Below are 451,096 nucleotides of genomic sequence, written 5' to 3' on the forward strand. Positions count from 1 at the left end.
AGGAGCAGCGGTTCCGCGTACCGCGGATCCTGGACGAGGATGTGGCGTCATGAGCGAGCGGATCACCAGGCCCGGTGTGTCCGGCGCGCAGGACGCCGGTGAGCGAAGCGAGGCGGCGGCATGAGTGACCTGACCAGACTGACCGCGACGGAGATCGCGGGGATCGTCGCCGCCGGCGAGACCTCCGCCGTCGAGGTCACGCGGGCGCACCTGGACCGGATCGCCGCCGTGGACGACCGGGTGCACGCGTTCCTGCACGTCGACAGCGAGGGCGCGCTCGCCGCCGCCCGCGAGGTGGACGCCCGCCGTGCCGCCGGCGAGGAGCTGGGCCCGCTGGCCGGCGTGCCGGTCGCGGTGAAGGACGTGCTGACCACCAAGGGCGTGCCGACCACCGTCGGGTCGAAGATCCTGGAGGGCTGGCGCCCGCCGTACGACTCGACGATCGTGCAGCGGCTGCGCGCCGCCGGCACGGTGATGCTCGGCAAGACCAACATGGACGAGTTCGCCATGGGCTCCTCCACCGAGTACTCGGCGTACGGCCCGACGCACAACCCGTGGGACCTGAGCCGCATCCCGGGCGGCTCCGGCGGCGGCAGCGCCGCGGCCCTCGCGGCGTACGAGGCGCCGCTGGCGATCGGCTCCGACACCGGCGGCTCGATCCGCCAGCCCGGCGCGGTCACCGGCACCGTCGGCGCGAAGCCGACCTACGGCGGCACCTCCCGCTACGGCCTGGTGGCGTTCTCCTCCTCGCTGGACACCCCCGGCCCGTGTGCCCGTACGGTGCTGGACGCCGCGCTGCTGCACGAGGTGATCGGCGGGCACGACCCGCGCGACTCCACCTCGATCCCGCAGCCGGTGCCGGACGTGGTGGCCGCCGCGAGGCGGGGCGCGACCGGTGACCTGACCGGCGTGAAGCTCGGCATCGTCACCCAGTTCACCGGCGAGGGCGCCGAGCCCGGCGTGCTGGCCGCGTTCCGCGAGTCGGTCGACGCGCTGACCAAGCTGGGCGCCGAGATCGTCGAGGTGTCCTGCCCGAACTTCACGTACGCGCTGCCGGCGTACTACCTGATCGCCCCGAGCGAGTGCTCCTCCAACCTGGCCCGCTTCGACGGCGTCCGGTTCGGCCTGCGGGTCGGCGACGACGGCAACCGGTCGCTGGAGGAGGTCATGTCGCTGACCCGGGAGGCCGGCTTCGGCCCCGAGGTCAAGCGCCGCATCATGATCGGCACGTACGCGCTCTCGTCGGGCTACTACGACGCCTACTACGGGCAGGCGCAGAAGGTCCGGACCCTGATCACCCGGGACTTCACGGCCGCGTTCGAGAAGGTCGACGCGCTGATCTCGCCGACCACCCCGTTCGTGGCGTTCCCGATCGGGGCGCGCACCTCCGACCCGTACCAGATGTACCTGGCCGACCTGTTCACCATCCCGACCAACCTGTACGGCGGGCCGGGCATCTCGGTGCCGTGCGGGCTCTCCGACGGGCTGCCGGTCGGCTTCCAGATCATGGCCCCGACCATGGCCGACGACCGGATGTACCGGGTCGCCGCGGCGCTGGAGAGCGCGGTCGGCACGTTCACCCCACCGGCACTGTGAGGCAGGAGCTCAGATGACGACGACACTGCCCGCGTACGACGAGGTCGTCGCGCGCTACGAACCGGTGATCGGCCTGGAGACCCACGTCGAGCTGGGCACGAACACCAAGATGTTCTGCGGCTGCCCGACCGACTTCGGCGGCGCGCCGAACACCCGGGTCTGCCCGGTCTGCCTGGGTCTGCCCGGCTCGCTGCCGGTGGCCAACAGGGCCGCCATCGAGGCGACGATCCGGATCGGCCTGGCGCTGAACTGCTCGATCGCCGAGTGGTGCCGGTTCGCCCGGAAGAACTACTTCTACCCGGACATGCCGAAGGACTTCCAGATCAGCCAGTACGACGAGCCGCTGTGCTTCGAGGGCTACCTGGACGTCGAGGTGAACGGCGAGCTGGTGCGGATCGGCATCGAGCGGGTGCACCTGGAGGAGGACACCGGCAAGACGCTGCACGTCGGCGGCACCACCGGGCGCATCCACGGCGCCACCGAGTCGCTGGTCGACTACAACCGGGCCGGCATCCCGCTGGTGGAGATCGTCACCAAGCCGGTCCCCGGCACCGGCGCGTTGGCCCCCGAGGTGGCCCGCGCGTACGTCACCGAGCTGCGCGACGTGATCCGCTCGCTGGGCGTCTCCGACGTGCGGATGGAGGAGGGGTCGCTGCGCTGCGACGTCAACACCTCCCTCAACCTGCCCGGCGAGGAGTGGGGCACCCGGACGGAGACCAAGAACGTCAACTCGCTGCGGTCGGTCGAGCGGGCGGTCCGGTCGGAGATCATCCGGCAGGCGTCCGTGCTCGACGCGGGCGGCCGGATCACCCAGGAGACCCGGCACTTCCACGAGGACACCGGCGACACCACGCCGGGCCGGTCCAAGGAGACGGCGACCGACTACCGCTACTTCCCGGAGCCTGACCTGGTGCCGCTCGCGCCGGACACCGCCTGGGTCGCCGAGCTGAAGGCCGCCCTGCCCGAGCTGCCCCGGCTGCACCGCCGCCGGCTCCAGGAGCAGTGGGGCCTGTCGGACGCGGACATGCAGTCCGTGCTCAACGCTGGCGCGGTCGAGCTGATCGAGCAGACCGTCGCCGCCGGCGCGTCCCCGGCCGCGGCCCGCAAGTGGTGGCTGGGCGAGCTGTCCCGGCGGGCCAACGAGACCGGCGTGGAGCTGGCCGACGTCGGGGCCACCCCGGCGCAGGTCGCCGAGCTGCAGGGTCTGGTCGACGCCGGCAAGCTCAACGACAAGCTGGCCCGCAGCGTCCTGGAGGGCGTGGTGGCCGGCGAGGGCTCGCCGACCGAGATCATGACCAACCGGGGCCTGGAGGTCGTCTCCGACACCGGCGCGCTCACCGCCGCCGTGGACGAGGCGATCGCGGCCAACCCGGACATCGCCGAGAAGGTGCGCAGCGGCAAGGTCGCCGCGGCCGGCGCACTGGTCGGCGCGGTCATGAAGACCACCCGCGGCCAGGCCGACGCCAAGACCGTCCGCGAGCTGATCCTCTCCCGCCTCGGCGCCTGAGGTGTAAGGAAGGGCACCTTCCTAACGCATTTTGTATAGGAAGGGCCCCTTCCTTACACCCGAGCCGCCGCGTGCGTCCGTTGTGCGCGGCGGCTGCGTACCCGCGCAGTGCGGCTGAGTATCTGCGCAGTTCAGCTGCGTACCCGCGCAGTTCCCGCCCCCGACCGGCCGTCAACGGTGACGTGCCGGACCCCTGGAGCCGAACGTGAACCGAACCGACCTCGACCTCCTCGACGAGATCCAGCGGCGGGTGCTCTGGCTCGCCACCCGGATCGTCGACGCGGCCAACCACGACCGTGACACCGGCGACGGGGTGAAGGTGGGCGGGCACCAGGCGTCCAGCGCCTCGCTGGTCACCGCGATGACGGCGCTGTGGTTCGCGCACCTGGACGCCGAGGACCGGGTGGCGGTCAAGCCGCACGCCTCGCCGGTGTTCCACGCCATCCAGTACCTGCTGGGCAACCTCGACCGGTCGTACCTGACGACGCTGCGGGCCCGGGGCGGGCTCCAGTCGTACCCGTCGCGCACCAAGGACCCGGACGAGGTGGACTTCTCCACCGGCTCCGTCGGGCTCGGCGCGGCGGCGCCGCTCTTCGCCGCCGCGACGCGGCGCTACGTCGACGCGCACTTCGGCGCCCGCCCGCACTCCCGGTTCGTCGCGCTGATCGGCGACGCCGAGCTGGACGAGGGGAACATCTGGGAGGCGGTCGCTGACCCGGCCACCACCGGCCTGGGCAACGTGATGTGGCTGGTCGACTTCAACCGGCAGTCGCTCGACCGGGTGGTGCCCGGGGTGCGGATCAACCAGTGGCGGGGCCAGTTCGAGGCCGCCGGCTGGCACGTGGTGGAGGTCAAGTACGGCCGCCGGCTCGCCGGGGCGTACGCCCGGCCGGGCGGGGAGCGGCTGCGCGACTGGATCGACGCGATGCCGAACGAGCAGTACCAGTCGCTGTTCGGGCTCGCCGGGCCGGCGCTGCGCAAGCAGTTCCTCGACGGCGCGCCCGACGGGATCGAGGCGTTCATCGCCGACATCGGCGACGACGAGCTGGGGCCGCTGGTCACCGACCTGGGCGGGCACGACATGGCGGCGATGCTCGACGCGTACGCCCAGTGCGACGCCGTCACCGACCGGCCCAGCGTGGTGTTCGCGTACACCGTGAAGGGGTGGGGGCTGCCGATCGCCGGCAACCCGCGCAACCACTCGGCGCTGCTCACCACCGAGCAGGTCGACGCGCTGCGCGCCGCGCACGGCCTGACGCCGGGGACCGAGTGGGACCGCCTCGACCCGGCGTCCCCGGCCGGCATCCGGGCCGGCGAGCGCCGGGAGGCGCTGTCCCGCGCGCCCCGCGAGCGGGCGCTGGAGGTCACCGTCCCGGAGACCACGCGGGTACGCGCCAACAAGCCCATCTCGACGCAGGAGGTCTTCGGCCGGGTGCTGGTCGAGTTGGCCCGCAACCCCGAGGTCGGCCGCTACCTGGTCACCACCGCGCCGGACGTGGCCACCTCCACGAACCTCGCCGGGTTCATCAACAAGACCGGCGTCTTCGCGCCCACCGAGCAGCGTTCCTGGACCGAGGACCGGATGCTGCGCTGGACGGAGAGCCCCGCCGGCCAGCACATCGAGCTGGGCATCTCGGAGATGAACCTGTTCCTGCTGCTCGGCCAGCTCGGCCTGGCCTGGGACCTGTCGGCCCAGCCGCTGCTGCCGGTCGGCACGGTCTACGACCCGTTCGTGCTGCGCGGGCTCGACGCGTTCCTCTACGGCACCTACTCGGGCTCCCGGTTCGTGGTCGCCGGCACCCCGTCGGGCATCACCCTCGCCCCCGAGGGCGGGGCGCACCAGTCGACCATCACCGCCTCGGTCGGCCTGGAGCTGCCGGGGGTGACGTTCCTCGAACCCGCGTACGCGGCCACGCTGGACTGGCTGCTCTGCGACGCGCTGGGCCGGATCGCCGGCGGATCGGCCCCGTCGGCGACGGCCGCGCCGGCCGAGGACGGGGCGTACTACTTCCGGCTCAGCACCCGCCCGATCGACCAGGCGCCCTTCGAGGCGGCCCGGGCCCGGCTCGGCGACGCGGTGCTGCGCCGGCAGGCGGTCGCCGGGGCGTACCGGCTGGTGGACGCCCACCAGGCGTACCCGCACCTGGCCGACGCCCCGGTCGTGCAGCTCGCCGCCTCCGGCGCGGTGCTGCCGGAGGTGCTCGTCGCGGCGGCGGAGCTGGCCGAGGAGGGCATCGCCGCGCACGTCGTCGACGTCACCTCGCTGGACCGCCTCTACCGGGCCTGGCAGCGCACCCTGCGCCAGGGCGTCCGCACGGCGACCGTGCCGAGCGTGCCCGGCGCGCTGCGTTCGGCGTTCGCCGACCGGGTGCCGGTGGTGACCGTGCACGACGCCGCCTCGCACGCGATGGCGTGGCTCGGCTCGGCGGTCGGCGCCCCGGCGGTGCCGCTCGGGGTGGACGAGTTCGGCCAGTCCGGCAGCGTCCACGAGCTGTACGAGCTGCACGACCTGCTGCCCGGCAGCATCGTCAACGCAGCCCTCGCCGCCCTGTCCCTGCGCTGAGCCGCGCCGGGACCGTCGCGGGGCCGTTGCGGGCCGTCGCTGGGTCGTTGCGGGGCGGTCGCTAGGCCGTCGTGGGGCCGGGAGGCGGTCCGGAGCCCCTGCCGAGGTTGCCGAGAGTAATCAGCGTCCGAGGTGGCGGAGCGTAACCGTCAGTGCGGGGCGACATGGCAGGTGTGCGCGCCCTTTGCTCTGCAGCCATATACGCAACACGCCTCTGAGCAGCGACGACGTCCGGAGCTTCGCTTGGTGAGCGGCAGCGTTTGGCTACGCCTGGTTACTGGCGCTTCGGTGGGTGCAGAGCAAAGCGTCGGAGGGCGAGGTTGGCTGCGGCGCGGAGGTCGCTACTCTACGCAACGGACCTTGAGTGGGCTGCCACACGTCGGAGACCAGGGCAACCGAGCGGGGCCACCGACAGACGGCCGATCAGGGCGTCCGGGCAGGGCGGCACGGAAGCAGGGCGGCGCGGCCGAGGATCAGGGCGGTGTGGGTCAGCGGGTCGGGGTGGGGGTGACGGGGGCCGGGACGCCCACCTTCGGGTTCTCCACGATGTGCCGCTCCAGGTTCACCTGCGCCTGGCCGGTGCCGCCCACGGTGATGTCGTCGTACGCCTGGAGCAGCTTGTCCTTGTCGAAGTAGAGGACGCTCATCGACAACGGGGTGGGCTTCTCGCCCTCCAGACCACGCAGCCCGGCACCGCCCGTGGAGCCCTGCACCAGCAGCTGGGTCGGCATCTTCCCGGGCACCTCCGGCAGCTTCGACACCTGCCGACTGTGGGTGTGCCCGGCGAGCACCAGCGGGCAGGTGCCCGACAGCGGGCCGGCCGAGGCCGGGTCGTGCACCAGCGCGATGTTCACCGGCCGCGGCGAGCTGCGCACCGTGGCGGCGAGCTGGTCGCCGGCGCCGATCACCTGGTCGGCGACCTGCTTGGTGAGGCCGCTGCCCGCCGGCGAGGTGTTCTTGTCGGGCGTGAAGCGCGGGTCGCCGATGCCGGCGATGGTCAGCCCGGCGACCGTGGTGGTGGTGTTGTTGAGCACGATCGCGTTCGGCTGGCGGGCCACCGCCGCCGCCGTCCGGCCCGAGTCGTGGTTGCCGCGGATGTAGACGTACGGCTTCTTGAGCAGGCCGATCGAGCCGACGAACGAGGCCTCCGGCTCGCTGCCCCAGTCGGTGATGTCCCCGGTGTCGATCACCACGTCGATGCCGAACTGCTCCACGACGGTGCGGATGAGCTGCCAGCCGGTCGGGTTGAGGTGCATGTCGGAGACGTGCAGCACCCGGGTCGTGCCGGGGGCCGGCTCGTAGACCGGCAGCGACGACACAGTGGTGTAGAGCTGGCTGACGTTGCCGACGATGTGCTGGAGCTGCTCGGCGTAGCGGGTGTAGTCGTTGGCGATCCGGCGGGCGTCGCCGACGATCGCGGGGGCGTTGACCAGCAGTCCCTCGTAGCGTGGCTCCTCGATGGCCTGCGGCCGCAGGGTCGCCGCGGCGGCGCCGAGGCCGCCGGCGGTGATCACCAGCGCCAGCCCGCCGGCCCAGGCCGCCCGGCGGGCGTCGCGGAAGACCAGCAGGGCCAGCAGCAGGGTCACCAGCACGGCCGACGCGAGCGTACGCAGACCGAGCCGCATCACCCCCTCGCGGACGTCGTCGACGGCGGTCTGGCTCGCCCGGTTGATGCTGGCCGGGTCGTCGATCAGCGCCTGGACGCGGCTCTGGTCCAGCGCGCCCAGCTCGACCGTCAGGTGCGTCGGCCCGTCGTGGCTGTCGAGCAGCAACGCGCCCAGCGGCGGGATGTCGACGGTGGTGCTGCCGCTGACGGCCGGGGCCACCGTGAGGTCCGCCTGGAACGGGCCGATGTCGGTGCTCACCCGGCCGCCGGCGAGCACGCCGACGACCACCCCGACCAGGGCGACGACCAGGACCGCCAGCGTCACCCCGGCCGCACGGAGCGCGCGCCGGCCGGCCCGGTCGGGGCCGCCCCGGCGGGCACCACCGGTCACCGGGGCGTCCTCGTCCCGGTGCTCGTGCTGCTCGTTCTCCTGCCCGTCCATGTTGAGATTCTGACCTGCCCAGTGAGGGATCTTGGTAAACCCGGCGGAGCCGGTCGGGTCAGCTCCGGCCGGCTCCGCCGTCGGCGAAGACCAGTCGCAGCAGCCGGTCGTCCTCGGGCGCGGGGTCGCCCCGCCCGTCGTGGTTGGAGGTGCTCACCCAGATCGAGCCGTCGGGCGCGGCGGCCACGGCCCGCAGCCGCCCGAACCGCCCGGTCAGCAGCTCGCGCGGCTGGCCGAGCACCGTGCCGGTGTCGGTCAGCTCGACCAGCCACAGCCGCTCGCCGCGCAGGCACGCGGTGACCAGCAGCCGGTCCGCGGCGGTCAGCCCGGAGCAGGAGGCGTCCGACGTCGGCCACTGGGTGATCGGGTTGACGTAGCGCTTGTCGTCGTCGCGCCCCTCGACCTGCGGCCAGCCGTAGTTGCGCCCCTTGGTGACCTGGTTGATCTCGTCCCAGGTGTTCTGGCCGAATTCGACGGCGTACATCCGTTTGCCCGGGTCCCAGGCGAGCCCCTGGACGTTGCGGTGGCCGAGGGACCACACCGGGGAGTTCGGGAACGGGTTGCCGGGCGCGGGCTTGCCGTCCCTGGTGATCCGCAGGATCTTCCCGCCGAGGCGCTTGACGTCCTGCGCCTGCGGCCGGTCGCCGGCGTCGCCGGTGCTCGCGTAGAGCAGGCCGTCCGGGCCGAAGGCGAGGCCGCCACCGTTGTGGATGCCCGCCTTGGGGATGCCGGTGAGGATTGGGGTGGGCGTGCCGCCGAGCTCCAGCCGGGCGATCCGGTTGTCGCGCTGCGTGGTGTAGTAGACGAAGACCGACTTGTCGCGCTGGTAGTCGGGGGAGACGGCGATGCCCATCAGCCCGCCCTCGCCGGACGCGGCCACGTCGGGGACGGTCTGCACCGGGGTGACCTTCAGCCCGTCGGGCCCCGACTCGGGGCCGACCCGCAGGATCCGGCCGCTGTCTCGCTCCGTGACCAGCGCGGCGCCGTCGGGCAGGAAGGCGATGCCCCACGGCACCCGCAGGCCCTTGGCCAGCACGGTGGTGACCACCTCACTGCCGGCGCCGCCGGCGCTCGCCGTCGTCGAGGGGGTCGGGAAGGTCGGCGGCTCGCCGGCCGGGTCCGGCTCGGGCTCGCCGAAGCTGCAACCGGCGGTCGCGAGCAGCAGCGCCGCGCACGACGCCGCCAGGGCCGCCCGGAGGCGGCGGGTGCGAGGGTACGGGGGACGGGCGCTCACCCGGCCCAGGGTAGCCCGCCGGGGCGCCGTACCGGGGCCGACGGATCGGACCGGGTGCCGCGATCCGCCCCGCCCGGCCGGCGGCCCGGCCGGGGGCCTATCGTCGGCGGGCGTGAAGGTATGGATCCCGCACGAGTCCGGCCGCGCGCTCCTCGGGGAGCTGCCCCGGGACATCACCGTCGAGGTGGTCGAGGACCCCGCCCGGCTCCCCTCGGCGGCGGCCGGCGTCCGGTTCTGGGTGCCGCCGTTCCTGGCCGGCGGCGACGCCACCGCGCTGCTGGGCGAGCTGCCCGACCTGGCGGTGGTGCAGCTCCTCTCCGCCGGGGCGGACGCCTGGGCCGGCCGGATCCCGGAGGGGGTGACGCTCTGCGACGCCCGGGGCGTGCACGATCCGTCCACCGCCGAGTGGGTGGTCGCGGCGATCCTGTCCCAGCTGCGGGCCTTCCCGGCCCTGGCCCGGGCGCAGGCCCGGCGCGAGTGGGCGTACGCGGAGGTGGCCCCCACCGACGAGCTGGCCGGCAAGCGGGTGCTGATCGTCGGGGCGGGCTCGATCGGCGCGGCGGTGCGGGACCGGCTCGCGCCGTTCGAGGTGAGCTTCACCCTGGTGGCCCGGACCGCCCGCCCGGGGCAGGGGGTGCACGGCGTCGAGGAGCTGCCGGGCCTGCTGCCCGAGGCCGACGTGGTGGTGCTGCTGGTGCCGCTGACCGAGCAGACCCGGGGTCTGGTCGACGAGAAGTTTCTCGCGGCGATGCGGGACGGCGCGCTGCTGGTGAACGCCGCGCGCGGGCCGGTGGCCCGCACCGAGGCGCTCGTCGCCGAGCTGCGGACCGGCCGGATCTCGGCCGCGCTGGACGTCACCGACCCGGAGCCGCTGCCCGCCGACCACCCGCTGTGGGCGATGCCGAACGTGCTGCTCACCCCGCACGTGGCGGGCTCGGTGCGCGGCCTGCTGCCGCGCGCGTACCGGCTGGTCGGGGAGCAGGTCCGGCGGTTCGCGGCCGGCGAGCCGCTGGTGAACGCGGTCGTGGACGGCTACTGACCGGCGCCGGCGCCGGGGCGGCGGGTCAGCCGGCCGCGTCGGGCAGGGTCTGGCCGGTGGCCTCGACCAGCCGCGGCAGGTCGGCGCCGCGGACGGCCGGCAGCAGCACCGCCTGGCCGTCGTCGAGTCGGGCCACCGCCCGGCCCCGTGCGTCCGGGGCCAGCTCCACGACCCGGTCCCAGCTGATCCGGCGCTGCCCGACCAGCGCCCGCAGGCGCAGCTCGCGGGCGTCCACGTCGGTGCCGGCCCGCCACGCCCAGACCCCGACGGCGAGCGGGACGAGCAGCACCGGCAGCAGGTACCACCGGGCGCCGGCCAACGGCAGGGCGCCGATGAAGGCGATGATCGCGGCGGCCAGGATCGCCTGGTTGTGCCGGAAGCGGACGGTGCCGGAGCTGCTCACCCCCCGATGATCCCACCCCCGCCGCCCCCGGTACGCGCCGGGCGGCGCCGGGCTCCACCCGACGGCCGGCAGTGACGAGGACCACTGTCGCCTCGGCGTCACCGCGTGCCTGCGCGCTCGTTGGCGATAGATGGGCAGCGGACCCACCTCGTTCCGGCGCCCCGCACCGCCGCACCGCCCGTGCCCCCTCACGAAGGCGACCGCCGTGCCCCTCGCGTACCCGTCCCACGCCCGCGCCCGCCGTCCGGCCGTGCCGGAGACCCTCGTCCTCGCCGCCGTCGCGCTGCTCCTGCTCGCCGGCGCGACCGGCCGGATGCCGGCACCGGCCGTCGTGGCGCTGGCGGGCGCCGCCGGCTCCGCGCTGGCCGGCGCGCGGCTGTCCCGGCTGGCCGTCGGCCCGCCCACGTCGGCGCCCAGCCGTTCCCGGGCGGCCCGCTGCCGCACGGCGCTGCCCCGTCGCGTCGCCGTGCTGCTCGACGCCGCCGTGGTGACGGCGGGGCTGGCCGCCGCCGTCCTCCCGCTCGCCGACCCCCGCCACCGGCCCGCCGTCGCCGTGGCGGGGCTGGTCGTCGCCGCCCCGCTCTTCGCCGCCGGGCTGCCTTCGCGGGCGCGGACGCCGCACCCGGCCACCCGGGTCCGGCTGCGGCGGGCCCTCGACGCGACCGCCGCCGGCCTCGGGCTGGTCCTCGCCGGTTGGCTGCTGCTGCCCCGCGACCGCCTCGACCCGCCGGCCCGGCTCGCGGCGGCGGTGGCCCTCGGCGGGCTCGCGATCGCGGTGCTCACGGCGCTGACCGGGCCGCACCGGCGCTCCGGCGCCGCCCGGTGCCGGGGCGGCGCGGCGCTCACCCTGCTCGGGTTGGTGGCGCTGGCCGCGCTTCCGGTCGGGACGTCGCCGGTCTGGGCGGCGCTGTTGGCCGTACCCCCGCTGGTGGGCGGGGTGCTGCTGACCGCGGCGGGGGCGCGGTGGGCGGCCCGGCCGCAGCCCGACCCGTCGGCCCTGCCCACCCTCGTGTGGCCCCGGGCGGTGGTCCCGGCCGCCGCGGCCGTGGCGGCGACCGGCTGGGAGCTCCGCTCCGACGGGCCGCCGGACCTCACCGCCGTGCTGCTCGCGCTCGCGGTCGCGCCGCCGCTCGTGCTCCGCGACCTGCTCCGGGCGGGCGAACCGCTACCGCCGGCCCCCGCCGCCGCCCCGCCGGCGCGCGCGGAGGCGCCGGCGCGCGCGGACGCCGCGGCGACCTGCGCCGAGGCGGCGCCGGCCCGCGTCGACACCATGCCGACCTGCGCCGAGGCGGCACCGGCCCGGCACCGCTCGCCCGGAACCGGCCGATCCGGCGGGCCGGCGGGCCGCGCCGAGCTGCTGCGGGCCCTCGCCGCGCTGCGGGACGCACCGTCCCCCTGCGGCGCGCTGCTCGTCGTCGACCTGCACATCCCCGGCGCCACCGCCGAGGGGCCCGGCGACGCCGCCCGGGAGGCCGTGACGGCCGAGGTCGCCCGTCGCGTCCGCGCCGTCGTCGGCCCCGGGGACCTGCTCGCCGACCTCACCGCCGCCGGCTTCGCGGTGGTCACCGGGACCGGCCCCGTGCTGGCGTACGCGCTGGGCACCCGGCTGCTCGCCGCGCTCACCCAGCCCTACCAGGTGCCGGGCGGGGTGCTGCGGCTGCGGGCCAGCATCGGGCTGGCCGAGGTCGCCGGCACCGCCCCGGAGGACGTGCTGCGCCAGGCCGACCTGGCCCGGCGGCGGGCCGTGCAGCTCGGCCGGGACCGGGTCGAGTGGTACGACGCCTACCTGGAGGAGCAGCTCGTCCGCCGGCTGGACCTGGAGCGGGAGCTGCCCGGGGCGGTCGCGCGGGGCGAGCTGGACCTCGTCTACCAGCCGGTGCTCGACCTGGCCGACCGGCAGCCCGTCGGCACGGAGGCGCTGCTGCGCTGGCGCAGCCCGGTCCTCGGCACGGTGCTCCCGGCCGAGTTCCTGCCGGTGGCGGAGGACCTCGACATCGTGGGCGAGCTGGGCTGCTGGGTGCTGGACCGGGCCTGCCGGCAGCTCGCCGCCTGGTCGGCGGGGAGCCGGCGGCTCTGGATGGCGGTCAACGTGACCGTCCGGGAGCTGGCCGCGCCCGACTTCGTGCCCCGCACGGCGGCGGTGCTGGACGCGTACGGGGTGCCGCCCGACCGCCTGGTGGTCGAGGTGGCGGAGCCGAGGGTAGCCGGCGAGCTGCCGACCGTGGTGGCCCGGCTGGCCGGGCTCCGGTCACTGGGCATCCGCACCGCGCTGGACGACTTCCGGGCCGAGCACGCCTCGCTCGCCCAGCTCCGCCGGCTGCCGATCGACCTGCTCAAGGTCGGCCCGCAGCTGGTGGACCCGGCGGACCCGCAGCGCCCGCTGATCGACGTGGTGGTGGCCGTGGGGGACCGGTTGGGGTTGGACATCGTGGTGGAGGAGCTGGAGTCGCCGGGCCTGGTCGACGGCGCGCGCCGGGCCGGCTGCCGCTACGGGCAGGGCTTCGCGCTGGCCCGCCCGGCCACCGCGGAGCGGGTGGAGGCGTACTTCGAGGAGTTCCCGTCGGCGTCGCGCTAGATGTACTGCCTACGTCGTGTCGTCACACGACCTCAACCAAGGTCGCTGGGCAGTACAGCTAGACCTGGCGACCCGCGCCGGCCGCGTTCCCGCCGCGCGTCCTTCCGCACCTTCCGGCAGGGAGTTGAAGGATTTCGCAAGTGCTAAAGTCTTCATGTCTGGTTGCGGTTGAGAGGGAGGCTGGCATGTCGGTACCGCTCTATCAGGCGAAGGCGGAGCTGTTCCGCACCCTCGGCCACCCGGTGCGGATCCGGGTGCTGGAGCTGCTCCAGGACGGGCCGAAGCCCGTTCGCGACTTGCTGGCGGCGATCGACGTCGAGGCGTCGAACCTGTCCCAGCAACTCGCGGTGCTCCGCCGGACCGGCATGGTCACCTCCAGCCGCGACGGCGCCCTAGTCGTCTACGCGCTCAGCACCCCGGACGTGGTCGACCTGCTGGCCGCAGGCCGCCGCATCCTCGGCGCAGTCCTCACCGACCGCGACGCGCTGCTGAACGAGCTGCGGGCCGACGGGCGGGACCGGTGAGCCGGACACTGTCGTTGCGCGAGCGGTTTGTCGGGCTGTTGCCGCGGCGCGCCGACTGGCTGGCGGTGCGCCGCGCACCCCGGCGCGACCTGCTCGCCGGGCTGACCGTGGCGGTGGTGGCGCTGCCGCTGGCGCTGGCCTTCGGTGTCACCTCCGGGCTCGGGGCCCAGGCCGGCCTGGTGACGGCGGTGGTGGCCGGCGCGGTCGCGGCGGTCTTCGGCGGCTCCCACCTCCAGGTTTCCGGGCCGACCGGGGCGATGACCGTGGTGCTGGTGCCGGTGGTCCAGCAGTTCGGCGCCACCGGGGTGCTGATGGTCGGGGCGCTGGCCGGGCTGGTGCTGATCGCGCTGGCCCTCGCCCGCCTCGGCCGGTACGTGCACTACCTGCCCGTCCCCGTGATCGAGGGGTTCACCGCCGGAATCGCGGTGGTCATCGCCCTGCAACAGGTGCCGGCCGCGCTGGGGGTGGCCGACGCGCACGGTGACCGCGTCTGGGCCGTGGCCGCCGACGCGGTCACCCGGTTCGTCGCGGACCCACGGCCGGTCCCGGTCGCTGTGGCCCTCGGCGTCGCGGCGGTTATGCTGCTCGGCGCCCGGTGGCGTCCCGGCTGGCCGTTCTCCCTGCTCGGCGTGGCCGCCGCGACCGTCCTGGCCGAGACCACCCCGGTCGAGCTCGCCCGCATCGGCGCCCTGCCCGCCGGCCTGCCCGCGCCCTCGCTGGGCTTTCTCGACCTCGACGCCGTCGGGGTCCTGCTGCCCTCGGCCCTCGCGGTCGCGGCGCTGGCCGCCCTGGAGAGCCTGCTCTCCGCCACCGTGGCCGACGGGATGACCATCGGCCAGCGCCACGATCCCGATCGCGAGCTGTTCGGTCAGGGGCTGGCCAACCTCGCCGCCCCGGCGTTCGGCGGGATCCCGGCCACCGCCGCCATCGCCCGTACGGCGGTGAACGTGCGCGCCGGCGCGGGCTCGAAGCTGGCCGCGCTCACCCACGCCGTCGCCCTCGCCGGGATCGTGCTGGCCGCCGCGCCGCTGGTCGGCCGGATCCCGCTCGCCGCCCTGGCCGGCGTCCTGCTGGCCACCACCGTCCGGATGGTCGAGGCCGGGTCGCTCTGGGCGCTGGCCCGTGCCACCCGGGGCGACGCCCTCGTGCTGGTGCTCACCTTCGCGGTCACGGTGGCGCTGGACCTGGTCACCGCCGTGGCGGTCGGGGTGGGCGTGGCGATCGTGATCGCCCTGCGCGCGGTGGCCCGCACGGCGCGGGTGGAACGGGTTCCGCTCGACCCCGGCGAGCACAGCGCCGAGGAGCGGGCCCTGCTCGCCGACCACATCGTGGCCTACCGGCTGGACGGCCCGCTCTTCTTCGCCGCCGCGCACAGCTTCCTGCTCCAGCTCTCCGACGTCGCCGACGTGCGCGTGGTCATCCTGCGGATGTCCCGGGTGTCCGCCCTGGACGCCACCGGTGCGCAGGTGCTCGGCGACGCCATCCTCCGGCTCCAGGAGCGCGGCATCACCGTGCTGCTCTCCGGCATCGCCCCCGGCCACGACCAGATGCTCGCCACCCTCGGCGTCGCCGCGCGGTTGCGCCGCGACGGGCTGGTCTTCCCAGACACCCCGGCCGCCATCCGCCACGCCCGCGAGCTGGCTCTCGCCTCGGCCCACTGAGGCGGTCGGGACCACGGACGGGCGATGGCTGACCGTCCCCCGGAGCGACACGGTCTGCCGCCGACCCGGGGGATTCCTCCCTGTCCGCCGTCCCCGCTGCTGCGGCGGCCGTCGATGGCATCGTGGGGAAGGCTGAAGTGGATTGGGTTGCGGTGGGGCACCAGCTTGGCGTGCCATTCACAGCGGTACGCCGTGCCGTCCAGATGGACCGTTCGCTCACTCATCAGCTTCGCACTGCCGCGGCTGTTGGGCTCTCCGGAGAGAGACCGACCCCGAAATGGCCGAACTCCATCGCCACGCCCCACAGGTTGTGCGGCTCGGTCTCCTGGCTGGCGTCCTCGATCTCAGGGCCGATGGCCTCGCCCTCGAAGAGTTCCTCCGTCGCCGCGTCGGGCGTCTCGACTACCATCCGCGAGCCCTGCTCCTTCAGTCTGCGAGCCCTGCTCCTTCAGTCTGATTGACGGCGATGGTAACCGACGGAATGTGCCCTCTCACTCCGGGACGCGGCGGTAGGCGCCGTCGCTGGCCGAGGTCGCCATCGAGGCGTACGCGCGCAGCGCCGCGGACACCGGCCGCTGCCGGTCGACCGGGGTGTACGGCCGGTCGCGCTTCTCCTGGGCGACCCGGCGGGCCTGGAGCACGTCCTCCGGCACGTCCAGCTCGATCGAGCGGCCCGGGATGTCGATGACGATCTCGTCGCCGGGCTCGACGAGGGCGATCAGCCCGCCGGAGGCGGCCTCGGGGGAGACGTGCCCGATGGAGAGGCCGGAGGTGCCGCCGGAGAAGCGCCCGTCGGTGAGCAGCGCGCAGGCCCGGCCCAGCCCCCGGCCCTTCAGGAAGGAGGTGGGGTAGAGCATCTCCTGCATCCCGGGGCCGCCCTTCGGCCCCTCGTAGCGGATCACCACCACGTCGCCGGCGACGACCTCCTTGGCGAGGATCGCCGACACGGCGTCGTCCTGGGACTCGTAGACCTTGGCGGGGCCGCGGAAGGTCAGGCACTCCTCGGGCACCCCGGCGGTCTTCACCACGCAGCCGTCCGGGGCCAGGTTGCCGTGCAGGATGGCCAGCCCGCCGTCGGCGCTGTAGGCGTGGGCGAGGTCCCGGACGCAGCCGTCGGCCGCGTCGGTGTCCAGCGACGACCAGCGGTTGGTGGTGGAGAACGGCTCGGTGGTGCGCACCCCGCCGGGCGCGGCGTGGAACAGTTCGACCGCCTCCGGCGTCGGCGAGCCGCCCCGGACGTCCCAGTCCGCCAGCCAGCGCTCCAGGCTGGGGGAGTGCACCGCGTGCACGTCCCGGTGGAGCAGGCCGGCCCGGTCCAGCTCGCCGAGGATGGCCGGGATGCCGCCGGCCCGGTGCACGTCCTCCATGTGGTACTGCGGGGAGTTCGGCGCGACCTTGGCCAGGCAGGGCACCCGGCGGGAGATCGCGTCGATGTCGGCGACGTCGAAGTCCAGCTCGGCCTCGCGGGCGGCGGCGAGCAGGTGCAGGATCGTGTTGGTCGACCCGCCCATCGCCACGTCCAGGGCGACGGCGTTCTCGAACGCGGCCCGGTTGGCGATCGCGCGGGGCAGCACGGAGGCGTCGTCGCCGTCGTACCACCGCTTGGCGATCTCCACGGCGGTGCGGCCGGCCTCGACGAAGAGCGACCGGCGCGCGGCGTGGGTGGCCAGCGTCGAGCCGTTGCCCGGCAGGGCCAGCCCGATCGCCTCGGTGAGGCAGTTCATCGAGTTGGCGGTGAACATGCCGGAGCAGGAGCCGCAGGTCGGGCAGGCGGACCGCTCGATGGCGTCGAGCTGGTCCTCGGTCACGGCCTCGTTGGAGGCCGCGACCATCGCGTCGATCAGGTCGATCTTGGAGTGCACCACGCCCTCGATCGCCACCGTCTTGCCGGCCTCCATCGGCCCGCCGGAGACGAAGACGGTCGGGATGTTCAGCCGCAGCGCGGCCAGCAGCATGCCCGGGGTGATCTTGTCGCAGTTGGAGATGCAGACCAGGGCGTCGGCGCAGTGCGCGTTGACCATGTACTCGACGGCGTCGGCGATCAACTCCCGGCTGGGCAGGGAGTAGAGCATGCCGCCGTGGCCCATGGCGATGCCGTCGTCCACCGCGATGGTGTTGAACTCGCGGCCCACCCCGCCGGCCTCGGCCACCGCCTCGGCGACCAGGCCGCCGAGGTCCTTGAGGTGCACGTGACCGGGTACGAACTGGGTGAAGCTGTTGGCGATGGCGACGATCGGCTTGCCGAAGTCGTCGTCGGTCATCCCGGTGGCCCGCCACAGGGCCCGGGCGCCGGCCATCGTCCGACCGTGCGTGGAGGTCTTCGACCGCAGCTCAGGCATGCCTACCAGTGTTGCACCGCCGCCGGAGCACCCGCCGGGGGCGCGCGCCGTGTCCCAAAGGATGCACACCCGGGGCCCCGCGCGGGACCCTCATCCGGCACAGTTGGGGACGTGCATCTCCCCCCGGGCATGGTCGCGGCAGCGGTGCTGTGCGGGCTGGTCGCGGCGGCGGCCGGCGCGCTGTCGGCAGCCGACGCCCGGCGGCGGTCCGGGCCGCACCGGCAGGCGCACGCGCTGCTCGCCGCGGCGTCCGCGGTGGCGCTGGCCGGCCTGCTGGTCGGGATCGCCGTGACGTTCGCCGCCGCCGGGCACGGGGCGCACGGGCCGGACCGGCGTACGGGCTGGGCCACCGTCGTCGCGGTCGGCACGACGGTCAGCGGGCTGCTCTTCGCCGCGGGGCTGCTCCGGCTGCCCGGCGTGGCCGCGTCGGGGGCGGCCACGGTGCGGCTGGCGCTCGACGGCCTGGTGCTGGCGGCCGCGTTCTGGTTCGTCGGCTGGGTGCTGTTCTCCGAGCCCACCCGGCTGCTCGGCGACGCCACCCCGCTGGCCTGCCCGCCGATCCTGCTGGCCACGGTCAGCGCGGCCCTGACCGCCGGGACCGCCCTCGTCGTGGCGTTCCGCGCCCCGCCCCCGCGCCGGTTCCTCGCCGGTCTCGGCGCCGGGGCCACCATGGTGACCTGCGGCGGGCTCGGCGTCGCCACCGGCCTCTGCCAGGCCGGGCCGGAAGTGGCGCTGGCCGGGGCGGGAGCGCTCGCCGCCGGCCTGGGCGCCGCCGCGCTGGCCGCCCGGCGGGTGGACCCGGCCGGCCAGGCCGACCTCGACCTGATCCGCCGCGACGGCGACCACGCGTTCGTCCCGATGTTCGCGATGGCCGCCTCGGCGATGTACCACCTCCTCCAGGACGGCCGGTTCGACGCGCTCGGCATCGTCGCCGGCAGCGTCGAGGGCTTCGCCCTGGTGACCCGGCAGTACCTGACGCTGCACGACGTGCGCGGCTACGCCCGGCGGCTCGTGGAGCGCGAGGCGCACTTCCGTGAGTTGGCCCACACCGACCCGCTGACCGGCCTGGCCAACCGGCGGGGGCTGCTGCGGGCGCTGCACCGCTGCGCCGAGGCCGGCACGCCCTGCGTGCTGCTCGGCCTCGACCTCGACGGCTTCAAGAACGTCAACGACATGCGCGGCCACGACGTCGGCGACGCGGTGCTGGCCGAGGTGGGCCGGCGGCTGCGCGGCAACCTGCGCCCCGGCGACGTGGCGGCCCGGCTCGGCGGCGACGAGTTCGCGGTGCTGATGCACGGCTGCCCGGCCGACGCGGACCGGGTCGCCGAGCGCCTGCTCGGCGTGCTCGGCCGCGCCTACGACCAGCCCGAGGGGCCGGTCTTCCTCTCGGTGAGCATCGGGTTGGCGGGCTGGGCCGGGGAGCCCGACGTGGAGCTGCTGCAGCGCCACGCCGACCTGGCGCTGCGCTACGCCAAGCAGCGCGGCAAGAACCGGATCGAGCGCTACGACGCCGCGTACGACCAGTTGCTGCGCCGGCGCACCACGCTCGAACACGAGCTGCGCGGCGCGATCGAGCGCGACGAGCTGCGGCTGGTGTTCCAGCCGGTGGCCTCGCTGCCCTCGGTGCGCCCGGTCGGCGCGGAGGCGCTGCTGCGCTGGCACCACCCGGCGCTGGGCAACGTCCGCCCCGACGAGTTCATCCCGCTGGCCGAGGAGTGCGGGATGATCGCCAAGCTGGGCGCCTGGGTGCTGCACCAGGCCTGCTACCAGCTCTCCCGCTGGCTGGCCGACGGCCACGACGTCTGGGTCTCCGTCAACGTCTCGCCGCGCGAGCTGCACGCCCCGGAGTACGTGGTCCAGGTCGCCGAGGCGCTGCGCGTCCACCACGTGCCGCCGCAGCGGCTGGTGCTGGAGGTCACCGAGCACGCCGTCGCGACCGACCTGGACGAGCTGATCCGGCGGCTGACCGCGCTGCGGCTGACCGGCGTCCGGATCGCGCTGGACGACTTCGGCGCCGGCTACTCCTCGCTGGGGCAGCTGCGGCGCCTGCCGATCGACATCCTCAAGATCGACCACAGCCTGGTCGCCGAGCACGAGCCGGTGCGGCCGGTGGGCCGGGACGGCCCGGCCTTCGCGCCGATGGTCGACATCGTCATGCGGCTCGGTCACCAGCTCGGCCTGGAGGTCATCGCCGAGGGGGTGACCACGCGCACCGAGCTGGCCGCCGTGGTCGCCGCCGGCTGTCGCTTCGGCCAGGGCGCGTTGTCCGGCTGGGGCGTCCCGGCCGAGCACCTGGGGGCGATGCTGGAGGCGGCCACGTCCCCCGGCGCCCGGCCGGCCCCCGCCCCGGCCCCGCCCGTGTCGCCGCCCCGGCGGCTGCCGACGGCCCCCACCTCCGTCTCGCCGGCCCCGCCGTCCCGGCGGCTGCCGACGGTGCCCGCCCCGCGCCCGCCCGAGCCCGAGTCCGGGCAGGTGGAGCGGGGTGCGCAGGCCCCTCGGACGGGTGAATCTCCACACTCCGTTAACCAACATGTGGGATCAGTTGACTCATCGCGTGAGATGCGTCAGGCTTGACCGCATGTCGTCGTACCGGTCGCTGCGAGTACTTACCTGAGCGCACTCTCCCTGTCGAGAGTGCGCCGGCCCCGTGCAACCTGCACGAGGGCTTTTTTGTTGCCGTCGAACCCATCGACGGGGGCCCCGTGCCCCGCGTCACACCGCTCGAACAGCCGCACCCACTCCAGCCGAGGGGCTGAACCGCAATGACGAGACCCACGCCAGAGACACTCGCCCACTCCGCCCGGCGCGCCCGCCCGGCCGCCGAGCCCGCGACCGACGCCGACCACGCCGGCGCCACCCGCGCCGCGGCCACCTCGGCCGTCCCGGGGGTACGCACACCCGCCACGGCCCAGGTCTCCGGAGCCGGCTCGCTCGTGCGGTCCCTCGAGGCGCTCGGCGTCGACGTCGTCTTCGGCATCCCGGGCGGCGCGATCCTGCCGGCGTACGACCCGCTCTACGACTCCACGGTCCGGCACATCCTGGTCCGCCACGAGCAGGGCGCCGGGCACGCGGCGACCGGCTACGCCCAGGCGACCGGCCGGGTCGGCGTGTGCATGGCCACCTCCGGCCCCGGCGCGACGAACCTGGTCACCCCGATCGCCGACGCGTACATGGACTCGGTGCCGATGGTGGCGATCACCGGCCAGGTCGCGCGGCCGGCGATCGGCACGGACGCCTTCCAGGAGGCGGACATCCAGGGCATCACGCTGCCGATCACCAAGCACAACTTCCTCGTGCAGAACGCCGAGGAGATCCCGCGGGTGCTGGCCGAGGCGTTCCACCTGGCCGCCACCGGCCGGCCCGGGCCGGTCCTGGTCGACATCCCCAAGGACGTCCTCCAGGCGCCCACCACCTTCACCTGGCCGCCGACGCTGGACCTGCCGGGCTACCGGCCGACCCTGCACCCGCACGGCAAGCAGATCCGCGAGGCGGCCCGGCTGATGACCTCCGCCCGCCGTCCGGTGCTCTACGTCGGCGGCGGCGTGCTCAAGGCCGGCGCCACCGAGGGGCTGCGCCGGCTGGCCGAGCTGACCGGGATTCCGGTGGTCACCACGCTGATGGCGCTGGGCGCGTTCCCCGACTCGCACCCGCAGCACCTGGGCATGCCCGGCATGCACGGCACGGTCGCCGCCGTCTACGGATTGCAGAAGGCCGACCTGATCGTGGCCCTGGGCGCGCGCTTCGACGACCGGGTCACCGGCAAGCTGGACTCGTTCGCCCCGGACGCGACGGTGGTGCACGCCGACATCGACCCGGCCGAGATCGGGAAGAACCGGCACGCCGACGTCCCGATCGTCGGGGACGCCCGGCACGTCATCGACGAGCTGGTCGCGGCGGTGACCACCGAGCAGTCGGCCGGCCACCGCGCCGACACCGCCGACTGGTGGACCCAGCTCGACGACCTGCGCCGGCGCTACCCGCTGGGCTACGAGGAGCCGGCCGACGGCACCCTCTCCCCGCAGTACGTGATCAAGCGGCTCGGCGAGATCGCCGGCCCGGACGCGATCTACGTCGCCGGGGTCGGGCAGCACCAGATGTGGGCCTCCCAGTTCATCTCGTACGAGAAGCCGTACACCTGGCTGAACTCCGGCGGCCTCGGCACGATGGGCTACGCGGTGCCGGCGGCGATGGGTGCCAAGGTCGGCAAGCCGGACACGGTGGTCTGGGCGGTCGACGGCGACGGCTGCTTCCAGATGACCAACCAGGAGTTGGCCACCTGCGCGCTGGAGGGCATCCCGGTCAAGATCGCCCTGATCAACAACGGCAACCTCGGCATGGTGCGGCAGTGGCAGACCCTGTTCTACGGGGAGCGCTACTCCAACACCGATCTCGGCACCCACAAGCACCGGATCCCCGACTTCGTGAAGCTCGCCGAGGCGCTCGGCTGCGTCGGCCTGCGCTGCGAGAACGCGGAGGACGTCGACAGGACCATCGAGGCCGCGATGGCCATCAACGACGCCCCGGTGGTCATCGACTTCGTGGTCGGCAAGGACGCCATGGTGTGGCCGATGGTCGCCGCCGGCACCAGCAACGACGAGATCATGTTCGCCCGGGGCGTCCGCCCCGCCTTCGACGAGGACGAACTCTGACCATGAGCGAGCGAATCATCCGGTTCCGCCCCCACCCGCGTCAGGACGCGACCGTGCGCAGCGAGGTCGTGGCATGACGATGCACACCCTGTCCGTGCTGGTGGAGAACAAGCCGGGCGTCCTGGCCCGGGTCTCCGGCCTGTTCTCCCGGCGCGGCTTCAACATCGACAGCCTCGCCGTCGGCGAGACCGAGAACCCGGACGTCTCCCGGATCACCATCGTGGTCAACGCCGAGTCGTCCCCGCTGGAGCAGGTGACGAAGCAGCTCAACAAGCTGGTCAACGTGCTCAAGATCGTCGAGCTGGACCCGCAGGTCTCGGTCGCCCGGGAACTGCTCCTGGTCAAGGTGCGCGCCGACCGCGCGGCCCGGGCCCAGGTCCTGGAGACGGTCGGCCTGTTCCGGGCCCGGGTGGTCGACGTGGCACCGGACACGCTGACCATCGAGGCCACCGGCACGCCGGACAAGCTCGATGCGCTGCTGCGCGACCTCGAGCCCTTCGGCATCAAGGAGATGGTCCAGTCGGGGCTGGTGGCGATCGGGCGCGGCTCGCGTTCCATCACCGCCGGGCCCGCGCTCCGGGCCGCCTGACCCCGGCCGCCCACGCGGCGCGCCGCCTGACCCGCCCCACCTGGCCGGCGCGGCGCGCCGCCGGAACCGCCATTCGCACAGATCCACGACGGGCCGCCCGGGCCGCCGTACGAAAGGGAAAATCATGAGCGTTGAGGTGTACTACGACGACGACGCCGACCTGGGCCTGATCCAGGGCCGGAAGGTCGCCGTGATCGGCTACGGCAGCCAGGGCCACGCGCACGCGCTGTCGCTGCGCGACTCCGGCGTCGACGTGGTGATCGGTCTGCCGGAGGGCTCCAAGAGCCGGGCCAAGGCGGAGGAGCAGGGCCTGCGGGTGGTCACGCCCGCCGAGGCGGCGGCCGAGGCCGACGTCATCATGATCCTGGCGCCGGACACGGCCCAGCGCCGCCTCTACGCCGACTCGATCGCGCCGAACCTGAAGCCGGGCAAGGCCCTCTTCTTCGGCCACGGCTTCAACATCCGCTACGGCCTGATCAAGCCGCCGGCCGACGTCGACGTGGCGATGGTCGCCCCGAAGGGCCCCGGTCACCTCGTGCGCCGCCAGTACGCCGACGGCAAGGGCGTGCCCTGCCTGGTCGCCGTCGAGCAGGACGCCAGCGGCAACGCGCTCGCCCTGGCCCTGTCGTACGCCAAGGGCATCGGCGGCACCCGGGCCGGCGTGATCAAGACCACCTTCACCGAGGAGACCGAGACCGACCTCTTCGGCGAGCAGGCGGTGCTCTGCGGTGGTGCGGCGGCACTCGTGCAGACCGGCTTCGAGGTGCTCACCGAGGCGGGCTACGCCCCCGAGGTGGCGTACTTCGAGTGCCTGCACGAGCTGAAGCTCATCGTCGACCTCATGTACGAGGGCGGCATCGCCAAGATGCGCTACAGCATCTCGGACACGGCCGAGTACGGCGACCTCTCCCGCGGGCCGCGCGTCATCGACGCCCGGGTCAAGGAGGAGATGCGCAAGATCCTCAGCGAGGTCCAGTCCGGCGAGTTCGCCCGGGAGTGGGTCACCGAGGACGAGGCCGGCCGGCCGAACTTCAGCAAGTGGCAGGCCGAGGGCGCGGCGCACCCGATCGAGGAGACCGGTCGCAAGCTGCGCGGCATGATGAGCTGGGTCGACCGCCCGATCACCGAGACCGCCTGACGAACACCCCCGGCGGCCCGGCCCGGGCGCTCTCCCCGGCGCCCGGCCGGGCCGCCTCCTTTCCGCCACCCACCGACACCGCTCGCCGCGCCGACGCCATCCGGCCGATCCGAGCCGGAGCCACCCGCCCCGAACGGGACCTCGCCCGCCTCGCCGAGGCGGCGCGGGCGCCCCGTCGTGCGCCGTTCACCGGCAGGTCGTCGCCCGTTGTGAGGGCACTCACCCCACGGTCCGGGACATGCCGGCCGGCCGGCCCCCTACGATCGCGGGTAGGTGCGTAGCCGGCACCTGACGGCCATGGCACGGATCAGTGCAGGGCGCAGCGCGGCGTCCCGCAGCCCGGCCTACCGCTCTGACGACAACTACGAGGACCAATGACTCCTGTCGTACTGATCGCCGAAGAACTCGCTCCCGCCGCCATCGAGGTGCTCGCCCACGACTTCGACGTCCGCCACGTCGACGGCACCGACCGTCCGGCCCTGCTTTCGGCGCTCTCCGAGGCCGACGCCGTCATCGTGCGCAGCGCCACCCAGATCGACGCCGAGGCGATCGCCGCCGCGCCGCGGCTGAAGGTCGTCGCCCGGGCGGGCGTGGGCCTGGACAACGTCGAGGTGCCGGCCGCCACCGCGCGGGGCGTCATGGTCGTCAACGCCCCCACCTCCAACATCGTCTCCGCCGCCGAGCAGGCCGTCGCCCTCCTGCTGGCCGTGGCCCGCAACACCGCCAGCGCCAGCGCCGCGCTGAAGGCGGGGGAGTGGAAGCGGTCGAAGTACACCGGCGTGGAGATCCAGGGCAAGACCGTCGGCGTGGTCGGGCTCGGCCGCATCGGCGTGCTCTTCGCGCAGCGGATCGCCGCCTTCGGCACCCGGCTGATCGCGTACGACCCGTACATCCAGCCGGCCCGCGCCGCCCAGCTCGGCGTCCGCCTGGTGGGCCTGGAGGAGCTGCTGCGGGAGAGCGACTTCATCTCCATCCACCTGCCGAAGACCCCGGAGACCGTCGGCCTGATCGGTGAGAAGGAGCTGGCCGTCGTCAAGCCCGGCGTCCGGATCGTCAACGCCGCCCGCGGCGGGCTGGTCGACGAGCAGGCCCTGGCTGACGCCATCGCCGAGGGCCGGGTCGCCGGCGCGGGCGTGGACGTCTACGCCAAGGAGCCCTGCACCTCCTCGCCGCTGTTCGCCTTCGACAACGTGGTGGCCACCCCGCACCTGGGCGCCTCCACCGCCGAGGCGCAGGACAAGGCCGGTCTGGCCGTGGCCAAGAGCGTCAAGCTGGCGCTCCAGGGCGAGTTCGTGCCGGACGCGGTCAACGTGCAGGCCGGCGGCGTCGTCGCCGAGGACGTCCGGCCGCTGCTGCCGCTGGCCGAGAAGCTCGGCCGGGCCTTCACCGCCGTCGCGGGCGGGGTCGCCGCCAGCGTCACCGTCGAGGTGCGTGGCGAGATCGTCAACCACGACGTGTCGGTGCTCAAGCTCGCCGCCACCAAGGGGCTGTTCAGCTCGGTGGTCGAGGAGCAGGTGACCTACGTCAACGCCCCGCACCTGGCGGCCGAGCGCGGCGTCGAGGTCACCCTGGTCACCCAGGCCGAGACGGTCGACCACCCCAACCTGGTCACCGTCCGGGGCGCGCTGCCCGACGGGCGTACGGTCAGCGTCTCCGGCACGGTCACCCAGGCGGGCACGCGGGACGTCCTTAAGCTGACCGAGGTGGACGGCTTCGACGTGGAGATCGGCGCGGAGGGCATCCTCGTCTTCCTCCGCTACGTCGACCGGCCGGGCGTCGTGGGCACCGTCGGCACCCTGCTCGGCGAGGCCGGCATCAACATCGCGGCGATGCAGGTGGCCCGCCGGGAGGCCGGCGGCGAGACGCTGATGACCCTCACGGTGGACCAGGCGCTCGGCGCGGACCTGCTCACCTCCGCGGCGGACTCGATCGGGGCGGTCGCGGCCAGCGCCGCCGACCTGCGCGACGAGTGACCTGACGCACGACGACGGGGGCCCGGCGATTCCGCCGGGCCCTTCGTCGTCCGCCGGGCGGCGGGCCCGTCGTCGCGTGCGGACCGCTCCGGGCGGCGGCGGGCCCTTCGTCGTCCGTTCGACGGTCAGCCGGCGGCGGGGGGCGTCGTGATGCCGGGCGGTATCGCGGCGATGCAGGACGTGACCGACCCGGACCGCCAGTTCAGCCGGGTAGGCGCGCCGGCGGCGGGTAGACCGAGCCGTCCTGGGCGTCGAAGAGCATCAGGTCGTGCTCGCCGGCCAGCCGCTCGATGTCGAGCAGCACCTGGTCCGGGCAGGTCGGGTGCAGGTTCAGCTCGACGTGGTCGTTCGCCGCGTGCAGCGGCGCCACCGCCCACGGGGTGTCCCGCCCGGCGGGCCGGTCCGGATAGCTTCTGGTGATCGCCCGGTAGAACGCCACCACCCGCGGGTCCGGGTGGCGTTCGACGTGCTGCCCCTGCCGGCAGCGCCGCACCGCGGCCCGCACGTCCTCGGGTGTTGCCCCGTCCGCCAGGGCCCACACGCTCAGATCGAAACTCACGGCGGACAGCGTGCCATCCGCCGTTCAGCCTGTCGAAATCGCCCCGCCGATGGGCCTTTCCGTGCCGCGACGGTCCGGTGTGGAGACCCTTGCGTCGAGTTACGTCGATTCGCTAGCGTACCGGTGCGGTCACTGGCCGAGCTCGCGGCGTAGGCCCGTCTTCGGGTGGCGAGGTCGACGTCCGGCCGACCGGCCCGCACCCCTCGATTGCGCGAGCCACGCGCACTCGTCGCTGACCGGCCCTCACGGTCGTTGCCGAGACCGTGGGGGCCGATCGCGCATGCCGGGCCCCCGCATCGCCCGCCGCCGCGCGGCACCCGACCGCACGGCACCGGCCGGCGTCTCGGCGACGCTCCACACCGGTCGCCGGCTCGGCGCCCGCACCGTCCGGCGGCTCAGCGGCGGTGGGCGAAGAGCGCGCGGTAGTCCGACCCGTTGCGGAACCAGACGAGACCGGCCGGCCCGGCGGCGTAGAGCGCGGTGGCGTAGGCGTCGGCGACGGCGAGGTCGGGGCCGACCACCGTCGCGGCGACCAACTGCTCGGCCGGCTCGCCCGTGTGCGGGTCCACCACGTGTCCCTGCCGGCCGCTCACCCCGGACGTGCCGACCGCACCCGCCGTCATCTCCAGCACCAGCGGCGCGCGGTGCCGATCCGTCGGGTGGTGCACCGCCACCCGCCACGGGCCGCCGTGCGCCGCGTGCCCGCGTACGACCAGGTCGGCGCCGGTGAGCACGGCGTAGTCGTGGATGCCCGCGGCGCGCAGCCGGGCGGCGGCACGCTCGACCGCCCACCCGCCGAGCAGGCCGCCCGGGTCGAAGCCGCCGGGCACCGCCCAGGCGTCGAACCAGCCGTCGGTGGCCGCCCGCATCGCCGCGCAGCGGTCGACCAGGTCGGCCAGCGGCGGGTACGACTCGGGGCTGATCTCGCCGCGGCGCAGCCGGGAGACCAGGCTCTCGGGCCGGCTCGGGCCGTACGTGAGGTCGATGGCCCGCAGTTCCGCCACCGCGTCGCGCAGCGCGTCCCCGACGCCGCGGCGGCCCAGCCACTCGGGCGCGTTGAGCAGCAGCGAGTATTCCGCCGTCGAGGTCCGCACGGTGTGCTGGACGGCGATCCGGTCGCCGGTGGCCGCGCCGGGGCGGTCGACGCGGTGGCTGCGGGCGCCGAGGCGCAGGTCAGGCCGGCGGGGCTGGAAGGCCGGCTGGTCCACCCAGCGGGTCCGTGGCTGCTGGTCGATCCGCATGACAGTGCTCCCTCGCTGCCGGCGGGCCGCGTCGTCGCGGTGCCGTCGCGGGCCCCCGTGACCCGCTCGTCACCACGCTAGGCAGCGGAGATGACCCCACCATGAATGTCACCTGAGAGCATCCTGTGCATCTCGGTTTCCCGAATCGTGGAACCTTCGTACCGGGAGGCGGGACAGCGGCGTACGGTCAGACGTAACGGCGAGGCGAAGGAGCGCAGGACGTGGCACGGATCGCGGTGGTGGCCGGGGACGGGATCGGACCCGAGGTGGTCGCGCAGGCCCGCAAGGTCATCGACGCCGTGCTCCCGGGGGTGGAGGCTACCGAATACGACCTCGGCGCCGCCCGCTGGCACCGCACCGGCGAGGTGCTGCCCGACTCGGTGCTGGACGAGTTGGCCGGGCACGACGCCATCCTGCTCGGTGCGGTCGGCGACCCCACCGTGCCGCCGGGCGTGCTGGAGCGGGGCCTGCTGCTCAAGCTGCGGTTCGCCTTCGACCAGTACGTCAACCTGCGTCCGGCGCGGCTCTGGCCCGGCGTGGCCGGGCCACTGGCCAGCGTCAAGCCCGGCGAGGTCGACCTGGTGGTGGTGCGCGAGGGCACCGAGGGCCTGTACGCGGGCGCTGGTGGCGCGCTGCACCGCGGCACCCCCGCCGAGGTCGCCACCGAGGAGAGCCTGAACACGCGGCACGGGGTGGAGCGGGTGATCCGCGACGCCTTCGCCCGCGCCACGCGCCGCGAGCGGCGCAAGGTCACCCTGGTGCACAAGACCAACGTGCTCACCCACGCCGGCTCGCTGTGGGCGCGCGCGTTCGAGGCCGTCGCCGCCGAGCACCCCGACGTGACCACGGAATACCAGCACGTAGACGCCGCCGCGATGTTCCTGGTCACCCAGCCCCAGCGCTACGACGTGGTGGTCACCGACAACCTGTTCGGCGACATCCTCACCGACATCGCCGCGGCGGTCACCGGCGGGATCGGGCTGGCGGCCAGCGGCAGCATCAACCCCGAGGGGGCCTACCCCTCGATGTTCGAGCCGGTACACGGCTCCGCGCCGGACATCGCCGGGCGCGGCGTGGCCGACCCGGTCGCGGCCGTGCTCTCGGCCGCGTTGCTGCTCGACCAGCTCGGGCACGCCGACGCCGCGGCCCGCGTCACCGCCGCGGTCGGCACGGAGCTGGCCGGCCGGGCCCCGGGCGTACCGCTGCGCACCGAGGAGGTCGGCGACCGGCTGGCCGGGTACGCCGCCTCCTGAAGCCGGCGGGCCCGCCCCACCGGGGCGCCCCTTCCCGTCCGCCGCCCCTCCGCCGCCACGGGCGCCGCGGCGGGTCACCCGTCCGGCGCCGTCGATGCGCCGGGCGTAGCTACCCCCTGAACGACCGTTCGGGGTAAGTTTCTCGCACCATATTTTTCGGCATGCGGACCCGTGTGCCGTCCGTCCCCAGGGAGGTCAGCGCGATGAGCGGTGGTGACAAGCTCGACTTCGAGATCCGTCCGAATCCCGCGCCGGTATCCGTCGCCGACCGGGCCGCCCTGCTGGCCAACCCCGGGTTCGGCCGGGTCTTCACCGACCACATGGTCACCATCCGCTACGCCGACGGCAAGGGCTGGTACGACGCCCGGGTCGAGGCGCGCGCGCCGATCCCGATGGACCCGGCCGCCGCGGTCCTGCACTACGCGCAGGAGATCTTCGAGGGCCTGAAGGCGTACCGGACGCCCGACGGCGGGGTCACCATGTTCCGGCCGGAGGCCAACGGCGCCCGGTTCGCCGCCTCCGCCCGGCGGATGGCGATGCCGCCGCTGCCCGAGGAGGCGTTCGTCGACTCGCTGCGCCGGCTCGTCGAGATCGACCGGGACTGGATTCCCGAGGGCGAGGACGGCAGCCTCTACCTGCGTCCGTTCATGTTCGCCAGCGAGGTGTTCCTCGGCGTCCGCCCGGCCAACGAATACCTCTACGTGGTGATCGCCTCGCCGGTCGGCGCGTACTTCTCGGGTGGGGTCAAGCCGGTGACGGTCTGGGTCTCTCCGGACTACACCCGGGCCGCCCCCGGGGGCACCGGCGCGGCGAAGTGCGGCGGCAACTACGCCGCCTCGCTGGTGGCCCAGGCCGAGGCGATCGAGCACGGCTGCGACCAGGTGGTCTTCCTCGACGCGGTCGAGCGCCGCTACGTCGACGAGCTGGGCGGCATGAACGTGTTCTTCGTCTACGACGACGGCACCGTGGTCACCCCGCCGCTGACCGGCACGATCCTGCCCGGCATCACCCGGGAGTCGGTGCTCGAGCTGGCCGCCGGCGCGGGGCACCGGATCGAGGAGCGGCCGGTGAGCTTCGCCGACTGGCAGGCCGACGCGGCCAGCGGCCGGCTCCGCGAGGTGTTCGCCTGCGGCACCGCCGCCGTGATCACCCCGATCGGGCAGGTGCGCTTCCCCGACGGCGAGTTCCTGGTCGGCGACGGCGGGCCCGGCCGGGTCACCATGACCCTGCGCCAGCAGCTCGTCGACCTCCAGCGGGGCATGGCCGACGACCCGCACGGCTGGGTCCGGCGCATCCTCTGACCCGTACGCGCGACCGACGCCGCCCCCGCGCCGCCCTCGGCGCGGGGGCGGCGTCGTCCGTGCCCACCCCACCCCACCCCACCCGATCCCACCCCCGCCACCCCGCCCCCGCCACCCCGCCCCCGCCGCCCCGCCCTTGCCGCGTCGATCTTGCACTTTGTGCCCGGACAAATCAGGGCAGGTCGCGCATTCGGGGGGCACAAACTGCAAGATCGCGGGAGCGGGAGCGGGAGCGGGAGCGGGAGCGGGAGCGGGAGCGGGAGCGGGAGCGGGAGCGGGAGCGGGAGCGGGGGCGGGAGCGGGGCGGGGGCGGGTCAGGTCAGGAGGTGGGCGCGGAGGGCGGCGAGCTGGGCGTCGGTGACGCCGGCGTGGCGGAGGTAGCCCTCGACCGAGCCGTGGGCCGCCCGCAGCTCGGCGAGGAAGAGCGTCATGGCCTCGGCGGGGCAGGTCAGCACCGGCAGGGTGTGCCCCGCCTGCTGCCCGGTGGCCTCGAACCAGGCGCGGTACCGCTCGCCGGCCTCGGTGCTCAGCGCGTAGTCGGCGGCGATCTCGTCGTCGTCGACGCCGAGCACCGCGAGGGTGAGCCCACAGACGATGCCGGTGCGGTCCTTGCCGGCGACGCAGTGCACCACCACGGGGGCGTTGGCGCTGTCGGCGATCAGCCCGACGGCCTCGGCGAGCCCGGCCGTGCCGGTCTCCGCGAGGTCGGCGTACCGGTCGGCCAGGTAGCGGGCCAGGTCGGTGCCCGGCTGGTAGGGCCGCTCGCCCCACTCGGCGTGCTCGGGGTGGATGTTGCGCCAGGTCAGGCCGTCGAAGTGGGGGATCCGGCCGTCGCGTTCCACCTCGTAGGGGCGGCGCAGGTCGATGACCGTGCGCACACCGAGGGCGGCGAACGCCTCCCGGTCGGCGTCGTCGATGCGGTGCGGCGAGTCGGAGCGGTAGAGCCGGCCCCGGCGGACGGTGCGCCCGTCACGGCCGGAGTGGCCGCCGACGTCGCGGAAGTTGAACATCGTGGCGAACGGGATCCTGCGGTTGACCTCGGTGGCGTCCACGCTGACACGGTAACGGCCTCCCGCGGCTGGCGGGAGACCGTCGCGCGCCGGTGACTACGGCTAGCGGGCGGTGCCGGGCGGGATCGCCGAGTACGTCTCGCCGTAGTAGCCGCCGAGCCGGTCCCGGTAGGTGGGGTCGGTGTCGGCGGTCTCGTCGTACTCCGGGGCGGCCTTGATCTGGTCCTTGCTCCGGTCGACGTGGACCTTGCGCTCGTCGTGGTCGACGTGGTTGACGGTGCCGGCCGGGATCATGACCTTCCGGCCGAAGATCCACGGGCCGGTGTCCACCACCAGGTAGCTGTCGTTGACCTCGTGGCTGGCATTGTCGATCTTGCCGATGCCGCCGTCGGTGGCCTCGACCTTGTAGCCGACCAGGTCGGCGTCGGCCACCCGCGCCGTGTCCCGGTAGCGCCACGGGTCGAACGTGCCGGCGGGCGCGCCGCCGGCGAACTCGCCCTGGCCGCCGTGGCGCACGGGGTCCGGGCTGCCGTGTGTGCTGTGCGGGTCGAGCCTGTCCATGTGACAACTCCTGCCCCGACTGTCGTCAGTCGTCTCGCCGGATCGAGTCCTCGTCCTGGGAGGAGCTACCCGGGCGGTCGCCGCCGGAAACGGCGGTGGGCCGGTGCCGAGGACGACGGTGGGCCGGCGCTGGAGACGACGGTGGGCCGGCGCCGTCGTGCGGCGCCGGCCCACCGGGGCGTACGGGTCAGGCGAGCGCGGCCTGGGCGTCCAGGGTGACCGCGGCGGCGTGCACGACGGCGGCGATGCGCAGCCCCTCGTGCACCTGCTCGCGGCTGAAGCCCGCGCCGCGCAGGGTCTTCTCGTGCGACTCCAGGCACACTCCGCAGCCGGTGATGGCCGAGACGGCCAGGCACCAGAGCTCGAAGTCGGCCTTCTCCACGCCCGGCTTGGCGATGATCTGCATCCGCAGCCGCGCCGGAATCGACTGGTACTGCTCGTCGCCGATCAGGTGCTTGGCCCGGTAGTAGACGTTGTTCATCGCCATGATCGCGGCGGCGCCCTTGGCCGCCTCGATCGCCTCCGGCCCGAGGTGGGTGGCCGCCTCGTCGGCGATCTCCCGCAGCACCACCGGGTTGCGCGCGGCGACGGCGCAGGCCAGGGCGGTGCCCCACGCCTGCTCCGGCTTCAGCGTGCTGGTGCCGATGGTGGAGCCGAGGTTGAGCTTGATGTCCTTGGCGTACTCCGGCAGAGCCGCCTTGACCGCGTCCAGACCCACGGTCAGGCCCCGGCGCCGGCGAGCAGCTTGGTGGCGTCCAGGGTCTCGCCGCCCTTGTTCCAGTTGCACGGGCAGAGCTCGTCGGTCTGCAGGGCGTCGAGCACCCGCAGCACCTCGGAGACGTTCCGGCCGACCGAACCGGCGGTCACCATGACGAACTGGATCTCGTTGTTCGGGTCGACGATGAAGGTCGCCCGCTGGGCCACGCCGTCCTCGCCGAGCACGCCGCAGGCGGCGGTCAGCTCGCGCTTGATGTCGCTGAGCATCGGGAACGGCAGCTCGCGCAGGTCCGGGTGGTCCTTGCGCCACGCGTAGTGGACGAACTCGTTGTCGACCGACACGCCGAGGACCTGGGCGTCCCGGTCGGCGAACTCGTCGTTCAGCCGCCCGAACTCGGCGATCTCCGTCGGGCAGACGAAGGTGAAGTCCTTCGGCCAGAAGAAGACGACCCGCCACTTGCCCTCGTGGGACTTGTGGTTGATCGTCTCGAACGCCTTCTCGGCGTCCAGCGACACGCAGGCGGTGAGTTCGTACTCGGGGAAGCGGTCACCGACAGTGAGCACAGGTCCTCCTTGACAGTGGCACGAGGCCGGTAAAACTGGATCGGTTCCAGATTCTTCCTCAGCGCTGTTTCCGCCTGGCGGCGGCCGGGTTGCTTGTGAAGTGGATCACCAGCTTCCGGTTCCGCCCGCGTGCTTGCGCCGGCCGGGGTGTCGCGACCCTCCGTCACCGTCCCGTCATGTGGACTATGCCTCCCAAAACCAGTGCTCGAGTGGCAGAGTGGCGATCGTGACCAGCACCCACCTGATTATTCGCACCTAGCGCGCCGGCCTCCCCTCCGCCGAGCGCGCAGACCTCCCGCATCCGCGGGGGGTCTTTTTGTTGCTCTCGAAAGGATCCCTGATGACCTTCCAGGTGTACGACACGACGCTGCGCGACGGTGCCCAGCGCGAGGGGCTCAGCTATTCGGTGGTCGACAAGCTCGCGGTGGCCCGGCTGCTCGACGAGTTCGGGGTCGGCTTCATCGAGGGCGGCTGGCCGGGCGCGGTGCCGAAGGACACGGAGTTCTTCCGCCGGGCGCGCAGCGAGCTGGACCTGAGACACGCGCTGCTGGTGGCGTTCGGGGCCACCCGCCGGGCCGGCGTGCAGGTCGCCGACGACCCGCAGGTGCGGGGTCTGCTCGACGCGCAGACCCCGGCGGTCGCCCTGGTCGCCAAGGCCGACCTGCGGCACGTCGAGCGGGCGCTGCGCACCACCGCCGGGGAGAACCTGGCGATGGTCCACGACACCGTGGCGCACCTGGTGGCGGAGGGTCGCCGGGTCTTCGTCGACGGCGAGCACTTCTTCGACGGCTACCGGTCCGACCCGGCGTACACGGCCTCCGTGGTGGAGACCGCACTCGCCGCCGGCGCCGAGCGGTTCGTGCTCTGCGACACCAACGGCGGCATGCTGCCCTCCCAGGTGAGCGCCGCCATCGCCGACCTGACCGCCCGGCTGGGCGTGAGCCCGGAGCTGCTCGGCATCCACTGCCAGAACGACACGGCCTGCGCCGTGGCGAACACGATCGCCGCCGTCGAGGCGGGGGTGCGGCACTTCCAGGGCACCGCGAACGGCTACGGCGAACGCCCCGGCAACGCCGACATCTTCGCCGTGGTCGCCAACCTCCAGCTCAAGCTCGGGCTGCCCGTCCTACCGGACGGCTGCCTGGGGCAGATGGTGCGGGTCTCCCACGCCATCGCCGAGATCGCCAACATCGCCCCCGACACCCACCAGGCATACGTCGGGGCCGCGGCCTTCGCCCACAAGGCGGGGCTGCACGCGAGCGCGATCAAGGTGGATCCGCTGCTCTACAACCACGTGGACCCACAGGTGGTGGGCAACGACATGCGGATCCTCGTCACCGAGATGGCCGGCCGGGCCAGCGTCGAGCTCAAGAGCCGCGAGCTGGGCCTGGACCTGGCCGGCCATCCGGAGGCGCTGTCCCGGGTGACCGGGCGGGTCAAGGAGCTGGAGGCCGACGGCTGGTCGTTCGAGGCCGCCGACGCCTCGTTCGAGCTGCTGGTCCGCGCCGAGCTGGACACCGCGCCGCCGAGGCCGTTCACGCTGGAGTCGTACCGGGTGCTGGTCGAGCACCGGGAGGACGGCGCGGTGGTCTCCGAGGCGACCGTCAAGATCCGCGTACGCGGGGAGCGGGTGATCGCCACCGCGGAGGGGAACGGCCCGGTCAACGCCCTGGACGAGGCGCTGCGGGCCGGGTTGGCCCGGCACTACCCGCAGCTGCGCGACTTCGAGCTGGCCGACTTCAAGGTGCGGATCCTGGAGGGCAGCAGCGGCACCGGAGCGGTGACGCGGGTGCTGCTGGAGACCGCCGACCGCAACGGCCGCGACTGGACCACGGTCGGCGTGCACCCCAACGTCGTCGAGGCGAGCTGGCACGCCCTCGTCGACGCCCTCACCTACGGCCTCGACCGCGCCCGGGTCTGAGGCGGCCCAGCCACCGCGTGGGCGCCGGCCACCGCAGCCGGCCCGGCGGGTCAGCCGGCCGGCAGGCGCAACTCGGCCAGGACGGCGCGGTGGTCGCTGCCCGGCACCCGGTGCACGGCCACCGCCCGTACGGCTATCCGGCGGTCGACCAGCACGTGGTCGATGGTCACCGGTGGGATCGGGTCGCCGTCGTAGGGGCCCCAGGTGCCGGTGAGACCGGCGCCGACCTCGTCGGCGGCGTCGACGTAGCCGGTGGCCAGCAGGGCGCGCAGCGGGGCGTGGTCGAGGGTGGCGTTGAAGTCGCCGGCCAGGATCCGCAGCGGCCCGTCCGGCGTCGCGGGCGGCTGCGCGGCCAGGTCGGTGCGCCAGTGGCCGACCTGGTCCACCGCGTACGGCGCCGCCGGGTGCGCCGACTCGACCCGCACCGGCGGCGCCCCGGGCACCGTCACCGTGCCGTATGCCTGGTCGAAGCCCCAACCGCCGCGATTGCGTCGGACGCCGCCCTCGTCGACCGGGAACCGGGCGTAGAGCCCGGAGCCGACCGTGCCCGGCTGCGGGTCGAGGTGCCGGTGGGGGAGCAGCCGGTCCAGGCCGAGTCGGTCCAGCTCCGCTCCGGCCCCGGGGGTGAACTCCTGCACGGTGAGCACGTCGACGCGGTGCCGCTCGACCAGGTCGACCAGCGCCCGCGCGTCGGCGGCCCCGGCGAGCAGGTTGGCGGTCAGCACCCGCACCGTCGGCCCCGCGGCCGAGGGCTGCCCGGCGGGCAGGGCCCGGGGCGCGACCACGGCCACCAGCGCCGTCGTGACCACCGCCGCGACCACCGCGGGCCACCGGCACCGCAGGGCGAGCGCGAGCACCAGCGGCAGCAGGCTCCCGGCGGCCACGTACGGGGTGAAGGCCAGCAGTTGGACCAGCGGCCCGTGGTCGAGGCCGGCCAGCCGCAGGGCTGCCCAGGCGACCCCGGGCGCGACGGCCGCCCAGCAGAGCGCGGTGCCCGATCGTCCCGCCCGGCTGCCCGTCGTCCGTTCCGCCGCCCCGGTGGTCATGGCCGGGCCTTGGCGATCATGGGCGCGCCTGGCGTGATCATGGCTGGAGAGTAGCCCGGCCCCCCGCGCGCCGCGGCCCCGTCGCCTCCGCCGCGCGCATTCGTGAATGCCGTGGCATTCGCTTTTCACAAATTGTCGGCGACTGTCGACCGTTTTGATGAAGCGTGATCAACTATTGACGTCCGGCTTTTTGTGGTGCTACGTTCCAGTGGGTTGAGACGTCGAAACTCTGAGTAGTAATGCCTGCTCAGGGCCGGTGAAAATCGTTGAGGCGACAACATCTAGGGTGCGGCCTGAAGTGCGGGCTTCCGGCGGTTGTCGCTCATTTTCCCGGCCCAAGAATGGAAATCTGCCGTCCCGTGACAGCGCGGGAACGGTCGAATTCGCACGGTCAACAAAAGGGAGACCCTGTCATGACCACACTCTTCCGACGCAAGGCGGTGGCGGTGGCCTTCGCCGCCCTGGCGCTCACCCTGGCCGGGGGCGGCATCGCCGTCGCCCAGCCGGCGGCGAAGGCGCCCGCCGAGGTCGCCCAGCCGTCCCTCCGTCAGCCGGGCGACGGCAGCCAGCCGGCGGTCACCCCCGCCGAGGCCCGCAAGGCCAAGGCCGCGCTGGCGCAGGGGCCGTCCACGCAGGCGACCGCGCCGGGCACCATCTCCTTCGCCGTCGTCAGCAGCGGTGGCACGCTGCTCCGCGGCTCGCCCGAGGCGGTCTCCGCCACCAGGTACGGCCCCGGGCAGTACCAGGTCCTGTTCAACTACAACGTCACCCTGAAGGGCTTCCACGCCACCATCGGCACCACCGACCCGTACAACGTGCCGCCGGGCGGGGAGATCTCGGTGGCGCCGCGGCTCCAGACGCCGAACGCGGTCTTCGTCCAGACCCGCAACTCGTCCGGCAGCCCGTCCGACCGGCCCTTCCACCTGACCATCACCAACTGACGCACCCGCTGACCCGCCGGCCCCCACCGCCCGTGGGGGCCGGCGCCACGCGGTGGGCCACCGGCGGGCGAGTCGGGCACGCGGGCGCCCCCCCGCCGGTGTGTGGCCGGCCGCGTCGTCGCTGCCGGCCCGGGAGGCTCGTCCCGGTTCGGGCCGGTAAGGACTGCCCCGGCGCTGATAATCCGACGTTTGTCCGAGGGCCGCCACGGGAAGCAAGCACCGTGACGGACATCTCGGACACCCTGGCCAGCGTGCCCAGCCCGGCCGATCCCGACGCGAGTTCGGCCGAGCTGGAACAGACCCTCTTCGAGGTCAAACGCGTGATCGTCGGGCAGGATCGGCTCGTCGAGCGCCTGCTCACCGCCCTCGTCGCCGACGGGCACTGCCTCCTGGAGGGCGTGCCCGGGGTGGCCAAGACCCTCGCCGCGCAGACCCTCGCCACCGTGGTCGGCGGCACCTTCTCCCGGATCCAGTTCACCCCCGACCTCGTCCCGTCGGACATCGTCGGCACCCGGATCTACCGGGCGTCGAAGGAGACCTTCGACATCGAGCTGGGCCCCGTCATGGCCAACCTGGTGCTCGCCGACGAGATCAACCGTGCCCCCGCCAAGGTGCAGTCCGCGTTGCTGGAGGCGATGGCGGAGCGCCAGGTCTCCATCGGCGGGCGCAGCTACCCCGTGCCCGACCCGTTCCTGGTGCTGGCCACCCAGAACCCGATCGAGTCCGAGGGGGTCTACCAACTGCCGGAGGCGCAGCGCGACCGGTTCCTGATGAAGATCGTGGTCGACTACCCGAGCGACGCCGACGAGCTGGCCATCCTCTACCGGATGAGCGCCGACCGGCCCACCGCCCGGCGGGTGCTCGACCCGCAGCGGCTGCGCGACCTCCAGGCCCGCGCCACCCACGTCTTCGTGCACCACGCCCTCGCCGAGTACGTCGTCCGGCTCATCCTCGCCACCCGCGACCCCGGCCGGTTCGGCCTGCCGGAGATCGCCCCGCTGCTCGCGTACGGGGCGAGCCCGCGGGCCACGCTCGGGCTGGTCGCCGCCGCCCGGGCCCAGGCGCTGCTGCGCGGCCGGGAGTACGTGCTGCCCGAGGACATCCGCGAGCTGGCCGTCGACGTGCTGGCCCACCGGCTGGTGCTCTCCTTCGACGCGGTCGCCGACGGGGTGTCCGCCGAGTCGCTGGTGCGCCGGCTGGTCGAGGCGGTGCCGCCGCCCCGCGTCGCCACCGGCCACCCCGAGTTCGCGACCGACCTGGCGGCGGCATGAGGTGGCGCGGGGCCACCTCGCCGGCGCCCGTGCCGGCCGACCCGGGGCTGGCCGACCTCGCCCCGGACCGGCGGCTGCGCCGGCTGGAACTGACCGTCACCCGGCGGCTCGACGGCCTGCTGCACGGCCGGTACCGCGGCCTGCTCCCCGGGCCGGGCAGCGAGCCGGCAGGCAGCCGGGAGTACCGCCCCGGTGAGGACGAGGTGCGCCGGATGGACTGGGCGGTGACCGCCCGGACCACAGTCCCGCACGTCCGCGAGGTCGACGCCGACCGGGAGCTGACCACCTGGCTGCTGGTGGACGCGAGCCCCAGCATGGAGTACGGCACCGCCGAGCTGGACAAACGCGAACTGGCCGTGGCGGCCGTGGCGGCGGTCGGCTTTCTCACCGCCGGGGTCGGCAACCGGCTCGGCGCGCAGGTGCTCGGCCCGGCCGGGCTGCGTCGCTTCCCGCCCCGCAGCGGGCGTACCCACCTGCTCGGGCTGCTGCGGGCCCTGTTGACCGCGCCGCGCACCAGCGCGTACGACGAGCGCCGCCCGCCGCCCGGCGGCCCCGACCTGGCCGACGGGCTGGCCGCCGTGCACCGGGTGGCGCTGCGGCGCGGCCTCGTGGTGGTGGTCTCGGACTTCCTCGACGGCCTGCCCGACGACCCCCGGCACGCGCCGGCCTGGGAGGCACCCCTGCGCCGGCTCGCCGTGCGGCACCAGGTGCTCGCCGTGCAGGTCACCGACCCGCGCGAACTGGAACTGCCGGACGTCGGCCTGATCACCCTGGCCGACCCGGAGACCGGCCGGACGCGGGAGGTGTGGACCGGCGACCCCCGCCTGCGCGAGCGGTACGCGGTCGCCGCCGCCGCCCAGCGCGACCAGGTGGGCCAGGCGCTGCGCCGCAGCGGGGCGACCCACCTGCCGCTGCGCACCGACCGCGACTGGAGCGCGGACATCGTGCGCCACGTGCACGCCCAGCGGCGGCTCGCGGCGGCCCCGGCCGGCGCAGCCCGGGGAGGTGCGGCGTGATCTGGCAGTCGCCCGTCCGGCTCTGGCTGCTGCTCGGGGTGCTCGCCCTGGCCGTCGGCTACCTGCTGGCGCAGCGCCGGCGCAGCCGGTACGCCGTCCGCTTCACCAACCTGCGGCTGCTCGACCGGGTCGCGCCGCAGCGGCCGACCTGGCGGCGGCACCTGCCGGCCGGGCTCTTCCTCGCCATGCTGGCGCTGCTGGTGGTCGGCTTCGCCCGGCCGACGGCGGAGGTGCGGGTCCCCCGCGAGCGGGCGACGGTGATGGTGGCCGTGGACGTCTCGACCTCGATGCTCGCCGGCGACGTGGAACCCGACCGGCTCAGCGCCGCCAAGGAGTCCGCCCGGCGCTTCGTCGACAGCCTGCCCGACGAGTTCAACGTCGGGTTGGTCGCCTTCGCGGGCAGCGCGGCGGTGCTGGTGCCGCCGAGCACCGACCGGGAGGCGTTGCACGAGGGGGTCGAGCGGCTGGTCGAGGGGGCCACCGGGGTGCAGGGCACGGCCATCGGCGAGGCCATCAGCACCTCGCTCGGCGCGGTGAAGGGCTTCGACAGCCAGGCGGCCAAGGACCCACCGCCGGCCCGGATCATCCTGCTCTCCGACGGCGCGAACACCTCCGGCATGGACCCGATGGAGGCGGCGGCCGACGCGGTGACCATGAAGGTGCCGGTGCACACCATCTCGTTCGGCACCCCCGGCGGCACCGTGGACCGGGGCGGCCGGCCGATCCAGGTGCCGGTGGACGGGCAGACCCTGCGCGCGGTCGCCGAGGAGACCGGGGGCGGGTTCCACGAGGCCCACACCAGCGACGAACTGCGCGCCGTCTACGACGACATCGGCACCTCGGTGGGCTACCGCACCGAACGGCAGGACGTCTCGGCCCGCTTCATCGGCCTGGGACTGGTGTTCGCGATGGGCGCCGCAGCCGGCTCGATGCGCTGGTTCTCCCGGCTGCCCTGACCCCGTACGGCCATCGTCGAGAAGAACACGTGAGGAGCGTACGCATGGCAGTGCAGACCGGGTTGGGCGAGCCGCGCGGCCCCTGGTTCATCTCGCCGGAGCTGGACCCGGACGGGCGGTCCCGGTGGGACGGGCCCGGGTCGGACCGTGGCCCGGCCGGACGGCGCCGGCACGGGCGGCTGCTGGCCGGGCTGGCGGTGGTGGCCCTGTCCACCGCCTCCGGCGCGGTGGCCGGCGGCGTGGTGGCCAGCCGGGACGGCGCGCCCGGCCCGGCGGCGGCCACGGCGGCCGCGGTCCCGGCGGAGCTGGTGACCGCGGCCGAGAAGACCGTGCCGGGGGTCGTCTCGGTGCTCGTGGGGGGCGGCGGCGGGGCCTCGGCGACCGGCTCCGGCTTCGCCGTCGACGACCAGCAGCACATCATCACCAACGACCACATCCTGGCGAAGGGGGGTGGCGGCTCGGTGACGGTGGAGCTGCCGGACGGGCGGCGGTTCGCCGCCGAGGTGGTCGGCCGGGAGCCGCGCAGCGACCTGGCGGTGCTCCGGGTGCCCCCGTCGGCCGGCCTGGCGGCGCTGCCGCTGGCCAAGCCGGGGTCGACCCGGGTCGGCGAGCCGGTGCTGGCGGTCGGCTCGCCGCTGGGGCTCGCGGGCACCGTCACCGCCGGCATCGTGAGCGCCCTGGACCGGGAGGTGCGCCTCGGCGACAACCGGCACACCGCGGTGCAGACCGACGCCTCGATCAACCCGGGCAACTCGGGCGGCCCGCTGGTCAACGCGCGCGGCGAGGTGGTGGGGGTGAACACCGCGATCGCCACCATCGACGGCAACGGCTCCATCGGGATCGGCTTCGCCATCCCCATCGAACAGGTGCAGAAGACCGCCGACACGATCATCGGAAAGGGCGGCTGAGCTGCCCTCATGCCCGCCGGAGACGGCGTGGGAACGTGAGAACTGTCGGATACCCGGCGCGGAATGATCGGACAATGGAAATATTACGCTGAGTGTGGATACTGGCGTGGGTGGAGCGTCCTGTCATCGTGGCCCTCCTGCTGGTGGGCCTGATCATCGGAACCGGTGTCGGGTCGGCGTACGCCCGGGCGCGACGCGGGTGGGCCGACTACCAGACCGTCAAGAAGACCGTGCCCGGTGCCCGGCGCACCGCGTGGCTGCTGATCAAGGTGGTCACCACGAAGATCGGGGTGATCGCCCTGCTGCTCGTCGGGGCGGTCGCGTACGCCGCCGTCGACTCCGACGCCGAGCCCGCGCCACCCGGCCCGACCCCGAGCCCGTCCGCCACCCCGAGCATCCGGCCGGGGCGTTAGCCTCGGGGTGTGGACGACGGACTGCGGGTGACCGACCGGTGGGTCGTCCCCGCCGCTGAGCTGCGGGAACGCTTCTCCCGCTCGTCCGGCCCCGGCGGCCAGGGCGTCAACACCACCGACTCCCGGGTCGAGCTGAGCTACGACCTGGGCGCCTCGCCCGGGGTGCCCGAACCGCTGCGGGCGCGGGCGCTGGACCGGCTCGCCGGTCGGCTCGTCGACGGCGTGCTGACCGTCACCGCCAGTGAACACCGGGCGCAGTTGGCCAACCGGGAGGCGGCCCGGGAACGGCTGGCCGCGCTGCTGCGCGAGGCGGCGGCCCCGCCACCCCCGCCCCGGCGGCCGACCCGGCCCTCGCGCGGCGCCAAGGAGCGCCGGCTGGCCGAGAAGAAGCGCCAGTCGCAGCGCAAGCGCGACCGCCGCGTCGACGGCGACTGACGGGCGACTGCGGCGACCGACGGGCAGGGGCGGCCGACGGGCCGGCGGGCCGCTACCGGCGGATCTACGCCGGCAGGGCGTCGACCGGCGGATCTACGCCGGCAGGGCGTCGAGCAGTCGGGCTCGCAGCACGGCGGCCCGGTCGGCGAACCCCCGCTGCGCGGCGGCGTACTCGGCCCGCCCCTCCGGGGTCTCCACCCGCACCGGTGGGTAGCCCAGGTCGGACAGGTCGTACGGGGAAGCGCGCATGTCCAGGGTGCGGATCTCCCTGGCCAGCTCGAAGCAGTCCGCGACGAGTTCGGCGGGCACGAGTGGCGACAGCTTGTACGCCCACTTGTAGAGGTCGCTGGGGAGCCTGCGGTCACGGCTCGATGATCTGGCCACCGACTATGCCGCTGGGCTCGTTACTCGATCGCAGTTTCTGACTGCATCCCAGACCATGCGCAGCCGGGTGGATGAGTTGGAGGATCAGCTATCCCAGTTGGGGAGTGACAGCGCCGTCAAGGGCGTCGCCGGGATGACGGACGAGCAGGTACGCCGTCACTGGGATGGGTTGGATGTAGACCGCAGGCGGTCCCTGATCCTCGCGGTTGTCGTGAGCTGCCGTCTCCGCCAGAAGGGGCGTGGCGTCCGCCGCACCGATGAGCGGCATGTCGATGTGTTGTTCAGGGCGGGAGACCCCGCGAAGGTTGCGAGCATCTGACCCGGGGAAGGAACCGAACCGGGGAGAGGGCCCCGAAGGGGCCCATCTTCGGGCTCCTGATCTTCGGGTTCTCCGCCGACATGAACACCAGGGAGCGCAGCGATCCTGTGGCGCGGACGCTTGGGGGTCATGCCTCCACCCTTGCCGGTGACTCCGCTCCCTCAAGCAGCGCCGCACACACATCGATCAACCGGGCGCGTAGTCGGCCCGCGCGCTGCGAGAACTCGCGTTGACGAGCGACGTACTCGGCCTTGCCCTCGGGTGTCTCGATGGCCACCGCCGGTTCTCCGTAGGAGGAGAAGTCGTACGGGGACGCCTGGATGTCGAGCAGCCGGATGTCCCTCGCCAACTCGAAGCAGTCGAGCGCCAGATCCCCCGGAACCGCAGGGCCCAGCTTGGTTGCCCACTTGTGGCAGTCCATCGAGGCATGCAAGCAGCCCGGCTGGTCAAGCTCTACCTGGCTCTCCCTCGTTGGTTGGAGCCGGTTGAGGCTGACCGCGTCAGGGGTGAAGAACCGGAACGCATCGAAGTGCGTGCAGCGGATCTGGTGAGACTCGACTACCGCGTCAGTTCCCTCTTGCCCAAGTCGCAAGGGGAGCGGATGCCGATGCTCACGTTGGCGATACACCATCGCCCACTCATGCAGGCCGAAGCAGCCAGTGAAGGCTGGTCGTGACGAGATGGCGGACAACAGTCGATGAATGAAGCGCACCGACTCAGCCCGGTCGGCGAGGAACGCTGCGATGTCGAAGCTCACGATCCCGTCCGCGTCCGTGGCATACCAACGCCACTGCTGGTGTGGGGCAGAGCCGTGCGGTCCCGGTTCCAAGGAGATGCCCACGCCGGGGTGCCACCGTCGGAGAACGGAGGGCCGGGTGCCGTAGTAGTCGTACAAGAAGTCATCGATCGCGTGGCGTTCCCTCGTGGCCTTGCGGGCGCGGTGGCCTGCGGTAAGGGAGTCGGCGCGCTTCTCGTGAGCTTCCAAGAGGGGAAGCCAGCTTGCGGCGGGGATGCTGGTCAACTGTACGGACCCTTGTTGTCCGCTTCGTGCATGGCCCACTCGTGCATCCCGAAACAGCCGAGGTGCGCCGGCCGGCCGGCGGTCGCCACCAGTAGCGCCCGGATCCACTCGACCGACTCGGCGCGCCGCGCGCGTACCCCCTCGGTGTCGAGGGTGACCCCGGCGGCGGTGGCGCGGTAGTCCCGGCCGAACTCGGCCGGGTCCGCGTCCCGCAGCGCCACCCCGGCCCCCGGGTGCCACCGGCGCAACTGGGCCGGGCGGTGCGAGTAGTAGGTGAAGAGGAAGTCCTCCACCGGGTGCTTCCCGCCCCCGCGGCGGCGTGCCAGATGCGGGGCGAGCCAGGCGTCGACCCGCTCCTCGTGCGCCCGGCGCCGGGCCCGCCAGCGCGCCGCGTCGAGCACGGCGGTCGGGGCGAGGGCGGCGGTCACGGAGCCAAGGGTACGACCGCCGCCCCGCCGCCGGTCAGGGCACGTCCACCCGGACCCCGGCGGAGAACACCCCGCTGCGCAGCTCCAACTGCTGCGGCGGCGCCTGCCCGTCGACCGTGAAGACCAGCGGCAGCACCGTCCGGCTGCCGCCCGCCAGCGGCTGGGCGAAGACGTCCCGGCCCTGGTTGGCGGCCCGGGTGGCCTGCTCGTCGGTGCTGACGAAGTTGCCGTCCGGCAGGTACGCCCGTTGCAGGCGGCCGTGCCAGCTCTGCTTCTCCGGGGTGAGGTTGCGCACCCCGACCGTGGCCTGGCACTGCCGCGCGCCGCGGCCCGGCTCGCACGCGACCCGGAAGACGGTGAACTCGAACGCCGACTCGCGCAGCGGCTCGCCGATCGCGCCGTTGGTGCCCCGGCCGATCCACGCGCCGCTGGTCGGCTGGCTGTCGGTGTCGATGGCCGCGACCTCCCGGGTGGCCGTCCAGGCGGCGGTGCCCACCGTGCCGGCCAGCACCGCGGCGGCCACCGGCACGATCAGCCAGCCGGACGGCGTGCGGCGGGTCTGCGCCGGCCGGGGCGTGGCGGGCCGCGGGTAGACGGTCCCCCGCCCGCCGGCCGAGAGGGCCGCGGCGACGGGCCGGCGGCGCCGCCGCCACGTCCAGATCCCGCCGAGCGCGAGCACCGCCACCGTGGCCAGCCCGGCCAGCAGCACGGGCGTCCGACGCCACACCGGCGTCTCCCGGGTCTCCTTCGCCGCCGCCGGCGCGGCCGCGTTCCAGGTCGCCGTCGCGCAGTCGTACGGCCGGCTGCCGTCGCGGGCGAAGGCGCAGGCCGGCGCGGTCAGCGGCCGGTCCGGGGCGGCGGTGGTCAGCGTCGTGCCCAGGGTGGTGGTGCTCCGGGCCGGCAGCTTGAGCTGCCAGGTCACCGCGGTGGCCGACTGGCCGGCGGTGCGGGTGGCCCGGCCGCCGGTGGTGATGGCGGTCGCCGAGGCGCCGGGCGGCAGCTCCTGCCGCACGGTGGTGTCCAGCGGCGTGTTGCCGGCGTTGCGGACCTGGATCCGGTAGCGCGGCGCCGGCGTGCTCTCCGGCGCCACCGCCACCGTGACCGGCGGCTTCGGCAGCGGCGGGGCGGCCCGGGTCGGGGTGGGCACCGCCGGTGGCACCGACGGCATCGCCGGCGCCGGGGTCGGCGCGGCCGCCGCCGGTGGTGGCTGCGCGGCCGCCGCGGGTGGTGCCGCCGTGGGCAGTGCCGGCACGGCGGCGAGGATGCCGAGGCAGTGGACGAACACTGCGAGGGCCCTGTGGTGTCGTGTCGATGCAGGCATACGAACGAACCTCCGGAGCCGACGCTAGGGGCGGGGCGACGCCGGGCGGGTACGAAGTCGCGAAGTCCGCCCCGGGACGCGGGACGTGGCGTAGGGTGCGCGGCCGGGCGGCGCGCCCGGGGTTGCGCGGGCCGGGTCGGTGCCAGGGTGCGACTGCCGGACGGCGCGCCTACGGTGCCGCGGGCCGGGCGGGGCGACGCCGCGCTGCCGTCCGCCGGCCGGGATCCGCCTGGACGGGGCGTGGCCTGGGCCGGGGTGCGAGTCGTCCGGGACTAGATTGGCCTGGTGCGTATCGCTCGTTTTGCTCATGCCAAGGGAATGTCGTTCGGGGTCGTCGAGGGCGAGCCGGAGGCGGGCCCGCAGGGCCTGACCGTCGCCGAGATCGAGGGCCACCCGTTCGGCCAGATCCAGTTCTCCGGCGCCCGCTGGGCGCTCTCCGACGTCCGGCTGCTCTCGCCGATCCTGCCCAGCAAGGTCGTCTGCGTCGGGCGCAACTACGCCGAGCACGCCGCCGAACACGGCACCGAGGTGCCGAAGGAGCCGCTGCTGTTCCTCAAGCCGTCCACGTCGGTGATCGGGCCCCGCGACGCGATCCGGCTGCCGATCTTCTCCAAGCAGGTCGAGCACGAGGCGGAGTTGGCGGTGGTGATCGGCGCGCCGGGCGCCCGGCGCGCCGACCGGGCCGCCGCGGAGCGGGCCATCTTCGGCTACACCTGCGCCAACGACGTCACGGCCCGGGATCTCCAGCGCTCCGACGGCCAGTGGACCCGCGCCAAGGGCTTCGACTCGTTCTGCCCGATCGGGCCGTGGATCACGACCGGGCTCGACGTGCGGGACCTGGAGGTCCGGTGTGAGGTGGGTCGCAATCCCGAGGAGATGGAGGTCCGCCAGCTCGGCCGTACGCGGGACATGGTCTTCGACGTGCCGGCCCTGGTGTCGTACGTCTCGCACGTGATGACGCTGCTCCCCGGCGACGTGGTGCTCACGGGCACGCCGGCGGGGGTTAGCCCGCTCACGGACGGGGATACGGTCACCGTGCGGATCGAGGGGATCGGGGAGCTGACCAATCCGGTGGTGCCCGTCGCCTGATCCGGGTCGAGGCCCGGTTTTCGCAGCTCAGAGGCGGTTCCGGGGGCTCGATTTGGCCTGTCGGCACCGGGAGGGTAAAGTTTGTTCCCGGCGCCGCAAGGGGCCAATGGGGTATGGGGTAATTGGCAGCCCGACTGATTCTGGTTCAGTTAGTCTAGGTTCGAGTCCTGGTACCCCAGCGCAGCCGAGGTTCGAGAGAGCCTCGGGCGCTGGATCTCGGTGGAGAGCAGCTCCGGTTCCCGTCAGGGGGTCGGAGGTTCTCTCTGATAGAGTCCAACAGCGCCGCTCGGGAGAGCGGTGCGGCAAGGAAGTTCTGGCCCCGTCGTCTAGCGGCCCAGGACGCCGCCCTCTCAAGGCGGTAGCGCCGGTTCGAATCCGGTCGGGGCTACAGCATGATCGGCCCGTCTCGCTCTGGTGAGGCGGGCCGTTTCGCATTCCCAGCCCGGTCCGGTGCCACCCGCCCGGCCTCCTGTGGTGCCGGCTCCCTGCGGCGGTCGCGGGTGCCGGTTCCCTGCGGCGATCGCGTGCCGGCGCCTGGCGTCACGGAGGCCCGCGCGCCCGCCCGACCCGGTGCCGGCTCCCTCAGGGGACGCCGCTAGACTACAGCGGCACCGCTCGTGAGGGCGGTGGAAGCAGGGAAAGTCTTGGCCCCGTCGTCTAGCGGCCCAGGACGCCGCCCTCTCAAGGCGGTAGCGCCGGTTCGAATCCGGTCGGGGCTACAACACGAATGGTCCGCCTCGCTCCGGCGAGGCGGACCATTTCGCTGTTCCAGGCCCCCCACCCGCTCCCCAGCCGGTCCGGCTCCCGGCCCCGGCCTCCCGCCCCGGCCTCCGGCTCCCGCCCCCGGCCCCTGGCGGCCCGCTCGGGCTCTCGGCACCGCCCGGCTCCCGGCGGCCCGCCCGCCTTCCGGATCTGGCCCCGGAAGGCCGCCGGCGGGGTGGGTCAGAGGCCGGAGAGGCGTTGACCGGCCCGGACGACGGCCATGGCGTGGCGTTCGCCGGGGCGGCGGCCGAGGCGCTCGATCGGGCCGGAGACGCTGATCGCGGCGATGACCCGGCCGGTGCGGTCGCGGATCGGCGCTGAGATGCTCGCCACACCGGCCTCCCGCTCGGCGACGCTCTGCGCCCAGCCACGGCGGCGTACCTCGGCGAGGGTGCGGCCGGTGAACTTCGACCGGGGCAGCAGCGGCATCACCGCCTCCGGCGGCTCCCACGCGAGCAGGATCTGGGCCGCCGAGCCGGCCGTCATCGGCAGCACCGAGCCGACCGGCACGGTGTCCCGCAGGCCGCTGGCCCGCTCGGCGGCGGCCACGCAGATCCGCTCGTCGGCGCGGCGCAGGTAGAGCTGCGCGCTCTCGCCGGTGGCGTCGCGCAGGGCGGCCAGCAGCGGCTCCGCCGCCGTCAGGAGCACGTCCGGCGCGGCGTTGGCGAGCTCACCCAGGCGCGGGCCGGGGCGCCAGCGGCCCTGGGTGTCCCGGACGAGCATCCGGTGGATCTCCAGCGCCTGCGCCAGCCGGTGCGCGGTCGCCCGGGGCAGCTTGGTGCGTTCAACGAGTTCGGCCAGGCTGGCGCCGTCGACGCAGGCGGCCAGAATGACCACCGCCTTGTCGAGAACGCCGACACCGCTCATACTGTGTCCCACAAGCCGAAATTTACCTCCCAGAATTTAGGATGTCCAGATGGTGGGAGTCACTACTACCGAGCCGAGGACCCTGGCCGAGAAGGTCTGGGACGCGCACGTCGTACGGTCCGCCGAGGGCGAGCCCGACCTGCTCTTCATCGACCTGCACCTGCTGCACGAGGTGACCAGCCCGCAGGCCTTCGACGGGCTGCGCCTCGCCGGCCGCCGGGTGCGCCGCACCGACCTCACGCTCGCGACAGAGGACCACAACACCCCGACCGGGTACGCCGACCCGTCGTTCCGGGAACGGCGTGGCGACCTGCTCACCATCGCCGACCCCACCTCGCGTACGCAGATCGAGACGCTGCGCCGCAACTGCGCCGAGTTCGGCGTGCGGCTGCACCCGCTGGGCGACGCCAACCAGGGCATCGTGCACGTCATCGGCCCGCAGCTCGGCGTCACCCAGCCCGGCATGACCATCGTGTGTGGCGATTCGCACACCGCCACCCACGGCGCGTTCGGGGCACTCGCGTTCGGCATCGGCACGAGCGAGGTCGAGCACGTGCTGGCCACCCAGACGCTGCCGCAGAGCCGGCCGAAGACCATGGCGGTGAACGTCACGGGGCAGCTCGCCCCCGGGGTCACCGCCAAGGACCTGGTGCTCGCGCTGATCGCCCAGGTCGGCACCGGCGGCGGTCGCGGCCACATCGTCGAGTACCGCGGCGAGGCGATCCGGTCGCTGTCCATGGAGGGGCGGATGACCATCGCCAACATGTCGATCGAGTGGGGCGCCAAGGCCGGCATGATCGCGCCCGACGAGACCACGTTCGCGTACCTGAAGGGGCGGCCGAACGCCCCGCAGGGCGCCGACTGGGACGCGGCGGTCGCCTACTGGCGGAGCCTGCCCACCGACGAGGGCGCGACCTTCGACGCCGAGGTGACCCTCGACGCCGGCGCGGTCACCCCGTTCGTCACCTGGGGCACCAACCCGGGTCAGGGCGCGCCGCTGGGCGCGGCGGTGCCGGACCCGGAGGAGTTCGCCACCGACGCCGAGCGGACCGCCGCGCGCCGCGCCCTGGAGTACATGGACCTGCGCCCCGGAACCCCGCTGCGCGACCTCGCGGTCGACGTGGTCTTCGTCGGCTCCTGCACCAACGGCCGGCTGGAGGACCTCCGGGCCGCCGCCGACGTGCTGCGCGGGCACCGGGTCGCCGACGGGGTGCGGATGCTCGTCGTGCCCGGCTCCGCCGCCGTCCGCGAGGCGGCCGAGGCGGAGGGGCTGGACAAGGTCTTCACCGACGCCGGGGCCGAGTGGCGCTTCGCCGGCTGCTCGATGTGCCTGGGCATGAACCCGGACACGCTCTCCCCGGGCCAGCGCTCCGCGTCCACCTCCAACCGCAACTTCGAGGGCCGCCAGGGCCGGGGCGGACGCACCCACCTGGTCTCCCCGCCGGTCGCCGCCGCCACCGCCGTGGCGGGCCGGCTGGCCGCTCCCGCCGACCTGTAGAAGGGCACACCGCAGATGGAAAGGTTCACCACCCACACCGGCACGGCCGTGCCGCTGCGCCGTTCCAACGTGGACACCGACCAGATCATCCCCGCCGTGTACCTCAAGCGGGTGACCCGGACCGGTTTCGCGGACGGCTTGTTCAGCGCCTGGCGCGAGGACCCCGAATTCGTGCTCAACGATGCAGCGTATTCCGGTTCGTCGATTCTCGTGACCGGTCCGGAGTTCGGCACCGGCTCCTCCCGGGAGCACGCCGTCTGGGCCCTGCGCGACTGGGGCTTCCGTGCCGTGATCTCCCCCCGCTTCGGCGACATCTTCCGGGGCAACGCGCTCAAGGAGGGGTTGCTCCCGGTCGAGTTGGAATTGAAAGCGGTCGAAGAGATCTGGGATCTCGTCGAGGCCGACCCGACCACCCCGGTCACCGTCGACCTGACCGCCCGGCAGGTCCGGGTCGGTGAGGCCACCTGGTCGTTCCCGCTCGACGACTTCAGCCGCTGGCGGCTGCTGGAGGGCTTGGACGACATTGGACTCACCCTCCGGCACGAGGCCGAGATCAGTGCCTTCGAGGCCACCCGGCCGCCGTTCCTGCCCTCGGTCGCATAGCCGTACGCCCGATCCCGCAGCGGTTTCCGCCCCCGCCGGTCTGACCGGTGGGGGCGAATCCGTTACGACACAAGGGCTTTTTTCCACCGAATGTTTGTGTCCCGGCAGCACAGGGCATACCGTGCGCGCAGAATGGCTCGCGTCGAGTCAGTTGCACAATCGGGAGGAAGTCGTGAACAAGGCCGAGCTCATCGAGGCGCTCGCCGTTCGCCTGGGGGACCGGAAGACGGCGACGGCCGCGCTAGACGCGGTCCTCGCTGAGGTCCAGGCGGCGGTCACCAAGGGCGAGAAGGTGGCGATCACCGGATTCGGAGCGTTCGAAAAGCGCGTCCGGGGCGCCCGAACAGCGCGCAACCCGCGGACCGGCGAGGCGGTGAAGGTCAAGAAGACATCCGTCCCGACCTTCCGCCCGGGCGCCGGGTTCAAGGAGATGGTGGCCAGCGGCAAGGTGCCGAAGGCCACGGCGGCGGCGAAGAAGACCGCCACGGCCGCCGCCAAGACCACTGGCGCCAAGGCGACGGGTGCCAAGGCGGCGGGCGCCAAGGCGACCGGCGCCAAGGCCACCACGGCTGCGGCGAAGAAGACCACCGCGGCGAAGACCACCGCGGCGAAGAAGACGACCGCGGCCAAGAAGGCCCCGGCGGCGAAGGCGGCCAAGACGACCGCGGCGAAGAAGACCACGACCGCCAAGGCCGCCCCGGCGAAGAAGACCGCCGCGGCGAAGACGACCGCGGCGAAGACGACCGCGGCGAAGAAGACGACCGCAGCCAAGAAGACGACGGCGGCCAAGAAGGCCCCGGCGAAGAAGGCCCCGGCGAAGAAGGCCGCGGCCAAGCGCTGATGTCCAGCGGTACGAGGGCGTCCACCGGCACGGTGGGCGCCCTCGCCGCGTCCACGCTCCTGTCGACGGGGCGTTGACCGGGGCGGTGCGCCGCACGCAGAATCGCCGCACCCCTTCCGGTCGGCGAAAGGCAGCCCCGTGCGCTACCGCCACCGCACCACCCTCACCCTCGCCCTGGGCGTCGTGCTGCTGGTCGACGTGCTGCGTGTCTTCCTGCCGGCGGTCATCACCATCTTCGGGCAGGCCGCGTCGACCCCGGCCGAGCTGCTGGGAGCGTTCGCGCTCGGCTGGTTCGTGCTCGCACTGGCCGCGCCCGCGCTGGTCCGCAGGGTCGGCGCCCGCCCGGTCACGCTCGTCGCCGCCGTCCTGCTGGTCGCCGCCCGGCTCGCCGTCACCGGCCAACCGGGCGGGCGGCTCCAGCTCTGGCTCGCCGCGGCCGGGCTGCTCGCCGGGCTGGTCTGGCTCGCCGGTGTCGCCGCCGCCACCGACCGGCCGGTGCCCGGCCTGGCGCTCGGGCTGGCCCTCGGGGCGATCCTGCACACCGCGCTGGACACGTACCGCCTGGGCTTCCTCGGGAGCTGGCAGTCGTGGCTCGCCGCCGGCCTGGTCGGCGGACTCTTCCTGGCGGGGCAGGCGCGGCCCGCGCCGCCGGCCGGCCCGGGCGGCGTACGGAGCTGGCTGCTGGCCGGCCCGGCGCTGCTGCTCGCCGGTATGGTGGCGCTCTCCCCGGCGGTCGCCCGGACGGCGACGACGTACCAGTTCGGGCTGCTGCGGTCGCATCCCGGCGACGAGGTGGGGGTCGCCACCGTGCCGCTCCTCGGCCCCGCCCCGATCGCCGTGGCGGTCGGCGGATTCCTGCTCGCCGCGCTGGCGTCACCGCGCCAGGGGGCGTGGCGGTGGCTCGCCCCGGCGGCCCTGGTGGCCGGGGCCGTCCTCTTCGCCCTCGAGCGCGGGGAGCTGCTGCTGCCGGCCGTCCTGCTCGCCGCGGTGGGGCTCGGCGGCTGCCTGGCGTCCGCCGGCGCGGCCGAAGAACGGGACACCCCCGCCGCCGGCTCCACCGAGGAGACCGACGCCGCCGGGCTCGCCGTGGTCGACGGCGGCACCGCCGATCCGGGCCGGGCGGCGGGCCGGCGCGCGTACGCGGCGGTCGCCGGGATGCTGCTCTTCGCCGTCGTGGCGGTGCTCTACTACGCGGCGTACGACCTGGGCCACCCCAACGCCGGGGTGCCCGTGGCCGTGGCGGTGCTGGTCGCCGCGGTCGCCCTGGCCGCCCGGCCCGCGGTGGGGCCGGTGCCGTCGCCGCTGCCGCCGGTGCGGACCGCAGCCGCGGCCACCGCGCTGGCGCTGGTCGCCGCGATCGCCAGCGACGAGCTGCTCTCCGCGAGCAACCGAGACGGGCCGCCCGACACGGTGCGGGTGGCGGCGTACAACGTCCGGATGGGGTTCGGGGCGGACGGCCGCTTCGACCCGGACGCGTTGGCGCGGGCCGTCGCCGGGGCCGACGTCGTGGCGCTCAGCGAGGTGGACCGGGGCTGGCTGCTCAACGGCGGCCACGACACGCTCGACCTGCTGGCGGAGCGGCTGGACATGCCGTACGTCTTCGCGCCGGCCGCCGACCCGCTCTGGGGCGACGCCGTGCTGAGCCGCTGGCCCCTGGACGGAGCCCGGACCCGGCCGCTGCCGGCGGTCGGCGCGCCCACCGGCGCGCAGGCCCTCGGGGTCACGGTCGACCTCGGCGACGGCGTCCGCCTCGCGGTGGTCGCCACCCACCTGCAACCGCCGCCCGGCCAGGGCCCGGTGGTCCAGGCCCGCGCGGTCGCCGACTTCGCCCTCCGGTACGCGGCCGGCCGCCCGCTGGTGGTCGCCGGTGACCTGAACACCGAGCCGGGCGATCCGGCGTTCGCCGAGTTCACCCGGGCCGGGCTGGTCGACGCGCTGGCCGCGGCCCGCCCGCTGCCGACCAGCCCGGCGGACGACCCGCGCCAGCAGATCGACCACGTCTTCGTGACGCCCGACCTGGGGGCCGGCGATCCGGTGGCCCCGCCCGGCACGGCCAGCGACCACCTGCCGGTCGCCGTGACCCTGGCCCTGCCACCGGCCTGACCCGCCGCCGGGGCGCGTCGGCCGGGGCGCGGGCGCCCGCACCGCACCGGCTCGGCCGGCCGGTCAGAGGCGGCCGGATGGGGCGGCCGGTCAGAGGCGGTCGGATGGGGCGGCCGGTCAGAGGCGGTCGGTGGCGAGCAGGCGGTCCCCGGCGAAGGCGAGCAGCCAGCCGCCGCCCTTCGGCGTGGTGAAGTCGCCCGCCCGCCCGCTGAGCCGCTCCAGGGCGGCCGGAATCACCTTGCCCTGGCTGCACACCCCCGCCTGCTCGCCGGAGGCCGCCAGCTCGGCCAGGCGGGCGGCGACGGCCAGTGCGCACTCGTCGGGCTGCTGGCCCGGCCGCGGCTCGTCCAGGTCGCCGCTCACCTCGATCGGCAGGTCGAGCAGCGCCGCCGCCGGGTCGAGGGTCTGCACGCAGCGGCGGGCCGAGGCCGACAGCAGCCGCGCCGGGCGGACCAGCGCCACCAGCGGGGCCAGCGCCTGCGCCTGCGCCCAGCCCCGGGCGTCGAGCGGCCGGCCGCTGTCCGGGCCGGACCAGGTGCCCCGCTTGCCGGCGTGCCCGTGCCGGACGAGCGCGATCGTCCCGGTCACCGCCGGCAGGGCCGCGAACGCGGCCAGCACCTCCGCGTCGTGCGGGTAGCTGACCAGCCGCACGGCCGCGTCGACGTCGAGCCAGCGCACCTCGTCGACCTCCGTGCCCGGCTGGAAGCCGCCGTCGGCCACCGCCCGCATCGACCAGTAGTCGACCAGCTTCGGCCGGCCCTCGCTGCGGTAGCGCACGCTGGGCAGCCGCAGCTGCGGCACCGCCCGGACGTCGGCCTCCTCGGCCACCTCGCGTACGGCGGCGAGCAGGGGGTGCTCGTCCGGCTCCAACTTGCCCTTCGGCAGCGACCAGTCGCCGTAGCGGGGCCGGTGCACCAGGCACACCAGCACCCCGGCGCGCCGCGCGTCCGGGCCCATGACGGTGGGGCCGGCGTCGTCGGCGGGGCGCCACACGACGCCGCCGGCCGCCCGGATCGGCGTCGTCCCGTCGGGGACGTCGGCCGCCCAGCTCCGACCCGGGCCGGCCGCGTCCCGCTCATCCAACATCCGGTCAGCCTATGCGCGCGCCGGTCAGCCCGCCGTGCCACCGACGCGACGCAGCAGCAGTTCCTGCAGGTGCACCAGCGGCTCCTCGGCCGTGCCGGTACGCCGGCTCCAGGTGCCGTCCGCCGCCAGCTCGAACGCCTCCACGTCCGGGCTCATCGCGGCGGCCATGACGTGGTCCAGCTCGGCCCGGGCGACCGGGTCGCTGACCTGCACCAGCGCCTCGACGCGGCGGTCCAGGTTGCGGTGCATCAGGTCGGCCGAGCCCATCCAGAACTCGGCGTCGCCGTTGTTGCCGAACCGGAAGATCCGGGAGTGCTCCAGGAACCGGCCCAGGATGGAGCGGACCCGGATGTTCTCCGACAGGCCCGGCACCCCCGGCCGCAGCGTGCACATGCCCCGGATGACCAGGTCGACGTGCACGCCGGCCCGGGAGGCCCGGTAGAGGGCGTCGGTGATCTCCTCGTCGACCAGCGAGTTCACCTTGATCTGCACGAGCCCGGGCATGCCGAGCCGCACGTGCGAGATCTCCCGCTCGACGCGCTCGATCAGCCCGCTGCGGATGCCCTGCGGGGCGACCAGCAGCCGCCGGTACGCGGTCTGCCGGCTGTAGCCGGTGAGGACGTTGAACAGGTCGGTCAGGTCGGCGCCGATCTCCGGGTCGGCGGTGAGCATGCCGAAGTCCTCGTAGAGCCGGGCGGTCTTCGGGTGGTAGTTGCCGGTGCCGATGTGGCAGTAGCGGCGGATCTGGTTGCCCTCCTGGCGTACCACCAGGGCGGTCTTGCAGTGCGTCTTCAGGCCCACCAGGCCGTAGACGACGTGGCAGCCGGCCCGCTCCAGGGTGCGCGCCCAGCCGATGTTGGCCACCTCGTCGAAGCGCGCCTTCAGCTCGACCAGCACCACCACCTGCTTGCCGGCGGCCGCCGCGTCGACCAGCGCGTCGACGATCGGCGAGTCGCCGCTGGTGCGGTAGAGGGTCTGCTTGATGGCCAGCACGTCGGGGTCGGCAGCGGCCTGCTCGATGAAGCGCTGCACGCTGGTGGCGAACGAGTGGTACGGGTGGTGCACCAGGATGTCGCCGTCGCGCAGGGTGGCGAAGACGCTGCGCGGCACCTCGCCCTCGGTGAGCCGGGGATGGGTGGCCGGCACGAACGGGGGGTCCTTCAGGTCCGGCCGGTCGGCCTCGTTGTAGAGCTGCCACAGTGCGGAGAGGTCCAGCAGGCCGGGCACCCGCAGCACCTCCTGGTCGTGCATGTCCAGTTCGCGGACGAGCAGCTCCAGCATGTGGTCGGAGATCGAGGCGTCCACCTCCAGCCGGACGGGCGGGCCGAACCGGCGCCGGGCCAGCTCCCGTTCCAGGGCCTGGAGCAGGTCCTCGTCGCGGTCCTCGTCGACCTCCACCTCGGCGTTGCGGGTGACCCGGAACAGGTGGCACTCGACCACCTGCATGCCGGAGAAGAGCTGCCCCAGGTGCACCGAGATCAGGTCCTCCACCGGCAGCATCCGCACGCCCGGCAGGTCCCGGTGCACCCGGACGAAGCGGGGCACGTTGTTCGGCACCTTCACCCGGGCGAACAGCTCGGAGCCGCCGTCCGGGTCGCGCACCGTCACGGCCAGGTTGAGCGACCGCCCCGAGATGTACGGGAACGGGTGCGCCGGGTCGACCGCCAGCGGGGTCAGCACCGGGAAGATCTGCTCCCGGAAGTACGCGCGCAGCCGCTCCCGTTCGGGGTCGTCGAGGTCCGCCCAGCGCAGGATGCGGATGTCCTCGGCGGCCAGCTTCGGCAGGACGTCGTCGGTGAAGCAGGCCGAGTGCCGGGTGACCAGTGTGGCGGCCTTCTCGGCGACCAGCTCCAGCTGGGTGCGCAGCGGCATCCGGTCGCCGCCGCGCACGGGCAGGCCGGCCTGGAGCCGCCGCTTCAGTCCGGCCACCCGCACCATGTAGAACTCGTCCAGGTTGCTGGCGAAGATGGCCAGGAACTTGGCCCGCTCCAGCAGCGGCGTGCGCGGGTCCTCGGCGAGCGCCAGCACCCGGGCGTTGAAGTCGAGCCAGGAGAGCTCCCGGTTGAGGAAGCGGTCCTCGGGCAGCGGCGCCACGGCGGGCGGCTCGTCGTCGGCGCCGGGGGCCGCCGGGGCGGCGGGGGACGGCCCGGTGACCGGGTCCAGCACCTCCTCCAGGCCGGCGGAGGCGGTCGCCGCGTCCGGGCCGGCGTCGTCCGTCCGGGCGGTCTCGGCCGACCCGGTGGGGCGGAAGCGGCCGTCGGCGCCCCGGGAGCGGGTGCCGTTGCGGGCTGCGGCCGGCTCGGCGGCGGAGGGCGGTCGGTTGGCGGGCTCGCGAGGGGTGCTCACCCGCCCATAATCACCCGGTCCGGGTTAACGCAAAATGAACTTCGACCAGTCGCTCAGGCCATCGTCGGCAACGTCACCCGGACGACCTCGCCGGCGGCGTCGGTCTCGACGCGCAGCCGCTGGCCGAGGCGGAGCAGCCGCAGGCCGGAGGCGTCGAACGCCCGGGCCGGGAAGGCCAGCTCGGTGCCGTCGTCGAGGAGCAGCATCCCGCTGCGGGTCGCCGCGTCGTAGGTGGCCACCGTGCCCTGCATGTCCCGCACGCTACACCGCCCGCACCCCGCAGCCCCGCCCGCACACCGCCGTACCACGCGGCCGGCGCGGGTCGGCGGGGCAGCCGGCGGCGGCGAGCGCGGCGGTCTCCGGCCCCAGCCCGAGCCGGGCCGCCGCGGCCAGGTCGTCGGCGGTGTCCACGTCGCGGCGCAGGCTCGGCCAGTCCCCGGTCAGGGCCAGCGCCCCGCTCGCCGCGTGCGCGGCGGCCGAGCCGCCGCCGAACCGGGGATCCAGGGGCACGCCCGGCGGCGCGGCCAGCAGCACGGTGCCGTCGCCGGGGGCGTCGGGCACGTACCGGCGTACGCCCGCCGGGCCGGCCTGTGCCGCGTGCAACGCCGCCGCCAGCTCGGCCGGGCGCAGCGCGGGCAGGTCGGCGGTGAGCCCGGCCACCCAGCCTCCGCCGACGGCCGACGCGCCGTGCCGGAAGGCCGCGTTCAGGCCGGCGTCCGGGGCGTCCGGCAGCGGGCGGGCGCCCGCCCGGCGGGCCGCCGCGGCCACCCGGGCGTCGTCGGTGACCACCAGCACCCCGGCCACCGCGGGGCAGGCCCGCACCGCGGCGACCGTGTCGGCCGCCAGGGCCAGCGCCAGCGCCTCGTGCGGTACGGCCGGCAGCGCCCCCCGCAGCCGGCTCTTCGCGGCGGCGAGGCGCTTCACCGGCACCACGACAGTCCACCTCGGCTGACTCACACCCGCCATCCTGCCAGCCGGACGGCGGTACCCTCTCTGGCCGGACCCGGGGCGAGCAGGCATGATTTCCGCTGCGGGCGTCACCGGGTGCGGACCGGTGCGGGTCGGGGCGGCACGAGGAGGCGCGGTGACACGGCGGAGGCTGGGGTTCTGGCAATGGTTCGCCGTGGTGCTGGTCAAGCCGGTCATGACGGTCTGGACCCGGCGCACCTGGCGCGGCATGGAGCACCTCCGCGGCGACGGTGGCGTGATCATCGTGCCGAACCACATCTCGCACGCCGACCCCCTGGTCGCGGCGCACTTCGTCTACGACTCCGGCCGCTGGCCGCGCTTCCTCGGCAAGGCCAGCGTGTTCCGGGTCCCGGTGGTCGGCTGGATCCTGCACCGGTGCCGGCAGATCCCGGTCGAGCGGGGCACCGTGGACGCGGTGAAGTCGCTGGACGCCCTGGTCGCCGCGCTCGACGAGGGCGGCGCCGTGGTGATCTACCCGGAGGGCACCACCACCCGCGAGCCCGACCTGTGGCCGATGAAGGGCAAGACCGGCGCGGCCCGGCTCGCGCTCGCCACCGGCGCGCCGGTGATCCCGGTCGCCATGTGGGGCCCGGAGCGGATCTTCGACCCGCGCCGGGCCCGGCTCAACCCGCGGCCCCGGATCCCGGTGACCGTGGTCGCCGGCCCGCCCGTCGACCTGAGCCGGTGGACCGAAGCCACCCCGACGAAGGCCGTCCTCGAGGAGATGACCGACACCATCATGCTGCGGCTGCGTGACATGCTCGCGGAGGTTCGGGGCGGCACGCCGCCGCCCCTGTGGGAACGACCGGGCCGCCCCGGTGGCGAGCGCCGGCCGGGAGCGGCGGCATGAGCGAGCGGAGCGAGCGAACCATCAGGCACCGCAGCGTGGCGCCTCGCGCCGCCGCCGAGCGGAGCGAGGTGGCGGCGTGAGCGGGCACGTCGCGGTGCTGGGGGCCGGCTCGTGGGGGACGGCCTTCGCCAAGATCCTCGCCGACGCCGGCCGGGACGTCACCATCTGGGCGCGCCGCCGGCCGGTCGCCGACACGATCCGCGCCGAGCGGCGCAACCCGGAGTACCTGCCGGACGTGCTCCTGCCGTCCCGGGTCACGGCGACCGGGGACGCCGCCGAGGCGATCACCGGGGCCGAGCTGGTGGTGCTGGCCGTGCCGTCGCAGACGCTGCGCGGCAACCTCGCCGAGTGGAGCGGGTACCTGCACCCGGACGCCACCCTGGTCTCGCTGATGAAGGGCATCGAGCTCGGCACCACCAGGCGGATGAGCGAGGTGATCGTGGAGACCGCCGGGGTGGCGGCGGACCGCGTGGTGGTGGTCTCCGGGCCCAACCTGGCCCCCGAGATCGCCGCCGAGCAGCCGGCCGCCACCGTGGTCGCCTGCACCGACCCGGACCGGGCCACGCTGGTGCAGCGGTCGATCACCACGTCCTACTTCCGCCCCTACACCAACGACGACGTGATCGGCTGCGAGCTGGGCGGCGCGGTGAAGAACGTGATCGCGCTGGCGTACGGCATCGCCGTCGCGATGGGCTTCGGCGACAACACCCGGGCCATGCTGGTCACCCGGGGGCTGGCCGAGACCGCCCGGCTCGGGGTGGCCCTGGGTGCCGACCCGCTCACCTTCGCCGGCCTGGCCGGGATGGGGGACCTGGTCGCCTCCTGCTCCTCGCCGATGGCCCGCAACCGCACGTTCGGCGAGCACCTGGGCCGGGGCGCGACCCTGGAGGAGGCCCGCGTCGCCACCCGGCAGACCGCCGAGGGGGTCAAGAGCGCCCTCGCCATCCGCGACCTGGCCCGGGCGCACGCGGTGGAGATGCCGATCACCGAGCAGGTGGAGCTGGTCTGCCACGAGGGCGTCGACCCGCGCCTCGCCGTCGACGCCCTGATGAGCCGGACGACGAAACCGGAGTGAGCCCTTGACCGCACCGCACGACGGCACCCGATGCGTCCGCGCCGGCCTGCCCGAGCCGGCCCCCGGCCAGCCGTTCCTGCCGGGGCCGGTCCTCGCCGCGCCGTACCACCTCGACCCGTGGGCGGGGCCGGCGGCGGCACCGAACGGCTACGGCCGGCCGGACAACCCCACCCGGCGGCTGTTGGAGGCGGCCATCGGGGAGCTGGAGGGGGGCGACTGCCGGGTCTTCGCCAGCGGGCAGGCCGCGATCACCGGGCTGCTGCTGACGGTGCTGAAGCCGGGGGACACCGTGGTGCTCCCGTCGGACGGCTACTTCTCCGTCCGGGCCTTCGCCCGGGACACGCTGGAGGGGATCGGGGTGCGGGTGCTCCTCGCCCCGACCGCCGGCCCCCACCCGGACCTCGACGGCGTACGCCTGGTGCTGCTGGAGACCCCGGCCAACCCCGGCCTGGACGTCGCCGACGTCCCGGCGCTGGCCGCCCGCGCGCACGCCGCCGGCGCCCTGGTCGCGGTCGACAACACCACCGCCACGCCGCTCGGGCAGCGCCCGCTCGACCTCGGCGCCGACCTCGTGGTGGCCTCCGGCACCAAGGCGCTCACCGGGCACTCGGACCTGCTGCTCGGCTACGTCGCCACCCGCTCGGCCGAACTGTTGGACGCGGTGACCGCCTGGCGGAACGTCACCGGCGCGGTGCCCGGCGCGTTCGACGCCTGGCTCGCGCACCGGTCGCTGGCCACCCTCGACCTGCGGCTGGCCCGGCAGACGGCGAACGCCGAGGCGCTCGCCGGGCTGCTCGTCGGGCGGTCCGACGTGACCGGGCTGCGCTGGCCCGGGCTGCCCGGCGACCCGGCCCACCCGGTGGCGTCGGTCCAGATGCGACGGATCCCCGGCGTGCTCTCCTTCGACCTCGGCGACGCCGCGCGGGTGGCGCGGTTCCTCGACGCGGCCCGGCTGGTCGCCGCGGCCACCTCCTTCGGCGGCCTGCACACCACCGCCGACCGCCGGGCCCAGTGGGGCGACGACACCCCGCCCGGCTTCGTCCGGCTCTCCTGCGGCGTGGAGGACTCCGTCGACCTGGTCGCCGACGTGGCCGCCGCGCTCGATGCCAGCCGCTGAGCGCTCGGGGCACCGGCCGCTGAGCGCTCGGGCGCGGGCCGTTGCGCACCCGGTGTGTTGTGTGCCGGCCGTTGGGCTATCTTGACCGTGGCCCCGAGCGGGGCCGTCCGTGGCCCGCGCCGGGCCCGACCGGAGGAGGTGAGTCCGATCCACCCGACAGGCAGGACCGACGCTCCCCTCCGACGCCACGCCGGCTGACCCGGCGGCCGGGAGCGTCGACGAGCGCTCCCGGAGGTCCACCATGAACGTTTCTTTCCGCCCCGACCGACCCGCCCTCGTGCACCGGCTGCGCGCCGCCGGCTGCGTCTACGCCGAGGACGAGGCGGACCTGCTGATCGCCGCCGCCGACTCGCCGCAGGCGCTTTCCGACCTAGCCGACCGCCGGGTCGCGGGGCTCCCGCTGGAGCACCTGCTCGGCTGGGCCGAGTTCTGCGGCGAGCGGGTCGCCGTCGACCCCGGGGTGTTCGTGCCGCGCGCGCGTACCGCCCTGCTGGTCGACGCCGCCGTCGCGGTGACCGGCCCGGCGGCGGCCGTGGTGGACCTGTGCTGCGGCTCCGGCGCCGCCGCCGTCGCGCTGGCCCGCCGGCTCGCGCCGCGTTGGCTGGCCGCCGCCGACGTCGACCCCGCCGCCGTGGCCTGCGCCCGGCGCAACCTGGCGCCGCTGGGGGTGCCGGTCTTCCACGGCGACCTGTACGACGCGCTGCCGGTGCGCTGGCGGGGGAGCCTGGACCTGGTGGTGGCCAACGCCCCGTACGTGCCGACGGCGGCGGTGGCGCTGATGCCGCCGGAGGCCCGGCTGCACGAGGCGCAGGTGGCCCTGGACGGCGGGTCGGACGGGCTGGCGGTGCTGCGCCGGGTCGCCGCGGGCGCGGCGCGCTGGCTGGCCCCGGGCGGGCACCTGGTGGTGGAGACGAGCGAGGCGCAGGCGGACGCGCTCTGCGCGGCGCTGACCGCCGCCGGCCTGCACCCCACGGTGACCCGCGACGACGACCGGGACGCCACCGCCGTCACCGCCCGCCGTCCCGCCTGACCGGGCTCCGCGTCTCCGGCGGCCGGCCGGCCGGCGCTGCCCGCCGGCCGCCTGCGGGCCGCCCGCTCGCGGCGTGCGACAGGTGGCGGCGCGCGGCAGCTCCCGCCCTGACCCGCCCGTCGACGGCCCCACCGGCTCCCAACGGCGGGACCGTCGACGGCGCGGGGGCGCCGGCATCGCGTGCGGGCAAGCGGCGCCGGCGCCGAGGGTGGGGTCAGCGGCGGGGCGGCGCCCCGGCGAAGACGGCCCAGGCGGCGGGCGGGAAGAGCAGCGCCGGGCCGGACGGGTCCTTGGAGTCGCGGACGGCGACGGTTCCCGGAAGCATCGCCATCTCCACGCACGCCCCCTCGTCGCCGCTGTGGCTGCTCTTGTGCCACCGGGCCGCGGTGAGCGTCGCGCTGGTCGTCGGTGTCATCGTCCTACCGTCCCTTCAGGAGTTGGAGGAGCTGGTCTCGGCTGGCCGACGGGCTGAGCGCGACGGTCCGCAGGTGCTCCATGATCTTGGTGCAGGTACGCAGGTCGCCCGGCCGGTCCAGGACCATCTGCCCGGCCACGGTCTCCACCGAGGCGATGATCGGGTCCTCCGGGTCGGCGAACTCCAGGATGTGCAGCGAGCCCCGGGTGCCCCGGTGGTAGCCGGCGGCGAGGGGGATCACCTGCACCGTGATGTTGGGCAGTTCGCCCATCTTCAGCAGGTGGTGCAGCTGGCTCTCCATCACCGACCGGTCGCCGACCGGCCGCAGCAGCGCGCCCTCGTCGATGATGGCGTCCAGGATCGGCGGCTTGTCGCCGGTGAGCCGCTGCTGCCGGTCGAGCCGGACCTGGACCCGCTGCTCGACCTCGTCGTCGCCGAGGGTGTGCGGGCCGCCCCGCATGACGCCCCGGATGTAGTCGGCGGTCTGCAACAGCCCCGGCACCACGGACGGCTCGAAGTTGGCGATCCCGGTCGCCTCGGCCTCCAGCGCGATGAAGTCGATGGTGCGCCGGTCCAGCAGGTACGAGTACGACACCCACCAGCCGGGTTTGCGGGCGTCCTTGGCCAGCTGGACGGCCGCCGCCACCTCGTCCGCGCCGACCCCGTAGAGGGTGAGCAGGGCGCGCACGGTGGCCGGGCTGACCAGCGTCTGCGCGTTCTCGTAGCGGGACAGGGTGCTGCGGGTGCTGCTGATCTCGTCCGCCGCCGCCTCCAGCGTGAGGCCGGCGGCTTCCCGGTGGGTGCGCAGCGCGATGCCCAGGCGTCGGGCGCGGGCGGTCTTGGGAGCCATGCATCGATCGTCGCACATCTTGCCGGGAAGGTGTAGATGAGAGAACGTCGATGAGAGTTGCATTCACGGCTGTGCACATGTCAATCTGTCATCGCGTCCTCACCGCCGGTTGTCGTGGCGACGGTGGTGGTGAGTGACCGGAGGGGATGGGGCGCGCGGCGATCGGGTTTCTCCCCCGAGCCCGATCGCCGCGTGCCACGCCCCGTGGCCGCCAGCCGGAAGGGATTCGACGTGCGTACTGGTCAGCAGGCCCGCGCCGACCGCGCCGGCGGCCTCCGATGACCCGGTTCCTCGTGGTGCTCACCGACGTCCGGCCCGTCGACGGCGCCGGCCGCGACGAGCGGACCTGCCCCGAGCGGCGCCGCCAGGTGGTCGGCGCGACCAGCCGCGAGGCGGCCGACCGGATCGCCGGCGCGTTCATGGCGCTGGGCATGGTGCGGGCCGGCCGGCAGAGGGTCAAGGTGATCGCCATCGGCCGGCGGCACGCGCGCGGCTGACGCCGCCACGGGCGGCGCGGTCGGGAGACGGCCCCCCGGGCGGACGGCCCGCCCGGCCGGCGGCCCGGCCCGGCGGAGAGGCGCGGCCCGGCGCCCCGCCGGGCCGTCCGGCGTCACAGCATCCGGCGCCGCTTCAGGTACGCCACCAGGTCGTCGTAGACGCCCCCCTCGTTGGCGAACATCGCCACGTTGCGGGCGGTGGCCATCCACGGCTTCGTCGAGGGCCGGACCTCCTTCGCCGCCCGCTCCAGGTCCCGCTGCTCGATCATCCGCACCTCGCCGGTGCGTACGGAGTCGGCCATCGCGTACTCGGCGGCGGTCTCGCAGAGGTGGGCCAGGTCGGCGCCGGAGTAGTCCTCGGTGGCCGCCACGATCTTCCGCAGGTCGATCCCGGCGATCGGCCGCTCCCGCAGGTGGTACTCCAAAATGGACGCGCGCGCCTCCGCGTCCGGCGGCAGCACCAGCACCACCCGGTCGAGCCGGCCCGGGCGGCGCAGCGCCGGGTCGACGTCCCACGGGGTGTTGGTGGCGGCCAGCACGAAGACGCCCTCGTTGCTGCCCTCCATCCCGTCCAGCTCGGCCAGCAGTTGGTTGCCCAGCGTCCGCATCGAGCTGGAGCCGACCTGCGAGCGCTTGTGCCCGAGCGCGTCGACCTCGTCGAGGAAGAGCACGCACGGGGCGTTGCGGCGGGCCGCCTGGAACAGCTCGTGCAGGTTGCGCTCCGAGTTGCCCATCCACATGTCCAGCACGTCCACGATCGACAGCGAGATGAACTTGGCGCCCATCTCCCCGGCGACCGCGCGGGCCAGGAAGGTCTTGCCGCAGCCGGGCGGGCCGTAGAGCATCAGGCCGCCGCGCAGGCTCTTGCCGTACATCTTGCGCAGTTGCGGGTTGCGCAGCGGGCCGAGGAAGGCCAGCTCCAGCCGCTCCTTGACCGCCGCCATGCCGCCGACGTCGGCCAGCCGGATGCCGGAGGTCTCCACGTCGTACACCCGGTCGGAGTCGCCGGTCACCGGCTCCGGCTCGTCGCCGGCCCGGGCGAAGCGCGGCGGCACGACGTCGGCCAGCTCCTGCTCGTAGGCCGCCAGCGGGTCGTGGCCGGCGGTCGCGGCGGGGCCGCCGGGCCCGGCCGGCGCCGGGCGCTGCGCCGGCGGCTGCGGGGCCGGCGCCGACGGCGGGGGTACGGAGCCGCCCAGCGCCCGCTGCATCAGGGCCTGCGCCTGGTCGTTGCCCGGATCCCGGGCGAGCGCCTGACCCACCTGCGCGATCGCCTCCCCGGCCCGGCCGGCGTCCAGCAGCAGCGAGGCGAGGTGGAGTCGCAGCGGCAGGTCGTCGGGGCGGGCGTCCAGGGCCGCCGTCAGGGACTCGATGAGGGGATCAGCGCTCATAGGACGAGCAGCGTAGTGGGCCTCCGGTGCCGTCACCGCCCCGGATCTCCGCCCGAGCGATTACGCAACGTATATCCTTTGTTGACCGATTGCCGCGCACTGTCGCCTGTCCCCCGGGTATCGGCAGCCGAGGCCCGCCACGCACAGTAAGGTCAACCGGGTGAGCGCCACCACCGGCGCAGCAGTCGCGTACGAAGAGGTGACCGGAGTGACCACCCCAGGCAGGACCCGCGTGGCGATCGTCTTCGGCGGCCGCAGCCCGGAGCACGGCATCTCCTGCGTCAGCGCCGGCAGCGTGCTCGGCGCCCTCGACCCGGACGAGTTCGAGGTGGTGCCGGTGGGCATCACCCGGGCCGGGCAGTGGGTGCTGACCAGCGGCGACCCGGCCCAGTTGGCGATCAACGCGCGCCGGTTGCCGGAGATCACCGCCGAGTCCGGCGCCGACATCGTGCTGCGCGCCGACCCGACCGGCAACGGGCTGATGGTGCTCGACCCGACCGAGGGTCCCCGGGCGCTCGCCGACGTCGACGTGGTCTTCCCGGTGCTGCACGGCGCGTACGGGGAGGACGGCACCATCCAGGGCATGCTGGAGATGGCCGGCATCCCGTACGTCGGGGCGAACGTGTTCGCCTCCGCCGCCGCCATGGACAAGGAGTTCACCAAGAAGCTCTGCGCCGCCGAGGGCATCCCGGTGGGCCCGTACGCGGTGCTGCGCAACGGGATGACGCTGAGCGAGGCGGACAAGGAGCGGCTCGGCCTGCCCGTGTTCGTCAAGCCCTCCCGGGCCGGTTCGTCGTTCGGCATCACGAAGGTCACCGACTGGGCGGACCTGGACGCCGCCGTCGCCACCGCTCGCCAGATCGATCCGAAGGTGCTGGTCGAGGGGGCGGTCGTCGGCCGCGAGATCGAGTGCGGCGTGCTGGAGGGCGAGGCCGGCGGCGCGCCGGAGGCGTCGGTGCTCGCCGAGGTGCGGGTGGTCGGCGAGTACGACTTCTACGACTTCGAGGCGAAGTACATCGACTCCGAGGAGGCCTGCGAGTACGACATCCCCGCCGGCCTGCCCGAGCGGGTGACCCGGCAGGTCCAGGAGTACGCCGTCCGCGCCTTCACCGCGCTGGACTGCGCCGGCCTGGCCCGGGTCGACTTCTTCGTCACCCCGGAGCTGGACGTCTACCTCAACGAGATCAACACGATGCCGGGCTTCACCTCGACGTCGATGTTCCCCCGGATGTGGGCGGCGTCCGGGCTGGAGTACCCGAAGCTGGTCAACCGCCTCATCCGCACCGCCCTGCACCGCGGCGTCGGCCTGCACTGACCTGTAAGGAAGGGCACCTTCCTAACGCCTGATGCATAGGAAGGGTCCCTTCCTAACGACTGGCGTCGGGGAGGGACCCTTCCGGGTGGCTGGGCGTCAGCCCTGGCAGCCCCGCGGGGTGTCGCCGCCGGAGGGCACGGAGGCCACGATCGTCTCCGAGATGGGGGAGACCCACTGCAACGCCTGCCCGTACGACCGCGGCACGCGGACCGTCACGGCGGTCTCCCGGTCCAGCGTGGTGAGCACGGTGACGTCCGTCTCCTCCTGGGCGTACCAGCAGACCTTGTTGACCGTCCACACGTCGTCCGTCTCGCCGACGGTCGGCTCGGCGCCGCCGCAGGCCAGCGTGAGCGCCGGGTCGCCGTACGCGGCGTTCTGCTCCGGGCCGGCGGTGACCGGGCGCTGGGCGAGGTCGTTGACCGTCGGCGGCAACTGGGAGAGCAGCGCCCGGCAGACCGTGGCGGGCCGTTCGGCCAGCGCCGGGGCGGCCATCTCGACCGGGGCGGTGGACTGGACGCGGGGAGCACCTGCCGTCGGGCTCGGCGCGGCGGCCGGCTCGGCCGGCTCGTCCGGGGAAAGCTGGACGAAGGCGAGCACGCCGACCAGCGCGGTGATCGGCAGCGCGACCAGCGTGGCGATCAGCGCGGCGCTCCGGGTCGTCCGGTCCCGGGCCGGGCGGTCGGGGGCGGCCTCGTCCGCCTGGGCGGAACCGGTCGCGGGAGAGTCAGTGATCTTGTCCACTTACAGGCGCACCACCGAACACGTGAGGGTGCGGGTGATGCCGGGCACCATCTGCACCTTGCTGACGATGAGTTTGCCGAGCTCGTCGACGGTGTTCGCCTCGGTGAGCACGACCACGTCGTACGGCCCGGTGACGGCGTCGACCCGCACCACGCCGGCAAGGTCCGCGATGAGACCGGCCACGTCGCGCGCGCGACCGACCTCGGTCTGGATGAGGATGTACGCCTGTACCACGACTCGACCTCCGTCCGTCGCCGCCTGCGGGGCGGCCCGAAGGGAGAAAGTACCTTACGGACCAGGTCTGATCCCTATCGGTGGTCAAGGAGAAGCGGTGAGCGAGCACGGCGGAGGGCCGGCATGAGTGTCGCGGGGGTCGGCGAGTTCGGCCTGATCGACCGGGTGACCGCCCGGTTGTCGTACGGATCGACCGTTCTGCTCGGTCCCGGGGACGACGCGGCGGTGGTGGCCGCCCCGGACGCCCGGGTCGCGGCCTCGACGGACGTGTTGGTGGAGGGGCGGCACTTCCGGCGGGACTGGTCCGCCGCGCGTGACGTCGGCCACCGGGCGGCGGCGGCCAACCTGGCCGACATCGCCGCGATGGGGGCGGAGCCGACCGCGCTGCTGGTCGCGCTCTGCATGCCGCCCGAGTTGGAGACCGGGTGGGCCGAGGAACTCGCCGACGGGCTCGGCGCCGAGGCGGCGAAGGTCGGCGCGAGCGTGGTGGGCGGGGACATGTCCGCCAGCCCCACGCTGACGATCGCGGTCACCGCCCTCGGCGACCTCGGCGGCCGGCCGCCGGTGACGCGCTCCGGGGCGCGGCCCGGGGACGTGCTGGCCCTGGCCGGCCGGACCGGGTACGCGGCGGCCGGGCTGACGGTGCTCTCCCGGGGCTTCCGCACCCCGCGGCTGCTGGTGGAGGCGTACCGGCGGCCGGAGGTGCCGTACCGGGCCGGACCGCACGCGGCCCGGCTCGGCGCCACCTCGATGATCGACGTGTCGGACGGGCTGCTCGCCGACCTCGGGCACGTGGCCAAGGCCAGCGGCGTGGCCCTCGACGTGCGCCGGGACGCCTTCGAGGTGCCCCGGCAGATGCGCGACGCCGCCCAGGCCCTGGGCGTCGACCCGTACTCCTGGCTCCTCACCGGGGGCGACGACCACGCGCTGGCCGCGACCTTCCCGCCGGCGGTGGCGCTGCCGCCCGACTGGCGCCCGATCGGGCGGGTGACGGCGGGCTCCGGCGTCACGGTCGACGGCGCCCCGTACGACGGACCCGCCGGCTGGGACCACTTCCGGTAAGGGCCGGCGTTGGTCGTACCCTTTACGCCGTGAGTGAGATCGAGATCCGTGCCGAGCGCTTCGACTCGCCGGTCGCGCAGCGGCTGATCCGTGCCGCGCTGGCCGACCTCGGCGCCCGGTACGGCGGCAGCGGCGACGACACCCCGGTGGACCCGGGCGAGTTCGTGCCGCCGGCCGGCGCCTTCCTCGTCGCCCACCTCGGCGGCGAGCCGGTCGGCTGCGGCGGCTGGCGCAGCCACGGCGACGACGGCGACACGGCCGAGTTGAAGCGGATGTACACCGACCCGGCGGCCCGGGGCCGGGGTGTGGCCCGGGCGGTCCTGGCCGCCGTGGAGCGCTCGGCCCGCGAGCACGGGCGCAAGCGGATCGTCCTGGAGTGCGGCGACAAGCAGCCCGAGGCCATCGCCATGTACACCGCGGCCGGCTACGAGCGGATCCCGAACTTCGGCTTCTACAAGGACGCCCCGGGCTGCCTCTCGTTCGGCCGCACCCTCTGAGCCCTTTCCTTCGGTCGCACCCCCTGAACCGTCGCACCCCCTGAACCGTCGCACCCCCTGAACCGTCGCACCCCCTGAGCCGTCGGACCCGGCGGCGGCTCCCGGCCCGGCCGGGGAAGCCGCCGGGCCGGCTACGGCACGATCAGGCGGTGGTGAACAGGATCTGCTCGGCGGCCTTGCCAGCCGCGTCGGTCGCCTCGGCCGGGTCGGCGCCCCAGGCCAGCAGGTGACCGCTGCGCCGCAGCGAGGACGTCACCTCCGTCACGGTGTCGCCGACTGCCACGTCGAGCTGCACCTCCAGCACGCCGGGCACCCGGCGGGCCGCGCGCAGCCCGTCGACGGCGGTGACGGTGCCGGGCGCGGCCAGCAGGAACTCGACCGCCGCCGCGCCGGTCGGCCGCGCCGGCAGGGCCGGCCGCTCCCCGCACAGCGTCCGCAGGTACGCCTCGATGAACCCGCACTCGTACGCGATCGACACCAGCGCGGTGATCATGTCGCCGGGCAGCCGGGCGGCGCACTCGACCAGCGTCGGCACCCCGTCGGCGACGATCCACTCGCTGTGCAGGGTGCCGGTGCGGAAGCCGGCGGCGGCGGCCAGCCGGGTCGCCACCTCGACCAGTGCCCGGCGGGTGGGGTCGGGCAGCGCGGTCGGCACCGTGTGGCCGGTCTCCACCGGGGAGCGCCCCGGGAGCACCCGCTTGTCCGTGACGTTGGCGAAGATCACCTCGCCGTCGGCGACGAGCAGCTCGACGCTGTGCTCGCGCCCGTCGACGACCTGCTCGACGAGGACGCCCGTTGGCAGCCCCCGACCGGTCGCCTCCGGCGGGTCCTCGGGCGAGGCGGTGCCCGCCCACGCCCCGGCGACCTCCGCCGGGTCGGCGATGATCTGCACGCCCAGGCTGCCCGAGCGGCGGGTGGGCTTCAGCACGCACCGGCCGCCGTGCCGCCGGGCGAACTCGGTGGCCCCGGCGGCGGAGTCGACCAGCGCGAAGGCCGGGTTGGCCAGGCCGGCCTCGGCGGCGAGCAGCCGCATCCGGTGCTTGTCGGAGAAGACGTCGGCCGCCGCCGGACCGGCGCCGGGCAGGCCGAGCGCCTCGGCGAGCCGGGCGGTGGCCCCGACGGCGTACTCGAGGCCGGGCATGACCAGCCGGGCGGCGGCCAGCCCGGGTTCCCGGGTGACCAGCGCGGCGGCGTCGAAGCCGATCTGGTACTCGGCGGGCACCACGCGGGAGATGAAGGGCATCTCGCGGGCGAACCGCTCCAGCCCTCGGCGCTCGATGACGTCGGGTTCCTCGACGAGGACGACGCTGTCGGCGGGCAGTTCCTCGCTGAACCAGCGCAGCATCCCGAGGGAGGCACCGACGATGACCATCTCGTCCCGGCCTAGGTCAAGCTGCACCAGTCGTCCCTCCGTGCTCGGTCGCCCCCGCGCCGGTCCGACCCGGACTCGCGGCGCACGCAGACCCTAACCGGGCCCGCGCCGCGCGTCGAAGGGCGGTCGCGTACCCGTCAGCCGACCCGTCCGGACCCGACACGAACCGGCCCGGGGCCGCCGGGAACCGGCACGAGGCGGGCAACCCTGGACACGACAGAACCGGCGGGCCCTCGAGGGCCCGCCGGTAATGACGAGTGTGAAGCTGGGGCCTACCGCGTCAGGCGCGGGTGACCTTGCCGGCCTTGATGCACGAGGTGCAGACCTGCATCTTCTTGGTGTTCCCGCCACCGGCCGGGGTACGCACCGACTGGATGTTCGGGTTCCAGCGGCGGTTGGTCCGCCGGTGCGAGTGGGACACGTTGTGGCCGAAGCCCGGTCCCTTGCCACAGACGTCGCACACGCTAGCCACGGGATACTCCTGGGTTTGAAACGTTCATGAGGTCGCCGCCAGGCGCTGCCCGGGCAACCTGGCCAGGTTACCCGATGACCCGCGCACCCGACCAACCGGCCCCGGGCGGCGCCCGGGGCGGAGCTGGCACGGCGCGGCGGGGTCGCCCGGTCGGCGCCGTCCCTTCCGGCAGCACCGTACGAAGGGACGCGACCACGAGGGTAGTGCCGGCCGGGGCCACCGGAGCCGGCGGCCCCCGACCAGCGGGCCGGGTCGCGCCGGCTCGTCGGGGTGTCGACGTGACGGGCGGCCGGGGAGCGCCGGGCCGGACACGCCGCCGGACGGCCGGCGACCCCGGCGCGCGTCGGTGCCCGCCAGTAGGCTTCTCGCCGTGTTGGACACCCTCGACGCCGCCGCGGTCCGCCGCTGGTGCGCGGGCGGGCTGGCCGCGCTCAGGCGGCACCAGGGCGAGATCGACGACCTGAACGTCTACCCGGTGCCCGACGGCGACACCGGCACCAACCTGGTGCTCACCCTCACCTCCGCGCAGCAGGCGCTGGCGATGGACCTCGGCACCCTCCCGGAGGACGGGCCCACCCCGCACGGGCACGCGCTGCGGCTGATGGCCCGGGGCGCGCTGCTCGGCGCCCGGGGCAACTCCGGGGTGATCCTGTCGCAGATCCTGCGCGGCTTCGCCGACGCGGTCGCCGCCGTGCCCGCGGTGCGCGGGCGGGAGCTGGCCGCCGCGCTGCGCGACGCGACCACGGCCGCCTACGCCGCGGTCGCCCGCCCCGTCGAGGGCACGCTGCTCACCGTCGTCGCCGCCGCGGCCCGCGCCGCCGAGCGGGCGGACAGCGACGACCTGCGGGCGGTCGCCCGGGCGGCGGCGGGCGAGGCGGCGCGGGCGCTGGCGCGCACCCCGGAGCAGCTCCCCGCGCTGGCCCGGGCCGGCGTGGTCGACGCCGGCGGCCGGGGCCTCTGCCTGCTGCTCGACGCCCTGGTCGAGGTCGTCACGGGGGAGAGCCCGGAGCGTCCCGCGCCCGCGCCGCGTGCGGCCCGCCCGCCGGCCACCGCCGTCCGCGAGACCGGTTCCGAGGAGTACGCCTACGAGGTGCAGTTCCTGCTCGACGCCGCGCCCGAGGCGGTGGGCCGGTTGCGGGCCGAGCTGGCCGCCCTGGGCGACTCGCTCGTGGTCGTCGGCGACGGGAGCGCCGGTGCGGGCACCTGGAACGTGCACGTGCACGTCAACGACGTGGGCGCGGCGATCGAGGCGGGCGTGGTCGCCGGCCGGCCGCACCGCATCTCGGTGACCCGCTTCGCCGACCAGCCGGCCCTCGCCCCGCCGATGGCGCGCGACGGCCGCGCGGCGGTGGTGGTGGCCGCCGGCGCGGGCATCGCCGAACTCGTCGCCGGCGAGGGCGCCACGGTGGTGCCCGGCAACCCGTCCACGGGCGAGCTGCTGGACGCGATCCGCGCGACCGGCGCCGCCCGGGTGGTGGTGCTGCCCAACGACCCCAACACGCAGGCGGTGGCGAGCGCCGCCGCCGAGGAGGCGCACCGGCTGGGCATCAAGGTCAGCGTGGTGCCCACCCGGTCCCCGGTGCAGGCGCTGGCCGCCCTCGCGGTGCGCGACCCGGCCCGCCGCTTCTCCGACGACGTGATCGCGATGGCGGAGGCGGCCGGTGCCTGCCGCTACGCCGAGGTCTGCTACGCCAGCCGCGAGGCGCTGACCGTCGCCGGCCCCTGCCGCCCCGGTGACGTGCTGGCGCTGGTCGAGGGCGAGGTGCACCTGATCGGGTCGGACCTGGCCGACACCTGCGCCGCCGTGGTCGACCGGATGCTCGGCGGCGGCGGCGAGCTGGTCACCTTGCTCTCCGGGGCGGACGCCCCGGCCGGGCTGGCCGAGGCGGTCCGCGAGCACGTCGGCCGGCGCTGGCCGTTCGTCGAGGTGCAGGCGTACCCGGGCGGGCAGCCGTACTATCCGCTCCTGGTGGGGGTCGAATGACGTCCGAGCCGTGCACGGTGGACACGCCGCTGAAGAAGCTGGTCGGGGAGAAGACCGCGAAGGCCCTCGCGAGCCACCTCGACCTGCACACCGCGGGTGACCTGGTCTACCACTTCCCGCGCCGCTACGACGAGCGCGGCGAGCACACCGACATCCGCTCGCTCGACGTCGGCGAGCAGGTCACCGTGCTGGCCCAGGTGCAGCGCACCGCCGTACGCCCGATGCGCCAGCGCCGGGGCAACCTGCTGGAGGTGACGGTCGGCGACGGCTCGGGCGGCACCCTGACCCTCACCTTCTTCGGCAACCAGGCGTGGCGGGAGCGGGAGCTGCGCCCCGGCCGGTGGGGGCTGTTCGCCGGCAAGGTCACCGAGTTCCGGGGCAAGCGGCAGCTCAACGGCCCCGAGTACGTCCTGCTCGGCGAGGGCGGCGACGGCGAGGCGGCGGCCAGCGAGGAGATCGAGGAGTTCGCCGGGGCGCTGATCCCGGTCTACCCGGCCGCTGCGGCGGTGCCCACCTGGGTGATCGCGCGCTGCGTCCGGGTGGTGCTGGACACCTTCACCCCGCCGGAGGACCCGCTGCCCGCCACCCTGCGGGCGAGCCGCAAGTTGGCCGGCATCGACGTCGCGTTGCGTGAGATCCACCGGCCGTCCAGCAAGGAGGCGCTCTACCGGGCCCGCCGGCGGCTCAAGTGGGACGAGGCGTTCGCCGTGCAGCTCACCCTGGTGCAGCGCAAGCACCGGGCCGCCGCGTGGCCGGCCCGGCCCCGTCCGGCGAAGCCCGGCGGCCTGCTCGACGCGTTCGACGCCCGGCTGCCGTACGAGCTGACCCCCGGCCAGCGGGACGTGGGGGTGGAGATCGCGGCGGACCTGGCCACCGCCCACCCGATGCACCGGCTGCTCCAGGGCGAGGTCGGTTCCGGCAAGACGGTGGTCGCGTTGCGCGCGATGCTCCAGGTGGTCGACGCCGGCGGGCAGGCCGCGCTGCTGGCCCCGACCGAGGTGCTCGCGGCGCAGCACCACCGGGGCATCCTCGACCTGCTCGGGCCGCTCGGCCGGGCCGGCGAGCTGGGCGCGGCCGACGACGCCACCCGGGTCGAGCTGGTCACCGGCTCGTTGGGCGCGGCGGCCCGTCGGCGCGCCCTGGCCGAGGTGGCCAGCGGGGCGGCCGGCATCGTGCTCGGCACCCACGCCCTGCTCTACGAGGGCGTCGACTTCGCCGACCTGGGCCTGGTGGTGGTGGACGAGCAGCACCGGTTCGGCGTCGAGCAGCGCGACGCCCTGCGCGCCAAGGCCGACCAGCCGCCGCACGTGCTGGTGATGACGGCCACCCCGATCCCGCGCACGGTGGCGATGACGGTCTACGGCGACCTGGAGACCTCGACCCTCTCCCAGTTGCCGCAGGGCCGCTCGCCGATCGCCTCGCACGTGGTTCCGGCCGCCGAGAAGCCGGCGTTCCTGGACCGGGCCTGGCGGCGGCTGCGCGAGGAGGTGGCCGCCGGCCACCAGGCGTACGTGGTCTGCCCGCGCATCGGGGAGGGCCCGGCCAGTGAGGAGGAGCCGCCGCCGGTCGACGACAACGGGCGGCGGCCGCCGATGGCGGTCACCGAGGTGGCGCCGCTGCTCGCCGAGGGGCCGCTGCACGGCCTGCGGATCGGCGTGCTGCACGGCCGGCTGCCGGCCGACGAGAAGGACGCGGTCATGCGTTCCTTCGCCGCCGGCGACGTCGACGTGCTGGTCGCCACCACCGTGGTCGAGGTGGGCGTCAACGTGCCGAACGCCACCGTGATGATCGTGCTCGACGCCGACCGGTTCGGCGTGTCCCAGCTGCACCAGCTTCGCGGCCGGGTCGGCCGGGGCTCGGCGCCCGGGCTGTGCCTGCTGGTCACCGAGGCGCTGGAGGGCGCCTCCGCGCGGGAGCGGCTCGACGCGGTCGCCTCCACGACGGACGGGTTCAAGCTCGCCGAGCTGGATCTGGAGCAGCGGCGCGAGGGCGACGTGCTGGGGGCCACCCAGTCGGGGCGGCGGTCGCACCTGCGGCTGCTGTCGCTGCTGCGCGACGCCGACCTGATCCGGGACGCCCGGGCCGAGGCGATCGCCCTGGTCGAGGAGGATCCGGAGCTGGCGCGGCACCCGGCGCTGGCCGCGTCGGTGGCGGCGCTGGTCGACGAGGAACGCGCGGAATACCTGGAGAAGGGCTGACCCGGCGCCGGCGGGCGCAGGTCGCGGCCGTGGCGTGCACCGGGCGGGCGTTGGCCGCCGGCGCGTCGCGTAGCGTCGTGCGCATGAGCAGGAGGAGTCCGTGACCCGGATCGTGGCCGGGACGCTCGGCGGGCGCCGGATCGCCGCCCCGCCCGGGGCGGGCACCCGGCCCACCTCGGACCGGGTCCGCGAGGCGCTGTTCAGCGCCGTGCAGGCCGAGGTGGACCTGACGGGCGCCCGCTTCGCCGACCTCTACGCGGGGTCCGGCGCGGTCGGCCTGGAGGCACTTTCCCGGGGCGCCGCGCACGTGCTGCTGGTGGAGTCCGACCCGCGGGCGGCCCGGGTGATCCGGGAGAACGTCGCGGCGTTGCGCGCCGCCCCGGCCGCCCGGCTGGTCACCGGCAAGGTGGCCACGGTGCTGGCGGCCGGCCCGGACGGCGACCCGTACGACGTGGTCTTCGCCGACCCGCCCTACGCGGTGTCGGACGCGGAGGTCACCGCGATGCTCGCCGCGCTGGCCGACGGCGGCTGGCTGGCCCCCGACGCCCTGGTCGTGGTGGAGCGGTCCAGCCGCACCGGGCCGGTCGGGTGGGGGGACGGTGTCACCGGCGAGCGCAGCCGCCGGTACGGCGAGACCACCCTTTGGTACGGTCGCCGATCATGAGACGTGCGGTGTGTCCCGGCTCGTTCGATCCGGTCACCAACGGACACCTCGACATCATCGGCCGGGCGAGCCGCCTGTTCGACGAGGTGATCGTGGGCGTGCTGGTGAACCAGTCGAAGAGCGGCCTGTTCACCGTCGAGGAGCGCATCGACATGCTCCGCGAGGTGACCGCCTCCTACGACAACGTCCGGGTCGAGTCGTTCCGTGGCCTGCTGGTCGATTTCTGCCGGGCGCAGCAGGCGAGCGTGCTGATCAAGGGCCTGCGGGCGGTCAGCGACTTCGACTACGAGCTGCAGATGGCGCAGATGAACATCGGCCTGGCCGGCGTCGAGACCTTGTTCATGCCAACCAACCCGCTCTACTCGTTCCTCTCCTCCAGCCTGGTCAAGGACGTGGCGAAGTGGGGCGGCGACATCTCCGCCCACGTGCCCGACCGGGTTCGGGAGGAGTTGCGGGCCCGCCTCGCGCCGCCGGCCCGCGACTGACCTCCGCCGCGCCACCGGGCGGTCGGGCGCGCTGGCCCCGACCGTCCGCCGGCTCCTGCCCGCCGCCCGCCCCGCCGGGGTCGGCGGGGCGGACGGCGCGACGCGCCGGGCCGGGGTGAGAGGCGCGGTGTGGCCGGGGCGCGACATGATGTGTGGAGCGGGAACCCGGCCGTAGCCCGCATCATGTAGGTCGGCCCGACGAACGACAGGAGTGAGCTACCGGTGGACTCGCTCGATCGCATCGACGAACTGATCGCCATGGTGGAGCAGGCGCGTTCCGTCCCGATGTCACGCAACAACTGCATGGTCGACCGGGGCGAGTTCATCGCGGCCCTCGACGAGCTGCGCGCCGAACTCCCGGTGGAGGTGCGCAAGGCCGTCGCGCTGCTGGAGGAGCGGGACAAGATCATGGAGGCCGGCAAGCGGGAGGCCGACCGGATCATCAGCGAGGGTGAGGCGGAACACGCCCGCCTGGTCTCGGTGAACGAGATCACCGTCTCCGCCGAGCACGAGGGCGCCCGGATCATCGCCGAGGCCCGGGCCGAGGCACAGCGCCTGCGCGAGGAGGTCGACGACTACGTCGACACCGCGCTGGCCAACTTCGAGCAGTTCCTCACCCGGGCGTTGGCCTCGATAGAGCGCGGCCGGGACAAGATGCACGCGCTGCGGGAGATCGGCACCTTCGCTGGGGACGAGGCGGAACGCCCGCTACCCTTCTGAACGGCACCTCACCAGCCGACGGACGGGGCGGGCGTCGCCCCCGGTTCGACGGTCCGGCGGTCGCCCAGGTAACCTTTTTTGTCGGCCTCTCACCGGCCGGAGTCTGACTATGCCCAAACACACGCCTTCCACACTCAACCCCAGGTCGCCGCTGGTCCTCGACGCGAGGGAGCTGCCGCGCCGGCCTGGTGCGTTGCGTACGGTCAAGCGGGTGGCACCGGCACCGGCGGACCTCGGCGTGGAGTTGATCGGCGTGCCGGAGGGCGCGGACCTCGACCTCGACCTGAGGTTGGAGTCGGTGTCCGAGGGCGTGCTCGTCTCGGGGACCGTCACCGGTCCCGTGCGGGGCGAGTGCGGCCGGTGCCTGCGCGAGATCAACGACTCGGTGGCCGTGCGGATCCAGGAGCTGTACGCGTACGAGAACAGCACCACGGACTCCACGACCGACGAGGACGAGGTGGGCCGGATGCAGGGAGACCTGATCGACCTGGAGCCGGCGCTGCGGGACGCGGTGGTGCTCGCGCTGCCGACCAACCCGCTCTGCCGGGAGGACTGCCCAGGCTTGTGCCCCGACTGCGGGGTGCACTGGGATGATCTGCCGGCCGACCACAGTCACCAGCAGATCGACCCGCGATGGGCGGGCCTGTCGCAACTGACCCGTAAAGAGGAGTAGGAACCGTGGCCGTCCCCAAGCGCAAGATGTCGCGCAGCAACACCCGCGCCCGCCGGGCGAACTGGAAGGCTGCCGTGGTCGCGACCGTGGCCTGCCCGCAGTGCAAGTCCGCCAAGCTGCCGCACGCCGCCTGCTCCGTCTGCGGCACCTACAACGGCCGCCAGGTCCTCGAGGTCTGACCTGGACGCCGAGTGACGCCCCCGACCGCAGGTCGGGCGGCGCGCGCACCCTGGCGAACGCCCGGTGCCCCGGCTCCCACCGACGCCGGCCGGCCTGGTCCGGCCGGCGTCGCGGCGGAGCCGGGCACCGCGCGGATCGCCGTTGACCTCCTCGGCGGGGACGACGCTCCCGACGTCGTGGTTGACGGCGCTCTGCGGGCCGTGCGCGCCGATCCTGACCTGCACCTGCTGCTCGTCGGCCCGGCCGAGGTCGCCGGCGAGGTGGTCCACGCCCTCGACCCGGCGCAGCGCGCGCGGGTCGCCGTCCGGCCGGTCCGCACCGCCGTGAGCATGGCCGACCACCCCGTGGCCGCCCGCTCCGACAGCACCGTCCGCGCCGCCGTGCACGCCGTTCGCGACGGCGCCGCGGACGCCCTCGTCTCCGCCGGCTCGACCGGCGCCACCGTCACCGCGGTCGCCCTCGGCCTCGGCCGCTGGCCGGACGTACGCCGTCCCGCGCTGGTCGCCACCCTGCCGGCCGTCGCGGGCCCGGTGGTCCTGCTCGACGTCGGCGGCTCGCTCGAGCCGCGCCCGGCCACCCTCGCCCGGCACGCCGTCCTCGGCGCGGCCTACGCCGCGGTGGCGCACGCCGTCGGGACCCCGCGCGTCGGGCTGCTCTCGGTCGGCACGGAGGCCGGCAAGGGTGACCGTGCCCGCCGGCTCGCCGATCCCGTCCTCGCTGCCGCGTCGCTGCCCTGCGGTGGTCGCTACGTCGGCCTCGTCGAGGGGTACGACGTCTCCCTCGGCGCGCGCGCGGATGTGGTGGTGACCGACGGCTTCACCGGTAACGTGCTGCTCAAGGCGATCGAGGGCGCGTACGCGATGGCCGGCGGGCCCCCGCCCGGCGGTGGCGCCCCCCGGGCAGCCGCCCTGCTCGGGGTGGCCGGCACGGTGGTCGTCTGCCACGGCGCGGCCCGTCCCGAGGACGTCGCCTCCGGCATCGCCCTGGCCGCCCACCTCTGGCGGCGGCGCGCCGCCGACCAGGTCCGCGCGCTGCTCGACGGCACCGAGGCGGGCGACCGCGAGGAATGCACCGACCGCACCACCGACACCGAGGTACCCACATCATGAGCAACGACAAGCGGCGGCGGGCGTCCGTCGGTCACCTGGAAGCCGCGTTCGGCGTCAGCCTGGATCCGGAGCTGCTGGAGCGCGCGCTGACCCACCGCTCGTACGCGTACGAGAACGGCGGCCTGCCCACCAACGAGCGGCTGGAGTTCCTCGGCGACTCGGTGCTCGGCGTGGTGATCACCACCGCGCTGTTCCACAACCACCCCGACCTGCCCGAGGGGCAGCTGGCCAAACTGCGGGCCAGCGTGGTCAACATGCGCGCCCTCGCCGACGTGGCGCGCGGCCTGGGCCCGGACGGGCTCGGCGCCTACCTGCTGCTCGGAAAGGGGGAGGAGACCACCGGCGGCCGGGACAAGGCGAGCATCCTCGCCGACACCCTGGAGGCGCTGCTCGGCGCGATCTACCTCCAGTACGGTCTGGACACCGCGGCGATCGTCATCCACCGGCTGTTCGACCCGCTGATGGCCGAGTCGGCCGGGCGGGGCGCCGCCCTGGACTGGAAGACCAGCCTCCAGGAGTTGACCGCGGCGCTGGGGCTCGGTGTGCCCGAGTACCGCATCGAGGGCACCGGGCCGGACCACCTCAAGACCTTCACCGCCTGGGTGGTGGTTGCCGGCAACCGCTACGGCGGGGCCGACGGGCGGAGCAAGAAGGAGGCCGAGCAGCGGGCTGCCGAGGCAGCCTGGCGCACGCTCACCGAGCAGGCCGAGCAGGCCGAGCAGGCCGAGCAGGCCGAGCAGGCCGAGCGGGCCGAGCAGGAGCGGGCCGAGGCAGCCGCCGGGGCGGCGGGCGCCGAGGTCGAGGCGGGCCTGGGCCGTGCCTGAGCTGCCGGAGGTCGAGACGGTCCGGCAGGGGCTGGCCCGGTGGGTCACCGACCGGCGGATCGCCTCCGTCGAGGTGCACCACCCCCGCGCGGTGCGCCGGCACGCCCCCGGCGGCGGGCACTTCGCCGACGTGCTGGCCGGCCGGACGGTGCGCGACGTGCGCCGGCGGGGCAAGTACCTGTGGCTGCCGCTGGACAGCGGGGACGCCGTCGTCGGGCACCTGGGCATGTCGGGCCAGCTGCTGGTGCAGCCGGCCGACGCGCCCGACGAGACGCACCTGCGCGTCCGGTTCCGCTTCGCCGACGACGGGCCGGAGCTGCGCTTCGTCGACCAGCGCACGTTCGGCGGGCTGTCGGTCTCCGCGGGCGGCGCGGAGCTGCCGGCGGAGATCGCGCACATCGCCCGTGACCCGATGGACCCGGAGTTCTCCGACGCGTCGTTCGCCGCCGCGCTGCGCCGGCGGCGTACGGAGGTCAAGCGCGCCCTGCTGGACCAGACGCTGATCTCCGGGGTGGGCAACATCTACGCCGACGAGGCGCTGTGGCGGGCGAGGCTGCACGGCGCCCGCCCCACCGACGCGCTGACCGGCCCGGCCGCGCTGCGGCTGCTGGGCCACGTCCGGGACGTCCTCGCCGAGGCGATCAAGTCCGGCGGCACCAGCTTCGACGCCCTCTACGTCAACGTCAACGGGGAGAGCGGCTACTTCGACCGGTCGCTGAACGTCTACGGCCGGGAGGGCCTGCCGTGCCACCGCTGCGGCGCGCCCGTGCGTCGGGAGGCGTTCATGAACCGTTCGTCGTACAGTTGCCCGCGCTGTCAGCCCCGCCCCCGGGGGGCCCTTCGGGGATGACCCCGAGGCGTTTTCCGGGTCGCCGTCGGCGCGTCGGCCCCGGCCGGTCGGGGATCGCCCTCCCGACACGCCGGTTTCGGCCCGACTCGCCCGGCCGGACCGTCGTTCAGGCCGCGTACAGGTTCCGGGGAAGGGCCGGGGCCGTTCCCTGATGTCCCGGGCCCGTTCCGTCCATAGCGTCAACCCCGTTGACAGGGGGTTGACGTGACAGGGGGACCCGGAATGGGGGCAAGACCGGTGACGGTGCGGCTGGCGCGGTGGAGCGCGGAGCATCCGTGGCGGGCCATCGCGCTGTGGGTCGTGTTCGTGGCGGTGTGCTTCGTCGGCGGGAACGCCGCGGGACTCAAGGAGGCGACCGGCGCCGACCAGGCCGTCGGCGAGTCGGGCCGGGCGGGGCTGATCGTGGACGCCGGCGACTTCGCCGACCCGGCGGTGGAGAACGTCCTGATCACGGCGCGCGTCGGCACGCTGGACCCCGTCGCCGCGAAGGCCGCCGCCGCCGACGCGGCGACCGAACTGCGTTCGGTGACCGGAGTCGCCTCGGTGGGGGAGCCGGTGACGGCGCGGGACGGCTCCGCGCTGCTGGTGCCGATCACGATGTCGGGTGACGCGGAGACCGCGTCCGACCGGGTGCAGCCGCTGCGGGACGCCACCGCCCGGGTGCAGGAGGGGCACCCGCAGCTGCGCGTCGAGCAGGTCGGCGGCCCGTCGATCAGCAAGGCGCTGAACGACACGCTCGGCGAGGACTTCAAGCGGGCCGAACTGCTGAGCCTGCCGGTGACCCTGGCCATCCTGATCATCGCGTTCGGGGCGCTGATCGCCGCCGGCGTGCCGGTTCTGCTGGCGCTCTCCTCGGTCGCCGCGGCGATGGGGCTCTCCACCCTCGCCTCGCACCTGGTGCCGGCGACCGACACGACGGCCAGCGTCATCCTGCTGATCGGCATGGCGGTCGGGGTCGACTACTCGCTGTTCTACGTGCGGCGCGAGCGGGAGGAGCGGGCGAAGGGGCGCTCCGGCCTCGACGCGGTGGAGATCGCCGCGGAGACCTCCGGTCACGCCGTCGTGGTCTCCGGCTTCGCCGTGATGATCTCGATGGGCGGGCTGCTGCTCGCCAACGACGCCATCTTCTCCTCCCTCGCGGTGGGCTCGATGCTGGTGGTCGCGGTCGCGGTGATCGGCTCGCTGACCGTGCTGCCGGCGCTGCTGGCCAAGCTCGGCCGCTGGGTCGACCGGCCCCGGGTGCCGCTGCTGTGGCGGCTCACCGCCCCGCGTACCGGGCGGCACGGCGAGGCGAAGCCGAGGTTCTGGCCGGCCGTGCTGAAGCCCGCGCTGCGGGCGCCGGTGGCCACCCTGGTGATCTCGGTCGGGCTGCTGCTCGCCCTGGCCACGCCCGCGCTCGGCATGAAGATGAAGTTCCCCGGCATGGAGGACCTGCCGCGCAGCACGCCGGCCATGCAGGCGTACGACCGGCTCACCGCGGCGTTCCCGAGCAGCGGCACCAGCCACACGGTCGCGGTGCGGGCGCCGGCGGCCGAGGCGGACCGGGTCGCGGCGGCGCTGACCGCGCTGGCCGGCGCGGCGTCGGCCGACCCGCTCTTCGCGCCGACCGAGGCGGACGGCCCGAAGATCGAGGTGTCGGCGGACCGGCGGGTGTCGGTGCTGGAGGTCGCCACCCCGCACGCCAGCCGCACCGACGAGGCGGCCCGCTCCCTGGAGCGGCTGCGCGACGACCTCGTCCCGGCCGCGCTCGGCGCGGTGCCCGGCGTGGAGTACGCGGTCGGCGGGGACATCGCCGACAGCGAGGACTACTCGCAGCACATCCGCGACAAGCTGCCGGTCGTCATCGGCTTCGTGCTGGTGCTGACCTTCGTGGTGATGGTGCTGACGTTCCGCTCGGTGGTGATCGCGCTCAGCTCGATCCTGCTCAACCTGCTCTCCGCCGGTGCCGCGTACGGGCTGCTGGTGCTGGTCTTCCAGGGCGACTGGGCCGAGGGCCTGCTCGGCTTCACCTCGATGGGTGCGATCGTCACCTGGCTGCCGCTGTTCCTCTTCGTGGTGCTGTTCGGGCTCTCGATGGACTACCACGTCTTCGTGGTCAGCCGGATCCGCGAGGGCGTCCGGGCCGGCATGTCGAACCGGGACGCGGTGGCGTACGGCATCACCTCGTCGGCCGGCGTGGTGACCAGCGCGGCGATCGTGATGGTCGGGGTCTTCTCGATCTTCGCCACGCTGAGCACGATCGACATGAAGCAGCTCGGCATCGGCCTGGCGGCGGCGATCCTGCTGGACGCCACGATCATCCGCGCGGTGGTGCTGCCGGCGCTGATGACCATGCTCGGCGACGCGAACTGGTGGGCCCCGAAGTTCCTGCGGGGGCGCCCCGCGAAGGCCCCCACGGACCCGCCGGCTCCGACCCCGGAGCTGGTCGGCGCCCGCTGACCCACGCCACACCAGGGGCCGGACCGCACCCGCGGTCCGGCCCCTGCCGTCCGTCCGTCGGTACGCGCGGCGGGTCCTGCCGTCGGGCCGACCTCCGTGCGGGGCGACCGGCCGGGCACGTGGTGTGTGCGGGGCGGCCGGCATGGCCCGGGTGCGTGACGGTCGGCGTCAGAACACCGGGCAGGAGGCCCGCCAGGCGCCCAACTCCCGGTCCTTGCGGATCGAGGAGAAGCCGTAGCCCACCGTGGTGACGCAGAAGTCCGTGGTCGAGCCGGTGTACTCGGCGTGGAACACCGGCTTGCCCGCCTCGACGAACGGCAACAGCTTGGCGCACAGGCCCAGCCGCACGCATTCCTCGTTGACGGCGAAGTCGAAGTCCGGCGCCAGGGCGGCCACCTGGGGCACGTCGTTGACCAGGCCGGGGGAGAGGTCCAGGGACCGGGCCAACTCGGCGAGCCGGCGGTTGAACAGCAACTGGTCGTCGAAGCCGAGCGGGAAGCCGGCGCGGTGGGCGTACCCGTCGGCGTCGGCGAGCGCGACCGCGCCGAAGCCCTTGCCCCGGCACAGCCGGAGCCGGTCCGCCAGCACCGGCCGCAGCGCGTCCCACTGCCGTACGTCGAGCCAGCGGCTCTGCGGGCGACGGGCCGCGGCGCCCCACACGGCGGCCGGGAAGCGGCTCGCGTCCGGATCCGTGGGCAGGACCGAGCCGACGTGCACCTGGCAGACCAGCCGGCGGTCGCGGGACCGCAGCTCGGCGGTCTGCGCGGCGGTGGTGGCGACCGGGTCGAGCAGGAAGACGTCGGCGTCGACGGTCGGGTCGAGCACGCCGCTGAGCTGCCACTGCCACCGCCACCGGCCGGCCGACTCCGCCGGCCAGGTGGTCGGGGCGCCGGGCGGGGTGAGCGCGACCCGGCAACCGCCGACCGTGGCCAGCAGCGCGAGGACGACGCAGGCGGACAGGACGCGGCGCGGGCCCCGCCCGACGGCGCGCGTACGCGGCCGGATCCGCATCGGCAAGCTCCCGGGTGCCGGGGCGGCGGGAGTGCCGCCCGGAGCGGGTACGCCGGTCCGGCGTACCTCACCCGGTCAAACGAGCGCGGACCCGGCCACGACTCGCGTTCAGCGCGGCGCGGCGAGGACCTGCGTCCAGTACGGCCCGTTGCTGCTCGCCACGCCGACGCCGATCTCGGTCAAGGCGCAGTTCAGGATGTTGGCCCGGTGACCGGAGCTGTTCATCCAGGCGTCCATCACCGCGGCCGGCGTCTTCTGGTTCCAGGCGACGTTCTCGCCGTACGTGCGCCAGGCGTAGCCGACCCGGTCCAGCCGGTCTCCGGCGTCGCTGCCGTCGCTGCCGGTGTGCGACATGTTCCGGTGGTCCGCCTGGTCCTGGCTGTGCCGCTGGGCGGCGGTCATGAGCTTGTCGTCGATGCTCAGCGCCCCGCAGCCGGCCTTGGCGCGCTCGGCGTTCACCAGGTTCACCACCTCGCGGGCCTGGGCGCTGACCCCGCTGCTCACGGGGGCCTTCGTGCCGCCGCCGGACGGCGCGCTGCTCCGCTCGGTGCGCCGCGAGGGCGCGGTGGAGCGCGAGGGCACCGGCGTGGGCCTGGTGTCCTTCGTGGGCGACGGGGCGGGCCTGACGGTGGTCGGCGCGGTGCTCGGGGTGGGGGCGGCCAGCGCGTCGCCGGGCGTCCCCGGCAACGCCGGGGCGGCGGCGATCGTGTCGTCGACGGCGGTCGGGTCGGTCTCCGGGCCGTCGCCGCCCAGCGCGACCGCGCCGACGCCGAGGCTCACCACCAGCGTGGCGGCTGCGGCGGCGCCACCGATCAGCACGGGGCGGGGGAAGCGGCGGTGGCGGCGGTGCCGGCCCTCGGCGGGTGTCGTCCCGGCGTCGGTGTCCTGGTGCGTCCCGAGGTCGATCGGGGCGGTCGGGGCGTCGACCGGCCAGCCGCCGGCCGCCCGCTCGCCGGGCGGGGGCGCGTCCGTCCCGTACGGCCCGCCGTCCCGCAGGTCGGCGTCGGCGTGCCAGCGGACGCCCGGCTCGCCCTGCCAGGCGGCAACCGGCTCGCCCTGCCAGGCGGCGGCCGGCGCGGCCGGCCAGGTCCCGGTCGGCTCGTCCCGCCAGCGCTCGGTGGGCTCGTCCCGCCAGCGCCCGGTGGGCTCGGCGGCGTCGGCGGGTCCAGCCTGCCAGCGCGCGGCGGGCTCGGCCTGCCGGTGTGCGGCCGGTTCGGCGGGCTCGGCCTGCCAGCGGGCGGTCGGCTGGTCGCGGTGCCACTCGTCGGCGGGTCGGTCCGGGTCGTCCCCGAACAGGTAGGCCGACCTCGGCTCCGGACGGTCGGTCAGCCAGGCCGGCTCCTCGCTGCGCGGCTGCTCGGGGTGCCGGGCGGCGCCGTCCGGGTCGTTCGGGTCGGTCCAGCGGTACACGCCTCTGCCTCCAAGGGGATCGGGTGCGGGCGGAGTGACGCTACGTGGGGGGCCTGAGCAGCGGCAACGTGGCTAAGGAAGAGTTAAGGGGAAGTCGGACGGCCGGGTAGGGACTTCCCGGGATCCGGGGCGTAGAGTCAAGGTGTCCGGACAGAGAGTGTCCGCGCCTTGTGGCAGCCCCCCGGCAAGTGGACAGGTCGACGTGGAAATGATCTACGGCCTGCGGGAACTTGACGAAGGAGGGGGTATCGGCTCAATATATAGGTGTCGCCAGTCGCGCCCGGTCATGCCCAGAATCGCCTGGAATGACAGCCGCGTACACATTGGGCGCGCGTTGGCCGGCCTTTCCGGCAGCGCATATCAAGGAGTCATCATGGCCAAGGCCCTGTACGGCCACGTAGGTGCGGCGCCCGATCGGCGTCTGCTCGACGAGGTCACCCGACTGCGTGCCACGGTTCGGGCACTGGAGTTCGAGATCACGCGGTTGCGTGCCGAGAACGATCGGCTCGCGGCGGCTGCGGCGGAGGCGGACGATCTGCTCCGTCTGGCCGAGCCCGCGCTGACCTGAGCTCCGGGATCGAAAAACTGAATCGCACCACGCAAAAAAGCGCGCCGACACTTCTGTGCCGGCGCGCAGCTCTGTCCGCGCCCCTTTTCGCCGGCACCAATTCGCGATCTTGTGTGGATCTGTCGGGGGCCGGCGAAAATGGTCCTCCCGACGTCGCCCGGCGTACCCCGGCTGGCCCGCCCCACGGCGCGGCCGGGCGCCCGGCAGGCGGGTCGCGTGCCGGGCGGCCGTCGGTCCCGGGTTAGTCTGCGGGTTCACCCAGGTCCGCGCAGCCGGCGACGGTACGGCGGCCACCGGACGAGGATCGAGAAGGTGTATCTCAAGAGCCTGACGGTGAAGGGCTTCAAGTCCTTCGCCTCCGCGACGACGCTGAAGCTGGAGCCCGGGATCACCTGCGTGGTCGGCCCGAACGGCTCCGGCAAGTCCAACGTCGTCGACGCCATCGCCTGGGTGCTCGGCGAGCAGGGCGCCAAGGCGCTGCGCGGCGGCAAGATGGAGGACGTCATCTTCGCCGGCACCGCCGGCCGGGCCCCGCTGGGCCGGGCCGAGGTGACCCTGACGATCGACAACACCGACGGCGCGCTGCCGATCGAGTACACCGAGGTGTCGATCACCCGCCGGATGTTCCGCTCCGGCGAGAGCGAGTACGAGATCAACGGCGACTCCTGCCGGCTGCTCGACATCCAGGAGCTGCTGTCGGACTCCGGTATCGGCCGGGAGATGCACATCATCGTCGGGCAGGGCCGGCTCGACGGCATGCTGCACGCCAAGCCGGAGGACCGGCGGGCGTTCATCGAGGAGGCTGCCGGCGTCCTCAAGCACCGCAAGCGCAAGGAGAAGGCGCTGCGGAAGCTCGACGCGATGCAGACCAACCTCAACCGGCTCACCGACCTCACCGCCGAGCTGCGCCGCCAGCTCAAGCCGCTGGGCCGGCAGGCCGAGGTGGCCCGGCGCGCCGCCGCCATCCAGGCGAACCTGCGCGACGCCCGGCTGCGGCTGCTCGCCGACGACCTGGCCACCCTGCGCGCCACCCTGGACCGGGAGATCGCCGACGAGACCGCGGTGCGCGAGCGGCGGGAGCAGGTCGAGGCCGAGCACACCGAGGTGCAGTCCCGCCTCGCCGAGTTGGAGGCCGCCCTCGCCGAGGACGCGCCGCTGCTGGCCGCCGCGCAGGACACCTGGTACAAGCTCTCCGCCCTCTCCGAGCGGTTCCGCTCCATCGAGCAGCTCGCCCGGGAGCGGCTGCGGCACCTCAGCGCCACGCCGGACGACGAGCGCCCCGGCCGCGACCCGGACCAGTTGGAGGCCGAGGCCGAGCGGGTCCGCGAGCAGGAGGAGGAGCTGCGCGCCGCGCTCACCGACGACCAGATCCGGCTCGCCGAGGCGGTGGAGCACCGCCAGGAGCTGGAACGGCAGCTCGCCGCCGCCGAACGCGAGCTGGTCGCCGCCGCGAAGGCGATCGCCGACCGGCGGGAGGGGCTGGCCCGGCTGACCGGTCAGGTCAACTCCGCCCGGGCCCGGACCACCAGCGCGGGCGAGGAGATCGAACGGCTCGCCGCCGCGCACGCCGACGCGCTCGCCCGGGCCGAGCAGGCGCAGGCCGAGCTGGACGCGGTGGCCGAGCAGTCCACCGAGGCGGACCGGGACAACGCCGACCTCGACGCCCGGCACGCCGAGGCGGCCGCCGCCCTGGAGCGGGCGCAGGCCACCGTGCGGTCGCTGACCGACGCCGAGCGGTCGGCGGAGAAGGACGCCGCCACCTGGAAGGCCCGGGAGGAGGCGCTCGCCCTGGGCCTGCGCCGCAAGGACGGGGCGGGGGCGCTGCTGGCCCGCGCCGACGAGGTCCCGGGCCTGCTGGGCAGCCTGGCCGGGCTGCTCACCGTCGCCCCCGGGCAGGAGGCCGCGCTCGCCGCCGCGCTCGGCGGGCTCGCCGACGCGGTCGCGGTCAGCGGCGTCGACGAGGCCGTCGAGGCCATGCGGCTGCTGAAGATCTCCGACGCCGGCCGGGCCGGCCTGCTGGTCGGCAGCCCCGCCGGCCCCGGCATGGACGCCCACCCCGACGCGCTGCGGCCGAAGCTGCCCGACGGCGCCCGCTGGGCGCCCGACCTGGTGGAGTGCGCCCCGCAGCTTCGACCGGCGGTGCACCGGGCGCTGCGCGACGTGGTGCTGGTCGACGACCTCGCCGCCGCGGCCGAGGTGGTCGCCGGCAATCCCGAGTTGCGCGCGGTCACCCCGGACGGCGACGTGGTGGGCGCGTACGCGGCGGCCGGCGGGTCGGCCAAAGCGCCCAGCTTCATCGAGGTGCAGGCGGCGGTCGAGGAGGCCCGGTCGAACCGGCTCGCGGCCGAGCGGACCGGCGCGGAGCTGCGCGAACAGCTCGTCGACGCCCGCGCCGAGGTGGCCGCCGCGAAGGACACCGTGCAGCACGCCGCCGCCGCCAAGCGGGAGGCGGAGAGCCACCGCAACGCCGCCGCCCGGCGGCTGGCCGAGCTGGGCGCGGCCGCCCGCTCCGCGAAGGCCGAGACCGACCGGCTCGGCGAGTCCCGGGCCCGCGCCGAGGCGGCCCGGGAACGGGACCTGCTCACCCTGGCCGAGCTGGAGGAACGGCTGCGGCTGGCCGAGGAGACCCCGGTCGACGCGGAACCCTCCACCGAGGACCGCGACCAGCTCGCCGCGATGGTGCCGCAGGCGCGACAGAACGAGATGGAGGTCCGGCTGGCGGTGCGTACGGCCGAGGAGCGGGTCTCCTCGATCGCCGGTCGCGCCGACTCGCTGCGCCGGCAGGCCACCGCCGAGCGGGCCGCGCGGGAACGCGCGGCGGCGCGGCGGGCGGCGCGCACCCGTGGCGCGGGGATCGCCCGGGCCGTGGCGGGCGGCGCCCGCGAGGCCCTCACCCGGCTGGCCACCTCCATCGCCGCGGCGGAGGAGCACCGCGACGCCGTGGCGCGCGAGCGCGCCTCCCGCGAGGCCGAGCTGCAGGAGGTACGCGGCGCGGCCAAGCGGCTCGGCGCGGAGCTGGAGCGGCTGACCAGCCAGGTGCACCGGGACGAGGTGGCCCGCGCCGAGCAGCGGCTGCGCATCGAGCAGCTGGAGGCGAAGGCCGCGGAGGACTTCGGGCTGGACGTGGAGACCCTGGTCGCCGAGTACGGCCCGCACCAGCCCGTCCCGCCCACCCAGGCTGACGTGGCGGCGGCCGAGCGGGACGGCCTGCCGGTGCCCGAGCCGGCGCGCTACGAGCGTCCGGTGCAGGAGAAGCGGGCCGCCAAGGCGGAACGGGAACTGACCCTGCTCGGCAAGGTCAACCCGCTCGCGCTGGAGGAGTTCGCCGCGCTGGAGGAGCGCTACAAGTTCCTCTCGGAGCAACTGGAGGACCTCAAGGCCACCCGCCGCGACCTGCTCACCGTGGTCAAGGACGTCGACGACCGGATCCTGGAGGTCTTCGCCAGCGCGTTCGAGGACACGGCCCGGGAGTTCCAGCAGGTCTTCACCGTGCTCTTCCCCGGCGGCGAGGGCCGGCTCGTGCTCACCGACCCGGAGGACCTGCTCACCACCGGCGTCGAGGTGGAGGCCCGCCCGCCGGGTAAGAAGATCAAGCGGTTGTCGCTGCTCTCCGGCGGCGAGCGGTCGCTGACCGCGGTGGCGATGCTGGTGGCGATCTTCCGCGCCCGGCCCAGCCCGTTCTACATCATGGACGAGGTGGAGGCGGCGCTCGACGACGTCAACCTGGGCCGGCTGATCACGCTGCTGGCCCAGTTGCGGGAGAAGAGCCAGCTCATCGTCATCACGCACCAGAAGCGGACGATGGAGGTCGCCGACGCCCTGTACGGCGTGACCATGCGCAACGGGGTGACCCAGGTGATCAGCCAACGGCTCAACCGGGCCGACGGGGACGACGAGCGGCGCGGCCGCGGCGAGGAGAACGAGTAGTGGGTCGGGAACGCGCCACGGCGCTCCTGGTGGACTTCGACGGCGTCCTGCGACGCTGGGACCCGGCGGTGGCCGCCGGCGTGGAGCGGGAGTACGGCCTGTCCGAGGGCGTACTCACCGAGATCGCCATGCAGTGGGGGCGGCTCCAGCCGGTGCTGACCGGCCAGGTCAGCCACGCCGACTGGATGACCAGCGTCGCCGACGCGCTGGCCGGGCCGGCCGGCGGGCCGGAGCGCGCCCGGGCCGCGGTCGAGCAGTGGCAGCGCTACCGGGGCGAGGTGGACACCGAGGTGCTCGACTTCGTCCGCGGGGTGCGCGCCGGCGGCCTCCCGGTCGGCCTCGCCACCAACGCCACCGACCTGCTCGACGACGACCTGGCCGCGCTCGGCCTGGTTGGCGAGTTCGACGCGGTGGTCAACTCGTACCGGCTCGGGGTGAACAAGCCGGCCAAGGAGTACTTCCAGGCCGCCTGCCGGGCGGTGGCCACCCCGCCGGACCGGGTGCTCTTCGTCGACGACGAGGACTGGTCGGTGCGCGGTGCCCGGGCCGCCGGGCTGTCGGCGCTCCGCTGGACCGGCCGCCCCGAGGACCTGCGCTACCTGCGGGCGGCGCTGGCGTACTGAGGCCTGCCCCGGCTGGTCCGCTCGGCCGTGGTGCGGGGGCTGCCGGGCTGGCGGCGTGGGGCTCCCCGGTGCCGGTGGGCGGCGCCGGCGGGCCTGGCGCGGCGCCGCCCGGGGCGGTCAGTCGCCGGTGACGCCGTCGATGCGTTCGCGGATCAGGTCGGCGTGGCCGTTGTGCCGGGCGTACTCCTCGATCATGTGCACGTAGACCCAGCGCAGGTTGAACGTCCGGCGCTTCGGGCCGACCTCGGTGAAGGTGTCGTCGAGCGAGCGGCCCGCCGCGGCGGCCCGGGCCAGCTCCACCTCCCGGTGGAACGTGGCGAGGTCGGCCTCGGCGTCGGCGGCGCTGACGTCGTGGTCGGCGTCCGGGTTGTCGGGGGTGAAGTAGGGGTAGTCGACGCGCTCGCCGGCGAAGTTCTCCCGGAACCACCAGGCCTCCACCTCGGCCAGGTGCCGGACCAGCCCGAGCAGGGTCAGCCCGGAGGGCTCGACGCTCGGCGTCCGCAACTGCTCGGCGGTCAGCCCGGCGCACTTGAGCAGCAGCGTCTGCCGGTGGTAGTCCAGCCAGCCTTCCAGGATGGTGCGTTCGTCGCCGACGTACGGCTCGGGGGTCCGGGTGATCTCCGGTGCTCTCCAGGTCATGCCGGCCATCCTCGCCGGCCCGACCGACAACCCGCGACCGCATATCCGCCGTGACCCGTCCCGGCGTCAGGACGTGTCCGGGCTCCGCGGCGCGCCGCCGCACCGCGACGTGTCCGGGCTCCGCCGCGCCGCGACGTGTCAGGGCACCACGACGACCGGCCAGCGGCCGGCCCGGACGAGGCGGGTGGCGACCGAGCCGACCAGCCGGTGCCCGGCCTGCTCGGAGGAGCCGACGACCACCAGGTCGGCCCGGAACTCGTCGGCCGCCGCACGCAGCTCGGCGTACGCGTCCCCGCGCCGGCGCAGGAAGGTGACCGGCAGGCCGAGTTCCTCGGCGCTGCGCCGGCACTCCCGGCGCAGCTCCGCGGTCAGCTCGTCGTGGCAGCGCTGCACCTCCCCGGCGTCCAGGCCGGGCACGAGCGTGGTCAGCCCGGGTGCGGGGCTGACGTGGACCACCACCAGGGCGGAGCCCTGCCGGCGGGCCAGCCCGGCCGCGTACCAGCCGGCGCGCTCCGAGGTGCGGGTGCCGTCCACGCCGACCAGCACGACCCTCGGCCCGTCCGTGCCGCGCTCGTAGGGCCCCGGCCGGGTGCGCGGGCCGTACTCCTCCCGTTCCGGCGCGTCCGTGCTCATGCCAGCTCCGTCCTCTCCGGTTGCCCTAGGCAACAACCGGGCCCGGGCACAGCCCTATTCCGGCCGGCCTAGAAGTACTCCTCGTTGAAGCGGCGCAGCAGCCGGGCGAAGTCCCCGACGTCCGCCGCCGACCAGGTGCCCAGGGTCTGCCGGAAGCGTTCGAGCCGGCCGCCCTGCGCCGCGTCGAACCGGCGCTGCCCCTCCTCGGTGAGGCTGAGCCGCGCGGCGCGCCGGTCGGCCGGGTCCGGGTCGCGCCGGACCAGGCCCAGGCCCTCCAGCCCGTGGATCTGCCGGCTCAGCGTCCCCTTGCCGACGCCGAGCCGGGCGGCCAGGTCGGTGAGCCGGACCGAGCCGCACCGGCGCAGCCACAGCAGCAGCCCGTACGCGTCGGGCTCCAGGCCGGGGTGCACCTCCCGGGCAAGTTCCGAGGAGACGGCCCGCCCCCGGCGCAGCAGGGCGGTCAGCTCGTGCTCCACCGCCCGCATCGCCTCCGGCAGGTGCTCGTCCACGGTGGCCAGGGTACGGCGGACGGTCTCAGGCACCCGGAGCCAGCCGCTGCCGCATCACCTCGCGCAGGTGGCCGTCGCTGGTGGTGCCCTCGATGGTCACCTCGGCCGCCCGCCCGGTGTGCACCAGCGTGGCGACCGCGTTGCCGAAGTAGGGGCCGGCCAGCCGCTTCCAGCGGAACGGCGGGCGGCGTACCCCGGCCGAGCGGGCGAGCGCCCGGGCGGCTCCGGCCGGCCCGGACGACCAGCCCAGCCGCATCAGCGGGCGCATCCCGGCGGGCACCTGGTTGTGGATGGGCGAGCAGGTGAGCTGGTGCACCGGGGTGACCACGCTCCGGTCGTCGAACCGGGCCCGCGCCACGTACGAGTGGTGCACGTCACCGGAGAGCACGCTGATCGACGCCGGCGGCGCGTACGCCGGGCCGGCCCCGACCCGGTCGCCGGGCTCGCCGGGGGTGCCGCTGCCGATCCGGGCGAACAGCGCGCCGAGCGCGTCGAACGAGCGGCGGAAGGCGGCCCAGTGCTCCAGGTCCAGCCCCCGGCGCAGCTTCTCCGACAGGCGCCCGAGCCAGCGCCGCCGCGAGTCGGCGAGCTTCTCGTTCCACGCCTCCACGTGGTGGATGCCCGGCGGCAGCAGCCAGGGCAACGAGGCGCCCACCACGAGGTGGTCGTAGACGCCGTGGGCCCGGTCGAGGAACCACGACCACTCGCCCGGGGGCAGCATCGCCCGCCGGCCGGGCTCCAGCACCCGGCTGCACCGGTTGTCCAGCATCACCAGCCGGGTCCGGCCCAGGTCCAGCGCGTAGCTCCACTGGTACTGCACGGCCCGCCACCGCTCGGTGTCGTGGGCGAGGTCGGCCTCGGTGTCGACCCGCTGGCCGAACTCGCGCAGCACGCCGGTGGCGTCCTCCGCCGCGCTGACCTTCGCGAAGACCGGGTCGGCGGCGATCTCGTCGGGGGAGAGGTTGCCCAGGTGCTGGTAGACCCAGTAGGAGGCGAGGCCGCTGGTGATCCGCTCCGCCCACCAGGGCTGGTCGCGCATGTCCGCCCGCCAGGCGGCCGAGGTGTTCCAGTCGTCGATGATCTCGTGGTCGTCGAAGATCATCACGCTCGGCACGGTGGAGAGCAGCCAGCGGATCTCCGGGTCACGCCAGGACTCCAGGTAGAGCTTGGTGTACTCGTCGAAGCTGACCACCTGGTCGCTGGGCGCGCCCCTGGGCCGCCGGCGGCGCCGCTTCAGCAGCCGCCGCACCGTGGGGGAGGTCACGTCCGCGTAGACCTGGTCACCGAGGAGCACCAGCAGATCGGGCAGGCCGGCCGGGTCGGGGTCGGCCATCAGCCGCCGGGCGTACGCGTCGAGCGCGTCCGGGGGCAGTCGGCGGGTGGTGGCGTGCTGGGTGGTCTCCCGGCACGATCCGAAGATCAACCGGACCGGCTGGTCGAGGTCGTCGGCCGCCCGGGTGCGGATGACGCTGGGCGGGAACCCGCTCCTCGGCACCGGCCAGGCGACCTCGTCGTCGAACAGCACCTCGTAGCTGGTGGCGCTGTCGGGCGTGAGCCCCTCCACCACGACGAGCGCGTAGTGGTGGTCGTACGCGGAGAAGGTGGGCGCGGTGCCGCGGGCGCCGTCGGCCGTGCGAACGGTGACCACGGCGGGCGCGCTGGTCTCGACCCAGACGGTGGCCCGCGTGTCGACCACCCGCCGCAGCAACGGGCCGATGAGCAGGTGTGCCGCGGGCATGGTCGACCTCCAGGTAAGCGGACTTCACTTTTACTACCCGGCCGGCGGTCGCACCACTGCTGGCTGTGACCGAGCCTACCGCCGGCTCCCGGACGGGCCCGCCGGGAGCGGTGGCTGGGACAGCATCGCCGGCATCTGACAGGATTCCGGCATGACCGAATACCTCCTCATCGCACTCGCCCTGCTCGGCGTGCTGATCCTTGGCGGCATCGGGCTGGTCGTGCCGCGGCTGCGCCGGCGCCCGGAGCCGCCGCTGCCCGAGACGGAGGTCGAGACCCGGGCCGAGGAGGGTCTCGCCGGCCCGCCGGTGGCGGCGCCGGAGGCCGAAATCTCCACCGGGATCCTGGTGGAACCGCCGGTCGTGGAAGCCCCGGCCCCGGTGCTGGAGGTGCCCGAGCCGACCGCCGGGCGGCTGGTCCGGCTGCGCTCCCGGCTGTCCCGCTCGCAGAACGTCTTCGGCAAGAGCCTGCTCGGCCTGCTCAGCCGCGACCACCTGGACGAGGACACCTGGGAGGAGATCGAGGACAGCCTGATCACCGCCGACGTCGGCATCGACGCCACCCGGGAGATCGTCGACCGGCTGCGCGAGCGCACCCGGGTGCTCGGCACCCGGTCCGGCACCGAGCTGCGCGCCCTGCTCGCCGCCGAGCTGGTCAACGCCCTCGACCCGACGTTGGACCGTTCGCTGCACACCGCGCCCAAGGACGGCGTGCCGGCCGTGCTGCTGGTGGTCGGCGTCAACGGCGCCGGCAAGACCACCACCTGCGGCAAGGTCGCCCGGGTGCTCGTCGCCGACGGCCGGAGCGTGATCCTCGGCGCGGCCGACACCTTCCGTGCCGCCGCCGCCGACCAGCTGGAGACCTGGGCCGGTCGCGTCGGGGCCGAGACCGTGCGTGGCCCGGAGGGGGCCGACCCGGCCAGCGTCGCCTTCGACGCGGTCAAGCGCGGCATCGACACTGGCGTGGACACGGTGCTGATCGACACGGCCGGCCGGCTGCAGAACAAGGTCGGCCTGATGGACGAGCTGGGCAAGGTCAAGCGGGTGGTGGAGAAGCACGGCCCGATCGACGAGACGATCCTGATCCTGGACGCCACCACCGGGCAGAACGGGCTGGAGCAGGCCCGGGTCTTCACCGAGGTGGTCAACGTGACCGGCGTGGTGCTCACCAAGCTCGACGGCACCGCCAAGGGCGGCATCGTGATCGCCGTGCAGCGCAAGCTGGGCATCCCGGTGAAGCTGGTCGGGCTCGGCGAGGGCAAGGACGACCTCGCCCCGTTCGACCCCGCGCAGTTCGTCGACGCGCTGCTCGGTACCGAGCCGCTCGCCCGGGACGCGTAACCTCGCAGTGACGAGCAACGATCGCGCCTACGCCGGATGGCGCGACCCCAGCCACCCGTCGCAGCGCCTCGGGAGACCGTACGTGACTTCGCAGGAGATCCCGCTGCACGGCGGGAACGTCAGCACCGTGGTGCGGGTCGGCGACACGGTCCGGCGCAACGCCGGGCCGTGGACGCCCTCGGTGCACGCCCTGCTGCGCCACCTGGAGTACGTCGGGTTCACCGGCGCCCCCCGCGCGCTCGGCATGGACGAGCGCAACCGGGAGGTCCTGTCGTACCTGGAGGGGGAGTGTGGGGAGTACCCGCTGGCCCCGCACTGGGTCACCGACGAGGCCCTGGTGACCGTCGCCACCATGCTGCGGATGTTCCACGACGCCCAGTACGGCTTCGTGCCGCCGCCGGGGGCGGTGTGGCGCTCGTTCGGCCCGCCGCCGCCGGACACCGAGGTGATCTGCCACCACGACGCCGCCCCGCACAACGTCATCTGGCGGCCCGACGGCACCCTCGGGCTGATCGACTTCGACCTCGCCTCGCCCGGCGCCCGGATCTACGACGTGGCGTACGCGGCCTGGACGTGGGTGCCGATCTTCTCCGACCGCGACTCGATCACGCTCGGCTGGAAGCACCCCGACCGGCCGCGCCGGCTGCGCCTCTTCGCGGACGCGTACGGGCTGATCCCGCGGGACCGGCACCGGCTGATCCGGACCATCCGCAAGCGGATCGTGGACCACGTCGAGGGCATCCGCCGGATGGCCGCCGCCGGTGAGCCGGCCTTCGTCCGGATCGTGCACAAGGGGCACCTGCGCCGGCCGATGCGGGACCTGCGGCTGCTCGACTACGAGCGCAACGCCCTCGAGTACGCGCTGCGCTGACCGGTCCGTCCCGCCGAGGGCCGTTCCTGCCGGCGGTGAGGTTGTCTTCACACGTCCGAAACAAGGCGTCACCGTCCGGAAATCGACGGGTGACGCTGGGGGAAACAGGGAGCGAGCAGGCTTCCGCGCATCCGGCGTACGGGCGACGCTGCCCCGGAAGCCGGGAAGGAGGGACTTCACCTTTAGGAGGCCGGCGTGCCCGACGCACCCACGATCGATTCCGGCAACACCGTCTGGTTGCTGGTGTCGACGGCGCTCGTGCTGCTCATGACGCCCGGACTGGCGCTGTTCTACGGCGGCCTGAACCGGGCCAAGGGTGTACTGAACATGATGATGATGAGCTTCTCCGCGATCGGGCTCATCTCCGTTTTGTGGTGGTTCTACGGTTTCAGCATCGCGTTCGGCAGCGATGTCAACGGCTTCTGGGGCGACCCGGGCGCCTACCTCGGCACCAAGACCTTCCTCGCCGAGACCGACCTCTGGGGCGCGACGGCGGAGAACCCGAGCGGCATCGGCGTCCCGCTCTACGTGTTCATGGCCTTCCAGATGGTCTTCGCCGTGATCACCGTCGCGCTGATCAGCGGCGCGATCTCCGACCGGGCGAAGTTCGCCGGCTGGCTGCTGTTCGCGTTCGGCTGGGCGACGCTGGTCTACTTCCCGGTCGCGCACTGGGTGTGGGGCGGCGGCATCATCGGCGGCGACATCCACGCGCTCGACTTCGCCGGCGGCACCGCCGTGCACATCAACGCCGGCGCGGCGGCCCTAGCCCTGGCCCTGGTGCTCGGCAGGCGGCTCGGCTGGCCCCGGGAGGGCATGAAGCCGCACAACATCCCGCTCGTCGCGCTCGGCGCCGGGCTGCTCTGGTTCGGCTGGTTCGGTTTCAACGCCGGTTCCGAGCTCACCGTCGACTCGGTCGCCGGCCTGGCCTTCATCAACACCCAGCTCGCCACCGCCGCCGCGGTGCTCGGCTGGATCGCCGTCGAGTGGATCAAGGACAGGAAGCCGACCCTGGTCGGTGCCTCGTCCGGCGCCGTCGCCGGCCTGGTCGCCATCACCCCGGCCTGCGGCTTCGTCGCACCCTGGGCGGCGGTGCTGCTCGGCGTCGTCGCCGGGGCGGTCTGCGCGCTGGCGATCAGCCTCAAGTACAAGCTCGGCTACGACGACTCGCTCGACGTGGTCGGCGTGCACTTCGTCGGCGGCTGGATCGGGTCGCTCTGGCTCGGCCTGTTCGCCACCAACTCGGTCAACGGCGCGATCACCGACGTCATCGGCGCCTCGGACGGCCTGTTCTACGGTGGTGGGGTGACCCAGCTCGGCCGGCAGGCCCTGGCCGGCCTGATCGTCACCGTCTGGTCCTTCGCGGTGGCCTGGGTGCTCGCCGTCGCGATCGAGAAGACCATCGGCTTCCGGCTCCGCGCCGAGGACGAGGTCGGCGGCATCGACATCGCCGAACACGCCGAGAGCGGCTACGACCTGTCGCCGGCCGCGGGCGGCGGCGGCAGCGCCTTCGCCATGGCCGGGCTGACCGGCGCCAAGCAGACGGCGGCACAGGCCGCGCCCGCCGCGTCCCCCGCCGAGCCGGTCGCCGAGCCGGTCGACGAGAAGATCGCCGGTTAACGTTCCTGTGATGGAGGGGTTGGACATGAAGCTGGTGACCGCGGTCATCAAGCCGTACCAACTGGACGCGGTGAAGGAGGCCCTGCACGCCCTCGGCGTGGCCGGCCTGACCGTCAGCGAGGTCCAGGGCTACGGCCGGCAGAAGGGGCACACCGAGGTCTACCGGGGTGCCGAGTACACGGTCGAGTTCCTGCCCAAGATCCGGGTGGAGGTGCTCACCGACGAGATCGACCTGGAGAAGATCGTCGACGCCGTCGTCGCCGCCGCCCGGACCGGCAAGATCGGCGACGGGAAGGTCTGGGTGACCTCGGTCGACGAGGTCGTCCGGGTCCGCACCGGCGAGCGCGGCCTCGACGCGCTCTGACCGGGCCACGACCGACATGACCTCGTCGACCGGGAGGAACGCGTCGGGCCACGCCGGCAACGGCGGCCCGGCCCTCCCGGTCGACGGGTTCGTCGGCCCGAACGGGGGCGTGGGGGAGGCGGCCCGGGCCGCGCGCGCCGACGCCCACGACCGGTGGCTGCGCGCGCTGCTGCCGGACCGGCCCGGCGTGGCGCTCGTCGCCGTCGGCGGGCTGGGACGGCGGCAGTGCGCCCCGCACGGCGACCTCGACCTCGTGCTGCTGCACGCCGGGGTGCCCGGCGTGGACGAGCTCGCCGCGGCGGTCTGGTATCCCGTCTGGGACGCCGGGCTGCGGCTCGACCACTCCGTCCGCACCGTCGCCGAGGCGCTGTCGGTCGCCCAGGACGACGTGAAGGTCGCCCTCGGGCTGCTCGACGCGCGGCTGGTCGCCGGGGACGCCGCCCTCGCCGACACGCTCGTCCGGTCCGCCGTCGACCACTGGCGGCGCACCGCCGTACGGCAGCTCCCCGGGTTGCGGGAGGTCACCGCCGCCCGCTGGGAGGCCCACGGCGAGCTGGCCTTCCTGCTGGAAGGCGACCTGAAGGAGGCCGCCGGCGGGCTGCGCGACGTGGGCATCCTGCGGGCGATCGCCACCGCCGGGATCACCGACGCGCTGCGCCCCGCCGTCCGCGCCGCGCACCGGCGGCTGCTGGACACCCGGGACGCGTTGCACGTGCGGGTCGGCCGCCGGGTCGACCGGCTGGTCGCCCAGGAACGCGACGGCGTCGCCGCGCTGCTCGGGCTGCGCCAGCCCGCGCCCGGCGGGCCCGACGCCGGGCTGCGCCAACCCGCGCCCGACGCGCCCCACGCCGGGCTGCGGGCCGGAGCGGTCGCCGAGGACGGCGACGCGCTACTGCGCCGGGTGGCCGGGGACGCCCGGACCGTCAGCCACGCCCTCGACGACGCCTTCCGCGCCGCCGACCGGCTCCGCTCGGGCCGCCGCCGGGGGGTCGACGGGCGCCCGGTGCGCCGGCCGGTGGCCCGGGACGTCGTGGAGCACGACGGCGAGCTGGTGCTGGCCCGCACCGCGATCGGCGCGCGACCCGACCCGAGCCTGTCGCTGCGGGTCGCCGCCGCCGCGGCCACCACCCGGCTGCCGATCGCCCGGGCCACCTGCGAGTGGCTGGCCGGGTACTGTCCGCCGCTGCCGGCGCCGTGGCCGGCCGAGGCCCGGGCCGCGCTCGTCACCCTGCTCGGCGCCGGTCCCGGCCTGGTGCCGGCCTGGGAGACCTGCGACCGGTACGGGTTGATCGAGGGCTGGCTGCCCGAGTGGACCCGGCTGCGCAGCCTCCCGCAGCACAACCCGGTGCACCGGTTCACCCTCGACCGGCACCTCGTGCAGACCGCGTACGAGGCGAGCCGGCACACCCGCGAGGTGGACCGTCCCGACCTGCTGCTGCTCGGCGCACTCCTGCACGACGTCGGCAAGGGGCTGCCGGGGGACCACAGCACGCTCGGGGCTCCGCTGGCCGAGGCGGTGGCCGCCCGGATCGGCCTGCCCGAGCCCGAGGTGGCGCTGATCGGCACGCTGGTCCGGCTGCACCTGCTCCTGCCCGACGTCGCCACCCGGCGGGACCTCGCCGACCCGGTCACCATCTCCGGGGTGGCCGAGCGGGTCGGCGACACCACCACCCTGGACCTGCTGCACGCCCTGGTCCGCGCCGACGCCGCGGCCACCGGGCCGGCCGCCTGGTCGGACTGGAAGGGCCGGCTGGTCGCCGAGCTGGTCGCCCGGGTCCGCACGGCGCTGGACACCGGCGCCCTGCCCGCCCCGCCCGTCCCGGACCCGGCGCTGCTGGCGGGGCCCCTGCCGGTCGTACACCTGACCGGGGACCGGGTGGCGGTGGCCGCGGCGGACCGGCGCGGCCTGCTCGCGACGGTGGCCGGGTGCCTGGCCCTGCACCGGCTGGAGGTGATCTCCGCCGACGCCGCCACGGTCGACGGCCGGGCCCTGGTCGAGTGCCGGGTGCAGCCCCGCTACGGCCTGGCCCCCGACCCGATCGCCCTCGGCGCCGACCTGCGCCGCGCGGTGAACGGCGACGTCTCGGTCACCCAGCGGCTGCGCGGCCGGGCCCTGGCGGCGCGGGCCGAGGGGGCCGCGCCGCGGGTGGTCTGGCACCGGGAGGCGGCCACCGACGCCGTGTTGCTGGAGCTGCGCGCCGCCGACGCGGCGGGCCTGCTCTACCGGGTCGCCTGCGCCCTCGACGAGGCCGGCGCCCAGGTGCGGGCCGCCCGGATCTCCACCCTCGGCGGCGACGTGGTGGACGCGTTCTACCTCGTCGGCGGCTGGCCCTCCGAGGCGGAACGGGAGCGCGTCGAGGCCGCGGTGCTGGCCGCCGTCTGAGGGCGGCTACGTCCCCCGACGTACGCCGACAGCCGCCGTCGGGGCGACGTGCCGAGAGCGGCGCGGCGGCACGCTCGGGGCATGAACCTGCCAGTGCAGACCGAAGGGCTCACCAAACGGTACGGCGGCCTGACCGCCGTGCAGGACCTCCAACTCACCGTCCAGGCCGGCGAGGTGTACGGCTTCCTCGGCCCCAACGGCGCCGGCAAGACCACCACCCTGCGCATGCTGCTCGGGCTGGTCCAGCCCACCGCCGGCACGGTCCGGCTGCTCGGCCGGCCGCCCACCGCCGGCCGGCTGACCGGGGTAGGGGCGCTGATCGAGGGGCCGGCGTTCTACCCGTACCTCTCCGGCCGGGACAACCTGCGGGTGCTGGCCCGCTACGCCGGGGTCGGCGCCGACCGGGTCGCGCTCGTGCTCGACCTGGTCGACCTGGCCGACCGGGCCGGCGACCGCTACGCCGGCTACTCGTTGGGCATGAAGCAGCGGCTCGGCGTGGCCGCCGCGCTGCTGAAGGACCCCCGCCTGCTGATCCTGGACGAGCCGACCAACGGCCTCGACCCGGCCGGCATGGCGGACATGCGCACCCTCATCCGCCGGCTCGGCGCGGCCGGCTGCACGGTGCTGGTCTCCAGCCACCTGCTCGGCGAGGTGGAGCAGGTCTGCGACCGGGTCGGGGTGATCGCCCGGGGCCGGCTGGTCGCCGAGGGCAGTGTCGCCGAGCTGCGCGGAGCGGCCGGGCTGCGGCTGCTCGCCGACCCGCTAGACGAGGCGGCCGCCCGGGCGCGGGAACTGGTCGGCGCCGAGCGGGTCCGGGTGGTCGACGGCGGGCTGGAGCTGGCCGTCGCGCCGGACCGGGCCGCCTGGCTCAACGCCGAACTGGTCGGGGCCGGGCTCGCCGTGCGCGAGCTGCGCCCCCGGGAACGGGACCTGGAACAGGTCTTCTTCGACCTCGTGGAGAAGGGAACGGCCGATGTCGCGTAGCTTCCGCGCCGAGACGGTCAAGCTGGTCCGGCGGCCGGCCACCTGGCTGCTGCTGGCCATCACGCTGGTGCTCTCGCTGATCTTCACCTACGTCTTCCCGTACGCCGGCCTCGCCGGCGGCACCGACGGGCCGAACACCGACCGGGCGCTGCCCGCGCTGCTCCCCGACCACCTGGTCGGGAACTCCCTCGGCGGCCTGCCGGTCTTCCTCGGCGCGATCCTGTTGATCCTCGGCGTGCTCACCGTGGGCGGCGAGTACGGCTGGGGCACCTGGAAGACCGTGCTCACCCAGGGCCCGACCCGGCTGGAGGTGTACGCCGGCAAGCTGCTCGCCCTGGCCGCCGCCGCGCTGGCCGTGGTGCTCGCCGTGTTCGCGGTCGGCGCGGTGACCAGCCTGCTCATCGCCTCCGCCGAGGCGCAGCCGGTGACCTGGCCGCCGGTCGGCGACCTGCTCACCGGGATCGGGGCGGGGTGGCTCATCGCGACGATGTGGGCCATGCTCGGTGCCGTGCTCGCCGTCGCGCTGCGCGCCGTGGCGCTGCCGGTCGGGCTGGGCCTGGTGTGGATGCTCGCGGTGCAGAACCTGCTCGCCGCGATCGCCGCGCCGCTGGTCGACTGGGTGGCGAAGGCGCAGGAGGGGCTGCCCGGGCCGAACGCCGGGTCGCTGGCCGCCGCGCTCGGCGCGCCGGGGGACACCCCGGGGGTCGCGGCCACCGTCGGCGGCGGGCAGGCGGCCGTGGTGGTGGCCGCGTACCTGGTCGGGTTCGCGGCGGTCGGCGCGGTGCTGCTGCGCCGGCGGGACATCGGCTGAGGCGGGGCGGGGGAGGGGACGTGGAGCGCGAGCGTGGCGACTGGAGCCGCCGGCTCCTGGACGGCCTCATCGCCCTGGCCCTGCTGGTGATCGGGCTGGCCGGCACCGCGCCGGCCGGCCTCAACCAGGGCGTGGGCACCGGCCGGGCCACCTACCCGCTGGTCGCCGTGGCCGCGCTCGCGGTGGCCGTGCGCCGGCGCTGGCCGCTGGTCACCCTGGCGGTGGCCACCGCGGCGAGCACCGCCTACCTGGTGCTCGGCTACCCGTACGGCCCGATCCTGTTGTCGTTCCTCGTCGCGGTCTACACCACGGCCGCGTACCGGCCGGTGCGGGTCGCGGCGGTGGCCAACGGCGTGGCGCTGCTCGTGCTGCTCACGCACGTCTTCGTCGGGGTGCGCCCGCCCGGTCTGGTCGGGCTGATGCCGGCCGCCGCCTGGGTGGTGGTGCCCTTCGCCGTGGGGGTCACCGTGCGGCTCGGCCGGGACAACGCGGCGCGGAGCCGCACCGACGAGGCGCGCCGGCTGGCCGACGCCGAGCGGCTGCGGGTGGCCCGGGAGGTGCACGACGTGGTCGGGCACGGGCTCGCCGCCATCCACCTCCAGGCCGAGATCGCCCTGCACCTGCTGGCCCGCAAGCCCGAGCAGGCCGAGGCGGCGTTCACCGCGATCAGCCGGACCAGCAAGGAGGCGCTCGACGAGTTGCGGGTGACGCTGACCGTGGTCCGCCGCGACGAGGCCGCCGACGAGCGCGCCCCCGCGCCCGGGCTGGCCCAGCTCCCGCAGTTGCGCGAGCGGCTGGCCGGCGCCGGGCTCCCGGTCACCGTCGAGGTGGCCGGGGCGCCGCGCCCGCTCCCGGTCGCGGTGGACCTGGCCGCGTACCGGGTGGTGCAGGAGGCGCTGACCAACGTGCTGCGGCACGCCGGCCCGGCCACCGCCACGGTCTCGCTCCGGTACGCGCCCACCGAGGTGGCCGTGGAGGTCACCGACACCGGCCGCGGCCCGGCCGCCTCGACGGACCGGCCCGGCTACGGGCTGGCCGGCATGCGCGAGCGGGTCACCGCGCTGGGCGGGTCGTTCACCGCCGGCCCCGCCTCCGCCGGAGGCTTCCGGGTGTCCGCCACACTGCCCGTGGAGGAGGTCACATGATCCGGGTGCTGCTCGCCGACGACCAGGACCTGGTCCGGATCGGGCTGCGTGCCCTGGTGGAGAGCGAGGACGACCTCACCGTGGTCGGTGAGGCCGCCGACGGGCTCGCCGCCGTCGAGGCGGCCCGCCGGGAACGCCCCGACGTGGTGCTGATGGACGTCCGGATGCCCGGCGTCGACGGCATCGAGGCGACCCGCCGGATCGTCGCCGACCCCGCGCTCGCCGGCACCCGGGTGGTCGTGCTGACCACCTTCGAACTGGACGAGTACGTCTTCGACGCGCTCCGGCACGGGGCCAGCGGCTTCCTGACCAAGGACACCCGCCCGGCCGAGCTGCTGCGGGCGATCCGGCTGGTCGCCGACGGGGAGGCGCTGCTTTCCCCGTCGGTGACCCGGCGGGTGGTCCGGGAGTTCGCCACCCGGCCGGCCCGGGTGCCCCGCCCGCACCCCCGACTCGGCACCCTCACCGACCGGGAACGCGAGGTGGTGGGGCTGGTCGGCGAGGGGCTGAGCAACGTCGAGATCGCCGAGCGGCTGGTGGTCAGTCCGGCGACCGCCCGGACCCATGTCAGCCGGGCCATGGTCAAGCTGGGCGCCCGGGACCGCGCCCAGCTGGTGGTCTTCGCCTACCAGTCCGGCCTGGTCGCCTCCTGACCGTCCGGGGCGGCGGGGGCGGGCCTGGGCCGGAGGCGCGGGTGCGGGCGGCGGGCTACCCTAGCGGTGGGCTGGACACCTGCCCGGCCGCCCTGTGCCCGCCGAAAACGACAAACGGGATGTTCGCGTGTTTGACACCTTGAGTGACCGCCTGTCCGGGATCTTCACCAAGCTCCGCGGCAAGGGTCGGCTCACCGACGCCGACATCGACGCCACCGCGCGCGAGATCCGCCTCGCGCTGCTGGAGGCGGACGTCGCGCTGCCGGTGGTCAAGGGCTTCATCGCGAACGTCAAGGAGCGGGCGCGCGGCGCCGAGGTCTCGCAGGCGCTCAACCCCGCCCAGCAGATCATCAAGATCGTCAACGACGAGCTGGTCAACGTGCTCGGTGGCGAGGGGCGGCGGCTCCAGTTCGCCAAGCAGCCGCCGACCGTGATCATGCTGGCCGGTCTCCAGGGTTCCGGCAAGACCACCCTCGCCGGCAAGCTGGCCCGCTGGCTGAAGGCCCAGGGGCACCAGCCGCTGCTCGTCGCCGCCGACCTCCAGCGCCCCAACGCCGTCGGGCAGCTCCAGGTGCTCGGTGGCCGCGCCGGCGTCGAGGTGTACGCCCCCGAGCCCGGCAACGGCGTCGGCGACCCGGTGCAGGTCGCCCGCGCCTCGATCGAGCACGCGAAGCGGGCGGCCCGGGACATCGTCATCGTCGACACCGCCGGCCGGCTGGGCATCGACGCCGAGATGATGCAGCAGGCCGCCGACATCCGCGACGCCGTCGACCCCGAAGAGGTCATCTTCGTCATCGACGCCATGGTCGGTCAGGACGCCGTGCGCACCGCCGAGGCGTTCCGCGACGGGGTCGGCATCACCGGCGTGGTCCTCTCCAAGCTCGACGGCGACGCCCGCGGCGGCGCCGCGCTGTCGGTCCGGGAGGTCACCGGGCAGCCGATCCTGTTCGCCTCCACCGGCGAGAAGCTGGAGGACTTCGACGTCTTCCACCCCGACCGGATGGCCAGCCGGATCCTGGGCATGGGCGACGTCCTCACTCTGATCGAGCAGGCCGAGCAGGCCTTCGACGCCGATCAGAAGGAGAAGATGACCGCCAAGCTGATGGGCGGCGAGCAGTTCACCCTGGAGGACTTCCTCGACCAGCTCATCGCGGTCCGCCGGATGGGTCCGATCGCCAACGTGCTGGCCATGATGCCGGGCATGGGGCAGATGAAGGACCAGCTCGCGGAGCTGGACGACAAGCACTTCGACCGGGTCACCGCGATCATCCGGTCGATGACGCCGGGCGAGCGCACCAACCCGAAGATCATCAACGGCTCCCGCCGGGCCCGCATCGCCAACGGCTCCGGCGTCACCGTGATGGACGTCAACCAGCTGCTCAACCGCTTCGCCGACGCGCAGAAGATGATGAAGCAGATGGGCGGCATGATGGGCCTGCCCGGCGGCGGCCGGCGCAAGGCGACCAAGTCGCCGAAGAACAAGCGCAAGGGCACCAAGGGCGGCGGTCGGCCGCGCGCCGGGGCGGGCGCCGGCCTGCCGGGCGGCTTCCCGGGCGGCATGCCGCAGCTCCCGCCGGGGATGGACCCGAACGACCTGGCCGCCGGCCAGGGCCTGCCCCCGGGCTTCAAGCTTCCGAAGATCGACTTCAACAAGCTCGGCAAGGGCGGCGACGGCCGGCCCCGCTGAGGCGTGTCGTTGGCGGCGGGTGACGTCATCCTTGCCTAGGGTGATGTCGCCCCTGGAAGGAGGAGTCATGACCGTGGCACCCATCCTGCCCGAGCGGTCGGAGTGGACGGTTGACGACCTCGGTGACCTGCCGAAGGACCTTCCGTACGAGTTGGTCAACGGAAGGTTGATCGTGCCGTCCCCCACCGCCGTGCACCAGGACCTGTGCGTCGAGCTGCTGCTCGCACTCCGGGTCAACTGCCCCGCCGACTACCTGGTCAGCATCGACCTGTCGATGCGGATCGACCGCCGCAACGAGCCCCGCCCCGACGTGGTCGCGATCCGCCGCGAACACGCCGACCGGTCGCCCGTCCCCGTCGAGGACGCCCTGCTGGCCGTCGAGGTCCTCTCGCCGACCTCCACGTTCCGCGACCTCTACGACAAGGCGAAGGTCTACGCGCACGCCGGGGTGCGGACGTACTGGGTGGTCGACCCGCTGCACGAGCGGATGACCCTGACGGAATACACGCTCGGCCCCACCGGCGAGTACGAGGTGGTGACCCACACCGAGGACCTCTTCGTCACCGAGCGACCCTGGAAGGTCTCCGTCGACCTGCCCGCGCTGACGACGCGGCGGGCCGGGCTGCTCGCGCGCGACGGCGACTGACCGCACCATCCACACGGGCGGGGCCCGGCCGTGACCGGCCGGGCCCCGCTTCCGTGCCACCGGCCAGGACACCAGGCCCGGCCGGGCCTCACGGCGGGGCGAGAGCGCCGATGCCCGGGTCACCCCGGCGGCCTGTCGCCCGCTGGGGACGGCCCGGCCGGGACCGGCCCACGCCGACCGGGAAGAATGGCCGCAGACCGCTCTTTCGCCCACCGACCGGAGGACGCATGGCCTGGCACGTACGCGGCGTGCTGCTGCCCGACGACGAGGTCCGGGACCTCTGGTTGGTCGGCGACCGGGTCACCTTCGAACCGGTGCCCGGCGCGGAGACGATCGTCGACGGCGGCTTCGTGCTGCCCGGCCTGATCGATGCGCACTGCCACATCGGCATCGCCCGGGGCGGGGCGCCGATCACCTCCCTCGACCAGGCCCGCGAGCTGGCCCGCACCGACGTCGACGCCGGGGTGCTCGCCATCCGCGACGCCGGCTCGCCGTACCCGTACCCGGAACTCGACGACGAGCCGGAGCTGCCGCGCCTGGCCCGCGCCGGCCGGCACGTCGCGCCGCCGAAGCGCTACCTGCGCGACATCGGCGTGGAGGTCGGCGCGGCGGAGGTCGCCGACACGGTCGCCGCGCAGGCGGCCGCCGGCAACGGCTGGGTCAAGCTGGTCGGCGACTGGATCGACCGGGGCGTGGGGGACCTGGCGCCGTCCTGGGACGCCGACACGATGACCGCGGCCGTCGCGGCCGCGCACGCCGCCGGGGTACGCGCCGCGGTGCACACCTTCAGCGAGTCGGCCGTGGAGATCATGGTGCGGGCCGGAGTGGACTCGGTCGAGCACGGCACGGGCCTGAGCCTCGACCTGATCGACCTGATGGCCCGGCAGGGCACCGCCCTGGTCCCCACGATGATCAACATCCGCACCTTCGGCGGGATCGCCGAGCAGGCCCGGCCCAAGTTCCCCGGGTACGCCGACCACATGCTCGCCCTGCGCGACCGCTTCCCCGAGGTGGTGCGAGCCGCGTACGAGGCGGGGGTGCCGATCTACGTGGGCACGGACGCGGGCGGCGGCATCGACCACGGCCTGGCTGCCGAGGAGATGATGCTGCTGCACGAGCAGGCCGGCATGTCGGCGGTGGACGTCCTCGCCGCCGCGTCCTGGCGGGGCCGCGAGTGGCTGGGCTTTCCCGGCCTGGTCGAGGGCGGTCTGGCGGACCTCGTCGTCTATCCCGAGGACCCGCGCGCCGACCTGCGCGCCGTGCGCAGCCCCGCCCGCATCGTGCTGCGCGGTCGCGTCGTCCGCTGACCTGCCGTGCCCGCCCGCCGGCGAGCCGGCGCGTGGGCGCTCCCGCTCCGGTCAGCCGGTGTGGGCGCCCTGGGTGACCGCGTGCAGGAGCAGGTACACGGCCAGGTCGGCGAGGGCGGCGGCGGTCTGTGCGACCGGGGCGCCGGGCAGGACGATGTGGCTGATCACCAACCGGACGACCGAGTCCGTGGCGAAGGCGACCGCGGCCCGGTCGGCGCCCGGCAGCACGCCGTCGGCCCACTCCAGGAGCACCTCGGTGGCCTCGGTCAGGACCAGCTCCGACCGGGTGGTCAGGTAGGGCAGCAGCTCGTCGGAGCCGCCCCCGGTGCTGGTCAGGACGGCCTTGATCAACGGGTCGCCGGCCGCCTGCGTGAGGGTGTGCGAGATGGTGGCGTGCGCGGCCGCCCGGACGTCGTCGCCGTGTGCGCGCAGGAGGGCGCGCACGTCGCCGACGAACCGGTCGACCTCCCGCCGGGCGAGCGCCTCGGCCAGCCCCGCCTTGCTGCCGAACTCGTTGTAGACCGTCTGCCGGCTGACCCCGGCCGCCCGTGCGACGGCACCCATCCGGACGGCGTCCCAACCGCTCGCGACCGTCAGCGCCCGGGCGGCGTCGACGATCGCGTCCCTGGACCGGCTGCCGTTGTTCACGCTGCCATGGTGGCGTACGCCCCCGGCCCGCCGCACCCGGCCGTCCCGGCAGCTGACGACGACACCGCGCCCGATCGCGCCGTCCGGATGGCCGACGCATAGGATGTGCGGTCATGGCACGCGTGCTCACTCCCCGTGCGGAGGACTTTCCCCGCTGGTACCAGGACCTGATCGCCAAGGCGAAGCTGGCCGACAACGGCCCGGTCCGGGGGACCATGGTCATCCGGCCGGCCGGCTACGCCATCTGGGAGCGGATGCAGGCCGAGATGGACGCCCGGATCAAGGCGGCGGGCGCGGAGAACGCGTACTTCCCGCTCTTCATCCCCGAGAGCTACCTCAAGCGGGAGGCCGAGCACGTCGAGGGCTTCTCGCCGGAGCTCGCGGTGGTCACCCACGGCGGCGGCAAGCAGCTCGCCGAGCCGGTCGTGGTGCGCCCCACCAGCGAGACCGTCATCGGCGAGTTCATGGCCAAGTGGATCGACTCCTACCGGGACCTGCCGCTGCTGCTCAACCAGTGGGCCAACGTGGTCCGCTGGGAGCTGCGCCCCCGGGTCTTCCTGCGCACCAGCGAGTTCCTGTGGCAGGAGGGGCACACCGCCCACGCCACCCGCTCCGACGCGCGGGCCTACGCCCGCAGGATCCTGCACGAGGCGTACGAGGACCTGATGGTCAACGTGCTCGGCATCCCGGTGGTCGTCGGCCTGAAGACGGCCCGCGAGCGCTTCGCCGGCGCGACCGCCACCTACACCTGCGAAGGCATGATGGGTGACGGCAAGGCCCTCCAGCTCGGCACCAGCCACGAGCTGGGGCAGAACTTCGCCAAGGCGTTCGACATCAGCTACTCGTCGGCCGAGGGCGGTCGGGAGCACGCCTGGACGACCTCCTGGGGCACCTCGACCCGGATGCTCGGCGGCCTGATCATGTGCCACGGCGACGACAACGGCCTGCGGGTGCCGCCGAAGCTGGCGCCGGTGCAGGCGTACGTCATGGTGGTCAAGGACGGCGAGGGCGTCGGAGAGGCGGCGACCAAGTTGCGCGACGCGCTGCGCGACGCCGGCGTCCGGGTCGCGCTCGACGACCGCACCGACACCCCGTTCGGCCGCCGGGCCGTCGACGCCGAGCTTCGCGGCTATCCGGTACGCGTCGAGGTCGGCCCCCGCGACCTGGCCGCCGGCAACGCCGTCGTGGTCCGGCGCACCGACGGCTCGAAGTCCCCGACGGCCGTGGCCGACGTGGTCACCACCGTGCTGGCCGCCCTCGACGCCGACCAGCAGGCGCTGCACGACCAGGCCCTGGCGCACCGCCAGTCCCGCACCGTCGAGGTGTCGACGCTGGCCGAGGCGATCGAGGCGGCCGCCACCGGCTGGGCCCGGGTGCCGTGGTCGGCGGTCGGCGTCCAGGGCGAGGCGGAGGCCAACGGGCAGGGCGTCACCGTGCGCTGCCTGGTGCGCGCCGACGGCTCCGTGCCCGACTCCGAGGACGAGCCGGACCTCGTCGCCATCCTGGCCCGCGCCTACTGAGCGCGGTGTAAGGAAGGGGCCCTTCCTAACGCCTGAGGTAGAGGAAGGGGCCCTTCCTTACACCCGGAGCGGGTGGGCGGGCTCGCGGGGCGGGCAGCGGTAGGGTCGGGGCGTGAGATTCGAACCGGGGCGGCTGATCGTGCACCGCAACGTGCGGCGGGGCCGGATCGGCTGGGTGCGTACCGCCCGGGTGGTCAGCGACGACGACCGGGGCCTGGTGCTCTGGGTGGCCCGGAACTCCCCGGTGGCGAGCGAGGTCACCGAGGCCGGGCTGGGCATGCGGGCGGTGCCGTTCGCCGAGTGGGTCGCCTCGTTTTACCGCCTGGCCGCCGGCCGGTGGAACGGCCCGCCCGTGCTGAAGTTCCTGCCCGCCGGGGCGAGCCACTCGGTGTGGTGGTTCCGCGACGCGCACGACCGCTTCGCCGCCTGGTACGTCAACCTGGAGGAGCCCGGGGTGCGCTGGGACGACGGCGTGCTCGCCGGGGTCGACATGGTGGACCAGGACCTCGACGTGGTCGTCCGGCCGGACCTGGGCTGGGAGTGGAAGGACGAGGACGAGTTCGTCGAGCGGCTCGCCTTCCCCGCGCACTACTGGGTCGCCGACCCCGACGCCGTCCGGGCCGAGGGCAAGCGGGTGATCGCGCTGGCCGAGGCGGGGGAGTTCCCGTTCGACGGCACCTGGTGCGACTTCGTCCCGCCGCCGGAGTGGACCACCCCGGACGAGCTTCCGCCCGGCTGGGACCGCGCCCCCGTGCGCTGACCCGGCAGGTGTGTTTTCGGTCACTTCCGTCGCTGCGCGGGTGACCCCGGGCGGTCCGGTGTGAGAGATCCGGGCCCGATCTGGCAGAATGGCTGGCTGGTATCCGGCGTGTGTCCGGCGCCCTCTAACCCGGGCACCGCGCCAGTCCACCGAGCAGTCTCCGGCCCAAACCCCACTGTGCCGGTCGGCGCTCACCCGTGCACCGCCCTCGTCAGGGCTGGTGAGATCGCAACAGGAGCGAAACAACTGTGGCCGTAAAGATCCGGCTCCTGCGGATGGGCAAGATCCGCAACCCGCAGTACCGCATCGTCGTCGCCGACTCGCGCACCAAGCGCGACGGCCGGGCGATCGAGTTCGTCGGGGTCTACCAGCCGAAGGAAGACCCTTCGGTGATCGAGGTCAAGTCGGAGCGGGTCCAGTACTGGCTGTCCGTCGGCGCCCAGCCGAGCGAGGCGGTGCAGCGGCTGCTGGAGCTGACCGGTGACTGGCAGAAGTTCAAGGGCCTGCCGGCCCCGCCGCCGCTGAAGGTCGCCGCGGAGCGGGTCGACCGCACCGCCGCGTACGAGGCCGAGGCGAAGGCCGCCGCCGGGCTGGCCGAGACCCCGGCCAAGCCGGCTAAGAAGGCCGCCAAGGCCGAGGCCCCGGCCGAGGCGCCGAAGACCGAGGCTCCGGCCGAGGCCCCGGCTGCCGCTGCCGACGCCGGTGAGCAGGCCTGACATGCCTCTGCGTCCGGCGTTGGAGCACCTGGTCAAGGGCATCGTCGACCACCCCGATGACGTGCGCGTCCGGATGGTCGACTCCCGTCGGGGCAAGCGGCTGGAAGTCCGCGTGCACCCGGAGGACCTCGGCACGGTGATCGGGCGGTCCGGCCGGACCGCCAAGGCGCTGCGCCAGGTGATCGGCTCCATCGGCGGGCGCGGCGTACGCGTCGACATCGTCGACTCGTACTGATGCTGCTCATCGTCGGCAGGATCGGCAAGCCGCACGGGATCCGCGGTGAGGTCACCGTGGAGGTGCGGACCGACGAGCCCGAGGCGCGCTTCGCTCCCGGTTCGGTACTCCGTACCGTGCCGGGAGCGGCGCCGCCGCAGCAGGCCGCGCCCGAGCACGGGGAGCCGTTCCGGGTCCCCGCCGAGCTGACCGTGGAATCCGCCCGCTCGCACCAGGGGCGGCTGCTGGTGGCGTTCGAGGGCGTGCTGGACCGGGACGTCGCCGAGGCGCTGCGCGGCACCCTCGTCGCGGTCGACAGCGCCGACGTCGCCCCACCGGAGGACCCGGAGGAGTTCCACGATCACCAGCTCGTCGGGCTGGCCGTGGTCACCCCGGGCGGCGAGCGGCTGGGCGAGGTGGACCGGATCGACCACGCCCCCGCCTCCGACCTGCTGGTGCTGCGCCGCCCCGAGGGCCGCACCGCGCTCATCCCGTTCGTCAAGGCGATCGTCCCCGAGGTTGACCTCGCCGGCGGTCGCGTCGTCGTCGACCCGCCGGCCGGTCTGCTCGACCTGTAGAGCCGCTGGAGCACCCCCGCATGCGCGTCGACATCGTGTCGATCTTCCCGGAGTACTTCGCCCCGCTGGACCTGTCGCTGATCGGCAGGGCGCGGGCGAACGGCACGCTGCGGCTGGCCGTACACGACCTGCGGAGCTGGACCCACGACGTGCACCGCACGGTCGACGACACGCCGTACGGCGGCGGGCCCGGCATGGTGATGCGGCCGGAGCCGTGGGGCGAGGCGCTCGACGCCCTGGCCCCGGCGGAGGTGGCCCCGCCCCGGCTGGTGGTGCCCGCGCCGACGGGTGCCCCCTTCACCCAGGCGATGGCGCACGAGCTGGCGGCCGAGCCGCACCTGCTCTTCGCCTGCGGCCGGTACGAGGGCATCGACCAGCGGGTGCTCGACCACGCCGCCACCCGGATGCCGGTGACCGAGGTCTCCCTCGGCGACTACGTCCTCTTCGGCGGGGAGGTGGCCGTCCTGGTGATCCTGGAGGCGGTCACCCGGCTGCTGCCCGGGGTGCTCGGCAACGCGGGCTCGCTGGACGAGGAGTCGCACGCCCACGGGCTGCTGGAGGCCCCCATGTACACCAAGCCGGCGACCTGGCGCGGGCTGGAGGTGCCGGAGGTGCTCCGCTCCGGCGACCACGGGCGGATCGCCCGCTGGCGGCGGGACCAGGCGCTGACCCGCACCGCCCGGCGCCGCCCGGACATGCTCGCCGCGCTCGACCCGGAGCGCCTGGACAAACGGGACATCGCCGCGCTGGACGGGGCCGGATTTCAGGTGCCCCCGGGGGATGTGGCAAAGTAGGGGGGTTGCCGCAACCGGCCGCGCCGCGGACGGCTGCGAGGATCCTCGACCGAGGTCGGGCCACCGACCACACCCGGGGATCAGAATCACCCACCCGCGTGCCGATTGACGGTGCGCCGTGAGCCTCACGAGGACGCAGCGATGAACATCCTGGACGCCCTTGACGCCCAGTCGAAGCGGACCGACCTCCCCGACTTCCGTGCCGGTGACACCGTCAAGGTGCACGCCCGGGTCGTCGAGGGCAACCGGTCCCGTGTCCAGATCTTCCAGGGCGTCGTCATCCGCCGTCAGGGTGACGGTCTGCGCGAGACCTTCTCGGTCCGCAAGATCAGCTTCGGTGTCGGTGTCGAGCGCACCTACCCGATCAACAGCCCGGCCATCGACCGGATCGAGGTCGTGACCCGCGGTGACGTGCGTCGCGCCAAGCTCTACTACCTGCGCGAGCTGCGGGGCAAGAAGGCCAAGATCAAGGAGAAGCGCGAGAAGCAGCCGAGCTGACCTCACGCTCGCCACGCCGCCCGAGCTGCGCGTGTGTCGTCCCGACCGGACCGCACTACCCTGGTTGTACGGGCGCAGCCGGGCGACGTCCCGCCACGAGGGCGGGAGAGACGTCCACTACCGCCCGGGGGGCCTCGACGAGGCTCCCGGGCGGTAGTTGTCATATCTGCTGACCGGGGAGTGGCGTGGTGCAGACGCTGGACGAGGACGGCGCCGTCGACCCGTGGCGCCGCCGGGCGCGACGTCCCCGCCGCCAGATGCCGCTCTGGCAGGAGCTGCCGCTGCTGCTGGTCGTCGCGTTCTGCCTCGCGGTGCTGATCCGCACCTTCCTGCTCCAGGCGTTCTTCATCCCCTCCGGCTCGATGGAGGACACGCTCCTCGTCGGCGACCGGGTCCTGGTCAACAAGGTCGTATACGACGTACGCGACCCGGTGCGGGGCGAGGTGGTCGTCTTCCGGGGCACCGACCGGTGGGCCCCGCAGGTCGACAAGCAGCCGGAGCCCGGGTTCGTGGGCAAGCTCGGCCGGACGGTCGGCGACCTGGTCGGCGTCAGCCGCCCCGGCGAGAAGGACTTCATCAAGCGGGTCATCGCGCTGCCCGGTGACCGCGTCAAGTGCTGCGACGCCCAGGGCCGGGTGCTGGTCAACGGCACGCCGCTCGACGAGTCGTCGTACGTCATCCGGGACTCGCCGCTCGACATCCCGCCGAACCCCCGCGAGTGCCGGTCCCGGCGCTTCGAGGAGGTCGTGGTCCCGCCCGGGCAGATCTTCGTGATGGGCGACCACCGGCTGGTCTCCCAGGACGCCCGCTGCCAGGGGCCGGTGCCGATCGACAACGTGGTGGGCCGCGCCTTCGCGGTGGTCTGGCCCTCGTCACGGTGGAGCACGCTGTCGGTGCCGGCCACCTTCGACGACGTCGCCGATCCGCCCGCCGCCGCCACCGGGGCCCCGCCCCCGGTGCGTCCCACCCCGGGCGGTGGGGTGGTGCTCCTCGTCCCGTTCGTGGCCGCGCTGGCCGTTCTCGCGCGTTCCGGACGGTGGCGCCCAGCCGGGCAACGTAGGCTCCATCCGTGATTGACGAGCAGACCGACAAGCCCCGCAGTTCCTTCTGGAAGGAGCTGCCCATCCTCCTGGGCGTGGCGATCCTGGTCGCGGTGCTGGTGCGAGCCTTCGTGCTGCAGACCTTCTTCATCCCCTCCCCGTCCATGGAGAACACCCTCCAGATCGACGATCGGGTGCTGGTCAACAAGCTGGTCTACGACTTCCGGTCGCCGCGCCGGGGCGAGGTGATCGTCTTCAAGGCTCCCCTGGAGTGGAGCAGCAACCCCGACGGCGAGGACTTCATCAAGCGGGTCATCGGAGTCGGCGGCGACCACGTGGTCTGCTGCGACCCGCAGGAGCGGCTGGTGATCAACGGCAAGCCGCTGGACGAGCCGTACATCTACCCGGGGGACAAGACCGCCGAGGAGTTCGACATCACCGTCCCGGAGGGACGGCTCTGGGTGATGGGCGACCACCGCGAGGCGTCCGGCGACTCGCTGGAGCACTGGCAGCAGTCCGGGCAGGACATCACGACGGCCACCATCCCCGAGGACGAGGTCGTCGGGCGGGCGTTCACCGTCTTCTGGCCGGTCAACCGGGCCACCTGGCTGAGTGTCCCGAAGGGGTTCGAGGGCATTCCCGAGCCGTAGGGGCCGCCGGGCGTGGGCGTTGTCGGCGGCGTCTGGCAGGCTGGTGCGGTGACCGACTACACCCCGCGGCGTGCGGCCCGCGTCCTGCTCGTCGACGCGGCGGGTCGGGTGCTGCTCTTCAGCGGCTCCGACCCGGCCCGTCCCGAGCACGGCCGCTGGTGGTTCACCCCCGGTGGCGGTCTGGACCCCGGCGAGACGTACGCCGAGGGCGCCGCGCGGGAGTTGGCCGAGGAGACGGGGCTGCGGCTGCCGGCCTCGGCGTTCGGCGCGCCGGTGCACCGCGACGTCACGGAGTTCCCGTTCGACGGCGTGTGGTACCGGCAGGAGCAGGAGTTCTTCCTGGTGCGGGTGGCGGATCACGAGGTCGACACCGCCGGCTTCAGCGAGATCGAGCGGGCCAGCGTCGCCGCCCACCGGTGGTGGCCGCTGGCCGAGCTGGCCGCCACCGACGAGCGTTACTACCCGCCGGACCTGCCGGCGGTGCTGAGCCGGGCGCTGGCCGACGGAGGTGTGCCGTGCTGACGCCGCCGCGCACGGTGGTACGCCGCGAGGGCGGGCTCTACGCGCTGGAGCGGGCGTTGCAGCGGCGCGGCTTCCGGCACGTCGCCGGGGCCGACGAGGCAGGCCGCGGCGCCTGCGCCGGCCCGCTGGTCGCCGCCGCCGCGATCCTGCCCGAGGGGCGCCGGGGCGAGATCGACGGGCTGGCCGACTCGAAGCTGCTCACCCCGGCCAGCCGGGAGCGGGTCTACGATGAGGTCGTCGCCCGCGCCCTGGCGTACTCCGTGGTGGTCATCCCGGCGGAGGAGGTCGACGAGCGGGGCCTGCACGTGTGCAACCTGGCCGCGATGCGTCGCGCCCTCGCCTCGCTGGCCACCCGCCCGGAATACGTGCTGACCGACGGCTTCGGGGTGGACGGCCTCGACGTGCCGGGGCTGGCGGTGTGGAAGGGCGACCGGGTGGCCGCCTGCGTGGCGGCGGCCAGTGTGCTCGCCAAGGTGACCCGGGACCGGATCATGGTCGAGTTGGACGGGACGTTCCCCGGCTACGGGTTCGCCGAGCACAAGGGTTACATCACGCCGGAGCACAGCGCGGCGCTGCGGGAGCGGGGGCCGTGCCGGGAGCACCGGTTCTCGTACGTCAACGTGGCGGTGGTGTCCGGGCGGGACGGCGCCCCACCCAGGGCACGTCGCCCGGTGGGCGCAAGGCCGGACGAGCCGATGGAGCGCTCCGGGCCGGCAGGGGGTACCGTCGGCGTGGCGTTGGGCGAGCAGCCTCGGCCTCCGGCGTCGGTGGGGGAAGATGTGGTCATGGAAGGCGGAGTGCGATGAGCGCGGAAGATCTCGAAAAGTACGAGACCGAGATGGAGCTGCAGCTCTACCGGGAGTACCGCGACATTGTCCGCCAGTTCTCCTACGTGGTGGAGACCGAGCGCCGGTTCTACCTGGCCAACCAGGTGGACCTGCACGTCCGCAACTCCGACGGCGAGGTTTACTTCGAGGTCGAGATGCACGACGCCTGGGTGTGGGACATGTACCGTCCCGCCCGGTTCGTGAAGAACGTCCGGGTGATGACCTTCAAGGATGTCAACGTCGAGGAGCTGGAGAAGCCCGACATCTCCCTCCCCGCCGACTCCGGCTTCGGCGGCTGACCCACCGCCCACGTCCCGCCCGGAGGCCGCGACCACCGGGCGCCCGGCCCGTCGGCGCCCCCACCCGCCACGGCAGCCCTCGCTCGTCCCGCACCCGCGCCCTGACGTGATCCCGGCGCGGTCCCTGCCGTCGGTCCGGTGGTCGCCGGGGCAGCACCACGACCTCGACCCGACGCCGGGCGAACTCGTCACTGACCTGGTCGTCCAGTGTGGCCGGTCTCAGTCGACGAACTCGAACATCGTCACCCCGGTCGGGAGTGGACGGGGCTCGCCCAGGAACCGGTGCACGCCCACGCCCACGCCGTCCGCCGGGCTGCTCACCGCCACCGGCGCGAAGCCCTCCTGGGTGAACCACCCACAGATGGTCGGCACGAGGTCGGTGCTGCGCCGGTGCCGGGTCCAGAACACCGTGCCGCCGGTCGCGCAGAGCGCCGCGCAGTGCCGCACCGTGGCGCGGATGTCCGCCTCGCTGACGTTGCCGAACACCCCGCAGACCAGCACCAGGTCGGCCGGGGCGAGATCCGTGTACGCGTCGGTGCGCGCCGCGTCGCCCACCACCACCTCCACCGCCGACAGGCCCGCCGCGCGGGCGGCGGACCGGGCCACCTCCGCGTTGCGGGGATCCATCTCCACCAACCGGGCCGTCACGTCGTCCCGGCGGGGGTGGGCCGCCAGCACGGGGATCAGGTCGCGTCCCTGCCCGGCGCAGAGGCTGACCGCCCGCAGCGGGCCGGGCGGGGCCGCGTCGAGCGCCTGCCCGACCCGCAGCCGCACCTCGGCGAGCCGGCGGGACAGCGCCGAGCCAGGGTCCTCGTAGTCGTCGTGCCAGGCGTACCAGTCCCGCGTCACCGGCCCAGCCTAGGCGTCGGCTCCGCCGGCCGGAGGATGCCCTCGTGGCGGTGGTGACGGGGGAAGAGCGCGTCGGTCGAGCCGGCACATAGCAGATTACGTCGGGGTTCCGGCGGCCGTCCACAGGAGACCCGTTGTCCACAGGGGCGGGCATCCGGGGTGGCGGGGCGGGACGCGCGCCGAGCAGGCTGCGCCCCATGCGACCAGCAACCCGTACCGGCGTCGCCGCGCTCTGCGCCGCCCTGCTGTCCCTCGGGCCGGCCGCCGTGCCCGCCACGGGGCCGGGTCCGGCGCCGGTCGGGGCGGCGGCGGCCGTGGCACCCGACCTTCCGCCGTCGCCCGAGGCCCCGACACCCGGGGCCGCGCGGTTCCGGTGGCCGCTCGACGGCGTGCCCCGCCCGGTCCGCCGGTTCGACCCGCCGCCGCAGCCGTGGCTGCCCGGCCACCGGGGCGTCGACCTGGCCGCCGCGCCGGGCGCCGCCGTGCGGTCCGCCGGTGCCGGCACGGTCCTCTTCGCCGGCCTGGTCGCCGGCCGCCCGGTCGTCAGCGTCGGGCACGCCGACGGACTACGCACCACCTACGAGCCGGTGTCACCGACGGTCCGCCCCGGCGCCCGGCTCACCGCCGGGGCGCCGCTGGGCGTGCTGCTCCCCGGCCACCCCGGCTGCCCCGCCCCGGCCTGCCTGCACTGGGGGTTGCGGCGCGGCACGGATTACCTCGACCCGCTGGCGCTGCTCGGCCTCGGCCCGGTGCGGCTGCTGCCGCTCGACGGCGCCGGCACCGACCCGCCGCCGGCAACCGGCGGACCGGGACAGCCGGTGTCGGGCGGGCGGCGGTGGGGCGGCGGTGGCTCAACGCTGGGCGAGCAGCGGGGGAAGCCGCACCGAGAGGCGCTCGTACTCGTCGGCGGTGTTGTAGACCTGCGCGCACAGCCGCAGCCAGCCCCGCCCGTTCCAGGCCATGACGGCCACCTCCGTGGCGAGCCGCTCGGCGATGCGTGCCCGCAATGCCCGCGCCGCGTCGAACGTGGCGCCCAGGCCCGCCGGCAGCGGGACGATCCGCATGGCGACCCCGGGCCCGCCGGGGTTCGGCAGGTCGGCGGGGGCCACCCCCAGCGCGTCCCCGACCACCCGCTGGCCGTACGCCACCAGCGCGGCGTTGTGCGCCCGTACCCGGTCGACGCCGAGGCTGCGCAGCGTGAACAAGCCCACTGGTGCGGCCAGCCAGCCGGTGTAGTCCTGCGTCGCCGCCCACTCGACCCGACCGGGGAACCCCGACTCCTGCTCCCACGAGACGACCAGCGGCTCGATGCGCTCCCGCCACGGCGGCGCGACCACCAGCACGGCGCTGCCGCGCGGCGCGTACGCCCACTTGTGCAGGTTGCCCACCCAGAAGTCGGCGCCGATGCCACCGACCGGGGTCGGCAGCATGCCCGGGGCGTGCGCGGCGTCGACCAGGACCGGTATCCCGTGCTCCCGGGCCACCCCGACGACGGCGGCGACCGGGAAGAGCCGGGCGGTGGCCGAGGTGAGCTGGTCCACCACGAGCAGCCGGGTCCGGCCGGGGCGCAGCCCCGCGCGGACGATCTCGACGACCTCCTCGTCGGTGGCGGCCAGCGGCACCCGCAGCGCCCGGGTGACCGCCCCCGTACGGCGGCACTCGCGGGCGATGGAGAGGCCGACCGCGCCGTAGCCGTGGTCGGTCGTGAGCACCTCGTCGCCGGGGCGCAGGCCGAGCGACTGGAGCACCACCGCCACGCCGGTGGTGGCATTCGGCACCAGGGCGGTGCCGTCCGGGTCGGCGCCCAGGAATCCGGCCAGATGACGGCGGGTGTGCGTGATCCGGTCGACCAGCCCCTGGGTGAAGAAGCGCAGCGGGTTGGCCTCCATCTCGTCGCGCAGCCGCTGTTGGGCCCGCTGCACCGGGACCGGGACCGCGCCGAACGAGCCGTGGTTGAGGTGGCTGACCGCCGGGTCCAGCGAGAAGAGCAGGCGGGCTGCCGCGATCGGCTCTGGCGGCTGCGGGACGCTCACCTGGTGATCGTAGCGGCCGGTGGATCTCCGGTCGGCGTTCCGCCGGGTGCCCGTGCCGGTCGACCCCGCTCGATCCCGCAGAATTGCGGATCGTGGACACCCACGTGGAACTGCGCTGGCCGACCGCCGCCGACCGACAGCTCCGCGCCGACGTGCACCGGGTGCTGCACGCGGTGGCCGAGCACGGTGGCGCGATCGGGTACGCGGTCCCGCCCGGCCGCGCCGAGACCGACGCCTGGCTGGACGCGGTGCTGAGCCTGGTCGGGGCCGGCGACGCCGCGCTGGTCCTCGCCGTGCTCGACTCCCGGGTCGTGGGCACCGGGCTGTGGCGGCGCGGCCCGAAGCCGATCTTCGCCCACTACGCCGACCTGGAGAAGATCACCGCGCACCCGGCCGCCCGCGGCCGAGGCATCGGCAGGCTGGTCACCGGGGCGCTCATCGACGACGCCCGCAAGGCCGGCATCGAGACCCTCGCGCTGGGCGTACGCGGCAACAACCACGGAGCCATCGAGCTCTACGAGCGGCTCGGGTTCCGTGAATGGGGCCGGCTGCCGAACGTCATCGAGGTGGGCGACGAGCGCTACGACGACGTGCGGATGTGTCTGGACCTGGGCCGGCCGCCGCACGTGCTGCTCCGCGGCTCTGCCCCGGACGGCCCGGGCTCGTCGCCGCGCCGGTCCTGAGAACCGACGTCGGCGACCGCCAGCTCGGCTCGCGTCCGTGGTGCTCCGCCTGTAGCTGCCAGGCGACCACACCGGCCAGCATTTCGGCGGCCGGGCCATCGCCGCGACGGTCGGGCATGGCCGTCCAGCTCCCTCCCACCGGTCAGGCGCGGGGGTGGGCCTGGCGGTAGGCCGCGCGGAGCCGCTCCACCGACACGTGGGTGTAGATCTGCGTGCTCGCGAGGGACGAGTGCCCCAGCAGCTCCTGCACCGCCCGCAGGTCGGCGCCGCCCTCAAGCAGGTGGGTCGCCGCCGAGTGCCGCAGCCCGTGCGGGCTGACCGGGGGCAGCCCGGCAGCCTCGGCGTACCCGCTGACGATCCGTCGGGCCATCGTCGGGTTGAGCCGCCCGCCGCGGGCACCGATCAGCAGCGCCTCCCGGGAGTGCGGTCCGGCCAGTGCGGGGCGGCCGTGCCGCAGCCACTCGTCGAGCGCCCGCTGCGCCGGCACCCCGTACGGGACCGCGCGCTCCCGGCCGCCCTTGCCGAACACCCGCACGACCCGCCGCGCGTGGTCGACGTCGGCGATGTCGAGGCCGCACGCCTCGCTGATCCGTACGCCCGTGCCGTAGAGCAGCTCCAGCAGCGCCCTGTCCCGCAGCACCACGGCCTCGGCGGTACCGTCCGCCGTGGCCCCGTCCGCCGTGGCCCCGCTCGCGGCGCTGGCCTTGGCGGTGCCGTCCGCCGCCCGCCCGGCCGCAGCTCCGTCCGCCGCGTGCGCCGCCGCAGCTCCGTCCGCCGTGTGTGCCGTCGCGGCTCCGTCCGGCGTGTGTGCCGTCGCGGCTTCGTCCGGCGTGTGCGTCTCCGTCGGCCCGGAAGCACTGCCCGGATCGGTCAGGCGTTCGCCCGGCGCCAGGACCCGGGGCCGTGAGCCGGCGACGGTGCCCGGCGGCGTCGGCGCGCCCGGGGCGGACCGGCCGGGCGCCTCGACCAGCGCGGCGGCCTGGTCGGCACGGAGAACGGACGGCAGGTCCCGGTGGGCGCGGGGGCTGGCCAGCGCACCCGCCACGTCGGTGGGAAGCAGCCCGGACCGGTGCGCCCAGGCGCTGAACGCCCGCGCCGAGGCCGACCGGCGGGCGAGCGACGTCCGCGCGGCGCCCATCGTCCGCTGCTTCGCCAGCCAGCTGCGCAGCACCGTCAGGTCCAGTTCCACCAGTTCGGCGCAGCCCATCCGGCGCGCGTGGTCCAGCAGCGACACCACGTCGCCGACATACGCCCGGACCGTGTGCGCGGACCGGTTGCGCACCCCGGCCAGGTGCCCGGCGAATTCGTCCACCGCCTCGCGCATCGCCGACGGGAGCGCCTCGTGCGTCGCCCGGGTGCCGGCCGGCTCCCGGCTCACCGCGACGCCCCGCTTCGCCGCCAGCCCCGGTGAACAGTTCCGCTCCCCGTGGCCGGCCGCCGGCACCGTGGGCGGCGCGGCCGGCAGGGCGCGACCCTCGTGCAGGCCGGCGGTGGCGGATCCTCTGGCACAGCGTCAGCCTACGGTCGACGGGACCCGACGACCACGCGCCCGGTCCACCCGCCCCGGCGGGGCGCCGGGCCGCAGGGCGGGCGCGATCGGCCGGACCGACCGGGGCGCCGGGCCGCAGGGCGGGCGCGATCGGCCGGACCGACCGGGGCGGCCCCGATGCGACGCCGGGGCGAAAGCCGGCGCGGCCCCGACGGGAGCCGCTGCTGTCCCAGCCGTCCGGGCGGGGCGATGGATTACCGCGGCCGGTGCGCGCAGACTTGTCGTACCAACGGGTGAGCGCAGGTCGTCGCCACGCGACGGACGATGCTCGACGAAGGGGGGCCGGCCATGGGGGTCGACGTCGTCCTCTACCGGGTGGTCGGGGCGGGCTCGGGCCGGCGCCGCCTCGTGCCGGCCGAGGTGCTGCCCGATCCCGACGACGTGCTGCTGGATCTCGTCGAGCGGGTCCGCGGCACCGGGCGTACCCCGATGTTGGAGCGGATCGACCCCGTCGGTCAGCTGGTGGTCCCCGCCGACCAGGCCCCGCAGCTCCTCGCCGAGCTGGGTCGCCTCGCCGAGGTGGCCCGGACGACGCCCGAGGTGACGCACGTGCGCCGCCTGGACCTGTTGGCGCGGCACTGCCGACCGGACCGCGACATGGAGATCCGCTTCGAGGGGGACTGACCGGGCTGGCGGCCCGTTCAGCGTCGGGCCTCCTCGCCCGTCCGCCCGCCTGCGTGCGGCGGCTGGTCGTGACCGCGCCGCCCCTGGCCGGCCCGACCCGCGCCGGCCGGCGGCGCGAGGGCGTACCCGTCCGCGCGCTGGACCACCAGGGCCAGCTCCTCCAGCATCGACAGTTTGCGCAGGGCGGTGCGGACGGCGACGCCGGCCCGGGCGGCGAGGACGTCCACCCCCACGGCGCCCCGGCGGGGCAGCGCCTCGACGATCGACCGGGCGTCGTCGTCGAGCTGGTCGACCGGCCGCTGTGGGCCGCGCGGCACCGGCGCCAGCTCGCCGATCCGCCCGACCTCCTCCAGCACCTGGGCGACCCCGGTGACCAGCCGGGCCTTCGGGTAGTCGCGCAGCAGCTCGTGCGTGCCCACCGACATCGCCGACGTGACCGGGCCCGGCACCACCATCCCCGGTTTCGTCAGGGCGAGTGCCCGGTGCGTGGTCTGGGTGGCGCCGCTGCGCGCCGCCGCCTCCACCAGCACGGTGCCGAGGGTCCCCGCCGCGATCACCCGGTTGCGGATGAGGAACCGGGGACGCAGCGGGTCGGCCCCCGGGATCCACTCGCTGACCAGCAGCCCGGTGTCGGCGATCCGGTCGAACAGCGCCGCGTTGCCCATCGGGTAGGGACGGTCCACGCCGCAGGCGAGCACGGCCACCGTGATGCCCCCGGCGTTGAGCGCGCCCCGGTGGGCCGCCGCGTCGATGCCGAAGGCGCCACCGGAGACGACGGTCCAGTCCCGGTCGGCGAGCCCGTAGCCGAGTTCGGTGGCGACGTGCGTGCCGTACCCGGTGGCGGCCCGGGCGCCGACGACCGCGACGGAGCGGTCGAGCGCCTCCGCGAGCGGCCACGAGCCGCGTACCCAGAAGCAGAGCGGCGGCGCGGTCTCGGTGTCCACCCGGCGGTACGCGCCCGGCAGCCGCAGCCCGCGCAACTGGTCGATCCGATCGGGCCACTCGTCGTCGCCGGGGACCACGATCCGGGCCCCGAGGCGGTCCCCGTGGGCCAGCGCCTCGGCCGCGACCGCCCGGGCGTCCCCGGCAGCGGTGCGCGCCGCCACCGTCGCCCGCAACGTCTCGTCCGGCGCGCCCCCGTCGAGCAGCAGGTCGAGTGTGGCCGCCGGGCCGAGCCGGTCGACCAGTCGGTGTACCGACCGGGTGCCCGGCTCGGCGAGCCAGGTCAGCGCCACCCGGGCCAGCGTCTCCTCGTCGGTGCTCACGTGCCGTCCCCCGTTCGCAGTTGAATGGCCTCCCGGACGTCCTCCCGGTCGGGCCGGTCCCGGCCGTCGAGGTCCGCGATCGTCCAGGCCAGGCGGATGATCCGGTCGAAGCCCCGGGCGGAGAGCGCCCCAGAGTCCAGTCGCGCCCGCAGCTCGGCGGTGTCGGGCCCGGGCAGTCGCCAGGGCGGTCGACGCAGGTACGGCCCGGGTATCTCCGCGTTGAGCCGGCGGCCGAGGACCGCCCAGCGTGCGGCTGCGGCCTCCCGGGCGGCTGCCACCCGCCGGGCGACGATGGCCGACGACTCGCTGTCCATGGTGGCCTCCATCAGCTCCGCCGCCCGGACGGGTGGCAGCTTCACCTGCACGTCGATCCGGTCCAGCAGGGGACCGGACAGCCGGCTGAGATAGCGCCGGCGGGCCTGCGGCGGGCACTCGCAGTACGCGTCCCCGGCCGGCTTCGCGCACGGGCACGGGTTGGCCGCCAGCACGAGTTGCGTACGGGCCGGGTATTCGGCGCCGCCGCGGCTGCGGGCCAGCCGGACCCGGCCGTTCTCCAGCGGCTGGCGCAGCGCCTCCAGCGCGCCCCGGCTGAACTCGGGCGCCTCGTCGAGGAAGAGCACCCCGCGGTGGGCGAGCGAGATCGCGCCGGGACGCGCCAGCCCCGAACCGCCGCCGACCAGGGACGGCACCGTCGCCGTGTGGTGCGGCGCCTGGAACGGCGGGCGGCGCAGCAACCGGCCGCCCGGCGGGAGCAGCCCGGCGATCGAGTGCAGGGCGGTGACCTCCAGGGCGGCCTCGTCGTCCAGCTCGGGCAGGATCGACGGGAGGCGCTCGGCGAGCATGGTCTTGCCGGCGCCCGGCGGCCCGAGCAGCGCCAGGTGGTGCCCGCCCGCCGCGGCCACCTCCAGCGCCCGCCGGCCCAGCCCCTGCCCGGCGACCTCGGCCAGGTCGGGCCCGTCGCCGGCCGGTGCCGGGCCGCCCGCCTCCGGCTCGATCAGGGGTGTGCCGTCACGGACGAAGCTGACCAGCCGGTGCAGCGTGTCGACCGCCCGGACCCGGACCCCGGGGACGACCGCCGCCTCGGCGGCGTTGTCGGCCGGGACGATCACCCGCTCGACGCCGGCCCGGGCGGCCGCGGCGACCATCGGCAGTACGCCGCGCACCGGTCGGACGGTGCCGTCGAGGCCCAACTCGCCGAGGACCGCCACGCGCTCCAGCGGCAGCAGCGGCAGCTCGCCCGAGCCGCCCAGCAGGGCCACCGCGATCGCCAGGTCGAACGCCGAGCCGAACTTGGGCAGGTCGGCGGGCAGCAGGTTGAGCGTGATCCGGCGGTTGGGCCACCGCTGCCCGGAGTTGACCACCGCCGCGCGGACCCGGTCCCGGGCCTCGTGCAGGGCGGTGTCCGGCAGCCCCGAGATGACGACGGCCGGCAGACCGGCCGCCAGGTCGGCCTCGACCTCCACCAGGTGCCCGGTGACGCCGACCAGGCCCACGCAGAGCACCTTCGCGTAGCTCACGCCGCCACCCGCCCCAGGCCATCGGAGATCCGGCCGCTGTGCCCGGCCATCTCAGAACGCGCCCTTGAGGTGCTCGACCCGGGCGGCGCCGGCGCCGGTGAGGCGTACCGAGATCACGTCGAAGCGCACCTCGTCCGCGGTGGTGCCGGTGTCGGCCAGCCACCGGGCGGCGAGCCCGCGCAACCGGCGGGCCTTGGCCGGTACGACGGCCTCGGCCGGCGGGCCGAACTCGTCCGAGCGGCGGGTCTTCACCTCGCAGAAGGCGAGCACCGGCCCGTCCCAGGCGATGATGTCGATCTCCCCGGCCGGGCAGCGCCAATTCCGGGCGACGGGGCGCAGCCCCGCCCCGATCAGGTGCCGTACGGCGCACCGCTCGCCGTACGCGCCGACCGCCTGGTTCCGCTTCGTCATGCCGGCACGGTGCCCGGCCCGGGCGGGGTTCCGCCGCCCCCCGTCGCCGACCTGTGGACAGGCGGACGGGTTGTGGACGAGCGGACGATCATGCCCGTGCTGTGCTATGTGGACGGCCGCGGGCGCGGCCGGTCCGAGGAGTTCGTGCTGCTGCCGGCGGGCCCGCCTCGCCGCCTCGCCGCCTCGCCGCCTCGCCGCCTCGCCGCCTCGCCGCCTCGGCGGCGCGACGGTACCGAGGCGGTCGGCGTAAGACCCTCGGATACCCGGCCGTCCGCTAGCGTGCGACGGATGAGCGTCGACTGGCGGAGCGACCGGGTCCGCGCGGCCCTGCGTGGCGAGAATCCCACCGTCCTCCGCCGGCTCTCCGCCGGGTTCGCCGTGATCGGCGACAACCAGCACCTCCCGGGATACTGCGTGCTGATCACGGACGACCCGTCGGTCGACCGGCTGACCGACCTGCCCAGGGAGCGGCGACTGGCGTTCCTGGCGGACATGGACCTGCTCGGCGAGGCGGTGGCCCGGGTCTGCGCCCGGCGGGACCCGGGGTCCCGGCGGATCAACTACGAGATCCTCGGCAACCTCGACGCCTTCCTGCACGCGCACGTGCGCCCCGGGTACGACTGGGAGCCGGCCGAGCTGCGGCAGGGACCGGTCTACCGGTATCCGACGCAGGTGTGGCGCGATCCGGCGTACGCCCTCGGGCCCGCACACGGCGAGCTGCGCGCGCAGCTCGTCGCGGAGCTGGACCGGCTCGCGGATTCCCGCCCCTGACCGCCGTCGCACTGCCCCCTGGACCGCCGTCCTGCGGAGCCCGGCCGCTCGGCTGCGGCGGGTGCCCGAGGGGCGAATGGCGCCCGTGGAGCCCGTCGCATACGGTGCCGGACGTGGACGGACGACGGAGCTTTGCCGAAGATCAGGAGTCGCGCTGGTATCCCGCAGACCGCGACCGTGGCTACGGGGAGCCGGACTGGCGCGGACCGGCCGAGACCCGGCACCGGGACGACGAGCTGAGCACCCCCGAGCAGCGCCGCGCCGCAGAGGACGGCCGCCACGGCGAGGCCGCGACCGGCCGGCGCGGTGAGCCGGGCCGTTTCGGTACGACGACCGAGCCCGCCTCCGGACGCTTCGGCGCCGTCGATGCCGACCGGGCGCACTTCGGCGGCCCGGAGGACTCGGGTCGCTTCGCAGCGGCCGACCTGGATTCCGGTCGCTTCGGGGCGGTCGAGCCGGACTCGGGCCGCTTCGCGGTGGTCGAGCCGGATTCCGGCCGGTTCGCGGCGGTCGAGCCGGCGTCCGGGCGGTTCGGCGGCGCCGAGAGTGACTTGGGACGACTCGTCGCGGTGCCGCCGCTCGGGGACGACCGGGCGGAGACCGAGGGATTCCGGGCGAGCCGCGTCCGACGCGCCGAGCCGGACCCGGAGTTCTCCGGTGAGCTGCCGGCCGACCGGCCGGGTCGGCGTGCGGCGCGGGAGGCGAGGGAGTCGCGGGACGCGGTCTCGACGTCGGGCGTCGACGCGCTGGCCGGTGCCGGTCCGGTCGAGCGGGCCGACGAGCCGACCCGCCCGGCCCCGCTGGGCGGCTATCCGATCGTCGAGCCCCATCGGGGGGTCGAGTCCGCGAACCCGCCGGAGTCGCCGGTCGTCGCGCCCCAGCCGGCGGTCGGGACGCCGAACCCGCTGGAGCTGCCGACCGGGCCGATGCCGCCGATCGGCCCCCGTGGCGACATGCCGCCCGGGGAGGTGCCGGTCTATCCGCCGGTGGTCGGCCCGCACCCGGCCCCGCCGGCGGGCGACGGGGTCTACCGGACCCGCCGGCCCGCGCTGGCCGCGCTCTTCACCCTGCTGGTCGCGGTGTTCGAGGTCCCCGCGCTGCGGGTGCTGCTCGGCGGCGTGACCGGCGACCCGGTCTCGGCCGCCGACGTCGTGGCCGGCACCTTCCTGGTCTGCGGCCTGCCGATCTTCGCGATCGGCCTGTACGGGCTGCGTACCGGCGGGTTGTCGCTGGCGGAGGGGAGCCGGGGCTGGCTGCGCCCGCCGACGGCCTACCTGACCGTGGGTCTGGTGCTGTTCGTCGCCGCCGCCCTCGCGGTCGGCTGACGCCGGCCCGAGCCGGCGATCGCCCGGCGGGCCGCCACCCCCGAGCTGACGCCGTCCCGGCGGTCGCCGTCCCGGCCTGACGCCGTCCCGGCCGTGGACCGTCCGGCGGGCCGCCGCCCCCACGGCCTGACGGGCGGCCCGAGCTGCGGTCGCCCGGCGAGCGCCGGCGATGAGGGTGCGGTCGGTGCCGGAAATGGGCGTTCTGACCCCTTCCCGCCACCCGCAGCGGCGGCGGCGGGGAAGGGGCGTACACTGGTCGACTGGCGACCGCCTCGTGCGGTCGACCTCGCGCGCCCTCTCCACGAGTCGTCGTGGGGCGACGGCCTCCCTGGTCCCGATCTTGGTCGGGCCCGTCATGGCCGGCGACCGGGCGCCAGGACGCCCGGCCGCCGGCCGGGCGGGACAACCAGGGACGCAAGGAGTACCCACCATGGCCGTCGTGACCATGCGCCAGCTGCTGGAGAGCGGTGTCCACTTCGGGCACCAGACCCGACGCTGGAACCCGAAGATGAAGCGCTTCATCTTCACCGAGCGCAACGGTATCTACATCATCGACCTGCGCCAGACCCTCGACTACATCGAGAAGGCCTACGACTTCGTGCGCGGGACCGTCGCCGAGGGTGGCAGCATCCTCTTCGTCGGCACCAAGAAGCAGGCCCAGGAGGCCATCGCCGAGCAGGCGACCCGGGTCGGCCAGCCGTACGTCAACCACCGCTGGCTCGGCGGCATGCTGACCAACTTCCAGACGGTGTACAAGCGGCTGCAGCGGATGAAGGAGCTGGAGGCCCTGGGTGACCTGAGCGGCACGGCCGCCGGTTACACCAAGAAGGAGACCCTGCAGCTCTCCCGCGAGAAGGACAAGCTGACCCGCACCCTCGGCGGTCTGCGGGACATGCAGAAGCTCCCGGCCGCGATCTGGGTGGTCGACACCAAGAAGGAGCACATCGCCGTCGACGAGGCCCGCAAGCTGGGCATCCCGGTGATCGCGGTGCTCGACACCAACTGCGACCCGGACGAGGTCGACTTCCCGATCCCGGGTAACGACGACGCGATCCGCTCGGCGGAGCTGCTGACCAAGGTCGTGGCCGCCGCCGTCGCCGACGGCCTGATCGCCCGCTCCGGCCGTCGTCGGGGCACCGACGAGAAGCCGGAGCCGGGTGTGGCCTCCGACGAGCCGCTGGCCGAGTGGGAGCGCGAGCTGCTCGAGGAGCCGAAGAAGGCCGACGAGCAGCAGGGGCAGCCGGCCGAGCAGCCGGCGACCGCCGCCGCGGAGTGACCGCGCCGCCGCTTCCCCGCCGTCCGTTTTTTCGGACGGCGGGGAGCGGCCGGTACGCCGGGCACGTCGCGCCCGGATCCGGGTAACCGACACCAGGACCAACCCACCCGCAGTCTCAACACCGAAGAGAGAGCCATGTCCAACTTCACCGCCGCGGACGTCAAGAAGCTCCGCGACCTCACCGGCGCCGGCATGATGGACTGCAAGAAGGCGCTGACCGAGGCCGAGGGCGACTTCGACAAGGCCGTCGAGATCCTGCGCGTCAAGGGCGCCAAGGACGTCGGCAAGCGGGCCGGCCGCACGGCCGCCAACGGTCTGATCGCCCACTCCGGCCAGGCGCTGCTCGAGCTCAACTGCGAGACCGACTTCGTCGCCAAGACCGACGCCTTCATCGAGCTGGCCCAGCGGCTGGTCGAGCACGGCGAGCGCAGCGGCGTCGGCACCGCCGAGGAGCTGCTCGCCACCGAGCTGGACGGCAAGACCGTCGCCGACCTGGTCCAGGAGCAGTCCGCCAAGATCGGCGAGAAGCTGGTCCTCAACCGGTTCGCCAAGCTCGACGGCACCACCGCCGTCTACCTGCACCGCAAGAGCCAGGACCTGCCCCCGGCGGTCGGCGTGCTCGTGCAGTACGCGGGCAAGACCGACGAGGCCGGCGACGCCGACGCGCGTGCCGTCGCCATGCAGATCGCCGCGATGCGGCCGAAGTACCTCACCCGTGACGAGGTGCCGGCCGACGTCGTCGAGTCCGAGCGGCGCATCGCCGAGCAGACCGCCCGCGAGGAGAACAAGCCCGAGGCGGCCCTGCCGAAGATCGTCGAGGGTCGGGTGAACGCCTTCTTCAAGGACTACGTCCTGGTCGAGCAGGCGTCGGTCGCCGACAACAAGAAGACGGTGAAGCAGATGCTGGCCGAGGCCGGCATCGAGGTCACCCGTTTCGTGCGGTTCGAGGTCGGCCAGGCCTGAGCCGCCCCGGGGCGCGTCGTGCGCCCGCGGGAAGGGTAAACGTCGACGAGGAGGCCGCCGGTGTACGTGACAGGCACCGCGGCCTCCTTGTCACATAGGGTCGGCTACGGCAGTTTCGCGGTACGCGGCGTACGGGACGTGCGCATGGGGAAGGGCGGGGCGGATGACGCAGGTTGTGAGTAACCGGAGTCTGGCGGCGGACGATCCGACGGCGCCGCCCCCCGGCCGGGCCCGACGGGTGGTGCTGAAGCTCTCCGGCGAGGTGTTCGGCGGGGGCGCGGTCGGCGTGGACCCGGACGTGGTGCAGGCCGTCGCCCGGCAGATCGCCACCGTGGTGCGCCGCGGTGTGCAGGTCTCGGTGGTGGTCGGCGGCGGCAACTTCTTCCGGGGCGCCGAGCTGCAGAAGCGCGGCATGGACCGGGCTCGGGCCGACTACATGGGCATGCTCGGCACCGTGATGAACTGCCTCGCGCTGCAGGACTTCCTGGAGAAGGAGGGCGTCGAGACGCGCGTGCAGAGCGCGATCACGATGGCCCAGGTCGCTGAGCCCTACATCCCGCTGCGCGCCATCCGGCACCTGGAGAAGGGGCGCGTGGTGATCTTCGGCGCGGGCGCCGGCATGCCGTACTTCTCCACCGACACGGTGGCCGCCCAGCGCGCCCTGGAGATCCGCGCCGACGTGGTGCTGATGAGCAAGAACGGCGTGGACGGCGTCTACACCGCCGACCCGCGGGTCGACCCGACCGCCAGCAAGTTCGACTCGATCACCTTCTCCGAGGTGCTGCGCCGCAACCTGCGGGTCGCGGACGCCGCCGCGTTCAGCCTGTGCATGGAGAACGGCCTGCCGATGCTGGTCTTCGGCGCGCAGGGCGACGACACCATCATCCGGGCCGTGGGTGGCGAAAAGATCGGCACCCTGATCACCGCCTGAGCGGGTCTCGCGACCGCGTTCAGCGGTTCCTCCGACACGACAAGCCACGACGAGCACAAGAAGGAGGCGAGGAGACCGGTGATCGACGACACCCTCCTCGAGGCCGAGGAGAAGATGGAGCGTGCGATCGAGCACGCCAAGGAGGAGTTCGGCGCGATCCGCACCGGTCGCGCCAACGCCGCCATGTTCTCCAAGATCATCATTGACTACTACGGCAGCCCCACCCCGCTGCCCCAGATGGCGTCCATCGGCGTGCCCGAGCCGCGCATGGTGATCATCAAGCCGTACGACAACTCGCAGATCAACGCCATGGAGAAGGCGATCCGCGACTCCGACCTCGGCGCGAACCCGAACAACGAGGGCAACCAGCTCCGCATCCTGCTCCCGCAGATGACCGAGGAGCGCCGCCGCGACATGATCAAGGTCGCCCGGCACAAGGGTGAGGAGGCCAAGGTGGCCATCCGCAACATCCGTCGCAAGGGCAAGGAGGAGCTCGACCGGCTCGTCAAGGACGGCGAGGTCGGCGAGGACGACGGCCGGCGCGCGGAGAAGGAGCTCGACGACCTGACCCAGCGCTACGTCGCCGCCGTCGACGAGCTGGTGAAGCACAAGGAGAACGAGCTCCTCGAGGTGTGAGACCGTACGCCGGTCACCACCGGCGACGACGACACCGTGGCACCGGCGCCGCCGCCCGCACCCGGGTGGCGGGGTCCGGTGCCATCGTCGTTGCGCCCGCCGCCCGGGGGCGGGCGCGGGACACGGTCCGGCGTGGGGACACGACGGGTGCAGTAGGCTCGGCACGATTCCCGGCCACCCTGCGGTGAACGGTGGGGATCGGCCGGCCGTCGGGCGGGTCAACCGGACGGAACAGTCGCGCGGGTAGGGGAATGGTTGTGGTTGTGCGTCATGCGGTGGATCTCGTGCCGGGCCCGTTAGGTGCGTGATGTCCCACCTCGACCCCTACGGCAGCGCCGAGCCCCGCGGCTGGGACCGCCCCGACCGCCCCGCCCCTGCCCTGCCCTGGCCGGAGCCCGAGATGGAGCCCGGCCAGTGGCACCGCCGGCCCGGCGTCGCCCCTGACGTGTACGCCGAGCCGCACACCCGCGCCCGCCCACAGGTCGACGCCCACTCCGAGCCGGGGAGTGCGGACCGTGCCCCGTACGACCCCCCGGCCGGGACGAACGGTCACCACCCGGACGACTCCGAGTACCCGACGACCCAACTGGAACCGGTGCGGGACGCCGAGCCGGAGCCGGAGCCCGCGCGGGCCCCGGGCCGGCGGCAGCCCGGCCGACGCCGGGCCAGCGTCGACCGGCCCCCGACGCAGCAGCCCGCATCGAGTCGGGCCGGGCGCAACCTGCCGGCCGCCATCGCGGTCGGCGTGGCCCTCGGCGCCCTGATCGTGGTCCCGCTGTTCTTCTACCGGCCCGCCTTCCTGCTGGTGGTGGCCGGCGCGGTCGCGGTCGGCAGCTGGGAGATGGCCCGGGCGGTGCGCCGCAGCGGTGCCCACCCGCCGCTGGTGCCCCTGATTGCCGGCGGGGTGCTCACCGTCGGGCTGGCCTGGTTCGCCGGTCCCGACGCGCTCAGCCTCGGCCTGCTGGTCACCGTGCTCGGGACGATGGTCTGGCGGCTCGGCGACGGGCCGCGCGGCTTCCAGCGCGACCTGACCGCCGCCACCCTGATCGCCGTGTACGTGCCGTTCCTCGGCGGGTTCGCCGCGCTGCTGGCGGCGGCGCCGGACGACGGCCACCTGCGGGTGCTCGTGACGCTGGTCGCGGTGGTGCTCTCCGACACCGGCGGGTACGCCGCCGGCGTCAGCTTCGGCAAGCATCCGATGGCCCCCTCGGTGAGCCCGAAGAAGTCCTGGGAGGGCTTCGCCGGCTCGGTCACGGCCGCAGCGCTGGGCAGCGCCCTGCTGCTCTGGTTGCTTCTCGACGTGGCCCCGTGGTGGGGCGCGCTCTTCGGGCTGGCGGTCTCCGGTGCGGCCGTCCTCGGTGACCTCGCCGAGTCCATGATCAAGCGGGACCTCGGGGTCAAGGACATGAGCAACCTGCTCCCCGGGCACGGCGGCCTGATGGATCGGCTCGACTCGATCCTCTTCGCGCTGCCGACCGCGTACCTGCTGCTGGCGGTCTTCGTCCCGGTGCTGGAGTGAGGCGTGAATCACCGGCCGTCGCGGGCCCCGGCCGGGCGGCGGGGGGCGATTCGGCACCTCCGGACAGGTGCGTCGGCCGTCCGGCGTGACAGACTGGACCCGCCATGACGAGCCTGCCCCTGATCCCCGCAGACCCCGACGCCCCCGGGCGCCGGCCCGCGATGCCTCCCCGTCACCTCGCCGACCTCGACCTCGCCGGCCGCCGCGCGCTGGTCGCCGAGCTGGGGGAGCCGGCGTTCCGCGCCAAGCAGGTCTCCACCCACTACTTCGGTCGCCTGGTACGCGATCCCGCGCAGATGACCGACCTCCCGGCCGCCGCCCGGGACAGGCTCGCCGACCAGCTCCTGCCGCGCCTGCTCACCCCGGTCCGCGAGCTGGCCTGCGACGACGGCGCGACCCGCAAGGCGCTCTGGCGCCTGCACGACGGCTCGCTGGTGGAGAGCGTGCTGATGGGCTACCCGGACCGGGTCACCGTCTGCATCTCCAGCCAGGCCGGCTGCGGCATGGCCTGCCCGTTCTGCGCCACCGGCCAGGCCGGGCTGACCCGCAACCTGTCCACCGCCGAGATCGTCGACCAGGCGGTCTACCTGGCCGGCGTGGCCGCCTCCGGCGCGGTGGCAGGCTCGCCGCCCCGCCTGTCGCACGTCGTCTTCATGGGTATGGGCGAGCCGCTGGCCAACTACTCCCGGGTGATCGCGGCGATCCGCCGGCTCGTCGCACCGGCGCCGGAGGGGCTGGGGCTGTCGCAGCGTCACATCACCGTCTCCACGGTCGGCCTCGTGCCGGCCATCCGCCGACTGGCCAGCGAAGACCTCTCGGTGACCCTTGCGTTGTCGCTACACGCCCCCGATGATGAGCTGCGCGACGAACTCGTGCCGGTCAACCAGCGCTGGAAGGTGTCCGAGGTGCTGGACGCAGCGTGGGACTACGCGGCAACGACGGGGCGCCGCGTGTCGATCGAGTACGCGATGATCAAGGACGTGAACGACCAGCCGTGGAGAGCCGATCTGCTCGGGCGGCTGCTGGCCGGGAAGCTGGCCCACGTGAACCTCATCCCGCTCAATCCGACTCCGGGCAGCCGGTGGGACGCCAGCCCGAAGCCGGTCGAGCGGGAGTTCGTCCGGCGGTTGCGTGAGGCCGGGGTGTCGACGACGGTGCGGGACACCCGGGGTCGCGAGATCGACGGAGCGTGTGGGCAGCTCGCCGCCGCCGTCGACAACAGGGACACCGACCGGACCGGGGAGACTGCGTGACCGGGCGTAGCGAACGAGACCAGGAGACATAGTGGCGAGTCAGGGTCAGCGTTTCCGGCGTAAGGCGCTCCGCCGGGGATACAAGGTCGACGAGGTCGACGCCTTCCTGGACCGGGTCGAGGCGACGCTCGACGGTCAGCCGGTCGGCGCCCCCGTGGCCTCCCAGGAGGTCCACGACGTCGTCTTCCGGGTCCGCTTCAACGGCTACGACGAGTGGCAGGTCGACCTGCACCTGGACCGGGTCGAGCGGCAGCTGGCCGAGTTGGAGGAGCGCGGCGGCGTCGGTGGCCGCGGCGGCGACCCCCGGGCCGGCGATCGGCTGGGCCCCCCGGATCGGATGGGCCCGCCGGACCAGATGGGCCCGCCGGATCGGTTCGGCCCGCCGGACCAGATGGGGCCGCCGGATCGGATGGGCCCGCCGGACCGGTTCGGCCCGCCGGACCAGATGGGGCCGCCGGATCGGATGGGGCCGCCGGATCGGATGGGCCCGCCGGATCGGATGGGCCCGCCGGATCGGATGGGCCCGCCGGACCGGTTCGGCCTGCCGGACCAGATGGGGCCGCCGGATCGGATGGGCCCGCCGGACCGGTTCGGCCCGCCGGACCAGATGGGGCCGCCGATGCGCGACGATCGCGGCATGCCTCCCGGTCCGCAGCCGATGCCGCCCCGGCCGATGCCCGCCCAGGCCGGCCCGTCCGCCGACCGCTACGGCCGCTACGACGAGCCGACCGGCGCCTTCGCCGGGGGCTACGACGGCCCCCGGGGTGGCTACGAGCCGCCCCGCGGCCCGGGCGGCCCCGGCCCGATGGGTCCGGGCGCGCCGATGGGCCACGGCGGCCCGCCCCCGCGCGGCCTGCCCGCCGGCTCCGGTGGCTACGGCGACGGTCCGGGTGGCTACGGTGACGGCCCCGGCGGCTACGGTGACGGTCCGGGTGGCTACGGCCCCGGTGGTTACGGCGACGGCCCCGGTGGCTACGGCGACGGTCCGGGCGGCTACGGCGACGAGCCGCGCTTCGACGGCTTCGAGGCCGGCCGGCACGGGCGCACCGACATGACCGCCGAGATCCGGATGCCCGAGCGGGAGTTGCGCGACCTGCGGGGCCGGGGCCCGGCCGGGCCGCCCCCGCAGCAGGGCTTCGGCGGCCCGCCGCCGGTGGCCGGCCCGCCGGTCGGTGGTCCTCCGGTTGGTGGCCCGCCGGTTGGTGGCCCGCCGGTCGGTGGCCCGCCGCCGGTGGCCGGCCCGCCGATGGCCGGCCCGCCCGGCAGCGACCTCTACCGCGTCGACCAGATCCGCCGCAGCTTCCAGGTGCGCCGGTTCGGCAGCGGGTACGACCCGGACCAGGTCGACCGGTTCTTCGAGACCCTGCTCGGCGGCATGCAGGGGCGCAACCCGATGCCGGTGAACCCGAAGGAACTGGACACGCTGCGCTTCGGGCTGGTGCCCGGCGGCTACTTCGAGGCCGAGGTCGACGCCGCGCTCAAGGACGTGCAGGACATCCTGTTCCGCCGCTGACCCGCGTACGACGAGGGCCCGCTTCCCCGGTCGGGGGCGGGCCCTCGTGCGTGTCGTCTCCGGTGCGCGGACCGGCTCGACGCCGGCTGACGGGGTGCGGTCAGGACCGCAGGCCGTTGCGCCGCAGCACGGTGTCGCCGATGACGATGACCAGCAGCAGGACGGCCAGGCCGATCAGCCAGATGTCCTCGACCCTGCCCTCGTGGTTGCCGCAGAGCATCGCCAGCAGCACCAGCGCGGAGAGGACCGCGCCGATTCGCCCGGACTTGCGGTGCCCCGGCTTGTGCTGGTCTGGCGACGTTACCGGCTCGCTTCCTGCCACTGTCGGTCCTTCCCTCGCGATCGGATCTCCGGTTAGTCTGGCACGCCCCGTGCCAGGCTCGGCGCTGGGTCCGGTCGGATGGGGCGGACCGCACGATCCGCGCCGACGGCCGGGCGCCGGCCCGAACGGCCCTCGCGTACGGCCGGGTGGGTCCAAGGTCCCGGCGGTGTCGGGCGTAACGGCACTACCGGCGTCGCGGGTCGCTCGCCAGACTGCCTCCGGTAGCGTTTCGGACGTACACCTTTTGTTTGTCTTCGAGGGGGAACTGCGGTGCGAGTGACCGGTACGGGACACGCCAGCATGCGGATCGACACGGCCGCGGGCAGCATCCTGTGCGACCCGTGGGTCAACCCGGCCTATTTCGCGTCGTGGTTCCCGTTTCCGGACAACTCCCAGCTCGACTGGGAGACCCTCGGCGACGTCGACTACCTCTACGTCTCCCACCTGCACCGGGACCACTTCGACGCGGCGCACCTGAAGAACTTCGTGTCGAAGTCGGCCACCGTGCTGCTGCCCGCGTTCCCCACCTCCGAGATGGAGGACGAGCTGCGGGAGTTGGGCTTCACGAAGTTCCTGAAGGCGCCGAACGAGCAGGTCGTCGAGCTGGACGGCGGCCTGAAGGTCATGATCCAGGCGCTGACCAGCCCGACCGACGGCCCGATCGGCGACTCGTCGCTGTGGGTGGAGTACGACGGGGTCCGGCTGCTCAACCAGAATGACGCCCGCCCCACCGACCTGAGCGTCTTCGCCGAGCTGGGCCACGTGCACGCGCACATGCTCCAGTTCTCCGGCGCGATCTGGTACCCGATGGTCTACGAGCTGCCGCAGGCGGCGAAGACAGCGTTCGGCAAGCAGAAGCGGGACCGGCAGTTCGACCGTACCTGGCGCTACATCGACGACCTGAAGGCCGACCACGTCTTCCCGATCGCCGGCCCGCCCTGCTTCCTCGACGACGAGCTGTGGCAGTTCAACGACATCCACGGCGACGAGGGCAACATCTTCCCCGACCAGTCGGTCTTCCTCAGCGAGTACGCGAAGGTCGGCGGCACCAACGGCATCGTGCTGCTCCCGGGCAGCGTCGCCGAGATCACCACCGAGAGCTGCGAGACCGTCCACCCGGTGCCGGTGGAGGAGTTCTTCGCGAACAAGGTCGCGCACCTGGAGGAGATGCGGGAACGCAAGCGGCCGGTCATCGAGGCGGAGAAGGCGTCCTGGCGGCACCCCGAGGTGGACGTGCTCGGCGAGATGAAGCGCCGGATCGAGCCGCTGCTGGACGAGTCGATCTACCTGGCCAAGGGGGTCGGCGGGCCGGTCCGCTTCGACCTGGTCGGCACCGACAGCTCAGGCGGGGAGACGATCGAGTCGATCGTGGTGGACTTCCCGGGCAAGGAGGTCCGGCCGTACGCGGACGAGAAGGTCCGCTACCGGTTCCGCACCGAGCGGGCGCTGGTCGAGCACCTGCTGCACATCGGCGAGGTGGACTGGGTCAACTCCCTCTTCCTCTCCTGCCGCTTCTCCGCCGCCCGGATCGGGCAGTACAACGAGTTCGTCTACGCGTTCTTCAAGTGCCTCTCCGAGGAGCGGCTCCAGTACGCCGAGGGCTGGTACGACGAGCACGAGCGGGCCGTCGACGCCGAGGACATCACCCTCGACGGCTGGGTGGTGCAGCGCCGCTGCCCGCACCTCAAGGCGGACCTGAGCCGCTTCGGGATCGTGGACGGCGACCAGCTCACCTGCCAGCTGCACGGGTGGAAGTTCGACCTGTCCAGCGGCCGCTGCCTGACCAGCGTCGGCCACAAGATCCGCGCGCACCGGGCCGACGCGGAGACCCCCGCTCCCGCCGGCGAGGCGATCAGCTGAGTTTTCCTCCGCCCGCCGCCCCCGCCGGGCGACCATCAGGTCGGGAAGGGGGCGGCGTGGCGGACGGCGCGGGCAGGGACGGCTACCGGTACGCGCGCGACCGGGAGATGACCCGGGACGCCTCCCGGGTGGAGACGTTCAGCGACGGCGTCTTCGCGGTCGTGCTGACGGTGATGGCCGTCGAACTGCTCCAGAACGGGCCGGCCCGGGACCCCGGGCGGCAGCTCCCCGACGCCCTCGTCCAGGCCTGGCCGACCTACCTGGCGTACGTGATCACCTTCGGGATCGCCGGCCAGATCTGGCTCGGCCACCACAACATGTGGCGGTACGTGGTCCGCGTCGACCAGGCGCTGCTCATGTTCAACCTGCTCGTGCTGCTCTTCGTGGCGGCGATCCCGTTCACCGCCGACCTGCTGGCGGACAACCTGCGCGGCAGCGGAACCGAGCAGCGGCTGACGGCCGCCCTGTACCTCGGCACCGTGCTGGGCGAGTCGCTCTTCTTCAACCTGAGCTGGTGGTGGGCCCGCCGGCGCCGGCTGCTCCACCCCGGCCTGGACCCGGCGCTGGCCCGGGCGGTCTCGCGGCGGCTGGTGGTGCGCCCGCTGCTCTACACGGTCGCCTTCGCCTTCGTCTTCGTCGACCCGATCCTCAGCCTGCTGCTCTACCTGCTGCTGCTCGTCGGCCTGTCCCTCGTCCGCCGCCCCGGCGACCTGCCTCGCTCCGCCGGGGCCGGCGGCGAGGTCAGCGGCCGAGATCGGTGAGGATGCGGCGGGCGGCGTTGTGGCCGGCGGCGCCGATGACGCTGCCGGCGGGGTGGCAGCCGGCGCTGCCGGCGTAGACGCCGTCGACGCCGGTGGCGTACGGCATCCGGTCGGTGAACGAGACGGTGTTGTCGACGTGGTGGATGTGCCCGCCGGTGATGCCGAAGTGCGCCTCGATGCCGGGCGGGGGCAGCGGCACCGCGTCCGCGATCAGGTCGGCCGTGCCGGGGGCGTACCGCTCGCAGATCCCGACCAGCCGCTCCACGTACCCGGGCAGCGCCTCGTCCCAGGTCGTGCCGGCCAGCTCGTAGGGCACCGACTGGACGAAGAGCGCCGAGGAGTGGTGCCCCCGCCCGTCCGACAGCGACGGGTCGACGGTGGTGTGCAGGTACCACTCGATCGTCGGCTCCTCGGGCAGCCGGCCCGCCTGGACGTCCGCCCACATCGCGCGCAGCGCCGCCATCGGCGACTCGCCGCCGCCGCCGATCAGCGACGTCGAGCCGGGCAGCAGGTGGATGGTCGACCCGAACGGGCTCGGCGCGTCCGCCGGCAGGCAGGAGAAGCGGGGCAGGCCGGTCAGCGCCAGGTTGAGCTTGAGGGTGGTGCCGGGGCGGCGGACCGCCGCCATCCGGTCGGCCAGCGGCGCCGGGAGCGCGCCGTCGGGCAGCAGGTCCATCAGCCGGTACGGGTCACACGCCCCGAGCACCACCCGGGCGCCCACCTCCCGCCCGTCGGCCAGGGCCACGCCGCTGGCCGCGCCGCCGGCCAGGGTGATCGCGCTGACCGGCGTGCCGGTCAGGATCGTCGCGCCGGCGGCCCGGGCGGCGTCGGCGAAGGTGCGGGAGACCGTGCCCATGCCGCCCTCGGCGATCATCCACGTGCCGTCGGAGCCGGGCAGGCGGCACATGTTGTGCACGAGGAAGTTGTGGCCGGTGCCGGGGTCGTCGGGGCCGGCGTTCAGCCCGGACAGGCCGTCGGTCACCGCGTACATGCTGAGCAGCAGCTCGGAGCGGAAGTCGAAGCGGGCGAGGTGGTCGGCGACCGAGCCGCGGACCAGGTCGACGAAGACCTGCCGCAGCGCCGGGCGGACGTACCGCTCGGCGGTCTCCTCGACCGGCAGCGGGTCGGCCAGCCAGACCGGCGCGAGGTCGGCGCGCAGCGCGGCCAGCTCGGCCTGGAGGGCGTCGTCGGCGGCCATGTCGGCGGGGGAGAAGAACTCCGCGAGCTGCGCCCGGGTGGCCGCGGTGTCGCTGCCGAACAGCAGGTACGGGGATCCCTTCGGGCCCGGGGTGGGCAGGAAGTAGTGCGGGTCGCGGCGCAGCACCGGGATGCGCACGTCCAGCGTGGCGAGCAGCTCCGGCGGCATCAACCCGAGCAGGTAGGAGCCGGTGGAGTGGCGCAGCCCGGGCACCTTCGGGAACGGGGTCTCCGTCCGGGTGGCCCCGCCGATCACGTCGGCGGCCTCCAGCACCAGCACGTCGAGCCCGGCGCGGGCGAGCAGGATCGCGGACACCAGACCGTTGTGCCCGGACCCGACGATCACCACGTCGGCCCGGGTCGGCAGCTCGTCGCTCATGCCGGGGGAGCCTAGTGCCCGCCGGCCCCGCCGGTCAGCCCTTCGCCGCCGGTCGCCGGTGTCAGTCAGCCGCCGGCGGATCGGCGCGCAGTTGGGCGGTGAACGCGGCCAGCTCCAGCTCGAACAGTGCCTCGGCCTCGGTGACCGCCCAGGCGAGCTGGCCGAAGACCTCCATGGCGACCAGCCCGTAGAGCCGGGTCCAGCCGGAGAGCAGGGCGTACGCGACCTCGATCGGCACCTCGCCGTGGCTGAGCCGTAGCGGCTCCAGCCGCCCGCCCAGGCGCTCCTGGAGCAGCTCGGCGGGCGGGGTGGGGAAGGGTGCGCGGTGCCAGAGCTCGAAGATCGGCTGCACGAAGACCGCGCCGAAGCGGGCGCCCGGGTGGTCTGGGTCGGCGCAGTCGTCGACGAAGACGTCCAGCCCGGGGGCCCGAGCGCCGAACATCAGCCCGAACTCGGTGGGGTGGGCCACCGACCAGGAGCGGAACGCGCGGCCCATGGCCAGCAACTGGTCGACCGGCTCGGCCCCGGCGTCGTCCCGGGCCGCCTCCAGCCGCAGCCGCAGCTCGTCGTAGAGGTCGCCGGCGAGCGCCGCGACCAGCGCCTCCAGGCTGGGGAAGTAGCGGTAGATGGCCGGCGCCGTCATGCCCATGTCCCGGGCGATGGCCCGCAACGAGACCGCCTCCACCCCGCCGGTCACCAACAGGCGCCGTGCCCCGTCCTTGATCTCGGCGACGGTCGCGGTGCGCAGGCGTTCGCGTCGGGACGGTGCGGGCATACAGCTAACCCCCTTGACCAAAGCGAACCCCGTTGCCATAGTTAACGGCGTTCACTCGAATGAGCGATGGTTACAGCTTAGCCGTCGACGGAGGGGGAGGCGAATGTTCGCCTGGTGGGGAAGAGCGGTGGTGCGGCTGCGTTGGGCGGTGCTGGCCGCCGCCCTGGTGGTGGTCGTGCTGGGCTCGACCTGGGGGGCCGGGGTCTTCGGGCAGTTGACCGGGGGTGGATACGACGACCCGGCGAGCGAGTCCAGCCGCGCCGCCGAGCGGATCACCGCCGAGCTGGGGCCGCAGGGCGCGGACCTGGTCGTGCTCTGGACCAGCGACGGGGCGACCGTCGACCAGCCGGCTTTCCGTGACCCGGTCACGGCCACCGTCACCGGCCTGCGGCAGCGCCCCGAGGTCACCAGTGTCGTCACCTGGTACGACACCCAGGCCCCCGCGCTGCTGTCGACCGACCGGCGCGCCACCTACGCGCTGGTCCAGCTCCGGGCCGCCGACGAGGACGCCAAGACCGCCGCGTACGAGGACCTGCGGCCAGCCCTGGCGACGCCCGGCGTACGGACCGAGGTCGGCGGCACGGTGGCGTTCCTGCACGAGTCGAACCGTCAGACCACTGAGGACATCACCCGGGCGGAGATCCTCTCCATGCCGGTGCTGCTGGTGCTGCTCGTGCTGATCTTCGGCGGGCTGGTGGCCGCGTCCACCCCGCTGCTGATCGGCGGGCTGGCCATCCTCGGCGCGTTCGTCGCCGTCCGGCTGGTCAACCTGGTCACCGACGTGTCGATCTTCGCCATCAACGTCATCACCCTGATCGGCCTGGGCATGGCGGTCGACTACGCCCTCTTCGTGGTCAGCCGGTTCCGCGAGGAGTTGGCCGCCGGCCACGACACGCCCGCCGCGATCCGCCGCACCATGACCACCGCCGGTCGTACGGTGCTGGTCTCCGGCCTCACCGTCGCGCTCGCCATGGCCAGCCTGCTGATCTTCCCGCAGGCGTTCCTGCGCTCGATGGGGCTCGGCGGGATGGCCGCCGTGCTGGTCGCCATGCTGGCGGCGCTGACCGTGCTGCCGGCCCTGATCGCGGTGCTCGGCCACCGGATCAACGCGCTGCGCGTACCGCTGCCGTGGCGGCGCCGGGCGCGGGTCGGGCGGCCGGCGGCGGGGGAGACGGGCGGCGCCTGGGCCCGGATCGCGCGCAGCGTGATGCGCCGCCCGGTGCGCTACCTGGTCGGCGTGATCCTGCTGCTCCTGCTGCTCGCCGCGCCGTTCCTGCGGATCACCTTCGGCGGCTTCGACGAGCGGGTGCTGCCGGCGGACGCCACGCCCCGGGTCGTCTCCGAGCGGATCGCCGCGGAGTTCCCCGGCGGCACGGTCGCGCCGATCGACGTGCTGGTGTCCGGGGCGTCCCCGGCGCAGGCGCGGCCCTTCGCCGACCGGGTGGCCGCCGTGCCGGGCGTGACCGGGGTGCAGGTGGCGGCCAGCCGGGGCACGTCGACGCTGCTGACGGTGACCTACCCCGGCGAGCCGACCGGCGACGTCGCCCAGGACGTGGTCCGGGCGCTGCGCGACCTGCCCGCCCCGGCCGGCGCGGAGGTGCTCGTCGGCGGCCGGCCCGGCGCCGACCGGGACCTGCTGGACAGCCTCGGCGACCGGCTGCCCTGGATGGCCCTGCTGATGGCCGCCGCGACCCTGGTCCTGCTCTTCCTCGCCTTCGGCTCGGTGGTGCTGCCGGTGAAGGCGGTTCTGATGAACCTGGTGTCGATCGGCGCCTCGTTCGGCGTGGTGGTCTGGATCTTCCAGGACGGGCACTTCGCCGACCTGCTCGGCTTCACCCCGACCGGGTTCATCGAGCCCAGCAACCCGATCCTCATGCTCGCCGTGCTCTTCGGGCTGGCGACCGACTACGAGGTGTTCCTGCTCTCCCGGGTGCGCGAGGAGTGGGACCGCAGCGGGGACAACGCCGCCTCGGTGGCCGCCGGGCTCCAGCACACCGGCCGGATCATCACCGCCGCCGCGCTGCTGCTGATCATCGTGGTGGCCGGCTTCGCCAGCGGCGCGATGGCGTACATCAAGCTCATCGGGATCGGCATGATCGTGGCGATCGTGGTGGACGCGACGCTGGTCCGGGCCCTGCTGGTGCCGGCCACCATGCGGCTGCTGGGCCGCTGGAACTGGTGGGCCCCCGGCCCGCTCGGCCGGGTCTACCGCCGCTACGGCATCCGCGAGGCGGCAGACCCGGAGCCGGCGCCCCGGGAGCCCGCCCTCACCCGCTGACCGGCCGTCGCCGGCATCCACCAGGGGGTCCGCGTCGGACGCGGACCCCCTGGTCGCTCATCCGGCGGTCGGGCGAACAGCTCCTGATCGCTCATTCGGCGGTTGGGTCAAACCTCCCGGTCGCTCATCCGGCGGGTCGGGCGCGGGCCGCCCGCCAGCGGGAGAGGGCGAGCGTGGCGGAGTAGCCCGCGAGCACGATCACGTGGAAGACATAGAGCCAGAGCAGGACGGCCACCCCCGCCCCGATCTCGTCGAAGCCCCCGAACGGCACGCCCAGGTCGATCGGGAGCGAGGCGAAGAGCACGAAGCCGTGCAGGAACCCGGACAGGTTCGCCGCGGTGAACGAGCCGACGCCCAGCGCGGAGAGCCAGTCCGGCGACGCCGGGCCGACCACCCGGAACACCCAGAGCAGCACCGGGGTGAGCACCAGCCAGACCGCCAGGAACGACAGCACCACGCCCAGCGCGCCGGCCAACCCGCCCTGGCGGACCAGCCGGGTCGTCGTCGGCAGCGCGACCAGGATCGACAGCAGCAGGGCCGGGGCCGGGGCGAGCAGGGGAAGCAGCAGCAGCCGCCCGCGCCAGCCCACCAGGGACTCGTCGCCGCGCCCGCCGGCCACCGAGACGAAGGCCCGGCGCAGCCCCTCGCCGTACAGGGACGCCGGCAGCAGCGACGCCAACGCCGGCAGCGTGGTCAACCCCACCCCGGCCTCGACCAGCGCGGCCACCGCGTGGGGCGCGCCGATCGCGTCCGGCAGCGTCGCCACGGCGTGCGACGTGAGCCGGCGGACCCGGTCGGCCCCCGCCACCAGCGAGGTCAGCCAGATCGCCAGCAGCGCCACCGGCACCACGGCGATCGCCCCGTAGAAGGTGATGGCAGCGGCGTGCAGCGACAGGTCCCGGCCGCGCAGCGGGCGGAACGCGGCACGGGTGATCCGCCTCGCCCGCTGCCAGCCCCCACCCATCGCGCTCTCGTTCCCCGCCGCGCCCCGCGCCACTCAATAGGATTACCCGCCATGACCGTGCTCACCACCGAGCGCCTGTTCGTGCGGGAGTGGACCACCGACCCGGCCGACCTGGCCCGGATCTTCGACCTCTACTCCCGGGCGGAGGTGACCCGCTGGCTGAACGCCCCCGGCCTGCCGCTGACCGGGAACTCGCCGCCGGCACCCGGGAGGTCTACGCGGTCGTGGCGCCCGGCAACGAGGCGTCGATGGCGGTGGCCCGCCGGCTCGGCATGACCCACGTCGGCCGCCGCACCGACTGGTACGGCGGCGAGGAGGTGGAGACCTTCGTGCGCCGCGCCGACGACGCCTGACGGCCCGCCGTATCCTCTCTCGGCGTGATGATCACTTTCGAGACGCAGCCGGACCGCCGCCGTCTCGTCGCCGGCCTGCGCCGGGCCTACCGCCGGACGCTGCTGCTGTTCCGGGTCTGCCCGTTCGTGACCCTGCTGCCGGCGCTGGCGGGGCTGGTCTTCGGGGACCTGCTCATGGCGGGCGGCTGGGCGCTGGTCGCGGCCGTGCTGGCGCTCGCCGGACCGCTGACGCTGCGGTCCCTGGTCCGCGCCAACTGGAAGATGTACGGCATCCCGATCACCTGGACCTTCACCGACGAGGGCGCCCGCAGCGTCAACGCCGTCAGCGACGGCACGCTGAGTTGGGCGGCGATCGAGCGGGTCGAGGCCATCCCCGGTCAGTTGCTGTTCTGGATCGGCCGGAGCCAGGTGTTCCCGGTGCCGGTCGACGGGCTGGCCGCGGCGGACCGGGAGCGGCTGCTCGCCTTCCTGCGCGGGCGAGGGCTGCTCACCGGCAACCCGGCGGCGCTGACCGGGCCCGTCGGTCAGAGGTGAGCGAGGCGACCGGCGAGATGCGGCGGGCTGGGAACGAACGGCCGCGTGCCCCAGCCCCGGAACTGTCATGTCGCCTCTTCCCGCCCGGCGTCGGACCGGGTGTGCGATGGCGTGCGGCGGGGGCTGCGGCGGCTAGGGTGGTCTGAGCAGAATGTCCCGCTGAGGGGGTGAGCCCGGATGGCCCAGGCAGCCTTCGCGCCCGAGCCGGCGCCGCAGTCCACCGAGCCGTCGTTCGACGTGTTGCGGTGGCGTGACGAGCCGTGGACCGCCCAGCTCGCCCTCGACCTGTTGCCGGAGACCAACGGCCCCAAGGTTGAGGTCCTGAGCGGAAGCGTGATCGTGACCCCGCACGCCGGAATCGACCACCAGTCGGTCGAACGTGAGCTGCCCTACCGTCTGCACCGTGCCGCCCGCAGGGCGGGCCTGTGGGTCTATCCCGAGATCAACGTGGTCTCGGGCGAGGACCTCTTCATCCCCGACATCGCCGTACTCCGGTCCTCTGGCGGCGGCCGGCCGGCCGTCGACATCGGTCAGGCCGTCCTGCTTGGCGAGATCGTGTCACCTGGCAACCGGCGCAAGGACGTAATCGACCGGCCGCGCGAGTACGCCGCCGTCGGTGTTCCCTTCTTCCTCCGGGTCGACCTGCGCAACCGGGTGCCGACCATCGCCCTGTTCGAGTTGGTCGAGGGGGAGTACCAGCCGGTGAGCGCGGCGGCGGCCGGCAGCACCTTCACCATGACCGAGCCCTTCGTGTTCGCCGTCGATCCGGCCGATCTCCTCGACGAGGAGGCACCCGAGGAAGGCGAAACGCCGCCGGAGGAGCAGGCCGACGCGGAGGGCTGAGGCTCCCAGCGGAGGCACAGGGATGGTGGGGAAGAATGGCCCGGTGACCTCCCCACGCGATCTTGTTCTGCTCGGCTCCACCGGCTCGATCGGCACACAGGCCGTCGAAATCGTGCGGCGCAACCCGGACCGGTTCCGGGTGGTCGCGCTCGGCGCCGGCGGCGGCAACGTCGAGCTGCTCGCCGCCCAGGCCCTCGAACTCGGCGTCGAGGCGGTGGGTGTGGCGAAGGCGTCCGCCGCGCAGGACCTCCAGCTCGCCTTCTACGCCGAGGCGAGCCGGCGCGGCTGGGCCACCGGCGACTTCAGGCTGCCCAAGATCGTGGCCGGCCCGGACGCGATGACCGAGCTGGCGCAGTGGCCCTGCGACGTCGTGCTCAACGGCGTCGTCGGCTCGCTCGGGCTCGCGCCGACCCTGGCCGCGCTGCGCGCCGGGCGTACGCTCGCGCTGGCCAACAAGGAGTCCCTCGTCGCCGGCGGTTCCCTCGTCAAGGCCGCGGTGACCCGGCCGGAGCAGATCGTCCCCGTCGACTCGGAGCACTCGGCCCTCGCCCAGTGCCTGCGCGGCGGCGCCCGGGGCGAGGTGCGCCGGCTGGTCGTCACCGCCAGCGGCGGCCCGTTCCGGGGCCGGCGGCGTGACGAGCTGACCGCGGTCACGCCCGAGCAGGCGCTGGCGCACCCGACGTGGAACATGGGGCCGGTCGTCACGATCAACTCCGCCACGATGGTCAACAAGGCGCTGGAGGTGATCGAGGCGCACGAGCTGTTCGACGTGCCGTACGCCGACATCACCGTGATGGTGCACCCGCAGTCGGTGATCCACTCGATGGTCGAGTTCGTGGACGGGTCCACCCTCGCCCAGGCCAGCCCGCCAGACATGCGGCTGCCGATCGCGCTCGGCATCGGCTGGCCGGACCGGGTGGCCGACGCCGCCGCCGCGGTCGACTGGACGACGGCGCACACCTGGGAGTTCGCGCCGCTGGACGACGAGGCGTTCCCGGCGGTCGCGCTGGCCAAGGCCGCCGGCGAGGCCGGGCGCTGCCGGCCGGCGATCTACAACGCGGCCAACGAGGAGTGCGTGGCCGCCTTCGTGGCCGGCCGGCTGCCCTTCCTCGGCATCGTCGACACCCTTGAGCGGGTGTTGGAGGACGCTCCCGACTTCGACGAACCAGGTACCGTCGAGGACGTGCTCGCGGCGGAGTCGTGGGCCCGCGCGCACGCGCAGGAGATCATCATCGCGGGTTCGGTGGAAGGAGCTTGATGGCGTACCTGCTCGGGGTGGTGCTCTTCGCCCTCGCGATCCTCATCTCGGTGAGCCTGCACGAGGCGGGGCACATGCTCACCGCCAAGGCCTTCGGCATGAAGGTCACCCGCTACTTCGTCGGCTTCGGCCCCACGCTCTGGTCGTTCAAGCGGGGCGAGACGGAGTACGGCATCAAGGGCATCCCGCTCGGCGGCTTCTGCAAGATCGTCGGCATGACCCCGCAGGACGACGACGTCGACCCGGCGGACGAGCCGCGCGCGATGTGGCGCTATCCGGTCTGGAAGCGGACGATCGTCATGTCCGCGGGCTCCATCACCCACTTCGCCCTCGCCCTGGTCACCCTCTGGGTGATCGCGGTCACCGCCGGCCTGCCCAACCCGGACTTCCCGAGCACCGAGGCCGAGATCCGCAAGGAGCCGGCGGTCATCCAGCTGTCGGACTGCGTGGTGCCGGAGAACACCCTGCGGGCGTGCACGACCGCCGACCCCGCCAGCCCCGCCGCCCAGGCGCAGCTGCGCGACGGCGACCGGATCACCGCGATCAACGGCGCGCCGATCAACGACTACGGCCAACTGCTGACCACCCTGCGGGCCCTCAAGCCGGGCGACACGGCGCAGATCGCGTACGTCCGGGACGGCCAGCCGGGCACGGCCAGCGCGGTGCTCGCGCAGACGCAGCGCCCGCCGCTGGACGACCCGAAGGGTCAGGTCGCCGCGGTCGCCGCGCTCGGCGTCGGCCTCGTCCCCAGCACCCCGACCCGGGTGACGTACGGGCCGGTCGGCGCGTTCGGCGCGACCGCCGACTTCACCGGCGACATGGCGGTCAACACCTTCGAGGCGATGAAGCGCATCCCGCAGAAGGTCCCGGCCCTGTGGACGGCGATCACCGGCGGCGAGCGGGACATGGACACCCCGATCAGCGTGGTCGGCGCGAGCCGGCTCGGCGGCGAGGCGGTGGAGAACAACGCCTGGCTGCTGTTCTTCATGCTGTTCGTCTCGCTGAACTTCTTCATCGGCGTGTTCAACCTGCTGCCCCTGCTGCCGCTGGACGGCGGGCACATCGCCATCGCCTGGTTCGAGCGGGCCCGTTCCTGGGTCTACGCGCGGTTCGGCCGCCCCGACCCCGGCCGCGTCGACTACCTCAAGCTCATGCCCCTCACGTACGCGATGATCCTGATCGGTGGCGCGTTCACGCTGCTGACCATCACCGCGGACGTCGTCAACCCGATCACGCTCTTCTCAAGGTGAGTGCCTGAAGTGACCGCTGTCAGTCTCGGCATCCCGGCCGTACCGCCTCCGCCGCTCGCCCCGCGCCGGGCCAGCCGCCAGATCATGGTCGGCTCCGTGCCGGTCGGTGGGGGCGCGCCGGTCTCCGTGCAGTCGATGACCACCACCCTCACGTCCGACGTCAACGCCACCCTCCAGCAGATCGCCGAGCTGACCGCGTCCGGCTGCCAGATCGTCCGGGTCGCGGTGCCCAGCCAGGACGACGTGGAGGCGCTGCCGGCGATCGCGAAGAAGTCGCAGATCCCGGTCATCGCCGACATCCACTTCCAGTCGAAGTACGTCTTCGCCGCGATCGACGCGGGCTGCGCGGCGGTCCGGGTGAACCCGGGCAACATCCGGCAGTTCGACGACAAGGTCAAGGAGATCGCCAAGGCGGCCGGTGACGCGGGCGTGCCGATCCGGATCGGCGTGAACGCCGGCTCGCTGGACAAGCGGCTGCTGGCCAAGTACGGCAAGGCCACCGCCGAGGCGCTGGTCGAGTCGGCGCTGTGGGAGTGCTCGCTGTTCGAGGAGCACGGCTTCCGCGACATCAAGATCTCGGTGAAGCACAACGACCCGGTGGTGATGATCCGGGCCTACCGCCAGCTCGCCGAGAAGTGCGACTACCCGCTGCACCTGGGCGTCACCGAGGCCGGCCCGGCGTTCCAGGGCACGATCAAGTCGGCGGTGGCGTTCGGCGCGCTGCTGGCCGAGGGGATCGGCGACACGATCCGGGTCTCGCTGTCGGCCCCGCCGGTGGAGGAGATCAAGGTCGGCGCCGCGATCCTGGAGTCGCTCGGGCTGCGCGAGCGCGGCCTGGAGATCGTCTCCTGCCCGTCCTGCGGCCGGGCCCAGGTCGACGTCTACAAGCTCGCGGAGGAGGTCACCGCCGGCCTGGAGGGGCTGCCGGTGCCGCTGCGGGTCGCCGTGATGGGTTGCGTCGTGAACGGCCCGGGCGAGGCCCGCGAGGCCGACCTGGGCGTGGCCTCCGGCAACGGCAAGGGCCAGATCTTCGTCAAGGGCAAGGTCGTCAAGACCGTGCCCGAGGCGCAGATCGTGGAGACGCTGATCGAGGAGGCGCTGCGCATCGCCGACGAGATGGGTGCCGAGCTGCCGGAGGAGCTGCGCGGCCTGCTGCCGGGCGCCACCGTCTCCGTGCACTGACCCACCGCGCCGTCGCGCACCGGCCCCACCGCCACCCGGCGGTCGGGGCCGGTGCGCTTTTCACGGCGTACGCCGGCATCCGGTTATCAAACCGTACGTACGTCTTGCTAGGGTGTGGGCGTGCGGCTGCTTCCTGAACCGGGCCCGGCCCGGACCCTCACCCTCGGCACCCTCGTGCGGACCGTCGGACGCGGCCTGTGGCTGGTGGCCAGCGCGCTCTTCCTCACCCGCTCGGTCGGCCTCACCGCCACCGAGGTGGGCGTGGGGCTGACCGTCTCGGCCCTGGTCGGCCTGCTGGCCAGCGCGCCGACCGGCTACCTGGCCGACCGGCTCGGGCCCCGGGGCACCCAGGTCGCCGCGCTGGTCGCCGGGGGCGCGCTGACCGCCGCCCTGGTGACCGTCCAGTCGTTCGCCGCGTTCCTGGCCGTCGGTGCGGCCACCGCCCTGGCCGACGCCGCCGACCGGGGCGCCCGGGGCGCGCTCATCGCCGGTTCCGTCCCCGCCGACCAGCGGGTCCGCACCCGCGCCTACCTGCGCGCCACCACCAACGTCGGGATCTCGGTGGGCGCCGTGCTCGCCGGCTTCGCGCTCGCCGCCGACACCCGGTCGGCGTACGTGGCGCTGATCGTCACCGCCGCGACGACGTACCTGCTCGCCGCCGCCGTCTTCACCCGGCTGCCGGCCATCGCTCCCGCGCCCGCCCCCACGCAGGGCCCCCGGCTGGTCGCGCTGCGGGACCGCCCCTTCCTGGCGTTCACCGTGCTCGACGGCCTGATGTCGATGCACTTCGGGCTGCTCAACATCGCCCTGCCGCTGTGGATCGTCGGGCACACCCGGGCGCCGGCCTGGGTGATCTCCGGGCTGATGCTGGTCAACACCCTGGTGGTGGTGCTCTTCCAGGTCCGCGCCGCGCGGGGCACCGAGAGCCTCGCCGGGGCGGCCCGGGCGTCGCGGCGCGCCGGGCTCGCCATCGCCGCCGCCTGCGTCCTCTTCGCCGCCAGCGGCGGGCTGCCGACGGTCGCCGCCGTCGCGCTGCTGGTCGCCGGCGCGCTCGCGCACGTCGTCGGGGAGCTGTGGCACTCCGCCGCCGGCTGGGGGATCTCCTTCGGGCTTGCGCCCGAGCACGCCCACGGGCAGTACCAGGGGGCGTACAGCATGGGTTTCGAGCTGGGCCGGATGATCGCGCCGGTGGTGGTGACCACGTTGGCCGTCGGGTGGGGCGTGCCCGGCTGGTTGTTGCTCGGTGGGCTGTTCCTGCTGCTCGGTGCCCTGGTGCCCGGAGTGGTCGGCTGGGCCGCCCGCAACCGGGGCGCAGCGCCCGCGCCGCGACCGGTCCCGGTGCCGTAGTCCTCTCGCCACTCGACCGGCGCGGCGGGGGGCGGATCTGGCAGGCTGGTATCCGTGCTGACGGTGCCGGTACGGCAACTCGGGGAGTCGGAGCGCCGCGCTGTCGAGCGGCTGCTCGACCTCGACCCGTTCGCGGGCGCGCAGGTCGCGGAGCGGGTCGCCGCGCGCGGCCTGGCCTGGTGGCGCGCCGAGGGTCGGGTGCTGGGCTACGGCACCCGCCGCCACCTGGAGTCCGTCTGCTGGCTGGGCGGCAACCTCACCCCCGTCCTCGCCACCGAGCCGGCCGTCGCCGCCTACGCCGACCTCCTCGCCGGCGAGGAGCGGCTCTGCTCGTCGATCGTGGGCCGGGCCGACGCCGTGCTCGGCCTCTGGGACCGGCTCGCCGACGTCTGGGGGCCGGCCCGGGACGTACGCCCCAACCAGCCGCTGCTGGCCACCGACGCGCTGCCGGCGCTGCGGGCGGACCCGGAGGTGCGGCTGGTGCGCGGCGGGGAGATCGACCGGCTCTTCCCGGCGGCGGTGGCCATGTACACCGAGGAGGTGGGCGTCTCGCCGCTCGCCGACGACGGCGGGCGCGGCTACCGGCGGCGGGTCACCGAACTGGTCCGGGCCGGGCGGGCGTACGCGCGGTTCGTCGACGGTCAGGTGGTGTTCAAGGCCGAGCTGGCGGTGGTGACCCGCCGGACCGCCCAGGTGCAGGGGGTCTGGGTGGCCCCCGAGTGGCGGGGGAGGGGCATCGCGACGGCGGCGATGGCGGCCGTGGTGCGCGACGCGCTGCTGCGGGTCGCCCCGACCGTGAGCCTCTACGTCAACGACTTCAACCTGCCGGCCCGCCGGGTCTACGAGCGCTGCGGCTTCCGCCCGGTCGGCACGCTCGCCACCGTGCTCTTCTGAACCTTCCCGGGCATGGCCCGGATCACCCCCGGCGGGAGTGCCGAACCGGACGACCGGGGCTAGGCTGGGCATGTTTTTGCACTGACCAGTCAGTTCAAGAAGGTGGGCCGGGTCGGATGGTGGTCGTCGAAGCGCGCGGGCTGGGATTGCGTACCCGGCGGGGGTGGGTGTTCCGGGACGTCGACCTGACCGCCGCCGCGGGTGAACTGCACGCGGTGACCGGCCCGCCCGGCAGCGGACGCACCTCGCTGCTGCTCGCCCTGGCGGGCCGCTTCCCGACCAGCGAGGGACGGCTGACCCGGCACGGCCCCGCCGCGCTGGGGCAGGTCGCCGGCGTGCACGAGCCCGACCCCGCGCTGACCGTCGCCGAGCATGTCCGGGAGCGGCTGCTGCTGCTCGGGCCGGTGCCCCGCCGCCGGCGGCAGTTGGTGCCGGTCGCCGCGCTGCGGGCCCGCCGGGCGTACCGGCGGGACGCCTTCGCCGCCGTGATCGCCGGGGCCGGGCTCACCGGGGAGGCGCCCTTCGACCCGGACACCCGGGGGCGCGACCTCACCCCGCTGCAACGGCAGGTGCTCGGCCTGGTCCTGGCCACCCTGGGCGCGCCCCGGCTGATCGTCGCCGACGACGTGGACGCCGGTTGCGACGCCCCGGAACGCGCCCGGCTCTGGGCGACGCTCACCCGCCTGGCCGACCAGGGCTACGCGGTGGTCGCCAGCGCCCGCGCGGTCGAGGCGGACAGCCCCGCGATCGTGCACCGCCTCGGTGACCCCCCGGCCGCGCCGTCACCCCCCGACGAGGCGGCGGCCGGACCGCCCGAGGCCAGCGCCCGGCTGACCGAGGCGGCGGCCGGACCGCCCGAGGCCAGCGCCCGGCTGACCGAGGCGGCGGCCGGATCGTCCGAGGCGGCGGCCCGGCCGCCCGCCGCCGCTGGTCCGGGCGACGAGACCGATCCGACCGAGACCGTCGAGGTGGCCCGATGAGCGTCTTCCGACTCGCCCGGTTCGAGCTGCGCCGGCTGACCCGGGGCCGGCTGCCCCGCGCCGCGCTCGCCGTGCTCACCGTCGTCCCGCTGCTCTACGGGGCGCTCTACCTCTACGCCTTCTGGGACCCGTACGCCAAGCTGGACCGCATCCCGGTGGCGCTGGTCAACGCCGACCGCCCCGCCACCGCGAGTGACGGCACGGTCGTGCACGCGGGGCAGGACCTCGCCGACGAGCTGCTCGACCGGCGGGTCTTCGGCTGGCACGTCACCGACGCCGGGGACGCCGCCGCCGGCCTGCGCAGCGGCCGCTACCACCTGGTCTTCGCGATCCCGGAGGACTTCTCCGCCAGCCTGGCGGACAGCCCGGAGCCCGACCGGCCCGCCCGGCGGGGCGAGCTGCGGGTGGTCAACGACGACGCCACCAACTACCTCTCCGGGCTGCTGGCCCGCACGGCGTTCAGCGAGATCCGGGCCGCCGCCGCGCAGAGCGCCGCCGGGAACTACTTCGAGAAGATGCTCGTGGGCTTCACCGACGCCAAGGCCGAGACCAGCCGGGCGGCCGACGGAGCCGCGAAGCTCGCCGACGGGCTCGACTCCTCCACCACCGGCGCGGGCAGGGTAGCCGACGGGCTGGGCACGTCGCAGGACGGCGCGGGCCAGCTCGCGGACGGGCTGGACGCGTCCGCGACCGGGGCGGGCAGCCTCTCGGCGGGGCTCGACAAGACCGCGAAGGGCGCCGACGAACTCGCCACCGGGCTCGGCGAACTGCGTACCGGGGCGGTGCAGCTCGCCGACGGCACCGCCCGCGCCGCGACGCAGACCCGCGCGGTGGCGGACAGGGTCAACGGCGCGGCCGGCCGGATCGAGCCGGTGCTGAGGGACAACGCGAAGCGGATCGAGGAGTCGGCCACGGCGATCGCCGAGGGGGCGCAGGCGCTCGCCGACGGGCTGGACGCCCTGCCCCGGCGGGCACAGGAGGCGGTCAGCCAGGCCGAGCAGGTCCGCGACCGGCTCGACGCGCTGGTCGCCGCGCACCCCGAACTCACCGACGATCCCAGCGTGGTGGCCGCCCGTACGGCCGCGAAGGCCACCGTCGAGGCGGCCCGCACCGTGGCCGGCACGCTGGACGACGCCGACCTGACCACCCTGGAGAACCGGATGACCAGGGTCGCCGCCACCGCCCGGGAGATCGCCGCCGGGGCGCCCCACCTGGCCGACGACGTCGTCGCCGCCCAGGCCAAGGTCAACGAGCTGGCCGCCGGGCTGGGCACCCTCGCCGAGGGCAGCGCCAAGCTGCGCGACGGCCTCGGCACGGCGGCCACCGGCGCCGGCGAGCTGCGCGGCGGGCTGTTCCGGCTGGCCACCGGCGCCCGGGAACTCGACGGCGGCCTGCACCGGCTCAGCACCGGCGGCGAGCGGCTCGCCGACGGCCTCACCCGGCTGGAGAGCGGCGCGGGCGACCTCGCGGCCGGCCTGACCCGGCTGGGCGGCGGCGCCGGCGACCTGGCCGACGGCCTCGCCGAGGGGGAGGAGAAGATCCCCGGGTACGCCGACGCGGAGGCCCGCGCCGCCGTCCTCGGCGACCCGGTCTCGCTGGACCGCACCGCCCGCAACGCCGCCGGCGCGTACGGCGTGGGCTTCGCCCCGTACTTCCTCGGGCTGGCCCTCTGGGTCGGCGCGATGATCACGTACATGCTGCTGCGGCCGGTCAACCGGCGGCACGTGATGTCCGGCGCGCCCGCCTGGCGGGTGGCGCTGGCGGGCTGGCTGCCCGCCGCGGCGATCGGGCTGGCCCAGGCCGGGGTGCTCTTCGCGGTGGTGACCCTCGCGCTCGACCTCGACCCGGCGCGCCCGGCGGCCACCCTCGGCCTGCTCGCGCTGGCCGCGCTCGCCTTCACCGCGATCGTGCAGTGGCTCGGCGCGCTGCTCGGGCCCGCCGGCCGGCTCGCCGCGCTGGCCCTGCTGATGCTCCAGCTCACCTCGTCCGGCGGCACCTATCCGGTGCAGACCTCACCGGGCTTCTTCCAGGCGATCCACCCCTGGCTGCCGATGACCTACGTGGTCACGGCCCTGCGGCACACCGTCAACGGCGGGTCGGCCGGGCCCGTCGGCACGGGGGCGCTGGTGCTGGCCGGCTTCGGCGCGGCGGCGCTCGCGCTCACCGTGGTCACCGCCCGCCGGGCGCGCCGCCTGACCCCGGCCACCCTGCACCCCGAGCTGTCCATGTGAGGATGCTGACGGGCCGGAGGTGCGGACGGGGAGGGCCAGTGACGGACGGACGGTCGCGGCGGCGGGAGGACACCCGCCAGCGCCTCTTCGAGGCGGCCGTGGAGCTCATCGCCGAACAGGGCTTCTCGGCGACCACCGTGGACGACATCGCGGCCCGCGCCGGGGTGGCCAAGGGCACCGTCTACTACAACTTCGAGTCCAAGACGGTGCTCTTCGAGGAGCTGCTCCGGCACGGGATCGGCCTGCTCACCGCCGAGTTCCGGGCCGCCGTGGCCGGGCTGCCGCCGCGCGAGGCGCTGGCGGCGCTGGTGCGCGCCGAGCTGGAGTACATCCGGCGGTACCGGGCCTTCGCGCAGCTCCTGCTCTCCGAGATGTGGCGGACGAACCGGGAGTGGCAGCAGACGCTGCGGCTGCTGCGCGGCGAGGCGATCGAGGTGATCGCCGAGACGGTCCGGGCCGGGGTGGCCGCCGGCGACCTGCCCGCGGACCTGGACGTGCGGACCGCCTCGTCCGCGCTGTTCGGCGTCGGGCTGGTGGTGGCGGTGGACTGGCTGGTGTTCCAGCCGGACCGGCCGATCGAGGACGTCGAGGAGGCGCTGCTCGGCATCGTCCGCCGGGTCGCCCGGACCTGACCCGGCCGCCCCGCCACGGGCCGTAAATGCGTTGAACCGGACACCCCCACCGAGCAGGCTGGACGTCTCCCCACCGCCTTCCCGAAGGGACTCCGATGCGTCTGCTCCGGGACCTGTGGGTCACCTCGCCCCGCCGCATGGCGGTCGTGACCTGCCTGATCGTGTTCGGCGCCGGCGGTCAGGCCGCCGCCGCCGCGCTGGCCGGTCCCGTCCTGGTGCACCGCGCCGCCGGGTTCTTCGCGCTGCTGGCGGTGGCGCTGGTCGCCGCTGTGCTCACCGACCTCGTGGTCAGCCTGCTGATGGCCGGGCTGACCGCCGACTGGTCCGCCGACGTGCGCCGCCGGCTGTGCCGGGTGGCGTTCGGGCAGGACCTGCCGACCCTGGAGACCACTCCGGTCGGCGAGCTGCTCGACCGCATCGACGGCGACGTCTACCAGGTCGCCGCCGCGGTGCGCAACCAGGGCGTACGGATCGCGCAGGCGCTGACGACGGGCCTGCTCTCGACGGTCGTCGCCCTGGCGGTCTGGTGGCCGGCCGGCGTCGGGATGCTGCTGCTCACGGTGCTGCTCGCGGTCGGTTTGCGCCGGCCCACCGCGCGGATCGCCCCGGCCCGGATGGCCGAGGAGGAGGCGTGGTCCGACCTCGCCGCCGTGATGGAGGAGGCCGTCCACGGCCAGGACGACGTGCGGACCAGCCTGGCCCGGCCGTACGTGCTGCGCCTCTACGCCCGGCGGGCGGCCGAGGTGCTCGACCGGGGCGTCCGCGTGTGGCGGATGTCGGCCCGGGTCACCACGGTGGCCGCCGGCGCCACCCTGGCCGGGATCGCCGCCGTGGTGCTCGGCGGTGCGTGGGCGCTGGCCACCGGCCGGGTCGACGGCGCCCGGCTCACCGCCGTCTGGCTGCTCGCGATCGGGTTCGGCATGACCGTCGAGCACGTCAGCCGGATGGTCCCCGAGCTCCAGTACGCCCTCGGCGCGTGGGGCCGGGTGCAACTGCTGTCGAACTCCCCGCAGGAGCCCGTGGGCGGGGCCGCCCCGACCGAGGGCGACCTGCTGGTCCGCGGCCTCACCTTCCGCTACCCGAGTGCCGAGCCGGACGGCGGGCGCGGCCCCGCGCTGCGCGACGTCCACCTCACCTTCGCCCGTGGCCGCTCGTACGCCCTGGTCGGCCGGACCGGCTCCGGCAAGTCCACCCTGGCGAAGGTGCTCACCCGGGCCGTCGACGTGCCACCGGGGACGGTCTTCCTGGCCGGCCGCGACGTGCGCGACCTCGACGTCGAGCAACTGCGTCGGTGGATCGCCGTGGTGCCCCAGCGCACGGAGATCCTCGCCGGCACCCTTGCCGAGAACGTCGCGCTGTTCGAGCCGGAACTGCGCGACGCCGCCGCCCGGGCGCTGCACGAGTTGGGCCTGGCGGGCTGGATCGCCGAGCTGCCCGACGGCCTGGAGACCCGGCTCGGCGAGGGTGGGCACGTGCTCTCGGCCGGGCAGGAGCAACTGGTCGCCTTCGCCCGGATCCTGGTGCGCGACCCGCACGTGGTGATCCTCGACGAGGCCACCGCCCGTCTCGACCCGGTCACCGAGGCGCGGGTGCAGCAGGCCACCGAGCGGCTGCTGCGCGACCGGATCGGCATCGTCATCGCGCACCGCCTCTCGTCCGTACGCCGCTGCGACGAGGTGGTGGTGATGGCCGACGGGGCGGTGGTCGAGGCGGGCCCGCTGCGGGAGTCGGCCCGCTTCGCCGACCTGCTCGCCAGCAGCCACGCCACCGCGTACGCGCACGCGGGGTCGGGGGCCCGGTCCGGCGGGGTGGACCTGCTGACCGCCCCGCCGGACCCGTGGCCGCCCACCGGCCCCGACCCGGTGGAGCCGGAGGCCGGGCGGCCGGCCGCGCCCGACGGCGACCCGACGCCGGCGGCGGAGCCCGAGGCGACGGCCCCGGCGTCGCCCCGGGGGCTGCGTGGCCTGCGCGGGCTGCGGGAGGTCCTGCGGCTGTGCGTCAACGACGCCCGGTACGGGTTGGCCTCGCTCGCGATGTTCGTGCTGCTGGTGGTCCTCGGGATGGACGGGCCGGTGCTGCCCTGGCTCTGGGCCGACCTGGTCGACGGCGTCGGGGACCCCTGGCTGCCGGCGGTGGGGATCGTCGCCGCCCTGCTGGTCACCCTGCCGGTGCACTGGTTCACCGGCTACCGGTTCCCGCAGTGGTGGGTCCGGCAGATGCTGCGGATCAGCCTGCGGCTGGTGCACGGGCAGACCGGGCCGCGCCGGGTCAGCGGGCACACCCCGGCGGAGGTGGTGGCCCAGGGCGGCGACACCGAGCGGGTGGTGCAGCTCGCCGACAACGTGAGCGACCAGGGGATCTCGCTCGTGCTGCTGGCGGCGATGACGGCCGTGACCGGCAGCGTCGTGCCGGGGCTGTTCTTCGCCGGGACGATGGTGGTCTCCGGGCTGGCCGCGACGCTGTTCGGGCCGCGGCTGGAGCGCTCCGCCCGGGCCACCGTCGCCGCGCGGGCCGCGTTCGCCACCGCCCTGGTCTCCTCGCTGTCGGCCGCCCGTACGGTGAAACTCGCCGGGGCCACCCGGCCGGTGCTGGCCCACCTGGCCGACCTCGACGTGGTCCGTAGCGACCGGCAACGCCGCGAGATCGCGGTGCAGGTGTGGTCGCGGTCGACCCCGTCGCTGGTCAGCGGCCTGCTGCCGATCGGCGCGTGGGCGCTGTTCCTGGCCGGCGAGCTGTCGGCCGGCGCCACCCTGGTCGCGGTCGCCACCCTGGCGGCGGCCCGCTGGTTCGCCTGGACGACGGCGTCGCTGATCTCGCAGATCCCCTCCGCACGGGTGTGGACGCGGCGGACGGTGGCGATGACCGGGGTGGCGGCGTACTCGGCGGCGGTGCCGGACGTGGACCTCGGCGCGGGCACCGCCCCGGCGCCGGACGTGCCGCCCCGGCGCCCGCTGCGCCGGCTGGAGCTGACGGGCTTCGGGGTCCGGCACACCGACGGGACGGTGGCCGTCCGCGACGTCGACCTGACGGTGGAACGCGGCCAGTTGGTGCTGGTCGTCGGGCCGGTCGGCGCGGGCAAGTCGTCGCTGCTGCGGGCGCTCGCCGGCATCGCGCCGCACACCGGCCTGCTGACCTGGAACGGCGAGCCGGTCACCGAGCCGGAGCTGTTCCTGCGCCCCAACCAGGTGGGCTACGTCGGCCAGCTGCCCCGGGTGCTCTCCGGCACGGTGGCCGACAACATCACGCTCGGCCACCAGGTGGACGCCGCCGCGGCGGTGTCGACCGCCCAGCTCGACCACGACCTGGCGGCGGCCGGGGGCGGGCTCGGGCTGCTGATCGGGCACAAGGGCACCCGGCTCTCCGGCGGGCAGCTGCAGCGCCTCGCGCTGGCCCGGGCGCTCGCGCCGCGTACCGAGCTGCTGGTCGCCGACGACGTGTCCTCGGCGCTGGACGTCACCACGGAGCTGGCGCTCTGGCAGGCCCTGCGCGAGCACGGGGTGACCGTGGTGGGCTCGACCTCGAAGCGGGCCGCCCTGGTGCGGGCCGACCACGTCGTGGTCCTGCTGTCCGGCTCGGTCGCCGCCCAGGGCCCCTGGCGCGACCTGGAACCGCACTGGTCCCACCTGGCCGGCTGACCCGCTCTCCCCGGCCCCACCGCGAGGGGGCCGGGGAGGGGGTGGGGTCAGCGGGCGCGGGTGTACTGGGCGGGCCAGGTGGGGGTGGCGCCGAGCTTGGCGGCGGCGCGGTGCGGCCAGTACGGGTCGCGCAGGAGTTCCCGCCCGAGCAGGACCAGGTCGGCGTCGCCGGCGGCGACGATCTCCTCGGCCTGCTCCGGCTCGACGATCAGGCCGACCGCGCCGGTGGCCACGCCCGCCTCGCGGCGTACCCGGGCGGACAGCGGCACCTGGTAGCCCGGGCCGACGGGGATCGTGGCGGTGCTGGACGCGCCGCCCGAGGAGCAGTCGACGAGGTCGACCCCGGCACCGGCCAGCTCGCCGGCGAGCACCACGCTGTCCTCGACCGTCCAGCCATCGGGCTCCCAGTCCGTGGCGGAGATCCGGGTCAGCACGGGCACGTCCTCGCCGACCGCCGCGCGGACCGCCCGGGCCACCTCCAGGGTCAGCCGCATCCGGCCGGCCCGGTCCCCGCCCCAGCCGTCCTGCCGGTGGTTGGTCAGGGGCGAGAGGAACTCGTGCAGCAGGTAGCCGTGCGCGGCGTGGATCTCCACGGCGGCGAACCCGGCGTCGACGGCCCGCCCGGCCGCCGCCGCGAACGCCTCGACCACGCCGGCGATCCCGGCCTCGTCCAGGGCGGTCGGGACCCGGTAGTCGGGCACGAACGGCGTCGACCCGGGGCCGACCGGCGTCCACCCGCCCTCCGCGTCGGGCACCCCGCCCCGGCGCGGCGCCCACGGCCGGTACGTCGACGCCTTGAACCCGGCGTGCGCGAGCTGCACCGCCGGCACGGCGCCGTGCGCCGCGACGAACGCGGTCACCGGCCGCCAGGCGTCGACGTGCGCCCCGGACCAGAGCCCGGTGTCCTGGGGGCTGATCCGACCCTCCGGCACCACCGCGGTGGCCTCGGTCAGCACCAGGCCGACGCCGCCGACCGCCCGGCCGCCGAGGTGCACCAGGTGCCAGTCGGTGGGCAGGCCGTCCGGGCCGGCGGTGTACTGGCACATCGGCGCCAGGGCGATCCGGTTGGGCAGGGTCACCGCGCGCAGGGCCAGCGGCGTGAACAGGACACTCATGTCGTCATCCTCTCTACCGGCCGAGGAGGACCTCCCCACGGAGGTCCTCCTCGGCGTCGACGCGCCCGTCGGTGGTGGGCGTCGCCCGGACGTCCCGCCGGGGTCGTGGCGGGGCTGGCCCGCCGGGGTCGTGGCGGGCGTGGTCCGCCGGGGAGGTGCCGCAGCGGCGTCCCGCAGCGGCGGGCGGGAGGAGTCCTCAGGCCGGGACGGGGCTGAGGTCCTCCGGCCGGCGGGACCGGGCGTCGGCCTCGGCGTCCGCCGGGTCGAGCGGCGAGCGCCGGCCGGCCGAGTCGTACGCGGTCCGGTCCAGCGTGCCCTCGCGGGCCGCGACGATGGTCGGCACCAGCGCCTGACCGGCCACGTTGGTGGCGGTGCGGATCATGTCGAGGATCGGGTCGATCGCCAGCAGCAGGCCGGCGCCGGCCAGCGGCAGGCCGAGCGTGCTCAGGGTCAGCGTGAGCATCACGATCGCGCCGGTCAGGCCGGCGGTGGCAGCCGAGCCGACCACCGACACGAAGGCGATCAGCAGGTAGTCGGTGACGCCGAGGTCCACCCCGAAGACCTGGGCGACGAAGATCGCCGCGAGGGCCGGGTAGATCGCCGCGCAGCCGTCCATCTTCGTGGTCGCGCCGAACGGCACCGCGAACGAGGCGTACTCGCGGGGGACGCCGAGCCGCTCGACCGAGCGCTGGGTCACGGGCATCGTGCCCACCGAGGAACGGGAGACGAAGGCCAGCTCGATCGCGGGCCAGGCGCCGGCGAAGAAGCGCAGCGGGTTGAGCCGGCCGGCGGCCAGCAGCACCAGCGGGTAGACCACGAACAGCACGATCGCGCAGCCGACGTAGACGGCGGTGGTGAACTTCGCGAGCGGGGCCACCAGGTTCCAGCCGTACGAGGCGACGGCGTTGCCGATCAGGCCGAGCGTGCCGATCGGGGCGAGCCGGATGACCCACCAGAGCGCCTTCTGGACGATCTCCAGCAGCGCCCGGTTGAGCGCCACGAACGGCTCGGCCTTCTCGCCGACCAGCAGCGCCGCGGCGCCGATGACGAGGGCCAGGAAGACGATCTGGAGCACGTTGCCCTCGACGAACGCGCCGACCGGGTTGGTCGGCACGATGCCGGTGAGGAAGTCGGTCCAGGAGCCGGTCCTCTTCGGGGCGGCGGCGCCGGCGGTGTCCAGGGTGACGCCACGGCCGGGGTTGGTGAGTAGGCCGAGCCCGATGCCGACGGCCACGGCGACCAACGCGGTGGCGCCGAACCAGAGCAGGGTCTTCAGCGCGAGCCGGGCGGCGTTGGCCACCCCCCGCAGACTGACGACGCTGACCACGATGGCGGTGAAGACCAGCGGCGGCACGGCCAGCTTGAGGAGCTGGACGAAGAGGCCGCCGACGGTGTCGAGGGTGCTGGTGAGCCAGCTCAGGTCGTTGGCGCGGGCGAGGAAGCCGAGCGCCACGCCGAGGACGAGGCCGAGCAGGATCTGCACGGAGAAGGGGATCTTGCGCAGGGCGGAAGCCATGAGGATGTGTCCCAGGGTCTGGAGGGTCGAACGGGGCAGCGTCAGGAGAGCGGCTGCGCCGGACAGATGCCGCTGGCCTGCAGTCGGAGGTCGACATACAGGCGCACGGTGAGGTGCCAGACGTTGGTCATCGCCCGCCGAGGTTATCCCCCCGGCCGACTGACCGGAAGGATCGACTCCGGTGACGCTCCTTACAGCGAATGCTTGGAAGGGGCCCTTCCTCTACCGGAGGCGTTAACAAGGTGCCCTTCCTTACCGGCGGAGGGCGATGGTGGTGGCGGTGGCGGTGGCCCAGAGGAGCGCCACCAGGAGCAGCAGTCGCTCCAGCACCCCGACCAGGGTGCCCCGGCCCACCGCGAGCATCGCCAGGCCCACCACCCCGGCCAGCGGCAGCGCCGCCGCCGCCGCCCCGGCGGCCAGCCGGCGCAGCGACCGGTCGGCCCCGGGCGGGAAGGCGATCGCCAGCATCGCGAAGACCACCGCCGCGGTCGCGACGATGCTCGCCCCGCCGTGCACCAGGTCGGCCGCCGTGGCCCGCTCGAACGGCGGCAGCGGGCAGCCCGCGCTGCACGTCACCGCGCCCGAGACCAGGGTGCAGACGCTCCCGGCGGCGAGCAGTGCGGCCGCGAACCGCAGCCCCGCCGGCAGCGCCGCCGCGAGCAGCAGCAGCGCCGCGGCGAGGGCGAAGACCCCGATCCGGTACGCCGGGGCGTACGCGCTGTCGGTGACGCCCGCCTCGCTGACGTACCCGGTCAGGCCCGGGCCGGGACCGGCGACCACGGCGACGGTCACGGCGGTCGCGCCCGCGACGATGCAGCCGGTCGCGGCCGACGCGGCGGCGGCCCGGGACGGGGAGACGGACGGGCCCGCCCGGCGCGGCTCGGCCACGCCCGGGGCGGCGGTCGGGTCCGCCCGGCGCGGCTCAGCCACGCCCGTGCGGCGTCGTCCAGCCGGAGGTGTCGGGGCCGAGCGGGACGATGCCCGTCGGGTTGATCGCCGCGTGGGTGCCGTAGTAGTGCCGCTTGATGTGGTCGAAGTCGACCGTCTCGCCGAAGCCCGGCGTCTGGAACAGGTCCCGCGCGTACGCCCAGAGCACCGGCATCTCGGTGAGCTTCTGCCGGTTGCACTTGAAGTGCCCGTGGTACGCCACGTCGAAGCGGACCAGGGTGGTGAACAGCCGCACGTCGGCCTCGGTGATCGCGTCGCCCATCAGGTAACGCCGGCCCGCCAGCCGCTCCGACAGCGCGTCGAGCCGGGCGAACAGCGCCGTGAACGCCTCCTCGTACGCGGCCTGCGAGGTGGCGAAGCCGCAGCGGTAGACGCCGTTGTTGACGTCCCGGTGGATCTCCGCCATCAGCGCGTCCATCTCCGGGCGGAGCTCCACCGGGTAGAGGTCCGGCGTGCCCGGCTTGTGCAGGCTGCGCCACTCGGTGGAGAAGTCGAGGGTGAGCTGCGGATAGTCGTTGGTGACCACCCGCCCGGTGTGCGTGTCGACCAGGGCCGGCACGGTGACCCGCCCGGTGTAGTCGGGGTCCGTGGCCAGGTACGCCTCGGAGAGGAAGCCGATGCCGAGCACCGGGTCGAACCCGTCCGGGTCGAGGCTGAACCGCCAGCCGCGCTCGTCGCGGATCGGGTCGACCGTGCCGAGTGAGATCGCGTCCTGGAGGCCGAGCAGGTTACGGACGATCCGGGCCCGGTGCGCCCAGGGGCAGGCCCGGCACCAGATCAGTCGGTAGCGGCCCGGCTCCAGCGGCCAGCGGTCCTGGTCGTCCGGGCCGCCCCCTGCGGGAGAGGTCGAGTGGGGGGTGACCCGACCGGTGAACCGGTTGGGCTGGCGGACGAACGCGCCACCGCCGCTGGTCTCTGCGCTGAACTGGGCCCGGGCCATGCCGTCAACCTATCCGCTGGGCGCGCGGATATCCTGGCGGCCGGGCGACCCCGTGACCCGGAAAGCGCCTGCCCCCGCCCCTTCCCACCCCCCGAAGGATCGCGCTGATGACCGTGGCATACCTGGTGGCCGGTGTCCGCACCCCGATCGGCCGGTACGGCGGCGCCCTCGCCGGCGTCCGCCCCGACGACCTGGCCGCGCACGTGATCCGCGAGCTGGTCGCCCGGCACCCGTCCGTGGACTGGGCGCGGGTGGACGACGTGATCCTGGGCTGCGCCAACCAGGCCGGGGAGGACAACCGCAACGTGGCCCGGATGGCGGCGCTGCTCGGCGGGCTGCCCGAGGAGGTGCCCGGCAGCACGGTCAACCGGCTCTGCGGTTCGGGCCTCGACGCCCTGGCCACCGCCGCCCGGTCGATCGTGGCCGGCGAGGCCGACCTCGTCGTGGCCGGCGGGGTGGAGAGCATGAGCCGCGCCCCGTTCGTGATGCCGAAGGCGACGACCCCGTACTCCCGCAACGCGGAGGTGTACGACACCACCATCGGCTGGCGGCTGGTCAACCCACTGATGAAGAAGCACTGGGGCATCGACTCCATGCCGGAGACCGCGGAGAACGTCGCCGCCGAGTACGGCGTCGGCCGGGCCGAGCAGGACGAGTTCGCGTACCGGTCGCAGCAGCGGGCCGCGAAGGCGCAGGCCGACGGCCGGTTCGCCGAGGAGATCGTGCCGGTGAGCGTACCGGCGGGGCGGCGCGAGACGAAGCTCGTCGAGGTCGACGAGCACCCCCGGGAGACCTCGCTGGAGAAGCTGGCCGCGCTGCCCACCCCGTTCCGCGAGGGCGGCACGGTGACCGCCGGCAACTCCTCCGGCGTCAACGACGGCGCGGTGGCGCTGCTGGTCGCCTCCGAGGCGGCCGTGACCCGGTACAACCTGACCCCGCTGGCCCGGTTCGCCGGGGCCGCCGCGGCCGGCGTACCGCCCCGGACCATGGGCGTCGGGCCGGTGCCGGCCACCCGGAAGCTGCTCGACCGGCTCGGCGTCGGCCTCGACGCGGTCGACGTGATCGAGCTGAACGAGGCGTTCGCCGCGCAGTCCGTCGCGGTGCTGCGCGAGCTGGGCCTGCCCACCGACGCCGAGCACGTCAACCCGAACGGCGGGGCGATCGCGCTCGGGCACCCGCTCGGCGCGAGCGGCGCCCGGCTGGCCCTGACCGCGGCGCTGGAGCTGCGGCGCCGGGGCGGGCGACGGGCGCTCGCCACCATGTGCGTCGGCGTGGGGCAGGGCATCTCGCTGCTGCTGGAGTCCGCCGGCTGACCCGTCGCCGGTCGGAGAACGGCCGGCCCGTCCTGGGCCCGCCGCCCCCGCCGGCCGGAGGGGCGCGGGGCGGGCCGGTCGGCGCCCGGGTGTCCGGTCGGTGACGGACACCGGACGGGCCGACGAAGTGGGTCATGGGACCTCGCCGTGCCGGGAGTGGGCGGCCTAGAGTGGTGAGCACCACTCGATCCGCGGGTCGGCCGGTGTGGCTCCGCGTGCCCCCCACGCGCCCCGACGCCGGTTCCCTCCCGCACCGCGGCGACGACATGGGGTGCAGCAGTGCAGATGCCGGACGGACTTCCCGCCGAGATCGACCTCTCCCGGCCGAGCGCGGCCCGGGTCTACGACTACTTCCTCGGCGGGGCGCACAACTTCGAGATCGACCGGCAGCTCGCCGAGCAGATCGCCGGCATGACCCCCAACCTGGCGGCCACCATGCGCGCCGGCCGCGACTTCCTGCGCCGGGCCGTGCGTACGCTGCTGGACGCCGGGGTCGACCAGTTCCTCGACATCGGCTCCGGCATCCCGACCGTCGGCAACGTGCACGAGGTCGCCCAGACGGCCAACCCCAAGGCCCGGGTGGTCTACGTCGACATCGACCCGGTCGCGGTGGCGCACAGCCGGGAGCTGCTCGCCGGCAACGAGCTGACCGGGGTGATCCACGCCGACCTGCGCGAGCCGGAGCGGATCCTGACCGAGGCCCGTGAGCTGGCGCTGCTCGACTTCAGCCGGCCGCTGGGCATCCTGCTCGCCGGGGTGGTGCACTTCATCCCGGACGCCGACCGACCCGGCGACGTCCTGGCCACCCTGCGGGCCGCCGCCGCCCCGGGCAGCTTCCTGGTCATCTCGCACTCCACCTTCGAGGACCAGCCGCAGGAGATGCTCGACGCGCAGCGCCTCTCGGCGCGTACCGACACCGAGATCACGCTGCGCTCGCGGGCCGAGGTCACCAGCTTCTTCGGCGACTGGACGATCCTGGAGCCGGGCGTGGTGCACATGCCGCTCTGGCGTCCGGACTCGCCGTCCGACGTGGACGACCAGCCGGAGCGGTTCGGTGCCTTCGGCGGCGTCGCCCGGTACGACCAGCCCACCGCCTGAGCCCATGGGCGCCGTACCGGAGCCCGGCGGCGACGACCTCAGCCGGTCGGGCGCCCTGCGGTACGCGACCGAGTGGTCCCGGGCGGTGCGCCGGCTCGGTTTCGTGCCGCTCAGCGCGGCCGAGACCGAGCGGCTGCTGCACCTGCACACCGTCCGGCTGGCGCTGGCCGTGCTCGCCGAACCCTTCTCGGCCCTGCCGGCCGAGGAGGTCGGGCGCGCACTGGTCGAGGAGCACCTGACGGAGCCGCGGGTGCTCGACTGGTCGGTGCGGGCCCTCGGCGAGCGCTTCCTTCCCGAGGTGCTGCCCGCCCGGGCGCACCACGACGAGACGGTGGAGCGGGTCGCGGCCCTGCAGGGCGGGCTGGCCGCCGGGTTCGCCCGCGCCCTGCGCGACCGCACCTTCGCCCAGCAGGAGCGGATCGCCCGCTCGGCGTGGCAGGCGCGGGACGAGGTGGAGCAGGCCCTGCGTGACAGCGAGGCCCGGTTCCGGGCGGTCTTCGTCGGGGCGCCCACGGGCATCGGCATCGCCGGCATCGACGGTCGGATCATCGACGTCAACCAGGCGTTCGCGGACATGCTCGGCTACTCCGTCGAGGAGCTGCGGCAGATCAACGTGGCGTCGCTGTTCCACGTCGACGACGCGGCCGGGATGTGGGAGCTCTACCAGGAGCTGGTCGAGGGCAAGCACGACAGCGCCCGGGTGGAGAAGCGCTACCACCGCAAGGACGGCAGCGTGGTCTGGACCGACCTGTCCGTCTCGCTGATCCGGCACGACGACGGCCGGCCCCGGTTCACCGTCGCGATGATCGAGGACATCACCGAGCGGTACGAGCTCCAGCAGCGGCTGCGCTTCCAGGCGCTGCACGACCCGCTCACCGGCCTGCCCAACCGGACCCTGTTCTTCGAGACGCTGGGCCAGGTCTTCGAGATGGCCGACGCGGACCACCGCGTCGGGGTCTGCTTTCTCGACCTGGACGGCTTCAAGGCGGTCAACGACAGCCTCGGCCACGACCTCGGTGACCGGCTGCTGGTGGTGATCGCCCGGCGGCTCGCCGAGTGCGTCGCCGGGCGCGGCCACCTGGTCGCCCGGATGGGCGGGGACGAGTTCGTCATCCTGGTCGACGACGGCACCGGCATCGACGACGCGGTGGCCGTCGCCGAGGCGGCTCTGGCCGCCGTCTCCGCCCCGGTCCGGATCGGCGAGCACCAGCTCGCCGTCTCGGCGAGCGTCGGCATCGTCGAGTGTCCCGTCGGCGGGACGAGCGCCTCGGAGCTAATGAAGGCCGCCGACACCACGCTCTACTGGGCGAAGGCGGAGGGCCGCGGCCGGTGGGCGGTCTACGACCCGGAGCGCGGCGCCCGGGACATCGCCCGCTCCGCGCTGGCCGCCGGGCTGCCGGCGGCGCTGGACCGGGACGAGTTCGTGCTCCACTACCAGCCGATCGTGTCCCTGCTGGAGGGCTCGATGCTGGCCGTGGAGGCGCTGGTCCGCTGGCAGCACCCGGAGCTGGGGCTCATCGGGCCGGACCGGTTCATCGGGCTGGCGGAGGAGACCGGCCTGATCGTCCGCCTCGGCGAGTGGGTGCTGCGGCAGGCCTGCCGGGACGCGGAGGAGTGGCGGCGCGAGTTCCCCGCGGCCCGGCTGGTGGTCAGCGTCAACCTGGCCGCCCGGCAGGCCGACGACCCGCGGATCGTGGAGACCGTCGCCGACGCGCTGGCCTCCACCGGGCTCCCGGCCGGGCTGCTGCAACTGGAGTTGACCGAGAGCGCCGTGATGGGCACCGCGGGGGAGCCGCTGCGGTCGCTGCACCGGCTGGCCGCGCTGGGCGTACGGCTGGCGATCGACGACTTCGGCACCGGCTACTCGAACCTGGCGTACCTGCGGCGGCTGCCGATCCACTGCCTCAAGTTGGCCGGCCCGTTCGTCGAGGGGATCCGGGGCGACGGCCCGGAGGCGGCCACCGACCACCGGGACGAGCGGATCGTGGACGCGCTGGTGCGGCTGGCGCACGCGTTGGAGCTGTGGGTCACCGCGGAGGCGGTCGAGACCGGGGTGCAGGCCGAGCGGCTGCGGGCGCTGCGCTGCGACACCGGGCAGGGGCGGTACTTCGGCCCGCCGGCGCCGGCGGCGGAGATCACGGCCCGGCTGCGCGGCGGCGGGCACGGAGCCGCGGCATGAGCCTCGCCGACACCGAGGCGGCCGTCGCCGTCCTCGCCGCGCTGGCCATCCTCGCCGGGCTGGCCGGCGTGGTGGTGCCCGGCCTGCCGGCGCTGCCGCTGTGCTGGGGCGGGGTGCTGGTCTGGGCGCTCTTCGGCGGCGCCGGGCCGGGGCGCTGGGCGGTGCTCGCGGCCGCCACGGTGGTCGTCGCCGGCGGCACCGTCGTGAAGTACGCCTGGCCGGGGCGGAACCTGAAACGCACCGGGGTGCCCACCTCGTCGCTGCTCGCCGGCGGCGTGCTGGGACTGGTCGGCTTCTTCGTCGTACCGGTGGTCGGGCTGGTGCTCGGCTTCGTCGGCGGGGTGTGGGCGGCGGAGCGGCTGCGGCTGGGCGACTCCCGGCTGGCCTGGCCGGCGACGAAGCAGGCCGTGGCGGCGGCCGGCCTGTCCATGCTGGTCGAGTTCCTCGCCGGCCTGCTCGTGGCGGCGCTCTGGGTCGTCGGTCTGCTGCTGACCTGACGGCGTGGTGGTGGGGCGGCGGCGCGGGGCGGGCGTCGGGTACGGCGCAGCGCCGCACGGGTGAGAGAGAGGTGACGTGCCCCGCGCCGCCGCGGTGCCGGGGCGGTCCGAGCGCCCGGCGGTGGCCCGTCGCGATCGGGCCTGGTCACGGGCTCAAGCATGCGGCGCACGCGCCCGGACGGCAACGCAATTTGCCCGCTCGCCGGGCCGGTCGGCGGGAGCGAGCCCGGCGCACCCACCCCGGGCGGTTGCCGGGATCCGGGGCTGGGCATTGACGGTGGTCAGGTTAGCCAGTAGACCTTGGTGATGGAGGCCCGCCGATGAGGAAAGCTCCGCTCACGTTGGAACAACTGCGGGTCGCCATCGCCGAGGGCGAGATCGACACCGTGGTGCTGGCCCTGGTGGACATGCAGGGCCGGTTGCAGGGCAAGCGGTTCCACGCCCCCCACTTCCTCGACCACGTCGTCGCGCACGGCAGCGAGGGCTGCAACTACCTGCTCGCCGTGGACGTCGACATGAACACCGTCGACGGGTACGCGATGTCGAGCTGGGAACGCGGCTACGGCGACTTCGCCATGGTGCCGGACTTCGACACGCTGCGCCGGGTGCCCTGGCAGCCGGGCAGCGCGCTGCTCCTGGCGGACCTGGCCTGGCTGGACGGGTCAGGGCCGGTGGCCGCCTCGCCCCGGCAGATCCTGCGCCGTCAGCTGGACCGGATGGCGGGGCACGGGCTGACCGCGTACGCCGGCACGGAGCTGGAGTTCGTGTTGTTCCGCGACTCCTACGAGGACGCCTGGCGGCGCGGCTACCGGGAGCTGACCCCCGCCAACCAGTACAACGTGGACTACTCCCTGCTCGGCACCGCCCGCGTGGAGCCGCTGCTGCGCCGCATCCGCCGGGAGATGGCGGGGGCGGGGCTGACCCCCGAGAGCGCGAAGGGGGAGTGCAACCTGGGCCAGCACGAGATCGCCTTCCGCTACGACGAGGCGGTGGCCTGCGCCGACCACCACGTCATCTACAAGAACGGGGCGAAGGAGATCGCCGCCCAGGAGGGCATGTCGATCACCTTCATGGCCAAGCCGAACGAGCGGGAGGGCAACTCCTGCCACATCCACTTCTCCCTGCGTGACGCGGACGGCCGGTCGGCGCTGCTCGGCGACGGGCCGGCGCACCTGTCGGCGACCGGGCGGCGGGTGCTGGCCGGGCTGCTCGCCACCATGCAGGAGTTCAGCCTCCTGTTCGCCCCGAACGTCAACTCCTACAAGCGCTACCAGCCCGGGTCGTTCGCCCCGACCGCGCTGCGGTGGGGCACGGACAACCGCACCTGCGCCCTGCGGCTGGTCGGGCACGGGCAGGGCATGCGGGTGGAGAACCGGGTCCCGGGGGCGGACGTGAACCCGTACCTGGCCATCGCCGCGCTGGTCGCCGGCGCCGTGCACGGCATCGAGCGCGGACTGGAGCTGGGCGAGGAGTGCACCGGCAACGCGTACGACGACCCGGCCGCCGAGCGGGTCCCCGGCACGCTGCGTGACGCCCTCGTCCGGTGGGAGTCCTCGACGGTGGCGGGGGAGGCATTCGGTGACGAGGTGGTGGCGCACTACGCCAACCAGGCGCGGGTCGAGCTGGCCGCCTTCGACGCCGCCGTGACCGACTGGGAGCTCTTCCGTGGCTTCGAACGCCTCTGACCTCGACCGCGTGATCGACGGGAAGGGATGGGGCCCGTGACCGAGGTGGTGAACCCGACGACGGGCGAGGTGGTGGCGGTCGTGCCGTCGGCCTCGGCCGACGAGGTCGACGCGGCGATCGGGCGGGCGGACGCGGCGTACCCGCGGTGGCGGGCACTGGCGCCGGGGGACCGGGCGCGGCTGCTGCGCCGGTTCGCCGCGCTGGTGGACGCGCACCTGGAGGAGCTGGCGCGGCTGGAGGTGCGCAACTCGGGGCACACCGTCGGCAACGCGCGGTGGGAGGCGGGCAACGTCCGGGACGTGCTCGACTACTACGCGGGCGCGCCGGAGCGGCTGACCGGGCGGCAGATCCCCGTGCCGGGCGGGCTGGACGTGACATTCCACGAACCGCTCGGCGTGGTCGGGGTGATCGTGCCGTGGAACTTCCCGATGCCGATCGCCGCCTGGGGCTTCGCGCCGGCCCTCGCCGCCGGCAACACGGTGGTGCTCAAACCCGCCGAGTTGACCCCGCTGACCGCGCTGCGCCTGGCCGAGCTGGCCCGCGAGGCGGGGCTGCCCGAGGACGTGTTCACGGTGCTGCCGGGAGCCGGGTCCGTGGTGGGGGAGCGCTTCGTCACCCACCCCGCCGTCCGCAAGGTCTGCTTCACCGGCTCCACCGAGGTCGGCACCCGGATCATGGCCGGCTGTGCCGCCCAGGTGAAGCGGGTGACGCTGGAGCTGGGCGGCAAGAGCGCCAACCTGGTCTTCGCCGACGCCGACCTGGAGAAGGCGGCGGCCACCGCCCCGTACGCCGTCTTCGACAACGCCGGCCAGGACTGCTGCGCCCGGTCCCGGATCCTGGTCCAGCGGCCGGCGTACGACCGCTTCCTGGAGCTGCTCGAGCCGGCGGTGCGGGCGTTGCGAGTGGAGGACCCGGCCCGGGAGACCGCCGAGATGGGCCCGCTCATCTCCGCCGGCCAGCGGGACCGGGTCGCGGGGTACGTCGACGGGGCGACCGTCGCCTTCACCGGCTCCCGCCCCGACGGCCCCGGCTTCTGGTACGCCCCGACGGTGCTGCTCGCCGACTCCACGGCGGACCGGCACTGGCGGGAGGAGATCTTCGGCCCGGTCGTCTCGGTGCTCCCGTTCGACGACGAGGCCGACGCGGTGCGACTCGCCAACGACACCGAGTACGGCCTGTCCGGCTCGGTCTGGACCCGGGACGTGGGCCGCGCCGTCCGGGTGGCGCGGGCGGTCGAGGCGGGCAACCTCAGCGTCAACTCGCACTCCTCGGTGCGGTACTGGACCCCCTTCGGCGGGATGAAGCGCTCCGGGCTGGGCCGCGAGCTGGGCCCGGAGGCGCTGCACGCCTTCACCGACGTCAAGAACGTGTTCATCGCAACGGAGGAGTGAGGCGCGTGCAGGGTCGTCTTCAGGACCGGGTGGCCGTGGTCACCGGTGCGGGCAGCGGGATCGGGCTGGCCACCGTGCGGCGGTTCGCCGCCGAGGGGGCGCGGGTGGTCTGCGTGGACATCGACCCGGAGGCCGGCAAGCGGGCCGCCGACTCCGTGGGCGGCGAGTTCGTCGCGGCGGACGTCGCCGACGAGGCGGCCGTACGGGACCTCTTCGACGGGGTGGCCGAGCGGCACGGGCGGGTCGACATCGCGTTCAACAACGCCGGCATCTCCCCGCCGGAGGACGACTCCATCCTGGAGACCGGGCTGGACGCCTGGGAGCGGGTGCTGCGGGTCAACACCACGAGCGTCTACCTCTGCTGCAAGCACGTCATCCCGCACATGCGCCGGCAGGGCAAGGGCTCGATCGTCAACACCGCCTCGTTCGTGGCGCTGATGGGCGCGGCCACCTCGCAGATCGCGTACACGGCGAGCAAGGGCGGGGTGCTGGCGATGACCCGGGAACTGGGCGTGCAGTTCGCCCGGGAGGGCATCCGGGTCAACGCGCTCTGCCCCGGCCCGGTCGCCACCCCGCTGCTGCTGGAGCTCTTCGCCGCCGACCCGGAGCGCGCGGCCCGCCGGCTGGTGCACGTGCCGATGGGGCGGTTCGGCAGGCCGGAGGAGATCGCCGCCGCGGTGGCCTTCCTCGCCAGCGACGACGCCTCCTTCATGACCGCCGCGCAGTTCGTGGTCGACGGCGGCATCACCAGCGCGTACGTCACCCCGCTGTGAGCCCGCGCCCTCCGGATGGCGGGGGAGGTGCCGTCGAGCAGCCGACGGCCGGCCGAGCGGACGTAATCAGCGACCAGGGCGTGGCATGCGTTACGTTGCCGGCCCGTCAGGGTACTGAGCGGGGCACGGCCGGATGGATCATCGGGCCGAGGCGGGGAAGGCCGGAGCGGGAGGCTGCATGAGCTCGGCCCAGGGGGGCGTGGACGAGGGGCACCCGCCCGACCGCGTCCGGGAAGTGGAGTTTCCCCCGCTGCTCGCCGCGGCGTTCGCGGCCGGCGGCGAGATGGGCGAGCGGATGCGCGCGTTCGACTGGTCCACCACCCCGCTGGGCACCCCGGACCGCTGGCCGGCTGCGCTCTGTGCGGCGGTCGGCATGATGCTCGCCTCCAGCGCCCAGATCGTCATGTTCTGGGGCGAGGAGCAGCTCGCCTTCTACAACGACGCCTACCGGCCGACGATCGGCGGCAAGCACCCGGACGCGCTGGGCCGGCCGGCCCGCGAGCACTGGGCGGAGACCTGGGACGTGCTCGGGCCGCTGCTGGAGGGCGTCCGGCGCGGCTGCCGGTCGTACCGGGCCGAGGATCATCCCTTCCCGCTCGACCGGCACGGCTTCCTCGAGGAGACGTACTTCGACGTCTCGTACGACCCGATCCTGGGCGTCGACGGCACCGTCGACGGCATCTTCTGCATCGTCAACGAGACCACCGGCCGGGTGCTCGGCGAGCGCCGGCTGCGGCTGCTGGCGGAGCTGGGCAGCGAGTTGGCCGAGGTGGGCAGCACGGCGGAGCTGGGCCGGGCCGCCGCCGCGGTGTTCGACCGGCACCGGCCGGACGTGCCGTTCGCCCTGGTGCACCTGCCCGACGACACCGGCCGCCTCGCGCTGGCGGGGCGCAGCGGCGTCGACGCCGCGGCGGTCACCACGCCGTCCCCGGCGTCGCTCGCCGAGGTCGCCGCCGGCGGCGCCGCCACCACCGTCGCCGTGACGGACCTGCTCGCCCGGGTCCCGGCCGGCGCGGCCGAGCGGGCGCTGGTGCTGCCGGTCACCGCGGCGAACGAGACCGTCGGGACGCTAGTCGTCGGCCTCGCCCGCCGGCTGCCGCTGACCGCCGAGTACCGCGACTTCTTCGACCTGGTCGCCGCGCAGGTCTCCCGGGCGGTCGGCAAGCAGCAGGCGTACGAGCACCAGCGCGCCCGGGCCGCCGAGCTGGCTGCCCTCGACCGGGCCAAGACCAACTTCTTCGCCAACATCAGCCACGAGTTCCGCACCCCGCTGACCCTGGTGCTCGGCCCGCTGGAGGACCTGCTCGCCGACCCGGCGCTGCCCGCGGCGTACACGGACCGGCTCACCACCATGCACCGCAACGCGCTGCGGCTGCTCAAGCTCGTCAACACGGTGCTCGACTTCTCCCGGCTGGAGTCCGGTCGGCTGGCCGCCCACTACCAGCCGACCGACCTGGCGGACTACACCTCCCGGCTGGCCAGCACGTTCCGCTCGGCGGCCGATCGGGCCGGGCTGCGCCTGGTGGTCGACTGCCCGCCGCTGCCGGCACCGGTCTTCGTGGACCGGGACATGTGGGAGAAGATCGTCCTCAACCTGGTGTCGAACGCGGTGAAGTTCACCTTCGACGGGGAGATCCGGGTGCGGGTCCGCGCCGTCGACGGCACCGCCCGGCTGGAGGTCGCCGACACGGGCGTCGGCATCGTCCCCGAGGAGCTGCCGCAGGTCTTCGACCGCTTCCACCGGGCGCCGGGGGCGCGCTCGCGCACCCACGAGGGCACCGGGATCGGTCTGGCGCTGGTCCGCGAGCTGGTCGAGATGCACGGCGGCGAGGTGGCCGCCAGCAGCCGCGTGGACGAGGGCAGCACGTTCACCGTGACCGTCCCCTTCGGCACCGGGCACCTGCCGCCCGAACGGGTCGCCGACGCCGGCCCCCCGGCGCCGGTCGAGCTGGTGCGGGCCGACCTGTACGTGGCGGAGACCGCCCGCTGGGCCGACGCCGCGGGAGCCGGGGCGACCCGGGTGGCCGGGTCGGGCGCCGCCGGGCGGATCCTGGTCGCCGACGACAACGCCGACCTGCGCGAACACGTCACCCGGCTGCTCGCCCCGTCATGGGAGGTGGTCGCGGTGACCGACGGCCTGGAGGCGCTGCGGCTGGCCGTCGACGGCGCCTTCGACCTGGTGCTGACCGACGTGATGATGCCTCGGCTGGACGGCTTCGGGCTGGTCGCCGCGCTGCGTGCGGACGCGCGTACCCGGCACGTGCCGATCGTGCTGCTGTCGGCCCGCGCCGGCTCCGCCGAGGCGGTCGCCGGGCTCTCGGCCGGCGCCGACGACTACCTCACCAAGCCCTTCTCCGGCCAGGAGTTGATCGCCCGGGTCCGGGCCAACGTCGAGCTGGGCCAGCTCCGCGGCCAGATCATCCGCGGGCTACGGGCGCTGGCCGACGCCGCGGTGGCGGTCAACACCGCCCGATCCACGGCCGACGTGCTCCAGGTCGCCGCGCGGCACGCGCTCAGCCTCGCCGAGGCCGCCCGGGTGGTGGTCTCGGCGACCGGGATGCGCTTCGAGGCCGACGGCGGCGGGTCGGCCCCCGTCGAGCCGTCCTTCGTGCTGCCGCTGACCGGCACCGTCGGCGAGCAGCTCGGCGAGCTGCGGGTCTGGCGGCCGGACGGCGACGGCGCCCGCACCGACGAGGCCGCGCTCACCCAGCTCGCCCGGCTGGTCGGCGTGCGGCTGGAGAACGCCCAGCTCTACGAGGCCGAGCACCGCATCGCCACCACGCTCCAGCACAGCCTGCTGCCCCGGTCGCTGCCGCAGCTGCCGGGCGCCGTCGTCGCCAGCCGCTACCTGCCGGGCAGCGCCGACGTGGAGGTCGGCGGAGACTGGTACGACGTCGTCGCCCTGTGCGACGACGAGCTGGTGCTGGTCATCGGCGACGTGGTGGGCAAGGGCGTCCGCGCGGCGGCGGCGATGGGCCAGCTCCGCAACGCGCTGCGGGCGTACGTGCTGGAGGGGTTCGACCCGGGCGAGTCGCTGACCCGGCTCAACCGGCTGGTCGGGACGACGGAGGGCCGCTCCTTCGCCACCGTGGTCTGCCTCTGGTTCAGCCCGCGCACCGGCCGGCTGCGGTACGCCAGCGCCGGCCACCCCTCGCCGCTGCTGATCCGGGGGGACGACGTGGCGTTCCTGCACGACCGGGCGCTCGGCCCGCCCGTCGGGGCGATCCCCGACACGTCCTACCGGACGGTCGAGGGGGAACTGACCCCGGGCAGCCGGCTGCTGCTCTACACCGACGGGCTGATCGAGGACCGGCAGCTAGACATCGACGACGCGCTGGCCCGGCTCAGGCAGGACGCGGCGACGCCCGGCGAGCACGTGACCGATGTGATCGACGCCGTGGTCCGGCGGATCGCCGGGCGGCCCCTGCGCGACGACGTCGCGGTGCTGGCCCTGGAGGCGGCGGAACTCAACCGGTTCGCGCTGCGGCTGCCGACCGACCCCACCCGGCTCAGCGTGCTGCGCAAGCGGCTGGAGGACTTCCTCGTCGCGCACTCCGTCAACGAGACGGACCTGTTCGACCTGACCGTCGCCGTCTCCGAGGCGGCCGCCAACGCCATCGAGCACCCCGTCGACCCCGCGGAGCCGGCGATCGCCGTCGAGGTGGTCATCGAGGATCGCACCGTGGTGGCCACCGTGCGCGACAGCGGGCGGTGGCGGGAGTCGACCGGGTCGGGCTTCCGCGGGCGGGGGTTGTCCCTCATCAAGGCGCTGGGGGAGATGTCGGTCACGCGTACCCCCGAGGGGACGGAAGTGACGCTGCGCCGGCGGCTGGCGGACTGAGCACCCGCCCGGCGGCGGCCGGAGCGGCGCGGGATCAGGCCGGGCGGAGCCAGGTCTGCTCGCCCAGACCGGCGATGTCCAGCACGCGGCGGACCTGCCGGGACGGCAGGACGGCGAGGGCGTCGGGGAACTGCTGGGCGAGCCGGACCACGGCGTGGATCGCCGCCGAGTCGAAGAAGGTGACCGCCCGCAGGTCGAGCGTCACCCGCTCGGCCGGCTCCCGCAGCACGGTCTGGACCATCGTGTCGGCGGTGGCCATGTCGACCTCGCCGGTCACCACGACGCGGACGTGACCACCGTCGGCCTCCGCGCTGGCGGAGAATACGGGAGGCGCGCCGTCCCCTTGATCCACGCAGCCACAATGGCACAGCCTCTCGGGCGCGGCAACAACCGGGCCGGGCGGGCGGGGGCGGGGGCCGCCCGGCCCTGCGGCGATAGGCTTGGGCCCATGACCGTCCGTGCGCCGCTGACCCCAGGCACGCTCTCTCCGTTGCGGCCCGTGCCCGCCCACATCGTCCGCCCGGAGTACGTGGGCAAGAAGCGTCCCCAGGAGTGGCGCGGCTCGCACGTGCAGACCCCGGAGACCGTCGAGAAGATGCGGATCGCGGGTCGGCTCGCCGCCCAGGCCACCCAGCTCGCGGGTGAGCACTGCAAGCCCGGCGTGACCACCGACGAGATCGACCGGGTCGTGCACGAGTTCCTCTGCGACCACGGCGCCTACCCGTCGACGTTGGGCTACAAGGGCTTCCCCAAGTCCTGCTGCACCAGCCTCAACGAGGTGATCTGCCACGGCATCCCCGACTCCACCGTGCTCGCCGACGGCGACATCATCAACGTCGACGTCACGGCGTACATCAACGGGGTGCACGGCGACACCGACGCTACCTTCTGCGTCGGCGAGGTCAGCGAGGAGGCCCGGCTGCTGGTCGAGCGGACCCACGAGGCGATGATGCGCGGCATCCGCGCGGTCGCCCCGGGCCGCCAGATCAACGTGGTCGGCCGGGTCATCGAGTCGTACGCGAAGCGCTTCGGCTACGGCGTGGTCCGCGACTTCACCGGCCACGGCATCGGCGAGTCCTTCCACAGCGGGCTCTACGTGCCGCACTACGACAGCCCCCGCCCGACCGACGTGATGGAGCCGGGGATGACGTTCACGATCGAGCCGATGATCACCCTCGGCACCCACCAGTACGACATGTGGGACGACGGCTGGACGGTGGTCACCAAGGACCGCAGGTGGACCGCGCAGTTCGAGCACACCATCGTGGTGACCGAGGACGGCCACGAGATCCTCACACTGCCGTGACCGACACCCCTGCGGCGCTGCGCGAGGCGCACCACGCGGACGTGTCCGGCGGCTGGCTGCGGCCCGCCGTCTTCGGCGCGATGGACGGCCTCGTCACCAACATCGCCCTGATCGCGGGCGTCGGCGGCGGCGGGGTGTCGCCCCGCAGCATCGTGCTCACCGGCACCGCCGGCCTGGTGGCCGGCGCCATCTCGATGGGGCTGGGGGAGTACACGAGCGTCCGCTCGGCCAACGAGCAGGTCGCGGCCGAGGTGGCCAAGGAACGCCGCGAGCTGGAGCGGCACCCCGAGGCGGAGGCGCGCGAGCTGGCCGAGGCGTGGGTCGCCCGGGGCCTGCCGCACGACCTCGCCATGCAGGTCGCCGAGGCCGTGCGGCGCAACCCGGAGGAGGCGCTGCGGGTGCACGTCCGGGAGGAGCTGGGCGTCGACCCCGACGACCAGCCCAGCCCGTGGGCGGCCGCGATCTCGTCGTTCCTGTTCTTCTCGGTCGGGGCCCTGGTGCCGCTGCTGACCTACCTGTTCGGCTCGACCAGCCTCTGGCTGGCGCTGGCCGTCGGTGGGCTCGGGCTCTTCGCGGCCGGGGCGGTGGTCGCCCGGTTCACCGCCCGGCCCTGGTGGTCCGGCGGCCTGCGCCAGCTCCTGCTGGGTGCCGCGGCGGCCGGCGCCACCTACCTCGTCGGCGCCCTCATCGGCGTCCAGGGCGCCCTCGGCTGACGCCGCCGCGCCCTCGGGCCGGCGGAGCCGGTCGTAGGCGCTCCGGTTCGTCGGCCAGGGCGTCCCGCCGCCGCGCGGCGGGTCAGCCGTCGAGGAGGTCGTCGACCGTCCCGTCGACGGGGCGGCCCCGGGCCGTCAGCTCCGCCGCCTGGCGGGCCAGCACGGCACCCACCTCGGTCATGTCCGCGCCGGCCAGGCCGGTGCGCCGCACCGCGTCCCCGGGGTCGCGGAAGTAGGTGCGGCTGAGCAGCCCGTTCACGGTGGCCGCCGCCAGCCGCGCCTCGCCGAGCATCAGCAGGGCCTGGTCGGTCTCGTACCACCCGGCCAGCCGGGCCGCCCGGGCGTGCGCCGCGCTGCCCCTGTACCACGCCTGCCGGGCCGCCGTGCTGAACTCGGCCGGCCGGGCACGGGCCAGCCGGCCCAGGTGCTCGTCACGGAGCGTGCGCAGCCAGCCGGTCGGGTCGTGCAGCGCCCGGGTGCTGACGTACCGGTCGGCGGTCAGCGGCCAGAGCGGGGAGATCAGCCGGGCCTGGTGGAGGTAGTCGTCCGCGCCGGCCACGGTCAGGTCGACCAGCACGCCGTCGACCCGCCGGGTCGCCGGGGGCGGGCCGCCGCCGGGCCGGTAGGTCACCACCAGCAGCCCGACCTCGCCGTCCCCGCCGCCGTCGTCGTCGCCGTGCGCGAGCGGGCCGTGCACGGCGACGGCGAGCACGTCGGCCGGGAAGCGCCGGCGGGCGGCGTCGGCGACCCGCTCGGCCACCGCCCAGCGTGGATCGCCCGGGTGCGGGTCGCCGCCGGAGGCCACGCCGTCCACGTCCACGCCGACCACCTCACGCCCTCGCCGACCGGGCCGCCCGGCACGAGCCGGCCCGCGGTGTCGCGGCGGCGCAGGTCACCGCACCAGCCTAGTCGCGCCCGCCCGATCCGCCCGGCCCGCCGCGCCCGGTGGGGACTCTCGACGCGGCGGGTGAGGGCTTGCAGGACGGGCCCGGGCACCAGTGTGCGCGGCGCCGGCCGGTCAGTCGAGGCGTCGCTCGACCGGCAGCCGGGACCGGGTGAACAGTCCCGCGCCGAGCATCGCGACCAGCGGCACCACCACCAGGACGCCGAGGGTCGCCCACGGGACCACCACCGGGTACGGGTCCTGAACCGGCCACGAGCCGGCGTACCGGCGGTTCAGGGCGGTCAGGATGATCACCGCCGAGCCGAGGCCGGCGACGATGCCGAGCACCGAGCCCAGCACGGCGATCACCCCCGACTGGCACAGCGACAGGAGCCGGCGCAGGCCGGGGCCGGCGCCCACCGCGGCCAGCGTGGACAGGTCGGCGCGCCCCTCGGCCGCCGCCAGCCCGGTGGCGATGCCGGCGGCGCCCACGGTGATCACCCCGGCCGCGGCGGCCAGCAGGAGCAGCACCGGCCGCCCGTCGTCCGACCGGTCGCCCTGCTCGATCTCCACGTGGGCGCCGAGCGGGCGCAGCGCGGTGGCGAACCGGTCCTGCCGGCCCTGGTCGGGTGCCCCGTCGGCCGCGACGGCCCAGCCGAGCGCACGGGTGGCCAGCCCGAGCCGGTCGGCCGCCCGCCGCGAGAGCAGCAGCCGCTCCGTCGGCACCCCGGTGCGCAGCGCGTACGCGGCGACGGCGGTGGGCGCCGAGGTCACCGGCCCGGCCGGTCCCGACCCGTTCACCGCCACCTCGATCCGCCCGTCCACCACGTAGCGCGGATCGGTCACCACCGCGCCGCCGGCGCGCAGCACGGCGGCCGCGGCGGCGACGTCGGCGGGGTCGGCACCGGTCAGCAGCGGCAGGGCGTTCCCATCGTCCACCAGCACCTGGAAGTACGCGCCGTGGAGGTTGTCGCCCCGGCAGCGGGCGTCCGCCCGGGCCTGCCGCCGCTCGGCCTCGCTCAGGCCGTCGCCGGCCGGCCAGGGACACGCCCGGTGCGGCGGCAGCACCGGAGCGACCGAGCAGGGCTCGGCCTCCGTCGTGCACCGCACCCCGGCCAGCGGCGCCACCGTGGCGGCGCCGAGCTGGTCGCGGGCCGCCTCGGTGACCCGGGCCAGGGCGGGTGCGGTGTCCAGGTCCGGCCGGTGCACCAGCACCGTGCCGGCGGGCATACTCGGCTCGTACGTCGCGGCACTCCGCGCGTGGTCGCTGGCCAGGTATACCCCGACCGCGACGCTGCCGGCGACCGCCGCCATCACCGCCGAGATCGCCGGGGCGGCCGAGGAACGGTTGCGGCTGGCGTCGCGCAGCGCGATCCGGGGCGCCAGCGGGAGCGACCGCCCGAGCCGGGCGAGCAGGCCGACCAGCGTCGGGGTGGCGAAGACCAGCCCCAGCTCGCCGAGGACCAGACCGGCGAGGATCACCGGCGGCGACGTCCGGGCGGCCCCGAACGCGGCCAGCGCCGCCCCGCCGGCCGCCATGCACACGCCGGCCGTGAGCCAGCGCCGCCGGTGCGCGGGCGGGGTGCGGCGGCCGGCCAGCCCGGCCACCACGTCCTGCCGGGCCGCCGCCCAGGCCGGGGCCAGCGCGGCCAGCACGCCGGACAGCACCGCGACGGCCGCGACCGCCATCAGGGCCTCCGGCCAGCAGCGGTACCCGCCGAAGCGCGCGCCGTAGAGGTGCTGCTCGACCAGCGGCCGGGCGGCGAACGCGGCGGCGACGCCGAGCGTGAGCCCGATTGCCGCCCCGAGGGCGCCCAGCACCACGCCGTCGGCCAGCACGATCCGGCGCAGGTGGGCGTCGTCGCCGCCCGCCACCGCGACCAACGCGAGGTCCCGGCGCCGCCGCCGTACGCCGACCGCGAAGGCCGGGCCGACGAGCAGCACCACCTCCAGCAGCCCCAGCCCGCCGACGAGTACCGAGACGCTCATCCCCTCGACGTCGACCGAGGAGAACGGTTCGGGCCCGACGAAGTCCACCCCCGAGGGCGGGGCGGGGGTGCGGGCGTGGACCACGACGCCGTGGTCGTTGAGCCGGCGGAACAGTGTCTCGTCCGCCGTCCCGGGCAGGTCCACCAGCCAGGTCATGTCCGGCTCGGCGTCCGTCGGACCGGCGGTCGCCGGGTGCAGCGTGACGATCGGTCCCAGGTCGTCCGGGTACTCGACCACCCCGACCACCCGCCACGAGCGGGAGCCGTCCCCGGACGTGACGGTGCCACCGGGACGGACGTCGAGTCGGCGCAGCGCGGCGGGGCTCAGCGCGATCTCGTCCGGCCCGGCCGGCGCCCGGCCGGAACGGAACCGGGCCAGCCCCCGGCCGAGCGGGTCCGCGAGGTCCACGGCGCGGCCGGTGACGTCCCGGTCGACCCGGTCGCCGACCCGGGCGTCGAAGTTCACCCAGCGGCGCAGCGGGACGACCCGGCTCCCGGCCGGCAGCAGGGCGGTGACCTGTTCGGCGGTGACCCGTTCGGCCGGCGGGGTCGCGTCGTGGTCGGACACCCAGCCATCGCCCCAGGAGTCCTGGGTGACCGGCCCGCGCGCCACCCAGAGCAGTTCCGCGTCGGCGACACCGAGCTGTCGCTCGGTCCGCTCGGCCCGGGTCAGCTCGGACATGTCCCAGCTCACTGCGGTGAAGGTCAGCACCAGCACCGGCAGCGTGATCATCGCGAGCACCAGCGCCGTACGCCCCCGCGCCCGTCGGGCCTCCCGGCGGGCGATCCGCAGCGCCACCCACCAGGAGCCGACGGCGCCCGCGAGCCGGCCGCCCCGGCCCGCCGTCACCGACCGCTGCCGGTCAACAGCTGCTCCACGCTGCCGAGCGGGGCCGTCGAGTCGACCAGCACCCCGTCGCGGAGGAAGACCACCCGGTCGGCCCAGGCGGCGTGCCGCGCCTCGTGGGTGACCAGGACTGCGGCGGCCCCGGCGTCGACCCGCCGGCGCAGCAGGTGCAGCACCGCCTCGCCGGTCTGCGAGTCCAGCGCCCCGGTGGGCTCGTCGGCGAGCACCAGCCGGCGCTCGCCGACCAGCGCGCGGGCGATCGCCACCCGCTGCTGCTGGCCGCCGGAGAGCTGGTCGGGGAACCGGTCGCCGAGTTCCGGCAGGCCCACCTCGGCCAGCGCGTCCAGCGCCAGCCGGCGCGCCCGCCGGACGCCGGTCCCGTCGAGTTCCAGGGGGAGCGCGACGTTCTCCACGGCGGTGAGGCTGCCGAGCAGGTTCAGGTCCTGGAAGATGTAGCCGATCCGGCGGCGACGCACCTGGGCGAGGCGGCGCCGGTCCAGGGCGCCGAGGTGCTCGCCCTCGACGAGCACCTCGCCGGCGGTCGGGCCGTCCAGCCCACCGGCGAGGGCCAACAGGGTGGACTTCCCGGAGCCGGAGGGCCCCATCACCGCGACGAGCTCGCCCGGGTGGACGGCGAGGCTCACGCCGCGCAGCGCGTGCACCGCCGCCGGCCCGGTGCCGTGGGTGCGGTGCACGTCGCGCACATCGAGCACGGCCGGGGCCGGGCTGTCGCCCGCCGGCCCGCTGCCCACGCTCACCGTCGCGCCTCCTCGTCCGCCCGGTCCACCGCCTCGGCGGGCGTCGTCGGCGCGCGGCCGGGCCCCGTCGGACGGTAGCGCACCAGGCTCGTCTCGCAGTGGTCCAGCCAGCGCACCTCGGCCTCGGCCTGGAAGACCATGGCGTCCAGCACCAGCCGCCACGGCAGGTCCTCCGGGCGGTCGCTGGCGTACTTCAACCGGGTCAACTCCTGCAGCGTCCGCATGGTCGCGCTGCGCTGGGTCTGCACCACCGAGCGCACGTCGACGCCGGGCGTGGTCAGCGCGAGGGCCAGCTTGATCGCCAACTCGTCGCGGGGCCGGTCGGTGCGGCTGATCGGGGTGGCGAACCACAGCGCCAGGTCCGTCCGCCCGGCGTCGGTGATCTCGTACGGGCGCTGCCCGGCCTCGCTCTCGGGGAGCGAGCGGACCAGCCCGTCCCGCTCCAGGCGGGACAGGGTGGTGTAGACCTGCCCGATGTTCAGCGGCCAGGTCGAGCCGGTCGACTCCTCGAACGCGGCGCGGAGCTGGTAGCCGTACATCTGGCCGCGTTCGAGCAGGGCGAGCAGCCCGTGACGGATGGACATGGCTCCGGAGTATGCATACCTGGTATGCGACCCGCAACCGGAGCGTCACCGCCGGCAGCGGCGGTCAGGCGGGCCGGCCGGGGAACGGCACGGTCAGCGGGGTGATTCCGGCCGTCCGGCGCCAGCGGGTTGCCCGCAGGGCGTACTCGACCAGGGCGGCCAGCGCCCGGTCGCGGTCGGCGCCGGTGGTGGCGGGCACCGCCGCCCGCCAGAACGCCGCGGTGCGCTCCTCCACCTCGACGGCGAGCCGCAGCGCGCTCGCCCGGTCGGTCACCGGGAACGGCAGGGCGTAGCCCGCCCGGTCGGGCGGGACGCTGCCGCCGCCCGCGCTCAGCTGCATCACCAGGTCGTCGCGGCGGCGCCGGTGCGCGGCCTCCGCCTCGCGGGCGGCGGTCCGGGCCGCGCCGGTGAGGCGTACCCCGATGGGGCCGTAGGCCCAGATCGCCGCGTACTCGGCGGTGAGCGCCGCGCCCAGGGCTCCGGCCGGCCCGGTCGGTGACGGTGTCGGTGCGGTCACTTCAGCGCCTCCACATGCGTGGCCCGGGCGGCGGCGATCGAGGCGAGCAGGGCGGCCCGCTCCGCCGGCGCCGCCGCGCAGGCACTGGTCGCCGTCTCCCGGCCGGTGCGCTCGCGCTCCCGCAGCGCGGCCCGGGCGGCGGCCGGGTCGGCCGCCGGGGCGGGGGTGGCCGCGGCGGGCGCCGAGGGCAGCGGCACGCCGATCACCCGGGCCAGCTCGGCCGCGTGCGCGCCGTGCGCCTCGGCGATCGGGGTGAGCAGGCCGGCCAGCGCGGGGTGCGCCGCGGCGGCGTCGCGGTGCCCGGCGGCGAGCCGGAGCGCCTCGTCGAGCAGCGGCGTGAGCGGGTCGGGCCCGGGACTGGGATCGTCGTCGCGGTCGAGAAGATCACAGCCGGTCAGTGGCGCCGTCGCGCCGCCGAGTGCCAGGAGCGCCCCGGCGCGCAGCACCGTTCGCCGGGAATGCCCGGTTGCTCCGCCGCGTTGTGTCGTTCTGCCCGTCGCCACCGGACAAGTCAACACCATCACCGGCCGTACGTGGGCCACCGGCGTCGGTGCGCCGCCCGGTCCGGTGCCCGGCAGGCGCGTTACGCTCTGCGCAGCCACCGGCGCGTCAGCTCCGGTGGCATACCGGCATGGCGACCGATCGGGGCGCCGTCGATCACGAGAAGGGTGCGGAGATGACGCAGCGTGGCCGTGCCACGAGGTCGACGGGTCCGGCGGGCAGACCCCGGCGCGCCGACGCCCCCCGGGGCGGGGAACGCGCCGGCGGCCCGCGCGGCGACCTCGCCGCCCGGCGGGCCCGGCTGCGTGAGGTCATCGAGCCGGTGGTCGCCGGCGCCGGCTACGACCTGGAGGAGCTCACCGTCTCCCGGGCGGGCCGCCGGCACGTGGTGCGGGTGATCGTGGACGCCGACGGCGGGATCAACCTGGACGCCGTCGCCGAGGTCTCCCGGGCCGTCTCCGCGGCCCTCGACGCGGCCGAGGAGTCCGGGGGTGACATCGTCGCCGGGGAATACCAGCTGGAGGTCAGCTCCCCGGGCGTGGACCGGCCGCTGACCCTGCCCCGGCACTGGCGGCGCAACGTCGGGCGGCTGGTCAAGGTGACCGCCCGCGGCGCGGGCGCTCCGCCCGGGCAGCGCGCCGGGCAGCCCGCCGGCGACCGGCAGGTCACCGGCCGGGTGGTCGAGGCCGACGACGAACGCGTGGTGCTGGAGACCGACACCGGCCGCACCACGTGGACCTACGCCGAGCTCGGCCCCGGCCGGGTGCAGGTCGAGTTCCACCGCCTCGACGAGATCGAGGAGACGGACGAACCCGACGACATGGACGACACCGACGACTTCGACGACGAAGATGATGTGGAGGACGAGGAGAGGTGAACATCGACCTCGCGGCGCTGCGCGCACTCGAGCGCGAGCGGGAGATCCCGTTCGACACGATCCTCGCGGCGATCGAGACCGCGCTGCTGACGGCCTACCGGCACACCGAGGGGGCGGAACCGCACGCCCGGGTGGAGATCGACCGCAAGTCCGGCGCGGCCCTGGTCTACGCGCAGGAGCTGGACGACGACGGCACGGTGGTGCGGGAGTGGGACGACACCCCGCACGACTTCGGCCGGATCGCCGCCATGACCGCGAAGCAGGTGATCCTCCAGCGGCTGCGGGAGGCCACCGACGAGGTGCACTTCGGCGAGTACGTCGGCCGCGACGGCGACCTGGTCACCGGCGTGGTGCAGGCGCACGAGGCGCGGGCGGAGAAGGGCATCGTCACCGTCGACCTGGGCAAGCTGGAGGGCGTCCTGCCGCAGTCGGAGCAGGTGCCCGGCGAGCGGTACGTCCACGGCGAGCGGATCCGCTGCGTGGTGGTGCACGTGGCCAAGGGGATGCGCGGCCCGCAGATCACCCTGTCCCGTTCGCACCCGGCGCTGGTCAAGAAGCTCTTCGCGCTCGAGGTGCCGGAGATCGCCGACGGCACGGTCGAGATCGGCGCGATCGCACGTGAGGCGGGTCACCGTACGAAGATCGCGGTCCGCTCCACCGCCCAGGGCGTGAACGCCAAGGGGGCCTGCATCGGCCCGATGGGCCAGCGGGTCCGCGCGGTGATGAGCGAGCTGCACGGCGAGAAGATCGACATCATCGACTGGTCGGACGACCCGGCGACCTTCGTCGGCAACGCGTTGTCGCCGGCCAAGGCGCTGCGGGTCGAGGTGGTCGACCTGGCCACCCGGACGGCCCGGGTGACGGTGCCGGACTTCCAGCTCTCCCTCGCCATCGGCAGGGAGGGGCAGAATGCCCGGCTTGCTGCCCGGCTGACCGGTTGGCGGATCGACATCCGGTCCGACGCGGAGCAGGCCGGGGCGAGCGGCCGGAGCGGGGCTGATCACGTCCCGGAGCCGGGCAGCGCGATCTCGGGCGCCTAGGGGTAGACTTTCTCCAGTGGTACGACGCGCGCTGCCGGAGCGCACCTGTGTGGGTTGCCGGCGACGTGCGCCGGCCAGCGAATTGCTGCGGATCGTCGCGGTCGGCGACGAGGCTGGTCACAGCCTCCGGCCCGATCCGGCCCGCAGGCTGCCGGGTCGGGGAGCGAACATGCACCCGGATCCGGCCTGCTTCGCGCAAGCGGTGCGGCGGCGCGCCTTCGGGCGGGCGCTGCGCGTCACCGGGGTCCTCGACCACGGTGAGCTCGCGGAGCACGTCGATGCGCCAACCACTACGTCCGGTCAGCCCGACCGGGCGAGGGTCGCTAGCAAGGTAGGACGACCGACATGAGCACACGATGAAGTCCCTGAAATGACCAGGCTTCAAGTGCACGAGTGAGGTCGCTGCGGGTGCTGCCCGCACGACCTCGGAGTGAGGAGTGCAGTGGCAGGTAAGGCCCGCGTACACGAGCTTGCGAAAGAGCTCGGGGTCGAAAGCAAGACCGTTCTCGCCAAGCTCAAGGAGATGGGCGAGTTCGTGAAGTCCGCGTCCAGCACCGTCGAGGCGCCCGTCGCCCGACGTCTGCGTGGCGCATTCGTCGCGTCCGCCGGTGGGTCCTCGGCGCCGACCGCCCCTCCGGCGGCAGCCCCGAGCCCGGCACCGACCCCGACGCCGTCCCCGACCCCGGGTGCCCCCCGGGTCTCGGCCAAGCCGATGCCGCCGCGGCGGCCGGCCGCGCCGACCCCTGGACCGAAGCCCAAGGGCCCGGTCCCCGGCCCGCCGCAGCCGGCGACCCCGGTCGCCAAGCCGGCGAGCGCGCACGACATCGAGGTGGCGGCCGCCGAGGCGCGCGCCGCCGCGCTGAAGGCTGAGCAGGAGGCCGCGGTCAAGGCCGCGCAGGCCGCCCGCCAGCAGCAGCGGGAGAACGTCCGACGGGAGCCCCCGACCGAGGGCGGTCCCCGTCCGGGTCCGCGTCCCGGCCCGAACGCCGTGCCGCCCCGTCCGGGTTCCCCGGCCGCGGGTCGTCCCGGCGCCCCGCAGCCGGGCCCGGGTGCCCGGCCGGGTGGTCGCCCGCCGGCGCGCGGCGCCGGCAACAACCCGTTCGGCATCCAGGGCGGTCAGCAGCAGCGGCCGCCGGCCGCCGGTGCCGGCGGTCCCCGGCCCAGCCCGGCGGGCATGCCGCCGCGGCCGAGCCCGGCCTCCATGCCGCCGCGGCCCAGCCCGGCCTCCATGCCGAGCCAGCGGCCCACCACGGGTCGCCCCGGCGGTCCCGGTGGCGGGCGTGGCGGCCCCGGCGGCGGCGCGGGTCGTCCCGGTGGCGGTGGCTTCCGTCCCGGTGGCGGCGGCGGTGGCGGTGGCTTCCGCGGCGGTCCCGGTGGTGGCGGCGGCGGTGGCGGTGGCTACCGTGGCGGCCCCGGTGGTGGCGGCGGCGGTGCTCCCGGCGGCGGTTTCCGTCCGGGTGCCCCGGCTGGTGGCGGTGGTCGTCCCGGTGGCGGCGGTCGTGGCCGCGGCGGTGGCGCCGCGGGTGCCTTCGGGCGTCCGGGTGGCCGGCCGACCCGTGGTCGCAAGTCCAAGAAGCAGCGCAGACAGGAGTTCGACAACCTGTCGGCCCCGACCATGAGCTCGGGTGCCCCCCGGGGTCAGGGTCAGGTCATCAGGCTCTCCCGTGGCGCCTCGCTGTCGGACTTCGCCGACAAGATCAACGCCAACCCGGGTTCGCTGGTCCAGGAGATGTTCAACCTGGGCGAGATGGTCACCGCGACCCAGTCGTGCTCCGACGACACCCTGCAGCTGCTGGGTGAGCACCTCGGCTTCAACGTGCAGATCGTCAGCCCGGAGGACGAGGACCGCGAGCTGCTCGCGCAGTTCAACATCGACCTCGACGCCGAGGTCGCGGAGGACCGCCTGGTCAGCCGTGCGCCGGTCGTGACCGTCATGGGTCACGTCGACCACGGTAAGACCAAGCTGCTCGACGCGATCCGCAAGGCGAACGTCGTGGCCGGCGAGGCGGGTGGCATCACCCAGCACATCGGCGCGTACCAGGTCCACGTCCCGCACGAGGGCGAGGACCGGGCGGTGACCTTCATCGACACCCCGGGTCACGAGGCGTTCACCGCCATGCGTGCCCGTGGTGCCCAGGTGACCGACATCGTGGTGCTGGTGGTGGCGGCCGACGACGGCGTGATGCCGCAGACGATCGAGGCGTTGAACCACGCCAAGGCGGCCGACGTGCCGATCGTGGTGGCGGTCAACAAGGTCGACAAGCCGGAGGCCAACCCGGACAAGGTCCGCCAGCAGCTGACCGAGTACGGGCTGGTCGCCGAGGAGTACGGCGGCGACACGATGTTCGTCAACGTGGCGGCGAAGCCCGGCATCGGCATCGACGACCTGCTCGAGGCGGTCCTGCTGACCGCCGACGCGTCGCTGGAGCTGACCGCTCCGATCGACGGGCCGGCGCAGGGTGTGGCCATCGAGGCGCACCTGGACAAGGGCCGCGGCGCGGTGGCGACGGTGCTGGTGCAGAAGGGCACCCTGCGGGCGGGCGACTCGATCGTCGCCGGTGGGGCGCACGGCCGGGTCCGGGCGATGCTCGACGAGAACGGCAACCAGGTCGCCGAGGCGGGTCCGGCCCGTCCGGTCCTGGTGCTCGGTCTGACCGCGGTGCCGGGTGCGGGTGACACCTTCCTGGCGGCCGAGGACGACCGCACGGTGCGCCAGATCGCCGAGCAGCGGCAGGCGCGGCGGCGGGCGGCGGCGTTCGCCAACTCCCGTGGCCGGGCCACCCTCGAGACGCTCATGGAGCAGCTCAAGGAGGGCGAGAAGACCTCGCTCAACCTGGTGCTCAAGGGCGACGTCTCCGGTTCCGTGGAGGCCCTCGAGGACGCGCTGTTCAACCTCGACATCCCGGAGGAGGTCCAGCTCAGGATCATCCACCGGGGCGTGGGTGCGATCACCGAGAGCGACGTCATGCTCGCGAGCGCCTCGTCCGAGGCGGTCACGATCATCGGCTTCAACGTGCGGGCCTCCAACAAGGTCCGCGAGATGGCCGACCGCGAGGGCGTGGAGATCCGGTACTACACCGTCATCTACCAGGCCATCGAGGAGATCGACGCCGCCCTCAAGGGGCTGCTCAAGCCGGAGTACGAGGAGGTCGAGCTGGGCACCGCGGAGATCCGCGACGTCTTCCGCTCGTCCAAGGTCGGCAACATCTCCGGTTGCATCGTCCGGTCGGGCATCATCCGGCGCAACGCCAAGGCGCGCCTGCTGCGCGACGGCTCGGTGGTGGCGGACAACCTCACCATCAGCTCGCTCAAGCGGTTCAAGGACGACGCCACGGAGGTGCGCGAGGGCTTCGAGTGTGGTCTGACCCTGGGTGGTTACAACAACGTCCAGGTCGGCGACATCATCGAGACCTTCGAGATGCGGGAGAAGGCTCGCGCCTGATCCGGTGAACCACTGATCGAGGGGTTTACGCCGAAAGGCGTAAACCCCTTGATCATGTGGGGGTACGTCCGGGTATCGTCCGGGGCGATGTTCACCGGAACCGCGGTCTTCGACCTGCTGCTGCCGGGCGACTCCCGGTCGCTCAAGGCCAAGAGATCATACGTACGCCCGATCGTGGCGGCCCTGCGCCGCTTCGAGGTCTCGGCCGCCGAGGTCGGGGCGCTCGACCTGCACGGTCGGGCCGAGATAGCCGTGGCCGTGGTGGCCGCCGAGGCGTCGCACGTCCGCGAGGTGCTGGACTCCTGCGAGCGCCTGGTGGCCGGCCGGCCGGAGGCCGAGTTGCTCTCGGTGCGCCGGCGGCTCTACGGCGAGGAGGACTGACGCCGGCGCGGGTGCCCGCGTCCGGCGGGCGGTGCCGACGCCCGGCGGCGCGGGTGCGCGCGGCGGGCGGTGACGACCCCGGTGGTGCGGGTGTGCCGGGCGTCGGGCCGGGCCGGCGCACCGCCGGCGACGCGCGGCGGCGGTCGCCGCGCGGGTAGTGTTCGAGATGTTGGCCGGTCGGCTCCGGGGCGCTCCGCGTCGCCGGTGACGGCCGGGAACGGGACGCCGTGGAGGTGGCGAAATGTCGGATCCGGCCAAGGTACGCCGGCACGCGGAGCGGGTGCGTGAACTGGTCGCGTCGGTGGTGCGCAGCCAGATCAAGGACCCCCGGCTCGGCATGATCACCATTACCGACGCCCGGATCACCGCCGACCTGCGCGACGCGACCGTCTTCTACACGGTGCTCGGCGACGCGGCGGCCCAGTCCGGCACCGCCGCGGCGCTGGAGAGCGCCAAGGGCATGCTGCGCAGCACCGTCGGCAAGGCGCTCGGCCTGCGGCACTCGCCGACCCTGACCTTCGTCCTCGACGACGTCCAGGACCAGGTCAAGCACATCGACGACCTGCTCGCCCAGGCCCGCACCGCCGACGCCGAGGTGCAGCGGCTCGCCGCCAGGGCCGCGTACGCGGGCGAGGCCCAGCCGTACCGGCTGGACTCCGACGACGAGGCCCACGACGAGGACGAGGACGAGGCTCCGCCCCGGGGCGGGGACCAGCGGTGACCGAACCGTCCGGCGGTCCGGCCGGTGGCACCCTCGCCGAGGCGACGCCACCGGCCGACTCCGGCCCCGCCGAGGCGGACTGGGCGGCGGCCGTCGCGGCGGTGCGGGGGCTGCCGCCGGACGGGCGGGTGCTGCTGATCTGCCACGTCAACCCGGACGGCGACGCGCTGGGCAGCATGCTCGGCTTCGGGCTCGGGCTGCGTCGGCTGGGCGTACGGCGGATGCAGGCGACCTTCCCCGGCCCGCCGGAGGTGCCCGAGCCGTTCCGCGGCCTGCCCGGGCTCGACCTGCTCGTGCCGGCGACCGAGGCGTACCCGGACCCGGATCTGGTCGTCTGCTTCGACGCGGCCAGTGAGTCCCGGCTCGGCGAGCTGGTCGACCGGCTGGGCGCGGCCGGCGGCGCGCTGGTGCTCGACCACCACGCGTCGAACACCCGCTTCGGCCGGGTCAACCTGGTGGACCCGCACGCGGCGGCCACCTCGGTGGTCGCCGAGGAGCTGCTCGCCCGGCTCGGCGTCGCGCTGGACGCGGAGATCGCGGAGTGCCTCTACGTCGCCCTGAGCACCGACACCGGCTCGTTCCGGTTCGAGGCGACCACGCCGGCGGTGCACCAGCTCGCGGCCCGCCTGATCGCCACCGGCATCCGCCCCGGTGACATCTCCCGCCGGATCTTCGACACCCGGCCGTTCGGCGCCGTCCGCCTCTTCGGCGAGGTGCTCGGCCGGGCGCGCCTGGAGCCGGCCGCGGCCGTCGGGCACGGCCTCGTCTGGACGTACGCCACGCAGGACGACCTGGCCCGGCACGACCAGCCGGCGTACGTGCTGGAGGCGCTGATCGACTCGGTCCGGTGCACCGCAGAGGCCGACGTGAGCTGTGTGGTCAAGCAGACCGCGACCGGCGACTGGGCCGTGTCGATGCGCAGCAAGGGCGCGGTGGACGTCAGCCGGGTGGCGGTCGCGCTGGGCGGCGGCGGGCACCGTTTCGCCGCCGGATTCACCGGGCGGGGGACGGTCGACGAGGTCGTCGACCGGATCCGCGCGGAGCTCGACGGCGCGCTGACCGGGCCCGACCGGCGCTGACCCGGCGGGCCCGCACGGGAAGATCAGGGTCAGCTCCGGGGAGTGTCCGTCTTCCCGCGCTCGGCGAGTCCGGGGAGAATCGCGGGATGGAGCAGCCCCACGACCTCACCGTCGAGGCGCCCCGCGCCTGGGACCGTCCCGCCGTCACCGTGCCGGTGCTCGTCTGCCTCTCGCTGGTCGGCGGCCGATTCCCGTCGTTCTCGACGGAGGCCAACCTCTGGACCCTCGGCACCGGCGGCGTGTTGATCTGGCTGGGCCTGAGCAACCGGGTGCCCCGGCGGCCGGCCCCGCGCCGGCTCGGCGCCCCGGCGGCCTGGTGGGCCCTTCCGGTGGTGGTCTTCGGGGTCTTCGAGGGGGCCACGTTCGTGCTGGCGGTCGGGGACGACTTCCCCACCTTCTCCCGGCTGGCGGATCCGATGCTGGAGGACCGGCTGGTCCGGTCGGCCGCCTGGCTGGCCTGGCTGTCCGCGTTCTGGGGGTTGGTGCGGCGATGATGCGGGCGATGGCGATCGGCGGCTTCCTGGCCGCGCTGGTGCTCTTCGCCGCCGTCGAGTGGGCGGCCCGGCGCGAGGGCTCCCGGATCCCGACGCTCGGCGAGGTCTGCGCGTACGTGATGCGCTACGAGGTGGGGCCGGTGCCGGTCGGCCGGATCGGGCTCTTCGGCTTCTGGTGGTGGCTCGGCTGGCACTTCCTGGCCCGCTGACCGCCGGCCTCCCCCCGCCGGTCCGCGACCCGGGACGACCCGACGGACCAATGTGAGTCCAGATCGCGGGAACCGTGGGCAGCATGTGGACCTGAACGATAACTTGGGAATCGGCCGGCGTCGTGTGGCGGCGCCGGTCGTGGGCGGTGGTGCCACACCCGGCAACGCCTCCCTCCAGGGTCGGACCGACCCGGGCTCACCCGCTGCCCACCAGCCGCTCCGGTGACCCCGGACCGCTGCCGGGCGTTCAGCACGCCGCCCGTGAGGGCCGCCGTCGCGTCGGCGGCTGCCCGCGCCCTGGAAGGGGACCACCACCATGCCGAGCAAGCCCAAGCCCGAGACCACCGACGAGGCCCGCGAGCAGATGCGCCGCGCGCTGCAGACCTCGATGGACACCCGTCAGTGACCCAGGCCGACCGGCGGTGACGCCGCCGACGGCCTTCGCCGACGGCGTCACCGTCCGTCCGGCGCCCGTCGCTGTCCGCCCCGCACCCGTCGTCGGTCGCGGGCGCCCCCGGCGGGCCGCTACCGTCGCCGCATGCGTCGGATCCTCGTCGCCGGCAGTTCGGGCGCCGGCAAGAGCACGCTCTCCCGCGAGGTCGCGCAGCGGCTCGACCTTCCGTTGATCCACCTGGACCGGCACTTCTGGCAGCCCGGCTGGGTGGCCCCCGACGATGCCCGCTGGCGTGCCGCGGTCGCCGAACTCGCCGCCCGGCCGTCCTGGGTGATGGACGGCAACTACGGCGGCACCCTCGACCTCCGCCTGCCCCGCGCCGACCTGCTGGTCCTCTGCGACCCGGGTCGGCTGCTCTGCCTCGGCCGGGTGCTGCGCCGCCGGTGGGTGTACCGCGCCACCGGCCGCCCCGACCTCCCGCCCGGCTGTCCGGAGAAGATCGACGCCGAGTTCCTCCGGTACGTGTGGCGCTATCCGCGCCGGTCCCGGCCCCGGCTGCTCGCCGCGGTCGCCACGCACGCGCCGGCGCTGCCGGTGGTCCGGCTGCGCAGCCGCGCCGAGGTGCGCCGCTGGCTCGCCGAGCTGCCTCCGGCGTGAGCAGAAAACCCGGGCCGGCGGGGACGCGCTGCGATAGGGTCCGCGCATGAGGTCGTTCCGCGGCGTCCTGCCCCCACCGCGCTCCTGACCGGAGCGTCACGCCACCGGTGGTCCCCCGAGCCCGGGTGACCACCGGCCTTCGCGGTGCGACCTGCCCGGACGACGGGCCTCCCGCCGATCCCGGCCGAGCCACCGCCGCCCGCGGCCCGTCCGTCCTGTGTGCGCTCCGACAGACGTCACCTCTGTCAGCGGCTCGATTCTTCCGTGGAGCGCACCCGTGTCCCGATCGTCCCTTTCCTGGTCGTCCGCATCTCCGTCCACCCCAGAACCCCGCCGTTCGTCCCCTGCCGGCCTTCGCGTCGGCCTGCTGTACGTCACCGTCGCCGCCGTGCTGTGGGGCACCACCGGTGTCGCCGTGCAACTCGTCCGCGAATCCACCGCGCTGACGCCGGCAGGCATCGGTTTCTACCGCCTCGCCATCGGCGCGGTGGCGCTGCTCGCCCTCGTGGCGCACCGGCTGGGACCGGTGCTGGCGGCGCTGCGGTCGGAACCGGTGGTCCTCGTCCTGATCGGGGTTGGTCTCGGGGCCTATCAGGCCCTCTACTTCGTCGCCGTCGCGGCGGGCGGCGTCGGGGTGGCCACGCTGGTCAGCCTGGGGCTCGCCCCGGTCCTCATCTTCGCGTGGGAGACCCTGCGCGTGCGGCGGCTGCCCGGGCGGACCCTGCTGGGCGCCCTGGTGGCCGGCGTCGCCGGCCTCGTGCTCGTCACGGTGTCTGCCGGGCAGCCGGGCGCCGCCGCGCCGCGCCCGCTGTTCGGCCTGCTCGCGGCCTTCGGCTCGGGTGTCGGCTATGCCGCCAGCATCGTGCTGAGCCGGCACGCCGCGCGTCGTGTCGCGCCGATGACGCTCACCACCGTCTCCGTCGTGGTGGGCGCGGTGGCTCTGGCGCCGGTCGCGCTGGCCGGGGGGATCGCCGTTCCGGCCCGGCTCGCGCCCGTCGGCCTGCTGGTCCATCTCGGGGTGGTCACCACGGCCGTGGCGTACGCCCTGTTCTACGCCGGGCTGCGCACCACCACGGGCAGCGCCGCCGCGCTGTCGACCCTGGCGGAGCCGCTCACCGCCGTGCTGCTCGCCGGGTGGCTCGTCGGCGAGACGCTGCCCGTGGGGGTGGCCGTCGGGGGAGTGCTCCTGCTCGGTGCCGTGACCGTCGTCCACCTGTTACCCGGTAAGTGATCTGATAGCTTGCGATCCTTACCGTGCCCGTGCCAGGATCGGCGGCGATGAGTCAGCCAGCCGTCGCCGCCGCCCCCGCCGCGTCACCCCGCCGGATCGCCGCGCTCGCCCTGCCGGCGCTGGTGGTGCTGGCCGCCGAACCGCTCTACGTGCTCGTGGACACGGCGGTGGTGGGGCACCTCGGCCGGGTGCCGCTCGCCGCGCTCGCCGTCGGCGGCACGGTGCTGACCCTCATCGCGTGGCTCGGCACCGTGGTCGCGTACGGCACCACCGGGCGGTCGGCCCGGCGCTTCGGGGCCGGCGACCGGGCCGCCGCCGTCGCCGAGGGCGTGCAGTCCTCCTGGCTGGCGCTCGGGGTGGGCGTGCTGGTCGCGGTCGGCATGCAGGTCGGCGGCGGGGCGTTGGCGCGTACGCTCGCCGGAGGCCCTGGCGAGGTGGCCGACGCCGCCGCGCAGTGGCTGCGGGTCGCGGCGCTCGGTGCCCCGGGCCTGCTGCTCGCCGCCGCCGGCAACGGCTGGCTGCGCGGCGTGCAGGACACCCGCCGGCCGCTGGCGTTCGTGCTCGGGCCGAACCTGCTCTCCGCCGTGCTCTGCCCCCTGCTGGTCTACCCGCTCGGCCTCGGCCTGGTCGGCTCCGCGGTGGCCAACGTGGTCGCCCAGACCATCGGCGGGGCGCTCTTCGCCGGGGCGCTGGTCGCCGAGCGGGTCCCGCTGCGGCCCCGGCCCCGGCTGATCGGGCAGCAACTGGTGCTCAGCCGGGACCTGCTGATCCGGGGCGTCGCGTTCCAGGCGAGCTTCCTCTCCGCCACCGCCGTCGCCGCCCGCTTCGGGGCCGCCGCCGTGGGCGCCCACCAGATCGCCCTGCAACTCTGGTTCTTCACCGCGCTGGTGCTCGACGCGCTCGCCATCGCCGCCCAGTCGCTGGTCGGCGCCGCGCTCGGCGGCGGCGACGACGCCGGGGCCCGGGCCCTCGCCCGCCGGATCGGGCTGCTCGGCGGTGCCTGCGGCGTGGCGTTCGCGGTGCTCATCGCCGCCGGCGCCGGCGTCGTCCCCGGCTGGTTCAGCTCCGATCCGCAGGTACGCGACCAGGCGATGCTGGCCTGGCCGTGGTTCGTGGCGATGCAGCCGCTGGCCGGCGTCGTGTTCGCCCTCGACGGCGTGCTGATCGGCGCCGGGGACGTCCGCTACCTGCGCAACCTGACCATCGTGGCCGCCCTCGGCGGCTTCCTGCCCGCCATCTGGCTGGCGTACGGGCTCGACCTCGGGCTCGGCGGCATCTGGGCCGGGCTCACGCTGTTCGTGGTGATCCGGCTGGTCGCCCTGCTGCTGCGGCTGCGCTCGGGCGGCTGGGCCGTGGTCGGCGCGGTGCGCTGACCGCCGCCAGCGAGGTGGGAGCGCCAGCAAGGGCGCTCGGGTCGTCGCGGCTCAGCAGCTTTCGCCGTCGCCGGGCCGCCAACCCGGGTCGTAGACGTTGCCGGTCGGCCGTGCCGAGGGCCGGCTGCGCAGCGGCTCCTCGGGGGCCAAGGCCAGGAAGCCCCGCTTGATTCCGGCGCAGTCGGCGTTGAACAGGGTGCTCGCCGCCTCGTGCACCCACAGCCCCCGTGAGGAGGGCCGCACGTCGTCGGGGTGCGGCAGGTGCCAGACCACCTCGTCGCGCACCGTGACCAGTTCGGCTCCCGGCGGGTACTCCTGCGCCCGCCAGAGGTCGAAGTGGTAGACCCAGATGAAGCTGGTGGTGATCTCCAACACCCGGAAGCCGTCGGCATCGGTGGTCGCCCGGTAGGTGACGGTGCCCCGGGCGCGGACGGTGTCGGCGTTGTCCAGCCGCGGGTCGGCCTTGTCGTCCACCCGGGTCACGTAGTTCAGCGCCGCGCCGTCGGCCAGGTCGCGCCGGACGTCGTCCCGATTGTCGGGCGCGATCAGCCCGAGGAAGGGCTCCGGGTCGTTGACCACCAGCATCGACCTGTCGACGCGGCCCTCGACGAGCGCCTGCCGGACCTTTGCCAGACCCTCGGCGACCTGCTTCGCCGTGAACGGCGCGGCCGTCTTCGCCGGCGGCAGGACGATGGCGTCCTTCCCGGCGGCGAACGACTCCGCCGGAGTGGCCGCCCACGGGCTCACCGAGTTGCCGTCGGCGTCAGTGGGACGGACCTGGCCGGGCACGGCCCGGCGGTCGGGCAGGATGGGCTCGTTGTCGCGGACCCGTTCGTAGACGCCGAATCCGATGGTGCCCACCACCGCGAGGAACGAGAGCGTCACCAGGGCGGCGACGCCGCCCAGCAGCTTCCCGCTCTGCCTCGCCCAGCCCAGCCGCAACCGCTCCGGGCGGGTCAGCGCGCGCTCCGTCTCCGGCTCGCGCATCCAGGTCGGGACGCGGACCGGCTCCGCGGGCTGGTCGGCGTACGGGTCGAAAGGCGCGGTCGGCTCGTTCGGCCGCTGGTCGGTGCTCATTCGGCTGTCCAGGTGGGAGTGCGGGGAGGGGGCGCATGATCTTCGCACCCGCCGCGCGCCGCCGTGGTCCCGTTCGGTCGCCGCCGGGCAGCGCTGTCCGACCGGTGGACGCCGCGCCGGCCGTCCACCCGACCCGCGTACGGCGGCGACGGGGCGTCCGAGCCGGTCTGGCAGGCTTGGGTGTCGTGAGCGCAGACGGTCTGATCGTGGTCGACAAGCCCGGCGGCATGACGTCGCACGACGTGGTGGCGCGGATCCGCCGGTTGGCGCGGACCCGCCGGGTGGGGCACGGCGGCACCCTCGACCCGATGGCCACCGGCGTGCTGGTGATCGGGGTCGGCCGGGCCACCCGCCTGCTCACCTATGTGATCGGCGCGCACAAGAGCTACACGGCCACCGTCCGGCTCGGCCAGGCCACCGTCACCGACGACGCCGAGGGCGACGTGATCGCCACCACTCCGGCCGGCCGGGTCACCGACGAGGCGATCCACGCCGCCCTCGCCGCGCTGACCGGCGAGATCGACCAGGTGCCGAGCGCGGTCAGTGCGATCAAGGTCGACGGGCAGCGGGCGTACAAGCGGGTGCGCGAGGGGGAGAGCGTCGAGCTGCCCGCCCGCCGGGTCACCGTCTCCCGGCTGGACCTGCTGGCCGTGCGCCGGGACACCCCCGACGTGGTGGACGTCGACATCGACGTGACCTGCTCCTCCGGGACGTACATCCGGGCCATCGCCCGGGACGCGGGCCTGGCGCTCGGGGTGGGCGGGCACCTGACCGCGCTGCGGCGTACCGCCGTCGGCGGCTTCACCCTCGCGGAGGCCGCCACCCTCGACGAGCTGGAGCGGCGCGCGCCCGAGGTGGTCCACCTGCCGCTGGCCGCGGCGGCCGACCGGTTCTTCCCGCGGCGCGACGCCGGCGCCGACGAGGCGAAGGTGATCTCCCACGGCGGGCCACTCGACCCGGCCGGCATTCCCGGCCCCTATGCGGTCTTCGGCCCCGACGGCGGGCTGATCGCTATCGTCAGCGAGCGGGACGGCCGGGCCCGCGCGGAGATCGTGCTCGCCCCCGCCTGACGGCGGGGCGCAGGTCAGCCGGGAAAGTGTTAGCAAGGGGCCCTTCCTATACACCAGGCGTTAATGAGGGGCCCTTCCTTACACCGCCGGCCGGCGGAGGCAGGGAGGAGCGCAATGCAGCGGTGGCGGGGGTACGACGCGGCGCCCGGTGGCTGGGGGCGGTCGGTCGTCACCATCGGCGTCTTCGACGGCGTGCACAAGGGGCACCAGGCGACCATCGGGCACGCCGTGGCCCGGGCCCGCGAGTTGGGCGTGCAGTCGGTGGTGGTCACCTTCGACCCGCACCCGGCCGAGGTGGTCCGCCCCGGCTCGCACCCGGCGGTGCTCACCGAGCCCGCCCGGAAGGCCGAGCTGATCGAGGCGCTCGGCGTGGACGTGCTGTGCGTGGTGCCGTTCACCCCGGAGTTCTCCCGGCTGCCCGCCGAGGCGTTCGTGCACGACGTCCTGGTCGAGCACCTGCACGCCGCCCTGGTCGTGGTGGGGGAGAACTTCCGCTTCGGGCACCGCGCCGCCGGCGACGTGGCGCTGCTGGAGCGGCTCGGCCGCACCTTCGGCTTCGGCGTCGAGGGGGCCCCGCTGGTCGCCGAGGCGGGCACCGTCTTCTCGTCCACGTACATCCGCTCCTGCGTCGACGCGGGGGACGTGGTGGCCGCCGCCGCCGCGCTCGGCCGCCCGCACCGGCTGGAGGGCGTGGTGGTCCGCGGCGACCAGCGCGGCCGTGAGCTGGGCTTCCCCACCGCCAACCTGCTCTGTCACCGGTACGCGGCGGTGCCCGCCGACGGCGTCTACGCCGCCCGGCTGGTGCGCCGGGGCCACGCCGAACCGCTGGGGGCGGCGGTGTCGGTCGGCACCAATCCGACCTTCTCCGGGCGGGAGCGGCGGGTGGAGGCGTACGTGCTGGACTTCGACGGCGACCTCTATGGCGAGCGGCTGGCACTGGACTTCGTCGCGCACCTGCGCGGGCAGATCCGATACGACGCGATCGAGCCGTTGATCGCCCAGATGGGGCAGGACGTCGAGCGGACCCGCCGGGCCCTCGGCTGACCGCCTCGCGGCCCTTGACCGGCCGGCGCCCGGCCGTACTGGTAGTCTGGCGGGGACGTCGGCTGACCGACGTGGGGCCTCGCGTGCCTGCACGACGCCGCGGGTGCGAGGTACCGGTCCGTTTCCGGTCCACCGACCGATCCGACGGACATCATCGAACAACCCACGAAACAGGGAGAACATGGCGCTCGACCAGGAAGCCAAGGCCAAGATCCGCGCGGAGTACGCGACCGCCGAGGGCGACACCGGTTCGCCGGAGGTGCAGGTCGCGGTCCTCACCAAGCGGATCGCCGAGCTCACCGAGCACCTGAAGGTGCACAAGCACGACCACCACAGCCGCCGCGGGCTGCTGCTGCTGGTCGGCCGTCGCCGTCGGCTGCTCAACTACGTCCAGAAGAAGGACATCAACCGCTACCGGTCGCTCATCGAGCGGCTCGGTCTGCGCCGGTGACGTGACGGGGGAGTGGCCTGACTCGGGCCGCTCCCCCGCTCCGGTACCACCCGAAAACCAGGGTCGCGCGACCACCCGAGAATGGGAGCAGGTCAGCGTACCGGTCTCCGGTAGTGGCCCCCGGGCACCCCGGCACCTCGCCGGCCACCCGGGCGCTTCGATCGAAGACCGGCCGTCTGAGCATCTCCCGCGTCGTGGGCCCCCGATGCGAAGGAGCACGACAGCACCATGACCGAGACCAACCTCGGCACCGAATCCCGCACCGCCGTGATCGACAACGGGTCCTTCGGCACCCGTGAGATCACCTTCTCCACCGGCCGGCTGGCCCGCCAGGCCGCCGGCTCCGTCATCGCCCAGCTCGGCGAGACGGTCGTCCTCTCCGCCACCACCGCCGGCAAGCAGCCGAAGGAGCAGTTCGACTTCTTCCCGCTGACCGTCGACGTCGAGGAGCGGATGTACGCCGCGGGCCGCATCCCCGGCTCGTTCTTCCGCCGTGAGGGCCGCCCCAGCGAGGACGCGATCCTCACCTGCCGGCTGATCGACCGGCCGCTGCGCCCGTCGTTCGTCAAGGGCCTGCGCAACGAGGTCCAGGTCGTCGAGACCGTCCTCGCGCTCGACCCGCAGCACCCCTACGACGTCGTGGCGATCAACGCCGCGTCGATGTCGACCAAGCTCTCCGGCCTGCCGTTCTCCGGCCCGATCGGGGCGACCCGGATGGCGCACGTCGACGGCCAGTGGGTCGCCTTCCCGACCCACGAGGAGCTGGCCCGGGCCACCTTCGACATGGTGGTGGCCGGCCGCGCCCTGGCCGACGGCGACGTCGCGATCATGATGGTCGAGGCCGAGGCCACCGAGCACACCGTGGCGCTGGTCGCCGGCGGCGCCCCCGCCCCGACCGAGGAGGTCGTGGCGAGCGGCCTGGAGGCCGCCAAGCCGGCCATCCGCGAGCTGTGCCGGGCGCAGAGCGAGCTGGCCGACGTGGCCGCCAAGCCGGTCGCCGAGTTCCCTGTCTTCCTGGACTACCAGGACGACGCGTACGACGCGGTGGCCGACCTGGCCCGCGCCGACGTCGCCGAGGCCCTGCAGATCGCCGGCAAGGCGGTCCGTGAGGAGGCCCTGGACGCGATCAAGGGCCGCGTGCTGGCCGAGCTCGGTCCGCGCTTCGAGGGCCGGGAGAAGGAGCTCAGCGCCGCCCTCCGGTCGCTGACCAAGTCCGAGGTCCGCAACCGGGTGCTGCGCGAGCAGGTCCGCATCGACGGCCGCGGCCCGCGCGACATCCGCCCGCTGACCGCCGAGGTCGGCGTGCTGCCGCGGGTGCACGGCTCGGCGCTGTTCGAGCGCGGCGAGACGCAGATCCTGGGCGTCACCACGCTGAACATGCTGCGCATGGAGCAGTCGCTGGACACCCTCTCCCCGGAGAAGTCCAAGCGCTACATGCACAACTACAACTTCCCGCCGTACTCGACCGGTGAGACCGGCCGGGTCGGCTCGCCGAAGCGGCGCGAGATCGGCCACGGCGCGCTCGCCGAGCGGGCACTGATCCCGGTGCTGCCGTCGCGCGAGGAGTTCCCGTACGCCATCCGGCAGGTCTCCGAGGCGCTCGGCTCCAACGGCTCCACCTCGATGGGCTCGGTCTGCGCCTCGACGCTGGGCCTGCTGTCCGCCGGTGTGCCGCTGAAGGCGCCGGTCGCCGGCATCGCCATGGGCCTCATCTCCGACGAGGTCGACGGCAAGACCCAGTACGTGACGCTGACCGACATCCTCGGCGCCGAGGACGCGTTCGGCGACATGGACTTCAAGGTCGCCGGCACCCGGGACTTCGTCACCGCGCTCCAGCTCGACACCAAGCTCGACGGCATCCCGTCGGACGTGCTGGCCGCCGCGCTCCAGCAGGCGCACGAGGCCCGGCAGACCATCCTCGACGTGATGCAGCGGGCCATCGAGGCCCCGGCCGAGATGTCGGACTACGCGCCGCGGGTCACCACCGTCAAGATCCCGGTGGACAAGATCGGCATGGTGATCGGCCCGAAGGGGCAGACCATCAACGCCATCCAGGACGAGACCGGTGCCGAGATCTCCATCGAGGACGACGGCACGATCTACGTCGGCGCGACCAACGGCCCGTCGGCCCAGGCCGCGGTCGAGCGGATCAACGCGATCGCCAACCCGACGCTGCCGAAGGTCGGCGACAAGTTCCTCGGCACCGTGGTGAAGACCGCCGCGTTCGGCGCGTTCGTCTCGCTGCTGCCGGGCCGCGACGGCCTGCTGCACATCTCCAAGGTGGGCGACGGCAAGCGGGTCGAGAAGGTCGAGGACTTCCTCAACGTCGGCGACCGGGTCGAGGTCGAGATCGCCGACATCGACGCCCGCGGCAAGATCTACCTGGACAAGGTCCGCCCGGAGGGTGCCGAGGCGCCGGCCGCCGACGAGGCCGCCGGTGGCGAGCGGCCGGCCGGCCGGGACCGGGGTGACCGGGGCCCGCGCGACCGCGGCGACCGCGACCGCGGCGGCGACCGGGGCGGTCGTGGCCCGGGCGGCGGCGAGCGCGGCCAGGGCGGCGGCGAGGGTGGCGAGGGCGGCGAGCGTCCGCGCCGCCGGACCCGGCACAGCTGACGCACCAGCGCACCGCACCACCCACCCCTCGTCGATCTGGGAGCAACAACACGTGAGTCGGGCCGTTCGTGCGCCGTTTCCGCCGGATCGACGGGGGGTGGCGTCGTTCCCGGGCCCCTCGGACGCCGCGTTCCGCGGCACCGGAGGGGCCCGCTCCGGCGGCGCCTCCCGGGCGGTGACCCGCACGATCAGTGACGACCCGCTGGGCGGCACGGTACGCCGTACCGTGCTGCCCAGCGGGCTGCGCGTGCTCACCGAGGCGATCCCGGCGATGCGCAGCGTGTCGTTCGGCATCTGGGTCGCGGTCGGCTCCCGCGACGAGACCGGCCCGCAGGCCGGCGCAGCGCACTTCCTGGAGCACCTGCTGTTCAAGGGCACCAACAAGCGCAGCGCCCTGGACATCTCCTCCGAGATCGAGGCGGTGGGCGGCGAGACCAACGCCTTCACCACGAAGGAATACACCTGCTACTACGCCCGGGTGCTCGACGAGGACCTGCCGCTGGCCATCGACGTCATGTGCGACCTGGTCGCCGACTCGGTGCTGAAGCCGGCCGACGTGGAGACCGAGCGGGGCGTGATCCTCGAAGAGATCGCCATGCACGACGACGAGCCCGGCGACGAGGTGCACGACCTCTTCGCCCGGGCGGTCTACGGCGACCACCCGCTGGGCCGGCTGATCTCCGGCACCGAGGAGACGGTCACGCCGATGACCCGGCGGCAGATCCAGGGCTTCTACCGCCGCCGCTACACCGCCCCGCAGATCGTCATCGCCGCCGCCGGCAACCTGGACCACACCGCGGTGGTGAAGCTCGTCCGCCAGGCGCTGCGCGGCACCCCGCTGGACACCGACCCGGCGGTGCCGGCGCCGCACCGGTCGGCCACCCCGGCGGTACGCACCAGGCCCGCCGCCACCCTGGTGGAGCCGAAGGAGACCGAGCAGGCGCACGTCATCCTCGGTTGCCCCGGCATCGACCGGCTGGACGAGCGCCGCTTCGCCCTCGGCGTGCTCAACAACGTCCTCGGCGGCGGCATGTCGAGCCGGCTGTTCCAGGAGATCCGCGAGCAGCGTGGCCTGGCCTACTCGGTCTACTCCTACGCCAGCCAGTACGCCGACAGCGGCCTCTTCGCCGTCTACGCCGGCTGCGCGCCCGGCAAGGTGGACGAGGTGCTGGAGCTGACCCGGGCCGAACTCGCCCGGGTGGCCGCCGACGGCCTGACCGAGGCCGAGGTGGCCCGCGGCAAGGGGATGAGCAAGGGCTCGTTCGTGCTGGGCCTGGAGGACACGGGCTCGCGGATGAGCCGGCTGGCCAAGGGCGAGCTGCTCTACGGCGACCTGATGCCGGTCGACGAGCTGCTCCGTCGGGTCGACGCGGTCACCGTGGCCGACGTGAACACCCTCGCCGCCGAGTTGCTGAGCCGGCCGATGTCGCTGGCCGTGGTCGGCCCGTTCGGCGAGGGCGACTTCTCCGCCCGCTGACCGGCCGCGCCACCCGCCCGCGCCCGTGGCCGGGCCCTGCCTCGGGTCCGGCGGGATGCGGACGTCCCGATTGGGATAGGTTGTGCCCCGTGACTGACGAGCAGGAGAAGAGCGCGGACGAGCCGATCCGGGTCGGCGTGCTGGGCGCCCGGGGCCGGATGGGCGTCGAGGTGTGCAAGGCCGTGGACGCCGCCGGCGACATGGAACTCGTGGCCATGGTCGACCAGGGCGACGGCCTGTTCGCGGCCTCCGACGCCGGGGCCGAGGTGGTCGTCGACTTCACCACGCCCGACGTCGTCATGGACAACCTGCACTGGTGCATCGACCAGGGCATCAACGCGGTCGTCGGCACCACCGGCTTCACCGAGCAGCGGCTGGATCGGGTGCGCGGCTGGCTGGCCCGCAAGCCCGGCGTGGGCGTGGTGATCGCCCCCAACTTCGGCATCGGCGCGGTGCTGATGATGCAGTTCGCCGCCCGCGCGGCCCGGCACTTCGAGTCGGTCGAGATCGTCGAGCAGCACCACCCCCGCAAGCTGGACGCGCCCAGCGGCACCGCCACGCACACCGCGCGGCTGATCGCCGCGGCCCGCGCCGAGGCCGGGCTGGGTCCGGCGCCCGACGCGACAAAGGACGAGGTGGCGGGCGCCCGGGGCGCCGACATCGAGGGAGTACGCGTGCACGCCGTGCGCGCCACCGGCCTCGTCGCCCACCAGGAGGTGCTCTTCGGCACCACCGGCGAGACGCTGACCATCCGGCACGACTCGTACGACCGGGCGTCGTTCATGCCGGGCGTGCTGCTGGCCGTCCGCGCCGTCCGCAACCGGCCGGGGCTGACCGTCGGCCTGGACGCCCTGCTCGACTGACGCCGAGGGTCGGACCGTCTTCGTCTCCAGCCACCTGATGGGCGAGATGCAGCTCACCGCCGGGGGAATCCCGTCGCCTGGCTGCCGGGCGGCTCCTAGGCTGCCCGGGTGATCGATTCTGGCATCCTCGACCGGGCGGGCCGCCGGGTCACCCTGCGCCCCGTGGACGACGACAACTGGCGGGCGGTGGCCGACGTCGCCCCCCGCGACGACCAGCGCGCCTGGGTGCCGGCCCTGGCCGCCCGCTACCTGCTGCTGACCATGCGCTCCGACGTCTGGAACTCGCTCGCCGTGTACGCGGACGAGACGGTGGCCGGGCACGTCATGTGGGGCGTGGACGACGACGGCTCGCGCTGGATCGGTGGGATGGTCATCGACGCGGCCGAGCAGGGCCGGGGCGTCGGCCGGGCGGCCGTGCGCACCCTCGCCGCGTGGCTCGCCGCGCAGGACGGCGGGCACCCCGTCCGGCTCTCCTACCACCCCGACAACGCCTCGGCCGCCCGGCTCTACACGAGCCTGGGCTTCACGCCCACCGGCGCGATGGAGGACGACGAACTGGTCGCCGAGTTGCGCCCCGCCGCCTCCGCCTGACCGCCCGCCGGTTCGCGGGCGGGGCGTCAGCCCTCCTGGAGCACGGAGAGGATGTTGCCGGCCGGGTCGGTGAACCAGGCGATCGACGGCCCCTGGCCGCGCATGACGCCCTTGTCGTCCTGCGGCATGCCGGGGTAGCGCTCGAACCGGACGCCGCGCCCGGTCAGCTCGTCGACGGCCCGGTCGATGTCGTCCACCGCGAAGCTGCTCATCGCCTTCGTGTCCGTGAACATGTCGCTCCTCCTTGTCGTGGCGTACGAGGGGTGGACGGCCCGGGCCTTCGGAACTCATCGCCCGGCGGGTAGGGGCGGGCGCGGCGGCCCGGCTCAGGGGTCGAGGCGGTGCGGCAGCCCGAACCGCGCGAACAGCTCCGGCGTGAGGAAGTGGGTGAGCCGGCTGATCCGCCCCGCCGAGAACTCGAGCACGTGGACGCTGAACGGCCGGTGCCCGCCCGCCGGGTCGGGGCGGTAGTGACCGAAGGCGGCGCCGCCGTTGGCGGACACCGGCACCAGCCGCGAGCCGCGGCACTCGGCGCCCGGGCCGAGCATCCACCGCCGGATGTCCCCGGGGCCGCGCAGCCACAGCGCGAACGGCGGCATGCTCTGCACCGCGTCCTCCCGCAGCAGCGCGACGAGCGAGTCGATGTCGTAGCGCTCGAAGCTGGCGACGTAGCGGTCGAGCAGGTCGCGCTGCCGCCCGTCGAGCGGGGCGCGCGGCAGCCCGTCGCGGGCGGCCAGGGTGGCGCGGGCCCGCTGGAGGGCGCTGTTCACCGCCGCGACCGAGGCGCCGACCAGCTCGGCGGTCTCGTCGGCCCGCCAGCGCAGCACGTCGCGCAGGATCAGCACGGCCCGCTGCCGGGGCGGCAGGTGCTGCAGAGCGGCGACGAACGCCAGCCGGACCGACTCGCGGGCCTCGGCCACCGCCGCCGGATCACCGGACGGCAGCACGGCCGCGTCCGGCGCGGGGCCCACCCAGCGCTCGGGCGCCGGCGCGCCCAGCGCGGCGAGGACCGGCTCGTCCGGCCCGCCGAACTCCATCGGCAGGGCCCGCCGGGCCCGCCCCCGCAACTGGTCCAGGCAGACGTTGGTGGCGATCCGGTAGAGCCACGTCCGGGTGGAGGACCGGGCCTGGAATCCGTCACGCCCGCGCCAGGCGCGCAGCAGCGTCTCCTGCACCGCGTCCTCGGCGTCGAAGATCGAACCGAGCATCCGGTAGCAGTAACCGGTCAGCCCGACGCGGTGCGCCTCGAACGTCGCGTCGGCCGGGCCCGACGCCGGCCCGGCGGCACCGTCGGGGTCGCGACCGGTCGCGCCGCCGTGGGCCACGCCTGCTCCGCTGGTCGCCGTCGCTGCGGTCATGGGGTCACCGTAGGCGACGCCCCCGACAGTGTCCGCCGATCCGGGCCCGCGCGGAGGCCTGTCGTCAGTCCACGGGGGGCGCCGGCGACGGCACCGACCCGGCCGGCGGGACGTCCGGCAGCGTCGCCTCCGTGGGCGTCGCGTCCGCGGGGTCCGCCTCCGTCGGCACCGCCACGTGCAGGCGTAGTTGCGGGACGAGCATGTCGTCCACGTCCAGGGCACGCGCCGCGCCGTCGGGCTCCCAGCCGGTGCTGGTGAGGAACTTGCGGGTCGCCTCGTCGTCGTCGAACGCCCAGGCCACCGCCCGGGCGAACCCGTCGGCGCGCCACAGGTCGACGGTCGCGGCGAGCAGCCGGCTGCCGTGCCCGCGCCGCCCCCAGCGCGGCTCCACCAGCAGGTCGGTCACCGCCGCCACGCCCGGCCCGAGCGCCTCGGCCGGCTCGCCCGGAGCGAGTGCCTCGGCATCGGCCGGACCGGAGGCGGCGAACCCCACCAGATACGATTGCTCGGCCTGTTCGACGGCGACGAGCACCCGATGCGTGCCGGAGGGCGGCTCCTGCACCGCCGCGCTCCACCGCCGGGCGAGCCACGTCTCGTCCAGGTTGTCGAGCACGTGCCGGGGCAGGATCCGGCGATAGGCGACCCGCCAGGTCGCGAGCTGGATGCGTGCGATCTCGCCGGCGTCTTCCGGACGCGCCGGGCGGACGTACCCGAGAGCCATGGGACGGAAGCCTACGCAGGGCGAGGGAGGCGACGGTGGCGCAGGGTCCCCGACGGACGGTCCGGCAGGTCGTGAGCGTGGTGGGGCTCGCCGTCGCGGTGGCCGCGTTCCTGTCCGTGGCGGCCGTCCGACACGGATTCTTCGACCTGAAGGTCTACTACGGCGCGCTGACCTGGTGGGTGCACGACGGCGGGGAGATCTACGACTTCCTCAAGCCCGGCACGCAGTACGGCTTCACCTATCCGCCCTTCGCCGCCCTGGTCATGCTGCCGATGGCGTACCTGCCGTGGTCGGCGGCGATCGTGGTGAGCGTGGCCGCCAGCGTGGTGGTCACCGCCGTGCTGTTCTGGTGGCTGGTCGACCCGATCTCCCGCCGGGCCGGCTGGACCCGCTGGTACGCCCTCGCCGTGGCGCTCTGCCTGGCCGCCGCGTACGAGCCGATGCGCGAGACGGTCAACTTCGGCCAGGTCAACATGCTGTTGCTCTTCCTGGTCGCGGTCGACCTGCTCCGGCTGCTGCCGGCCGGCAACCGCTGGGCCGGGGTGGGCATCGGCCTGGCCACGGCGATCAAGCTGACCCCGGGCATCTTCATCGTCTACCTGCTGGTCACCCGGCGCTGGCGGGCCGCGCTCACCTCGATGGCCGCCGCGGCCGGCGCGACCCTGTTCGCCGCCGCGCTCTTCCCCGACGCGTCGCGGGAGTTCTGGACCGAGGCGCTGTGGAACACCGGCCGGGTGGGCGAGCTGGCGTTCGTCTCCAACCAGTCGCTGCGCGGGGTGGTCGCCCGGCTGAATCCGGAACACCCGAGCACCCTGGCCTGGCTGGCGCTGGTGCTCGCCACGCTGGCGCTGTGGGCGTGGCGCTCCCGGGCCGCCGTGGCCGCCGGCGACGAGGCGACCGGCCTGGCGCTGACCGGCGCGGTGATGTGCCTGGTCAGCCCGGTCACCTGGGTGCACCACCTGGTCTGGTTGCTGCCCGCGCTGATCCTGCTGGTGGACAACGGCATGGCCGCACCGGCCGGCAGCCGCCGACGCCGCGTCCTGCTGGGCGCCGCGATCGTCGGGTACGGCTTCCTGATCAGCCGGATCGTCTGGGCCTGGGAGAAGGACTTCGCCGGGCTCGACGGCTTCCTCGGCAGCAACACCTACGTCTGGATCAGCCTGGCGCTGCTGGCGTTCCTGCCGGTCCGTCGCCTGGGCGACGCGGGCTGGATCAGCCGCCGCCGGGCGACGCCGGCCAGGTCAGCCGTCGAGGCGTCCGGCGTACCGCAGCTCGACGAGCCCGACCGGCGGTCGCCCGCCGGCCAACGGCACCGGGTAGGTCGACCGCTCACCGTCCGGTGACAGCCCCGCCCGCTCGTAGAACCGGCGGGCCCGGTGGTTGTCGGCCAGCACCCAGAGCCGGTAGTCGGACCAGCCCCGCCCGGCCAGGCCGGCGCGGGCCGAGGCCAGCAGCGCCCCCGCCGTGCCGTCGCCCCAGTGCGCCGGCTCGACGTACATCGCCACCACCTCCCCGTGCGCGAGGTCGAGGTCGCCCCGGTCCTGGTTGATCCGGTACGGGCCGAACGTGGTGAACCCGGCCAGCGTCCCGTCGGCCTCGGCGAGCAGGGTGGTGAACGGGTGCTCCGGATCGGCGGTGCCGAGGTCCCGGCGGCGCTGCGCCCACGCCGCGACGTTGAGCCGCCGCAGCACCTCGTCGGGCATGATCCCCGCGTAGCCGGCCTGCCACCCGTGGATGTGCACCCGGGCGACCGCCTCGGCGTCCTCGGGCTCCTCGCGCCGGATCGTGAGCATGCGTCCGTTCTATGCCCCGGCGGGCGATCGGTCCAGCGTCCGCTCCCGTGTCGTACGGGTGGATTAGGGTGCCCGACGATGGCCGCACCGGAATCACTCTCGCTCGCCCAGGCGCGCCGGGTGGCGCTCGCCGCCCAGGGCTTCGCCGACCCCGCGCCCACCGGCGTGCCCACCCGCCGACACCTGCGCCGGGTGCTCGACCGGGTCGGGCTGATCCAGATGGATTCGGTCAACGTCCTGCAACGCGCGCACTACCTGCCGCTCTACAGCCGGCTCGGGCCCTACCCGACGTCGCTGCTCGACACCGCCGCCTACCGACGTCCCCGGGAGCTGTTCGAATACTGGGGCCACGAGGCGTCGCTGGTCCCCGTCGGGTCGCACCCGGCGTTGCGCTGGCGGATGGCCCGCGCCCACTCGCAGGCGTGGGGCGGGATGCGCCGGATCGCCGAGGAGCAGCCCGGGCTGGTCGCCTGGGTCCGCGACGAGGTGGCCGCCCGGGGGCCGCTCACCGCCGCCGAGATCGAGCACGACGCGCCCCGGGAGACCGGCAACTGGGGGTGGAACTGGTCGGCGGTGAAGCGGGCGCTGGAGTTCCTCTTCTGGGCCGGCGAGGTGACCGCCGCCGACCGCACCTCCTCGTTCGCCCGCCGCTACGACCTGCCGGAGCGGGTGCTGCCGGCCACCGTGCTGGACGCGCCCACGCCGACCGACGCCGAGGCGTACCGCACGCTGGTGGCCATCGCCGCGCGGTCGCTCGGGGTGGCCGCGGAGCCGGAGCTGCGCGACTACTTCCGGCTGCCCCTCGCCGGCGCCCGGCAGGCCATCGCGGAGCTGGTCGAGGCGGGCGAGCTGCTGCCGGTCGCCGTGCAGGGCTGGCGGCAGCCCGCCTGGCTGCACGCCGGGGCGCGGCTGCCCCGCTGGGTGCGCGGCAACACCCTGGTCAGTCCGTTCGACCCGCTGGTCTGGGAGCGGGCCCGCACCGAGCGGCTCTTCGACTTCAGCTACCGGATCGAGATCTACGTCCCGGCGCCGCAGCGGGTCCACGGCTACTACGTGCTGCCCTTCCTGCAGGGGGAGCGGTTCACCGCCCGGGTCGACCTGAAGGCCGATCGCAAGGCCGGGGTGCTGCTGGTGCCGGCCGCCTGGGTCGAGCCGGGCGCCGACCCGGGCGAGACCGCGTTGGCACTCGCCGCCGAGCTGCACCGCCTCGCCGGCTGGCTCGGCCTGGACGCGGTGGCGCCGCCCGCTGCCGGCGACCTGGCCGCCCCGCTGGCCGCCGCGCTGCTGGGCGTGGCCGGTGTACGGTGAGCCACGTGACGAGCGTTGACGGGCCGGCCCCCCAGCCGCATCCGCAGAGCGGCGGGGTCGACGCCCCGCCCCAGGCGTCTCAGTCGGGGCAGCCCCACACGGGGCCGGCGGGCGAGCCGGGTGCGTGGCCGGCGGGCGAGCCGGGTGCCTGGCCCGCCGGTGAGCCGGGTGCGTGGCCCGCGGGCCAGGTGCCGCCCTACCCGGTGCCGGAGCCGGACCGGCTGACCCGCTTCGTCGTCCGCCTCTACGACCGCTCGCCGCGCTGGGCCGTGCCGCTGGCCGCGCTCGGCTGCGTCGCCGCCGGCATCGGCTACACGCTGCTCAGCAACCCGACCCACGCCGCGCCGGACGCCGCGCCGACCTGCCTGCTCAAGCTGACCACGGGGCTGGACTGCCCGGGCTGCGGCGGCACCCGCGCGCTCTGGTACGTGCTGCACGCCGATCTGCCGGCCGCCGCCCGGCACCACTTCCTCTTCGTCTTCGCGCTGCCCTTCCTGGCCTACCTCTTCGTCGCCTGGGCGGGGAAGCAGGCGTTCGGCTGGCGCCTGCCCGAGCTGCAACTCAGCTCGAAGGTGATCGGCGGCTTCCTCGCCGCCTGGCTGGCCTTCTCGGTGGTACGCAACCTCCCCTGGGCGCCGTTCACCTCGCTCTACGTCTGACCCTCCTCCGGCGCGGCCCACGCTTTCCGAGGCGGCCCACGCCTCCAGACTTCCCGGCAGGGTCGAATGGGTCGGGTGGGTCGGGCGCGGCTCGGGCGCGGTGGGTCGGGTGGGTCGGGCGCGGCGGTCGTCGGCCCGTCGCACCATCGACTTCCGGCAGCCCACGGTGCCCTGCCGCGACACTGTCGAGCTGCCCCGTCTGTAGGACCACCACGGGTGGTGGGGGTCTGCTCGCCTCGCCCGGCCGCCCGCCGGGGCATTGACCTCGCAGAGTGGAACGTCATGGGTGTCACGCAGGGCTCGTGACACCCATGGCGTTCCACCGGCGGGCGGCGCGCACCCTCCTTGCGCGCCGGGCTCGCGGCCGCCGCCCGCGCCGCCGACCCGGTGGTGGCGCTTCCGCGCCGCCGGCCCGGTCGTGGCCGCTGTCGTCCGCGCCGACGACCGGTGGCGGTTGCCGGCCTCCCGACCGCTCGCGTGGCTCCCGACCGCTCGGGTGGCTGCCCGACCGCTCGGGTGGCTCCCGACCGCTCGGGTGGCTGCCCGACCGCTCGGGTGGCTGCCCCGTCTGTGAGGGCAGCTCGCCAGCGTCGTCGCGCATCCACCCAGCGGCAGCCCGAGCGCGTCGAGATCTTGGCCACGTGTCGGTCAGGCGGACCGGCACCTGTCCGACCGTTTCGCAGCTCAACGACCCGTTCGGCTCGTGAGCCCAACTTTCCCCCACGACCGTGGGGCCACTACAGTGCCAGGAATGCCGGACATGGTGCAGCCACAGGTCAAGCTCATCGCGTGGACCCACTTCGAGGCCCCGGACGACGTGCCGTGGTCGACCGACGCCGAGGGCGGCCAGGCGCTCGCCGAGTTCGCCGGCCGGGCCTGCTACCAGAGCTGGAAGAAGCCCAACCCGGCCACGGCCACCAACGCCGGCTACCTCGCGCACATCCTCGAGGTCGGGCACCTGAGCGTGCTGGAGCACGGCTCGGTCAGCTTCTACTTCAGCGGCGTGTCCCGCTCGTTCACCCACGAGCTGATCCGGCACCGCCACTTCTCCTACTCCCAGCTCTCCCAGCGGTACGTGCCGGAGCGGGACGCCGCCATGGTCGAGCCCTCGGTGATCGCCGAGGACCCGGAGCTGCACAAGAAGTTCGTGGAGGCCGCCGAGGCGAGCGTGCGCGCGTACAACGAGCTGCTGGAGGGGCTGGAGCGGCGCTTCGCGGACGTGGAGAACGCCACGCTGCGGCGCAAGCAGGCCCGCCAGGCGGCCCGCGCCGTCCTGCCCAACGCCACCGAGACGCGGATCGTGGTCACCGGCAACTACCGGGCCTGGCGGCACTTCATCGCCATGCGCGCCACCGAGCACGCCGACGTCGAGATCCGCGAGCTGGCGGTGGAGTGCCTGCGGCAACTCCAGCGGGTCGCCCCGAACGTCTTCGCCGACTTCGTCGTCTCGGCCCTGCCCGACGGCACCGAGGTGGCCGCCAGCCCGCACGCCGAGCTGTCCTGAGCCCTTCCCCGGCGGGGTGCCGGTGGTCGTCCGCTAGGTTGGTGGCATGACGCACGACCACCCTGACACCCCCGCCCGGGCGGTGTCCCGCCCCTTCGGGCGAGTGCTCACGGCCATGGTGACCCCGTTCACCGCCGACGGCTCGCTCGACCTCGACGGCGCGGCGCGCCTCGCCAGCTACCTGGTGGACGAGCAGGGCAACGACGCGCTGGTGGTCAACGGCACCACCGGCGAGTCGCCGACCACCACCGACGCGGAGAAGGAACACCTGATCCGGGCGGTGGTGGAGGCCGTCGGCGACCGCGCCAAGGTCGTGGCGGGGGTCGGCACCAACGACACCCGGCACACCATCGAGCTGGCCACCGGCGCGGAGAAGGCCGGCGCGCACGGCCTGCTCGTGGTCACCCCGTACTACAACAAGCCGCCGCAGGCCGGCCTGCTGCGCCACTTCACCGCCGTCGCGGACGCCACCGGGCTGCCGGTGATGCTCTACGACATCCCGCACCGCTCCGGCGTGCCGATTGCCACCGAGACGATGGTGCGGCTGGCCGAGCACGGCCGGATCGTCGCGGTGAAGGACGCCAAGGGTGACCTGACCGCGACCGGCTGGGTCACCGCCCGCACCAACCTCGCCTTCTACAGCGGCGAGGACTCGCTGACCCTGCCCGCGCTGGCCGTGGGCGCCGTCGGCGTGGTCGGCACCTCGACCCACTTCACCGGCGCGCTCACCAAGCGGATGATCGAGGCGTACGACGCGGGGGACACCGCCGGCGCGCTGGACCTGCACCGGCGGCTGCTGCCGCTGTACACCGGCATCTTCCGCACCCAGGGCGTGATCCTGGTGAAGGCCGGCCTGGCCGCCGCCGGGATGCCCGCCGGCCCGGTGCGTCCGCCGCTGGTCGACGCGACCGACGACGAGATCGCCCAGCTCCGCGCGGACTGCGCGGCAGCGGGCCTGGAACTGCCCGAATGACCGAACGACACGACGGGCGCCGGGTGACGGCGCCGCAGAATGAGGTGGACGCGTGACCGAGGCGCACATCGAGGCGGAACTGCCCCCGCCGCTGCCGGAGGGTGGGCTGCGGATCATCCCGCTCGGCGGGCTCGGCGCCATCGGTCGCAACATGACCGTCTTCGAGTACGACGGCAAGCTGCTCGTCGTCGACTGCGGGGTGCTCTTCCCGGACGTGGAGCAGCCCGGCGTCGACCTGATCCTGCCGGACTTCGGCCCGATCCTCGACCGGCTCGACGACGTCCAGGCGATCGTGCTCACCCACGGCCACGAGGACCACATCGGCGCGGTTCCCTACCTGCTCGCGCACAAGCCCGACATCCCGCTGGTCGGTTCGCAGTTCACGCTGGCCCTGGTCGAGGCGAAGCTCGCCGAGCGGCGGATCCAGCCCTACACGCTGACCGTGCGGGAGGGCGGCCGGGAGCGGCTCGGCCCGTTCGAGTGCGAGTTCTTCGCGGTCAACCACTCGATCCCGGACGCGCTCGCGGTGGCCATCCGCACCCCGGCCGGCCTGGTGCTGCACACCGGCGACTTCAAGATGGACCAGCTCCCGCTGGACGGCCGGATCACCGACCTGGCCGGGTTCGCCCGGCTCGGCGCCGAGGGCGTGGACCTGCTGCTGTCGGACTCCACCAACGCGGAGATCCCCGGCTTCGTCACCCCCGAACGCGAGATCGGGCCGGTGCTCGACTCGATCTTCGCGAAGGCGCGCGGCCGGATCATCGTCGCCTCGTTCGCCTCGCACGTGCACCGGGTGCAGCAGGTCTTCGACTCCGCCGCCGAGCACGGCCGCAAGGTCGCCCTGATCGGCCGCTCCATGGTCCGCAACATGGGCATCGCCCGCGACCTCGGGCTGCTCAACATCCCGGCCGGGCTGGTCGTCGGGCTGGAAGAGGCGACCACCATGCCGCCCGAGCAGATCGTGCTGATGTCCACCGGCTCGCAGGGCGAGCCGATGAGCGCCCTGGGCCGGATGGCCAGCGGCGACCACCGGCACATCACCATCGCCCCCGGCGACACGGTGGTGCTCGCCTCGTCGCTGGTGCCCGGCAACGAGACGTCCGTCTACCGGGTCATCAACCGGCTGGCCCGGGCCGGCGCGGTGGTGGTGCACAAGGACGTGGCCAAGGTGCACGTCTCCGGCCACGCCCCCGCCGGCGAGCTGCTCTACCTGCTGAACGTGGTGCGCCCCAGCAACCTGATGCCGGTGCACGGTGAGTGGCGGCACCTGCGCGCGCACGCCCGGCTCGGCATCGAGTCCGGTGTCGCCCCCGACCGCGTGGTGCTCTGCGAGGACGGCGACGTCGTCGACCTCGTCGAGGGCCGGGCCAGCCTCGTCGGGCACGTGAAGAGCCGCTACGTCTACGTCGACGGCCTCGCCGTCGGCGACGTCAGCGAGTCGCTGCTCACCGAGCGGCGGATCCTCGGCGACGGCGGGTTCATCGCCACCACCGTGGTCGTCGACTCCGTGACCGGCAAGGTGGTCGGCGGTCCCACCCTCTCCGCCAAGGGCTTCTCGGAGGACCCGGAGGCGTTCAACCCGGTGATCCCGCTGGTCACCGAGGCCCTGAACCGGGCGGCGGCCGACGGCATCACCGACCCGCACCAGCTCCAGCAGATCGTCCGGCGCACTGTGGGGCGGTGGGTGAACGACGCGTACCGGCGCCGGCCCATGATCGTGCCCACCGTCGTCGAGGTCTGACCCCCGCTTCACCGACGCCCGCCCGCACCCCGTGTGCCGGCGGGCGTCGCGGCGTCCGGGGCCGTCGGCTCAGGCCAGCAGCGCGTTCAGCTCGCCGTAGCTGATCGCGCCGGCCAGCGAGTCGTACGAGCCGGAGCGCAGCGCCTCCGTGGCGGCGCGGCGGACCAGCCCGTACGCGGCCTCGGCGAGCGCCGAGCCGAGGCTGACCCGGGCCACCCCCAGCCCGGCCAGGGCGGCCACGGGGAGCGACCCCGGCCCGGCGAGCACGTTGACCGGCCCGTCGATCCCGGCGACCAGCGCCCCGATGGTCTCCGCGTCGACCACGCCCGGCACGAAGATGCCGTCCGCGCCCGCCGCCCGGTACGCCGCCGCCCGGCGCAGCGTCTCCGCCAGCCGGTCCGCCGGGTCGCCGACGGCCCGCAGGAACACGTCGGTGCGGGCGTTGACGAAGAGCCGTACCCCTGCCTCGTCGGCGGCCTCCCGGGCCGCCCGGATGCGGGCGCACTGCCCGTCGACCGGGCGCAGCGGGGACGTCCCTGCCGGCGGGGCGTCCTCGATGTTGACGCCGACCGCGCCGGCGGCGAGCACCGCGGTCACGGTGCGGGCGACCCCGGCCGGGTCGGCGGCGTACCCGCTCTCGATGTCGGCGGTGACCGGGACGGTGACGGCGGCGGCGACGCGGGCGACCACCGCCAGGGCGCCGTCCCGGTCCAGCTCGTCGCCGTCCGGCGCGCCCAGGCTCCAGGAGACGCCGGCGCTGGTGGTGGCGACGGCGGTCGCGCCGCAGTCGGCCACGATCCGCGCGCTGGCGGCGTCCCAGGCGTTGGGCAGCACGAGGGGGGAGCCGGGCCGGTGCAGGGAGTGCAGGAGCAGGGCGGTGCGCTGTCGGTGCGTCGTCATAGGCACGAGTCCACCAGGGCGGGAGGAGACCGTCCGGCGGGTTTCGGACCTCACCCGTGTGCCCGCCCGGCCGGTCAGGGCAGCGCGGCCACGGCATCGGCGTACGCGACGCCGGTGTCGACGGCCGCGTCGAGCAGGACCGTGAGCTGGGCCGGGGCCACCCCGTGCGCCAGGTCGGTGCTGACGTCGCCGGCCAGCACCAGCTCGCCCCCGAGGTCGTGCACGTACGCCTTCGGCAGCAGCCGGTCGTGGTTCCACGCGTTGCAGAACGCGTACGCCTCGGCGAGCCGGTCGGCCGGCAGCCGGCGGCTCGCCACCGCGCGCGCCCGGAGGATCTCGCCCCGCTCGCCGGCCCGGCGGAACTGGATGAGCGCCTCGCCCCACCGGCCGACCACGGTGCCGTCGGCGTCCACGGCGTAGTGGTCCCCGCGCCGGTCCAGGGCGGCCGTGATCATCTCCACGCTCAGCGGGCGTGGCTCCCCGTCGGCCGGCGGGTCGTCGTCGGCCGGGTCGCCCGGGTCGTCGTCGGGCGCGTCGTCCGGCGGCAGCGGCACCGGTGCGGCGAGCGGCCGCTCGGCCAGCCAGGACGCGATCCGGCCGGACTGGTGGCCGGTGCCGTTGCGGGCGTCGAAGCTGCCGGCCAGCGCGGTGGCCAACCCGAGCAGGGTGGCGCCGAGCGTGGCCACGTCGAGGTCGGCGGCCGGGCGGTCGCCGTACCCGGGTCGGTGCACCGTCCGGCCCCCCAGCCCCGCCTCGACGGCGAGCGCGCAGACCAGCGCCCCGGCGGCGGCGAACTCCATCGCGGACAGGTCGTCGTGCGGCCGGTCCAGCCGGGGCAGCTGCTCGGCCAGGACGTCCAGCCCCCGGGCGGGGTGCCCGCCCAGCGCGCACCACCGCAGGTGCGCGGCGAGGTACGGGAAGGCGGCCTGCTCCCGCCGGTGCCGCCGGTACGCCCGCACGTGCGCCTCGGCTGCCCGCGCCGGCTCCCCGGCGCGCAGCCAGGGCAGCAGCCCGGCGGCCAGCGCCCGCTCGGGTTGCTCGGTGCAGCCGCCCGTGCCGGCCGCCGTTTCCGCCAGCGCGTCCAGCGCGGCCCGGTGGTCGCCCCACCCGGCGAGCAGTTCCGCCCGCCGGGCCGGCGCGCAGCCGGGGCAGCCGCCGGCCGGCGTTGCCCCGGCCGCCGACCAGCGGTCGAACCACCGCCGGGCGGCCGGCTCGTCGCCCAGGTGGTCGGCGATCCGGCAGCGCAGCTCGGCGACCACCGCCGCGTCCCCGCCCGACCCGCCGGCGCCGCCGTGGCCCGTAGCGCCCGCCGGGGCGCGGCCGTGGCCCGTAGCGCCCGCCGGGGCGCGGCCGTGGCCCGTCGCGCCCGCCGGGGCGCGGCCGTGGCCCGTTACGCCCGCCGTGGCGCCGCCGTGGCCCGTTACGCCCGCCTGGGCGGCACCGCCGGAGCCTGTCCCGCAGGCCGGGTCGGCTGCGTCGCCGCCGTCCGGCGGGACGGGGGAGCGGGCGGTGGCCCGGGCGGCGAGATCGTCCAGCATGGCCAGGGCCTGGTCCAGCCCGACCCGGGGGCTGCCGAGCAGGGCCTCCACGGCGTACCGCTGGTACCGCAGCAGCAGTGCGGCGTCCGGGCCGGGCAGCAGGTCGGGGCGACGGTCGACGGTGGCGAGGCAGCGGCGTACCGGCTCGACCAGCCGCCACCGCTCCCCGTGCAGCAGATAGCCCTCGATCAGCGCGAACCGGGCCTCCACCGCGGACCGGTCGTCGCCGGTGGCGTCGGCGTGCGCGGCGATCCGTTCCAGCTCCGCGCTGCGGGCCTCGCCGTCGGGCGCGTCGCGGGCGTCGGCGAGCGCCTCGGCCAGCGCCGGGTCCCGGTGCCGCCGCCCGCCCCACCGGCCGGTCGGCCCGAAGGGGTCCAGCCCGCGAGGGGCCGGCTCCCCGCCCCGGCCCGTCACGCCACGACCCCGCCGGGCAGCCGGGCGACCTCGGTGGCGAGCTGGCAGCCGGTGGCGATGCCGCAGTCGAGCAGCTGGTCGAGCTGGTGCGGGGTGACCCCGCGCTCCAGGTCGGTGATGACCTCGCCGCAGACCCGGGCCCGCCCGTCGTCCTCGACGTGCACGAACGCCTTCGGCCAGAGCCGGTCGTGGTTCCACGCGTTGCAGAAGGCGTGCAGCGCCGGCACGTACTCGATCGGGAACGTCGGCGCGGCCAGGGTGCGGACCTGGAGCAGCTCACCGGCGGCGCCCGGCCGCAGGAACCAGATCAGGCTGTCGGCCCAGCGGCCGACCAGGTCGCCGTCCGCGTCGGCCTGGACCACGTACCCCCGGCTGTGCAGGACGGCGGCGATCAGCTCACCGGTCAGCGGTCGCAGCGCCGCCGGGTGTCCGGCCAGGGGGCCGTCCGGACCGTCCTCGATTCCCGGCGACGCCATCGGGCATCCCTTCTGAGGCAGATATCACGTGAAGCGGCGCGGTCCGCGCTGCGACGCGCGGACACGACCCGGAAAAGCGGCGATCTGCCGGGTCACGCCGTTAAGTTGATGCTATGGCGGGCCGTACCTCTCAGGCGAGTCGGCGGCGCGGCGCGTCGCCGCGTGGCACCACGAACAGCCGTGCCCGCCAGCCGGCGAAGAAGACCGCCCGGCCGGCCCCCCGGCGGCGGCCCGCGGCGCGGCCGGGCCCGGGGCTCCTCGTCGGGCGCGCGGTCGGCGCACTGTGGATGGGGCTGGCGCACGGCGTCGGTTGGGCGTTCCGCGCCGCCGGCCGGCAGGCCGCCTCGGCCCGCGGGCTCGACCCGGAGCACCGCCGTGACGGCGCGGGGCTGTTGGTCTTCGGTCTCGCCCTGCTCAGCGCGGTGGCCATCTGGTTCTCCGGCGCCGGCCCGGTCGGCGAGCAGCTGGCCGACACCGTCCGGCTCTTCCTCGGCGCGATCGCCATCGTGGTGCCGGTGCTGCTGATGATCGGGGCCTGGCGTCTCATGCGCGAGCCCGGCGACCCGGAGCACCGCGGCCGGGGGCTGGTCGGCTGGGGCTCGATGCTGGTCGCCACCGCCGCGATGCTGCACATCGGGCAGAACCCGGTCGACGCGGTCCAGCGCGACTTCGCCGGCGGCCTGGTCGGCGCGGGCGTGGGCAGCCTGTTGGAGCGGGCCGTCACCGCCTGGGTCGCCGTGCCGCTGCTGATCCTGCTGCTGGTCTTCGGCCTGCTGGTGGTCACCGCGACGCCGATCAACAAGATCCCGGAGCGGCTCGGCCTGCTCGCCGGCACCCTGGTCGCCCCGCCGGCGGAGGAGGAGACGGACGAGGCGCCCGCGAAGCCCGCCCGCAAGCGCGCGACGAAGCGGGCGGCGCCGCCGCCGGTCGACCCGGCGGAGTTCGACGACGAACTTGACGGGGCGGACCTCCAGGAAACCCTCGTGCTGCCCCGCAAGCGCCCCGGCAAGGTCCCGGCCAGCCGCAAGCCGGTCGAGCCGCCGGAGCACTCGCCCGCACCGACCCGGGCCGAGCAGCTCGCGCTGACCGGGCTGGCCGGCGACTACACCCTGCCGCCGGCGAACATGCTCAGCAGCGGCGCGGCCCCGAAGAGCCGGAGCCGGGCCAACGACGAGGTGATCGCCGCGCTCACCGGCGTCTTCGAGCAGTTCGACGTGGACGCCGCCGTCACCGGCTTCACCCGCGGGCCGACCGTCACCCGCTACGAGGTGGAGCTGGGCCCGGGCGTCAAGGTCGAGCGGATCACCCAGCTCTCCCGCAACATCGCGTACGCGGTGAAGTCGCCGGACGTGCGGATCCTGAGCCCGATCCCGGGCAAGAGCGCGGTCGGCGTGGAGATCCCGAACACCGACCCGGAGAACGTGGCGCTCGGCGACGTGCTGCGCTCGCGGGCCGCCACCGGCGACCACCACCCGATGGTGGTGGCGCTCGGCAAGGACATCGAGGGCGGCTACGTCGTGGCCAACCTCGCCAAGATGCCGCACATCCTGATCGCCGGCGCGACCGGCGCGGGCAAGTCGTCCTGCCTGAACTCGCTGCTGGTGTCCATTCTCACCCGGGCCACGCCGGACGAGGTGCGGCTGCTGCTGATCGACCCGAAGCGCGTCGAGATGACCGGCTACGAGGGCATCCCGCACCTGGTCACGCCGATCGTGACCAACGCCAAGAAGGCGGCCGACTCGCTGGAGTGGGTCGTCCGCGAGATGGACATGCGCTACGACGACCTCGCCGCCAACGGGGTCCGGCACATCGACGACTTCAACCGCAAGGTGCGCACCGGCGAGATCAAGGCCCCGCCGGGCAGCGAGCGGGAGATGCGCCCGTACCCGTACCTGCTGGTGATCGTGGACGAGCTGGCCGACCTGATGATGGTCGCCCCGCGCGACGTGGAGGACTCGGTCGTCCGGATCACCCAGCTCGCCCGCGCGGCCGGCATCCACCTGGTGCTGGCCACCCAGCGCCCGTCGGTCGACGTGGTCACCGGCCTGATCAAGGCGAACGTGCCGTCCCGGCTGGCGTTCGCCACCTCCTCCCTGGCCGACTCGCGGGTCATCCTCGACCAGCCGGGCGCGGAGAAGCTGCTCGGCCGCGGCGACGGTCTCTTCCTGCCGATGGGCGCCTCGAAGCCGATCCGGATCCAGGGCGCCTGGGTGACCGAGCGCGAGATCGCCGACGTGGTGAAGTTCTGCAAGAGCCAGCGCGAGCCGGAGTTCCGCCCCGATGTGCTCGCCGCGCCGGACAGCGGCAAGAAGAAGATCGACGAGGACATCGGCGACGACCTCGACCTGCTGGTGCAGGCCGTCGAGCTGGTGGTCACCTCGCAGTTCGGCTCGACCTCCATGTTGCAGCGCAAGCTGCGGGTCGGCTTCGCCAAGGCGGGGCGGCTGATGGACCTGATGGAGACCCGGGGCGTGGTCGGCCCGTCGGAGGGCTCCAAGGCCCGCGACGTGCTGGTCAAGCCCGACGAGCTGGAGGAGGTCCTGGTCGGCCTGCGCGGCGGCGAGGAGTGACGCCGACCGGGCGCCGACGCGTTGCCGGCTCCTTCGGCCCGCCCTGGTCGACCGGGTAGGACACGGACGGGCCCGCCGGAAGCCGGCGGGCCCGTCCGTGGGGGAGCGGCGGTCAGGAGTTGTAGAGGGCAGCGCCGATGACCATGCCGATGATCGCGCCGGCCACGCTGGCGACGGCGGCGTACCAGCCGAGCGGCTTGTCGCCGAGCACGGCGCCGACGATCCCGAGGATCAGGCCGGCGAGGCCGAACAGCGGCGGCAGGAACAGGATCGCGATGACCGCGAAGACGAAGCCCAGGATGGTGCAGATGCGGGCGGCGCCACTGCGCGGGCGGGCGGTGGTGGGCATGTCGGCCATGTCTGCCTCCGGTGGGTGAGAGCCTGCGTTACCAGGCCGACCTCTACCCACTGTGGCCGTTCGTCACGCCTCGGGCCCGTGTCCTCAGTGGAAGATCTTCAGGCCCACGATGCCGGCGATCACCAGCAGGAGGCAGGCGATCCGGGGCAGGTTGGCCGGCTCGTTCAGCGCGAGCATCCCGACCAGGGCGGTGCCGACCGTCCCGATGCCGACCCAGACGGCGTAGCCGGTGCCGACCGGGATCTCGCGCAGCGCGTACCCCAGCCCGGCCATGCTGAGCACCAGCGTCACCACGAAGACCGCCGACGGGACGGGACGGCTGAAGCCGGCGCTGCGGTCGAGGGCGATCGCCCACGCCGTCTCCAGGAGTCCGGAGATCACCAGCACGATCCAGGCCATTGAAGATCACCTCTGCGGTTGCGCCCGGACCTCCGGGGCCGGGACGAGTCGGGTCTGCACGTCACGCGGGCGTCTTGGCCTGACCGGGTACGCCCACCACTCGTCCGGGACGGCCGTGGCCGTCAGGGCCGACGCTAGCACCGAACGGGACGTGCCGGAGGAGGGTGGTGAGCCCCGCCACCCCTCGTTGACCTTAACTTGACTTCAACTTGCAGTATGGGCGCATGCCGCTGCTCTTCTCCGACGCCGAGGTCACCGCCGCGCTGGACGCCCCCACCACCGTGGCGGCCATGCGGGACGCCCTGCTCGCCGCGTACGCCGGCCGCCTGGTGGCCCCGCCCCGGGCCGCCGCGCCGCTGGGTGGGGGGCGGATGGTGCTCACCGCCGGGCACCTCACCGGCGAGTGGTACGGCTTCCGCTCGTACGACACGTTCGGGCACCCGGAGAGCGAGCAGGTGGTGGTGCTGCACGACGGGCGTACGGGGGCGGTCCGGGCGGTGGCGGTCGGGGAGGAGCTGGGCTCCCGCCGCACCGGCGGGCTCGGCGGGGCCGCCGTGGACGCCCTGGCCCGCCCGGACGCCGCCACCCTGGGCGTGGTCGGTTCGGGCCGGCAGGCGTGGACGCAGGTCTGGGCGGCGGCTGCGGTCCGCCCGCTGCGCGAGGTCACGGTGCACAGCCGCTCCGCCGTCCGGCGAGAGGCGTTCGCCGCCCGGGTGCGCGCCGAGCTGGGCGTGCCGGCGCGCGCCGTGGCGTCGGCCCGGGCCGCCGTGGCCGACCGCGACGTCGTGGTGCTCGCCACCACCAGCGTCACCCCGGTGCTCGACGCCGCCGACCTCGCTCCCGGCACCCACGTCAACACGGTCGGCTTCAAGCAGGCCGACCGGCACGAGTTCGGCCCCGACCTGCTGGACGCCGCCGACCTGCTGGTCACCGACTCGCCGGCGCAGGCCGCCGCGTACGATCCGCCGATGCTCGCGGCGCTCCCGGCGTACGCCGGGCGGCTGCGCGACCTGGGCGGGGTGCTGGCCGGCGCGGTGCCGGGCCGGACCGGCGCGGACCAGGTCTCGGTCTTCTGCTCGACCGGCCTGGCCGGCACCGAGGTGTTCCTGCTCGACCGCCTGGTCCGGGTCGGCGCGGCGACCGTCTGACCGGCGCGGCGTCCGTCACCCCGGCGCCGAGCCACGAAGGAAGGGCCCCTTCCTCTACCGAATCCGTTAACAAGGTGCCCTTCCTTGCAGGACGGGCGTGCGTGGGGGGTCGCGGGCGGCCCGGTACCCTCGGATGGTGTCTGCCACCTCCTCTTCCGACAACTCCGACGGCCGCCGGGTCGCCCTGCTGACGCTGGGCTGCGCCCGCAACGAGGTCGACTCGGAGGAGTTGGCCGCCCGGCTGCACGCTGACGGCTGGCAGGTCACCACCGACGGCGAGGGCGCCGACGTGGTGGTCGTGAACACCTGCGGCTTCGTGGAGAAGGCGAAGCAGGACTCCATCCAGACCCTGCTGGCCGCCGCCGACACCGGCGCGAAGGTGGTCGCGGCCGGCTGCATGGCCGAGCGGTACGGCCGTGAGCTGGCCGACAGCCTCCCCGAGGCGCAGGCCGTGCTCAGCTTCGACGACTACCCGGACATCGCCGCCCGGCTGGACGCCGTGGTCGCCGGCGAGGCGATCCACGCGCACACCCCGCGCGACCGCCGCGAGCTGCTCCCGCTGACCCCGGTCTCCCGCCGGGACAGCGCGGTGTCGCTGCCCGGCCACGGCACCCCCGCCCGGGGCGTCACCGAGACCGACGAGCACACCCCGGCGCACCTGCGCCAGGTGCTGCGCCGCCGGCTCGACACCGGCCCGGTCGCCTCGCTGAAGCTCGCCAGCGGCTGCGACCGGCGCTGCGCGTTCTGCGCCATCCCCGCCTTCCGCGGCGCCTTCGTCTCGCGTACGCCGGACGAGCTGCTCGCCGAGGCGGAGTGGCTGGCCAAGACCGGCGTCCGCGAGCTGGTGCTGGTCAGCGAGAACTCGACCTCGTACGGCAAGGACCTGGGTGATCCCCGGGCGCTGGAGAAGCTGCTGCCGCAGCTCGCCGCGATCGACGGCATCGTCCGGGTGCGGGCGAGCTACCTCCAGCCGGCCGAGACCCGGCCCGGCCTGGTCGAGGCGATCGCCACCACGCCCGGCGTGGCCCCCTACTTCGACCTGTCGTTCCAGCACTCCAGCGAGTCGGTGCTGCGCCGGATGCGCCGCTTCGGCTCCACCGACCGGTTCCTGGAGCTGCTGGCGAGCGCCCGCGCCCTGGCCCCGGAGGCGGGCGCGCGGAGCAACTTCATCGTCGGCTTCCCGGGCGAGACCCGCGCCGACTACCAGGAGCTGGTCCGCTTCCTGACCGAGGCGCGGCTCGACGCGATCGGCGTGTTCGACTACAGCGACGAGGACGGCACCGAGGCCGCCGGGCTGCCCGGCAAGGTCTCCGCCGCCACCGTCAAGCGCCGGTACGACCGGCTCGGCGCGCTCGCCGACGAGCTCTGTTCGCAGCGGGCCGAGGAGCGGCTCGGCTCCACCGTCGAGGTGCTGGTCGACTCGGTCGCCGACGGCGTGGTCGAGGGGCGGGCGGCCCACCAGGCCCCCGAGGTCGACGGCTCGACCACCCTCGTCGCGCCGTCCGGCGGCGGGGTGGACCTCGCCGCGCTGCGCCCCGGCGACCTGGTGCGGGCGACGGTGACGGGCACCGAAGGGGTGGACCTCGTCGCGGTCCCGGATGAGATGATCTCGGCTGCGCCCGGCGCGGCACGGTGACGGCGGGCCCGGACAGAGCGGGGGAGCCACGTGGTGGGGTGCCAGATGCACCACGGCGGCCGGAGCGGGGGACGGCGGTGACCGGGGCGACGGATTCCACGCCGGCGCCGGTGGTGGCCCGGGTGCCCGTGCTGAACGCGGCGAACGCGCTCACCGCGCTGCGGCTGGTCCTGGTGCCGATCTTCGGCGCGTCCCTGGTCGTCTCGGGGATGACCCACGCCGGCTGGCAGATGGCCGCCTGCCTGATCTTCGCCGTCGCCTCGGTGACCGACCTGGTCGACGGCTGGATCGCCCGCCGCTTCGCCCTGGTCACCTCGGTCGGCAAGGTCGCCGACCCGATCGCCGACAAGGCGCTCACCGGCGCCGCGTTGCTGCTGCTCTCCTGGTACGACCGGCTGCCCTGGTGGGTGACCACGGTGATCCTCGTCCGCGAGCTGGGCATCACCGGGCTGCGCTTCTGGGTGATTCGGCACGGGGTGATCGCGGCCAGCCGGGGCGGCAAGATCAAGACAGCGCTCCAGATCCTCGCGATCACCTGGTACCTGTGGCCGATGCCGGCCGCCCTCGCCGCCGTCGGTCCGTGGATCATGGCCGCGGCGGTCGGGGTCACGGTGGTCACCGGTTTCGACTACGTCGCCCAGGCCCTGCGCCTGCGCCGGCCCGCCTCCTGACCCGGTCTCCCGGCCGGGCGGCGGGCCGGGGATCCAGGCCGCCCACCCTGTGATCCTGTCGGCTCGGGGAGGATGAGTACGCCCGGCGGGGCGCGGGAAGGATCTGGGACATGGAGAGTGACGCGGACGGCGCGCGGCCGGTGGGCAGCCCGGCGGCGGGCGTGGTGCACCGGCTGGCGGAGCGCCACGAGACCCTGGCCACGGTGGAGTCGCTGACCGGGGGGCTGCTGGCCGCCTCGATCGTGGAGATCGCCGGGGTGAGCGGCATCTTCCGGGGCGGGCTGGTGGTCTACGCCACCGAGCTGAAGTCGCAGCTCGCCGGCGTGGCAGAGGATCTGCTGGCCGACCGCGGGCCCGTCGACCCGGATGTGGCGGTGGCCCTCGCGGAGGGCGGGCGACAGCGCTGCGGAGCCGACTGGGGCCTGGCCACGACCGGGGTGGCCGGCCCGGAGCCGCAGGACGGCAAGCCGGTCGGGCTGGTCTACGTGGCGGTGGCCGGGCCCGCCGGGGTCGACGTCCGGCAGCTCGACCTGGACGGTGGCCGCGACCACATCCGCTCCGCGGCGGTCGTCGAGGCGCTGCGGCTGCTCGCCGAGCGGATCCACCACGCCGACGCGGGCGGGGCCGAAGCCGGGCGGACCGACACCGCCGCCGCCGGGCGGCGCTGAGCCGTCTCGCGCGGCCGGGCCGTCTCGCGCGGCCGGGCCGTCTCGCGCGGCCGGGCCGTCTCGCGCGGCCGGGCCGTCTCGCGCGGCCGGGCCGTCTCGCGCGGCCGAGCCGGGCCTGGCCCGGCCGCGCAAGCCGAGCCGACCCCCGCAACGCGGGCCCACGTCCCACGCCGAGCCGATCCCACAGGCTGAGCAGACTCCGCAATCCGAGAGGCGGGGTGGGATGTCGGCGGGGCCGGCAACGGGTACGGTTGCGGGAAGGCTCCGACGGTCGGAGCCGGCACGACGTGCCGGACGGCCGCACGAAACAGTGGTGTCCCTCAGGGGAGGTGCGAATGGTCCTGCTACGCCGGGTTATCGGTGACGCACTGCGGGCGCGCCGGCAGGGGCAGCATCGCACCCTGCGCGAGGTCTCCTCCGCCGCCAACGTCAGCCTGGGCTACCTCTCCGAGATCGAGCGCGGCCAGAAGGAGCCGTCCAGCGAGCTGCTGGCGGCGATCTGCGACGCGCTGGGCGCGCGCCTGTCCGAGCTGCTGCGCGAGGTCAGCGACACGGTCGCGCTCGCCGAGCAGATGCCGGGCGTGCTCGTGCCGGTGCAGGACGAGACCGTCGACACCACCGGGGTGACCACGGTGCGCAAGGCCACGGGCCGGGGCGTGCACCAGGTCAGCTCCGACGGCAAGGTCGCCGTCCAGGTCCGCCAGGATTCGCCGCTGAAGGCCACGCTGCGCACCTCCCGCGTCCGCGGGGGCGACCGCGACGTGGTCTGCGCCGCCTGACCCACCCCACCCCGTCCGCGTCCCATGGTCGCGGTGGCGACCGCCGCGTAGGGTTGATCGCGGACGGCGTCGGCGCTCGCTTCGCTGGTCGGTACGGATGCCCCGGTGGCGTCCGGCTGGGACGATGGAGCCACTGCCGCGCCGCAGCCGGCCGGGCCCGCCCGGTCGAGGCGGAGCGACGCTACTGAGGGGATACCGCGGAGATGGCTAACCCGTTCGTCAAGGGTTGGAAGTACCTGATGGCGCTGTTCGGCGCCAGGATCGACGAGCACGCCGATCCCAAGGTGCAGATCCAGCAGGCCATCGAGGAGGCCCAGCGCCAGCACCAGGCGCTCGTCCAGCAGGCCGCCGCGGTGATCGGCAACCAGCGGCAGCTCGAGATGAAGCTGTCCCGCCAGATGTCGGAGGTCGAGCGGCTCCAGGCCAACGCGCGCCAGGCCCTCGTCCTCGCCGACCAGGCCCGCGCCAAGGGCGACGAGGCCGAGGCCAACCGCTACGAGCACTCCGCGCAGACCCTGGCCACCCAACTGGTCTCCGCCGAGCAGGCCACCGAGGACCTGAAGACCCTGCACGACCAGGCGCTGGGCGCCGCCGCCCAGGCCCGCCGGGCGGTCGAGAACAACTCGATGATCCTTCAGCAGAAGCTCGCCGAGCGCACCAAGCTGCTCAGCCAGCTGGAGCAGGCCAAGATGCAGGAGAGCGTGGCCCGCTCGCTGGAGTCGATGTCGGCGCTGACCGCGCCCGCCAACACCCCCTCGCTCGACGAGGTGCGCGACCGGATCGAGCAGCGGTACGCCACCGCGATGGGCCGCGCCGAGCTGGCCGGCAACTCCGTCGAGGGCCGGATGCTGGAGATCCAGAAGGCGACCCTCGACTCGGCCGGCTCCGCCCGGTTGGAGCAGATCCGGTCGAGCATGGCCGGTGAGCAGCTCGGCGGCAGGCAGGAACGACCGCCCGTCGCGCGTACGGAGCCCGCCGCGCCGGTAGCCGACCCGGCCGCCGCCGCCCGGCTGGACGAGATCCGGGCCAGCATGGGCCGGGAACGCGGCACCGGGGACACCACCGCCGCCGGCTGAGGCCGGTCAGGTCGAGGAGGCAGCAGAGGTGGCAGACGAGCGCACGCGGTACTTCCGGCGCCTGAGTCGGTTGCGGCGGTCCGCCCGCCGGTGGAGCGTCACGGCAGGGGGCCTCGGCGGCGCGGCCGCCGTGCTGACCCCGTACGCCGGGCTCGGGCTGCCCGACGCGGCCTGGGCGGCCGGGGCGGGCGGGGCGCTGGTGCTCGCCGCCTGGCGCTGGGTCGACCTGCGCGCGCTGGCCGCCCGGCCGGCGCCGCCCGCGCTCGACCCGGCCGAGGCCGCCGCCCGGTCACGCGCCCGCTTCGTCGCCGCCGTGGAGCGGCTCCCCGCCGGCCCCGGCGTGCTGGCCGAGGTGCGTCGGGTGCGCTCCCGGGTGGCGCTGCGCGGCACCAGCGCCGCCGAGCCGTGGGCCCGGCTGGACCGGGCCGCCCTCACCCTCGCCGGGATGGCCGGCCGGCTGACCGGGCTGGCCGGGCCCGCCGTGTCGGAGGCGGCCGACGCCGACCGCTCGCTGCGGGACCTCGCCGGCCGGGTGGCCAGTGTCGAACGCGCGCTGCGGCTCGCCCCCGCCGACGCCCGGCCGCCGCTGGCCGAGGCGCACCGGGCGTTGGCCGGCCAACTGGAGCAGGGTGTCGCGGCGTACGAGCGGCTGGTCGTGGCCGCCGCCGGCTACGTCGCCGAGGACGCGCGTCCCGACGCCGACCACCCGGCCGCCTCCCGGCTGACCGAGGCGACCGACCTGCTGCACGGGGTCGCCTCGGCGCTGGCCGAGTTGCGCGGCGTGGGCGCGCCGCTGCGCGCTCCCTGATCAGGGCGGCGTCGTGACCGGCACCGGGCCGGTGAACGGGGAGCTGCCGACGACGTTGAACGACCGGATGCGGTAGTGGTAGGTGGCGCCCCGCGCCAGGCCGGTGTTGGTGAAGCCGCGGCCGGTGACGGTGAAGGTCGACACCTCCCGGCTGAACGCCGGGTCCAGCGCCCGCTGCACGATGAACCCGGCCCCCGGTCCGGCGGGGGTGCTCGACGACCAGCCGAGGATCACCGTCGCCGTGTCGGGCCCGGGCGCCGTGGCGGTGGCGGTCACCCCCGTGGGCAGGCCCGGGGCTGGCGGCGTGGTCGCCCGGGCCACCGTCGACCAGGGTGACGCGGCCCCGAGATAGGTGGTCCGCACCCGGTAGTAGTACGTGGTGTCCGGGGCGACCGCCGCGTCGAGGTGGTTGTCGCCGACCCCGATCGCGGTGGTGCCCGGCCCGCTGCTGAAGGTCGGGTTGGTGGCCCGCTGCACGTCGATGCCGGTGGCGAAGGAACGGTTGGTCCAGCGCAGCGCGATCCGCAGTGGAGCGGCCGGCGGGATCGCCGCGGTCAGCCCCGCCGGCGCGGCGAGCTGCACCGACGCCGGCACGCTGTTGGACCAGGTGGAGCAGCTCACCGCGTTCTCCGCCCGGATCCGGTAGTGGTAGGTCACCCCGGGGGTGACGGTGGCGTCGGTGTAGCGGTTCGCCGTGGCCGCCACGGTGATCGCGGTCAGCCCCTGCGTGAAGGTGGCGTCGGTGGCCCGCTGGAGCAGGTGGCTGGTGGCCGCCGGGCGGCTGCCGTTGCCCGTCCAGGCCAGCGCGATCGCCGGCAGCGCGGTCGCCGAGCCCGGGGCCGGCGTCGCGGTCAGCCCGGTCGGCGCCCTGGGCGAGACCCGCAGCACCAGGGGCCGGATCATGCCCTGGTCGCGGTGCCCGGCGAGCTGGCTGTGCCAGTGGTACTCCCAGCCCAGGTTGACGAGCTGGTTCACCACCAGCGACGGCCGGCCGTCGACCGGGCTGACCGGGGTCGAGCCGGTCCGGGCGCCGGCCGGGCGGGCCGGGTCGAGCAGCCGTACGCTGTCGCCGATCTTGAACGGCAGCGGCGGCGCGACGGGCCGCAGGGCGACGATCACGTCCTCCCGCGGGTCGACCCGGACCACCTGCTTCCAGCCCCGCTCGGCGGGGTGCGGCAGGCGGGTGGCGCCGTCCCAGCCGACCCGGTTGACCAGTTGGACGTCGCAGCCGGCGAACCGCACCGGCTGGGTCTGCCGGCTGTTGCCGCGGATGCGCCAGAGCTGGGTGCCGTCGGCGGGCGCGCCCACTCCGATCGCCGGATCGCTCACGTGCAGCACCTCGGTGGCCGGATCGGTCGGGCCGAGCGGCAGGGTGATGGGGGCGAGCGGCCCGGCGTGCGGGTGCCCGACGCCCAGCCGGCCGACCAGCCGGCCGTGCTCCGGTTCGAAGACCTGCTGCACCGCCTTCACCTGCAACGGGAGGAGCACCGGGGCGGCGCCGCCGGTCGGCACGAAGCTGACCGTGGTGGCGTGCACCGGGACGACCGTTCCCCGGCCGGTACGGGTGCCGAACGCCGCGTCGTACGCCGCCTGCGGCACGATCGGCGGGCGCTGGCTGGCCGCGTACGCGCGGGGCAGGCGGTCCCGCAGCCGGGCCAGGTCGTACGGCGGCGCCGGGGTGCCGGCGACCCGGAACTGGAGCAGCGTGCGGGTGTTCGGGCCGTACCCGGGGCGGGTCGGCGGCGGGCCGCCCTCGGCGGTGCGGTCCGGGGCACCCGTGTGGTGGTCGGCGCGCGGGTCGAAGCCGGGCAGCGGGGCGGGGCAGTCGTTGTAGAGGATCACCGTGCCGCCCGGCGGCACGGCCGAGAAGTCGACCAGCACGTCGGCCACCTCGCCCGGGGCGAGCAGCAGCGCGTGCGAGTCGACGTTGAGCACGGTCGGGTCCCGGCGGTCGTACCGGTAGCCGACCGGCTGGTTGGGCACGACCACCGGCGCGGGGAGCAGGCCGCCCTCGTTGCCGATCTGGACCAGCGCCGGGCCGGCGGCGCGCGGGTCGGGGACCCCGCCCTCGCGCCCGTCCGTCGGCCAGCCCGCCGGACGGTCCGGCGCGCGGACCGCCTCCACCATCGGCACCTCGCCGGCGTCCGCGTCGGCCAGGTCGCCCTCCGGGTCCCACATCGGGCCGTCGGAGCGGGCCCGGTAGAGCTGGAGGTTCAGGCCGCGGTCCAGGCAGGCGTTGAGGATCCGGAAGCGGTACGTCCGCGGCGCGACCTCCAGGTACGGGTACGCGATCCCGTTGACCAGCATGGTGTCGCCGAACGCGTCCGGCACCGCCGACGGGTGCGGGACGCCGGGCGTCAGCGGCGGCTCCTCCGGGTCCGTGACCGGGTCGTGGTGCGGGTTCGGCACCGGGCCCGCGTCGGGCGTCCCGGGGTGCTCCCGCGGCCCGGGCTCGTCGGCCGTACGCGACCACGGGCCGTAGTCCCACCGGCCGGTCGGGTTCGTCCCGTCGGCCCGGTGCGGGTTCTGCCGGGGCTGGTAGACGTGCGGGTGCCAGAGGCTGCCCCGGGAACCCCAGCGGTCCCGGTCCCAGGTTGGGTCCTCCCCGGCGAGCTGGGTGTCGTCCGGCACGAACGTCTTGTCCTCGATCACCAGCGGGAGCTGGTCGGCGGGCAGCACGCCGTCGGCGACGAGTTCCTCCTCGGCCGGGTCGGTGAGCAGGTAGAGCGCGAGCTGCCCGGAGTAGACGGTCAGCCGGGCCAGGCCGACGGTGTTGTCGTGGAACCAGCACAGCCGCCCGCTCTGCTCGTTCGGGTAGTAGAGCGTGGTGGCGCCCGCGCCGGGCGGCGGCATGTCGGGGACGTGGGCCAGGCCGGTCCCGTTCGGGTACGGGGTGATCTCGCCCGCCGGGGTCACCCACTGCCAGGGGTTGCCGGCGCTGATCCACCCGGTGTGCGCGCCCGCCAGGCGCAGCACCGCCCGGTTCTGCGGGTAGGGCGCGGGGCCGTCGAGCGGGCCCGTCCCCGCGCCCGCCACCGTCGGATCGACCGGCAGGAAGAGCTCCCCGGCCCGGCCGGTGGGGAGGTGGTTGATGAACTTGACCCGGACCGGGCGGCCCCGGCGGGCCAGGATGACCGGGCCGAGGTGCCAGGGGCGCCCCGCCGGCACCACCGTGTTGTGCCCGTTGGCGTCCGTGCCGAGGTTGAGCTGGCGGTAGCCGCGCAGCCGGGTCGCCGGCAGGTCCCGGTGCAGTCGCTGCGCGTACTGCTCCAGGACGATCTCGTAGTAGTCGCAGCCCGGGTAGCTGATGGTGTCGGGCACGGCCACGGGGAGGTGGCCGCCCAGCTGGGTGCGGCCGAGTGTGCCGAGGCCGGGCAGCGCGTCGACGAACTTGCGGATGCCGGTGCCGGGCACCACCCGGCCGTCGGCCCCGACGACCGGCAGCGGGCTGCGGGCGTAGTTCGGCACCGGACCGAAGCAGCGCGGGACGGCCGCCGGGTCGAGGCTGGCCGGCACCACGACCGGCTCCTCCACGCGCCGGGCCGCCGGGACCGGCCCCGCCGGACGGGATCCGGCGGTGGCGCCGTTCCCGGTGCGGGGCGCCGCCCGCTCCCACGGGATCCGGAGTCTGCGGAACAGGTCCATGGCTCTCCCCGGTGTCCGGGCGCGGGGCCCGCCACGGCGCCGTGGCGGCCCGGTCGCGCGTCGCTGACGATGCGTGAGGAGTCAACCGCAGCATGCGACGCGACGGCGGGGTTAGGAAGTACCCAATCGTCCGTATCTGTGGCGGGGACGCGACTTTCCCGCCGCACCGGCGGAGTGTCCCGCCCGACACGCCGGCCCCACGCCGGTCGACCGGTGGCGGAGGGAGGGCCGACGTGCCCCCGGGATCGTCAGCCGGCCGGGCGTTCGGGCTGGCAGACGGGGCACCAGTAGGTGACCCGCTCGCCCAGCTCCTCCTTGCGGATCGGGGTGCCGCACCGGCGGCAGGGCTGGGCGCGCCGCCCGTAGACGTAGCTGGTCTGCCCCCGGTGCAGCGACCCGGTGGTGCTCTGCGTCCAGCGGCCCCGGTTGGCCGCGAGCAGCTTCTGCGCCAGGGCCACGGTGCCGGCGAGATCCGGCACGGCGCGTACCGGCGTCCACGGCGACACGCCGCGCAGGAACAGGATCTCGCACTTGTAGAGGTTGCCGACGCCGGCCAGGTTGCGCTGGTCCAGCAGGGCCTCGCCGATGGTGACGTCCGGGTGGGCGGCCAGCCGGCGTACCGCCTCGGCCGGGTCCCAGTCCGTGCCGAGCAGGTCGGGGCCGAGGTGGCCGACCAGCGAGTCCTCCTCGGCCGTCGGCACCAGCGCCAGCTCGTGCAGGTGGTAGCCGACGGCGACCGCCTGCGGGGCGCGCAGCACCGCCCGGATCAGGTGCGCCGGCCGGGCGGTCCACCGTTCCCCCGGCGCGTACGCCCGCCAGGCGCCCTCCATACGCAGGTGGGAGTGCAGCGTCCAGCGGGCCCCGCCGCCTCCCGTGGCGGCGTCTCCCGGCGGCGTGTCTCCCGGCGGTGCGTCTCCCGGCGGTGCGACGAGGCGGAGCAGCAGGTGTTTGCCCCGGCTGGCAGACTCCCGCACCGTCCAGCCGGTGAGGTCGGTCGCGGCGAGCCGGGGCACCCGGAAGTCGCTGCCGGTGAGGCGGGCGCCCGCCAGCGCGCGGTGCAGGACGCGGGCGGTGTTCCAGACGGTGTCGCCTTCGGGCACCCGTCCATCCTCCCTCGCCGGCCGGGACCCGGCGCGGCGGTCACCGGGCCGCGACGCGCAGCAGGTCGCCCGGTGCCACCGTGAGCAGGTCGACCGCCCGGCCGCCGTTGACCGCCACGGCGACCAGGCCGGCCGAGTCGGCGTGCACCACCAGCCGGCCCGCCGGGGCGTCCCCGAAGGTGCGGCCGTGCACCGCCTCGCGCCCGGCCCCCGGCTCGACGTCCGGCCGCACCCGCACCCGGGCCGGCAGCGGCGCCAGCAGGTCGGCCGGCGCGGCCAGTTGCACGTTGCCGAAGTGGTCCACGGTCAGCACCTCGGCGGTGAAGCCCGCCGCCTCCGGCCGGACGACCGGCGTCGGCAGCCGGACCAGGGTCGCCGGGTCGATGGTCGGGCCGGCGCCGGACAGCGGGGCGCCGAGCGCCAGCCGCGCGGCCACGGGCGCGAAGACGTCCCGGCCGTGGAACGTGCGGGACACCTCGGGCGCGAGCCAGTCCGGCGCGGTCAGCTCGACGGCCGCCGTGACCCCGCCGAGCGCCTCGGCGGCGTCGACGAGCAGGCCGTTGTCCGGCCCCACCAGCAGCCCGCGCGGCGCGGCCAGGGCGACGCCCCGGCGGGCGGTGCCGACGCCGGGGTCGACCACCGCCACGTGCACGCCCTCGGGCAGGTGGGGCACGGTCTGCGCCAGCACCGCCGCGCCCCGGCGCACGTCGGCCGGCGGCACCAGGTGGGTCACGTCGATCACCCGGGCGGCCGGCGCCAGCCGGGCGATCACCCCGTGGCAGGCGGCCACGAAGCCGTCGGCGAGACCGTAGTCGGTGGTCAGCGAGATCCAGGGGGTGCGGTCCATGCCGGGCAGGTTAGTCGCCGGCGGTGAGCCGCAGTTCGACGATCAGCCCTCGTGCGGCGCGGTCCCCGGCCCGGGGCGGCGCTGGCGGATATGGGACAGCCGGATGGCCGACCGGCCACTGCCGGGACGGGACCGGGTTGGGCAGACTGCCAGGGGTGACCAACCGCAGCCTGCCCGCCGTCGCGGTGCTCGTGATCGCCGCCGCCCTGACCGCCGCCTGCGGAGACGACGCGGAGGAGCCCCCGCGCGCCGCGCCCCCGGCCGCCTCGGCGTCGACGCCGGCCGCCGACATGCCGTCGGGCCCCACGGCGCCGGGGACGGCCACGACGGCCACCACGTCCGCCGCACCGCCCACCGGCGGGGGGCCGGCCGGGCCGAGCGCCGGGACCACCGAACGCCGCCCGGCCAGCCCGCCGCCGGTGGAGTTGCCCGCCCGGCCGTCCGGGACGCCGGGCGCGCGGCAGGTCGTCGACGCGTTCAAGGCGGCCGGGCTGAAGGTGCCGAACCCACGGGACCGCTCGGTCGACTGCGGGCCGGACGGCCTCGGCCTGGGCTGCTCCGAGCTGATCGCCACCGACGCCGTCACCGTCTACGTCTTCCCGGACGAGTCGAGCGCCAGCGACATCGCCGAGGCCTGGGGCGGTCAGTCCTTCCGGCGCGGCACGGTGGTGCTCAACTACCTGGAGGCGAGGACGCCCAAGGCTGACCGCCTCGGGTACGAGAGGGTCCTCACCGGCCTGCGCTGACGCGCCCGGGCATCCGGCAACCCCGGCCGCCCATCCGTCGTCGGACGTGTGGTGCCGAGCACGGCCGCGTCGGTCGTGTGGCGGGCTGCCCGGCAGGCTTGCCCCGGGAGCACTGTCGAGCTGCCCCGTCTGTGGGACCGCCGCACCGAGCCCGCACCTGTGGACCCCGCTGACCCCGTCAGCCCGTGAAGGACTCGGGGCCGAAGCGGCTCCAGGCCACGAAGGCGGCGATGGCGAGATAGACCAGGTCGGGCACGATCGTCACCGTCTCGCCACGGCGAAGGCGCATGGCCGCCGCGCCGACGAACAGCAACGCCACGCAGGTGGCGGTCACGGGCACCAGAACCGGCGCGATGTCGAGGACCGCGGGCAGGACCAGGCCCGCCGCAGCCAGGATTTCGAGGGTCCCGATGGCCCTGAGGGTGCCGGGGCTGAAATCCAGGACCCATTCCGCGGCGTGGCCCCCCATGGAGGCCATCTTCTCCCTGGGTACGAACATCTTGGAGGTGCTGACCAGGAGGACAACGGTCAGCAGCCCGGTGGCGATCCACAGCCAGCGGTCGAGGTCCATCGGTTGCTCCTTGCAGAGTCGTAGAGATTGTCGTTTCCTGCGGTGCGGTGGCCGGTGCCGGCTGCGCGTCAGCGACTCCGACGTCGACGATGGCGGAGCCGCCACCCATCCGGCGGCCTCGGCCTCACGTCACTCCGTGGGCCGGCGAGCCTGGTGAAACCTGCGGGCGACCGCCCAGGCGTCGGCCACCGAACCCAGGTGCTGGAGCTTGGCGGGGTTGATCACCAAGCGGATCGCCTGGATCTGCCCGTCGAGGATGTCGAGCGCCAAGGTGTTGACCGCCTTGTTGTCCCGGTCGCGGAAGATCGCGCCCGGCTGGCCGTTCACCTCGTGTGGCTCGAGGACACCGCCGATCCGGACCATCGGCGCAGCGGCCGCGGCGAGCACCCGGGCCACGTTGTCGGCGCCGATGATGGCCCGGGGCAGTTGCGGGGCCTTGCCACCGCCGTCGCTGATCATCTGCACGTCGGCGGCGAGGAGTTCCCGTAGCCCGTCGAGATCGCCTTCCCTGAAGGCGTCGAAGAAGCGCTCGGCGAGTTCCTCGCGCTCCCTGCGGTCTGCATCGAACCGGGGCCGGCCCGCGTCCATGTGGCGGCGCGCCCGCACCGCGAGCTGGCGGCAGGCCGCCTCCGAGCGGCCCACCGTCGACGCGATCTCCCCGAAGCCGAACCCGAACACCTCCCGCAGCACGAAGACCGCGCGCTCGAGCGGACTGAGCCGCTCGAGCAGCAACAGCGCCGCCATCGACACCGAGTCGGCCAGCTCCGCCGACCGCTCCGGATCCTCGTACGGGTCGGCCAGCAGCGGTTCGGGCAACCACTGCCCGACGTACTCCTCCCGCCGCAGCCGGGCCGAGCGCAGCACGTTGATCGCGACCCGGGTGACCACGGCCGAGAGAAACGCCTTGGTCGACGTGGGCCGTGTCGGGGAGGCCTCGTAGCGCAGCCAGGTCTCCTGGACCGCGTCCTCGGCCTCGCTCACGCTGCCGAGAATCCGGTAGGCGATCGCGAACAGCAGCGCCCGCAGTTCTTCGAACTCCTCGGCCCGGGTCACGCCGGCTCCTCCTTGAGGCACTGCCGCCCCGACGCTCCGCGCCTCTCCGCCGACCTCGGTCACCACGGGGCGGGGCCGTTGCGATCGATGAAGATTCCGGTCGGCCCGTCGGCATCGATCATCGCGAGTTTGACGATCGAGTCGGTGCCCTCAGTGACGGTCAGCTGACCGGTGTGATTGTTCATGTCGGTCGCGGCGAACTTGCGAGTGGCGATCTCCCCGGGAGTGGCGATGTTGAACTTGATCTCCGGAAGCGCCTGGGCGTACCGGACGGTGATCATGTTCAGGGCGTATTTCGACGAGCTGTAGGCAAGCTCGTGCATCTTCGAGACGGGCTGGTCCGGATCGGTCACGACCGTCATGGACCCGGCACCACTGGACACCATGACCACCCGCGGATTCTTCGCCGCCCGCAGCAAGGGAAGGAAGGCGTGCGTGACCCTGATCGGTCCGTACACATTCGTGTCGTAGACGGAGTGAACTTCGTCGGCCGTCGCGTCCGCTGGCGCGACACCGTTCCCGCTGGCGCCCGCGTTGTTGATCAACACGTCCAGCCGGTCGGTGTGCTCCCGCACACGTCGTACGGCGGCGGTCACCGACTCCTCCGACGTCACGTCGAGCGGGACCATGATCACGTTCGCGCCGCCGGCGGTCAGCCTGTCGGCGGCTGCTCGTCCTCGACCCTGGTCACGCGAGCCGAGGAAGATCGTCCAGCCCTGCTCCCCGAGCCGCCGGGCGGCCTCGAGACCAAGTCCTTTGTTGCCTCCGGTGATCAACACAGAGGTCTGTTCCGAGTTCGTCATACCCCCGAGACACATACGCCGGCCCGGCTGTGACACGGTGAGCGCCGCGTCACAACCACTCCACCAGGAGCCCTGCACGGCTGCCGCCCCGCCACCACGCCCCGCGTCGACGCAGTCGCCGGTCATGGGGCCCGGGTGCGGTTCAGCCGCGCAGGCGCAGGCCGCGTGGGGTGGCCCGGAAGCCGGCGGCGGTGAGCGCGTCGCGCAGCGGCGAGGAACGCACCGCCCCGCCGTCGGCCCGCTCGACCGACATCGCCCCCAGCGCGCCGGAGTGGACCGCGTCGGCGAGCGCCTTGCCGGCCGCCGCCAGCGTGTCGGCGTCGTCGCTGAAGGAGAGGATGGTCCGCCCGCCGCGCTCGACGTAGAGCACCAGGTCGCCAGCGACCAGCACCACCAGGGCGCCGGCCTTGCGCCCCGCCCGGTGCCCGGTCGCCGGGGCGGCCCCGTCGCCCGAGTCGACCACCCGTTCCGGCCAGGGCAGCGCCGCCCCGTACGGGTTGGCCGGGTCCGTCGCGGCGAGCACCAGGGTGGGCCCGCCGCGCCCCCGCCCGCCGTCGGCCGGCTCCGCCAGCGCCCGGATCCGGTCCACCGCGCCCGGCACCGCGAACTGCGCCGCGCCCAGCCCCTCGACGAAGTAGCCCCGCCGGGCCGCGCCGCGCTCCTCGAGCGCGGAGAGCACCGGATAGACCGCCGCGAACCCGCCGGCCACCTGCTCGGCAACGACCGCCCCCCGGGTCACCACGCCGTGCCGTTCGAGCAACACGTCGGCCAGGGCGGCGGCGCGGCGGGTGGGGTCGGTGTCGCGTTCCGGCAGGCGCGACCAGCGCCCGGCAACGGTCGGCGGGCCGCCTCGGGTCGGCAGGGCCACCCGCCCGGGGCGGCGGTAGCGGGTGCGCGGCGCGGTCGGGCGAGACCGGTGCGCCCCGCCGGCGCCGAGCACCGCCCGCAGCGGGGCCAGGGTGTCGTTGGTGAGATGGCCGGCCCAGACCAGATCCCAGACGACCGCGGTCAACGCGGCGTCGTCCGTCGAGCCCACCCGGTCGGACAGCGACCGGAAGAACAACGCCTGCCCGTCGCCGAGCGCCTCCAGCACCGCGTCGTGCAGCGGGGTGCGGGTGAGCGCCTCGTCGGGCGGGGGCAGCAGCAGCGGGGCGGCGTCCGCGTACGCGAGGGTGACCCAGCCGTCCCCGCCGGAGATCGCCCCCGAGCCGGCCCAGAGCACCTCGCCGCTGGCGCACAGCTCGTCGAGCTGGGCGGGGGAGTAGTCGGCGACCCGGCCGGGCAGCACCAGGCGTTCCAGGGCCGACGCCGGCACCGCCGCCCCCTGGAGCTGCTCGACCGCCGCGGCCAGCGCCTCCACGCCGCGCGCCGACGAGCCGACCTGCTGCCACCGGGGCAGGAACGCGGCCAGCGCGCGGGGCGGCACCGGCTCGATCTCCCGGCGTAGCGCGGCGAGGGACCGGCGGCGCAGCAGGCGCAGCACCTCCGCGTCGCACCACTGGGCGCCGGCCGTGTCCGGGGTGAACTCGCCGGAGACGACCCGGCCGGTGGCGGCGAGCCGGCGCAGCGCCTGCTCCACCACGGCCACCCCGAGCCCGAACCGGGCGGCGCAGGTGGCGGCCGCGAACGGGCCGTGCGTACGCGCGTAGCGGGCGACCAGGTCGCCCAGCGGGTCGGCCACCGGGGCGAGGTACGCCTCGGCGACCCCGACCGGCAGGGCCACGCCGAGGGCGTCGCGCAGCCGGGCCGCGTCCTCGACGCCCACCCAGCGCTCCTCGCCGGCGATGCGCACCCGCAGCACCCGGCGGGCGGCCGCCAGCCCGGTCAGCCATTCCACGGGCGCGCCCCGCTCGGCCAGCTCGGCCTCGGACAGGTCGCCGACCACCCGGAGCAGCTCGACCACGTCCTCCGCGTCGCGCGGGCGGCGCTGCTCGGTCAGCCAGCGCAGCTGCCGTTCGGTCTCGGCCAGCACCGCCGGGTCGAGCAGCTCGCGCAGGTCGACGCGGCCGAGCAGCTCGCCGAGCAGGGCCGAGTCCAGCGCCAGCGCGGCCGCCCGTCGCTCCGCGAGGGGGGCGTCGCCCTCGTAGAGGAATGCCCCGACGTAGCCGAACAGCAGCGACCGGGCGAACGGCGACGGCTGGGCGGTCTCCACCTCGACCAGGCGCACCTTGCGGGCGGCCAGGTCGCGCATCAGCTCCGCCAGCGCGGGCTGGTCGAAGACGTCCTGGAGGCACTCCCGGGCGGCCTCGAGGGTGACCGGGAAGTCGGCGTACTCGCGGGCGACGTCGAGCAGCTGGGCGGCGCGCTGGCGCTGCTGCCACAGCGGCTGGCGGCGGCGCGGGTCGCGGCGGGGCAGCAGCAGCGACCGGGCGGCGCACTCCCGGAACCGGGACGCGAACAGCGCGGAGGTGCCGACGGACTCCTCGACGAGCTGTGCGATCTCCTCCGGCTCGAAGACCACCACGTCCGCGCCCGGCGGCTCGTCGGCCGTGTCCGGCAGGCGGACGACGATGCCGTCGTCGGACGGCATCACCTGGGCGTCCACGCCGTAGCGCTCGGTGAGCCGGCGGCCGATCGCCAGCGCCCACGGCCCGTTGACCCGGGCGCCGAGCACGCTGTGGACGGCCAGCCGCCAGTCGCCCAGCTCGTCGCGGAAGCGCTCGACCACCACGGTGCGGTCGTCGGGCAGGGACCGGGTGGCCTCCTTCTGCTCGCGCAGGTAGGCCATCAGGTTGCCGGCGGCCCAGTCGTCGAGCCCGCCGGCCCGCAGCGTGGCGACGGCGGACCTGTCGTCCTGCCGCAGCAGGGCGCGCACCCGGGCGCCGATGGCCCGGCCCAGCTCGACGGGCCGGCCGAGCTGGTCGCCCTTCCAGAAGGGCATCTTCGCCGCCTGCCCGGGGGCTGGGGAGACCAGCACCCGGTCGGGCGTGATCTCCTCGATCCGCCAGGACGAGGAGCCGAGCAGGAACACGTCGCCGACCCGCGACTCGTAGACCATCTCCTCGTCCAGCTCGCCGACCCGGGCGGCCCGTTCGGCGCCGGCCAGGAAGACGCCGAAGAGCCCCCGGTCGGGGATGGTGCCGCCGCTGGTCACCGCGAGCCGCTGCGCGCCGGGCCGGCCGGTGAGCGTGTCGGTGGCGCGGTCCCAGACCAGCCGGGGCCGCAGCTCGGCGAACGCGGTGGACGGGTAGCGGCCGGAGAGCATGTCGAGCACGGCGTGCAGGGCCGAGTCGGGCAGCTCGGCGAAGGGCGCCGCCCGGCGGACCAGGACGGCCAGGTCGCCGACGTGCCACGGCTCCAGCGCGACCATGGCGACGATCTGCTGGGCGAGCACGTCGAGCGGGTTGCGCGGGTAGTGCAGCTCCTCGATGGCGCCGCCGCCCATCCGCTCGGCCACGACGGTGCAGGACAGCAGGTCGCCCCGGTGCTTGGGAAAGACGACGCCCCGGGAGACCGCGCCGACCTGGTGCCCGGCCCGACCCACCCGCTGCAGGCCGGCGGCCACGCTGGGCGGCGCCTCGATCTGCACGACCAGGTCGACCGCGCCCATGTCGATGCCCAGCTCGAGGCTGGAGGTGGCCACCACGGCGGGCAGCTGGCCGGACTTGAGCGCCTCCTCGATGTGCTTGCGCTCCTCCCGGGAGACGCTGCCGTGGTGGGCTCGGGCGATCACGGTCGGCGCGCCGGCCGCCCCACCGGCCTGGGCCATCATCTCCGCCGGAGTGCGGCGCGCCGGGCCGCCCCACGTGCCGGTGCCCCGGTCCGCACCGGCGGGCCCGCCCCACGTGCCGGTGCCCCGGTCCGGGCCGGTGGGGCCGTCCCACGCGTCGGCCTTCCGGGCCGGCACGGCCCGGTCGTCCCCGGCGCCGGGGACGGCGGGCAGGCCGGCCAACTCGTCGGCGGCCAGCTCGTTGAGCCGCGCGCAGAGCCGCTCGGCGGAGCGCCGCGAGTTGGTGAAGACGATGGTCGAGCGGTGCGCCCGGATCAGGGAGAAGACACGCTCCTCGACCGCCGGCCAGATCGACGCCCGGCGCGGCCCGGGCCCACCGAGGTCGTCCTCCGGCGGCTCCTGCTCGTCGAGGCGGGTCATGTCCTCCACCGGGACCTGGACGCTGACCTCGATCGTCTTGGCGGTGGGCGGGGCGACGACGTCGACGGGCCGGGCGCCGCCGAGGAAGCGGGCGCACGCGTCGACCGGCCGGACCGTGGCGGACAGGCCGATCCGCTGCGCCGGCGCGGGCAGCAACCCGTCGAGGCGCTCCAGGGAGAGCGCGAGGTGCGCCCCGCGCTTGGTGCCGGCCACCGCGTGCACCTCGTCGAGGATGACCGTCTCGACGCCGCGCAGGGAGTCGCGGGCGGCGGAGGTCAGCAGCAGGAACAGCGACTCGGGCGTGGTGATGAGGATGTCGGGCGGGGTGCGGGCGAACGCGCGCCGCTCGTCGGCCGGGGTGTCGCCGGTGCGCATCCCCACGGTGATCTCCGGCGGGGCGACGCCCAACCGGGTGGCGGCCTGCCGGATCCCGGCCAGCGGCGTGCGCAGGTTGCGCTCGACGTCGACCGCGAGCGCCTTGAGCGGGCTGACGTAGAGCACCCGGCACCGGTGCCGGCGGTCGGCCGGGGCCGGCTCGCGGGCCAGCCGGTCGAGCGACCAGAGGAACGCGGCGAGCGTCTTGCCGGAGCCGGTGGGCGCCACCACCAGCGCGTTGCGGCCGGCGGCGACGGAACTCCAGGCACCGGCCTGGGCGGCGGTGGGCGCGGCGAAGGCGGCGGTGAACCATTCCCGGGTGGCCGCGCCGAAACCCGCCATCGCATCCGTCACGCCATCCATCCTGCCCCGGCCGTCTGACATCCGTTCCCCTGGCGGGCGCTGATGTGTCCTGGTCCGGCTCATACGCGATGGTTGTGCCGTTGAATGCGTTAAGTCTCACTTAACTGCTTGCTTGTAGCGTGCAACGTAAAGTAACTTCACTCGGAGTCGGCCGGGGTGGAGGGGATCGGATGACCGTCGAGGAGCGGAGCTTCGAGCCCGGCACCGACGTGCTCATCCGCAAGGTCGACAGCCATCTCGCCGCCGTCCGCGCCGGTCTCGCCGGGCCGGAGCTGGAGCTGGCCGAGCGGCTGGCCGCGGCGCTGCGGGAGCTGGTCGTCTCCACCGCCCAGGCCAGCGCCGCCGACCGGGGCCAGGTGCGTGCCGCGGTGCACTACTTCGTGCTGCGCCGGGAGAGCCGGGGCCGGCTGCTGTCGGTGCGGTCGCTCGCCGCCGCCCAGCGGGTGGTCAACAAGGTGGTGCTCCAGCTCGACCGCCCCGACCTGCTGGTGGAGACCCGCCGGGAGCGCCCCGCCCGGGAGCCCGCCGTCCCCGCCGCCGACATCACCGTCGGCTGACCGCGCCGCACGACGCCCTTCGGCCCCGCACCGGGCAGTCCACGGGAGAACGGCAAAGCCGGCCAAGGGTACGAATTCCCGCAAAACGGCCCGACGGGCGGTCATCTGGCGTCTGATCGCACCTAGGTGCCGGCCCACCTCCGGCGCGCGCCGCTGCCACCTCGACCGGGAGTGCGGGTGCTCGTACTGCTGATCCTCCACCTCGTGGCGGCCTTCCTGGCGCCGCTGCTGGTCCGGCGGTGGGGTCCGCGTGCCTGCTACGCGCTGGCGCTGGCGCCGGCCGCCGCCGTCGGCTGGGCGCTGGCCCGCACGCCGGCCGTCCGCGACGGCGGGGCGGTGGTGGAGACGTACCCGTGGATCCGGCAGCTCGGGCTCGACCTGGCGCTGCGGCTGACCACCCTGTCCTGGCTGATGACCCTGCTCGTCGGCGGCGTCGGCGCGCTGGTCCTCGTCTACAGCGCCCGCTACTTCGGCCCCGGGTCGGTCGGGATGGCCCGGTTCGCGGCCGTGCTGGTGGCCTTCGCCGGGGCGATGCTCGGGCTCGTCCTCGCCGACGACCTGCTGCTGCTCTACGTCTGCTGGGAGCTGACCACGATCTTCTCGTACCTGCTGATCGGGCACAGCACGGAGCGGCGCGCCAGCCGCTGGGCGGCCGCCCAGGCGCTGACCGTGACCACCCTCGGCGGGCTGGCCATGCTGGTCGGGTTCATCATGCTCGGCCACCACGCCGGCGGCTACCGGTGGTCCGAGATCGCCACCGGCCCGCTGCCCGGCGGGGCGTACCTGGTCACGGCGGTGCTGCTGATCCTGGCCGGGGCGCTGTCCAAGTCGGCGGTGCTGCCGTTCAGCTCCTGGCTGCCGGTGGCGATGGCGGCCCCCACACCGGTGAGCGCGTACCTGCACGCCGCCGCGATGGTGAAGGCCGGCGTCTACCTGATCGGGCTGCTCGCCCCGGTGCTGGCGGACGTCGGCCCGTGGCGGCCGGTGGTGGTGGTCGCCGGCCTGGCGACCATGCTGGCGGGCGGCTGGGCGGCACTGCGGCAGACCGACCTGAAGCTGCTGCTGGCGTACGGCACGGTCAGCCAGCTCGGCCTGCTCGCCGTGGTCGTCGGGGCGGGCACCCCGGACGCCGCGCTGGCCGGCGTGGCCATGCTGCTGGCCCACGCCCTGTTTAAGGCGGCGCTGTTCCTCGTCGTCGGCATCGTCGACCACGGCGCCGGCACCCGCGACCTGCGGGAGTTGTCCGGCCTGGGCCGGCGGGCGCCGCTGCTGGCCACCGTCGCGGTGCTCGCCGCCGCGTCGATGGCCGGCCTGCCGCCGCTGGTCGGCTTCGTCGCGAAGGAGGCCGTGCTGGCCGCCTTCACCGACCGGCCGGTGGTGCTCGCCGTGCTGGTGGCCGGCACCGCGCTCACCGTCGCCTACAGCGCCCGGTTCGTCTGGGGCGCGTTCGCCACCCGGCCCGGCGTGGAGCCGTCCGACCCGGGGCGGATCGCCGTGCCGATGCTTGCCCCGCCGGCCCTGCTGGCCGTCCTCGGGCTGGTCGCCGGCCCGGCCGCCGGGATCCTCGACGGCCTGCTCGCCCCGTACGCCGAACTCTTCGGCACGGTCGGCGGGCACCTGGCGCTGTGGCACGGCCTCAGCCCCGCGCTCGGCTTCTCCGCCCTCGCCGTGGCCGGCGGCGCGGCGCTGCACGCGCTGCGCGGCCCCCTCGCCCCGGCGCTGGCCCGGCTGCACGTCCCGGTCAGCGGCAACCAGGGGTACGAGTGGGTCATCGGCCGGTTCGACCGGCTGGCCATCGAGGTCACCAGCGTTACCCAGCGGGGTTCGCTGCCGCAGTACCTCGGGATCATCCTGCTCGCCCTCACGGTGCTGCCCGGTGGGGCGATGCTGGCCACCCGGCCGTGGCGGGACCGGATCGACCTCTGGGACAGCCCGTTGCAGGTCGTGGTGGTGGCCGTGGTGACCGTGGCGGCGGTGCTCGGGGTGGGCGCCCGGCGACGGCTGACGGCGATGCTGCTGGTGGGGATGACGGGCTACGGCAGCGCGATGCTCTTCGTGCTCTACGGCGCGCCGGACCTGGCGCTGACGCAGTTCCTCGTGGAGACCGCGACCATCGCGGTGTTCGTGCTGGTGCTGCGCCGGCTGCCCGAGCGGTTCTCGGCCCGCCCGCGCCGGCGCCGCTGGGTGCGCCGGGCGATCGGCGTGGCGGCCGGCGTGGTGGCGGCCGGGCTGGCGCTGACCGCCGCGGCGGCCCGGAACGCGCCCACCATCTCCGACGCCTTCCCCGACCTCGCCGTCAGCCAGGGGTACGGCCGCAACGTGGTCAACGTGACCCTCGTCGACATCCGGGCCTGGGACACGATGGGGGAGCTGGCGGTGCTGGTGGTGGCCGCGACCGGCGTGGCCAGCCTGATCTTCCAGCGGTCCCGGACGGGGCCGCGTCCCCGCCGCCCCGAGCCGTCCGGTCCGGCGCGCCGGCCGGGCCGCCCGGTCTGGCTGCGCGGCGGCGCGACCCTGCACGAGCGGCGGCGTTCCATCGTGCTGGAGGTGGTCACCCGGCTGATCTTCCACACCGTGGTGGTCTTCTCCCTGTTCCTGCTCTTCTCCGGCCACAACGCCCCGGGCGGCGGGTTCGCCGGCGGCCTGGTGGCGAGCCTGGCGCTGGTCGTGCGCTACCTGGCCGGCGGCCGCGACGAGCTGGCCGAGGCCGCGCCGGTCGGCGCCGGCACGGTGCTCGGCGCCGGCCTCCTCGTCTCGATCGGCACCGGGGTGGTCGCGCTGCTCGCGGGCGGATCGGTGCTCGAGAGCGCCCGGATCGACCTGTGGCTGCCGCTGATCGGCGACTTCTACCTGGTCACGTCCCTCTTCTTCGACGTCGGGGTCTACCTCGTCGTGGTCGGGCTGGTGCTGGACATCCTGCGCAGTCTCGGCGCCGAGGTGGACCGGCACATCGAGGCGGCCAGCGCGTCCGGCGGCGGGCTGCGCGTCGACCGGGGCGGGGAGCGGACGTGAGGCCGGGGGTGGAGGGACCGACCCTGGTGCTGGTCGTCGCCGTCGGCGTGCTGGTCGGCTGCGGGGTCACCCTGCTGCTGGAGCGCAGCCTGACCCGGATCCTGCTCGGCGTCATCCTGCTCGGCAACGGGGTCAACGCGCTCATCCTGATGGGTGGGCGGGCGGGCGCCGCCCCGGTGGTCGGCGCCGCGCCCGCCGGCCGGCTGAGTGACGCGCTGCCGCAGGCCATGATCCTCACCGCGATCGTGATCACCTTCGGGCTGACCGCGTTCCTGCTGGCCGTGAGCTACCGCAGCTGGTACCTGACCGGCGACGACGAGGTCCCCGACGACATCGAGGACCGGCAGATCAGGCGGGCGGCGGAGCGCAACGAGGTGGCCACCGCCGACCTCGGCGGCGAGGGCCCGGACGCCGACCCCGAGCAGGTCGACCCCGAGCTGCCGCGCCGGCTCCGGCCCGGGGACGGTCCCGGATGACCGGGTACGCGGACGGGATCGCCCCGTGAACGCCCTCGTGCCGCTGCCGGTGGTGGTGCCGCTGCTGGGCGCGGCGCTGACCCTGCTGCTGGCCCGGTGGCCGGGGCTGCAACGGGTGGTCAGCGTGGCCTGCCTCGCCGGCACGCTGGCGGTGGCGGCGCTGCTGCTAATGCAGGCGTACCGGCACGGGCCGGTGGTGGTGCAGGTCGGCGGGTGGCCGGCACCGGTGGGCATCGTGCTGGTCGCCGACCAGTTGGCCGCGCTGATGCTGGTGGTCTCGTCGGCGGTGACGCTGTGCGTGCTGCTCTACTCCGTCGGGCAGGGCCAGGGGGACTTCGGCGAGACCGTCCCCGTGACCATCTACCACCCCACCTACCTGGTGCTGACCGCCGGCGTGACGAACGCGTTCCTCGCGGGCGACCTGTTCAACCTCTTCGTCGGGTTCGAGATCCTGCTGGCCGCGAGCTTCGTGCTGATCACCCTCGGCGGCACCGAGACGCGGATCCGCACCGGCTCGACGTACGTGGTGGTCAGCATCCTCTCCTCGATGCTGTTCCTCACCGCGGTGGGCCTCGTGTACGCGGCCACCGGCACGCTGAACATGGCCCAGCTCGCCCACCGGCTGGACGCCCTGCCGGACGGCGTACGGCTCAGTCTGCAGCTGATGCTGCTGCTCGCCTTCGGGGTCAAGGCGGCGGTCTTCCCGCTCTCGGCGTGGCTGCCGGACAGCTATCCGACCGCACCGGCCCCGGTCACGGCGGTCTTCGCCGGCCTGCTCACCAAGGTCGGCGTCTACGCGATCATCCGGACCGAGACGCTGCTCTTCCCCGACGGCCAGGTGGCCGGGCTGCTGATGGTGGTGGCCGGGCTGACCATGGTGGTCGGCATCCTCGGCGCGGTGGCCCAGTCCGACATGAAGCGGCTCTTCTCGTTCACCCTGGTCAGCCACATCGGCTACATGATCTTCGGGGTGGCGCTGAGCACCGTGGCCGGGCTGTCCGGCGCGATCTTCTACGTGGTGCACCACATCACCATCCAGACCACGCTGTTCCTGGTCGCCGGGCTGGTCGAGGAGCGGGCGGGCAGCACCGACCTGCGCCGCCTCGGCGGGCTGGCCCGGGTGGCGCCGTTGCTCGGGATGCTCTTCTTCGTGCCGGCCATGAACCTCGCCGGCGTGCCGCCGTTCTCCGGGTTCCTCGGCAAGCTCGGCCTGCTCCAGGCCGGGGTGGCGGCCGGCGGCCCGCTGCCCGGCGCGCTGGTCGCGGCCGGCGCCGTGACCAGCCTGCTCACCCTCTACGTGGCCTCGCGGGTGTGGAACATCGCCTTCTGGCGCGCCCCCCGGCTGGCCACCGCCGAGCCGGCGGTCCGGCTCCCCCGGCTGATGGTCGGCGCGACGGTCGCGCTGGTCGCGCTGGGGCTGGTGCTGACCGTCGTCGCCGGGCCGCTCTTCGACGTCACCGCCGACGCGGCCGTCGACCTGCGCGAACGCACCCCGTACATCCGTTCCGTGCTGCCCGGCGGCGCCCCGTGAACCCGGAGTCCAGCGCGCCGCCGCGGGAGCGGGCGGTGCGGTGGCGGGACCAGCTGATCGCCCTCGGCTGGCTGGTGCTGGTCTGGAGCCTGCTCTGGGGCGAGTTCTCCTGGGGCAACCTGGTCGGCGGGGTACTGGTGGCCGGGGCGGTGCTGCTGTTCTTCCCGCTGCCGCCGGTCACCTTCGGCGGGCGGCTGCGCCCCGGGCCGCTGCTGGTCTTCCTGGTGCGTTTCGTCGGCGAGCTGGTCAGCGCCAGCCTGCACGTCGCCCGGATCGCGGTGCAGCCGGGCTACCGGCCGCGGGGCGCGATCATCGCGGTCCGGCTGCGCGTGCGTACCGACCTGAATCTGGCGCTCACCGCCGAGGCGGTCTCGTTGGTGCCGGGCACCCTGATCGTCGAGGTGGACCGGGACGCCGGGGTCCTCTACGTGCACGTGCTCGACGTCCACGGCCCGCAGGACCTGACCGACAGCCGGGAGCGGATCCTCGCCGTCGAGCGGCGGATCGTCCGGGCGGTGGGCTCCGCCGTGGAGCTGCGCCAGGTGGCCACCGATCCCGTCGAGAGGGGCTCTGAACCGTGACCGCGTTCCTCGTCGTCGTCCTCACCGTCCTGTTCTCGGTGACCGCGCTGCTCGCGCTGGCCCGGCTCTACCGGGGGCCGTCCCTGATCGACCGCGTGGTCGCCGCCGACATGCTGCTCGCCACCATGGTCGGCGCCGTCGGCGCCGAGGCGGCGGTGAACCGCCACGCCACCACCCTGCCGGTGCTGGTGGTGCTCTCCCTGCTCGGCTTCGTCGGCTCGGTGTCGCTGGTCCGCTTCGCCGCCCGCGAGAAGGAGGAGGGGTGATGTTCGGCACCGTCGCCGACTGGGTCGGCGCCGGCTGCCTGGTGGCCGGCGCGCTGCTGAGTCTCGCCGCCGGCATCGGGGTGCTGCGCTTCCCGGCCACGCTGGACCGGATGCACGCGGCCACCAAGCCGCAGGTGCTCGGGGTGCTGCTCCTGCTGCTCGGCCTGGCCCTGCGGCTGCGCGCCCCGGCCGACCTGGGCATGGTGGCCCTGGTCGGGATCTTCCAGCTGGCGACCGCTCCGGTGGCCGCGCAGATGATCGGCCGGGCCGCCTACCGCGCCGGCCGGGTGGACCCTGACCTCCTCGACGCCGACGAGCTCGCCGACCGCTGACGTGCGCCGTCCGCACCGCCGGGGCCGCGGGCGTCCCAATTCGGGGAATGCGGCGATTCTGAGTCTTGCGTCTTGCCGGGTGGCCGGTCCCGCTGCACGCTTCGCAATGATGGTTATCGATCGATGGCCGTCCCCGGTGACCACCCACCCGGCGGGAGCCGGACCCCGCCCCCCACCCGGAGGACCCATGAGACCTCGTACCCCCCGCTCCGCCTGGCTGGCCGCGGTGGCCGTGGCGGCGGCGGCCCTGACCGCCTCCTCGGCGACCGTCGCGCCCACCGGAGCGGCCGGCGCCGCCGCCCCGGCCGCTCCCGCCGCTCCCGCCGCCCGTGCCGGCGGGTCCGCGGCGCTGGCCGCGCCCGACGTCCCGCTGGCCAACGTGAAGGCACACCTGTCCCAGTTCCAGTCCATCGCCACCGCCAACGGCGGCAACCGGGCGCACGGCCGCCCCGGCTACCTCGCCTCCGTCAACTACGTCAAAGGCCAGCTCGACGCGGCCGGGTTCAGCACCGTGGTGCAGTCGTTCACCTACAACGGCGCCACCGGCTACAACCTGATCGCCGACTGGCCCGGCGGCGACCCGAACCAGGTGGTCATGACCGGGGCGCACCTGGACAGCGTCTCCGCCGGTCCCGGCATCAACGACAACGGCTCCGGCTCCGCGGCGATCCTGGAGACCGCCCTCGCGGTGGCCCGCAGCGGCCTCACCCCCACGAAGCACCTGCGCTTCGGTTGGTGGGGCGCCGAGGAACTGGGGCTGCGCGGCTCGCAGTACTACGTGAACAACCTGCCGTCGACCGAGCGCACCAAGATCAAGCAGTACCTCAACTTCGACATGGTCGGCTCGCCCAACGCCGGTTACTTCGTCTACGACGGCGACAACTCCGACGGGGTGGGCTCCGGGCCGGGCCCGGCCGGCTCGGCGCAGATCGAGCAGACCATCCAGGCGTACTTCACCTCGATCGGCGTGCCCACCCGGGGCACCGACTTCGACGGCCGCAGCGACTACGGGCCGTTCATCAACGTCGGCATCCCGGCCGGCGGCACCTTCACCGGGGCCGAGGGGATCAAGTCCAGCACCCACGCCTCGCTCTGGGGCGGCACGGCCGGCCAGGCGTTCGACCCGTGCTACCACCGGTCCTGCGACACCACCGCCAACATCAACGACACCGCGCTGGACCGCAACGCCGACGCGATCGCGTACACGGTCTGGGCGCTGGCCGGGGCCGGGGCCCCGCCGGGCAGCACGGTCTGGAGCGACACCTTCGAGACCGCGACCGGATGGACCGCGAACCCGGCCGGCACCGACACCGCCACCCTCGGCCGGTGGGAGCGCGGCGACCCCGCGGCCACCAGCTCCGGCGTGGCCACCCAGCTCGGCACGACCGTCAGCGGCAGCTACGACCTGGTCACCGGGCCGCTCGCCGGCAGCAGCGCCGGGGCGTACGACCTCGACGGCGGGGTGAGCACCATCCAGTCGCCGGCGATCACGCTGCCGTCGACCGGCACGCTGAACCTCTCGTTCTCCTGGTACCTGGCCCACCTGAACAACGCCAGCAGCGCCGACTACCTGCGCGTACGGGTGGTGGGCAGCGGCACCGTCACGGCGCTGAACGCGACCGGGGCCGCGACCGACCGGGCGGCGGCCTGGCAGAGCGCCGGCGTCGACGTCTCGGCCCTGCGGGGACAGACCGTACGGATCGTCGTCGACGCGGCGGATGCCGGCGGCGCCAGCCTCGTCGAGGCGGCCGTGGACGACGTGCGGATCACCCAGAGCTGAGCCGGCACGGCCCCGCCCCCTGTCCACGCCGGGTGACGGCCCCCTGTCCACGCCGGGTAACCGGACGACAGGGGGCCTTCGACGCACCTTCAGCGGGCGTACAGCCGGCGCGGATAAAATGGCTGCATGATCGACTCCTCTGCCCAGGAGGGCAGCAGTAGCCAGCCGGGTCCTGCCCGGCGTATCCCGACCCCGATGTCCCCGGGAGCCCTGAGCGACCCGTGTTGATCGTCGTTGGTCTCCTCTTCATCATCGTGCTCACCGCCGCCACCGGTTACTTCGTGGCCCAGGAGTTCGGTTACGTCGCCGTCGACCGGGGCAGGCTCAAGCAGCTCGCCGACGACGGCGACAAGGCCGCCGCCCGGGCCCTGCAGGTGACCGGACGGCTGTCGTTCATGCTCTCCGGCGCGCAGCTCGGCATCACCGTCACCGCCCTGCTGGTCGGTTACGTCGCCGAGCCGTTCCTCGGCGCCGGGCTGGCCGAACTCCTCGGCGTGGCCGGCGTCTCCACGGCGGTCAGCCTGCCGCTCTCGGTCGCCCTGGCCCTGGTCATCGCGACCGTGGTGCAGATGGTCCTGGGCGAGCTGGCCCCGAAGAACCTCGCCATCGCCCGGGCCGAACCGCTGGCCAAGGCCCTGAGCCGCTCCACCCTGATGTATCTCAAGGTGGCTGGTCCGCTGATCAAGCTCTTCGACCGCGCCGCGGTGCGGCTGCTCCGCCGCGTCGGCATCGAGCCGATCGAGGAGCTGCCCAGCGGCGCCACCCCGGAGGACCTGGAACAGATCATCGCCGAGTCCCGCCAGGAGGGGCACCTGACCGCCGAGATGTCCACGCTGCTCGACCGGGGGCTCGACTTCCGCGAGCTGACCGCGGGCGAGGCCATGGTGCCCCGCGTCGACGTGCACACCGTACGCGCGCACGAGCCGGTCAGCCGGGTGGTGGAGCTGCTGGACACCGGCAAGTCCCGCTTCCCCGTGCGCGGCGCGGAGGGCGTCGACGACCTGATCGGCGTCATCGGCATCGCCGACGTGCTCGGGGTGCCCCCCGAGCGGCGCGCGACCACCCCGGTCAGCGCGGTCGCCGGCCCGCCGCTGCTGGTGCCGGAGACGCTGCCGCTGCCGACCGTGCTGGACCGGCTCCGCTCCGGCCACCGGCAGCTCGCCTGCGTGGTCGACGAGTACGGCGGCTTCGCCGGCGTGATCACGCTGGAGGACATCGCCGAGGAGCTGGTCGGCCCGATCCGGGACGAGGACGACCCGCCCGAGCGGGCCCCGGCCCGGCAGGAGGACGGCTCCTGGGTGGTGCCCGCGCGCTGGCGCATCGACGAGGTCGCCGACAGCACCGGCATCGAGCTGCCCGAGGCCCCGGAGTACGACACCCTCTCCGGCCTGGTCATGCGGGAGCTGGGCCGGGTGCCCGAGGTCGGTGACCGGCTGGAGATCAGCCTGCTCGCCGACGGCGAGGACGGCGCGGTCGAGCCGCGCGCCCTGGTCGAGGTGCTGGCCGTCGACCGGCACGTGGCCGACTCGGTCCGGCTGCGGCTCGCCGAGTCCCGGGAGGTGTCCGAGTGAGTCCGGGCATAGCGCTGTTCACGTCGGTGATCCTGCTGGCGCTGAACGGCTTCTTCGTGGCCGCCGAGTTCGCCCTGGTGGCCAGCAAGCGCTACCGCCTGGAGCAGGCGGCGGCCGGTGGCGGCCGGGCCGCCCGGGCCGCCCTGGAGGGCGTACGCGAGCTGTCGCTGATGCTCGCCGGCGCGCAACTCGGCATCACGCTGTGCACCCTGGGGCTCGGTGCGCTCGCCGAGCCGGCGATCGAGCACCTGCTCAGCCCGCTGCTGCACGCGGTCGGGCTGCCGGACGCCGCGAGCCACGCGGTCGCGCTGGTCTTCGCCCTCAGCCTGGTCACCTTCCTGCACCTGGTGGTCGGCGAGATGGCGCCGAAGTCCTGGGCGATCACCGACGCCGAGCGCTCGGCGATGCTGCTGGCGTTGCCGTTCCGCGCCTTCGCGCGGGTCGCCCGGCCGGTGCTGTCGGTGATGAACGCCCTGGCCAACGCGATGCTGCGGCTCGTCAAGGTCAACCCGCAGGACCAGCTCGCCCAGGTGCACGGCCCCGACGAGCTGCGCATCCTGCTGGAGCAGTCCCGCGAGCACGGGCTGCTCGGCGTCGAGCAGCACCAGTTGCTGACCAGCATGCTGGAATTGCAGGGCACCACGGTGGCCCAGGTGATGGAGCCGTTCCACCAGATGGTGACGGTCCGCCGGGACGAGGACGCCGCCCGGATCGAGCAGGTCAGCCGGGACAGCGGCCGGTCGCGGCTGGCCGTGCTGGACGCGAACGGCGACGTCTGCGGCCTCGTCCACGTCCGGGAGGCGGTGCGGGCCACCACCACGGGCCGCAGCGTCACCGCCGGCGACCTGATGACCAGCGCGTTCACCCTGCCCGCCGCGGCCACGGTGACCGACGCGGTGGCGGCGATGCGGGCCCGGCAGTCCCAGCTCGCGCTCGTGCGCAACGGCGGCGGCCCGACCCGGCCGATCGGGTTCGTCGCGCTGGAGGACCTCCTGGAGGAGGTCATCGGCGAGTTCGACGACGAGACCGACCCGGTGCCGCGCGGCCGACGCATGAGGTGAGACCCGCGGGCCGCCCCCGGGTGAGGTGTGGGGGCGGCCCGGCGTGGTCCGGCACGTCGGACCGTGCGGTCTTCGGCGAAGACCGCACGGACGTCCGCCAGGTCCGCGAGGCTGGAGGGACCGGGCCGGGTGCGCTCGTGCCGGTACCGGGTGGCGCTCGGGCCGGGGCCTGGTGACGCTCAGGTCGGTACCGGGTGGGACACGGGCCGGGGGCGGGTGGCGCACGGGCTGCGCGGGGTGACTCGCGCGCCCGATCGCGGCGAGGCCCGGTCCCCAGCGGGTCCGCCGGGGCGCGGGACGCGGACGGGGGAGTGCGGGTGCGGTTGACCGGGGTGTCGCCGGAGTCCGGGTGGACCGGGCTCTCCGTCCGCACCGCCCTGGCCAACCCGAGCACCCGCCCCGGGCTGCGGCTGCCCGGGCGGGTCACGGTCATCGCCGGCTCGACCGACGTGCCGGTGCTGCACGTCCGGCTCGGCCTGGTCACCACGGCGGAGCCGGACGACCCGGAGGCGCCCCGCCGCCTGGTGCAGTTCCACCAGGCGACCCTCGCCGACGGCTTCGTGCTGCGGGCCGGGCGGGGCCGCACGATCCCGTTCGAGTTCCCGCTGCCCTGGGAGACCCCGGTGACCATCTTCGGCGGGGTGCCCCTGCTCAGCCTGCGGATGGGGCTGCGCACCGAGGTGGCGGTCGAGCCGCAGCTCGACCAGGGCGCGATGGTGCCGGTCTTCGTGCACCCGCTACCCACCCAGGCGCACATCCTGGCCGCCCTCGACACGCTGGGCTTCAGCATGCGCCAGGCCGGCCTGGTCGACGCCCGGCTGCCGGGGGTGGAACAGACCCTGCCGCTGCACCAGCGGCTGGGATTCTGGGTGGCGCCGCTCTACGCCGGGCCGATCACCGAGCTGGAGCTGATCTTCATCGCCAACCCGGCCGGCCTGGAGGTCATCTTCTGGCTGGACCGGCGGCTGGCCCTGGCCGGGATCACCCACCAGAGCATCAGTCGCTTCCGGATCTGGCACGTCGGCGCCGACCGGCGGGACTGGGTGGCGACGGTGGACGGCTGGCTGCGCGCGGCGATCAACCGGCACGCCGCGGCCGCCGCGCACGCCGACTGGTCCGCGACCATCGCGGAGTCGGCGCACGTCAGCCGCCCGCCGGACGAGCCCACCCGCCCCGGTTACGGCCTGGGCGGCACCGCCGGCGGAGCCGGCATCGGCGGCTCCGGCGACGGCACCTGACCCCCCACCCCACCCCACCCCCGCCCACCCGCCCCGCCCCACCCTCGCTCCCGCGATCTTGCACTTTGTGTCCCGGTATATCGGACTTATCGCCCGTAACGAGGGCCGAAAGTGCAAGATCGCGGGAGGTCAGGGCGGGGAGAGGGAAGGGTCGGAAGGTCGGAAGGTCAGACGGTGGCGGTGGCGAGTTTCAGGCTGAAGCCGAGGAAGAGGGCGGCGACGCCGGTGGTGGCACCGGCGGCGAGGCGGCGGCGCTGGCGGAACTGGGCCGCCAGGAAGGTCCCGGCGAAGATCAGCGCGGTCAGGTAGAGCGCGCTGGTGACCTGGGCGATCAGCCCGAGCAGGAGGAACGACAGCGCCGGCCACGCGTAGCCCGGATCGACGAACTGGATGAAGAACGAGACGAAGAACAGGATCGCCTTCGGGTTGAGCAGGCTGACCACGAGCGCCTTGCGGAACGGGCTGCGCATCGCCACCGGCTCCGCGGCGTCGATCAGCCGCGGCGTGGCCGGGTCGTTGCGGTCGCGCCAGCGCCGCCACGCGCCGCGCAGCATCGTCAACCCCACGTAGCCGAGGTACGCGGCGCCGGCGTACTTGATCACCAGGAAGAGCGGCGGGTACGCCTTGAGCAGCGACGCCACCCCGGCGGCGGAGAGGAACATCAGCACCCCGTCGCCGACGAAGACCCCGCCGGCGGCCCGGTAGCCGGCGGCCACACCGCGCTGCGCGGCGGTGGAGAGCACGAAGAGGGAGTTGGGCCCGGGCAACAGCACGATCGCCACGGTGCCCAGCACGTACGTCCAGATGTCGGTGATGCCCAGCACGCCCGACATCATCGGGCCACCGGTGCCGTCCGGCGAAGCCTTTCCCGCAGCGCGACCTGTGCGTTTGGCCACTCGTCGACGGTCATCGAATACTGCACGGTGTCCCGCCACGAGCCGTCCGGGCGGAGCTTGTGCATCCGCAGCACCCCCTCGCGGGACGCGCCGAGGCGCTCGATCGCCCGCTGGGAGCGCTCGTTGCGGATGTCGGTGTGCCAGACCACCCGCACCGCGCCCAGTTCCTCGAAGGCGCGGGTGAGCAGCAGCAGCTTCGCCTCGGTGTTGATCCCGGTGCGCCACCACGGCCGGCCCAGGAAGGTGTAGCCGATCGCGACCGACCGGCGCTCCGGGTCCACCTCGTAGTAGGAGGTGGTGCCGACCACCGCGCCGGTGACGGCGCAACGCTGCACCCACGGCACCCGCTCGCCCCGGCGGTGGGCGGCCAGCGCGGCGGCGACCACCTCGGCGGTGCCGGCGGGGTCGGCCGGCAGCGGGCTGCCCAGGTGCTGCCAGACCTCCGGATCGGCGGTCGCCGCGTGCAGCTCGTCGGCGTGCGCGAGGTCGAGGGGTTCCAGCACCACGTGCTCCCCGCGCAGCACTGCCGGTTCCAGCCACGGCGTGGGGGCCGGCCGCAGGTATGCCGGCACCGGCGCGGTCACCCCGGCGTCCGGCTCGGGCAGCCCGGCGGTGAGCCGCAGCGGCACCACCCCGGCCCAGTGCGGCAGGGCGAGGTCGGCCTCGTCGTCGCGTACGCCGCCGGTGCGGGCGCGGACGGAGACCTCCCGCAGCGGCAGGGCCAGCACGGCGGTCTCGGCCAGCTCCCGGCGCGACGGCGGTCGGCTGTCGGCGCTGCGCCCGGCGCCGACCTTCTCCACCAGCGCGGTGAGCACCCGCGCCTTCTCCCGCTCGTCGGTGACCAGGTGCGCGGTGCCGTGCGCGACGACCGACCGGTAGTTGGCGCTGTGGTGGAACTGGGAGCGTGCGTAGACCAGGCCGTCGAGCAGGGTCACCGTGACGCAGACCGGCAGCCCGTCGCCCCGGGCGGCGAGCAGCGGCCGGCTGCCGGTGGATCCGTGCAGGTAGAGGGTGTCGCCGATGCGGACGTGCAGGGTGGGCAGCACCCGGGGCTCGCCGTCGACGGTGAACCCGAGCGCGCAGTGGTACGCCTCGTCGAGGACCGCGTGCGCGGCGTCGGCGTCGTAGCTCATCCGGTCCCGGGAGCGGCTGGCGGTGGTCCGGTCGGTGCGTGCGTACATGCTCCCGCCTTTGTTCTAGTACAATCTCTGATTTGTGTCAGCACGCTATCAGGTCACCGGCGCGACGGCCGTCGAGATTTCGGCCAGCATCGAGTCGGGCATCCGTTCCGCCGCCCTCGCCCCCGGCGCCGCCCTGCCGGCGGTGCGCGCGCTCGCCGCCCAGCTCGCGGTCAGCCCGGCCACCGTGGCCCGGGCCTATCAGGAGCTGCGCCAGCGGGGCCTGGTGGTCACCGCCGGCCGGCACGGCACCCGGGTCCGGCCCCGCCCGCCGGTGGCGGCCCGCCGCTCCGCGCTGCACCCGCCACCCGCCCCCGGCCTGCGCGACCTCTCCCTGGGCGAGCCCGACCCGCGGCTGCTGCCGCCGCTGGGGGCGCACCTGGCCGGGCTCGCGGCCGACGCCGGGCCGCCCGTCGGGTACTCGGCCGCCGGGGTGCTGCCCGAACTGGCCGAGGCGGCCCGCGAGCGGCTGGCCGCCGACGGCGTGCCGTCGGCGGAGCTGACCCTCACCGGCGGCGCGCTGGACGGCATCGAGCGGCTGCTCGGCGCGCACCTGCGCCCCGGCGACGCGGTCGCCGTCGAGGACCCGGGGTGGGCCAACCTGCTCGACCTGGTCGCCGCGCTCGGGCTGCGGCCGATCGGGGTGCCGGTCGACGACGACGGTCCGCTCGTCGAGGGCGTCCGGGCCGCGCTCGCCGCCGGGACCCGGGCGCTGATCGTGACCAGCCGGGCGCAGAACCCCACCGGCGCGGCGGTCTCCGCCGGGCGGGCCGAGGAGCTGCGTACGCTGCTCGCCGGCCGGTCCGACCTGCTGCTGATCGAGGACGACCACGCCGCCGAGCTGGCCCGCGTACCGCTGCACCCGCTCGCCGGGGCGACCCCGACGTGGGCCTTCGTCCGCTCGGTGAGCAAGCCGCTCGGTCCCGACCTGCGGCTGGCCGTGCTGGTGGGGGACGAGACCACGGTGGCCCGGGTGGCCGGCCGGGCCCGGGTCGGCGCCGGCTGGGTCTCCACCGTGCTGCAACGGCTGGTGCTGTCGCTGTGGCGCGACCCGGCGGTGGCCGGGCTGGTGGACCGGGCCGCCGCCAGCTACGAGCGGCGGCGCGGGGCGCTGGTCGACGCGCTCGCCGGCCACGGCCTCGCCGCCCACGGGCGCAGCGGCATCAACGTGTGGCTGCCGGTGGCGGACGAGACCAGCGCGCTGACCGCACTGCGCGACGCCGGTTGGGCGGTCGCGCCCGGCGCGCTCTACCGGATCGCCGGCCCGCCGGGGCTGCGGATCACCGTCAGCTCGCTGGACGACGGCGAGGTGGCACCGCTCGCCGACGCCGTCGCCCGCGCCGTCCGGCCCGCCGTGTCCTCCGGTTTCACCGCATGACCCTCTGGCGGCGACCTGTCGGTGTGCCGGGCGCGGGCGTGACCGGACGCCGGGCGGGTAAGCGCGGTGCCGGAGGTGGGCGACCATGGCTTCGTCGGGATCGAGGAGGGGCGTCTGGATCGCCGTCGTGGTGGCGGTGATCGTGCTCGTGATCGTGGTGATCGCGCTGGCGTCCGGCGGCGGCGACGGCGGCGGCGGATACTGACGGTTGGCCGCGGTGGGACGTCGTGCGGAGGCAGGGCGGACCGGCATCGCGGCCCGAACGGGTATATAACAGTCGACATGGCCGAGCAGACCGAGACCGCGCCGGGCGCGCAGCAGTTCATCCCGCCGCAGGCCGACACCCTCGACGACCTGCGCGCCGCAGCCGCCGGCTGCCGGGGCTGCGAGCTGTACCGGGACGCGTCGCAGACCGTGTTCGGCCGCGGCGACGCCGGCGCGCGGGTGGTCTTCGTCGGCGAGCAGCCCGGTGACATGGAGGACCAGAAGGGGCTGCCGTTCGTCGGCCCCGCCGGTCGGCTGCTCCGCAAGGCGGTCGACGACGCCGGGCTCGATCCCGGGCACATCTACCTCACGAACGCCGTGAAGCACTTCAGGTTCGAGTTGCGCGGCAAACGGCGCATCCACCAGACCCCGGACCGGGTGCACGTCACCGCCTGCCGGCCCTGGCTGGTGGCCGAGTTCGCCCAGTTGCGCCCGGAGATCGTGGTGGTGCTCGGCGCGACCGCGGCCAAGGCGCTGCTCGGCCCCACGTTCCGGGTCACCCGGCAGCGCGGCGAGCTGCTGCCCTGGCCGGCGTCGGCCCAGCACCCGGAGGATTTCCAGCGGGTACCGGTGGACGCGAAGGGCACGGTCGCCGACGCCCCGCCGGCCCGGCTGCTGGCCACCATCCACCCGTCCGCCGTGCTCCGCGCCGACGACCAGGACAAGGCGTACGAGGGGCTGGTCGCCGACCTCGCCGTGGCCGCCCGCGCCCTCACCGGCTGAGCCGTCACCGAGCCACCCGCCGGCCCCTGGGCAGGGCGGGTGCGCGGTGCCACACTGGCGGCCATGGATCAGCATCTCTACGAGCGCGACCACGAGGACTTCCGCGAGCTGTGCCGCGAGTTCCTGGACCGGGAGGCCGTGCCCCACCACGAGCGTTGGGAGGCCGCCGGGATCGTCGACCGCGAGGTGTGGCGCCGGGCCGGGGCGGCCGGCCTGCTGGGCACGGACGTCGACCCGGAGTACGGCGGCGGCGGGCAGCGGGACTTCCGGTTCAACGCGGTGCTGGCCGAGGAGATCGTCGCCGCCGGCTGCACCGGCCTCGGCTTCGGGCTGCACAACGACGTGGTGGCGCCGTACCTGACCGAGCTGACCACGGAGGACCAGCGCAAGCGCTGGCTGCCCGGGTTCTGCTCCGGCGACCTCGTCACGGCGATCGCGATGAGCGAGCCCGGCGCCGGCTCCGACCTCGCCGGGATCCGCACGAGCGCGGTCCGCGACGGCGACAGTTGGGTGCTCAACGGCCAGAAGACCTTCATCACCAACGGGGAGATGGCCGACCTGGTGGTCGTGGTCGTCCGCACCGCGCCGGACCAGGGCGCGCACGGGGTGAGCCTGGTCGCCGTGGAGGACGGCACCCCCGGCTTCTCCCGCGGCCGACGGCTGGCCAAGGTCGGGCTGAAGGCCAACGACACCGCCGAGCTGTTCTTCTCCGACTGCCGGGTGCCGGTGGAGAACCTGATCGGCACCGAGAACCACGGCTTCTACCACCTGATGGCCAACCTGCCCCGGGAGCGGCTCAGCATCGCGGTCGCCGCGGTGGCCGCCGCCGAGCGGCTGCTCGCCGTCACCCTCGACTACGCCCGCTCCCGGCAGGCGTTCGGCCGGCCGATCGGCGCGTTCCAGCACAACCGCTTCCTCCTGGCGGAGCTGGACACCGAGGTCACCATCGCGCGCACCTTCGTCAACCACTGCGTCGCGGAGTACAACGCCGGCCGGCTCTCGGTCACCGACGCGGCCAAGGCGAAGTGGTGGACCACCGAGCTGCAGAACAAGGTCGCCGACCGCTGCGTGCAACTGCACGGCGGCTACGGCTACATGCTGGAGTACCCGGTGGCGAAGGCCTGGTTGGACGGGCGGGTGCAGACGATCTACGGCGGCACCACCGAGATCATGAAGGAGATCATCGGCCGCGGCCTGGGCCTGTAGCGCAGCCGGGGGAGGGGCGCAGTCGGGAGGCGACCGGCTGCGGGGTGGCGCGCCGGGTGCGCAAGGATGAGACGGGCCCCCGCCCCTTACCGCCGAAGGAGCCGCCGATGGCCACCGACCTCGCCGCGCCACTTGCCGCGCCCGACGTCACGCCGATCCAGCGGCGTACCCTGCGGCTGCTCTTCGTCACCCAGATCGTCGGCGGGATCGGGGTGACGGTCGGCGTCGCCGTCGGGGCGCTGCTCGCCGCGGACATCGCCGGCACCGCCATGGCCGGGCTGGTGAGCAGCGCCGCCGTGGTGGGCGGGGCCCTGCTCGCGGTGCCGGTCACCCGGATCATGAACGGCCACGGCCGGCGGCCCGGCCTGGTCGTGGCCTATCTCGCCGGCGCGGCCGGCGGCGGCCTGGTGGTGTTGGCCGCCGTCACCCGCTGGATCCCACTGCTCTTCCTCGGCATGCTCCTCTTCGGCGGCGGCAGCGCGGCCAACCTCCAGGCCCGCTACGCCGCGGTCGACCTGGCCGAGCCGGCGCGACGGGGTCGCCAGCTCGCCCTGATCGTCTGGGCCACCACCATCGGCGCGGTCGCCGCGCCGAACTTCGCCGCGTTCGCGGACCGCACCACCAGCGGCTGGGGACTGCCGACGCTGGCCGGTCCGTTCGCGTTCAGCGCCGTCGCGCTGGCGCTGGCCGCCGGCGTGATCCTGGCGCTGCTGCGGCCCGACCCGCTGCTGACCGCGCGCCGGCTGGCGGCCGTTGTCGTCCCGCCGGTCGCCCCGGGGCCGGACGCCGTCGTCCCGGCCGCCCCGTCGCCGGACGCCGTTCCCGCCGTCACCCCGCCGCCGGACGCCGTCGTCGCGCCGGCACCGACCGGCCGGCGCGGCGTGGGCATGCGGGCCGCCTGGTCGGTCGTACGCGCGCGCCCGGCCGCCCGGCTCGGCATCGCCGCGGTGGCGGTCGGGCACCTGGTCATGGTCGCGGTGATGGTGATGACCCCGGTGCGCCTGCACGAGTGGCACGCCGACGCCGACGTGCTGCGGGTGGTCGGTCTCGTGCTGAGCCTGCACATCGCCGGCATGTACGCCCTCGCCCCGGTGGCCGGCTGGCTCACGGACCGGCTCGGCCGCCGGGCGGTGATCCTCGGCGGCGTCGGGCTGCTGCTCGTGGCGTGCGCGGTCGCCGGCACCGCCGGGCACCACACGGCCCGGCTCTCGATCGGGCTGTTCCTGCTCGGCCTGGGCTGGTCGGGGACCATGGTGGCCGGTTCCACCCTGCTGTCGGAGTCGGTGCCGGTGGGGATCCGGCCGAGCGTCCAGGGGCTCTCCGACCTGACCATGGGACTGGCCGGCGCCGCCGCCGGGGCGGTCAGCGGGTTTGTCATGGAGGTGGCGGGTTATCCGGTGCTCGCCCTGCTCGCGGCGGTCGCGGCGGTGCCCCTGGTGGCGCTAGCGTTGCGTCCGGTGCCGGCGGGCGCACCGGAGGAGGAGGACTGATCACGTGCGGCTGACCGACTTCTGGTCGCGGTTGGAGGAGGCGTTCGGCCCCGCCTACGCGGCCAGCATCGCCCGCGACCAGGTGCTCTCCCAGCTCGGCGGCCGGACCGTCGAGCAGGCGCTGGCATCGGGTGAGCAGGCGCACGTCGTGTGGCGGGCGGTCTGCGCCGCCTATCCCGACCGGGTGCCCGCGCGACTACGCTGAGCAGCCATTTCGTCGCTCCCGCGTGTCGCTTGCCGACTCGTACACCTGTTCGGCTATTGTCCACAGCGGGGTGCTCGTCCACAGCTCACGGCCCGTCGGCTGGTTTTCTGTCGGACCCAGCGCCTAGCGTGTCCGCGTGACGCGAAGCTCAGGAAAGACGCCGGCGAAGGCAGGGGTGGCAACGATGGCAGCAGGGCCTGACCGGGAGAAGGCACTCGACCTTGCTCTCGCTCAGATCGACAAGCAGTTCGGCAAGGGCTCGGTGATGCGGCTCGGGGAGCGGCCGGTCATCCAGACCGCGGTCATCCCCACCGGGTCGATCGCCCTCGACGTGGCGCTCGGCGTGGGCGGCCTGCCCCGCGGCCGGGTGGTCGAGATCTACGGTCCGGAGTCCAGCGGTAAGACCACCGTGGCGCTGCACGCCGTGGCCAACGCCCAGCGGGCCGGCGGCATCGCCGCCTTCGTCGACGCCGAGCACGCGCTCGACCCGGAATACGCGAAGGCCCTCGGCGTCGACACCGACGCCCTGCTGGTCTCCCAGCCCGACACCGGTGAGCAGGCGCTGGAGATCGCGGACATGCTGGTCCGCTCTGGCGCGCTCGACATCATCGTGATCGACTCGGTGGCCGCGCTGGTGCCGCGCGCCGAGATCGAGGGCGAGATGGGCGACAGCCACGTGGGTCTGCAGGCCCGGCTGATGAGCCAGGCGCTGCGGAAGATCACCGGTGTGCTCAACAACACCGGCACCACCGCGATCTTCATCAACCAGCTCCGCGAGAAGATCGGCGTGATGTTCGGCAGCCCCGAGACCACCACGGGCGGCCGGGCGCTGAAGTTCTACGCCTCGGTCCGGCTCGACGTGCGCCGCATCGAGAGCCTCAAGGACGGCACCGACGTGGTCGGTAACCGCACCCGGGTCAAGGTCGTGAAGAACAAGGTCGCCGCGCCGTTCAAGCAGGCCGAGTTCGACATCATGTACGGCAAGGGCATCTCCCGCGAGGGCTCGCTGATCGACGTCGGCGTCGAGCAGGCGATCATCCGCAAGTCCGGCGCCTGGTACACCTACGACGGCGACCAGCTGGGCCAAGGCAAGGAGAAGGCCCGCGAGTTCCTCCGGGAGAACCCGGACGTGGCCGCCGAGATCGAGAAGAAGATCCTGGAGAAGCTCGGCGTCGGGGTCGGCGCGGGCGACGCCGCCGGTGGCCCGGAGCTGCCGCCGGTCGACTTCTGACCGGTCGCTGACCCGTGGCAGGACGACGCGCCCGCACGGGGCGGGGCTGGGATGCCAGTCCGCCCCGCGCGGGTGACGGCACGACGACGCCCCGACCCCGGCGGGGTCGCCGTGGCCCCCGTGCCGAGGAGATCGACCCCGAGGCGCCCGCCGCCGCGCCGCCCGACGAGTCGGAGCTGGCGCGGGAGATCTGCCTGCGCCAGCTCGCCGTCCGGCCGCGCACCCGGGCCGAGCTGGCCGGGGCACTGGCGAAGCGGGGGATCTCCGAGGAGGTCTCCGCGATGGTGCTCGACCGCTACGACGAGGTCGGCATCATCGACGACGCCGCCTTCGCGCGGGCCTGGGTGTCCAGCCGGCACGCCGGCCGGGGCCTGGCCCGCCGGGCGCTCGCCAACGAGCTGCGTCAGCGCGGTGTCGACGGCGAGGTCGCCAGCGAGGCCCTCGGCGAGCTGGACGAGGAGACCGAGGCCGAGACCGCCCGCGCCCTGGTGGAGCGGAAGCTGCGGTCCGCCCGCGGCGAGCCGGACGCGGTCTTTCGGCGGCTGGTGGCGATGCTGGCCCGCAAGGGCTACCCGCCCGGCGTGGCGATCCGGGCGGTGAAGGACGCGCTCGCCGCGCAGAGCGCCGAGGCGGCCGAGTTCGCCGAGCAGATCGACGCCGACGCGCTCGCCGACGCCGAGGGCGAGCTCGACCGCGACAGCCGCCCAGTCGACTGAACAGCCGCTCCGTCGACTGAGCGGAGCGGCGGCCGGAGGGGAGGGTCTGTGCTCAAGGCGTGCCTCAACGGCGCCCGTGGGTGCGACGAGCACCCGTCGGTGCCGGTCACGCCGGCCGACCTGGCCGCCGACGCGGCCCGCTGTGCCAGGCTCGGCGCCGGGGCGGTGCACGTGCACCCCCGCGGCGCCGATGGCCGGGAGTCCCTGCACCCGTCGGTGATCGCCGCCGCGCTGGACGCGATCCGGGCGGCCAGCCCGGGCCTGCCGGTCGGGGTGAGCACCGGGGCCTGGATCGAGCCGGACCCGGCCGCTCGGGTGGCCGCCGTCCGGGCCTGGACGGTGCTGCCGGATTTCGCCTCGGTCAACGCGCACGAGCCGGGCGCCGAGGCGGTCGCGGCGGCGCTGCACGAGCGGGGTGTCGTGGTGGAGGCGGGGCTCTGGACGGTCGACGCGGTCGAGGCGTACAGGGGCTGGCGGGTACCGGCGGGGCGCGTCCTCGTCGAGTGCATGGCCGAGGAACCGGCGGTGGCGCTGGCGGACGCGGCGGGCATGCTCGCCGCGCTGCCGTCCCCGGCCGCCGGGCCGCCGCCGGTGCTGCTGCACGCCGAGGGGCCGGCGACGTGGCCGATCCTCGCCGAGGCGGTCCGCCGGGGCCTGCACAGCCGCATCGGCTTGGAGGACACGCTGCGGCTGCCCGACGGGGTGGTCACGCCCGGCAACGCCGACCTGGTGACGGCGGCGGTGGCCGCCGGCGCCCGCTGACTCCGCCCCGGCGACGAAGCCGCGTTTTCCGCACGACTCCGGACGCCGGGTCGTCGGGTCGAGCCGCGGCGGGCGGTCCGGCCTGAGCAGGGCCGATGGGTCGTGAGGCCCCGCTGGCTGCCCGGGTTGTCCGCTGGTGTCCGTCGTGCAGTGAGCGCACGGTGACGCGACAACTTCTCTCCGTTCGGGGGGTTTGATCATGAGTTCTTGACCAGACGGCCCCGGGAGACCTAGCCTCGCCATACAGGCTCACATTGCCCGACCAGCGCAGGCTAAGCGCACAACATAGATCGCGTAACGGAACAGCATCACTTTGGCCGACTCGTCGGCCACTGGCGGCAGCTTCGGACAGGCCGGTCCGGGGCTGGCGCGACAACTGCACCCGGCCGCCGGCGATGCCCCGCGTGGGCACCGCCGACGGAACCTACCCACGGCCAGTCGCTCCGGTCGGGCGTCCACAGCCGCAGGGTGCGTGCCCACCGGCACCGTCGCTGCGGTCCCGACGTTCAGGGGAGGCGGCCATGGCGAGGCGGCGCAGGTCCACCGGGGTGCCGACATGAGCGGGCTGAACGTCGGGCCGGGCCCGCACCGGTCCCGAGCCGACCGGGGTGTGGCCGACCGTGTGACGGCCGTGCGGAACGGGGCGCCGGCATGAGCGGCTTCGACGTCGTGATCCTCGCGGTGGTGCTGGTCCTGACCGTGGTCGTGCTCGGGGCGGTGCTGCTGGGCGTACGGACGCTGCGCCGCCTCGGCTCGGCGCCGGCACCCGAGGATCCCGCCTTCATCGCCGAGAAGGACCGGCAGGAACAGTCCCTGGCCGCGCTGCGCAGCGCCGCCGACGAGGCCAACAGCACGATCGACGTGGCGAAGTCCGCCGCCGCGGCGGCCCGGGCCGAGGCGGCTGCCGCGAAGGCCGAGGCGAAGGCGGCCCGCGCCGAGGCACGCCGGGTGCTCGACGACGCCCGGGCGGAGGCCGACACCATCCTGGAACGGGCCCACAAGCAGGCCGAGGCGGATGCGGAGCAGCTACGGACCACGGCCCGGCGCAGCGGCGAACGCGAGGTCGCGGTGCTCGCCGCCACCACCCGGGAGCAGGCCGCCGAGGTGGAGCGGCGGGCGGCCCGGATGGACGAGCGCGAGCGGCTGCACACCGAGGAGGTGGAGCGGCTCGCCGAGCGGGAGCGCCAGCTCACGGCCGCCAGCGCGGCCCTGGCCGCCCGCGGCGCCGCGCTCGACCAGCGGGAGGCGGAGCTGGCCGAGGCGGAGGAGCAGCGGCGCCGGGAGTTGGAGCGGGTCGCCGGGCTCACCGCCGACACGGCCCGGGCGGAGTTGATCGAGGCGATCGAGGGCCAGGCCAAGCGGGAGGCCGCGCTGCTGGTCCGGGACATCGAGTCCGACGCGCGCAACACCGCCGAGCAGCGCGCCCGGCACATCGTCGTCGACGCGATCCAGCGGGTCGCCAGCGAGCAGACCGCGGAGAGCGTGGTCAGCGTCCTGCACCTGCCCGGCGACGAGATGAAGGGGCGGATCATCGGCCGGGAGGGCCGCAACATCCGCGCCTTCGAGTCGGTCACCGGGGTCAACCTGATCATCGACGACACCCCCGAGGCGGTGCTGCTCTCCTGCTTCGACCCGGTGCGCCGGGAGGTCGGCCGGCTCACCCTGGAGAAGCTGGTGCTGGACGGGCGGATCCACCCGCACCGGATCGAGGAGGTCTACGACCTGGCCCGGCACGAGGTGGAGGAGCTGTGCCAGCGGGCCGCCGAGGACGCCCTGGTCGAGGTCGGCATCACCGAGATCCACCCGGAGCTGGTCACCCTGCTCGGCCGGCTGCGCTACCGGACGTCGTACGGGCAGAACGTGCTCAAGCACCTGGTGGAGACCGCGCACATCGCCGGGATCATGGCGGCCGAGCTGCGGCTCGACGTGCCGACCATCAAGCGCTCGGCGTTCCTGCACGACATCGGCAAGGCGCTGACCCACGAGGTGGAGGGCAGCCACGCCATCATCGGCGCCGATCTCGCCCGCAAGTACGGCGAGAGCGAGGACGTCGTCCACGCCATCGAGGCGCACCACAACGAGGTGCCGCCGCAGACCATCGAGGCCGTCCTCACCCAGGCGTCCGACGCCTGCTCCGGCGGGCGGCCCGGGGCGCGGCGGGAGAGCCTGGAGGCGTACGTCAAGCGGCTGGAGCGGATCGAGGAGATCGCGGCCGGCAAGCTCGGCGTGGAGAAGGTCTTCGCCATGCAGGCCGGCCGCGAGATCCGGGTGATGGTCAAGCCGGACGACGTGGATGACATCGGCTCCGCCGTGCTGGCCCGGGACGTGGCGAAGCAGATCGAGGAGGAGCTGACGTACCCGGGGCAGATCCGGGTGACCGTGGTCCGCGAGTCCCGGGTCACCGAGATCGCGCGCTGAACACCTGACCCCCGGGCACCCGGGGAGGCGGCCACCAGGCCGAGGGACTGCGAAAGGGCCGGCCCGGTTTCCCGGGCCGGCCCTTTCGGCGTCGTGGGTTCGGGTCAGTTGCCGCCCGCGCCGCCGCCCGCGCCGCCGCCCTCGGCCTGCGCGATGAGGGCGGCGGCCGGAGGCTGCTGCGCCGGGGTGCCGGCGGTCTTGCGGCCCCGGGAGAGCCGGTGCTGGACGTACTGGGCCAGCTTCGACAGCGAGTAGTTCACCAGGATGAACATCACCGCGATCACGACGTAGACCTGGATCGGGTTGTCCAGCACGCCGATGAGCTGCTTGCCGATGTTCAGGGTCTCCTCGTAGCTGATGATGAAGCCCAGCGAGGTGTCCTTGAGCACCACGACGAGCTGGCTGATCAGCGCCGGCAGCATGATCCGGAAGGCCTGCGGCAGCAGGATCATCCGGGTGGTCTGCAGCGGGGAGAGGCCGATCGCGGCCGCCGCCTCGGCCTGCCCGCCGGGCAGGCCCTCCATGCCGGAGCGGAGGATCTCGGCGATGACCACCGAGTTGTAGATGGTCAGGCCGATGACCAGGTACCACAGCGTGTCGAACGAGACGCCGAACTCGGGGAAGCCGCGCGCCACGAAGAAGATCGTGATGACCACGGGCAGGCCCCGGAACACCTCGACGCAGACCCGGGTGACCGCCGACAGCAGCACGCTCAGCCCGCGCAGCAGGTAGGCCAGCGGCGTGGCGACCCCGGTGAACCGGCGGCGGGTCAGGCTCTTGAGCTGGATCCGCAGCACCGCGAGCAGGGTGCCGACCACCAGCGAGGCGACGATCGCCAGGGCGGCGGCGGTCAGCGTGTTCTTGAAGCCGAGGCCGATCCGCTCCCACACCTGCGAGAAGTTCTCGTTGGAGGGGTCGAGCAGGGGCCCCCAGAGCTCCATCGAGAACTGGCCCTTGGCGTCCAGCGGCTTGTAGATCAGGAAGTACGCGCCCGCGAGCAGCAGCACCGTCGCGACCAGGCTGCTGACGAGGGTGATCCGGCGCTGCCGGGGGCCGGGGACGTCGTAGAGGACGGTCTGCTGGCTCATCGGGCCACCGCCTGCCGCTTCTCGATCCGGTCGAGGAGCGCGCCGAGGGGGACGGTCATGATCAGGTATCCGATCGAGATGCCGATGGCGACGGGGACGAAGGCGTAGCCCTCGGCCGAGGTGAGCTGGTCGGCGGTCTGCGAGAGGTCGCCGACCACGCCGAAGAAGCCGATCAGGGCCGAGTTCTTGATCATCGCGATGATGACCGAACCGAGGGGCACCACGGAGGCCTTCCAGGACTGCGGCAGCACCACGTACCGCAGGTTCTGGCCGAAGGTGAGGCCGAGCGACCGGGCGGCCTCCGCCTGGCCGGCGGGGACGGCGTTCACGCCGGACCGCAGCGCCTCGCAGACGAACGCGGCGGTGTAGAGCACCAGCGCGATCAGCGCGAAGCGGAAGTACGGCAGGTCCGTGTCGAGCCGGCTGAACACCGCGTCCAGGCCGGGGATGCGCAGGAAGTCCGCGTTGGAGCCGAGGGCCGGCAGGCCGAACGCGGCGAAGAACATCACCACGGTCAGCGGCATGTTCCGGAAGATGTTGACGTACGCGGTGCCGACCGCCCGCAGCGGCGGCACCGGGGAGATCCGCAGTACCGCCACGACGGCGCCCAGGATCAGGGCACCGATCGCGGCGAGTACGCAGATCTGGAGGGTGAGCCAGAAACCACCCGCGAAGACGTCGAACTTGTCGATGAGCACACTCACGGGTCGGTCTTCCTCCCCACCCTCCAGATCGAAGGAATTAGATCAGTAGCGGTTGACGGTCGGGGCGGAGCCCAGCTGGGCGCCGAACTTGCCGGCGGTGCCGTCCCAGGCCTTCTGCCAGCTACCGTCGGCGAACGCCTTCTCCAGCGTGTCGTTGATGAAGTTGCGGAAGGCGGTGTCCTCCTTCTTCACCCCGATGCCGTACGGCTCCTTGGTGAAGTTGTCGCCGGCCAGCTTGAAGGACGCCTCGTCCTTGGCGACGTAGCCGAGCAGGATCACGTTGTCCGTGGTGACGGCGTCGACCTGGCCGCCCTTGAGGGCGTCGCGGCACTTGTCGTAGGTGTCGAACAGCACCAGCTGGGTGGCGACGTCCTTGACGTGCTTCTTGATCTCCTCGGCCGGGGTGGAGCCGGTGACCGAGCAGACCTTCTTGGTGCCGTCCTTGAAGGAGTCCGGCCCGGTGATCGTGGTGTCGTCCTTCTTCACCATGATGTTCTGGCCGGCCTCGTAGTACGGCCCGGCGAACGCGATGCGCTCCTTGCGCTTGTCGTTGATCGTGTAGGTCGCGGCGACCAGGTCGACCGTGCCGTTCACGATGACGTCCTCGCGGACCTTCGAGGGGGCCTCGACCCACTCGATCTTGTCCTCGGGGATGCCGAGCTCCTTGACGATGATCTTCGCGACCTCGACGTCGAAGCCCTCCGGGTCGCCCGACAGGCCCTTCTGGCCGAAGCCGGGCTGGTCGAACTTCGTGCCGATCTTGATGGACTGGGCCTTGTTCAGGCGCTCCATCGTGCTGCCGGCGGCGAAGGACTTGCTGCCGGCGCCGGTGCCCTCCTCGGCGTCGTCGCCACCGCAGGCGGTCATGCCGAGCGCCAGGGTGGCGGCCGCGGCGAGCGCCGCTACGCGCGTGATACGCATACTCATCTCCTTCTTCGACGGAACCGCCGGGGGACGGCGCGCTCCAGGTACGGACGCCTAGTGCGTGAGGATCTTGGAGAGGAAGTCCCTGGCCCGCTCGCTGCGCGGGTTGGCGAAGAACTCGGCGGGCGGGGCGTCCTCGACCAGCTGCCCGTCGGCCATGAAGATGACCCGGTTCGCCGCGTGCCGGGCGAAGCCCATCTCGTGGGTGACCACGACCATCGTCATGCCCTCGCGCGCCAGCGACGTCATCACGTCCAGCACCTCGCCGACCATCTCCGGGTCGAGCGCGCTGGTCGGCTCGTCGAAGAGCATCGCCTTGGGCTGCATGGCCAGCGCGCGCGCGATCGCGACGCGCTGCTGCTGGCCGCCGGAGAGCTGGGCGGGGAACTTGTCGGCCTGGTTGGCGATGCCGACCCGGTCCAGCAGGGCCAGGCCGCGCTCGCGGGCCGCCGCCGGCTTCTCCTTGCGGACCTTGACCGGCCCGAGGGTGACGTTCTCGAGGATCGTCTTGTGCGCGAAGAGGTTGAACGACTGGAACACCATGCCGACCTCGCTGCGCAGCTTCGCCAGCGCCTTGCCCTCGGCCGGCAGCGGCTGCCCGTCGAAGGTGATCGTGCCGGAGGTGATCGGCTCGAGCCGGTTGATGGTGCGGCAGAGCGTCGACTTGCCGGAGCCGGACGGCCCGATGACCACGACCACCTCGCCGCGCCCGACCGACAGCGAGACGTCGTCCAGCACGTGCAGCGGCCCGAACCACTTGTTGACCGATTCCAGCACGATGAGCGGTTCGCCCGTCGCCACGTCGTCCACCGTCCCTGTCGTCGCGCACGGGGTCCGTTGACCCCCGGTGCGGCAACTTTAGGCGGGTGGATGTGGCGGAACGCAAGTCAGTTGGTCACGGAGCGGTAACACCCTTGCCGCTCGGGGCCGGGAGTCGGATTTTGACTCCGAAACCGGTCCGCCCGTTGGCGGCGCGGGGGTGTGTAAAAGATCATACGGGGCATGACGGACCCGGTACGGCTGACCCGGTACGCCCGCGGCGGCGGTTGTGCCTGCAAGATCCCACCCGGCGAGCTGGAGAAGATGGTCGCCGGCCTCGGCCCGGCCACCGGCACTTCGGACCTGCTCGTCGGCCTGGACCACGGCGACGACGCCGCGGTGGTCCGGCTCGACGAACGGACCGGCCTGGTCACCACCGCCGACTTCTTCACCCCGGTCGTCGACGACGCGTACGACTGGGGGCGGATCGCCGCGACCAACGCGCTCTCCGACGTGTACGCGATGGGTGGCACCCCGCTCGTCGCGCTCAACCTGCTCTGCTGGCCGCGCGAGGTGCTGCCGCTGGAGCTGGCCCGGGAGGTGCTGCGCGGCGGGCAGGACGTGGCCCGGGACGCGGGATGCCACCTCGCCGGCGGGCACAGCGTCGACGACGAGGGCCCCAAGTACGGGCTGGCCGTCACCGGGGTGGTCCGGCCCGAGGAGCTGATCACCCTGGACGTGGGCCGGGCGGGGCTGCCGCTGTCGCTGACCAAGCCGCTGGGCGTCGGGGTGCTCAACACCAGGCACAAGGCCACCGGCGAGAGCTTCCCCGAGGCGGTCGCCGCGATGACCACCCTCAACCGGGACGCCGCGCGGGCCGCGGTGGCGGCCGGTGTGCGCTGCGGCACCGACGTGACCGGCTTCGGTCTGCTCGGGCACGCGTCCAAGATGGCCCGGGCGAGCCGGCTGACGGTGGCGATCGACGCGGCCCGGGTGCCCTACCTGGCCGGCGCCCGGGAGGCGGTGCGCGACGGGTACGTCAGCGGCGGCAGCCGCCGCAACCTGGAGTGGGTCGCCGGGTGGACGGACTTCGGCGGGATCGCCGAGGACGACCGGCTGCTGCTGGCCGACGCGCAGACGTCGGGCGGCCTGCTGGTCGCCGGCGAACTGCCGGGCGCCACCGTGGTCGGCGAGCTGCTGCCCCCCGGCGAGCACCGGGTCGTCGTGCGCTGACCGACCCGGTCGGAACGGGCGCGCCACGGAGCGGGAAGTTCCGGGCGGGGCACCGTACCCGATAAACTGTCATCTTTCGGCCACTCGGAGCGATGGTGCCCGAGGAAATTTTGCCCGGAATGGTCACAGACCGGTAACTTGCCCCCGGCTGAGGTCATATGCCCCCCACCATCGTCAGTAAGGCCCGATCCGGAGGCCGGTGGGACGAGCACAGCGAGGAGGCGGCATGACCGAGCTGTGGAACTGGAGAATCGACCAGGTGCGGCCGGTGGAGGTCTACCCGGCACTGGCCGAGGCACTCGGTCGGGTGGTGATGCCCCTGGCGGCGGCCGACCCGGCCCGGCTGCCGACGCACGCGGTGATCTGTGACGTCTGGCAGGCGCCGGGGGAGTTCGCCACCATCGTGGACTGCTACGGCGTGCCCGACGGGCTCCCCGAGCACGCCAGCATCGCCGCGCTGGCGCGGCTGCTGGACCGCAACTGCCTGCTGCGCGACGACACCCTCGACGCCGGCCGGCACCTGCTCGTGGCCCCCGACGGCACGATCCGGCCGGTGCACTTCGACGTCCGCGAGACCGACGACGGCGAGGTGCTCGGCAACCAGCGGCTCTGCACCGAGGCCGATCCCCGCTGCCGCGGCTGGTCGCAGTGCCACCGCTCACGCTGGGCCCCCGACTCGGTGCTGCCCGCGCTCGCCGCCGCCTGAGACCAGCCGCGCCAGCACGCGGGACGGCTCCCGCGGCGGCCCAGCGGGCGGCGGGGTCAGCTCGCCGGGCGGGCGGAGCGGCCGCCGCGTACCTCCAGCTCGTTCAGCAGGGTCGCGGTGGCCGCGGCGACCGCGGCGACCGCCGCGTCGAAGGCCGCGGCGTTGTGCGCGGCGGGCCTGCGGAAGCCCGAGATCTTCCGGACGTACTGCAGGGCGGCGGCCTCGACGTCGGCCGGGCTCACCTCGGCGACGTACGGCTCACGAAGGGTCTTGATGCTCCGGCACACGGCTCCTCCTCGTTCGGTTCGGGATTCTCGCCCGGATACGCTGTCCGGGTCATGACTACCGCAGCGGCGAGCAGCCCGCGCACCTACCAGGTGCGCACGTACGGCTGCCAGATGAACGTGCACGACTCCGAGCGCATCTCCGGGCTGCTGGAGCAGGCGGGCTACGTGCGCGCCGCCGAGGCCGACGACAACCCGGACGTGGTGGTGTTCAACACCTGCGCGGTCCGGGAGAATGCCGACAACCGGCTCTACGGCAACCTCGGTCACCTGCGCCCCGTCAAGGACAGGCACCCGGGGATGCAGATCGCCGTCGGCGGCTGCCTCGCCCAGAAGGACCGCGGCGAGATCGTCCGCAAGGCGCCCTGGGTGGACGTGGTCTTCGGCACGCACAACATCGGGTCGCTGCCGGTGCTGCTGGAGCGGGCCCGGCACAACGCCGCCGCCGAGGTGGAGATCATCGAGTCCCTCGACGTCTTCCCCTCGACGCTGCCCACCCGGCGCGAGTCCACGTACGCCGGCTGGGTGTCGATCTCCGTCGGCTGCAACAACACCTGCACGTTCTGCATCGTGCCCTCCCTGCGCGGCAAGGAGAAGGACCGCCGCCCCGGCGACATCCTCTCCGAGGTGCGCGCCCTGGTCGACGAGGGCGTGCTGGAGGTGACCCTGCTCGGGCAGAACGTCAACTCCTACGGCGTGGAGTTCGGCGACCGGCTCGCCTTCGGCAAGCTGCTGCGCGCCTGCGGCGACGTCGACGGCCTGGAGCGGGTCCGGTTCACCAGCCCGCACCCCAAGGACTTCACCGACGACGTGATCGCCGCGATGGCCGAGACGCCGAACGTCTGCCACTCGCTGCACATGCCGCTGCAGTCCGGCTCGGACGACGTGCTGCGCGCCATGCGCCGCTCGTACCGGGCCGACCGCTACCTCGGCATCATCGAGAAGGTCCGGGCGGCGATGCCGGACGCGGCGATCACCACGGACATCATCGTCGGCTTCCCCGGCGAGACCGACGCCGACTTCGAGCGCACCCTCGACGTGGTCCGCGAGGCCCGGTTCTCCTCCGCGTTCACCTTCCAGTACTCGAAGCGCCCCGGCACCCCCGCCGCCACGATGGAGGGCCAGCTCCCCAAGCAGGTCGTCCAGGAGCGCTACGAGCGGCTGGTCGCCTGCGTGGAGGAGATCACCTGGGCGGAGAACAAGCGGCTCGTGGGGGAGACCGTCGAGGTGCTGGTCGCCGTCGGCGAGGGGCGCAAGGACGAGCGCACCGGCCGGATGTCCGGCCGCGCCCGTGACGGCCGCCTCGTCCACTTCGACGCGGGTTCCCTCGCCGGGCAGATCCGCCCCGGCGACATCGTGCACACCACCGTCACGTACGCGGCCCCGCACCACCTCAACGCCGACGGTGAACCGCTGTCGCACCGGCGCACCCGGGCCGGCGACGCGGCCGAGGCGGGGCGCTCCCCGCGTACGCCCGGGGTGCTGCTCGGGCTGCCCACGATCGGCGCGCCGGCCGCGGCGCCCGCGCCGACGACGGGCTGCGCCGCCCACTGACCCACGACGGGCCGGCCGATCCCACCGCCGCGGCGGCTGCCCGGACACGCGAGAGCCCCCGGTCCGCGCGGACCGGGGGCTCTCGCGTGTCTCAGCTCAGCCGGCCTGCTCGGCGAGCTGGAGGAACTGCCGCTTCGAGGCGAGCGCCTGCTCGGCCTCCTTGATCCGCCGGGCGTCCCCGGCCGCCTGGGCCCGGGCCAGCCGCTCCTCGGCCTCGGCGACCTGCGTCCGCATCTGGGCCAGCAGCGGGTTGTCCTCCTTGGTGGTGCGTCGCCACGCGGAGTCCATCACCTCGCGGACCTTGTCGTCGACCGCCCGCAGCCGGCGCTCCAGCCCGGCCGCCGCCTCGCGGGGCACCCGGCCGGCCTCGTGCCACTGCGCCTGGATCTCCCGCAGCTTGGCCTGCGCGCCCTTCGGGTCGCCGTCGACGTCCAGCGCCTCGGCCTCGGCGAGCAGCGCCTGCTTGCGCTCCAGGTTGGCCCGCTGCTCGTTGTCGCGGGCCGAGAAGACCTCGCTGCGCCGGGTGAAGAACTCGTCCTGCGCGGCCCGGAACCTCTCCCAGAGCTTCTGCTCCGCCTCCTTGGAGGCGCGCGGGGCGGCCTTCCACTGGTTCATCAGGTCCTTGAGCTGGTTGGCGGTCGCCGCCCAGTCCGTGGAGTCCTTCAGCTTCTCGGCCTCGGCGACCAGCTCCTCCTTGACCGACTGCGCCTGCTTGCGCTGCGAGTCCAGTGAGGCGAAGTGGGCGCCCCGGCGGCGGGTGAAGCCGTCCCGGGCCGCGGCGAACCGCTTCCACAGCTCACCGTCGGTCTTCTTGTCGACCCCGCGGATGGTCTTCCACTCCTCGAGGATCTCCTTGAGCCGGTCGCCGGCGGTCTTCCAGCCGGTCGACTCGGCGGCCAGCTTCTCCGCCTCCTCCACCAGCGCCTGCTTGCGGGCGAGTGCCTCGCCCCGGGCGGCGTCCCGGGCGGCCTTGGCCTCGCCGGCCTTCTCCTCGGCGACGGCGGCGAGTCGGTCCAGCCGCGCGGCCAACGCGTCGATGTCGCCGACGACGTGCGCCTCGGCGAGCGAGGCGCGGATCCGGCGGATCGTCGTCAGCGAGTGGCCGGCGTCCGCCGCACCCGAGTTGAGCCGCGCCTCCGTCAGGTTGACCTCGGTCACCAGGTCGTCGAAGCGGCGGGCGAAGTGGGCAAGCCCCTCCTCGGGCGCTCCCGCCTGCCAGGATCCGACCACCCGCTCGCCGTCGGCGGTCTTGACGTACACGGTGCCGTCCGCGTCCACCCGTCCGAAGGCAGTCCAGTCGCTCATGTGCCCATCCTCGTTCTCCCGGCGTCGGGGACCGGTCCCACGATCGCCGCCACGGCGCAGCAAAGTTACTCCCGGCATTGTCACAGGTCCGCCCCCGTCCGCGTCGAGCGCCTATCGCCGACCGTGACCATACGGTGTCCTAGCCCCCGAATGACCGGATCGGCGCGGGGACGCACCGGGGGGTCCCGCTACGGTGAACGGGTGCCCCTGGTCGCCGCCGCCGTCTGCCCGCATCCGCCCCTGCTCGTGCCCGAGGTGGCCGGTGCCGCCGCCGCTGAGCTGGACGAACTCCGCACGGCCTGCGACGCGGCCGTCGGCCGGCTGCTCGCCGCCTCGCCTGACCAGATCGTGCTGGTCGGCGCCGGGCCGGAGACCGTCCGCTTCCGGGCCGCCGACTACGGCTCCCTGCGCGCCTACGGCGTCGACCGCCACGTCCGGCTGTGGAAGACCAACTGCGGCGGTGGGGAGCGGCTGCCGCTGAGCCTGACCGTCGGCGCGTGGCTGCTCGGCAGGGCGGGGACCGACCTGCCCCGGTTCGCCCAGTCGGTCGCCGCCGACGCCGCCCCGGGCGAGTGCGCCGCGCTCGGGGCGGAGCTGGTGCGCCGCGCCGAGGGCCGGGTCGCGCTGCTGGTGATGGGGGACGGGTCCGCCTGCCGGGGCGAGAAGGCGCCCGGCTACGACGACCCGCGCGCGCAGGCGTACGACGAGAGGGTTGCCCGGGCTCTGGCGGACGCGGACGCCGACGCCCTGCACGGCCTGGACCCGGTGCTGTCGGCCGAGCTGAAGGTCGCCGGTCGGGCGGCCTGGCAGGTGCTCGCCGGCGCGGCGGGCGCGGCGGGCGGACGCTGGCGTGGCGAGCTGACCCACGACGCCGCGCCCTACGGCGTGGCCTACTTCGTGGCCACCTGGGAGCCGGCGTGAGCGCGCCGACCGGCGGCCACCCGCCGGTCGGGACGGTGGTCGCGGTGGTCGGGCCGACGGCGGCCGGGAAGTCCGCACTGAGCATCGCGCTCGCGCACGCCCTCGACGGCGAGGTGGTCAACGCCGACTCGATGCAGCTCTACCGGGGCATGGACATCGGCACCGCGAAGCTCACCCCGGCCGAGCGCGAGGGGGTGCCGCACCACCTGCTGGACATCTGGGACGTCACCGAGCCGGCGAGCGTGGCGGAATACCAGCGGCTGGCCCGCGCGGCGGTCGACGACATCCTGGCCCGGGGCCGGGTGCCGCTGCTGGTCGGCGGCTCCGGCCTCTACGTGCGGGCGGTGCTGGAGCGGTTCGAGTTCCCCGGCACCGACCCGGCGGCCCGCGAGCGGCTCGAACGGGAGCTGGCCGAGACCGGCCCGGCCCCGCTGTACGCCCGGCTGCGGGAGGCCGACCCGGTCGCCGCGGCGGGGATCCTGCCCACCAACGGCCGGCGGATCGTGCGGGCGCTGGAGGTCATCGAGCTGACCGGGGCGCCGTTCACCGCGTCGCTGCCCGGCCCGACGCCGTACTACCCGTCCGTGCAGCTCGGGGTGGACCTGGACACGGCGCTGCTGGACGAGCGGATCGCGCTGCGGGTGGACCGGATGTGGGCCGACGGCCTGGTCGCCGAGACCCGCGAGCTGGTCGGCCGCGGCCTGCCGCAGGGGCGGACGGCCAGCCGGGCGCTCGGGTACCAGCAGGTGCTGCGCTTCCTGGCCGGGGAGATCACCGAGGGCGAGGCACACGACGAGACGGTCCGGGCCACCCGGCGGTTCGTCCGCCGGCAACGCTCCTGGTTCCGCCGTGACCAGCGCATCCACTGGCTGGACTCGGCCGCGCCGGACCTGATCCCGGCCGCCCTGCGTCTGCTGCCGGCCGCTGCGCGATGATGGGGGTGTGGAGTACACCAAGGGCCACGGCACCGGCAACGACTTCGTCATCCTGCCCGACCCGGACGGGGCGCTCGACCTGACGCCCGGGCTGGTCGCCGCGATCTGCGACCGGCGGCGCGGCCTCGGCGGCGACGGCGTGCTGCGGGTGGTGCGGGCGGCCAAACACCCCGAGGGCGCCGCCCTGGCCGGCGAGGCCGAGTGGTTCATGGACTACTGGAACTCCGACGGCTCGTTCGCCGAGATGTGCGGCAACGGCGCTCGCGTCTTCGTCCGCTACCTGCTGGCGTCCGGGCTGGCCACGCCGGTCGGCGCGGCGCTGCCGGTGGCCACCCGGGCCGGCCTCGTGCGCGCGCGCGTCGAGGGGGACGCCGTCGCCGTCGAGATGCGCCGCCCCCGGGTGTACGACGCCTCGACCGCCACCCTGGGCGGCTTGACCCTGCCGGGCGCGGCGGTGGACGTCGGCAACCCGCATCTGGTCTGCGCGCTCCCGACCGGGCTGGACCTGACCGGCCTCGACCTCACCCGCGCGCCGGAGTTCGACCCGGCTGCCTTCCCGGCCGGAGTGAACGTCGAGTTCACCGCGCCCGGCGAGCCGGTCGACGGCGCCGACGGGCACGTGCTGATGCGGGTGTACGAGCGCGGCTCCGCCGAGACGCTCTCCTGCGGCACGGGCGCGTGCGCGGTGGCCGCCGTGGCCCTGCGCGACGCCGGCCGGGACACCGGGGTGATCGCCGTGGACGTCCCCGGCGGTCGCCTCACGGTCACGGTCACCGAGGACTCCTGCTGGCTGGCCGGCCCCGCCGTCCTGGTCGCGGTCGGCGAGGTCGACCCCGCCGCCCTGACCACGCCCGCCTGACCCCAGCCTCCCCCTGCCCTTCCGCCCACGCCACCCGCCACGACCCACGGCGCGATCTTGCACTTCCGGCCCGTGTTTTGTCGGCTCTGTCCCGAATGCCTGGGCAGGAACTGCAAGATCGCCGGGGTGGGGCGGGGTGGGGGTGGGGTGTGGGGTGTCAGGGGGTGGCGCTGGCTTCGGCGGCGATCTCGGGGAGGTCGGCCGGGCCGGGGTCCGCGGCCGGGGCCGGGGCCGGGTTCTGGGCGGCGGCGCGCACCGCCGCGGCGACCGCCGGGGCCACCCGGGAGTCGAAGACGCTGGGCACGATCACCGTCGGGTTGATCTTGTCCTCGCCGACCACGTCCGCGATGGCCCGGGCGGCGGCGATCGCCATCTCCTCGGTGAACTCCTCGGCGTGCGCGTCCAGCATGCCGCGGAAGACACCCGGGAAGGCGAGCACGTTGTTGATCTGGTTCGGCTGGTCGGAACGGCCGGTGGCGACCACGGCGGCGTGCTTGCGCGCCTCGCGCGGGTCGACCTCCGGGTCCGGGTTCGCCAGCGCGAAGACGATGGCGTCCTTGGCCATCATGGCGATGTCGTCGCCGGTGAGCAGGTTCGGCGCGCTGACGCCGATGAAGACGTCCGCGTCGCGTACCGCCCCGGGCAGGTCACCGGCGTAGTTGTCCTTGTTGGTGTGGTCGGCCAGCCACTGCCAGGCCGGGTTGAGCCCGGTCAGGCCGCGGTGCAGGGCACCCTGCCGGTCGTACGCGATGATGTCGCCCACGCCCTGGCGCAGCAGCAGCTTCATGATCGCGGTGCCGGCCGCGCCGGCGCCGGAGACCACGACCCGGACGTCCGCGAGCTGCTTGCCCACGACGCGCAGTGCGTTGGTCAGCGCGGCCAGCACGCAGATCGCGGTGCCGTGCTGGTCGTCGTGGAAGACCGGGATGTCCAGCGCCTCCCGAAGCCGGGCCTCGATCTCGAAGCAGCGCGGCGCGGCGATGTCCTCCAGGTTGATCCCGCCGTACGCGGGCGCGATGGCCTTGACGATCTGCACGATCTCGTCGGTGTCCTGGGTGTCCAGGACCACCGGCCAGGCGTCCACCCCGCCGAAGCGCTTGAACAGCGCCGCCTTGCCCTCCATCACCGGCAGCGACGCCGCCGGCCCGAGGTTGCCCAGGCCCAGCACGGCCGAGCCGTCGCTGACCACGGCCACGGTGTTGCGCTTGATGGTGAGCCGCCGGGCGTCGGCCGGGTTCTCCGCGATCGCCTGGCAGACCCGGGCCACCCCCGGGGTGTACGCGCGGGACAGCTCGTCGCGGGTGCGCAGCGCCACCTTCGAGCTGACCTCGATCTTGCCGCCGAGGTGCAGCAGGAACGTCCGGTCGGAGACCTTGCGCACGTCCACGCCGTCGAGCGCGGTCAGCGCGTCGACCACCTGGTCGGCGTGGGCGGCGTCGGCGGTGTCGCAGGTCAGGTCGACGATCACGTGGGTCGGGTCGGAGTCGACCACGTCGAGCGCCGTGACGATCGCGCCGGCCTCGCCGACGGAGGTGGTCAGCCGGCCGATGGAGGACGCGTCCGCAGGCACGGCGATCCGGATGGTGATCGAGAATCCGGCACTCGGAAGTCGGGTGATTGACACAGGATCCCTCCGTCGACGCTGAGCGGCTCGCACCGCATTTCTACTCGCCCACCCGGGCCGGCCCACCGGCCGCCCCCGCTTTTGTGGCATTTCACGCGGGCATATAGCGGGTGCGCCCGGCGTTGACACATGTCAGGATTGCTCGGTACGTGACAGAACGGACAGGAGACCAGCTTGACCAACCAGGAGACCTACCTCCCCTACACCGACGACGAGCTCGACGCCACCACCGGCGAGTTCGAGCTGTCAGAGCGGCAGGCGCTGCGGCGGGTCCCTGGCCTCTCCACCGAGCTCGCCGACATCACCGAGGTCGAATACCGCCAGCTGCGCCTGGAGCGCGTGGTCCTGGTGGGCGTCTGGACCGAGGGCAGCCAGAGCGACGCCGAGAACAGCCTCACCGAGCTGGCCGCGCTGGCGGAGACCGCCGGCTCGCAGGTGCTCGAAGGGCTGATCCAGCGGCGCAACCGCCCCGACCCGGCCACCTACATCGGCCGGGGAAAGGTCGACGACCTCGGTTCGGTCGTGCTCTCCAGCGGCGCCGACACGGTGATCTGCGACGGCGAGCTGTCGCCGTCCCAGCTGCGCAACCTGGAGCAGCGCACCAAGGTCAAGGTGGTGGACCGCACCGCGCTGATCCTCGACATCTTCGCCCAGCACGCCAAGAGCAAGGAGGGCAAGGCGCAGGTCGAGCTGGCCCAGCTCGAATACCTGCTGCCCCGCCTGCGCGGTTGGGGTGAGACGCTCTCCCGGCAGACCGGTGGTAGCGGTCGTGGCGGGGGCGCCGGCGGCGGCGTGGGCCTGCGTGGCCCCGGTGAGACCAAGCTGGAGACCGACCGGCGCCGGATCCGCCACCGCATCGCCCGGCTGCGCCGGGAGATCAAGGGCATGCGGTTGGTACGCCAGACCAAGCGCGCCCGGCGGTCCCGCAACGCCGTTCCCGCCGTCGCCATCGCCGGCTACACCAACGCCGGCAAGTCCAGCCTGCTCAACCGGTTGACCGGCGCGGGTGTGCTGGTCGAGAACGCGCTCTTCGCCACCCTCGACCCGACCACCCGCAAGGCCACCACCTCCGACGGGCGGCTCTACACCCTCTCCGACACCGTCGGCTTCGTCCGGCACCTGCCGCACCAGATCGTCGAGGCGTTCCGCTCGACGCTGGAGGAGGTGGCCGAGGCCGACCTGGTGGTGCACGTCGTCGACGGCACCCACCCGGATCCGGAGGAGCAGGTCCGCGCCGTCCGTGAGGTGCTCGCCGAGGTGGGCGCCGACCGGCTGCCCGAGCTGCTGGTGGTCAACAAGACCGACGCGGCCGACGAGGAGACGCTGCTGCGGCTCAAGCGGCTCTGGCCGGAGGCGGTCTTCGTCTCCGCGCACACCGGGCGCGGGCTCGACGGGCTGCGCGAGGCCGTCGAGGAGCGGCTGCCCCGCCCGGCGGTGGAGGTCCGCGCGGTGCTCCCGTACGACCGGGGCGACCTGGTGGCGCGGGTGCACCGGCAGGGTGAGGTGCTGAGCACCTCCCACCTGCCGGAGGGGACGCTGGTGCACGTCCGGGTGGGCGAGGCGCTCGCCGCGGAGCTGGCCCCGTTCCGAGCGGCGGCGGAGAGCCAGGTGGTCGCGTCCGCCCGGTGACGGCGTCCCGGCGTCACCCGGCGGAAACCTGCGGCATGCGACACTGATTCAATGCGCCGCGCTGTTGCTTCGGTCACGGTCGCCCTCGGCTTGCTGGGGGCGACCGTGGCGTGTGCGGGGGCCGCCCTGGCGGCGCCCGCCTCGGCCTCGTCCCCGCTCACGGCCGCCGCCGGCAAGAAGCGGTGCGCGGTGACCGACGAGCGGCTGCGCGAGCTCTCCGGCCTGGTGGCCACCAAGAGCGGCTACATCGTGATCAACGACGGCACCGAGGTGGAGAGCCGCAAGCGGGTCTTCTTCCTCGACGCCAAGTGTGAGATCTCGAAGGAGCCGGTCCGCTATTCGGGGCAGGGGCCGTTCGACACGGAGGACCTGGCGCTCTCGCCGAACGGCCAGACCCTGTGGATCGCCGACACCGGTGACAACGTCACCAGCCGCGAGCGCCGCGAGCGGGTGGCGCTGTGGAGCATGCCGGTCAACGGGTCCAAGCGGCCGGTGCTGCACCGGCTCTCCTACCCCGAGGGCAAACCGCACGACGCCGAGGCGTTGCTCATCGGCGACGACGGCAACCCGCTGATCATCACCAAGGTGATGTCGGGCAAGGCGCAGATCTTCACCCCCGCCGCGAAGATGAAGAGCGGGGACACCGAGGCGGTGCCGATGAAGAAGGTCGGCGAGATCGCCCTGCCGAGGACGGACACGGACAACCGGCTCGGCGCTCCGGGCCGCGTGGCGATCACCGGAGCCGCCCGTTCCCCCGACGGGTCCCGGGTGGTGGTGCGCACCTACGCCGACGCCTTCGAGTACGACGTGACCGGCGGCGACATCGTGGCGGCCCTGACCTCCGCCAAGCCCCGGGTGACGGCGCTGACCGATCCGTTCGGTGAGGCGATCGCCTACACCCCGGACGGCAAGACGTTCCTCACCGTCTCCGACGGCGGCCAGCTCGACGAGGCCGAGCCGGTGGAGATCCTCAGCTACACCCCGTCCGCCGAGGGCGCGAAGCCGGTCGCCGGCAAGGGCGACGGGCCGAAGAAGGCGGCCGGGCAGTCGTGGCTCGACGGCCTGAGCCTGAGCGACATCACGTACATCATCGCCGCGGTCGGCGTGATCGGCGCGCTGATGGTGGCCGCCGGCGTCTTCGGCATCCTGCGGGCCCGGCGCAGACCGGCCGCCCCGCGCCGGGACGCCGACGGGCCGGAGCGCGACGACCTCGCCGACGATCCGCGGGGCCCGGCGGACGACGACTTCCTGCCGCCGGGCGACCGGGCGCGGGGCGGCGTCTACGGTGGCGCGCCCTCCGGTGGCGTCTACGGCGGTGCGCCCGGTGGCGGGCGGGGCGGGGCGGTCCCGGCGGGCGGTGGTCGCGGCGGGGCCGCGCCGGCCGGCGGCGGGGTCTACGGCGGTGGCCGCCCGGCCGGCGGCGGCGTCTACGGTGGCGGTCGCCCTGCCGGCGGTGGTGGTGGCGGCGGTCGCCCGGCCAGTGGCGGTGGCGGAGCCTACGGTGGCGGCCGGCCGCCGGGCCCCGGTGGTCCCGCAGGCGGTGGCGGCGGTGGCCGGCAGGGTGGCGGCGGCCGTCCCGGTGGTGGCGTCTACGGCGGCGGGGGCCAACCGGGCCCCGGCGTCCACGGCGGCGGTGGCCGGGCGGAGCCGCCCCGTCGCGGCGGCGAGCAGGATCCTCGCGCTCAGCGGCCGGCCCGCCGGCGCGACGAGGGCTACGACGACGGCCGCGGCGGCCCCAACGGCCACGGGCGGGGTGGCGGCCGCGGCTACCGGGGCGACCGCTACTGACGTCCCCGGGCCTCCGGGGGTCGCCGTCGGCGACCGCTCCGGAGGCGCCACGGGATCAGATGCGGCGCAGCACCGCGACGACCCGGCCCATGATGGTCGCGTCGTCGCCGGGGATCGGGTCGAAGGCCGGGTTCTGCGGCATCAGCCAGACGTGCCCGTCGCGGCGGCGGTAGGTCTTGACCGTCGCCTCGCCGTCGAGCATCGCGGCGACGATGTCGCCCGCCTCAGCGGTCGGCTGCTGCCGGACCACGACCCAGTCGCCGTCGCAGATCGCCGCGTCGAGCATCGAGTCGCCCTTGACCTGGAGCATGAAGACCTCGCCCTCACCCACCAGCTCGCGGGGAAGAGGGAAGATGTCCTCCACGGCCTGCTCGGCCAGGATCGGGCCACCGGCCGCGATCCGGCCCAGCATCGGCACGTACGCCGGGGCGGGGCGCTGCGAGCGGCTCAGCTCGTCGTCGACGTCGTTGGGGGCCCGGACGTCCACGGCGCGCGGCCGGTTGGGGTCGCGGCGCAGGAAGCCCTTCTTCTCCAGCTCCTTGAGCTGGTAGGCGACGCTGGACGGCGACACCAGGCCGACCGCCTCGCCGATCTCGCGCACGCTCGGCGGATAGCCGTGCCGGTCCACCCAGGTGCGGATGAACTCCAGGATCCGCCGCTGCCGGGCGGTGAGATCCACCGTCGCCGGGTCGGGGAAGGCGCTCACCACCGGGGTGACCGGGCGCACGGCGGGCTGCCCGGCCCGGCTGCGCGCGGCGCTCCGGCGTCGGGTGGCCGGCGGGCCCGCCTCGGTGATCTGCTGCGGGCTCTTCGGCCGGCTGGCCCGGTCCTCGGTCACGTCCGTCCTCCCTGGTCGGCGCTGGGTGCCTTGGCGGCTCGTGGTGCGTGCGGCGGTGCGTGGTGACCGGTGAACGGAACGATCCGCGCCCGGTTGTTCATGACCGTATAGGTGAGATCGGTCATTTTCAAACGTCTGTACGACATCACCTCGGCGTGTCGGGGTGAAAAGTGGCCCTGCTCGTACTCACGTTCTGATAAATGGTACGTCGGGTCGAACGGGTGTTCGACGCCTGCCCGATCGGCGGCGGTTTCGCCGCGACCGGACGAATAACCCCGGGAGGCGTCGGACGGTTGGTTCTGCGGCGGGTCGCGCCGGCCGGGGTCGACTCCGGATGGCGGTGACGCGCCGGACACGCCGCTCAACTTGACCGCGGATCGTCGGCGGCATACGGTCGACCCCTAGATGTAGTAGTCACACGGGCGTAAGTCGCCTACAGGTTGGGTTCGACTACCGACCGCACTCCCGTACCGTCGACACGGCGAAGACCATCGACAGATGGCTCCGCCGCGCTGACGCATGCCCGGGAAGCGGTCGGCGTGCCCGCAGTCGATGAAGGAGGTCGGGCCGATGCGGTGTCCGTACTGCCGGCACGCGGACTCCCGGGTGGTCGACTCGCGGGAGGCCGACGACGGCCAGTTGATCCGCCGGCGGCGGTCCTGCCCGGAGTGCGGGAAGCGGTTCACCACGGTGGAGGAGGCGGTCCTCGCGGTCGTCAAGCGCAGCGGGGTCACCGAGCCGTTCAGCCGCACGAAGATCATCGGCGGGGTGCGCAAGGCGTGCCAGGGCCGGCCGGTGGACGACGACTCGATCGCGCTGCTCGCGCAGAAGGTCGAGGAGACCGTCCGGGCCAAGGGGGCCGCCGAGATCCCGAGCCACGAGGTGGGGCTGGCCATCCTGGGTCCGCTGCAGGACCTGGACGAGGTCGCCTACATGCGGTTCGCCAGCGTCTACCGGTCGTTCGACTCGCTCGCCGACTTCGAGCGGGAGATCGAGACGCTGCGGGCCGCCGCACGCGCCCGGGAGGGCGCCGGGGCCGACGCGGCCGAGGCCGCCGGCCGTACCAGTTGAAGTTCTTCGCAGTTGATGACAGTCGGATCGCGTGGCGAGGTGGCCGCGCGGACGAGGGGGCGGATGAGATGTCGGGGGATGGTGTGACGACGAGCAGGGCACGGAGCAAGGCCGGCGCGGGGCTCAAGATCGAGCGGGTCTGGACCACCGAGGGGGTGCACCCCTACGACGAGGTCGCCTGGGAGCGCCGCGACGTCGTGATGACGAACTGGCGCGACGGCTCGATCAACTTCGAGCAGCGCGGGGTCGAGTTCCCGGAGTCGTGGAGCGTCAACGCGGCGAACATCGTGACCACCAAGTACTTCCGGGGCGCGGTGGGCACCCCGGAGCGGGAGTGGTCGCTCAAGCAGCTGATCGACCGGGTGGTCACCACCTACCGCACCGCCGGTGAGGAGTACGGCTACTTCGCCAGCCCGGCCGACGCCGAGGTCTTCGCCCACGAGCTGACCTGGATGCTGCTGCACCAGGTGTTCAGCTTCAACTCGCCGGTCTGGTTCAACGTCGGCACGCCCTCGCCGCAGCAGGTCAGCGCCTGCTTCATCCTGGCCGTCGACGACTCGATGGACTCCATCCTCGACTGGTACAAGGAGGAGGGGCTGATCTTCAAGGGCGGCTCCGGCTCCGGCGTCAACCTGTCCCGGATCCGCTCCTCCCGCGAGCTGCTCTCCTCCGGCGGCAACGCCTCCGGCCCGGTCAGCTTCATGCGCGGCGCGGACGCCTCCGCCGGCACCATCAAGTCCGGCGGCGCCACCCGGCGCGCGGCCAAGATGGTCATCCTCGACGTGGACCACCCGGACATCCAGGAGTTCGTGGTCACCAAGGCGCGCGAGGAGGACAAGATCCGCGCGCTGCGCGACGCCGGGTTCGACATGGACCTGGGCGGCGCCGACATCGTCAGCGTGCAGTACCAGAACGCCAACAACTCGGTCCGCGTCTCCGACGAGTTCATGACCGCCGTGGAGAACGGCGGCGGCTTCGACCTGCGCGGCCGGCTCGACGGCGCGGTGATCGAGACCATCGACGCCAAGAACCTGTTCCGCTCCATCTCCCAGGCCGCCTGGGAGTGCGCCGACCCCGGCCTGCAATACGACGACACCATCAACGACTGGCACACCTGCCCGGAGACCGGGCGGATCACCGCGTCGAACCCGTGCTCGGAGTACCTGCACCTGGACAACTCCTCGTGCAACCTGGCCTCGCTGAACCTGATGAAGTTCCTCCGCGCCGACGGCGGCTTCGAGGTGGAGAAGTTCGTCAAGTCGGTCGAGTTCGTCATCACCGCGATGGACATCTCGATCTGCTTCGCCGACTTCCCCACCGAGAAGATCGGTGAGACGTCCCGCGCCTACCGGCAGCTCGGCATCGGCTACGCCAACCTCGGCGCCCTGCTGATGGCCTCCGGCCTCCCGTACGACTCGGAGCAGGGCCGCTCGGTCGCCGCGGCGATCACCTCGCTGATGACGGGCACCGCCTACCGCCGCTCGGCCGAGCTGGCCGGTGTCGTCGGCCCGTACGACGGCTACGCCCGCAACGCCGAGCCGCACAAGCGGGTCATGCGCAAGCACGCCGCCGCCAACGACGCGATCAAGCCGGCCGGCACCGTTGCCACCGCGATCCAGCGGGAGGCCACGAAGCAGTGGACCCAGGGCAACAAGATCGGTGACAAGAACGGCTGGCGCAACTCGCAGGCCAGCGTCCTCGCCCCGACCGGCACCATCGGCTTCATGATGGACTGCGACACGACCGGCGTGGAGCCGGACCTGGCGCTGGTCAAGTTCAAGAAGCTGGTCGGCGGCGGATCCATGCAGATCGTCAACCAGACCGTGCCGCGCGCCCTGCGCAGCCTCGGCTACCCCGAGGAGCAGGTCGAGGCGATCGTCGAGCACATCGCCGACCACGGCCACGTGGTAGACGCCCCCGGCCTCAAGCCGGAGCACTACCCGGTCTTCGACTGCGCGATGGGCGAGCGCTCCATCGCCCCGATGGGCCACGTGCGGATGATGGCGGCCATCCAGCCGTTCGTCTCCGGCGCCATCTCCAAGACGGTCAACATGCCGGAGGCGGCCACCGTCGAGGACGTCGAGAAGATCTACTTCGAGGGCTGGAAGCTCGGCCTCAAGGCGCTGGCGATCTACCGCGACAACTGCAAGGTCGGCCAGCCGCTCTCGGTGGCCAAGTCCAACAAGGCCACCGAGGCCGCCCCCGCCGAGGTGGAGAAGGTCGTCGAGAAGGTCGTCGAGTACCGCCCGGTGCGCAAGCGGCTGCCGAAGAAGCGCCCGTCCCAGACGGTCAGCTTCTCCGTCGGCGGCGCCGAGGGCTACCTCACCGCGTCGTCCTACCCGGACGACGGCCTCGGCGAGGTCTTCCTCAAGATGTCGAAGCAGGGCTCGACCCTGGCCGGCGTGATGGACGCCTTCTCGGTGGCCATCTCCATCGGTCTCCAGTACGGCGTCCCGCTGGAGACGTACGTCAGCAAGTTCACCAACATGCGCTTCGAGCCGGCCGGCATGACCGACGACCCGGACGTGCGGATGGCCGCCTCGGTGATGGACTACATCTTCCGTCGCCTGGCGCTGGACTTCCTGCCGTACGAGCGCCGCGCGGAGCTGGGCATCTTCACCGCCAGTGAGCGGGCCGCCCAGCTCCGGGCCGAGGCGGAGGCGGAGGCGAACGGTGCGGACCTCACCGCGATGGCCGCCTCCGCCCCGGTCGAGGCGCCGACCGAGCCCAAGACCGGGCCGGTCGCGCAGCCGGCACAGGAGGTCGCGGACGTCGCCGCCGCCAAGCCGGCGCCGTCCGTGGGTTCCAGCACGGAGCTGCTGGAGGCCGTGATCGGCAAGGCCGCCGACGCGCCGCTCTGCTTCACCTGCGGTACGAAGATGCGTCCGGCCGGTAGCTGCTACGTCTGCGAGGGCTGCGGCTCCACCAGCGGCTGCAGCTGATATTGCGCCGAATTGCATCTGCTGTAACGCCGAATTGCTCGATGACGACGACGGCTGAAGGCCGGCGGTCTGCAACCGTGAGGATCGCTGCGCCGACCGACGGCTGAAGACAGCGACCGCCCGATCCTGTAGGGGTTGGGCGGTCGCTGTCACGTCACCTGGCCGTCGACACCTTCGTAGCCTTGCCGACCGTAAGCCGGGAGGGCATCATCACTCCATGATCGAGAGAATCGAACCCGACGCCGCCCGGTGAGCGCCCTCGAGGTCCGACTGGACCAGGTATTGGGCACCGGCCCGTTCTGCGAGATCGGCCAGCCCCGTGCCATCGCCGCCCCGCCTGACGGTGATCTCGTCGTGATTGGTGGGGTACTGGAATGGCCGCAGTGGCACGGCCGCGATGTCTCCAGCCGGTCACGGCCGCACCCGGGCTGGTATCCGTTGGCGGTATACGAGTCCGACGACCTGACCTGCCTGCACTACATCACCACCCGCTGGCCGACCAACGTGATCGCCTGCCATCCGACTCTGCCGCTGGCAGCCATCGGCACCGGCGCGTACGACGGCGGATGGGCCTACGAGGGCGAACTACTTCTGCTGGACCTGACCACCGGTACCACCGTGTCGTTGCTCGCTCATCCACGCGAGGTGCGGCAGATCGCGTGGCGCGATCCGCAGACGCTCGACCTGGTGCTGGCCATTCCTTGCGACGAGGATGAAAAGCGGTTCGCTACCACGTCCCTCGCGTGCTCGATTCGCCGTGACGACTGGGATCGCGCTACCGAGGGAATGCTACGGATGCCGTACGGGGAGGCGCCGGTTCCGGATGGACCGCGGACCGACCCGGCGGTCGCCGTCACCACCATCGAGAGGCTCTGCCGGGAACGCGGACTGCGTTGGGCGGCCCGGCGCGGGGTGTGGGCGGTGGATTCGCTATCCGATGGCCGGATCGTCGCTGCTCTCGAAGGTGTCCGCCTCGAATGTTGGTCTTCGACGGTTGAGGAGTCGTTGTGGCGACTCCCGGTCGATGGTGCGGGACGCCAGGTGAAGGTGCTGCCGGAGGGGCGCACGGCCTTGGTGCTGACGCAGACACCGCACAGGTTCGAGGGCGGGTGGTGGACAGTCGATCCGAGTGTCGTGGCGGAGGTCGACCTGGACGACGGTGCGGTCCGGGCGATCCACGAACCTGCCTTTTCCGCTGTCATGGTGTCCAGGACCGACGGCTGGTGGGCACTACGCGGCATCGAGCACCCCACTCGGGTAGCGACCGGGGAGGTCGTTCTTCATCCCCCCGACGGCGTGAAAACAGCAACCGTCGAACTCGGCCGGTATGACCTGTTCAACCATTTCTTCGACATCCGCTACGCGCCGGACCTGCTGTTTCTCCAAGGCCAAGAAGACGAGCCCTGGCAAGACAAGTGGGTGGTCTCCGTCGATGTGCCCGAGGGCTCGGTGCGACGCCTGTTCCCACTCGAATGGGACGAGTCGCGAGGCGGCCATCTGTTCGGCGGCTGTGGAGCGTACCTCGACGACCGGTCCGGACCGGCGCTCGTGCACACCGGAGCGGTCCACGACGGTGCCGGCCTGCTGCCGGGGAACGCCTTCGTGGTCCGCCGTGTCTACCTGACCGGCGAGCTGCAATGGATTTTCACGGCCGATCATCAGGCCACAGCGCTCGACGCCGACGACGACTTCGTCTACGTCACGTTCAATTCGGGGGAACTGGTGCTCCTGCGCGCCGAGGATGGTGCGGTGCACGCACGGCAGGAGCTACGGGTCAACGGCCACCGCGTCGTTCCGCTCTCACTCGTCCGGCTGAGTCCAGACCGCCTCGCGATCGGCACCCTGGACGGTCGTGTACTCGTCTGCTCCCTCGCTGCCACACCGGACCTGGCCAACGGCCAGGAATAGTCGACCTTCCAGATACTGCACTGCACCAGTTCGTACGACGACGATGAGCCCCGGGCGTTCCGACGCCCGCGGCTCGGTCCATTCCGTCCCACGACGGGGGAATGCAGAGCGGCCCTTGCTGTCCCAGACCGATCCAGTGCCGCTGATGCGACGGAGACGCGGGCAGCACGTTCTCGTCAGCGGTCCTCGTCGCCGTCGATGGGGCGGGGTGGGCGATTGTGGCGAGCCCACTCGTCCACCTCGTCCGCGTCCCAGATGGTTGTCCCGATCAGGCGGGCGACAGGCTCAGGAAAGCCGGGCCTGCGGGTGATCTGCAGAACCCGCTGCCGTGACACGCCGAACAGGGCGGCCAACTCGCCAGGCCCGTACAAGCGTGGTCGCTTCACCGCGTGAAGGTATGCCGGTTCGTCTGCGTCTGTCATCCACGGCCTTATCAGCAGTGCGACCGCTGCGGCGCTGACCACGCTCGCGTGGACGGATCAGCGATCCGAACAGCAGGACAAAGTCCTATCGGTGAGTCCGGAACTCGCAGACGAAGAGGGTCCACGCGTCAAGTGAAAAGTCGAGCGTAGGGCCGTTCGGATCCTTGCTGTCCCGGACCAATATCCCAGCGCCGCTGGCGGCGACCTCGACGCATGCGCCGCCGTTGTTGTCGCTGTAGCTCGACTTGCGCCAGACCGGGCGATCCGAGGTCTCCATCACCGCTCCTTGAAGAACGTGTAATCAGCCTTGGCGCTTCAACGAGTTGACGAACACCGTCCACCGGTCGCGGGGGAAGGAGAGCACCGGCCCTTGCTGGCTCTTGCTGTCTCGGACCTGGGCCACACCATCGACGTACCGGGTCTCGACGCAGGCGCCGTCGCCGCCGCTCCGGGTGCTCTTGCGCCACTGCGAGTCCACGTGCGCCTCCTACTCCTTGCGCCTCGCGCTGCGGATCTCCTCGATCATCGCGGTCGAGTCGCTGGGTGACAAGGCTGCGGCGCGCAAGCTGTTGAAGACCACGGTACAGCGGCGCACGTCCTCACCTTCCGCGTAGAGGTCGCCGGTGATGCCCTCGATGTAGACCACGCGGGGGCCGTCCGCGAAGTTCAGGATGTGGAAGCTCGACACCATGGAGGCATGGGCACCCTCCCGAAACGGGATCACCTGGACCGTGACGTTCCACCGTTTGGCGGCGTCGAGCAGGGCAGTGAGCTGGTCGGCCATGACTGCTGCGCCGCCGATCTGCCGGCGCAGCACCGCCTCATCGAGCACGGCCAGGAGGCGCAACTTCCCTGACGCGATTAGCTCCTGGCGCTTCATGCGGACGGCGACTCGGCGCTCGACCGCCTCGGGTGAGCGCTCGATGGCGTCCGCGCTGGTCAACGCCCGCGCATAATCCGCCGTCTGGAGCAACCCCGGCACGACCAGCGTCTCGAAGTTGTGTACCTCCTCGGCGGCGGACTCCAGGCCGATGTACTGACGGTACGACGACGGCAGGTCGCCGTACTTGGCCCACCAGCCCCGCTGCTTGCCGCTCTTGGCCATCGACAGAAGCGTGTCGCGCAGTTCGGCGTCGGTGACACCGTAGCGATCCAGCAGGGCGTTGAGCGCCGGCCCCTTGATCCCGACCCGGCCCGCCTCGATGCGCCGCAACGTGCTGGCCGACACCTCGATGACCTCGGCAGCCTGCTCGGCGGTCACAGTGGCGTCCTCGCGAACCCGGCGGAGCTGTGCGCCGAGCTGGAAACGAACGAAGGTCGGACTCTCCATGGCGGTCATTCTGCCGTCGATGTCTCTGTCTCAGCGCGCCCAACACGCGCATGCTTTCTGGCTCGCTGTGCTTGACCACCCAAAAATGCGCGCGCAAAATCGGCGGCGCACGCGCAGCGTGACGTGACGATTGCCAGGAGTTCGGATGCCAAGGCGTGTGTCGTACGACGACTACCTGCTGGCGGTGGCGCTCACTCTGGCCCGTCGGCACCGGCCGGTCTGGTCCTGGCGGCGGTGGCGTCGGGTCTGCCGGTGTGGGTCGGATTTGCCCTGCCGGGCTCGCCACCGCACGCCGATACGTCGAGGTCACTGGCCGGGGGAGGAGCAGCAGTGACGGAGGATCAGGTCGGGCGGGTCCTGTCGGTGCGTCTGCCCGGCGTCGACGGCCCGTGTGCCGGTTGCCGTTGGTGGTGGGCGCGGCTGGCGCCGTACCCCTGCCATCAGGCGGAATGGGCGTCCCGCTGGCGTGCTCGCGTCGCCGCCTGGCGCTTCCTGGACGGCCTGCGGTGACCACCCACGGCCCGGTCCGTCCGGTGTGGAGCTGCGGCGGCTGCGACGCGCCCTGGCCGTGCCAGACCCGACGCAGGGAACTGCACGCCGAGTTCGAGGGCGCGCCGGTGTCGCTGGCCCTCTACATGGGGTCCTACCTGGTCTGGGCGGCCGAGGACCTGACCTGGGTGCCCGCCGGGCTGCTGCACCGGCGCTTCCTCGGGTGGGTGCGGTGAGCGTGATCCGGCGCGGCGACGAGCGCTTCCACTACAGCGACGGCTCCCACAAGTGGATCCCGCCCGACCCGGACTACGACCAGGAGGTCTGGGACGAGATGGTGCGGCAGCATCAGCGCCAGCACCTGGCGGAGATCTCGCGGCGCAGGGAGCCGCGTCACCAGAAGCGGACAACGTGAGGCGTCGCCGCCGGGCATCTCCGACCGCACCGGGCAGCAGGTAGGTGTCGAGTTGGGCTGCGGGAGCAACACCCCTCGATGGCTTCCTCGCCGGCTGACGCTGGCTATCCTTCCGAACATGGCGGAGGAGCGGCGGACCCTGGCCGGGGGCCGGTATGTCTTGCAGGCCAAGCCGATCGGCAGCGGGGGCATGGGGGTGGTCTGGCGAGCTGTAGACACCCTGCTGGACCGCGACGTGGCAGTGAAGGAGTTACGACTGCCCGAGGGCCTGAGCGAATCCGAACATGAGGCGCTCCGAGAGCGCGCGATAACCGAGGCACGGGCGGCCGGGCGGTTGGACCACCCCGGCATCGTGACCATTCACGATGTTCTGATCGAGGATGGCCACCCGTGGATCGTGATGGGCGTGGTCGAGGGGCCGTCTCTCTACTCGGTGGTGCGCGAGGACGGACCGCTGAGTCCGCGGCGGACCGCGGAGATCGGCGAGGAACTGCTTGCGGCACTGCGGGTCGCTCACGCTGCCGGCATCCTGCATCGCGACGTCAAGCCGCAGAACGTCCTGTTGGGGCGGGACGGGCGCGCCGTACTCACGGACTTCGGGATCGCCGCGGTCATCGGCGCCACCCGGGGTCTCACCGGGACTGGCTCGGTCATGGGCACGCTGGGCTATGTGGCGCCCGAGCGGCTGACCGGGCAGGGTGCCGAGCCGGCATCCGATCTGTGGTCGCTCGGTGCGACGCTGTACTTCGCCGTCGAAGGTCGGCCCGCGTACGACTCGGACGATCCGGCAGAACTGGTCGCTGCCGTGATGAGCCGCGACCCCGGGCCGGCTGAACGTGCTGGTCTGCTGAGTCCGACGCTGCTCGGCCTGATGGCGCGTCGCCCGGGCGAACGGCTGTCTGCCGATGTGGCCGCGGAGCGTCTGCGGGAGGTCGCCGTCGGCGTCACGGCCGGCGACCAACCGACGGTTCGCGTCACCATGCCAGCCAAGGAGCAGGCCGCAGGGGCGACCAAGAAGCTGACCGAGCCGCTGCTGTCCGAGGGGAGCGGCCCGCGTGCACGACGTGTCGCGCCCACGCGCATTGCCGCGATCATCTTCGCCACGGCCCTGGCGGCCGGCGCACTGGCGACCGGCTATGCGCTCGCGCCGGACGGGGCGCCGAATCGGGAGACCGGCCGGGCCGGGGACCAACAGGCCAGCAGCCCGTCGGCCACCACGCCCGCAGCCCCGTCCGCATCGCCGTCGGTCAGACGGTTCACGACCGCACCGAGCGTGTGCCTGTACCTGGCCGACCACCCCGAGGTCATTGCGCCGTTGATTCCCAGGGCCAAGCTCTGGTCCGCACACCAGGCCACGAACAGCTGTAAATGGGAGCCCGGACAAGATCCCGACGACGGGGAACTCACCCAGCTCGACGTGGAGGCCCCCCTGCTCCCCGCCAACCTGGGTGGCTGTCCTACCGAGGGCGAGCGGCTTCCCGGCATCGGCGAGGAGGCGTACATCTCCGAAGAGGGGGACCTCGACGAGCACGGCTGGCACGACCGCGACGTGCGTGTCTACTTTCGCGTCAACAACCTCGCGGTGTGCCTGAAGTACCGCCAAGCGTCCCGGACGTCGATGCCGCCCTCCGCCAAGGCTGCGGTGATCGAATTCACGCGGGCCCTGGACCAGTGGGTCAAGCGGGAGCCGGTGACCTAGTTGGCGATCATCAAGATATGACGATTGCCGAGAGCTACGCCGAGTTCGGTACCCGTGAGGCGCGCGGCGTGTCGCCGACCTACGAGCGCCTTTCCCTCGCGGTCTCGCGTGACGACGAACTGCTCGCGCTGGTCGAAACGCTCCCGCCGGCCAAGCGGCAGCCGAACCTGCTGTTCGGCGTCGTACGACTACTCGGCGGGCCCGTCGACGACCCGGCCGCGTTCCACGACTTCACGGTGGCGAACTGGCCGACGATCGAGGCGGAAATGCGCACCCGGGCCGTCCAGACGAACGAGCCCGGGCGGTGCGCCGTCCTGCTGCCGGTGCTCGCCGCGCTGCCGCAGCCGCTGGCGCTGCTGGAGGTCGGCGCGTCCGCCGGGCTCTGCCTCTACCCCGACCGGTACGCCTACCGCTACGGCGACCACCTGCTCGGCACGGGCGAGCCGGTCCTCGACTGCGCGCTCACCGGCACCGCGCCACCGGACCAGCTACCCGAGGTGGTGTGGCGGGCCGGGCTGGACCTGAACCCGCTGCGGGTCACCGACCCGGCGGACGTCGCCTGGCTCGACGCGCTCATCTGGCCGGAGCACTCGCACCGCCGCGCCCGGCTGCGGGCCGCCGCGGCCGTCGCCGCGACCGACCCGCCGCTGCTCGCGCGCGGCGACCTGGTGGACGACCTGCCGGCACTGGCCGCGCAGGCACCGCCCGGCGCGACGCTGGTGGTGTTCCACACCTCCGTGCTCTATCAGGTGCCGGCTCCGCGCCGGGCAGCGTTCACCGAGCTGGTACGCGGACTGCCCGGCCACTGGATCGCGAACGAGACGCCGGGCGTGCTGCCCCACGACGCGCTGCCGGAGCCACCGGGCGAGGCGCTGCACAACGTGCTGTCCCTCGACGGCGTACCCCTCGCCTGGACCCGCACACACGGCCAGGCGATGACCTGGTGGGGCTGACCCGGCGTCCGACACCGGGCGCGGTCGCGGCGTGACGGCCAGATCGCGTCCGCTCGGGTCGCGGGCTGCCTCCGCCGTACGAGGCAGCCCTCGACCCGGTTCACTCAGTACTGCTTCTGCTGGCAGGGCACGCAGAAGCGGGCGTGCGGCAGCACCTCCAGGCGTTCCCGGGGGATCGGCGCCTCGCACTTCTCGCAGATGCCGTAGCGGCCGTCGGCGATGCGCCGCAGCGCCCCGGTGATCTGGTCCAGGCTCTGCCGGGTCGCGGCGATCATCGCGCTCTGGGTGTGCGCCTCGCCCGGGTCGCCGGTGTCGGCCGTCAGCTGCGTGAGCCGGACGGTCTGCGCCTCGAAGTCGGTCGTCAGTGTCGCCCGCAGCTCATCGAGCCACTGCTGGTCCGGCTGGGTGTGCGTGGTCATGGCGTAGCTCCCTCTGAAAAAAAGAAAAGGGCCGAAGCTTGAGAAGCTTCGCCCTGGTGGCCGTTCGCACAGTTGCAAGCGGTTCACGGAGGGCTACGTCCGGCGGGGACGGGGCTCGGGAGTCCGGAGGCCACCGAGCCGGCAGGCGACGGCGCGGCCGCGGATCGCACCACCCGGGTCTCGACGGTCACCGACAGGGCACGCCGACGGGCAGCAGCGGACGCCGCCGTCACCACGACGGCGGTGCTCCTCTGCTGACCGAACGAACACATGGAGCCACCATAGGCCGGGCGGAACGGAAAACCAACGTGCTTCCGTCCGTGCGGAAACCGGCCTCACCCGACCGGGGCGCTCGTCAGTCGTGGACGCGCTGGTGGCGGAGCAGGACGACCCCGTCGCCGTCGGAACCACCAGCGCCGGCGGGGCCGCCCGCAGACCGGCGCCACCGGTTATCCGACCCGGAGGGTACGTTCTTGCGGGCCGCCTTCCAGGCGGCGGACGGGAGGCCCGGCGTGTCCATCGCCCTGTTCACCCTCGGCGGCACGATCGCGATGGGCGGGGTGGACCCCGGCCGGGCCGGGGTGGTCACCCGGCTGACCGGCGCCGACCTCACCGCCGCCGTGCCGGGCCTCGACGAGTTGGGCCTGCCGCTGGAGGTCCGCGACACCCACGCGGTGCCGAGCGCGCACCTGACGTACCGACAACTGCTCGACGTGGTCGACGCCGCCTCGCGGGCGGTGGCCGACGGGGCGACCGGTGTGGTGGTCACCCAGGGCACGGACACGCTGGAGGAGTCGGCGTTCCTGGCCGACCTGGTCTGGCCGCACGCCGCGCCGCTGGTCCTCACCGGCGCGATGCGCAACCCGACCCTGGCCGGCCCGGACGGCCCGGCGAACCTGCTCGCGGCGGCCCGCGTGGCGGCGGCCCCCGCCGCCCGCGACCTGGGCGCGCTGGTCGCGTTCGCCGACGAGATCCACGCCGCCCGCTGGGTACGCAAGACGCACAGCACCAGCACCGGCACGTTCGCCTCGCCGAACGCCGGCCCGGTCGGGCACGTGGTCGAGGGACGCGTACGCGTGCTGGCCCGCCCGTCCCGGCGGGAGCCGCTGCCGCCGGTCGACCCGGCACGGCTCGACGCCACCCGGGTCGCGCTGCACACCGTGACGCTCGACGACGACGGCGGCCTGCTCGACCGGGTCGCCGACACCCACCACGGGCTCGTCGTCGCCGCCTTCGGCGTCGGGCACGTCCCGGCCGTCCTGGCCCCGGTGCTCGGGGCGCTGGCCGAGCGGATCCCGGTGGTGCTCACCTCCCGCACCGGCGCCGGCTCGGTGCTGCGGCACACCTACGGCGCGGTCGGCTCCGAGACGGACCTGCGCCGCCGGGGCCTGCTGGACGGTGGGCTGCTCGACCCGTACAAGGCGAAGGTGCTGCTGCGGCTGCTGCTCGCGGCGGGCGCGGGCCGCGAGGAGATCGCCGCCGCCCTGGCCCGGCACGGCTGACCGCTCTCTAGACTGCGCCGGTGACCGGAGAGCGACGACCGCTGGCGGGCCGGCCGCTGACCGAGCCACACCCGTCCCGGCTGCCGCCGGAGCATCCGGACCGGGAGCGGATCCTGGCCGCACACGCCGCCGCCCTGGCTGCCGGTGAGGCCGGCTACCTCGACCCGGCCACCGGCCTGTTCGTGCTGAGCGCGGGGTTCCTGGCCCGACGCGGCACCTGCTGCGGTCGCGGCTGTCGGCACTGCCCGTACGTCGACGACTGACGGCGACCGGCTGATCGAGGGCTACCGCGAGGGCGGGGCAGGCCGTACGGTGTCCGGCGGACACGTCGGGGTGGACAGCGGAGGAGTGATCGTGCGCGGGCGGATCGTGGGCGCCGGGGTGGCCGTACTGCTGGCGACGGGCTGCGGCGCGGAGGCGGCCGAACCGGTGGCGGTGCCGCCTCCCGCGCCGATCGCGGTCGACGTGGCGGCCGCCTCGTCGGGCGGGGCGTGCCGGCTGCTGGACTTCGGCGTGATCGAGCAGCACGCGGGGGCCCGCTTCGACATCGCCGCCGCCAGCGAGACGGGCGACAGCCACACCTGCGTGGTCCGCGCCGAGCAGGCCACCCTGCCGGAGTTGACGCTGATCGTCACCGAGGCGTCGATCGACGCAGCCACCTTCACCACGGACGTGGTGCCGGAGAAGGCGGCCAAGGTCACCGGGCTGGGCCAGAAGGCATACCGGCGGACCGTCGCGGCCAAGGGCGCCTTCGGCCCGGTCGCGGAGGTGGGCTGGCTGGCCGCCGAGGGCCGCCTCGCCACCCTCCGCTACACCACCCCACCCGACACGCCCAAGCCAGACGCCGACAAGCTCACCGACGCCCTCATCGCCCTGGCCAAGCAGCTCGACATCCGCGCCATCTGACCCGCGCCGCCACTCCGCCCACTCCGCGATCTTGCACTTTCGGCCCCCGATCCGTCCCTTGTGTCGGATATTTCCGGGCACAAAGTGCAAGATCGCCGAGCCGAGCCAATCCGGGGCAGGGAGCGCGGGGTGGGGGCGGAGTGGGAGGGGTCAGTGGGCGGCGACGAAGACGCGGGAGGCGACCTCGCGGGGGAGGCGGACGCGGTCGCCCGAGCGGTCGATCGACACCCCGTCGCGCTCCTGCGCCACCATCACCGTCGCGCCCGGGTCGACGCCGGCCGCGTGCAACTGCCGCAGCACGTCCGCGTCGGTCTGCACGCTCTCGCAGATCCGCCGGACCACGACCGGCCCGGAGAGGCCGGGGAACGCCAGGTTGCGCTCACCCTCGACGGCGTCGGTGGTCTCCGGCCCGGGGGTGCCCAGCGCCTCCAGCCCCGGGATCGGGTTGCCGTAGGGCGAGCGGGTCGGCCGGTTGAGCAGGTCGTAGACCCGCTTCTCGACGGCGTCGCTCATCACGTGCTCCCACCGGCAGGCCTCCTCGTGGGCCTCCTCGTAGGGCATCCCGATCACGTTGACCAGCAGCAGTTCGGCGAGCCGGTGCTTGCGCATCACCGAAACGGCGGTGCTGCGACCGTGCGGGGTGAGCGCCAGGTGCCGGTCGCCCTCCACGGTGAGCAGGCCGTCGCGCTCCATCCGGGCGACGGTCTGACTGACGGTGGGCCCGCTCTGCCCCAGCCGCTCGGCGATCCGGGCGCGCAGGGGCGGCACGCCCTCCTCCTCCAGTTCGAGGATGGTCTTGAGGTACATCTCGGTCGTGTCGACCAGATCCGTTTTGGACACCTTCATCCCTCCCTGCCGCGGAGGTAACTTCAGGCTCGGTCGTGCCGACCAGATCATGCCCCACGTCAGCGGCCCTCCGGCCCACGATGGTACCCCGACGCAGGCCGAACGACCCTTGACGAACCGCGAGGCCCGGGCCCGGATGGTGTTGACTTGACCTCATGTCCGGAACCGAGGAGCTGCTGGTCGAGGCCGACCGGCTCGCGACCGAGCTCGACCACGCCGACCCGCCCACCCTGCTCGACGTCCGCTGGCGCCTGACGGGCCCGCCCGGCCGGGACGACTATGCCGCCGGTCACCTGCCCGGCGCGGTCTTCGTCGACCTCGACACCGCGCTCTGCGGCCCGCCCGGCCCGGCCGGCCGCCACCCGCTGCCCGACCCGGCCGCGCTCCAGGCCGCGCTGCGGGCCGCCGGCGTCCGTGCCGGTCATCCCGTGGTGGTGTACGACGGCGGCGACGGCATGGCCGCCGCCCGCGCCTGGTGGACGCTGCGCTGGGCGGGTCACCGGCCGGTACGCCTGCTGCACGGCGGCTTCCCGGCGTGGCAGGCCGCCGGACTGTCCACCAGCACGGCGGAACCGACCCCGGCGGCGGGCGACGTCGAGGTGCGCCCCGGCGCGCTGCCGGTGCTCGACGCGGGGGAGGCCGCCCGGCTGGCCGCCGCCGACGAGGGCGTCCTGCTGGACGTGCGCGCCGCGCCCCGCTACCGGGGCGAGACCGAGCCGATCGACCCCGTCGCCGGGCACGTCCCGGGCGCGGTGAACCTGCCCGCCGGCGAGTACGTCGCCGAGGGCCGGTTTCCGGCCGCCGACGCGCTGCGCGCGCGGTTCGCCGCCGCCGGGGTGGCCGGGGGCGCCCCCGTCGGGGCGTACTGCGGGTCGGGGGTGACCGCCGCGCAGGCCGTGCTCGCCCTGCACCTGGCGGGTCGGCCCGACGCGGCGCTCTACGTCGGGTCGTGGAGCAACTGGGTCGCCGACCCGTCCCGACCGGTCGCCACCGGGGAGGGCTGAGGGGCACGCCCACCCCGGCGACGCCGGCCGGCTGACGGCACGTGCGCCGGGCGACACGAGGGCGCGTGAGCAGGCCGACACCGGGGCGCGCCCCCAGCACGCGCGCTGGGGGCGTGCGGGCGCGCGTGCGACGATGAGGCCATGTCCGAGGACACGGTGGTGGTGTGGGACGAGTCCCTGCTCGCCTACGACATGGGGGATCACCCCCTCGACCCGGTCCGGGTGGAGCTGACCGTCGCGCTGGCCCGCGAGCTCGGCGTGCTAGCGCGTCCCGGGGTGCGGCTGGTCAAGCCCGAGTCGGCCGACGACGCGCTGCTGACCCGGGTGCACGACCCCCGCTACCTCGACGCGGTGCGGGCCGCCCCGCGCGACCCGCTCTTCGCCGGCTTCGGGCTGGGCACCTCGGACAACCCGGTCTTCGCGGGGATGCACGAGTCGAGCGCGCTGGTCGCCGGGGCGAGCGTGGCCGCGGCCGAGGCGGTCTGGCGGGGCGAGGCCCGGCGGGCGGTCAACGTGGCGGGCGGGCTGCACCACGCGATGCCCGCCCGGGCCGCCGGCTTCTGCGTCTACAACGACCCGGCGGTGGCCATCGCCCGCCTGCTCGACCTCGGCGCCGAGCGGGTCGCGTACGTGGACGTGGACGTGCACCACGGCGACGGGGTGCAGCAGATCTTCTGGAACGATCCTCGGGTGCTGACGGTCAGCCTGCACGAGACGCCGCTGGCGCTCTTCCCGGGCACCGGCTTCCCCGACGAGACCGGCGGGCCGGGCGCGGTGGGCAGCGCCGTCAACGTCCCGCTGCCGCCCGGCGTGGACGACGCCGGCTGGCAGCGCGCCTTCCACGCGGTCGTGCCGTCGGTGCTGCGCGCGTTCCGGCCGCAGGTGCTGGTGACCCAGTGCGGGGCCGACGGGCACCGGCTCGACCCGCTCGCCGACCTGCACCTCTCCGTCGACGGTCAGCGCGCCACCTACCTGGCCCTGCGGGCGCTCGCCGACGAGCTGTGCGAGGGCCGCTGGGTGGCCACCGGCGGCGGCGGGTACGCGCTGGTCGAGGTGGTGCCGCGGGCCTGGACGCACCTGCTCGCCGTGGCCACGGGCGAGCCGATCGCGCCGGCCACGCTGACCCCGCCGGTCTGGCGGGAACTGGCCGCCGCGCGCCGGCCGGGCCGGGAGATCCCGCTGCGGATGACCGACGACGTCGACCCGTCGTACGAGCCGTGGCAGCCGACCGGCGAGCCGAACGCGGTGGACCGGGCGATCGCGGCGGCCCGCAAGGCGGCGTTCCCGCTGTTCGGGCTCGACCCGCACGACCCGCGCGACTGAGCCGGGCCGGAAGGAACCACACAGGTGACCACGGTGGAACAACCAGTGGACGTGCTGCTCAGCGACGGCACCACCGTCCAGTTGCGACCGATCCGCCCGTCGGACGGGCCGGGGATCGTGGCGATGCACTCGCGCTTCTCCGAGCGCACCCGCTACCTGCGGTACTTCTCGCCGTACCCGCGCATCCCCGAGCGGGACCTGCACCGCTTCGTCAACGTCGACCACCGCGACCGGGAGGCGTTCGTGGTGCTGGCCGGCGACCGGATCGTCGCCGTCGGCCGCTACGAGCGGCTCGGCCCCGACGCGCCCGAGGCCGAGGTGGCGTTCGTGGTCGAGGACGCCTACCAGGGCCGGGGCATCGGCTCGGTGCTGCTGGAACACCTGGCCGACGCGGCCCGCCGGACCGGCATCGCGAACTTCGTGGCCGAGGTGCTCCCGGCCAACGGCGCGATGCTGCGGGTCTTCTCCGACTTCGGCTACCAGCTCCAGCGCCAGTTCGCCGACGGCGTGGTGCACCTGACCTTCCCGATCGCGCCCACCGACGCCACGCTCGAGGTGCAGCGCGGTCGTGAGCACCGCACCGAGGCCCGCTCCGTCGCCCGGCTGCTCGCCCCGCGCGGCGTCGCCGTCTACGGCGCCAGCGCCACCGGGCAGGGCGTCGGCGCGGCGGTGCTCGGGCACCTGCGCGACGGCGGCTACACCGGCTCGGTGGTGCCGGTGCACCCGAGCGCGGCGGCGGTCGCCGGGCTGCCCGCGTACCCGTCGGCGGCCGACGCGGGCGTGCCGGTCGACCTGGCCGTGGTGGCGGTGCCGCCGGAGACGGCGCGGGAGGCGGTCGACGACGCCGCCGCCGCGGGCGCGCACGCCCTGGTGGTGATCTCCGCGGGCTTCGCCGAGGCCGGCCCGGACGGTGCCGCCGCGCAGCGCGCGCTGGTCCGCGCGGCGCACGCGGCGGGCATGCGCGTCGTCGGCCCGAACTGCCTGGGGGTGGCCAACACCGACCCGACCGTACGCCTCAACGCCACCCTCGCCCCGCGGCTGCCGGTGCCCGGCCGGGTGGGCATCTTCAGCCAGTCCGGCGCGTTCGGGGTGGCGCTGCTGGCCGAGGCGGACCGGCGCGGGCTGGGACTGTCCAGCTTCGTCTCGGCCGGCAACCGGGCTGACGTCTCCGGCAACGACCTGCTCCAGTACTGGCAGGACGACCCCGGCACCGACGTGATCATGTTGTACCTGGAGACCTTCGGCAACCCGCGCAAGTTCGCCCGGCTGGCCCGCCGGATCGGCCGGGACAAGCCGGTCGTGGCGCTCGCCTCGCCGGCCCGCCCGCCGGGCGTAGGCGACTCCGCGGGGCCGGACGAGGTCGCCGTCGGCGCGCTGTTCGCGCACTCCGGGGTGATCCGGGTGGACACCGTCGCCGAGCTGCTCGACGTCGGGGTGCTGCTGGCCAACCAGCCGCTGCCCGCCGGGCCGCGGGTCGGGGTGGTCGGCAACTCCTCGGCGCTGACCGGGCTCGCGGCCACCGCCTGCGCCGCGCAGGGGCTCACCGTCGCCCGCGGCTACCCCCGCGACGTCGGGCCCCGCGCCGGGGCGGCCGAGTTCGCCGCCGCGCTCGCCGACACCGCCGCCGACGAGGGCGTGGACGCGCTCGTGGTGGTCTTCGCCCCGCCGCTGCCCGGCCAGCTCACCGACACCGAGGCGGACTTCACCGCCGCCCTGCCGACCGCGCTCGCCGCCGGCAAGCCGACCGTGGCGACGTTCCTGGTCGGCCGGGCGCCGGCCGGGGTGCCCGCTTACCCGAGCGTCGAGGAGGCCGTCCGCGCCCTCGCCCGGGTCGCCACGTACGCCGACTGGCTGCGCCGCCCGGCCGGCCTGCTGCCGGAGCTGCCCCGGGTCGACCGGGCGGCGGCGCACGCGGCCCTGCGACCCGAGGCCCTCGACCCGGTGGGGCTGCTCGCCGCGTACGGGATCGACGTGGTCGAGTCGGCACCGGTGCGTTCCGCCGGGGAGGCCGTCGACGCGGCGACCCGGCTCGGGTTCCCGGTGGCCCTCAAGGCCGCCGCCCCGGGCCTGCGGCACCGGCTCGACCTCGGCGCGGTCCGGCTCGACCTGCCCGACGCCGCCACGGTCCACCGCACGTACGCGGAGATGTCGGCGGTCTTCGGCGCGGACGTCCTGGTGCAGCCGATGGTGCCGCCCGGCGTGGCCTGCGTGGTCGAGCTGGTCGAGGACCCGGCGTTCGGCCCGGTGGTCGGCTTCGGGCTGGGCGGCGTCGCCACCGAACTGCTCGGCGACCGGGCCTGGCGCGCGGTGCCGCTGACCGACCTGGACGCGGCCGAGCTGGTCGACGAGCCACGGGCCGCGCCGCTGCTGCGCGGGCACCGGGGCGCGGCGCCGGTGGACCGGGCGGCCCTGGCCGACCTGCTGCTGCGCGTCGGCCGGCTCGCCGACGAGCAGCCCCGGGTGCGCGCGCTCACCCTCAACCCGGTGCTCGCCCGCCCCGACGGCATCTCGGTGCTGCACGCCACCGTACGCATCGGCTCCGCCGTCGCCCGCCCCGACACCGGCCCCCGCCGCCTGTAAGGAAGGGCACCTTCCTAACGCCTGCGGTAGAGGAAGGGGCCCTTCCTAACCGGCGGGAGGCCGAGCACTCACGCCCGGGAGGAGATCTGCTGCACCGCCCAGGCGTTGCCGTCCGGGTCGGTGAAGAAGACGAAGCCGACGTTGTCCAGCGGGTCCGGCACGGGGCGCGGGTTCTCGCCCACCACCTGGATCTCGCTCACCGCCACGCCGCGCTCGACCAGCTGGGCCCGGGCCCTGGGCAGATCGGGCACGACCAGTTGGAGGCCCTTCAGCGAGCCCGGCGGCATGTCCGGCAGCACCCCGGTGCCGATGACGATCGAGCAGCCCGAGCCGGGCGGGGTGAGCTGCACGATCCGGGCGTCGGCGCTGACCACCGTGTCGTGGTCCACGACGAAGCCGAGCTGGTCGACGTAGAACGCCTTGGCCCGGTCCACGTCGGAGACCGGTACGACCACCACTTCCAGGGTCCAGTTCACACATGTTGTTAGCCCGCCCGGCGGCCCGCGTCAAGGACCACGGCCCGGACGCACGCGAGGCCCCGGCGAACCGCCGGGGCCTCGCGTGGCTCAGGGAACGTCAGCAGGCGTACGCCTCCAGGCGCTGCGCCCGCTCCGGGTCGCGCAGCTTCAGCAGGGTCACCTTCTCGATCTGCCGGATCCGCTCCCGGGACAGGCCGAACTCCCGGCCGACCTCGTCGAGCGTGCGCTGCCGGCCGTCGTCGAGACCGAACCGCAGCCGGATCACCGCCTGCTCCCGCTGGGAGAGGGTGGCCAGCACGATGCTCACCTCGTTGCGCAGCTCGCCCTGCGCGGCGACGTCGCCCGGCTCGGCGCTCGGGTCCACCGCGGCCACGAAGTCACCGAGCGCGCTCTCGCCGTCCTCGCCGACCGCCTGGTCCAGGCTCACCGGCTCCCGGTCGTACGAGATCAGCTCGATCACCTGGAACTCCGGGATGTCCATGGCTCGGGCGACCTCGGCGACGGTGGGCTCGCGGCCCAGCGAGACGGACAGCTCGCGGCGGGCCCGGACCATGCGGTTGACCTGCTCGACCATGTGCACCGGGATGCGGATGGTGCGGGCCTGGTCGGCCATCGCGCGGGTGATCGCCTGCCGGATCCACCAGGTGGCGTAGGTGGAGAACTTGTAGCCCTTGGCGTAGTCGAACTTCTCGACCGCGCGGATCAGGCCGAGGTTGCCCTCCTGGATGAGGTCGAGGAACGCCATGCCGCGACCCGTGTAGCGCTTGGCGATGCTGACCACCAGGCGGAGATTCGCCTCCAGCAGGTGGTCCTTCGCCGCCCGGCCCTGCGTGACGATCAGCTCCAGGTCGGCCCGCAGTTCGGCGGAGACCGGGGTGCAGGTCGCCAGCTTCTCCTCGGCGAACAGGCCGGCCTCGATCCGCTTGGCCAGGTCGACCTCCTGCGCGGCGGTCAGCAGCTTCGTCCGCCCGATCCCGTTCAGGTATGCCCGGACCAGGTCCGTGGAGACGCCGCGCTCGTCCGTGGCGTCGAGGTCGGTCAGGGTGTCGGTGGCGTGGTCGGCCTCGGTGGTGCCGGCCGGGCGCATCCGGTGCTCCATCATCTGCAGGGCCATCTCGTCTTCTCCCCGTGTCCACGTCTGTGCCGCTCGTTCCGGCCCAGTGGTGCCGGTGTGACACACAGCTTGGCGGGCGGGGCGTGAAACGGGAGTGAGGCGATCGGGGACCCGACACGAATCCGGCCCGGGTCCTGCGTACCGTGCGCGTGTCGTCGCCGAGCGTTCCTTGTCGCGTGCGGTTACCGTGCCAGCGGTCGGCCAGTGGGGCCGGCGCCGCCGGCGACGTCGGCGCACCGGAACAGGTTTTGGAGGGTGTCGTGGTCTTCAAGCGGCTCATGCAGGCGATGGGCGTGGGTGGCCCGTCGGTGGAAACGGTCCTGGCGAACCCGAACTGCCGCCCCGGCGGCCAGTTGGAGGGCGTCGTCCACGTGGCTGGCGGCGAGCACCCCGTCGACATCTCCTACGTGTCCCTGGGCCTGGTCACCCGGGTCGAGGTGGAGAGCGGCGACAACGACTACGAGACCACGCAGGAGTTCCACCGGCAGGCGGCGACCGGCGCGTTCCGGCTGGAGCCCGGCCAGCGCCACGACATCCCGTTCCGCTTCGCCGTGCCGTGGGAGACGCCGCTCACCGAGCTGTACGGGCAGCACCTGCACGGGATGACGATGGGGCTGCGTACGGAGCTGGAGGTGGCCCGCGCGGTCGACAAGGGCGACCTGGACGCGGTGGCGGTGCACCCGCTGCCGTCCCAGCAGCGGATCCTGGAGGCGTTCCTGCGGCTGGGCTTCCGGTTCGCCCGGGCCGACGTGGAGCGCGGCCACATCTACGGCGTGCGGCAGAGCCTGCCCTTCTACCAGGAGATCGAGTTCTACCCCGCCCCGCAGTACGCCGGCGCGATCAACCAGCTCGAGGTCACCTTCGTCACCGACCCGCAGCAGATCCAGGTGGTGCTGGAGCTCGACAAGCGCGGCGGCCTGTTCACCGAGGGCCGGGACGCCTTCGGCCGCTTCACCATCGACCACGCCACCGCCGAGCGCACCGACTGGACGGCCCAGCTCGACGCCTGGATCCGCCAGTCGCTCCAGCGCCGCGGCCTCTTCTCCTGACCCGCCCACCCGCCCCCACAGGCGCAGGTTGATCATGAAGTTGTTGTCCTTCGCCGCGGCGTGTCACGGCAATAACTTCATGATCAACGGGGTGGGATTCGGGGAGTGTGGGTGGGGGAGGGGGAGGGGAGGGTGGAGGTTAGAGGTCGAGGAGGATCGTGTGCGGACCGACGTTGACGCTCTCGACCAGCATGTGGGCGCGGAAGCGACCGGTCTCGACCTTCGCGCCCCGGGCACGCAGCGCCTCCACGACCGCCGCCACCAGCGGCTCCGCCACCTCGGCCGGGGCTGCCGCCGTCCAGCTCGGACGGCGTCCCTTGCGGGCGTCGCCGTAGAGGGTGAACTGGCTGACCACCAGGATCGGCGCGCCGGTGTCGGCGGCGGACCGCTCGTTGTCGAGGATGCGCAGCTCGTGCACCTTGCGGGCCATCGTGCGGGCGGTCTCGACGGTGTCGGTGTGGGTCACCCCGAGCAGCACCAGCAGCCCGTCGTCGATCGCGCCGACCACCTCGCCGTCGACCGTCACGCCCGCCCGGCTGACGGTCTGCACCACGGCCCGCATCAGCCGGTCACCGGCTCGATGAAGCCGCGCTCGACGAGGTGCGCCACGATCGGGCCGGCGGCGTCGGCCAGCTCCTCGGGGGCGACGTCGTGCGCGGCCGCGAGGAGGGCGAGCTGGTCGCGCAGCGGCAGCCGCCCGTCGGCCCCGCCCACCAGGGCGAGCACCAGGGGGTCGATCTCCTCCGTCCAGCGCAGCCCGTGCGGCATGGCCAGCACCTGCCGGTCCACCGCCCAGCCCTCGTCGCCCATCGTGGCCTCCTGCCGGAGCTGGAGGCCGTCAGCCGCCCGGTAGCGCGCGGCGAGCAGCCCGTCGGCGTCGTGGGCGCGCAGCCAGTCCTGGCGGTCGAACCAGGCGCCGATCCGGTCGCCCAGCGGCGCCTCCACCCGCTGCCGCAGGTCCTCCACCCGGATCACCGGGTCGTCGTGGCCGGAGCGGCGCAGCGAGACGATGCCGAAGCCGACCGCCTCCACCTTGTGCGCGTCGAACCAGTCCAGCCAGTCCGCCATCCGCCGCGGGTCGGCGGCCTCGCCGACGTCGGTGAGCCACAGGTTGACGTACGCCATCGGGTCCGCCACCTCGCGCTGGACGACCCAGGCGTCCAGCCCGGTGCCGGCGAACCAGCCGGTCACCCGCTCGGCCCAGTCCTCGCCCGCGACGTGCACCCAGTTGGCCAGGTACTGCATGGTGCCGCCCTCGGTGAGCAGACCGGGCGCGGCGGCGGCCAGCTCCGCGCCGATCGCGTCGCCGACCCGGCCGGAGTCGCGGTAGACGTGCGTGGTGGTGCCCGGCCCGACCACGAACGGCGGGTTGCTCACCACCAGGTCGAAGCGGCGCCCGGCGACGGGGGCGACCAGGTCGCCGCGGAGCAGCTCCCAGTCCTGGCCGTTGAGCGCGGCGGTGGTGGCGGCGAAGCGCAGCGCCCGCTCGGAGACGTCGGTGGCGGTCACCCGCCGGGCGTGGGTGGCCAGGTGCAGCGCCTGTACGCCGGAGCCGGTGCCCAGGTCCAGCGCGGTCTCCACCGGCCGGCGGACCGTCGCGCCGATCAGCGTCTGGGTCGCCCCGCCGATGCCGAGCACGTGGTGGGCGTGCAACGGGCGGCCCGGGCGGGCGCTGGCGGGCACGTCAGCCAGCACCCACCAGTCGTCCCCGTACGGCTCCAGGTCCAGGCCCATCCGCAGCCCGTCGCCATGCCGCTCGACCAGGCCCCCGGCGAGCGCCTCGTCCAGCGACAGCGGCGCGAGCGCGGCGGCCACGGCGGCCTCCGGCTCGGTCTGCTCGCAGACGAACACCCGGATCAGCGTGCCGAGCGGGTCGCGGTCCTCGGTGGCGCGCAGCGCGGCCCGGAAGTCGTTGCGGGCCACGCCGCCGGTGGCCTGCGGGCCGAGCCGGGTGGCGATGCCGTTCGAGGTGAACCCGGCCCTGGTCAGCGCGGTCCGCAGCGCCTCGACGCCGGCGGGGGAGAGCAACATGTCGTGTCCGTCCACGCCGTCATCCTGCCTGGCGCCGCGCGCCGGCGTTCGACCACCCGGGAGATCGGCGGGCCGCCGACCCCGGCGCCGGCCCGACCGCCGGCCCGTCGCCGTCAACCGACCCCACCGGCCACACGGACCGCCCGTCGGGATGGGCCACTCCGGCGTCGGCCTCCGAGTCGCCGCCCGGACGGCCGGGAGATCCCCCGCCCGGACGCTCGGGGGATCCGCCGCCCGGCGCCGCCGTCGCCAGCGCGCGCCGGTCGGCGGCCCGTGCCACCAGCCAGGTGTACGCCAGCAGCACGAGCACGTCGACCAGCACCAGCTGCCACGGCGCGTCGGCCATTGTCTCGTCCACGGTCAGCCCGCCGAACGCCGCAGCCAGCCCGAACGCGCTCACGTTGTTGACCACGTGCAACGCGACGGCCGCCTCCAGGCCGCCGGTACGCACCGTGAGCCACCCGCAGAGCAGCCCCATCACGACCAGGTCGGCGAAGCCCCAGACGGTGCCCCAGCCGTGCGCCGCGGCGAAGAGCACCGCCTGCACCACCAGCCCCGGCCAGGGCGAGCGCAGCCAGGTCCCGAAGGCCTGGAGCAGCCAGCCGCGGAACAGGTACTCCTCGGCGGCGGCCTGGAACGGGACCAGCGTGACGATCATCAGCAGGCCGGCGGCGAAAGCGGGCCAGCCGACCCAGGCGTCGAGCGGGCCGACGAGGACCATCTCGTCCCCGGTGGCCCGCAGGAGCAGATGGCTGCCGACCAGCATGACCGTGATCGCCGGGGCCGCCGTCAGCAGGCAGGTGCCCAGCCAGCGCCACCGCACCCGGCCGAGCACGGAGGAGAGGCTGCCGGCCGGCCGGCGTTCCACCCAGCGGGTGACGGCCATCGTCAGCGGCAGGGCCACCGCCACCGACAGCACCAGCAGGGCGGTGTCCACGACGGGACCGAAGACGGGCAGCCCGTCGGCGTCCGTCGGCCGGTCGGTGATCTCCGCCACGATGGTGGCGACGCCGAAGATCGCGCAGCCGACGAGCAGCGCCCCGCCGAGCAGGGCGAGGACGCCGACGAGCGGCCGCCACCACCGCTGCCGGCCGGTCCGGGCCAGTCGGTGGTACGGGGCGCCCGGGGGAGTAATACTGATCATGGAGGCAAGCCTGCCGCCGCCGACGGGCCGACGGGTCGACGTGCGGACCGATTTCGGCACCACCCTGGGGTATAGGCCGCCTCGTGCCCGCGGGTGACGTGACCGGTCGGCGGGCCTACGTAGGGTTGCCCTCATCATGACTCTCCTGCGGACCTGGTTGCTGCCGTCGGCGCTGGTCGGCGCCCAGATCCTGGTCTGGCCCGGCCTGCCGCTGCTGCGGGGTGACGCACCGGACGTGGCGGCGACCACGGCGGGTCTGGTCGCCGCCGTGGTCACCCTCCTGGCGCTGGGCTGGCGGCAACGTCGGCCGCTCCCGGCGCTGGGCGTGGTCCTGGCCGCGCAGACCCTCGGCCGGCTCGGCGTCTCTCCGGACGACCTGCTGGTGCTCAGCCTCGCCGAGCTGGTCGCCATCTGGTCCGTGGCCGTCCGGGCGCCCGGCCGGGTGGTCCGGGTGGCGCTGGCCGCCGGCGCCCTGTGGGTGGCGTCGGTCAACCTGCCCCGCTTCGACACCGCCGCGGCCTATCTGGGGGAGGTCGTCGTCGCCGTGCTCGGCTACCTGCTGGCCGCCGGGCTCGGGCGCAGCCGCCGGCACTGGGTGACCGGGCGGGCGGCGGTGGCCGGCCGGCTCGTCGCCGTCGAGGCGGAGGCCCGCCGGGCGGCGGAGACCGAACGCCACCGGCTCGCCCGGGAGCTGCACGACGTCAGCGCCCACCACCTCACCTCCATCGTGGTGACGGCGGGAGCGGCCGAGCGGCTCGCGGCCCGACGTCCGGAACTGGCCGCGGAGGCGGTGGAGTTCGCGGCGCGTACGGGGCGGGAGACCCTGGTCGCGCTGCATCGCCTGGTCGCGGTGATGGGCGAGGACACCGAGGCGCACCGGCCGCTGCGGCGGCGGCTCGACGACCTGGTCGCCGGCTTCCACCGGCTCGGCCAGCCGGTGCGCCTGGACCGGGTCGGTCCGGAACCGCCGGCCGCGCTGACCGAGGTCGTCCACGCCGTCGTCCGGGAGTCCCTGACCAACGTGGTGCGGCACGCCGCCGGAGCCGACGCCTCGGTCCGGGTCGCGGTCGACGCCGGGACCGTCACCGTCACCGTCGCCGACACCGGCGTACCGGGGCCGACGGCCACCTTCACGCTGGGCGCCGGGCGGGGGATCAGCGGCCTGCGGGAGCGCGTCGCCGCCCTGGGCGGCACCCTGCGGGCCGGCCCGGACGGCGACGGCTGGCGGGTCGAGGCACGGCTGCCGGTCGGGGCGGATCCCGGCAGCCTGCCGTCGCCGGTCCGGTCGGAGAACGGCCGGTCCCTGGTGACCGCCGCGCTGGTCGGCAACGCGCTCGTGCTTCCGGTGGCCGCGGCCCTCGTGTCGGTGGAGACCGACGTCGAACTGGCGGGGCTGCGCGACCCGATCGTCCTGCTCCAGCTCCTGCTGTTCTCCGTGGCGCACGCCGCGCCGCTGGCGTGGCGGTGCCGCCGACCGTGGGCCGCGTTCGCGGGCGTCGCCGGGACCGCGCTGCTCTGGCCGGTCACGGCGCTGCTGGTCGAGCTGCCCCGGGGCGCGGAGTTCGTGCTGCTGACCGCCGGCTTCGCCGACCTGGCCGCCGTCTGGGCCGTGGCCGCGTACGCCCGACGGGCCGGCCCGACGTGGCTGGCCGCGCCGGTGGCGGCCACGGTGCTCGCCGTGGGCCTGGTCGGTACGGCGGCGGCGGACGGCTCGATCGCGGGGGAGCCCGTGCACGTTCCCGTCACCGTCTTCATGACCGTCTTCGTCGCCGGGTTGCTGCTGGCGCCGATGCTGCTGGCCTGGGGCGGCGGCGCGCTGGTCCGGCGCCGGCGGCGGCGGGTGCTCGGCCGGGAGGACGACGCGCTCGCCGCAGCGACCGCCCGGGCCGTGGCGGCCGCCCGGTCCGAGCGGGCGCGGGTCGGCGCCGGACTACGCTCGGCGGTGCTGGACCGGGCCGGTCGCCTGGTGGTCGTCGCCGACCAGGGCCGGCTCGCCGAGATCCTGGTCGAGGCACGGGCCACGTTGGCCGCGATGCGCGGCCTGCTGGACGACCTGCGCGCCGACGAGCGGCCGACGCCGCACGGTCCGCAACCGACCCTCGCCGACGTGGGCGGGCTCTGCGCGTCGCGGCAGGCGGACGGCCGGGACGTCCTGCTGGACGCGCCGGCGACCGTGCCGGCCCTGCCGACCGACGTGGACGTGTCGGCGTACCGGCTGGTGGAGGCCGCGTTGGACGCGGGCACCGGGCCGGCCCGGGTGGTGCTGCGGCTGGCCGGTGGTGAGCTGCGGGTGTCGGTCACGGGCCTGCCCACCGCGGCGGACCCGCTGGTCGTCGCCGGGCTGCGGGCCCGGGTCGACGCGCTCGGCGGCCGGCTCGCGCTGCGCCGCGGCGAACTGCGGGCGCGGCTGCCGCTGCCGCCGGTCCCCGGGGCCTCCGTCGCCCGGCCCGGGCAGCGGCGGGAACGGGTGCCGGAGGGGGCGCGATGATCAGGGTGCTGGTGGTGGACGACCAGCCGGTCGTCCGGGCCGGGTTCGCGGCGATCGTCGACGCCGAACCGGACCTGACGGTGGTCGGGGAGGCCGCCGACGGCGCCGACGCGCTCGACCAGGCCGCCCGGAGCCGACCGGACGTGGTGCTGATGGACATCCGGATGCCGGGGATGGACGGCCTCACCGCCACCGCCCGGCTGACCGCCGACCCGGCCGGCCCCCGGGTCCTGGTGCTGACCACCTTCGACCTGGACGCCCACGTGTTCGAGGCACTGCGGGTGGGCGCCTCGGGCTTCCTGCTCAAGGACGCCCAACCGGTCGACCTGCTGCACGCGATCCGGGTGGTGGCCGCCGGCGACGGGCTGCTCGCCCCCACCGTCACCCGCCGGCTGATCGACGCCTTCGCCACCGGGGCGCTCACCCCGCCGGCGGAGCCCGTCGAGCTGGCCGCGCTCACCGCACGGGAGCGCGAGGTCTTCGTCCGGCTGGCGGCCGGGCTGACCAACGCGGAGATCGGCGCGCAGTTGGGCGTCGCGACCGGCACGGTGAAGGCACACGTCAACGCCCTGCTGGGCAAGCTGGGTGCGCGGGACCGGGTGCAGGCGACGATCCTCGCCTACGATCTCGGGCTCGTCCGGCCCGCCTCCCGGCGGTCACCGGCGTAGGGGCGCCGGTCGGGTAACCCGGGGTCGGGCGGTGACGCCCCGCGCGGCGGTGGCCGGGGCCGGCCCGTCGGCGGCGGGAAGGTGGGGCGGATCGGCGCGGCCCCTCCGCCCCGGCCCCCGCCATTGGGCAGGATGTCCCCATGACGCTCGCGCTGCCCATCGACCCCGAGGCCAACCGGCTGCTGGAGCGCAGCCCGCTGGCCCTGCTGCTGGGGATGGTCCTCGACCAACAGGTGACGATGGAGAAGGCCTTCTCCTCGCCGTACGTGCTGACCCAGCGCCTCGGGCGGGACCTGGACGCCCGGGAGATCGCCGACCACGACCCCGAGGCCCTGGTGGCCCTGTTCGCCCGGCCGCCGGCGCTGCACCGGTTCCCGAAGGCGATGGCGGCCCGGGTGCAGGAGGTGTGCCGGGTCCTCGTCGACCGGTACGACGGCGACGCCGCCCGGCTCTGGTCCGACGTCGCCGACGGCCGGGAACTGCTCCGCCGCATCGCCGAGCTGCCCGGCTTCGGCACGCAGAAGGCGCAGATCTTCCTCGCCCTGCTCGGCAAGCGGTTCGGGGTCACGCCGGAGGGCTGGCGGGAGGCGGCCGGCGGGTACGGCGACCTGGACGCCCACCGGTCGGTGGCGGACGTCGTCGACGCGGAATCGCTGCGCCGGGTGCGCGACTACAAGCAGCAGATGAAGGCGGCGGCGAAGGCGAAGGCCGCCCAGGGCTGACGCCGCTGCCGCGCGGCGGGTCCGGTGGGCGGGAGTTTCCAGGGCGACCCGTGCGGGCCGGGGTCGGACGGCGGTCGTGGGGTGCGCCCCGGTGCGCCGCGACGTCAGGCGGCGGTCGGGCGGGACAGGGCGGCCAGCGCCCGCCGGACGTCGGCGAGCGAGACCGTCGCCGAGTCGTCCAGGTCGGCCAGGCCGGCCTCGATCCACTGCCGCATCAGAGTGGTGACCCCGATGCCGCGGGCGTCGGCGGCCGCGCGGACCCGCTCGTACGTCTCCAGGGGCAGGCGCACCGAGCGGCTGACCATGGGGGTGTCGGTGTCGGGGGCGGGCAGCTCCACCGGCTGGCTCTCGTCGATCAGCTCCGCGAGCCGGTCACCGCCGCTGTGGAACTGCTTGGTCGCGTCGTTACGGTTCATCGTCACCGCCTCCTCATCGGCGAGATCTCCGCACGGCCTCGTCGTAGCGCTTCGCCTCGGCGTCGCTGAGCTCGCGGGCGGAGAGGATGTCCCAGTCGTTGTCGGTGCCGTCGGCCTCGGCGAGCAGCACGGCCAGCCGGCGCCCCCGGCGGGCGGCGGCGTAGACGACCATCACGTCGTCGCCCAGGTGACGGATCACCCGGCGGGTGCTGTGCAGCGCCTCCCAGACTTCCCCAGGCGTGACGTCGTAGACCCTCAGGTTGGCCAACGCCTCGTCGGTGAAGCTGAACCTGCTGCCCACGGCGCGAGCGTACCACGGATGTAACACGAGCCCGGCTGTGCCGATTTTCGCTGATCACGCGTTCGAGGTGACAGGATGAGGCGTAACCCCCTCGAGGAGGTCCGTGGTGAAGCGTCAGGCGTACCAGCCGATCCTGATCACCGACGCCTCGCGCAGCCAGGACGACCAGCTCACCAGCCGCCAGCGGCGCTACGTGCTGATGATGGGGATCCGGGTGGCGTGCGTGATCGTCGGTGCCGTCCTGGTCGGCGTGCAGGCCCCACTGCTCTGGCTCTGGCTGCCGCTGGTGGCCCTCGGCATGGTGCTCATCCCCTGGCTGGCGGTGCTGCTGGCGAACGACCGGCCGCCGAAGGAGCAACACCGGCTGGCGTCCCGGTTCCAGCCGCGGCACCGCGACGAGACCCCGCCGATGAGCCTGACCGCCGAGGAGCGGCCGCACAAGGTGATCGACGCCGAGCCCTGACCGCCCCGCCCCCCCGCGGGCGAGCGGGGGTGGGGCGCGGGGTTCGGGTCAGGGAGCGGGGCGGGCGCCCACCTGCGAGACCGCCAGGGCGCCGAGGTCGCCCGCGCGGCGCAGCGCCACCGTCGGGTCCGCGCCGGCGAGCCAGGCGGCCAGCAGCCCAGCCGCGAAGGCGTCCCCGGCCCCGGTGACGTCCACCACCGCCACCCGGCGGGCCGGCGCCACGGCGACCGTGGCGTCCCGGTCCACCCAGACCGCCCCGGCCGCACCCTGCTTGACGACGATCCGCCGGGCGGAGGCCGACAGCGCCCGCCCCTGCGCCGCCGGGTCGAGCCCGCCGGCCAGCACCGTCGCCTCGTCGGCGTTGACCAGGAGCAGGTCGACCCCGCGTACCCAGGACAGGAAGGCCGCCGCGCCGACCCGCCGCAGCGGCGCCGCGGAGGCCGCGTCGACGCTGGTGGTGAGCCCGCGCTCGCGGGCGGCGGCCAGCGCGCGCAGCCCGGCCGGGCGGGACCCGGCGTCCAGCAGGGTGTACGCGGACAGGTGCAGGTGCCGCGCGTCCGGCGCGGCGGCCAGCGCCGCGTCGACGTCCGCCGGGGCCAGCCGCAGGTTCGCGCCCCGCTCGGTGATCATCGTCCGTTCCCCGGCGGTGGCCAGCACGATGACCGTGCCGGTGGCGTGCTCCGGATGCCGCGTCACCGCGCAGTCGACCCCGGCCCGCTCCAGCTCGGCCACCCGCTCCCGCCCCTGGCCGTCGTCGCCGACCGCGCCCACCAACGTCACCGGCACGCCCTGGGCGGCGAGCCAGGCCGCGGTGTTGGCGGCCTGTCCGCCGCCGCTGAACCGGATGGCCGCCGGCGTGTCGGACCCGGTGGCCGGCGGCCCGTCCAGCACCGCCACCACGTCGGTGATCAGGTCACCGACGACGAGGACGCGGCCTGCGGTCATGCGTCGGCGCGACGGGCGGCCGCGGCGACCGCGATCCGGGCGGCGAGGTCGGCGTTGCGCAGGATGATCCGGACGTTCACCGCCAGGCTCGCCCCCTCGGTCGCCGAGTGGAAGTGGGCGAGCAGGTAGGGCGTCACCGCCTTGCCGGTCACCCCGTCGCGTTCCAGCAGCGCCAGCCCGTCGGCGAGCGTCCGGTCGTGCAGCTCCGGGTCGAGCTGCTCGTCGGCCGGCAGTGGGTTGGCCACGATCAGGCCGCCGTGGTGCACGTTGTGCTGCTCCCGGGCGGCCAGCGCGTCGGCGACCTGCTCCGCGGAGTCCAGCGACCAGTCCAGGTCGAAGCCGCCGTCGGTGATGAAGAAGCCGGGGAACCGCCGGGTCCGGTAGCCCACCACGCCGACGCCGAGGGTCTCCAGCCGCTCCAGGGTGGCGCCCACGTCGAGGATCGACTTGACGCCGGCGCAGACCACCGCGATCGGGGTCCGGGCCAGGGTGACCAGGTCGGCGGACTCGTCGAAGGTCTGCGCGGCCTCCCGGTGCACCCCGCCGAGGCCGCCGGTGGCGAACACCCCGATGCCGGCGGCGGCGGCCACCGCGCTGGTCGCGGCCACGGTCGTGGCGCCGTCCGCGCCGGTGGCCGCCGCCACGGCGAGATCGCGTACGGAGAGCTTGGCGACCCCGTCGGCGGTGGCGAGCCGGGTCAGCTCCGCGTCGTCCAGGCCCGCCACGAGCCGGCCGCCGACCATGCCGATGGTCGCCGGGACCGCGCCCGCGTCCCGGACCGCCTGCTCGATCTCCCGGGCCACCCGGAGGTTGTCGGGCCGGGGCAGGCCGTGCGAGACGATGGTGCTCTCCAGGGCGACGACGGGGCGTCCGGCGCGCAGCGCCTCGGCCACCTCGGCGCCGTAGTGGATGTGAAAGTCGGTCACGTCACCACCGTACGGCCTTCGCCGGGGTGGCCTGAAGTGGACCGGGCCGCGGTGACCTGCCAGACTTGACGGTTGGAGGTGTAGAAGTGAGCACACAGGTTCTCGAGCGTCCGGAGCTGAAGGACGCCGACACCGGTCCCGAAATGTTCCACTACGTGCGCAAGGAGAAGATCGCCGAGAGTGCCGTCATGGGCACCTTCGTCGTCGCGCTCTGCGGGGAGACCTTCCCGGTGACCAAGGCCGCCAAGCCCGGCTCGCCGGTCTGCCCGAAGTGCAAGGAGATCTACGACTCGTACGCCGAGTGAACCGGGGCGGTCGTCCCGGCCGCCCACGTAACCTGCGGCGGTGACCACCTCCACCGCCCTGCTCCTCGCCGACCTCACCGGGGTGGCGGTCTTCGCCGCCTCCGGGGCCTCCGCGGCGGTGGCCAAACGGCTCGACCTCTTCGGCGTCGTCTTCGTCGGCTTCGTCGCCGCGCTCGGCGGCGGGATCTTCCGGGACCTGGCGATCGACGAGGTGCCGCCGTTGGCCTTCGCCGACTGGCGGTACGCCGCCACGGCCGCCGTCACCGCCGCCGCCGTCTTCTGGCTGCACCCCCAGCTCGCCAGGCTGCGCACCACCGTGCTCGTGCTGGACGCGGCCGGGCTGGGGCTGTTCACCGTCACCGGCACGGTCAAGGCCCTCGACGCCCAGGTGCCGGCGGTGGGGGCGTGCGTGATCGGCATGCTCACCGCGATCGGCGGCGGCCTCGGGCGGGACCTGCTCACCGCCGAGATCCCGGTGGTGCTGCGGCGCGAGATCTACGCGGTCGCCGCGCTCGCCGGCTCGATCGCCGTGGCGCTGCTGGACGCGCTCGGGCACGCCAACGCCGCCTGGCTGACCGCGGCGGCGGCGTTCGTCTTCCTGTTCCGCCTGGTCGCCCTGCGCCGGCGCTGGTCGGCCCCGATCGCCACCCTCCGCCCCCCACGTACCCACGCCCCCGGCCCCCATCCCTGAGCCCTCGCCGGGGCGGGGTGACCGGCGTGGGGGATGTGAGCCGCGTGGTGTCGGCTGGGTCGGGAGCGCCCCGCTGGTTATGCTGAGTCGGCCTTCGCGGCACCATCGGCGCGGAGGCGTTTTCATGGGCGGCGGCACCCGTGGCCCTCGGCCGGGGTCCGCCCGTTTCAGGCGGTCGGAGAGGAGCTTCGCGTGGCGGCCCGGTTGCCGGCGATCGAGACGTTTCCGGCACTGCGTGCGTGGCAGCGCAAGGCACTGGTGGAGTACCTGCGCCGACGGGACCCCGACTTCACCGCCGTCGCCACCCCGGGTGCCGGCAAGACCACCTTCGCCCTGCGGATCGCGGCCGAGCTGCTCGCCGACGGCACCGTCGAGGCGGTCACCGTGGTGGCCCCGACCGAGCACCTGAAGACCCAGTGGGCGCAGTCGGCGGCCCGGGTCGGCATCCAGCTCGACGCTGCCTTCCGCAACGCCGACCTGCACTCCGCCGCCGACTTCCACGGCGCCGTCGTGACGTACGCGCAGGTGGGGATGGCGCCCCAGGTGCACAGGCGGCGCACCCTGACCCGGCGCACGCTGGTCATCCTCGACGAGATCCACCACGCGGGGGACAGCCGCTCCTGGGGCGACGGGGTGAAGGCGGCCTTCGAGGGCGCCGAGCGCCGGCTGATGCTCACCGGCACCCCGTTCCGCTCCGACGACAACCCGATCCCGTTCGTCACGTACGAGCGCGGCGGGGACGGTCTGCTCCGCTCCCGCGCCGACTCGGTGTACGGCTACTCCGACGCGCTGCGCGACGGCGTGGTCCGCCCGGTGCTCTTCCTGGCGTACTCCGGGGAGACCCGGTGGCGCACCAACGCCGGGGAGGAGCTGGCGGCGCGGCTCGGCGAGCCAATGACCCAGGACCTCGTCGCGCAGGCGTGGCGTACCGCCCTGGACCCGGCGGGCGACTGGATGCCGCAGGTGCTGCGGGCCGCCGACGCCCGGCTGACCGTGCTGCGCAACGCGGGGATGCCCGACGCCGGCGGGCTGGTGATCGCCAGCGACCAGCAGACCGCCCGCTCGTACGCCAAGCTCATCGAGCAGTTGACCGGCGAACGGGCGGCGGTGGTGCTCTCCGACGACGTGGGGGCCTCCGCGCGGATCGCGACGTTCGCGGCGTCCGACCAGCGGTGGCTGGTGGCGGTCCGGATGGTCTCCGAGGGCGTCGACATCCCCCGCCTGGCGGTCGGGGTGTACGCGACCAGCGCCAGCACCCCGCTCTACTTCGCGCAGGCGATCGGCCGGTTCGTCCGCGCCCGCCGCGAGGGGGAGACCGCCTCGGTCTTCCTGCCCAGCGTGCCGCACCTGCTCGGGCTGGCCAGCGAGATGGAGGCCGAGCGGGACCACGTGCTCGGCAAGCCGAAGGACCGCGAGGGTTTCGACGACGACCTGCTGGAACGCGCCCAGCGTGACGACCAGGCCAGCGGCGAGCTGGAGAAGCGCTTCGCCGCACTCTCCGCGACCGCCGAGCTGGACCAGGTGATCTTCGACGGCGCCTCGTTCGGCACCGCCGCCCAGGCCGGCACCCCCGAGGAGGAGGAGTACCTGGGCCTGCCCGGGCTGCTGACCGCCGACCAGGTCGCCATGCTGCTGACCAAGCGGCAGCAGGAGCAGCTCGCCGCCCAGCGCCGAAGGGCCGCGCGGCCCGCTGAGCCGGCCGCTGAGCCGTCCGCGGCGCCGCCGGCACCGATGAGTGCCGCCCAGCGCCGGGTCGCCCTGCGTCGGCAGCTCAACGCTCTGGTGGCCGCCCGGCACCACCGGACGGGGCAGCCGCACGGCAAGATCCACGCCGAGCTGCGCCGCCTCTGCGGCGGCCCGCCGAGCGCCCAGGCCACGATCGAGCAGCTCGAGGAGCGCATCGCCACCGTCCAGACCCTCTGACGGCGGACGGCCCCGCACGGCCCGGGTGGTGGCCCGTGGACCCGGCGCGCGGTCCGCGACCCCCGGCGCCCGTCAGGCCGCCTGTGGGGCCGGCGGTGTGCGGTCGGCTCCGCCCGCGCCCGCTGTGCCCTCTCAGGCCGCCCGTGGGCCGGCTGTGGGATCCGCCCGCCCGGGCCCCCTGGGCCCCGTCGGGCGCTCGTGGGCCCCGCCGCGCGCTCCGCGCCCCGCTGCACCCGTCAGGTAGCCCGTGGCCCGGCCGCGCGCTCCGTTCCACCGCGGCCCGTTGCGGCCGTGGGTCAGACAGGGCGGGGGTACGCAAAAGCCGGCCGGAGGCTCCCCGTTGGGGGCCTCCGGCCGGCTATGTCGTGGGTTTGCGGACTCAGTTCGCCATCAGATCGGCGCCACGCCAGCTGAACTCCGGGTCCGTCGCGTACCGCACGGTGATCTTCACGAGATCCTCCGCGTACTTGTTCGCGTGGTGCCCACAGAACACCAGCTCGCTCCCACCCGCCAGAGTGATCCGGAGCTTGCCGGCAGCATTGCAGCGGTCGCACCGTTCATCGGCGGCTGGGGGAGCCACCGTCTCGGGCGGCGGCGTGAGGGTCGGGGTCATCGCCTTCCTCCTCTGGTCGTCACCGATGAACAATCTCTTCGGTCGTTGCTCACCTATCGTGCAACACCCTGTCCCGGCGCTGCCTTCCCTGTGTGCCCGCGGGGGACCGAGGTCACACATGGCAGGGACAGTGTGCCGTGCACCAAGGGTGCCACGTCAACGATCACAATCGTGCAACCGAACGATCACCTTCCGACGTTGCACGTCAGGTGATCAAAACGACACGTTCGGTTGACGATCGCGATCAGTCCAGGTAATCCCGCAGCACCTGCGAACGCGACGGGTGGCGCAGCTTGGACATGGTCTTGGACTCGATCTGCCGGATGCGCTCCCGGGTCACGCCGTAGACCTGGCCGATCTCGTCGAGCGTGCGCGGCTGGCCGTCGGTCAGACCGAAGCGCAGGCGTACCACACCCGCCTCACGCTCGGACAACGTCTGCAGCACCTGCTGAAGCTGATCCTGCAGCAGCGAGAACGACACCGCGTCGACCGCGACCACGGCCTCGGAGTCCTCGATGAAGTCGCCGAGCTGGCTGTCGCCCTCGTCGCCGATCGTCTGGTCCAGCGAGATGGGCTCCCGGGCGTACTGCTGGATCTCCAGCACCTTCTCCGGTGTGATGTCCATCTCCTTGGCCAGCTCCTCCGGGGTGGGCTCGCGGCCCAGGTCCTGGAGCAGCTCGCGCTGGATGCGGCCGAGCTTGTTGATCACCTCGACCATGTGCACCGGGATGCGGATGGTGCGGGCCTGGTCGGCCATCGCGCGGGTGATCGCCTGCCGGATCCACCAGGTGGCGTAGGTGGAGAACTTGTAGCCCTTGGTGTAGTCGAACTTCTCGACCGCGCGGATCAGGCCGAGGTTGCCCTCCTGGATGAGGTCGAGGAACGCCATGCCGCGGCCGGTGTAGCGCTTGGCCAGCGAGACGACCAGCCGGAGGTTGGCCTCCAGCAGGTGGTTCTTGGCGCGCTCGCCGTCGCGGGAGATCCAGAGCAGGTCCCGCTGCATGTCGCGGGTGAGCTTCTCCTCGCCCTCCTCGGCCGCACGCAGCCGCTCGGCGGCGTAGAGCCCGGCCTCGATCCGCTTGGCCAGCTCCACCTCCTGCTCGGCGTTGAGCAGCGGGACCTTGCCGATCTGCTTCAGGTAGGCCCGGACCGAGTCGGCCGAGGCGGTCAGCTCGGCGTCGCGGCGCGCCTGCTTGAGCGCCTCGGACTCCTCGTCGTCCCACTCGAAGTCGTTGTCGCTCGCCGAGTTGGCGGCGTCGGTCTCGGCGGCCTGGGTCAGCTCGGCCGGCTCCTCGACCACCACGTCCTCGATCTCGGCGGCCAGCTCCTCCGGGTCGATGTCGCCCTCGGCGCCCTCGCCCTTGGCCTTGCCGCCAGCCTTGGCCGGCTTGGCACCGGCCGCCGCGGCGACGGTGGCCTTGGTGGCCCGGGTGGACCTGGTCGCCTTCGCGGGCGCCGCGGCCTTGGCGGCCACCTCGGCGGTGGTGCCGGCGGCCTTGCGGGCGGCGGCGACCTTGCGCGGGGCGGGCGCGGGGGCCTCGTCGGCGGCGGGCGCCTGCTTGGGGGCGGGCGCGGCGGCCTTCTTGGTCGTCTTGGCGGTGGTGGCCCGGGACGCCGGGGTGGCCGAGCGGGCGGCGGCGACGCGGCGGCGGGTGCTCGCCGAGCCGTCCACCACCACGGTCACTCCCGCCTCGGAGAGCGCCCGCAAGATCTTCTTGGCCTGGGCCGGAGTCACCTCGGCGGACTCGACGGTGCGCGCGAGCTGGGCCGACGTGAGCTGGCCGCCGGCGCTCTGCGCGTGGGCGATCAGGGTGTCGGTGAGCGAGCGAACGTCGGCGCCGGTCTGGCGGGGTTCTGTCACGAATGACCTTCCGGAGGCGAAGAGCGAGCACGGCCGGGTCGTCCGACGCAGAGCGGTGCACCTTGCCGGGCGATGTGGTTGAAGGACCCCCGTGTCCCGGGCCGGCCGGTCGTTGGCGGTCCGTCGCAGCGTGGGCAGGGGTGAATTGTAACGCCGTCTGCGGCGATCATCCGTCGCCGCACGGTGGACCGGCGGCGGGGACCGCCGATTCGACGTAGATGTGGACTTTGTAAGGATGGTACCGCGCGTGACCCGGAACACCCCGGCCGTGCGGGAAGGGGACGAACGATGGACCGCTCGGCGCCTGCGGAGCTGCTGGAGATCGCGATCGAGGTGGCCCGCGAGGCGGCGGCGACCGCGTACCGGATGCGGGTCGAGGGCGTCTCGGTGGCCGCGACCAAGAGCACGGTCACCGACGTGGTGACCGCCGCCGACCGGGCGGTCGAGCGGCAGGTGGTCGACGCGCTGCGCCGGCTGCGCCCGGGTGACGCCGTACTCGGCGAGGAGTACGGGGCGGGGGAGAGCGGCCCGACCGGCCCCGGCGGGGTGCGCTGGATCATCGACCCGATCGACGGCACGGTCAACTACCTGTACGGGATCCCGCACTGCGCGGTCTCGCTCGCCGCCGAGGTCGACGGCGAGGTGGTGGCCGGGGTGGTGCGCAACGTCAACACCGGCGAGGAGTGGACCGCCACCGTCGGCGGAGGCGCCTGGCGCGACGGGGAGCGGCTGCGCTGCTCCACCGAGACCGACCTCGGCCAGGCGCTGGTCGCCACGGGGTTCGGCTACGACCCGGCGCGCCGGGCGCACCAGGCCCGGGTGGTCGCCGAGCTGATCCCGCACGTCCGCGACATCCGCCGGCTCGGCGCCGCCGCGCTGGACCTCTGCCTGGCGGCGGAGGGGCGGGTGGACGCCTACTACGAGAAGGGTCTGGCCGCCTGGGACCAGGCCGCCGGGGCCCTCGTGGCCACCGAGGCAGGGCTGCTGGTGGCCGGGCTGGGCGGGCTGCCGGCCGGCCCGGACATGGTGATCGCCGCCCCGTCGGCCCTGTTCAAGCCCCTGCACGACCGCCTCGCCGACCTGGACGCCTCCGGCGGCCCGTGACGGACGCGGCCGAGTGTGGCCCCACGCGGCCGGGTATGGCCCTCACGTGGCCGGTACGGCTCCCGCGCCGCGCGGGCGTGGTGAGCGCCCCGGCCCGGCCGGGGCGCGGCACTCCGCGTCAGCCGTCCTCGCGCGTCGGGCAGGAGCCCGCCGGGGCGACCGGCGCGCCGAGGTCGCCCAGGGACTGGTTGACCTCGGTGGTGGTGGCGAGCTGCTGGAAGCCGCTGCCCAGCACCACGTCGACGACGTCGTCGGTGCGCTTGGCGTCGTACTCGTACTCGGCGTTGTCGAGGAAGTACGCCCGCAGCAGGTGCGCCGAGCCGACCCCCTTCGGGCCGTAGCGGAGCACCGCGATGTCGTCGATCTGCTTCTTCTCGTCGCCGGTCTTCTTGACCTGGAACTTCCGGTTGCGGAAGTCGTCGGCGATGGCGCCGGCCAGGCCGATCCGGTCCGTGCCGTTCAGCACGTTGATCTTGACGTCCTTGGGCTCGCGCAGGGTCACGTCGGCCATCGGCCAGCCCTCCGGGCAGCCACCGGCGAGGCCGCCGTCGCCCTGGGTGTCGCGGACCATGGCGACCACCACGAAGACCAGGGCCAGCACCGCCAGCAGGCCGACGACAACGAGTGCTCGCACTCGCGCAAAGCTCATCAGGGTGCTCCCCGGACAGAGGTGGGTGGCGGCGGCCGCCGGCGGTCGGGCCGCCCCGCCGGCCGTCGAGTACGCCGCTGAGGTTAACGGTTGTCCGGCCGTCGCGTGGAAACAGCCCGACATGCCGGCGCGCCATCCGGGAACCGGGTACTACTACCCCTATCTTCGTGTCGCCTGAGTCACATTGGGAACAACTTCGCGTGCGGGGGCGTACATCTCAGCCACGAGGGCGGTATACATGCCTCGCCCAAAGGGGGGGTAAGGTTCCGCGCTCGCTGGGGGTTCCTCCGGAGGTCTCCGTCCGTGCTGTCTTCGGGTCGGGTGACCGACACAAGTGGTGGCCGGCCAGCGGAACCGAAACAGCGTCGTCCGGCGTTACAACCGGAAGCGACAACATCGATATGGGAGAGTGAAACCGATGGCCACCGACTACGACGCCCCGCGTCGCGACGAGGTCGACCTCGGCGAGGACAGCCTGGAAGAGCTCAAGGCCCGACGCGTCGACTCACAGTCGGGCGCCGTGGACGTCGACGAGGCCGAGGTGGCCGAGAGCTTCGAGCTGCCCGGCGCCGACCTGGCCGACGAGGAACTCACGGTCAAGGTGCTTCCGATGCAGCAGGACGAGTTCCGCTGCGCCCGCTGCTTCCTCGTGCACCACCGCAGCCAGTTGGCGGTCGAGCGCAACGGCGAGCTGATCTGCCGCGAGTGCGTCTGACACGACGCGCCTCCACCAGCGGCGGCTCCCTCGTGGGGCCGCCGCTGCCCGAGATGCCGTGCGACGCGGCGGGGGACCTGCTTCACTCGTGACGGGTGGCCGCCACGCCGGCGACAGTCCATTCGGGAGGTCGGACCCATGAGCGAGCCCCGCGGCACGCGCGGCGCGGACCGGACCCGCGCCGAGCGCGCACGCGACGGCGACCCGGACGGGAGCCGGGGCGACGCCGTGCCCGGCTCGGACGCCGTGCCCGGCTCGGACGCCGTGCCCGGCTCGGACGCCGTGCCCGGCTCGGACGCCCTGCCCGGCTCGGACGCCCTGCCCGGCTCGGACGCCGTGCCCGGCGCGGACGACGAGCTGGGCGCGACCGTCGCGGCCCTGACCGCCGACGACGTCGCACCGGCCCGCCGGCGGCAACTGCTCGGCCGGCTCGTCGGGCAGGCGCGGGCGCGCGGGCTGGGCGACCTGTTCAAGCCGAAGACCGCCGTCCGGTGGATGGTCGACACGGTCGCCGAGATCGCCCCGCACGTGCCCGTGCGGGACCTGGCGACCCTGCGTCGCCACTTCGACGGCCTGGACGGCGAGGCGCTGGCCGAACGGCTGGTGCGCAACGCCGCGCGGACGACGGCGGGGATCGGCGCCGCCGGCGGGGGAGTCGCCGCGGTCGAGTGGGCCGTCACCCCGACCCTGCTCTCCGCGCCGGTCCTGCTCGCCGCCGAGACGGTCGCCGTGGTGGCCGTCGAGCTCAAGCTGATCGGCGAGCTGCACGAGGTCTACGGGGTGCCGCTGGCGCCCGGTGGCACCCAGCGGGCGGTCGCGCTGGTGCAGTCCTGGGCCGGCCAGCGCGGGATCAACCCGATGATGCCCGGCGTCGGGGTGGGCGCGGTGCTCGGCACCGCCGCCCGCAAGGAGTTGCGGGACATGCTGCTCAAGCGCTTCGGCCGCAACCTGACCACGCTCGGCCCCTTTCTCACCGGGGCGGCGGTGGCGAGCTACCTCAACCGCCGGGCCACCCGGACGATGGCCGACGAGCTCCGCCGCGACCTGCGCCGCAGGAGCCCCGCCCTGCCCGGCGGCCGGCCGGCCCTGCCCGGCCCCGCCTGACGCCCGGTCAGGGCCGGGGAACGATGCGGGAGGGCCAGGCCCGGGGACCGAAGGCCGGGCCGGGGGACGGGCGCGGGACAGTCGGGCGGCGGGACGGGCGCGGGGGTGGCTCAGGAACGAGCGGCGTCGCGGGCGGCGAGGACCGCCTCGGCCAGCTCGACCGGGTGGCGGGTGCTGACCACCCAGAACGGGGTGGGGTCGGCCGGGTCGTCGAGGACCACCTGGACGGCGCCCGGGACCCACGGCCGCTGCACCACGAACGCCAGCGGGTCGGCCCCGACCCCGAGCACCTCACGCCGGCCGGCGGCGTCCAGCGGGACGACGTCGGCGACGAACCGGACGGGCAGCCGGGCGTCGTCCACCCGCAGTTCGCCGTCGCGTACCGCGATCCGGATCCGGCCCAGCCAGGCCAGGCCGGCGACGGCCGCCGGCAGCAGCACCACGAACGGCAGCCAGGCACGCACGCCGGGGGCGCCCATCCACAGCTCCACGGCCAGCAGGGTGGCCGCGGCCAGCCCGCCCAGCCACAGCCACCAGGGCAGGCCGAGCCGCTCGGTGTGCTCCGGGGGCGCCGCGGCGGGCGACGCCGGGGACGGCGAGGATGGCGACAGGCTCACTCCTGCCAGGGTACGGCGCACGGCGGCCGGCGGAACCGGCAGGATGTCAGGGTCACCCCACGAACCGGACGGAAGAGGGGAACCGTGACCGACGTCGTACCCGTGCCCGTACGGCAGCTCGACCCGGAGCTGCCGCTGCCGGCGTACGCCCATCCCGGTGACGCCGGGGCCGACCTGGTGGCGGCCGCGGACGTCGAGCTGCCACCCGGCGGTCGGGCCCTGGTCCCGACCGGGGTGGCGATCGCGTTGCCCGAGGGGTACGTGGGCCTGGTCCACCCCCGATCGGGGCTCGCGGCCAGACTCGGGGTGACGGTGCTCAACGCGCCCGGTACGGTCGACGCCGGCTACCGGGGTGAGATCCTGGTCAACCTGATCAACCATGATCGGGAGGCGTCGGCGAAGATCTCCCGTGGCGATCGGATCGCCCAGCTCGTTGTCCAGCGGGTGGCGCGGGCCGATTTCCAGCCGGTGCCCGAGCTGCCCACGTCCCGGCGTGGGACCGGCGGGCACGGCTCCACCGGCGGACACGCCGGCCTGGTGCCGTCCCCGGCGGCCCTCCGGGCGCCGGACGGGCGGCGGGCGCCGGACGTGCCGGACGGGCGGCCGGACGAGCGGGACCGGGCAGGCGGACGGACGGAAGAGGTGGCAGGGTGAGTGCGAACAGCGGAGGGTGGGCGCAGTGATCTTCTCCCGTAAGCGGGACGATGCCCGACGGAACGCCCGTGACGAGCGGACGACCGAGGTCCTCGACTCCACCGAGTCGGCCCCGGCGGCCCTGGCGCGCGGCCCGTACGACGTCTCGGAGGCGCCCGCCGGGGTGCAGCGGCTCGACCTGGGCAGCCTGCAGATCCCCGCGGTGCGTGACGTCGAGGTGCGGGTGCAGGCGGACCCGGAGGGCGTGATCCAGCAGGTCGTGCTGGTGCACGGCCAGAACGCGCTCCAGCTCGGCGTCTTCGCCGCGCCGCGCTCCGAGGGCATCTGGGACGAGGTGCGCGAGGAGATCCGCCAGTCGCTGTTCAACGACGGCGCGGCGGCCCAGGAGGTCGAGGGCGAGTACGGCACCGAGCTGCACGCCCGGGTGCGCACCCAGGACGGGATCACCGACCTGCGGTTCGTCGGCATCGACGGGCCGCGCTGGATGGTCCGCGGCGTCTACCAGGGCGAGGCGGCGACCAACCCGGCCGCCGCCGGCCCGCTCGCCGAGTGCCTCGACGGCCTGGTGGTCGACCGGGGGCAGGAGGCGAAGCCGGTGCGCGAGCCGCTGCCGCTGCGGCTGCCCCGCGACGTCGCCGACCAGGCCGGCGCCGGGGCGCCGGCCGGCGGCAACCCCGCCCCCGGGCCGCGCGAGGCCTGACCGCCCGTCACCGGCGAGGCCGGGACCGGGCCCGTCGGCGTACGCTGGCGGCACGGTCCCGGCGCCGCCGGGTGCCGGGCCCGTGCCGGCAGCGCCGGCCAGCGTGGAGAGGGTGACGCGGAGGTCATGTCGACCGACGAGGACCGGGGCTCGCTGCGCCGCATGCTGCGACGACTCACCGCGAGCGAGGCGGAGATCGAGGCGCAGGAGCTGCGCCGGGAGTGCGCCGAGCACGGCGGCAAGCCGGTCGGGGAGTGCCTGCGTGGGCAGGTGGTGTCGGTCGCCGGCCGGCTCCGCACGGTGGTCTACACCCCGCGGACCAACCTGCCCACGCTGGAGGCGGACCTCTACGACGGCAGCGACGTGGTGACCCTGGTGTGGCTGGGCCGGCGGCACATCGCCGGCATCGAGCCGGGCCGGCACCTGACCGCCCGTGGGCGGGTGGCGGTGCGTGACGACCGCAAGGTGATCTACAACCCGTACTACGAGCTGGAACCGCCGAAGTGACCCGGTGGGCGCGGCGGACGGAAGGCGTGCGATGACGACGGGACAACACCGGGCGGCGCAGCCGGAGAGCGGTCCGGAGGACGAGGAGCGGCTGCCCACCCTCGCCGAGCAGATGGCCGACCAACTCGGCGGCTGGCGGGGCCTGGTCGAGTCCAGCATCCCGGTGGTCGTCTTCGTGGTGGCCAACGTCGTCGGTGAGCTGCGGCCCGCCGTGATCGCCTCGGTGGCGGTGGCGCTGGTGATCGCCGGGCTCCGGCTGGCCCAGCGGCGGCCCGTCCGGCACGCCGTCAACGGCTTGTTCGGCGTCGCCATCGGCGCCGCGATCGCCTGGCGCACCGGCGACGAACGCGACTTCTACCTCCCCGGCATCCTCTACGGCATCGGCTACGGGCTGGCCCTGCTGGTCTCGGCGGCCGTCCGGCAGCCCCTGGTGGGGTGGATCTGGTCGGTGCTGGTGGCCAAGGGGCGCTCCGAGTGGCGCGACGACCCGCGCCTGGTGCGGACGTTCACCGGGCTGACCGTGCTCTGGGGCGTCGTCTGGCTGGCCAAGGTCGGCGTGCAGGCGGCGCTCTACCTCGCCGCCCGCCACTTCGACGACGCCGGCAACGAGGCCGCCGCGGCCAACATGGAAACGGCGCTCGGCGTCGCCCGGCTGGCGCTCGGCTACCCGCCGTACGCGTTGCTGCTGCTCATCACGGTCTGGACGGTCCGCCGGGTGACCCGGGAGCCCCGGCCCGCCCCGCTGCCCGGCTGACGGGCGCGCCCACTCGGTGCGCGCCCGCGCCGCCACGCGGGCACGGCGGTGCGGCGGCCGAGTGCGGCGGCCCGGTGCGGCACGCCGGCCCGGGTGGCGGAGCCCCGCGAGCGCCGGTGCTCGCCGCCGCGCCGTCAGCGCTGCTCGCGGGTCCGCTCCACGCTGTCCGGCCCGAGCACCACCGCGCGGACCGCGTCCTCCACCTCGGCGGTGCAGACGAAGATCAGCTCGTCGCCGGCCTCCAGCGGGTCGTCCGGGCTGGGCACCAGCACCCGCTTGCCGCGCAGGATCGCCACCAGCGCGGAGTCGCGCGGCAGCGGCACCGCGTGCAGCGGCTGCCCGACGTACGGCGCGGTCGGCGGCAGGGTGATCTCGACGAGGTTCGCCTCGCCCTGCCGGAAGGTCATCAGCCGGACCAGGTCGCCGACGGTGACCGCCTCCTCGACCAGGGCGGCCATCACCCGCGGCTTGCTCACCGCGACGTCGACGCCCCACTGCTCGGTGAAGAGCCACTCGTTCTCGGCCCGGTTCACCCGGGCCACCACCCGGGGCACCGCGAACTCGGTCTTGGCCAGCAGCGAGACCACCAGGTTGACCTTGTCGTCCCCGGTGGCCGCGACCACCACGTCGCAGCCGGCGACGTTGGCCTCCTCCAGGCTGGTCAGCTCGCACGCGTCGGCCAGCACCCACTCGGCGGCGGGCACCCGGTCGGGCCGGAGCATCTTGGGCTGGCGCTCGATCAACATCACCTGGTGGCCGTTGTCGATCAGCTCCTGGGCGATCGAGCGGCCCACGTTGCCGGCGCCGGCGATGGCGATGCGCATGGCTCAGAGCCCTCCTTCCGGCGGCGCCGCCGCCGCCGACGTGACCGTCCCGGCGATGTCGTCGGTGACCAGCATGAAGAGCTGGTCACCCTCCTGGACGACGGTGGACACGGTCGGCAGCGTGCCGATGCCGAAGCGGATCAGGTACGCCACCCGGGCCCCCGTCGCATCCTCCAGGGCGAGCACCGACCGGCCGATCCAGTCCTTGTGCACGGGCACCTCGACGATCGACACCGTGCTCGTCGGGTCGCGGAAGATCTCCACGTTCCCCTCGGGCACCAGGTGCCGCAGCATCCGGTCGGCGGTCCACCGGACCGTGGCCACGGTGGGGATGCCGAGCCGCTCGTAGACCTGCGCCCGGCGCTGGTCGTAGATCCGGGCCGCCACCCGGGAGACGCCGAACGTCTCGCGGGCCAGCCGGGCCGAGATGATGTTGGAGTTGTCGCCGCTGGAGACCGCCGCGAAGGCGTCCGCGCGCTCGATGCCGGCCTGCCGGAGCACCTCGCCGTCGAAACCGGCGCCGGTGACGGTGATCCCGGCGAACTCGGGGCCGAGCCGGCGGAAGGCGTCGGAGTCCTGGTCGATGACCGCGACCGAGTGGCCCCGGGACTCCAGGCTGTGGGCGAGGGTCGAGCCGACCCGGCCACAACCCATGATCACGACATGCACCGCGTCCCTCCTCAAGGTGCGCAACCGCCCGACCGGTGAGCGTGTCGTCTGCGAGCCTGCCACGTTCCCGGCGGGGGCGGGGACCGACGGTACTCCGCCGGTTCACCGCCCCGTGCTCGGCCACCCCGCGCCGCCCGCCCGGGGCGTCGTACTCTTGGCGGTTGTGGCCAGACCCACCTCGCTGCTGAAGCGGTTGCTCCTCGGTCGACCGTTCCGGTCCGACCGGCTCAAGCACACGCTGCTGCCCAAGCGCATCGCGCTGCCCGTCTTCGCGTCCGACGCGCTCTCCAGCGTCGCGTACGCGCCCGACGAGATCCTGCTGACCCTCTCCATCGCCGGCGCCTCGGCGTACTTCTTCTCGCCGTGGATCGCCCTGGCCGTCGTGGTGGTGATGCTCACCGTCGTGGCCAGCTACCGGCAGAACGTGCACGCCTACCCCTCCGGCGGCGGCGACTACGAGGTGGCCACGGTGAACCTCGGCCCCCGGGCGGGCGTCGCGGTGGCCAGCGCGCTGCTGGTCGACTACGTGCTCACGGTCGCCGTCTCGGTCTCCTCCGGGGTGGCCAACCTGGGCTCGGTGGTGCCGTTCGTGGCCACCCACAAGGTGCTGATCGCGGTCACCGCGGTGGTGCTGCTCACCGCGGTCAACCTGCGCGGCCTGCGGGAGTCCGGCACGGCCTTCGCGATCCCCACCTACGGCTTCATCATCGTGATGGTCGGGATGCTGCTCACCGGGCTGGTCCGGGTCTTCGTGCTCGGTGACGACCTGCGGGCGCCCAGCGCCGGCCTGGAGATCCAGGCCGAGCACAGCGTCACCGGCTTCGCCCTGGTCTTCCTGCTGCTGCGCACCTTCTCCTCGGGCTGCGCGGCACTGACCGGCGTGGAGGCGATCTCCAACGGGGTGCCCGCGTTCAAGGCGCCCAAGAGTCGCAACGCGGCCACCACGCTGCTGCTGCTCGGCACCATCTCGGTGGCCATGCTCGTCGGCATCATCTGGCTGTCCAAGCTCACCCGCCTGCAGTTCGTCGAGGACCCGGAGCTGCAGATCATCTCCGGCCCCGAGGGGTACGTGCAGAAGACCGTCACCGCCCAGCTCGGGGAGACGGTCTTCGGCTCCGGCTCGGTGCTGCTCTTCGTGGTCGCCGGGGTCACCGCGCTGATCCTCTTCCTGGCCGCGAACACCGCGTTCAACGGCTTCCCGGTGCTCGGCTCGATCCTCGCCCAGGACCGCTACCTGCCCCGGCAGTTGCACACCCGCGGCGACCGGCTGGCCTTCTCCAACGGCATCGTCTTCCTGGCCGTCGCCGCGATCGTGCTGATCGTCGGCTTCCAGGCCGAGGTGACCCGGCTCATCCAGCTCTACATCGTCGGCGTGTTCGTCTCCTTCACCCTCTCCCAGGCCGGCATGATCCGGCACTGGAACCGGCACCTGCGGACCGTGCGGGACCCGCAGGCGCGCCGGCGGATGCTCCGGTCCCGGACGATCAACGCCTTCGGCATGGCGATGACCGGCACCGTGCTGGTCATCGTGCTGGTCACGAAGTTCCTGCTCGGCGCGTGGATCGCCATCGCCGCCATGGCGATGATCTACGTGCTGATGCTGGCCATCCGCCGGCACTACGACCGGGTCGCCACGGAGCTGACCCCGCCGGACGAGGGCCGCGCCGTGCTGCCCGCCCGCAACCACGCCGTCGTGCTGGTCAGCAAGCTGCACAAGCCGACGCTGCGGGCGATCGCGTACGCCCGGGCCACCCGGCCGGACACGCTGACCGCGGTGACCGTCAACGTCGACGAGAAGGACACGCGGGAGTTGCAGCAGGAGTGGGAGCTGCGGGACCTGCCCGTCCCGCTGACCGTGGTCGACTCGCCGTACCGGGAGATCACCCGCCCGATCCTGGACTTCGTGGCCGGCGTCCGCCGCGAGTCGCCCCGCGACGTGGTCACGGTCTTCATCCCCGAGTACGTGGTCGGGCGCTGGTGGGAGCACCTGCTGCACAACCAGAGCGCGCTGCGCCTCAAGGGCCGGCTGCTGTTCGAGCCGGGCGTGATGGTGACCAGCGTGCCGTGGCAGCTCGCCTCGACGGCGAGCAAGGACCTGGACCGGCTGGACGCCACGCTGAGCCGGGGACCGGCCCGTGGGCCCCGGGTGGCGCCGCGCGGCACCCTGCCGCCGAGCGTCCCGCCGGTCGTGTCCGCGCCGCCCGGCGAGGGCGGCCCGAGCGGTGGGGGTGAGCGGTGACCGGGGCGCGGGACGGCCGGGGGTTGGAGGAGGCCGAGCGGGTCGAGTTGACCGTCGGGGCGGTCGCCCCGGGCGGGCACTGCGTCGCGCGGGTGGACGGCCAGGTGGTCTTCGTCCGGCACGCGCTGTCCGGCGAGCGGGTGGTCGCCGAGGTCACCGAGGTGCACAAGGGGTTCGTCCGGGCCGACGCGGTGACCGTGCTCGAGGCCGCCCCGGACCGGGTCGAGCCGCCCTGCCCGTACGCGAAGCCGGGTCGGTGCGGCGGCTGCGACCTGCAGCACGTCGCCCCGGCCGCCCAGCTCGGCTGGAAGGCCGCGGTGGTGCGCGAGCAGCTCACCCGCCTGGGCGGGCTGACCGACGCCGAGGTGGACGCGCTGGGCGTCCGGGTCGCGGCGCTGCCCGGCGGGCCGCTCGGCTGGCGCTCCCGGGTCCGCTACGCCGTCGACGCCGCGGGCCGGGCCGGGCTGCTCAAGCACCGCTCGCACGAGGTGGTGCCGATCGACCGCTGCCTGATCGCTCACCCGGCGATCCAGGAGCTGCCCGTGCTGGCCCCGAGCGGTGCGCGCTGGCCGGCGGCGGACGCGGTCGAGACGGTCGCCTCCACCGGCGGGGACGTGGCGGTGACCGCCGTCGCCGAGGGGGTGCCGCGCCCGGTGCGCGGGCCGGAGCGGGTCCGGGAGGTCGCCGTCGGCCGGGAGTGGGTCCTGCCCGCGTCGTCGTTCTGGCAGGTCCATCCGGCAGCCGCCGACACCCTGGTCGACGCGGTCCTCGACCTGCTCGACCCCCGGCCGGGGGAGACCGCCTGGGACCTCTACGGCGGGGCGGGCCTCTTCGCCGCCGCGCTGGCCGGCCGGGTCGGCGACGCCGGCCGGGTCACCCTGGTGGAGTCCGCCGAGCAGGGCGTCGCCGCGGCCCGGAAGAACCTGCGCGACCTGCCCCGGGTCGACCTCGTGCCGGCCCGCGTGGAGGCCGCGCTCGCCCGCCGCCGGGTCACCGGCCCCGTCGACGTGGTGGTGCTGGACCCGCCGCGTTCCGGCGCGGGCGCCCGGGTGGTGCGGGACGTCGTCGCCGCGGGTCCGCGCGCGGTCGCGTACGTGGCCTGCGACCCGGCCGCCTTCGCCCGGGACGTGCACACCTTCGCCGGGGCGGGGTGGCGGCTGGCCGCGCTGCGCGGCTTCGACCTGTTCCCGATGACCCAGCACGTCGAGCTGGTGGGTCTGCTCCTCCCGCCCGACCTTGTGTTAGCAGGGGACCCTTCCTCTACCGGATCCGATAAGAAGGGGCCCTTCCTTACATGAAGATCGTCGGGTTGATGTCGGGGACCTCGTACGACGGGGTCGACGTGGCCGCCGCCGAGTTCACCGTCGAGGGCGACACGCTCTGGCTGCGCCCCCTCGGGCATCGCGGCCTCGACTACGACGACGCGTTGCGCGCCGAGATCGGGGCGCTGCTGCCGCCGCAGGCCACCACGATCGAGGCGGTCTGCCGGCTGGACAACCGCCTCGGCGAGGTCTTCGCCGAGGCGGCGGCGGTCGGCGTCGAGCTGGCCGGCGGCGCGGTCGACGCCGTGGTCTCGCCCGGGCAGACGGTCTTCCACTGGGTCGACGGCGGGCGGGCCCGGGGCACCCTGCAACTGGGCACGGTGGCGCGGGTGGCCGCCCGGGTCGGCGTACCCGTGCTGAGTGACCTGCGTTCGGCGGACGTCGCCGCCGGCGGGCAGGGTGCGCCCCTGGTCCCGGCGTTCGACGCGCTGCTGCTCGACCCGGCCGACGGCGCGGCCCCGCGCGCCGCGCTCAACCTGGGCGGCATCGCCAACCTCACCGTGGTCGCGCCGGGCGCGCCGGTGCTCGGGTACGACGTCGGGCCCGCCAACGCGCTGCTCGACGCGGCGGCCCGGCGCCTCCTGGGCCGGCCCTGCGACCTCGACGGCGCCCGCGCGGCGGCCGGCCGGGTGCACCCCGGCCTGCTCGCCGCGCTGCTCGCCGAGCCGTACTACGCGGCGCCGCCGCCCAAGTCGACCGGCAAGGAGCTGTTCCACGCCGGCTACCTGGACGCCCGGCTGGCCGCCCTCGGCGAGCCGGTGCCCGCCGACGACGTGCTGGCCACCCTGACCGAGCTGACCGCCCGGGTGGTGGCCGCCGAGTGCGACCGGCACGGCGTCACGGAGGTGGTGGCGGCCGGCGGCGGGGTGCGCAACCCCACCCTGACCGCCCGGCTGGCCGCGCTCGGGGCCGGCCGGTGGCGGCTGCGCACCACCGACGAGCTGGGCGTCCCGGCGCAGGCCAAGGAGGCGTACGCCTTCGCGCTGCTGGGCTGGCTCTCCTGGCACGGGCTGCCCGGCGCGCTGCCCTCGGTGACCGGTGCCACCCGGGCAGCCGTGCTCGGCTCCTGGACCCCGTCCGGGCCGGCGGGCCGGCACGCGTCGGCCGCCGCCGCGCCCCGCCGGCTGCGGATCCGCCCCTGACGACGGCGGGCGGACCGGGGGCTTCGCCCGGCCGGGTGGAGCGGGCCGGGCGGATCCGCGGCTGACCGGGCGCTCAGCACCCCGACCGGGCGGCGATGATCCCGGCCAGGCTGCGGACTGTGTGGCGGCCGATAGACTCTTCCGTCATGAGTGTTGAAGAGGGCACGGTCCACCACGCCGGGCTGCTGGCCACCGTCCGGGGTCCGCAGGACGTCAAGCGGATGTCCGCCGAGGAACTGGACATCCTCGCCGCCGAGATCCGTGACTTCCTGATCGCCAAGGTCTCCCGCACCGGCGGGCACGTCGGCCCCAACCTGGGCGTGGTCGAGCTGACGCTGGCCATGCACCGCGTCTTCGACTCGCCGCGCGACCGGCTCCTGTTCGACACCGGCCACCAGGCGTACGTGCACAAGATCCTCACCGGGCGGCAGGTCGGCTTCGACAAGCTGCGCCAGCGCGGCGGCCTCTCCGGCTACCCGAGCCAGGCCGAGAGCGAGCACGACCTGGTCGAGAACTCGCACGCCTCCACCGCCCTGTCCTACGCCGACGGGCTGGCCAAGGCGTACGCCCTGCGGGGCGAGCAGCGCAGCGTCGTCGCGGTGGTCGGCGACGGCGCGCTCACCGGCGGCATGTGCTGGGAGGCGCTGAACAACATCGCGACCGCCGGCAACCCGCTCGTCATCGTGGTCAACGACAACGGCCGGTCGTACGCGCCGACCATCGGCGGGCTCGCCGACCACCTCTCCTCGCTGCGGCTCAACCCCGGCTACGAGAAGGTCCTCGACACCGTCAAGGACGCGCTCGGCTCGACGCCGCTGGTCGGCAGGCCGATGTACGAGGTGCTGCACGCGGTCAAGAAGGGCATCAAGGACGCGGTCGCCCCGCAGGCGATGTTCGAGGACCTCGGCATCAAGTACGTCGGCCCGGTCGACGGCCACGACGTGGTGGCGGTCGAGTCGGCGCTGCGCGCGGCGAAGCACTTCGGCGGCCCGGTGATCGTGCACGCCGTCACCCGCAAGGGCTACGGCTACCGCCCGGCCGAGGAGGACGAGGCGGACTGCCTGCACGGCCCGGGCGCCTTTGACGCCGAGACCGGCAAGTCGCTCGCGGGTCCCTCGGTGAAGTGGACCCATGTCTTCGCCGACGAGCTGGTCGCGATCGCCGACGAGCGGCCCGACGTGGTGGGCATCACCGCCGCGATGGCCGAGCCGACCGGCATCGCCAAGCTGGCCCGCAAGCACCCGAACCGGGTGTACGACGTGGGCATCGCCGAGCAGCACGCGGCCACCTCGGCCGCCGGCCTGGCGCTCGGCGGGCTGCACCCGGTGGTGGCGGTCTACGCGACCTTCCTCAACCGCGCCTTCGACCAGGTCCTGCTGGACGTGGCGATGCACAAGCTGCCGGTGACCTTCGTGCTGGACCGGGCCGGGATCACCGGCCCCGACGGGCCGAGCCACTACGGCATGTGGGACATGTCCGTCTTCGGGGTCGTGCCGGGCCTGCGGATCGCCGCGCCCCGCGACGCCGCCACCCTGCGCGAGGAACTGCGCGAGGCGGTGGCCGTCGACGACGGCCCGACCATCGTCCGGTTCCCGACCGGCACCGTCGCCGCCGACCTGCCAGCCGTGCGCCGGGTCGGCACCGTCGACGTGCTGGCCGAGTCGGCGCGTACGGACGTGCTGCTGGTCGCGGTCGGCTCCTTCGGGCACCTCGGCATGGAGGTGGCCGCCCGCGTCGCCGGGCAGGGCTACGGCGTCACCGTGGTCGACCCGCGCTGGGTCCGGCCGGTCCCGGCCGAGCTGGTCGAGCTGGCCGCCGGGCACCGCCTCGTGGTCACCGTCGAGGACGGCGTGCGGGTCGGCGGCGTCGGCGACGCCCTCGCCCAGGCGATGCGGGACGCCGACGTCCGGGTGCCGCTGCGCGACCTCGGCGTGCCGGCGGACTGGCACCCGCACGGCACCCGCGCGCAGATCCTCGCCGACCTCGGCCTGACCGCCCAGGACGTGGCCCGCGACGTCACCGGCTGGATCTCCCGGCTGGACGTCGAGCCGGTCATCACCGCCGACGACGCGACCGCGCAGAACTGACGCACCGAACGCAGGCGGCGGGCGGCCCTCCCGGGCCACCCGCCGCCTGCGTGCCGCCACCCCCCGGGGGGCCCGGACCTCCCCGGGCGCTCGTCCCGCCGCCGCGCCGATCTTGCACTTTCGGCCACCCTTGTGCCGCGAATGCCTTTTTTGCCTGGGCAGGAAGTGCAAGATCGCCGGGGTGGGGTGGGGTGGGGCGGGGCGGGGTCAGCGGCCGCCGAGGGAGCGGTAGTGGGTCTTCTCCGTCTCGGCCAGGCTGAACGTCTCCGAGCGGGTCGGCATCGGCACGACGACCAGGCCGGGCCGGTCCACCAGGCGCGGGGTCTCCGGCGGCGTCGACAGGGAACTGTCCCGGGTGGACCGCCAGCTCAGCACCGCCAGCGGCTGCCCCGGCACCGGCAGCGCGTACGCCTGCAGCGGGCTGGACCGGTCGGCGGGGGAGAGCACCGGCGGGCCCCCGTCGGACGGGCGGTAGACCACGGCGGTCATCGTCCCGTCCGCGGTCTCCCAGCTGAGCTGCTCCAGCTCCGCCGGCTCGCCGCCGCCGAGGGCGACCTCGCCCAGGGTACGGACCGCCAGCTTGGACATCGGCCAGGACGACGGCGTGGAGCGCGGCGCGTCCCGGTCGCCGATGCGGCGGGGGACGCTGCCGAACGGGCCCTCCTCGCCGGCGAGCACGCAGGTGTCGAGGCCCTTGAGGGCCCGCTTGCCGGAGCCGCTCTCGTCCCGCACGAGCGGATAGCGCGGGTCGGTGGTGCCGGTGCCCAGGTCGAGCAGCCGGTCGGCGGACCGGCCCCGGGGCAGCGACTCGGTCGCCTTGAGCGTGGCGGTCACCCCGACGGCCCGGCAGGCCGGCACGTCCACCGGCTCGGTGAGGCCGTCGACGTTGCGCAGCGCGCGGCCGTCCGGCCCGAGCAGCCGCTCGACCCGGCTCGACGTCAGGTAGCGCCGGCCGGCGACGGTGTGCACGGGAAGCACGTCGGAGTAGACGAGGTAGCCGGGGTCGGTGTACTCGGCGGCGCGGGTGACCGCGTACCGGCCGCCGTCGGCGGTGACCTGGAGCAGCCAGGACGCGCTCTCGCCGGGCACGTCGGCGGCCACCAGCACCAGCGGCGCGCCGTCCACCTCACCCGACCAGAGGATCCCGGACGTGGGCAGGTGCACCCGGTCCTCGGCCGGCGACCGCCAGTCGCGGACCGCGCCGGTCACCGCCGCGGTCACGGTGGCGTCGCCCGCGAGCGCGCCGCGCGGCGGCCACACCGCCAGGTCGCCGTCGAGGCTGTCGTACCCGACCCGCAGGTCGCCCGGCTGCCGGTCGGCGACCGGACCGCAGGCCGTCGCGGTGAGCAGCAGGGTCAGCAGTGCGGTGGCCGTGATGCCGCGCCGGCGGACTGGAGCCACCTGTACGCCCCCTCGATCGCCTCAGCCGTGGTCTACGGAAAGCGCCATAGTACGAGATGTCCGATCACCCGGACGCGGCACCTCGTCCGCCGACCGGCCGCAGGTCGCGCGCGGATCGCACGGCCGGCCGACACGCGCCACAGAGGACGCTGACGTGGTTTCAGGGCGAATGTCCCGCTCGGGTAGACTCCGCCGACTGTGACGCCTGCCGAGACCCGCGCCGAATCCTCGCCGGAATCCGACGCCGCCGCGGCCTCCGCGTCCGACCCCGAAGACGCCGGTGACCGTACGTCGAACGGCGGCGCATCCGTCCCCGCCACCCGGGCCCCGGCCGAGGCCAGCGGGCCGTCGGGCGCCGCTGCCGAGGTCGACGCCGCCGGAACGCCGTCGAAGCCCGTCGCCGGCACCTCGCCCGCGGCGGACGGTGGGACCGGGGCGCCGGCGGCGGACGGCGGGGCGGCCCCCGCCCGGCCGCGGCGCTGGGCCCGACGCCGGCAGGACCTCGTGGTCTTCGGCCTGTTCCTGCTCGCCGCGGTCTGGGTGACCAGTCAGATCTGGGTGGACCCGGCCGGCCGGGTGGCCTCGCTCTACAGCAGCGACCCGGCCCAGGTGCAGTTCTTCCTCGCCCACTCGGTACGCGTGGTGCTGCACGGCGAGTTCCCGTTCTTCACCGAGCAGTTCAACTATCCCGACGGCGTCAACCTGATGGCCAACACGGCCATCCTCGCGCTGGGCATCCCGATGGTGCCGGTGACCCTGCTCTTCGGCCCGGCCGTGACGTTCGTGGTGCTGGTCACCCTCGCCCTCGCCGGCACCGCCTCGGCCTGGTACTTCGTGCTCTCCCGGCACGTCGTGCGCAGCCCGCTGGCGGCGGCGGTCGGCGGCTGGTTCTGCGGGTTCTCGCCGGCGATGCTGTCGCACGCCAACTGGCACCCCAACATCATCTCCCAGTTCCTGCTGCCGTTCATCGTCTGGCGGGTGCTGGTCATCACCCGGTCCCGGCGGCCGTGGCGCGACGGTCTGCTGCTCGCCCTGCTGGTCACCGTCCAGGCGTTCATCAACGAGGAGATCCTGCTCTTCACGGCGTTGGCCTGCGGGGTGTTCCTGCTCGCCGTGCTCGCCCAGCGTCCGGCGCTCTGGTCGGCGGCCTGGCGGCCGCTGGCGAAGGCCCTGGCGACCTGCGCCGTCGTCGCCGGGGCGCTGCTGGCGTACCCGCTCTACATCCAGTTCGCGGGGCCGATGGCGTACCACGGGCTGAGCGACGCGGTCCGCGACTACGGCAACGACATCGCCGCCTTCTTCGCCCCCGGCTCGCCGACGCTCGGCGGCAACGAGCGCGCGAACGTCAACCTCGCCCCGAACTACTCCGAGGAGAACGCCTTCTTCGGCTGGAGCCTCTCCCTGATCGCCGTCGGCATCGTGGCCTGGCTGCGGCGGGAGCTGCTGGTCCGGGCGCTCGCGGTGACCGGGGTCTTCTTCGCCGTGCTCTCCCTCGGCGAGCGGGTGTCCTGGTGGGACCGCGAGCTGGTCACCGGGCCGTGGGAGTGGCTGGTCCGGCTGCCGCTGCTCGACGCGGTGGTGCCGACCCGGTTCGGCCTCATCACCGGCGTGGTGATCGGCATCCTGCTGGCGCTGGCCGTCGAGCGCTCCCGGACGCTGCCGGTCGAGCCACGGACGCTGCGTACGCTCACCGTCGCCGGGCTCGTCCTCGCGCTGCTGCCGATCGCGCCGATGCCGCTGAAGGTCACCTCGCGCCCGCCGGTGCCGGACTTCATCACCGCCGACCGGTGGCGCGGCTACGTCGGTCCGGACCAGACCCTGGTGCCGATCCCGGTGCCGAACATGGGCTACACCCACGGGATGCGCTGGGCCGCGTCCACCAACCTCGACTTCAAGATCCCCGGCGGCTACTTCCTGGCCCCGCGCAACGGCAACACCGGCGACCCCGGCCGCTTCGGTGGCCGGCCCAGCGGTGTGGGGCAGTTGCTGGAGGAGGTCGCGTCGACCGGCCGTACGCCCGAACTGGACGACCGGCAGCGCCGCCGGTCGCTCGACGAGCTGCGGCACTGGCGGGCGGCCATCCTGGTGCTCCCGGTCGACCAGCACCACGCCGAGCCGCTGCGGCGCACCGTCGAGCAACTGGTCGGCCCCGGCCGCCGGGAGCTGGACGTCTGGGTGTGGGACGTCCGGGCGCTGACCGACCAGCCGGCCTGATGGCCGCCCCGACGGCGACCGGCACCGTCGACGCGGCACCAGCCCGGCGCCCGCGCCGGCTGCCGGCCCGCGCCGCCGACGCGCTGGTCGTGGCCGGCTACCTGGCCCTGGCGGTGCTGCTGACCGTCGGCCAGTGGGGGCGGCCGGGGCGGCTGTTCCACCAGGCGGGGGACCAGATCCTCTTCGAGTGGATGCTGGCCCGCGCGGCCCGGGCCGTGACCGGCCTGGAGAATCCGCTGTACAGCTCGGCGCTGAACGCGCCGGACGGCGTGAACCTGATGGCCAACACCTCGGTGCTCGGCCTGGGCGTGCCGCTGACCCCGGTCACCCTGCTGTTCGGCTCGCAGGCGGCGTTCCTGGTGGCGGTGGTCGGCTGCCTCGCCGGCACCGCGACCGCCTGGTACGTCCTGCTGTGCCGCCGGCTGGTCGACTCCCGGGTGGCCGCGGCCGTCGGCGGCCTGTTCTGCGGCTTCGCCCCGGGCATGGTCGCGCAGGCCGGGGCGCACCTGCACATGGCCGCGCAGTTCCTGGTGCCGGCGATCCTGGCGCTGGTGTTCCACCCCGACCCGCGCCGGTCGGTGCGGCACGGGGCGCTGCTGGGGCTGCTGGTGGCGTACCAGGTCTTCCTCGGCGAGGAGGTGCTGGTCTTCCTGGTGCTGGCGGCCGGGACGTTCGCGCTCGCGTACGCGGCGGCCGACCGGTCGGCCGCCCGCCGGCTGGCGCCCGCGCTGCTCGTGCGGCTGGGGATCGGCGTGGCGGTCTCGCTGCCGCTGCTGGCGTACCCGCTGTGGTTCCAGTTCTTCGGCCCGGGCCACTACCGGGGAATGCCCTTCCACGCGTACGGCTACCAGCTCGACGCCGCGTCGTTCACCGCCTCCGCCCGGCAGACCGTGTTCGGCGACGACCATCTGCCGGGCCTGCTCGCGCCGAACCCGACCGAGGAGAACTCCTTCTTCGGGCCGGGGCTGCTGGTGCTCGCCGTGGTGATCGTGATCTGGCTGTGGCGCCGGCCGTCGGTCCGCGCGCTGGCCGTCTGCGGGGTGCTGTTCGCGCTGCTCTCCCTCGGCGCGCAGGTGCGCCTGGGCGGCACGGCCACCGGCATCCCGGGCCCGTACCGGCTGGTCGCGGAGCTGCCGCTGCTCGACCTCGCGGTGCCGGCGCGCTTCCCGCTGGTCTGCATCCCGGTGCTGGGCATCCTGCTCGCCCTCTCCCTGGACCGCCTCCGCGCCGCGGCGGGGGCCGAACCACGGGCGGGCGGGGTGCCGGTGCGGCTGCTCTGGGGCGGGGCGGTGGCCGCCGCGCTGCTGCCGCTGTTCCCCACCCCGATCCGGACCGTGCCGGCCTGGCCGGTGCCGGCCTTCGTGGCCGAGGGCGGCTGGCGCGCGTACGTCCCGCCGGGCCGGACCGTGGTGCCGGTGCCGCCGGTGACCGGCGCCGGGGTCAGCCCGGCGATGCTCTGGTCGGCCCGCACCGGGCTGGCCTTCCCGACGCCGGGCGGCTACTTCATCGGCCCCCGGGCCGCCGACGACCCGGCCGCCCGCTGGGGCGCGCCGGATCGTCCCACGGCCGTGCTGCTGCGCCGGGCGGCGGAGACCGGCGAGGTGCCGGCGGTCACCGACGCCGACCGCCGGCGCGCGGTGGAGGACCTGCGCCACTGGCGTGCCGCCGTGGTGGTCCAGGGTGGACTGCACCACGGCGACCCGGTCCGGCGTACGGTCGAGGCGCTCCTCGGCCCCGGCCGCGAGGTCGCGGGCGCCTACGTCTGGGACGTGCGCCCGTTGGTGGGGTGACTGGTCAGCCGACCAGGGGACGGACGTCCCACAGCCAGACGTCGTCGACGCGCTGCGGCGGGCCGATCAGCGCGGTCATCAGCTCCCGGAGGACCGCCTCGCGCGGATGCGCGCCGAGGACGACCACGGACGCCTTCCAGAACCGCAGGTCCTCGACCACCTGGCGGCGGTTCTCGTCGGTGAGCGGGGGCACCTCGCCGGAGTCCATCGTGGCGTAGACCAGGGTGCTGGTCGGCCGGTTCGGCGCGCCGAAGACGCCCTCGCCCAGCTCGTTCGGCCCGATGAAGTAGCCGCCGGGGATGGGGAACGCGTGCTGCGTCAGGGCGCTCCAGCGCAGCGTGGGCAGGCCGTGCACGTTGCTCGGGATCGGCACCGGCACCAGGGTCCGGCCCGCCGGCACGTACGGGCGCCAGCCGCCGGCGGTGATGAAGTGCGGCGGGGGCTCGACGGGCTGTGCCGGCAGCGGGCGGGGGACGAGCGGCAGCACGGCGAGCGCGACGGCCGCGTACCCGACCGGCCGGAGCCAGCGGCGGCGCGGCCCGGCGCCACCGGCGGTGTCGTCGCCGGAGCGCGGCGCGGGGACCGACGAACGGCCGGCCCCGGCCACCGCGTCCCAGGCCAGGGCGAGCAGCACGCCGACCGCCGCCCCCACCACCAGGGCCAGCCGGGTCGGCATCATCATCTCGACCAGCGGCAGGTCGTCGGGGATGTACGACCACGGGCCGTCCGTCTCGGTCTCCACCCCGTTCAGGCGCACCTTCGGGCCGATCGAGGCCACGGTGAAGACCACCACCAGCACCGCCACGATCCGGGCCGCGAGCGAGCGGCGCACCAGCAGCACCAGCGCCACCAGCGACAGCAGCACCAGCGGCCAGCCGAACCAGGTGTTCTGCTCGGTCAGCCCGATGGTCTTCTCCACCGCCTCGTCCCCGGCGACGGTGTCCCGGGCGAAGGTGACGAAGGCCGCCAGGTCCTCGCCCCAGTTGTGGAACACCCCACCCTGCAGGCCCCGGTAGGACTGCGGGCCGTTGAACTGGAACCAGATCGGGTAGGCCGTCAGCAGCAGGGCCAACCCGCCGCCCACGCCGAGCGCGGCGGCGAAGGTGCCGGCCACCGCCCGCGTCCGCGCCGGCCGCAGCACGGCGTACGCGACCACGGCGACCAGGCAGGCCAGCGCGGTCAGCAGCAGCATCTCCTCGTTGATGAAGATCTGGTACGCCACCAGCAGCCCGAGCACGACGCCGTTGCGCCGCCACCGGCCGGGCTCGCCCAGCCGGAACACCCGCAGCACGATGAGCGGCAGCAGGAAGTTCGAGACGAAGTTGGGCTGACCGTTGGCGTGGTGCACGATGCCGGGCGCGAAACCGAGGAACGCGCCGCCGACGAAGGCCGCCGCCCGGGAGCGCACCAGGTGCCGCGACAGCACCCAGTACGACGTGCCGGCCGTCGCGGCCAGCGCGGCGCCCAGGTAGAGCGCGTACATGACCTGCGGGCCGAGGAGCATGGTCAGCGGCGCCAGCGGCAGCGTCACCCCGAGCAGCGAGGTGTTCGCCATCATGTTCACCCCGTCCGGGGCGTTCTGGCGGGCGGTGAACAGCGGGTTCTCCAGGTGCCGCAACGAGTACGCGCCGTGCGAGAAGAGCCACTCGAACCAACTGTGGTCGGTGGGCAGGTGCGACGACACCCGGTTCTGCACGTCCACCCAGTAGTTCAGGCACACGAGAACGCCGAGCAGGACATAGGCTCCGATGGCCAGTACGTCGGCGCGGGCCGGCCTCCGCCGGGGCCGCCGCGACGGCTCGGCCGCGACGGGCGCGGAGACGGAGTTCAGCGAGGGGTCTACCACCGGCACAGCCACGACGCGCCATCGTACAGGCGCGGATGCGTCGCTTTTGCCGGGCCGGTGCCTCCCCGGCCGGTTTGCCGGCCGGCGCGGGGGTGTGACGGGGAGGACGGCGCGTGACGGTCATCGACCTCGGTGAGCGGCGGGAGGTCCCGCCGCCGGCCGGCCCCGGGCCGGGTCGGGCGGTCCGCCGCTGGGCACCCGCCCTCGTCGCCCTGCTCTGTCTGGCCGTGTTGACCGCCGCCGCGCCCCAGGCCGCGCACCCGCCCGGTGCCGTCGTCCCGGCCCGCCCGGACGCCGACGTCGTCGTCGCGGGCGACCTGCTGTTGGTGGTGGACCGCACCGGGCCCGGCGTGGCGCCCGGCCCCGGCCCGGCGCCCCGGGTGGCCGCTCATCAGCTGCCCTCGGGCCGTCCACTGTGGCACCTTCCGCTGACCGGGCCGGTGAGTCCCTTCCCCGTCGTGCGCGTCGGCGACGTGGTGGTGCTCGGCATGCCGGAGGAGCCGGCGGGGCCGCAGGTCGTCGGGCTCGCCGCCGCCGACGGCGCGGTGCGCTGGCGCGTCGACGGGCGGTTGGACGGCGCCACGCCGGCCGGAAACCTGCTCGTGTGGGGGACCGCCGGCACCCGGCCGGGGGCGCCGGTGCTGCGGTCGGTCGACGCCGCCAGCGGTGCGGTCCGCTGGACGCGGCGGCTGCCCCCGGGGGCCCTGCACTGGTCGACCCGGGACGGCCGGGTGACGCTGCTGACGGTGCTCGACGGCGGGCGGCTGGAGCTGCGCGACCCGGACTCGGGCGACGTCCTGCACGCGGCGGCCCTGCCCGCCGCGGCCGGGCCGCCCGAGGTGCTCGGGGTCACCGACGACGTGGTCCTGGTGTCCGAGGGGCCCGCTGTGCTGTCCGCCTACGACACCGCCGCCCTGCGCCGACGGTGGAGCGTGCCGCGCGGCCCGTCCGCCCGGCCGTACGCCTTCGGTTGCGGCGTGGTGATCTGCGTCGGGGACGGCGGGCGCTTGCGGCTGCTCGACCCCGCCACCGGCAGCGCCCGCTGGCGCGCCGACGACTGGCCGCTGCTGACTCCCGTGGGCGATCGGCTGCTGGCGGCTGGCTATCCGCGCGGCGGTGCGGCGGAACACGTGCTGCTCGACGCGGCGACCGGTCGCCCGGTGCGGGAGCTGGGCCGCTGGCAGTTGGGTGACCTGGCGCCGTGGGAGGACCCCGCGGTCCTGCACCGTCGGCAGCGGGACGGGCGGGTCCTGGTCGCCCGGCTCGACGAGCGGGGGGACGGCATCCGGGTGCTGGCGGCCCTGCACGGTGTGGTCGGGGCGTGCGGCGCGTACGGGTCGCTCGTCCTCTGCCGCCGGGAGGGCGGCGCGTACGGGGTCTGGGAGCTGCCCGGATGACCGGCGGGGAGGGGCGGGCATGACCCTGATCGACCTCGGCGAGCTGCGCGACGGGCCGGACGGCGAGGCGCCGCTGCCCCGCCCGCCCCGCGCCGTCGGCCGGCCGCTGCGGGTGGCACTGGTGCTCGCGCTGCTCGTGGCGACCCTGGCCGGCGCCGCGCCGACACCGGAGCGGGTCTCGGTCGTCGTGCCGGCCCGCGTCGGGTCCGAGGCGTTCCTCGACGGCGACCGGTTCTACGTGGTCGAACCGGCCGAGGGGGAGCCCGGGGGGACCGTCGAGGTGCGCGCCTACGCCCTGCCCGCCCGGACCCCCGCCGACGGGCGGGCACCGGCTCCCCTTTGGCGCGCCCGCCTCCTCGCGCCTGGCCGGTTCTGGCAGGTGCAGACCGGGCCCGGGGTGGTGCTGTTCTCGGTCACCGGGGACCAGAGCCTCGGCCAGACGATCGCCCTCGACCCCGCCACCGGCCGGGAGCGCTGGCGGCAGGCCGGCTACCACTGGGCGGACGTCGCCGGGACGCTGCTGATGCAGGACGCCGCCGCCCTGCGGTCCGTGGACCCGGCCTCCGGGCGGGCGCTCTGGTCGGTGCCGACGCCGCCCGAGGGGGTGCGCTTCGGCGTCCGCGACGGGCTGGTCGAGCGGTTCGTGCTGGTCACGGCCGACGGGCGGGCGGAGGTGCGCGACCCCCGCTCGGGCGACCTGCTGCACGCGGCGGACCTGCGCCTCGACGGGCAGCCCTCGTTCGGTCAGCCGACGGTCATCGACGACCTGTTGCTGGTCGCTCGGGCCGGCGTGGTGACCGCGTACGGGCTGGACGGGCTGCGACCGCGGTGGGCGGCGCGCGTGCCGCTGGTCGAGCACGTCGTCGACTGCGGCGAGTTGCTCTGCGCCGCCGGGCAGACCGGGGGCTTCCGTGCGCTCGACCCGGCCACCGGCGCACTCCGCTGGACCGCGGAGGGGTGGCTGGGGGTGCTGTCCGGCCGCGAGGGGCGGCTCCTGGCGCTCGCGCCGGGGTCGACCGGGGAGCGGTTCAGCGTGCTCGACGCGGCGACCGGTCGGCAGGTCGCCGACCTGGGCACGTGGCAGCTGATGCCGTGGCAGGACGGCGACCGGCTCCTCGCCGTGCGGCCGGCCGCATCCGGCGGCGGACTGGTGGTCGGCGAGTTGGACGTCGTGGCCGGCCGGTCCCGGGTTGTCGACCTGCTCAGGGACGCCTCCGGGGACTGCCGGGGCGGCACGGAGGCCGTGTTGTGCCGGCTGCGCACCGGCGAGTACGGCGTCTGGCGGTTCGAGGGCTGAGCCCGGGCACGCCGGATGGTCGTCCGGCCCGCGCCGCCGGGTTACCCGTCGGGCTGCTCCGGGTGCCGGGTCACCAGTTGGGCTGCTCCGGCGCCGGGGGCAGCGGCACGCCGGGCGGCCGGAGCACATACGCCACCCCGCCGCTGCCGGCCTGCCAGGCGGCCTCGAACCGGTCCCGGTCGACGGTCCGGCGCACCGCGTCGTCGTCCGGGGCGTACGGGTCGTTGAGCACCGGCGCGCCGGTGTCGGTGAAGCCCACCAGCACCAACAGGTGCCCGGCGGTGTCGTAGTCCAGGCCGGGCACCTGGCCGGCGGTGAACGCGGCGGAGACGATCAGCGGGATGCCGGCCGCCACGAACGCCTCCGCCTCGGCCAGCGAGCGCAGCCGGGTGACGAAGGCGTCTACCCCGTGCAGCCCGGCGTACGCGGTGTTGAAGGGCCAGTTGCCGGCCCCGGCGTAGGCGTGGTCGTAGCAGTGCCGGGCGGCGTGCACCACCACCGGGCGGGGGCCGGCCGGGGCCACCCAGGCGTACCGGTCCGGGGCGGGGGCGGCGTCCCAGAAGGCGAGCACCATCGACGTGCAGGTGGGGCTGCACCAGGAGTCCCCGCCGCCGCCCCACTGCGGGTGCGCGCCGGCGTGCAGCCGCTGCGAGTAGCGCGGCACGTCCAGCACGGTGCCCCAGGCGGCCGGCGTCGTCCGGGCGGCACCGGGTGCGGCGGCCGGGGCCGCGGCGACTCCGGCGGGCCGGGCTTCCGCGCCGGGCGGGGCCGCCACGGATGGTGGACCCTCGGCCGCCGGCCGGGTCGCCGCGGCCTCCGCGCGCGGTGCGGAGGCGACGGCCCCGACCGTACGCAGCACCGGCGTGGTGCCGGCGTCGGCGTCCGCCGGCCGGAGCAGGGTCACCCGGGCCTGCCAGCCGGTGACCGTCGCGCCCGTGACGAGCAGGGTGTCCGTGTCCACCCGGGCGTCGGCGTCGCGCTGCCCGGGCACGGAGGTGCGGCGGAACGCCTCGTCGTCGGCGGCCCAGTCGGCGAGGACGTACCAGCCGGTGGACGGGGCGTCGTCGTGCCAGCCGCGCAGCTCCACCCGCAGCCAGCAGCCGCCCGGGGTCTGCCCGGTCCACGAGGGCACCACGTCGCGGACGGCGAAGCCGGCCGGCACGGGCGGCGAGGTCCAGCTACCCGCGGCGTACCGGCGGGTGCGGCCGTCGGCGTCGGTGTGGTCGAGCCGGTCGACCGGGTCGGCCAGTTCGAGCCCCGCGGGGACGGCGCGCAGCCCGGCCAGGACGCCCCGGTCCGCGTCGTCCGGCAGACGGAAGCCCCGGTAGGCGACGTCCCGCCCGGCCGTCGGCGCCGCGTCGGTCATGCGTCTCCCCGTCCGTCGCGAAGGTTGGTGCCGAAAGCATCGCGTACGACGAAGGTTTTCTGCAACGGTGGCCGGCCCGGACGGCGGGTGCGGCCCGGGTTGGCGGCCCGCACTAGGTTGTCGGGTGGTCAGGGCGCGAGGAGGCCGGGATGCGGGTACTGGTGGTCGAGGACGAGCGCAACCTCGCCGACGCGATCGTGCGGGGGCTGCGCAAGCGGGGCATGGCGGTGGACGTCGCCTACGACGGTGACAGCGGCCACGAGATGGCGTTCGTCACCCGCTACGACGTGGTGGTGCTGGACCGGGACCTGCCCGGCGTGCACGGCGACCAGATCTGCGCGGACCTGGCGGCCTCCGGCGCGCTCACCCGCGTGTTGATGCTGACCGCCAGCGGCACCGTCGCCGACCGCGTCGAGGGGTTGCAGCTCGGCGCCGACGACTACCTGCCCAAGCCGTTCGCCTTCGACGAGTTGGTCGCCCGGGTGCAGGCGCTCGGCCGGCGGGCCACCCCGGCCGCGCCGCCGGTGCTGGAACTCGCCGATCTGGTGCTCGACCCGGCCCGCCGGGTCGCCACCCGGGGCGGGCAGCCGGTCGACCTGACCAACAAGGAGTTCGGCGTGCTCTGCGAGCTGCTCAAGGCGCGCGGCGCGGTGGTCTCCAGCGAGGAGCTGCTGGAGCGGGTCTGGGACGCCAACACCGACCCGTTCACCACCATCGTCCGGGTCACCGTGATGACGCTGCGCAAGAAGCTGGGCGACCCCCCGCTGATCGAGACGGTGGTCGGCGCCGGCTACCGCACGGCGGAGGTGGCACGGTGAGCGCGAGGAGTGAGCCGGTTCTGCGAGCCCTGCGGTCCAAACCGAAGGACCCGGCCGTGCGGAGGCGCCTGCGGCCCACCCTGCGGCTGCGGCTGACCCTGCTCAACGGCGTGCTGCTGGTCGGCGCCGGGGCGATCCTGGTGCTGCTGGCCTGGCTGCTGGTCCGCGACGCGCTGCGCCCGACCGACGAGTTGCTCCCCGGCACGACCGTGGTGCTGGCCGACGGGCGGTCGCTGGACGCCGCGCAGTGGCAGCGGCAACTGGTCGACGCCGCCAGCATGGAGCTGCTGGTCAAGGGCCTGGTGGCGCTGCTGGCGATCAGCGTCGTCGGAGTGGCCGGGGCGTACGCGGTGGCCGGGCGGGCGCTGCGCCCGCTGCACCAGGTCACCGCCACCGCCCGGCGGCTCGGCGAAACCACCCTGGACCAGCGGATCGGCTACTCCGGCGCCGACGACGAGGTGGCCGAGCTGGCGAAGACGTTCGACGCGATGCTGGACCGGATCGCCGCCGCGTTCGAGGCGCAGAAGCGCTTCGTCGCCAACGCCTCGCACGAGCTGCGCACCCCCCTCGCCGTGATGCGTACCGAGATCGACGTGACGCTCAGCGACGACGAGGCGGACGCCGCCGAGTACCGCCGGATGGCCACCGTCGTGCGGGACGCCTCCGAGCGGGCCAACGGGCTGGTCGACGCCCTGCTGGTGCTGGCCCGCAGCGAGGCCCAGGCGGGCCGCCGGCTCGGCCGCCGCACCGAGTGCGACCTCGCCGCCGGCACCGCCAACGCCCTGTCGGCCGTACGCCGGGAGGTGGAGCGGATCGGGTTGCGGGTGCAGACGTCGCTGGAGTCCGCGCCGGTGGTCGGCGATCCGGGGCTGCTGGACCGGTTGGCCGGCAACCTGATCGAGAATGCGGTGCGTTACAACCACCTGCACGGCCGGCTCTGGGTGCGTACGGGCTCGGACGGGTGCCGGTCCTGGCTGGTGGTGGGCAACACTGGCTTCGAGGTGGACCAGGCCGACGTGCCGGGCCTGTTCGAGCCGTTTCGGCGCGGCGGCCGGGAGCGCACCGGCGCGCGCGGCTCGGGCCTCGGGCTCTCCATCGTCCGGGCGGTCTGCGACGCGCACGGCGGCACGGTCAGGGTGATCGCCCAGCCCGGCGGCGGGCTGGAGGTCACGGTGACCCTGCCGGCGGCGGAGGCCGCCCCGGCGGTGACCGCCGAGGAACCGGCCGCCGGGCGGTGACGCGGCACCGGGGGTTGCGGGTCGGGCCGGCCCGATGGAAGGATCATGGCGTCAGCCCGACATCCGGAGGGGGGTGCGTCGAATGTTCACCGTCATGATCTCCGCGCCCCGTCTCGCCGGCTGACCCTCACGCACGCGGGGCGCCTCCATCCGTAGCGGAGGAACCCGTGTATCCACGGATCCACAACATCAGTTTCGATTGTCACGACACCTACGCCCTGTCCGGCTTCTGGTCGGCGGTGCTCGGCTACGCCCGGCACGCCGACGACGCACCGGGCGACCCGGAGGCGGTCCTGCTGCCACCGGGCGGCGACACCACCCCGAGCGTGTTCTTCCAGCAGGTGCCCGAGGTCAAGACGGTCAAGAACCGGGTGCACGTCTGCCTGCAACCGGCCGGTCGGACCCGCGACCAGGAGGTCGAGCGGGTGCTCGGGCTCGGCGCGGTCCTGGTGGACGACCAGCGGCGCGCCGACGGTACGGGCTGGGTGGTGCTCGCCGACCCGGAGGGCAACGAGTTCTGCGTCCTGCGCGGGGCGGCGGAGCGGGCGGGTGCGTCCACCGAGGAGGAAAACCAGTGAGCGCGACCATCCACAACATCGGCATCGACTGCCGCGACACGTATGCCCTGGCCGGCTTCTGGGCGCAGGTCTTCGACTGCCCCCGGCAGCCGGACGACTTCCCCGGTGACCCGGAGGCCATGCTGCTGCCCCCGGGGGGCCCGGAGGTGCTCTTCCTGGCCGTGCCCGAGGGCAAGACGGTGAAGAACCGCCTGCACCTCGACCTGGAGCCCGCGGACCGGACCCGGGACGAGGAGGTCGCGCGGCTGTTGGCCATCGGCGCCACCCACGTCTCCGACAACATCCGCCCGGACGGTTCGGGCTGGGTGGTGCTCGCCGACCCGGAGGGCAACGAGTTCTGCGTGCTGCGCAGCGCCGCCGAGCGGGCGGCCACGGCGGGCTGACGCGACAGGGCCCGTCACCGGTGGTGACGGGCCCCTGCCTGCTCGGGTCAGTACTTCTGCTCGATCTGGCCGCGGATCTCGACGAACTCCGCCGCCGCGGCGGCCGAGGACGAGAAGAACATCACGATGATCCCGACGCTGCCGTGGTCGGCCCACGCGCAGACGCCCAGCGGCACGTCGGCGGACTCGCCGTCGCCGCACCTGGCCTCGCCGCCGTTCGGGCCCGGGGCGATGCTGGTCAGCCTCTTGACCGCCAGCTCCTTGGAGATCCCCTTGACCGCGTCGTCGAGTTCACGCTCGGGGTTGAGCACGAAGGTGGAGGCCGCGACCACCATGACCATGTCGCGCTCGTCGGCGCTGCCGTAGAAGGCGCCGGCCACGCCCGTCGCCTGGGGCACCGAGGACTTCAGTTCCCGCACCATGTCGTCGGCCAACTTCTTCAGCGTCGGCTCGGTGCTCTGCGGGCGGCCCGCGAGGGTCTCCGGCGTGACGACCCGGATCCGGGGGGTGGAACTGGTCTCCGGGGACGGGGTGGCCTCCGACGACGGCGCGGCGCTCGGCGTGGCGCTCGACGCCGGGGTCGCCGTCGCCGTCGGCGTCGGGCTCACGACCGGGGTGTCGTTGTCGGAGAGGGCGACGTAGCCCACGGCGCCCCCGCCGAGGCAGAGCACCAGCAGCCCGACGATGCCCAGGGTCAGGACCAGGTTGAGGTGCGACCGCGCGGGCCCGCCAACCGGCTGGGGCGCGCCGGCGTACTGCGGCGGGTAGCCGGCGTACGGGGCGGGTGGGAAGCCCTCCTGCGGCGTGACGGGATATCCGCCGTACGGCTGGGTGGGGTACGGGGCCGCGGGGGAGCCGGAGGCCGGCGCGGCGGACCAGCCGCCGTGGTGCGGCGGCTGCCCGCCCGACGGCGGCCAGCCCTCCGCCGGTGGCACGGGGTAGCTGTCCGGCTGCGGCGGGTGGAAGTCGTAGTGGGTGTCGTGCTCGTGCTGCCCGGACCAGGGATCGACCGGCGGTGAGGACATGGATCAGCTCCAGGCGACGTTGCGAACGCGTGATGGTAGCCAGCCACAACTGCGTCCCGCTATCCCCTTCCCGACCGGGCGGGCCGCAACGACGATCGCGGTGGCCGCCACCATCCAAGCCGGACGGGGCGACCACCGCGAACGCGGGGGAGCGGGGTGGACTCAGGCGGGCAGGCTGGCGACCCCGCGCGGCAGGAACCGCTGGCCCGTCACCTGCTCCGAGGTGCCGGTCCGGTCCAGGTACGGCGTGACGCCGCCCAGGTGGAACGGCCAGCCGGCACCGAGGACCATGCACAGGTCGATGTCCTGCGCCTCGGCGACGACGCCCTCGTCGAGCATGAGCCGGATCTCCTGGGCCAGCGCGTCGAGCGCGTTCTGGCGCACCTGCTCGGCGGTGAGCGGCTGGTCGCCGACCACCAGCAGCTTCGCCACCTCGTCGTTGACCTGGTCGTCGACGACGATCGGCTGACCGGAGTCGGCGATCCGCTTGAGGTTCTCGCTGACCCCGAACCGGTCCGGGAACGCGGCGTGCAGGGTACCGCCCACGTGGTACGCGACGGCCGGCCCGACGAGCTGGAGCAGGGCGAGCGGGCGCATCGGCAGGCCCAGCGGGTCCAGCGCGCTGTTCGCCACGTCCAGCGGGGTGCCGGCGTCGACGGCCGCGAAGACGGTGCCCAGGAAGCGGGTGAGCAGCCGGTTGACCACGAACGCCGGCGCGTCCTTCACCAGCACCGAGGACTTCTTGAGCTGCTTGCCGACCGCGAAGGCGGTGGCGAGGGTGGCGTCGTCCGTCCGCTCGCCCCGGACGATCTCCAGCAGCGGCATCATGGCGACCGGGTTGAAGAAGTGGAAGCCGACCACCCGCTCCGGGTGCTCCAGCTCGGCCGCCATCGCGGTGACCGACAGCGACGAGGTGTTCGTCGCCAGCACGGCCTCCGGCTTGACGATCTTCTCCAGCTCGGCCCAGACCTGCTTCTTGACGTTCAGGTCTTCGAAGACCGCCTCGATGACGAAGTCGGCGTCCGCGAAGACGCCCTTGTCGACCGAGCCGCTGACCAGGCCGTACAGCTTGGCGGCGGTGCCCTTGTCCATCCGGCCCTTGCTGACGGCCTTCTCGATCTGGGTGTGCACGTAGCCGACGCCCTTGTCGACCCGGGCCTGGTCCAGGTCGGTCAGCACGACCGGCACCTGGAGGCGGCGGGCGAAGAGCAGGGCGAGCTGGCTGGCCATCAGGCCGGCGCCGACGATGCCCACCTTGGTGACCGGGCGGGCCAGGCCCTTGTCCGGCGCGCCGGCCGGCCGCTTGGCCCGCCGCTGCACCAGGTCGAAGGCGTACAGGCCGCTGCGCAGCTCCTCCGAGAAGACCAGGTCCGCCAGGGCCTCGTCCTCGGCGGCGGTGCCGGTCGCGAAGTCGGCGTCCTTCGCCGTCTCCAGCAGGTCTAGCGCCTTGTACGCGGCCGGGACCGCGCCGTGCAGCCGCTGGTCCAGGGTCGACCGGGCGAAGTAGAGCACGCCCGCCCACATGTCCTTGTCGACCTCGGGACGGGTCACGGTGACCTCGCCGCGGACCACGCCGGCGGCCCACTCCAGGGACCGCTCCAGGAAGTCCGCCGGCTCCAGCAGCACGTCCGCGATGCCCATCTCGGCGGCCTGCTTCGGCTTGAGCATCTTGTTCTGCATCAGCGGGTTCTGGATGACCACCTGGGTCGCCGCCGGGATGCCGATCAGGTTCGGCAGCAGCTGGGTGCCGCCCCAGCCGGGGACCAGGCCGAGGGAGACCTCGGGCAGGGCCAGCGCCGCGGCGCCGCCGGAGAGCGTCCGGTAGTGGCAGTGCAGGGCCAGCTCCAGGCCGCCGCCCATCGCCGCGCCGTTGACGAAGGCGAAGGTCGGGATCTCACTGTCCCGGAGCCGGGCGAAGACCCGGTGGCCGAGCCGGCCGATCTCCAGGGCCTGCTCGCGGTCGGCGAGCTGCGGGAGGCTGGTGAGGTCCGCGCCCACGCAGAAGACGTACGGCTTGCCGGTGACCGCGATGAACGCCGGGTTCGCCGCCACGGCGGCGGTGATCGCCTCGTCCAGGCTGGTCAGGCCACCCGGGCCGAAGCTGTTCGGCTTGGTGTGGTCGAAGCCGTTGTCCAGGGTGATCAGGGCGGCCGGCCGGTCCAGCCCCGGTACGTTCACCTGGCGCAGCAGCGCCTTGGTGACGACCTCGTTCGGTGCGGCGAGGCTCACTGCGTCTCCTTCGTTCGCGACTGCGGGACTCGCAGGCCCGGCTCGTTCCTCGCGCTCACTTGTCTCCAGCCTCCCAGTGCGGGTTCTCCCAGATCACGGTGCCGCCCATGCCGATGCCGATGCACATGGCGGTGAGGCCGTAGCGGACCTCCGGGTGCTCGGCGAACTGTCGGGCGAGCTGCGTCATCAGCCGTACGCCCGAGGAGGCGAGCGGGTGACCGATGGCGATCGCGCCGCCCCACGGGTTGACCCGGGGGTCGCCGTCGGCGATGCCGAAGTGGTCGAGGAAGGCGAGCACCTGCACGGCGAACGCCTCGTTCAGCTCGAACAGGCCGATGTCGTCGATGGTCAGGCCGGCGAGGCGTAGCGCCTTCTCGGTCGACGGGATCGGGCCGACGCCCATCACCTCGGGCTCGACGCCGACGAAGCCGAACGAGACCAGCCGCATGGCGACCGGCAGGCCCAACTCGCGGGCGACGTCCTCGGAGGCGAGCAGGCTGGCGGTGGCGCCGTCGTTCAGGCCGGCCGCGTTGCCCGCGGTGACCTTGCCGTGCGGGCGGAACGGGGTCTTCAGGGTGGCCAGCTTCTCCAGCGAGGTGTCCCGGGGCGCCTCGTCCACCGTGGCCAGGCCCCAGCCGCCGTCGGCGTCGCGGATCGCCATCGGCACCAGGTCGTCCTGGAGCTTGCCGTTGGCGTACGCCTTCGCGGTCTTCTGCTGCGAGGCGAGCGCGAAGGCGTCGGCGCGCTCCTTGGTGACGTGCGGGACGCGGTCGTGCAGGTTCTCCGCGGTCGCGCCCATGACCAGCGCGGACGGGTCGACCAGCTTCTCGGCGACGATCCGCGGGTTGGGGTCGACGCCCTCGCCCATCGGGTGACGGCCCATGTGCTCGACGCCCCCGGCGATGGCGACGTCGTACGCGCCCATGGCGATGCCGCTGGCGACGGTGGTCACCGCGGTCATCGCGCCGGCACACATCCGGTCGATCGCGAAACCGGGGACGGTCTTGGGCAGGCCGGCCAGCAGGGCGGCCGTGCGGCCGATGGTCAGGCCCTGGTCGCCGATCTGGGTGGTGGCGGCGATGGCGACCTCCTCGACCCGCTCCGGCGGCAGCTGCGGGTTGCGGCGCAGCAGTTCGCGGATGCAGCGGATCACCAGGTCGTCGGCGCGGGTGTTGGCGTACATGCCACCCGCCTTGCCGAAGGGGGTGCGGACGCCGTCGACGAAGACGACATCCCGGACTTCACGGGGCACTGGAGCCTCCTTTTCGACCATGACTCGGCCTCCGCGCCGACAGGCGGCACGACGGACCGAATGAAGGTCGCCGGCACGGGCGTGTTCCCCCGGATGCTACTCGCCAGTAACCACCGCCGGCACCCACCCCCATGTGGCCAACCCCACACCACCCCCACCCCCGGTCCCCACCCCCCACCCCACCCCCACCCGGTGCGCCGCGTTGATCATGAAGTTGTTGTTCGACACGCCGGGGGCGGCGACAACAACTTCATGATCAACGCGTGGACCCGTAGCGGGCGGGGGCGGGTGGGGCGGGGTGGGGGTGGGGGTCAGGTGGGTGGGGGTGGGTCGGTTAGGGCCTCGGTTAGGTCGGGGAGGAGGAGGTTGATCTGCCACTCGCGGGCGTTGAAGCCGCGCAGCGTCTCCGCCACGGTCTCCTCGGTGACCTCCTCGGGAGGGACCCAGGCCAGGCGGCGGATCGAGTCGGGGGCGATCAGGTTCTCCGGGGGCAGGCGGTGGGCCCCGGCGATCCGGACCACCACCTCCCGGCACCGGGCCAGTCGGGCCGCCGCCACCGGGTCCCGCTCGGCCCAGCGGTGCGGCGGCGGGGGACCCTCGACCGTCGGGGCGACCGGCAGCGCGTCCTCCGGCAGTTGCCGGGCGTCGTCCAGCGCCGCCAGCCAGGTGCGGGCCAGCCGCCGCACCGAGCGGCCGCCGAATCCGGGCAGGGTGAGCAGGGTCTTCTCGTCCTTCGGGTCCAGCTCGGCCGCCGCGACGATGGCCGAGTCCGGCAGCACCCGCCCCGGGGCGGCGTCCCGTCGGGCCGCGATCTGGTCCCGGGCGTACCAGAGGGAGCGCACGCGCGCCTGCGCGCGCGCCCCGCGCACCCGGTGGATGCCGGAGGTGCGGCGCCACGGCTCGGCGCGGACCCGGGGCGGCCGGGCGCCGGTGCGCACCAGCGCGGCGAACTCCTCCGCCGCCCAGGCGGACTTGCCCTGCCGGGTCAGCTCCTCGTCGAGCGCGTCGCGCAGGTCGACCAGCATCTCCACGTCCAGCGCCGCGTAGGTGAGCCAGGACTCCGGGAGGGGGCGGCTCGACCAGTCGGCTGCCGAGTGGTGCTTCTCCAGGCTGTAGCCGAGTAGCTGCTCGGTCAGCGCGGCCAGGCCGACCCGCTCGAACCCGGCCAGCCGGGCGGCCAGTTCGGTGTCGAAGAGCCGGCGCGGGCGCAGCCCCACCTCGGCCAGGCAGGGCAGGTCCTGGCTGGCCGCGTGGAGGACCCACTCGGCCTCGCCGATCACCTCGTCGAGGGCGGTGAGGTCGGGCAGCGGCAGCGGGTCGATCAACGCCGTGCCGGAGCCGGCCCGGCGCAGCTGCACCAGGTATGCCCGCTGGCTGTAGCGGTAGCCCGAGGCCCGCTCGGCGTCCAGGGCGACCGGGCCGGTGCCGGCGGCGAAGCGGGCCACGACCTCGGCGAGCTCGTCCGGCGTGGCCGCCGGCTGGGGTGTGCCCTCGCGCGGGGCGGTCAGCGGAACGGGCCCGTCGGCGTTCGGTTCGGTACCCGCGTCCTCCGGCTCCGGCCGGGCCGACGGCGGGTGGTGCGCTTCGTTTCCCGTACGGCTTTCGGCGGCCCGACGGCGCAGGGGTGGTTCGTCGGTCACCTGACAACCCTAGTGCGCGACGCGATCCGACGGGTGCAGCCGGTCCGGTGCGTGTCGATCGGACGGTCGGCCGGAGCCTCCCCCCGGCCGGACATCGGGGAAGACAAACCCCTTTCGCGCAGGTACGGTCCATCGAGCCGTTTGCGCCGGTACGGCATCATCAGGCCCCGGGACACCGCGGGGCGGCTACGGGGAGGGCAAGGCGATCATGACTGCTGGCTACGGGTCGGCGGACACGGGTCCGGCGGGGCCGGGCGACGGGAGCTACCGGCCGGGGCCGCTGCCGCCCCGGATCGAGCCGCCCGCGCCGGCGTACCCGCAGAACGTCCCGGGACAGGCCCCCGCCGCGCCGCCGCGGACGACCTGGTCACCGCCGCAGCAACAGGGCCAGTGGGGCGCCGCCCCGGTCGCCCCCGCCGGCTGGGGGCAGGGGGGCGCGCCGTCCGCCACCCCGACAGCCCCCGGCGGCCCGACGTCCGCCGGAGTCGCCCCGGGCACCGGCTGGCCTCCCGCCGCCGGCCAGGCGTCCCCGGGTGCCCCCGGGCAGCCGCCCGTGCCCGGCCAGCCGCCGGCCGCCGGGCCGGCCCAGCCGTACCCCGCCGGTCCCGTCCAGGCGGGCGCCGCGCCGGCCTCCCGGGGCCGCTGGCTGACCGTCACCGCGCTCGTGCTCGCCGGCCTGCTGGCCGTGGTGACGGGCGTGCAGGCGTACCAGATCCACCGGCTCTCGGACCGGCTCGGCGACACCGACCGCCGGCTGGACGCGGCGCAGGCGGCCGACGGGACCCGGCTCGACGGGCTGGAGAGCCGGGCCGAGGCGCTGGAGAAGCAGGCGGGCGCCGCGTTCAACCCGGAGGCCGTCGCCAGCGCGGTGCTGCCCAGCGTGTTCCGGGTCCGGGCCGGAAACTCCACCGGCACGGCGTTCGCCATCGGCAAGCCGGCCGCCGGCGGGGGCACCAACCTGTTCACGAACTACCACGTGGTGGAGTCGGTCTGGGAGGCCGGCGAGCGGGAGGTCTTCCTGGAACGCACCGACCAGCGCTTCCCGGCGACCATCGTCCGGGTCGACGAGGCGAACGACGTCGCCCACCTGCGGACCACCGGCAAGTTCACCGGCCTGGTCGCCGCGCCGGCCGCCGTGAAGTCCGGGCAGCAGATCGTCGTCGTCGGCGCGCCGCTCGGCCTGGAGGACAGCGTCACCACCGGCGTGGTGAGCGCCTTCCGCGAGGCGGGCGGCGGCCAGGGTCCCGTCGTCCAGTTCGACGCCCCGATCAACCCCGGTAACTCCGGCGGCCCGGTGATCAACGGCAGCAAGCAGGTGGTCGGCATCGCCACCGCCAAGGCCCGCGACGCCGAGGGGATCGGCCTCGCCGTGCCGATCAAGGTCGCCTGCGACGGTTTCAAGATCTGCTGACCCGGTCAGCACCCGACCCGTACCCACCCGGTCCGGAGGACCATGCCGCCGGACCAGCTCACGTGGAGGAAGAACGACATGTCCCAGCCACCGACCGGGCCGGGCGGCTACCCGCCGTACCCGCCGCAGCCGCCGGCCGCGCCCGGTCAGCCGCCGTCGGGCGGCGTCCCGCACGGCACCACCTACGGCACCCCCCGCCAGCACACCCCCGAGCAGGCCGTGCCGCAGCAGTACGGCACCCAGCCCGCCGGGTCCTCCGGTTATCCGCAGTCCGCGCCGCCCGCCGGGTCCTCCGGTTATCCGCAGTCCGCGCCGCCCGCCGGGTCCGGCTACGCCCCGGCCGGCACGCCGGCTGCCGCGCCCCAGGCCGGCCAGGTCTCCGTCCCGCCCGCCTTCGGGCAGCCGATGTCCGTGCCCCCCGCGTCCGGGCCGGCGTACGGGCAGCCGATGTCCGGCCCGCCCGGGGCCGCCCCGCCCTTCGGCGCCCCCGCGTCGGGTGCCGGCAAGAGCCGTAAGGTGCTGGTCCTGGCCGTGGTGGCCGGGCTGCTCTTCGTCCTGGGCGGGGTGATGACCGGCCTGTTCGTCAGCACGAGCAGCGAGCTGGACCGCACCGAGAAGAAGATGGCCAGCGAGGTCAGCCAGCGCGACGGCACCATCGCGGCCAACGGCAAGGAGATCGAGAAGCTCAAGGCCGACCTCCAGTCGGTGAAGGACAAGCTGGACGACACCGAGCAGGACCTCACCGGCACCCGCAACGACCGGGACGAGCAGGCACGGCAGAAGAAGGTCATCGCCAACTGCCTCGACAAGCTCACCACCGCGCTCGGCGCGGCGGCGGCCGGCAACAAGGCGGCCTACGACAAGGCCGTCCAGGGCATGGACAAGATCTGCAACGAGGCCGAGAAGTATCTGTGAGGTGACCCGTCGCGGGGTCAGGCCGCGCCGGCGGGGCGACGCTCCGGCAGCGCGGTCACCCCGGGCGGGGGCAGCCCGGCGGTCGAGGCCAGCAGCGCGCACCAGGCGAGCAGATGCGGGGCGAGGTCGTCGTCGACCGGCGTCCAGGAGGCGCGGATCTCGATGTCGCCGGCCGCGGGGGGCCCGGCCAGGTCGCCGAACCGGGTCGACATGGTCTGGGTGATCGTGCCGCCGATCGCGGTGTGACCGGCGTCCTGCGCGTCCAGGGCGTCGGTCAGCCACGTCCAGCCCACCCCGGGCAGCAGCGGGTCGGCGGCCAGGTCGACCTCCAGCTCCGCCGTCACGTAGGTGACCAGCCGCAGGGTGCCCCGCCAGGCCTCGTGCCCGGCCGGGTCGTGCAGCAGGATGAGCCGCCCGGAGGCCACCTCGTCGCCGTCGCGCACGACGGTGGCGGAGAGCGCGAAGGCGTACGGGGCGAGGCGCTGCGGCGCGCCGACCTCCTCCAGCACGATTTCCGACCGGGGTGCCGCGGACCGCAGCCCGGCGACCGCGCGGGCGAAGGTCTCCGGGAGCGCGATCGGGGGGGCCATGCCGGCAGCCTATGCCCGGCAACCCGCCGCCGCCGGAAACGGCACGCCGGGAGGCGGCCCTCCCGCGGCCTGCGTGCGACGGCCCGGCGGGCCGGGGAAGCCCCGCCGGAGGCGCCTCCGTCCGGGCGGGCTGACGGGGGTCACAAAAGGCGGCGCTGCCCGCTGCCGCGAGCGTGCCGCGTGGCACGATGGCCGCGATGACCACCACCACGACGGGCGACGACGCCCGAGACGAAGACACCCGCTCCGGCGGACCGGCCGACTCGCCCTTCGTCCGGGCCTGCCGGCGTCGGCCCGTCCCGCACACCCCGGTCTGGTTCATGCGGCAGGCCGGCCGGTCGCTGCCGGAGTACCGCGAGATCCGGGCCAACGTGGCGATGCTGGAGTCCTGCCGCCGCCCCGAGTTGGTCACCGAGATCACCCTCCAGCCGGTACGCCGGCACGGGGTGGACGCCGCGATCCTGTTCAGCGACATCGTCGTGCCGGTCGCCGCCGCCGGGGTGGACCTGGACATCGTGCCCGGCACCGGCCCCGTGGTGGCCGAGCCGGTGCGCACCCTGCCCGACGTGGAACGGATCCGGCCGATCACCCGCGACGACGTCTCCTACGTGGACGAGGCGGTCCGGCTGCTCGTCGCCGAGCTGGGCGACACCCCGCTGATCGGCTTCGCCGGCGCGCCGTTCACCCTGGCCAGCTACCTGGTCGAGGGCGGCCCGTCGCGCACCCACGCGAAGACCAAGGCCCTCATGTACGGCCAGCCGGAGCTGTGGCACGCGCTCTGCCGCCGGCTGGCCGAGGTGACGCTGGAGTTCCTGCGGGTCCAGGTGGCCGCCGGGGTCTCCGCGGTGCAGCTCTTCGACTCGTGGGCCGGCGCGTTGTCCGAGGCCGACTACCGTCGCTTCGTGCTGCCGCACTCCGCCGCGGTGCTCGCGGGGCTGGCCGACGCGGGCGTGCCCCGGATCCACTTCGGGGTGGGCACCGGCGAGCTGCTCGGCGCGATGGGCGAGGCCGGCACCGACGTGGTCGGCGTCGACTGGCGTACGCCGCTGGACGTGGCGATCCGCCGGATCGGCCCGGACAAGGCCGTGCAGGGCAACCTCGACCCGTGCGTGCTGCTCGCGCCGTGGCCGGTCGTCGAGGGCGAGGTGCGGCGGATCCTGGAGCAGGGCAGGGCCGCGCCCGGGCACGTGTTCAACCTGGGGCACGGCGTGCTGCCGGAGACCGACCCCGACGTGCTGACCCGGGTGGTGGCCCTGGTGCACGAGCTGTCCGCCCAGCCGGCGGACCGGGGCTGAGCGGCATGCGGGCACCATGGCGGGTGGCGGTGGTCGGCGGCGGGATCGCCGGGCTGGCCGCCGCGGTCCGGTTGCGCGACCGCGCCCCCGCCGACACCGAGATCACCGTGTACGAGCAGTCCGGCGCGCTCGGCGGCAAGCTGCGCACCGGCGAGCTGGCCGGCTCGGCGGTGGAGTTCGGGGCGGAGTCGTTCCTGATGCGCGACCCGGCCGGGGGCGAGTCCGCCGCCGTGGCCCTGGTCCGCCGGCTCGGCCTGGGCGAACGGATCGTGCACCCCACCGTCGGGCAGGCCGCGCTGGTGGTCGACGGCGCGCTGCGCCCGATCCCGGGCGGCACGCTGGTGGGCGTACCGGGGGATCTGGAGCGGGTGACCACGGTCGCGCGCCCGACGGCGGACGCCGATGTCGACGCCGGCCGGCCGCTGCTCGGCGCGGACGACGACGTCTCGGTCGGCGCGCTGGTCCGGGCCCGGTTCGGCGACGAGGTGGCCGACCGGCTGGTCGACCCGATGCTCGGCGGCGTCTACGCCGGCCGGGCCGACGACCTCTCCCTGGTGACCACCATGCCGGCGCTGGCCCGGGCCGCCCGGGTGGAGCACACCCTGGTGGGGGCGGTGCGTGCCGCGCAGGCCGCCGCTCCCCGGTCGCCGGGTACGCCGGTCTTCGGCACCCTGGCCGGTGGGCTCAGCACGCTGGTCCAGGCCGCGGCGGCGGCGAGCGGGGCGACGATCCGGCGGGACGCGGCCGTGCGCGAGCTGACCCCGACCGGGGCGGGGTGGCGGCTGACCGTCGGCCCGACCCGCGACCCGGAGCTGGTCGACGTCGACGCCGTGGTGCTGGCCGTGCCGGCCCGGCCGGCGGCGCGGCTGCTCGGCGCTCCGGCGCCCGCGGCGGCCGAGCGCGTCGGTGAACTGGACTACGCCAGCGTCGCGCTGGTCACCCTTGCGCTGCCCGAGCCGGAGCTGCCCGAGCTGTCCGGCTTCCTGGTGCCCAACACCGAGGGGCTGCTGATCAAGGCGTCGACCTTCTTCACCACGAAGTGGGGGCACCTGCGCCGGGCGGACGGGCTGGCGCTGGTCCGCGCCTCCGTCGGCCGGTACGGCGAGGAGCGGCAGGTGCAGCGCACCGACGAGGACCTGGTCGCCACCGTGCACCGGGAGCTGTCGGCGGTGCTCGGCGTGCCGCTGCCCACCCCGGTCGCCGGGCACGTGCAGCGCTGGGGCGGGTCGCTGCCGCAGTACACCCCGGGTCATGCCGACCGGGTGGCCGCCGCGCGGGCGGTCCTGCGGGCGCAGCACCCGACGCTCGTCCTAGCCGGCGCCGGGTACGACGGCGTCGGCATCCCGGTCTGCGTCCGCTCCGGTGAGACGGCGGCCGAAGAGATCATCACAGCACTGGGAGGATCGGGGACATGACCGAGCAGACCAACGCGGCCCGGCTGCGGGAGCTCAACGCCAGCATCCGCTACACCATGTGGTCGGTGTACCGGGCCAGCAGCCCACTTCCGTCGCTGCGCGAGAACGTCACCGGCGAGGTCGAGACCCTCTTCGAGGAGCTGGCCGGCAAGGACGTGGTCGTCCGCGGCACGTACGACGTCTCGGGCCTGCGCGCCGACGCGGACCTGCTGATCTGGTGGCACGCCGCCTCCAGCGACGCCCTCCAGGACGCGTACCTGCGGTTCCGTCGCACCACCCTGGGGCGGGCGCTCACCCCGGTCTGGTCCCAGATGGCCCTGCACAGGCCGGCGGAGTTCAACAAGAGCCACATCCCGGCGTTCCTCGCCGGCGAGGAGGCCCGCTCGTACGTGTGCGTCTACCCGTTCGTCCGCTCCTACGAGTGGTACCTGCTGCCGGATGCCGAGCGGCGCGAGCTGCTCGCGGAGCACGGCAAGTTGGCCCGTGGCTACCCCGACGTGCGGGCCAACACGGTCGCCTCGTTCGCGCTCGGCGACTACGAGTGGATGCTGGCGTTCGAGGCCGACGAGCTGCACCGGATCGTCGACCTGATGCGCGACCTGCGAGCCGCCGGCGCCCGCCGGCACGTGCGGGAGGAGATCCCGTTCTACACCGGCCGCCGCCGCTCGGTCGCCGACATCGTCAACGGCCTCGTCTGACGTAGGGCCCGAGACCGACCCGCACGGCGCTGTCGAGCTGCCCCGCCGGGTGGGGCGGCGGCCTTTCCGGCGCTGGTCTCACCGGTGGGGCAGCTCGACAGTGACCCGAGGGGGCTGGTCCACCGGACGGCCCGGCGCCTCGCTCTGCCGGAGGATGCCGCATCTACTTGCGTTGGTCAGTGCCTTCCCGGCGCATCGGGGTGTGCGGGATGCCGTCCTCGACGTAGCCGGGGCCGCTGACGGCGAAGCCGTGCCGGGCGTAGAAGTCGACCAGGTGGGACTGGGCCTCCAGCACGCACGGGCGGTCGCCGACCACCTCCAGTGCCGCCGCCATCAGCCGGCCGGCGTGCCCGCCGCCGCGCGCCCGCGGCGTGACCACCACCCGCCCGATCCGCGCGACGCCGCCCGGGTCGGCGAGGATCCGCAGGTACGCTGCCGGCGCGCCGTCGTCGTCGAGCCACAGGTGCCGGGTGCCGGGCTCGACGTCCCGCCCGTCGAGTTCCGGGTACGGGCACGCCTGCTCGACCACGAACACGTCGATCCGGAGCCGGAGCAGGTCGTGGAAGGTGAGGGCGTCCAGGTCGGCGAACGAGGCGACCCGGATCGGAAGGTTCTGCTGCGGCATGCCGCGATGGTAGGTCGACTCACGGGCTGCGCGTGTCGCCGAGTGACTCCAGCAGGGTCCGCAGGGTGTCCGCGAGGGTGTCGCGCTGCGCCGGGGTGAGCGCGGCGAGCAGCCGGTGCTCGGTGGCGACGTGGTCGGGCAGGACCCGGTCGATGAGCGCCAGTCCCTCGTCGGTGAGGCCGACCTGCACCGCGCGGCCGTCGGTGTCGCTGCGGGTGCGGGTCACCAGGTTGCGCGCCTCGAGCCGGTCGAGCCGCTGGGTGACGGCGCCGGAGGTGACCATCGACGAGTGCATCAGCTGGGTCGGGGTCAGCCGGTGGGGCGGGTCGCTGCGGCGCAGGGTGGCGAGCACGTCGAAGGACGCGGAGTCGAGGCCGTGTGCGCTGAACGTGCGGTGCAGTTCCGCCCCGGCGAGCCGGGTTAGCCGGGATAGGCGACCGAACACCCCCATCGGGGAGGCGTCCAGATCCGGTCGTTGGGCGGCCCACTGCGCCAGCACCCGGTCGACGTGATCGGCCATCCGATCACCCTAGCAGCGGTGCCTTAGTGGTGAGGTAGTTCACGGCGGACGCCGCGCCACTTACCTTAGCGCTCAGATAAATTATCTCAGTGCTAAAGAACCGAACGCTCGTCCTCGGCGTGACCGCGCTGGCCCCGGCGATCTGGGGGACCACCTATCTCGTCACCACCGAGCTGCTGCCCCCGCAGCGCCCGCTGCTGGCCGCGGTGGTGCGTGCCCTGCCCGCCGGTCTCCTCCTGGTCGCGGTCACCCGGCAACTGCCCAGGGGCGCGTGGTGGTGGCGGGCGGCGGTGCTCGGCGCCCTGAACATCGGCTTCTTCTTCGCGCTGTTGTTCGTCGCCGCGTACCGGCTTCCGGGCGGGGTCGCCGCGACCGTCGGCGCGGTGCAGCCGCTCCTGGTCGCCGCGCTCTCCGCCGGCGTGCTCGGCGACCGGCTGACCCCGCGTACCGTCCTCGCCGGCGCCGCGGGGGTGGCCGGGGTCGGGCTGCTGGTGCTGCGGGCGGACGCGCGCCTCGACGGCGTCGGCGTCGCCGCCGCGCTCGGCGGCGCGGTCGTGATGGCCGGCGGCGTGGTGCTCAGCAAGCGGTGGTCGTCGCCCGCGCCGCTGCTGGCCACCACGGGTTGGCAGCTCGCCGCCGGCGGCCTGCTGCTCCTTCCGGTCGCCGTGCTGGTCGAGGGCCCCCCGCCGGCGGTGCTGACGGCCGGGAACCTGATCGGGTACGGCTACCTCACGCTCGTCGGCTCCGCTCTCGCCTATGCCCTCTGGTTCCGCGGCATCCGCGCCCTCACACCTACCACCGTCACCTTCCTCGGCCTGCTCAGCCCGCTGGTGGCGACGGCGTTGGGCTGGCTCGTGCTCGCCCAGGACCTCACCCCGGCGCAACTGTCGGGCGGGCTGGTCGTCCTCGCCGCCATCGTCGTGCAGTCCCGGGCGTCGTCCCGCCCGGCCCGATCCCCGCGCCGCATCGCCCCGTCGGCGACGGCCCCCCGGTGAGACTCGCGTCAGGCGGGGCGGGCGCCCACCGCGTCGCGGATCTCGGCACCCTGGGCGCCCACCTCGGCGCGGGCGCAGTGCGCGCAGCAGAAGAACCGGCCGGACACCTCCACCCCGTGCCCGACGATCTTGATCTGGCAGTGCTCGCAGATCGGCGCCATCTTGTGCACGGCGCACTCGAAGCAGTCGAAGGTGTGCACGTCGCCGCTGACGGTTCGCACCTCGAACGCCATCCAGTAGTCGTTACCGCAGACCTCGCAGGTTGCCACGACATAACCCCCCGAAACAGGACACGTTTTCCCAAGCCTGCGGTACGGGCGCGGCTCCGGCGGTCGAAACAGTCGAGCTGGTCGGGTTCGGCGGCGTGTCGCCCCCGGCGTGTCGGCCGTTGTACGGGGTGACCGCGCACGACCGGAGGAACGACGACATGATCAAGCGGAACAAGCTCTTCGGCAACCAGACCCGGGTCACGTTCAGCCTGCCCCGCGACACCCCGCCCGGCGCCGTCAGCGTGGTCGGCTGCTTCAACGGCTGGGAGCCGGGGCGGCACGAGTTGGTCCCGCGCCGCGACGGCACCCGTACGGTCACCGTGCGGCTCGGCCCGGGCGAGTACCACTTCCGCTATCTCGCCAGCGGCGGCGTGTGGCTGGACGACGACTCCGCCGACCGGATCGACGAGCGGGGCGGCCTGCTGCTGCTCTGAGGGGGAGCGCAATGAGGGTCATTGATGTTGTTATCGACAGGAGTCTTTACTGTTAAGAAGGTTTAATTTATGTTGGGTGGCACCTCACCAGCCCGAAGTCCGAAGGAGCTGCCACCATGCGCCGAAGAATCACCATCCCGCTCGTGGCGACGGGCGCCGTCGTCTCCACCCTGGCCGTCGCGGCGCCCGCCCAGGCCCACGGCTACGTGTCGGGACCGCCGAGCCGCCAGGCCCTCTGCGCCCAGGGCCGGGTCCCGGACTGCGGACAGATCAAGTACGAGCCGCAGAGCGTGGAGGGCCCGAAGGGGCTGCGCAGCTGCCACGCCGGGATCGCCCACTTCGCCGTCCTGAACGACGACAGCCGGGGCTGGCCCGCCACCGCGGTCGGCTCCTCGGTGACCTTCACCTGGACCAACACCGCCCGGCACGCCACCAGCAACTGGGAGTACTTCGTCGGTGGCAACCGGGTGGCGGTCTTCGACGGCGGTGGGCGGCAGCCCGAGGCCACCGTCTCGCACACCGTCGACCTGAGCGGCTGGTCCGGACGGCAGAAGGTGCTCGCCGTGTGGAACATCGCGGACACCGCCAACGCGTTCTACTCCTGCGTCGACCTCCAGGTCGGCGGGGGCGGCGGCCCGTCGCCCACGCCGAGCCCGACGCCGCCGGCCCCGTCGCCCACCCCGACCCCCACCGCCTCCCCGACCACCCCTCCCGCCCCGGGCGGCAGCTGGACGGCGGGCCGGGCGTACCAGGCCGGCGACCAGGTCACCTACGGCGGGCTGACGTACCGCTGCCGGCAGGCGCACACCGCGATCCCCGGCTGGGAACCGCCCCACGTGCCGGCGCTCTGGACCCAGGTCTGACCGCACGGGTGCGGCCCGCCCCCCGGCGCCCGCCGCACCCGTCACCACCCCCGGATCGGAGTGCGCCATGCGACGGCTGCGCACGGTCGCCCTGCTCGCCGCCCTGCTGCTGGCATCCGGCTGCGGCGCGGGGACACCCCCGACGCCGCCCGCGCCCGCCGTGCCCGCAACGACTGCGGCCACCGGGAGCGCGCTGAGCGGGCTGGACGTGCTCTTCCTGACCACCATGGCGGCGCACACCGAGCAGACGCTGGAGATGGTGCGGCTCGGCCGGGACCGGGTGACCGACCGGAAGCTGCGCACCCTGGTCGCCGCCATCGAGGTCACCGAGTCCGACGAGCTCGCCACGATGCGCGGCTGGCTGCGGGACGCCGGGCCCGCCGGGACAGCCCACCGGCACGACCACGACCACGGGACCGCCGCCGGGGACCTGGCACGCCTGCGGGCCGCCCCGGACGGCGAGGTCGACCGCGTCCTGCTCGACGTGCTCGGCGCCCACCAGGGCGCGGCGGCCGACCTGGCCCGGGCGCACCTGGCGGTCGGCAGCGACCCGAGGGTGCGCGACCTCGCCGGACGCGTCGAGCGCTCGCGTACGGCCGAGGTCTCGCTCCTGGCCGGGCTGGCGGCGGCCCGGCGCTGACCCGGCGACCCGGCGACTCGTGGTCGGGTCGCCCGACCCGGCGGCCCCCGCCCTCAGGCGTCGGCGCGCGGCTCCAGTCGGATGGAGACCGAGTTGACGCAGTGCCGGGTGTCCCTGGGGGTGAAGCCCTCGCCCCGGAACACGTGACCGAGGTGACTGTCGCACCGGGCACAGCGGATCTCGGTGCGGCTCATCCCCAGGCTGCGGTCCTCGATCTCCTTGACCGCGCCGGGGATGGCGGCGTCGAAGCTGGGCCACCCGCAGTGCGAGTCGAACTTCGTGTCGCTCGGGAAGAGCTCCGCGCCGCAGGCCCGGCAGCGGTAGATCCCCGGCGTCTTCGTGTCGACGTACTCGCCGGTCCACGGGCGCTCGGTGCCGGCCTCCCGCAGCACCCGGAACTCCTCGGGGCTGAGCCGGACCCGCCACTCTTCCTCGGTGCGGGGCAGTTCGCTCTCGTCAAGACTCACCCGCCAACGGTACGCCGGACGTCGGGGGTGTGGCATATGGTCGCGCAATGGGTGGCACGAAGGCCGCGGCCGAAGAGATCGAGGTGGCCGGGCACACCGTACGGCTGACCAGTCCGGAGCGGGTCATCTTCCCGCAGCGCGGCTTCACCAAGGCCGACGTCTTCCACTACTACGTCGCCGTGGGCGACGGCATCATGCGCGCGCTGCGCGGGCGTCCTACCACGTTGCAGCGTTTCCCCGAGGGCGTCGAGGGGGAGGCGTTCTTCCAGAAGCGGGTGCCCGCGCGGGGCGTGCCGCCGTGGGTGGAGACGGCCACCATCAGCTTCCCGAGCGGTCGCAGCGCCGCCGAGCTCTGCCCGGCCGACCTGGCCCACGTGGCCTGGGCCGCCCAGATGGGCACCATCGTGTTCCACCCGTGGCCGGTGCGCGCCGCCGACGTCGACCGCCCCGACGAGCTGCGCGTCGACCTCGACCCGCAGCCGGGCACCGACTTCGCCGACGCGGTCGCCGCCGCCGTCGAGTTGCGGGGGCTCCTCGACGAGCTGGGCGTCCCCGGCTGGCCGAAGACCTCGGGCGGTCGCGGCGTGCACGTCTACCTGCGGATCGCGCCACGCTGGACGTTCACCGAGGTGCGCCGGGCCACCATCGCGCTCGCCCGCGAGCTGGAGCGGCGCCGGCCGGAGCTGGTCACCACCGCCTGGTGGAAGGAGCAGCGGGGCACCCGCGTCTTCGTCGACTACAACCAGATGGCCCGGGACCGCACGATCGCCTGCGCGTACTCGCTGCGGGCCAACGCCCGGGCCACCGTCTCCACCCCGGTCACCTGGGACGAGCTGCCCGACGTCGACCCGGACGACTTCGACCTGCGCAGCGTCCCGGCCCGGCTGGCCGAACGAGGCGACCCGCACGCCGGCATCGACGACGCGGCGTGGGACATCACCCCGCTGCTGGAGTGGGCCGACCGGGACGACGCCGCCGGCCAGGGCGACATGCCGTACCCGCCGGACCACCCCAAGATGCCCGGCGAGCCGAAGCGGGTGCAGCCCTCCAAGGACCGCGACCGCCCCCGCTGACCGGCCCGCGCCGGTCGCCTTCCGGTACGCGGCGATCGCCTGAGAACGATCTCCATCCGGCGATGGAAGCACAGCGCCGTCATCCCGTCCGCCCCGCGCCCCGGCGATGGACCGCCGCCGATCGGGTAACGATCAAGTAACGGGCGCGAACCTTTCCCGGACCGTCACCCCTCTCCCTGATCGTCGGCCCGACACCGGGCCAGGGGAGGGCATCGGATGAAGCTGGTGTGGAGGCGGGCCCACGAGGCGCGCGGGCTGCTGCTCGCGGCGGTGGTCGCGGCCCTGGTGGCGGTCGCGTTGGTCACCGGCCTCTCCGACTACAACCGCCGAGCCGTCGAGGCCGGCCAGCGCGCCCTGCTCACCGGGGCGTCCTTCGAGGAGCGCAGCATCCTGGTCAGCGGTGCGGCCGGCCGGGACGCGACCGAGTTCGCCACCCGCGACCGGGCGGTCCGCGACGGCTTCGCCGCCGGTCTCGGCGGTGCGCCGATCACCGTCGACGCCGCCCGCTACGGCGGTGGCCGTGAGCTGACCGGCGACCTCGGCCCGGTGGTCCGGGAGGACGACGACCCGGTCTTCGCCAGCCTCGCGACCCTCGACGACCTGCCCCGCCACGCGGAGCTGAGCAGCGGCGCGTGGCCCACCCCCGGGGCGTCCCCCGTGCAGGTGACGTTGCCGGAGAAGGTCGCCGGCGCGCTCGGGATGGCCATCGGCGACCGGGTGCCGATGCTGGACCGCAGGTCCGAGCGGACCAGCGAGGTGGTGCTCGTCGGGACGTGGCGCCCGCGCGACGCGGCCGACCCGTACTGGCTGTTGGCCCCCGGGGTGGGCGCCGGCAGTGCGGCGGACTCCGGCACCTCGTACGGGCCCTTCGTCCTGGATCGGGCCGACTTCGTCGCGACCTACCCGGGCGCGGTGTCGGCGTCCTGGGTGGTCGAGCCGGACCTCGCGGCCGTGGCCCGCGCCGGCCGGCTGCTCGACGTGCGGGCGGCGCTGAGCGCCGCCGTCGCCGAGGTGCCCGAGGCGGCCGGGCTGGGCTCCTCGGCCCAGACCGTCACGGCGATCGACCGGCTGCTCGACCGCGTCGCCCGGGCCGACCTGGTCGGGCGCTCCTCGCTGGCCACCCCGCTGCTGCTGATCGTGGTCCTCGGCGGGTACGCGCTGGTGCTGGTCGCCGCCCTGCTGCACGAGGACCGGCGGGGCCAGACCGCCCTGCTCCGGGCCCGCGGCGCCGCCCGGCGGCAACTGGCCGGCCTGGCGGCCCGGGAGGCGGCGTTGGTCGTCCTGCCCGCCGGCGTGCTGGGGCCCCTGATCGCCGGCGAGGCGCTGCGGCACGTGGGCACCGACGGCGCCGCCCCGCTGGCGCTCTCCCCCGGGAACACCACGCTGGTCTGGGCCGCCGCGGCCGCCACCGCCGCCGGCTGCCTGGTCGCGATGGTCGTCCCGACGCTGCGGGGAGCCGGCACGTACGTCGCCGACATGGCGGCCCGGTCCCGTCCCACCCGCGCCGCGACCGTCCAACGGGCCAGCCTCGACCTGGTGCTGGTCGGCTTCGCGGTGCTGGCCTGGACGCAGCTGCGCCAGTACTCCTCGCCGGTCACCGGGGCCGGCGGGCGGCTCGGGGTCGACCCGCTGCTGGTCGCCGCGCCGACGCTGGGCGTGCTCGCCGGCGCGGTCGTGGCGCTGCGGCTGCTGCCGCCCGCGACCCGGTTCGCCGAGCGGTTCGTCGACCGCCGGCCGTGGACGGCGACGATGTTCGGCATGTGGCAGGCCGGTCGGCGCCCGCACGCCGGCCCGGTGCTGCTGCTCGCCCTCGCCGTCGGCGGCAGCACCCTGGCCTGGTCGCTGGTGACGACGGGGGAGCGGTCGCAGGCCGACCAGGCCGAGCACACCGTCGGCGCCGACCTGCGGGTCGTCGAGCGCACCGGCGCGGCGCCCGACGACCGGGCCGGTCAGGTCGGCGTGCTGCCCGGCGTCGACGGGGTGCTGCCGGCTTGGCGGGACGAGATCCGCCTCGGCCGCGACGACCTGCCGACGACGGTGGTGAGCCTGGACGCCGCGGGCGCGACCGGCGTGCTGCGGCTCAACGAGCGACTGGCCGACGAGCCGGTGCCGGCGCTGCTGGACCGGCTGACCCGGGCGCGCGGCGCGCCGGCCGGCATGGACCTGCCCCCGGGCACCCGCTCCCTCACCGGCACGGTTCGTACGCCCGTGCGGGACGCCGTCACGCCGCACCAGATCGGTCTCTGGGTGCTGCTGACCCGGGCGGACGGGCTGGCCTTCCGGATTCCGGCGGGCAGCAGCGGCAGCGACGGCCGGCCGGTGCCGTTCACCGTCGCCGTCCCCGACGGGGCGGGCACCGTGCGGCTGTCCGGCTTCGAGGTCGACGGCGGGGACGCGCGCGGGCGGGCGTACCGCCTGGAGGTGTCGGACCTGCGGGTGGTCGGCGCGGACGGCGCGGCCCGGCCGACGTCGCTGGCCGGCGGGTGGGTGGCCGCCGACGGCCAGGGGAAGCCGGTCCGCGCGAACGTCACGGCCACCGGCCTGAGCGCCGAGCGGGAGATCGAGTACCTGGCGGGGGGCCGGTTCGCGTTCCAGCCGCCGAGCCGCTTCGCCCTGGTGCCGGCCGCCGAGAACCGGCCGGTACCCGCGCTGATGACCCCGGCGGTGCGCGACGCGCTGAGTCTGCGCACCGGCGACACGGTCGACCTCGTGCTGTCCGGCGCGACGCTGCCGGTCACGCTGGTGGGCGAGCTGGACGAGGTGCCGTCCACGGCCGGCGCGGGCGTGCTGCTGGACCTGCCGGCGGCGACGGACTGGCTGATCCGGGACCGGGGCGCCATCCGGCCGGTCGCGGAGTGGTGGCTGGGCACCGACGGCGACGGCCACGCCGAGGCGGCCCGCGGGGCGGCCGAACTGGCCGGCACCACGCTGCTCGACCGGCGGGAGGTGGCCGAGCGGGCCGCCGGCGACCCGTACTGGCAGGGGGCCCGCACCGGGCTGCTCGCCGCCGCGCTCGGCTCGGTGCTGCTGGCGCTGGTCGGCCTGGTCGTCGACGTCTGGGCGACCGCCCGGCACCGGCTGGGGGAGTTCGCCGTGCTGCACACGCTCGGCGCCAGCCCTCGGCTGCTGGCCCGGGCGCTGCTGGCCGAGCAGACCTTCCTGGCCGGCATCGGCGTCGGTGTCGGCCTGCTGCTGGGCGCCGCGGTCGGCGCGACCATGGCCCCGCTGGTCATCCTCACGCCGTCCGCAGGTCGGCCGGTGCCGGAGGCCGCCTTCGTGGTGCCCTGGCTGCCCATCGGCCTGACCGCGCTCGGCCTGCTGCTGGCGGCACTCGCCTTCAGCGCGTTCATCGCCCTCGGCATCCGGCAGCGGGTGGCCGTGGCGCAGCTGCGGATCGGGGGAGACCGGTGACCGGGTGGAGCGTAGGGACGACCAGGAGCGGAGACGGGGCGTGGTGAGCATCGGGGCGGTCGCCCGCCGGGTACGGGCGTACGGCGGACAGTTCCTGCTGCTCGCGGCGCTGACGCTGGTCGCCGTGCTGGTGATCAGCGGCGTGCCGAGGATCGTCAACGACCACGCCCAGCAGGGCCTGCGGTCCCACCTGGGCGCCGTGCCGCCGCAGCAGCGCGACGTGACGTACTCGACCGGGCCGCTCGTCGACACGGACACCGACACCTCCCTGGTGGCCGCGCACCAGGGCGACCTGGCGAAGCTGGAGGCCGGACTGCCGCCGGTCGTACGCCGGATGGTCGAACAGCGGTGGTTCACCGCGGAGACGGCGGCCAGCCGGGTGCGAGGCCCGGACCTGGCGGCGAAGAACCTCCTGGTCGACCTCGGCCTGCGGGCCGTGCCCGGGGTCGAGGAGGCCGGCACCCTGGTCGAGGGGCGCTGGCCGGCCGACGCGCCGAAGGGCCAGCCGGTGCAGGTGGCGCTGGCCGAGGACGTCGCCCGCAAGCTGAACCTGCGGCTCGGCAGCCGGCTCACCCTCACCGCGCCGACTGCCGGCTCACCCTTCGAATCCATGCCTCCCGTCCAGGTCGCCGTGGTCGGTCTCTTCCAGCCGCGTGCCGGTACCGACGGGCTCTGGGACGGCCTGCCGCCGCTGTTGCGGATCGTCGAGCCGGAGGGGGACGGCGAACCCTTCATCATCGTCGGCGTCGTCGACGGCGCGGCGCTGGACCGCCAGGCCGTCGCCGGCTGGCCGATGTCGTTCAGCTGGCGCTACCGGTTGGGCGCCGACGGCATTGACGTCCGCGAGCTGGACCAGGTGATCGACGGCCTCCAGCAGACGACCCGGGAGGCGGCCGGCCGGGACATCATCCAGGGGCTGGACATCCCGCTGCGGGATTTCGCCGCCGAGGTGGACAGCGCCCGGACGGTGCTCGGGGTGATCGCCGCGGGCGTGTTGGCCACGCTGGCCGGCCTCGTCGCGCTGGCCGCCGGGCTGCTGGTGCGCCGGCGCCGGGCGGAGTTCATCCTGCTGCGTGCCCGGGGCGGGGCGACCACCACGAACGCGGGCCGCAGCCTGGCCGAGGCGCTGCTGGTGGTGCCGCCCGCCGCCGCGCTCGGCTGGCTGCTCGGCGGCCTCGCTCCCGGGGCGCCCGGGGAGACCCGGTGGCTCGCCGTCGCCGCGACCGTCCTGGTGGCGTCGGCGCTGCCGGTGGCCACCCTCGCCGTCTCCACCGGCGGCACCGGGCGGCGTGACCTGGTCCGCGCGCGCCCCTCCGCGCGTCGGCTCACGGCGGAGGCGGCGCTGCTGGTCCTCGCGGGTCTCGCGGTCGTGCTGCTGCGCCGCCGTGGCCTCACTCCCGGCGAGGTCGATCCGCTGCTGGTCTCGGTCCCGGTGCTGCTGGCCGTCGCCGCGGCGGTGGTCGCGATGCGGTTGTACCCGTGGCCCCTGCGACTGGTCAGCCGGCTCGCCGCCCGCGCCCGGGGCAGCGTCGCCTTCCTCGGTACCGCCCGGGCCGGCCGGTCGGTCGTCGCCGTACCGCTGGTGGTCGTCGTGCTGGCCATCGCGACGGCGGCGTTCTGCGCGGTGACGGCCGCCGGGATCGAGGCGAGCCGGGACCGGGCCGCCAGCCGGGCGGTCCCCGCCGACGCCCTGATCCTCGGGGAGCGGATCGCCCCGGACACGGGCGCCGAGTTGGAGCGGCTGCCGGGGGTACGCGCCGCTAGCCCCGTGCTGCAGGAGGCGGGCCAGCGCCTGACGAAGGACGCGGTCGGCACCGACACCAGGCTCGGCAGCGTCACCGTGCTCATGGTCGACGGCCCCGCCCTGGCCCGGATGGTCAGCCAGGCCGGCGTCGACGTGACGGTGCCCGCGGCGCTGCGCACCCCCGCCGGGGGAACCGGCCCGCTGCCCGCGGTGGTCTCCCCGGCGGTCGCCGCCGAGCTGGCCGCCGCCGGACTGGACGGCTCCGCCTTCGTCAGCGCCCAGGGCCAGCGGTACGAGTTCCGGGTCGCCGAGCGGACGGAGAGCTTCCCGCTGCTGCGTGCGGGCAGCAGCCGGTTCGTCATCCTGCCCTGGCAGTCGTTGCCCCGCCGGGACTACGCCGCCGTGCCGACCGGCTTCCTGGTCGTCGGCGACGGGCTGGACGTCGAGGCGCTGCGCCGGGTCGGCGACGCCGGGCAGTCCCGTTTCCAGAAGGGCGGGACCGTCACCGGCCGGGAGCGCTCGCGCAGCGTGGAGGTGCTGACCTTCGCGGACACCCGCCGGCAGGTGGGCGAGGGCGGCGCGAACGGGGTGCTCGCCTTCGGCTTCGTCGCCGGCGCGGCCGGCGGGACGGCGCTCGGCCTGCTCGCGATCGCCTTCACGGTGCTCGCCGGCGCCCGGGAGCGCGGCCAGGTGCTGTCCCGGCTGCGCACCCTCGGCCTGTCCCGGCGCCAGTGGCGCGGGCTGCTGGTGGTGGAACTGGCCCCGCTGGTGGGCGTCTCGGTGGTGACCGGCGCGCTGGTCGGCACGGTGTTGCCGCTGCTGCTCACCCCGGTGCTCGGCCTGTCCGCCTTCACCGACGGCGTGGAGGTCCGGGTGGCGTTCGAGCCCGGCCTGGCGGCGGGGGTCGTCGCGTTGGGGGCGGTCGCCCTCGGCTTCGCGGTCGCCGTCGAGGCCCTGAACAACCGCCGGATGCGCCTCGGCGAGGTGCTCCGGCTCGGAGAGGAGAGCTGACATGACCGCTACCGCGGAGACCACCGCCGTGCCGGATCTGGCCGCCCTGCAACAGCGGGCCGCCGAGCGTGCGGCGGAGCGGGCCGGTGGCCGGGACCTGTTGCGCGGGCACATCGTCTGCGACGGGCTGGTCCGGATCTTCAAGACCGAGGGGGTGGAGGTGGTCGCGCTACAGGGGCTCGACCTGGTCATCGACCGGGGCGAGCTGGTGGCGATCGTGGGTGCCTCCGGTTCCGGCAAGTCGACCCTGCTGAACATCCTCTCCGGGCTGGACACCCCCACCGCCGGCATCGCCCGCGTGGGCGACTACGACCTGCTCAACCTCTCCGCACGGCGGAGACTGAGCTACCGGCGTGACATGGTGGGGTTCGTCTGGCAGCAGACCGGCCGCAACCTGCTGCCGTACCTGACCGCGCTGGAGAACGTCGAGCTGCCGATGCGGCTGGCCGGTCGGCGGGGCGGCCGGCGGGCCCACCGCGAGCGGGCCCGGGAACTGCTCGACCTGGTCGGCGTGGGCCACTGCGCCGACCGGCGGCCGGGGCAGCTCAGCGGCGGCGAGCAGCAGCGCTGCGCGGTGGCGGTGGCGGTGGCCAACGACCCCGAGGTGCTCTTCGCCGACGAGCCGACCGGTGAGCTGGACGAGGCGACCGGCGCCGAGGTGTTCGGGGCGCTGCGCACCATCAACGCCGAACTCGGCGTCACCATCGTGGTGGTCACCCACGACCACGCCGTGGCCACCCAGGTCCGCCGGACCGTCGCGATCCGCGACGGCCGGACCGCCTCCGAGGTACGCCGGACCGCGCGGATCGGCGCGGACGGCAGCACCGAGCTGGTCAGCGAGGAGTACGCCGTGCTCGACCGCACCGGCCGGATGCAGCTGCCGGCGTCCTTCGTCGACGCCCTGTCGCTGCGGGACCGGGTGCGGCTCAACCTGGAGCCGGACCACGTGGAGGTGCGGCCGGGCGACCGGGCGCGGGACGAGCGGGAGGCGACGCAGTGAGCGGGCCAGGAATCAGTCGGTACCGCGTGGCCGAGCCGGTCGGCCACGCCGAGCGCAGCGGGGCGGGATCATGAGCGAGCGGGACGTGGTGGCGGACGGCCGGTACGACGGGGCGACGGTCGACGGGCGCCCGGGCGGGACGGTGCCGGACGGGCGGCCCGGCGCAAGCGTGGCGGGCGTCGCGGTCACCGACGAGGTGGTCCGGGTGGCGGAGGTCAGCCGCACGTTCGGCCGCGGTGAGCACGCGGTGCACGCCGTGCGGGAGGTGTCGTTCTCCGCCGGGCGGGGCGAGCTGGTCGCCGTACGGGGCCGTTCCGGGGCGGGCAAGACCACCCTGCTGAACCTGGTCGGCGGGCTGGACCGGCCCGACTCGGGTCGGGTGGTGGTGGCGGGGCACGACGTGACCGGGGTCGGCGAGCGGGAGCTGCTGGAGCTGCGCCGGGGCATCGTCGGCTTCGTGTTCCAGACCTTCGGGCTGGTGCCGATCCTCTCCGCCGCCGAGAACGTCGGCGTGCCGCTGCGGCTGGCGCGGGTGCCGGCGGCCGAGCGGGAGGAGCGGGTGGCGGTGCTGCTGGAGCTGGTCGGCCTGGGCGGGCACGCCGCGCAGCGGCCGTACGAGCTGTCGGGCGGGCAGCAGCAGCGGGTGGCGGTGGCCCGGGCCCTGGCCAACGAGCCCGACCTGCTGATCGCCGACGAGCCCACCGGCCAGCTCGACTCGGAGACCGGCCGCTCGATCATGGACCTGATCCGGGCGGTCGTGCACGCGCGGGGCATGACCGCGCTGGTCGCCACCCACGACCCGGCCCTGATCGACCTCGCCGACCGCGTCCTCACCCTCCGCGACGGCCGCCTGGTCGACGGCTGACCGGGGCGGGTCCGCACCGACGTGCGGTGCGGACCCCCGGGCACCGGCGACCAGGGCGAACGAGGCGCCCGGGCTGCGCGGGTCGAGGCGGGTGGTCGGCTCGTCGTGCGCGTTGCGCACTCAGTCCCGGCAGCGCCGCCGGTGGCCGGCTCGTCGAGCGCGGCTCGCACTCAGTCCCGGCAGCGACGCCGGTGGTAGGCCACGGTGAGCGCGAGCAGCAGCGGACCCCAGAGCAGCAGCGGGGTGTAGCAGGCCGACAGCAGCGCCGTCCCGCCAGGGGAGAAGCCGAACCCGTCGCCGCGCGGGAGCCCGCCAAACGCGGCGTACCCCCAGATCAGGATGAGCGCGACGCCGCCCGCGGTGGCCGCGGTCTCGGCGAACGGCGGCGGCACCCGCCGGCCGCCGACCAGCGGCAGCCAGCGTGGGAAGACCTCGCCCCACTGCCGGACCAGTCCGATCGAGAGCAGCGCCAGCGCCTCCTGGACCACGCTCAGCGACAGGATGTAGACGGCCTCCCAACCGCCGACCCGGACCGGCTCGCCGTTCGCGAACGCGCCGATCGGGACGCCGGCCACCAGTGCGATGCGCCACAGCCCCGACGGGAGGGTGACCAGGGGAATCAGGTGGGCGGTCCGCACCGCCCACCGCGGCGCCGATCGTCCGTCCCGGGCGTGACCCGACGGGGCGATCGCGGTTGCGGTGCTCATGACGGACTCCGTTCCTCGGCGGCTGCTGCTCCAGCCTCGCCGGCCGAGGACGGCCCGCCACCCCGCCAGTGGGTGAACCGGCTCCCCGACGCGGGGGAGCGTCCCCCGGTCCCGGGCCACCGTGCGGAAGGCGGGCCGGCGGGCCGGCCCCGAGGTCAGAGCGGAAGCTTCATGCCCTCGTGGCTGGCCACGAAGCCGAGGCTGAGGTAGAAGCGGTGGGCGTCGTGGCGGGTCTTGTCGGTGGTGAGCTGCACCAGGGCGCAGCCGCGCTGCTTCGCCTGGTCGACGGCCCAGGTCATCATCTGCCGGCCGAGGCCCCGCCCGCGCCGGTCCGAGTGGACGCGGACGGCCTCGACGAGCTGCCGCTCCGCGCCGTGCCGGCCGAGCCCGGGAATGTAGGTGAGCTGCATGCAGCCGACCACCTCACCGTCCGCGTCGGCCACGATGAGCTGGTTGCGCGGATCGGCGGCGATGTCCGCGAACGCCCTCTCGTACGCGTCGTCGACCTCCGTGAAGTCCCGGGACTTCCCGAGCACGTCGTCGGCGAGCAGGGCCAGCACGGCGGGCAGGTCGGCCCGGACCGCCTCCCGGAAGATCACGTCGCTCATGCCGTCAGCGTGACACAACGATGTGGGGCGATGCGGAGGCGGCGCTTGCCGGCACCAGGCAGCATGATGGCTCATGGACGTCCTGCTGCTGCCGTTCCGGTGGATCTACCGGGCGTTGGTCTGGTTCGCCAACTCGCCCCGGACGTTGATCATCTCCTACCTGCTGATGATCGTGGTGGCCGGCGTCATCTACGGCCAGGTGGAGAACCGCACGGCGGCGGACGCGGTCTGGTGGGCGGTGGTGACCGCGTCCACCGTCGGGTACGGCGACATCTCACCGGCCAGCTGGCAGGGCCGGGCCCTCGCCGCGCTGCTCATCTCGACCATGGTGCTGCTGGTCATCCCGTTGATCACCGCGCACTTCGCCAGCCAGCTGATCGTCGACGACGACGCCTTCGAGCACGACGAGCAGGAGGAACTCAAGGCCGACGTCCGGCGCATGCGGGCCCTGCTGGAGGAGATCGCCGCCCGGCAGGGCATCGAGCTGCCCGACCTGCCGCCGGAACGGCCGGTCAGCGGGCCGGGCAGCGCAGCCCCTCTCTGGGCACGGTCAGGTCGATCAAGTAGGCGTCGACCGCCTCCGTGATGCAGGAGGTCTGCGGGTAGGCGGTGTGCCCCTCACCCTCCCAGGTGAGCACCCGGCCGACGCCGAGCATCTCGGCCAGCTTGCCGGTCTGCTCGTAGGGCGTCGCCGGGTCGCCGGTGGTGCCCACCACCAGGATCGGCGGCGCCCCGTCGGCCCGGCCGGTCGGGTACGGGTCACGGCCGCCCGGCCACTCCGTGCAGGAGAGCATGCCGACGGCCAAAGACGGGCCGAACAGCGGGTACTTCGCCCGCCACTGCGACTGGAACTGGCGGATCCGCTCCCGGGTCGGCTTCTCCTCCTCGTCGGCGCAGTTGACGGCCAGGTTGGCGTCGAACAGGTTCGAGTAGTGCCCGTCGGAGTCCCGGTCGGCGTACGCGTCGGCGAGGCGGAACACGTCCGTCGGGTCGCCGCCCTCCAGCTCGTCGATGGCGCGGGCCAGCTCCTGCCACCCCTGCTCCGTGTAGAGCGAGGAGATGATCGCGTAGAAGACCCAGCCCGGGGTGGCCTCCCGGCCGTCGTCGCCGCGCACCGGGGACACCCGGGCCTTGTCGATCGCCGAGGTGACCGCGGCGCGGGCGTCCGGGGCGATCGGGCAGCGGCCGGCGTTGGCGGCGCACCACCGGGTGAAGTTGTCGAAGGCCCGCTCGAAGCCCCTGGCCTGACTCTCCGAGCCGGCGACCAGACCCTGCTTCGGGTCGATCGCGCCGTCGAGCACCATCGCCCGGACGTGCTGTGGGTAGAGCTGCGCGTAGGTGGCGCCGAGCAGGGTGCCGTAGGAGTAGCCGAGGTAGGTCAGCTTGTCGTCGCCGACGGCCGCGCGGACCATGTCCATGTCGCGGGCGGCCTGCTCGGTGCCGTAGAGCGCCAACTGGTCGCCGTAGCGGTCGCCGCAGCCGCGCCCGATCCGCTGGTTGAGCGCCACGAACCCGTCGAAGGACTCCTGGCTGCGCGGGTCGGGGTCGTAGCCGAAGCTCGCGTCCAGGTCGGCGTCCGGAATGCACTTCACCGGGCTGGAGCGGGACACCCCGCGAGGGTCGAAGCCGACGATGTCGAACCGGTCGGTGATCGAGGCGGGCAGGCCGCCGAACGCCGGCCCGTAGGAGAGGTAGACCGCTGTGTCCACCCCGGAGCCGCCCGGCCCGCCCGGGTTGACGACCAGCGAGCCGATCCGCTCGCGCTGCTTCGTCGACCGGGCGCGCAGCAGCGCGATCTCGAAGGTCTGCCCGGCGCCCGGGCCGGTGCCGGCCGCGCCGCCCATGCCCCAGTCACGCGGCACCTTGATCCGCGCGCACTCGTAGCGCATGTTCGGCGCGCTCCGCCCGACCAGCTCCTCGGCCACCTCCGGGCAGGACCGCCAGGTCGGCGCGGCACCCGGCGCGGCGGCCTCGCCCTCGACGTCCGTCCGGGGGGCGAACGCCGGCAGGGTGCAGCCGGCGGCGAGCAGCGCGGCGGCGGCCAGGCCGGCCAGGGTGAGCCGGAACCGGCGGATCCGGGCGGAATTGCGGGTCACGAGCGGGCCTCCGTGATCGATTTCGACGGCCAGGCTACGCCGGGCCCGCGGCGGCGGAGCCCACGGTCACCGTCGGGTCGCCGCGGAGCACCTGGTCCACATCGAACCGGACCGGCCGGTCGAGCTGGTCGTAGCGGCAGGAGCCGGGCTCGCGGTCGGGCCGCCACCGGACGAACCGGGCGGTGTGCCGGAACCGATCGCCCTCCATCGCGTCGTAGCCGACCTCGACCACCAGCTCGGGACGCAGCGGCTCCCACTCGAGGTTGCGGGTGCCGGTCCAGCGGCTGACCCCGCCGGGCAGGCGCTGGCCGCGCTCGTGGTCGCCGTGCACCCACGGGTGGTCGGCGCCGGCGTCCCGGTAGGGCTCCAGCTCCTCCAGCAGCTCGGCGCGGCGCGCCATGGTGAACGAGGCGCTCACCCCGACGTGGTGCAGCACGCCCGCGTCGTCGTAGAGCCCGAGCAGGAGCGAGCCGACCACCGGGCCCGACTTGTGCCACCGGAACCCGGCCACCACCACGTCGGCGGTGCGGGCGTGCTTGACCTTGAACATGAGCCGCTTGCCCGGCTCGTAGGGCAGGTCGGCCGGCTTGGCGATCAGGCCGTCCAGGCCGGCACCCTCGAAGACGTCGAACCAGCGGTGGGCGGTGTCGACGTCGGTGGTGACCTGGGTGACGTGCACCGGCGGGCGGACCCCGGCCAGGGCCGCCTCCAGCCGGGCCCGCCGCTGCGGATAGGGCTGGTCGAGCAGGGTCTCGTCGTCGAGGAGGAGCAGGTCGAAGGCGACGAAGTCGGCCGGCGTCGTCTCGGCCAGCAGCCGCACCCGGGAGGCGGCCGGATGGACGCGCTGGGCCAGCAGCTCGAAGTCGAGCCGGGGCTGCCCGCCCGGGCCGTCCCGCCGGATCACGATCAGCTCGCCGTCGACCGCGCACCGCTCGGGCAGCTGGCGGCGGGCCTGCTCGACCACCTCGGGGAAGTAGCGGGTCATCGACTTGCCGCCCCGGCTGGACAGCTCCACCTCGTCGCCGTCGCGGAACACGATGCACCGGAAGCCGTCCCACTTCGGCTCGTACGTCATCCCGGACGCGGTGGGGATCCGCGGGACGCTCTTGGCCAGCATCGGCTCGACCGGTGGACTGATCGGCAGCTTCACGGCGACAGTCAACCAGACCGCACCGACAGCCGTGAGGCAGATCACGGCCGGGCGGCGGGCGGCGTGTCCTCCCGCGCGCCCCTCGTCCCCGCCAGGGCGAATCGGAAAACCGCAGGTCAGAGCTACTTTCGCGGGGTGTCGGAGTGGGTCTGCGGGTGCTGCGGTCGGTGGCGGGTGAGCGTCGAGCTGATCCGGGGCCGCCACCGGTACCGGCTCGTGCGCCGCTACCCGGCCCGGTTCGGCGGGGGCAAGGACGTGCTCGGCGAGGTCGGCTCGGTGGCGGAGCTGGAGGAGCTGCTGCGCCGCCGTACCCCCCTGGGGCTGGCCGACCTGCACGAGGCCGCCTGACCCGACGGCGCCCGGGGCCCGGCGGAGGCGGGCGGACCGGCGGCGACCGACCGGCGGATGCCGCGGTCACGATCCGTCGGGCAGCGTCGTCACCGGTGGGCGCGGCGCGCGGGGCGCCGCCCGGGAAGGGGCGCGATGCGGTTCGAGACCGGTACGGAGGTGGCCGCCGAGCCCGGACGGGTCTGGGCGGTGCTGGTCGACGTCGAGCGGTGGCCGGAGTGGACGCCCTCGGTGCGCCGGGCCCGGCGGGGGGAGCCGGGGCCGCTCGCGGTGGGCGCCACCGCCAGGCTGGAGCAGCCGAAGCTGCGGCCGGCCGTCTGGCGGGTCACCGAGCTGACCGAGGGGCACTCCTTCGCCTGGGTGTCGCGCAGCCCCGGCGTGCGCACCCTGGCCGAACACCGGGTGCTGCCGCTGGCCGACGGGCGCAGCCGGGTTGAGCTGGTGCTCGCGCAGTCCGGGCCGCTGGCCGGTCCGGTCGGCTGGCTCTACGGCGACCTGACGCGCCGCTACCTGCGGATGGAGGCCGACGGGCTCAGGCGTCGTTGCGAGCGGGACTGACCACGGCCTTCTCCAGCAGGGCCAGCCGGTGGCCGTTCGGGTCCGGCCGGTGCCCGACCACGCGGTAGCCGTGCCGGTGGTACAGCCGCAGGTTCTGCTCGCTGTCGGCCCCGGTGAAGAGCGCGAGGCGGCGCACGCGGGCGGCACAGGCCGCCTCGACCGCCCGTAGCAGCCGCCCGCCGACGCCCCGGCCCTGCTGGTCGGGGGCGACGGCGAGGCGGCCGACGTGCGCAGTGTCGCCGTCGACGTGCGCCCGCACCGAGCCGACCAGCCGGTGGCCGAGCCGGGCGGTGAGCACCGTCGCCGGCCCCGCCAGCGCGGCCCGCACCTCCTCCAGGGTCTCGGTCAGCGGCGGCAGGAACGGGTCGGCGTAGCGCTGGGCCTCCACGAGGTACGCGGCGCGCTGCACCGTGAGGATCTCGCCGGCGTCCGGCACGGCGGCGGGGGCGATGCGCGGCTCGATCACGCCGACAGCCAACCACACGGCCCCGCCGCGCCGCCCGTACGCTGGCGGTGATCCGTCGAGCCCCGGGGGTGCGCGCCGTGCCGGCACTGACCTATCCGCACGTCGGCGCCACCCGCGTCGGGGACCTGCCGCCCGGCTGGCGGCACGTGCGGCACCGGGTGCGGCTGCCCGACTCCTGCTTCGCCGCCGCCGGCGCGGCGGTGCTCGGCTGGCGCCTGCACCGGGCGGCCGGCATCCGGATGGACGCGGCGGCCGACCGCGCCGCGCCCGGGGTGCGGGTGGTCTCCCGGCTGGGCGTCGGCCCGCTGCGGCTGGCCGCGCCCTGCGAGGTGGTCTGGGCCGTCGACGACGACCGGCGGGCCGGCTTCGGGTACGGCACGCTGCCCGGGCACCCGGCCAGCGGCGAGGAGGCGTTCGTGGTCAGCCGCGACGCCGCCGGCCGCGTCTGGTTCGAGGTGGTCGCGTTCAGCCGCCCCGACCGCTGGGTCATGCGCGCCGCCGGGCCGGCCGGCCGGGCCTTCCAGCACGCGTACGCCTGGTGGCTCGGCCGCACCCTGCGCCGCCTCTGCGCCCGGTCCTGACCGCGCGTCCGTCCACGGCACCGTGCCACGGCCGGCGGGCGGGGCGGCCCGTCAGTACCGGGCGAAGGAGCGGATCGGCATCCGGGGGCCGTACTTCGGGGCCTGGACGCCCCCGGCCTCCAGCAGCACGCAGACCCGGCCCCGGTGCCCCCGGAACGGCTCCAGCAGCGCCAGCATCCGGGCGTCGTCGCCGCGCGGCTCGCCCGCGAGCGCCCAGGCCACCGTGTTCGGCACGTGGAAGTCGCCGACGCTGACCGCGTCCGGGTCCCCGTACGCGATCCGCACCACCTCGGCGGCGGTCCACGGCCCGATGCCGGCGATGGCGGTGAGCCGGCGGGTGGCTTCGGCGGAGTCCGCGCAGCGCTCCAACCGGTCGGCGACGGCGGCGGCGCGGCGCAGCGTGTCGGCCCGGCGCTGCTCCACCCCGAACGGGTGGAACACCCAGTACGGGGTGGCGGCCACCGCCGCCGGCTCCGGCGGCAGCAGCAGCGGCTGCATCGGCCCGGGCGCCGCCTCCGCGAAGTGCCGCACCGTCGCGGCGTACGCGCGGTACGCCTCCTTGCCGGTCACCTTCTGCTCGAAGACCGCCCGGAGCAGCCGGGGGAAGACCTGACCGGTGGCCGGCATCCGCAGCCCCCGGTGCTGGGCCGCCAGCCGCGCCACCACGGGGTGGCCGGCGGCGAGTTCCGCGAACCCGCTGAGGTCGTCGCGCAGCCCCGCGACCGCGTCCGCCCGCTCCACCACCCAGTCGGCGCCCGGGCCGTAGCCCTCGGCGAGCAGGTCGCCGCCGGCCGGCCGCAGGGCGAGGGTGGCCGGCCCGTCGGGGGTGCGGGTGGCCCACCAGAAGGTGCCCGCCGCGACACGCGCGCAGGGGTCGTACGCGCTGAAGGTCAGCGCCCGGACCGACGCGGCCAGCCGGTAGCCGGCCGGCGGGCGCAGCTCCCGGCGGGCGGAGGGTTCGGTCCCGGTCACCCGCCCATGCTGTCACGTCCCGGTCCCTCGACCGGCGGCACCGCCGGCGTGCCGGTCGTCCCCGCTCGGCACGGCCGCCGGTGGGTACGCATGGCCCCGCGAACGGGATCAACGACGCACGGAGAAGATTCCGGGCGGCGGCGGGGTCGAGTCGGTGGCGTCGGCGTCGCGGACCACCGGGGCCCCGCCGGCGAACCGGTCCAGCTCCGCGCCGGCCAGCACCCGGCCGGGGAACCAGTCCCCGGCGGCGCGTCGGGTCAGCTCCGGCACCGGCGGCTCGACCCGGCTCGCCACGAGCACCAGGTTGCCGTAGCGGCGCCCGCGCAGCACCGCCGCGTCCCCGACCAGGCAGGCCCGGGGCAGCACCGACCGGACCGTGGCGACCTGCGCCCGCGCGTGGCGCAGCGGCGGGCCGTCGGCGACGTTGGCCAGGTAGCAGCCGTCGGGGCGCAGCACCCGGGCCACCTCGGCGGCGTACTCCACGGAGGTGAGGTGGGCCGGGGTGCGCGCGCCGGCGAAGACGTCGGCGACCACCACGTCGTAGCCGGCGTCCCGGCTGGCGGCGAGCACCGCGCGGGCGTCGGCCACCCGCACCTTGAGCCGGAACTCCGCCGGCCACGGCAGGGCGCGGCGGACCAGCTCCACCAGCGCACCGTCCACCTCGACCACCCGCTGGCCGGAGCCGGGCCGGGTGGCGGCCACGTAGCGGGGCAGCGTCAGCGCCCCGCCGCCGAGGTGCAGCACCCGCAGCGGCGCACCGGCCGGGGCCACCAGGTCGATCGCGGCGGCCAGCCGCCGGACGTACTCGAACTCCAGGTGCGTGGGGTCGGCCAGGTCCACGTGCGACTGCGGCGCGCCGTCCAGCAGCAGGGTCCACGACCCCGGCCGGTCCGGATCCGGCACCAGCTCGGCCAGCCCGGTGTCCACCCCTGCGGCCACCGTCTCGGCGCCCCGCCTGCGCCCCATCAGCGGCGGGCCCGGGCGGCGGCGGTGAGCACCCGGTGCAGCAGCCGCGCGTCGCCGAGCAGCGCCCGCAGCCGGCGCTCCAGGCCCGCGATCGGGATGAGGTTCTGCGGTGCCCGGGGGTCCTTGTACGGGGTGGAGGCGAACCGGGGCAGCGTCACCAGCGACAGGTCGGCCAGCTCCACCGCCTCGTCGATGTCCAACTCGGCGGAGCACTCCATCCGGACGATGCCCGCCCACGGCGCCCCGAGGGCCACCGGCAGCCGCAGATACCACGACCAGCCGCCCCACGCCGTGCCGAGCCGGAACACCGGGGACCGCTCGCCGGCCGCCAGCCCGGTGACCACCGCCGTCAGCCGGGCGTCCAGGTATTGGCTGTGCTGTGTCTTGATGTAGCCCAGCGTGCGCGGCAGCTGCCGCCGGTTGCGCAGCGGGCCGTCCACCACCAGCAGGTCGCCGTCGGTGCGGGCCGCCCCGGAGACCTCCACCTCCAGCGCGGTCAGCGGCCCCTGCACGGCGGCGGGGAGCTTGTTCAGCTCGCCCGTGCCGCTGACCCGGTGCACCGGGTAGCGGACGCTGCCGGCGACCACGTCCACCGCCGACGGGCTGGCGGTGAACAGGCCCCGGCCGACCCTCGCGCCGGCGAGCCGAGCCGCGCCGCGCTCCAGGTCGCACCGGACCACCCCGGCGGCGTACGAGGCGGCCAGGCCGGGAAAGGAGGCGCCGTCGTCCTCCGCCGTCCACACGCTCGCGTCGATCCGGCGCACCCCGTCGACCAGCAGCACCACGTCGGGGGCGCGCACCCCGGGGCGGGGCCCGATGGCCCGCCAGTCCACCGCGGGCAGTTCGGCGTCCGCGTCGACCTGGGCGCTGCTCGGCGCGGCGGGACCGCCGCCGGACGCCTCGAACGAGGCCCCGTACGCCGGGTCCCAGGCGTCGACGAAGAACCGGGGATCGGTCACCGGGGCGAGCCTCCCGTCGTGGCCCGGGGGACGCGGCGGCGGCCCCCGCTCACCGGCCGGTCCGCTCGACGCGGGCCGACCGGGCGTCCTTGCTGACCTCGTAGCGGACCGGGATGCGCTCGGCCAGCGCCGGCACGTGGGTGACCACCCCGACCATCCGGTCGCCCCGGGCGGCCAGGCTCTCCAGGGTGGCGGCCACCGTGTCCAGGGTGGCCGCGTCGAGCGTGCCGAAGCCCTCGTCGAGCACGATCGACTCCAGGCTCGCCGCGGTGGTGGACATGCCGGCGAGCTGCTCGGACAACGCGAGCGCCAGCGCCAGCGACGCCTGGAAGGTCTCGCCGCCGGACAGGGTGCGCACGCCCCGGCGCAGCCCGGCGTCGTGGTGGTCGACGACGAAGAACTCGCCCTTGTCGTGCACCAGGTCGTACTGCCCGCCGGACAGCTCCCGCAGGATGCCCGACGCGCCGTCGACCAGCAGGTCCAACGCCTCGGCCAGCAGCCACCGCTCGAAGTTGTTGGCCCGCAGGTGCCCCGCGAGGGCCCGGGCCACCTGCGCCTCGTGCTCGTACCCGGCCCGCTGCTCGCGCAGCCCGCCGGCCTGCTCGCGGCGGCGCTCCAGCTCGCGCAGGTCGCCCTCGGCCCGCTCCAGGGCGCGGTCGGCGGCGCGTACCGGATCGTCGGTGGCCGGCAGCCCGGCGGCGGCGAAGATGCCCGCGATGCGCTCGCCGACGCCGGCCGCCACGGCCTCGGCCTCCGCCACCGCGGCGGCCCGCCCCGCCCGCTCGGCGCGGCGGCGCTCCGCCTCCGCGCCCGCCCACCCGGTGAGAGCCGCCCACGCCGCGCCGAGGTCGTCGCGGTCGGCCGCCGGCGGCCCGAACCGGGCCAGCCCGTCGCGGGCGGCGTCGAACGCCCGCCAGGTCGCGCGCAGCCGCTCCTCGGCGGCGTCCACGGCCGCCCGGGCCCGCCGGGCCGTCTCCCGGCCGGCCCGCACCGCCGCCGCCGACTCCTCCAGCGCCCGGCGCAGCCGCGCGTGCTCGTCCAGCTCGCGGCGCAGCACCGCCGGCTCCGCCGCCCCGGCCAACTGCCCGTCCAGCTCGGCCAGCCGGGCGTCCAGCTGGTCCTGCCGGGCCCGCGCCCGCACCAGCACCCGCTCCAGCTCGCGGGCGGCGGCGTCGCGCTCCGCCACCACCGCCTGTGCGGCCTTCGTGGCGGCCCGCGCCGCCCGGCCCGCCGCCGTTGCGGCGGCGACCGCCGAGTCCGCCGGCACCGCCGGCACCCGCGCCACCGTCTGCTCGCAGACCGGGCAGGTCGCCCCGTCGCGCAGGTGCGCCCGCAGCGCCACCGCCTGGTCGGTCGCCTTGGCCTCCTCGTGGGCCCGGAAGGCGGCCTCCAACTCGGCCTCGGCCCGCTCGGCCGCCGCCCGCGCCTGCGTCAGCGCGGTCGCCGCCGCCGCGTGCTCGCCCCGCGCCGTGCCCACCGCCGTCCGGACCGTCTCCGCCTCGCCGGCCAGCTTCTCCCGGTCGGTGTACGCCCGCAGCAGCAGCCGCAGCGCGCTCTCGTCGCCGGCCGCGGCCAGCTCGCCGCGGAGCTTCTCCTCCCGCTCCTCGGCCAGGGACACCGCTGTCGCCGCCTCGTCCGCGCCCGCCCGCGCCGACGCCACCGCCCGGGCCACCTCGGCCACCCCGTCCGGCGCGCGCACGGCGGACAGCACCGCCAGGTCGGCGTCGAGCGCGGCCAGCGCCGCGTCCGCCTCGCGCGCCGCCTCCCGGGCCGCCGCCAGCTCCGGCACGGCCGCCGCCACCGCCCCGACCAGCTCCCGCATCCGGTCGACCTGCCCGGTCGCCGCCGCCAGCGCGGCGTCGTCGACGTCGGCGAGCCCGGCCAGCGCCTGGTTGACCGCCTCCAGCTTCGCCTCGGCCTGCGCGGCCCGCGCGGTCGCCTTCTTCTGCACCTCCTCGTAGACCCCGAGACCGAGCAGGTTCACCAGGATCTGCTGCCGGGTGGCCGGCTTGGCGTGCAGGAAGTCCGCGAACTGCCCCTGCGGCAGCACCACGCAGCTGGTGAACTGCTCGTACGGCAGCCCGACCGCCTCCAGCACCGCCTGCTCCATCTCGCCGGGGGTGCCGGCGACCACCTCGCCGAGGTCGTCGGGGCTCAGCCCGGTGTCGAGCTTGGTCACGTCGAAGCCGGCCGGCATGAGCTGCAACCCGGCGTTGGCCGTCTTGACGTTGCCCCGCCCGTCCCGGCGCACCACCCGGGTCGCCACGTAGCGGGACCCGCCGGACTCGAAGACCAGCCGCACCCGCGCCTCGGTGGCCGACGGCGCGAGGGCGTTGGCCAGCCCCCGGGTGCCGCCCCAGCGGGGCACCGTGCCGTAGAGGGCGAAGCAGATCGCGTCCAGCACCGTCGACTTGCCCGAGCCGGTCGGCCCCACCAGGGCGAAGAAGTCGGCGTCGGTGAAGTCGATCGTCGTCTCGTCCCGGAAGACGGTGAAGCCCGCCATGTCCAGCCGCATCGGCCGCATCAGTGGTCGACCTCCTCGAAGAGCTCGTCGAAGAGCTCCCGCACCCCGTCGTCGGTGTGCCCCCGGCTGTCCAGGTAGTCGGCGAAGAGCTGCCGGGGCGAGCGGCCGGCCCGCTGCGCCACCCGGGCGCCGCCGCCCGGGGCGGGCACCAGCTCGGGGTCGATGCGGATCTCCAGGGCGCGGGGCAGCAGCTCCTGCACCTCCTCGCGCAGCCCGGCACGGGGCTGCTCCCGCACGTACACCCGCAGCCAGGCGTCCGGCACGTCCATCTCGGCGAGCTGGGCCAGGGTGCCCCGGACCGTGCGCAGCGTGGCCGCCGCGACGACCGGCACCTCGCGGACCTGCGCCGCCGTGGTCGCGGTGACCTCGACGAGCGTCACCGACGGCACGTTCTCCTGCTCGCCGAAGTCGACGGCGAGCGGGCTGCCGCTGTAGCGGATCGGGCAGGGGCCCTGGACCCGCTGCGAGCGGTGCAGGTGGCCGAGCGCCACGTAGTGCGCGGTGCCCGGGAAGACGGTCGCCGGCACCGCGTAGCCGAGCACGGTGTGGGCGTCCCGCTCGCCGCCGCCGGTCGCCGCGCCGACCACGGTCAGGTGGGCGGTGACCAGGTGCACCCGGTCCGGCTCGGTGAAGCTCTCGGTCAGCCGGCCCAGCACCCGGCCCAGGTGGTCGGCGTACGTCTGGGTGGCCTCGGCGGCGGTCAGCTCGTACATCTCCACGGCCCGGATGGCGTAGCGCTGGGAGAGGAACGGCAGCGCGGCCAGCCGCCAGCGCTCGCCGCCGGCCGTGGTGCCGTCGACGACGTGCTCGTCCGGGTTCTCCCGGACGCCGCCGCGCAGCGTGATCCCGGCCGCCTCGGCCCAGGGGCGCAGCGCGTCGAGGGCCTGGCCGTTGTCGTGGTTGCCGCCGATCGCCACCACGTCGGCGCCGGTGCGGCGCAGCGCGGTCAGGGCCCGGGTGACCAGGCGGGTGGCCTCGGGCGTCGGCGCGGCGGTGTCGTAGAGGTCACCGGCGACGATGACCAGGTCGGGCCGCTCGGCCCGGGCGACGTCGATCACCCCGGCGAGGACCTGCTTGTGCTCCTCGGCCCGCGACTGGCCCTTGAGGACCTTGCCGACGTGCCAGTCGGAGGTGTGCAGGATCTTCACGGGTCTCTCCCCTAGAACGGGATGTCGTCGTCGCTGGCGCCGCCGCCGGAGCCCACCACCGCGAACGGGTCGGCGGACTGGGTGATCGACCGGAGCGTCTCCGACGGCGCCCGGCCGGCCTCGGAGACCCGGGTGGCCCAGGCCGGGAACGGGAACTCCAGGCAGAGCGGCACCGGGATGTCGGGCTGGTTGACGAACATCGTGCCGGGCTTGGCCAGCAGCGCGCGCTGCCGCTGGGCGGGGGGCAGGAAGCCGTATTCCGGGCGGGACGCCTCGGCCGGGTCGAGCCGGCCGACCACCCGGATCGCCGAGTTGGTGACGATCCGCCGCTCCACCTCGCTCGCCGTCTGCTGGGCGCCGACCAGGATCACCCCGAGCGAGCGGCCCCGCTCGGCGATGTCGAGCAGCACCTCCTTGATGGGGGAGGAGCCCTCGCGGGGGGCGTACTTGTTGAGCTCGTCGAGCACCACGAAGAGCAGCGGCTTGGCGGTGCCGGCCTTCTCCTTGCGCTCGAACTCGCTCTTGAGCGTCACGCCGACCACGAACCGCTGCGCGCGGTCCGGCAGGTTGTGCAGGTCGACCACGGTGACCTGGGCGCTCTCGGCGGTGTTGATCGAGTGCGGGCGGCGGGTGGCCAGGTCGCCCCGGATCAGCCGGGACAGGTCCTTCTTGCTGCCGATCAGCCGGCGGGCGAACGCGTTGACCGTGCCCAGCCCGACCGCGCTGCCGGCCCAGTCGGAGCGGGTCTCGTCGTCGTTGAGCTGCTCGACGACGTGGTCGACCAGGTCGGCGTACGAGCCGAGCCGCACCCCGTCGATGCTCACCCCGCCGTCGGCGGGCTGGGCGTGCCGGGCCAGGTGGGCGGCGACCGAGTGGACGACCATCGTGTACTGCTGGCGCTCGTCGTCGGCGTCGGCGAAGACGTAGGGCAGCAGGCGGTCGGCGCAGAACTCGGCGAGCGTCCAGTAGAAGCTGTCCACCCCGGTGAGCCGGCTGCTCACGTCGGGCGTGCCGGAGGAGTCGCCGACCCGGGGCGGGGCGTAGACCCGCACGTCGGGGAACGCGCCGGCGGTCAGGCCGAGCTTCGCGTAGGCGGCGCGGGTGGCGTCGTCGAGCCGGGTGTTGGGATGGTCGAGGAAGAGCAGGTCCTCGCCCTTGACGTTGAAGATGAGCGCCTTGGCGTTGACGGCGTCGCCGCCGAGCACCCCGGAGCGGAAGACCGAGTAGAGCAGGAAGGTGGCGAAGCTCGTCTTCGTGGCGACGCCGGAGATGCCGGAGATCGACACGTGCGCGCCCCGGCTGCCGTCGAGGAAGTCGGCGTTGAGGTAGACCGGCACCCCGTCGCGGCCCATCCCCATCGGGATCCGCCGCTCCATCCGGTCGAAGTGCAGGGCCCGGGCCCGCGCGTCGCCCTCGGCGCGGTGCACCACGGCGCCGGGCGACGGCGGCACGTAGAGCTCCGGGTCGACGCGGGTGGTGGTGATCTCGGCGGCCTCCTGCACCTGCGCCGGCAGCGTGCCGTCGGCGATGGCGAAGACGTCGGAGTCGAACTGGGCGCCCTCGTGCCGGGCGCGCACCTGGGTGACCACCCCGGCGATCGTCACCGGCTCGCGGTCGGGCAGCTCCCGGCGGGTCACCACGACGTCGTCGAGCTGGAGGTAGCTGGCGGGGGAGACCGCCGTCCAGAACTGGAGGGGGGTGGCGTCGGCCGTGCCCAGCACCCGGCCGACCTCCTCGCCCGGGCCGTCGAACCCGTCGTCAGTCATCGGGCAACTCCGGTCGGCTGGTCGTCGCGGTCGGGGCACACGTGGTGCATCCTGCCGCAGGAGTACGACAGGTTGCCACGCGACGCGGCGGACGCCACGCACCCGGCCGACCGCCCCGCCGCAGGGTGCCCGCCCGGCCACGCTCAGTCGCGGGCGTAGCGGAGCATGAGGACGCCGTCGGCGGCGGCCAGCACGTGCCGCAGCGGCAGGTGGCGCACCTCGCTGGCGTCCCCGGCGGTGATCCGCCCCGGGCCCGCCCCGGCGAGCAGCGGGGCGACGGTGAGGCAGACCTCGTCCACCAGGTCGGCGGCGGTGAGCGCGCCGAACAGCCGCGGCCCGCCCTCGCAGAGCACCTGGTCGAAGCCGCGGCGGCGCAGCTCGGCCAGGCCCGCGGCGAGGTCCACCCGGTCGTCGCCGCAGCGCACCACGTCGGCGACGTCGGTCAGGCCGGGCGGCGCCGCCGCGTCGGACCGGGTGAGCACGACGGGCCGCGCCGGCGCGTCGGCGAACGCGGCCTGCGCCGGGTCGAGGTCGAGCGAGCCGGAGACGACGACCAGGGTCGGGTACTCGGGCAGGCCGTGTTCCCGGCGCCACGCCCGGCGCCGCTCGTCGAGCCGGACCGCCCGGTAGCCCTCGTGCCGCAGCGTGCCGGCGGCCACGACGAGGGCGTCGCAGAGCATTCGCAGCAGGCCGAAGACGCGCTTGTCCGGCTCGCCGGAGAGCCCGGCGGAGTACCCGTCGACGGCGACCGCGCCGTCGACGCTCGCCACGAAGTTCACCCGCAGGTGGGGGCGGTCGGCGCGGCCGTAGAGCCCGGCCAGCGCCGCGTCGTCCAGCGGCTGCGCCGACGGCTGCGGCCAGAGCGCCGAAATCGGGATTCCGACGCTCATTCGCCGGCCGGACCGGTGACCGGAGGGGTGGGTCGGGGGGTACGGTGCTGGCAGTCGCACCAGTTCCGCCCCGGACAGTCGTCGTGCCGCCTCGCCCGGCACGCTCGGCAGATCATGCTCGCAGCCTATGCCGAGGAAGGATGGGACAGCATGCCGCGTCAGATCTTCCAGCTGAAGATTTCCCTGGCCGGGGTCCGGCCGTCCGTCTGGCGCCGGGTGCTCGTCCCGGGCGGCTACACGCTGGACCGGGTGCACCGGGTGGTGCAGCACGGCATGGGCTGGCGGGACTGCCACCTGCACTCGTTCGAGATCGAGGGCCGGCAGTACGGCGAGCCCGACGCCGACGGCGAGCTGGCCCTGCGCGACGAGCTGGACGTCCGGCTCGACGCGGTGGTCGGCAAGGGCAGCCGGTTCCACTACACCTACGACTTCGGCGACTGGTGGGAGCACGACCTGGTGGTGGAGGACGCCTTCACCGCCGATCCCGACGAGCGCTACCCGTCCTGTCTGGACGGGGAGCGGGCGTGCCCGCCGGAGGACGTGGGCGGGCCGGTCGGCTACCAGGCCCTGCTGGCGGCGGTGGCCGACCCGGGCCACCCGGAGCACCGGTCGATGCGGGACTGGGTGGGCGAGCGCTTCGACCCGGCCGCCTTCGACGCCGGCCGGGTCGCCACCCTGCTGCGCCGCTTCTGCTGAACGCCCACCGCCGGCCGGCTCCGAATCGTGTGGCGACGGCCGTGGTAACGATCTGGGAACGCTCCCATGTGTTCGTTGACACCTTTGACGGCCCCCGACATGCTCGTGGCAGCGCTGCAGGCCCCCTGGCTTCCCGTCGTCCTCCCGCGGGCCGCGCGGGATCATGGAAGGTGCCGTCACGTCGTGAGCAACCCCGCCACCCCACCCGCCGTCGGCGTCCTCGCCGACCGCCCGCCGCTGACCTTCCCGCCCGGCTTCCTCTGGGGCGCGGCGACCGCCGCGTACCAGATCGAGGGCGCGGCGGCCGAGGGCGGCCGGACCCCGTCGATCTGGGACACCTTCAGCCACACCCCCGGCCGGGTGGTCGCCGGGCACACCGGCGACGTGGCCTGCGACCACTACCACCGACTGGAGCCGGACGTCGCGCTGATGGCCGAGCTGGGGCTGAGGTCGTACCGGTTCTCGGTCTCCTGGCCCCGCGTCCAGCCGGGCGGCTCCGGCCCGGCCAACGCGGAGGGGCTGGACTTCTACCGGCGGCTCGTCGACGAGCTGCTGGCGCACGGGATCGAGCCCTGGCTCACCCTCTACCACTGGGACCTGCCGCAGCCGCTGGAGGACGCGGGCGGCTGGCCGGCCCGGGACACGGCCGCGCGGTTCGCCGACTACGCCACGCTGGTCGCCGACGCGCTCGGCGACCGGGTGCGCTACTGGACGACGCTGAACGAGCCGTGGTGCTCGGCGTTCCTCGGCTACGGCTCTGGGGCGCACGCGCCGGGCCGCACCGACGGGGCGGACGCCGTCCGGGCCGGGCACCACCTGATGCTCGGCCACGGCCTCGCCGTGCGGGCGCTGCGCGCGGCCCGGCCGGCCGCCGAGGTCGGGGTGACGGTCAACCTCTACCCGGTCACCCCGGCCAGCGACGCGCCCGCCGACGTCGACGCCGCGCGGCGCATCGACGGTCTGGCCAACCGGTTCTTCCTCGACCCGCTGCTGCGCGGGTCGTACCCGGTGGACCTGATGGCCGACCTCGCCCGGGTCACCGACTTCGGGCACGTACGCGAGGGCGACCTGGCGACCATCGCCACCCCGCTGGACCTGGTCGGCGTCAACTACTACAGCCGGCACGTCGTCGCCGCCCCGGTGGCGGGCGCCGAGCCGGAGCCGTACTGGCGGGCGCCGTCCTGCTGGCCGGGCAGCGAGGACGTCCGGTTCGTCACGCGGGGCGTCCCGGTCACCGACATGGACTGGGAGATCGACGCCCCGGGCCTGGTGGAGACGCTGCGCCGGGTCCACGAGGAGTACCCGGACCTCCCGCTCTACGTCACCGAGAACGGCTCCGCCTTCGTCGACGCGGTGGTCGACGGGCGGGTCGACGACGTCGACCGGGTGGCGTACTTCGACGCCCACCTGCGCGCCGCGCACGAGGCGATCGTGGCCGGCGTTCCCCTGCGCGGCTACTTCGCCTGGTCGCTGATGGATAATTTCGAGTGGGCCTGGGGCTACACCAAGCGGTTCGGGATGGTCTACGTCGACTACGACAGCCAGGCCCGGATCCCCAAGTCCAGCGCCAGGTGGTACGCCGAGGTGATCCGACGCAACGGTCTGGCCGCACAATAGGCGAGGGCCAGCCAGCAACGGGCGGCCCCGGCAACCACCCGCCCGGGGCCGGGGCCGGGCCGGCCCGCCGTCGGAGGAGCAGACGATGACAACGCAGCGCACCCGGTCGCTCGGGCGCCCGACCCTCGACGCCGTCGCCGCCCGAGCCGGCGTCGGCCGCGGGACGGTCTCCCGGGTGGTCAACGGCTCACCGCAGGTGAGCCCCGAGGCGCGCGCCGCGGTGCAGCAGGCCATCGCCGAGCTGGGGTACGTGCCGAACCGCGCCGCCCGCGCCCTGGTCACCCAGCGCACCGACTCCATCGCCCTGGTCGTCTCCGAGTCGGGCGACCGGGTCTTCACCGAGCCGTTCTTCGCCGGCATCGTCCGGGGCGTCAGCTCGGGGCTGCTGGAGACCCCGTTGCAGCTCTGGCTCGCCATGGTGCAGTCGCCGATCGAGCGGGAGCGGGTCGAGCACCACCTGACCAACCAGCACGTCGACGGGGTCCTGCTGCTGTCGCTGCACGACTCCGACCCGCTGCCCGCCCTGCTGGAGGAGCGCGGCCTGCCCACCGTGCTGGGCGGGCGGCCGGCCCGGATGCTCCAGCCCGGCACGCAGCCCGCGTACTACGTCGACGTGGACAACGTCGGCGGCGCCCGCCAGGCGGTGGAACACCTGGCCGGCCGGGGGCGGCGGCGCATCGCCACCATCGCCGGCCCGCAGGACATGGGCGCCGGCCTGGGCCGCCTGACCGGCTACAGGGAGGCGGTCCAGGCCGCCGGGGGCGGGGTCGACCCCGACCTGATCGCGTACGGGGACTTCAGCGAGGGCAGCGGGGCGGCCGGGATGCGCCGGCTGCTGGAGGTCTGCCCCGACCTCGACGCCGTCTTCGTCGCCTCCGACCTGATGGCGTTCGGCGCGCTGCGGGCGCTGCGCGAGGCGGGCCGGCGGGTGCCGGAGGACGTGGCGGTGGTCGGCTTCGACGACGCCCCGATCGCCCGGCAGTGCGACCCGCCGCTGACCACGGTCTTCCAGCCGGTGGAGGAGATGGGCCGGCAGATGGCCCGCCTGCTGGTCTCCCGCATCCGCGGCGAGAACCTCCCGTCCCCCCACCTCCTCCTAAACCCCACCCTCATCAACCGCGCCACCTCCTAACCCCACCCCCCCACCCCCACCCCCCCACCCCCCGCCCGTGCCGTTGATCATGAAGTTGTTGGCGCCGACATCGGCGTGTCGCGCAACAACTTCATGATCAACGAGGTGGCCAGGGGTGGGGGTGTGGGTGGGGTGGGTGGGGTTAGGGCTGGGGAGGGGGGTGGCGGCGGAGTTCGCGCTTGGCGAGGCTGGCTCGGTGCACCTCGTCCGGGCCGTCGGCCAGGCGCAGGGTGCGGGCCTGGGCCCAGAGGGCGGCCAGCGGGGTGTCCTGGCTGACGCCGGCACCGCCGTACGCCTGGATGGCCTTGTCGATCACCCACTCGGCCATCGCCGGCGTGGCGATCTTGATGGCCTGGATCTCGGTGTGCGCGCCCTTGTTTCCCACGGTGTCCATCAGCCAGGCGGTCTTGAGCACCAGCAGGCGGGCCTGCTCGATGCGCACCCGCGACTCGGCGATCCACTCGCGGACGACGCCCTGCTCGGCGAGGGGCCGGCCGAACGCGACCCGCTCGGTGACCCGCCGGCAGAGCAGCTCCAGGGCCCGCTCCGCCATGCCGACCAGCCGCATGCAGTGGTGGATCCGGCCGGGGCCGAGCCGGGCCTGGGCGATCGCGAAGCCGCCGCCCTCCGCCCCGACCAGGTTCTCCGCCGGCACCCGGACGTCGACGAAGTCGATCTCGGCGTGCCCGCCGTGCGGGGCGTCGCTGTAGCCGAACACCGTCATGCCCCGGCGCACCGTGACACCGGGCGTGTCCCGCGGCACCAGGACCATGCTCTGCTGCCGGTGCCGGTCGGCCCCCGGGTCGGTCTTGCCCATCACGACGAAGATCTCGCAGGCCGGGTCCATCGCCCCCGACGACCACCACTTGCGCCCGTTGACCACGTAGTGGTCGCCGTCCCGGGTGATCCGGGTGGCGATGTTGGTCGCGTCCGAGGAGGCGACCTCCGGCTCGGTCATGCAGAACGCCGAACGGATCTCGCCCTCCAGCAGCGGCCGCAGCCAGCGCTCCTGCTGCTCCGGCGAGCCGAACTCGGCGAGCAGCTCCATGTTGCCCGTGTCCGGCGCGGCGCAGTTGACCGCCTCGGGCGCGAGGTGCGGGCTGCGCCCGGTCAGCTCGGCCAGCGGGGCGTACTGGAGGTTGGTCAGCCCGGCGCCGTGGCGCGGGTCGGGGAGGAAGAGGTTCCACAGGCCGCGCCTGCGCGCCTCGGCCTTCAGCTCCGCCAGCACCGGCGGCCGTGCCCACGGGTCACCGGCGGCGGCGACCTGCGCGGCGTGCACCGGCTCGGCGGGATGGACGTGCTGCTCCAGGAAGTCGGTCAGCTCGGCCCGCAGCGTCTCCGTGCGGGCGTCGTACGCGAAGTCCATCACCGCTCCCCGGCGGCGGTCAGCCCGTGCTCGACCAGCGGTGCCACCATGTCGCCGATCCGGTCGAAGCCCTCGCCGAGCGTCTGCCCGAGCGTGTGCCGGTAGTGGATGCCCTCGCAGATCACCGCGAGCTTGAAGCAGCCGAGCGCGACGTGCCAGTGCAGCGGCCCGACGTCGACGTCGCCGCGCCCGGCGTACCGCTCGATCAGCTCCGAGCCGGTGGGGAAGCCGGCGCGCGGGCCGAGCCCGTCGGCGACCGGGTTGCCGGCGGCCGAGTCGCTGCCGCCGAGCACGTCCCAGTAGGTCAGCAGCAGCCCGAGGTCGGCCAGCGGGTCGCCGAGGGTGGCCATCTCCCAGTCGAGCACCGCCCGGACGGCCACCGGGTCGACGGTGGCGAGGAGGTTGTCCAGCCGGTAGTCGCCGTGCACGATCCGGCCCGCGTTGGCGCCCTCCGGCGCGGTGGCGGCGAGCCGGTCGCGCAGCTCCTCGATGCCGGGCAGTGGCCGGCTGCGGGAGCGGTCGAGCTGGCCGGACCAGCGGCGGACCTGCCGGGCGAGGTAGCCCTCCGGCCGGCCGAAGTCGCCCAGCCCCACCGACGCCGGCTCGACGGCGTGCAGGGCGGCGAGGGTGTCCATCATCGCCATCGCCAGCTCCCGCCGCTGGCCGGCGGTGAGCGGGTCCGTCTGGGCGCGGGTGCGGAACACCTCGCCGCGCACCCGCTCCATCAGGTAGAAGGGCGCGCCGATCACCTCGGGGTCCCCGCACAGCAGCAGCGCCCGCGGCACCGGCACGTCGGTCGGCGCCAGCGCGGAGATCACCCGGTGCTCCCGGGCCATGTCGTGCGCGGTGGCCAGCACGTGCCCGAGCGGCGGGCGGCGCAGCACGACCTCCTGCCCGCCGGCGTGCAGCAGGTAGGTCAGGTTGGACTTGCCGCCGGCGATCAGCCGGGCCCGCAGCGGACCGTCGGCCAGCTCGGGCCGGTGCCGCGCCAGGTAGCCGGCGAGTCGGTCGAGGTCCAACCCGCGGGGCGAGGCGGCGGAGCCGTTCCCCGGCCCGTGCGCCTCGACGGCCGGCTCGGTCATCCGACTAGTTGATGGCAGCTTCGCCAGGTTGTCAAGGTCGGATGTGACCCTCGGGACATGCCGCGGCAACAGGGGCGAAACGACCACGGGTCAGGCTGGTGCCCAGCCTGCCGGCCAGCGGTGCCGGCCCGCCGAGCGGAGGGTTCAGACATGTTGCTGCGAGTTCGGGTCACCCTGCCGGACCGTCCGGGCACGCTCGGTCAGGTGGCGCGCACCATGGGCGTGTCCGGTGCGGACATCGTCCAGGTGGTCGTCCTGGAGCGGCTCGGCGGGCGGGCGGTGGACGACTTCACCGTGGTCTGGCCGGGCGCGGCGCGGGTGGAGCGGTTGCTGGCCGGGCTGGCGGCCATCCCCGGGGTCCGGGTGGACGGGGTGTGGCGGGCGATCGGCGCGCCCACCACCACCGGGCAGGACGCCGAACTGCTGGCCCAGGTCGCGGCGAACCCCGCCGAGGGGGTGGCCACCCTGGTCGACGCCGTGCCCGGGCTGCTCGCCGCCGACTGGGCCGTGGCCGCGGCGGTGCCCGTGGACTGGGCCGCGCGGACCGGCACCACGGGGGAGGCGACCGTCGGCTACGCGAGCTGGCGCGCGCCCGTACCGACGCGGCTGCCCGAGGTGACCCCGCTGCGCGCCCGGGCGATGACCGCGCCCGACGGTGGACACTTCGCGGTCGCGCCGTTCGGCCGGGCCGGCCTGGTGCTGGTGGTGGCCCGCGAGCGCACCGGGACGCCGGCCCCGGCGGCGTTCCACGCCACCGAGGTGGACCGGCTGGCGCAGCTCGTCCGGGCCGGCGCGGTGATCCTCGGCGACCGGCTCGACCTGGTCGGCGCGCCGCCGGTGGTCGCGAAGCCCTGAGCCCGCCGCGCGGCGGGCGGTGTGGCGCACGTCGCGGCGGCCGGACCGGAGCCGTCACCGCCGGGCAACCGGCCCGCAACAGCCAGCGGCGAGGGTCGTACGGGGAAGGGAGGCAACCATGACGTTGTGGCGGATCCGGGCGACCGTGGACGACCGGCCGGGCTACCTGTCGGTGCTCACGGCCAGCCTGGCGTTACGCGGGGTGAACATCCTCGCCGTGCAGGTGCACACCACCGAGCGGGGCGCGGTCGACGACTTCCTGGTCGACGCGCCGGACGCGCTCGACGAGGCCGACCTCGTCGCCGCCGTGGAGCGGGGGCGGGGCCGGGACTGCTGGGTCGCGCGCAGCGAGGCGCGCGGGCTGGCCGACCAGCCCACCCGGGTGCTCGGCCTGGCCAACCGCCTCGTGCGGGACCCGGACGCGGCCGGGGAGGCCCTGCGCACCCTGCTCGGCGCGGACACCGTCACCTGGCGGCCCGCGCCGGCCGGCGCGGGTGCCGGGATCACCGGCACCACCATGCTGCTGGCCGACCCGGGCGGCGGCGCGTTCATCCTGCGCCGCGCCGCCCCCGACTTCACCCCGGCCGAGTACGCCCGGGCCCAGGCGCTGCTGGAGCTGTCGGCCACCGTTGCCCGCCGGGCCGCCGAGCAGGTCACCCTGGTCCTGCCCGACGGTGCCGAGGCGGCCGTACGGCCGGCGGGCGCGGACGACCTGCCGGGCGTGGTCGAGCTGCACGAGCGCTGCTCGGCGCGCAGCCGGCACCGCCGCTACCTGGGCGGGGCGGCGCTGCCCTCGCCCACCCGGTTGCGCCGGATGCTGGAGCCGGCCCGGGGCCTCACCCTGCTCGCCACGGCCGGCGGCGACGCCGGGTCGGGGGAGTCGGTGGTGGCGATGGCGAACCTGCTCGCCGAGGGCGACGAGGCGGAGGTGGCGCTGCTGGTCCGCGACGACTGGCAGCGGCGAGGACTCGGCTCGGCCCTGCTGCGCCGGCTGGTCCGGCACGCCGAGCACGCCGGGTACGCGGCCCTGGTGCTGCACGTCCAGGCGGAGAACGCCCCGATGCTGCGCGTCCTGCGGCGGCTGGGCCGGCCCACGCCGACCGAGCGCGACGGTGCCCTGCTCACCCTCACCGTCCCGCTCGCCGCCGGCACCCGCGGTGAAAGGAAGGGGCCCTTGTTAACGCCTCCGGTATAGGAAGGGCCCCTTCCTTGCACCTCAGGTGGTCGGGTAGCTGCTGTAGTCGGGGAAGTTGCCATAGAGGCGACCGTCGCCGCCCTGGGTGACCGCCTGCACCAGCAGGTCGCCGCCCACGAAGGCGCCCTTCCAGGAGGCGCCCCGGCCCCCGAACGGCTCCTCCCGGTCGCCCCGGGAACGCGGCTTGTTGATGCCCACCTTGAACGCCTGGAGGTCGACCGCCAGCTTCCCGGCCAGCTCCTCGTCGTCGCAGGCCAGCGAGGCGACCAGCGCGCCGTTGGAGGCGTTCATCGCGGCCAGCAGCTCGTCGGTGGTGTCCACCACCACGATGGTGTCGACCGGGCCGAACGGCTCGGCGTGCATCAGCCGGGACCGGCCGGGCGGGGCCAGCAGCACCGACGGCGCCACGTACGCGGACGTGTCCTGCCCGTCCAGGAACGGCGCGCCGGCCAGCTTGCCCCGGTGCAGCGGCACCGCGCCGCCGCGTACCGCCTCGTCGACCTTGCGGCGCAGCTCGTCGGCCTTGGCGGCGCTGATCAGCGGGCCGAAGTCCAGCTCGGGCAGCGGGTCCCCGGCGGTCCAGTCGTCGCCGACGGCGAGCGGGTGTCCGAACCGGACCGAGCGCACCACCGGCAGGTACATGTCGAGGAACTCGTCGACGAGGTCCCGCTGGACCACGAAGCGCGGGTACGCGGTGCAGCGCTGCTTGCCGTACTCGAAGCCCTTCTTGAGGTGCCCGGCGAGCAGGTCCCACTGCGAGAAGTCCCAGATGCCCCAGGCGTTGAGGCCCTCCTGCTCGATGAAGTGCCGCTTGTCGGAGTCGAGCAGCGCGGCGGCCACCTTGCCGCCGTTGGAACGACCGCCGACGAACGCCACCGCGCCGACCTCCGGGGCCCGGACGAGCACCTCGGAGAGTTCCTCGCCGCCGCCGGAGACCAGCGTGGCGGGCAGCCCGGCCCGGCGCATCAGGGCGTGCGCGACGGTGAGGCAGACCGCGCCGCCCTGCGACGGGGTCTTGGCGATCACCGCGTTGCCGGCGAGCAGCTGCACCAGCTCGGCGTGCACGAGCACGCTCATCGGGTAGTTCCACGACGCGATGTTGCTGACCGGCCCGGGCAGCGGCTCCCGGCCGTCGGCGAGCATCCGGTCGATCTCGCCGACGTACCAGCGGACGCCGTCCAGCGCCCGATCCACGTCGGCGCAGGCCAGCCGCCACGGCTTGCCGATCTCCCAGACCAGCAGCAGGGCGAGCAGGTCGCGGTGGGCGGTGAGGGCGTCCAGCGCGTCGGTGACCCGGGCCTTGCGTTCGGCGAGCGGGGTGTCGGCCCAGGCGCGGTGCGCGGCGGCGGCGTGCGCGACCGCGGCGCGGGCGGTCTCCGCGTCGAGGCGGGGCAGGTTGATCAGGATCGTGTTGTCGACCGGGGTGCGGACCGGGCTGGGCGTGCCCACCGCGTGCCAGTCGCCGCGCACGAGGTTGTGCAGCGTGGTGACGCCGTCGACCGGGGTGCCGAACGCCTCCGGCGCGGCGGCCACCGCGCGGGCGAGAGTGTCGGACCAGGCGGTGCCGTCGGCAAGTCGTAGAGCCATCGCGATCTCCTCAGGGTGTGGCCGGGGGAGCGGCGGCGTCGATGGCACCGCTGGTGTCGGGTACTGTCGCGCGCCGGAAAGCGGCGCGGCAACCGTACGTTCGTATGCCGGAACGCCCGGCCCGCGCCCGGCCGGCCGTGGCGCGACCTCCCGGCCGTCGACCACGTCCCTGAGCAGGGTGTACGCGGGCAAGGTATCCATAGGCTTAGATGATGTGATGAGCGTCCGGCGGCGCCCACCGGGCCTGCCGTCAGTGCTCGTCGGAGCCGACCGGCGCCAGACCGGGCGCGAGCGGTTCCGGCGGCTCGACGCGCCGGCCGTCGAGCCGGAAGTGGCGCTGGCCGTCGGGCCGGAAGTGGCGCTGGCCGTCGGGCCGGAAGTGGCGCTGGCCGTCGGGCCGGAAGTGGCGCTGGCCGTCGGGCCGGAAGTGGCGCTGGCCGACGGGCGCAACGGCGGCTGGCCGGACCGAAACGGCGACCGGCCGCCGGACGAGGTGTCCGGCGGCCGGTCGGGCGCTGGGTGAGATCAGCTGGTGAAGGTGACGTTGTCGCGCCGACGGCGCAGCATCAGCAGCGCGCCGCCGCCGATCAGGACGAGGCCGCCCAGCGCGATGCTGGTCGTCGCCACGCCGGTCAGCGGCAGACCGCCTTCCTCGTCGTCACCGCCGCCGCTGCCGCCCGTGCTCTCCGACGGCGTGACCGACGTCGACGGCGAGACCGACTCCGACGGCGAGACGGACCCGCTCGGGGAGGTGGACTCCGACGGGGACACCGACGTCGAGGGCGACGTCGAGGTCGAGGGCGACGGGGAGGTCGACGCCGACGGGCTGGGGGTCGGCGACTGCGTCGGGGCGGTGCCGGCGCAGGTGTGGCTCAGGTTGAACTTGCTGGCCTTGCCGCTGATCGTGGCGGTGCCGTCGACCAGCTTCCATCCGGCCGGCGTGAACACGTAGGCGTGCATGACCCGGCCGCCCGCGGAGTAGAGGTAGTCGGGGTAGGCGTCGGAGGCGTCCGGCACCTTCACGGTCACCGGGCCGGTGCCGTTGTCGAAGGTCAGGGTGATGCTCTCGAAGCTCCCGGCCTTCTCGCCGCCGGGAAGCACGAAGTGCCACCCGTCCTGACCGGCCGCGAGGTCGTCGAAGCGCTCGTCGTCGCACTTCTGCGTGGGGAAGCCGGCGGCGGTCTTGTCCTTGTGGTCGGGGTTGATCTGGGTGGTGCTCGACGCCCAGGCCGGGGTGGCGAGCGCGAGAAGGGCCGTGGCGGCGGCTGTGGAAACGGCAGCGCGCGCCACGCGCCGACGGTGTGCCATGAGGACTCCTCCGGAGTTGATCGAGGGGACAGCACATGATCGCACAATGCGTGACGGTCGTGGACATCGGTCGATCGGCCTGAGCAGCGGCGACGCGGCGAGATCGAGCGGCTCGGTGTCGGAATTCCTCACCGTCGGCAGGCGTGTCGACGTAACGCGATCGGCCCCGCGGACGCTCCGTTCGGGCGCCCGCGTCGGGACCGGTTCATCCTGGCCGGTCGTCACGGCACCCACACCGCCCCGGGCCCCAGCCCGCCGGCCTCTCTCACACGCCACCCCTTCACCGTCCCCTGACGCTCGCCGGTCGCGCGGATCTTGGACAGTTGCCGTTCGCCGAGTGCGGGAAGTGTCCAAGATTTACGTCGCGGGTCGCCAGCCGGCGGCGATGAGGGCACGGCGGACGGAGTCGGCGACCTCGTCGGGGCGGGCGCGGACCAGCCACGCCGGGAAACGGAGGATGCGGTCCCCGGAGGTCCAGACGTCGTTCTGGCGCTTCATGTCGGCCGCCCAGTGCCGGACGTCCATGTGGTGCGCCCCGTCGATCTCCACGTGCAGCCTCCACTCCCGCCAGTACGCGTCGAGCCACCGGATGCGCCCGGAGGCGTCGGCGCGCCGCTGCTGGAGACCGGGCGCGGGCAGGCCGTGGCGGCGGCAGAGCCGGACGAAGTCGAGCTCCGAGAGCGCCTCCGCACCGCCGGAGATGTCGGCCACGGTCTGCCGGATCAACGCCCGCCGACGGGCTCGGGGCAGCGCCTCCACCACGGCCGACAACTCGTCCGGTGTGACCCGTCGCTGCTGACAGCCCGCCGCCAGCGTCGCCTGCGCCTGATCGACCGTACGGGACCAGCCGGCGGCGTCCACCAGTGCCCGGGCGGTGCAGGTCCGCGGCGGACGGGCGCGCTGGAGATGCGCCGCCGGCAGCACCGACGTGCGGTGCACGACGACCGCCGGCATGTCGATCGGCAGCCGGCCCAACACCGTGCGGCCCGCCCGCCGGTGCGCCGGCACGAGCACGTGCAGCGGCTCGGGCCGCAGCCTGCGTACGCCCGCCTCGGCGGCAGCCGTCGCCCCGGCCAGCACGGCCCCGGGACCCGTGGCGAGCACGGCCACCCACAACTGCTGGTCCCGGGTCAGCCGGCCGTTGCCGGTGAGCAGGACGCCCCGGCAGATGGAGCGCCAGCGCCCGGAGCGGACGTGTCCGCGTACGGTGCCCTCGGTCAGCAGCCGGGTCGCCTGGGCGGTGGTGACGACGCCGGCCTGGTCGAACGCCAGCCAGTCGAGCGCGTCGGCCTCGTCGGCGGGAAGGCTGGGCCACATCTGTCCCACCATCGCCGCCCGCCCGGCCCCGCGCCGCCGGATGCCCGACCGCCCGGCCTGCGGATCTTGGACAGCTTCCGTTTCCCGAGGACGGTAACTGTCCAGGATTCGGGGCATCCCCTCCACGTGGAGCTGCTGACGGTGGGGCACGGGGCGGCGGACCGGACGCGGCTGGGCAAACTGCTCGCCGGCGCCGGGATCGCCCTCGTCGTGGACGTGCGGCGGTTCCCCGCGAGCCGCACCAACCCCGACGTCCGCCGGGAGGAGCTGGCACGCTGGCTGCCGGCGGCCGGGATCGACTACCGCTGGGAGCAGCGCCTCGGCGGGCGGCGGCACACCCCGGCCGGCACCGCCGAGCCGGACACCTGGTGGACCGTTGCCGCCTTCCGGGCGTACGCGGCGTACACCCGTACCGCCGACTTCCGGGCGGCGCTGGACGCGGTGCTCGCCGACGCGGCGGCCCGGGCCACGGCGGTGATGTGCAGCGAGAGCGTCTGGTGGCGCTGCCACCGGCGGCTGGTCGCCGACGTGGCCGCGCTGGGGCGCGGCGTGCCGGTGGTCCACCTGATGCCCGACGGGCGGCGTGCCCCGCACCGGCCCGCTGCTGGCGCCCGCCGGCTCGACGGCGGCGACCTCGTCTGGGACGGCTGAGAAAATCTCCCACCGGACCCACCCGTCGGGGCGTCGCCGCGCGTGGTCCCGGTCGGGAGGTGGGGTGTGGACCCTGAGGAGTCGTTCCGCGCGTACGTGTCGGGGCGCATCGCGGCGCTGTCCCGCGCGGCGTGGCTGCTGACCGGAGACCGCCACCAGGCCGAGGACCTCGTCCAGCTCACCCTGGTGCGGGTCGCCCGGCACTGGGAGCGGATCAGCGCGGCCGGCGATCCCGACCCGTACGTGCGGCGCACCATGTACAGCCAGCACGTGTCGCTGTGGCGGCGCCGGTGGCGGGGCGTGGACCTGCGGGCCGAGCCGCCGGAGCGGGCCCTGCCGGACGGCAGCGCCGACGTCGCCCGCGCCCTGGTGGTGCGGGCCGCGCTGGCCCGGCTGGCGCCCCGGCAGCGGGCCGTGCTGGTGCTGCGCTTCTACGAGGACCTCACCGAGGTGGAGACGGCCCAGACGCTCGGCTGCTCGGTCTCCACCGTCAAGAGCCAGACCCGGGACGCGCTGGCGCGGCTGCGTACGCACGCTCCCGAACTGGCCGAGCTGGTCGGCGCGACGGCGGGGGAGGCGTGATGGGCGAGGAGCTGCGGAACGTGCTGCGGGATCTGGGCGAGCGGATGCCACCGGTCCGGCTGGGCGACGACCCGTGGACGGCGGGACGGCGGCTGCGGCGGCGGGCGCGGCGGCGGGCCGCCGTGGCGTCGCTGGTGGTGGTGCTGGCCTGCGCCCTCGGCGTGCCGGTGACGCTCGGCACCGTCGAGCAGCGGTCGATGACGGGCGCCGTGCCCGCCGCCGTGCCGCACCGGATCGGGCTGCCGTACATGTGGCAGGCGACCGTCGAGCAGGATCCGCCCGGCCGGGCGTCGCTGCTGTTCAGCGGCGGCGACCACCTTGGCCTGCGTGGCATCGACCCGATCGACCACGAGGGCAAGGTGGCGGTGCTCGGCATGGGTGGGAAGTACCGCATGATGCTCTACGGCGACGCAGAGCGCAGCGCCGGGGTCGACGTGCTGCTCTCTCCGGACAGCCGGTACGTCGCGGATGGTTCCGCCGACGGGTGGGTCCACGTCACCGACCTCACCACCGGCGACCGGCGGTCCTTCGCCGGCGGGGCGGAGAGCACCTGCTGCACCACGCCGGTCGCCTGGGCCCCGGGCGGCGACGCCCTGCTCGTGCTGCACCACCACGACGGCGACCCGGACGGCGACGGGGTACGCCCCAGCCGGCTGCTCCTGCTGGACCTGGCCACCGGTGCCAGCCGCCGGGTGGGGGGCGACCTCGGCGACCGGTGGAGCCTGCGCACCGGGTCGCTGGCCGCGTTCTCTCCGGACGGCACTCGGATCGCCGTCGCCGCCGGCGGCGAGCTGACCATGCTGGACCGCGCCGGCACGGTCGCCTGGTCCCGCGAGCTGGGGCCGGACGAGCGGCTCGCCGGGGTCGGCGCGTTCACCCCCGACGGCTCGGCGGTCGCCGTCTTCCGTCTCGACGGCTGCCGGAGCTGGTGCGACGCCGACCAGCGGGCCGCCCGCACCTGGCGGACCGGCTACGTCGACGCGGCGACCGGCGGGGACGGCATCGGCCCCGCCGTGCCCCCGGTCCAGGGGCAGGCCCTGCGGGCGCTGGGCTGGAGCAACGGCCGTGCCATGGTTGCGCTCCGGTACGTCCCGGAGCCCGGCATGACCATGGGGGAGGGCAACGAGTGGGACGACACCGGCTACCGGGAGACCGGCCACGTCCAGCTGGTGTCGCTGCGCCCCGAGGGGCGCGTCCAGGTGCTGCTCGACCCGCCCGACGGCGTGCGGGCGATGGACGTGGCGCGCGTCCTGATGGAGGCCGGCCGGTTCGGCGGCAGGGCCCCCGACCCGCGTCCGTTCCCGGCCCGGCCGCTCCTGCTGCTGCCGGCTGTGCCGGTGCTGCTGATGGTCGGCGGGGTCGCCGGGGCGGTGTTGTGGTGGCGCCGGCGCCGACGCCGGGCGGTCAGTCGGTGAGCTCGTCGGCGAGCAGGTCCATCAGCAGCCCGTCGTGCCAGCGGCCGTCCTCGCCGCGCTCGTAGCGGCGCAGCACGCCCACGGGACGGAAGCCGACCTTGGCGTAGCTGCGCACGGCCGGGGTGTTCGCCGCCGCCGGGTCGATGGTGAACCGGTGGTGCCCGTGCGCCTCGACCAGGTGCCGGACCAGGGTGCGGATCGCGTCCGGCCCGAGCCCCCGGCCGTGCACCGACGGGTCGAGGAAGACGTCCAGGCTGGCGTGCCGGTAGTCCGGGTCGTCCTCGGCGTACCACTGGATGGCGCCGACCACCCGGCCGTCGTGCTCGATCGCGTACACCGACAGGTCGTCGTCGGCCAGGTCGGCCCGCACGGCCGCGGCGAGGTCGTCGCCGCCGCGCCACCAGCGTCGGACCTGCGGGGTGGCGCGGATCGCGGCGAGCGCCGGCACGTCGGCCGCGGTGGCCGGACGCAGCGTGACCGCCTTGCCCCGCAGCATCCCCCTCAGCCCCGGATCTCGCCGTGCTCGACGCAGACCGCCGCCCAGCCGACCGGCAGCACCTGCACCTTCATCCGGCGGCGACAGCGCGCGCAGTACCGCGGGGGCTCCAGCTCGCGCGCCGCCCGGCAGGCCGCGTGGGCACCGGCGCCGGCCGGCTCGCCGCACCGGTCGCACCACGGGTCGGCGGCCACCCCGCCGCCCGCAGTCGGCACCGCGCCGCCCGCCGCCGGCACCGCGTCGCCCGCAGTCGGCACCGCGTCGCCCGCCGTCACCGGGGCGGTCACCCCGCCGCCCGCCGCCGGCACCGCGTCGCCCGTCGTCACCGGGGCGCTCACCGTGTCGCTCGTCGTCACCGGGCGCTCACAGCGTTGCGGAGAGCGCCTTGACCGGCATCTTCAGGTCGTCGAGCAGCTCGAGATCCGCGGTCGCCGGCCGACCCAGGGTGGTCAGGTAGTTGCCGACGATCACCGCGTTGATGCCGCCCAGCAGGCCGTCGCGCGTGCCCAGGTCACCGAGGGTGATCTCGCGGCCGCCCGCGTACCGCAGGATGGTGCGCGGCATCGCGAGCCGGAAGGCGGCGATGGCGCGCAGCGCGTCCTTGCCCTCCACTACCGGCCGGTCGCCGAGCGGGGTGCCGGGCCGGGGGTTGAGGAAGTTCAGCGGGACCTCGTGCGGGTCCAGCTCGGCGAGCTGCGCGGCGAACTCGGCCCGCTGCTCCACCGTCTCGCCGAGGCCGAGGATGCCGCCGCAGCAGACCTCCATGCCGGACTCGCGGACCATCCGCAGCGTCTCCCAGCGCTCCTCCCACGAGTGCGTGGTGACCACGTTCGGGAAGTAGGAGCGGCAGGTCTCCAGGTTGTGGTTGTAGCGGTGCACGCCCATGTCGACCAGCTCGTCGACCTGCTCCTGGCTGAGCATGCCCAGGGACGCGGCCACCTGGATGTCGACCTCGGCCTTGATCGCGGCGACGCCCTCGCGCATCTGCTTCATCAGCCGGGCGTCCGGGCCGCGCACGGCGGCCACGATGCAGAACTCCGTCGCCCCGGTCGCGGCCGTCTGCCTGGCCGCCTCGACCAGCGACGGGATGTCCAGCCAGACCGAGCGTACCGGCGAGGTGAACAGGCCGGACTGCGAGCAGAAGTGGCAGTCCTCCGGGCAGCCGCCGGTCTTCAGCGAGACGATCCCCTCGACCTCCACCTCGGGGCCGCACCAGCGCATCCGCACCTCGTGGGCGAGCTGGAGCGCGGCGGGCAGGTGTTCGTCGGGCAGGTTCAGCACGGCGAGGACGCCGGCCTCGTCGAGACCGACGCCGTTCTCCAGCACCTGGGTTCGGGCCTGGTCGAGGATCTCTGGCATGGCTCGTACCCTACAAGGCCGCCCGGCCGGGAAGAACGGCCAGCGTGTCGGGCCGGCGGCGCCGGGGTGGACGCGCCGGGCCAGGTCCGGCGGGTGGTAATTTCGCCCGGCGGAAGCAGCCGACGACGAGCGGCACGGGCGGCGTGGGGGTGACGGTGGCGGACTGGCTGGCGGCGCTCGACCGCCGCGCCGAGCTGCGCGCGAAGGCGGGGCTGACCCGCACGCTGGTGCCCCGGGACGCCGGCGACGCCGTGGTCGACCTGGCCGGCAACGACTACCTCGGCCTGGCCACCCACCCCGACGTCACCGCCGCGGCGGCGCGGGCGCTGTCCGCGTACGGGCTGGGGGCCACCGGGTCGCGGCTGGTGCGTGGCTCCACCGACGCCCACCACGCGCTCGAGGGCGCCCTCGCCGACTGGCTCGGCACCGACCGGGCGCTGGTCTTCTCGTCCGGCTACCTGGCCAACCTCGGGGCGGTCCGGGCGCTCGTGCGGCCGCGTACGCTCCTGGTCTCCGATGCCCACAACCACGCGTCGCTGATCGACGGCTGCCGGATCTCCGGCGCGGAGACCGTGGTGACGCCGCACGCCGACGTGGCGGCGGTGGCCGCCGCGCTCGCCGCCGCGCCGGGCCGGCCGGCGGTGGTCGTCACCGAGTCGGTCTTCTCCGTCGACGGCGACCTCGCCCCGCTGGCCCGGCTGCACGCCGTCGCCCGGGAGCACGGCGCGATACTGCTCGTCGACGACGCGCACGCCCTCGGGGTGACCGGCCCGGCGGGTGCCGGGGGCGTCGCCGCCGCCGGTCTCGCCGGCCAGCCCGACGTGGTGGTCACCGCGACCCTGTCCAAGGCGCTCGGCGGCGCGGGCGGCGTGGTCGCCGGGCCGGCCGCGCTCGTCCGGCACCTGGTCGAGACCGGGCGGACGTTCATCTTCGACACCGCGCTGCCCCCGGCGGTCGCCGCCGGTGTCCACGCCGCCGTCGGGCTGGCCCGCGCCGGCGACGACCTGCGCGCGGAGTTGGCCGAGCGGGCCGCCCTCGCGGTGCGCCGGCTGACCGCCGCCGGCCTGGCCGTCTCCGACCCCGACGGCGCGGTCGTCTCGGTCACCGCGCCGGGGCCCGAAGCGGCGACCGCGTGGGCGGCCGACTGCCGCGACCGGGGGGTGGCCGTCGGCTGCTTCCGCCCCCCGTCCACCCCGGACAGCCGGTCCCGGCTGCGGCTCACCATCAGCGCGGGGGTGCCCCGGCGGGACTTCGAGCGGGCCCTGGAGGTCATCGTGGAGTGTGCACCGTGAGCGCGAGGAGTGAGCCGGTGTTGCGAGCCCCGCAGTCGCGAACTGAGGTGGCACCCGTGAGCGCGAGGAGTGAGCCGGTGTTGCGAGCCCCGCAGTCGCGAACTGAGGCGGCACCCGTGAGCGCGAGGAGTGAGCCGGTGTTGCGAGCCCCGCAGTCGCGAACTGAGGTGGCACGGTGACCAAGCCGTGGCGGGGGCCGGTGCTGGTGACCGGCACCGACACCGAGGTCGGCAAGACCGTGGTGACCGCCGCGATCGCGGCCGCGGCGCAGGCCGCCGGCCTGCGCGTCGCGGTGGTCAAGCCCGGCCAGACGGGTACGGCCACCGGCGAGCCCGGCGACATCGACTCCGTCACCCGGCTGGCCGCCCCGCTGACCGGCCGCACCCTGGCCAGCTTCCCGGACCCGCTCGCCCCGCTGGCCGCGGCCCGGGTCGCCGAGCTGGAGCCGCTGGAGCTCTACACCGCCGTCGACGCGGTCCGCGAGGAGGCCGAGAAGCACGATCTGGTGCTGGTGGAGGGCGCCGGCGGGCTGCTCGTACCGATGGGGCTGCGGCCGTCGGGCGAGCCCTGGACGGTGGCCGACCTGGCGGTCTCGCTGGGGTCCCCGGCCGTGGTGGTGGCCCGGGCCGGGCTGGGCACCCTGAACCACACGGCGCTCACCCTGGAGGCACTGGAACGCCGGGCGGTGCCGGCCGGCGTGGTGATCGGCGCATGGCCGGCCGACCCGGAGCTGGTGCACTGGGCCAACCTCACCGAGCTGGTGCCGCACCTGCTGGGCGCCCTGCCGGCCGGTGCCGGCGCGATGGACCCGGGGGTGTTCCGGCGGTCCGCGCCCGGCTGGCTCACCCCGGCGCTCTACGGGGTGCTCGACGACTGGCGGGCCTGGGCCGACGAGATATGAGCACCTGACTTTCGTCGGTGCCCGCCCGGGTCGGGCGTGGGTAGCCTGGCCGCCGTGGAGAGCTGGTGGGCCGCGCTCGCGGGCGGTGGACGGGTGGCCCGGGCGGGCGTCCGGCGGTGGACCGGTGACCTGCTCCTGTGGCTGGTGACCGCCGCCCCGATCGGGTACGCGGGCGTCACGCCGCCGCACTCCGGGCGGGCCGTCGCCCTGACGGTCGGCGCGCTGCTGCTGCTCGCCGTGGCGGTCGTGGTGAGCCGGCGGTGGCCGGTGGCCGCCCTGGTGGCGGCGGTGCTCGGCTCGTTGCTGGACGGCAACTTCCTCTTCGCGATCCCGGTGTTCAGCTACCTGACGGGCCGCCGCAGCGCCACCGCCGTGCCGGCTGCTCTCGCCTTCGCCGCGATCGCGGCCGGCGGCACCGCGCTCAACCTGGGGCTGCTCGGCACCGGCGCGGCCACCTGGTTCCTGCTCGCCTCGGTGCTGCTCTTCGCCGGGGTGTTTCCGTGGCTCGTCGGGCGGTACCGGCGCCAGCAGGCCGCCCTGGCCGACGCCGGCCGGTGGCACGCCGAGGCCCGGGACCGCGAGCAGCGGGGCGCCGCGGAGCGGATCCGGCTGCGGGAACGGGCCCGCATCGCGCAGGAGATGCACGACTCGCTCGGGCACGACCTGAGCCTGATCGCCCTGCGCGCGGCCACCCTGGAGGTCACCGACGACCTCGCCCCGGCGCACCGGGCCGCCGCCGGCGAACTGCGGGCCAGCGTCGCGGCCGCCACCGAGCGGTTGCACGGGATCATCGGGGTGCTCCGGGACGAGGGTGGAACGGCCACCACCCGGCCGGCCGACGAGACCGTCGCGGACCTGGTCGACGGGGCCCGGGAGGCCGGCATGGCGGTCGACGTGGATCCGCCGGGCGGGTTGCCGCACCTGCCGGCGGCCACCGCGCGCACCCTGCACCGGGTGGTCCGGGAGGCGCTCACCAACGCCGCCCGGTACGCGCCCGGCGCGGCGGTCACCGTCGCCCTGGCCGGCGACGGCGACCAGGTCGAGGTGTCGGTCGTCAACGCGCCGCCGCCGGCCGGGCCGCTGCCCGGCCCGCCGTCCAGCGGATCCGGCCTGCTCGCCCTCGCCGAGCGGGTCCGCCTCGCCGGCGGTGCCCTGACGGCCGGCCCCCTGGGCGGTGGCGGCTTCGCCGTCCGCGCCCGGCTGCCGCTGGACGGCCTTTCCGGCGCCGACGCCGTCCTCCCGCCCGGCGACGCCCCAGTCCCCGGCGACGTCCCAGTCCCCGGCGACGTCCCAGGCATCGGCGACGCCCCAGGCCCCGCCGGCGGCCCAGACCCTGCCGGCGGCCCAGACCCTGCCGCCGGCCCTCGGCCGGCCGAGGCCGAGCAGCGGCTGCGCGCCGCCCGCCGACGGGTCCGGCGTAGCCTGCTGACGGCGCTCGGCGCCCCGGTGGGCCTCGCCCTCGTCCTGTCGCTGGTCTACTACCCGGTCGCCACCGCCGGTACGGTGCTTCACGCGGACGCCTTCGCGCGGATGCCCCTCGGCGCGGAGCGCGCCGCGCTGACCGGGCTGCCCCGGCGCCAGCTCGACCCGCCCGCCGAGCCGGCGCGGCCCGGCTGCGAGTACTACACCGACGGGAACTTCCCCCTGGCCGAGCCGACCTGGCGGCTCTGCTTCGCCGACGGCCGGCTGGTCAGCAAGGAGCGGATCACGGATGAACGCTGACACGGGCGGCCCGGTGCGGGTCGTGCTCGCCGACGACGAGGCGATGATCCGGGCCGGTGTCCGGGCCATCCTGGCCACCGATCCGGGGATCGAGGTGATCGGTGAGGCTGCCGACGGCCGGGCCGCCGTGGACCTCGTCCGGGCGCACCGGCCCCGGGTGGCGCTGTTGGACATCCGGATGCCGAGGCTGGACGGGCTCAGCGCGGCCGCCGAGATCCGCCGCCTCGTGCCGGAGACGGCGACGGTCATGCTGACCACCTTCGGCGAGGACGACCACGTGGCCCGGGCGCTCGGGCACGGGGCCAGCGGGTTCCTGCTCAAGGCCGGCGACCCGCGCGAGCTGATCGCCGGGGTGCACGCCGTCGCCGACGGCGGCGCGTACCTGTCGCCGCAGGTGGCCCGCCGGGTGATCGAGCTGGGCGGGGACCGGGTGGCCCGCCGGCCGGTGGCGCGGGACCGGCTCGCCGGGCTGACCGAGCGGGAGCGGGAGGTGCTCGCACTGGTCGGGGCGGGACTGTCCAACGCCGAGATCGCCCGCCGGCTCTACCTGGTCGAGGGCACCGTGAAGAGCTACCTGACCAGCATCTTCACCCGGCTGGAGGTGCGCAACCGGGTGCAGGCGGCGATCCTCGCGTACGAGGCGGGGCTGGTCGAGCCCAGCGGCTGACCCGCCCCGGGCTTACCCGCCCCGGGCCCGCGCGCGCCCAGGGCGGCGCCACCGGGCGGCCACGTCGGCGGCTCAGTGGCGTCGGACGACGAAGGCGTCGGGCATCCGGAACGTGAGGTTGTCGGGGCACCACGGCTCGCGGACGACGGCGACCCCGTCCAGCAGCGGGGCCGTCTCGCCGACCACCACCGCCGCCTCCATCCGGGCGAGCTGGTCGCCGACGCAGCGGTGCGCGCCTGCCCCGAAGGCCAGGTGCCGGCGGGATCCGCGCTGCCCGGGCCGGAACTCGTCGGGCACCTCCACGGTGGCCGGGTCCCGGCCGGCGCGGGCCAGCCAGAGCACGATGCTGGTGCCCGCCGGCACCGCCGTCCCGCCCAGCGTGGCGTCCACGGCGGCTACCCGTCGCCAGGTGACGATCGGCGGCTCCAGCCGGAGCCCCTCCTCGACCACGTCGGCGACCGCGACGGTGCCGGCCCGCAGGCCGGCCAGCACGGCCGGCTCGCCGGCCAGCCGGTGCAGCAGCAGGGTGAGGAACTGCGACGTGGTCTCCTGGCCGGCGACGAGCAGGAAGAACAGCGCGCCGACCACCACGTCGGGCGGGTGCCCGGCGGCCCGCAGCGACCCCGCCAGCCCGCCCCCGGTCTCGGCGAACTCCCGCAGCACCCGGTGGAACCGGCCCACCTCGGCCGCGAGCGCCGCCTGGCGGTCGGCGTCCAGCGGCGCCCAGAACAGTTCCAGCGCCGTGCGGGCGAACTCCTTCACGGCCCCGACCGGCGTGTCGGGCAGCTCGACCAGCCGGGCCAGCACCAGCAGCGGCAGGTCGGCGGCGAGTTCGGCGTAGAGGTCGACCGGCGCGCCCGCGTCCAGGGCGGCGCCGATCGCGGTGAGGCGCTCCCGGACCAGTCCGGTCAGCCAGGGCCGCTGCGCGGCGACCCGGGTCGGGTGCAGGGCCTCGGCGACGATCGCCCGGATCTGCGGGTGGCTGGCGCCGCCGTTGTTCGCCAGGGTCGGCGGCAGCCGGAACCGGTGCCCGGCCAGCACCCGCAGGGCGGCCACCGGGATCGGGGTCACCGCGTCCAGCGCGTTGTCCGGCCGGTACATGACCGGGTCGGTCAGCACCTCCCGCACCAGCGCGTGCCGGGTCACCACCAGGTGTTCGACACCCACGTGGTCGGCCACCCGGGCCACGTCCGGCCAGTGCGCGTCGGTGGTCTGCGCCCAGCTCCGGAACAGCACGTCGACACGCTATCGGGCGGCTCCCGGCAGCCCGGCCCGCAACTGCCACACCGTGGTGCGCTTCACCCGGACGCTCTCCAGCGTCTCGGGCACCGGCACGTCGTAGGCGGCCAGCTCGTCGAAGCGGTCGCGGGGCAGGAACGCCCGGCCGGGATCGCCGACCAGCACGTCCGCCCCGGCGCGGGCGGCCCGGAGCAGGAAGCGCAGCACCCGGTTGGCCATCGCCTCGCTGTAGAACACGTCCCCGGCGAACACCACCTCGGCCCCGCCGGCGTCGCCGTCGAGGATGTCGCCGAGCTCCGCGTCGACGCGTACCCCGTTGGCCTCGGCGTTGACCGCCACGGCCGCGACGGCCAGCTCGTCGATCTCCACGGCACGGACGGCGGCGGCGCCGGCCCGCGCGGCGGCGATGGCGACCAGGCCGGAGCCGGCGGCGAGGTCGAGCACCCGGCGGCCGGCGACCAGCTCGGGATGGTCGCTGACGTACCTGGCCAGCGCCTGACCGCCGGCCCAGGCGAAGGCCCAGAACGGCGGCGGCTGGGCGCTGCGGAACTCGCCCTCGGTCAGCTCCCACAGCCCGATGGCGTCGTCGGCCTGGTGCAGCCGCACCTCGGGGACGAAGGCGACCGGGGCGAGGCGGGCGTGCAGCCGGACGAAGGCGGTGGAAAGGTCGGACACGCCGCCGATTGTCTCCCGCCGTCCGTCGGTCGGCGCCACCGGCCGTCGGGGCCGGCCGGCGCGCCGGCCGGCCCCGACGGACGGTCACTTCGAGAACGCCTGGAACTCCGCGATCCGCACCTGCGTACGCGCCGGGCTGGCGGTCGCGCAGTCGGTGGTGGTCGCCGGGTCGTCGTCCTGCTCGCCCGCGTAGTCCGGCCCGCCGGTGCACTGGCTGGCCAGGACCTCCAGCCGCAGGTGCGTGGCCAGCGTGGTCGGCACCGGGAACTCGCGCAGGTTGATGTCCCGCACGTACGCCCGGTACGCCCCGCCCGGGAACGCGTCCGCCGCGCTGGTGTGGATCCGCTGCCAGTTCGCCGGATCCGCGCAGTCGGTGGTCTTCGCGTTGCAGGCCGACACCGCGAACGACCGCAGCGCGCTGAGCGAGTTCTGGCTGCCCGGGTCGGCGTCGCCGGTGATCGACGGGCGCAGCATCGCGCTGACGTTGACCCGCTTCACGACCTGCGGCGCGTCGCCGGGCAGCGCCACGGTGACCTGCTTGCCGGCCACCCCGTCGAGGGAGGCCCAGTTGGTCGCCTCGGTGTCGTCGGCGATCCGGTCCAGGTTGACCCCGTCGCCGGTGATCGTCGCGCCGGAGGCGGTGGACGCGAGGTTGCGGCTCATCCGCAGGTCGACGTACCCCTCCTTGCCGGCCTTGGCGACCACGGTGAGCCGCTGGTGGCCGAAGCCGGGCGCGACGGCGAGCAGTTGGTACGTGCCGGGCACCAGCTCGATCCGGTCCGGCAGCGCCGTCGCCGGGTCGGTGTCGGCCACCGGGACCGCCCGCGCCTCGTACGCCCCGACGTACACCCGGATCGGCGCGTCGGCGCTGTCGCCCTTCGGGCGGAGGGTGAGCACGGCGTTGTCGGCGTCGGGGGCGGCGAAGCTCGGCGTCGGGTCGGTGTCGGAGGCGCCGTTGCTGGCGGCGTCCCGGCCCATCCCGGAGCGGGCGAACTCGGCCCAGAGCAGGTCCTGGTTGGCGCCGCCGAAACGGAGCAGGTCGGCGGTGAGCATGTTGTCCCGCATGTCGAGCATGCTGACCTGGCTGGCGGCCTGGAGCAGGAACGAGTCGAAGACGAGCTGCGCCCAGCGCCGGTTTCCCGGGCACTGCTCCACCGCCACCCTGCCCTGCGCGCAGTCGAGCTGGCGCTGCGGGGTGCCGACGCCGTACCGCTTCATCAGCGCGGCGCGGACCCGGAAGTTGGTGGCGCTCCAGATCTCGCCGTCGGCGTGCACCGCCGGCCCGCCGGTGTTGTAGCCGACGTCGGAGTAGTTCAGCGGGCTGCGGCTGAAGTCGTGGTTGCGGATGCCGCTGACCAGGTTGCCGGTGACGTACCCGCCGGTGACGTAGGGCGTCTCGCCGGGGGCGCGCAGCCCGTGCTCGAAGAGGTACTCGGCGGCCAGCAGGTCGCTCCACGACTCGCCCATCGAACCGCCCTGGTGCCCGCCGATGCCGCTGTCCGGGCCGGCGATCATCCGGTTGGTGATGGCGTGGGTGTACTCGTGCCCGATCACCGTCATGTCGTAGTCGCCGTCGACGCAGGGCGGGTACGGCCCACCGGCCTGCGGCTGCCACAGGTACATGTTGGTGGTCGGCGGCAGCCCGTCGCGCGGCGTGCCCTGGTTGGCGTTGTTCCGGTTGCCGCTGAGCGCGCCCTGCTGCGCGCGGCCCTGCTCGGCGTCGCCGCCCCGGCCCTGCGGGGTCAGGTTCACCGCCTGGAGGTTCCAGGTGGCCTCGGTGAAGCCGAGGTGCCAGGCCCAGTCGTGCATCCGGTTGTGCATGGCGAAGAGGTTGGCGATCGCGGCGTCGCCGTCGTTGCGCTGCGCCGAGGTGAACACCGCGGGGTTGCAGCGGGCCTGGTGCCACTGGTCGGTGAACGGGTACTCGTAGCGCCGCTGCGGGCTGGGCGCGACCGGCACGGCCGGCGTGCCGCCGCCCCAGGACCGTACGGTGTTGGCGGAGTTGCCACGCGCGGTGCCGGTCGGCGTGCCGGTGGCCGTGTCGACGTCCCACGGCTGCCCGGTGGCCGGGTCGCGGAACGCCTCCCGGCACTCCGGTGCGGGGTCGCCGCACCAGCGCACCCGGGGGTCCTGCCCGGGGCCGAGGTCGCGCGGCGGGGTGGCCGGGAAGACGGCCCAGCTCGGGTTGTCGGAGTCGAAGTCCACGAGGTCCTCGCGGACCAGCACCTTCCCGGTGATCCCGTCGACGTAGGTGGTGAACGCCTCCGGGTGGTCGTCGTCGGCGCCGATCAGGGTCACCTCGTACGCGGCCCGGGGCCCGTCGAGCGGGGTGGGCACGGCGACGGCCCGCACGCTGTGGCTGCGGACCGCGTCGGCGGCCAGGCCGGCGTCGGCGAGCGCCGCGTCGTACGCCTGCTCGTCGGTGAGGGTGGCGGGCGCCGGCGCGGCGGTGTCCCGGGAGAGCGAGGAGCTGACCGCGAGGACCGTGCCGGCGGCGACCGCGACGGTGACCAGGCCGTCGTGCCCGGCCGGCAGGGCGCCGAAGCGCTGCCGGAGGGTGACCACCGCGCCGTCGCCGATCGGCCGGACCAGCAGCCGGTCCATCGCCTCGACCGCGGCGGCGTCCAGGCCGAAGAGGTCCTGGTTGCCGGTCAGGTACGCGCGGGCGGCCGCCTCCGGGTCGCCGGGGAGGCCGGTGGCGAGCGGGGCGCGGGCGGGGCCGAGCGCGTGCGGGGTGCCGAGCCGGTTCCAGCGGACGTCCGGGTCGGCCTTGCGGGCCAGGCCCCGCTGCCGGGCGTCGGGGGCGGCGGTGCCGGGGCGGTTGTCGACGTCGGCGTGCTCGTGCCCCTCTGCGAACGGGCCGGAGCGCCGTTCGGTGGCGGCACCGCCGGTGGGGACGGCGGCGGTGGGGCCGGCGGGGAGCAGCGCGGCCACCACCGCGGTCGCCGCCAGGACGGGAACGAGCCGGCGTCGACGCCGGCTCATCCAGGGTGTCCACTCCGGTTGTGCCACGGGACCTCCTCATGGGAGCGGGGGTGGCCGGCCCTACGCCGGCCGCGCAGTGCGGTGACACATGCGCATCTGTGGATATCAGCCCGGGTCGGCGGGAACAAGGGCCACGCCTACTCAAGGCGGGCCCGGCCGCGATGGCGACTTCACGGAGGGTGGAGACCGGTGGCGGTCGACTACCTGGAGCGCCACGGGCTCGTCGGCAACGGGCCTCGGCCCGCCGCCGCCAGGAGAGGATGGTGGTCGCCGCGCTGGTGCCGTCCGGTGGCGGCGGGCGCGACGCAGGGGGCTACGGCGCCCAGTCGGGGTCGCGGCCGAAGGCGGCGACGAGGCGGTCCTGCTGGTCGGCCTCCGCCGGCACGTCGGCCCCCGACCGGATCAGCCTGTCCCGCTGGTAGTCGCCGATCCGTCGGCCGAACCAGCGGGCGCACTCGGCGACCGCATCGGCGTCCAGCCGGGGGTCCGCGCCGATCGCCACGGCCAGGTCCCAGCCGTGGATCAGGTGTTCCGCGATGAGCTGGTGCAGGTACTCCTCCGCCGGGGTCTCGCCGGCGGAGAGCGCGACGGTGCGTGCCAGCGCCCCGGGGTGGGTGAAGGCCAGCTCCGCCTGCGCCGCCGCCTCCCGGGCCGCCTCGACCGGGTCCGGGCCGAGCACATCGTCGTCGTAGCGGTCGCCGACCTCCTCGATCGTCCGGCCGGCGAGCAGCGGCACGCACCACCGGTCCTCGCCGACGACGTGGTTGACCAGCGCCCGGACGTCCCAGTCCGGGCAGGGGGTCGGGTCCGACCACTGCCCGGGGCCGACCAGCTCCACCCGGTCGGTGAACTCGGCCAGGCTGCGGCGGTACGTCTCCAGCGGGTCCATGCCGACGATTGTTCCGGGTGGCCTCGGGGGCCGAGTCGTTTTGCCGGCTTCGGGCGGGGATGACCGCATCGGTCGAACCCGTCCGCTCCGCCGCCCTCCGGTGACGGGCATCGGTCGAGCTGGTCCGGTCCGCCGGCCTCGGGTGGTCGGGGTCAGTCGAGCTGGTCCGGGTCGAGCCCGAGTTCGCGGGCGGTGACCAGGCGGACCCACTCGGCGAGCTGGCGGCGGGAGATGACCCGGTCGTGCACCGCGAGCTGCACCGCCAGGCCGTCCATCACGGCGCTGATCCGCCACGCGGCGCCGGCCGGGTCGGCGCACTCGAAGGTGCCGTCGCGAACGCCTTCCGAGATCACCGCCGCGAGGTCCTCCCGCCAGCGCAGGTCGAGCCGGCGGGAGACCTTCTCCAGCTCCGGGGTGCGCAGCGACTCCGCCCAGCCGTCGATCCACATGGCCCACGACGTCGCCCGGCCGGCCGGCGTGTAGAGCTTCACGATCCGGCGCAGCTTGGTCAGCGGCGGGGCGCTGGACCGCATCACCGCGTCCAGCCGGGCCAGGTCCTGCTCCACCGCGTACGCGAACGCCTGCGCGAGCAGCCGGTCCTTCGTGGCGAAGTGGTAGAAGACCAGCGCCTGGCTCACCCCGGCCGCCTGCGCCACGTCGGCCGTGCGGGTGTTGGCCAGACCCCGCTCCACGATCACGTCACAGGCCGTGCGCAGCAGGGCATCCAGGCGGATTTCGGCCGCACGTCTCGTCACGCCGTTACCGTAGCGCATCAGCTTGAACACGAGGCGTCACCGATAACGGCCCGTCCGCCCTCCCGAGAGTCGGAAGCCGGACAGTTCGGCCACGCCACGACCGGCACCGCGGCCGACCCGCTTCGCCCGGACCGGGGGAGGAGTAGCTGGGCAGGCTCCTAGGAAGCTTGGAGGTGAGGCAACCCGTCACCATCGGACGCGCCGAGAACCACCCCGATTTGGCAACCGCTCGCCGGCTCGGCTAAAGTTCTCATCCGTCACCGGTTAACGCCGGGGGCACGCGGACGTAGCGCAGCTGGTAGCGCATCACCTTGCCAAGGTGAGGGTCGCGGGTTCGAATCCCGTCGTCCGCTCGGAGATGCCGCCACGCATGACGGGGGCAACCTCGGTGGGGTGGCCGAGAGGCGAGGCAACGGCCTGCAAAGCCGTGTACGCGGGTTCAAATCCCGTCCCCACCTCGGCAACAGGCGAGGGCGATTGGCGCAGTGGGAGCGCGCTTCCTTGACACGGAAGAGGTCACTGGTTCAAACCCAGTATCGCCCACCAGAACGAAGGCCCGTCACCATCCGGTGACGGGCCTTCGCCGTTCCCGGACGCCGCTGCGCCGAGCCTCCGCCGCGCACAGGGCACTGCCGTTCGGACCGTCACCGTTTCGAAGGCCGCGCCCGGACCGCCCCGGTTGGACCCGGAGTCATGGGCGACCACGGCCGCCCGCCCGCGGTGTCGTCGCGGGCGGGGCGGCCGCACCCCCCCGGAGCCGGCCGGACGCGTCCCCCGTTGCGGCGCGTCCGGACGTCGGCCGTCAGCTCACCGGATCGCCGGTCGGGCTCACATGGTGGCGTCCTCGCCGCCGTCTCCCAGCAACGGTAGGGAGCAGCGCCGGCCGGGCGCGAGGACCGATCCGCACAGCGACGGCGCCGGCGGTGTCGGGCTGCACAGCGACCGCGACCGGCGCCGCTGCTCGGGGGCGCACGGTGGGAAGCCACCGGCGGTCAGGCGGGCGGCCACCCGGCCGGGTCGTCGACCAGGCCCGCGTCGGCGGTCGCGTCGAGGGTCCGCAGGGCGAGCCAGAGCTCGTGCCGGGCGCTCGGCCCGCGCAGCAGGGAACGCCCCAGCGCCTGCTCGGCCCGGCCGAGGCGTTTGCGTACGGCGGACACCGAGACGCCGAGCGCGGCGGCGGTGTCGGGCAGTCGCGCCTCGGCGCGCAGCCACGCGCGTACGGTGACCAGGCCGACGGGCGTCCCGCCGGCCTCCAGGGGTGCGAGCTGGCCGCGCGCCCAGAGGCACAGGGCGGGGGTCGCCAGCAGCCGGTCGAGGCCCATCCACCGGCTGTCGGCCGCCGCCTCCTGCCCGAACGCGCCGTCCGCGCCACCACCGACGACGGGCGGTGCCTCCGGCACGTCTTCCGGGGTCGCGGCGGAACCGAGCAGGTGCAGGGCCAACCACGCGACCGACTGGTCGGAGATCCGGGACAGGTCGAGCCCGAGGCGGTCGCGCAGCAGCGCCAGCCGGGCCGCCAGGGTGTTGCGGTGGATCCGCAGGTGCCGGTGGGCCGCGCCGTCGAAGGCGAGCCAGGAGCCGAGGGTGGCGAGCAGTTCCTGCCCGTCGGGATCGATCCGTCGGGCCGGCCGGTACGACAGGCACGGCGCCAGCAGCGTCCGCGCCCAGTCCTGCCCCGCGGCGCCGAGCAGGGCGCGCAACTCCGTCGCCCGGTCGAAGCGGCAGTGCCCGTCCGGTCCGTTCCGGGCCACCGCGAGGGCGTGGAACGCCTGCTCGTAGCCGGCGGCGGTGCGGCGCAGCGGGACCGGCTCGCTCACCCCGATCCGCGTCCCGGGCACCCGTCCGGTGACGAGTCTCCCCAGCGCGTCCGCGTCGCCGGCCCCTCGCGGCCCGGCGCGGTCCGGGGCCGGCACCAGCGCGATGAGGTGCCGGGAGCGGACCGGGCAGGGCACCACCCAGGCCCGCCCGCCCAGCGCGCGGGTCACCTGCCCGGCCGCCTCGCCGCGTCGCCGGGGCGCGCACTCGACGACGCACACCCGGACCAGGTCGGGCAGGTGGGGACGCAGTGCCGCGGCGATGCGCCGGGCCGGTGCCACGTCGCCGACCATCAGCAGGTGCAGCACCGCCTCCCGGCTGCGCACGTCGCCGGCGGCGACCCGCCGCCGGGCCCGCTCCGAGCGTTCCAGCCGCCAGCAGAGACCGAGGACGCGCGCCGCGTCGGCGAGCAGGTCGCCGGGGAGTGGGTCCACCGGGTCCACCACCGCGAGCCAGGGGGCGGGCTCGGTCCCGCCGTCGGGGTCGCAATCCGCGCCGTCGTCGCGCTCCCCGGCGCCGAGGGCGACCAGGTGGACGGTGGGCGCGCCCGAGCCGCCCCGCACGGCCGCCGGCGTGCCGCGTCCGTGCAGCTCAGGTACGGCGCGGGCGGCGGCGCCCAGCACGGCCCGGTCCAGCGGGTCCCGCCCCGGGTGGACCGTCAGCAGGGCGCCGTCCACGCCGATCAGGGCGGCCGCGGTGGATCGACGGGCGAGCGTGTCGAGGACGGCCCGGACGGGATCGGGGCCGGCGGCGAGGCGGGTCATCGCGACGACGGCCTCGGCGTGCTCGAAGCGGACTCGCGACGGCTGTCGCCCGGGCGTTCGCGACCCGTCCTGCTCCGTCCGCACGACAGCAGACGGTAGTACCCGGGTGGCGAGGGTCACGAGGAGAGGCGGCGGAGGGGTGACGCCCGGCACGCCGGCAGGCCCCCGGGCGGGTGGGGCCGGCGACGTCGACGTGCCGGCCACCCTCGCGGGGTGCCCGGCACGTGCGTCGCGGTGCGTCCGGCGACCGTCCGACTCCGTCGGCCGCGGGGCGGTCGGGTCAGAGCGGCGGGGCGACGTCCCGGCGTTCCTCGACCCGCCGGTACTCCACCGGCTCGGTCGTGCTGACCACCTGGCGGCGGCGTCCCCAGATGAGCGTGGTCATGATCAGGCCGAGCACGCCGGCCGCCATCAGGATCCAGCCGACGATGTCGAGGTCGATGCCGCCGAGGCTCGCGTCGAGCGCGAAGGTGAGGATCGCGCCGAGCGCGATCAGGAAGATGCTGGTGCCGATACCCACGACAGCCTCCTTGGTCAGGGGATGTGGTGTGCTGTCGAAGGAGGTCAGTACCCGGTGGCTGACCAGCGCAACCATCGGCTGCGCGGGAATCGCCCGCGGCGGCCGGCGGGGCGGCGTGCCGGGCGATCTTGCCGTCGGGTAGAGTTCATCCCGTCGCCGGGGAACGCCGGCGACACGCGGACGTAGCGCAGCTGGTAGCGCATCACCTTGCCAAGGTGAGGGTCGCGGGTTCGAATCCCGTCGTCCGCTCGCATCCCGCCACTACCGGCCCGGTCTGCCGGGCCCGGGTGGCCACCACGGGCGATTGGCGCAGTGGGAGCGCGCTTCCTTGACACGGAAGAGGTCACTGGTTCAAACCCAGTATCGCCCACCAGATGATCCGCGAGGCCCGTCACCGTCGTCGGTGGCGGGCCTTCGTGCTCTCCAGGGGTGGTGCTCCGTCACCCGTGTCTCCCTCCACCCGCGTCGCCCTCGCCCGCCGGATCTTCTGCCCTGGGCAGATCCGCTCACCGTGAACAGGGGGCCGGACGACCGGTCCGAGCCGGCACAGTGGAGCCCATGAGACTGCTGGTGTTGGGTGGGACGGGTTTCGTGGGCGGCGCCACGGTCGCCGAGGGGGTGCGTCGAGGCTGGTCGGTGACGGTGTTCAACCGGGGCCTGCACGGCGCGGCGCCGGAGGGCGTACGCCGGTTGCGGGGTGACCGGACCGCGCCCGGCGGCCTGGCGGCGCTGGCGGACGGCGAGTGGGACCTGGTGGTCGACACCTGGGACGGCGCGCCCCGGGCGGCGCGGGACGCCGCCCGCGCGCTGGTCGACCGCGTCGGCGGCTACGTCTACGTCTCCAGCGGCTCGGTCTACGCGCAGCCGGTCGTCGACGGGGTGGGCGAGGAGGCCCCCGTGGTGGACGCCGAGTCGGACGCCGACGACGGCGACTACGCGCACAACAAGGCCGGCGGCGAGCGGGCCGTGCGGGAGGTGTTCGGTGACCGGGCGCTGCTCGCCCGGGCCGGGCTGATCCTCGGGCCGGGGGAGGACATCGGCCGGCTGCCCTGGTGGCTGGAGCGGATCGCCCGGGGCGGGGAGGTGCTGGCGCCGGGCCCGGTCGACCTGCCGTTGCAGTACGTCGACGTGCGGGACCTGGCGGGCTGGATGTTGGACCGGGGCGCGGAGGGGCTGGGCGGGGCGTTCAACGTGGTGAGCCGCACCGGGCACGCGACCATGGGCGAGCTGCTCGACGCCTGCGTCGCCGTCACCGGCGCCGACGCCCGGCTGCGGTGGACCGACCCGGAGCCGATCCTGGCCGCCGGGGTGGTGCCGTGGAACGACCTGCCGGCCTGGATTCCGGCCGGGCACGAGTACCGCTGGTTGCAGGAGCGCGGCGTCGAGAAGGCGTACGCGGCCGGGCTGACCTGCCGCCCGGTGGCGGAGACGGTCGCGGACACCTGGGCGTGGCTGCGGCAGGTGGGCACGGTGCCGCCGCGGGCGGGCCGGCCACAGCGCGCCCCGGTCGGTCTGGCCCCGGAGCGGGAGGCGGCGCTGTTGTCCGCGACGGGCCCGGCCCGGGCCTGATCCCGCTTCGACACCACCGGCACGACGGCGGCCGTCCACTGTCCTGAGTGGACGGCCGCCGTCGTGCTGCGGGAAAGCGTTCACCGTGGGTGGTTTCCCGGTGCCCGGTGAGCGGCGAAATCTGGTCCGAGGTCACGGACCGTGATCGATATAGACAAGGATCGGGGGCGCCCCTACAGTTCGGCCGACTGGTTCTCATCTTCCACGGGGGATTGCGATGACTACTGGCCGCTGGCTGCTGCCTGCGCGCAGGTCGAGAGGTGCCCGTTCCACCTCGGGCAGTGGCAGAGGACGGTCAACGGGACGGTCGAGCACCGGCGGTCCTTCAGCGTCGTCGGCGTCGGCGGGCTCAACGGCCGGGTGGCCGACGCGATGACGACGCCCCGAATGATGAACAGGCTGGAGCCGACCGTCGCGTACGGCACGGGATCCTCCACCGACACCGTGGGCTGAGCACCACCGGTTCCCTTCCACCTCACCAAGTTCCGCTATTTTTCGATCACGCCTTGGAGGCACACGGTGACACGCGTCCCGAATACAGCACGCAAACAACCACCAAAGCCCATGAACCGTACTCGTGCGGCCGTCGCCGCGCTCGTGGCCGGGACGCTCGTCGCCTCGGTCCTGGGGGTGCCGTCGGCGGCCCAGGCCGCTCCGGCGGCGCCGCGGACCGATCCGTCGGTGGCGCCGGATACGGGGTCGGCGGCGGTGGCGGCGGTGCGGTCGGGTCGGCGGGTGGAGGTGGCGTCGGCTCGGACGGAGTTGACGCAGGTGTTCGCGAATCCGTCGGGTGGTTTCACCGTGGAGTCGGCGGTGGTGCCGCAGCGGGTGAAACGGTCGGACGGGTCGTGGGCGGATGTGGATCTGTCGTTGCGGCGTGGGTCGGATGGTTGGCGTCCGGTGGCGTCGGTGGCGGATGTGCGGTTCTCCGATGGTGGTGCGGGTGCGGCGGTGACGTTGGTGCGGCGGGGGAAGTCGCTGAGCCTGTCGTGGCCGGGTGGGTTGCCGAAGCCGTCGGTCAGTGGTGATGCGGCGACGTACGGGGAGGTGTTGCCGGGGGTTGACCTGGTGTTGCGGGCGACGCGCAGCGGGTTCACGCATGTGTTCGTGGTGAAGTCGGCGCAGGCGGCGGCCAACCCGAGGCTGCGGGAGTTGCGGTTCGAGCTGGGCGGGGACGCCCGGGTGGTGCGCGGCGCCGACGGGCGGCTGACGGCCATGGCGGGTGCGGAGCAGATCGCTTCCGCCGAACCCGCCGTCATGTGGGACTCGAACGACACCTCGGCGGCCGCCACGGCCCGGTCGGCCGGAGCGGACCGCGCGTCGGCGGCCGACGCCCCGACCGGTGGCGGGCTGCCGTCGCGGTCGTCGGCGGCGGTACCGGGTGACGCGGCGAAGACCGCGCCGGTGGGTGTCGAGGTGGCCGGCCGTGACCTGGTGCTGCGGCCGGACGCGAAGCTGCTCGCCCTGGCGAACGCGACGTTCCCCGTCTACATCGACCCGGCGTGGTCGACCGGCAAGTCCCGGTGGGCGTACGCGACGAGCAACAACAGCAACAACACCGACACGACCGTCGCCCGGGTGGGCAAGGACCCCGAGAGCGGCAGGCTGTACCGGTCCTTCTTCGACTTCCCCCTGACCGCCATGAGGGGCAAGCACATCGAGTCGGCGTACGTGCAGATGAAGCTGGACCACTCCTGGTCCTGCGGAAACACGCCCACGTACATGTACCACTCGGGTGGCATCGCCTCGACGCCACGCACCGGCTGGTCCCCGAAGCTGAACAGCCTCAAGTCGTCGGCCAGCTCGCACGCCAACGAGGGCTCGGGCTGCTCGGACTCGCCGCAGCCGGACATGACGGTCAACTTCACCGGCTCGGCGGTGACCAGCGTCATCCAGTCGCACGCGACCAGCAACGCCACGAACATCACCTTCGGTTTCTGCGCGTGCAGCGCCACCGACGGCTCGGGCGAGTCGACCACCGACCGGTGGAAGAAGTTCTTCCCCAACAACGCCAAGCTGATCGTCGACTACGACAACATCCCGGGCAAGCCCAGCAGCCTCCAGGCAGCCGGCGTGGCCTGCCCCACCAACACCACGCTGGTCATCGGCACCCTGAAGCCGACCTTCTCGGCGATCTTCCCGGACGCCGACAGCACCCAGGCGCTGACCACGGCGTACGAGTGGGTGCAGGTGCCCGCCAACGGGGTCATCGACGCGTCGACGCCGCGCCGGACGCCACCCGCCGGAGCGTCCGTGCCCGCCGGCGGTCGTTCCACCACGGCGGCGGTGACCGTCTCCGAGGCCGTCGCGTACGCGTTCCGCGCCAGGGCCACCGACCCCGCCCCCTACAGCCGCACCAGCGTCTGGTCCGACTGGTGCAAGTTCATGGCCGACACGAAGGTGCCCCCGGTGACCGCGACGCTCACCTCGGCGTCCCCCGTGCCGGGCACCGTGGCGACCTTCGCGGTCCGCTCCACCGACACCACCGTGACGAAGTTCCGGTACGGCTGGGTCAACCCGCCCACCACGGAGATCGCCGCCACGACCGGCACCTGGACCGACCCGTCGACGGGTGCCACCGTCACGGGTAAGCAGGCCAGCGTGTCGTTGATGGTGTCGAAGTACGGCCAGAACACCATCTCCGTCTCCGCCGTCGACGGCGCCGGCAACATCGGCTACGGCTCGCACGAGTTCACCGCCGCCCGACCGACGCCCGCGATCGCCCGCTGGGGGCTGGAGAACTACCCGGGCGTCGACCCGGGACCGATGGCGGACAGCCAGCCGACGCTGGCCGGCGACAACTCCTTCACCGGAGGCAGCGTCTCCTGGACCGGTGACCTCAGGTTGATCCGGGGCGAGACGGCGTCCTTCAACGGCACCTCCTCGGCGTTGACGACCACGACCAAGGTCGTCGACACCACGAGGTCGTTCAGCGTGGCCGGCTGGGTGCGGCTGAACTCCCTGCCGACAACGGCGGACATGGTGGTGGCCTCGCAGGAGGGCGTGAGCACCGCCGGGTTCCACCTCGGCACGCGTCTCGAAGGCTCGCCGTCGACGCCGCGCTGGTCGTTCCTGATGAAGGACACCGACCTCCAGTCCAGCACGAGCCGGGCGGCGTACAGCAGCACCGCGTTGACCTCCGCGGACGTCGGCCGGTGGACGCACATCGCGGGCGTCTACGACAAGACCGCCGGCAAGGTGCGGCTCTACGTCAACGGCGCCCTCACCGCCGAGGTCGCCCGGACCGCGACGCCCTGGAGCGCGAACGGCAGGTTCGCCGTGGGGCGCGGCTGGAGCTCCGGCGCGGTGAGCAACTACTTCAAGGGCAACCTGGCCGACGTCCAGGTCTACGACCGGATCCTCGTCGACCACGACTTCATCGGCCAGTCCGCCGACGACCCGGAGTCGGGCGGCTTCGACGAGCCCGGCATGCTCAGCGCGGTCAAGGTCGGCGACTGGACCTTCTCCGGCGCCCAGCCCTGCTACGAGGAGTTCCTCGACCCGACGCTGTGCAGCGCTCCCGAGGCCGGCCAGTTCGGTCGCCAGCTGGCCCTGACCCAGGGCAGCAACGTCGGGGCCGGTCACCGTGACGACGGGCTGCTGCTCGACGCGGTGCACTTCACGGAGGACACGACCGACCCCTACTACGGTCTGGCCACCCGCGAGTACGGCCTCTCCCAGGACAACCTCGGCGAGCCCCAGAACCCCGTCTGGCAGAACGGCCGGGTCCTCCGCACCGACCAGTCCTTCTCCGTCGCGGTCTGGGTGCGCCCCTTGGCGCTCGGCGGCACGCGGACCGCCGTCTCCCAGATGGGCGCGAAGCAGTCCGCCTTCTACCTCGGGCAGCGGGTGAAGGTCGTGAACGGCGTCACGGAGAACCGGTGGTCGTTTACCGCCTTCGGAGCCGACAGCGATGTGAACGGCAACGGCAAAGACGCGCTGATGATGTCCCGGTTGATGGATGAGGATGACCTTTCCAGGTGGACCCACCTGGTGGGAGTCCACGACGCCTCCCGACGGCAGATCCGCCTCTACGTGAACGGCGTCCTCGAGGCCAACGTCCCCTTCTCGGGCACCTTCACCGGAGCGTTCGACTCCACCGGCCCGCTGGTCGTTGGCGACGCACAGTGGACGCCGGCCGGGGGAACACCGGGCATGACCGACCGGTGGCTCGGTGACATCGACGACCTGGGTCTCTACCAGGGCGCGTTGACGGACACCGCCGTCAAGATCCTCTTCAACTCCGAGTCCGCCGAGACCGTCGAGCCGGTCGACTGACCCCCCTCACCCCTCTTCCTCTCCATCGATCCCTGCGACCGAGCCTGTGGAGGCACAGTGAAACGCGTCCCGAAACCACTCCTCGAACCACCACAAAGGCTGCGAAAGCGGCCTAACCGGATCCATGTCGCCGTCGCGGCGGCGCTCACCGGAACCCTCGCCGTCTCCGGCCTGTCGGTCCCCGCGCAGGCGGCGCCCGACCCGACGAAGCTCACCGGCCAGCGGGAGAAGCTCGACAAGCACGGCGGCACGGCGCAGGGGCGGGCGTACCCCGTCAAGGAGGCGGAGAGCGCGAAGCTCGCCGCCCCCGTGTGGCCGGAGCCGGGCAAGGCGTCCGTGACCCTGCCCGACGCCCCGGCCGGCGCGCGGCGGGCCGCCGCTGCTCCGGTCAAGGCGGGAGCGCTGCCGGTGTCGGTGGGCCGCGCCCCCGGCGCGGCCGGCGACCGCGCGTCGGCGGTGTCCGTGGAGGTGCTGGACCGGTCGGCGGTGCCGGCGCGCTGGCGCGACGGGCTGCTGCTGCGCGTCGGCGGCGTCAGCGCCGACCAGCCGACCAGGGCGGGCGCGCCGGACGGGGCCGCAGCCCAGCCGGCCGCCGCCACCGTCTCGGTGGACTACCGCGGCTTCAAGCACGCCTTCGGTGGCAACTGGTCGTCGCGGCTCACGCTCTGGCAGGTGCCGGAGTGCGGGCTACGCACCCCCGGGAAGGCCGAGTGCGCGGCCACGCCGCTGAAATCCCGCAACGACGGCAGCTCCGTCAGCGCCGAGGTGCCGGTCACGGCGAGCGGCGCGGACGCGCGGAGCGCCGGAACCGCCACGCTGGTGGCGTTGGCGGCCGGCTCCTCCGGGCCGGAGGGCGACTTCTCCGCCACCCCGATGTCGGCCAGCGCGACCTGGTCGGCGGGCACGTCGACGGGCGGCTTCACCTGGTCGTACCCGATGCGGATGCCGCCGGGCATCGGCGGCCCGGCGCCGACCCTGGGCCTGTCCTACACCTCGGACAAGGTCGACGGTCAGTCGGACGCGTCGAACAGCCAGCCGTCCTGGGTCGGTGAGGGCTTCGACCTGTGGTCCGGCTACATCGAGCGCAGCTACGTGCCGTGCGCCGACGACATGACCGGCGGCAACAACAGCACCAACCGCACCGGTGACCAGTGCTGGCGGTCCGACAACGCCACGCTGTCGCTCAACGGGCGCGGCGGCGAGCTGATCTACGAGGCCGGCAAGGGTTGGCACACCCGCAGCGAGGACGGCTCGAAGATCGAGAAGCTGACCGGCGCCGGCAACGGCGACGACAACGGTGAGCACTGGAAGGTCACCACGTCCGACGGCGTGCAGTACTTCTTCGGCCTGAACAACCTGCCGGGGCAGGGCAGCGCGACGAACTCGGCGTGGACCGTCCCCGTCGCCGGCAACCACACCAACGAGCCGTGCAACGCGTCGTCGTTCGCCTCGTCGTTCTGCAACCAGACGTGGCGGTGGAACCTCGACTACGTCGTCGATCCCCGGGGCAACACGCTGTCGTACTGGTACGACAAGGAGACCAACTACTACGGCAAGAACGCCACGTCGACCAACAAGGCCCTGTACACCCGGGGCGGCGTGCTCAAGCGGATCGACTACGGCACCTGGGACCGCGGTGCCACCGACCGGTCCGTGACCCCGCTTGCGCAGGTCGTCCTGAACAGCGTCGACCGGTGCGCGTCGGACTGCCACATCAAGGACGCGGCGCACTGGAAGGACGTGCCGTGGGACCAGGAGTGCACGGCCGGGGCGGCGGACTGCAAGGAGAACTACGGCCCGACGTTCTGGACCACCAAGCGGCTGTCGACCGTCACCACCCAGGTGTGGGACACCACCAAGACCACCCCGGCCTGGCAGCCCGTCGACTCGTGGACGCTCGGCCACACCTACCCCTCGGTCGGTGACGGCAGCGACCACGCCGGCCTGTGGCTCAGCTCGTTGCAGTACAAGGGCCTCGTCGGCGGCACGGAGGCGATGCCGCCGGTGACGTTCGAGCCGGTGTCGATGCCGAACCGGGTCCTCAGCAAGAACAACACCAGCAACAACCGGATGCGGATCGGCAACATCGTCACCGAGACCGGCGGCAAGATCCAGGTGACGTACAGCCTGCCCGACTGCACCTCCGGCAGCCTGCCGTCGGCGCCGGAGACCAACACCCGGCTCTGCTACCCGGTGGTCGGCCCGGACCCGTACGACTCCAGCAAGGAACTCACCGAGTACTGGCACAAGTACGTCGTGAAGCAGGTGTCCGAGTCGGACATCATGGTCATGGCCAGCGGCTCCGACCGCGGCCAGCCGGTGCAGAACACCTACTACAAGTACCTGGGCACGCCGGCGTGGCACTACGCCGACGACAACGGCCTGGTCAAGCCGAAGCGCAAGACGTGGAACCAGTTCCGCGGCTACGCCCAGGTCGAGGTCCGCAAGGGCGACGCCCCGGCGCAGACCCTGACCCGCACCACCTTCCTGCGGGGCATGCACGGCGACCGGCTGACGAAGTCCGGCGGCACCCGCGAGGTCACCGTCGCCGCCTCCCTGGGCACCGAGACGGTGTACGACGAGGACCAGTTCGCCGGCATGGTGCGCGAGCAGGTGCTCTACAACGGCGTCGACACCAAGCCGGTCAGCAAGACCGTCAACGTGCCCTGGCGCTCGCCGGCGCTCGCCACCCGCACCATCAACGGCGACGAGGTCACCGCCCGCTGGACCAACACCCGGATCGCCTACAGCGCCGTCGCGCTCGGCGTGGACGGTGTCGCCGGGTGGCGGACCTCGCGCAACGTGTCGACCTTCCACGACACGTACGGCACCATCGAGACCGTCCAAGCCGACGGTGACATCGCCAAGACCGGCGACGAGAAGTGCACCACGTACGAGTACACGCGTAACACCGGTGCGAACATCACGCAGACGGTCAAGCGGCTCACCGTCAAGGTGCTGCCCTGCGCGACCGCGCCGGCCAGCGAGGACGACATCGTCGCCGACGAGCGGAAGTTCTACGACGGCGCCACCAGCATCGACACCGCGCCGACCACCGGCGCGGTGACCCGGGTCGACAAGCTCAAGGACTGGTCGCTCGCCGGGGGCACCGTGTGGCAGACGGTCAGCCAGGCCACCTTCGACGCGTACGGGCGGCCGAAGACCGCCACTGATGTACGCGGCCGGACGGCGACCACGGAGTACACCCCGGCCACGGGTGGGCCGGTCACCAAGGTGGTCACGAAGACGCCCGACCCGAACGGCAGCACCACCGACTGGACCACCACCATCGAGACCCGGCCCTACTGGGGCCAGCCGATCCGGACCACCGACTACAACGGCCGGGTCGCCGACATGGAGTACGACCCGATGGGCCGGCTCGCCCGGGGCTGGAAGAACGGCTGGGCCAAGGCCGACCACCCGACCAGCCCGTCGGTCGAGTACACCTACCACTACGCGCCGAACAAGGACGCCTACCCGTACACCAAGAGCCGGGTGCTCCACGCCGGCGGCGGCTACCTGACGTCGTACGACATCAAGGACGCTTTCCTTCGGCCGCGCCAGACGCAGAAGGCCGGCGTGGGCGGCGACCGGGTGGTCACCGACACGCTGTACGACGCGACCGGGCGCGCCGTGACGACCTACCAGGCGCACGCCGAGCCGGGCGCGCCGAGCGGAGCGCTCTGGTGGGAGCCGGAGTGGTCGGTGCCGGCGCTGACGAAGATGGTCTACGACAACGCCTCCCGGCCCACCGACGCGGTCTTCTTCGGCACCGACGGCGTCACCAACCTGATCGAGAAGTGGCGCACCACCACCCGGTACCTGGGTGACACCACCACCGTGACCCCGCCGCAGGGCGGCACCGTCACCACGACGAAGACCGACATCGAGGGCCGGACCCTTGAGCTGCGGCAGCAGGCCGACCGGACCGGCACCAAGCCGGACCACGTCACCACGTACACGTACAACCGCAAGGGTCAGCTCACGCTGGTCAAGGACACCGGCGGCAACGAGTGGGTGAACACCTACGACGTCAAGGGCCGGCAGATCAGCGGCAAGGACCCGGACAAGGGCACCGTCACCACGACGTACACCGAGTACGACCAGGTGGAGACGACGAAGGACGCCAACGACAACGTGCTGGTCAACCAGTACGACTCGCTGGGCCGGCGGACCGGTCTCTACCAGGGCAGCATCGCCGACGCGAACAAGCTGGCCGAGTGGAAGTACGACAAGCTCTACAGCGGCCAGACCGTCCGAGGTCAGCTCACCCAGAGCATCCGTTACGAGTCGGCGGGCTCCGCCAACGCCTACAAGTGGCAGGCGCGCGGCTTCAACACCCGCTACCAGCCGACCGGCGCGAACTACGTCATCCCGGCCAACGAGGGCACCAGCCTGGCCGGCACGTGGATCTACGCCTACGGCTACTCGCCGTACGACGGCAGCCCGACCGCCATCACGTACCCGGCCGGCGGCGGCCTGACCACCGAGAGCGTCGAGACGAAGTACGACTCCGTCACGGGCCTGCCGACGGAGCTGGCCACCAACCTGATCAATGTTGGCCGCTACGTCATCGGCCAGGACTACACCCAGTACGGTGAGCCGACGCTGACCACCCGCAAGACCGATGGTGGGGTCTACGTCCAGGACACCAGCTACTACGACCTGACCACCCGGCGCGTCGACCGGATGAAGATCAAGCCGGAGACCGCCGCCGGCACTGTGGTCGACACCCGCTACACGCACGACGCGGCGGGCAACATCCTGTCGATCGCGGACACCCCGGAGGTCGGCGCGGCCGACACCCAGTGCTTCCGCTACGACGAGTTGCGGCGGATGACCAACGCGTGGACGCCGAAGTCGGGCATCGACTGCGCCGCGGACCCGAGCGTGCCGAACCTGGGCGGCCCGGCGCCGTACTGGCACGAGTGGACCGTCGACGACGTCGGCAACCGCAGCACCGAGAAGGTGCACACCGCCGCGGGCGACACCAACCGCTCCTACACGACGCCCACCAGCGGCAAGGACGTCGTCCGCCCGCACGCCGTCACCCAGGTCGTCACCCAGGCGCCGGGCCAATCGGCGGTCACCACCAAGTACGCCTACGACGACGCCGGCAACATGACCTGTCGGCCGGTTGGCACCACCGCGAACAGCTGCGACAGCCCAACGAACTCCCAGACGCTGAACTGGAACTCCGAGGGCAAGCTCGCCTCGGTGAGCGCGGGTGGGCAGACCGTCGAAACCAACATCTACGACGCCAACGGTGTTCGGCTCATCCGCCGCGACGCCACCGGCACCACCCTCTACCTGCCCGGCCAGGAGATCCGGCGGGAGAACAGCTCGGTCGTCACCGGCACCCGCTACTACAGCTTCGCCGGAAGGACCGTCGGTAACCGCACGTCCAACGGGCTGACCTGGCTCTACACCGACCACCAGGGCACCCAGCAGACCGCGATCGACGCGGGTACCCAGGCGGTCAGCGTCCGACGGCAGACCCCGTACGGCGATCCGCGCGGCAGCCAGCCGCAGTGGACCAACAACAAGGGCTTCGTCGGCGGCGACAAGGACCCGACCGGTCTGACCAACATCGGGGCCAGACAGTACGACCCCGGGTTGGGACGTTTCATCTCGGTGGACCCGGTCCAGGATCTGAAAGACCCACAGCAGTGGAACGCCTACGCCTACAGCAACAACAACCCGATCACGTTCTCTGACCCGAGCGGCCAGAAGCACTGCTCGGACGACGCATGCAGCGGCGGGGCCGACTACGAGTTGCCCAACGGTGAGGTCGTCGAGACGAAGGGCGACAACGACGGCTGCGGCGGCAGTTGTGGGGATGACGACTGGGCTGCGGCCCGCGCCGCCCACGAGGCCGGTGGCGGCAATGGCGGCGGCAAGGGCGGCGGCAAGGGTGGCGGCCCCACCGACGAGCAGATCAAACGCGCCAAGGAAGTCAAGAAGCAGAACGCCATCGACATCATCGTCAAGGCGGGCGGCCAGCTTCTGCTCGAGTTCTTTGGCATCAACGACATCATGGGCTGCATCGGTGGTGACCTGAAGGCGTGTGCCTGGGCGCTCATCGACATGGTGCCATGGGGCAAGGCCCTCAAGCTGATCAAGAAGATCGACCCGATCGTCGACACTCTCCGCCGGGCCGGTTCTGCCCTGATGACCTGGGCCGAGAACAGGAAATGGGCCGATGACATCCTCACGCGCGCGGAGCAAGCAGCCCGTACCCGCGCCGCCCCCGCGCCGCCCAAGGCGATCATGCCAGGCGGTCGTCCGGACGGTGAAGTGGTGTTCGCTGGGCACGGAAAGCACGACGTCGCGAACGGCAACTTCACTGTCCCGGAGGGAACGGAGATTGCTGTCTACGTGCCGTACTCCAAGAAGCTGTTGGATACGGACGCCTTCCGGGTGGAGAGCGGACGGTCGACGCCTACTGCGGTGAAGATCTATCGATCCGGCGAATCCATGCCGAACTTCACTCTGCTGCCCGCGAGTGGTCTCAGAGTTCGTGAGGCCTCAAAGCGGGTGGACGAGCCCACCCTGCTCAGCGATTTGGTCAAACCTGGTATGGGCACCTGCCACTGGGCGGCCTGTAGTGTGGTGAGGCGGTAGTTTGGCAGCTCGGCCGGCACCTTTCGGTGCCGGCCGAGCCGTTTCCGGTAGTTCCGAACGACCAGGGTGGTGTTCGTCCCTTGAATTCACGCAAGAACACTAAGCGGATGCGGCAATGGCTCGAAGACGCATGGGCTCATGTCCGCGTTGCTCGAATTTTGTCCGAAGGGGAGGACGGCCCTCCTTTGCCGGATCGCGATGTGCTCGCCGAAGTCGCGGATTCCACGGCGTTGGAGAAGCTGCGGACATTGACCACGTCAGGTGAGGTGCTGAAAGACATCTGCAGATGTCCTGGTGATCTCACGCTGGCCCTGTACGACGCCGACGACGTTCTCATCGGCTCCGCGTCGGTGCACCCGGGTGCCATCGCCTGGCAACGCGACCGGTTCGGTGTCGATCTCGCCACCTCGAATTCGATCGACCTGGAACTCTTTCTTTCGGAGTTGGGTGTTCAAGGCGGATCGAGGAGCCTGTTGAGTGAGATGATCACCGCCCTGGAATTGGATGAGGGGGACGTCCAGTTCAGGCCGGCCGGCGACGATGCGGCGTTGGTGCGACATCGTGTGCCCGAGGCCCTGCACGATGAGCTGCGCGATCTGTCGGGCGGCCAAGCGGCGAATATCGATCAGTCGTCGATCCCGCGGATGATCGCCAAGATGACGCAGTCGGAGGCCGATCCGGCCGCGGTGGTGCGCCCGTTGCTCGCCTGGTTGGGCACTGCCACCTGGCCAGCCGAAGCCATCGCGGGTGACGGAGAGCTCGCCCGCCGGCTTCTGGCGGAACTGGGCTCCTCGACGGTGGAGCGCGTTCTTCCCGGACTTTCCGATCCTTCGGAGGTGATGGGGGGCGTGGTATGGGCGACGCATCAGCCCGACGACGCGGCCAGCGTGGTCGCCCTCGGCCCCGCGATCAGGCGTATTCTGTCCCGCTAGATCGTCGAAGGACGCGACCGGACGGCGGATGCCCGGCCCGATGACGTCGGCGAGCGACGCCGCACCGCCCAGGAGCGCCAGGAGGCGATGGCGGCGCATATGCGGGGGTCTGGACCGCCGACCGGGCGGAGCGGGTCATCGGGTCGGAGGCGTGGCCAGCGCTGGCGTACAAGCTCGACCAGTTGCAGCGCGCCGGGCACGACGTCCGCGAACTCCTACGGCAGGTGCCCGGCTTCGTCGACCGGGCCCACACCCCCGCCGCGTACGCGTTCCGGGTGGTCGACGACTACGCCGTCAGGCTGCCGGGGAACGAGCTGACGCTGATGTAGACCTCGCCGATGAACGCGGCACGGCCACCATCGAAGGTGAGTGGCGAGAGGTCCAGGGGACCACCGCCACTCCTGGGGTGGCGGAGGTTCGAGCCCAGGGCGAGCATGCCGTAGCCGATCATGCCTCTGCGGGAGAGGCCGAGCATGACGCACGCGCCGCTCAGATCGCGGCGCGTGCGTTTCCGACGTCGACCAAATCCGTCGTTGTCACTACCCCGCCGACCATCTCAGCGGCAGCCAGGCCGGCACAGCACGGTGCGGCGAGATTCGCTACGCCGGCAGCGCCCACCCAGGCGGCGGGCCGGTAGAGGATGCGCCGCAGTTGCCGAAACATCGCGGGAACATGTCCGGGCGTTGCCGCGTCCGGCCTGCTGGCGGCCTACGGCCGTCATCGGCTGGCACGGCACGGGGTTAGGTGCCGGACGACTTCCCAACCCGGCCCGGGTTCTCTGCTGTGGACTTTTCACCCGCCGGATCCCGCGTTAGGGCCGCGACCCGTTCCCGTAACTGTGTCGTGAGACCGGTATCCCGAACCAGGACCGCGATGCCGAGACCGATTCCCGCTGCCCCGAAGCCGATGACCGCTACGCCGAGCAGGATGTTGCTGTCGGTCAGGATCGCGATGCCGAGGCCGATGCCCGCCACCCCGCCGCCAATGACCGCTACGCCGAGCAGGATGTTGCTGTCGGTCAGGATCGCGATGCCGGCGCCGATGAGCGCCACCCCGCCGCCGATGACCGCTGCGTTGAGCAGCAGGGTGACGGCGGTGTCGGTGGTGTTGGTGGTGAGGACGGCGGCGATCGTCAGGGCGGCTGCGATCAGGGTGGTGTAGGCGGCCCAGGATGCCGGACCGACGGCGGCGGCGATCGCGGCGAGCAGGGCCAGGGCGAGCAGGGTTCGGGCGGTGTGGCGGACCAGGGGCGCCCGTGGGGGAAGCCGGCGTAGTGAGGCGGCGGCGGACAGGACCGCGCCGGCGGCGGTCGCGGCGGCCACGCCTCGGTAGCCGACGTCGTTGCTCAGGACGTTGATGCCCATGCCGCCGGCCGCGCTGAGCAGCACCACGGACAGTCGGCTCCGCCAGTCCAATCGGGTGCGTGGCGCGTCGGGTTCGCCGTTGGTGGTCACGCTGTCAGCATGACGTGAACGGTCGAGCATGACCGCACCCGACCGCAGGCCCGGTTGCCGAACGAATCCGCGCCCGGATTGTGGCTTTCGCGACGCACCATGATGATCCTTTGGATGTAGCGGGGTGTATCCCCTGTGGAGGTCACTCATCACACGGCGCCGGCCGCGGCACCCCCGCAGGCCATCGCGTGCGGTCATCGGTCTTGGCGCACGCCAGGTTCGCGTCGGTCAGGTCCGCGCCGGTCAGGTCCGCGCCGGTCAAGTTCGCGCCGGTCAAGTTCGCGCCGGTCAGGTCCGCGCCGGTCAGGATCGCGTCGGTCAAGTCCGCGTAGGCCAGGTTCGCGGTCAAGTTCGCGACCACATTCGCGGTTCTCGCGCTGACCCGGCCCTTCAGGTTCGTGCCGTTCAGGAACGCTTGGTTCAGGTTTGCGCGGGTCAGGTTCGCGCGGGTTAGGTCCGCGCCATACAGGAACGCCTGGGTCAGGTCCGCGTCGGTCAGGATCGCGCCGGCCAGCTTCGTGTTGTGCAGAACCGTGCGGGTCAGGTTCGCGTCGTTCAGGTTCGTGCCGGTCAGGCTCGCTTCGATCAGGGTCGCGCCGGCCAGGTCCGTGCCGCCCAGGCTCGCGCCGTTCAGGTTCGCGTAGGCCAGGTTCGCGCGGGCCAGGTTGATGTTGGAGAGGTCGAGACGGCGGATAGGCAGTGCCTCGTTTCCGATGGTGCCGTCGCGGGTGATATCGCGGCGGCCCAGCACGGTCACGGCGGCCTGGATATCGACCGGTGGGCGAGGAGCTGAAGAAGCCGGAGTGCTGGTCCGCTTGAGTGCGGGGGCGTGAACCCGGATGAACGCGGCGAGGATGTCGACGACGGCAGGCTGGTCCACGGCTGAGTCGCGCATGATGCGCTCCAAGGCGTAGATCGCACCCAGACGCACGTCCACCTTCTCCGCGCCGGGCTGGCCGAGCTGCTCCACCGCCTTGGTGAACCGATCAGTGATCTGCCCCTGAGCGGCGAGACGATGCTGCTCGCGGTTGGCCTCGCTGGTCTCACGGTTGGCCTCATTGGTGATGTACAGGCCGATGGCCACGAACAACACCGACAGGATGCTGCCGATGGCCACCAAACGCTGCCACGGGTCAGGCTTGACGTCGATCGGCCCCACCTCCAGCCGAGCCGCCGCGGGCCGCGGGGAACGTGGCACCCGCAGCCCGTCCGTGTATTGGCCTGCAGCTCTCAGACGCCGCCTCGAAGCGAACACACGTTGACGGTTTCCAGTACCCGGCTGACCACGAAACGACATACGTCCATTGCAGCCGACCGCGACCAATGAGAAGAACCCACAGTCACACCCAGGCATCACCGACCAGACGGGCCCTGCTCGTCGACGAGGCAGCCGGACACCTCTCCAGTTCGACCGTGGCCGCAGGTCCCGCCCCCGCCACAGCCGTAGGGCGGGTGGGGGCTGGTCATGACCGCCTGACCGGCACGTCCAGCACCTCGTCCACAGCCCGGCGCGGGGTGGGCCAGCCCGGCTGGCCGTACCCGATGCGCATGACCATCTGCGGCGTGCCGAACCGCCCCAGCGACAGCCGCAACCGCTCCCGCGCGCTCGGTACCTCGATCGGCTGGGACAGCATCGACACCGCCAGCCCCGAATCCGTCGCGGTCAGCAGCACCCGCTGCAACGCCTGCCCGGCGACGACCTGGTCGACGGCGGTGTTGCCGGGCGAACCGAGCACGACGACCAGCGGCTCCGGCTCGAAGTCCCGCCCCGGTGCCCGGTCCAGACCGCCGAAGCCCCGAGAGGGCAGCAGGTCCTGCGGCTCGCCCAGTGGGCCGCCGGACGCGACCGGCACCCCGTCGGGGGCGGGGGTCGAGCGCACCCACTCCTGGCGTTCGGCCACGTACGCCGGGTCGCGTTCGAGGACCCGGTGGGCGCTGCGGGCGATCTCGGCGAACGCGTTGACGGCGCTGACCCCGATCAGCAACTCCAGCCAGCAGTGCTCGGCGCGGGCCGCCTCGGCCAGCCGCCAGCGGGCGTCGGCGGGCACCGGGTCGGGCCAGAACGGCGCCCGGTTGCTGAACCGGCGGGGGATCGCCGCGTGCAGGGCCTGCTCGGCGGGGGTGGGGTGGCGCGGCACGTCCGGGACCAGCCGGGCCACCACGTCCGGCTCCGCCGGGTAGGGACGCAGCCGTACGGTCGCCGGGGCGCCGGCCGCGGCGAGGGAGAGCCGCAGGTTGAACAGCGCCGCGCCGCAGGCGATCCGGACGCCCCAGCCGTTCGGGTCGGTGGCCGGCAGGCGCCGGGCCGGGTCGACCAGCACCTCGATGCCGCCGTCGCGCAGCCGGAACCGCCACGGCTGGGTGTTGTGCAGCGACGGTGCCCGTACGGCGTCGGTCGCGGCGGCCCGTAGCTGCTCGACGGTGAAGCCGGTGTCCATGATTGTGCTCCTTCCCGTGGCAGGTCGTGCCGTCCCCGTCCGGTACACCTCCACGGTGCGTCAGCGGGGCGGGGCGCGGGCAGGGCCGGACGTCCCGTCCCGCCGGGCCCGACCGGCCCCGTCCCAGGTCAGGGGCCTTCGGCTGGGCTGGCTCCGTCGCAGGTCAGGGGGCCTTCGGCCCGGCTGGCTCCGCCCACCTGCCCACGGGCATCCCGGCGCAGTGGGGCCGGACGACGGCCCGGACGGGCCGGTTCGGGACCTTCGGCCCGTGCGAAGACCGGTGGGAACGGGGTAGAAACGAGGGATGATCCGCGTGTTCCTGCTCGACGACCACGAGGTCGTCCGTCGTGGCCTGGCCGACCTGCTGCAGAGCAGCGGTGACATCGAGGTGGTGGGCGAGTCCGGCCTGGCCCAGGAGGCTGCCCGCCGCATCCCGGCCCTGCGGCCGGACGTGGCGATCCTCGACGCGCGGCTGCCCGACGGCAACGGCATCGACGTGTGCCGGGACGTCCGGGCCGTGGACTCGTCGATCAAGGGCCTGATCCTCACCTCGTACGAGGACGACGAGGCGCTCTTCGCGGCGATCATGGCCGGCGCCGCCGGCTACGTGCTCAAGCAGATCCGCGGCACCGACCTGGTCGACGCCGTGCGCCGGGTGGCGGCCGGCCAGTCGCTGCTCGACCCGGCGATCACCACCCGCGTGCTGGAGCGCATCCGCAGCGGCGTCGAGCAGCCCCGCGAGCTGAAGTCGCTCACCGAGCAGGAGCGGCGGATCCTGGAGTACGTGGCCGAGGGCCTCACCAACCGGGAGATCGCCGGGAAGATGTTCCTGGCCGAGAAGACGGTGAAGAACTACGTCTCCAGCGTGCTGGCCAAGCTCGGCCTGGAGCGCCGCACCCAGGCCGCCGTCCTCGCCACCCGGCTCCTCGGCAAGGCCCGCTGACCGCCCCCACGCCGCCCGCGCCGCCGCCCCCACCCGCTCCCTTCCTCGCCGATCTTGCACCTTCGGCCCCCGATATACGCCATTTGCGCCCTTTGTCGGGGCCAGAAGTGCAAGATCGCGCACGAGGGCGCGGGCGGGCGGGGGCGGGGGTGGGGGCGCCGGGTCGCGGCGTCAGGCGGGCAGGGGGACGGACCAGTGGAGTTCGGTGCCGCGGGGCTCGGCCCGGCGTACCTCGAACTCGCCACCGTGCCGTTCGGCGCGCTCGCGCAGGTTGACCAGCCCGCCGCGCGCGGCGGCCGGGTCGCAGCCCACCCCGTCGTCGGTGACGGTCAGCGTCACCCTGCCGGCGTCGACGCGCACCGCCACGGTCATCCGGGTGGCCTGGGCGTGGCGTACGGCGTTGGAGAGCGCCTCCCGCAGCACGGCGGTGACGTCGGGACGGACCTCGTCGGGGACGGCGCTGTCGATCGGCCCGGTCAGCTCCAGGTGGGGCCGGTAGCCGAGTGACTCGGCGGCCACCTCGACCGCCTCGCGGATCTCGGTGCGCAGCGCCGCGCTCATCGGGGTACGCAGCTCGAAGATGGTGCGGCGGATGTCCTTGATGGTGGCGTCCAGGTCGTCGACCGCCGCGTTGATCCGCTTGGCCAGCTCCGGCCGGGTGGCCATCGGGGCGGCGCTCTGCAACTGCAGGCCCGTGGCGAAGAGCCGCTGGATGACCACGTCGTGCAGGTCCCGGGCGATCCGCTCACGGTCCTCCAGGACCACCAGCAGCTCCCGTTCCTCCTGCCCGCGGGCCCGTTCCATGGCCAGCGCGGCCTGCCCCGCGAAGCTGCCCAACAGGGCCATGTCGTCGTCGGTGGCCACGGGCAACCGGTCGGGGCGGTGCGCGATCACCAGCACGCCGTGCAGGGTGTCGGCGGTGGCCAGCGGGGAGACCACCGCCGGCCCGGTGCTCAGCAACGCCGGCCAGGGCGCGGCGTGGGCCAGGTCCGCCACCTGGTCGTGCCGGCCCTCGGCGACGGCGGCGGCGAAGCTCGTCTCGGCCGCGGGCAGCACCGTGCCGACCAGCGCGCCGGCCTGCTCGTCCGCCCCGTCCACCACCTCGACGGTGAACTCCTCGGCGTCGGGGTCGTAGAGCAGGACCAGCGCCACCTCCGCCTCGGCGACCTCGCGGGCGCGCCGCGCCACCAGCTCCAGCGCGTCGGTGCGGCGCACCTCGCCCAGCAGCACGCCGGTGATCTCGGCGGTCGCGGCGAGCCAGCGCTCCCGCCGGTGGGCCAGCGCGTAGAGGCGGGCGTTCTCGATCGCCACGCCGGCCGCCGCGGCGAGCGCGACCACGATCTCCTCGTCATCCTCGGTGAACTCCGCGCCGCCCTGCTTCTCGGCCAGGTAGAGGTTGCCGAAGACGTGGTCGCGGATGCGCACGGGCACGCCGAGGAAGCTGTGCATCGGCGGGTGGTGCGGCGGGAACCCGTAGGACTTCGGGTGCTGGGTGATGTCGGGCATCCGCAGCGGGCGCGGATCGTCGATGAGCAGGCCGAGCACGCCCCGCCCGTGGGGCAGGTCGCCGATCTTCGCGTGCAGCTCCGCGTCGATGCCGTAGGTGATGAAGTCGTGCAGCATCCGGTCCTGGCCGATCACGCCGAGCGCGCCGTAGCGGGCGCCAACCAGCTCGCAGGCCGCCTCCACGATGCGTTGCAGGGTGCTGCGCAGATCCAGGTCGGTGCTGATGCCGACCACCGCGTCGAGCAGGGCCCGCAGCCGCTCCCGGCTGGTCACCACCTCGCCGACCCGGTCCAGCATCTCCTGGAGCAGCTCGTCGAGCCGGATCCGGGACAGCGGGCTCAGCCCCAGGGAGGGGGTCACGTGCGGTTCGTACGGCGGGTTCGGTGCGCTGGCGGCCACCGGGCGATGGTATCTCCCGGTGGCCGTGGCCCAAGGCGCGCGCTACGCGCCCCCGGCGCGGACCGCCGACGTGTCCACCACCTGCCGCACCTCGAGCCGCGGGGTGTGCGGCGGTCCGGCGTGCGCCGGGTCCGCGATCCCCAGCCGCAGCACGAGGTACGGGTAGCCGAGGCCGGCCAGCAGCCCACGCAGCGTCTGCCGGGTGCCCGCCACCTCCACCACGCCGCTCAGCGGCACCACCGACACCCCGAGCCGGGTGGCGGTCAGCCAGGCGGCCGAGAGCGCCTCGCCGGCGCGCAGCCAGCTGTCCGGCTCGTCCTCGTCGCCGTAGAGGAGCCCGTACACGGCGGCCCGGTCGTGCCCCGGACCGACCGGCAGGGTGCCGGGGCGGCCGAAGTCCCGGGCCGGCACGGTGGTCTGCGGCGCCTCCTCGGGCAGCACCTCCGGCGGCAGGCCGGTGCCGGAGCCGCCCCGGCTGGTCCAGTACTCCAACTCTTCGCGCAGCTGCGAGTCCTCCGCCTCGACCGTCGCGGCGTGGCTGGCGACGGCGGCCAGCTCCAGGATGTTGTCGCGGTCGAGGAACTGGAGCTGGCACCCCTCGGCGGTGACCGCCGCCGCGATCCGCCCCAGGGCGTCGGTCGGCACCGGCTCGTCGCTGACCGGGCGCCGGTCCGTGTGCCGGACCTGCATGCACTGCACCAGGCGCATGGCCTCCGGGTCGGCCTCCACGCGGCCCAGCCCGGTCAGCCGGGCGAGCAGATCAGGGGCGTCCGGGTCAGGCATCCGCTCCACCACGGCCGTCCAGCCCTCCGCGGTCAGCGCCACCCGCGCGTGGTGCAGCGCCGCCCCGCAGCTGTACGCCACCAGCCGGCCCTCCGGGTCCGTGGCGGTCAGCCGGGGATCCCGGACCACGCGCAGCTCCAGCGCGTCCGGCAGCACCCGCCACCGCCACGGCTGGCTGTTGTGCACCGACGGCGCGTGCCCGGCCGTCGCGGCGGCCTCCGCGAGGGCGGTGGTCAGGGGGCGGTCCCTGGCCGGCGTTTCGTGGCTCATCGTCTCGACCCTTCCGTTTCTCCCCATCGTGCCCCAGCCCGACGCTGCCCGGACCAGGTCCCCTCCTCTCACCGCTCGCGGACGACCGCCACCGGGCAGTGGGCGTGCTGGATGAGCTGCTGGCTGACCGAGCCGAGCAGCATCCCCTTCAGGCCGCCGCGGCCGCGGGTGCCGACCACCACCAGGGACGCGTTGCGGCTGGCGTCGACCAGCAGGGACGCCGGGCCGCCCGCCGCCACCTGCACCTCGACCGCCACGTCCGGGAAGGTCCGGCTCCAGCGGGCCAGCGGCTCGTCCAGCTCGGCCCGGTCGGCGGCCGCCGCCTCCCGCGCCTCGGGACCCGACGGCGGGCGCTGGCCGGCCCCCGGATGCCAGGCCCGCAGCACGTGCAGCGGCAGCCCCCGGGCGGCCGCCTGCTCGTACGCGAAGCCGAGCGCCACCAGCGAGCACTCCGAGCCGTCCACGCCGACCACCACGGGCCCCGTCCGCCCGCCCGCGGCTGCCTCCTGGCGGACCACCACGACCGGGCAGTGCGCGTGGGCCGTGACCGCCACCGCCGTCGAGCCGATGAGCAGCCCGCCAAAACCGCCGTGCCCCCGCGTGCCCAGCACCAGCAGGCCGGCCCGGCCCGAACGCTCCTGGAGCACCACCGTGGGCGGCCCGTCGAACACCTCGCCGGTGACGGTCAGTTCCGGGTGCGCGGCGACCGCGTCCGCCGCCGCCTTGCGTACCAGCTCCTCGACCTGCCGGCGGGCCGCCTCGTCCGGCCAGATGCCCGGGGCGATGCCGGGGCCGACCCAGCCGGCCACGGTGACCCACTCGAAGACGTACGCCAGCCGGACGGGGCGTCCACTGCGGCCGGCCTCCTCCAGCGCCCACTCCAGCGCGATCGAGGCGTCGGGGGAGCCGTCGTAGCCGACCAGGATCTCGTTGCCGCTCATGCCTCACCTCTCAGACCGGCTTCCGTCTCGCGGACCCAGCGCCATTCCGCCACCCGAGGGTCGTCCTCGCCGTACCGGCGGGTGTGGTCCCGGCAGGACTGGCGCGCGTCGACCATGTCCTGCCGCAGGTGGGCGGCCCGGGCCGCCAGCCCCGGCACCCGGTCGATCACGTCGATGACCAGGTGGAAGCGGTCCAGGTCGTTGAGCATCACCATGTCGAACGGCGTGGTGGTGGTGCCTTCCTCCTTGTAGCCGCGCACGTGTAGATTGTCGTGGTTTGTCCGACGGTAGGTCAGCCGGTGGATCAGCCACGGGTAGCCGTGGTAGGCGAAGATGACCTGCCTGTCCCGCGTGAAGATCGTGTCGAACTCCTTGTCCGACAGCCCGTGCGGGTGCTCCGTCGGGGGTTGCAGGCGCATCAGGTCGACCACGTTGACCACCCGCACCTTCAGCTCCGGCAGGTGCTTGTGCAGCAGGTCGGCGGCGGCCAGCGTCTCCAGCGTCGGCACGTCGCCGGCGCAGGCGAGCACGACGTCCGGCTCCTCGCCGCCGTCGGTGCTGGCCCAGTCCCAGATGCCGATGCCCCGCCGGCAGTGCATGACCGCCTCGTCCATCGACAGCCAGTTCGGTGCGGGCTGCTTGCCGGCCACCACCACGTTGATGTAGTGCCGGCTGCGCAGGCAGTGGTCCATCGTCGAGAGCAGGGTGTTCGCGTCCGGCGGCAGGTAGACCCGTACCACCTCGGCCTTCTTGTTCATCACGTGGTCGATGAAGCCCGGGTCCTGGTGGGAGAAGCCGTTGTGGTCCTGCCGCCACACGTGGCTCGACAGCAGGTAGTTCAGCGACGCCACCGGCGTGCGCCACGGGATGTCCCGGGTGACCTTCAGCCACTTGGCGTGCTGGTTGACCATCGAGTCGACGATGTGGATGAACGCCTCGTAGCTGGTGAAGATGCCGTGCCTGCCGGTGAGCAGGTAGCCCTCCAGCCAACCCTGGCACAGGTGCTCGGAGAGGACCTCCATCACCCGCCCGTCCGGCGAGAGGTGCTCGTCGCCGGGCACCGTCCCGGCCATCCACGCCCGGTCGGTGACCTCGAACGCCGCGCCCAGCCGGTTCGAGGCGACCTCGTCCGGGCCGAAGAGGCGGAACGTCTCCGGGTTGGCGGTGATCACGTCGCGTATCCACGGGCCCAGCGCGCCCGTCGCCCCGGCCACGGTCTCGCCGGGCCGCTGCACGTCGACGGCGTAGCCGCGGAAGTCCGGCAGCCTCAGGTCGCGCAGCACCAGCCCGCCGTTGGTGACCGGGTTGGCGCTCATCCGCCGCTCGCCCGTCGGGGGCAGCTCGGCCAGCTCGGCCACCGGCGCGCCGGTCGCGTCGAAGAGTTCCTCCGGACGGTAGCTGCGTAGCCAGCGCTCCAACTCGGCCAGGTGCTTCGGGTTCTTCCGTACCTCCGCCAGGGGCACCTGGTGCGCGCGGTAGGTGCCCTCCACCTGCTTGCCGTCGACGTCTCGCGGCCCGGTCCAGCCCTTCGGCGTACGCAGGACGATCATCGGCCAGCGGGGCCGCTCGACGGTGCCGCCGGAGCGGGCCCGCCGCTGGATGTCGGCGATCTCGTCGAGCGCCCGGTCCAGCGTGGCGGCGAGCGTCTGGTGCACGGTCGCCGGGTCGTCACCGGCCACCACGTACGGCTGGTAGCCGAAGCCGCGCATCATGTCCAGCAGGTCGTCCTCGGGAATCCGGTCCAGCACGGTCGGACCGGCGATCTTGTAGCCGTTGAGGTGCAGGACGGGCAGCACCGCCCCGTCGCGGGCCGGGTTGAGGAACACATTGGAGAGCCAGCTCCCCGCGAGCGGGCCGGTCTCCGCCTCCCCGTCCCCGATGACGCAGGCGACCAGCAGGTCGGGGTTGTCGAACGCCGCGCCGTAGGCGTGGCTCAGCGCGTACCCCAGCTCGCCGCCCTCGTGGATCGAACCCGGCACCTCCGCCGCCACGTGGCTCGGGACGCCGCCGGGGAAGGAGAACTGGCGGAACAGCCCGGCCATGCCGGCCTCGTCGCGGCCGATGTGGTGGTACCGCTCGCTCCAGGTGCCCTCCAGCCAGGTGTTCGCGACGATCGCCGGGCCGCCGTGGCCGGGACCGGTCACGAACATGGCCCGCAGGTCACGGGTGACGATCACCCGGTTGAGGTGGGCATAGAGCAGGTTCAGCCCGGGGCTGGTGCCCCAGTGGCCGAGCAGCCGCGGCTTGACGTGCTCGGGCGCCAGCGGCTCGCGGAGCAGCGGATTGTCCAGCAGGTAGATCTGCCCGACGGTCAGGTAGTTCGCCGCCCGCCAGTAGGCGTCCAGCCGGCGCAGCTCGTCTTCGGTCAGGGGGCTGTGCAGGTCGAGAGCGGTGTCCATACTGCATGAGCCTCTCGCGGATAGGGGAATCCTGCATCCTCGGAGCGCGGATTCGTCCGGGCCGGTTCCAGCTTCGCCGGTCGGCGCCGATGTGGATCAGGGCCGTTGGTCCCGCGCCGGGCGGGCGTTACGCCCCGTCCACCGGCACCCCCGTCAGCCCGCGCACCACGATCACCGGCGCGGGGGAGTGGTAGAGCAGCGCCTGGCTCACCGCGCCGAGCATGCCCCGCCACGGCTCGTCGCCCCGGGCGGCGACCAGTGCCACCTGCGCCGAGCGGGACTGCTCGACCAGGACAGTGCCGGGGTCGCCGCGGATCGTGTGGCACTCCGCCGGCACCGACGAAAACCGGCGCGCGTACCGCGCCACCAACTCGACGAGCAGGCCGGGGTCCTCCGTGCCGTCCTCCGGCTCGACGACCCGGACGGCCAGCAGTCGCGCCTCCCGCCGGGCCGCGCACTCGAACGCCCACTCCAGCGCTCCCCGGGAACTGGCGGAGCCGTCCACCCCGACCAGCACCGGGCCCTGCGGCGGCGGATCCCGGCGGGCCACCAGCACCGGGCATCCGGCCCGGGCGGCGAGCTGCACCGCCGGCACGTCGGCCGGCACGCAGTCGCCGCAGGCCGCCATGCCGGCGTCTCCGATGGCGAGCAGGAACGCCGACTCCGACCGGCGGACCAGGGTGGCGACGACGGCACCCTCGACGATCTCGCTGCTGACCGGCAGCGCCGGGTCGACCTCGGCGGCGATCTCGGCGGCCCTGGAGATCAGATTCTCGGCCTCGGCGCGCGGCCCCGCGATCGACGGGGCCTCCAACGCGGCCGTCCAGTTGAACGCGTGCAGCAGGCACAGCGGGCGGCCGTGCGCGGCGGCCTCCTGCGCGGCCAGCCTGACCACCGGCAGGTTGCGCTCCGAGCCGAGCCCGACCAGCACGGCCGCCTCGGTGGCTGCGGCCATCCGGCATCACCTCCGCAGGCGTCGCGCCCGGCCCTGTTGTCGAGGCTAGTACCGGCGGTGGGGCCGCGGGGTGTGATCGGCGGTTGCTCTGCGTCGTGGCTCGCCGGCTTGGTGGCGTTGTGGCTTGCTGTGCGGTCTTGGTGGGGGTGTGGGTTGCGGTGCGTGGTGGTGGGTTGCGGTGCGTGCTGGTGGGGGTGTGGCCCGCCGTGCCCGGCGGGGGGGGGGGGGGGGGGGGGGCGGGGGGGGGGGCGGGGGGGGGCCCCCCCGGGGGGGGGGGGGCCCGGGCCGT

The 451,096-nt window shown here is 74.5% G+C and carries 399 protein-coding genes, 8 tRNA genes, 7 pseudogenes and 1 riboswitch (1 of these 415 running past the window's edge); of the genes and pseudogenes, 261 read left to right on the forward strand and 153 right to left on the reverse strand.

Annotated elements, in window-relative coordinates; genetic code table 11:
- The 4 genes from gatC to ACZ6Q9_RS07065 form a co-directional block, all read left to right on the forward strand.
- Positions 1-53, forward strand: partial view of an Asp-tRNA(Asn)/Glu-tRNA(Gln) amidotransferase subunit GatC gene (gene gatC, locus ACZ6Q9_RS07050; protein WP_350685712.1) — the 3' end only. The gene continues 253 nt to the left of window position 1, outside the view; 53 of the gene's 306 nt are visible here — the last part of the coding sequence; the start codon falls outside the window, past its left edge; it ends in the stop codon at positions 51-53.
- A 67-nt stretch (positions 54-120) separates the two neighbouring features.
- Positions 121-1,596: an Asp-tRNA(Asn)/Glu-tRNA(Gln) amidotransferase subunit GatA gene (gene gatA / locus ACZ6Q9_RS07055; protein WP_396828382.1), complete on the forward strand. Its 1,476-nt coding sequence runs from the start codon at positions 121-123 to the stop codon at positions 1,594-1,596.
- Positions 1,597-1,609: 13 nt separating this feature from the next.
- Complete coding sequence (gene gatB / locus ACZ6Q9_RS07060) at positions 1,610-3,103, forward strand: Asp-tRNA(Asn)/Glu-tRNA(Gln) amidotransferase subunit GatB (protein WP_350704713.1); 1,494 nt, start codon at positions 1,610-1,612, stop codon at positions 3,101-3,103.
- A gap of 205 nt (positions 3,104-3,308) precedes the next feature.
- Entirely contained in the window at positions 3,309-5,666 is a 2,358-nt protein-coding gene (locus tag ACZ6Q9_RS07065; protein ID WP_396828379.1) for a transketolase-like TK C-terminal-containing protein, read from the forward strand.
- A 488-nt stretch (positions 5,667-6,154) separates the two neighbouring features.
- Here ACZ6Q9_RS07065 and ACZ6Q9_RS07070 read toward each other — a convergent pair whose 3' ends face one another.
- Both ACZ6Q9_RS07070 and ACZ6Q9_RS07075 read right to left on the reverse strand, forming a co-directional pair.
- Positions 6,155-7,714 (reverse strand): metallophosphoesterase, encoded by a 1,560-nt coding sequence (locus ACZ6Q9_RS07070; protein ID WP_396828377.1) that lies wholly within the window; start codon positions 7,712-7,714, stop codon positions 6,155-6,157.
- A gap of 58 nt (positions 7,715-7,772) precedes the next feature.
- On the reverse strand, positions 7,773-8,948 hold the full coding sequence (locus ACZ6Q9_RS07075; protein WP_396828375.1) for a PQQ-dependent sugar dehydrogenase: 1,176 nt from the start codon (positions 8,946-8,948) through the stop codon (positions 7,773-7,775).
- A gap of 112 nt (positions 8,949-9,060) precedes the next feature.
- Between ACZ6Q9_RS07075 and ACZ6Q9_RS07080 the strand changes: the two genes are divergently transcribed.
- Positions 9,061-9,987 carry a 2-hydroxyacid dehydrogenase gene (locus ACZ6Q9_RS07080; RefSeq protein ID WP_396828373.1) on the forward strand — a complete coding sequence of 309 codons (927 nt, stop codon included), beginning with the start codon at positions 9,061-9,063 and terminating at the stop codon, positions 9,985-9,987.
- Positions 9,988-10,012: 25 nt separating this feature from the next.
- Here the strand turns inward: ACZ6Q9_RS07080 and ACZ6Q9_RS07085 are convergent, their stop codons facing one another.
- Complete coding sequence (locus tag ACZ6Q9_RS07085) at positions 10,013-10,390, reverse strand: PH domain-containing protein (RefSeq protein WP_393266884.1); 378 nt, start codon at positions 10,388-10,390, stop codon at positions 10,013-10,015.
- Positions 10,391-10,595: 205 nt separating this feature from the next.
- On the opposite strand from ACZ6Q9_RS07085, the gene ACZ6Q9_RS07090 reads away from it, so the two are divergent.
- From ACZ6Q9_RS07090 to ACZ6Q9_RS07100, 3 genes are all read left to right on the forward strand, one after another.
- The gene (locus tag ACZ6Q9_RS07090; RefSeq protein ID WP_396828371.1) at positions 10,596-12,965 is read left to right on the forward strand and encodes a putative bifunctional diguanylate cyclase/phosphodiesterase; all 2,370 of its coding nucleotides are present in this window, start codon (positions 10,596-10,598) and stop codon (positions 12,963-12,965) included.
- 185 nt (positions 12,966-13,150) lie between these two features.
- The gene (locus tag ACZ6Q9_RS07095) at positions 13,151-13,489 is read left to right on the forward strand and encodes an ArsR/SmtB family transcription factor (RefSeq protein WP_393266878.1); all 339 of its coding nucleotides are present in this window, start codon (positions 13,151-13,153) and stop codon (positions 13,487-13,489) included.
- Complete coding sequence (locus tag ACZ6Q9_RS07100; RefSeq protein WP_396828368.1) at positions 13,486-15,150, forward strand: SulP family inorganic anion transporter; 1,665 nt, start codon at positions 13,486-13,488, stop codon at positions 15,148-15,150. Before ACZ6Q9_RS07095 ends, ACZ6Q9_RS07100 begins: the two co-directional genes overlap by 4 nt.
- A 223-nt stretch (positions 15,151-15,373) precedes the next feature.
- Here ACZ6Q9_RS07100 and ACZ6Q9_RS07105 read toward each other — a convergent pair whose 3' ends face one another.
- Together ACZ6Q9_RS07105 and ilvD are read right to left on the reverse strand one after the other, a co-directional pair.
- The gene (locus ACZ6Q9_RS07105) at positions 15,374-15,559 is read right to left on the reverse strand and encodes a hypothetical protein (RefSeq protein WP_393266872.1); all 186 of its coding nucleotides are present in this window, start codon (positions 15,557-15,559) and stop codon (positions 15,374-15,376) included.
- 82 nt (positions 15,560-15,641) lie between these two features.
- Entirely contained in the window at positions 15,642-17,489 is a 1,848-nt protein-coding gene (ilvD, locus tag ACZ6Q9_RS07110; RefSeq protein ID WP_396828366.1) for a dihydroxy-acid dehydratase, read from the reverse strand.
- 129 nt (positions 17,490-17,618) lie between these two features.
- On the opposite strand from ilvD, the gene ACZ6Q9_RS07115 reads away from it, so the two are divergent.
- The 5 genes from ACZ6Q9_RS07115 to serA all read left to right on the forward strand — a co-directional run bounded on the left by ACZ6Q9_RS07115 (position 17,619) and on the right by serA (position 25,838).
- Entirely contained in the window at positions 17,619-20,063 is a 2,445-nt protein-coding gene (locus ACZ6Q9_RS07115) for a putative bifunctional diguanylate cyclase/phosphodiesterase (protein WP_396828436.1), read from the forward strand.
- A 188-nt stretch (positions 20,064-20,251) separates the two neighbouring features.
- Positions 20,252-22,138, forward strand: coding sequence for an acetolactate synthase large subunit (locus ACZ6Q9_RS07120; protein WP_393266867.1), 1,887 nt, complete (start codon positions 20,252-20,254; stop codon positions 22,136-22,138).
- Between the two features lie 73 nt (positions 22,139-22,211).
- On the forward strand, positions 22,212-22,727 hold the full coding sequence (gene ilvN / locus ACZ6Q9_RS07125; protein WP_091096900.1) for an acetolactate synthase small subunit: 516 nt from the start codon (positions 22,212-22,214) through the stop codon (positions 22,725-22,727).
- A 124-nt stretch (positions 22,728-22,851) separates the two neighbouring features.
- A complete protein-coding gene (gene ilvC / locus ACZ6Q9_RS07130; protein ID WP_357695373.1) occupies positions 22,852-23,865 on the forward strand; it encodes a ketol-acid reductoisomerase in 1,014 nt (337 codons plus the stop codon).
- Positions 23,866-24,239: 374 nt separating this feature from the next.
- A complete protein-coding gene (gene serA, locus ACZ6Q9_RS07135) occupies positions 24,240-25,838 on the forward strand; it encodes a phosphoglycerate dehydrogenase (protein WP_393266864.1) in 1,599 nt (532 codons plus the stop codon).
- A 202-nt stretch (positions 25,839-26,040) separates the two neighbouring features.
- Here serA and ACZ6Q9_RS07140 read toward each other — a convergent pair whose 3' ends face one another.
- Both ACZ6Q9_RS07140 and ACZ6Q9_RS07145 read right to left on the reverse strand, forming a co-directional pair.
- A complete protein-coding gene (locus ACZ6Q9_RS07140; protein WP_357695369.1) occupies positions 26,041-26,397 on the reverse strand; it encodes a hypothetical protein in 357 nt (118 codons plus the stop codon).
- A 395-nt stretch (positions 26,398-26,792) separates the two neighbouring features.
- A complete protein-coding gene (locus ACZ6Q9_RS07145) occupies positions 26,793-27,638 on the reverse strand; it encodes an FAD:protein FMN transferase (RefSeq protein WP_393266861.1) in 846 nt (281 codons plus the stop codon).
- 221 nt (positions 27,639-27,859) lie between these two features.
- Here ACZ6Q9_RS07145 and ACZ6Q9_RS07150 point away from each other — a divergent pair, with 221 nt between their 5' ends.
- Both ACZ6Q9_RS07150 and ACZ6Q9_RS07155 read left to right on the forward strand, forming a co-directional pair.
- The gene (locus tag ACZ6Q9_RS07150; protein WP_393266858.1) at positions 27,860-28,891 is read left to right on the forward strand and encodes a 3-isopropylmalate dehydrogenase; all 1,032 of its coding nucleotides are present in this window, start codon (positions 27,860-27,862) and stop codon (positions 28,889-28,891) included.
- Positions 28,892-29,094: 203 nt separating this feature from the next.
- Positions 29,095-30,192: a branched-chain amino acid aminotransferase gene (locus ACZ6Q9_RS07155; protein ID WP_393266855.1), complete on the forward strand. Its 1,098-nt coding sequence runs from the start codon at positions 29,095-29,097 to the stop codon at positions 30,190-30,192.
- Between the two features lie 314 nt (positions 30,193-30,506).
- Here ACZ6Q9_RS07155 and ACZ6Q9_RS07160 read toward each other — a convergent pair whose 3' ends face one another.
- The 4 genes from ACZ6Q9_RS07160 to ACZ6Q9_RS07175 form a co-directional block, all read right to left on the reverse strand.
- Positions 30,507-31,244, reverse strand: a complete 738-nt coding sequence (locus ACZ6Q9_RS07160; protein ID WP_393266853.1) for a tyrosine-protein phosphatase — start codon at positions 31,242-31,244, stop codon at positions 30,507-30,509.
- A 60-nt stretch (positions 31,245-31,304) separates the two neighbouring features.
- The gene (locus ACZ6Q9_RS07165) at positions 31,305-31,763 is read right to left on the reverse strand and encodes a PRC-barrel domain-containing protein (RefSeq protein WP_357695361.1); all 459 of its coding nucleotides are present in this window, start codon (positions 31,761-31,763) and stop codon (positions 31,305-31,307) included.
- Between the two features lie 187 nt (positions 31,764-31,950).
- Entirely contained in the window at positions 31,951-32,481 is a 531-nt protein-coding gene (ahpD, locus tag ACZ6Q9_RS07170; protein ID WP_350704754.1) for an alkylhydroperoxidase, AhpD family, read from the reverse strand.
- Between the two features lie 2 nt (positions 32,482-32,483).
- Positions 32,484-33,044, reverse strand: a complete 561-nt coding sequence (locus tag ACZ6Q9_RS07175; protein ID WP_350704756.1) for a peroxiredoxin — start codon at positions 33,042-33,044, stop codon at positions 32,484-32,486.
- Positions 33,045-33,384: 340 nt separating this feature from the next.
- Between ACZ6Q9_RS07175 and cimA the strand changes: the two genes are divergently transcribed.
- Entirely contained in the window at positions 33,385-34,965 is a 1,581-nt protein-coding gene (gene cimA / locus ACZ6Q9_RS07180; protein ID WP_393266849.1) for a citramalate synthase, read from the forward strand.
- Between the two features lie 50 nt (positions 34,966-35,015).
- Here cimA and ACZ6Q9_RS07185 read toward each other — a convergent pair whose 3' ends face one another.
- Entirely contained in the window at positions 35,016-36,011 is a 996-nt protein-coding gene (locus ACZ6Q9_RS07185; protein ID WP_393266846.1) for an endonuclease/exonuclease/phosphatase family protein, read from the reverse strand.
- A gap of 413 nt (positions 36,012-36,424) precedes the next feature.
- Here ACZ6Q9_RS07185 and ACZ6Q9_RS07190 point away from each other — a divergent pair, with 413 nt between their 5' ends.
- From ACZ6Q9_RS07190 to arfB, 7 genes are all read left to right on the forward strand, one after another.
- On the forward strand, positions 36,425-36,952 hold the full coding sequence (locus ACZ6Q9_RS07190; protein WP_396828360.1) for a hypothetical protein: 528 nt from the start codon (positions 36,425-36,427) through the stop codon (positions 36,950-36,952).
- Between the two features lie 221 nt (positions 36,953-37,173).
- Complete coding sequence (locus ACZ6Q9_RS07195; protein ID WP_357695351.1) at positions 37,174-38,223, forward strand: AAA family ATPase; 1,050 nt, start codon at positions 37,174-37,176, stop codon at positions 38,221-38,223.
- A gap of 29 nt (positions 38,224-38,252) precedes the next feature.
- Positions 38,253-39,239: a DUF58 domain-containing protein gene (locus ACZ6Q9_RS07200; RefSeq protein WP_396828435.1), complete on the forward strand. Its 987-nt coding sequence runs from the start codon at positions 38,253-38,255 to the stop codon at positions 39,237-39,239.
- Positions 39,236-40,195, forward strand: a complete 960-nt coding sequence (locus tag ACZ6Q9_RS07205) for a VWA domain-containing protein (RefSeq protein WP_357453523.1) — start codon at positions 39,236-39,238, stop codon at positions 40,193-40,195. The genes ACZ6Q9_RS07200 and ACZ6Q9_RS07205 overlap by 4 nt, the downstream gene beginning before the upstream one ends.
- A gap of 44 nt (positions 40,196-40,239) precedes the next feature.
- A complete protein-coding gene (locus ACZ6Q9_RS07210; protein ID WP_396828358.1) occupies positions 40,240-41,103 on the forward strand; it encodes a S1C family serine protease in 864 nt (287 codons plus the stop codon).
- A 110-nt stretch (positions 41,104-41,213) separates the two neighbouring features.
- Positions 41,214-41,516: a hypothetical protein gene (locus ACZ6Q9_RS07215; RefSeq protein WP_393266839.1), complete on the forward strand. Its 303-nt coding sequence runs from the start codon at positions 41,214-41,216 to the stop codon at positions 41,514-41,516.
- Positions 41,517-41,525: 9 nt separating this feature from the next.
- A complete protein-coding gene (gene arfB / locus ACZ6Q9_RS07220; RefSeq protein WP_357695345.1) occupies positions 41,526-41,951 on the forward strand; it encodes an alternative ribosome rescue aminoacyl-tRNA hydrolase ArfB in 426 nt (141 codons plus the stop codon).
- A gap of 93 nt (positions 41,952-42,044) precedes the next feature.
- Here the strand turns inward: arfB and ACZ6Q9_RS07225 are convergent.
- A pseudogene (locus tag ACZ6Q9_RS07225) lies at positions 42,045-42,296 on the reverse strand (3-methyladenine DNA glycosylase); the annotation flags it as partial.
- A 106-nt stretch (positions 42,297-42,402) separates the two neighbouring features.
- On the opposite strand from ACZ6Q9_RS07225, the gene ACZ6Q9_RS07230 reads away from it, so the two are divergent.
- A complete protein-coding gene (locus ACZ6Q9_RS07230) occupies positions 42,403-42,654 on the forward strand; it encodes a hypothetical protein (protein ID WP_396828356.1) in 252 nt (83 codons plus the stop codon).
- A 127-nt stretch (positions 42,655-42,781) separates the two neighbouring features.
- Here the strand turns inward: ACZ6Q9_RS07230 and ACZ6Q9_RS07235 are convergent, their stop codons facing one another.
- The 3 genes and pseudogenes from ACZ6Q9_RS07235 to ACZ6Q9_RS07245 form a co-directional block, all read right to left on the reverse strand.
- Positions 42,782-43,714, reverse strand: a complete 933-nt coding sequence (locus tag ACZ6Q9_RS07235) for a 3-methyladenine DNA glycosylase (protein WP_396828354.1) — start codon at positions 43,712-43,714, stop codon at positions 42,782-42,784.
- A pseudogene (locus tag ACZ6Q9_RS07240) lies at positions 43,705-44,103 on the reverse strand (3-methyladenine DNA glycosylase); the annotation flags it as partial. The pseudogene ACZ6Q9_RS07240 and the gene ACZ6Q9_RS07235, both read right to left, overlap by 10 nt.
- Before the next feature lie 34 nt (positions 44,104-44,137).
- The gene (locus ACZ6Q9_RS07245) at positions 44,138-45,424 is read right to left on the reverse strand and encodes a hypothetical protein (RefSeq protein WP_393266833.1); all 1,287 of its coding nucleotides are present in this window, start codon (positions 45,422-45,424) and stop codon (positions 44,138-44,140) included.
- 285 nt (positions 45,425-45,709) lie between these two features.
- On the opposite strand from ACZ6Q9_RS07245, the gene ACZ6Q9_RS07250 reads away from it, so the two are divergent.
- The 4 genes from ACZ6Q9_RS07250 to ACZ6Q9_RS07265 all read left to right on the forward strand — a co-directional run bounded on the left by ACZ6Q9_RS07250 (position 45,710) and on the right by ACZ6Q9_RS07265 (position 47,232).
- Positions 45,710-46,513, forward strand: a complete 804-nt coding sequence (locus ACZ6Q9_RS07250) for a fumarylacetoacetate hydrolase family protein (protein ID WP_393266832.1) — start codon at positions 45,710-45,712, stop codon at positions 46,511-46,513.
- Between the two features lie 107 nt (positions 46,514-46,620).
- Positions 46,621-46,692, forward strand: a tRNA-Gln gene (locus ACZ6Q9_RS07255).
- 136 nt (positions 46,693-46,828) lie between these two features.
- Positions 46,829-46,901, forward strand: a tRNA-Glu gene (locus ACZ6Q9_RS07260).
- A 258-nt stretch (positions 46,902-47,159) separates the two neighbouring features.
- A tRNA-Glu gene (locus tag ACZ6Q9_RS07265) sits at positions 47,160-47,232 on the forward strand.
- 223 nt (positions 47,233-47,455) lie between these two features.
- Here ACZ6Q9_RS07265 and ACZ6Q9_RS07270 read toward each other — a convergent pair.
- Positions 47,456-48,142, reverse strand: a complete 687-nt coding sequence (locus ACZ6Q9_RS07270) for an IclR family transcriptional regulator (protein WP_350684716.1) — start codon at positions 48,140-48,142, stop codon at positions 47,456-47,458.
- A 49-nt stretch (positions 48,143-48,191) separates the two neighbouring features.
- Between ACZ6Q9_RS07270 and leuC the strand changes: the two genes are divergently transcribed.
- The 4 genes from leuC (at position 48,192) to ACZ6Q9_RS07290 (ending at position 53,187) form a co-directional block, all read left to right on the forward strand.
- The gene (leuC, locus tag ACZ6Q9_RS07275) at positions 48,192-49,640 is read left to right on the forward strand and encodes a 3-isopropylmalate dehydratase large subunit (protein ID WP_396828351.1); all 1,449 of its coding nucleotides are present in this window, start codon (positions 48,192-48,194) and stop codon (positions 49,638-49,640) included.
- Between the two features lie 15 nt (positions 49,641-49,655).
- Positions 49,656-50,243: a 3-isopropylmalate dehydratase small subunit gene (gene leuD, locus ACZ6Q9_RS07280; protein WP_393266827.1), complete on the forward strand. Its 588-nt coding sequence runs from the start codon at positions 49,656-49,658 to the stop codon at positions 50,241-50,243.
- Positions 50,244-50,415: 172 nt separating this feature from the next.
- Positions 50,416-51,084 (forward strand): HU family DNA-binding protein, encoded by a 669-nt coding sequence (locus tag ACZ6Q9_RS07285; RefSeq protein ID WP_393451598.1) that lies wholly within the window; start codon positions 50,416-50,418, stop codon positions 51,082-51,084.
- A gap of 138 nt (positions 51,085-51,222) precedes the next feature.
- The gene (locus tag ACZ6Q9_RS07290; protein ID WP_393451601.1) at positions 51,223-53,187 is read left to right on the forward strand and encodes an endonuclease/exonuclease/phosphatase family protein; all 1,965 of its coding nucleotides are present in this window, start codon (positions 51,223-51,225) and stop codon (positions 53,185-53,187) included.
- A 117-nt stretch (positions 53,188-53,304) separates the two neighbouring features.
- Here the strand turns inward: ACZ6Q9_RS07290 and ACZ6Q9_RS07295 are convergent, their stop codons facing one another.
- Genes ACZ6Q9_RS07295 through cofC form a run of 4 tightly spaced genes read right to left on the reverse strand, consistent with a single transcriptional unit; the run spans position 53,305 to position 57,576 of the window.
- Positions 53,305-54,273, reverse strand: coding sequence for an NUDIX hydrolase (locus tag ACZ6Q9_RS07295; RefSeq protein ID WP_393451604.1), 969 nt, complete (start codon positions 54,271-54,273; stop codon positions 53,305-53,307).
- Positions 54,274-54,297: 24 nt separating this feature from the next.
- The gene (locus ACZ6Q9_RS07300; RefSeq protein ID WP_393451607.1) at positions 54,298-56,619 is read right to left on the reverse strand and encodes an RNA degradosome polyphosphate kinase; all 2,322 of its coding nucleotides are present in this window, start codon (positions 56,617-56,619) and stop codon (positions 54,298-54,300) included.
- A gap of 53 nt (positions 56,620-56,672) precedes the next feature.
- Positions 56,673-56,870 (reverse strand): cold-shock protein, encoded by a 198-nt coding sequence (locus tag ACZ6Q9_RS07305; RefSeq protein ID WP_350684722.1) that lies wholly within the window; start codon positions 56,868-56,870, stop codon positions 56,673-56,675.
- A gap of 10 nt (positions 56,871-56,880) precedes the next feature.
- Positions 56,881-57,576, reverse strand: coding sequence for a 2-phospho-L-lactate guanylyltransferase (gene cofC, locus ACZ6Q9_RS07310; RefSeq protein WP_393451610.1), 696 nt, complete (start codon positions 57,574-57,576; stop codon positions 56,881-56,883).
- 127 nt (positions 57,577-57,703) lie between these two features.
- On the opposite strand from cofC, the gene ACZ6Q9_RS07315 reads away from it, so the two are divergent.
- The 4 genes from ACZ6Q9_RS07315 to ACZ6Q9_RS07330 all read left to right on the forward strand — a co-directional run bounded on the left by ACZ6Q9_RS07315 (position 57,704) and on the right by ACZ6Q9_RS07330 (position 61,660).
- A complete protein-coding gene (locus ACZ6Q9_RS07315) occupies positions 57,704-58,438 on the forward strand; it encodes a lysophospholipid acyltransferase family protein (RefSeq protein ID WP_393451613.1) in 735 nt (244 codons plus the stop codon).
- A gap of 76 nt (positions 58,439-58,514) precedes the next feature.
- Positions 58,515-59,513: an NAD(P)H-dependent glycerol-3-phosphate dehydrogenase gene (locus ACZ6Q9_RS07320; protein WP_396828346.1), complete on the forward strand. Its 999-nt coding sequence runs from the start codon at positions 58,515-58,517 to the stop codon at positions 59,511-59,513.
- A 4-nt stretch (positions 59,514-59,517) separates the two neighbouring features.
- A complete protein-coding gene (locus ACZ6Q9_RS07325) occupies positions 59,518-60,630 on the forward strand; it encodes a cystathionine gamma-lyase (protein ID WP_396828345.1) in 1,113 nt (370 codons plus the stop codon).
- Positions 60,631-60,871: 241 nt separating this feature from the next.
- Positions 60,872-61,660: a putative protein N(5)-glutamine methyltransferase gene (locus ACZ6Q9_RS07330; RefSeq protein WP_396828344.1), complete on the forward strand. Its 789-nt coding sequence runs from the start codon at positions 60,872-60,874 to the stop codon at positions 61,658-61,660.
- Between the two features lie 214 nt (positions 61,661-61,874).
- Here the strand turns inward: ACZ6Q9_RS07330 and ACZ6Q9_RS07335 are convergent, their stop codons facing one another.
- Both ACZ6Q9_RS07335 and ACZ6Q9_RS07340 read right to left on the reverse strand, forming a co-directional pair.
- Positions 61,875-62,075 (reverse strand): DUF397 domain-containing protein, encoded by a 201-nt coding sequence (locus tag ACZ6Q9_RS07335; RefSeq protein ID WP_396828342.1) that lies wholly within the window; start codon positions 62,073-62,075, stop codon positions 61,875-61,877.
- Between the two features lie 4 nt (positions 62,076-62,079).
- Entirely contained in the window at positions 62,080-62,925 is an 846-nt protein-coding gene (locus ACZ6Q9_RS07340) for a helix-turn-helix domain-containing protein (protein ID WP_357695312.1), read from the reverse strand.
- Positions 62,926-63,203: 278 nt separating this feature from the next.
- On the opposite strand from ACZ6Q9_RS07340, the gene ACZ6Q9_RS07345 reads away from it, so the two are divergent.
- Complete coding sequence (locus tag ACZ6Q9_RS07345) at positions 63,204-63,422, forward strand: hypothetical protein (RefSeq protein ID WP_350704800.1); 219 nt, start codon at positions 63,204-63,206, stop codon at positions 63,420-63,422.
- 113 nt (positions 63,423-63,535) lie between these two features.
- On the opposite strand, the gene ACZ6Q9_RS07350 is transcribed toward ACZ6Q9_RS07345, so the two are convergent.
- Complete coding sequence (locus tag ACZ6Q9_RS07350; RefSeq protein WP_396828339.1) at positions 63,536-64,810, reverse strand: ATP-binding protein; 1,275 nt, start codon at positions 64,808-64,810, stop codon at positions 63,536-63,538.
- A gap of 208 nt (positions 64,811-65,018) precedes the next feature.
- On the opposite strand from ACZ6Q9_RS07350, the gene ACZ6Q9_RS07355 reads away from it, so the two are divergent.
- On the forward strand, positions 65,019-66,125 hold the full coding sequence (locus tag ACZ6Q9_RS07355; protein WP_393267021.1) for a D-alanine--D-alanine ligase family protein: 1,107 nt from the start codon (positions 65,019-65,021) through the stop codon (positions 66,123-66,125).
- A gap of 96 nt (positions 66,126-66,221) precedes the next feature.
- Here ACZ6Q9_RS07355 and ACZ6Q9_RS07360 read toward each other — a convergent pair whose 3' ends face one another.
- Positions 66,222-66,866 carry a DUF3515 family protein gene (locus tag ACZ6Q9_RS07360; protein WP_396828337.1) on the reverse strand — a complete coding sequence of 215 codons (645 nt, stop codon included), beginning with the start codon at positions 66,864-66,866 and terminating at the stop codon, positions 66,222-66,224.
- Positions 66,867-67,100, reverse strand: coding sequence for an Lrp/AsnC ligand binding domain-containing protein (locus ACZ6Q9_RS07365; protein WP_013284547.1), 234 nt, complete (start codon positions 67,098-67,100; stop codon positions 66,867-66,869).
- A gap of 123 nt (positions 67,101-67,223) precedes the next feature.
- Here ACZ6Q9_RS07365 and ACZ6Q9_RS07370 point away from each other — a divergent pair, with 123 nt between their 5' ends.
- Both ACZ6Q9_RS07370 and ACZ6Q9_RS07375 read left to right on the forward strand, forming a co-directional pair.
- A complete protein-coding gene (locus tag ACZ6Q9_RS07370; protein ID WP_393266800.1) occupies positions 67,224-68,162 on the forward strand; it encodes a thiamine-phosphate kinase in 939 nt (312 codons plus the stop codon).
- A 29-nt stretch (positions 68,163-68,191) separates the two neighbouring features.
- Positions 68,192-68,659 carry a GNAT family N-acetyltransferase gene (locus ACZ6Q9_RS07375; protein ID WP_357453453.1) on the forward strand — a complete coding sequence of 156 codons (468 nt, stop codon included), beginning with the start codon at positions 68,192-68,194 and terminating at the stop codon, positions 68,657-68,659.
- Positions 68,660-68,801: 142 nt separating this feature from the next.
- On the opposite strand, the gene ACZ6Q9_RS07380 is transcribed toward ACZ6Q9_RS07375, so the two are convergent.
- Both ACZ6Q9_RS07380 and rpmB read right to left on the reverse strand, forming a co-directional pair.
- Entirely contained in the window at positions 68,802-70,058 is a 1,257-nt protein-coding gene (locus ACZ6Q9_RS07380) for an ATP-grasp domain-containing protein (RefSeq protein WP_396828334.1), read from the reverse strand.
- A gap of 253 nt (positions 70,059-70,311) precedes the next feature.
- The gene (rpmB, locus tag ACZ6Q9_RS07385) at positions 70,312-70,503 is read right to left on the reverse strand and encodes a 50S ribosomal protein L28 (RefSeq protein WP_088963534.1); all 192 of its coding nucleotides are present in this window, start codon (positions 70,501-70,503) and stop codon (positions 70,312-70,314) included.
- Between the two features lie 370 nt (positions 70,504-70,873).
- Between rpmB and ACZ6Q9_RS07390 the strand changes: the two genes are divergently transcribed.
- The 11 genes from ACZ6Q9_RS07390 (at position 70,874) to ACZ6Q9_RS07440 (ending at position 82,629) form a co-directional block, all read left to right on the forward strand.
- Entirely contained in the window at positions 70,874-72,487 is a 1,614-nt protein-coding gene (locus ACZ6Q9_RS07390) for a DAK2 domain-containing protein (RefSeq protein ID WP_396828332.1), read from the forward strand.
- The gene (gene recG, locus ACZ6Q9_RS07395; protein WP_350704813.1) at positions 72,484-74,685 is read left to right on the forward strand and encodes an ATP-dependent DNA helicase RecG; all 2,202 of its coding nucleotides are present in this window, start codon (positions 72,484-72,486) and stop codon (positions 74,683-74,685) included. The genes ACZ6Q9_RS07390 and recG overlap by 4 nt, the downstream gene beginning before the upstream one ends.
- Before the next feature lie 100 nt (positions 74,686-74,785).
- Positions 74,786-75,349, forward strand: a complete 564-nt coding sequence (gene rsmD, locus ACZ6Q9_RS07400) for a 16S rRNA (guanine(966)-N(2))-methyltransferase RsmD (RefSeq protein WP_393451646.1) — start codon at positions 74,786-74,788, stop codon at positions 75,347-75,349.
- Complete coding sequence (coaD, locus tag ACZ6Q9_RS07405) at positions 75,346-75,834, forward strand: pantetheine-phosphate adenylyltransferase (RefSeq protein ID WP_350704816.1); 489 nt, start codon at positions 75,346-75,348, stop codon at positions 75,832-75,834. Before rsmD ends, coaD begins: the two co-directional genes overlap by 4 nt.
- 222 nt (positions 75,835-76,056) lie before the next feature.
- Complete coding sequence (locus ACZ6Q9_RS07410) at positions 76,057-76,554, forward strand: SPFH domain-containing protein (protein WP_350680447.1); 498 nt, start codon at positions 76,057-76,059, stop codon at positions 76,552-76,554.
- Positions 76,555-76,663: 109 nt separating this feature from the next.
- Positions 76,664-77,227 carry a YceD family protein gene (locus ACZ6Q9_RS07415; protein ID WP_357695289.1) on the forward strand — a complete coding sequence of 188 codons (564 nt, stop codon included), beginning with the start codon at positions 76,664-76,666 and terminating at the stop codon, positions 77,225-77,227.
- Positions 77,228-77,232: 5 nt separating this feature from the next.
- On the forward strand, positions 77,233-77,406 hold the full coding sequence (gene rpmF / locus ACZ6Q9_RS07420) for a 50S ribosomal protein L32 (protein ID WP_091096818.1): 174 nt from the start codon (positions 77,233-77,235) through the stop codon (positions 77,404-77,406).
- 135 nt (positions 77,407-77,541) lie between these two features.
- Entirely contained in the window at positions 77,542-78,516 is a 975-nt protein-coding gene (locus ACZ6Q9_RS07425; RefSeq protein WP_393452549.1) for a phosphate acyltransferase PlsX, read from the forward strand.
- Positions 78,513-79,340, forward strand: coding sequence for a ribonuclease III (rnc, locus tag ACZ6Q9_RS07430; RefSeq protein WP_396828328.1), 828 nt, complete (start codon positions 78,513-78,515; stop codon positions 79,338-79,340). The genes ACZ6Q9_RS07425 and rnc overlap by 4 nt, the downstream gene beginning before the upstream one ends.
- The gene (mutM, locus tag ACZ6Q9_RS07435) at positions 79,333-80,190 is read left to right on the forward strand and encodes a bifunctional DNA-formamidopyrimidine glycosylase/DNA-(apurinic or apyrimidinic site) lyase (protein ID WP_393266779.1); all 858 of its coding nucleotides are present in this window, start codon (positions 79,333-79,335) and stop codon (positions 80,188-80,190) included. The genes rnc and mutM overlap by 8 nt, the downstream gene beginning before the upstream one ends.
- Positions 80,191-80,412: 222 nt before the next feature.
- Complete coding sequence (locus tag ACZ6Q9_RS07440) at positions 80,413-82,629, forward strand: MMPL family transporter (RefSeq protein ID WP_396828326.1); 2,217 nt, start codon at positions 80,413-80,415, stop codon at positions 82,627-82,629.
- Positions 82,630-82,797: 168 nt separating this feature from the next.
- Here ACZ6Q9_RS07440 and ACZ6Q9_RS07445 read toward each other — a convergent pair whose 3' ends face one another.
- Both ACZ6Q9_RS07445 and ACZ6Q9_RS07450 read right to left on the reverse strand, forming a co-directional pair.
- Positions 82,798-83,640, reverse strand: coding sequence for an endo alpha-1,4 polygalactosaminidase (locus ACZ6Q9_RS07445; protein WP_393295334.1), 843 nt, complete (start codon positions 83,638-83,640; stop codon positions 82,798-82,800).
- A gap of 108 nt (positions 83,641-83,748) precedes the next feature.
- A complete protein-coding gene (locus ACZ6Q9_RS07450; protein WP_396828324.1) occupies positions 83,749-85,050 on the reverse strand; it encodes a CAP domain-containing protein in 1,302 nt (433 codons plus the stop codon).
- Positions 85,051-85,423: 373 nt separating this feature from the next.
- Here ACZ6Q9_RS07450 and ACZ6Q9_RS07455 point away from each other — a divergent pair, with 373 nt between their 5' ends.
- The 3 genes from ACZ6Q9_RS07455 to ACZ6Q9_RS07465 all read left to right on the forward strand — a co-directional run bounded on the left by ACZ6Q9_RS07455 (position 85,424) and on the right by ACZ6Q9_RS07465 (position 90,168).
- Positions 85,424-85,618: a hypothetical protein gene (locus tag ACZ6Q9_RS07455; RefSeq protein WP_091096806.1), complete on the forward strand. Its 195-nt coding sequence runs from the start codon at positions 85,424-85,426 to the stop codon at positions 85,616-85,618.
- Between the two features lie 312 nt (positions 85,619-85,930).
- Positions 85,931-89,545, forward strand: a complete 3,615-nt coding sequence (gene smc, locus ACZ6Q9_RS07460; protein ID WP_396828322.1) for a chromosome segregation protein SMC — start codon at positions 85,931-85,933, stop codon at positions 89,543-89,545.
- Entirely contained in the window at positions 89,545-90,168 is a 624-nt protein-coding gene (locus ACZ6Q9_RS07465; RefSeq protein ID WP_393266765.1) for an HAD family hydrolase, read from the forward strand. The genes smc and ACZ6Q9_RS07465 overlap by 1 nt, the downstream gene beginning before the upstream one ends.
- A gap of 117 nt (positions 90,169-90,285) precedes the next feature.
- On the opposite strand, the gene ACZ6Q9_RS07470 is transcribed toward ACZ6Q9_RS07465, so the two are convergent.
- The 4 genes from ACZ6Q9_RS07470 to ACZ6Q9_RS07485 all read right to left on the reverse strand — a co-directional run bounded on the left by ACZ6Q9_RS07470 (position 90,286) and on the right by ACZ6Q9_RS07485 (position 93,687).
- Positions 90,286-90,807 (reverse strand): DinB family protein, encoded by a 522-nt coding sequence (locus ACZ6Q9_RS07470; RefSeq protein ID WP_357453412.1) that lies wholly within the window; start codon positions 90,805-90,807, stop codon positions 90,286-90,288.
- A 138-nt stretch (positions 90,808-90,945) separates the two neighbouring features.
- A complete protein-coding gene (locus tag ACZ6Q9_RS07475) occupies positions 90,946-91,440 on the reverse strand; it encodes a universal stress protein (protein WP_396828319.1) in 495 nt (164 codons plus the stop codon).
- Positions 91,441-91,508: 68 nt separating this feature from the next.
- The gene (locus tag ACZ6Q9_RS07480) at positions 91,509-91,949 is read right to left on the reverse strand and encodes a MarR family winged helix-turn-helix transcriptional regulator (RefSeq protein ID WP_363703017.1); all 441 of its coding nucleotides are present in this window, start codon (positions 91,947-91,949) and stop codon (positions 91,509-91,511) included.
- A gap of 25 nt (positions 91,950-91,974) precedes the next feature.
- The gene (locus ACZ6Q9_RS07485; RefSeq protein ID WP_396828316.1) at positions 91,975-93,687 is read right to left on the reverse strand and encodes an alkaline phosphatase D family protein; all 1,713 of its coding nucleotides are present in this window, start codon (positions 93,685-93,687) and stop codon (positions 91,975-91,977) included.
- A gap of 151 nt (positions 93,688-93,838) precedes the next feature.
- On the opposite strand from ACZ6Q9_RS07485, the gene ftsY reads away from it, so the two are divergent.
- The 12 genes from ftsY to ACZ6Q9_RS07545 all read left to right on the forward strand — a co-directional run bounded on the left by ftsY (position 93,839) and on the right by ACZ6Q9_RS07545 (position 107,494).
- Positions 93,839-95,026: a signal recognition particle-docking protein FtsY gene (gene ftsY / locus ACZ6Q9_RS07490; RefSeq protein ID WP_393266756.1), complete on the forward strand. Its 1,188-nt coding sequence runs from the start codon at positions 93,839-93,841 to the stop codon at positions 95,024-95,026.
- Between the two features lie 7 nt (positions 95,027-95,033).
- On the forward strand, positions 95,034-95,897 hold the full coding sequence (locus ACZ6Q9_RS07495) for an aminoglycoside phosphotransferase family protein (RefSeq protein ID WP_357453396.1): 864 nt from the start codon (positions 95,034-95,036) through the stop codon (positions 95,895-95,897).
- Positions 95,898-96,092: 195 nt separating this feature from the next.
- Complete coding sequence (locus tag ACZ6Q9_RS07500; RefSeq protein ID WP_396828313.1) at positions 96,093-97,514, forward strand: ammonium transporter; 1,422 nt, start codon at positions 96,093-96,095, stop codon at positions 97,512-97,514.
- Positions 97,515-97,539: 25 nt separating this feature from the next.
- Positions 97,540-97,878: a P-II family nitrogen regulator gene (locus tag ACZ6Q9_RS07505; protein ID WP_357453746.1), complete on the forward strand. Its 339-nt coding sequence runs from the start codon at positions 97,540-97,542 to the stop codon at positions 97,876-97,878.
- Between the two features lie 109 nt (positions 97,879-97,987).
- Entirely contained in the window at positions 97,988-100,261 is a 2,274-nt protein-coding gene (locus tag ACZ6Q9_RS07510) for a [protein-PII] uridylyltransferase (RefSeq protein WP_396828431.1), read from the forward strand.
- 81 nt (positions 100,262-100,342) lie between these two features.
- Positions 100,343-101,245: an ABC transporter ATP-binding protein gene (locus ACZ6Q9_RS07515; protein ID WP_396828311.1), complete on the forward strand. Its 903-nt coding sequence runs from the start codon at positions 100,343-100,345 to the stop codon at positions 101,243-101,245.
- Positions 101,235-102,056, forward strand: coding sequence for an ABC transporter permease (locus ACZ6Q9_RS07520; protein ID WP_393266748.1), 822 nt, complete (start codon positions 101,235-101,237; stop codon positions 102,054-102,056). Before ACZ6Q9_RS07515 ends, ACZ6Q9_RS07520 begins: the two co-directional genes overlap by 11 nt.
- Before the next feature lie 20 nt (positions 102,057-102,076).
- Complete coding sequence (locus ACZ6Q9_RS07525) at positions 102,077-103,201, forward strand: sensor histidine kinase (protein WP_396828309.1); 1,125 nt, start codon at positions 102,077-102,079, stop codon at positions 103,199-103,201.
- Positions 103,198-103,854, forward strand: a complete 657-nt coding sequence (locus ACZ6Q9_RS07530) for a response regulator transcription factor (protein ID WP_393266744.1) — start codon at positions 103,198-103,200, stop codon at positions 103,852-103,854. Before ACZ6Q9_RS07525 ends, ACZ6Q9_RS07530 begins: the two co-directional genes overlap by 4 nt.
- Positions 103,855-103,981: 127 nt before the next feature.
- Positions 103,982-105,541, forward strand: coding sequence for a signal recognition particle protein (gene ffh / locus ACZ6Q9_RS07535; RefSeq protein WP_357695258.1), 1,560 nt, complete (start codon positions 103,982-103,984; stop codon positions 105,539-105,541).
- Positions 105,542-105,608: 67 nt separating this feature from the next.
- Positions 105,609-106,187, forward strand: coding sequence for a Uma2 family endonuclease (locus ACZ6Q9_RS07540; protein ID WP_357695256.1), 579 nt, complete (start codon positions 105,609-105,611; stop codon positions 106,185-106,187).
- Positions 106,188-106,414: 227 nt separating this feature from the next.
- On the forward strand, positions 106,415-107,494 hold the full coding sequence (locus ACZ6Q9_RS07545; RefSeq protein ID WP_396828307.1) for an amidohydrolase family protein: 1,080 nt from the start codon (positions 106,415-106,417) through the stop codon (positions 107,492-107,494).
- Between the two features lie 51 nt (positions 107,495-107,545).
- On the opposite strand, the gene ACZ6Q9_RS07550 is transcribed toward ACZ6Q9_RS07545, so the two are convergent.
- Positions 107,546-108,142, reverse strand: a complete 597-nt coding sequence (locus tag ACZ6Q9_RS07550; protein WP_396828305.1) for a TetR/AcrR family transcriptional regulator — start codon at positions 108,140-108,142, stop codon at positions 107,546-107,548.
- A gap of 113 nt (positions 108,143-108,255) precedes the next feature.
- Between ACZ6Q9_RS07550 and proS the strand changes: the two genes are divergently transcribed.
- The 12 genes and pseudogenes from proS (at position 108,256) to ACZ6Q9_RS07610 (ending at position 116,560) form a co-directional block, all read left to right on the forward strand.
- Positions 108,256-109,662 (forward strand): proline--tRNA ligase, encoded by a 1,407-nt coding sequence (proS, locus tag ACZ6Q9_RS07555; RefSeq protein WP_396828303.1) that lies wholly within the window; start codon positions 108,256-108,258, stop codon positions 109,660-109,662.
- Positions 109,663-109,774: 112 nt separating this feature from the next.
- Positions 109,775-110,422 (forward strand): ribonuclease FAU-1 family protein, encoded by a 648-nt coding sequence (locus tag ACZ6Q9_RS07560; RefSeq protein ID WP_396828302.1) that lies wholly within the window; start codon positions 109,775-109,777, stop codon positions 110,420-110,422.
- Positions 110,423-110,670: 248 nt separating this feature from the next.
- On the forward strand, positions 110,671-111,138 hold the full coding sequence (gene rpsP / locus ACZ6Q9_RS07565; protein WP_393266730.1) for a 30S ribosomal protein S16: 468 nt from the start codon (positions 110,671-110,673) through the stop codon (positions 111,136-111,138).
- On the forward strand, positions 111,113-111,373 hold the full coding sequence (locus ACZ6Q9_RS07570) for an RNA-binding protein (RefSeq protein WP_172862164.1): 261 nt from the start codon (positions 111,113-111,115) through the stop codon (positions 111,371-111,373). The genes rpsP and ACZ6Q9_RS07570 overlap by 26 nt, the downstream gene beginning before the upstream one ends.
- Before the next feature lie 2 nt (positions 111,374-111,375).
- A complete protein-coding gene (gene rimM, locus ACZ6Q9_RS07575; protein ID WP_393267015.1) occupies positions 111,376-111,930 on the forward strand; it encodes a ribosome maturation factor RimM in 555 nt (184 codons plus the stop codon).
- Positions 111,931-111,950: 20 nt separating this feature from the next.
- The gene (gene trmD / locus ACZ6Q9_RS07580; RefSeq protein WP_357453369.1) at positions 111,951-112,724 is read left to right on the forward strand and encodes a tRNA (guanosine(37)-N1)-methyltransferase TrmD; all 774 of its coding nucleotides are present in this window, start codon (positions 111,951-111,953) and stop codon (positions 112,722-112,724) included.
- A gap of 141 nt (positions 112,725-112,865) precedes the next feature.
- The gene (rplS, locus tag ACZ6Q9_RS07585) at positions 112,866-113,222 is read left to right on the forward strand and encodes a 50S ribosomal protein L19 (protein ID WP_089001547.1); all 357 of its coding nucleotides are present in this window, start codon (positions 112,866-112,868) and stop codon (positions 113,220-113,222) included.
- A 185-nt stretch (positions 113,223-113,407) separates the two neighbouring features.
- A pseudogene (lepB, locus tag ACZ6Q9_RS07590) lies at positions 113,408-114,282 on the forward strand (signal peptidase I).
- A 9-nt stretch (positions 114,283-114,291) separates the two neighbouring features.
- Positions 114,292-114,912: a signal peptidase I gene (lepB, locus tag ACZ6Q9_RS07595; RefSeq protein ID WP_357453366.1), complete on the forward strand. Its 621-nt coding sequence runs from the start codon at positions 114,292-114,294 to the stop codon at positions 114,910-114,912.
- A gap of 48 nt (positions 114,913-114,960) precedes the next feature.
- Entirely contained in the window at positions 114,961-115,434 is a 474-nt protein-coding gene (locus ACZ6Q9_RS07600) for an NUDIX hydrolase (protein WP_393451687.1), read from the forward strand.
- Positions 115,428-116,240: a ribonuclease HII gene (locus ACZ6Q9_RS07605; protein ID WP_393451690.1), complete on the forward strand. Its 813-nt coding sequence runs from the start codon at positions 115,428-115,430 to the stop codon at positions 116,238-116,240. Before ACZ6Q9_RS07600 ends, ACZ6Q9_RS07605 begins: the two co-directional genes overlap by 7 nt.
- The gene (locus ACZ6Q9_RS07610; protein WP_007075222.1) at positions 116,237-116,560 is read left to right on the forward strand and encodes a DUF2469 domain-containing protein; all 324 of its coding nucleotides are present in this window, start codon (positions 116,237-116,239) and stop codon (positions 116,558-116,560) included. The genes ACZ6Q9_RS07605 and ACZ6Q9_RS07610 overlap by 4 nt, the downstream gene beginning before the upstream one ends.
- 219 nt (positions 116,561-116,779) lie before the next feature.
- Here the strand turns inward: ACZ6Q9_RS07610 and ACZ6Q9_RS07615 are convergent, their stop codons facing one another.
- Positions 116,780-117,409, reverse strand: a complete 630-nt coding sequence (locus ACZ6Q9_RS07615) for a class I SAM-dependent methyltransferase (protein WP_396828298.1) — start codon at positions 117,407-117,409, stop codon at positions 116,780-116,782.
- A 197-nt stretch (positions 117,410-117,606) separates the two neighbouring features.
- On the opposite strand from ACZ6Q9_RS07615, the pseudogene ACZ6Q9_RS07620 reads away from it, so the two are divergent.
- A pseudogene (locus ACZ6Q9_RS07620) lies at positions 117,607-118,182 on the forward strand (murein hydrolase activator EnvC family protein); the annotation flags it as partial.
- A 78-nt stretch (positions 118,183-118,260) separates the two neighbouring features.
- Here ACZ6Q9_RS07620 and ACZ6Q9_RS07625 read toward each other — a convergent pair.
- Positions 118,261-119,442 (reverse strand): aminotransferase class V-fold PLP-dependent enzyme, encoded by a 1,182-nt coding sequence (locus tag ACZ6Q9_RS07625; protein ID WP_393266720.1) that lies wholly within the window; start codon positions 119,440-119,442, stop codon positions 118,261-118,263.
- A gap of 92 nt (positions 119,443-119,534) precedes the next feature.
- Between ACZ6Q9_RS07625 and ACZ6Q9_RS07630 the strand changes: the two genes are divergently transcribed.
- On the forward strand, positions 119,535-120,125 hold the full coding sequence (locus ACZ6Q9_RS07630) for a GNAT family N-acetyltransferase (RefSeq protein ID WP_393295405.1): 591 nt from the start codon (positions 119,535-119,537) through the stop codon (positions 120,123-120,125).
- Positions 120,126-120,267: 142 nt separating this feature from the next.
- Here the strand turns inward: ACZ6Q9_RS07630 and ACZ6Q9_RS07635 are convergent, their stop codons facing one another.
- Positions 120,268-121,449, reverse strand: coding sequence for a tyrosine recombinase XerC (locus tag ACZ6Q9_RS07635; protein WP_396828429.1), 1,182 nt, complete (start codon positions 121,447-121,449; stop codon positions 120,268-120,270).
- A gap of 513 nt (positions 121,450-121,962) precedes the next feature.
- Between ACZ6Q9_RS07635 and ACZ6Q9_RS07640 the strand changes: the two genes are divergently transcribed.
- A complete protein-coding gene (locus ACZ6Q9_RS07640) occupies positions 121,963-122,298 on the forward strand; it encodes a hypothetical protein (protein WP_393451696.1) in 336 nt (111 codons plus the stop codon).
- Between the two features lie 17 nt (positions 122,299-122,315).
- Here the strand turns inward: ACZ6Q9_RS07640 and ACZ6Q9_RS07645 are convergent, their stop codons facing one another.
- Genes ACZ6Q9_RS07645 through ACZ6Q9_RS07655 form a run of 3 tightly spaced genes read right to left on the reverse strand, consistent with a single transcriptional unit; the run spans position 122,316 to position 125,491 of the window.
- The gene (locus ACZ6Q9_RS07645; protein WP_393266711.1) at positions 122,316-123,563 is read right to left on the reverse strand and encodes a DNA-processing protein DprA; all 1,248 of its coding nucleotides are present in this window, start codon (positions 123,561-123,563) and stop codon (positions 122,316-122,318) included.
- Complete coding sequence (locus ACZ6Q9_RS07650; RefSeq protein ID WP_393451699.1) at positions 123,560-125,080, reverse strand: YifB family Mg chelatase-like AAA ATPase; 1,521 nt, start codon at positions 125,078-125,080, stop codon at positions 123,560-123,562. The genes ACZ6Q9_RS07645 and ACZ6Q9_RS07650 overlap by 4 nt, the downstream gene beginning before the upstream one ends.
- A 51-nt stretch (positions 125,081-125,131) precedes the next feature.
- The gene (locus tag ACZ6Q9_RS07655) at positions 125,132-125,491 is read right to left on the reverse strand and encodes a YraN family protein (RefSeq protein ID WP_350704888.1); all 360 of its coding nucleotides are present in this window, start codon (positions 125,489-125,491) and stop codon (positions 125,132-125,134) included.
- A gap of 288 nt (positions 125,492-125,779) precedes the next feature.
- Here ACZ6Q9_RS07655 and ACZ6Q9_RS07660 point away from each other — a divergent pair, with 288 nt between their 5' ends.
- The 9 genes from ACZ6Q9_RS07660 to ACZ6Q9_RS07700 all read left to right on the forward strand — a co-directional run bounded on the left by ACZ6Q9_RS07660 (position 125,780) and on the right by ACZ6Q9_RS07700 (position 135,678).
- The gene (locus ACZ6Q9_RS07660) at positions 125,780-126,262 is read left to right on the forward strand and encodes a diadenosine tetraphosphate hydrolase (RefSeq protein ID WP_396828294.1); all 483 of its coding nucleotides are present in this window, start codon (positions 125,780-125,782) and stop codon (positions 126,260-126,262) included.
- A 104-nt stretch (positions 126,263-126,366) separates the two neighbouring features.
- Complete coding sequence (locus tag ACZ6Q9_RS07665) at positions 126,367-127,587, forward strand: hypothetical protein (RefSeq protein ID WP_396828292.1); 1,221 nt, start codon at positions 126,367-126,369, stop codon at positions 127,585-127,587.
- A 430-nt stretch (positions 127,588-128,017) separates the two neighbouring features.
- Positions 128,018-128,863 carry a 30S ribosomal protein S2 gene (rpsB, locus tag ACZ6Q9_RS07670; RefSeq protein ID WP_350704894.1) on the forward strand — a complete coding sequence of 282 codons (846 nt, stop codon included), beginning with the start codon at positions 128,018-128,020 and terminating at the stop codon, positions 128,861-128,863.
- A 135-nt stretch (positions 128,864-128,998) separates the two neighbouring features.
- Entirely contained in the window at positions 128,999-129,826 is an 828-nt protein-coding gene (tsf, locus tag ACZ6Q9_RS07675; RefSeq protein WP_357695217.1) for a translation elongation factor Ts, read from the forward strand.
- 163 nt (positions 129,827-129,989) lie between these two features.
- Positions 129,990-130,757, forward strand: coding sequence for a UMP kinase (pyrH, locus tag ACZ6Q9_RS07680; RefSeq protein WP_357453337.1), 768 nt, complete (start codon positions 129,990-129,992; stop codon positions 130,755-130,757).
- 78 nt (positions 130,758-130,835) lie between these two features.
- Positions 130,836-131,393 (forward strand): ribosome recycling factor, encoded by a 558-nt coding sequence (frr, locus tag ACZ6Q9_RS07685; RefSeq protein ID WP_091096739.1) that lies wholly within the window; start codon positions 130,836-130,838, stop codon positions 131,391-131,393.
- A gap of 307 nt (positions 131,394-131,700) precedes the next feature.
- Positions 131,701-132,912, forward strand: coding sequence for a phosphatidate cytidylyltransferase (locus ACZ6Q9_RS07690; RefSeq protein WP_396828288.1), 1,212 nt, complete (start codon positions 131,701-131,703; stop codon positions 132,910-132,912).
- Between the two features lie 104 nt (positions 132,913-133,016).
- Entirely contained in the window at positions 133,017-134,165 is a 1,149-nt protein-coding gene (rlmN, locus tag ACZ6Q9_RS07695; protein ID WP_357453331.1) for a dual-specificity RNA methyltransferase RlmN, read from the forward strand.
- A 31-nt stretch (positions 134,166-134,196) separates the two neighbouring features.
- Positions 134,197-135,678 carry a DivIVA domain-containing protein gene (locus tag ACZ6Q9_RS07700; RefSeq protein WP_396828285.1) on the forward strand — a complete coding sequence of 494 codons (1,482 nt, stop codon included), beginning with the start codon at positions 134,197-134,199 and terminating at the stop codon, positions 135,676-135,678.
- Positions 135,679-135,778: 100 nt separating this feature from the next.
- Here ACZ6Q9_RS07700 and ACZ6Q9_RS07705 read toward each other — a convergent pair whose 3' ends face one another.
- Positions 135,779-136,000: a DUF2631 domain-containing protein gene (locus ACZ6Q9_RS07705; protein ID WP_393266697.1), complete on the reverse strand. Its 222-nt coding sequence runs from the start codon at positions 135,998-136,000 to the stop codon at positions 135,779-135,781.
- 270 nt (positions 136,001-136,270) lie between these two features.
- Between ACZ6Q9_RS07705 and ACZ6Q9_RS07710 the strand changes: the two genes are divergently transcribed.
- Positions 136,271-137,860: a Rieske 2Fe-2S domain-containing protein gene (locus ACZ6Q9_RS07710; RefSeq protein WP_396828283.1), complete on the forward strand. Its 1,590-nt coding sequence runs from the start codon at positions 136,271-136,273 to the stop codon at positions 137,858-137,860.
- Positions 137,861-137,967: 107 nt separating this feature from the next.
- Positions 137,968-138,621, forward strand: a complete 654-nt coding sequence (locus ACZ6Q9_RS07715; RefSeq protein ID WP_396828427.1) for a TMEM175 family protein — start codon at positions 137,968-137,970, stop codon at positions 138,619-138,621.
- On the opposite strand, the gene ACZ6Q9_RS07720 is transcribed toward ACZ6Q9_RS07715, so the two are convergent.
- The gene (locus ACZ6Q9_RS07720) at positions 138,602-140,197 is read right to left on the reverse strand and encodes a phytoene desaturase family protein (protein ID WP_393266691.1); all 1,596 of its coding nucleotides are present in this window, start codon (positions 140,195-140,197) and stop codon (positions 138,602-138,604) included. The two genes, ACZ6Q9_RS07715 and ACZ6Q9_RS07720, sit on opposite strands and share 20 nt — an antisense overlap.
- A 61-nt stretch (positions 140,198-140,258) precedes the next feature.
- Positions 140,259-140,972 (reverse strand): TetR/AcrR family transcriptional regulator, encoded by a 714-nt coding sequence (locus ACZ6Q9_RS07725; RefSeq protein WP_396828281.1) that lies wholly within the window; start codon positions 140,970-140,972, stop codon positions 140,259-140,261.
- Between the two features lie 103 nt (positions 140,973-141,075).
- On the opposite strand from ACZ6Q9_RS07725, the gene ACZ6Q9_RS07730 reads away from it, so the two are divergent.
- A complete protein-coding gene (locus ACZ6Q9_RS07730; RefSeq protein ID WP_396828279.1) occupies positions 141,076-143,250 on the forward strand; it encodes an MMPL family transporter in 2,175 nt (724 codons plus the stop codon).
- Positions 143,251-143,374: 124 nt separating this feature from the next.
- Here ACZ6Q9_RS07730 and ACZ6Q9_RS07735 read toward each other — a convergent pair whose 3' ends face one another.
- Positions 143,375-144,214 carry a YhjD/YihY/BrkB family envelope integrity protein gene (locus ACZ6Q9_RS07735; RefSeq protein ID WP_393451722.1) on the reverse strand — a complete coding sequence of 280 codons (840 nt, stop codon included), beginning with the start codon at positions 144,212-144,214 and terminating at the stop codon, positions 143,375-143,377.
- A 51-nt stretch (positions 144,215-144,265) separates the two neighbouring features.
- Here ACZ6Q9_RS07735 and ACZ6Q9_RS07740 point away from each other — a divergent pair, with 51 nt between their 5' ends.
- The 12 genes from ACZ6Q9_RS07740 to ACZ6Q9_RS07795 all read left to right on the forward strand — a co-directional run bounded on the left by ACZ6Q9_RS07740 (position 144,266) and on the right by ACZ6Q9_RS07795 (position 159,353).
- Positions 144,266-144,490, forward strand: coding sequence for a hypothetical protein (locus tag ACZ6Q9_RS07740; RefSeq protein ID WP_396828277.1), 225 nt, complete (start codon positions 144,266-144,268; stop codon positions 144,488-144,490).
- Positions 144,491-144,594: 104 nt separating this feature from the next.
- Complete coding sequence (locus ACZ6Q9_RS07745) at positions 144,595-145,101, forward strand: YcxB family protein (protein ID WP_393267008.1); 507 nt, start codon at positions 144,595-144,597, stop codon at positions 145,099-145,101.
- A gap of 177 nt (positions 145,102-145,278) precedes the next feature.
- On the forward strand, positions 145,279-145,944 hold the full coding sequence (locus tag ACZ6Q9_RS07750; protein WP_357693929.1) for a Uma2 family endonuclease: 666 nt from the start codon (positions 145,279-145,281) through the stop codon (positions 145,942-145,944).
- Positions 145,945-145,987: 43 nt separating this feature from the next.
- On the forward strand, positions 145,988-147,202 hold the full coding sequence (dxr, locus tag ACZ6Q9_RS07755) for a 1-deoxy-D-xylulose-5-phosphate reductoisomerase (protein ID WP_396828274.1): 1,215 nt from the start codon (positions 145,988-145,990) through the stop codon (positions 147,200-147,202).
- Positions 147,202-148,452: a M50 family metallopeptidase gene (locus ACZ6Q9_RS07760; protein ID WP_393266678.1), complete on the forward strand. Its 1,251-nt coding sequence runs from the start codon at positions 147,202-147,204 to the stop codon at positions 148,450-148,452. Before dxr ends, ACZ6Q9_RS07760 begins: the two co-directional genes overlap by 1 nt.
- A 9-nt stretch (positions 148,453-148,461) precedes the next feature.
- The gene (gene ispG, locus ACZ6Q9_RS07765; protein ID WP_396828272.1) at positions 148,462-149,634 is read left to right on the forward strand and encodes a flavodoxin-dependent (E)-4-hydroxy-3-methylbut-2-enyl-diphosphate synthase; all 1,173 of its coding nucleotides are present in this window, start codon (positions 148,462-148,464) and stop codon (positions 149,632-149,634) included.
- A gap of 120 nt (positions 149,635-149,754) precedes the next feature.
- Complete coding sequence (locus ACZ6Q9_RS07770; protein WP_393266676.1) at positions 149,755-150,981, forward strand: MFS transporter; 1,227 nt, start codon at positions 149,755-149,757, stop codon at positions 150,979-150,981.
- A gap of 54 nt (positions 150,982-151,035) precedes the next feature.
- A complete protein-coding gene (locus ACZ6Q9_RS07775) occupies positions 151,036-151,875 on the forward strand; it encodes a GNAT family N-acetyltransferase (RefSeq protein WP_393266673.1) in 840 nt (279 codons plus the stop codon).
- Between the two features lie 116 nt (positions 151,876-151,991).
- Positions 151,992-152,855: an ABC transporter ATP-binding protein gene (locus ACZ6Q9_RS07780; RefSeq protein WP_396828269.1), complete on the forward strand. Its 864-nt coding sequence runs from the start codon at positions 151,992-151,994 to the stop codon at positions 152,853-152,855.
- Complete coding sequence (locus ACZ6Q9_RS07785; protein WP_396828267.1) at positions 152,852-155,086, forward strand: YhgE/Pip family protein; 2,235 nt, start codon at positions 152,852-152,854, stop codon at positions 155,084-155,086. The genes ACZ6Q9_RS07780 and ACZ6Q9_RS07785 overlap by 4 nt, the downstream gene beginning before the upstream one ends.
- Before the next feature lie 38 nt (positions 155,087-155,124).
- Positions 155,125-155,718 carry a TetR/AcrR family transcriptional regulator gene (locus tag ACZ6Q9_RS07790; protein WP_393266665.1) on the forward strand — a complete coding sequence of 198 codons (594 nt, stop codon included), beginning with the start codon at positions 155,125-155,127 and terminating at the stop codon, positions 155,716-155,718.
- Between the two features lie 95 nt (positions 155,719-155,813).
- On the forward strand, positions 155,814-159,353 hold the full coding sequence (locus ACZ6Q9_RS07795; protein WP_396828265.1) for an ATP-binding cassette domain-containing protein: 3,540 nt from the start codon (positions 155,814-155,816) through the stop codon (positions 159,351-159,353).
- A gap of 47 nt (positions 159,354-159,400) precedes the next feature.
- Here the strand turns inward: ACZ6Q9_RS07795 and ACZ6Q9_RS07800 are convergent, their stop codons facing one another.
- The 4 genes from ACZ6Q9_RS07800 to ACZ6Q9_RS07815 all read right to left on the reverse strand — a co-directional run bounded on the left by ACZ6Q9_RS07800 (position 159,401) and on the right by ACZ6Q9_RS07815 (position 163,872).
- A complete protein-coding gene (locus ACZ6Q9_RS07800) occupies positions 159,401-160,468 on the reverse strand; it encodes an NADH:flavin oxidoreductase/NADH oxidase (protein ID WP_396828263.1) in 1,068 nt (355 codons plus the stop codon).
- Between the two features lie 196 nt (positions 160,469-160,664).
- Positions 160,665-161,972: a dicarboxylate/amino acid:cation symporter gene (locus ACZ6Q9_RS07805; RefSeq protein ID WP_396828425.1), complete on the reverse strand. Its 1,308-nt coding sequence runs from the start codon at positions 161,970-161,972 to the stop codon at positions 160,665-160,667.
- 264 nt (positions 161,973-162,236) lie between these two features.
- Positions 162,237-162,914: a DUF998 domain-containing protein gene (locus ACZ6Q9_RS07810; protein ID WP_393451745.1), complete on the reverse strand. Its 678-nt coding sequence runs from the start codon at positions 162,912-162,914 to the stop codon at positions 162,237-162,239.
- Positions 162,907-163,872, reverse strand: a complete 966-nt coding sequence (locus ACZ6Q9_RS07815) for a glutathione S-transferase family protein (protein WP_396828261.1) — start codon at positions 163,870-163,872, stop codon at positions 162,907-162,909. The genes ACZ6Q9_RS07810 and ACZ6Q9_RS07815 overlap by 8 nt, the downstream gene beginning before the upstream one ends.
- Positions 163,873-163,979: 107 nt before the next feature.
- Here ACZ6Q9_RS07815 and pcaF point away from each other — a divergent pair, with 107 nt between their 5' ends.
- From pcaF to ACZ6Q9_RS07855, 8 genes are all read left to right on the forward strand, one after another.
- Positions 163,980-165,185 carry a 3-oxoadipyl-CoA thiolase gene (gene pcaF, locus ACZ6Q9_RS07820; protein ID WP_393266652.1) on the forward strand — a complete coding sequence of 402 codons (1,206 nt, stop codon included), beginning with the start codon at positions 163,980-163,982 and terminating at the stop codon, positions 165,183-165,185.
- 279 nt (positions 165,186-165,464) lie between these two features.
- A complete protein-coding gene (locus tag ACZ6Q9_RS07825; protein ID WP_396828259.1) occupies positions 165,465-166,283 on the forward strand; it encodes an SAM-dependent methyltransferase in 819 nt (272 codons plus the stop codon).
- 4 nt (positions 166,284-166,287) lie between these two features.
- Positions 166,288-168,462 carry a putative bifunctional diguanylate cyclase/phosphodiesterase gene (locus ACZ6Q9_RS07830; RefSeq protein ID WP_393266648.1) on the forward strand — a complete coding sequence of 725 codons (2,175 nt, stop codon included), beginning with the start codon at positions 166,288-166,290 and terminating at the stop codon, positions 168,460-168,462.
- Positions 168,459-168,959: a DUF456 domain-containing protein gene (locus tag ACZ6Q9_RS07835; protein ID WP_393266645.1), complete on the forward strand. Its 501-nt coding sequence runs from the start codon at positions 168,459-168,461 to the stop codon at positions 168,957-168,959. Before ACZ6Q9_RS07830 ends, ACZ6Q9_RS07835 begins: the two co-directional genes overlap by 4 nt.
- A 320-nt stretch (positions 168,960-169,279) precedes the next feature.
- A complete protein-coding gene (locus ACZ6Q9_RS07840; protein WP_396828256.1) occupies positions 169,280-170,644 on the forward strand; it encodes a glutamine synthetase family protein in 1,365 nt (454 codons plus the stop codon).
- A 36-nt stretch (positions 170,645-170,680) separates the two neighbouring features.
- A complete protein-coding gene (locus tag ACZ6Q9_RS07845) occupies positions 170,681-172,036 on the forward strand; it encodes an aldehyde dehydrogenase family protein (RefSeq protein WP_466021395.1) in 1,356 nt (451 codons plus the stop codon).
- 5 nt (positions 172,037-172,041) lie between these two features.
- Complete coding sequence (locus tag ACZ6Q9_RS07850; protein WP_396828252.1) at positions 172,042-172,809, forward strand: 3-oxoacyl-ACP reductase; 768 nt, start codon at positions 172,042-172,044, stop codon at positions 172,807-172,809.
- Positions 172,810-172,987: 178 nt separating this feature from the next.
- Entirely contained in the window at positions 172,988-176,650 is a 3,663-nt protein-coding gene (locus tag ACZ6Q9_RS07855) for a SpoIIE family protein phosphatase (RefSeq protein WP_396828250.1), read from the forward strand.
- A 34-nt stretch (positions 176,651-176,684) separates the two neighbouring features.
- Here ACZ6Q9_RS07855 and ACZ6Q9_RS07860 read toward each other — a convergent pair whose 3' ends face one another.
- Positions 176,685-177,002, reverse strand: coding sequence for an STAS domain-containing protein (locus ACZ6Q9_RS07860; RefSeq protein ID WP_363702578.1), 318 nt, complete (start codon positions 177,000-177,002; stop codon positions 176,685-176,687).
- Positions 177,003-177,098: 96 nt separating this feature from the next.
- Between ACZ6Q9_RS07860 and map the strand changes: the two genes are divergently transcribed.
- Complete coding sequence (gene map / locus ACZ6Q9_RS07865; RefSeq protein ID WP_350704972.1) at positions 177,099-177,956, forward strand: type I methionyl aminopeptidase; 858 nt, start codon at positions 177,099-177,101, stop codon at positions 177,954-177,956.
- Positions 177,953-178,669 carry a VIT1/CCC1 transporter family protein gene (locus ACZ6Q9_RS07870; protein ID WP_350704974.1) on the forward strand — a complete coding sequence of 239 codons (717 nt, stop codon included), beginning with the start codon at positions 177,953-177,955 and terminating at the stop codon, positions 178,667-178,669. Before map ends, ACZ6Q9_RS07870 begins: the two co-directional genes overlap by 4 nt.
- A gap of 82 nt (positions 178,670-178,751) precedes the next feature.
- Here the strand turns inward: ACZ6Q9_RS07870 and ACZ6Q9_RS07875 are convergent, their stop codons facing one another.
- From ACZ6Q9_RS07875 to ACZ6Q9_RS07900, 6 genes are all read right to left on the reverse strand, one after another.
- The gene (locus ACZ6Q9_RS07875) at positions 178,752-179,489 is read right to left on the reverse strand and encodes a nucleotidyltransferase domain-containing protein (protein ID WP_393266631.1); all 738 of its coding nucleotides are present in this window, start codon (positions 179,487-179,489) and stop codon (positions 178,752-178,754) included.
- Between the two features lie 198 nt (positions 179,490-179,687).
- Positions 179,688-182,390, reverse strand: a complete 2,703-nt coding sequence (locus ACZ6Q9_RS07880; RefSeq protein WP_396828248.1) for an FtsX-like permease family protein — start codon at positions 182,388-182,390, stop codon at positions 179,688-179,690.
- A complete protein-coding gene (locus tag ACZ6Q9_RS07885; RefSeq protein ID WP_393266627.1) occupies positions 182,387-183,145 on the reverse strand; it encodes an ABC transporter ATP-binding protein in 759 nt (252 codons plus the stop codon). The genes ACZ6Q9_RS07880 and ACZ6Q9_RS07885 overlap by 4 nt, the downstream gene beginning before the upstream one ends.
- Positions 183,142-183,729 carry a PadR family transcriptional regulator gene (locus tag ACZ6Q9_RS07890; RefSeq protein WP_350704982.1) on the reverse strand — a complete coding sequence of 196 codons (588 nt, stop codon included), beginning with the start codon at positions 183,727-183,729 and terminating at the stop codon, positions 183,142-183,144. Before ACZ6Q9_RS07890 ends, ACZ6Q9_RS07885 begins: the two co-directional genes overlap by 4 nt.
- A gap of 64 nt (positions 183,730-183,793) precedes the next feature.
- The gene (locus ACZ6Q9_RS07895; RefSeq protein ID WP_393451761.1) at positions 183,794-184,246 is read right to left on the reverse strand and encodes a ferritin-like domain-containing protein; all 453 of its coding nucleotides are present in this window, start codon (positions 184,244-184,246) and stop codon (positions 183,794-183,796) included.
- Entirely contained in the window at positions 184,243-184,692 is a 450-nt protein-coding gene (locus ACZ6Q9_RS07900) for a hypothetical protein (RefSeq protein ID WP_357693945.1), read from the reverse strand. Before ACZ6Q9_RS07900 ends, ACZ6Q9_RS07895 begins: the two co-directional genes overlap by 4 nt.
- A gap of 230 nt (positions 184,693-184,922) precedes the next feature.
- Here ACZ6Q9_RS07900 and rimP point away from each other — a divergent pair, with 230 nt between their 5' ends.
- From rimP to ACZ6Q9_RS07960, 12 genes are all read left to right on the forward strand, one after another.
- Positions 184,923-185,624, forward strand: coding sequence for a ribosome maturation factor RimP (gene rimP, locus ACZ6Q9_RS07905; RefSeq protein WP_393266621.1), 702 nt, complete (start codon positions 184,923-184,925; stop codon positions 185,622-185,624).
- Positions 185,621-186,664, forward strand: coding sequence for a transcription termination factor NusA (gene nusA, locus ACZ6Q9_RS07910; RefSeq protein ID WP_357453215.1), 1,044 nt, complete (start codon positions 185,621-185,623; stop codon positions 186,662-186,664). The genes rimP and nusA overlap by 4 nt, the downstream gene beginning before the upstream one ends.
- Positions 186,665-186,680: 16 nt before the next feature.
- A complete protein-coding gene (locus tag ACZ6Q9_RS07915) occupies positions 186,681-187,013 on the forward strand; it encodes a YlxR family protein (protein ID WP_350704988.1) in 333 nt (110 codons plus the stop codon).
- 93 nt (positions 187,014-187,106) lie between these two features.
- Positions 187,107-190,106: a translation initiation factor IF-2 gene (gene infB / locus ACZ6Q9_RS07920; protein ID WP_396828243.1), complete on the forward strand. Its 3,000-nt coding sequence runs from the start codon at positions 187,107-187,109 to the stop codon at positions 190,104-190,106.
- Positions 190,107-190,193: 87 nt separating this feature from the next.
- The gene (locus tag ACZ6Q9_RS07925) at positions 190,194-190,487 is read left to right on the forward strand and encodes a DUF503 domain-containing protein (RefSeq protein WP_091096658.1); all 294 of its coding nucleotides are present in this window, start codon (positions 190,194-190,196) and stop codon (positions 190,485-190,487) included.
- Positions 190,488-190,728: 241 nt separating this feature from the next.
- Complete coding sequence (gene rbfA / locus ACZ6Q9_RS07930; protein ID WP_393451767.1) at positions 190,729-191,208, forward strand: 30S ribosome-binding factor RbfA; 480 nt, start codon at positions 190,729-190,731, stop codon at positions 191,206-191,208.
- 101 nt (positions 191,209-191,309) lie between these two features.
- Positions 191,310-192,287, forward strand: a complete 978-nt coding sequence (locus tag ACZ6Q9_RS07935; protein ID WP_396828423.1) for a bifunctional oligoribonuclease/PAP phosphatase NrnA — start codon at positions 191,310-191,312, stop codon at positions 192,285-192,287.
- Between the two features lie 86 nt (positions 192,288-192,373).
- Positions 192,374-192,781, forward strand: a complete 408-nt coding sequence (locus tag ACZ6Q9_RS07940; RefSeq protein WP_350680576.1) for a hypothetical protein — start codon at positions 192,374-192,376, stop codon at positions 192,779-192,781.
- Positions 192,781-192,990, forward strand: coding sequence for a DUF6186 family protein (locus ACZ6Q9_RS07945; RefSeq protein ID WP_393266999.1), 210 nt, complete (start codon positions 192,781-192,783; stop codon positions 192,988-192,990). Before ACZ6Q9_RS07940 ends, ACZ6Q9_RS07945 begins: the two co-directional genes overlap by 1 nt.
- 538 nt (positions 192,991-193,528) lie before the next feature.
- Positions 193,529-194,041 carry an adenylate kinase gene (locus tag ACZ6Q9_RS07950; RefSeq protein ID WP_396828241.1) on the forward strand — a complete coding sequence of 171 codons (513 nt, stop codon included), beginning with the start codon at positions 193,529-193,531 and terminating at the stop codon, positions 194,039-194,041.
- A gap of 367 nt (positions 194,042-194,408) precedes the next feature.
- A complete protein-coding gene (locus tag ACZ6Q9_RS07955; protein WP_393452564.1) occupies positions 194,409-195,272 on the forward strand; it encodes a DMT family transporter in 864 nt (287 codons plus the stop codon).
- 47 nt (positions 195,273-195,319) lie between these two features.
- A complete protein-coding gene (locus tag ACZ6Q9_RS07960) occupies positions 195,320-196,645 on the forward strand; it encodes an MATE family efflux transporter (protein WP_396828239.1) in 1,326 nt (441 codons plus the stop codon).
- A gap of 51 nt (positions 196,646-196,696) precedes the next feature.
- On the opposite strand, the gene ACZ6Q9_RS07965 is transcribed toward ACZ6Q9_RS07960, so the two are convergent.
- Entirely contained in the window at positions 196,697-197,722 is a 1,026-nt protein-coding gene (locus tag ACZ6Q9_RS07965) for a hypothetical protein (protein ID WP_396828237.1), read from the reverse strand.
- A gap of 185 nt (positions 197,723-197,907) precedes the next feature.
- On the opposite strand from ACZ6Q9_RS07965, the gene truB reads away from it, so the two are divergent.
- The 7 genes from truB to ACZ6Q9_RS08000 all read left to right on the forward strand — a co-directional run bounded on the left by truB (position 197,908) and on the right by ACZ6Q9_RS08000 (position 205,831).
- Complete coding sequence (gene truB, locus ACZ6Q9_RS07970) at positions 197,908-198,792, forward strand: tRNA pseudouridine(55) synthase TruB (protein WP_396828235.1); 885 nt, start codon at positions 197,908-197,910, stop codon at positions 198,790-198,792.
- Positions 198,793-198,906: 114 nt separating this feature from the next.
- Positions 198,907-199,836, forward strand: a complete 930-nt coding sequence (locus ACZ6Q9_RS07975; RefSeq protein WP_393451782.1) for a bifunctional riboflavin kinase/FAD synthetase — start codon at positions 198,907-198,909, stop codon at positions 199,834-199,836.
- 181 nt (positions 199,837-200,017) lie between these two features.
- Complete coding sequence (rpsO, locus tag ACZ6Q9_RS07980) at positions 200,018-200,287, forward strand: 30S ribosomal protein S15 (RefSeq protein ID WP_043962418.1); 270 nt, start codon at positions 200,018-200,020, stop codon at positions 200,285-200,287.
- Positions 200,288-200,515: 228 nt separating this feature from the next.
- Positions 200,516-202,900 (forward strand): polyribonucleotide nucleotidyltransferase, encoded by a 2,385-nt coding sequence (locus ACZ6Q9_RS07985; RefSeq protein WP_396828233.1) that lies wholly within the window; start codon positions 200,516-200,518, stop codon positions 202,898-202,900.
- A 52-nt stretch (positions 202,901-202,952) separates the two neighbouring features.
- Entirely contained in the window at positions 202,953-204,377 is a 1,425-nt protein-coding gene (locus tag ACZ6Q9_RS07990; protein WP_396828231.1) for a M16 family metallopeptidase, read from the forward strand.
- A gap of 89 nt (positions 204,378-204,466) precedes the next feature.
- Positions 204,467-205,240, forward strand: a complete 774-nt coding sequence (gene dapB / locus ACZ6Q9_RS07995; protein ID WP_393451788.1) for a 4-hydroxy-tetrahydrodipicolinate reductase — start codon at positions 204,467-204,469, stop codon at positions 205,238-205,240.
- A 108-nt stretch (positions 205,241-205,348) separates the two neighbouring features.
- Positions 205,349-205,831 (forward strand): GNAT family N-acetyltransferase, encoded by a 483-nt coding sequence (locus ACZ6Q9_RS08000; protein WP_396828228.1) that lies wholly within the window; start codon positions 205,349-205,351, stop codon positions 205,829-205,831.
- Positions 205,832-205,857: 26 nt separating this feature from the next.
- Here ACZ6Q9_RS08000 and ACZ6Q9_RS08005 read toward each other — a convergent pair.
- From ACZ6Q9_RS08005 to ACZ6Q9_RS08015, 3 genes and pseudogenes are all read right to left on the reverse strand, one after another.
- Positions 205,858-206,076: pseudogene (locus ACZ6Q9_RS08005) on the reverse strand (VOC family protein); the annotation flags it as partial.
- 81 nt (positions 206,077-206,157) lie between these two features.
- A complete protein-coding gene (locus ACZ6Q9_RS08010) occupies positions 206,158-207,189 on the reverse strand; it encodes a sigma-70 family RNA polymerase sigma factor (RefSeq protein WP_393451791.1) in 1,032 nt (343 codons plus the stop codon).
- Positions 207,190-207,334: 145 nt separating this feature from the next.
- Positions 207,335-207,910: pseudogene (locus tag ACZ6Q9_RS08015) on the reverse strand (GNAT family N-acetyltransferase); the annotation flags it as partial.
- A 35-nt stretch (positions 207,911-207,945) separates the two neighbouring features.
- Here ACZ6Q9_RS08015 and ACZ6Q9_RS08020 point away from each other — a divergent pair.
- Complete coding sequence (locus ACZ6Q9_RS08020) at positions 207,946-209,253, forward strand: glycosyltransferase 87 family protein (RefSeq protein WP_393265559.1); 1,308 nt, start codon at positions 207,946-207,948, stop codon at positions 209,251-209,253.
- Here the strand turns inward: ACZ6Q9_RS08020 and ACZ6Q9_RS08025 are convergent.
- Positions 209,152-209,703 carry a GNAT family N-acetyltransferase gene (locus tag ACZ6Q9_RS08025; RefSeq protein WP_396828226.1) on the reverse strand — a complete coding sequence of 184 codons (552 nt, stop codon included), beginning with the start codon at positions 209,701-209,703 and terminating at the stop codon, positions 209,152-209,154. The genes ACZ6Q9_RS08020 and ACZ6Q9_RS08025 overlap by 102 nt on opposite strands.
- Positions 209,704-209,781: 78 nt before the next feature.
- On the opposite strand from ACZ6Q9_RS08025, the gene ACZ6Q9_RS08030 reads away from it, so the two are divergent.
- The 5 genes from ACZ6Q9_RS08030 (at position 209,782) to ACZ6Q9_RS08050 (ending at position 215,888) form a co-directional block, all read left to right on the forward strand.
- Positions 209,782-211,011, forward strand: coding sequence for a winged helix-turn-helix domain-containing protein (locus tag ACZ6Q9_RS08030; protein ID WP_396828224.1), 1,230 nt, complete (start codon positions 209,782-209,784; stop codon positions 211,009-211,011).
- Positions 211,008-211,670, forward strand: coding sequence for a DUF2752 domain-containing protein (locus ACZ6Q9_RS08035; RefSeq protein ID WP_396828222.1), 663 nt, complete (start codon positions 211,008-211,010; stop codon positions 211,668-211,670). Before ACZ6Q9_RS08030 ends, ACZ6Q9_RS08035 begins: the two co-directional genes overlap by 4 nt.
- Before the next feature lie 760 nt (positions 211,671-212,430).
- Positions 212,431-213,174 (forward strand): FAD-dependent thymidylate synthase, encoded by a 744-nt coding sequence (gene thyX / locus ACZ6Q9_RS08040; protein WP_393265615.1) that lies wholly within the window; start codon positions 212,431-212,433, stop codon positions 213,172-213,174.
- 46 nt (positions 213,175-213,220) lie between these two features.
- Positions 213,221-214,147, forward strand: coding sequence for a 4-hydroxy-tetrahydrodipicolinate synthase (gene dapA, locus ACZ6Q9_RS08045; protein WP_393265547.1), 927 nt, complete (start codon positions 213,221-213,223; stop codon positions 214,145-214,147).
- Between the two features lie 52 nt (positions 214,148-214,199).
- Positions 214,200-215,888, forward strand: coding sequence for a ribonuclease J (locus ACZ6Q9_RS08050; RefSeq protein ID WP_393451800.1), 1,689 nt, complete (start codon positions 214,200-214,202; stop codon positions 215,886-215,888).
- 69 nt (positions 215,889-215,957) lie between these two features.
- Here ACZ6Q9_RS08050 and ACZ6Q9_RS08055 read toward each other — a convergent pair whose 3' ends face one another.
- The 3 genes from ACZ6Q9_RS08055 to ACZ6Q9_RS08065 all read right to left on the reverse strand — a co-directional run bounded on the left by ACZ6Q9_RS08055 (position 215,958) and on the right by ACZ6Q9_RS08065 (position 219,216).
- Complete coding sequence (locus ACZ6Q9_RS08055; RefSeq protein ID WP_393265543.1) at positions 215,958-216,788, reverse strand: isocitrate lyase/PEP mutase family protein; 831 nt, start codon at positions 216,786-216,788, stop codon at positions 215,958-215,960.
- 74 nt (positions 216,789-216,862) lie between these two features.
- Positions 216,863-218,587 carry a YbjN domain-containing protein gene (locus ACZ6Q9_RS08060; RefSeq protein ID WP_396828420.1) on the reverse strand — a complete coding sequence of 575 codons (1,725 nt, stop codon included), beginning with the start codon at positions 218,585-218,587 and terminating at the stop codon, positions 216,863-216,865.
- A gap of 149 nt (positions 218,588-218,736) precedes the next feature.
- A complete protein-coding gene (locus ACZ6Q9_RS08065; protein ID WP_393265537.1) occupies positions 218,737-219,216 on the reverse strand; it encodes a YbjN domain-containing protein in 480 nt (159 codons plus the stop codon).
- Positions 219,217-219,329: 113 nt separating this feature from the next.
- Here ACZ6Q9_RS08065 and ACZ6Q9_RS08070 point away from each other — a divergent pair, with 113 nt between their 5' ends.
- The gene (locus ACZ6Q9_RS08070; protein WP_393451803.1) at positions 219,330-221,786 is read left to right on the forward strand and encodes a DNA translocase FtsK; all 2,457 of its coding nucleotides are present in this window, start codon (positions 219,330-219,332) and stop codon (positions 221,784-221,786) included.
- A gap of 112 nt (positions 221,787-221,898) precedes the next feature.
- Here ACZ6Q9_RS08070 and ACZ6Q9_RS08075 read toward each other — a convergent pair whose 3' ends face one another.
- Entirely contained in the window at positions 221,899-222,144 is a 246-nt protein-coding gene (locus ACZ6Q9_RS08075; protein ID WP_393451806.1) for a hypothetical protein, read from the reverse strand.
- Positions 222,145-222,228: 84 nt separating this feature from the next.
- Positions 222,229-222,543 (reverse strand): DMT family transporter, encoded by a 315-nt coding sequence (locus tag ACZ6Q9_RS08080; RefSeq protein ID WP_350705037.1) that lies wholly within the window; start codon positions 222,541-222,543, stop codon positions 222,229-222,231.
- 62 nt (positions 222,544-222,605) lie between these two features.
- Positions 222,606-222,670, reverse strand: a riboswitch (guanidine-III (ykkC-III) riboswitch).
- Between the two features lie 97 nt (positions 222,671-222,767).
- Between ACZ6Q9_RS08080 and ACZ6Q9_RS08085 the strand changes: the two genes are divergently transcribed.
- The 7 genes and pseudogenes from ACZ6Q9_RS08085 to pspM all read left to right on the forward strand — a co-directional run.
- Entirely contained in the window at positions 222,768-223,691 is a 924-nt protein-coding gene (locus tag ACZ6Q9_RS08085) for an ornithine cyclodeaminase family protein (RefSeq protein WP_393265531.1), read from the forward strand.
- Between the two features lie 133 nt (positions 223,692-223,824).
- A complete protein-coding gene (gene rimO, locus ACZ6Q9_RS08090) occupies positions 223,825-225,327 on the forward strand; it encodes a 30S ribosomal protein S12 methylthiotransferase RimO (protein WP_393265528.1) in 1,503 nt (500 codons plus the stop codon).
- Positions 225,328-225,404: 77 nt separating this feature from the next.
- Positions 225,405-225,998 carry a CDP-diacylglycerol--glycerol-3-phosphate 3-phosphatidyltransferase gene (pgsA, locus tag ACZ6Q9_RS08095; protein WP_393265525.1) on the forward strand — a complete coding sequence of 198 codons (594 nt, stop codon included), beginning with the start codon at positions 225,405-225,407 and terminating at the stop codon, positions 225,996-225,998.
- Between the two features lie 110 nt (positions 225,999-226,108).
- Positions 226,109-226,666: a CinA family protein gene (locus ACZ6Q9_RS08100; protein WP_393265524.1), complete on the forward strand. Its 558-nt coding sequence runs from the start codon at positions 226,109-226,111 to the stop codon at positions 226,664-226,666.
- Between the two features lie 335 nt (positions 226,667-227,001).
- Positions 227,002-227,445, forward strand: coding sequence for a helix-turn-helix domain-containing protein (locus tag ACZ6Q9_RS08105; RefSeq protein ID WP_350705047.1), 444 nt, complete (start codon positions 227,002-227,004; stop codon positions 227,443-227,445).
- Positions 227,446-227,648: 203 nt separating this feature from the next.
- Positions 227,649-228,521, forward strand: coding sequence for a PspA/IM30 family protein (locus ACZ6Q9_RS08110; protein ID WP_396828216.1), 873 nt, complete (start codon positions 227,649-227,651; stop codon positions 228,519-228,521).
- 22 nt (positions 228,522-228,543) lie between these two features.
- Positions 228,544-229,329: pseudogene (pspM, locus tag ACZ6Q9_RS08115) on the forward strand (phage shock envelope stress response protein PspM); the annotation flags it as partial.
- Here the strand turns inward: pspM and ACZ6Q9_RS08120 are convergent.
- The 3 genes from ACZ6Q9_RS08120 to ACZ6Q9_RS08130 form a co-directional block, all read right to left on the reverse strand.
- Positions 229,330-232,974 (reverse strand): hypothetical protein, encoded by a 3,645-nt coding sequence (locus ACZ6Q9_RS08120; protein WP_396828211.1) that lies wholly within the window; start codon positions 232,972-232,974, stop codon positions 229,330-229,332.
- A gap of 248 nt (positions 232,975-233,222) precedes the next feature.
- Positions 233,223-234,074 carry a zinc finger domain-containing protein gene (locus ACZ6Q9_RS08125; RefSeq protein ID WP_393265515.1) on the reverse strand — a complete coding sequence of 284 codons (852 nt, stop codon included), beginning with the start codon at positions 234,072-234,074 and terminating at the stop codon, positions 233,223-233,225.
- A gap of 40 nt (positions 234,075-234,114) precedes the next feature.
- Positions 234,115-234,921 carry an SAM hydrolase/SAM-dependent halogenase family protein gene (locus ACZ6Q9_RS08130; protein WP_393265512.1) on the reverse strand — a complete coding sequence of 269 codons (807 nt, stop codon included), beginning with the start codon at positions 234,919-234,921 and terminating at the stop codon, positions 234,115-234,117.
- Positions 234,922-235,076: 155 nt separating this feature from the next.
- Here ACZ6Q9_RS08130 and ACZ6Q9_RS08135 point away from each other — a divergent pair, with 155 nt between their 5' ends.
- Positions 235,077-235,667, forward strand: coding sequence for a hypothetical protein (locus ACZ6Q9_RS08135; protein WP_396828209.1), 591 nt, complete (start codon positions 235,077-235,079; stop codon positions 235,665-235,667).
- Between the two features lie 178 nt (positions 235,668-235,845).
- Here ACZ6Q9_RS08135 and ACZ6Q9_RS08140 read toward each other — a convergent pair whose 3' ends face one another.
- The 4 genes from ACZ6Q9_RS08140 to ACZ6Q9_RS08155 all read right to left on the reverse strand — a co-directional run bounded on the left by ACZ6Q9_RS08140 (position 235,846) and on the right by ACZ6Q9_RS08155 (position 242,922).
- Complete coding sequence (locus ACZ6Q9_RS08140; protein WP_393451830.1) at positions 235,846-236,238, reverse strand: DoxX family protein; 393 nt, start codon at positions 236,236-236,238, stop codon at positions 235,846-235,848.
- Between the two features lie 129 nt (positions 236,239-236,367).
- The gene (locus tag ACZ6Q9_RS08145) at positions 236,368-237,291 is read right to left on the reverse strand and encodes an RNA polymerase sigma-70 factor (protein ID WP_393451833.1); all 924 of its coding nucleotides are present in this window, start codon (positions 237,289-237,291) and stop codon (positions 236,368-236,370) included.
- A 59-nt stretch (positions 237,292-237,350) separates the two neighbouring features.
- A complete protein-coding gene (locus tag ACZ6Q9_RS08150; protein ID WP_393451836.1) occupies positions 237,351-238,094 on the reverse strand; it encodes an SDR family oxidoreductase in 744 nt (247 codons plus the stop codon).
- 142 nt (positions 238,095-238,236) lie between these two features.
- Positions 238,237-242,922 carry an Lhr family helicase gene (locus tag ACZ6Q9_RS08155; RefSeq protein WP_393451839.1) on the reverse strand — a complete coding sequence of 1,562 codons (4,686 nt, stop codon included), beginning with the start codon at positions 242,920-242,922 and terminating at the stop codon, positions 238,237-238,239.
- Positions 242,923-243,092: 170 nt separating this feature from the next.
- Here ACZ6Q9_RS08155 and ACZ6Q9_RS08160 point away from each other — a divergent pair, with 170 nt between their 5' ends.
- The 11 genes from ACZ6Q9_RS08160 to ACZ6Q9_RS08210 all read left to right on the forward strand — a co-directional run bounded on the left by ACZ6Q9_RS08160 (position 243,093) and on the right by ACZ6Q9_RS08210 (position 255,327).
- On the forward strand, positions 243,093-243,479 hold the full coding sequence (locus tag ACZ6Q9_RS08160) for a hypothetical protein (RefSeq protein WP_393265499.1): 387 nt from the start codon (positions 243,093-243,095) through the stop codon (positions 243,477-243,479).
- 177 nt (positions 243,480-243,656) lie between these two features.
- Positions 243,657-246,491, forward strand: a complete 2,835-nt coding sequence (locus ACZ6Q9_RS08165) for a Na+/H+ antiporter subunit A (protein WP_396828205.1) — start codon at positions 243,657-243,659, stop codon at positions 246,489-246,491.
- A complete protein-coding gene (locus ACZ6Q9_RS08170) occupies positions 246,488-246,967 on the forward strand; it encodes a Na(+)/H(+) antiporter subunit C (protein ID WP_393265495.1) in 480 nt (159 codons plus the stop codon). Before ACZ6Q9_RS08165 ends, ACZ6Q9_RS08170 begins: the two co-directional genes overlap by 4 nt.
- Positions 246,968-246,992: 25 nt before the next feature.
- Positions 246,993-248,498: a Na+/H+ antiporter subunit D gene (locus tag ACZ6Q9_RS08175; RefSeq protein WP_393451848.1), complete on the forward strand. Its 1,506-nt coding sequence runs from the start codon at positions 246,993-246,995 to the stop codon at positions 248,496-248,498.
- A complete protein-coding gene (locus tag ACZ6Q9_RS08180; protein ID WP_396828203.1) occupies positions 248,495-249,079 on the forward strand; it encodes a Na+/H+ antiporter subunit E in 585 nt (194 codons plus the stop codon). Before ACZ6Q9_RS08175 ends, ACZ6Q9_RS08180 begins: the two co-directional genes overlap by 4 nt.
- On the forward strand, positions 249,076-249,345 hold the full coding sequence (locus ACZ6Q9_RS08185) for an MrpF/PhaF family protein (RefSeq protein WP_350705071.1): 270 nt from the start codon (positions 249,076-249,078) through the stop codon (positions 249,343-249,345). Before ACZ6Q9_RS08180 ends, ACZ6Q9_RS08185 begins: the two co-directional genes overlap by 4 nt.
- The gene (gene mnhG / locus ACZ6Q9_RS08190) at positions 249,345-249,677 is read left to right on the forward strand and encodes a monovalent cation/H(+) antiporter subunit G (protein WP_357693777.1); all 333 of its coding nucleotides are present in this window, start codon (positions 249,345-249,347) and stop codon (positions 249,675-249,677) included. Before ACZ6Q9_RS08185 ends, mnhG begins: the two co-directional genes overlap by 1 nt.
- 187 nt (positions 249,678-249,864) lie before the next feature.
- Positions 249,865-251,457 carry a M28 family peptidase gene (locus ACZ6Q9_RS08195; protein ID WP_396828200.1) on the forward strand — a complete coding sequence of 531 codons (1,593 nt, stop codon included), beginning with the start codon at positions 249,865-249,867 and terminating at the stop codon, positions 251,455-251,457.
- A 221-nt stretch (positions 251,458-251,678) separates the two neighbouring features.
- Entirely contained in the window at positions 251,679-253,028 is a 1,350-nt protein-coding gene (locus tag ACZ6Q9_RS08200) for a hemolysin family protein (protein WP_396828198.1), read from the forward strand.
- Positions 253,025-254,089 carry a hemolysin family protein gene (locus ACZ6Q9_RS08205; RefSeq protein ID WP_393265479.1) on the forward strand — a complete coding sequence of 355 codons (1,065 nt, stop codon included), beginning with the start codon at positions 253,025-253,027 and terminating at the stop codon, positions 254,087-254,089. The genes ACZ6Q9_RS08200 and ACZ6Q9_RS08205 overlap by 4 nt, the downstream gene beginning before the upstream one ends.
- A gap of 317 nt (positions 254,090-254,406) precedes the next feature.
- Positions 254,407-255,327, forward strand: coding sequence for a sporulation protein (locus ACZ6Q9_RS08210; RefSeq protein ID WP_396828196.1), 921 nt, complete (start codon positions 254,407-254,409; stop codon positions 255,325-255,327).
- A 167-nt stretch (positions 255,328-255,494) separates the two neighbouring features.
- Here the strand turns inward: ACZ6Q9_RS08210 and leuE are convergent, their stop codons facing one another.
- Positions 255,495-256,163: a leucine efflux protein LeuE gene (leuE, locus tag ACZ6Q9_RS08215; protein WP_350705081.1), complete on the reverse strand. Its 669-nt coding sequence runs from the start codon at positions 256,161-256,163 to the stop codon at positions 255,495-255,497.
- Positions 256,160-257,404, reverse strand: a complete 1,245-nt coding sequence (locus ACZ6Q9_RS08220; protein WP_393265474.1) for a bifunctional pyridoxamine 5'-phosphate oxidase family protein/GNAT family N-acetyltransferase — start codon at positions 257,402-257,404, stop codon at positions 256,160-256,162. Before ACZ6Q9_RS08220 ends, leuE begins: the two co-directional genes overlap by 4 nt.
- A gap of 34 nt (positions 257,405-257,438) precedes the next feature.
- Here ACZ6Q9_RS08220 and ACZ6Q9_RS08225 point away from each other — a divergent pair, with 34 nt between their 5' ends.
- From ACZ6Q9_RS08225 to rny, 9 genes are all read left to right on the forward strand, one after another.
- On the forward strand, positions 257,439-258,779 hold the full coding sequence (locus tag ACZ6Q9_RS08225) for an aminotransferase class I/II-fold pyridoxal phosphate-dependent enzyme (RefSeq protein ID WP_393265472.1): 1,341 nt from the start codon (positions 257,439-257,441) through the stop codon (positions 258,777-258,779).
- A 282-nt stretch (positions 258,780-259,061) separates the two neighbouring features.
- Positions 259,062-259,766, forward strand: a complete 705-nt coding sequence (locus ACZ6Q9_RS08230) for a UdgX family uracil-DNA binding protein (RefSeq protein ID WP_393451867.1) — start codon at positions 259,062-259,064, stop codon at positions 259,764-259,766.
- Between the two features lie 63 nt (positions 259,767-259,829).
- Positions 259,830-260,972 carry an acyl-CoA dehydrogenase family protein gene (locus tag ACZ6Q9_RS08235; RefSeq protein WP_393265469.1) on the forward strand — a complete coding sequence of 381 codons (1,143 nt, stop codon included), beginning with the start codon at positions 259,830-259,832 and terminating at the stop codon, positions 260,970-260,972.
- Positions 260,973-261,079: 107 nt separating this feature from the next.
- Positions 261,080-262,462 carry an MFS transporter gene (locus ACZ6Q9_RS08240; protein ID WP_393265466.1) on the forward strand — a complete coding sequence of 461 codons (1,383 nt, stop codon included), beginning with the start codon at positions 261,080-261,082 and terminating at the stop codon, positions 262,460-262,462.
- Between the two features lie 4 nt (positions 262,463-262,466).
- Positions 262,467-262,667 (forward strand): DUF3046 domain-containing protein, encoded by a 201-nt coding sequence (locus ACZ6Q9_RS08245; RefSeq protein WP_350705093.1) that lies wholly within the window; start codon positions 262,467-262,469, stop codon positions 262,665-262,667.
- Positions 262,668-262,851: 184 nt separating this feature from the next.
- Positions 262,852-263,898, forward strand: a complete 1,047-nt coding sequence (gene recA, locus ACZ6Q9_RS08250; protein ID WP_088995380.1) for a recombinase RecA — start codon at positions 262,852-262,854, stop codon at positions 263,896-263,898.
- Between the two features lie 14 nt (positions 263,899-263,912).
- Positions 263,913-264,614, forward strand: a complete 702-nt coding sequence (locus ACZ6Q9_RS08255; RefSeq protein WP_393265463.1) for a regulatory protein RecX — start codon at positions 263,913-263,915, stop codon at positions 264,612-264,614.
- Positions 264,615-264,662: 48 nt separating this feature from the next.
- A complete protein-coding gene (locus ACZ6Q9_RS08260; RefSeq protein ID WP_393265460.1) occupies positions 264,663-265,376 on the forward strand; it encodes a 3-keto-5-aminohexanoate cleavage protein in 714 nt (237 codons plus the stop codon).
- A gap of 651 nt (positions 265,377-266,027) precedes the next feature.
- Entirely contained in the window at positions 266,028-267,794 is a 1,767-nt protein-coding gene (gene rny, locus ACZ6Q9_RS08265; protein WP_396828190.1) for a ribonuclease Y, read from the forward strand.
- Between the two features lie 104 nt (positions 267,795-267,898).
- Here the strand turns inward: rny and ACZ6Q9_RS08270 are convergent, their stop codons facing one another.
- The 4 genes from ACZ6Q9_RS08270 to ACZ6Q9_RS08285 are packed head-to-tail and all read right to left on the reverse strand — an operon-like array spanning position 267,899 to position 271,320.
- Positions 267,899-268,882, reverse strand: coding sequence for an amino acid ABC transporter permease (locus ACZ6Q9_RS08270; protein WP_393265455.1), 984 nt, complete (start codon positions 268,880-268,882; stop codon positions 267,899-267,901).
- Positions 268,879-269,586 carry an amino acid ABC transporter permease gene (locus ACZ6Q9_RS08275; RefSeq protein WP_357454096.1) on the reverse strand — a complete coding sequence of 236 codons (708 nt, stop codon included), beginning with the start codon at positions 269,584-269,586 and terminating at the stop codon, positions 268,879-268,881. The genes ACZ6Q9_RS08270 and ACZ6Q9_RS08275 overlap by 4 nt, the downstream gene beginning before the upstream one ends.
- A gap of 42 nt (positions 269,587-269,628) precedes the next feature.
- A complete protein-coding gene (locus ACZ6Q9_RS08280) occupies positions 269,629-270,507 on the reverse strand; it encodes a glutamate ABC transporter substrate-binding protein (protein WP_393265452.1) in 879 nt (292 codons plus the stop codon).
- 57 nt (positions 270,508-270,564) lie between these two features.
- On the reverse strand, positions 270,565-271,320 hold the full coding sequence (locus ACZ6Q9_RS08285) for an amino acid ABC transporter ATP-binding protein (protein WP_393265449.1): 756 nt from the start codon (positions 271,318-271,320) through the stop codon (positions 270,565-270,567).
- Between the two features lie 192 nt (positions 271,321-271,512).
- Between ACZ6Q9_RS08285 and selD the strand changes: the two genes are divergently transcribed.
- Both selD and ACZ6Q9_RS08295 read left to right on the forward strand, forming a co-directional pair.
- Positions 271,513-272,502 carry a selenide, water dikinase SelD gene (gene selD, locus ACZ6Q9_RS08290; RefSeq protein WP_396828187.1) on the forward strand — a complete coding sequence of 330 codons (990 nt, stop codon included), beginning with the start codon at positions 271,513-271,515 and terminating at the stop codon, positions 272,500-272,502.
- A gap of 226 nt (positions 272,503-272,728) precedes the next feature.
- The gene (locus ACZ6Q9_RS08295; protein ID WP_393265444.1) at positions 272,729-273,208 is read left to right on the forward strand and encodes a hypothetical protein; all 480 of its coding nucleotides are present in this window, start codon (positions 272,729-272,731) and stop codon (positions 273,206-273,208) included.
- A gap of 56 nt (positions 273,209-273,264) precedes the next feature.
- On the opposite strand, the gene ACZ6Q9_RS08300 is transcribed toward ACZ6Q9_RS08295, so the two are convergent.
- On the reverse strand, positions 273,265-273,495 hold the full coding sequence (locus tag ACZ6Q9_RS08300) for a DUF2277 family protein (protein WP_393265442.1): 231 nt from the start codon (positions 273,493-273,495) through the stop codon (positions 273,265-273,267).
- 51 nt (positions 273,496-273,546) lie between these two features.
- Here ACZ6Q9_RS08300 and miaB point away from each other — a divergent pair, with 51 nt between their 5' ends.
- Entirely contained in the window at positions 273,547-275,046 is a 1,500-nt protein-coding gene (gene miaB / locus ACZ6Q9_RS08305) for a tRNA (N6-isopentenyl adenosine(37)-C2)-methylthiotransferase MiaB (protein WP_393265439.1), read from the forward strand.
- 96 nt (positions 275,047-275,142) lie between these two features.
- Here miaB and ACZ6Q9_RS08310 read toward each other — a convergent pair whose 3' ends face one another.
- Positions 275,143-276,351, reverse strand: coding sequence for a DUF349 domain-containing protein (locus ACZ6Q9_RS08310; RefSeq protein ID WP_363704966.1), 1,209 nt, complete (start codon positions 276,349-276,351; stop codon positions 275,143-275,145).
- Between the two features lie 150 nt (positions 276,352-276,501).
- On the opposite strand from ACZ6Q9_RS08310, the gene ACZ6Q9_RS08315 reads away from it, so the two are divergent.
- The 3 genes from ACZ6Q9_RS08315 to dapF are packed head-to-tail and all read left to right on the forward strand — an operon-like array spanning position 276,502 to position 279,066.
- The gene (locus tag ACZ6Q9_RS08315) at positions 276,502-277,272 is read left to right on the forward strand and encodes a class III extradiol dioxygenase subunit B-like domain-containing protein (RefSeq protein ID WP_396828184.1); all 771 of its coding nucleotides are present in this window, start codon (positions 276,502-276,504) and stop codon (positions 277,270-277,272) included.
- The gene (gene miaA, locus ACZ6Q9_RS08320) at positions 277,257-278,207 is read left to right on the forward strand and encodes a tRNA (adenosine(37)-N6)-dimethylallyltransferase MiaA (protein WP_393452569.1); all 951 of its coding nucleotides are present in this window, start codon (positions 277,257-277,259) and stop codon (positions 278,205-278,207) included. Before ACZ6Q9_RS08315 ends, miaA begins: the two co-directional genes overlap by 16 nt.
- 7 nt (positions 278,208-278,214) lie before the next feature.
- Entirely contained in the window at positions 278,215-279,066 is an 852-nt protein-coding gene (gene dapF / locus ACZ6Q9_RS08325; protein WP_393451889.1) for a diaminopimelate epimerase, read from the forward strand.
- A 157-nt stretch (positions 279,067-279,223) separates the two neighbouring features.
- Here the strand turns inward: dapF and ACZ6Q9_RS08330 are convergent, their stop codons facing one another.
- The gene (locus ACZ6Q9_RS08330; protein WP_357693731.1) at positions 279,224-280,690 is read right to left on the reverse strand and encodes an NAD-dependent malic enzyme; all 1,467 of its coding nucleotides are present in this window, start codon (positions 280,688-280,690) and stop codon (positions 279,224-279,226) included.
- Positions 280,691-280,864: 174 nt separating this feature from the next.
- Here ACZ6Q9_RS08330 and hflX point away from each other — a divergent pair, with 174 nt between their 5' ends.
- Entirely contained in the window at positions 280,865-282,319 is a 1,455-nt protein-coding gene (hflX, locus tag ACZ6Q9_RS08335) for a GTPase HflX (protein ID WP_396828181.1), read from the forward strand.
- A gap of 51 nt (positions 282,320-282,370) precedes the next feature.
- On the forward strand, positions 282,371-284,107 hold the full coding sequence (locus ACZ6Q9_RS08340; RefSeq protein ID WP_396828179.1) for a hypothetical protein: 1,737 nt from the start codon (positions 282,371-282,373) through the stop codon (positions 284,105-284,107).
- A gap of 55 nt (positions 284,108-284,162) precedes the next feature.
- On the opposite strand, the gene lexA is transcribed toward ACZ6Q9_RS08340, so the two are convergent.
- The gene (gene lexA, locus ACZ6Q9_RS08345; protein WP_393451898.1) at positions 284,163-284,945 is read right to left on the reverse strand and encodes a transcriptional repressor LexA; all 783 of its coding nucleotides are present in this window, start codon (positions 284,943-284,945) and stop codon (positions 284,163-284,165) included.
- Complete coding sequence (locus ACZ6Q9_RS08350; RefSeq protein ID WP_396828177.1) at positions 284,942-285,301, reverse strand: hypothetical protein; 360 nt, start codon at positions 285,299-285,301, stop codon at positions 284,942-284,944. The genes lexA and ACZ6Q9_RS08350 overlap by 4 nt, the downstream gene beginning before the upstream one ends.
- 214 nt (positions 285,302-285,515) lie before the next feature.
- Here ACZ6Q9_RS08350 and nrdR point away from each other — a divergent pair, with 214 nt between their 5' ends.
- The 3 genes from nrdR to ACZ6Q9_RS08365 all read left to right on the forward strand — a co-directional run bounded on the left by nrdR (position 285,516) and on the right by ACZ6Q9_RS08365 (position 290,866).
- The gene (gene nrdR / locus ACZ6Q9_RS08355; RefSeq protein ID WP_393265424.1) at positions 285,516-286,016 is read left to right on the forward strand and encodes a transcriptional regulator NrdR; all 501 of its coding nucleotides are present in this window, start codon (positions 285,516-285,518) and stop codon (positions 286,014-286,016) included.
- Positions 286,017-286,084: 68 nt separating this feature from the next.
- A complete protein-coding gene (locus tag ACZ6Q9_RS08360; RefSeq protein WP_396828175.1) occupies positions 286,085-288,958 on the forward strand; it encodes a vitamin B12-dependent ribonucleotide reductase in 2,874 nt (957 codons plus the stop codon).
- A gap of 249 nt (positions 288,959-289,207) precedes the next feature.
- Positions 289,208-290,866: a hypothetical protein gene (locus ACZ6Q9_RS08365; protein WP_393451903.1), complete on the forward strand. Its 1,659-nt coding sequence runs from the start codon at positions 289,208-289,210 to the stop codon at positions 290,864-290,866.
- 176 nt (positions 290,867-291,042) lie between these two features.
- On the opposite strand, the gene ACZ6Q9_RS08370 is transcribed toward ACZ6Q9_RS08365, so the two are convergent.
- From ACZ6Q9_RS08370 to ACZ6Q9_RS08385, 4 genes are all read right to left on the reverse strand, one after another.
- Positions 291,043-291,252 carry a helix-turn-helix transcriptional regulator gene (locus ACZ6Q9_RS08370; RefSeq protein ID WP_393451906.1) on the reverse strand — a complete coding sequence of 70 codons (210 nt, stop codon included), beginning with the start codon at positions 291,250-291,252 and terminating at the stop codon, positions 291,043-291,045.
- 121 nt (positions 291,253-291,373) lie between these two features.
- A complete protein-coding gene (locus ACZ6Q9_RS08375) occupies positions 291,374-291,565 on the reverse strand; it encodes a DUF397 domain-containing protein (protein ID WP_393451909.1) in 192 nt (63 codons plus the stop codon).
- A 24-nt stretch (positions 291,566-291,589) separates the two neighbouring features.
- A complete protein-coding gene (locus ACZ6Q9_RS08380) occupies positions 291,590-291,766 on the reverse strand; it encodes a DUF397 domain-containing protein (protein WP_393451912.1) in 177 nt (58 codons plus the stop codon).
- A gap of 9 nt (positions 291,767-291,775) precedes the next feature.
- Positions 291,776-292,618, reverse strand: coding sequence for a helix-turn-helix domain-containing protein (locus tag ACZ6Q9_RS08385; RefSeq protein WP_393451915.1), 843 nt, complete (start codon positions 292,616-292,618; stop codon positions 291,776-291,778).
- A 330-nt stretch (positions 292,619-292,948) separates the two neighbouring features.
- On the opposite strand from ACZ6Q9_RS08385, the gene ACZ6Q9_RS08390 reads away from it, so the two are divergent.
- The 5 genes from ACZ6Q9_RS08390 (at position 292,949) to ACZ6Q9_RS08410 (ending at position 296,174) form a co-directional block, all read left to right on the forward strand.
- Entirely contained in the window at positions 292,949-293,128 is a 180-nt protein-coding gene (locus ACZ6Q9_RS08390; RefSeq protein WP_393451918.1) for a hypothetical protein, read from the forward strand.
- Positions 293,125-293,343: a hypothetical protein gene (locus ACZ6Q9_RS08395; protein WP_396828171.1), complete on the forward strand. Its 219-nt coding sequence runs from the start codon at positions 293,125-293,127 to the stop codon at positions 293,341-293,343. Before ACZ6Q9_RS08390 ends, ACZ6Q9_RS08395 begins: the two co-directional genes overlap by 4 nt.
- Complete coding sequence (locus ACZ6Q9_RS08400; RefSeq protein WP_393295705.1) at positions 293,340-293,522, forward strand: hypothetical protein; 183 nt, start codon at positions 293,340-293,342, stop codon at positions 293,520-293,522. The genes ACZ6Q9_RS08395 and ACZ6Q9_RS08400 overlap by 4 nt, the downstream gene beginning before the upstream one ends.
- Positions 293,523-293,640: 118 nt before the next feature.
- Positions 293,641-295,221, forward strand: a complete 1,581-nt coding sequence (locus ACZ6Q9_RS08405) for a serine/threonine-protein kinase (RefSeq protein ID WP_396828169.1) — start codon at positions 293,641-293,643, stop codon at positions 295,219-295,221.
- Positions 295,222-295,238: 17 nt separating this feature from the next.
- Positions 295,239-296,174, forward strand: a complete 936-nt coding sequence (locus tag ACZ6Q9_RS08410; RefSeq protein WP_396828167.1) for a DUF2332 domain-containing protein — start codon at positions 295,239-295,241, stop codon at positions 296,172-296,174.
- A 104-nt stretch (positions 296,175-296,278) separates the two neighbouring features.
- Here ACZ6Q9_RS08410 and ACZ6Q9_RS08415 read toward each other — a convergent pair whose 3' ends face one another.
- Positions 296,279-296,593, reverse strand: coding sequence for a TraR/DksA family transcriptional regulator (locus tag ACZ6Q9_RS08415; protein ID WP_350710945.1), 315 nt, complete (start codon positions 296,591-296,593; stop codon positions 296,279-296,281).
- A gap of 551 nt (positions 296,594-297,144) precedes the next feature.
- Here ACZ6Q9_RS08415 and ACZ6Q9_RS08420 point away from each other — a divergent pair.
- The 3 genes from ACZ6Q9_RS08420 (at position 297,145) to ACZ6Q9_RS08430 (ending at position 299,001) form a co-directional block, all read left to right on the forward strand.
- On the forward strand, positions 297,145-298,095 hold the full coding sequence (locus tag ACZ6Q9_RS08420; RefSeq protein WP_393265610.1) for an asparaginase: 951 nt from the start codon (positions 297,145-297,147) through the stop codon (positions 298,093-298,095).
- Positions 298,096-298,115: 20 nt separating this feature from the next.
- Positions 298,116-298,358 carry a DUF5522 domain-containing protein gene (locus ACZ6Q9_RS08425; RefSeq protein WP_393265409.1) on the forward strand — a complete coding sequence of 81 codons (243 nt, stop codon included), beginning with the start codon at positions 298,116-298,118 and terminating at the stop codon, positions 298,356-298,358.
- Between the two features lie 91 nt (positions 298,359-298,449).
- The gene (locus ACZ6Q9_RS08430) at positions 298,450-299,001 is read left to right on the forward strand and encodes a hypothetical protein (protein WP_396828164.1); all 552 of its coding nucleotides are present in this window, start codon (positions 298,450-298,452) and stop codon (positions 298,999-299,001) included.
- Between the two features lie 150 nt (positions 299,002-299,151).
- On the opposite strand, the gene ACZ6Q9_RS08435 is transcribed toward ACZ6Q9_RS08430, so the two are convergent.
- Positions 299,152-299,841: a metal-dependent transcriptional regulator gene (locus ACZ6Q9_RS08435; protein ID WP_393451947.1), complete on the reverse strand. Its 690-nt coding sequence runs from the start codon at positions 299,839-299,841 to the stop codon at positions 299,152-299,154.
- Positions 299,842-300,002: 161 nt separating this feature from the next.
- On the opposite strand from ACZ6Q9_RS08435, the gene ACZ6Q9_RS08440 reads away from it, so the two are divergent.
- From ACZ6Q9_RS08440 to ACZ6Q9_RS08450, 3 genes are all read left to right on the forward strand, one after another.
- Positions 300,003-300,851 carry a sulfurtransferase gene (locus ACZ6Q9_RS08440; RefSeq protein ID WP_396828162.1) on the forward strand — a complete coding sequence of 283 codons (849 nt, stop codon included), beginning with the start codon at positions 300,003-300,005 and terminating at the stop codon, positions 300,849-300,851.
- Positions 300,852-300,992: 141 nt separating this feature from the next.
- The gene (locus ACZ6Q9_RS08445; protein WP_396828160.1) at positions 300,993-302,174 is read left to right on the forward strand and encodes an acetoin utilization protein AcuC; all 1,182 of its coding nucleotides are present in this window, start codon (positions 300,993-300,995) and stop codon (positions 302,172-302,174) included.
- A 24-nt stretch (positions 302,175-302,198) separates the two neighbouring features.
- Positions 302,199-304,754, forward strand: a complete 2,556-nt coding sequence (locus tag ACZ6Q9_RS08450; RefSeq protein WP_396828158.1) for a bifunctional acetate--CoA ligase family protein/GNAT family N-acetyltransferase — start codon at positions 302,199-302,201, stop codon at positions 304,752-304,754.
- A 68-nt stretch (positions 304,755-304,822) separates the two neighbouring features.
- Here ACZ6Q9_RS08450 and ACZ6Q9_RS08455 read toward each other — a convergent pair whose 3' ends face one another.
- Both ACZ6Q9_RS08455 and sigB read right to left on the reverse strand, forming a co-directional pair.
- Positions 304,823-305,230: a VOC family protein gene (locus ACZ6Q9_RS08455; RefSeq protein WP_396828156.1), complete on the reverse strand. Its 408-nt coding sequence runs from the start codon at positions 305,228-305,230 to the stop codon at positions 304,823-304,825.
- A gap of 100 nt (positions 305,231-305,330) precedes the next feature.
- Positions 305,331-306,347, reverse strand: coding sequence for an RNA polymerase sigma factor SigB (gene sigB / locus ACZ6Q9_RS08460; protein WP_396828154.1), 1,017 nt, complete (start codon positions 306,345-306,347; stop codon positions 305,331-305,333).
- A 260-nt stretch (positions 306,348-306,607) separates the two neighbouring features.
- On the opposite strand from sigB, the gene ACZ6Q9_RS08465 reads away from it, so the two are divergent.
- On the forward strand, positions 306,608-307,396 hold the full coding sequence (locus ACZ6Q9_RS08465) for a sporulation protein (protein WP_393265387.1): 789 nt from the start codon (positions 306,608-306,610) through the stop codon (positions 307,394-307,396).
- 139 nt (positions 307,397-307,535) lie between these two features.
- Here ACZ6Q9_RS08465 and dtd read toward each other — a convergent pair whose 3' ends face one another.
- The 3 genes from dtd to ACZ6Q9_RS08480 are packed head-to-tail and all read right to left on the reverse strand — an operon-like array spanning position 307,536 to position 310,571.
- The gene (gene dtd / locus ACZ6Q9_RS08470; RefSeq protein WP_393265384.1) at positions 307,536-307,958 is read right to left on the reverse strand and encodes a D-aminoacyl-tRNA deacylase; all 423 of its coding nucleotides are present in this window, start codon (positions 307,956-307,958) and stop codon (positions 307,536-307,538) included.
- Positions 307,958-309,442 (reverse strand): DUF7782 domain-containing protein, encoded by a 1,485-nt coding sequence (locus ACZ6Q9_RS08475; protein WP_393451966.1) that lies wholly within the window; start codon positions 309,440-309,442, stop codon positions 307,958-307,960. Before ACZ6Q9_RS08475 ends, dtd begins: the two co-directional genes overlap by 1 nt.
- 4 nt (positions 309,443-309,446) lie before the next feature.
- Positions 309,447-310,571: a lysostaphin resistance A-like protein gene (locus ACZ6Q9_RS08480; protein WP_396828151.1), complete on the reverse strand. Its 1,125-nt coding sequence runs from the start codon at positions 310,569-310,571 to the stop codon at positions 309,447-309,449.
- Positions 310,572-310,707: 136 nt separating this feature from the next.
- Between ACZ6Q9_RS08480 and ACZ6Q9_RS08485 the strand changes: the two genes are divergently transcribed.
- From ACZ6Q9_RS08485 to ACZ6Q9_RS08495, 3 genes are all read left to right on the forward strand, one after another.
- Positions 310,708-313,059, forward strand: a complete 2,352-nt coding sequence (locus ACZ6Q9_RS08485; RefSeq protein WP_396828149.1) for a sensor histidine kinase — start codon at positions 310,708-310,710, stop codon at positions 313,057-313,059.
- Positions 313,056-313,727: a response regulator gene (locus ACZ6Q9_RS08490; protein ID WP_393451975.1), complete on the forward strand. Its 672-nt coding sequence runs from the start codon at positions 313,056-313,058 to the stop codon at positions 313,725-313,727. The genes ACZ6Q9_RS08485 and ACZ6Q9_RS08490 overlap by 4 nt, the downstream gene beginning before the upstream one ends.
- Before the next feature lie 140 nt (positions 313,728-313,867).
- Positions 313,868-314,449 carry an HhH-GPD-type base excision DNA repair protein gene (locus ACZ6Q9_RS08495; RefSeq protein ID WP_396828147.1) on the forward strand — a complete coding sequence of 194 codons (582 nt, stop codon included), beginning with the start codon at positions 313,868-313,870 and terminating at the stop codon, positions 314,447-314,449.
- A gap of 104 nt (positions 314,450-314,553) precedes the next feature.
- Here the strand turns inward: ACZ6Q9_RS08495 and ACZ6Q9_RS08500 are convergent, their stop codons facing one another.
- Positions 314,554-314,865 (reverse strand): hypothetical protein, encoded by a 312-nt coding sequence (locus ACZ6Q9_RS08500; protein WP_393451981.1) that lies wholly within the window; start codon positions 314,863-314,865, stop codon positions 314,554-314,556.
- Positions 314,866-314,878: 13 nt separating this feature from the next.
- Entirely contained in the window at positions 314,879-315,166 is a 288-nt protein-coding gene (locus ACZ6Q9_RS08505; protein WP_245724613.1) for a hypothetical protein, read from the reverse strand.
- Between the two features lie 106 nt (positions 315,167-315,272).
- Between ACZ6Q9_RS08505 and ACZ6Q9_RS08510 the strand changes: the two genes are divergently transcribed.
- Positions 315,273-315,629, forward strand: a complete 357-nt coding sequence (locus tag ACZ6Q9_RS08510) for a DUF3099 domain-containing protein (protein WP_350711071.1) — start codon at positions 315,273-315,275, stop codon at positions 315,627-315,629.
- Positions 315,630-315,677: 48 nt separating this feature from the next.
- Here the strand turns inward: ACZ6Q9_RS08510 and ACZ6Q9_RS08515 are convergent, their stop codons facing one another.
- Together ACZ6Q9_RS08515 and ACZ6Q9_RS08520 are read right to left on the reverse strand one after the other, a co-directional pair.
- A complete protein-coding gene (locus ACZ6Q9_RS08515; RefSeq protein WP_396828144.1) occupies positions 315,678-316,574 on the reverse strand; it encodes a carbohydrate kinase family protein in 897 nt (298 codons plus the stop codon).
- The gene (locus tag ACZ6Q9_RS08520; protein ID WP_393265364.1) at positions 316,571-317,500 is read right to left on the reverse strand and encodes a pseudouridine-5'-phosphate glycosidase; all 930 of its coding nucleotides are present in this window, start codon (positions 317,498-317,500) and stop codon (positions 316,571-316,573) included. Before ACZ6Q9_RS08520 ends, ACZ6Q9_RS08515 begins: the two co-directional genes overlap by 4 nt.
- Before the next feature lie 86 nt (positions 317,501-317,586).
- Here ACZ6Q9_RS08520 and ACZ6Q9_RS08525 point away from each other — a divergent pair, with 86 nt between their 5' ends.
- The 3 genes from ACZ6Q9_RS08525 to ACZ6Q9_RS08535 all read left to right on the forward strand — a co-directional run bounded on the left by ACZ6Q9_RS08525 (position 317,587) and on the right by ACZ6Q9_RS08535 (position 320,419).
- Positions 317,587-317,805, forward strand: coding sequence for a DUF3039 domain-containing protein (locus tag ACZ6Q9_RS08525; protein ID WP_091096469.1), 219 nt, complete (start codon positions 317,587-317,589; stop codon positions 317,803-317,805).
- Positions 317,806-317,845: 40 nt separating this feature from the next.
- Entirely contained in the window at positions 317,846-318,496 is a 651-nt protein-coding gene (locus tag ACZ6Q9_RS08530) for a trimeric intracellular cation channel family protein (RefSeq protein WP_393265362.1), read from the forward strand.
- Between the two features lie 192 nt (positions 318,497-318,688).
- Entirely contained in the window at positions 318,689-320,419 is a 1,731-nt protein-coding gene (locus tag ACZ6Q9_RS08535; RefSeq protein ID WP_393265359.1) for a DEAD/DEAH box helicase, read from the forward strand.
- A gap of 379 nt (positions 320,420-320,798) precedes the next feature.
- Here the strand turns inward: ACZ6Q9_RS08535 and ACZ6Q9_RS08540 are convergent, their stop codons facing one another.
- Positions 320,799-321,032 (reverse strand): DUF7455 domain-containing protein, encoded by a 234-nt coding sequence (locus ACZ6Q9_RS08540; protein ID WP_036374862.1) that lies wholly within the window; start codon positions 321,030-321,032, stop codon positions 320,799-320,801.
- A gap of 244 nt (positions 321,033-321,276) precedes the next feature.
- Entirely contained in the window at positions 321,277-322,893 is a 1,617-nt protein-coding gene (locus ACZ6Q9_RS08545) for an RNA polymerase sigma factor (RefSeq protein WP_396828140.1), read from the reverse strand.
- A 288-nt stretch (positions 322,894-323,181) separates the two neighbouring features.
- Between ACZ6Q9_RS08545 and ACZ6Q9_RS08550 the strand changes: the two genes are divergently transcribed.
- On the forward strand, positions 323,182-323,997 hold the full coding sequence (locus ACZ6Q9_RS08550; RefSeq protein WP_393451990.1) for an inositol monophosphatase family protein: 816 nt from the start codon (positions 323,182-323,184) through the stop codon (positions 323,995-323,997).
- A gap of 118 nt (positions 323,998-324,115) precedes the next feature.
- On the opposite strand, the gene ACZ6Q9_RS08555 is transcribed toward ACZ6Q9_RS08550, so the two are convergent.
- On the reverse strand, positions 324,116-324,631 hold the full coding sequence (locus tag ACZ6Q9_RS08555; protein WP_393265607.1) for a LytR C-terminal domain-containing protein: 516 nt from the start codon (positions 324,629-324,631) through the stop codon (positions 324,116-324,118).
- A 433-nt stretch (positions 324,632-325,064) separates the two neighbouring features.
- Here ACZ6Q9_RS08555 and ACZ6Q9_RS08560 point away from each other — a divergent pair, with 433 nt between their 5' ends.
- Positions 325,065-325,361 (forward strand): DUF4193 domain-containing protein, encoded by a 297-nt coding sequence (locus ACZ6Q9_RS08560; RefSeq protein ID WP_007075406.1) that lies wholly within the window; start codon positions 325,065-325,067, stop codon positions 325,359-325,361.
- A gap of 138 nt (positions 325,362-325,499) precedes the next feature.
- Positions 325,500-326,465 (forward strand): hypothetical protein, encoded by a 966-nt coding sequence (locus ACZ6Q9_RS08565; protein ID WP_396828138.1) that lies wholly within the window; start codon positions 325,500-325,502, stop codon positions 326,463-326,465.
- A gap of 110 nt (positions 326,466-326,575) precedes the next feature.
- On the opposite strand, the gene ACZ6Q9_RS08570 is transcribed toward ACZ6Q9_RS08565, so the two are convergent.
- Entirely contained in the window at positions 326,576-327,076 is a 501-nt protein-coding gene (locus tag ACZ6Q9_RS08570) for a DUF3093 domain-containing protein (RefSeq protein ID WP_357696586.1), read from the reverse strand.
- A gap of 90 nt (positions 327,077-327,166) precedes the next feature.
- Here ACZ6Q9_RS08570 and dut point away from each other — a divergent pair, with 90 nt between their 5' ends.
- The 4 genes from dut to ACZ6Q9_RS08590 all read left to right on the forward strand — a co-directional run bounded on the left by dut (position 327,167) and on the right by ACZ6Q9_RS08590 (position 329,697).
- Positions 327,167-327,736 carry a dUTP diphosphatase gene (gene dut, locus ACZ6Q9_RS08575; protein ID WP_393265348.1) on the forward strand — a complete coding sequence of 190 codons (570 nt, stop codon included), beginning with the start codon at positions 327,167-327,169 and terminating at the stop codon, positions 327,734-327,736.
- 25 nt (positions 327,737-327,761) lie between these two features.
- On the forward strand, positions 327,762-328,436 hold the full coding sequence (locus ACZ6Q9_RS08580; RefSeq protein ID WP_350710991.1) for a DUF3710 domain-containing protein: 675 nt from the start codon (positions 327,762-327,764) through the stop codon (positions 328,434-328,436).
- Between the two features lie 126 nt (positions 328,437-328,562).
- A complete protein-coding gene (locus ACZ6Q9_RS08585; protein WP_350681301.1) occupies positions 328,563-328,943 on the forward strand; it encodes an OB-fold nucleic acid binding domain-containing protein in 381 nt (126 codons plus the stop codon).
- Positions 328,944-328,974: 31 nt separating this feature from the next.
- Positions 328,975-329,697, forward strand: a complete 723-nt coding sequence (locus ACZ6Q9_RS08590) for a DUF3159 domain-containing protein (protein ID WP_393265345.1) — start codon at positions 328,975-328,977, stop codon at positions 329,695-329,697.
- Between the two features lie 134 nt (positions 329,698-329,831).
- Here the strand turns inward: ACZ6Q9_RS08590 and ACZ6Q9_RS08595 are convergent, their stop codons facing one another.
- The gene (locus ACZ6Q9_RS08595; protein ID WP_350681297.1) at positions 329,832-330,521 is read right to left on the reverse strand and encodes a potassium channel family protein; all 690 of its coding nucleotides are present in this window, start codon (positions 330,519-330,521) and stop codon (positions 329,832-329,834) included.
- A gap of 3 nt (positions 330,522-330,524) precedes the next feature.
- On the reverse strand, positions 330,525-331,190 hold the full coding sequence (locus ACZ6Q9_RS08600; RefSeq protein WP_393265342.1) for a potassium channel family protein: 666 nt from the start codon (positions 331,188-331,190) through the stop codon (positions 330,525-330,527).
- A 163-nt stretch (positions 331,191-331,353) separates the two neighbouring features.
- On the opposite strand from ACZ6Q9_RS08600, the gene ACZ6Q9_RS08605 reads away from it, so the two are divergent.
- The 4 genes from ACZ6Q9_RS08605 (at position 331,354) to dxs (ending at position 337,980) form a co-directional block, all read left to right on the forward strand.
- Positions 331,354-333,429, forward strand: coding sequence for an APC family permease (locus ACZ6Q9_RS08605; protein ID WP_396828134.1), 2,076 nt, complete (start codon positions 331,354-331,356; stop codon positions 333,427-333,429).
- The gene (locus tag ACZ6Q9_RS08610) at positions 333,426-334,727 is read left to right on the forward strand and encodes a class I SAM-dependent RNA methyltransferase (protein WP_396828132.1); all 1,302 of its coding nucleotides are present in this window, start codon (positions 333,426-333,428) and stop codon (positions 334,725-334,727) included. Before ACZ6Q9_RS08605 ends, ACZ6Q9_RS08610 begins: the two co-directional genes overlap by 4 nt.
- Positions 334,724-335,893: an anhydro-N-acetylmuramic acid kinase gene (locus ACZ6Q9_RS08615; RefSeq protein WP_396828130.1), complete on the forward strand. Its 1,170-nt coding sequence runs from the start codon at positions 334,724-334,726 to the stop codon at positions 335,891-335,893. Before ACZ6Q9_RS08610 ends, ACZ6Q9_RS08615 begins: the two co-directional genes overlap by 4 nt.
- Positions 335,894-336,039: 146 nt before the next feature.
- On the forward strand, positions 336,040-337,980 hold the full coding sequence (gene dxs, locus ACZ6Q9_RS08620; RefSeq protein ID WP_396828128.1) for a 1-deoxy-D-xylulose-5-phosphate synthase: 1,941 nt from the start codon (positions 336,040-336,042) through the stop codon (positions 337,978-337,980).
- Between the two features lie 207 nt (positions 337,981-338,187).
- Here dxs and ACZ6Q9_RS08625 read toward each other — a convergent pair whose 3' ends face one another.
- Positions 338,188-339,381, reverse strand: a complete 1,194-nt coding sequence (locus ACZ6Q9_RS08625; protein ID WP_393452002.1) for a hypothetical protein — start codon at positions 339,379-339,381, stop codon at positions 338,188-338,190.
- Positions 339,382-339,579: 198 nt separating this feature from the next.
- Here ACZ6Q9_RS08625 and ACZ6Q9_RS08630 point away from each other — a divergent pair, with 198 nt between their 5' ends.
- Positions 339,580-341,595 carry a DUF6311 domain-containing protein gene (locus ACZ6Q9_RS08630; protein WP_396828126.1) on the forward strand — a complete coding sequence of 672 codons (2,016 nt, stop codon included), beginning with the start codon at positions 339,580-339,582 and terminating at the stop codon, positions 341,593-341,595.
- Positions 341,595-343,385, forward strand: coding sequence for a DUF6311 domain-containing protein (locus tag ACZ6Q9_RS08635; RefSeq protein WP_393265326.1), 1,791 nt, complete (start codon positions 341,595-341,597; stop codon positions 343,383-343,385). The genes ACZ6Q9_RS08630 and ACZ6Q9_RS08635 overlap by 1 nt, the downstream gene beginning before the upstream one ends.
- A gap of 4 nt (positions 343,386-343,389) precedes the next feature.
- Here the strand turns inward: ACZ6Q9_RS08635 and ACZ6Q9_RS08640 are convergent, their stop codons facing one another.
- On the reverse strand, positions 343,390-345,237 hold the full coding sequence (locus tag ACZ6Q9_RS08640) for a DUF6311 domain-containing protein (RefSeq protein ID WP_393265602.1): 1,848 nt from the start codon (positions 345,235-345,237) through the stop codon (positions 343,390-343,392).
- Between the two features lie 107 nt (positions 345,238-345,344).
- On the opposite strand from ACZ6Q9_RS08640, the gene ACZ6Q9_RS08645 reads away from it, so the two are divergent.
- Entirely contained in the window at positions 345,345-346,628 is a 1,284-nt protein-coding gene (locus ACZ6Q9_RS08645; protein ID WP_393452011.1) for an outer membrane protein assembly factor BamB family protein, read from the forward strand.
- 19 nt (positions 346,629-346,647) lie between these two features.
- On the forward strand, positions 346,648-347,925 hold the full coding sequence (locus tag ACZ6Q9_RS08650; RefSeq protein ID WP_393452014.1) for an outer membrane protein assembly factor BamB family protein: 1,278 nt from the start codon (positions 346,648-346,650) through the stop codon (positions 347,923-347,925).
- A 70-nt stretch (positions 347,926-347,995) separates the two neighbouring features.
- Here the strand turns inward: ACZ6Q9_RS08650 and ACZ6Q9_RS08655 are convergent, their stop codons facing one another.
- Positions 347,996-349,291 carry a peptidase C39 family protein gene (locus ACZ6Q9_RS08655; protein WP_396828123.1) on the reverse strand — a complete coding sequence of 432 codons (1,296 nt, stop codon included), beginning with the start codon at positions 349,289-349,291 and terminating at the stop codon, positions 347,996-347,998.
- A 149-nt stretch (positions 349,292-349,440) separates the two neighbouring features.
- Here ACZ6Q9_RS08655 and ACZ6Q9_RS08660 point away from each other — a divergent pair, with 149 nt between their 5' ends.
- From ACZ6Q9_RS08660 to ACZ6Q9_RS08675, 4 genes are all read left to right on the forward strand, one after another.
- On the forward strand, positions 349,441-350,109 hold the full coding sequence (locus ACZ6Q9_RS08660; protein WP_350711019.1) for a response regulator transcription factor: 669 nt from the start codon (positions 349,441-349,443) through the stop codon (positions 350,107-350,109).
- Positions 350,110-350,165: 56 nt separating this feature from the next.
- Positions 350,166-351,347 carry a sensor histidine kinase gene (locus ACZ6Q9_RS08665; protein ID WP_396828121.1) on the forward strand — a complete coding sequence of 394 codons (1,182 nt, stop codon included), beginning with the start codon at positions 350,166-350,168 and terminating at the stop codon, positions 351,345-351,347.
- A gap of 167 nt (positions 351,348-351,514) precedes the next feature.
- Positions 351,515-351,925, forward strand: coding sequence for a VOC family protein (locus ACZ6Q9_RS08670; RefSeq protein WP_393452020.1), 411 nt, complete (start codon positions 351,515-351,517; stop codon positions 351,923-351,925).
- Positions 351,922-352,308 carry a VOC family protein gene (locus ACZ6Q9_RS08675; RefSeq protein ID WP_393265314.1) on the forward strand — a complete coding sequence of 129 codons (387 nt, stop codon included), beginning with the start codon at positions 351,922-351,924 and terminating at the stop codon, positions 352,306-352,308. The genes ACZ6Q9_RS08670 and ACZ6Q9_RS08675 overlap by 4 nt, the downstream gene beginning before the upstream one ends.
- A 47-nt stretch (positions 352,309-352,355) precedes the next feature.
- On the opposite strand, the gene ACZ6Q9_RS08680 is transcribed toward ACZ6Q9_RS08675, so the two are convergent.
- The 4 genes from ACZ6Q9_RS08680 to ACZ6Q9_RS08695 all read right to left on the reverse strand — a co-directional run bounded on the left by ACZ6Q9_RS08680 (position 352,356) and on the right by ACZ6Q9_RS08695 (position 358,454).
- The gene (locus ACZ6Q9_RS08680) at positions 352,356-353,333 is read right to left on the reverse strand and encodes a hypothetical protein (RefSeq protein WP_393452023.1); all 978 of its coding nucleotides are present in this window, start codon (positions 353,331-353,333) and stop codon (positions 352,356-352,358) included.
- Positions 353,334-353,495: 162 nt separating this feature from the next.
- Positions 353,496-355,562: a 3-hydroxyacyl-CoA dehydrogenase NAD-binding domain-containing protein gene (locus ACZ6Q9_RS08685; RefSeq protein ID WP_393452026.1), complete on the reverse strand. Its 2,067-nt coding sequence runs from the start codon at positions 355,560-355,562 to the stop codon at positions 353,496-353,498.
- A 55-nt stretch (positions 355,563-355,617) separates the two neighbouring features.
- Entirely contained in the window at positions 355,618-356,814 is a 1,197-nt protein-coding gene (locus ACZ6Q9_RS08690; RefSeq protein WP_396828117.1) for a thiolase family protein, read from the reverse strand.
- Between the two features lie 311 nt (positions 356,815-357,125).
- Positions 357,126-358,454, reverse strand: a complete 1,329-nt coding sequence (locus ACZ6Q9_RS08695; protein WP_393452029.1) for a ribonuclease D — start codon at positions 358,452-358,454, stop codon at positions 357,126-357,128.
- Between the two features lie 208 nt (positions 358,455-358,662).
- Between ACZ6Q9_RS08695 and ACZ6Q9_RS08700 the strand changes: the two genes are divergently transcribed.
- Together ACZ6Q9_RS08700 and ACZ6Q9_RS08705 are read left to right on the forward strand one after the other, a co-directional pair.
- Positions 358,663-359,865, forward strand: coding sequence for a S1C family serine protease (locus ACZ6Q9_RS08700; protein WP_396828115.1), 1,203 nt, complete (start codon positions 358,663-358,665; stop codon positions 359,863-359,865).
- A gap of 78 nt (positions 359,866-359,943) precedes the next feature.
- Entirely contained in the window at positions 359,944-360,780 is an 837-nt protein-coding gene (locus ACZ6Q9_RS08705) for a hypothetical protein (RefSeq protein ID WP_396828113.1), read from the forward strand.
- A 17-nt stretch (positions 360,781-360,797) separates the two neighbouring features.
- Here ACZ6Q9_RS08705 and ACZ6Q9_RS08710 read toward each other — a convergent pair whose 3' ends face one another.
- Positions 360,798-361,370, reverse strand: coding sequence for a DUF3000 domain-containing protein (locus ACZ6Q9_RS08710; RefSeq protein ID WP_357696526.1), 573 nt, complete (start codon positions 361,368-361,370; stop codon positions 360,798-360,800).
- A gap of 197 nt (positions 361,371-361,567) precedes the next feature.
- Between ACZ6Q9_RS08710 and hemE the strand changes: the two genes are divergently transcribed.
- Genes hemE through hemQ form a run of 3 tightly spaced genes read left to right on the forward strand, consistent with a single transcriptional unit; the run spans position 361,568 to position 364,778 of the window.
- Entirely contained in the window at positions 361,568-362,665 is a 1,098-nt protein-coding gene (gene hemE / locus ACZ6Q9_RS08715) for a uroporphyrinogen decarboxylase (RefSeq protein WP_393452037.1), read from the forward strand.
- A 5-nt stretch (positions 362,666-362,670) separates the two neighbouring features.
- Positions 362,671-364,080: a protoporphyrinogen oxidase gene (gene hemG, locus ACZ6Q9_RS08720; RefSeq protein WP_396828111.1), complete on the forward strand. Its 1,410-nt coding sequence runs from the start codon at positions 362,671-362,673 to the stop codon at positions 364,078-364,080.
- Complete coding sequence (gene hemQ, locus ACZ6Q9_RS08725; protein WP_357696520.1) at positions 364,077-364,778, forward strand: hydrogen peroxide-dependent heme synthase; 702 nt, start codon at positions 364,077-364,079, stop codon at positions 364,776-364,778. Before hemG ends, hemQ begins: the two co-directional genes overlap by 4 nt.
- Before the next feature lie 163 nt (positions 364,779-364,941).
- Here the strand turns inward: hemQ and ACZ6Q9_RS08730 are convergent, their stop codons facing one another.
- Together ACZ6Q9_RS08730 and ACZ6Q9_RS08735 are read right to left on the reverse strand one after the other, a co-directional pair.
- Complete coding sequence (locus ACZ6Q9_RS08730; RefSeq protein WP_396828108.1) at positions 364,942-365,403, reverse strand: GNAT family N-acetyltransferase; 462 nt, start codon at positions 365,401-365,403, stop codon at positions 364,942-364,944.
- 19 nt (positions 365,404-365,422) lie between these two features.
- Positions 365,423-365,923: a MarR family winged helix-turn-helix transcriptional regulator gene (locus ACZ6Q9_RS08735; RefSeq protein WP_396828106.1), complete on the reverse strand. Its 501-nt coding sequence runs from the start codon at positions 365,921-365,923 to the stop codon at positions 365,423-365,425.
- An 89-nt stretch (positions 365,924-366,012) separates the two neighbouring features.
- Here ACZ6Q9_RS08735 and ACZ6Q9_RS08740 point away from each other — a divergent pair, with 89 nt between their 5' ends.
- Positions 366,013-366,918 carry an EamA family transporter gene (locus ACZ6Q9_RS08740; protein ID WP_393452046.1) on the forward strand — a complete coding sequence of 302 codons (906 nt, stop codon included), beginning with the start codon at positions 366,013-366,015 and terminating at the stop codon, positions 366,916-366,918.
- Between the two features lie 8 nt (positions 366,919-366,926).
- Here the strand turns inward: ACZ6Q9_RS08740 and ACZ6Q9_RS08745 are convergent, their stop codons facing one another.
- The gene (locus ACZ6Q9_RS08745; protein WP_393265283.1) at positions 366,927-367,187 is read right to left on the reverse strand and encodes a Prokaryotic metallothionein; all 261 of its coding nucleotides are present in this window, start codon (positions 367,185-367,187) and stop codon (positions 366,927-366,929) included.
- A 158-nt stretch (positions 367,188-367,345) separates the two neighbouring features.
- Between ACZ6Q9_RS08745 and ACZ6Q9_RS08750 the strand changes: the two genes are divergently transcribed.
- From ACZ6Q9_RS08750 to ACZ6Q9_RS08760, 3 genes are all read left to right on the forward strand, one after another.
- The gene (locus ACZ6Q9_RS08750) at positions 367,346-367,621 is read left to right on the forward strand and encodes an isoamylase early set domain-containing protein (RefSeq protein ID WP_393265281.1); all 276 of its coding nucleotides are present in this window, start codon (positions 367,346-367,348) and stop codon (positions 367,619-367,621) included.
- 116 nt (positions 367,622-367,737) lie between these two features.
- The gene (locus ACZ6Q9_RS08755; protein WP_393265278.1) at positions 367,738-368,484 is read left to right on the forward strand and encodes a lytic polysaccharide monooxygenase; all 747 of its coding nucleotides are present in this window, start codon (positions 367,738-367,740) and stop codon (positions 368,482-368,484) included.
- 67 nt (positions 368,485-368,551) lie between these two features.
- Positions 368,552-369,124, forward strand: a complete 573-nt coding sequence (locus ACZ6Q9_RS08760) for a DUF305 domain-containing protein (protein ID WP_396828103.1) — start codon at positions 368,552-368,554, stop codon at positions 369,122-369,124.
- Positions 369,125-369,177: 53 nt separating this feature from the next.
- On the opposite strand, the gene msrB is transcribed toward ACZ6Q9_RS08760, so the two are convergent.
- A complete protein-coding gene (gene msrB, locus ACZ6Q9_RS08765; protein WP_393265274.1) occupies positions 369,178-369,591 on the reverse strand; it encodes a peptide-methionine (R)-S-oxide reductase MsrB in 414 nt (137 codons plus the stop codon).
- A 47-nt stretch (positions 369,592-369,638) separates the two neighbouring features.
- On the opposite strand from msrB, the gene ligD reads away from it, so the two are divergent.
- The 5 genes from ligD (at position 369,639) to ACZ6Q9_RS08790 (ending at position 378,695) form a co-directional block, all read left to right on the forward strand.
- A complete protein-coding gene (gene ligD / locus ACZ6Q9_RS08770) occupies positions 369,639-370,664 on the forward strand; it encodes a non-homologous end-joining DNA ligase (RefSeq protein ID WP_393265271.1) in 1,026 nt (341 codons plus the stop codon).
- Positions 370,665-370,880: 216 nt separating this feature from the next.
- Entirely contained in the window at positions 370,881-374,075 is a 3,195-nt protein-coding gene (locus ACZ6Q9_RS08775) for an FtsX-like permease family protein (RefSeq protein ID WP_396828100.1), read from the forward strand.
- Between the two features lie 4 nt (positions 374,076-374,079).
- Complete coding sequence (locus ACZ6Q9_RS08780) at positions 374,080-376,830, forward strand: ABC transporter permease (RefSeq protein WP_396828098.1); 2,751 nt, start codon at positions 374,080-374,082, stop codon at positions 376,828-376,830.
- A gap of 1 nt (position 376,831) precedes the next feature.
- Positions 376,832-377,830 (forward strand): ABC transporter ATP-binding protein, encoded by a 999-nt coding sequence (locus tag ACZ6Q9_RS08785; protein ID WP_393265262.1) that lies wholly within the window; start codon positions 376,832-376,834, stop codon positions 377,828-377,830.
- Between the two features lie 70 nt (positions 377,831-377,900).
- A complete protein-coding gene (locus ACZ6Q9_RS08790; protein ID WP_393452067.1) occupies positions 377,901-378,695 on the forward strand; it encodes an ABC transporter ATP-binding protein in 795 nt (264 codons plus the stop codon).
- 170 nt (positions 378,696-378,865) lie between these two features.
- Here ACZ6Q9_RS08790 and ACZ6Q9_RS08795 read toward each other — a convergent pair whose 3' ends face one another.
- Complete coding sequence (locus tag ACZ6Q9_RS08795; RefSeq protein ID WP_396828096.1) at positions 378,866-379,402, reverse strand: hypothetical protein; 537 nt, start codon at positions 379,400-379,402, stop codon at positions 378,866-378,868.
- A gap of 155 nt (positions 379,403-379,557) precedes the next feature.
- Complete coding sequence (locus tag ACZ6Q9_RS08800; RefSeq protein WP_393265254.1) at positions 379,558-380,010, reverse strand: GNAT family N-acetyltransferase; 453 nt, start codon at positions 380,008-380,010, stop codon at positions 379,558-379,560.
- A 73-nt stretch (positions 380,011-380,083) separates the two neighbouring features.
- Between ACZ6Q9_RS08800 and ACZ6Q9_RS08805 the strand changes: the two genes are divergently transcribed.
- Positions 380,084-380,596, forward strand: a complete 513-nt coding sequence (locus ACZ6Q9_RS08805) for a potassium channel family protein (protein WP_393265252.1) — start codon at positions 380,084-380,086, stop codon at positions 380,594-380,596.
- On the opposite strand, the gene ACZ6Q9_RS08810 is transcribed toward ACZ6Q9_RS08805, so the two are convergent.
- A complete protein-coding gene (locus tag ACZ6Q9_RS08810) occupies positions 380,523-382,106 on the reverse strand; it encodes an alpha/beta hydrolase (RefSeq protein ID WP_393265250.1) in 1,584 nt (527 codons plus the stop codon). The genes ACZ6Q9_RS08805 and ACZ6Q9_RS08810 overlap by 74 nt on opposite strands.
- Before the next feature lie 34 nt (positions 382,107-382,140).
- Positions 382,141-383,256 carry an ATP-dependent DNA ligase gene (locus tag ACZ6Q9_RS08815; protein ID WP_393452075.1) on the reverse strand — a complete coding sequence of 372 codons (1,116 nt, stop codon included), beginning with the start codon at positions 383,254-383,256 and terminating at the stop codon, positions 382,141-382,143.
- A gap of 135 nt (positions 383,257-383,391) precedes the next feature.
- Here ACZ6Q9_RS08815 and ACZ6Q9_RS08820 point away from each other — a divergent pair, with 135 nt between their 5' ends.
- Both ACZ6Q9_RS08820 and ACZ6Q9_RS08825 read left to right on the forward strand, forming a co-directional pair.
- Positions 383,392-383,604: a hypothetical protein gene (locus ACZ6Q9_RS08820; RefSeq protein ID WP_393265245.1), complete on the forward strand. Its 213-nt coding sequence runs from the start codon at positions 383,392-383,394 to the stop codon at positions 383,602-383,604.
- 135 nt (positions 383,605-383,739) lie between these two features.
- Entirely contained in the window at positions 383,740-384,162 is a 423-nt protein-coding gene (locus ACZ6Q9_RS08825; protein ID WP_393452078.1) for an SRPBCC family protein, read from the forward strand.
- Here the strand turns inward: ACZ6Q9_RS08825 and ACZ6Q9_RS08830 are convergent.
- Complete coding sequence (locus ACZ6Q9_RS08830) at positions 384,137-384,628, reverse strand: GNAT family N-acetyltransferase (RefSeq protein WP_393265241.1); 492 nt, start codon at positions 384,626-384,628, stop codon at positions 384,137-384,139. The two genes, ACZ6Q9_RS08825 and ACZ6Q9_RS08830, sit on opposite strands and share 26 nt — an antisense overlap.
- Positions 384,629-384,705: 77 nt before the next feature.
- Between ACZ6Q9_RS08830 and ACZ6Q9_RS08835 the strand changes: the two genes are divergently transcribed.
- On the forward strand, positions 384,706-385,209 hold the full coding sequence (locus ACZ6Q9_RS08835) for a DUF1990 family protein (protein ID WP_393452084.1): 504 nt from the start codon (positions 384,706-384,708) through the stop codon (positions 385,207-385,209).
- 51 nt (positions 385,210-385,260) lie between these two features.
- Here the strand turns inward: ACZ6Q9_RS08835 and ACZ6Q9_RS08840 are convergent, their stop codons facing one another.
- From ACZ6Q9_RS08840 to ACZ6Q9_RS08870, 7 genes are all read right to left on the reverse strand, one after another.
- On the reverse strand, positions 385,261-386,181 hold the full coding sequence (locus ACZ6Q9_RS08840) for a DNA-3-methyladenine glycosylase family protein (protein WP_393265237.1): 921 nt from the start codon (positions 386,179-386,181) through the stop codon (positions 385,261-385,263).
- A gap of 108 nt (positions 386,182-386,289) precedes the next feature.
- Positions 386,290-387,147 carry a spermidine synthase gene (locus ACZ6Q9_RS08845; RefSeq protein ID WP_393452087.1) on the reverse strand — a complete coding sequence of 286 codons (858 nt, stop codon included), beginning with the start codon at positions 387,145-387,147 and terminating at the stop codon, positions 386,290-386,292.
- Complete coding sequence (locus tag ACZ6Q9_RS08850; protein WP_393265231.1) at positions 387,147-388,106, reverse strand: hypothetical protein; 960 nt, start codon at positions 388,104-388,106, stop codon at positions 387,147-387,149. The genes ACZ6Q9_RS08845 and ACZ6Q9_RS08850 overlap by 1 nt, the downstream gene beginning before the upstream one ends.
- 49 nt (positions 388,107-388,155) lie before the next feature.
- Positions 388,156-390,630, reverse strand: a complete 2,475-nt coding sequence (locus ACZ6Q9_RS08855) for an AAA family ATPase (RefSeq protein WP_396828090.1) — start codon at positions 390,628-390,630, stop codon at positions 388,156-388,158.
- Positions 390,630-391,778 (reverse strand): exonuclease SbcCD subunit D, encoded by a 1,149-nt coding sequence (locus ACZ6Q9_RS08860; RefSeq protein WP_393265228.1) that lies wholly within the window; start codon positions 391,776-391,778, stop codon positions 390,630-390,632. The genes ACZ6Q9_RS08855 and ACZ6Q9_RS08860 overlap by 1 nt, the downstream gene beginning before the upstream one ends.
- 11 nt (positions 391,779-391,789) lie before the next feature.
- A complete protein-coding gene (locus tag ACZ6Q9_RS08865) occupies positions 391,790-393,544 on the reverse strand; it encodes an ATP-binding protein (protein ID WP_393265226.1) in 1,755 nt (584 codons plus the stop codon).
- Positions 393,545-393,687: 143 nt separating this feature from the next.
- The gene (locus ACZ6Q9_RS08870) at positions 393,688-394,434 is read right to left on the reverse strand and encodes a pyrimidine reductase family protein (protein WP_396828088.1); all 747 of its coding nucleotides are present in this window, start codon (positions 394,432-394,434) and stop codon (positions 393,688-393,690) included.
- A gap of 150 nt (positions 394,435-394,584) precedes the next feature.
- On the opposite strand from ACZ6Q9_RS08870, the gene ACZ6Q9_RS08875 reads away from it, so the two are divergent.
- From ACZ6Q9_RS08875 to ACZ6Q9_RS08885, 3 genes are all read left to right on the forward strand, one after another.
- Complete coding sequence (locus tag ACZ6Q9_RS08875) at positions 394,585-395,130, forward strand: plasmid pRiA4b ORF-3 family protein (protein ID WP_393265221.1); 546 nt, start codon at positions 394,585-394,587, stop codon at positions 395,128-395,130.
- A gap of 183 nt (positions 395,131-395,313) precedes the next feature.
- The gene (locus ACZ6Q9_RS08880; RefSeq protein ID WP_396828085.1) at positions 395,314-396,747 is read left to right on the forward strand and encodes a GH1 family beta-glucosidase; all 1,434 of its coding nucleotides are present in this window, start codon (positions 395,314-395,316) and stop codon (positions 396,745-396,747) included.
- A gap of 85 nt (positions 396,748-396,832) precedes the next feature.
- Positions 396,833-397,879 carry a LacI family DNA-binding transcriptional regulator gene (locus ACZ6Q9_RS08885; protein ID WP_393452099.1) on the forward strand — a complete coding sequence of 349 codons (1,047 nt, stop codon included), beginning with the start codon at positions 396,833-396,835 and terminating at the stop codon, positions 397,877-397,879.
- A 142-nt stretch (positions 397,880-398,021) separates the two neighbouring features.
- Here the strand turns inward: ACZ6Q9_RS08885 and ACZ6Q9_RS08890 are convergent, their stop codons facing one another.
- Positions 398,022-399,245 (reverse strand): acyl-CoA dehydrogenase family protein, encoded by a 1,224-nt coding sequence (locus ACZ6Q9_RS08890; protein WP_396828083.1) that lies wholly within the window; start codon positions 399,243-399,245, stop codon positions 398,022-398,024.
- Positions 399,245-400,327: a phosphotransferase family protein gene (locus tag ACZ6Q9_RS08895; RefSeq protein WP_393265211.1), complete on the reverse strand. Its 1,083-nt coding sequence runs from the start codon at positions 400,325-400,327 to the stop codon at positions 399,245-399,247. The genes ACZ6Q9_RS08890 and ACZ6Q9_RS08895 overlap by 1 nt, the downstream gene beginning before the upstream one ends.
- Positions 400,328-400,477: 150 nt before the next feature.
- On the opposite strand from ACZ6Q9_RS08895, the gene ACZ6Q9_RS08900 reads away from it, so the two are divergent.
- Together ACZ6Q9_RS08900 and ACZ6Q9_RS08905 are read left to right on the forward strand one after the other, a co-directional pair.
- Positions 400,478-401,182, forward strand: coding sequence for an ACT domain-containing protein (locus ACZ6Q9_RS08900; RefSeq protein ID WP_393452104.1), 705 nt, complete (start codon positions 400,478-400,480; stop codon positions 401,180-401,182).
- A gap of 118 nt (positions 401,183-401,300) precedes the next feature.
- The gene (locus tag ACZ6Q9_RS08905) at positions 401,301-402,377 is read left to right on the forward strand and encodes a GNAT family N-acetyltransferase (protein ID WP_393452106.1); all 1,077 of its coding nucleotides are present in this window, start codon (positions 401,301-401,303) and stop codon (positions 402,375-402,377) included.
- A 21-nt stretch (positions 402,378-402,398) separates the two neighbouring features.
- On the opposite strand, the gene ACZ6Q9_RS08910 is transcribed toward ACZ6Q9_RS08905, so the two are convergent.
- The gene (locus tag ACZ6Q9_RS08910; protein ID WP_396828080.1) at positions 402,399-403,964 is read right to left on the reverse strand and encodes an aldehyde dehydrogenase family protein; all 1,566 of its coding nucleotides are present in this window, start codon (positions 403,962-403,964) and stop codon (positions 402,399-402,401) included.
- A 178-nt stretch (positions 403,965-404,142) separates the two neighbouring features.
- On the opposite strand from ACZ6Q9_RS08910, the gene ACZ6Q9_RS08915 reads away from it, so the two are divergent.
- Positions 404,143-404,487: a hypothetical protein gene (locus ACZ6Q9_RS08915; protein WP_396828078.1), complete on the forward strand. Its 345-nt coding sequence runs from the start codon at positions 404,143-404,145 to the stop codon at positions 404,485-404,487.
- 2 nt (positions 404,488-404,489) lie between these two features.
- Here ACZ6Q9_RS08915 and ACZ6Q9_RS08920 read toward each other — a convergent pair whose 3' ends face one another.
- Complete coding sequence (locus ACZ6Q9_RS08920) at positions 404,490-405,254, reverse strand: LPXTG cell wall anchor domain-containing protein (RefSeq protein ID WP_396828076.1); 765 nt, start codon at positions 405,252-405,254, stop codon at positions 404,490-404,492.
- A gap of 375 nt (positions 405,255-405,629) precedes the next feature.
- Positions 405,630-406,589, reverse strand: coding sequence for a hypothetical protein (locus ACZ6Q9_RS08925; protein WP_396828074.1), 960 nt, complete (start codon positions 406,587-406,589; stop codon positions 405,630-405,632).
- Positions 406,590-406,715: 126 nt separating this feature from the next.
- Between ACZ6Q9_RS08925 and ACZ6Q9_RS08930 the strand changes: the two genes are divergently transcribed.
- The 3 genes from ACZ6Q9_RS08930 to ACZ6Q9_RS08940 all read left to right on the forward strand — a co-directional run bounded on the left by ACZ6Q9_RS08930 (position 406,716) and on the right by ACZ6Q9_RS08940 (position 409,237).
- Positions 406,716-407,240, forward strand: a complete 525-nt coding sequence (locus ACZ6Q9_RS08930; RefSeq protein ID WP_396828072.1) for a DUF488 family protein — start codon at positions 406,716-406,718, stop codon at positions 407,238-407,240.
- A 66-nt stretch (positions 407,241-407,306) separates the two neighbouring features.
- Entirely contained in the window at positions 407,307-407,822 is a 516-nt protein-coding gene (locus tag ACZ6Q9_RS08935) for a SigE family RNA polymerase sigma factor (RefSeq protein WP_393452120.1), read from the forward strand.
- The gene (locus ACZ6Q9_RS08940) at positions 407,822-409,237 is read left to right on the forward strand and encodes a WD40 repeat domain-containing protein (protein WP_396828070.1); all 1,416 of its coding nucleotides are present in this window, start codon (positions 407,822-407,824) and stop codon (positions 409,235-409,237) included. Before ACZ6Q9_RS08935 ends, ACZ6Q9_RS08940 begins: the two co-directional genes overlap by 1 nt.
- Here the strand turns inward: ACZ6Q9_RS08940 and ACZ6Q9_RS08945 are convergent.
- From ACZ6Q9_RS08945 to bioB, 3 genes are all read right to left on the reverse strand, one after another.
- Complete coding sequence (locus tag ACZ6Q9_RS08945; protein ID WP_393265189.1) at positions 409,227-409,733, reverse strand: GNAT family N-acetyltransferase; 507 nt, start codon at positions 409,731-409,733, stop codon at positions 409,227-409,229. The two genes, ACZ6Q9_RS08940 and ACZ6Q9_RS08945, sit on opposite strands and share 11 nt — an antisense overlap.
- 5 nt (positions 409,734-409,738) lie before the next feature.
- The gene (bsaP, locus tag ACZ6Q9_RS08950) at positions 409,739-409,969 is read right to left on the reverse strand and encodes a biotin synthase auxiliary protein BsaP (protein WP_396828416.1); all 231 of its coding nucleotides are present in this window, start codon (positions 409,967-409,969) and stop codon (positions 409,739-409,741) included.
- 127 nt (positions 409,970-410,096) lie between these two features.
- Positions 410,097-411,092, reverse strand: a complete 996-nt coding sequence (bioB, locus tag ACZ6Q9_RS08955) for a biotin synthase BioB (protein WP_350711677.1) — start codon at positions 411,090-411,092, stop codon at positions 410,097-410,099.
- 155 nt (positions 411,093-411,247) lie between these two features.
- Between bioB and ACZ6Q9_RS08960 the strand changes: the two genes are divergently transcribed.
- From ACZ6Q9_RS08960 to ACZ6Q9_RS08975, 4 genes are all read left to right on the forward strand, one after another.
- Positions 411,248-412,384 (forward strand): 8-amino-7-oxononanoate synthase, encoded by a 1,137-nt coding sequence (locus ACZ6Q9_RS08960; RefSeq protein ID WP_393265186.1) that lies wholly within the window; start codon positions 411,248-411,250, stop codon positions 412,382-412,384.
- Between the two features lie 199 nt (positions 412,385-412,583).
- Positions 412,584-413,285, forward strand: coding sequence for a dethiobiotin synthase (bioD, locus tag ACZ6Q9_RS08965; protein WP_393265597.1), 702 nt, complete (start codon positions 412,584-412,586; stop codon positions 413,283-413,285).
- Positions 413,286-413,339: 54 nt separating this feature from the next.
- Positions 413,340-415,007 carry a sensor histidine kinase gene (locus tag ACZ6Q9_RS08970; protein ID WP_396828064.1) on the forward strand — a complete coding sequence of 556 codons (1,668 nt, stop codon included), beginning with the start codon at positions 413,340-413,342 and terminating at the stop codon, positions 415,005-415,007.
- Positions 414,997-415,674 (forward strand): response regulator, encoded by a 678-nt coding sequence (locus ACZ6Q9_RS08975; RefSeq protein ID WP_396828063.1) that lies wholly within the window; start codon positions 414,997-414,999, stop codon positions 415,672-415,674. The genes ACZ6Q9_RS08970 and ACZ6Q9_RS08975 overlap by 11 nt, the downstream gene beginning before the upstream one ends.
- 72 nt (positions 415,675-415,746) lie before the next feature.
- Here ACZ6Q9_RS08975 and ACZ6Q9_RS08980 read toward each other — a convergent pair whose 3' ends face one another.
- The 5 genes from ACZ6Q9_RS08980 to ACZ6Q9_RS09000 all read right to left on the reverse strand — a co-directional run bounded on the left by ACZ6Q9_RS08980 (position 415,747) and on the right by ACZ6Q9_RS09000 (position 422,217).
- Positions 415,747-416,910: a cytochrome P450 gene (locus tag ACZ6Q9_RS08980; RefSeq protein WP_396828060.1), complete on the reverse strand. Its 1,164-nt coding sequence runs from the start codon at positions 416,908-416,910 to the stop codon at positions 415,747-415,749.
- Positions 416,911-416,919: 9 nt separating this feature from the next.
- Positions 416,920-417,588 carry a class I SAM-dependent methyltransferase gene (locus ACZ6Q9_RS08985; RefSeq protein ID WP_350684270.1) on the reverse strand — a complete coding sequence of 223 codons (669 nt, stop codon included), beginning with the start codon at positions 417,586-417,588 and terminating at the stop codon, positions 416,920-416,922.
- Positions 417,589-417,672: 84 nt separating this feature from the next.
- A complete protein-coding gene (locus tag ACZ6Q9_RS08990; RefSeq protein ID WP_396828057.1) occupies positions 417,673-420,600 on the reverse strand; it encodes a M36 family metallopeptidase in 2,928 nt (975 codons plus the stop codon).
- Positions 420,601-420,886: 286 nt separating this feature from the next.
- A complete protein-coding gene (locus tag ACZ6Q9_RS08995) occupies positions 420,887-421,462 on the reverse strand; it encodes a TIGR03086 family metal-binding protein (protein ID WP_396828055.1) in 576 nt (191 codons plus the stop codon).
- A gap of 152 nt (positions 421,463-421,614) precedes the next feature.
- The gene (locus tag ACZ6Q9_RS09000) at positions 421,615-422,217 is read right to left on the reverse strand and encodes a TetR/AcrR family transcriptional regulator (protein WP_350711691.1); all 603 of its coding nucleotides are present in this window, start codon (positions 422,215-422,217) and stop codon (positions 421,615-421,617) included.
- Positions 422,218-422,497: 280 nt separating this feature from the next.
- On the opposite strand from ACZ6Q9_RS09000, the gene ACZ6Q9_RS09005 reads away from it, so the two are divergent.
- The 3 genes from ACZ6Q9_RS09005 (at position 422,498) to ACZ6Q9_RS09015 (ending at position 422,763) form a co-directional block, all read left to right on the forward strand.
- A tRNA-Gly gene (locus ACZ6Q9_RS09005) sits at positions 422,498-422,570 on the forward strand.
- 34 nt (positions 422,571-422,604) lie between these two features.
- Positions 422,605-422,675: transfer RNA gene (locus ACZ6Q9_RS09010), tRNA-Cys, on the forward strand.
- A 13-nt stretch (positions 422,676-422,688) separates the two neighbouring features.
- Positions 422,689-422,763: transfer RNA gene (locus ACZ6Q9_RS09015), tRNA-Val, on the forward strand.
- 446 nt (positions 422,764-423,209) lie between these two features.
- Here the strand turns inward: ACZ6Q9_RS09015 and ACZ6Q9_RS09020 are convergent.
- Positions 423,210-424,880 (reverse strand): helix-turn-helix domain-containing protein, encoded by a 1,671-nt coding sequence (locus ACZ6Q9_RS09020; RefSeq protein ID WP_396828052.1) that lies wholly within the window; start codon positions 424,878-424,880, stop codon positions 423,210-423,212.
- Positions 424,881-425,076: 196 nt separating this feature from the next.
- Positions 425,077-425,316, reverse strand: a complete 240-nt coding sequence (locus ACZ6Q9_RS09025) for a DUF6458 family protein (protein WP_350711694.1) — start codon at positions 425,314-425,316, stop codon at positions 425,077-425,079.
- Between the two features lie 176 nt (positions 425,317-425,492).
- On the opposite strand from ACZ6Q9_RS09025, the gene ACZ6Q9_RS09030 reads away from it, so the two are divergent.
- The 4 genes from ACZ6Q9_RS09030 to ACZ6Q9_RS09045 all read left to right on the forward strand — a co-directional run bounded on the left by ACZ6Q9_RS09030 (position 425,493) and on the right by ACZ6Q9_RS09045 (position 427,338).
- Positions 425,493-425,565: transfer RNA gene (locus ACZ6Q9_RS09030), tRNA-Gly, on the forward strand.
- A 49-nt stretch (positions 425,566-425,614) separates the two neighbouring features.
- Positions 425,615-425,689 (forward strand) — tRNA-Val (locus ACZ6Q9_RS09035).
- 185 nt (positions 425,690-425,874) lie between these two features.
- Positions 425,875-426,885: an NAD-dependent epimerase/dehydratase family protein gene (locus ACZ6Q9_RS09040; RefSeq protein ID WP_393452143.1), complete on the forward strand. Its 1,011-nt coding sequence runs from the start codon at positions 425,875-425,877 to the stop codon at positions 426,883-426,885.
- Between the two features lie 141 nt (positions 426,886-427,026).
- Positions 427,027-427,338 carry a hypothetical protein gene (locus tag ACZ6Q9_RS09045; protein ID WP_396828050.1) on the forward strand — a complete coding sequence of 104 codons (312 nt, stop codon included), beginning with the start codon at positions 427,027-427,029 and terminating at the stop codon, positions 427,336-427,338.
- A gap of 35 nt (positions 427,339-427,373) precedes the next feature.
- Here the strand turns inward: ACZ6Q9_RS09045 and ACZ6Q9_RS09050 are convergent, their stop codons facing one another.
- A complete protein-coding gene (locus ACZ6Q9_RS09050; protein ID WP_396828048.1) occupies positions 427,374-427,982 on the reverse strand; it encodes a hypothetical protein in 609 nt (202 codons plus the stop codon).
- On the opposite strand from ACZ6Q9_RS09050, the gene ACZ6Q9_RS09055 reads away from it, so the two are divergent.
- The 4 genes from ACZ6Q9_RS09055 (at position 427,954) to ACZ6Q9_RS09070 (ending at position 439,048) form a co-directional block, all read left to right on the forward strand.
- On the forward strand, positions 427,954-431,163 hold the full coding sequence (locus ACZ6Q9_RS09055; RefSeq protein WP_396828046.1) for a LamG domain-containing protein: 3,210 nt from the start codon (positions 427,954-427,956) through the stop codon (positions 431,161-431,163). The genes ACZ6Q9_RS09050 and ACZ6Q9_RS09055 overlap by 29 nt on opposite strands.
- A 57-nt stretch (positions 431,164-431,220) precedes the next feature.
- Complete coding sequence (locus ACZ6Q9_RS09060; RefSeq protein WP_396828044.1) at positions 431,221-437,787, forward strand: putative adhesin; 6,567 nt, start codon at positions 431,221-431,223, stop codon at positions 437,785-437,787.
- Positions 437,788-437,894: 107 nt separating this feature from the next.
- On the forward strand, positions 437,895-438,719 hold the full coding sequence (locus ACZ6Q9_RS09065; protein ID WP_396828042.1) for a hypothetical protein: 825 nt from the start codon (positions 437,895-437,897) through the stop codon (positions 438,717-438,719).
- A gap of 182 nt (positions 438,720-438,901) precedes the next feature.
- Entirely contained in the window at positions 438,902-439,048 is a 147-nt protein-coding gene (locus tag ACZ6Q9_RS09070) for a hypothetical protein (protein WP_393265160.1), read from the forward strand.
- Positions 439,049-439,459: 411 nt separating this feature from the next.
- Here ACZ6Q9_RS09070 and ACZ6Q9_RS09075 read toward each other — a convergent pair whose 3' ends face one another.
- The 3 genes from ACZ6Q9_RS09075 to ACZ6Q9_RS09085 form a co-directional block, all read right to left on the reverse strand.
- Positions 439,460-440,173, reverse strand: coding sequence for a hypothetical protein (locus ACZ6Q9_RS09075; RefSeq protein WP_396828040.1), 714 nt, complete (start codon positions 440,171-440,173; stop codon positions 439,460-439,462).
- A gap of 142 nt (positions 440,174-440,315) precedes the next feature.
- On the reverse strand, positions 440,316-441,332 hold the full coding sequence (locus tag ACZ6Q9_RS09080) for a pentapeptide repeat-containing protein (protein WP_393265154.1): 1,017 nt from the start codon (positions 441,330-441,332) through the stop codon (positions 440,316-440,318).
- A 304-nt stretch (positions 441,333-441,636) separates the two neighbouring features.
- Positions 441,637-442,611 carry an Acg family FMN-binding oxidoreductase gene (locus ACZ6Q9_RS09085; RefSeq protein ID WP_393452166.1) on the reverse strand — a complete coding sequence of 325 codons (975 nt, stop codon included), beginning with the start codon at positions 442,609-442,611 and terminating at the stop codon, positions 441,637-441,639.
- A gap of 304 nt (positions 442,612-442,915) precedes the next feature.
- Here ACZ6Q9_RS09085 and ACZ6Q9_RS09090 point away from each other — a divergent pair, with 304 nt between their 5' ends.
- On the forward strand, positions 442,916-443,554 hold the full coding sequence (locus ACZ6Q9_RS09090; RefSeq protein WP_357464030.1) for a response regulator transcription factor: 639 nt from the start codon (positions 442,916-442,918) through the stop codon (positions 443,552-443,554).
- A gap of 171 nt (positions 443,555-443,725) precedes the next feature.
- Here the strand turns inward: ACZ6Q9_RS09090 and ACZ6Q9_RS09095 are convergent, their stop codons facing one another.
- From ACZ6Q9_RS09095 to ACZ6Q9_RS09115, 5 genes are all read right to left on the reverse strand, one after another.
- The gene (locus ACZ6Q9_RS09095) at positions 443,726-445,402 is read right to left on the reverse strand and encodes a sensor histidine kinase (protein WP_393265594.1); all 1,677 of its coding nucleotides are present in this window, start codon (positions 445,400-445,402) and stop codon (positions 443,726-443,728) included.
- A 99-nt stretch (positions 445,403-445,501) separates the two neighbouring features.
- Positions 445,502-446,512, reverse strand: coding sequence for an Acg family FMN-binding oxidoreductase (locus ACZ6Q9_RS09100; RefSeq protein ID WP_396828036.1), 1,011 nt, complete (start codon positions 446,510-446,512; stop codon positions 445,502-445,504).
- Positions 446,513-446,580: 68 nt separating this feature from the next.
- A complete protein-coding gene (locus tag ACZ6Q9_RS09105; protein WP_396828034.1) occupies positions 446,581-447,453 on the reverse strand; it encodes a universal stress protein in 873 nt (290 codons plus the stop codon).
- Entirely contained in the window at positions 447,450-449,852 is a 2,403-nt protein-coding gene (locus ACZ6Q9_RS09110) for a phosphoketolase (RefSeq protein WP_396828032.1), read from the reverse strand. The genes ACZ6Q9_RS09105 and ACZ6Q9_RS09110 overlap by 4 nt, the downstream gene beginning before the upstream one ends.
- A 127-nt stretch (positions 449,853-449,979) precedes the next feature.
- Entirely contained in the window at positions 449,980-450,807 is an 828-nt protein-coding gene (locus ACZ6Q9_RS09115) for a universal stress protein (protein WP_396828030.1), read from the reverse strand.
- Positions 450,808-451,096: the final 289 nt, after the last annotated feature.

It is taken from the genome of Micromonospora sp. NPDC049139, assembly GCF_055586845.1.

Bases quoted from the DNA above. Each gene is read 5' to 3' on its own strand.
- gatA (WP_396828382.1), top strand. From the start codon at position 121: ATGAGTGACCTGACCAGACTGACCGCGACGGAGATCGCGGGGATCGTC.
- gatB (WP_350704713.1), top strand. From the start codon at position 1,610: ATGACGACGACACTGCCCGCGTACGACGAGGTCGTCGCGCGCTACGAA.
- ACZ6Q9_RS07070 (WP_396828377.1), bottom strand. From the start codon at position 7,714: ATGGACGGGCAGGAGAACGAGCAGCACGAGCACCGGGACGAGGACGCC.
- ACZ6Q9_RS07095 (WP_393266878.1), top strand. From the start codon at position 13,151: ATGTCGGTACCGCTCTATCAGGCGAAGGCGGAGCTGTTCCGCACCCTC.
- ACZ6Q9_RS07105 (WP_393266872.1), bottom strand. From the start codon at position 15,559: ATGGTAGTCGAGACGCCCGACGCGGCGACGGAGGAACTCTTCGAGGGC.
- ilvD (WP_396828366.1), bottom strand. From the start codon at position 17,489: ATGCCTGAGCTGCGGTCGAAGACCTCCACGCACGGTCGGACGATGGCC.
- ACZ6Q9_RS07115 (WP_396828436.1), top strand. From the start codon at position 17,619: ATGGTCGCGGCAGCGGTGCTGTGCGGGCTGGTCGCGGCGGCGGCCGGC.
- ACZ6Q9_RS07120 (WP_393266867.1), top strand. From the start codon at position 20,252: ATGACGAGACCCACGCCAGAGACACTCGCCCACTCCGCCCGGCGCGCC.
- ilvN (WP_091096900.1), top strand. From the start codon at position 22,212: ATGACGATGCACACCCTGTCCGTGCTGGTGGAGAACAAGCCGGGCGTC.
- ilvC (WP_357695373.1), top strand. From the start codon at position 22,852: ATGAGCGTTGAGGTGTACTACGACGACGACGCCGACCTGGGCCTGATC.
- serA (WP_393266864.1), top strand. From the start codon at position 24,240: ATGACTCCTGTCGTACTGATCGCCGAAGAACTCGCTCCCGCCGCCATC.
- ACZ6Q9_RS07145 (WP_393266861.1), bottom strand. From the start codon at position 27,638: ATGCGGATCGACCAGCAGCCACGGACCCGCTGGGTGGACCAGCCGGCC.
- ACZ6Q9_RS07155 (WP_393266855.1), top strand. From the start codon at position 29,095: ATGAGCGGTGGTGACAAGCTCGACTTCGAGATCCGTCCGAATCCCGCG.
- ACZ6Q9_RS07165 (WP_357695361.1), bottom strand. From the start codon at position 31,763: ATGGACAGGCTCGACCCGCACAGCACACACGGCAGCCCGGACCCCGTG.
- cimA (WP_393266849.1), top strand. From the start codon at position 33,385: ATGACCTTCCAGGTGTACGACACGACGCTGCGCGACGGTGCCCAGCGC.
- ACZ6Q9_RS07185 (WP_393266846.1), bottom strand. From the start codon at position 36,011: ATGACCACCGGGGCGGCGGAACGGACGACGGGCAGCCGGGCGGGACGA.
- ACZ6Q9_RS07190 (WP_396828360.1), top strand. From the start codon at position 36,425: ATGACCACACTCTTCCGACGCAAGGCGGTGGCGGTGGCCTTCGCCGCC.
- ACZ6Q9_RS07210 (WP_396828358.1), top strand. From the start codon at position 40,240: ATGGCAGTGCAGACCGGGTTGGGCGAGCCGCGCGGCCCCTGGTTCATC.
- ACZ6Q9_RS07245 (WP_393266833.1), bottom strand. From the start codon at position 45,424: ATGCCTGCATCGACACGACACCACAGGGCCCTCGCAGTGTTCGTCCAC.
- ACZ6Q9_RS07270 (WP_350684716.1), bottom strand. From the start codon at position 48,142: ATGAGCGGTGTCGGCGTTCTCGACAAGGCGGTGGTCATTCTGGCCGCC.
- leuC (WP_396828351.1), top strand. From the start codon at position 48,192: ATGGTGGGAGTCACTACTACCGAGCCGAGGACCCTGGCCGAGAAGGTC.
- leuD (WP_393266827.1), top strand. From the start codon at position 49,656: ATGGAAAGGTTCACCACCCACACCGGCACGGCCGTGCCGCTGCGCCGT.
- ACZ6Q9_RS07295 (WP_393451604.1), bottom strand. From the start codon at position 54,273: ATGTTGGATGAGCGGGACGCGGCCGGCCCGGGTCGGAGCTGGGCGGCC.
- ACZ6Q9_RS07305 (WP_350684722.1), bottom strand. From the start codon at position 56,870: ATGCAGGGCACGGTGGCCACCTACGACGCGGCGACCCGCAGCGGGATG.
- ACZ6Q9_RS07330 (WP_396828344.1), top strand. From the start codon at position 60,872: ATGAACGTTTCTTTCCGCCCCGACCGACCCGCCCTCGTGCACCGGCTG.
- ACZ6Q9_RS07335 (WP_396828342.1), bottom strand. From the start codon at position 62,075: ATGACACCGACGACCAGCGCGACGCTCACCGCGGCCCGGTGGCACAAG.
- ACZ6Q9_RS07340 (WP_357695312.1), bottom strand. From the start codon at position 62,925: ATGGCTCCCAAGACCGCCCGCGCCCGACGCCTGGGCATCGCGCTGCGC.
- ACZ6Q9_RS07345 (WP_350704800.1), top strand. From the start codon at position 63,204: ATGACCCGGTTCCTCGTGGTGCTCACCGACGTCCGGCCCGTCGACGGC.
- ACZ6Q9_RS07350 (WP_396828339.1), bottom strand. From the start codon at position 64,810: ATGAGCGCTGATCCCCTCATCGAGTCCCTGACGGCGGCCCTGGACGCC.
- ACZ6Q9_RS07370 (WP_393266800.1), top strand. From the start codon at position 67,224: ATGAGTGTCGCGGGGGTCGGCGAGTTCGGCCTGATCGACCGGGTGACC.
- recG (WP_350704813.1), top strand. From the start codon at position 72,484: ATGACGTCCGAGCCGTGCACGGTGGACACGCCGCTGAAGAAGCTGGTC.
- coaD (WP_350704816.1), top strand. From the start codon at position 75,346: ATGAGACGTGCGGTGTGTCCCGGCTCGTTCGATCCGGTCACCAACGGA.
- ACZ6Q9_RS07415 (WP_357695289.1), top strand. From the start codon at position 76,664: ATGCCCAAACACACGCCTTCCACACTCAACCCCAGGTCGCCGCTGGTC.
- rnc (WP_396828328.1), top strand. From the start codon at position 78,513: ATGAGCAACGACAAGCGGCGGCGGGCGTCCGTCGGTCACCTGGAAGCC.
- ACZ6Q9_RS07440 (WP_396828326.1), top strand. From the start codon at position 80,413: ATGGGGGCAAGACCGGTGACGGTGCGGCTGGCGCGGTGGAGCGCGGAG.
- ACZ6Q9_RS07445 (WP_393295334.1), bottom strand. From the start codon at position 83,640: ATGCGGATCCGGCCGCGTACGCGCGCCGTCGGGCGGGGCCCGCGCCGC.
- ACZ6Q9_RS07455 (WP_091096806.1), top strand. From the start codon at position 85,424: ATGGCCAAGGCCCTGTACGGCCACGTAGGTGCGGCGCCCGATCGGCGT.
- ACZ6Q9_RS07470 (WP_357453412.1), bottom strand. From the start codon at position 90,807: ATGACCTGGAGAGCACCGGAGATCACCCGGACCCCCGAGCCGTACGTC.
- ACZ6Q9_RS07475 (WP_396828319.1), bottom strand. From the start codon at position 91,440: ATGAGCACGGACGCGCCGGAACGGGAGGAGTACGGCCCGCGCACCCGG.
- ACZ6Q9_RS07485 (WP_396828316.1), bottom strand. From the start codon at position 93,687: ATGCCCGCGGCACACCTGCTCATCGGCCCGTTGCTGCGGCGGGTGGTC.
- ftsY (WP_393266756.1), top strand. From the start codon at position 93,839: ATGACCGAATACCTCCTCATCGCACTCGCCCTGCTCGGCGTGCTGATC.
- ACZ6Q9_RS07505 (WP_357453746.1), top strand. From the start codon at position 97,540: ATGAAGCTGGTGACCGCGGTCATCAAGCCGTACCAACTGGACGCGGTG.
- ACZ6Q9_RS07515 (WP_396828311.1), top strand. From the start codon at position 100,343: ATGAACCTGCCAGTGCAGACCGAAGGGCTCACCAAACGGTACGGCGGC.
- ACZ6Q9_RS07520 (WP_393266748.1), top strand. From the start codon at position 101,235: ATGTCGCGTAGCTTCCGCGCCGAGACGGTCAAGCTGGTCCGGCGGCCG.
- ACZ6Q9_RS07530 (WP_393266744.1), top strand. From the start codon at position 103,198: ATGATCCGGGTGCTGCTCGCCGACGACCAGGACCTGGTCCGGATCGGG.
- ACZ6Q9_RS07540 (WP_357695256.1), top strand. From the start codon at position 105,609: ATGACCGTGGCACCCATCCTGCCCGAGCGGTCGGAGTGGACGGTTGAC.
- ACZ6Q9_RS07545 (WP_396828307.1), top strand. From the start codon at position 106,415: ATGGCCTGGCACGTACGCGGCGTGCTGCTGCCCGACGACGAGGTCCGG.
- proS (WP_396828303.1), top strand. From the start codon at position 108,256: ATGGCACGCGTGCTCACTCCCCGTGCGGAGGACTTTCCCCGCTGGTAC.
- trmD (WP_357453369.1), top strand. From the start codon at position 111,951: ATGCGCGTCGACATCGTGTCGATCTTCCCGGAGTACTTCGCCCCGCTG.
- rplS (WP_089001547.1), top strand. From the start codon at position 112,866: ATGAACATCCTGGACGCCCTTGACGCCCAGTCGAAGCGGACCGACCTC.
- ACZ6Q9_RS07610 (WP_007075222.1), top strand. From the start codon at position 116,237: ATGAGCGCGGAAGATCTCGAAAAGTACGAGACCGAGATGGAGCTGCAG.
- ACZ6Q9_RS07635 (WP_396828429.1), bottom strand. From the start codon at position 121,449: ATGCGCGAGGCGGTGGACGAATTCGCCGGGCACCTGGCCGGGGTGCGC.
- ACZ6Q9_RS07640 (WP_393451696.1), top strand. From the start codon at position 121,963: ATGGGGGTCGACGTCGTCCTCTACCGGGTGGTCGGGGCGGGCTCGGGC.
- ACZ6Q9_RS07655 (WP_350704888.1), bottom strand. From the start codon at position 125,491: ATGACGAAGCGGAACCAGGCGGTCGGCGCGTACGGCGAGCGGTGCGCC.
- ACZ6Q9_RS07660 (WP_396828294.1), top strand. From the start codon at position 125,780: ATGAGCGTCGACTGGCGGAGCGACCGGGTCCGCGCGGCCCTGCGTGGC.
- rpsB (WP_350704894.1), top strand. From the start codon at position 128,018: ATGGCCGTCGTGACCATGCGCCAGCTGCTGGAGAGCGGTGTCCACTTC.
- tsf (WP_357695217.1), top strand. From the start codon at position 128,999: ATGTCCAACTTCACCGCCGCGGACGTCAAGAAGCTCCGCGACCTCACC.
- pyrH (WP_357453337.1), top strand. From the start codon at position 129,990: ATGACGCAGGTTGTGAGTAACCGGAGTCTGGCGGCGGACGATCCGACG.
- ACZ6Q9_RS07690 (WP_396828288.1), top strand. From the start codon at position 131,701: ATGTCCCACCTCGACCCCTACGGCAGCGCCGAGCCCCGCGGCTGGGAC.
- rlmN (WP_357453331.1), top strand. From the start codon at position 133,017: ATGACGAGCCTGCCCCTGATCCCCGCAGACCCCGACGCCCCCGGGCGC.
- ACZ6Q9_RS07715 (WP_396828427.1), top strand. From the start codon at position 137,968: ATGACCCGGGACGCCTCCCGGGTGGAGACGTTCAGCGACGGCGTCTTC.
- ACZ6Q9_RS07720 (WP_393266691.1), bottom strand. From the start codon at position 140,197: ATGAGCGACGAGCTGCCGACCCGGGCCGACGTGGTGATCGTCGGGTCC.
- ACZ6Q9_RS07725 (WP_396828281.1), bottom strand. From the start codon at position 140,972: ATGCCCGCACCGTCCCGACGCGAACGCCTGCGCACCGCGACCGTCGCC.
- ACZ6Q9_RS07730 (WP_396828279.1), top strand. From the start codon at position 141,076: ATGTTCGCCTGGTGGGGAAGAGCGGTGGTGCGGCTGCGTTGGGCGGTG.
- ACZ6Q9_RS07735 (WP_393451722.1), bottom strand. From the start codon at position 144,214: ATGGGTGGGGGCTGGCAGCGGGCGAGGCGGATCACCCGTGCCGCGTTC.
- ACZ6Q9_RS07740 (WP_396828277.1), top strand. From the start codon at position 144,266: ATGACCGTGCTCACCACCGAGCGCCTGTTCGTGCGGGAGTGGACCACC.
- ACZ6Q9_RS07745 (WP_393267008.1), top strand. From the start codon at position 144,595: ATGATCACTTTCGAGACGCAGCCGGACCGCCGCCGTCTCGTCGCCGGC.
- ACZ6Q9_RS07750 (WP_357693929.1), top strand. From the start codon at position 145,279: ATGGCCCAGGCAGCCTTCGCGCCCGAGCCGGCGCCGCAGTCCACCGAG.
- ACZ6Q9_RS07760 (WP_393266678.1), top strand. From the start codon at position 147,202: ATGGCGTACCTGCTCGGGGTGGTGCTCTTCGCCCTCGCGATCCTCATC.
- ACZ6Q9_RS07780 (WP_396828269.1), top strand. From the start codon at position 151,992: ATGGTGGTCGTCGAAGCGCGCGGGCTGGGATTGCGTACCCGGCGGGGG.
- ACZ6Q9_RS07785 (WP_396828267.1), top strand. From the start codon at position 152,852: ATGAGCGTCTTCCGACTCGCCCGGTTCGAGCTGCGCCGGCTGACCCGG.
- ACZ6Q9_RS07795 (WP_396828265.1), top strand. From the start codon at position 155,814: ATGCGTCTGCTCCGGGACCTGTGGGTCACCTCGCCCCGCCGCATGGCG.
- ACZ6Q9_RS07800 (WP_396828263.1), bottom strand. From the start codon at position 160,468: ATGAGTGTCCTGTTCACGCCGCTGGCCCTGCGCGCGGTGACCCTGCCC.
- ACZ6Q9_RS07815 (WP_396828261.1), bottom strand. From the start codon at position 163,872: ATGGCCCGGGCCCAGTTCAGCGCAGAGACCAGCGGCGGTGGCGCGTTC.
- pcaF (WP_393266652.1), top strand. From the start codon at position 163,980: ATGACCGTGGCATACCTGGTGGCCGGTGTCCGCACCCCGATCGGCCGG.
- ACZ6Q9_RS07830 (WP_393266648.1), top strand. From the start codon at position 166,288: ATGGGCGCCGTACCGGAGCCCGGCGGCGACGACCTCAGCCGGTCGGGC.
- ACZ6Q9_RS07835 (WP_393266645.1), top strand. From the start codon at position 168,459: ATGAGCCTCGCCGACACCGAGGCGGCCGTCGCCGTCCTCGCCGCGCTG.
- ACZ6Q9_RS07840 (WP_396828256.1), top strand. From the start codon at position 169,280: ATGAGGAAAGCTCCGCTCACGTTGGAACAACTGCGGGTCGCCATCGCC.
- ACZ6Q9_RS07855 (WP_396828250.1), top strand. From the start codon at position 172,988: ATGAGCTCGGCCCAGGGGGGCGTGGACGAGGGGCACCCGCCCGACCGC.
- map (WP_350704972.1), top strand. From the start codon at position 177,099: ATGACCGTCCGTGCGCCGCTGACCCCAGGCACGCTCTCTCCGTTGCGG.
- ACZ6Q9_RS07890 (WP_350704982.1), bottom strand. From the start codon at position 183,729: ATGTCCATCCGTCACGGGCTGCTCGCCCTGCTCGAACGCGGCCAGATG.
- rimP (WP_393266621.1), top strand. From the start codon at position 184,923: ATGACGCAGCGTGGCCGTGCCACGAGGTCGACGGGTCCGGCGGGCAGA.
- ACZ6Q9_RS07925 (WP_091096658.1), top strand. From the start codon at position 190,194: ATGTTCACCGGAACCGCGGTCTTCGACCTGCTGCTGCCGGGCGACTCC.
- rbfA (WP_393451767.1), top strand. From the start codon at position 190,729: ATGTCGGATCCGGCCAAGGTACGCCGGCACGCGGAGCGGGTGCGTGAA.
- ACZ6Q9_RS07940 (WP_350680576.1), top strand. From the start codon at position 192,374: ATGGAGCAGCCCCACGACCTCACCGTCGAGGCGCCCCGCGCCTGGGAC.
- ACZ6Q9_RS07945 (WP_393266999.1), top strand. From the start codon at position 192,781: ATGCGGGCGATGGCGATCGGCGGCTTCCTGGCCGCGCTGGTGCTCTTC.
- ACZ6Q9_RS07950 (WP_396828241.1), top strand. From the start codon at position 193,529: ATGCGTCGGATCCTCGTCGCCGGCAGTTCGGGCGCCGGCAAGAGCACG.
- ACZ6Q9_RS07960 (WP_396828239.1), top strand. From the start codon at position 195,320: ATGAGTCAGCCAGCCGTCGCCGCCGCCCCCGCCGCGTCACCCCGCCGG.
- ACZ6Q9_RS07965 (WP_396828237.1), bottom strand. From the start codon at position 197,722: ATGAGCACCGACCAGCGGCCGAACGAGCCGACCGCGCCTTTCGACCCG.
- ACZ6Q9_RS07975 (WP_393451782.1), top strand. From the start codon at position 198,907: ATGCAGCGGTGGCGGGGGTACGACGCGGCGCCCGGTGGCTGGGGGCGG.
- rpsO (WP_043962418.1), top strand. From the start codon at position 200,018: ATGGCGCTCGACCAGGAAGCCAAGGCCAAGATCCGCGCGGAGTACGCG.
- ACZ6Q9_RS07985 (WP_396828233.1), top strand. From the start codon at position 200,516: ATGACCGAGACCAACCTCGGCACCGAATCCCGCACCGCCGTGATCGAC.
- ACZ6Q9_RS08010 (WP_393451791.1), bottom strand. From the start codon at position 207,189: ATGACCGCAGCGACGGCGACCAGCGGAGCAGGCGTGGCCCACGGCGGC.
- ACZ6Q9_RS08025 (WP_396828226.1), bottom strand. From the start codon at position 209,703: ATGCTCACGATCCGGCGCGAGGAGCCCGAGGACGCCGAGGCGGTCGCC.
- ACZ6Q9_RS08030 (WP_396828224.1), top strand. From the start codon at position 209,782: ATGGCCGCACCGGAATCACTCTCGCTCGCCCAGGCGCGCCGGGTGGCG.
- thyX (WP_393265615.1), top strand. From the start codon at position 212,431: ATGGTGCAGCCACAGGTCAAGCTCATCGCGTGGACCCACTTCGAGGCC.
- dapA (WP_393265547.1), top strand. From the start codon at position 213,221: ATGACGCACGACCACCCTGACACCCCCGCCCGGGCGGTGTCCCGCCCC.
- ACZ6Q9_RS08055 (WP_393265543.1), bottom strand. From the start codon at position 216,788: ATGACGACGCACCGACAGCGCACCGCCCTGCTCCTGCACTCCCTGCAC.
- ACZ6Q9_RS08065 (WP_393265537.1), bottom strand. From the start codon at position 219,216: ATGGCGTCGCCGGGAATCGAGGACGGTCCGGACGGCCCCCTGGCCGGA.
- ACZ6Q9_RS08070 (WP_393451803.1), top strand. From the start codon at position 219,330: ATGGCGGGCCGTACCTCTCAGGCGAGTCGGCGGCGCGGCGCGTCGCCG.
- ACZ6Q9_RS08075 (WP_393451806.1), bottom strand. From the start codon at position 222,144: ATGGCCGACATGCCCACCACCGCCCGCCCGCGCAGTGGCGCCGCCCGC.
- ACZ6Q9_RS08080 (WP_350705037.1), bottom strand. From the start codon at position 222,543: ATGGCCTGGATCGTGCTGGTGATCTCCGGACTCCTGGAGACGGCGTGG.
- ACZ6Q9_RS08085 (WP_393265531.1), top strand. From the start codon at position 222,768: ATGCCGCTGCTCTTCTCCGACGCCGAGGTCACCGCCGCGCTGGACGCC.
- rimO (WP_393265528.1), top strand. From the start codon at position 223,825: ATGGTGTCTGCCACCTCCTCTTCCGACAACTCCGACGGCCGCCGGGTC.
- ACZ6Q9_RS08100 (WP_393265524.1), top strand. From the start codon at position 226,109: ATGGAGAGTGACGCGGACGGCGCGCGGCCGGTGGGCAGCCCGGCGGCG.
- ACZ6Q9_RS08105 (WP_350705047.1), top strand. From the start codon at position 227,002: ATGGTCCTGCTACGCCGGGTTATCGGTGACGCACTGCGGGCGCGCCGG.
- ACZ6Q9_RS08110 (WP_396828216.1), top strand. From the start codon at position 227,649: ATGGCTAACCCGTTCGTCAAGGGTTGGAAGTACCTGATGGCGCTGTTC.
- ACZ6Q9_RS08120 (WP_396828211.1), bottom strand. From the start codon at position 232,974: ATGGACCTGTTCCGCAGACTCCGGATCCCGTGGGAGCGGGCGGCGCCC.
- ACZ6Q9_RS08130 (WP_393265512.1), bottom strand. From the start codon at position 234,921: ATGGACCGCACCCCCTGGATCTCGCTGACCACCGACTACGGTCTCGCC.
- ACZ6Q9_RS08140 (WP_393451830.1), bottom strand. From the start codon at position 236,238: ATGGACCTCGACCGCTGGCTGTGGATCGCCACCGGGCTGCTGACCGTT.
- ACZ6Q9_RS08150 (WP_393451836.1), bottom strand. From the start codon at position 238,094: ATGACGAACTCGGAACAGACCTCTGTGTTGATCACCGGAGGCAACAAA.
- ACZ6Q9_RS08155 (WP_393451839.1), bottom strand. From the start codon at position 242,922: ATGGATGGCGTGACGGATGCGATGGCGGGTTTCGGCGCGGCCACCCGG.
- ACZ6Q9_RS08160 (WP_393265499.1), top strand. From the start codon at position 243,093: ATGACCGTCGAGGAGCGGAGCTTCGAGCCCGGCACCGACGTGCTCATC.
- mnhG (WP_357693777.1), top strand. From the start codon at position 249,345: ATGTTCGGCACCGTCGCCGACTGGGTCGGCGCCGGCTGCCTGGTGGCC.
- ACZ6Q9_RS08195 (WP_396828200.1), top strand. From the start codon at position 249,865: ATGAGACCTCGTACCCCCCGCTCCGCCTGGCTGGCCGCGGTGGCCGTG.
- leuE (WP_350705081.1), bottom strand. From the start codon at position 256,163: ATGATGTCGGGCGTGCTGGGCATCACCGACATCTGGACGTACGTGCTG.
- ACZ6Q9_RS08220 (WP_393265474.1), bottom strand. From the start codon at position 257,404: ATGTACGCACGCACCGACCGGACCACCGCCAGCCGCTCCCGGGACCGG.
- ACZ6Q9_RS08230 (WP_393451867.1), top strand. From the start codon at position 259,062: ATGGCCGAGCAGACCGAGACCGCGCCGGGCGCGCAGCAGTTCATCCCG.
- ACZ6Q9_RS08235 (WP_393265469.1), top strand. From the start codon at position 259,830: ATGGATCAGCATCTCTACGAGCGCGACCACGAGGACTTCCGCGAGCTG.
- ACZ6Q9_RS08240 (WP_393265466.1), top strand. From the start codon at position 261,080: ATGGCCACCGACCTCGCCGCGCCACTTGCCGCGCCCGACGTCACGCCG.
- recA (WP_088995380.1), top strand. From the start codon at position 262,852: ATGGCAGCAGGGCCTGACCGGGAGAAGGCACTCGACCTTGCTCTCGCT.
- rny (WP_396828190.1), top strand. From the start codon at position 266,028: ATGAGCGGCTTCGACGTCGTGATCCTCGCGGTGGTGCTGGTCCTGACC.
- ACZ6Q9_RS08270 (WP_393265455.1), bottom strand. From the start codon at position 268,882: ATGAGCCAGCAGACCGTCCTCTACGACGTCCCCGGCCCCCGGCAGCGC.
- ACZ6Q9_RS08280 (WP_393265452.1), bottom strand. From the start codon at position 270,507: ATGCGTATCACGCGCGTAGCGGCGCTCGCCGCGGCCGCCACCCTGGCG.
- selD (WP_396828187.1), top strand. From the start codon at position 271,513: ATGACGGACCCGGTACGGCTGACCCGGTACGCCCGCGGCGGCGGTTGT.
- ACZ6Q9_RS08295 (WP_393265444.1), top strand. From the start codon at position 272,729: ATGACCGAGCTGTGGAACTGGAGAATCGACCAGGTGCGGCCGGTGGAG.
- miaB (WP_393265439.1), top strand. From the start codon at position 273,547: ATGACTACCGCAGCGGCGAGCAGCCCGCGCACCTACCAGGTGCGCACG.
- ACZ6Q9_RS08310 (WP_363704966.1), bottom strand. From the start codon at position 276,351: ATGAGCGACTGGACTGCCTTCGGACGGGTGGACGCGGACGGCACCGTG.
- ACZ6Q9_RS08315 (WP_396828184.1), top strand. From the start codon at position 276,502: ATGACCGGATCGGCGCGGGGACGCACCGGGGGGTCCCGCTACGGTGAA.
- ACZ6Q9_RS08340 (WP_396828179.1), top strand. From the start codon at position 282,371: ATGCGCCGCGCTGTTGCTTCGGTCACGGTCGCCCTCGGCTTGCTGGGG.
- nrdR (WP_393265424.1), top strand. From the start codon at position 285,516: ATGCGGTGTCCGTACTGCCGGCACGCGGACTCCCGGGTGGTCGACTCG.
- ACZ6Q9_RS08360 (WP_396828175.1), top strand. From the start codon at position 286,085: ATGTCGGGGGATGGTGTGACGACGAGCAGGGCACGGAGCAAGGCCGGC.
- ACZ6Q9_RS08375 (WP_393451909.1), bottom strand. From the start codon at position 291,565: ATGGAGACCTCGGATCGCCCGGTCTGGCGCAAGTCGAGCTACAGCGAC.
- ACZ6Q9_RS08385 (WP_393451915.1), bottom strand. From the start codon at position 292,618: ATGGAGAGTCCGACCTTCGTTCGTTTCCAGCTCGGCGCACAGCTCCGC.
- ACZ6Q9_RS08405 (WP_396828169.1), top strand. From the start codon at position 293,641: ATGGCGGAGGAGCGGCGGACCCTGGCCGGGGGCCGGTATGTCTTGCAG.
- ACZ6Q9_RS08410 (WP_396828167.1), top strand. From the start codon at position 295,239: ATGACGATTGCCGAGAGCTACGCCGAGTTCGGTACCCGTGAGGCGCGC.
- ACZ6Q9_RS08415 (WP_350710945.1), bottom strand. From the start codon at position 296,593: ATGACCACGCACACCCAGCCGGACCAGCAGTGGCTCGATGAGCTGCGG.
- ACZ6Q9_RS08420 (WP_393265610.1), top strand. From the start codon at position 297,145: ATGGGCGGGGTGGACCCCGGCCGGGCCGGGGTGGTCACCCGGCTGACC.
- ACZ6Q9_RS08440 (WP_396828162.1), top strand. From the start codon at position 300,003: ATGTCCGGAACCGAGGAGCTGCTGGTCGAGGCCGACCGGCTCGCGACC.
- ACZ6Q9_RS08445 (WP_396828160.1), top strand. From the start codon at position 300,993: ATGTCCGAGGACACGGTGGTGGTGTGGGACGAGTCCCTGCTCGCCTAC.
- sigB (WP_396828154.1), bottom strand. From the start codon at position 306,347: ATGGCCCTGCAGATGATGGAGCACCGGATGCGCCCGGCCGGCACCACC.
- dtd (WP_393265384.1), bottom strand. From the start codon at position 307,958: ATGCGGGCCGTGGTGCAGACCGTCAGCCGGGCGGGCGTGACGGTCGAC.
- ACZ6Q9_RS08480 (WP_396828151.1), bottom strand. From the start codon at position 310,571: ATGATCAGTATTACTCCCCCGGGCGCCCCGTACCACCGACTGGCCCGG.
- ACZ6Q9_RS08485 (WP_396828149.1), top strand. From the start codon at position 310,708: ATGACTCTCCTGCGGACCTGGTTGCTGCCGTCGGCGCTGGTCGGCGCC.
- ACZ6Q9_RS08490 (WP_393451975.1), top strand. From the start codon at position 313,056: ATGATCAGGGTGCTGGTGGTGGACGACCAGCCGGTCGTCCGGGCCGGG.
- ACZ6Q9_RS08495 (WP_396828147.1), top strand. From the start codon at position 313,868: ATGACGCTCGCGCTGCCCATCGACCCCGAGGCCAACCGGCTGCTGGAG.
- ACZ6Q9_RS08500 (WP_393451981.1), bottom strand. From the start codon at position 314,865: ATGAACCGTAACGACGCGACCAAGCAGTTCCACAGCGGCGGTGACCGG.
- ACZ6Q9_RS08515 (WP_396828144.1), bottom strand. From the start codon at position 316,574: ATGACCGCAGGCCGCGTCCTCGTCGTCGGTGACCTGATCACCGACGTG.
- ACZ6Q9_RS08540 (WP_036374862.1), bottom strand. From the start codon at position 321,032: ATGACCCCGACCCTCACGCCGCCGCCCGAGACGGTGGCTCCCCCAGCC.
- ACZ6Q9_RS08550 (WP_393451990.1), top strand. From the start codon at position 323,182: ATGGACCGCTCGGCGCCTGCGGAGCTGCTGGAGATCGCGATCGAGGTG.
- ACZ6Q9_RS08560 (WP_007075406.1), top strand. From the start codon at position 325,065: ATGGCCACCGACTACGACGCCCCGCGTCGCGACGAGGTCGACCTCGGC.
- ACZ6Q9_RS08565 (WP_396828138.1), top strand. From the start codon at position 325,500: ATGAGCGAGCCCCGCGGCACGCGCGGCGCGGACCGGACCCGCGCCGAG.
- ACZ6Q9_RS08585 (WP_350681301.1), top strand. From the start codon at position 328,563: ATGTCGACCGACGAGGACCGGGGCTCGCTGCGCCGCATGCTGCGACGA.
- ACZ6Q9_RS08590 (WP_393265345.1), top strand. From the start codon at position 328,975: ATGACGACGGGACAACACCGGGCGGCGCAGCCGGAGAGCGGTCCGGAG.
- ACZ6Q9_RS08595 (WP_350681297.1), bottom strand. From the start codon at position 330,521: ATGCGCATCGCCATCGCCGGCGCCGGCAACGTGGGCCGCTCGATCGCC.
- ACZ6Q9_RS08615 (WP_396828130.1), top strand. From the start codon at position 334,724: ATGAAGATCGTCGGGTTGATGTCGGGGACCTCGTACGACGGGGTCGAC.
- dxs (WP_396828128.1), top strand. From the start codon at position 336,040: ATGAGTGTTGAAGAGGGCACGGTCCACCACGCCGGGCTGCTGGCCACC.
- ACZ6Q9_RS08635 (WP_393265326.1), top strand. From the start codon at position 341,595: ATGGCCGCCCCGACGGCGACCGGCACCGTCGACGCGGCACCAGCCCGG.
- ACZ6Q9_RS08650 (WP_393452014.1), top strand. From the start codon at position 346,648: ATGACCCTGATCGACCTCGGCGAGCTGCGCGACGGGCCGGACGGCGAG.
- ACZ6Q9_RS08655 (WP_396828123.1), bottom strand. From the start codon at position 349,291: ATGACCGACGCGGCGCCGACGGCCGGGCGGGACGTCGCCTACCGGGGC.
- ACZ6Q9_RS08660 (WP_350711019.1), top strand. From the start codon at position 349,441: ATGCGGGTACTGGTGGTCGAGGACGAGCGCAACCTCGCCGACGCGATC.
- ACZ6Q9_RS08680 (WP_393452023.1), bottom strand. From the start codon at position 353,333: ATGTCCTCACCGCCGGTCGATCCCTGGTCCGGGCAGCACGAGCACGAC.
- ACZ6Q9_RS08700 (WP_396828115.1), top strand. From the start codon at position 358,663: ATGACTGCTGGCTACGGGTCGGCGGACACGGGTCCGGCGGGGCCGGGC.
- ACZ6Q9_RS08705 (WP_396828113.1), top strand. From the start codon at position 359,944: ATGTCCCAGCCACCGACCGGGCCGGGCGGCTACCCGCCGTACCCGCCG.
- ACZ6Q9_RS08710 (WP_357696526.1), bottom strand. From the start codon at position 361,370: ATGGCCCCCCCGATCGCGCTCCCGGAGACCTTCGCCCGCGCGGTCGCC.
- hemE (WP_393452037.1), top strand. From the start codon at position 361,568: ATGACCACCACCACGACGGGCGACGACGCCCGAGACGAAGACACCCGC.
- hemG (WP_396828111.1), top strand. From the start codon at position 362,671: ATGCGGGCACCATGGCGGGTGGCGGTGGTCGGCGGCGGGATCGCCGGG.
- hemQ (WP_357696520.1), top strand. From the start codon at position 364,077: ATGACCGAGCAGACCAACGCGGCCCGGCTGCGGGAGCTCAACGCCAGC.
- ACZ6Q9_RS08730 (WP_396828108.1), bottom strand. From the start codon at position 365,403: ATGCCGCAGCAGAACCTTCCGATCCGGGTCGCCTCGTTCGCCGACCTG.
- ACZ6Q9_RS08735 (WP_396828106.1), bottom strand. From the start codon at position 365,923: ATGGCCGATCACGTCGACCGGGTGCTGGCGCAGTGGGCCGCCCAACGA.
- ACZ6Q9_RS08750 (WP_393265281.1), top strand. From the start codon at position 367,346: ATGATCAAGCGGAACAAGCTCTTCGGCAACCAGACCCGGGTCACGTTC.
- ACZ6Q9_RS08755 (WP_393265278.1), top strand. From the start codon at position 367,738: ATGCGCCGAAGAATCACCATCCCGCTCGTGGCGACGGGCGCCGTCGTC.
- ACZ6Q9_RS08760 (WP_396828103.1), top strand. From the start codon at position 368,552: ATGCGACGGCTGCGCACGGTCGCCCTGCTCGCCGCCCTGCTGCTGGCA.
- ligD (WP_393265271.1), top strand. From the start codon at position 369,639: ATGGGTGGCACGAAGGCCGCGGCCGAAGAGATCGAGGTGGCCGGGCAC.
- ACZ6Q9_RS08775 (WP_396828100.1), top strand. From the start codon at position 370,881: ATGAAGCTGGTGTGGAGGCGGGCCCACGAGGCGCGCGGGCTGCTGCTC.
- ACZ6Q9_RS08785 (WP_393265262.1), top strand. From the start codon at position 376,832: ATGACCGCTACCGCGGAGACCACCGCCGTGCCGGATCTGGCCGCCCTG.
- ACZ6Q9_RS08790 (WP_393452067.1), top strand. From the start codon at position 377,901: ATGAGCGAGCGGGACGTGGTGGCGGACGGCCGGTACGACGGGGCGACG.
- ACZ6Q9_RS08795 (WP_396828096.1), bottom strand. From the start codon at position 379,402: ATGAGCACCGCAACCGCGATCGCCCCGTCGGGTCACGCCCGGGACGGA.
- ACZ6Q9_RS08800 (WP_393265254.1), bottom strand. From the start codon at position 380,010: ATGAGCGACGTGATCTTCCGGGAGGCGGTCCGGGCCGACCTGCCCGCC.
- ACZ6Q9_RS08805 (WP_393265252.1), top strand. From the start codon at position 380,084: ATGGACGTCCTGCTGCTGCCGTTCCGGTGGATCTACCGGGCGTTGGTC.
- ACZ6Q9_RS08825 (WP_393452078.1), top strand. From the start codon at position 383,740: ATGCGGTTCGAGACCGGTACGGAGGTGGCCGCCGAGCCCGGACGGGTC.
- ACZ6Q9_RS08845 (WP_393452087.1), bottom strand. From the start codon at position 387,147: ATGGGGCGCAGGCGGGGCGCCGAGACGGTGGCCGCAGGGGTGGACACC.
- ACZ6Q9_RS08855 (WP_396828090.1), bottom strand. From the start codon at position 390,630: ATGCGGCCGATGCGGCTGGACATGGCGGGCTTCACCGTCTTCCGGGAC.
- ACZ6Q9_RS08865 (WP_393265226.1), bottom strand. From the start codon at position 393,544: ATGACTGACGACGGGTTCGACGGCCCGGGCGAGGAGGTCGGCCGGGTG.
- ACZ6Q9_RS08870 (WP_396828088.1), bottom strand. From the start codon at position 394,434: ATGAGCGTCGGAATCCCGATTTCGGCGCTCTGGCCGCAGCCGTCGGCG.
- ACZ6Q9_RS08875 (WP_393265221.1), top strand. From the start codon at position 394,585: ATGCCGCGTCAGATCTTCCAGCTGAAGATTTCCCTGGCCGGGGTCCGG.
- ACZ6Q9_RS08885 (WP_393452099.1), top strand. From the start codon at position 396,833: ATGACAACGCAGCGCACCCGGTCGCTCGGGCGCCCGACCCTCGACGCC.
- ACZ6Q9_RS08890 (WP_396828083.1), bottom strand. From the start codon at position 399,245: ATGGACTTCGCGTACGACGCCCGCACGGAGACGCTGCGGGCCGAGCTG.
- ACZ6Q9_RS08895 (WP_393265211.1), bottom strand. From the start codon at position 400,327: ATGACCGAGCCGGCCGTCGAGGCGCACGGGCCGGGGAACGGCTCCGCC.
- ACZ6Q9_RS08900 (WP_393452104.1), top strand. From the start codon at position 400,478: ATGTTGCTGCGAGTTCGGGTCACCCTGCCGGACCGTCCGGGCACGCTC.
- ACZ6Q9_RS08905 (WP_393452106.1), top strand. From the start codon at position 401,301: ATGACGTTGTGGCGGATCCGGGCGACCGTGGACGACCGGCCGGGCTAC.
- ACZ6Q9_RS08910 (WP_396828080.1), bottom strand. From the start codon at position 403,964: ATGGCTCTACGACTTGCCGACGGCACCGCCTGGTCCGACACTCTCGCC.
- ACZ6Q9_RS08925 (WP_396828074.1), bottom strand. From the start codon at position 406,589: ATGTGGCCCAGCCTTCCCGCCGACGAGGCCGACGCGCTCGACTGGCTG.
- ACZ6Q9_RS08940 (WP_396828070.1), top strand. From the start codon at position 407,822: ATGGGCGAGGAGCTGCGGAACGTGCTGCGGGATCTGGGCGAGCGGATG.
- ACZ6Q9_RS08945 (WP_393265189.1), bottom strand. From the start codon at position 409,733: ATGCTGCGGGGCAAGGCGGTCACGCTGCGTCCGGCCACCGCGGCCGAC.
- bioB (WP_350711677.1), bottom strand. From the start codon at position 411,092: ATGCCAGAGATCCTCGACCAGGCCCGAACCCAGGTGCTGGAGAACGGC.
- ACZ6Q9_RS08975 (WP_396828063.1), top strand. From the start codon at position 414,997: ATGAACGCTGACACGGGCGGCCCGGTGCGGGTCGTGCTCGCCGACGAC.
- ACZ6Q9_RS08995 (WP_396828055.1), bottom strand. From the start codon at position 421,462: ATGGACCCGCTGGAGACGTACCGCCGCAGCCTGGCCGAGTTCACCGAC.
- ACZ6Q9_RS09040 (WP_393452143.1), top strand. From the start codon at position 425,875: ATGAGACTGCTGGTGTTGGGTGGGACGGGTTTCGTGGGCGGCGCCACG.
- ACZ6Q9_RS09065 (WP_396828042.1), top strand. From the start codon at position 437,895: ATGCGGCAATGGCTCGAAGACGCATGGGCTCATGTCCGCGTTGCTCGA.
- ACZ6Q9_RS09085 (WP_393452166.1), bottom strand. From the start codon at position 442,611: ATGGACACCGGCTTCACCGTCGAGCAGCTACGGGCCGCCGCGACCGAC.
- ACZ6Q9_RS09090 (WP_357464030.1), top strand. From the start codon at position 442,916: ATGATCCGCGTGTTCCTGCTCGACGACCACGAGGTCGTCCGTCGTGGC.
- ACZ6Q9_RS09100 (WP_396828036.1), bottom strand. From the start codon at position 446,512: ATGAGCCACGAAACGCCGGCCAGGGACCGCCCCCTGACCACCGCCCTC.
- ACZ6Q9_RS09105 (WP_396828034.1), bottom strand. From the start codon at position 447,453: ATGAGCGGCAACGAGATCCTGGTCGGCTACGACGGCTCCCCCGACGCC.
- ACZ6Q9_RS09110 (WP_396828032.1), bottom strand. From the start codon at position 449,852: ATGGACACCGCTCTCGACCTGCACAGCCCCCTGACCGAAGACGAGCTG.
- ACZ6Q9_RS09115 (WP_396828030.1), bottom strand. From the start codon at position 450,807: ATGGCCGCAGCCACCGAGGCGGCCGTGCTGGTCGGGCTCGGCTCGGAG.